Here is a 450,946-nt window from a genome sequence, read left to right on the forward strand (position 1 = left end):
TCCCAACGCTCCAACCGCCGCGTGCCGGCCGAGCTGCTCGGCGGCCTCGACGGCGACGAACCCGCCCGCGCCTTCATCATGGAGCAGGACCGCGAGATCGCGGAGAAGAGCGGCAAGCCGGCGCTGGAGATCAAGCGGATCGAACGGGTGGGGGCGAAGAAGAAGTAGGCGGGCCGTCATCCGAGGACTCCTCAGTCACCCGGCGTGGCGAGCCTCTTCATTCCATAGCCGACCGCTTTTGACCCAAAGCGAATTCTATTCCTGGTGAGGGGCAGATGGAATGTAAGTCGGCGCCTTAGCGTGCTACGGGCGTCGCGCGGACAACCCTGCCATTGCGGTCGGCATAAATCAGTCTGTCGTCAGCGAGGCGAATGGAGGATATCCGCGCGAAGGCCGACCCAGGGTCGCGCGGCGCCACAAAATCATCAGCCAGACGAAACCTTCCCCCTTCCAGCTTTTCCAGAACGAAATAGCGTTCCTTGGCGACTTGCGGGATTTCCATGAAGCGGACGGCAAACTCTCGTCCAACGGCGACAACGTCGTCATCGCTTCCCATGCCGTAGCCCGGAAACTTGATATTGCTGAGCTGACGCGCGACGTCGTGCCAGTCCGCGAAATCCGGGCCAACCTTCGCATCTGTCATCAGCTTCTCGACGCGCGGAATTTCCGATGCTGCAAGGTTGGCCGGATCGTTCTTGTAGTCGTCGTAATCGACATACTTCTTTGACAGCCGGATCTTCTCGCCACGGTAATCCATCTCATCGCTGCCGAACGCCTCGACATAGGCCATACGCCCGAGCACCACGGCGCCCACTGACGCCAGAAAGATACCTAGAGCGACTATCAACCTTCTGGATCGTGTCAACGTGCAATTCTCCAAGCTGCCCCTAAGGCGAGGACTCTATAACAACTAGCCTGCCATGCAGTCAGGCGCCATGACCGCCGTTGGCCCGTTGCTGGCCTTGAGCCTGATTGCCGTCGCGTCTGCTCTTGGGGGTAGGCCAGACAAACGGTAGGGCCGCTCCGCAGCCGATTTTGACCCAAAAGGGACATCCGGACTGGGATCTGCTACATTGTCTCAGTGCAGCCCTGGCACTGGGAGGGACACATGCGACGACGCGATTTCATTGCGTTTGTTGGTGTAGCATCCATGCTGCCTGCTGTGGCACACGGGCAACCTAGTAAAGTGCACCGGATGGCGATATTGCATCCATCGCACCCCGTAACAGAGCTAAACGAACTTAGCCGCTTTCGCTATTACCGGGAGTTCTTCAGGGAACTTCGTCGTCTTGGATATGTGGAAGGGAGCAATCTATTTATTGAACGCTTCTCCGGAGAAGGTCGCGTTGATGGTTATCCTAAGCTTGCGGGCGATGCCGCAGCTCTCAATCCAGACGTTGTTTTTGCGATTAGCGTTTCTCTGGTCCTTGCCATGAAGCACGCAACGCCAACAGTCCCCATCGTTGCCATGACCAGCGACCCCGTGGGTCACGGCATTGCGGCCAGCATCGCTCGGCCGGGCGGAAACATTACTGGCGTTACCGTCGATCCCGGCTTAGAGCTTTGGGCAAAACGCATCGAGATTCTGAGGGAGATTGCTCCTAAGATATCAAAACTCGGCATTTTAGCTACAAGAGCAAATCCGGAGGCAGCCGCAATGCGTGACGCGGCCGATAACGCCGGGATCACCGTTGTGGGCCCCTCTTATGTAGATAATGGGAGTGAGGAAGAATACCGAAATCTCATTGCGACAATGTCGCTGACAGGTGCCGATGCGCTCTTCGTCGACGGCAGTCCGGAGCACATTACAATGCGAAAACTAATCGTCGAGCTGGCGGCAAAGTCCCGATTGCCGACCATTTACCCGTTTCGTTCGTTTGTGGAAGCCGGCGGGCTGGTAGCTTATGGGATCGATCTGGTTGAGATTTTTCGGCGTGCCGCCGGTGCCATTGACCAAGTTCTTAGGGGCTCAAAGCCGGCCGACATTCCGTTTTATCAGCCGACAAAGTTCGAGCTCATCATCAATCGCGCGGCTGGAAAGGAAATCGGAGTAGTGTTCTCTGAGCAGCTACTTGCACGGGCCGACGAAGTGATCGAATGAGAAGTGTTCATTGACCGCTTTTGGCCCATCTCGGAAGTCGGGCACCGTCCGCTCTTTCGTTGCTGTTGGAAGCGGACATGGGTCGGGCAATCGCCCTGGTGAGTACAAACTGCAGCCTGGATTGCTTCGTCGCAAGCGCTCCTCGCAATGACGGGGCGAGAGCCGGGTCAAAGAAAAACGGCGGGCTGTTGGCCCGCCGTTTTCGTTCCGATTGAAATTCGGATCAATTATCCAAGAAGCTCCGCAGCTTCCGCGACCTGCTCGGATGCTTCAGCTTCCTCAGCGCCTTCGCTTCGATCTGGCGGATACGCTCGCGCGTCACGCTGAACTGCTGTCCCACCTCTTCCAGCGTATGATCCGTGTTCATACCGATGCCGAAGCGCATGCGGAGCACGCGCTCTTCGCGCGGGGTGAGCGAGGCGAGGACGCGCGTGGTGGTCTCGCGCAGGTTGGACTGGATCGCCGCGTCGATGGGCAGGATCGCGTTCTTGTCCTCGATGAAATCGCCGAGATGTGAATCCTCTTCGTCACCGACCGGCGTCTCCAGCGACAGCGGCTCCTTGGCGATCTTGAGGACCTTGCGGACCTTCTCCAGGGGCATGCCGAGCTTTTCGGCGAGCTCTTCCGGGGTCGGCTCGCGGCCGATCTCGTTGAGCATCTGCCGGCTCGTGCGCACGATCTTGTTGATCGTCTCGATCATGTGCACGGGGATGCGGATGGTGCGGGCCTGGTCCGCGATGCTGCGGGTGATCGCCTGCCGAATCCACCACGTGGCGTAGGTCGAGAACTTGTAGCCGCGGCGGTACTCGAACTTGTCGACCGCCTTCATCAGGCCGATGTTGCCTTCCTGGATCAGATCGAGGAACTGCAGGCCGCGGTTGGTGTACTTCTTGGCGATCGAGATCACGAGACGGAGGTTGGCTTCCACCATCTCCTTCTTGGCCTGGCGGGCCTCGCGCTCGCCCTTCTGCACGGAGTGCACGATCTTGCGGAACTCGACGATCTCGAGGCCGGTCAGCGCGGCGAGCTGATGCACCTCGTGGCGGAGGTCCTTGATGCGGTCCTTCTCGTGGTGGACGAAGTTCTTCCAGCCCTTGGCCGAGAGCTTCGAGACGCGGTTGAGCCAGCGCGGGTCTAGCTCAGAGCCGGTGTAGTTGCGCAGAAAGTCCTCGCGCGCGACGCCGTGGCTGTCGGCAAGGCGCATCAGGCGGCCCTCGTGCGAGACGAGGCGCTTGTTGATGTCGTAGAGCTGCTCGACGAGCGAATCGATACGCGCCTGGTTGAGGCGCAGCGACTTCACCTCGACGATGATCTCGTCCTTCAGCTTCTTGTACTTGCGCTCCTGGTGCGGCGAGAGCGACTCGTTCTGAAGCTGGTTCTGGATGTCCTGCTCCTGAAGCTTGCGCAGCTTCTTGTAGCTGTCGGCGATGCGGTCGAAGATCTCGACCACCTTCGGCTTGAGCTCGGCCTCGATCGCCGCGAGCGACATCTGGTTCTCGAACTCGTCGTCGTCCATGTCGGATTCGGCCGCGGCCTCGCCCGGATCCTTCTCCTCGCCGGCATCAGCACCGCCGCCGGCCGGCGCGGCGCGGAACGGGGTCGGCGACGGAGGCGCGGCGGGCGGCGCGACATGGGCGGGTGCGGCTGCAGACGCCGTGGCTTCGCCGCCCTCGGCGGGCGCTTCGCCGCCCTCGCCATTGGGACCTGCAATCATTGCGGCGTTCATGCCGCCCTTGGCGTCCGGGCCGGCATAGGTCGCTTCGAGATCGATGATGTCGCGGAGGAAGATCTTGCCCTCGTTGAGCTCGTCGCGCCAGATGATGATGGCCTGGAATGTCAGTGGGCTTTCGCAGAGGCCCGCGATCATCGCCTCGCGGCCGGCCTCGATGCGCTTCGCGATCGCGATTTCGCCTTCGCGGGAGAGCAGCTCGACCGTGCCCATCTCGCGCAGATACATGCGCACGGGATCGTCGGTGCGCTCGCCCGGCTCGCTCTTCTTGACCTCGGTGACGGCCTTCTGGGTGACCTCGACGAGCTCGTTATCGGTCTCGTCGTCGCCCTCGTCCTTCTCTTCCTCGCCTTCGGTGTCGTCGGCTTCGGTGACGTTGATGCCCATGTCCGAGAGCATCGACATGATGTCCTCGATCTGTTCGGGCGAGGTCTGGTCGGACGGCAAGACTTCGTTGAGCTGATCGAAGGTCACGAAGCCGCGCTTCTTGGCCTGCTTGATCATCTTCTTCACGGCCGCATCGGACAGGTCGAGCAAGGGCGAGGGCGCGTCCTGGGAATCCTTCTCCGGCGCATCCGCTGCCTTGTCGTCTTTTTCCTTGTCCTTCGCCTGCAGCGTCTTTGCCTTGGTGGCCATCCATTGCTCCTAAACGCGCTTCATGCGAGACGCATGCCCGCGCCTTCGCGTGAATTCACATGAACCTGTTGCTCGACGCTCTCGCTTCGGCAGCTCTCGACACGGAAAGGGCGGCGCACAAACCTCTCGCCACCCCCAACTCTCTCTCGCCGGAATTGCCTAACGCTTCGTCAGCCTCTTTGTCGCGGCGGATGCAGGTGTAGTGCCAACAGCGATTGCGCGGATTCATTCCTGACGCGTCTGTTATGCCTGCGGCCGCCTCTGGGCCAAAGTGCTACAAGACCGTTAAGCCTCGATTAACCCTGTTTTTGCCGCCAAACCTAGGATTTGGCGAGTCTTTTAGCGGTTCCAGCCGTGGCCGTCCGCATGATTCTTTCATCACATGCTCTTCTGGAGCCGGCCCGACAGCTCGCCAAAACCCTCGATCAGGGCCTCGGTACCGTCGACTTCCCCTATCCGAGCCTTGACGTCACGCAGCCACGCCAAATTGGCCTCGCTGGGATCCTCCCCCAAGGCCAGCTCGGCGTCTTTCAGCTCTCTAAGTAGTGAATGCCATTGCCGATGCAAGGCAACCAGCTGGTGCCAAGTGGCAAGAACGTCGTCCCGCGCCGCGCCCTCGCGGGCGGCCCACACCGCCTGGGTCGTGATGACATTCTCAACCCTTTGAAGAGTTTGAGAAAATCCGCCCTTTGCGAGGTCGCCGCGCATCTTTTCGGCCTGCTCGCCGGGGTCCGGCGAATGGTGATGGTCGTTGGCGAAGGCGGCGATGATGGCGGCCCGGAGCTTGTGGGCCTCCGGATGGGCCAGCTCCAGGGCGGCGACCTCCTCCAAATGCTCGTGCAGCAGCCAGGGGTGGTTGATCAGGGATTGCAGGATCAGCGCCTCCCGGCGGGAGATGGCGCTGCGCTGGCCCCGCAGGATCGGGCTTGCCGCCAGCTGCGGGCTCGCTGCCTGGTAGGGGCCGGAGGGCAGCGGGGTCGGACCCGGGGCGCCGCGACGGCCGCCGAACCCTTGTCCGCCGAATCGATTCGCCCCGCCCCGCGGCTGGAACGGGCGGCCGCCACCGGGGCGGAAATTGCCCCGGCCGCCAAAGCCGCGCCCGCCTTCGGGCGCGAAGGTGCGCTGCAGCCGCTCGACGAATTCGTCGCGATAATAGCGCCGCACCACCTCGTCGCGGATGCCGCCCGTGAGCTCCCTGATGCGGGCTTCAAGCGCGGCGCGCCGCTCGGGCGTTGCGAAATTGCCGCCCTCGAGCTCGCGCGACCAGATCATGTCGGCGAGCGGACGGGCAGCGCCGATCACCTCCTCGATCGCACCGCGCCCGCCGGAGCGCACGAGATCGTCGGGGTCCTGCCCTTCCGGCAGCAGCGCAAAGCGAAGACTCTTGCCGGGCGCGAGGAACGGCAAGGCAAGGTCCGCAGCACGATACGCCGCCTTCTGTCCGGCGCGGTCGCCGTCGAAGCAGAGGATCGGCTCGTCCGCCATCTTCCAGAGCAGCGCGAGCTGGCTCTCGGTGAGTGCGGTGCCGAGCGGCGCGACGCTGCCGGCAAAGCCGGCGGTGACCATGGCGATGACGTCGACATAGCCTTCGACCACGATCAGCGGGCTGCCGTCATGGGTGGCTTTGCGCGCAGTCTGGTGATTGTAGAGATTGTCGCCCTTATGGAAGAGCGGCGTCTCCGGCGAGTTCAGGTACTTGGCCGGAACGTCCTTCTCCAGCGCACGCCCGCCGAAGGCGATGACACGGCCGCGCAGATCGGTGATCGGAAACATCACGCGATCGCGGAAGCGATCGTAGGGAACGGGGATGTCGTCGCCGCCGATCAACAGGCCGGTCTCGATCATGTCCTCGACGGAGACGCCGAGCTTGCCGAGATGCTCCTTCAGCGCGAAGCGATCGGGCGGGGCATAGCCGAGGCGGAACTGCAATTGCGTCGCTGGCGAAATGGCGCGATCGGCGAGATAGCCGCGCGCTTTCGCGCCCACGCGCGAGGCCAGCGTCTCGGCGAAGAATTTCGCCGCGAGATCCATCACGTCATGCAGCGAGCGCCGCCGCTGCTCCTCGCGCGCGGCGTTGGGCGTCACCGCCGGCAGCGGCAGGCCCGCCATGTTGGCGAGCCGCTCCACGGCTTCCGCGAACGGCAGGCCGTCGGTCTCCATCACGAAGCTGATGATGTCGCCGTGCTTGCCCGAGGAGAAGTCGTGATAAAAACCCTTCTGGTCGTTGACGTAGAAGGACGGCGTCTTCTCCTGCTGGAACGGCGACAGCCCCTTCCACTCGCGCCCGGCCTTCTTCAGCTTGACGCGCTTGCCCACGACCTCGGAGACCGAAAGCCGGGCACGAAGCTCGTCGAGGAACTGGGGTGTGAAGCGCATGGGGCGAGTTTAGCCGAGCGTTTGAGTCGGGCGAAGGATCAGGGATATAGGGACGACCCGGTCAAGGGCCAGGTTTGTCGGGCTTATCCGGCTTATTCGACCTATGCACAGGGCCGTCATTCCGGGGCGCCCCCCGCAAGGGGCGAGCCCGGAATCCATTGCGCCGCCGGAATGCGGGGAGAAATGGACTCCGGGCTCGCGCTGCGCGCGCCCCGGAATGACAGAAAGCTTGAACCGCGCCCGGTTCCACGCTTCCATACCGCCATGTTCAGGACCTTTCGGGGCGGCCAGACCGGGGGTTGGCGGGTGACCTCGCTCTCGCCTGTGACGGGCGAGTCCCTGCCCTTCGTGCCGGCGCTGTCGGTGACCGACAGCGAGGCCGTCTCGTTGCCGCTGGTGCCCTCGCGCAATGCCTGGCGGCTGGTCGGCGTCGCCAGCAGCCTGCGCTACACCGAAAGGCCTGAGAAGCAGCAACTCGTCGCCGTGCAGGCCGGCCTCGGCCGGCTGGAGGCCACCAGCGCGGCGCTGATCCCGATCCGCAAGTCGCAGGCCTGGTGGGAGCTGACCCAGGAAGAGCGCCGCAAGATTTTCGAGGACAAGTCGCACCACATTGCCAGCAGTCTTCGTTTTCTGCCCGCGATCGCGCGCCAGCTCTATCATTGCCGTGATCTCGGCGGCCCCTTCGATTTCCTGACTTGGTTCGAATTCGCGCCCGCGAACGCCTCGCTGTTCGAGGAGCTGGTGGCGATGCTGCGGCGGACCGAGGAATGGACCTATGTCGAGCGCGAGGTCGACGTGCGCGTGGTGAAGGAAGTGCTGTCGGCTTGAAAGCGGGATGGCTTTAGGCTGGATCGATTGCCGCGGCTCGCTCACCTCTCCCGCAAGCGGGAGAGGTCGGCGCGAAGCGCCGGGTGAGGGCTTTCTCCTCTTGGGGATTGTCCCATTGCGGAAGCACCCTCTCCCCAGCCCTCTCCCGCAAGCGTGAGAGGGAGCCACCTCCGTCGTTGCAACAATCGAACCTAATTTCATCAAGCCTTTAATGCTCCAGGAAGCGCCCGGATGCGATGCGCGGCAGATCGGTGACGGGCCAATTGTAGACGTAGGTCCAGGCCTTCCCGGTGGCGCCGTCGGGCAGCGTCACCTCGATCATCTGTCGCAGATATTCCGTCGGCTCGGGAAAGCCCTCGCCGCAGGCCTCGTACATGTCGAGTTCGCGCAGGAGCTCGTCCGGCACGCGCAGCTGAAACAACTCGCCATGGACGATGTCGGTCGGCGCCTCGGAGAGCAGCAATCCCGGATAGTGCTTCACCAGAACGAGCCGGCCGCGGCAGGTGGCTTCACTGATGAATTCCGCATGGCCGGCGAGCAGCCGCGCCATGGGGTGGTCGAAGCCGCGCATCAGGGTGCCGTAAACGAAAAGTCTATCCGAGCTCATGCCGTTCCAACGTTGCGGCATCGGTGCGATACCGCTACTCCGTTTACACAGTTTGTCATTCCATAGGCAAATCAGGATGGCTTTGGACATAGCCGACGCAACCGACCAGCTGCTCGGCGAGGGCGACATTCCGCCCGTGCATGAGGTGAATGCGGCAGGGACATCGCCGTTCCTGCTCACCGCCGACCATTACGGACGGGTGCTGCCGCGCGCGCTCGGCGATCTCGGCGTCGCGGACAGCGATCTCGTCAGGCACATTGCCTGGGACATCGGCATCGCCGGCGTCGCCGAGCGGCTCGCGGCGATGCTCGATGCGCATCTGATCGCGCAGCGCTATTCGCGCCTCGTGATCGACTGCAACCGCCCGCCGGGCGTCGCAAGCTCGATTCCCATGATTTCCGAGGCGACCGCCATCCCCGGCAACGAGGATGTCTCGGCGGCGGCCAAGGAGATGCGCCGGCGCGAGATCTTCGATCCCTATCACCGCCGGATTGGCGCTGCGATCGATGCGCGCGTCGAGGCGGGCAAGCCGACGGTGCTGGTGGCGCTGCACAGCTTCACGCCGGTCTTTTACGGCGAGCCGCGGCCCTGGCACATCGGCACGCTGTATCACCGCGACACCGTGCTGCCGCGGCTGATGCTGCAGCATTTGCGGGCCGAGAGCGCGCTCGTCGTCGGGGACAACCAGCCTTATGCGGTGAGCGACATCACCGACTACACGATTCCAATCCACGGCGAGGCGCGCGGCCTCGTCAACACCGGCATCGAGATCCGCCAGGACCTGATCGCCGAGGAGAGCGGCCAGCAGCAATGGGCCGAGCGGCTGGCGCGGATCCTGCGCGAGATCGAGGCCGCGCTACGCGAGCAGGGAATGAGTTAAGCGGTCACTTCGCCCGCGTCAGTGCCAGCCAGATGCCGCCGCCGATCATGAAGCCGCCTGAGATGCGCGACACCATTCGCGTGCGCCGCGCCGAGAAGAATTTTCGGGCGCGCCCGGCGGCAATCGCGTAGAGCGCGTCGGTCATCACCGCCGTCACCATGAAGGTGGCACCCAGCAGCGCGACCTGCGGGAAATGCGGCTGGCTCATGTCCATGAATTGCGGGATGAAAGCGCCGAAGAACACCAGCACCTTGGGGTTCGACAGCAGCACCAGGAATCCCTGCAGGAAGAAGCCGCCGCGCGGCGGCGGAGGCGGCGCGTCGACATCGACGCCTTCGACCGGCTCCCAGATCAGCTTGATGCCGAGCCAGATCAGATATGCGGCGCCGGCAAAGCGCACCCAGTCGAACCAGTAGCCCATGGTCGCCATCAGCGAGGTCAGGCCGATCGCAACGATGCCGATGACGATGGCAAGCCCGGCCTGCGCGCCGGCCACGTTGATGAGCGCCGCACGCGTGCCGTGGCGCAGGCCATTGGCGATGACGAGGGTGACGATCGGCCCCGGCAGCAGCGCCAGCGCAATGCAGGCGGCGACGAAGGCGAGGTAGGCTTGCATGGACATCATGGGAGGACTCGCTGCGGTTCGGACGCATTAATGCATGGCCGAAGCTGGAACGGAAGTCGCGTGAGCCGTTCCATCTTGACACGCAACCATTTAGTTGCCTATTCTCACCGCCATGGATGAGGTCTTCAAGGCGCTCGCGGATAGCTCGCGACGTTCACTGCTCGACAGGCTTCACGCCAGGAACGGCCAGACACTGAACGAGCTCTGCGAGGGGCTTGCGATGACGCGACAGGCCGTCACCAAGCACCTTTCCATCCTGGAGGAAGCGAACCTCATCACCACCATCAGGCATGGACGCGAGAAGCTGCACTACCTCAACCCGGTGCCGATCCATCAGATCGGCGAACGTTGGATCAGGAAGTTCGAACGCAGCAGGCTCGCCGCGCTCAACGAGCTGAAACGTCAGTTGGAGAACGGCAACGAGTGAGTCCGCTCAACGAAGGATTTGATGAACGATGAACCTCGATCAATTCAAGCCGCTGATCGTCTACACCATCTACATCGCCTCGACGCCGGAGAAGGTGTGGGAGGCGCTGACGTCCGCCGAGTTCAGCCGCAAATATTTTTCCGGCTTTGCGGTGGAGATGGAGCCGAAGCTCGGCGGCAGTTTCGTCGTGCATGCGCCCGACGGCTCCGAGCACATCCGCGGTGAAGTGTTCGAATACGATCCGCCGAGGAGGCTGACGGTGAGCTGGAACGTCAATTGGCCGGACCTCGTGGAAAAGCTCGGCACCACCATTGTCACCTACGAGATCGAGCAGGCCGGCGAAGCCGTGCGCCTCACCCTGAGCCAGCGCCATGATCGCGAGCTCAGCGACGACATCCTTTCCGGCGGCCGCACCGGCTGGCCCGCGATCCTCTCCGGATTGAAGAGCCTGCTGGAGACCGGCAAGGCGCCGCATATCGAGATGTCCCCGCCGGTGCGGTTGCTGGAGGCGCTGAAGGCGATGGGGATCAAGGTGCCTTGAGCGAGGCAATCTCCGCTGTCGTCCCGGGGCGCGCGAAGCGCGAGCCCCGGACCCATAACCACAGGATGAAGTTTGGCGAAGACTCGTGGTTACGACTTCGCGCCCCAACTTCTCCCTGGGGTTATGGGCCCCCCGCCTTCGCGGGGGCGACGGCCTACACCGGCGCCACCAACCGGCGGTACAGGTGCCATGTCGCATGCCCGAGCACCGGCAGCGTGACCACCAGCCCGAGAAAATAGGGCAGCGCCGAGACGATCAACAGCATCACGATCAATGCGGCCCACGAGATCATCGGCAGCGGGCTCGTCACCACCGCGCGCACGCTCGTCACCATGGCCGTGACGAAATCGACCTCGCGATCGAGCAGCAGCGGGAACGACACCACGGTCAGCGAGAACAGGATCAGCGACAGCACGGCCCCGACCGCGTTGCCGATGGCCAGGAACAAGAGGCCCTCGCTGGTCGTCAGCACCACCGTCATGAACTCCTGCAAGCTCGAGAACGAGGCGTTGAGGCCGAGCAGCAGCGCGATCAGGAGCCGCACCTGGTACATCCAGACCACGAACACGAACAACGTCACGAAGGCCATCCAGCCGATCTCGCTGCGCGAGCGGATCGCGGACCAGATCGCAGCGAACGAGACCGGCTTGCCGCGCTCGCGGCGCCGGCTGACCTCGTAGAGGCCGATCGCAACGAACGGTCCGATCAGCGCAAAACCGGCAGCGAGGGGATAGACCAGGTAGACCATGCCGAGGGCGGTGAGACAGAGCATGATGACGATGCCGCCGGCGGCATAGAGCGCGCCGAAGCAGAGACCGTAGAGCGGCAGCGCCTGGAAATCGCGCAGGCCCAGGGCCAGCGCCTCGGCGATGTCGACCGCCGCCACGGGACGCACCACCGGATCGACCTTGCCCGAGATGGACATCAGCTTCCTCCGCAGATCGGCGCGATCTTCGTCGCGCGCATACCGCGATATTAGCGCCGCCGCGCGGCGGCGCAACTTGATGCCGGCCGGCGCGAAGGGTGGCAGCGAAAAGACGATGCTCGCACGGCGAAATCGTTAGCCTTTCGCGCGATTTTGCACCGACCGCTATGGACGGGGCAGATGATCGTGCCGCAAATTGCACCTCAGAATACCGTCGCCCGAGAGCCGATCGCCCACCGATGAGCCTGCGTACCCGGTTACTTATCCTCGTCATCGCGGCCATGCTCGTGCCGGCGATTCTGGTCGGGCTGCGCTTCGTGCAGAACCGGACGAGCGAGATCGACGCGGCGCTGGCAAATCTCGCCGCATCCGCCGACGACATCGCCAGCGATCTCGGCGAGAAGATCCAGGGGACTGCCCAGCTTCATTACGGGCTCGCCCGTGCCCGCGACCTCGACACGCGCGACAAGGCGGCATGCTCGGCGTTTCTGTCGGATGTCCGCGAGGAATATCCGCAGTTCACGGGTATCCTGACCATCGATCCCGACGGCAGGCTGTTCTGCGACTCGCTGCGGACCAACCGCACGCTCGACCTGAACGACCGCGGCTATTTCAAAGAGGTCAAGACTCTTCACGGCCTCGTCGCGGTGGAACCGGTGTTCGGCCGCCTCACCGGACTGTCGGTGCTGCAGATCGCCTATCCGGTGCGATCGGATACAGGCGCGCTGAAATTCGTGCTGCTGGCGTCCTTCAACCTGAACAAATTCGCGGAGTTTCACGACAAGCGGCTGCTCGCCGAGAAGGACATCCTGCTCGTCGACGCCAAGGGCACGGTCCTGGCCGCCCCCAAGCGCGGCGGCTGGAGCGTACCCATCGGCGGCTCCATTGCGGGCTCCGACCTGTTCCGCTTCGCGGCAGATCCCGACGGCGAACCATTCCGGGAGATCGCCGATCGCGACGGCCGCACGCAGATCTGGGGCGTTGCCCGCTCGCCCGCGATCCGCAAGGCCGGACTCTATATCTTGGTGGGGCGGTCCAAGGACGGACTGATCGCGGCAGCGAACCGCCGGCTTTACGAGGACATGGCGATCCTGGCGGTCGCCTCGCTGCTGCTCCTCGCCGGCCTCTGGATCCTTACGACGGTGAGCATCGGACGGCAGGTCGGACGGCTCGCCGCCATGGCAAAGAGTCTCGGGCACGGCGATCTCAGCGCGCGCATTCCGGAGCCCCACCCGGGGGGCGAGCTCGGCGGGTTGATGACGCTGCTCAACAGCACGGCCGAATCGCTCGAGCAGCAGCGCGCCGCCATTGCCGATCTCAGCCACAAGCTCAGCCAGTCACAGAAGATGGAAGCCATGGGCCAGCTCACGGGCGGCGTGGCGCACGATTTCAACAATCTCCTGACCGTCATTCTCGGCAATTCCGAGCACCTCGCCGACAGGCTTGCGGGCAACGAGGAATTGCGCCGGATCGCCGACGACATTGCGACCGCCGCCGAACGGGGTTCCGACCTGACGCGGAGCCTGCTCGCCTTCGCGCGCAAGCAGCCGCTGCGGCCGCGCGAGATCGACATCGCCGAGCAGGTGACCGGCATGGAGCAGCTTCTGCAGCGGACCCTGGGCGAGCATATCGAATCCAGCTTCACGTTCGCACCGGATCTCTGGCTCGCCAGCGTCGATCCCGGCCAATTGGCGACGGCCGTGCTCAACCTCGTGCTCAACGCGCGCGACGCGATGCCTGACGGCGGCAAGCTGATGGTCGAGGTGCGGAATGCATCGCTCCGTGAATCCGACCTCGACGTCAACGGCGAGCCGCGGCCCGGCGACTACGTCATGCTGGCCGTGAGGGATACCGGGTCCGGCATGAGCAGCGAGGTGTTGCAGCGCGCGTTCGAGCCGTTCTTCACCACCAAGGAGGTCGGCAAGGGGACCGGCCTTGGCCTCAGCATGGTCTACGGATTTGCGCGGCAATCTGGCGGACTCGTGCAGATGCAGTCCGAACCGGGTCAAGGCAGCGTGGTCAGGCTGTTCTTTCCTCGCCTGCCGACGTCATCGAGCGAGGAGCCGTCAGCGGCATCGCGTGTCGCCGCACCCGAGGGATACGAGACGATCCTCGTCGTCGAGGACGACGACATGGTGCGCGCCTATGTCGAGAACGAGCTGAAGGCGCTCGGCTACCGCGTCATCACGACGTCGAACGGTCCCGCGGCGCTGGACGTGCTGCGCCGGTCGGGGGACATCCAGTTGTTGTTCACCGACGTCGTGATGCCCGGCGGCATGTTCGGGCCGGAGCTGGCGAGGCAGGCCGTTCAATTGCGGCCCGGCCTCAAGGTGCTCTTCACGTCCGGCTACAGCCAGAATCCGGTCAAGACGCCCGACGGGATCGACGCACGCATTCTGACCAAGCCGTTCCGGCGCAAGGAGCTCGCCGCGATGCTGCGCGCGGCCCTTGCGGAGCCGCCGCGCTAAAGCGCGATGCGGTTAGGATGAATCGTCATCGCGCTTTAGATTGTTGTTTGAGCATGATCTGTTCGGAAAACCGCTTCACACTGACGCGATCGTGAGCTGCAGCGCCACTGCGATATTGGCCGCGAACAGAGCCGCGTCGATGACGAAGATCCGGAGCATCGGGCCCTTCAACACCGGCCAATAGGCCACCCCGACGCGGCCACCGCGCATCAGCACCGGCACGTTATAGGCGAACTGGCTGAAATGGCAGGCGGCAAAGAACAGGAAGAGCGCGAGCTGCGCTTCGACCGGCTGGAAGAAGGACGGACGGGCGGCCAGGAGATAGAGCGACAAGAGCCCGATCGGCAGATTCATGCCGCCGAGGAACGCGACGCTTGCTGCAAGGGTCGGCGCGATCGGATTGCTGCGCTCCTCCCGCGGCAGCAGGATCTTCAACGTGTTGGTTTGCGCGATGCTGAACTGGATGAACGCGCCCACGAACCAGAGCGTGTTGAGGAGCAGGACGATATCCGAAAATCGCATGGTCATTTCCCGTAGAAGGCTTCGCTGCGCACCACACGGCCCGCATCGTCGAAGTCCATGAATTCGCTGGCGCGCGTATCGCCCAATTGCCACCACACCGTCAGTCGCGCGATCGCCTCGTCCCAGCTCCAGTCCAGGATCTTCAGGTCGGCGCTTTCGATGTGGCCGTAGGCTTTCCGCCAGTAGGCGCGAATGTTCTCGGCGCCGGTGACGGTCGGAGACCCCGTCAGGGTGAGCGCGAGAGGGCTGCGCATCTGCGCATCGTCGGCGAAATGGGCGACGACAGCGTCGATGTCCACTTTGCACCAGTTCGCGCACCATGCCGCGACGAAGCTTGCGGCGGCCGCGCGGTCCATTGCCTGTCCGCTCACGACACGGATCCTCCCTTCGCCTTGTGGCCAGGAAGGTGGCAAAACGCGCGCCTCATGTCAACTATGTTGACTTGAGATTTCGGTCAGTTGTTGTCGGCGATCGCCTCCATCACGCCGATCCATCCCGCCGCACCGCTCGCCCCGGCGCGCGCGAACGCCTCGCGCAGGACCTGGCGCTCGTGATCCGAGGCGCGTTGCTCGATGCGCCGCCCCGCTTCCGTCAGGCGCAGCAATTTCGAGCGGTGCTGTTCCGGCGCGCGCTTCGACGTCAAGAGCTTGCGCTCGAGGAGCAGATTGAGCGGCCGGTTGAGGGCCTGCTTGGAAATGCCGAGGATCTCGATCAGCGCGCCGATGGCGATATCGGGCCGGCGCGCCACAACGTAGAGGATGCGATGGTGCGGACGCGACAGGCCCTGCTTGGCCAGATATGCGTCGGCCTCAAGCGTCATGCCGCGCCAGCCGTAATACATGAGCTCCAGCGCCGTATCGAGCTCGTGCAGCTTTGCAAGCGAGGCGCGGTGAAGCCCCGCGGCTTGAACCGTCTTTGCCATGATTGGAAGCTAGCCTCTCGCCCGCAGCTCGCGGCGCAGCACCTTGCCGGTCGCCGTCATCGGCAGCGTCGCCGTGAATTCGACGAAGCGCGGATATTCGTGCGCGGCAAGCTGCACCTTGACGAAGTCCTGAATCTCGCGCGCGAGCGCGTCGCTGCCGGCAAAGCCCGGACGCAGCACGATCCAGGCCTTGATCGATTCGGTACGGATCGGATCGGGAATGCCGACCACCGCAGCCATGGCCACCGACGGATGTTTCATCAGCGTGTGCTCGATCTCGGAAGGGCCGACGCGGTAGCCGGCGGTGGTGATGACGTCGTCCTCGCGACTGACGTACCAGAAATAGCCGTCCTCGTCCTGCACGCCGAGATCGCCGGTGAGCAGGAAGTCGCCGGCATATTTCTTCGCGGTCGCCTCCGGATTGCGCCAATAGCCAAGCATGGTGACGGGGCACGGCTGGCGCACGCCGATGATGCCGCGCTGACCCCGCGGCAATTCCTCGCCCTTGTCGTTGACGATGCGGACATCGAAGCCGGGCGTTGCCTTGCCCATCGAACCCGGGCGGATCGGAAACAAGTTCGCGTTGCTGCCGATCACGAGGTTGCACTCGGTCTGGCCGAACACCTCATGCGCGTCGACACCAAACGTCTCGCGCACCCAGCCGAGCAATTCACCCCCGAGCGATTCGCCGCCGGTGAAGATGCTGCGCAGCTTGACGCCGGAATGCTTGACGCCGGCCTGCCGCATCAGCTTCAGCGCCGTCGGCGGCAGGAATACGTTGCGGACGGCAAGATCGGCCATCATCTGCATCGCCGCCTGCGGCTCGAATTTCCGCGCGCGATGGCCGACCAGGGGAATGCCGTGGTACCAGAACGCGAGCAGACCGTTGATGAGCCCGCCGATCCAGGCCCAATCCGCCGGCGTCCACATGAGATCGCCGGGCCTGGGCAAGAAGTTGTGGCACATCTCCACGTTCGGCAGATGGCCGAGCACGACACGATGCGCATGCAGCGCGCCCTTCGGGTTACCCGTCGTGCCCGACGTGTAGATGATCAGGGCGGGATCGTCGGCCGAGGTGTCCGCGCGCGTGAAGTCGGGCGAAGCGGCCTTCACCGCATCCCAGAACGATGTCGTGCGGGCGGGCACGCGTGCGCCGACGATGTAAACGTTGCTCAGCTCCGGCAGGCGGTCGCGGATCTTGGACAGCTTTTCCCAGCCGGCTTCGTCGGTGACGATCGCCTTGGCCTGCGAATTCGACAGACGGAATTCCAGCGCGTCCTCGCCGAACAGGGCGAACAGCGGGATCGAGATCAGGCCGGAGCGAAACGCCGCCATGTGCACGATCGGCAGTTCCAGCGACTGCGACAGGAACACCGCGACGCGGTCGCCGCGGACAAGCCCGTCCGTCTTCAGCACATTGGCGAAGCGGCGCGACATCTCCGCGATCTCGTCGAAGGTCGTGCGGCTGGTGGCGCCGGTGTCGTCGACATAGATCAGCGCAAGTCGGCCGGTGCCGTCGGCATGGCGATCGCAGCACGCTTCCGCGATGTTGAAGCGCGCGGGGACATCCCAACGGAAGTTGCGGACGAGTTCGTCGTAGGTTGCGGCTTCGGTCAGCATGGTATGGTCGTTTCCAGTGTCTTGTTATTATCGTTCAGTCTAGGGCCGCGGGCGCACGGGACAAGTCCCTCGCCGTCATTCCGGGGCGCCCGAAGGGCGAGCCCGGAATCCATCGGGCCACAGGAAACGCCGCTTGATGGATTCCGGGTTCGACGCTAGCGCGTCGCCCCGGAATGACAGCGGAGGCTACCGCACCGTTGCGAAGAACTTCCGGACATCGCGCACGAACAGCTCCGGCTGCTCGAATGCCGCGAAGTGACCGCCCTTCTCCATCTCGCTCCAATGCGTGATGGCATGGAAGTTCGGCTCCATCCAGCGCCGCACCGGCGTGATGATCTCCTTTGGAAACACCGCGACGCCCGTCGGGACCTTCACCACCGGCGTGGTGCGGCGCTTGCCAAAGCTCTCCCAATAGAGCCGCGCCGACGAGGTCGCCGTCTGCGTCGCCCAATAGAGCGTGACGTTGTCGAGCAGCTCGTCCTTGCTGAAGATGTTTTCGGGGTGGCCATTGCAATCGGTCCAGGCCCAGAACTTTTCCAGGATCCAGGCCGCCTGTCCGCTCGGCGAATCCGTCAGGCCATAACCGAGCGTCTGCGGCCGCGTCGATTGCTGCTTGGAGTAGCCGGAATCGAGATCGACATAATGCTTGAGGCCCACCAGCGCCCGTTTCTCTTCTGGCGTCGGCTCGCCCTCGACCTTCGGCGCCGCGTTGAATGCGAGCGTGATGTGGATGCCGGCGCAATGAATGGGGTCCTGCGCGCCGAGCGAGGTCGTCACCGCCGAGCCCCAGTCGCCGCCTTGGGCGCCATAACGCGCGTAGCCCAGGCGATCCATCAGCTTGGCCCAGGTCGCGGCAATGCGATCGACGCCCCAGCCCGTGGTCCTTGGCTTACCCGAGAAGCCGAAGCCCGGCAGCGAGGGACAGATCACGTGAAAGGCGTCGGCGGGATTGCCGCCATGCGCGGCAGGATCGGTGAGCGGCGCGATCACCTTCTGGAACTCGACGATGGAGCCGGGCCAGCCGTGGGTGATGATCAACGGAAGCGCCGAAGGCTCCTTCGAGCGCGCATGAATGAAGTGGATGTCCAGCCCGTCGATCTCGGTGGTGAACTGCGCGAAGCGATTGAGCTTTGCCTCGCGCGAGCGCCAGTCATACTCGTTGGCCCAATAGGTGCAGATCTCCTGGATCCATTTCAGCGGCGCGCCCTGGCTCCAGTCGTCGACCAGCTCCGCATCCGGCCAGCGCGTGCGGGCGAGGCGTGACTTCAGGTCGGCGAGGATGTCGTCGCCGATGGCGATGCGAAATGGCTTGACGGTGGTCATCGTGCCTCCCCTTGTTCTTGTTGTCATTCCGGGGCGCGCGTAGCGCGAGCCCGGAATCCATTTCGCAACGGAGTCGGAAGCCCGATGGATTCCGGGTTCGTGCTCCGCACGCCCCGGAATGACGACTTAGCCCGACAGCGCTGCCTTCACGAGACCGGACGCCTTGCCGAAATCCATCTGTCCCGCGTATTTCGCGCGCAGCGCGGCGATCACCTTGCCCATGTCCTTCATGCCGCCCGCGCCGGTCTCGGCGATCGCATCCGCGATCGCCTTCTTCACGTCGTCGTCGGACATCTGCTTCGGCAGATACGCCGAGATCACCGCGATCTCCTCGCGCTCCTGCGCGGCAAGCTCGGCGCGCCCCCCCTTGTCGTAGAGCTCGACCGCCTCCTGACGCTGCTTGATCATCTTCTGCAGCACCGCCAGGATGTCGGCATCCGACAGCGGCGGCTTGCCGCTGCCGCGCGCGTCGATGTCGGCGTTCTTGATGGTCGAGTTGACCATGCGCAGCGTGGACAGCTTGCGCTCGTCCTTGGCCTTCATGGCCTCCTTGACCGCATTGTTGATGTCGTCGCGCAGCATGATCGTGATCCCTTCGAATATCCAACGCTTGATCTAGGCCGTTCGTGGCCTTCAGACAACCTCGGTTCGGAGCCATTCGGTCAGCGCTTGAACGGTCGCCTCCGGCTGTTCGGCTTGCGGCAGGTGCCCACAGCGATCGAGGATCACGAGCCTGGCGCCGGTGATCCCCTCGGCCATCTCCTTGGAGAAGGCGTTGGGGATGGTGTTGTCGGCATCGCCCGTCAGCACCAGCGTCGGGCATGTGATCGTCGCCAGCAAGGAGCGCGAATCCACCCGTGCGATGATCGCGGTCTGCTGCCGCAGATAGCCTTCGACGCCGACGTCCTCGTCCTGCGCATGCACGAGCGCGAGAATCCCGGCATCGTCACGCCGCGACGGATGCACGAGCTCCGGAAAACTCTCCTCGCGCACGGCGCGCAGCTCGCCGCGTCTGGCGCGCTCCATCTGGGCACGGCGGCGTGCGGTGGCTTCCGGCGTGTCGGGCCGCGCCTGCGTGTTGATCAGCGCGAGCTTTGTCACGCGCTCGCTGGCCTGGCGCATGATCTCGAAGGCGATGTAGCCACCCATGGAATGGCCGGCGAGGGCGAAGCGCGGCGGCGCCTCGGCGAGGATGCGGCGGGCGATCGCCGCCATGCTGTCGTCGCGGATGTGGTTGGCGACCGTCACCGGCCCGAAACGCCAGAGCGCAGGGATCACGGACGCATAGATCCGGGCCGAGGACGCCAGCCCCGGAACCAGCACAATGGGGGTGGTCTGGTCCATTATTGCCTCGCAAGCCCAGGAAATTGCCGGAAATTGTGCGGCCGAGCTTAAGGGTGGGAGGAGGCCTGTCAAATATGCAAAAACGCATGTGAATCGGCCTTCTCTCGCTTTGACGTGCACACGCGGGGGGCTTATGAAGCGGGCTCATGACACAACATGACAACGATCCCGCCTGGCCGGACCACAAACCGACCGCGCTCCTCGTGCTTGCCGACGGCACGGTGCTGGAGGGCTTTGGTCTCGGCGCCGAGGGCCACGCCGTCGGCGAGGTCTGCTTCAACACCGCAATGACCGGCTATGAGGAGATCCTGACCGATCCCTCCTATGCCGGCCAGCTCATCACCTTCACCTTCCCGCATATCGGCAATGTCGGTACCAATGAGGACGACATCGAGACGGTGAACATGGCCGCGACGCCCGGCGCGCGCGGTGTGATCCTGCGCACCGCGATCACCAATCCCTCGAACTACCGCGCCACCAAGCATCTCGATGCCTGGCTCAAGGCCCGCGGCATCATCGGCCTTTCCGGCATCGACACCCGCGCGCTGACCGCGCTGATCCGCTCCAAGGGCATGCCAAATGCCGTGATCGCGCATTCCAGAACCGGCGAGTTCGACCTGCACGGCCTCAAGGAAGAAGCGCGCGAGTGGCCGGGCCTCGAGGGCATGGACCTCGTGCCGATGGTGACGAGCGGCCAGCGCTTCACCTGGGACGAGACGCCCTGGGCCTGGGACAATGGGTTTGGCAGGCAGGACAAGCCCGAGTTCAACGTCGTCGCCATCGACTACGGCATCAAGCGCAACATCCTGCGCCTGCTCGCCGGCGTCGGCTGCAAGGTGACGGTGGTGCCGGCGACGACCCCGGCCGAAGACATCCTGGCGTTGAAGCCGGACGGCGTGTTCCTGTCCAACGGTCCGGGCGATCCGGCCGCGACCGGCAAATATGCCGTGCCCGTGATCCGCGACGTGATCAAATCGGGCACGCCGACCTTCGGCATCTGCCTCGGCCACCAGATGCTGGGCCTTGCCGTCGGCGCCAAGACCAAGAAGATGCATCAGGGCCATCACGGGGCCAATCACCCCGTCAAGGACGAGACCACCGGCAAGGTCGAGATCACCTCGATGAACCACGGCTTTGCCGTCGACGAGACGACGCTGCCGAAGGGCGCGACGCAGACCCACATTTCCTTGTTTGATGGGTCCAACTGCGGCATCCAGCTCGACGGCAAGCCGGTATTCTCCGTGCAATACCATCCCGAGGCCTCACCCGGCCCGCGCGACTCGCATTATTTGTTCCAGCGCTTCGCCGATCTGATGCGGCAGAGGAAGAGGGCGTAAGGCGCGTTCTCCCGGAATACTTCACCACAAAAGTCCGGGCTCGCCCGGACTTTTTCATCCCGGGGCGCGCGTAGCGCGAGCCCGGAATCCATCTGGCAACAGACTCTGCAGCGCCATGGATTCCGGGCTCGACGCTGCGCGTCGCCCCGGAATGACGGTGGAACGAGGAACGTCGCCGTACGCGTTTAGTTGATCCCTGCTATTCTTGCGCAGGAGCACAGCCATGTCCGTCGTCCGCGACAAGGCCGAGACGCTCGCCATTGTTTTCGAGGATGACGGGCTCGTGCCGAACAACATCCTTCCGTTCCTGGTCTACCAGGGCGCGGTGAAGCTCGACCCAAAGCGCCCGGAAGAGACTATCGAGAATCTGTTCGAAGCGAACGGCTGGGGCGGGACGTGGCGCAACGGCGTCTACGATTATCTGCATTATCATGCGACGGTGCATGAGGTGCTCGGCGTCGCGCGCGGCAGCGCCCGCGTGCGTTTCGGCGGCGATCACGGCCAGGAGCTGGACATCAAGGCCGGCGACGTCGCGATCCTGCCCGCCGGCACCGGACATCAATGCATCAAGGCGAGCGATGATTTTTGCGTGATCGGCGCCTATCCGCCAGGCGCAAAAATGGAGATCACGCGCGCAACGCCGGAGAACCATGTGAAAGCGCTGAAGACGATTCCGCAAGTGGCGCTGCCGCCGGCTGATCCCGTGACCGGGAAGGACGGCGCGCTGATGCGGCTGTGGCGGTAACTACGAGCGCGGTGCGGTAGGGTGGGCAAAGGCGCGCCCCTGCGCGCCGTGCCCGCCACTCCATCCGCACACTCCTGTTGGTGGGCACGTTTCGCTTTGCCCACCCTACGAAAGCTCGGCCTACGCCTCGTTGCCGCCTTCCTGCCTCGTCGCTTCAAACAGGAACCAGGTGCGGCGCTCGGTCTCGTCGATGAAATTCTCCAAAATGCTGGCGCTGGCAACGTCGCCGGCCTCGTCGCAGACGTCGTGCGCCTTGCGCATCGCGGCTGCGACGTGCTTGTTGTCCTGCATCAGTTCGCGCAGCATCTCGCGCGGCGGGACGTAGTCCTCGTTGTTGTCCTTGATGGTCTGGAGCTTTGCGACCTGGCCGATCGACCTCAGCGTGGTGCCGCCGATCTTGCGGACGCGCTCGGCGAGCTGGTCGGTGGTGGCGAAGATCTGGTCGGACTGCTCGTCGAGCAGCAGATGGTAATCGCGGAAGTGGCGCCCGCTGATGTGCCAGTGGAAATTCTTGGTCTTCAGATAAAGCGCGAACGCGTCGGCCAGAAGCACGTTGAGCGCCTCAGAGACTTTCTTGACCCCGTCGGGCGACAAATCCGTGGGGGTATCGAGTTCGGGCGAGACCTTGTTGTTGGTTTTGCTCACGGGAGACCTTCCTGTTAGGACGCGGACATTGACGGCGCGCCGCCGCACCCCTAACGCAAGGTGGGCAGCGCGGTTCCTAGATAGGAACCCCTGGGCGGGATACCAATGGACGATTGGATCGATTATTACGACTCGACGCATACGATCTATGTCAGCAAGCTGCATCGCGACTTGCACTTCCAGATCATTGCGCGGGACATCATCGGCTACATCCCCTCGCCCGATGCGACGGTGCTGGACTATGCCTGCGGCGAAGCGCTGTCGGCGAGCCAGGTGGCGGCCGCCTGCGGCATGCTGATCCTGGCCGAGCCCGCGCCGGGCGTGCGCGGCCGGCTGATCGCGCGGTTTGCCCCAAACACCAAGATCCGCGTCCGCTCGCTCGAGGACGTCCGCAAGATGCAGGATCAGTCGATCGATCTCGTCGTGATGAACTCGGTCGCACAATACATGACGCCGGACGAGCTCGATGCGGCGCTATTGAACATCCGCCGCATCCTGAAACCCTCCGGCAAGCTGGTGCTGGGGGACGTTCTACAGCCCAATGTCGGCATGGTCAGGGATGTGATGGCGCTGCTCGGGTTCGGCCTGCGTCACGGATTTCTGAAGGACGCGCTGATCGGGCTGATCAGCACCGCGCTGTCGGATTATCGCCAGCTGCGCTCGAAGATCGGACTGCAGCGCTACAGCGAGGACGAGATCACGGCCAAGCTGAAGGCGGCGGGCTTCGCGGTCCAGCGCGCCCACAGCAATATCGGGCACAACCGCTGGCGCATGACCTTCATCGCGAGGCCGCCTCTGATCCGTTAAGCATAACGATCAGCTGAGGTGGCCTGGCGCACGCCGATCGGGAATAATCCTGATGGCCCGGTGGCGGAAATGTCTACGCGGGGGCGGTGCATCGCTCTTCATCCTGGTTCAAATCCAGGCCGGGTCTCCACGCTTCGCTGGCTTCGCCAGCTTCGGCTCGGCAAGCCCTTCGTAGCGAAGGCTGCCGCGGCGAAGCCCAACGGGCGAAGCCGGGCGCGCTCGGCAGAGTCCCAAACCCCTGAAAATTGGCGGTTGATGGGCGTTTTTCGGGGTTTCGCCGCTCCAAAAACTGGTTTAAGACCCACCCGCGCGCGAGGGAGACCCCCGCGCTCTCGCCAAATGGGGACGCGCGGCAAGCGCGCCCTTTTTTTGTGCCCAGATCCCAGCCCGTGAGCGGTGATGCCCAAACGAACCGACATCTCGACCATCCTGATCATCGGCGCCGGTCCCATCGTGATCGGCCAGGCCTGCGAGTTCGACTATTCGGGCACCCAGGCGGTGAAGACGCTGAAGGAGGAGGGCTATCGCATCGTCCTCGTCAATTCCAACCCGGCCACCATCATGACCGACCCGGAATTGGCCGATGCGACCTATATCGAGCCGATCACGCCCGAGATCGTCGCCAAGATCATCGAGAAGGAACGTCACGTCGTCCCCGGCGGCTTCGCGCTGCTGCCGACCATGGGTGGCCAGACCGCGCTGAACTGCGCGCTGTCGCTGCGCCGGCAGGGCACGCTGGAGAAGTTCGACGTCGAGATGATCGGCGCCACCGCCGACGCCATCGACAAGGCCGAAGACCGCCAGCTGTTCCGCGAGGCCATGACCAAGATCGGGCTCGAGACGCCGAAGTCCCGGCTCGCCAACGCCTCCGAGCTGAAGAAGTCGTTCCGCGAGAAGTATCAGGCCGCGCGCGCAAAAGCTTCGGGCGCCGAGCTCGAAGAGCTCGACCGGCAATGGACGCTCGGCGAGAGCGAGCGTCGCAAGCGCTACCAGGAATACGCCTTCGGCCAGGCCATGATGGCGCTGTCCGAGATCGGCCTCCCTGCGATCATCCGCCCCTCCTTCACGATGGGCGGCACCGGCGGCGGCATCGCCTACAACAAGGAAGAGTTCTCTCGACATCATCGAGCGCGGCCTTGACGCGTCTCCCACCAACGAAGTGCTGATCGAGGAGTCCGTGCTCGGCTGGAAAGAGTACGAGATGGAGGTGGTGCGCGACAAGAAAGACAATTGCATCATCGTCTGCTCGATCGAGAACCTCGATCCGATGGGCGTGCACACCGGCGATTCCATCACGGTGGCGCCGGCGCTGACGCTGACCGACAAGGAATACCAGATCATGCGCGACGCCTCGCTGGCGGTGCTGCGCGAGATCGGGGTCGAGACCGGCGGCTCCAACGTTCAGTTCGGCGTCAATCCCGAAGACGGCCGCATGGTCGTCATCGAGATGAATCCGCGCGTGTCGCGCTCCTCCGCGCTGGCCTCGAAAGCCACCGGTTTTCCGATCGCCAAGGTCGCCGCCAAGCTCGCGGTCGGCTACACGCTCGACGAGATCGCCAACGACATTACCGGCGGCGCGACGCCGGCCTCGTTCGAGCCGACCATCGACTACGTCGTCACCAAGGTGCCGCGTTTTGCCTTCGAGAAATTCCCGGGCGCCTCGACCACGCTGACCACCTCGATGAAATCGGTCGGCGAAGTCATGGCGATCGGCCGCACCTTCCAGGAAAGCCTGCAAAAGGCGCTGCGCGGGCTCGAGACGGGATTGACCGGCCTCGACGAGATCGAGATCGAGGGCCTCGGCCGCGACGACGACAAGAACGCGATCCGCGCCGCGCTCGGCACTCCGACGCCGAACCGCATCCTCCAGGTCGCCCAGGCCATGCGGCTCGGCTGGTCGAACGAGGACATCTTCAACTCCTGCAAGATCGATCCGTGGTTCCTCGCCGAGATGCGCGGCATCGTCGAGATGGAGGACAAGGTCAGGAAGAACGGCCTGCCTGGCAACGCCTTCGGCATGCGCACGCTGAAAGCCATGGGCTTCTCCGACGCGCGGCTCGCCGTGCTGGCCGAGACGACGGAGGCCGAAGTCAAGGCGAAGCGCCACGCGCTCGGCGTTCACCCGGTATACAAGCGCATCGACACCTGCGCGGCCGAGTTCGCCTCGCCGACCGCCTACATGTACTCGACCTATGAGGCGCCGTTCGCCGGCCTGCCCGCGGACGAGAGCGCGCCGTCCGACAAGAAGAAGGTCATCATTCTCGGCGGCGGTCCCAATCGCATCGGCCAGGGCATCGAGTTCGACTATTGCTGCTGTCACGCCTGCTTCGCGCTGCATGACGCCGGCTACGAATCCATCATGGTCAACTGCAATCCGGAGACGGTGTCGACCGACTACGACACCGCCGACCGGCTCTATTTCGAGCCGCTCACCGCCGAGGACGTGCTGGAGATCATCGCCAAGGAGCGCAGCAAGGGCACGCTGCACGGCGTGATCGTGCAGTTCGGCGGCCAGACCCCACTGAAGCTGGCGCGTGCGCTGGAAGCCGCCGAAGTGCCGATCCTCGGCACCTCGCCCGACGCCATCGACCTCGCCGAGGACCGCGACCGCTTCAAGCGCGTGCTCGACAAGCTGCGCCTCAAGCAACCGAAGAACGGCATCGCCTATTCGGTCGAGCAGGCCCGCCTCGTCTCCGCCGATCTCGGCCTGCCGCTGGTGGTGCGCCCGTCCTACGTGCTCGGCGGCCGCGCGATGCAGATCATCCGCGAGGAGAACCAGCTCAACGATTATCTGCTCGGCACGCTGCCGGAGCTGGTGCCGGCCGACGTCAAGGCACGCTATCCGAACGACAAGACCGGGCAGATCAACACCGTGCTCGGCAAGAACCCGCTGCTGTTCGACCGCTATTTGTCGGACGCCACGGAAATCGACGTCGACTGCCTGTGCGACGGCAAGGACACCTTCATCGTCGGCATCATGGAGCACATCGAGGAAGCCGGCATCCATTCCGGCGACAGCGCCTGCTCGCTGCCGCCGCACTCGCTCGATGCGGAAATGATCGAGGAGCTGGAGCGGCAGACCCGCGAGCTCGCGCTCGGCCTCGACGTCATCGGCCTGATGAACGTGCAATACGCCATCAAGGACGGCGAGATCTACGTGCTCGAGGTCAATCCGCGCGCCTCGCGCACCGTGCCGTTCGTCGCCAAGGTGATCGGCACGCCGGTCGCCAAGATCGCCGCGCGCATCATGGCCGGCGAGAAACTTGCCGATTTCAAGCTGAAGAAGGCGGCGCTCAAGCACGTCGGCGTCAAGGAATCGGTCTTCCCGTTCGCGCGCTTCCCTGGCGTCGACACCGTGCTCGGCCCCGAGATGCGCTCGACCGGCGAGGTCATGGGGATCGACCGCTCGTTTGCGGTCGCCTTCGCGAAGAGTCAGCTCGGCGGCGGCACGCGGGTGCCGCGCAAGGGCACTGTGTTCGTCTCGGTGCGCGAAAGCGACAAGACGCGCATCGCGGATGCCGTGCGCGAATTGCATTCGCTCGGCTTCAAGGTGCTGGCGACCTCGGGCACGGCGCGCTTCCTGACCGACCAGGGCATCCCGACCGAGAAGGTGAACAAGGTGCTGGAAGGGCGGCCGCACATCGTCGATGCCATCACCAATGGCGACGTCCAGCTCGTCTTCAACACCACCGAAGGGCCGCAGGCGCTGGCCGACAGCCGCTCGCTGCGGCGCGCGGCCCTCTTGCATAAAGTGCCATATTACACCACTCTTTCCGGGGCCGTGGCGGCCGCGCAGGGCATCCGCGCCTATTTGGGCGGGGACCTTGAGGTTCGTACCCTGCAGAGCTACTTTTCGGAAACCTGATCGCTAGCGGCAGCGAAGCTTCCGCTAAGTGATTGGCAATGAAGCCACAATGGCCGGAGGAACTGTCCGGCCAGGTGGTAGTTCTGTTCCGGCGCTAAAGCCCATATCTGTCAAGGTCCGGCAGCCCCTCTTTGGGCTCTGGAGGACTGACGAATCAAGGTTGCGGCGCCCATCCGCATTCTGGGGCGCACGATCGAAGGACGAGAGAGACGATGGAAAAGGTTCCGATGACCCAGGCCGGCTTTGTCGCGCTCGGGGAAGAATTGAAGCAGCGCCAGTCCGTGGACCGTCCGCGGATCATCGAGCATATCGCCGAGGCGCGCTCGCACGGAGACCTGTCGGAGAACGCGGAATATCATGCCGCGAAGGAAGAGCAGTCGCACAATGAGGGCCGCATCGCCGAGCTCGAGGACAAGCTCGCGCGCGCCGACATCATCGACATCTCCAAGCTCTCCGGCGATACCATCAAGTTCGGCGCCACCGTGACGCTGGTCGATGAGGACACCGAGAAGAAGACGGTGTGGCAGATCGTCGGCGAGGTCGAGGCGGACGCCAAGAAGGGCCGGATCTCGATCACCTCGCCGCTCGCACGCGCATTGATCGGCAAGAAGAAGGGCGCCACGGTCGAGGTCAACACGCCGGGCGGCGCCAAGGCGTACGAGATCACCAAGGTGGAGTGGCGGTAAGGACTTGCCGCTGCGTCTGCTGACATTTCGAAAAGGCCGCGCAGTGCGCGGCCTTTTTGTTTCTGCGTCTGGTGTCCCGGACGCGCTGCAACGCCCTTAGCGTTGCTGCGCAGAGCCGGGACCCAGAAGGCAGCACGGCACGCGGTGAGATGGGCCCCGGTTCTGCAGCGCACCGCTGAAGAAGCGCTGCGCTGCGTCCGGGGCACGAGTTCGCGCGACCTACCGCCGTCCCTTGACCTCGAGCGGCACGGCCGCCTCGTACTTCGAATTGTGCAGCACCAATGACGTGCGCACGTTGCGGACATGCGGCGCCGCGGTGAGGTGCGTGACGAAATCCTGGAAGGTCGCCATGTCGGGGGCGACGCATTTCAGGATGAAATCGACCTCGCCGGACAGCATCCAGCATTCCCGCACCAGGGGCTCGGCGCGGACGAACTCCTCGAACGCGCGCAAATCTCCTTCGGCCTGGCTGGACAGGTGCACGGCGGCGAAAACGGTGACGTCGAAGCCCAGCTTGCGTGCGTCCAGGAGGCCGCGATAGCCGTGGATGTAACCCTCCTCCTCCAGCGCCCGGACGCGGCGCAGACAGGGGGGCGGCGAGATGCCGACGCGCTTGGCCAGCTCGACATTGGTGATTCGACCGTCGGCCTGAATCTCTGTGAGAATTTTCAGGTCGATCTCGTCTAGGTTCCGCGACACGTGATTGGAACTCCTGGCCTTTGCGGCGGTATTGGGTGATTTGTCGAAATCCTCATAGCGCAATCCTCACCGCCGGCGCAATTTTATTGCGCGTGCAGCGCAATCGACTTTTGTTCCCTGTTGGAAAAATCCGCCGATAGGGAATGCAATTCTTGCATGGCTCGCCAGATTGCTTAGATTAGCTCTGATATTTCAGCGCCTCCGCTAGGCCTCCCGGCACATTCCGCGCCCGCGCTGCAAATCCCCCGTGAAAGGCGTCCATCGAAATGTCCGCTCCTGTTCATGCAAAGGTCGTCATCATCGGCTCCGGCCCGGCTGGCTACACCGCCGCGATCTACGCCGCGCGCGCGATGCTTGAGCCGATCCTGATCCAGGGCATCCAGCCCGGCGGCCAGCTCACCATCACAACCGACGTCGAGAACTATCCAGGCTTCGCCGACGTGATCCAGGGCCCCTGGCTGATGGAGCAGATGGAGAAGCAGGCGGTCCATGTCGGCACCAAGATCGTCTCCGACCTGGTGACCAAGCTGGAGACGGCCCAGCGGCCGTTCCGCCTCACCTGCGACAGCGGCGACGTCTATCTCGCCGAGACCGTGATCCTGGCCACCGGCGCGCAGGCGCGCTGGCTCGGGCTGCCGTCGGAAGCCAAGTTCCAGGGCGGCGGCGTGTCGGCCTGCGCCACCTGCGACGGCTTCTTCTACCGTGGCAAGGAGGTGATCGTGGTCGGCGGCGGTAACACCGCGGTCGAGGAAGCACTGTACCTCACCAACCATGCCTCGCAGGTCACGATCGTGCATCGTCGCGATCATTTCCGGGCCGAGCGTATCCTGCAGGAGCGCCTGTTCAAGCATCCGAAGATCAAGGTGATCTGGGACGCCGCGGTCGACGAGATCTGCGGCACCGAGAACCCCAATAAGGTCACCCATGTCCGGCTCAAGAACGTCAAGACCGGCGCGCTGACGGACGTCAAGGCCGACGGCATCTTCATCGCCATCGGGCATGCGCCGGCGACCGAGCTTGTCAAGGATCAGGTCAAGCTGAAACCCTCCGGCTATATCGAGGTCGCTCCGAACTCGACCGCGACCTCGGTGCCCGGCCTGTTCGCCGCCGGCGACGTCGCCGACGAAACCTATCGCCAGGCCGTGACGGCCGCCGGCCTCGGCTGCATGGCCGCACTCGAAGCCGAACGTTTCTTGGCCCTTCGCGCCAGCGAGCGCGCGGCAGCGGAATAGAATCATGCCCCGAACACGCGACGGATTTACGGATATGGACTGGGACAAGCTGAAGGTGTTTCACGCCGCGGCGGAAGCGGGCAGCTTCACGCATGCGGGCGAGCAGCTCGGCCTGTCGCAATCGGCGGTGTCGCGCCAGGTCTCGGCGCTGGAGCAGGAGCTCTCGGTCTCGCTGTTCCACCGCCACGCCCGCGGGCTGATCCTCACCGAGCAGGGCGACCTGTTGTTCCGCACCGCGCATGACGTGTTCATGCAGCTGCAGGCGGCGCGCGCCAAGCTGACCGACAGCCGCGAGCGGCCGAGCGGCGATCTCAAGATCACCACCACGCCCGGCGTCGGCATCAACTGGCTGATCCCGCGGCTCGGCGAGTTCACCGCGCTCTATCCGGAGATCCGCATCTCGCTGATCGTCACCGACGAGGAGCTCGATCTGTCGATGCGCGAGGCTGACGTCGCGATCCGCACCCGCAAGCCGACGCAGCCGGATCTCATCCAGCGCAAGCTGTTCGCGATGGGCTTCCACGCCTATTGCTCGCCGGAATACATCAAGCGCTTCGGCACGCCGCGCACGCTGGAGGAGCTCGACTCCCACCGCATCATCACGCTCTCGGACGGCAACTTCGCGCCGCACCTGCAGAACCGCAACTGGCTGATCGAAGCCGGGCGCAACGGCTCGGGTCCGCGCGAGGCCTATTTCAAGGTCAACAACATCCTCGGTCTCGTGCGCGCCTGCGCGCAGGGCCTCGGCATTGCCGCCCTGCCCGATTACCTCGTCGAGGAGCAGAGCAAGCTCGTGCAGCTGTTCGGCGAGTCGGATTCGATCCAGCTCGACACCTACTTCGTCTATCCCGAGGAGTTGAAGACGGTCGCGCGCGTACAGGTGTTCCGTGACTTCGTGGTGAGCAAGGCGCAACGCTGGCCGTCCTGATTTCCGCATGACTGACATGCGGCCTCGGCTGTTGCTGCAAGGCACTCGGCAAGCTCATAATGTTTGCACGCTGAGCCTTCGCGTTGCGCATTTGTCCCCCTCCTCCAGTGGCGCGGGAGTTCAGTAATCCCTCTTGGAAGGTGATTGTGTCGGCCTCACGTGGCCAATACCTAAGCCGGGCCCTCGGGTCCGGCTTTTTTTCGTCCAAAATATTGCTTCGCCCTGCGCGTGTATTGACAGTTCCACGCCTACCCCGCATCATTGGCCTATGATCACGAAGTCGTGCGCAATCTCGTTCGAGGCCATCGTCTCGAAAAAAGGGCCCCATCCCGGGGCCTCGGATTTTTGCGCGCGCTAGCCGACTTCGTCATCGCTGCAAATCTTCGAAAACCCCGCCGCCTGGACGGGGTTTTTTCATGTGCCCTCCGTCTCAGGCATTTTTCCCGAGAAGGAGATGGAAACATGACCGGACTACGAGATCACTTGCACGGGCTGTGGTTGCCGCTGGTGACGCCGTTCCAGGACGGCGCGCTGGACGAGAGGTCGCTGCGGCGGCTGACCCGGCACTATTGCGCGCACGGCATCGACGGCCTCATCCTGGGCGCGACCTCCGGTGAAGGCATGACGCTGCGCGCAGCCGAGCTCGAACGTCTCGTCGCCGTGGTGCGGGAGGAGATGGCGGCCGCCGGCCGCAACCTGCCGATCTGCCTCGGACTGTCGGGCGCGGACACCTCGCGTCTGCAGGAGCGCCTCGACGAGACCGCGGACTGGCCGATCGACGGTTACCTGATCGCCAGCCCCTATTATGTGCGGCCGTCGCAGCGTGGCCTGCTGGCGCATTTCGAGGCGCTCGCCGACCACGCCGCATGGCCGATCGCGCTCTACAACATTCCCTATCGCTGCGCCGTCCACGTCACCAACCAGACCATGCTGCGCCTTGCCGAGCACAAGAACATCGTCGGCCTGAAGGATTGCGGCGCGAGCCGGGAGCAATCGATCGCGCTCTTGCGCGACCGGCCGAAGGGCTTTCGCGTGCTCACCGGCGAGGACGCCAATTATTTCGAGGCGCTCGGTGACGGCGCTGACGGCGGCATCGTGCTCTCAGCCCATGTCGAGACCGCGACCTTCGCGGCAATTTATAGCGAGCACAAGCGCGGCAACCACGATGCGGCGCAGGCGCGCTGGGACGAGGTCGCCGAGCTGACGCGGCTGTTGTTCGCCGAGCCGAGCCCCGCGCCGGCGAAGTATTGGCTGTGGCGGTCCGGCCTGATCGACAGCCCGGAGGTGCGCCTGCCGATGGTGGAAGTGAGCAGCGAGCTCGCGGCAACGATCGATCGCGAGATCGAGCGACGGATGACGATCGCGGCGTAGTGCTTCTTTCGCCTCTCCCCGCTTGCGGGGAGAGGCCGGAATTTGCGCCTGCGCAAATTCCGGGTGAGGGGGAGCCTCTGCGAGTCCAGCCGCCAAAGCATTTGCGGAGACAGCCCCTCACCCCACCCTCTCCCCGTAAGAACGGGGAGAGGGTGCGAGAGAGCGCGGCGCGTGGTTAACCGCGCCCCAACGGCCTTCGCAGCTGCCGCAATCCGTATCCACGTCTCGTTTACGTGACTGCGCCTATCGTTCTGTCCAAAGTTACCGAAGGGGAAATGACCATGGGGTAGCGCACCCGGCCAACGGCCGCGAGCCAGTTCGCGCCCGCCGATCTCTTGAAGGGAATTCTCGTCGTCTCGTCGTTCGGGTTCTGGGCCGTGATGCTCGGCCTGATGCCGGTGCTGCTGTTTCGCGTCTGGCTGGTCGGCTGAAGCTGCGCGCGGGATGGTTAATCCGTGGTAGCACCTGTGTTCGAAATGCACGGGCAGATGCGATCCGGATCTTAAAACATCGCTGCTATCACCGACGCCCATAGCGAAGAAATCGCGGGGGCGTTTGTGAATAGTCAGAATGAAATGGCGTCGCATTTCGACGCCGAACAGCAGGGCTTCAGCACCGAGGACATTCTCTGGGCCGTCGGCATCTGGTCGGTGATCCTGACCCTGTCGCCGGTCATCGTGTTCTACATGCTGATGGTGGCGTGAGGACAAGCCCAGAAACGCAAAACGCGCGGACATTCCCGCGCGTTTTTCGCCGTTCGGAATGACCAATGCAAATTAAGCTGCCTGCTTGTGCATTGCGCCGGAGGCCGACGCGGTGCCACGGATAGCCTTCACCGAACGCTCGATCGCCGCCCACAGCCTGGCGATTTCCTGAGCCGCACGGCTCTCGGCCTGATACTCGCGCGCGCCTTCGCCGTGGCTGAGCGCCATCAGCAGATCCGAACGATTGGTGATCTGGCCGCCCCACACCGGAGCGCGGAATTTCGCTAGGGCTTCGCGGGCGATGGTGACGATCGGGCTTTCGACTTCGTCGCGCTTGGCCGGGGCGCCGTTGAGCACGACCGCGTAGGGCTTGCGCGCGGCGCGACACATCTGGATGGTTTCCTGCACGGCGTTGACGTCGAACACGCCGGGACGCGCCGGGATGACCACCATGGTGGCATTCTTGATCGCGTCGTCGACGACGGCCGACAGGTTCGGCGGCGTGTCGATCAACACCCATTCATAACCGTCGCGCTTGGCTGCGGAGACGATGCCGCTGACGGAGTTGACGGCAGCCTTGATCGGGGGCTCGTTGGTGCCCCGGAGCTTGTGCCACAGCGTCAGGGAGCCCTGCGGATCGGCGTCAACCAGCATGACCTGCTTGCTCGCCTTGATCTGCGCGGCGAGATGCGCGGCGAGGGTACTCTTGCCCGAACCGCCTTTACGAGATGCAAAAACAATGACGTTCATACCTTCCGCCTCCAGATTGACCCCAGGCCGCGAAAATGAATCAGTGCGCTGATTCGTGAAAGAAAAATTTGTCGGGAGCTGCGCGACAGCCACGAAATAACAAGACGTGTTGGCTTTTGAGTCACACTGCTTCGCAGGACGGAGACACGGGCCGCATCGAAATGCCGCTCGTGCGCGCGTCTGTGCGTTTTTTGAGCAACGCGCGGGACAAAGTGGAATGCAACCTTGCCGCGCAAATCTGCCCGCGCATCTTTTCAGGCGGCCCCGTCGATCGACGCAACCCCGCGCGTCGTGCGAACAAAACGAGTCCGCTGGCTGCCCGCGAAGCCGATGTCAGGGCCGGAACGAGGAAGGCGCGCGGTTGCGCGCCTTCGGCGGAGTTTCAAACCGGGAACGCGCTGCCGGGCGCTCAGCCTTGGTCGCTGGGCGCTCAGCCTTTTGGTCGCTGGGCGCTCAGCCTTGGCTGGATTTCTTCTTCGGCGCCGGCTTGGCGGTCTTCTTCGCAGCCTTGGGCGCGATCTGGGTCGGCTTGCCGGCGCGCTGCTCGCGCGGCGCCGGTCCGCGGCGGAAGAACACCGCGCATTGCGGCGAGAGCTGCGCCTTCTTCTTGATCATGCAGGCGGTGATGGCGTCGACGTTCGGGACGAACTCGCCGCACAGCCGCATCGCATCCGGCGTGCAGGCCTGCTGCTCCTCCTGGGTGTAGGCGAAGCCGGCGCGCGGCAGCGCCAGGATGGCCAGGGCAAGCGCGAGGCTTGCAACGGCCAAGGGCTTTGCAAAGGACTTGAAGCGAAACGCCGGCATCGATCCCCCCACATCACGAGTCAGCGCGAATAGTGGGTGAACGGCGGTTCGTTGGCAACCGAGGGCAAGTGCGAAAGCCGGCACGTGTGCGCTCTCGGCAACAGGGTGGGGTGGGCCCCATCTCCACCGTGTCATCCCCGCGAAGGCGGGGATCCAGTGTTCCAGAGACGCTCAACGTTCCCGAGAGGCCGCGGTGTACTGGATCCCCCGCCTGCGCGGGGGATGACAGCTGTGGGCGGGAGAGTCTGGCCCTCCAAAACAAAAGTGCGAAAACAACCCCATGCACAGTAGCCAAGTCATTGCAAACGCTCACGTCGCCGAAATTTAGGATTTTTCGAAGCAAGATTTGACTTGTCGGGCAAAACAGGGGCATCATGTCACCCTCAAAAAGATGCGCGTGGGGTGGCCGGCCTGTCTCCTGCGCTGGTCGAAAAGCGCACACGAGGAGGACACTCACATGACGGGGAATGAGGCGGAGCTGCCGCTGTCGGGTGTAACGGTGGTTTCGCTGGAGCAGGCGATCGCGGCGCCGCTGGCGAGCCGGCACCTCGCCGATTGGGGCGCGCGGGTGATCAAGATCGAGCGGCCGGGCAGCGGCGATTTCTGCCGCGACTACGATCATGTGATGAACGGCATGTCGAGCCAGTTCGTCTGGACCAACCGTTCCAAGGAAAGCCTTGCGATCGACATCAAGAGCCCCGAGGGGCGCAAGGTGCTCGACGCGCTGCTGCCGCGCACCGATGTATTCATCCAGAACCTCGCGCCCGGCGCGGCGGAGCGGCTCGGCCTCGATGCCGCTTCGCTGCTGCGCAGGTTTCCGCGCCTCATCGCTTGCGATGTCTCGGGCTATGGCTCTGGCGGGCCTTACAGCGACAAGAAGGCCTATGATCTCTTGGTGCAGTGCGAGGCCGGCGTGCTCGCCATCAACGGCACCGAGGCCGAGCCGGCCAAGGTCGGGCTATCAGTCGTCGACATCGCCACCGGCATGTACATCCTGAACGGCGTGCTGATGGCGCTGTACGCCCGCGAGCGGACGGGCAAGGGCACGGCGTTCCAGGCCTCGCTGTTCGATTCCATCACGGACTGGATGAGCTATCCGGCGTTCTACACTGAGAGCACGGGCCGGCCGCTGCCGCGCACCGGCGCCAAGCATGCGACGATCGCGCCTTACGGCCCGTTCCGCGTCGGCGACGGCAACACGATCTTCTTCGGCATCCAGAACGATCGGGAATGGCGCTCGCTGTGCCTGATCGTGCTTGATGATGCCGACTTTGCCGACGACCCGCGCTTCCGCACCAATCCGCTGCGCATGCAGAACCGCGACGAGCTGCAAGCGCATATCGAGCGGCGCTTTGCAGCCATGACCAGCGCGGAGGTGTTGCGCCTGCTGGACGAAGCCGCGATTGCCAACGCGCACCTGAACTCGGTCGAGGCCTTCCTCCAGCATGAGCAGCTGCATGCCCGCGCGCGGGTGAGAAGCGTGGGATCGCCGTGCGGTCCGGTGATGAGCTTCCTGCCCGCGCTCACCATTCCCGGCGTGACGCCGCGCATGGACCCGGTGCCTGATGTCGGCGAGCACAACGCGTCGATCCTCGGCGAACTCGGCCTCAGCAAGGAGGCGTGACAATGGTCTCGCTCCGGCCGACGCGGGCCTATCTCGCCGTTCCCGCGCATCGCGCCCGTCTCGTCGCCAAGGCTGCGGCATCATTGGCGGACGCGGTGTTCATGGACCTCGAGGACGCCGTGCCGCCCGCCGAGAAGGGCGTTGCGCTGGCGGAGGCCGCCCGCGCGCTATCCTCGCTCGACTGGGGCAGCAAGCATGTCGCGGTCAGGCTCAATGCCGTCGACAGCCCGTTCATCGCAGAGGAGATCCGCGCTCTGGCGGCCCTGCCCCGGCTGGATGCTGTGATCGTGCCGAAGGCGGAGCGGGTGAGCGACATCGTCGCCATGGCCGATCAGCTGCGCGCAGCCGCGTCCGATCGCGCCGCGCCTGTTACGCTCGAGCTGCTGATCGAGACGGCGCTTGGCCTCGTCAATGTCGACGCCCTCGCCGCGTGCCACGACAGCGTGGCCGCGCTGCATCTCGGCGTCGGCGACCTCGCGGCCTCGCTCGGCGCCCGCACCTCCGACATCGGCATCTCGCCGGATGGCTATCGCCACGTCGGCTCAGCGCAAAGCGGCTACGCCACAGCGCCGCTCGACCTGTTCGCCTATCCCATGATGCGCCTGCTGGTCGCCGCCCGCGCGCACGGCCTGCGGGCGATCGATGGCCCCTGCGGCGCGTTCCGCGATGCTGGGCTGACCGAGGCCAGCGCGCAAAAGGCCGCCGCGATGGGCTTTGACGGCAAGCAGGTGATCCACCCCGACCAGATCGAGCCGACGCTGCGCGCGTTCACGCCCTCGGCCGAGGAGCTGGAAGAGGCGCGGCGGGTGGTCGAGGCGATGGAGCAAGCCGAAGCGCAAGGCCAGGGCGCGGTGACGCTGGACGGCAAGATGATCGACTATGCCAATGTGCGCATGGCGCGGAGGATCATTGGGCTGGGGTCGTAGAGGCGCATGGCCACCTTGCTGATCGTCGCGCCGGTGTTTGCGCTGATCGCGGCCGGCTATGCCGCTGTGCTGTTTCGCTTCGTCTCGGAGGTCGCTCACAAGGGCATCAGCGAGTTCGCCTTCAGCATCGCGATCCCTGCCCTCCTCTTCCGCACCATCGTCGTCTCGGAATTCCCCGACGTCAGCCCCTGGCGAATGTGGGGCGCCTATTACGGCGCGCTGGCGCTGACCTGGATCGCGGCGCTCATGATCTCCGCACTCCTGCGCGGGCGGCGCGGCAGCAGCGAGGACGGCGTCGTGTTCGCGATCGGCTCGGTCTACGGCAACATCGTGATGCTCGGCATTCCCCTCGTGCTCTCCGCGCTCGGCAACGAGGCGGCGGGACCCATGGCGCTGATTCTGTCGGTGAACACGCCGCTGCTCTGGCTCTGCGGCATCCTGCAGATGGAGCTGGTCAGCCGCAAGCAGACGGGCTCACCGCTCGCGATCATCTGGCCCGTGATCGCCGACCTAGCACGCAACCCGTTGATGCTGGCGATCGGCTTCGGCGTGGTCTGGCGCCTTGCCGGACTCGGCCTCACCCCCGTCGTCGACAAGACGATCGAGCTGCTGGCGCAGGCGGGCTCGCCGGCGGCGCTGATCGCGCTCGGCATCAACCTGTTCCGCTTCGAGGTGAAGGGCGAGAAGCTGAGCATCCTGGTGATGTGCGCGCTCAAGCTGCTCGCCATGCCGGCCGCGGCGTTCGTGCTGGCCAGACTGCTCGACCTGCCACCCGTCGCCGCCGGCGTCGTCGTGCTGTTCGCGGCGATGCCGACCGGCGCGAACGCCTACATCTTCGCGGTGCAGTATCAGCGCCTGGTAAACCCGGTGTCGGGCGCGGTGGCGCTCGGCACCCTGCTGGCGGCGGTGACGTCGCCGGTGGTGGTGTGGGTGGTGGCGGGAGGCAAGTAGGGCGGCCCGTCGATTGCCGACACCGCTATGCACCAGCCTGGCCGGCGCGCCAGGCCATCTCCCAGAAGTCTGCCTCCAGGCGGGTGGCTTCCTTGAAGATCGCAATCAGCTCGGCCTCGCGGGCCGGCGTGGCGTAGCGATCGGCGAGATGCTCCATATGCGCCTGCGCCCTGGCAGCGACCTCCTGGTAGGGCGCGCCGGCATATTCGTCGATCCAGACGCGATAGGCGTTCGTCGCAGCATCCGCACCGGGGCGCGAGACGAGCCTCGTTGCGATCTCCGCGTACCCGATCACGCAAGGAGCAAGCGCGACCTTGAGCGCCAGCAGATCGCCGCGCATTCCCGCATCTAACACATAGCGCGTATAGGCCAGCATCTCGGCCGCCGGAGGGGCTTGTTCAAGGTCGCTCGGGGACAGGCCCCATTCGGCACAGAGCTTCACATGCAGGTTCATCTCGACATCGAGGATGGCCGACAGGCCGGCCGTGGCTTCACGCATGTCGGCAAGCCTGGGCGACTTGTAGACCGCGAGCGCGTAGGCGCGAGCAAACTCGATGAGGAACAAATAGTCCTGAATGAGGTAGTGACGAAACGCCGCTTCGGGGAGCGAGCCGTCCGCCAATCCGTTCGTGAAGGGATGCTCCGTATAGGCCCGCCACTCAGTGGACGCGGCCGTCTTGAGACGTTCGAAAAAACTCACGATCTTTTCCGCCTGCTTGCTTGTCCATCAAACGTCATTGGCTCGCTACCGATAGCGCATTGCGAATGGAGGAGCTACGGTGGCCGCGGACAAAGCCGGCTTTGAGCAACGTTGCGGATGCCCCCCTTCGAGCCGCACTGATCGCTTGGCATCAACCGGCCCCGCTTTCGAGGTGAAGGGCGAGAAGCTGAGCATCCTGGTGATGTGCGCGCTGAAGCTGGCGGCGATGCCGGCAGCCGCGTTCGGGCTGGCCAAGCTGCTCGACCTGCCGCCGGTGGCTGCCGGGGTCATCGTGCTGCTCGCAGTGATGCCGACCAGGGCGAATGCGTACATTTTTGCCGTGCAGTATCAGCGGCTGGTGAACCCGGTCTCGGGCGCAGTGGCACTGGGGACGCTGCTGGCGGCGGCGACGTTGCCGGTGGTGGTGTGGGTGGTGGCGAGCTAGGGGTCGGAAGCTTGGCGGGCGACGCCGCACGGCTTCGCGCCGAATTGCCAATCAGCGCAGGCCGAAGAACGAGAGCACCGCAGCAATCACGACGATCAGCCCGATGATATAGATGATACCGTTCATAGCTAAGCTCCCTCAGCGTTGTCTGTCCTGCCGCAGCTACAAACACCTGGGGCTATGAAAAGGTTCGCCGGTGCTGGCCATCGTTTTCTTCCACAATCGGGGAACGAAGACGAACCGTCCTGCTTCGTCGCGCTGGAGCCGCGCGATCTTTTTGCCTTTGCACGCAAAGGTCGCTAGGCTGCCCCGATACATATTGCAGGGAGGGGCCCATGGCGAACCGCGAAGACATGCTCGCATTGATCAGGGCCGGCTACGCCGCGCGCGACGGCGGCGACACCGATAGCCTGGTGACGGCCTTTCATCCCGAGGGCGCGTTCACCCTGATGGGCGACAAGAGTGCGCTCGAATTGACAGGACGCATGCAGGGCCACCCGACCCTGCGCGAAGCTTTCGGCCAATTCACCAAGGGCTTCGGCTTCGAAGGCCGCGAGATCCTCGCCGAGCTGGTCGACGGCGATCGCGTCGCCGTCCACTCCCGCGTCACCGTGCGATACCACCCGACCGGGAAAGCGGTCAGCACCGAGATCGTGGACCTGTTCACATTTCAGGACGGCAAGATCGCGGAGCTGATCGAGTTTGCGGATACGGCGCAGATCAAGGCGATGATCTCCTGACGGACGATGAGGTTCGATTTGCTTCAGAGCGGGCAGCAAGCCACCATATAAGTGGGCAGAGCACTGGCTGCCTGCCCACCATGTTCGAACGTCGACTTGTTCTGCTATCTCAAGCCTGGATGCCTCGATGTCGAGCGCTTCTCGACCTCTGTGTGTTCGCAGTTTACCTGCACGCCGGCTTACTGCTTCGGTTCAGCTCGCGCTTCCAGCCCGCGAAGCTGTGTCCCGACAACCAAGTCACCGATCTTACGGCCCATGTCCTTTCCGACCTCCGTCGAGAAACGGTAATGGAAACCGGCATAGATGCGGGAATTTGAGACCTCATCGCTATAATCCTGGAGCTTGGTCCATTTGCGAGTCACCCCTGGCGCAGTGGGGCTAGTCATCGTTAGCTCTCCGACTTCATCGCCGGCGATGGACCGGAGAACCGTGGAAACCGCCGCCGATACGATACAGTGGGCACAGGGGTATTCGGGATGCATCGGCGTTTCGCCCAGCGGCAACCAGGACGGTTCGCGTGGCGTCTTCGGATTGTGCGTGATGTCCGCGTTGCGTATGGCCGTCATTGGCCGCCAAAAATTGTAGTGATACTTCGCATCAAGGACGGCAACGATTGCGTCGTTCCCCGCGATCTCGGCGAGGGCGAAGAGACGAGCGCAGTCCACGACGTCCATATTCTTGGCCAATGCGACTTGCCGGACGATTGGATTGAAGCTGGGAGGCCCGACCAGAAACCAGGCTCGCCCGATCGCGGTCTGCTCTGCCGTTCGGGTGGTGCTGTTGCGAGCACCGAGCTCCCGAATTTCGTTGACGTCTCTGGTCCAGATCTCGGAATCAAGCGCCGGTGGCGGCGCTGGACGGAATTGTGAGACCGAAGTCATGACCCAAGGGTCATTGCTCCGACCGTCGTGCCGATCGGCACCACGGTCGGCACATAGGCCCCCGGGCCTGTATAGGGACGATAAGTCTCCTGGACGTCACTGCCGTCATTCCTGCGCAATGCTATCACGCCGGAAGCGGCCATCGTTCCAAGCTCGATTCCATTCGCCTTTCCCTCCGTGTCCGGAATGCCGGAAAGCGATGCATGGAGGGCGGTATCAAGGGCAGATTTCTGGTCCGGATAGATCGTCAGAAGAATGTTGTAGGCCGCAGCAGCCGCCGCCGCTTCCTTGGACGTGGAGCGGCCTGACACGAGATCCAGCTTGTATGGAGTGTATCGCCTGTCGATCGCGTTGACGGCCTCGAACATGGCAACGTGCAGCATCGACATCGTCCGGGCCTGTGGCACAGGCAGGACCTTCTTTTCAGCGGCAATCGCATCTGCTTTCGCATTCCAGTCCATGATGACATCGGCACGCGCAGTGCCGATGCAGACTGCAAGAGTGGCGACAATCAGGAATGGGGATTTCGTTGCAAGAAACGTCTTCATCTTCATGCTCCTCGTTGTTTCAACAGAGAGCGACATCTTGTACGGACGAGCCGCGCAAGAACGTAGAAGTGCAGAGCGATCTTAAGCGTGCAGCAAGTCGGCTGCTGTGAAACAGCTTACACCCGTCGTCGCTTTCCTCGAAAAGACTTTGAGGCGCGCCCAAAGAGTAAGATCGACTGGCTTACCTGATGCACGACCTGCAATCTCGGCAGTCTTCCGAACAATCATTACATCCTTTGCGCATCGGGCTCGCCGACGGCGCTGATCAAGCTCGGCATCTATTCGTTTCGCGAGAGATGAAGAGCGAGCGGCCGAGCATTTTGGTGATGTGTGCCGCTCCGGCTTGCGGCAATGCCGGCTACGTTCGTGCTGGGAAGATTGCTCGACCTGCCGCCGGCGTCATCGTGCTGTTCGCGGCGATGCCGACAGGGGCGAATGTGTACATTCTTGCTGTGCAGTATCAGCGGCTGGTGAACCCTGTCTCGGGCGCAGTGGCGCTGGGGACGCTGCGGCGACGCTGCCGGTGGTGGTGTGGGTGCTGGCGGGAGGGAGAGAGCTGCGCACCGACAGAAATTCAGCTGCCGGGTTTACGCTGCTCGGCATGACCAATCGAAGGCGGGCAATTTGACTTGAGGCTAGGCAGCCCAGTCCAAGATCGCGTCGATGAAGGTCCGAGCCTGGCGGATCGCGTCGAGCCTCGTCGCACAGACACCGACCGACACTGTTCGGCCCTTTCCGACAGTCCACTTCTAACCAGCCGGGTAGCTCATTTGAACAATCGAGAAGCTTACGCCGCGATGTTCCACGGAGAACCTCCGCTAACATGTTGCCGTGTCTGAGAAAGGCTACTCCAAATGGCCAATTTGTCCAGCCGAGCCAAGTCCCAATTCGCTCGCACGGCTTGGATATAAGCGTTCGGGAGAGCGTCGCCCGTTGTGGAGCTTCGTGCACTTTCACCGAAATACCGGCTGGTGACCCCGTCTCTGGTGGTCCTAGGGGCGGCGATGACGCTGCCGGTGGCGGTGCGGATGGTGGCGGGTGGAAGGTCGTGCAGCACAGTTCAATCATTTTGCCTTTGCACGCAAAGGTCGCTAGGCTCCGCTGATACGTCAGGGAGGGTAACATGGCACAACGCGAAGAGATGCTTGCAACCGTCAGGCGCGCTTACGCTGCACGCGACAACGATGACGCTGAGGGTTTGGTATCAGAGTTTGATCCCAAGGGTCTGTTCACCTTGATGGGCGACAAGAATGCGCTCGAATTGACGGGAAGCGTGGAGGGACACCCGAACCTGCGTGGTGCCTTCAGCAAATTGATCGAAGACTTCGGCTTCGAAGGCCGCGAGATCCTGGCTGAGCTGGTCGACGGCGACCGTGTCGCCATCCATTCCCGCGTCGACGTTCGATACCGTCCAACCGGCCAGGTTTCCAGCACCGAGATTCTGGACCTATTCAGGCTTCAAGACGGCAAGATCGTTGAGCTGATCGAGTTTGCGGATACGGCGCAGGTAAAGGCGATGATCTCCTGACACGCGATGAGATGGATCGAAGCGTCCTCGCGCTACGCCAGAAGATGAATGTCAGTCGGCTCCGGGTCTGCACCCGCGGCCGTCAACATCGCGTGGACCTGACCTCGATGGTGGGTCTGGTGATTGAAGAGTTGAATAGCAACGAGCGTCTTTGGCTTCTCGATTCGAGTTGAGCCGTCCCCGGGATACCAAACAAGCATCCCGTTCAGGTCCGCGTCGCGCAATCGCGCTGACCACGCTTCGATTTCCTCGTTCCGTTGCAAGCGGAGCGCCTTGAAGGCATCCCAATCCGAAGGACTTGTGAGGGAATGCTTGATCGTTTCCTCTGGACGCGCGTTTCCCTTCAGCCGCTCCAGAATCAGGGCATCAGCCCAATAGAGATGGTTCAACGTCGCTGCGATCGACCGGAAGAACGCCCCTCGATCCTTCCAGCGATCCTCGTGGGTCAGCCCGTCGGCGGTCGTTACCAAAGAGGCGTTCTGCCAAGTGTTGTAGCGGGCCATAAGGCGGCAATAGTCGGCTGAGATCATTTTCTCGAGCTCCAAGATTGGCGATGTTGGCTGATCTCGGGATGTTTGCCCAGACGTGCGCAAAGCAGGAAACCATCAACCTCAGACTTTGCCCGTTCGCAGCCCAAACAGCCGCTCGTCGTGAGGATAGCGCCCGACATGAGACACGCGGATGCGCGCCGCATCCACGTGTCTCGGATTGAGGAGATAGTTCTGCGCAAACGGTACGATGACCGACGGCACCGACACCACGGCCGTGCGCATCTCGTCGAACCACGGCCTCAACACATCGCGTGTCACCCTGGGATCCCCGGCCCAATTCGGCGATACTCTCTCAATATCGCCCAAGCTCACCTTTTCGACAGCCAGGTTATCAGGCACGTCAATACGAAGCAGTTGGTAGCTGGTCGGCAAGTCCTCCACATCGATTTCCAGATGCACCATCACTTCGAGTAGCGCCGAAGCCGGATGATCCGCGGCGTAGACAACGTGCCGGCCGCGATCGTGCCAGCGGCCGTCGGCCTTCAGGCCGCCAATACCGGAAAGATCATCGAAATTAGAGATCCGCCAGATCCGCACGCCGAATCCTCAAGCGAGGATGCCGTGGTCGATCCGATGCAACATCTCCTCGACCACGCGCGCGCCCGCTTCCGTCGCGAGATAGGCAAGTGGCGTCTCCCCGCCGAGTGCCTTCTTCGGCTTGCGCAGCCAGCGGTGCGCCTTTGCGACCTCGCCAAACACGTTTGCGGCGAGCCGGTCGACCCGCGCGAGCCGAACGGCCTTGTCGGTCTCCTCGACCGTCAACGGCTCGCCGTCCGACAGCCGCCGCGCGAGCGTGCGCTTGGGCACGACGAGCGCGTGGATTTCGTCATCGCTGTAATTGGCAAGGCGTTTGAGCGCAGCGGGCTCGATGCGGAAGAGGCTGTTGGCATCGATGACGACGTCGAACAGCTCGGCCGAGGAGTGCGCTTCATCCGCGGTTCTGGCGAGCCCGAGCGACGGCGCATCGGTGATTGTCGAGAGCCCCGTGACCGCATCGAAATGCCCTCGCACGACAACGGCGCCGGGTTGCGGTTGATAGGTCGGGTCCGGCTCGGCCGCGGAGAGGCGTTCAGGCTGTGCCGACTTGCGAGACTTGTAAGGAGATTTACTAGACCCCCTCTTATGGTCAGGCCGCTGAGTAAGGGCCGACACTGCAATCGCCTTGATCTGCTTGCTAGTCAGGGAGCCGGGGGCGCGAACGCCTCGCGAAGAAACTCGAGCGACGCCTTTGCCACTGCGCTCGTTCTTACCCATGGTTTCTGCCTCGGCAAGCCCTGTGCCAAATGCCTTAAGAACTCGGCCAATTGGCATCTAAGCACAGGCAGCGATGGATTCAAGCCTCGTCGCAGTTGGGCTCAGCCCCACAATCCCACCGGCGATCGCCAAGTCGCGCGGTCAGCAATGCTCCCCGCCCACACTGTGGACAGTCTAACAATGCGTCGAAACTCAGCGATCGGAGAAATGCTGCATCGCGCGCCAATCATTGCGATCATTGGTACAGTTGGGTGGGAACCACGAACCAGCCGCATCAGCATTGAAAAGACTAGCGAATTTGTGCTCGCGTCAGCCTCTTTTGTAGCAGGATTTTGTATTTTGCAACATGGTGTTAGCGAGCTTCAGCAACCCGAAACGCCTGTGGCTTGAATACTATAGTCTGTCGACCAGTAGCTGCGCCTTCTTTCAGATGCCCCCGTTTTTGGGTGGGAGGGGCTCTTGAAGGTGACGGCCGTAGCACAACCGGGTTCGGTTAGCGCGGCAATCAGCACCCAAGTCTCCCAGGCGGTCACAGCTGCCCTGCAGGCCGTGCGAACGCTTGGCAACGACTTCATAGTCAACGACAGCCTTTGGTTCGCGGAGAATGACCGCGGCAGGGTGACGCCCTGCGTGATGAACTCAGCGGCGTTCATCAGCAAGACCTTTCTCGCCCACCTTGAAGGTCTGGGGTGGACCAAAGAGAAGGAACTGCTTGAGCAGAGGATCGACGCATACGTCGAGCTCAGGACGGAGGGCCCGACTTACCGCATCGCGGCGGACCGCTTTGTCGCTTACTTTCAGTCGTTCTTAATCACGCCCGAAGGCGCGACGGCGCTCAGCGAAGCTGGAACACTGGATCGCCTGTTTACGAAGCTCTACGGCGCGTACGTGAGCCGACCTTTCGTCTATCCCGATGGTCTCCCGGTCCACCTGCAAGCCTACGCGGTTCCAAGCTCAGAGCCCCTGACTGTAAGGGTGGGGCTGGAGTTCGAAACAGGAAACATCGCGAGCTCGTTCCGTTCCCTCTACAAGCTGGGTTTTCTGTATGGAGAGGGCGAGATTGACGCGGGCGTATTCATAACGTCCATCGATAAGAACACTTGCGCCTGTCGCATCTGGCCCGTGTCCAATCGCAATGGCAGCTTCCAGGAGCTGAAGCAGCGAAACTACAAGCGGATGGTTGTGCTTCCGCTCTGGGAATTTGGTTTCGCTCCAGACGGATTCTCTCACAAGGCATCTTTCCTCGGCAGTGACAGTCAGCTTTTCGAGCCAGTAAGCACGTCAAAGACCCTCACGGGGAGAGACGGCAACAAGTACGAGGTCTTCACCGGCGAGCGCGGAAAAAAGATACTCAGGCCGGTCGAAACGTCGGTGCAAGTGCTTGCAACATGAGCGAGCTCAGCAAAGCGTTCGGGCTTCTCCTCAGTGCCCTCCGTCAACAGGCGGGAGCATCTCAGGAGGAGCTGGCATTCTCAGCTGGGGTCCACAGGACGTATATCAGCCAGCTAGAGAGGGGCCTTAAGAGCCCGTCACTTGAGACGATTTTCCTGCTCGCACACGCGCTCGGAGTTAAGCCGACCGAGCTGCTGCCGCCTTACTCGGAAAAGCCTCAGAGGAGGCGTGCGAAACGCGGAAAGCGCTCTCGGAAGCACGGGCCTTAACAAGGCGCGATAATTGATCAGCCGGACTGAAGATGTGCACCTTCTTCGCCGCTCGAGTTCGTCCCCCTGTCGGCCACTCAGGAGAAATAAACCGGCTGTCGGAATTGACCTCCACCCAGTGCGTATCCTCGTTAATCAGCGCCGCACAATAGGCGGTGAGCACCAGCGCAGCAGCGAGCCTAACGCGCAGCCCTCGGTCCGGCACTATGCGTGACTTGCCCGACAGTGGCATGAACGTGTTTGCATACTTCTGCGCTGGAAAGTGCCTGTCTACAAGCTGGGAGAGTTCGTCGACGACCTGCTCAGGACCAAGAGGGCCAACACATCTTCCCGTCCAGTTTGCCTGCAGCGTGCTTGCATCAGGCACCCTCCCCACGAGCCGCTTCTCCGCTTCCCCCAACATCGCCTCAAATCGCTTGGCAACTTCGCGGTTCACAGCGCAATACGATGCCACCTCTTCCAGCGCGGCTTCGATAGAGAAGGTTTCGGTCTTTAGGTTCTTGCTGCCTTCACCGACGTAAAGACGGGCTTTCCACAAAAGGATGTGATTGCCTTTTGCGAGTTGAGCGAGCATCGGTTCGTTGATGCCCGAGTTGTCTAGCTCTACCCGACAGCCCCTCACTTCCTTCCCGGGGACCAACTCCCCGAACCTTCGGTTCACGGGGAACACGGCGGGCTTGAGCCGAGGAGGCCTTAGGCTTGCGGGAGGTGACAGCTCGCTTGGCCTCGTAGCCAGAAGCGGGCCCTTGAGCTCGTTGTGTCCTTCAAGCCTGCGAATCTCCTGCCCGATAAGGTAGGAAAGCCGAGGGGGCACCGCATCGCCCGCCAACCGATATCTGGCGTTCAAGCTGCCACCGAAGAATTGGTACGAAATCGGAAAGCTCTGGAGGGTAGCGCACTCCCGAACGGTTGCGCGCCGAAACAAAGTCCTCCCTTTTGCGACGGCACCTATCACCAGTGTTTCTCGGCCGAGCTGTGTGGCTACCACAGTTCGAGCGGGCCGGCCCTCCTCGTCAGGGAATGCCATTTTTCCCATGAAAGGATGCGCGACCTTAGCGTTTCTAATATTCCTGGTCTCACGCTCGTTGAGCAACACCGGATGAAAATGGTCCGTGAGTTCCTCGCGCGGAAGCTCAAACCCATAATTTGGATCTGTGACAACACCAGAGCCTTTCGCTCTGAGGGGGTCGGGCAATGCGCGCAAAATCCCCCCTAGCGTCACCCATGGCAAGCGAGCTTTCTCAGAGCTGCCGAACAGATCGGGAGAGCTAGTTTGTGCGGTATGTGTGGGTTGGGGTACGGGAAAATTCCCCATCAAAAATCGTCTGCGCGCTTGCGGCACTCCGAAATCGGCACAGTCAAAATACGTGCGTACCGGCACATGCAAGCTACCGGGCTTGTTCACTCCAATCCACCTCAGAGGTATCTCTTCTGGTAGATGAAGCACAATCCGTGGGACGTTCTCCATAATCCAGTATCGGGGGGAACGCTCGTAGACCACGCGCAGGTATTCCTGCACAAGTCTCAGCCCCTCAAGGATGTTGCCCTTTGATCCTTTTGAGCTCGAAAATTCGATGCACGGAGGTCCTCCGACGAGCACATCGAATTCAGGCAAGCTGTCGGGATCAAAACCCGTCACATCTGCTCGGACGACTGTCGCCTCGGGATGGTTTTTTGCAAACGTGTCCGTTGCCGCACGATCCTTATCGAGCGCATACACCGACACCAGTCCAGCCTGCCTGAGCCCCTCGCTGATGCCACCGGGACCACAGAATAGGTCGACAACCCTAAGCGTTTTCAAAAGGAGCTCCTTACGGCCAGTTCGAGCCGATGACCGCTGCCCACGAATCACTGCTCCCAGATCCTACACTGAGGCCCAGCGTCTTGACTTGACTAGCATAAGGGGGCGCTGCTTCAAGTCTGAGGGGCTCTTCGGTTGGAATGGACTGTGGAGCGCCCGGTTGGAACTGCCGCCAACCCTCCCTAAATCGTGTCACTGACGCCTGCGCACCAAATGGCTGATCGCCTGACACCAGAACAGCGTAGCGCACATATGGCGCGGATCGGGCGCTGCAACACTCGGCCCGAGCTCATGGTGCGACAGCTCCTCACCGAAATCGGCTATCGCTACAGAATTCATCTAGGCGGGGTTCCGGGCCGGCCCGATGTCGCCTTTACAAAGCGCAAGAAGGCGGTGTTCATCCACGGTTGCTTCTGGCACGCACATGAAAACTGTCGTGTGTTTAAACTGCCTAGTTCACGAAAAGAATTTTGGGAGAGGAAATTCGAGAACAATAAGGCTCGCGATAAGCGGCTGTTGGAAGCGGCCGAGGAGGCAGGCTGGCAAACCCTTGTCGTTTGGGAGTGCGAGCTTTCGAATCTTGGTCGTGTCAGCCGAAGGCTGAAGCGTTTCCTTGGGCCGCCAAGACATGACGAAAAAAAGGCTAAGGTTGATCGCTGAGTATCTTCTTAAGGCGCGCCCAGCTTTCTTCAGGTAGCTGCTTCATTAGCCTGACGATGTTCTGGTCGCCACTCGCGAGCACATGCTTCCTCAGCGTACCTGCCATTGCCTCTGCTTCTTGGACTTCCTCTTCGTCCAAATCCATGCCTCGGACGATGGCTCCCGCGCGAAGTGCCTCGTCCAATGTTAAGACGAATTCCGTCCCGAATCCTTCGCCGCAGTGCTGGCAGGACTTGGCGCTCATAACGTTCAGTCCACCGCATTTTCCGCACGGCTTGAAACGAGCAGGAACTGGCGGAAACTCGAAGCCGCAGGCGTCGCAGAATTTGGCACCGATTTGAATTTCACTCGCGCACGAGGGGCACTTTTTTGTCTTTGGAGCGCCCGTGTCCTTGCGGTGAAAGGCTGGCATCTCTTGCTCGATGCGTATAGCGAAAGCCTCGAACACGTCGAAGGATGGCATGACGACATACGCCCGCGTGTCATCATCGGGCCCAGCAGTGCGTACAACGCGACCAATGGCTTGGCGAAACGCCAACTCAGTCATCGCGTTCGGGAGATAAACGAGCACTCGAAGGCGCGCGATGTCGACACCTTCCGAGATCATTGCAACTGAGACAAGCCAGCGCTTGTCCGTATGTCGGAAGCTGTCGATCCGACTGTCGGCGTTGGGAAGCTGGCTATGCACGATGGTCGGGCGTTCCCCCTCCACCCTTTCGATCAAAGCAACCATGTACTCGGCCATCTCGATGGACGGAGCAATGACCAATCCACCCGCATTGGGCATTCGCAAGCGCAAGTCGTCGAGCTTGTTGCTCGCCCACTCCAGCATCGTGGCCTGGTAACCGTCAATCCGGGGGGTCTTGCCGTCCGCTTCAAATTGGGCCGTGCAAGCGAGCTTGTAAAAGTTGAGTGCTCTTTGAAGGCCGGGAATTCGCTTCAGAGTCGGCGTAAGCTGCGCTTCATGCTTACCAGAGACTGTGACCTTCTCGCCATCCTCCAGGTCAACAGTGAACTTGCCCTCATGACGATGGAAAGTCGCCGGCCTGCAGTATCCCAGCTCGACCGCCTCACCATAGCTCAGTGTATAGGAGCCGTCTTCAGGATGATCGATCTGGCCTTGATCCGTGTAGGCCATCCAAATCGATTTCTTTCCATCCGACCTGATGGGCGTACCTGTGAGCACTAATGTAAACTTTGCGTCTGCGAACGCTCCGCTCGCGCCGGCTCCCCAAGCGGCCTCGACAGCTGCATGATGATGTTCGTCACAGATGATAAGCACGCGCGAACTTTGGCATACCTGCTGAAACGCGTCCTGTAGGCTCTGTACAGCCGCCCATGTGGCACAAACGTCAATGTCGATACGATCATCGCCGCCGGTCACTCGGCCCATGAAGCGGCCGGTCACTGCATAGAAATCCTTAGCCCACTGCTTCACGACCTCGATTCGAGGTGCGATGACGACGACTCGATCAATCTCACCCAAGTCGATGAGATTTTTCGCGATGGTGCAGGCGGCAATCGTCTTACCCGCACCCGGTGCGGCGTTGATGAGAAAATGCTTGTCGCTACGTTTTTCGACCAACCATTTCAAAGCCTTTTGGAGGGCCTGTGCCTGCCACGGCCTGAGCTGCATTTGCTTTGATCCTTTCGAAAGGTTGCAACGCTCACACAAGGCCTGCCCATTTAGGACGACGGTAGGCCCACCTCTTGAAAACGGCGTCCGGTGATCGGCGTGGAAACTACCACTTAGTCTCTCTCCGCATTGACCACATCGCCCCCCGCTCAACAGCGAAAGGATTAGTCGCTGCCGAAACGAGAAGCGTCGTTTCATTTACTAATCCAGTACTCCGTGAACATGATGTCTCGAATTGGCAAATTCGGAGGGGGCTTCAGCACAGCATACTCGTTGATTCGCACCATCGCCCTGGCATAGGAGACCTTACGCGATTCGACGACGAAGCCCTGCTTCTTCCGCATCTCGTAGACAAGTTCTGGTAGGTTCGACAAGCCGAACAGCACTAATGCCTCCAGTCGCGTTAGCGGCTTCCCTGATAAGAGATGCTCACGCGCTGCTGTTATGGCGATAGCTGACCCGTCAGTGCTTGATGTTGCCATTCTGGACCGAGATGCTTTTCGATGAGGGGACGAAGTCGAGCTAAAGCTGAAATGTCACGCTCACGCAAGGACATCATCAGCTCGCTTTCGTATTCGAGTACACGCCAACCTCCATCGCTCATCGCCACGTCCACAGGCAGAGAAGAGAAGGGCTTCGAACCGCGCCTTGTCTCGTAGCCGGGATCTGCGTCAGGCGGCAGGTCGTCGACATAAGAGCGAAGCAAAAGGTGCGCGAGCCGTAAGACGTCTCCGGCAGTCGCGGTCGGTCCTAGGCTTGCCCTCAGCTCATGGTAGATGGCCCTCAGAAGGGCAGGTCTACTCATCCGCTCCCCGCGCGGCTTCCCCCTTGTTTCGGCGAGGATAACACCGCCTGTTCAACCGGTGCTAGTAGCCGATCGTCTCGGTACAACCCACTTGCGCCACTCATGCAGTTCGGAATCCCTCGGATTCGAAATTGTCGGTGGTGGTCACACACCTGTACTGTTACAAATTGATCTAACGTTCGTTACATCGATTTGTGCAAATGGGAGCCGTCCGTGGCTGAGGGCAAATTCGTCTCATACTTGCGGGTGTCGCGCGATAAGCAGGGCAAAAGCGGGCTTGGCCTTGAAGCTCAGCGGGCGGCGGTCGAGAACTACCTGAACGGCGGCAAGTGGAAAGTGCTCGCCGAGTACGTCGAGGTGGAAAGCGGCAAGCGCAACGACCGACCCAAGCTCACAGCTGCTTTAGCTCACGCCAAGGTATCAGGCGCCAAGGTGGTCTTCGCGAAGCTGGACCGGCTCACCCGCGATGTTGATCTGCTCAGGGCTCTCGCGAGCAGCAATGTAGACCTCGTGTTCTGTGACTTGCCCAGCGTGCCCCCTGGTGCCATGGGGCGATTCCTTCTCACGCAAATGGCATCGGTGGCTGAGTTGGAGGTTGGGCTCATTGGTGAGCGTACGAAGGCTGCCCTCGCTGCTGCCAAAGCGCGCGGAGTGAAGCTCGGCAACCCCAACGGAGCACGCGCTCTCCGGGGAAAGCAGATAGGCAACGCGGATGCTGTGGCGAAGATCAAGGCGAACGCGGCTCAGCGAGCAGCGGACCTTAAAGGCATTGTGGATGACATCAGGAGCTCCGGAATCACCACGGTGCGCGGGATTGCCGGTGAGCTGCACGCGCGGGGCATCAGGGCGCCCCGTGGCGACACATGGCATCCGACCGCTATAGCTCGCCTTCTCAATCGGCTCTCGTCCTAGGAGCAGCGCGCTGCCGGGCTCCTGTTTTGGGTCCCCTCCCGGTCGAACCTACGGCGCTGGATCGAGCCCGTCCAACGGCTTCAAAATTGGCGGCTTCGCTGGCGAGCGTTTGCCAAGCTAAAGCGGGTCGCGTGGGTCTCCCAGGAATCATGGTGCGCAGATCGGACACGCCTCTTGAGCGCTGGCTCTACGCTGGCTAGCCTTGGGCTTTATTTGGAGTTGCACTTGGCTGACGCTTGGTACTACGCCCACCGTGGAAGGCAAACTGGACCTCTTGCGCTTGATCAGCTGCAGGATGCACTTCTGCGCTTGTCTGAACCGGAGAGCGTCCTTGTTTGGCGAGCAGGTTTTGCCAATTGGGTAAAAGCTAGTGATGTGGCCGAGTTCAGCGCACTAACACTCAGGCCACCCCCGATGCCGCCGGACCAACATCCAACGTGGACGGTCAGATGGTGGTGGTATCTCATCCCGTTTATCTCGGTGGGCGTTGGCAGTCAGGCTGGCCGAAAGGTTATGACCTGGAATCACCTCCAACGGAGAAAGGCGAAAGAACTAAAACGTAAGGGCTAGGTGTCACACCAAAGCTCTCTTGGCAGACACGCTGCCGCTCGCCCTCAAATTTGGGGCCCCTTCCAGGCGAACCTACGGCGCTGGAAATCACCTGCCCCTCGGCTTCAAACGCGTAGGCTTCGCTGGTGGGTGATTGCTGGGCTAAAACGAGCCGCGTCACTTCCTGAGAATTACGACGCGGGCCCAATCGCGTCCACCGGTTTACCCTTGGTCCCTTTGGGAGCGCGGTGCTTACGGCGCGTGCGCCGAACGGGATTGGCGGGCGTATTGAGCAGAAGCCTAAGGAGCTTCTCCGTACGGTCAAAGGCCGCTCGTGCATCCCTGTTCTCACGGCTCGACATGAAGACGGCGAGAACACCTAGGGACCTGATGGCGTGTTGCGATGGATGCTTTCCTCCCTCCAATAGCTTTCGCTTGCGGTAACGATAGCCACTCAGTTTCGGGCTAGTCCTGTGCTTCATGAAGCTGCGCGGCAAGAGACCGAAGCCGGCCTTGTAGCCCCGATACTTTGAAGCTGCGTGTTTGATGAGGTCACGCATCCGCAGCACGGTCCTGTACGATACGCCGATTTCCGTTTTTAGCTCGCTAAGCGGTGGCGGTCTAAGCCTGCGGTTTGCATCTCTGCCGTAAGCTGGACCTTCGTAGCTGAAGGCGTATGCGGCCCGAACCCAGGTACTCAGCGGTACCCTTAGGCGTTCAAGCGCGGTACCTACCGTTACGGTGAATTGCCGTCGGCACGGCTTGCATTGGTAGAGGCCCTCGCGGTGGCTGTGCTTCTCACCGCCGATCTTGAATACATCGGCGCCTCCTGCGTCACAGTGAGGACAGCGGGGACCTTCCGGCCACCTTATGGCTTCAAGAAGTTCGCGGGCAGCCGCGTCATCGTCGAATGGAGAGCGCATATCGGGCCTTGGTTCAACGCCAGATAAGATTGTTTTGTTAGGTTCACAACTGTCGCTGGGATAATTTGCTAACCACCATTGAAAATGCAGGATAATTTCGAAAGCATCAATGACTTAGGCGCCGTACTTGGTCCCCGCTTACAGAGAAGGGGCCAGTCCCCGCGATGAACGTAAACGCGGCCCGGCGCGCGCCAGCACGTCCTCGGATGGATACACCGAGTGCACGCAGGCTCATCCGCACGGATTAGCCGCCAGCTTGACCGCTCCAACACAGAGAATCAGTTGTTCGACCAGCCTTACGACGTCAACGCAGCAGCCGCGCTGCCACAAACACCACTATCGGCCGCATCATCGGCCCCGGACTTCAGGCAAGTCCGCCGCTATCTCCGCAACCTCCAACAACGCGAATTGCTCGGCCAGTTCATCAAGGCCGGATGGTCACCCGCGGAACTCGCGGAATACGCACGCAGTATGTACCTTGTGCCTGGGCAATCGAAGCCAACTGCCGCCAGTTATCGGATCGTCATTGCGATGGGACCGGACCACGAGTTGGCTCAGCGGGCCTTAGCTCGAATGCGGGGCCCCGACTACGTCATGCCTCCCTTTGATCGCCCGGAGCCCAAGCACTATGCGTGGGATGATCACGACAATCCCGCGCACCCCGCAGGGGTTCGGGAAGCAGTTGAAACGCTCGCACGAGGATACATGGCCGCATATGACGACACACTGAAGCGGCCACGGCGAGGACCTGACACCCCAATACGCAAGGGCCTCCTGCGAAAGTGTTTCCGCGAGCTGTATGACGCTGACGCCTTCGGATTGCGAACTGGCCGGCGGCGATAGACGAACCTGAGGGTACACAGGCTATCAACGCCGAAACAATCCAAGCGTTGAACTCCTGTCGCTAGGCGAGATGAATCAGTTTGACCAACGGACGACCGATGTCTGCACTCGGCGGAAGCGGACATACGGCGTCCAATGAGGAAGTCCGGGTTTGACCCGAAGCGGACGTGCTCGAGAGCCCGAAAGTTGCCATATCGACGAGAACTCGCGTAAGCACCAAGGGGAGAATATGGCGGGAGACGTTCACATGTCGATGGAGCTGCGGGGCGCGAGCGGGGACGGATTTGCGACGATTACCTCGGATGGTCGCGTGTTGGATGCTTGGTTTCTCCGGCTAAACTTGGTTGCGCAGGCCGACAGGACGGCAACGGTGCGGCTGACGAGCGAGGAGATCAAGGTGTCGTTGGGTGAGTCGGTGGACGGATATGCGCGGCACGACGACATCCGCAATGTCGACATCGTTTCCATTCGTACAGACATCGGCTCGCTTGCATCGGCGCCGACCGATGTGCACGATGCATATCTTCGACTCCATCTCCTGAGCCACCGTCTCGTCCGGCCAAATTGCCTGAACCTTGACGGAATATTCAGTCTGCTGCCTAACGTTGCCTGGACCACACTTGGTCCCTGTGAATGCTCGCGTGTACCGGAAGCACGAATCCTGGCGCGGAAGCGTGCCCTCGCTTTTGAGGTGGCAGGCGTCGACAAGTTTCCGCGCATGACTGATTATGTGACACCGGCAGACGTGAGAATCGCAGATGCGGATCGCGTCAGGCTCGGCGCCCATTTGGCTTCGGGCACAACCGTCATGCATGAAGGTTTCTGCAATTTCAATGCGGGTACGCTCGGTCCCTGCATGGTCGAAGGCCGGATCAGCGCCGGCGTGGTTGTCGCGAGCGGCAGCGACATTGGCGGCGGAGCGTCGATCATGGGTACGCTCTCAGGAGGAGGGAAAGAGAGGATTACGGTTGGCGAGCGCTGCCTCATCGGAGCCAACGCTGGTATCGGCATCTCACTGGGTGACGATTGTATCGTCGAAGCCGGCTGTTATGTCACGGCCGGCGCACGTATCCTTTTGGAAGACGGCATAGTCCTAAAAGCAAAGGAGCTCTCCGGCCAGACGGGTCTTCTTTTTCGCCGCAATTCCCAGAGCGGCGCTCTTGAGGCAACACGACGAAGAGGAATTTGGGACGGCCTTAACTCACAACTTCACAGCTAGGCAGTTCACCCAAATCCTGGTGGGGTCAAGCGATGTCGCCTCTTGGCCCATAGCTACCCCGGGACCTGTGTTAGGCATGTCCGGAGTTGGCAGAAGCCGACACCGCATTTTCCTCGGGTCGGTTGGGCAACCTACCTCCAAGACCAAAGGCGCCTACCCTCGCCCCCAAAACGAGCACACGGACACACCGCAGGTTGGCGCAAAACACACTTGTTGAAGATGGTTGCCGGTTTGGCACCCATTGGGTCAGCGAGCGGGCACCTATGCTCTACTGCGGTCTCCTACGGCAACACGAGGGACCCATGCACGAACCGGCGCGATCCATCATGACACCCCAGCGCCGGCGCGCCGCTATGCGGCTTGGAAACGCTCTGGCGCCGCTCTATCGCCTGGACCCGAACATACGCCTACGTGTCGTGCGGATGTTTCTGCTCGTAGCGCAGGAAGGCGGGCTCACCGTAGGCGAATTGGCCGAACGCATCGGTGTGTGGAAGACCCTTGCTTCCCGCTACCTGAGCGACCTAGGCACCGTCGATAGACACGGCAAACCAGGGCTCGGTCTCATCATGATGGTGCAGCGTGTCTATGGCGACCGCCGCGAAAAGCACGTCTATCTAACGGAGCAGGGGCTGGACATAATCGATCAGATTGAAGTTGCCCTGACCGAACCAAGGCCACGACGGCGCTTTTGACGCGGCTCGAAGATTCCTAGGGAGCCCCTGTGGTGCGCCTTACACAACACCCCTGGGATTGGCGCCGCGAGCGGCTTAGGCGAATCCACGGAACTCCTAGGGGCCTCTAAGGCTGTTTGCCTAAAAAGGCGAACCTCGCCCCTCCCGCTTTGCAACTAATCCGCTTGGCAATATCGCTCCCTAATCCGTTGGCCTGCCATCGATTTACTTCCACCGACAAAGTCCCCCTGAGACCTCTAATGATCTCCTTCTTTAGAGCTTTTGGGGGTACTTAATCGCCCATCCAGTTAGCCTCTCTCAAACTCCCCTTAGACCCTAGGGGGTCCTTCTGTCTGGTCGTGTTCGACCAACAATCAATCAACCATCCACATTCACAAGCCCACCGCTGGTGTTCATCAAGGACACCTATCGGCTTGTCGTGTCCCTGCAAGGAACACCACAACTATGAACGATACAGTCTTGCTCAGCAAGCAACATGATCTCGCTCTCGTGTGTCCGCAAGAGTTTGCCTCACGGATGCTTAAGCGCTGGACCACGCCGTGTCCCGACGGTCTAGGTCAACACGCATCGACGGCCTTGGTAACCCTGTGGCGCATCATGGGAGACACTTTCCGACTGGCCGCCATCGAAGCGGCCTCCGGTGTTCAATCACCATGGCGGATTCTGCAGCCACCGACCGGCACAGGCAAAACCCAAGGCACCTGTGTGTACGCTGCTATGCAGGCGGACGCCAATCGCCGCGCTGAAGGCGCTACGCGGCCCGTAGGAATACTCATCGTCACGCGGCTGAAGGAAGACGCAGACAACATACGGGACACCGTGAATGCTCTGGCCGGCCGAGCAGTCGCTGTCGCGCACCATTCGGGTAGCTACGCCAAACCCGAGCAATTGTATGAGAGCGACGTGGTCGTGATCACGCACCAGGCTTTCATCAACGCCAAGAGAGATACCAAGAAATGCGACTGGCGGCCTTGGGATCGTCTTGTGTCCTGGCGCGGCGGCAAGCGCCTCCTTACGATTATTGATGAGGCACTTGCCAACGTCGTTGACGAGAGCAGCGCGACCTCGGAGAACCTCGGGTTCGTCATTGGCCTCATCCCTCCTGAAGTGCGTTCAGCGTTGCCACAACAAGTAGGGGTTATGGAGCAGGTGCACCGGGTCCTGCTCGCGTATACCGACCCTGATGACTTGGACAACGCCATGTCCATGATCTGGGAGGAAGGTGGCGCGCCTGCTGCGGTTGACTTCGCGCCGCTTATCTCGGTGATGAGCACACTGCCCTATGACCGGATCGTGTACGACCGTAGCAGCACAAAGGATCGAACCCGGCTAGCGGAACGCGTGGCCGAGACCATTACGGCCGTGCAGTCGTGCCTTGAGCAATTCGCCTATTACGCGAAGTCCGGGCAGTGGCATTCAATCAACACAGCAGCTTTGGCCGTCCCGCTGGATGCACCGGGCCCTGTGGTGCTGGATGCGACCGCTAAGGCGAACTTCCTGTGGGACTTATTTGAGGAGAAGCATCAGCGCCTTGCGGTGCCGGCCCATGCCCGTGATTACAGCACGGTCACGCTTCACGTCGCACGCGGCGCCGGGCTTGGAAAGAATGCCATGGCCGAACGCATCAGAGAGCGCATGCCTCGCATCAAGACAGCTCTCGAAGAAGCCATAGGGCCGGAGCACTCGGTGTTCATGTGCGTCCATAAGGGCGTTGAAGAAGTCATCACAAGGAAGCGGGCATGCGGGGAAAGCTGGGTTGAGAGACTGAACTTCAGGGCGTGTTCAATCGGTCATTGGGGCGCTGTTGACGGCCGCAACACTTGGCAAGACTGCGATACAGCGGTGATCCTTGGGTTGCCCTACCGTCCTCAGACATGGGCAACAAACATGTTCTGCGCGCTACAGGGGGCCCAGAACGACCAGTGGCTACAATCCCCTGAATGGCGACAGTTCAAGAATGTGCGTCAAGAAATGGAACAGCGCCAAATGTCGGTGTCGGTAATCCAGGCCATCAACCGCATCTGCTGCCGTCACGTTATCGATGCTGAAGGTCGCTGCCCACCTGCGGACATTTTCCTTGTGCTGCCCCAGGATGCCATGGGCGATGCGGTGCTTGATGACATCAGGGCAGACATGCCTGGCATCAAGGTGAAACCTTGGGACTTCGCACTCGACCCGGCGAAGGAAAAGAAGCCCCGCATAGGCAGCTCGCATGTCCGGCTAATTGACTACATGTCAAAGCAAGGCTCGGGCGCAGTGTCCCTATCGACGGTTCAGCACGACCTGCAGCTAAACAGTGTAAAGAAGTTGCGTGAAACACTGAACAATGATGGGCATCCGACGACGCAGGCGCTCCGGCAGATGGGCGTGAACTACATTCCCGGCGTCGGCAGAGGATCGAAGAGCTATCTCGTGAAAGCAGCATAGCCCCACTGGGCAAGTCACAGGCCGCACACAAGAAATCCTTAGGGAACGCCAGTGTGCGGCTTTTTTTCTTCTCGGTGGCTCACTCACACCCCGCGCGGTGCAGGCCCGACGCGAGCCAAGACGTCGAGAATATCAATCCCAAGCCGTCCTGCAGTTCTCTCCGTCCATCCCTCCAGTGCTTCGCCGGCCGACAGGAGGCGCTTGTACAGCCGCAAAATGACGACGGGAGCCCGGCTTATGCTCCCCCGTTGCCCTAGGCTGATCAGCGCCCACGCGAGCCCAACGCTTGAGGAAAGCAGCGCAGTAGTGACGGTCTTTGCGATGTTGGTATCAGACATGTAGTGTCCCTATCGATTCCCAGCGGGCCCGCGCCCCTGGTGGCTTTCAGGTCTCCTAGATGCCGCGTGTACGCTTGTACTTCCCATCGGTGGACACGCAGCGGTCCCCTTGGGCAAACTCTTCAAAGCTTGTAGCGGGGGAATCTCTTCAGGGCCTTTGCCATGTCTTCCACAGTCGGCGCCCCGTACCTGCGCCCCTCGCTCGCAGGCGCGTGGCCTGTGATGGCGTCGTGAACCTTTTCGCTGATACCTACGCGATCAGCGATTTGCTTGAATGTATGTCGCCACGCGTGGTTAGGGCTGAGTTCCGTGTCGGTGACGCCGATGCTCCGCACCCACTCACCCAAATGCGCTCTCGTGGTTGCTGCTCGGGCCCGGCTTGGCTTTAAGGGATCAACCTTGCGCGCGCGCTGTGGTGCGCGGTCGTTGTAAAACAGCGCGCCCTTACCAACTTCCCGAACCATCTCAAGGAAGCCTTGGTCAATGATATGCTGGTGTATCGGCACAACGCGCATTTGCCGCGTCTTGATTGTGCCTGCATCTGGCGTGAGCTTCATTACGTAGAAGCGCCCACGCTGCTCTATATCGCTGCCACGCAGCTGAGTGATTTCGCCGGGCCGTGCGCCAGAATATGCGCAGAGCCAAGGTACCCAACGCTTGGCGCGCTCCGAAGGCGTCCGAGGGCTCTCGATTGCTAAGGCTGCCTTAAGGATTGTCCGCGCCTCTTCAGGAGTGAAGGCCTTGCCTGTCTCCCGTGTTTGCGCCTTCCGAGGCACGTCCACCTTGATGGTGGCGAAGGGATTCCTGTGGAGGTGCTTGTGCTCCAGTCCCCAAGCGAACACGCGGCGAGAAGCAGACAGCCATACCTCACGCACCGTCAGTGCAGAGCGCTCCTCGGACACCAAGCCCCTCACCCATGAGCGCGCCGCATCCTCGGTGATTCCGTTGGCGCCGATGTCTACGAATTGTCGCTGCATTTCGAGAAACACAGCGCGCCAGCGTTGCACTGTGGTGTCTGCCGGCTTCGTAGCAACGACGAATGCCTCGAAGAGGTCCCAGCAACCTAGGCCCGACGCTCGCACAGGCCCATCCGTGAAGGGCGGGAAAGTGTCAGGCGTATCGTCATGGGAGTAGTCGCCGTTGGCGCGCTTCTCCAAAAGCGAGAAGGCAACTAGGAGGTTATCGCTCACAGCATCCACGAACAACGCATAAGCGGTGGAGTTCAGCGACTTCCCTTCGCTGGCGAGGAACGTTGCCACGCGAGCCACCTCGGCAATCTGCGGCCTTACCGCCTCCCGCACCTCGGGTTCTTTCGCCCATTCCCATCGGGGATCAGCCTGGGGATCAACCTCGTATTCTTCTGGCGCCTCGGGGCGGATCACGTTCCACACAACGTAATCGCTGAGGTCGCGCCAATACTTCGGCTTTCCCGGGTCGGCCTCGTGCTGCTTTACGAACCAATTGTACCAGCGGCCCGCGAGCGCGATTGCATTGAGCTTGGTGAGTGGCTGGCCTTCGCCGTTCCTTTGGGCTCGCAGGGTCGCGATGCGAGTTTCAATCTCCGCTTCCCATTCCCCGAGGCGAGCCTTTGCCTCGTACTTTGGAGTGTCGGCGGCGAGCTTCAGATGAGCTTCTCGCTTGTGGCCGTAGAGCCTTTGGTAGTCCTCACGGACGTCTTCGGGGATGCCTTTGCGAGCAAACCACCGCCCATCTGCAGCCCTGTTTAACGCGACCATTCGCAACGCCATTTGTATCGCCTTTTGTATTTTAGGCGGCACAAATCCAGCTGGTCTATCAACAAGTTGCTGAGAATGCGGAGTTATCCGCAACGGTGGTACAGTTGGGTGGGCTCGAACCACCGACCTCCTGTTCCACAGACAGGCGCTCTAACCAACTGAGCTACAACTGCATCCTTGCGCGCCGCGCCTTGGGCTGCCTGAAAAGGCTTGATGCCTGAGGGGGCTGGACGGGGCGGAAACTAGGTGCAACGGCCCGGTTTGGCAAGGCCGCAGAACCCGATATTTCCCCTCTTCAGCGCGAAGAAAACAGGTCGATTGGCCGGGCGGGATCACCTCTCCCCAGCGGGGAGAGGTCGGATTGCTCTGGTGCGCGAATGCGCGCCGGAGCGATCCGGGTGAGGGGCCGCGGCGGCCGGTGAGACCTGAGCCCCTCACCCGGACCGCGCCGGACGATGCTTCGCATCGCCGGGGGCGGGATCACCTCTCCCTTTGGGAGAGGTGGACGGAGTGCTGGGCGCGACCCGGTCGACCCATTTCCAAAAGAAAAACCCGGGCCTTTCGGGCCCGGGTTTCGCTGGCTTACATCGATCCGACCGCTCAGGCGGCGGAAGGGTAGTACTTGGAGGCGCTGGCCTTGATCGGCTCGGCGGTCTCATTGGCGACGCGCTGAGTGAGCTCGACCAACTCCTTGGCCTGGGCCTGGAAGGTCTCGAGCTGCTTGCGGGCGTGGCCGGTCCACAGCTCCATCGCTTCGGTCGGCGACTTGGCGCCGAACAGCTGCTGGGCGAAGTCGAGCTGAGCGCTCGAATTGGCCTTCATGAACTCGACCAGCTTGGCGGTGTACTCGCTCGCGCCCTTGGAGGCCGAGGTGAACACGGCCTCGACGGTGCCGTTGTGGGTCTCAGCGGCGTCCTTGAACTTGGCGTAGTTCTCGCGGGCCTGCGCCGCGCCCTTCTCTGCGAACGCACGCACCTGCTCGGGAACCTCGAACGGGATGATCGAGGCAGAAAACGGATCAGTCGCACCTGTCATGTTGGTCCCTCACGCTAATTGAAAAAATGGAGTGAGCCTTTCTGGCGCGCCCGCCGGCCCCGACCATGGGCCCTGCGCATTGAGCGGGTACGAAGACTGGAAACGCGAAACAAAGGTGATGGCTCGCCCAGCGCCAGCACTATGGCTGCCTATCATGTCAACATTGTGCATCGCAACGCGGCAGAGCGGTGCGATGCGAAATTTAATCTCGGGATGGGTGAGGTTCCGGAGGTCGGGAACCGGGGGTTGAGGTAGTGGGATGCGCCGGGCAACAAGCTTTTACCCTCCCCTGGAGGGCGAGGGTCGGCTCATATTGAGCGTAGCGAAATATGAGCCGGGGTGGGGTGATCTCTCCCCGCGGGGACCGCCCGTGGCGAGAGACTGTCACCCCACCTCGTCTCACATTCGCTACGCTCATGTGAGCCGATCCTCCCCCTCCAGGGGAGGATGGGCACCGCGGGTGCTGCGCGCGCCTATGCCCTCCGCTTCGAATCCCTTGGATGCAACGTTGGCTCGGCTTGCGGGGTTGGCGGGATTAAGGTTATCGCCGCTTGGGGGTCCGTCGCGGGGCTTTGAACCGTGGACCTAGTCGCGCCTTCCGGGCGATACTAACCCTTTCTTAAGGCTGTCATTCCCGGCAGCCGCCACTCGTGAAGCGTGAGATGCAGCCGGCCTGATGACGCGTTCGGATTTCCAGTTGCGAGGGGTGGGCGATCCGCGGCTGGCCGTGCATGCGACCTCTGCCCTGCCGGTCTGGCTGTGGTCGACCGACGGCGCGCGCGTGCTGTGGGCCAATCCGGTCGGCGCAAAACTGTTCGGCGCAGCCAACAGCGCCGGCCTCGCGGACAAGGTGTTCGGCCCCGCCGACAGCCACCGCCGCCAAATCGTCAGGCTCGCCCCCCAGCTGCCGGCGAACGGCGCAATACGGCTGCAGCGGCTGCGCGGCTTCGGCGCCCGGTTAGGGGCGCTGATGACCTGCGGCTGCGCGCGGCTCGACTTTGCCGATGGCGGCCATGCGGTGCTCGTCATCGCGATGGACCCGACGCTGCGCACCATGCCGCTGGTCGAGCGGCTGCATCGGCTGGTCGCCGGCGCCAAGGTGCCGATGGCGGCGTTCGCGCCGGACGGGCTGTTCGTCGGCGCGAGCGAGGCCGCGCGCTCCCTGCTCGGCTTTCGCGATCTATTCGAGGCGCGGCCTCGACCGCGCCCGCAGCGATGCGCTGGCAAAAGGCCGCGCCGCGACGCCGATCGGCATCGGCCAGATGGTGCTGCAGCGGGTCGGCAGCGGCGCCGATATCGGCCTGGTCGCGCTGATCGAGCCGGCCGCCGCCACGGCGGCGCGCGAGGCCGCGCCCGACGTGACGCCCGCGCAGCCTCCGGCCGCGGTGCTGGAGGACGCACAGCCTGCACCGAACGAGGCGCCGTCTGCGATCGCGCTGTTCGACGCATTCGCCGAGCCTGCCGAACCACCCGCCGAGACGATTGCGCCGACGCCCGAGCCGGTCGTCCCCGCGGCGGCCAAAACTCCGGTTGAAAACCAGCCGCAAGCCATTGTGTCGCCGCAGCCCGCGCCGATCAATGCAGGCATGGTCGAGCCGACTTCAGACCAGCAGTCGGGCCAGCAAGAGCCGCCCGCACCGCGTCAGCATCCGCTGCGCTTCCTCTGGCAGATGGATGAAGAGGGCCGCTTTGTGCTCGGCTCCGATGACTTCATCCGCCTGATGGGCACGCACACGGCCGCCGGTTTCGGCCGCCCCTGGCGCGAGATCGCCGAGGAATTTTCGCTCGATCCCGAGGGGCGCGTGGCGAAGGCGCTGGAAAGCAAGGATACCTGGGCCGGCATCACAGTGAACTGGCCGGCCGACGGCGGCGAGCATATTCCGGTCGAGCTCGCGGGCCTGCCGGTCTACGACCGCAACCGTCAGTTCGCCGGCTTCCGCGGCTTCGGCGTCTGCCGCGATCTCGACGCGCTCAACCGGCTCGAGGCGCTCAGGCGCTTCGAGCTGCTGGTCGACGCGCCGCCCCAGGGCCGCTCCATTGAGGCCGTCGCGTCCGATGCGGAGGCCGAGCCTGAAGCGGCGGCGGAAACAGTGGCCGAGAGCGAAGCAGAGGCACCGCCGATCGCGCCATCCGAGCCTGAGCCGCAAGCCGAGCCCGAACCGCAAGCCGAACCCGACCTGCCAGAGCCCACAAGCGACGTGACTTCACACCCAACCGAACTGGACACGCCCGTGGAAACGCCTCCCAATGTCGTGCCGTTCCGCGTCGCCGGCGATACGCGGCCGCCGACGCTGACGCCGGTCGAGAACAGCGCGTTCAACGAGCTCGCGCGGCAATTGTCCGAGCGGCTCGAACGCGAGCGCGAGACCATCACGACCGACGCGGCCGGACCAGTGGCGGAGATCAGCGCCGAAGCATCGGAGCCGGAGCCGCCGCAGGCCGCAGCCGAATGGCTGACCGAGCCCGCACCGCCGCCGCGCGGGATGAGCGCGCGCGACCGCACACTGCTCGACCTGTTGCCGACGGGCATCCTGATTTACCGGCTCGACCGCCTGCTCTACGCCAATCCCGCCTTCCTCGCGCGCATCGGCTATGACAGCCTGAACGCGCTGGAGCATGCCGGCGGGCTGGATGCGCTCTATGTCGAGCCGGGCGTGTCGGCGGCCAGCAGCACCACGCAAGGCGGCACGCCTGTGACGATCAGCGCGACGGTCGCGAACGGCGAAGCGCCGCTGGCGACGACGGAAGCGCATCTCCACACCATCGACTGGGACGGCGACAGCGCGCATGCGCTGATCTGCGCGCTGCCGCAGGCGGCGCCGATCGCCGCGGCGGCTGCCGTCGCAGAGACCTTGGTGGCCGCAGAGCCTGACGCCGCGGACGCGGAGCCCGCGGCCGGCGATGCCGATGCCGAGGATCTCGCCGCCATCCTCGACACCACAGCCGAGGGCATCGTGATGTTCGATGCCGAAGGCAACATCCACGCCTGCAACCGCAGCGCGGAGGCGCTGTTCGGCTATGACGGCGAGGCGCTGCTGCAGCAGAATTTGCTGACGCTGTTCGCCCCCGAGAGCCAGCAGATCGTCGCCGATTATCTGGAAAGCCTGAAGAGCCAGGACATCTCCAGCCTGCTCGATCACGGCCGCGAGGTGCTGGGCCGCGAGAAGAAGGGCGGCGTCATCCCGCTCGCGATGATCATGGGCCGCACCCGGCCCGACGGGCCGAACTTCTTCGCCGTGTTCCGCGACCTCTCGCACGCGAAGAAGGGCGAGAGCGAATTGACGAAGGCCCGCCGCCTCGTCGACGGCGCGGCCAACGCCAAGGCCGACATGCTGGCGCGGATCAGCCACGAGATCCGCACGCCGCTCAACGCCATCATCGGCTTTGCCGAGGTGATGATCTCCGAGCGCTTCGGCGCGCTCGGCAACGAGCGTTATGGCGAATACATGAAGGACATCCGCGCCTCCGGCGAGCGCGTCATCGCCATCATCGACGACCTCCTGGAGCTGTCGCGGATCGAGACCGGCAAGCTCGACCTGAATTTCGCGAACTTGAACCTGAACGACCTGGTCGAGGCCTGCGTGACGGTGATGCAGCCGCAGGCCAACCGCGAGCGCATCATCATCCGCACCTCGCTCGCCCATGCGCTGCCGCAGGTGAGCGTCGATGCGCGCGCGATGCGGCAGATCACCATGAACCTGATCTCGAACTCGATCCGGCTCGCCAGCGCCGGCGGCCAGGTCATCGTCTCGACCGCGCTGACCGATCGCGGCGAGATCGCACTGCGCATCCGCGACACCGGCCATGGCCTTTCCGAGCGCGAAGTCGCCGCCGCGATGGAGCCGTTCCGCACCCCGCCGCCGGGCGATGCTGCCGACAGCTCGGCGCTGAGCCTGTCGCTGACGAAAGCGCTGGTCGAAGCCAACCGCGCCCGGTTCAACATCAAGAGCGCCGGCCACGGCACGCTGATCGAGGTGGTGCTCGCGCCAGCGCTGGCGGGGGCGTGAGGTGTTCTCCCTCTCCCGCTTGCGGGAGAGGGTCGGGGAGAGGGTGTCTCCACGACGGGACAATCCCCGAGAGGAAAGAGCCCTCACCCGACGCTTCGCGTCGACCTCTCCCGCAAGCGGGAGAGGTTGGCCCGCCGCACGATCAACCTACCTACTGCCGGTTTGCAGACGCGCTTAAGCCGCCCGCACCGTCTCCAAAAACCTGCTCACCTCGAGCTTCAGCCGGCTGCTGTCGTTCGACAGCGATTGCGCCGCGGACAGCACTTGCGAGGAGGCAGATCCCGTCTCGGTCGCGCCCTGGCGCACGCTGGAGATGTTGGCGCTGACCTGCGTGGTGCCGGCGGCGGCGCTTTGGACGTTGCGCGAGATCTCGCTGGTCGCGGCGCCCTGCTCTTCCACCGCGGCCGCGATGGTGGAGGAGATTTCGGACAGACGCTCGATGGTGCCGCCGATGGTCTTGATCGCACCGACGGAATCTTGCGTCGCGACCTGGATGCTCGAGATTTGCTGACCGATGTCGCCGGTCGCCTTCGCGGTCTGCTCGGCGAGCGCCTTCACTTCCGAGGCAACCACGGCAAAGCCGCGTCCGGCCTCGCCCGCGCGCGCCGCCTCGATGGTGGCGTTCAGCGCGAGCAGATTGGTCTGGCCGGCGATGGCGTTGATGAGCTCGACCACGTCGCCGATGCGCGCGGCCGCCTTGGACAATTCGCTGACGCGATCGTTGGTCTGCCCGGCCTGGGTGACGGCCTCGCCCGCCATGCGCGCGGAGGCCTGCACCTGACGGCTGATCTCGTTGACGGAGGCGGTCAGCTCCTCGGCCGCGGACGCCACCGACTGCACGTTGGTCGCCGCTTCCTCGGACGCCGCCTCGACCAGCGTGGCGAGCTCGGTCGAGCGGCTGGCGGTCGTGGTCAGCGACGTCGCCGACGCCTCGAGCTCGTTGGCCGCCGACGATACGGTCTCGACGATCTCGCCGATCGCGCCTTCGAAATCGTCCGCCATCCTGATCATGTCGGCGCGGCGGCGCTCGGCGGCGAGCTTATCCTGCCTGATCTTCTCTTCGGCCTCCTCCTGCGCCTTTCGCTCGGCGTTGACCTTGAACGTCTCGACGGCTTGCGCGATCTCGCCGATCTCGTCGGGACGGCCGAGGCCGGGAAGAACGATGGCGAAATTGCCGTTGGCGAGCTCGATCATCGCCGCGCGCATCGCGGTCAAGGGCCTCGAGACCGAACGTCCGATGAAGATGCCGAGGCCGAGCACGCTCGTCGCAATCAGCGCGATCGCGACCGCAATCCAGAACTGGATGCTGGTGCGCTCGGCCTCGTTGAGACGGTCGGCGTCGGCGCGGATGCGGTCGACCGATGTCGAGATCTGCTCGATCACCGGCTCGACCGAAGCGAAGGCCTCGGACATCGCCTTCGATTCGGCCGCCAGCTTCAGCGCGGTCTCCATCCAGGCGGAGAAGTCGCGCTGATAATCGGCGAGCTTCTGGCGCAGCTCGGCCTTGGCGCCGTCGGCGATGGCTGCCGCGTCGAGGCCTGCGGCAAATTCGGACGCGCGCTTCTTCATCTCCTCGCCATATCTCGCGTTCCGGCGCAGCATGAAATCCTTTTCATGCCGGCGCATCATCAGCATGATCACCTTGAGCTCGGAATTCTGGAACTGGTCGACCTGGCTTTCGATGCCGTGGACGGAAGCGCGCAGGCGGCCTTCGAGCCCGGACTTCTCGTCGAGGCCGAGCCGCTGCCGTTCCTCGACCACCGCGGCGAAGCGGGCCTGATAGGTCTTGAGCGACGCATTCATCGCGTCGATCTTCTGCGCCAGCTCGGGCTGGCCGAGCGCTGCGATCTTGCCGCGGAGCGTCTCGATGTCGAGCGCCACCTGCCGGCTGATCTCGACCTGGCGCTGCGCCCTGGCCGGATCGCTGCGCAGCAGAAAATCCTTCTCGGCGCGGCGCGCCTCGAGCAGCTCGACCGCGATCCTGTTGTTCAGCTCGAACACGGTGCGCGCATCCTCGGCCGCGTCGCGATAGACGCCCATCCTCCGCTCGCCGTAGAGGTGAATGCCGCCGATCAGGACGACGCCGATGACGCCAATGACGCCGATCGCGGTGATCTTGTGAGTGAGTCGCAGGGACGGGAGCCGCATCGTGAACCAAGCTGGTGGTGAGCGATGCTGTTGATGAAGCGATATCAGGTAAAAGCTTCCGTTAATTTGCGGACACGTATTAATACGTGTACTCCCCAAGAATGCTCGCTGCTATGCACGGTGAAATGCACAGGCCGGGGCCGGCCGCCCCCTGGCCGCCGCCGGTGCACAGGTCAAGACGGCACGCTGATCGGGGTGGTGCGCGCGCCAGCGCCGACAGGGGCGTAGCGTCAACCAGGCGAGTTTTCGGCGCTGCGGCGCCCCGCGTCGCGAGCCGCCGCGCATCGCTATGCGACTTGTTCCCGAGCGGAACCGAAGGCCGCGTCGCGGCTTGAACTCGTGGCGTTCCTGTTCGTCCATTTTCAACAACGCGAATTTGCACTCGCCACGTCACCGCAATGTCCGAGCGACTGAAATCGGGGGCATCCAAGAAGACCCCTCCCCAGGGGAGCGATGCTGTTTCCGACCGAAAGCCGCTGCCTTCAGGCGCTTCGGCCCGCATGAATGCCCGTGTGGTTCTCGCGCTCGTGCTGGTCGCGCTCGCGCTCTGGACCGCGGCTGGATTTCTGACCGCGCTGATCTGGGCCGCGATTCTCGCAATCGCGCTTTGGCCGCTCTACGTCAGGTTCGCCCAACGCTTCGGCGCAGGGCCGACCACGCTGACCGCCCTGGCCTTTACGCTCATGGTCGCACTCGTTCTGATCGCGCCCATGTCGCTCGCGATCTACCAGATCGCGCAGCAGGGAGAGGCGTTGGTCAGCTCGCTGAAGAAGGCCGGCGAGAGCGGGATCGAAGTCCCGGATTGGCTTGCCCGCTTGCCCGTCGCCGCTGAGAGTATCGAGCAATGGTGGCGCACCAACCTCTCCGACCCCAAGGCGGCAAGCGAGTGGCTGAAGACGGTCAGCGCCGACAATGCATCGGATCTGTTTCGAACGTTTGGCGGGCAGCTACTCCACCGGCTGTTCATGATGTTCTTTTCGCTGTTGGCTCTGTTCGTGCTGCTCCGTCATGGCCGGCTGATCGCGAGCCGCTTTCTGGAAACGTGTGACCGGCTGTTTGGCGAAGCCGGCGAAGGTCTCGTCGCGAAGATGGTCGCGACCACCCGCGGCACCGTGAACGGCACGGTGCTGGTCGCCGTGGGCGAGGGATTGCTGATCGGCGTCGGCTATCTGGTCGCGGGCGTGCCGAACGCCGTCGTTTTCACGATCCTCACGGCGGCATTTGCGATGATCCCGTTCGGCGCCTGGCTGGCCTTCTCGGCCGCGGCGCTGGTGCTGGTGTCCGGTGGCGGCAGCGGGCTGGCGGCCGCAGGTGTGTTCTGCTGGGGCTCGATCGTGATGCTTGCCGGCGATCATTTCGTCTGGCCCACACTGGTCGGCGATTCGGCCCGGCTGCCGTTTCTCCTCGCTTTCGTCGGCATCTTCGGAGGCCTCGCCGCCTTCGGCCTCCTCGGCCTGTTCCTGGGTCCCGTGATCATGGCCGCCTTGCTGACGGTCTGGCGAGAGTGGATATTCCGTCCCAATGTTCGGGAGCAGTCGGGCTGAGCCGTCCGGCTTCGCCAACCCTCGCACGCCGCGGAACTGAAAAGGCACGGCGCTTCAATCGCGCCGTGCCTTCGCATGCGAGTCGCGTTGGATCAGTGATAGATCTCGAACAGGCCGGCGCCGCCCTGGCCGCCGCCGATGCACATCGTCACCACGCCCCACTTGGCCTTGCGGCGGGCGCCTTCCTGCAGCAGATGGCCGGTGAGACGGGCGCCGGTCATGCCGAAGGGATGGCCGATCGCGATCGAGCCGCCGTTGACGTTGTACTTGGCGGGATCGATGCCGAGCTGGTCGCGGCAATACAGGCACTGGCTGGCGAAGGCCTCGTTGAGCTCCCACAGATCGATGTCGTCGATCTTGAGGCCGGTGCGCTTGAGCAGCTTCGGAATCGCGAACACCGGGCCGATGCCCATCTCGTCCGGCTCGCAGCCGGCGGTCGCCCAGGCAACGAAGCGGCCGAGCGGCTTGAGGCCGCGCTTCTCGGCGTCCTTGGCTTCCATCAGCACCACCGCGGCGGCGCCGTCGGAGAGCTGGCTGGCATTGCCGGCGGTGACGAACTTGCCGGGCCCCTTCACCGGTTCGAGTTTTGCCAATCCTTCCATCGTGGTGTCAGGGCGATTGCATTCGTCGCGATCGACGGTGTAGTCGACGATGCTCTCGGCCTTGGTCTGCTTGTCGACGACCTTCATCTTCGTCTTCATCGGGACGATCTCGTCCTTGAACTTGTTCGCCTGCTGGGCCGCGGCCATGCGGCGCTGCGATTCCAGCGAGAACTCGTCCTGATATTCACGGCTGAGCTTGTAGCGCTCGGCGACGATGTCGGCGGTGTCGATCATCGCCATGAAGATGTCGGGAGCGACCTTGAGCAGCTCCGGATCGATAGATTCCTTCGGCGTGGCGCCGCCGGGAATCGAGATGCTCTCGACGCCGCCGGCGACGATGCAATCGGCGCCGTCGGAGCGGATCGAATTGGCGGCCATCGCGATGGTCTGCAGGCCCGACGAGCAGAAGCGGTTCACCGACACGCCGGCGGTGGTCTTCGGCAGGCCGGCGAGCAGCGCGGCCTGGCGGCCGATGTTCGGCGCGCCATGGGCGCAATTGCCGAGATAGCAGTCCTCGACATAGTCCTTCTCGACGCCGGCGCGGTCCACCGCGTGGTGAATGGCGTGGGCCGCGAGCGACATCGGCGGCGTGATGTTGAACCCGCCGCGGCCGGATTTCGCCAGGCCCGTGCGCGCATAGGAAACGATGACGGCTTCACGCATTGTTTTCTCCCTTGTCGAACGATTTGGAACGGAGCGTCCTAGCGCCATTGGTACACAAAGTCAGGAGGTCGCGGGGAAAATAAAACGCCGCCTCCGGTGAAGGAAGCGGCGTTGTTCCGCGGGTCGGAATATGTCTGTGGAAGGCGATGGAATTCGACTCTGTCGGCTCGCTGTGTCACCTCTCCCCGGCGGGGAGAGGTCGGATTGCGCCAGCAATCCGGGTGAGGGGCCGCAGCAATCTGTGAGAGCCTAACCCCTCACCCGGATCGCATCTTACGATGCGACCCGACCTCTCCCTTCGGGAGAGGTGAAGCTCAGAACGTCAGCGCCTTGGCCTGCTTGACCTGCGGCAGGGCCTGCACCTTAGCGAGCACGTCGGCCGGCACCACGCCGTCGACCTCGACCAGCGCAATGGCATCGCTACCGGGGGCGACGCGGCCGAGATGGAAGGTCGCAATGTTGATCTTGGCGTCGCCCAGAAGCCCCGCGAACTTGCCGATGAAGCCCGGCTTGTCCTCATTGGTGACGTAAATCATCGACTTGCCGAACTCGGCATCGACGCGGATGCCCTTGATGTCGACGAGGCGCGGCTTGCCGTCGGCGTAGACGGTCCCCGAGACCGACCGCTCCTGCCGCTCGGTGGTGACCGTGACGGTGATCAGGCTCTCATAGTCGCTCTGGGCGGCGCGGACGATCTCGTCCACCACCATGCCGCGCTCCTTTGCGACGACCGGCGCTGACACCACGTTGACCTCGCCCAGCATCGGCCGCAGCAAGCCCGACAGGACCGCGGAGGTGATCGCCTTGATCTTCATCTCGGCGACGTGGCCCTCATAGGTGATCTCGACCTTGAGGATGCCGCTCTCGGTGAGCTGTCCCGCGAACGAGCCGAGCTTCTCGGCGAGCGCGATGAACGGCTTCAGCTTCGGCGCCTCTTCCGCCGTGATCGAGGGGAAGTTGACCGCGTTCGAGATCGCGCCGGTGAGCAGGTAATCCGACATCTGCTCGGCGACCTGCAGCGCGACGTTCTCCTGCGCTTCGGTGGTGGAGGCGCCGAGATGCGGCGTGCAGATCACGTTGGGATGGCCGAATAGCACGCTCTTGGTCGCGGGCTCCTCGACGAAGACGTCGAAGGCGGCGCCGGCAATGTGCTTGGTGTTGAGCGCCTCGACCACCGCCTGCTCGTCGACGAGACCGCCGCGGGCGCAATTGATCAGGCGCACGCCCTTCTTCATCTTGGCGATCGCGGCCGCGTCGATGATGTTCTTGGTCTTCTCGGTCAGCGGCGTGTGCAGCGTGATGAAGTCGGCGCGCCTGAGCAGATCGTCGAGATCGACCTTCTCGACGCCGATGTCCTTGGCGCGCTCCGGCGACAGGAACGGGTCGAACGCGATCACCTTCATGCGCAGGCCGAGCGCGCGGTCGGCGACGATCGAGCCGATATTGCCGCAGCCGACGACGCCTAGCACCTTGCCGGTGATCTCCACGCCCATGAAGCGGTTCTTCTCCCACTTGCCGGCCTGCGTCGAGGCGTCGGCCTGCGGGATCTCGCGGGCGAGCGCGAGCATCAGGGTGATGGCGTGCTCGGCGGTCGTGATCGAATTGCCGAACGGCGTGTTCATCACGATGATGCCCTTGGCCGTCGCGGCCGGGATCTCGACATTGTCGACGCCGATGCCGGCGCGGCCGATCACCTTCAGCCTGGCCGCCTTCTCGAGGATCTTGGCGGTCGCCTTGGTCGCGGAGCGGATCGCAAGGCCGTCGTAATTGCCGATGATCTCGGCCAGCTTGTCCTTGTCCTTGCCGAGATTGGGCTGGAAGTCGACCTCGACGCCGCGATCCCTAAAGATCTGCACGGCAGCGGGCGAGAGCGCGTCGGAAATGAGAACTTTGGGTTTGGTCATGGGATTTGTCCTTCACCGTCCCTGAGGGAGGATCGGCCCGAGGGCCGGAAATGCGTGAGTGACTTGGAAGCTTGTTGGTCTCCCTCTCCCCGTTCTTACGGGGAGAGGGTTGGGGTGAGGGGCAGCCACAGGCGAAGTGCTCGTGGAGAGAGCCCCTCACCCGGATCGCTGCGCGACCCGGCCTCTCCCCGTAAGGACGGGGAGAGGCGAAGAAGAAACTTACGCTGCCTTGGGCAGAGCGGCCTTGGTCTCGGCGAAGGCCCAGTCGATCCACTGCGTCAGCAGCTCGACGTCCTTTGCTTCCACCGTCGCGCCGCACCAGATGCGCAGGCCCGCCGGCGCGTCGCGGTAATAGGCGAAGTCGTAGCCCGCGCCTTCCTTCTCGACGAGGGAAACCAGCTTCTTGCTGAACTCCGCCTGCGCGTCCTCGGACAGCGAGGTGATCGCGGGATCGGTGAACTTCAGGCACACGGAGGTGTTGGAGCGGATCGAAGCGTCCTTGGCGAGGAAGTCGATCCAGGGCGTCTTCGCCTTCCAGTCCGCCAGCACCTTGGTGTTGGCGTCGGCGCGCGCGATCAGCGCCTTGAGGCCGCCGATCGACTTGGCCCAGTTCAGCGCATCGAGATAATCCTCGACGCAGAGCATCGACGGCGTGTTGATGGTCTCGCCGACGAAGATGCCTTCGTTTAGCTTGCCGCCCTTGGTCATGCGGAAGATCTTCGGCAGCGGCCAGGCCGGCTTGTAGGTCTCGAGCCGCTCCACCGCGCGGGGCGAGAGGATCAGCATGCCATGCGCGGCCTCGCCGCCGAGCGCCTTCTGCCAGGAGAAGGTGACGACGTCGAGCTTGGCCCAGTCGAGCGGCTGTGCAAACGCGGCGGAGGTGGCGTCGCAGATGGTCAGGCCTTCGCGGCTCGCGCTGATCCAGTCCGCGTTCGGAACGCGCACGCCCGACGTCGTGCCGTTCCAGGTGAAGACGACGTCGGTCTTGGGATCGACCTTCGACAGATCCGGGATCTCACCGTAGGCCGCATTTAGCTTGGTGACGTCCTTGAGCTTCAATTCCTTGACGATGTCGCTGACCCAGCCCTCGCCGAAGGATTCCCAGGCGAGCGTGGTGACGGGACGTGCGCCGAGCAGCGACCACAGCGCCATCTCGACCGCGCCGGTATCGGAGGCCGGCACGATGCCGATGCGGTAATCGGCGGGGACCTCGAGCACTTCGCGCGTCAGGTCGATCGCGAGCTTGAGCTTGGTCTTGCCGATCTTCGCGCGATGCGAGCGGCCGAGAGCTGCGTCCTTGAGATTTTGGGCGTTCCAACCGGGGCGCTTGGCGCAGGGGCCGGAAGAGAAATGCGGCACGGTCGGCCGCGAAGCGGGCTTCGCTACAGTCATGATCTACCCTTCCAGATAGTAAGCCTCCCGTTGGGGGGAGGTGTCCCGCCGCGGCTGATACGGGAATCGGGAAGGTCCGTCAAGGAAGTTCCGGGGCCTCACGCGCCAGTGATGGCGTTTCCGGTGCAATATCGGGGGATTCGACAACAGCGAGCGCATTCAGCAAGTCCGTGGCATCGCTGATCAATTGCGCCGCCTTGCGGCGGCTTCCGACCTTCAAAATGCATTTTTCATTGGCCTGCACGACGTAGTCGTTGCCGACCTTGATCATCGAATAGCTTGTCATCGAAATATCCCGAACCGAGCGAGCCCGGTGTCAGATGCCCCCGTAGCACCCTTCGTTCCTTCATCAATGTGAACGACGGAGCGGTAGTTTACCGGCTCTTAACACGACTGAATGAAAAGCCCGCTTTTCGCCGGCTGCGCAGCGCTCGCGTCGCACTGCCTCAAAAGCGGACAGTCATGCCGACGTGACTCGCCGCAAAGCCGAGCCGCTTGTAGAAGCGCTGCGCATCGACGCGCGTCTGATGCGTGAGCAACTCGACCAGATTGCAGCCGCGCGCCTTTGCTTCCGTCACGGCCCATTGCACCAATTGCTCGCCGATGCCGCGGCTGCGACACTCGGTGGCAACGCGAACATCCTCGAGCAGGCCGCGCGATCCGCCTTGCGAGCTCAGGCCCGGGAGGATCGCGAGCTGCAGGCAGCCGACCACCCTGCCCTCACTCTCGGCAACCACCAGCGTCAGATTCGGATCGCGCGCGATCCGCGCGAATGCGTCGTAATAGGCGGCCGGCAACGGATCCTCCACGCGCTCGCGCGCGCGGCCGAGATGATCGTCCGCGAGCATCGCCACGATCGCGGCGACGTCCTCGCGGCGCGCGGGACGGATAGAGACCGCTTCGGCATTCATGTCAGGCGACTCCGCACCTCAGCGCGCCGGCGGAAGGCCGAGAAACGCTTCGACGTCGCCGATCCAGCGGCGGACGGAGGCATAGCGGCCGAGGTCGAAGCCGCCTTCATGCGCGAGGCGCGTATAGGCGAGCAGCGACACGTCGGCGAGCGACACCTCGTCGCCGGCGAAGAAGCGGCTGGCGGCGAGATGCTGCTCCATGCGGTCGAGCGCCGCATAGCCGCGCTTGACCTTTTCAGGATCGAGCTCGGAGGAATCCTTGCCGAGATAGACCATGAGGAAGCGGCACACGGCGATATAGGGCTCGTGGCTATACTGCTCCCAGAACAGCCATTCGTCCATCTTGGCCGCCGTGAAGGCGTCGCGCGGAACCAGCGCGCTGTCGCGGGCGAGATAGCGGATGATGGCGTTGGACTGGGCCAGCGTGCGGCCGTCGTCGAATGCGACGGTCGGCACCTGGCCGGCGCCGTTCATCTTCAGGAATTGCGGCGTGCGCGTCTCGCCCTTGCGGGTGTCGACCTCGATCCACTGGTAGGGCAATGCGAGCTTGTCGCAGACCCACTTCACCTTGAGACAATTGCCGGAATTGCTGTCGCCGTAGATCTTCATCGCTGCCGCCCCACTTTCGGGACGACAGAGCATCAGGACGAAGCGAAGCTGTCAACAAGAAGCGGACGGCTCAGAACTTGTAGCCGAGGCCGAGGCGCGCGTTGTTCAGCGTCACCTGCGTGTTCATGACGGGAGAGAATCTCACATATTCATATTCGATGCGGGCGAACAAGCCGTCCCAAACGCAGTATTCGAGCCCGAGGCCGGCGGTCCAACCCACGGCGTAAGTGTTGGTCCTGTGCTGACCTTGCGTGCCCGACTGCGCAGGAACCGGGCCCCACGTTCCAAGTGTCGTCGTGGTGTTGCCGAAGAAATCCGTCGTCGTCGTGTCCTGTCGCATCGACACGCTGCTGGTCACGGTGCGCGACACGTCCATTCGCCCGACGGCAGCGCCCATGAAGGCATAGGGCATGAAGCTGCCGCCGTCCCAGCCCACACGGCCGCGGAGCGTCACCATGTCCTTGACCTGGGCCGCCGCGGCACCCGTCAGCGTGACGGCATAGTTGTTGGTGACGCCGGGGGCCCGCACCTCACCAGGCGGGTTGACGATGACGAGCGAGTTGGATCCCGACGTCAATGTCGCCATGTTGTTGAAGTAGCTGTAGGTGCCCTCGAGACTGAGAACGGCATCATACCATTGCCAGTTGCGGCCGACGAAGCCACCGAAATTGGTGCTTTGAGTGTTGGTCTTGTTCAGCAGCGACCACGTCGAGGTCGGCCCCTGGAGTACGCTGTCGCGGAAGATGTAATTGGTCAGGCCGACCACGCTCTGGCTGAAATCCGTGGCATCTGCGGTATAACCGCCATGACCGCCGACATAGAAGCCATTCCAATTGACGGAGGTCTTCGACAGACCGTCGGCGAAGCCGCCGCGCAGCACGGGCAGGTCCGGCATGTCGGCCGCTTGCGCGGCAGACACCGTCCCCAACATCGCCGCTGCCAACACCAGCCTACGCATCACCACGCTCCATCGGACTCGAACTGTTGCGATGATCATCGCCTGTTAACCTTAACCAATGGTTGCGCCGGGCGCTTTCTGCGCACCTCGCCATGAAAAATACGCAAAGCAAAACGGCGCGGGATGATCCCGCGCCGTTAAGGAGTCCTAACCGATCAGCTTGCGATCAGCCCTTGGTGACCAGCGGCGGCGGCACGTAGGCCGGCGGGCTGTTGAGATCCCAGCGCACGCCGAGCTTGACGTCGTGCGAGGTGATGTCCCTGACCTTGATCGTGGTCGGGCCCGAGGCGCTGTTGTCGAACAGGCGGTAGTTGCCGGGCGCGGCATCGCCGAGGTTCATGTAGCTGTAGGCCAGTTCGACGGTGAAGCCGGGATTGACCTTGTAGGCAAGACCGGCGTGAGCGGCCCAGGCGAGGTTCCACTTTCCGTTGTCGGCGAAGTAGGCGACGCTGTTGTTGAGTAGCGGGCTGTAGGACACGCCGTCGTCGCGGAAGCCGCTGAGCTTGTTGTAGGAGCCGCCGACGCCCGCGCCGATGAACGGCGTGACGCACCACCAAGTGCCGAGGTCGACATAGGCGTTGGCCATCACGAGCCACTCGGACTTGCTGCCGCTGTAGTTGTTGACGCCGACGAAGCCGGGTCCCACGACATTGTCGCTACCGTGCAGATTGGCCTTGCCCCGGTACTGGCCGATCACGTCGGCGCGGAACCAGTTGTTGAAGCGATAGCCGACGCCGAGGCCGAACAGCGGCGAGGAGTCGAAGCCGAGGCCTTCCGTCGTCTTCGAGTACCCGGCCGGCAGGGCGCTCTCGATGCGCTTGGCGCTCTGGTTGGTCATGCCGATGTCGCCGCGCAGATACCAGCCGCCGAAGTCGGCGGGCGGAGCCGGCGGCGCGTACATCGGAGGGGGGGCGGCGATCGGCATATCGGCGGCGAACGCCATCGACGAGATCAGGGTTGCCGCACCCGCGGCAAGGAGAGACTTAACGCTACGCATTGCTTCGTCCTTATGGCCGGTGAGGCTGAATACGAGCGCCTCACGTTCTGGAAACTCACGGGGGGACGATGCCAGCAAATGTTTAAGCGCCACTTAACCCTAATTTTTAAGGTTGATTTTTTCTCACCCTACACGCGCGCGCCGTGCGAGCGTTGCAAAAATGCCGCGCCAAATGCGACATCGGCGCCGAATTCCCTAACGATGTGTGAAGCCGCAACGCGGCAAGAGAGGATGCGTTAACGCGCGTTTCGCGGCAGCTTGGGCAGGAACACCGCGAGCAGCCCGATCGCCGGCAGATAGGCGCAGACCTGGTAGACGAACTCGATCGAGGTGTGGTCGGCGAGCTTGCCCAGCACGGCCGCGCCCAGGCCCCCGATGCCGAAGGCGACGCCGAAGAACACGCCGGAGATCATGCCGAAGCGGTGCGGCACCAGCTCCTGCGCGAAGACGATGATCGACGACGTCGTCGAGGAGATGATCAGGCCGATGGCGACGCTGAGCACCGCGCTCGCAACGAGCCCGGCATAGGGCAGCGCCAGCGTGAACGGCAGCGCGCCGAGGATCGAGATCCAGATCACGATCTTGCGGCCGAAGCGGTCGCCCAGCGGACCGCCGAGAAACGCACCCACGGCGTTCGCCGCGAGAAAGACGAAGAGATAGATCTGGGCCGCCTGCGTCGAGACGCCGAAACGGTCGATCAGGTAGAAGATGTAATAGCTCGACAGGCTCGAAACGTAGAGCTGCTTGGAGAACAACAGCACGACGAGCACTGCGAGCGCTACCGCGACACGGCGCGAGCTCGGCGCGCCGGGCTGGCTGTGGACGGGCGCCGCTTTCTTCGTCGCGATCTGCGGCGCGTACCAGCGCCCGATGCGCCAGAGAATCAGGATGGCGAGGAACGCGATGGAGGAGAACCAGGCGATGCTGCCCTGCCCGAACGGCACCACGATCAACGCGGCAAGCACCGGCCCCATCGAGGTGCCGAAGCTGCCGCCGAGCTGGAACACCGATTGCGCAAAGCCGTAGCGCCCGCCCGAGGCGAGCCGCGCGATGCGCGCCGATTCCGGGTGAAATACCGCCGAGCCGAGGCCGACCAGCGCGGCGGCGACGAGGATGACGAGATATTGGTGCGCGACGCTGAGCAGCAGCAGGCCGAAGAAGGTCGAGGCCATGCCGACCGCGAGCGAATAGGGCTGCGCCTTCTTGTCGGTGTAGTGCCCGACCACCGGCTGCAACAGCGAGGCCGTGAACTGGAACGCCAGCGTGATCATGCCGATCTGCGCGAAGTCGAGCGCGTAGGCGTCCTTTAGGATCGGGTACACCGAGGCGATCAGCGACTGCATGGTGTCGTTGAGGAAGTGCGAGACGCTGATGCCGGCGAGCACGATATAGGCCGGCCCCGCCGCCTTGGGGGCGGCCGGCGCCAATTCGGCGACGACGACGGGCTCGGTCAGCGTTTCCTCTGAGACGACGACAGGCTTGTTCAAGGCGGCAATCCGGCGCGGCAGATTGCCGCGAGGTGCTGATTACGACGCAAGCGGCGGCGGGACCATCGTCAATCGCAAATGGCTGGGATGCGTATCTTACCCTCTCCGCGAATCCGATATCGTAGGGTGGGCAAAGGCGCCCCTGCGCCGTGCCCACCATCTTTCCGATATGCGACAGACGCGTGGGCACGCTTCGCTTTGCCCACCCTACGATACTTGTAGCCCGGATGGAGCGCAGCGTAATCCGGGACCTTTATCGCCCGTCGCACGAATCCCGGATTTCGCTGCGCTCCATCCGGGCTACGATCGCGCCCTACGCCGCGGCCTGCCCCAATGCCGAAACGATGGTGTCGACGACGTCCTCGACGAGGTGACGGTCCTCGCCTTCGCCCATGACGCGGATCACGGGCTCGGTGCCGGAGGAGCGGATCAAGAGGCGGCCGTGGCCGTTGAGGCGCTTCTCGCCGTCGGAGATCGCCGACTTGACGTCGGAATCATCGAGCGGCCTGCCGCCCTTGTGGCGGACGTTCTTGAGGATCTGCGGTAGCGGATCGAAGCGGTGGCAGACCTCGGACACCGGGCGGCGCAGCTTCTGCACCACGGCGAGCACCTGCAATGCGGCGACAAAACCGTCGCCGGTCGTGGCGTAGTCGGACAGGATAATGTGGCCGGACTGCTCGCCACCAAGATTGTAGCCGCCGTTCAGCATCTGCTCGAGCACGTAGCGGTCGCCGACCGGCGTGCGCACCAGCTCGAGCCCCTGCCCTTGCAGGAAGCGCTCCAGCCCGAGATTGGACATCACGGTGGCAACGATGCCGGGACGCGAGAGGCGTCCATCCTCCTTCCAGCTCTGCGCGATCACCGCGAGCAGCTGGTCGCCGTCGACGACATGGCCGCGCTCGTCGACCAGGATGACGCGATCGGCGTCGCCGTCCAGCGCAATGCCGATGTCGGCGCGCATCTCGCGCACCTTCTTCGACAGCGCCTCCGGCGAGGTCGAGCCGCAATCCTTGTTGATGTTGAAGCCGTCGGGCTCGACGCCGATCGGCACCACGTCGGCGCCCAATTCCCACAGTGCCTCGGGCACCACCTTGTAGGCGGCGCCGTTGGCGCAATCGATCACGACGCGCAGGCCCTCGAGCGAAAGGTCGCGCGGCAGCGTGCGCTTGGCGAATTCGATGTAGCGGTCGTGCACGCCGTCGATGCGGCGGGCACGGCCGAGGCTCGCGCTCTGGGCGAGCCGCTTGTCGAGGGATTCGTCGAGCAGCTGCTCGATCTGCCGCTCGACGTCGTCGGAGAGCTTGAAGCCCTGCGGGCCGAACAGCTTGATGCCGTTGTCCTCGAACAGATTGTGCGAGGCGGAGATCATGACGCCGAGATCGGCGCGCATCGACTTGGTCAGCATCGCGACCGCCGGCGTCGGCATCGGGCCGACCAGCAGCACGTCCATGCCGACCGAGGTGAAGCCTGCCACCATGGCGTATTCGATCATGTAGCCGGACAGACGGGTGTCCTTGCCGATCACGACGCGGTGGCGGTGGTCGCCGCGCTGAAACGCAAGGCCCGCGGCCTGGCCGACCTTGAGCGCGAGCTCCGGCGTGATCAGTCCGTTGGCGCGGCCCCTAATCCCGTCCGTCCCGAAATATTTGCGGCTCATATCGTCCCCCAAGCAGCAACCAGGGACTCCCCTCTACAACCACGGGCTGCCCCAACGGGACCCGCATCCCTGATTTGCCGAGGTCTTATAAAGCTATCGCGGCTAACTTGGCTTCAAAAAATGTGATGAATCATTACGGAACCGGCGCCGCGACCGCCCCCGATAACACATTGTTAACATTGCAATTCCAGCGTGACCAGCGAAAAGCGGTGGAACTCGCCTTAATCCGAGCGCTTCACATGGCCGTCCGCGCGGCTGGGCGCCGGCTGGGTGACGTTAACGGGATCGGAGCCCGGGAAGGTCTCCTCCAGCCCTTCTTCGAGCGCCTCCTCGAGATCATGCTTCTCCTTGATCTCTTCCGGCGAAGGTCCTGCGTGCGGCTTCGTCATGACGCTCTCCCTGGCACTCTCCTTCCAAAACGTTCTGCAAACGATTTGGCTGTGCATCCAACCATGCTAGATGACCCCGAAATCTTCCGATGCAAGACTGTTTGGTACGTGACGGGCCGGGGAAACGACATGAAGCATATTACCTGTATCGACGATCTTCGCACGCTGCATCGGCGCCGCGTGCCGAAGGCATTCTTCGACTATTGCGACCGCGGCTCCTACGCGGAGGAGACGCTGCGCGCCAACCGCGAGGACATGCAGGCGATCAAGTTCCGCCAGCGCATCCTGGTCGACGTCTCCAAGCGCGACACCTCGACCACGATCCTCGGCGAGCCGTCGACGATGCCGCTGATCCTCGCGCCGGTCGGCCTGCTCGGCATGCAGCACGGCGACGGCGAGATCCACGCCTGCCGCGCCGCGCAGGCCGCCGGCATTCCGTTCACGCAATCGACGATGTCGATCTGCTCGATCGAGGACATCGCCGCCAGCGTCGAGAAGCCGTTCTGGTTCCAGCTCTACGTCATGAAGGACCGCGGCTTCATCAAGGAATTGATCCAGCGCGCGATCGCAGCCAAGTGCAGCGCGCTGGTGCTCACGGTCGACCTGCAGGTGATCGGCCAGCGCCACGCCGACATCAAGAACGGCATGACGGTGCCACCGGAATGGTCGCTGTCGAAGCTGCTGGACTTCGCCAGCAAGCCGGCCTGGGTCTCCGGCGTGCTGCAGGGCAAGCGCCGCACCTTCGGCAACATCGCCGGCCACGTGAAGAACACCGAGGATCTCAACCGCCTCGCCGAATGGACCGCCTCGCAGTTCGACACCTCCTTGAACTGGAAGGACGTCGAGTGGGTCCGCAGCATCTGGCCGGGCAAGCTGATCATCAAGGGCATCCTCGACGTCGAGGACGCCGAGGAAGCCGCCAAGACCGGCGCGCAGGCGCTCGTGGTCTCCAACCACGGCGGCCGCCAGCTCGACGGCGCGCCGTCCTCGATCGAGGTCCTGCCCGAGATCGCGGACGCGGTGGGCGACAGGATGGAGATCATGTTCGACGGCGGCATCCGCTCCGGCCAGGACGTGATGCGCGCGCTGGCGCTCGGCGCAAAGTCCTGCATGATCGGCCGCGCCTATGCCTATGGCTTAGGTGCCGGCGGCCAGGCCGGCGTCGCCAAGGCGATCGACATCATCCAGAAGGAGCTGCTCACTACGATGGGCCTGTGCGGCGTCAACCGGGTGGACGAGATCGACGATCACGTGATTGCGGTGTGAGCGCGTCTGCCGGGATGCCGCAGCAATAATCACGGTCGTCCCGGACAAGCGCGCCCAAAGCGCGCGCCGATCCGGGACCCATAGCCACAGGCAGGTGTGGCTATGGGGACTCGGATTGGCCTGCTTCGCGCAAAAACTTTTCCCTGTGGTTATGGGTCCCGGATCTGCGCTGACGCTTGTCCGGGACGACGGCGGTGTTTGAGGCGGCAGGTGCGCGTCTCACAGCCCCTCACATCGGCGGCGTCAGGCCGTCGCGGCCGACGCTGACGCGGTTGGTCTCGAACGAGCCGTCGGGCAATTGCTTCATGAAGGCGATCACCTTGGCGCCGGGCTTCAGCTCGGATTTGTCGCCGGGCACGAAGGTCACGACCGGCGTGTCGTCGGCGACGAACACCTTCTTCTCGCCGTCCTTGTACTTGACCAGCAGCGTGTGACCGTCATTGCCGACGACGCTCTCCGCGACGGTCGCATTGGTCATGCTGGAGTTGGGCTTGAGGTCCCAAGGTCGCGAACCTTCCCCGGTGCCGCGCATGCTTTCCGGAAACACGTGCACCTCGACGGCGTTCTGGCTGCCGTCCGGTCCCGGCACGGTGGTGGCGCCGATGAACGAGCCCGGCTTGATGTCGGCGAGTGAAATCTTCGTGACGCCCGACACGTTCACGTCGGAGGCGAGGCGAAGCTTAACCTCTTCACCGCTGCGCGACTTGACCTGCATAGTGTCGCCATTGACGCTTTCGATGGTGCCGCGCACGCGCGTCGGCACCGGCGCTCTCTGGGCGAAGGCGCAGTAGGTCGAGACGACCACCATCGCGACGGCGATCAGTGGACGTGTGAAGGTTGCACGTTGAACAGTCATGACGGTCTCCGTTGCCCCCAGGAATAGAGAACTCCGAAAGACCCTGCGCTATTCTCTCAAGACTTCGTGAGATCGGCCTCAACCAATGCGCGCAGCTCGGCGGTGACCTCGGGGCGCCGCCCGAACCACAGCTCGAAACCGCGCACCGCCTGATGCAGCAGCATGCCGAGCCCGTCGGCGGTCTTCAGGCCGCGCGCCGCCGCCGCGGCGAGCAGCGGCGTCACCAGGGGAACGTAGACGAGGTCGCCGACGACGGCATCTTGCGGCAGGCGCGCGAGGTCGACGTCGAGTGAAGGCTGGCCATGCATGCCGAGCGAGGTCGTGTTCACGAGAAGTTTTGCGCGCGGCAGCACGTCGCCGATCGCGTCCCACGGCAGCGGATGCACGTTCGATCCGAACTGTTGTGCCAGCGTCTCGGCCCGCGCCATGGAGCGATTGGCGACATGCACGCAGCTGATGCCGCGTTCCAGCAGGCCGAACACGACCGCGCGCGAGGAGCCGCCGGCGCCCAGCACCAGCGCCGCCTCGGCCATGTCCCAGCCGGGCGCGCTGGCGTCGAGATTGTTGATGAAGCCTTCGACATCGGTGTTGGTTGAGCGCAGCTCGCCGTCGGCGAACCACAGCGTGTTCGCGGCGCCGACGGCCCTGGCGCGGGCGTCGGGCGTCGACAGCGCCAGCACGGCTTCCTTATGCGGGATGGTGACGTTGGCACCGACGAAGCCGCGCAGCGACAGTCGCAGCACGAAATCGCGCAAATCCTCGGGCGGCACCGCCTCGATGACATAGCCGCCCTCGAGATCGAGCGTGCGCAGCCAGTGATGGTGGATCAGCGGCGAGCGCGAATGCGCGGCCGGCCATCCGATCAGACAGGCTGCAGGGGGCTTGGGCGCGGTCATCTTTCCCTCGGGTCGTTTCCGAGGCGATCCATTTCGCGTCGCGCCCGCTCTGTCAAGCGCGCGTGGTCAGCTCGCAGCGGTCTCGTCGGCGGCCCGGCCCTTGATGTCGGCGATGGCGCGCTCGAGGCTCGTGCGGTAGCGCGCGCGCGGCGGCGTGACGCCATGGGTGAGCAGCGCGCGGCGGACCGCGGGCGAGGCCCCCGTGATGAACAGCCGGATGCCCTGGCGGTGCGCCTTGGCGGCGACGCGGCCGATCACGTTGGCCGCGGTCGAATCCAGGAACGGCACCGCGGCGAAATCGACCACGAAGGCCTTACGCCTGTCGGCAATGCCGTCGAGCACGCTGCCGATCGCCGAGGCCGCGCCGAAGAAGAACGCGCCGGTGATGCGATAGACCAGCACGTCGCGGTCGACCGCAAGCGCGGGATCGTAACGCACACGGTCGCCGTTGCCGTCATCGGGGCGATCATCAGCAACCAGTGGCGTCCGCTCCTCGATGCCGGTCATCTCCGCCATGCGATGGATGAAAAGCACCGCGCCGAGCGCGAAGCCGACCAGGATGCCCTCGGTGAGATCGCGGAAGATCGTGAGCAGGAAGGTCGCGAGCAGCACCACGGCATCGCCCCATGACGAGCGCACGAGCGTCGCGAATTCGTGCTTCTCCGCCATGGTCCAGGCCACCACGACCAGCACCGCGGCGAGCGCGGCCAGAGGGATGTAGCTTGCGAGCGGGGCCGCGACCAGCATGAACAGCAGCAGGAACACCGAATGCAGCATGCCGGCGAGCGGCCCGCGCGCGCCGGCGCGGATGTTGGTCGCGGTGCGCGCGATCAGCCCGGTGACGCAGATGCCGCCGAACAGCGCCGAGCCGATATTGGCCGCGCCTTGCGCCACCAGCTCGCAATTGGAGCGGTGACGGCGGCCGGTCATGCCGTCGGCGACCACCGCCGACAACAGCGATTCGATCGCCGCCAGCAGCGCAAACGCGATCGCATCCGGCAGCACCGCCCTTGCCTTCTCCAGCGAGAATGCGGGCAGCGCCGGCGAGGGCAATTCGCGCGGGATGCCGCCGAAGCGCGAGCCGATCGTTTCCACCGGCAACGAGAATATCGCGCACACGAAGGCGGCGAAGACGACCGCGATCAGGATGCCGGGCCAGGAGGGACGCCAGACCCGCAACGAGGCGATGATGGCGATGCTGACGATCGCGACCAGCACTGCGGATGGATTGATCGTGTTGAGGCCGCCGGCGAGCGCGACGAGCTTCGGCACGAACTCGCTCGGCTCCTTCCCCGCGAGCGTGATGCCGAAGAGATCGCGGAGCTGGCTGGCAAGGATGATGACGGCGATGCCGGCGGTGAAGCCGACCGTGACCGGATAGGGAATGAACTTGATGTAGGTGCCGACCCTGAGCAGCCCTGCGCCGATCAGGAACAGGCCCGCCATCATGGTGGCGAGGATAACTCCGTCGACGCCGTGCCGCTCCGCAGTCGCCGCGACCAGAACGATGAAGGCGCCGGCAGGGCCGCCGATCTGGAACCGGCTGCCGCCGAGTATGGAGGCGATGAAGCCGCCGGCGACGGCGGTGTAGAGGCCGCGGTCCGGCGTCACGCCCGAGGCGATCGCGATCGCCATCGACAGCGGCAGCGCGACGATCGCGACTGTGAGGCCGGCGAAGACGTCGGCGCGGAAATCCGCAAGGCCGTAGCCTTCGCGAAAGACGGTGACGAGCTTCGGCAGATACAGTTCGGCAAAGGTCGGCTGACGCAGCTGGTGCAGCCGTCCTGCCTGATCGCTCGTGATGCTCATGTCAGCAAAGTGCTCCGCTGGCCCCACAATGCTCCGAAGCATCGTGCGTCCTAAGGTGCGACGATGCGCTAGCCCATCTTGATCCCGGGCACGATCAACGCGCGATCATGCTCCGACCCGGCGCGGCGGCCCCGGCTCTTTCAAGCGAACGCCACGTCCGCCGCCGTCGCTGCGGGCCTGCTCGCCGATCAGCTCGACGCCGGCCCGGTCGAACGCCTCGACTACCTTGATCAAGGTCTCGACCACGCCACGAACATTGCCGGTGGAGGCCTCCATCCGCTGGATGGTCGGCAGCGACACGCCGGCGAGCTCGGCCAGGGTTTTCTGGTCGATGCCGAGCAACGCGCGGGCTGCCCGCATCTGGAACGAAGTGATCACCTTGGCCTCAGTTACGAGCAGTTATAAGTGATATCTAGAACATATACAATGATATAAAATACATCATACGGTGGCGAAAGCAAGGGAGGCGTCGTCCATAGCCTCCGTCATTGCGAGCGTAGCGAAGCAATCCAGAATCTTTCCGCGGAGGGATTTCTGGATGGCTTCGCTGCGCTCGCAATGACGGAGTGTGGTGCAGTGGCATACGAGAATCTCATGTCCCGGACGCGCTGCAACGCACTTGGCGTTGCTGCGCGGAGCCGGGACCCAGAAATTCCAAGCACGCTGATACATGGGCCCCGGCTCTGCAGCGCACCGCTGAAGGAGCGCTGCGCTGCGTCCGGGGCACGAGATCGCCTACCCGATCACGCCGCGTGCTGATGTGCGGCGATGATCTGGTCGGCGGCGCGGCCGGTGACTTCGGCCATGTGGTCGAACTGGCGCGTGAAGCTGCCGGCGCCAGCGGTGGCCGAGCGCAGCTCCACGATCAGCTCGCCGATCTCCGCTTCCGGCATCATGGCGCGGACACAGTCCCAGCCGGTCCAGCCCTCGCGGGTGTCGAAGCCGAGAATCTGGCCGCGCCGCGCCGACAGGATCGCGTTGATCTTGGCGGTGGCGTCGGTCGGGCAGACGATCTCGACCATGTGGATCGGCTCCAGCAGCACCGGCTGGCATTGCGGCAGGCCTTCGTTGAGCCCGACCCGCGCGGCCGTGCGGAAGGCGAGATCGGAGCTATCGACGCTGTGATAGGAGCCGTCGGTCAGCGTCACCTGCACGTCGGTGACGGGGAAGCCGAGCGGACCGCGCGCCAATCCATCGACGACGCCCTCCTCCACCGCCGGGATGTAGTTGCGCGGCACCGCGCCGCCCACCACCTTCTCGGCGAACTTGAAGCCGTCGCCGCGCGGCAGCGGCGTGATGTCGAGCACGACATCGCCGAACTGGCCGTGGCCGCCGGACTGCTTCTTGTGGCGGCCGCGCTGGGTGATCGGCTTGCGGATGGTCTCCTGATAGCCGATCGCGGGCGGATGCGAGGTGATCTTGACGCCGAAGCGGTCGCGCAAGCGCTCGCTGGCGACGCGCAGATGCATCTCGCCCTGGCCCCACAGCACGGTGTCGTGAGTCTTGGCGTTCTGCACGATCATGAGCGAGGGATCCTCCTCATGCAGGCGCGTCAGCGCCTGGCCAAGCTTGACGTCATCCTTGCGGTCGGTGGCCGCGACCGAGATCGCGAGCACCGGCGGCGTCGGCTCGATCGTGATCAATGCCGCGGGCGCCGTCTTGCCGCTCGAAACTGTGTCACCGGTCTTGACCGGATCGAGCTTGGCGAGGGCCACGGTCTCGCCGGCTTCGGCCGAGGCGCGCTTGGTGTCGTAGGCGCCGTTGACGGCGAGGATGCCGGAGATGCGCCCAGCACCGCCGGATGAGGATTGCAGCGTGGCGCCGTCGTCGAGATGGCCGGCGAGCAGCCGCGTCAGCGACAACTTTCCGCCGTGCTGCGAATGCAGCGTCTTGAAGACATAGCCGAGCGCGTCCTTGGCCTCGGATACGCCAAGACGTTTTGCGGTCTCCGCAACGCCGGGCGCCTCGTGACGCAACGCCTTCATCAGGCGCAACACGCCGTTTTCGCGCACGGCGGCGCCCAGCAGCACCGGGCAAATCAGCCCTTCCCGCAATTCGCGGGCGAGATCGTCGAAGACGGCATCGCGCGGCGGCTGGATGTCCTCGAGCAGCTGCTCCATCAGCGCATCGTCGTGGTCGGCGAGCTTCTCCAGCATCGAAAAGCGGGCTTCCTTCTCGCGATCGAGATTGCCGCCCTCGAGCGCGATCACCTCGGAGGCCTTGTGCTCGCGATAGATGAAGGCGCGCTCCAGCGCGAGATCGACGAAGCCCTCGATCAGCTCGCCCTTCCAGATCGGGATCTGGCGCAACACCAGCGGCACGCGCGAGGCGGGCTGCAGCATCGCCAGCGTCTCGCGGATGCGCTGGCTGGCGCGGTCGATCTTGTTGAGGAACAGGAAACGCGGAATCTTCAGCTCCTCCAGCTCGCGCAGGATGATCTGAAGCTGCGGCAGCTTCTTCTCGTCGGCCTCGCAGACCACGATTGCGGCGTCGACCGCCGGCAACGCGGCGCGCATGTCGTGGGCAAACTCGACGGAACCGGGACAATCGAGGAAGGTGTAGCTATCGCCCATGAAACTCGTGGTGGCAGCAGTGAGGCCGACGGTCATCTTGTGATGACGGGCCTCGGGCGTGGCGTCGCCGACGGACGTTCCGGCATCGACGCTGCCGGCGCGCGGGATTGCACCCGTTCGCGCCAATATTGCTTCCAGAAGTGTGGTTTTACCGCTTTGGAAAGGGCCCACCAGCGCGATGCACCGTGGACCTCGGGGACTTCTGACGTCTTGTCCCATTTCGCCGCCTCCTTGGTGTGGAGCTCGGCCCGTGATTGGGTCGGCAAACGCCGATGCTCTGCCCCTCCCCGAGATTTGGCAAGCATCAAACGTCGCTGCGGTGCGTCGTCAGCAAAATCGCGCCGCTTCGCGCGGCGCGATCACACGCAGAAGTGTCAACGGCCCGGACGGAGTTCCAGGCTCTCGAGGCCGGCGGCGATGTTGAGGCCGACCTGGCCCTGCACGCTCAGCGGCTGCAGCGCGATCGAATTGTTTGAGCCGCCGACCAGCACGTTGCCCCCCAAGCCGACACCGACCGAGGCGCTGCCCTGCGCGCCGACGTAATTGCCGGAGAGGTCGCCGGGGCCGAGCCGGTCGACCGGCGCGAACACGCCCCAGGCCAAAGCCGTCTCCTGGGTGATGCCGATGTCGAGGCCCACTTTCCGGATGGTTGCGACGTAGCGGTCGTCGGGCAAGCCGTCGGCGCGCAGCACGCAGCCGAGATGAGTCACCGACCCCACGATGAAGCCGACGCTGGCGCCGCCGCGGCATTCGAGCACGCCGACCCGCGCCATCCGCTGCTGCGCGCCGGTGTTCACGACGGAGGCCGTGAGGCCGGCAGCGGTGAGTGCGGCGAAGAGGAACGAACGGCGCATGAATGTCTCCGGCGAAAAGTGTGATGCGAGCAGAGAGAGCGCCCCACCCGTGTTGCGGGTCTATGCCACAAGAGCCGCGGCCGTGCCAGATCGCGTGCAACTAAAACCGGATTCGCGGAGAGAGCCCCTCACCCCACCCTCTCCCCGTAAGAACGGGGCGAGGTAGTGAGAGAGCGACACGTCCCTCACAGTGCAAACTCGCCGGCCTTGCTTAACCTCTCCCCGCCCTTCTGCGGGGAGAGGTCGGATTGCGCAGCAATCCGGGTGAGGGGCCGCGCACAACGCGACCAGAAGCAAAAGTCCATCCGACTCAGCTCATAAAAACAACAAAAAAGGCCCGCCGCGGCGGGCCTTTTCATTGGCACTGTCTTCGGCTTTACCGCAGATTGCCGCAGAAGCGCTGGATGCGCTTGCAGGCGTCTTCGAGGTCCGAAGTCTTGGTCGCGTAGGATATACGGAACGCCGGTCCAAGGCCGAAGGCCGACCCCTGCACCACGGCGACGCCTTCGGTCTCCAAAAGCTCGGTGACGAAGTCCTCGTCATTGGCGATCACCTTGCCCGACGGCGCGGTCTTGCCGATCGTGCCGGCGCACGACGGATAGACGTAGAACGCGCCTTCGGGACGCGGGCACTCGATTCCCTTGGCCTGATTGAGCATGGAGACGACGAGGTCGCGCCGCTCCTTGAACACCTTGTTGTTGGCGGGGATGAAGTCCTGCGGACCGTTCAGCGCCTCGACCGCGGCCCATTGTGCGATCGACGAGGGGTTCGAGGTCGACTGCGACTGGATCGTCGACATCGCCTTGATGAGCTGCGCGGGACCGCCGGCGTAGCCGATGCGCCAGCCGGTCATGCAATAGGCCTTCGAGACGCCGTTCACGGTGAGCGTGCGGTCGTAGAGTTTCGGCTCGACCTGCGCGACCGTGGTGAACTGGAAGTCGTCATAGACGAGATGCTCGTACATGTCGTCGGTCATCACCCAGACGTGGGGATGCTTCACCAGCACGTCGGTGAGCGCTTTCAGTTCCGAACGCGTGTAGGCAGCTCCGGTCGGGTTCGACGGCGAGCACAGGATGACCCATTTGGTCTTCGGCGTGATCGCGCGCTCGAGCGCCTCGGCCTGGAGCTTGAAGCCGGTCGCGGCGGTGCAGACCACCGGCACCGGCTCGCCGCCCGCGAGCGCGACCATCTCGGGATAGCTGACCCAATAGGGCGCGGGAATGATTACCTCGTCGCCCGGATTGATGGTCGCCATCAACGCGTTGTAGAGCACCTGCTTGCCGCCGGTGCCGACGATGATCTGGTTCGGCTTGTAGGCGACGCCGTTCTCGCGCTGAAATTTCGCGATGATGGCTTCCTTCAGCTCGGGAATGCCGTCGACCGCGGTGTACTTGGTCTTGCCGGCCTCGATGGCGCGGATCGCCGCCAGCTTGATGTTGGCGGGCGTGTCGAAGTCGGGCTCGCCGGCACCGAGGCCGATGACGTTGCGGCCCGCCGCTTTCAGCGCGCGTGCTTTATCCGTGACCGCGATGGTCGCGGACGGCTTCACACGGTCGAGCGCAGCGGCAAGGAAGGACATCATCATCTCCTGGCGAGCGTCGTGAAGCCCTTCGCCTCACGACTCCAATTGTGGGAATGAGCCACCCTAAAACGTGTGCCGCTGGGCCGCAAGAAACTTCGGCCCGATCCCGGAAAAGTTTACGATTTGGAGTGGTTCAAGCCACGATTTCCCGCAATTTTGCGCAACATTGCCTCCGGAATTGCTCATATCCGACAAGGCCTGTCCTCGGAGCAATTCTGGATGGTGCACGTCTCCAGGAAACCGCTCGTCGTCATGCCCGGGCTTGTCCCGGGCATCCACGTTCTTCGTGCGGCAAGTGAGTCGTGGATGGCCGGGTCAAGCCCGGCCATGACGATGCGGAAACACTGGCGTCCTAATCTCGATCGTCTATGCGGTAGCCTACGTAGAGCGATGTGTCCGCAGATTGACGTACATGTGAACTGAACTGCATCGTCGCGGAAACGATCTTCCTTGCCATTGCAGTGCGGTAGGGTTTTCGAGTTTTTCTATCGGACGGCACTTGCGGCGGATTCGCATCGGCATCATTGTTTAGCCGCCTCGCGGGGCAACGGGCGCCGCGTCTTCTCGTCCTCGGATTTCGAACGCCAGAATGTACAAGCTCTATTCGATGCAACGCTCGGGCAACAGCTACAAGGTCCGCCTTGCGCTGGCGCTGCTCAACCTGCCTTACGAAGCAGTGGAGGTGGACATTCTGCGCGGCGAGAGCCGCACGCCGGATTTCCTGTCCAAGAACCCGTCGGGGCAGGTGCCGCTGCTCGAGGTCGGCGAGGACCGCTATCTCGCCGAGTCCAACGCCATCCTCTGGTACGTTGCCGTCGGCACGCCGCTCGCGCCGGAAAACCGCATCGACCGCGCCGAGGCGCTGCAATGGATGTTCTTCGAGCAGCACGCGCTGGAGCCCAATATCGGCGCGGCCTATTTCTGGCTGTCGCTGGTCAAGGGCGGCCGCGACCTGCAGACCCATTCGCTGGAGGACTGGATGGAGCGCGGCTATGGCGCGCTCCAGGTGATGGAGAACCACCTCAAGACCACCCCCTACTTCGCTGCGCGCCAACTCACGGTCGCCGACATCGCGCTGTACGGCTACACCCACCTCGCCGACCGCTGCGACTTCGACCTCCAGGCCTTCCCGGCGATCCGGGACTGGCTGAAACGCGTCGAAGCCACGCCCGGCTTCGTGACCATGGACTGGCGCCCGGCCGACATCGACGACCCCGCCAGCATCGCCGCGAACGCCTGACGACGCGTCCGCTCCGGCGAATAGCGGGTATAAAGGTAATATTTGCCGCAATCTGGCCATTTTCAGCGCTAAGGCCGCCGCAATCTTGCCGGTTGAAACTGGGAAAATTCTGGAAAGTCGCGGGTGATTCGCTCGCGTGTTGAAGGATTTAGACCATGATGCGGGCGTCCGGCACGGCAGGCTTTCAGAGCCCATCCGCTACCGTCGCGTCTTCCCGGCTCACCCATGCGGTCGCGGCTTCGCTCGCCGTCGCCGCGCTTTCGCTGTGCCTGATCGTCACCCTGACGGTGTTGTCGACCAAGGCGACCATGGCGATGGGCCTGCCGGTCTGATTCCCGTTTCATCCTGGACCAGCCTTCAGGGCGCCGTGCGGCCCGCGCCGACCGGCATCGCGACAGGACGTCGATGAAATCACCTGTGGTAGTCGTTGCAATCACCCTGACTGCGGCCATCCTGGTCGCCTCGCTGCTGATCATCGTCGGCACGCGCAAGGGCACGGGCACGTCGACGCTGCATGCGCCGACGCTGCAGCAGCGCGCGCACATGGTCTAAAATCATCCGAAAGCCTTACGCTTGCGCGCAAGCGCGCCTTAAGCACGCCGCGCGAAATCGCATCGCGGTCACGCAACAATCAGCCAGTGTTGCGGCCTTACCTCGTTCGGAAGGAGCGAGACAGGTCCATGCGGTTCGGATGGCGTGCGATCTCCGGTCCGGCGCTGACGGCAGCGACCCTGCTGCTGGCGATTCTGCTTGATCGCTTCGTCCCCGCGCCCTCGCCCGCCCCGCTGTTCGTCGCCATCGCGGCTCTCGCCGGCGCGCTCGCAGGTCTCGCCTCCGCCGTGACGACCGCGATTGTCGCGGTGATCGGCGGGGCGCTGTTCTTCCTCAACCGCCACGGCGTCTCCGGCCATGGCGCCGCCGATCTGGCGCCGCTCGGCCTCCTGGCCATCACCGTTTTCGGAACCGCCGGCATCACCGGGCTGATGCGCGAGCGGCTGCTCGGCAGTTTCGCGGCCGAGCGCCGCAGCCACGCCATTGCCGCGCGGCTGTCGGCCGCGCTCGACAAGGTCGATATCGGCATCGTGCTGCTCGATGCCGAGACCCGGGCCGAATTCATCAACCGCGCGTTCCGCGACTATTTTGCGGTGCCGGACGAGGTCGCCGAGGCGAAGCCACCCTTCATCGCGCTGATGTATCACGGCCGCGACACCGGCGCGTTCGCGCTGCCCGAGGACGAGCTCGGCACTTTCATCGCGCAGCGCATGGAGATGGTCCGGGTCGGCGATGCCACGCCGATCAACGTCGCGCTGCGCAACGGCGAGGTGCTGCGCTTCGTCTGCACCGCACTCGCCGACGGCGGGCGGATGCTGAGCTACACGCCGGTGACCGACCTCGTGCGCCACACCGATGCGCCGGCGCGCGCCGACTACTACCGCTCGCTGCGCGATCCGACCGGCCGCAAGCTGATCCAGTACTTGCGCGTTGCGGAGTAGAGCGTGTTGAATTCAAGCTCTGCTGGTCGCTGGAGGTTCACCTCTCCCCAGCGGGGAGAGGTCGGATTGCGCAGCAATCCGGGTGAGGGGCCACGGCGTTCACTGAGACCGTAACCCCTCACCCGGATCGCATCTGCGATGCGATCCGACCTCTCCCTTCGGGAGAGGTGAACCGAATTCTGAGCCGGCACCGATTCAACCAATCCCCATCTCCACGCGATTGATCGGCCATACGATCATCACGTATGAAGGGCATCCCTTCATCGCGCACCTCCGAGATCGCGGAAATTCACATGTCGCTCATCATTCGCGCCGTCACCAGGCAGGATTACGATCAATGGCTGCCGCTGTGGGACGGCTACAACGCCTTTTACGGCCGCTCCGGTCCGACCGCGCTCGCGCCCGAGATCACTGGGATGACGTGGCAGCGCTTCTTCGATGCTTATGAGCCGATGCATGCGCTGGTCGCCGAGGACAACGGCCGCCTGATCGGGCTGACGCATTATCTGTTCCATCGCAGCACCACCGCGATCGAGCCGTCCTGCTATTTGCAGGACCTGTTCACATCAGAGGCCGCGCGCGGCAAGGGCGTCGGCTCGGCGCTGATCCATGGCGTCTACGAACGGGCGAAGCTGGCGGGATCGCCGCGCGTCTACTGGCAGACGCACGAGACCAATCTCACGGCGCAGCGCCTGTACGACAAGGTCGCGGAGCGCTCCGGTTTCATCGTCTATCGCAAGATCTTCTGAGTCGTGCCGGGAGCCTGTGGATAACTCCACCTGTCACCCGCGCGTAACACAGCAAGGCTAGGCTGCCCCTGCGTCTGGTCAGGCCCCCCGTCACCGATCATGCGCCCCCAGCGGTCCCCGTCAGTCGCCGCGTCTGACAGGGGCCGCATTTTTTTGCTGGCAGCGCTACTTGGCAGCGTTACTTGGCGCCGCGCCCCACGGTCTGCATCACCTCGAAACCTTCGAACTGGGGATGGCCTAGATAAAGCGGCTTGTTGTCGCCCGCTTTATGATGTGCCGCGCGAAACGCTTCCGACTTGGTCCAGGCCTCAAACGCCGCATAATTCGCCCACACGGTGTGCGAGGCGTACAGCGTGTGGTCCTCGGCTTCCGGCCCGCGCAGCAGGTGAAACTCGACGAAGCCCGGCACCTTGTCGAGATGGGTGTCGCGCGTGAGCCAGACCTGCTCGAAGGCAGCCTCGGAGCCCTTGGCGACGCGAAAGCGGTTCATGGCGATGTACATGGGGTGGTGTCTCCTGATGCTCGGCTCATCATGTCGTCATTCCGGGACGCGCCGCAAGGCGCGGGCCCGGAATCCATTTTTCTGCAGAACGCGTCGAGAGATGGATTCCGGTTCGCGCTCCGCGCGCCCCGGAATGACGGCTTAGCCAACCAGTCCGCGCATCGGCCGTGCTCCTGCGCTGTCGGGGAACACCGTCTCGGCCAGCGCGCGATCGGACAGGCCGAACTGATCCTGCAGCACGCCTTTGATCACCGAGCGCAGATCCGTGGTCGGCTTGAGGTCACGGCCCTCATACAGATTGGCGAGCTTGAGGCCGGGCCAGTCCGCGATCACCCGGCCGCCCTGCACCGCGCCGCCGGCAAGCAAGGCGATCGTGCCGGTGCCGTGATCGGTCCCCTCGGTGCCGTTGATGCGCGCGGTGCGGCCGAACTCGGTGGCGACGACCACGACGGTGTCGCGCCAGCGATCCCTTAGGCCGCTTTCGAATTCGGCGAGCGCCCCGTCGAGGCCGCCGAGCAGGAAGGCGAGACGCCCCACAGGGCCGCCTTCATTGGCATGCGTGTCCCAGCCGTCGAAGGCGAGCGCGGCGATGCGCGGGCCATCATCGGCCGCCATCAGCTTTGCGGCGCCGCGCGCGACCTGCCGCATCTGCGCGACCGCATTGCCGCGCGTCGCTTTCATGTCGTCGCCGCTCGCCGCCTTGTCGAGCTGGAGGCCTTGCGACAGCGCGGAGGCCAAGGCGGGATCGCGGTGGCGGTAGAGCTCGACCAGGCGCATTGCGGTGTCATCATCGGCCTGCGGCAGCGCGACCGGCGCCCAGCCCACGGTGGGCGCGCTGCCGCGCAGCACTAGCGGCGTTGTGGGGCCGACCGCGAGGCCGCTCGACACGCGCTCGCCGCGCGGCAGCGCTTCCAGCGCGCGGTTGAGCCAGCCGGACTGCACGCGGCCCGGGCCGGCATAGCCGCTTTCGAGCACGTCCTGACCGTCGAAATGCGAGCGGTCGCGATAGGGCGTCGCGACCGCGTGGATCACCGCCGCGTGCTTGTCGCGATACATGCGCGCAAACTCCGGCATCGCCGGATGCAGGGCGAAGAACGAGTCGAGCATGATCGCGGGATGCGCCCCGTCGGCGCTGAGCGCGATCGATCCATGCAGGCCGGCATAATCGGGATCGCCGAGCGGCGCGACGGTCGAGAGCCCGTCCAGTGCGCCGCGCAGGATCACCACGATCATTCGCGGATCGCGCCCGTCGGCCGCGCGGGCGAATTTCGGCAGGTAAGCCCAGGCCGCAAAGGACGCGCCGCCGAGCAGGAGACCGCGGCGGGAGGTGAGGAGCCGGTTCTCGACGCAGTCGGTCATCATCATCTCCTCTGCATTTCCGGCGACATCAGCAGCAGCGCCAGCGCCTGCTGCCGCGACTCCGCGCGCTCGATGGTCCGCCGCGTCTCGGCCGAGGCGGCATCGGCGGCGGCGAACTCAAGGAGGTCGAGCGGATCGATGTTGTTGCCAAGCCGCGCGCCGATCTGCGCCGCGATGTCGAGCCTGAGCTTGATGCCTTCCGGCGCGCCCCAGGCGGCATTGCTGTCGGGAAAGCCGTTGGGACCCGGCGGCGACCACAGCGGCTGGCCGAGCAGATTGAGGTTGTTGAGATAGGCGCCGGGATCCTCCGGCACGCGCGCCAGCAGCCGGCCGCTCGCGACCAGGAAATCGTATGGCGAGCGCAGCTTCGTGAGCGGCGCTTTCCATGCTTCCTCGGAATCGACGAGCGTGGTCGCCATCGCCTTGAGATCGCCGTCGGTCTTGACGAAGACGTCGCGCAGGCGCGCAACGAGCGCCGGCGGCGGCTCGTCCGCGACGAAGTGACGGACGAATTTGGTGGCGATGAAACTCGCGGTCGAGGGATGTCGCGCGAGATCGGCGAGCGCGGCTTCGCCCTGTGCGAGGCCGGCCTGATCGTAGGTCTTGCCGAGCAGCACCTGCGGCCCGGGCTGATGCGCATTGGTGTTGAAGACGAAGGAGCCGGGAACCCCGAGCTGCCCTTGCCTGCCGGCAAAGGTCCAGCCGGTGATGATGCGCGCGAGCGAGGTGACGTCGCCTTGGGTGTAGCCGCCGCCGACGCCGAGCGTATGCAGCTCCATGATCTCGCGCGCGAGATTTTCGTTCAGCCCGCGCTTGCGGTTTTGTCCCGCGCGCGAGTCGGGTCCAAGCGATTGCTGGTTGTCGAGGAAGAACAGCATCGCCGGATGCTGCTCGACCGCCCTCAGCATGTCGGCGAAGCGACCGAGCACGTGCGGCCGGATCGCCTCGCGCTCGAACGCGCCGGCCCAGATCCGCGCCAACTCGCCCTTACTGGCAGAGATACAGAAATGATTGGACCAGAACGCGACGAGGCGCTCGGTGAAGCCGCACTCGGCCAGCGTGGCGCGCTGCAGCCGCGCCAGCGCCTCGGCGCGAAAGGTTTTCTGGATGACATTGAGCGGCTGCGGCGCTGGCTTGGCAGCAGGCGGCGCAGCGTTCGGCTGCATGGTCTCCGGCTTCGGTGCGCTGCCTGTGGGCTTCGCATCGGCCATTTGGCCAGTGATCTCTGCCGCTGCATTCAGCGAGAGATTACGGCGCAAGGGCGCGTCCTGATCGGCAGGCGCTAGTGCCGGCGTCTCGGCGGGCGCGGCGGCCTTCGCCGCCTCACGCGCCTGCTTGACCTGGTCCTGATAGGCAAACACGGCCTGCCCGAGCTGCGGCGTCGATTGCAGGCCCGGCGCTTCCAACAGCACGCCATTGGAACGCGAAAGCTCGGCCTTCACGAAGCCGCGCGGGTCGGAGCTTGCGTTGACGAGATCGCCCGATGCACCGCCGCGGGCGCCGAAGCCGAAGCGGTTGAGCGCGACGAGGGCGGCTTGCGAATCGCGGGCCATCGATGATCTGTCCTTCGCGTGTTGCGAGGTGCTTTCCTGCGACGCGGGCGACGCGTAATATACTGCAGCGGCAGATGAACCCGCCCTGAAAATGACGACGAAGCTTCGACGTAGATCATGACAAATCCGAAAGAAATGCCGTCAGCGCCGGCACTTGCGCGCCGTCTCACCTGTTCCCGTTGCGGCAGCGAATTCGGCTGCGATCTCTATGGCAATTGCTGGTGCGCGGAGGAGACGGCAAAACTGCCGATGCCGCTCGAGGGCGAGGACTGCCTGTGCCGGGCGTGCTTGCGGAAAGCGGCGGCGCGTAGCCCGGATGGAGCGCAAGCGTAATCCGGGATTCGTTCCGCTAGCACCGGCCCCGGATTTCGCTACGCTCCATCCGGGCTACGAAGTTTACACCTCGTGCCCCGGCGATTTGCGCGCCAAGCCGTCGAACGCATCCAGCAGCTTTTCGCGCCAGGCATAGATGGGATCATCCGCATCCAGCAGCTTGAACGGGCTGACCATGCGCGCCCATTGGAATCCGCCGAACACGATGTAGTCGGCGTAGTTCGGTGCCTGCCCGCCGAGAAAAGGCTGCGTCTTGAACGTCTGCCGCATGATCTCGAGCGACTTGCGGAACGCGATGACGCCGGCCTCGCGGCCCGCCATGATCTCCTCGAGAGTATTGCCGCCGAAGCGGGCCTCGCGCGACTTGCGGAAATAGGCGGCATCGACCTCATTCAGATTCTTCGGGATGTCGGCGATGATGAGCGGAAAGATGCCGCCCACGATGGCGATGTCGCCCCACGCATTGATCATGCGCGCCATGGCGCGGCCGCCCTCGCCGCCGAACAGCGACGGGCGATCCGGAAAATGGTCCTCGAGATAGTTCGCGATGATCCAGGAATCGACGATCGGCTTGTCGTGATGCATCAGCACCGGGACCTTCTCCGAGCCGTGCGGCGCAATCGCGCTCTTCTCGGTGAAGCGCCAGGGCAGCGATTCCGCTGCAAGGCCCTTGTGCGCGAGCGCCATCCGCGTGCGCCAGCAATACGGGCTGAAGGGGCGCGCTGGATCGGTGCCGACGAGTTCGTAGAGTTTGAGCGACATGGACCAGTGCTCCGTCATTGCGAGCGCAGCGAAGCAATCCAGGCTACCGCTGCAGTGACATTCTGGATTGCTTCGCTTGCGCTCGCAATGACGATGTGGAGAGAGCTGCGCTATGTCTTCTCCCTCTCCCCGTTCTTACGGGGAGAGGGTTGGGGTGAGGGGCTGCCTCCGCAATCACAGTGAGAGACGGACTCGCGGAGACTCCCCCTCACCCGCCACGCTTCGCGTGTCGGCCTCTCCCCGCAGGCGGGGAGAGGCAAAGAAACTACCGCCCGTTGGCGCGCAACAGCCTCTCACCGCCTTCCGTCACCGCGATCACCAGCCCGAGACCTGCAATCGTCTCGCGCGCGACGTAGCCGCGCTCGGCGGCGTCTTCCCAGATGGTGAGGCGCGGGCACGAGGTCTTCCAGGTCGCGATCACCTCGGCATAGGCGCGCGGCTCGCGCGCCACCCATTCGACGAAGTCCAGCACCAGCGGATCGGCCGTCTCGCTCATTGCAAACCTCCCTTGTCGAAGGCAGCCAGAACCGGCGCACGCAGCAACAGCCAGCCGCCGTGGACGATGTAGTAGCAGGCGATGGTGGTGATCAGCTTGTTGGACCAGGCGATGAACTGCTGGTCGGTCATGGCTTCGAGGATGCGCCGCGCCAGCGTGGTGCCGAGCATCGAGGCTGCGATGGCGACGGCAGCGAGCACGGGATCGAGGCCCGCGGCCTGGTCGATGATGCCGCCGAAATAGATCAGCTTGGTGAAATGGCTGACGACCTGGCACATCGCCTTGGTCGCAACCTTCTCGCGCCGGCCGAAATCGCCGCCGAGGAAGAAGGTGTCGAGCAGCGGGCCGGAGACGCCGGTCATCAGCATCAGGCCCATGCAGATCGTGCCGTAGACCGTGCCCTGCCAGAGGCTATCAGGATCCGGCTTGACGTTCGCCGGCAAAAGCCGCGCCATGAACGGGGTGACGCCGAGCAAGAGCAGCGCCGTCGGCTTGTCTGGCACGTAGCGGGTCAGCGACCACGCCGCGAGCGCGACGGCCGCGCCGACCATATAGTTCGCGACCGGCCGCCAGCGGATATGCGCCCGCCACAGGAACGCGCGCCAGCCGTTCGAGGCCATCTGCGTGATCGCATGCAGCACCATCGCGGTCGGCAGCGGCATCAGGGCCAGCAGCACGCCGATCAGGATCAGCCCGCCCGCCATGCCGAACAGCCCCGACAGGAACGCCGTGGCCACCATCAGCAATCCGAGGGCAGCGATCATGATGGGCGTCACGAAAGGATCTCCCGAGGGCGAGTGAGGGACGCGAACTGTTGCACTCCCTCGCCCCACTCGCGGGGAGAGGCAAAGGAGAACGTGCCTCGCTTGCGCCTTTTCCGCAAACTGAGTTATCTTGCCCTGGCATCAGCTTTCCTGAGGGTGATCATTTGCGGCGACTGCTGTTTCTCAACGGCATCAAGGCGTTCGAGGCGGCGGCGCGGACCGGAAGCTTTGCTGCGGCCGGGTTGGAGCTGAGCGTATCGGCGGCCGCCGTCAGCCGCATGGTGCACCTGCTCGAAGAGCGGCTCGGCGTCGCCTTGTTCGAGCGCAAGGCCAACAGGCTCGTGCTGACGCAGGCCGGCCGCGCCTATCAAAGCGGGCTGACCCCGATCTTCGATGCGCTGGCGAGCCTCACGGCGCAGGTGACGGCGCCTGCGAGCGTGCGCGTGCTCACCATCGGCGTCGGCCACACCTTTGCGATGCGCTGGCTGATCCCGCGCCTTTCGGAGTTTCGCAGCGAGGAGCCCGACATCGAGGTGCGCTTCACCACCGGCGGCGCCGCGGTGCCGTTCGGCGAGGACTGGAACTGCGGCATCAAGCTCGGCACCGGCGACTGGCCCGGCCTCGTCGCCGAGCCGCTGTTCGCGGGCGACCTCACCCCCGTCTGCGTGCCTCGCCTTGCCGGAGGATTGAAGCGCCCGGCCGACCTGAAGGGACCGAGCCTGATCCGCGTCGCGCACTCACCCGAGGACTGGCCGATCTGGCTGAAGGCGGCGGGCACGGCTCGGATCAGCGCGCGCGGGCCCGAGTTCCAGTTCTACGGCCAGGCGCTGCAGGCCGCGGCCGACGGGCTCGGCATCGCGATGGGCATCCGCCCCTATATCGACGACGATCTTGCGGCCGGCCGGCTGGTAGCGCCGTTCGACCTGTCAGTGCCCAAGGGCATGCGCTGGTACCTGCTCTATCGCAGCTTCCAGACCGAGCAGCGCGACTTTGCCGCCTTCCGCCGCTGGATCATGCGGGCGGCATCGGAACCCGCCGCCCGGCCGCGCCGGATCGGCCGTGCTGCAGCGCGGAACTGAAGGCGGGCAAAAAAGCCGCCCGCTTGTGAACGGCTTCACATCCCAAAATCCGCAGACGTGGTCTCGTGACCCTCCGAAAAGAAACGTGGGACCTACACTCATGACGACCCTCTACGACGGCTTTGACATCGAATCCTTCGAAGCTGGCAAGGGGCTGTGGCACGCGCGGATCCGCCGGGCCGATCTCAGCCCGGTGGCCATCGACGGCGTGCTGTTTCCGGCCATGGAAGTCGGCTTCGCCTGGCCCGATCGCGATGCCGCGATTGCCGATGCCAAGCACCACATCGATCGTTTTCGGCTGCGGGCCGGCGGCGACGACGAATAGGCGGTCCGCAGGCGGATCAGAGACAGGGCGGCGCAAAGGGGGGAACCGGTATGTCCATCGTCGAAACCGATGCAGCGCAGCCGCGGATCTATGCCCGCGCAGTGCTGTCCAACTGCCCGGAATGCGACAGCGATCTCACGGTGCTCCGTGTGATAGGCGGCCGCGCCGGATGCGAGTACTGGACCATGCGCTGCACTGATTGCGGCGGCATTCATCTCGACATCGTCGAGCCGAATGTCAGCACCGGAGACGACGAGGGGCCGCTGCCGGCGGCGTGAACCGCAAGGCTGCTGCCAACCTGCTGTCAGCAGCCTGCATCGCCACGGGCATTCACCCTTTATTGCGGGGCGGACTCGTCCCATATTCGCCTCATGGCGAAGAAACCTGCATCCTCCGAAAAACCCGGCAAATCCACGAAGACCAAGGCTCCGAACTCGAAGGCACACCGCCCCGACGTGCAGCCGATCGGGCCGGCGCTGGCCGAACTGCTCAATCCCGCGATCAATCGCGGCGATGCGGGCTTGGGATCAGGCACCGGCCTGCAGCCGCCGCCGGACAATTCGCGCGACCGCCGCGCCGGGGGCGAGGCCGCCGCACATCGCGCGCGGGCTTCGACGCCGAAGGAGTTTCCACAAGATGCGGCGCGGCCGATGCCGCTGCGGCCCAATCCGCAGCCGCCGGGCGCCCGTCAGTCGGCTGAGCTCGCCGGGCTGGAGGAGGCGCCGCAGGCCAATTACGGAACCGCGGCCACGATTCCGACGCTCGATCCGGAGCTGGCGCGGCAGCTCGGCCTGCCCACTGAGGAGGACGATGCCGAGGCGCTGGCGCGTCCGCCGCGGTCCAAGATGGAGGCGCTCGGCGTCAAGGCCACCGCGGATGCACTGGAATCGCTGATCCGCGAGGGCCGGCCGGAGTTCCGCAAGGGCGACGGCTCCATGAAGGTGTGGACGCCGCACCGGCCGCCGCGGCCGGAAAAGTCCGAAGGCGGCGTCCGCTTCGAGATCAAGTCGTCCTACGAGCCCAAGGGCGACCAGCCGACCGCAATCGCCGAGCTGGTCGAGGGCATCGAGCGCAACGACCGTTCGCAGGTGCTGCTGGGCGTCACCGGCTCGGGCAAGACCTACACCATGGCCAAGGTGATCGAGGCGACGCAGCGCCCGGCCCTGATCCTGGCGCCGAACAAGACGCTGGCCGCCCAGCTCTATGGCGAGTTCAAGAACTTTTTCCCCGACAACGCAGTCGAGTATTTCGTCAGCTATTACGACTACTACCAGCCGGAAGCGTATGTGCCCCGCACGGACACGTACATCGAAAAGGATTCCTCGATCAACGAGCAGATCGACCGCATGCGCCACTCGGCGACGCGCGCGCTGCTCGAACGCGACGACGTCATCATCGTGGCCTCGGTGTCCTGCATCTACGGTATCGGCTCGGTCGAGACCTACACCGCGATGACCTTCGCGCTGAAGAAGGGCGAGCGCATCGACCAGCGCCAGCTCATCGCCGATCTCGTCGCGCTGCAGTACAAGCGCACCCAGGCCGATTTCACCCGCGGCACGTTTCGCGTGCGCGGCGACGTCATCGACATCTTTCCGGCGCACTATGAAGACCGCGCCTGGCGCGTGAACCTGTTCGGCGACACCATCGAGAATATCGAGGAGTTCGATCCGCTCACCGGCCACAAGCAGGACGAGCTCGAATTCATCAAGATGTACGCCAACTCGCACTACGTGACGCCACGGCCGACGCTGGTGCAGGCGATCAAGTCGATCAAGTTCGAATTGAAGCAGCGGCTCGACCAGCTCAACAACCAGGGCCGCCTGCTGGAGGCGCAGCGGCTGGAGCAGCGCACCACCTTCGACCTCGAGATGATGGAGGCGACGGGCAGCTGCGCCGGCATCGAGAACTATTCGCGCTACCTCACCGGGCGTCGCCCCGGCGAGCCGCCGCCGACGCTGTTCGAATACGTGCCCGACAACGCGCTGATCTTCGCAGACGAGAGCCACGTCACCATCCCGCAGATCGGCGCGATGTTCCGCGGCGACTTCCGCCGCAAGGCGACGCTGGCCGAATACGGCTTCCGCCTGCCGTCCTGCATGGACAACCGCCCGCTCCGCTTCGAGGAATGGGACATGATGCGGCCGCAGACCGTCGCGGTGTCGGCAACCCCGGGCAGCTGGGAGCTGAACGAGAGCGGCGGCGTGTTCGTCGAGCAGGTCATTCGCCCCACGGGACTGATCGATCCTCCCGTCGACATCCGCCCGGCCCGCACGCAGGTCGATGATCTCGTCGGCGAGGTGCGCGCCACCGCGCAAGCGGGCTATCGCTCGCTGATCACGGTCCTCACAAAACGCATGGCGGAGGACCTCACCGAATATCTACACGAGCAGGGCATTCGCGTCCGCTACATGCACTCGGACATCGACACGATCGAGCGCATCGAGATCATCCGCGATTTGCGCCTCGGTGCATTCGACGCGCTGGTCGGCATCAACCTCTTGCGCGAAGGCCTCGACATTCCCGAATGCGCGCTGGTCGCTATCCTCGACGCCGACAAGGAAGGTTTTCTGCGCAGCGAGACCTCGCTGATCCAGACCATCGGCCGCGCCGCGCGCAACGTCGACGGCAAGGTGATCCTCTACGCCGACCAGATGACGGGATCGATGGAGCGCGCCATCGCCGAGACCAACCGCCGCCGCGAGAAGCAGGTCGAGTACAACAACGCCAACGGCATCACGCCGGAGAGCGTGAAGAAGCAGATCGGCGACATCCTCAACTCGGTCTACGAGCGCGACCACGTGCTGATCGAGGTCGGCGGCCACGACATGACCGACGACGTCATCTCGATCGGCCATAATTTCGAAGCCGTGCTCGCCGATCTCGAAACAAGGATGCGCGAGGCCGCGGCCGACCTGAACTTCGAGGAAGCCGCGCGCCTGCGCGACGAAGTCAAGCGCCTGCGCGCCACCGAGCTCGCCGTGGTCGACGACCCCACCGCCAAGCAGCGCGTGGTCGCGGGCAAGGCCGGCGCCTATGCGGGGGCGAAGAAGTATGGCGATGCCGCGAACCTGCCCGTCAGCGCCATGAAGAACAAGAGCGCCGCGACCGCGCTCAAGGCCGGCGGCGGCAAAGGCTCCCGCGTGCACAAGCCGCATCTCGACGAGATGCACGGCCCGGAATCGCTGCCCTATCGCGAGAGCCGCGCGTTGCCGTCAAAGCCGTTCGGCAGCGCCAGCCGCATCATCCAGCCGACGGATTCGCGGCAGTCGGGTCCGGAGTTCGGGCCGGCGCCGAAGTCGACGGGTGGCGCGCCGGGACGGCGCGGGGGGTGGAAGAAGAGGTAGACGCGTAGGTTTATCGGCGACGTTCGTGGTTACCCCCTCACCCCACGCTCGCCGTCACCACCGCCATCACCGACAGCAGCAGCACGATCGTCACCAATTGCAGCGAGGCGACGGGCTGGGTGCGCCATGCCGTGATCTTGTCGGAGAGCGACAGATGGGCCTCGAAGAATTTCGGCTCGTAGACGGTCTTGAACAGGTGCGGGAAACTCGGGCCCAGGGTCACGGCCAGCGTCGCGTGGGCGAGCGAGGCAAATGCGACGAAGATGGCAACGCCGGGGTCGCCGACGAGGTCGTGGTCGCCGCAGAGCTTGAGCAGGAAGGCCGATGTGGCGAAGGTCGGGAAGCTCTGCAGGCTCGCGGTCAGCGCGAGGCCTTCGAGCGCGTTATGCAGGCGGGACTTTCTTGCATTGGCGATGGTGGCCATGGCACGTCTCCCTGATGACATGCCGATGACGGTAGCCACGGCGCCGGTGGGGTGATGTGAGATGGGTCACGCGGGACGGGCCGGCTTCGCTCCACTTGCGGCAAGACTATCGCATATGAGCTGTCGGCCTATGGGCGCCGACTCTCTCCACGTCGTCATGGCCGGGCTTGTCCCGGCCATCCACGCCTTTCACGCAGCACGAAGAACGTGGATGCCCGGGACAAGCCCGGGCATGACGGCCTCTGGCTAATTCAAATGAAGTTTCCGTGCGCCTGTGCTGACGTTGCGCACGGCGCCATGCGCGTTGCGCCCCGCGCAACCGGATAGAGCGCGAATTCGTGCAGCTATCCCGCAATTCAACTTACAGTTGCATATCGTGAACCGAGCATTGCGCTCGTGCGTCAAAACGCATGCAACATCCCTGTGATTTCGCGGATTGCCGGTGCGCGACACCGCGCGTTAGCGTTGCGGAACGCAACGGGGCCGAACGAGGACTGGTGGCAATGACGGTGGAGAAGCTGAATCGCCAACGCGTGGTGCACCTGCTCGATGCCTTCGCGCGCGGCGATATCGAGGCGGCGCTGGCCTGCTGCACCGATGATGTCTATTTCCTCACCCACGCGCCGATCGACGTGCTGCCGCACATGGTACCGCGCCACGGCAAGCAGGAGCTGCGCGAGCTGTGGCAGACGGTCTGGTCGCGCTATTCGGAGGTTCGTTACAAGACGCCGCACATCGTCGCCGAGGGCGAGGCCGTCGCGACGTACATGCACGCTTTTTTCAAGAAGCGCAGCAACGACCGCATCGTGCAGTTCGACATGGCGGTGTTCTACACGTTCCGCGGCGGACTGGTGGCGGAGATGCGCGAGATCATCGATTCCTACGACCTGGTGCAGCAGGTGCTGGAACGGGAGATCGGGCCGCTGATCGCCCGGGCGGACTGAGCGCCGGGACCCGGACAATTACGGGGTTCTATTGTAAATCTCACAAAGAGCGATCAAGTGTGCATTGCGAAAACGTGAATTGCGTTTTGGCCGAAATCTGCTAATTTGTTCGTATACAAATGAGTTGGCCCCGGCGCCCGAGTGCGCATGGGGTTGTTTGCCGTTTTTTCCGTAAAGCCAGCTTCAGGACTGCCCCAAATGACAGAGCACAGCCTCTGGCGTTTCTCGCGCGCGTTGCACCGCGCGATCAACGACCGGCATTTCGCTGATATCGAGGTCCTGATCGACGAGGACGTCGAATGGGCGCTCTACGGCCCGATCGACATGTTTCCGTTCCTCGGCGCGCGCCAGGGCAAGGATGCCGTGCTCGACGTCATCCGCCAGCTCGCCGACAATTTCCAGGTCCGCCGCTTCGACCGCGAGAGCATCATGCTGGGCGTCGATTCCGCCGCCTCGATGGTGCGCTATTCGCTGACGGCGCTGGATTCCAACAAGCCGATCAGCCTGCGCGTGGCGCAGTTCGCCCAGTTCAAGGCCGGCAAGCTAATCAGCATGCGGGTGCTGATCGACACCTTCGACCTGGTCGAGCAGGCACTCGGCCGCGCCATTCATCTGCCGAAGATGACCAGCGTCGGCTAGCGCATGATCCGGCCCCGAAAGGGCCGCGCTAGCGCATAGTGCGAAGCGATTTTCCGAGAAGATCATGTGCAAACAACAACCTGAAGCGCGATGATGATCATCGCGCTTCAGGGGGGACGCCAACGGGCCCCGCTGTTCGGGACCGACGACGAGGCGATCGCGACGTCCTGGCCTCCAGCCCCGCCGGATGCCGTCGCATCACGAGCTCGTCATCGGGCGCGCGCCTCTCGCGCGGCCCGTTGGTTCGCCTTCCCTGGCGAACCGCCACAATTCCGCAACGATAAACCGGCACTTTCAGCGCCGGAATGGCGCATGGTCATTGCGACCGCTATAGTGGGGCGGACAGCATGCGCTGGGGTTCGTGGGCAGGACGATGGAATTCTCGACAGGGTTTGGCTGGACCAGGCTGCCGTTGCTGGCGGCCGCATTCATCTTGGGCTCGGTGCTGACGTTACAGGCACAGATCATTCCGCCCTTCTCCTCACCCGCATCCGACGACGAGGCCGAGGCGGCCGAAGCCCCCGACGTCAATGATCCCGACATCATGAAGGGCATCGACGTCGACAAGCTCGACTGGAGCCAGATCGCGGTCGATGCGGGGACCGGCATCGACCCGATGACCGCCAAGAAGCGCGCGCAGGCCGCCGCCAGGGAAGGCCTCGACTGGTCGTCGAATCCCAATGCCAACGGCTCCTCGGCGGTGACCGTAAAGCAATCGGTGTCCTCGTTCTGGGATACCCGAGTCGGCGCCGACATGACGCTGGCGAGCGAGCCCAGGACGATGTCCGAGCTGCTGGCGCAGAAGGCCACCAACGGCGGCAACCTGCCGCAATCCTCGGGCAGCGCCTGGGCGACGGCAACCGCGCCGGGCGCGGGCGCGATCTGGGACAAGACCGCGGTGGAAGCCAGGGTCGATCCCGGCGCCACACTGACCAAATCGGTGCCGCTGTCAGGCGACACCTCGCTGACGCTGCAGAATGGCTACAGCGTCAACCAGCAGGGCACCAGTGCGGTCCCCGGCATCGGCGGCCACGTCACGCGCAATTACGAGACCGACCAGAGTGCCAAGGTCACCGTGACCGACACCGGCACCAGCATCGTTGCCGGCCAGACGCTGTCGACCACCGACGATAGATGGCTGCGCAAGCTCGGCGCCGAGCAGAAGCTGTTCGACAACGTCACCGTATCAGGCTCGGTCGGTGAAACCTCGCAAGGCACGCTGAACAAGAGCGTTACGGCGGGCTTCAAGAAGAGCTGGTAGTGTCTTCGCCTCTCCCCGCCTGCGGGGAGAGGCCGAAATTTGCGACAGCAAATTCCGGGTGAGGGGGACTCTCCGCGAGTCCAACTCTCACCGTGATCGCGGAAGCAGCCCCTCACCCCACCCTCTCCCCGTAAGAACGGGGCGAGGGCGTGAAGCACCGGCCGAGCCGCGCATTCACCTCGCACGCGATTCACCCTTCCCTAACCATACGCCACGGCAAAACCCCCGAATGGTCCGGCCTTGCCGCATCTCGGCCCATTTGCGGTCAAAATCGGACGCCCTGATGCGGCCTGCCTCACAGACGTCGTCGTGCGGGGGACACTCGCGCTGCGCTCAACGCGAACAGGGGAATAACGATGAACGCCATGCGTCCGGAAAAGATCGAAGCCACCGAGACCGAGACGGTCGACACCAACCTCGCCGCCGTGACCGAGGTCGAAGCCGGCATCCGCGACTTCGTCCGCAACGACATCGCCTATCTGCGCCGTCCGGCCGCGACCACCACCGACGCCCCGCCGCTCGACCCGAGCGCGGAAGCCACCGTCAACAACGTCAACTCGCTGATCCAGCGCGTCGCCGGCACCTCGCTCGCCGAGATCGAGAATTTGATCTCCGAGCTCGAGAGCCTGCGCGACCTGCTTCACGCCGAAGGCCAGCGCGTCCAGCGCGAGATCTCCGGCTACGCCCAGCTCAGCCAGGCCGCGATGAAGTCGACCCGCATGATCGCCGACAACGTCGCGCAGTGGAAGCGCGCCGCCGACGGCCTGCGCAACAGCTGATCGCCGGCACGAAACGCATCATCGGCCGCCGCGTTCCGGAAGGGACGCGGCGGTTTTGATTTCGAGGGAGGCCTCGTGCCCCGGACGCGATGCGGCACGCAGTGACGCGTCGCAGAGCCGGGGCCCATGTCACAGCATTTCTCCAGCGCGGCCTTCTGGGTCCCAGCTCTGCGCAGCAGCGTTGCACGCTGCAGCGCGTTCGGGACACGAGACTGCCGTTTGAACCCACCGCCGCTCCCGGGCGACAAACGCCAAGCGCCCGTGCCGTCGCGGCCGGGCTCAGGGGGACATTTCAGATGGAAAGCATTCGGCCCGACACCACGGACCCGATCCCGTTGCGGCCCGCGCCGAATCAATTCGGCACGATCATGCTGCGCTTTGTCGGGCTGCTGGCGGTTGCGATCGCCATCCTTGCGTTCGTCTATAGCCGCTGAGCTGCGGCCGGATGCCGGCCGCGATCGTTAACGAATCTTACCGGGCCGCTTCCACGGTCGAGGCTTCCAGCGTGTAGGCGCCATCGGCGTAGCCCTTCGCCACCATGCCCGCGACCAGCATCACGGCCAGCGTCGCGGTCGCGAAGATGAATCCAACAAATTTGAGTGCGCCGCGATCAGCCATGGTCCTCGTCCCCTGTCGTCTGCCTATTCGTTTCAAATAGACAGCGACAGGTTCATAATTAGTTAGCAACTGACTGGTTCCGCGAAACTGCTTCGCCGTAACCATGTTGCGCAGGCTTATGGCAGCCACCCGGAATCGCGTCCATAGCGCGCGGGCAACACTCGCGCACTCATTTGCCCGTTCATCTTGGAACAGATCTAACCGCCCTCGCGCAGCGGCACGAAGGCGGAGGCGGTGATGGAATAGACCTCCTCGCCGCGCTGGTTGGTGCCGGTGGTGCGGGCCGTCAAAATGCCCCAGCCGGGACGGGAGGCGGAGGCGCGCTTGTCGATGACTTCATTGACGTAAGCGACGGTATCGCCGGCGAGCACCGGCCTGATCCAGCGCAGGTCGCGAAAGCCTGGCGACGGGCCCCACACCGCGACCTCCTCGCCGCGCGAGGCGGCCTCGCGCGCCAGACGCTGGCCGTCGGCGACAAGCAGGCTCATGCAGGCCGAGCCGACATGCCAGCCCGAGGCCGCGAGCCCGCCGAACAGCGAGTTCTTGCCCTCCTCCTCATCGAGGTGAAAGCGCTGCGGATCGAACTTCGCGGCGAAGGTCTTGATCTTTTCCGCCGTGAACGTATAGGCGCCGATCTCGCGACGCTGACCGATCGCGATGTCTTCGAAGAACCGCATCAGGCCGCTCCTTCGCGCCGCTTGATCAGGATCGGCGAGGTCATCTCGGCGAGCGCCTGCCCCGCCGCATTGCGCGCGGTGCATTTGAACTTGACGATGCCGAGCTCAGGTCGGCTCTTCGAGGCCCGCGCTTCCAGGACATCGACGTCGAGCGTGAGATCGTCGCCGGGCCGCAGTGGCGACAGCCAGCGCACCTCGTCGACGCCGGGAGATCCCAGTGACGCGGCGCGCGTGATGAAGCCGTCGGCCATCATCCGCATCATCAGCGAGCACAGGTGCCAGCCCGAACCGGACAGGCCGCGCAGCATGCTCTCAGCTGCTGCCGCCTCGTCGAGATGCATCGGCTGCGGATCGAACTCGGCGGCGAAGGCCAATATCTCGTCGCGGGTGACGTGGCGCGGGCCGAACGTTCCGAACCGGCCAGGCGGGAAATCTTCGAAGGTCAGGGTCATCTCGGGAAAGCTTTGCGGGAATGACAGATTGTGGCCGCACTTTGCGGCAATCTCAACCCGCCGGCCCGCATGGCTCGTGCTACATACTTGAGATCGGCGTTGATTTGAGTCGGATCGATCGACGGCCGAAGCCCGATTTGAAGTCCCGATTTGCCTTGGGGAGAGCAATGTTCTCATTCAGCGACCTGTTCCAATGGGACCGCTTCATCACGCCGACGATCATCAAGACCTTCTACTGGCTGGTGATCGCGCTGATCTGCCTGTTCGGGCTCTCCGGCATCTTCTCAGGGTTGGCTGCGATGGCGATCAGCCCGTTCGGCGGCTTCCTGGTGCTGCTGTCGTCGATCGCCAGCGTCGTGGTCGGCATCGTGTTCTCGCGCATCGTCGCGGAGCTGATCCTGATCGTCTTCCGCATCAACGAGCATCTCGGCGCGATCAGGGACCAGGGATCAGGGATGCGGTGATTCCCGTCATTCCGGGGCGCCTCGAAGAGGCGAGCCCGGAATCCATTGAGCCACAGAACAAGCGTATAGATGGATTCCGGGCTCGCGCTTCGCGCGCCCCGGAATGACCAGCTCCTACGTATTGAACCTGAAATGCATCACGTCGCCGTCGGCGACGACGTAGTCCTTGCCTTCGAGGCGGAGCTTGCCGGCATCGCGGGCGCCGGCTTCGCCGCCGAGCGCGACATAATCGTCATATGCGATGGTCTCGGCGCGGATAAAACCCTTCTCGAAATCGGTGTGGATCACGCCGGCCGCCGCCGGCGCCTTGGTGCCGCGATAGATGGTCCAGGCGCGCGCTTCCTTCGGGCCCACGGTGAAATAGGTGATGAGGTCGAGCAGGGTGTAGCCGGCGCGGATCAGGCGGTCGAGGCCGGCTTCTGCGAGGCCCAAAGTCTCCAGGAAGTCCGCGCGCTCGTCACGCGAGATGGTCGCGATCTCGGATTCGATCTTGGCGGAGATGACGACGGCAACCGCGCCCTCCTTCGCCGCCTGCTCCTCGACCGCCTTGGAGAAGGCGTTGCCGGTGGCGGCCGAGCCTTCCTCGACGTTGCAGACATAGAGCACGGGCTTGGACGACAGCAGGCCGAGCATCGAGAAGGCCCGCTCCTCCTCCGCCTTGCGCTCGACGAGGCGCGCGGGCTTGCCTTCGCGCAAGAGCACCAGGGTGCGGCCCACGAGATCGAGCTGCTCCTTGGCGTCCTTGTCGTTGCCCTTGGCCTTCTTGGTGAGATTGTCGATGCGCTTCTCGAGGCTGTCGAGATCGGCGAGCATCAGCTCGGTCTCGATGGTCTCGATGTCCGCGAGCGGGGCGATCTTGCCTTCGACATGGGTGATGTCGGAATCTTCAAAGCAGCGCACCACATGCGCGATGGCGTCGACCTCGCGGATATTGGCGAGGAACTGGTTGCCGAGGCCTTCGCCCTTGGAGGCGCCGCGCACGAGGCCGGCGATGTCGACGAAGGTCAGCCGGGTCGGGATGATCTGGCCCGACTTGGCGATCGCGGCGAGCTTGTCGAGCCTGGGATCGGGCACGGCGACCTCGCCGACATTCGGCTCGATGGTGCAGAACGGATAGTTCGCGGCCTGCGCCGCGGCCGTCTCGGTCAGCGCATTGAACAAGGTCGACTTGCCGACATTGGGCAATCCGACGATCCCGCATTTGAATCCCATGGTGGTCCTGGCCTCCGCGCTCCGCGCGTCAATATCTTCCGAACTCGTCATGCGCGGGCTTGACCCGCGCATCCATCTTCTTCGAACGATGGATCGCCGGATCAAGTCCGGCGATGACCGGTGTTATTCCTTGCCGTTCTCGTCCTTGGTCAAAAACCCCTTCGCCTGCATGGCCAGATGCACCCTGTTGGCGAAGGTCGCGTCCGTGCCCTTGGCAAGCAGCGCGGCGTGCTCGGCCACCGCATCGCAGAGCGTCGTCACCCATTCGTTGTCGGCCTTGGCGAAGTCCGACAGCACATGGCCGTGCACCAGCTCCTTGACGCCGGGATGACCGATGCCGAGCCGGACCCGGCGATAATCGTTGCCGACATGCGCCGAGATCGAGCGCAGGCCGTTGTGGCCGGCGATGCCGCCGCCGATCTTCACCCGCACCTTGCCCGGCGGCAGCTCGAGCTCGTCGTGGAACACGGTGGTGTCGCCCGCGGCGATCTTGAAGAAGCTCGCCGCTTCCTGAACGCTGCGGCCGGACTCGTTCATGTAGGTCGTGGGCTTGAGCAGGATCACGCGCTCGGTGCCGAGCGCACCTTCCGAGGTCTCGCCCTGAAAGCGGCGGCGCCACGGCGCAAAGCCATGACGCCGCGCGATCTCATCGACGGCCATGAAGCCGATATTGTGCCGGTTACGTGCGTATTTCGCGCCGGGATTGCCGAGCCCAACAAAGAGTCGCATGACGCGGCGCGCCCCCCGCTCGGCGCGCGGTCAAGGACCGCGCGCCAGCTTCGAGAGATTACTTCTTCTTGTCGCCGCCGGCGGGAGCCTTGGCAGCAGCGGCAGGAGCAGCAGCCGGTGCCGCAGCACCAGCGGCCGGAGCAGCCGCAGCGCCCGGGGCCGCACCAGCAGCGGCAGCCGCAGCAGCGGCCTTCTGCTCTTCGGCGTAACCGGACGGCGGAACGATGGTGACGAGGGTCGCGTCCTCGCGGGTCAGCGCCTTGACGCCGGCCGGCAGCTTGACGTCGGCCAGATGCAGGGAGTGACCGATCTCGAGCGAGCCGACATCGGCCTCGATGTACTGCGGGATGCTCTCGACGCCGCATTCGAGCTCGATCGCGTGCGCGACGATGTTGACGGTGCCGCCGCGCTTCACGCCCGGAGAGGTTTCCGCCTTCACCACGTGCAGGGGAACGCTGATGCGGATGGTGGCGCCTTCGCCCAGCCGCATGAAGTCGACATGGATCGGGAAGTCCTTGACCGGGTCGAGGTGGTAGTCGCGCGGAATGACGCGGTGCTTCTTGCCCTCGAGGTCGATGTCGACCAGCGTGGTCAGGAACCGGCCGGCAAGGATGCGCTGGCGCAGTTCACGATCCTCGATCGAGATCGTCAGCGGGGGCTGGTTGTTGCCGTAGATCACTCCGGGCACTCGCCCGGCGCGACGCTCAGCCCGGGCGGCCCCCTTGCCGCTCTTCGGACGTGCGGTCGCCTTCAATTCCTTGACGGTCGTCGCCATGTCGTTAAGTCCTTGTTTTTGCAAAAGTTAATGGGCCGCAAGGCGGCCCATGGCATGGTCCACAGCAAGCCTCCAGGGGTGCGGGGGCCGCGGACGTGGCGGGCTTTTACCCGGAAGCTGCGGAAATGACAAGGAGAATGGGCTGGCGGGCGGTTTCCACCCTCCCCTGGAGGGGGAGGGTCGGCTCATATGGAGCGTAGCGAAATGTGAGCCGGGGTGGGGTGACAGTCTCTCCACCGAGGCGGTGCCGAGTGGAGAGATCACCCCACCCGGCGCTGCGCGCCGACCCTCCCCCTCCAGGGGAGGGACAGAGAGAACCGCGCTTTACGACGTCGGGGTCCCCCCGAGCTTTGCCTCCAGCGCGGCGACCCGCGCCTTCAGGGCTTCGTTCTCCTCACGCGCCAGGCGCGCCATGTCCTTGACCGCCTCGAACTCCTCGCGCTTGACGAGATCCATGTCGCGCAGGAATTTTTCGGCCTGGCTGCGCATCACGGAATCGAACTCGCGCTTGACGCCCTGGGCAGCACCGGCGGCGTCGTTCATCAGGCGGCCGATCTCGTCGAAAAACCGGTTATTGGTCTGGGTCATTGTGGGCCTCCGATAAACTTTGCGCGACCTCGCGGAAAGACAATGGCAATCCGAGGGGGCCGGTTCAAGAGCGAAGCGGCGGTATCCTTGTCACGCGCCGGTTTCCTTGCAATCGTATTCAACGTCCCTGCATAAGAGGAATCACGGGGCGTCTGCCGGCGCCGACCGCCGCGATTCCGCTTGGACACAGAAGGCGCGATGCCGTTTTTGCTCATCGACTTCCCCGCCTTCAACCCGATCGCGCTCGAGATCGGTCCGTTCGCGATCAAATGGTATGCCCTGGCCTATATCTGCGGCATCGTATTCGGCTGGCTTTATGCCCGCGCGCTGCTGAAGAGCGAACGCGTGTGGGGCGGACCCGCGCCGATCTCGCTGCTTCAGATCGATGACTTCATCCTGTGGGTCACGCTCGGCATCATCCTCGGCGGCCGCGCCGGCTACGTGCTGTTCTACAACCTGCCCTTCTTCATCGATCATCCCGCCGCGATCTTTAAGTTGTGGGAGGGCGGGATGTCGTTCCACGGCGGCTTCCTCGGCTGCGTCGTCGCGGTGATGTGGTTCGCCTACCGCAATGGCATCTCGATCCTGTCGCTCGGCGACATCACCACCGCGGTCGCCCCGGTCGGACTCTTGCTCGGACGCATCGCCAATTTCATCAACGGCGAATTGTGGGGCCGCGCCACCGACCCGAGCCTGCCCTGGGCGATCATCTTCCCCAACGATCCCACGCAGTTGCCGCGGCATCCAAGCCAGCTCTACCAAGCCGGCATGGAGGGCATCCTGCTGTTCACCGTGCTGGCGATCATGATCCGGTTCGGCGCCTTGAAGCGCCCCGGCATGATCCTCGGCGCCTTCATCCTGGTCTATGGCCTGGCCCGCATCGCCGGGGAGCATTTCCGCGAGCCGGACGCGCAGCTCGGTTTTCTCTGGGGCGGATTAACCATGGGCATGCTGCTGTCGATCCCGATGCTTATCGTCGGCCTCATACTTATTGTATTGGCAGTGAGGCGCGGTGCGCTGACGCCCGTCGAGGCCATTCGTTAATTCATTTCGAGAAGATCGCCGTGACCGACCAGCCGCTGCTCAACGAGATCAAGGCGCTGATCAAATCTTCCGGGCCGATGCCGGTCTGGCGGTACATGGAACTGTGCCTGATGCATCCGCGCTACGGCTATTACGTCTCGCGCGATCCGCTCGGGCGCGAGGGCGACTTCACGACGGCGCCCGAAGTCAGCCAGATGTTCGGCGAGCTGTTGGGGTTGTGGACCGCCTCGGTCTGGAAGCAGATGGGCTCGCCGCAATTCCTGCGGCTGATCGAGCTCGGCCCCGGCCGCGGCACCATGATGGCGGATGCGCTGCGCGCGCTCCGCGTGCTGCCCCCGCTCTACCAGGCGCTCCACATCCACATGGTCGAGGTCAATCCCGTGTTGCGGGACCGGCAGAGCGCGACGCTCGCCAACGTGCGCAACATCGCCTGGCACGACAGCATCGACGAGGTGCCGGAGGGCCCCAGCATCATCCTCGCCAACGAATATTTCGACGTGCTGCCGATTCACCAGATGGTTCGGCTCGAGAACGGCTGGCACGAGCGCGTGATCGAGATCGATCCCAACGGCAAGCTTCAGTTCGGCGCGGCGCCGGAGCCGACGCCGCGCTTCGACGTGCTGCTGCCGCCCTTGGTGCGTACCGCGCCCATCGGCGCCGTGTTCGAGTGGCGTCCTGACGGCGAGATCATGAAGCTTGCCACGCGCGTGCGCGACCAGGACGGCGCGGCGCTCATCATCGATTACGGTCACCTGCGCAGCGACGCCGGCGACACGTTCCAGGCGATTGCGCGCCACACCTTCGCCGATCCATTGAAGGCGCCGGGCCAGGCCGACGTCACCGCCCATGTCGACTTCCAGGCGCTGGCGCGCGCGGCCGAGGATGTCGGCGCGCGCGTGCATGGGCCGGTCACGCAAGGCGACTTCCTCAAGCGGATCGGCATTGATACCCGCGCCGCCGCCCTGATGCAGAAAGCTGCGCCCGACGTTGCCACCGACATTTCGGTGGCGCTCAAGCGCCTGACCGATACCGGGCGTGGCGGCATGGGTTCGATGTTCAAGGTGCTCGGCATCTCCGAGCCGCGGCTGACGGGCCTTGCCGGCCTCAGCGATCTGGAACAGGCAGGAGAGGCCTCATGACGATAGCTTCGTCGCTGCTGTCGGCCGTGCCCGGCCTGCGCCATGCCTTCTTCACCCGCGAAGGCGGCGTCTCCGGCGGCATTTATTCCGCGCTGAACGGCGGACTCGGCTCCAACGACGATCAGGCCCTGGTCGCCGAGAACCGCCGCCGCATGGCCGAGCATGTCGGCGTTGCGCCCGAGCGCTTCCTCAGCCTGCACCAGATCCATTCGCCCGACGTGCTGGTTGCCGAGGCACCGTGGCCGAGCGGGCCGCGACCAAAAGGCGACGCGCTGGTCACGAAGACGCCAGGCATCGCGCTCGGCGTCTCCACCGCCGATTGCGGGCCGGTGTTGTTCGTGGATCCCCAGGCGCGCGTGATCGGTGGCGCGCATGCGGGGTGGAAGGGCGCACTGACGGGCGTGCTGGAATCCACCATCGCGGCGATGGAGCAGCTCGGCGCCACGCGCGGCGGCATCATCGCCGCGATCGGCCCGTTGATCCGCCAGGACAGCTACGAGGTCGGCAACGAGTTCGTCGCGCGCTTCATCGAACAGGATGCGGAGAACGTTGTGTTCTTCATCCCCTCGGTGCGCGAGGGCCACGCGATGTTCGATCTCGCCGGCTTCATCCGCAAGCGGCTGGAGGCCGCCGGCATCCTGATGATCGACGATCTCGGCCTCGACACCTATTCCGACGAGCGCTTCTTCAGCTATCGCCGTTCGGTGCACCGCAAGGAGCCGGATTACGGCCGCCACGTTCACGCGATTGCGCTGGAGGGATGAGGCCTCGCGCCCCGGACGCGGTGCAGCACGTAAGTGATGTGCCGCTGAGCCGGGGCCCATGTCTCTGCAATCTCAATCTCGGCGGCAATCTGGGTCCCGGCTCAGCGCAGCGGCACTGCGCGCCGCAGCGCGTCCGGGACACAGGGGCAACCCCGTCATTCCGGGGCTCGCGAAGCGAGAACCCGGAATCCATCGTGCGGCAATTCACGCTGCGAAATGGATTCCGGGTTCGATGCTTGCGCATCGCCCCGGAATGACGGTGGGGGGTGTGGCTCGCCCGCCCTAGACGTTAATGCGTTTTAACGATATCGCTGCCCTCCATAATGAGGGACGCGTCATTCATCTTTCGCCGCGCGGGTTCGCGCGTGCTGGCGGTCATGCTGCTGGCAGCGGCGGCCGCGCTGGGCGGCTGCGGCGGCGGCAGTGCCGTCAATTCCTATGCGATGGCGCCGAGCGCCGGCAGCGGGGCCACTATCGCCTTCGAATCGATCGACGGGCCACCTCCGCAAGTGTTCGACCGCATGGTCGGCGTGCTCGACAGCGAATCCAAGCTGCGCAGCCTGTCCGTGGTCTCCCGCGAAGGTACGGCTGCCTATCGCGTGCGCAGCTACCTCTCCGCCCAGGTGGTGCGCGGCAAGACCGTGATCGCCTGGGTCTGGGACGTCTACGACGCCAACCAGCAGCGCGCGCTGCGTCTTTCCGGCGAGGAACCGACCTCGGCCAAGGGCGGCCGCGACGCGTGGTTGGCTGCCGACGACCTCGTGCTGCGGAAGATCGCCCAGGCCGGATTCAGCGGACTTTCCAACATGATCAACGGAACGCCGGATGCACCCGGCGCGGCTCCGGCATTGCGGGGACCGGCGGTGGCCAGCGTCGTCAAGGACGCTTCCGCGCCGGACATGCCGGCATCAGCGCTCGGCTATGCCGAGCAATAACCCCCGCTAAACCACGGCCTCAACTTGCGGCCAAGCCGTTGGCCCGACTCAGGATTTTCAAAGGGAAAACGTAGCATCCCGGGTTGCCATTGCGGCCTTCCGCCTGATATTTCCTCGCCCGTCGTAACCGTGCTGCCAGCGGGTATTCTCAGATGTTGAAGGTCGTATCCAGCAAAGCGCGGGAGGAAGCGTCCATGTCGGCCAAAAACGGCTCCATCAAGCTCGTCGCCGGCAACTCCAATCCGGCCCTCGCCCAGGCGATCGCGCAAGGGCTCGACCTGCCGCTGACCAAGGCGGTGGTACGGCGCTTCGCCGATATGGAGATCTTCGTCGAGATCCAGGAGAACGTCCGCGGCTCGGATGCCTTCGTCATTCAGTCGACCTCGTTCCCCGCCAACGACCATCTGATGGAATTGCTGATCATCACCGACGCGCTGCGCCGCTCCTCGGCGCGCCGCATCACCGCGGTGCTGCCCTATTTCGGCTACGCAAGGCAGGACCGTAAGTCAGGCTCTCGCACGCCGATCTCGGCCAAGCTCGTCGCCAACATGATCACGCAGGCCGGCGTCGACCGCGTCATGACGCTCGACCTGCATGCCGGCCAGATCCAGGGCTTCTTCGACATTCCGACCGACAACCTGTTCGCCGCGCCGCTGATGGTGCGCGACATCAAGGACAAGTTCGACCTGACCAAGACGATGGTGGTCTCGCCCGACGTCGGCGGCGTCGCCCGCGCGCGCGGCCTCGCCAAGCGCATCAACACCCCGCTCGCGATCGTCGACAAGCGCCGCGAGCGGCCGGGCGAGTCCGAGGTCATGAACGTGATCGGCGACGTCTCCGGCCACACCTGCATCCTCGTCGACGACATCGTCGATTCCGGCGGCACGCTGGTGAACGCGGCCGATGCGCTGCTCGCCAAGGGCGCCAAGGACGTCTACGCCTACATCACCCACGGCGTGCTCTCCGGCGGCGCGGCGGCGCGCATCGCCGGCTCCAGGCTGAAGGAGCTGGTGATCACCGATTCGATCCTGCCGACCGACGCGGTGACCAAGGCGCCGAACATCCGCACCCTGCCGATCGCCAGCCTGATCTCGGATGCGATCGCGCGCACGGCGGCGGAAGAATCGGTGTCGAGCCTGTTCGATTGATCCTTGAGGATCGTCATTCCGGGGCGGCGCGTCAGCGCCGAACCCGGAATCCATCTTGCCGCCATCCGTGTCGATCAATGGATCCCGGGCTCGCGCTACGCGCGCCCCGGAATGACCACTGCCTACCCCACGATCCCCGCCGCGACTTGGCCGCGCAGGCGCTCCAGGCCGTGCAACGTCTCCGCGCAGGCGGTCGCGACCTCGACGCCCTTGATCGCAAAGTGCTTGCGGAAGAAATCGTAGTGCACCTCGGTCTCGTGGAATTGCTGCGGCGTCAGCACGGCCGAGAACACCGGCACCTCCGTGCGCAGCTGCACGTCCATCAGCGCCTTGATCACGGTGTCGGCGACGAATTCGTGGCGGTAGATGCCGCCGTCGACGACGAGACCGGCCGCGACGATCGCGGTGTAGCGCCGCGTCTTGGCGAGGACCTGCGCGTGCAGCGGGATCTCGAACGAGCCCGGTACCTCGAACACGTCGACATGGGTGAGGTGGCGGGCTTCTGCCTCCTTCATGAAGGCGATGCGGGCTTCCGCGACCACGTCGCGGTGCCAGCAGGCCTGCACGAAGGCCACCCTCTGCGGCTTGGCGAAACGCGGATGCGCAGAGGCCGGATCCACGGGAACCGGCGGCGGCGTTTGGGACGTTTCGGTTTGGGGGTCTTGCAGCATCTGATTCATGGCTTTCCTCGGTTTAAGGACCAGAATCAGGGCACACGGAACGACAAACAGCCGCATCGTCTCGATGCGTCTGCCAGCGACCGTTCTCTTTCATCCGGACTTTAACCGTCGGCTTCGGAGTTGCACCGAATCTGCTGACCCTTCCGTTCGGGATAAACCCTTGCGGAAGGCGCTCGCGGGCTTGGGCCTGTCGGCCCTTACCGCCGGTGGGGACTTTCACCCCGCCCTGAGAACATCGGCCGTCCGGGATGAACGGCCTATCAGGCAATATGCCGCCGCCGGGCAGTCGCGGCAAGCGTGTTCCGCATGGGCCAAGTGCATGGTGCCATGCCGCGGCGGCGATTCGGCCCTCGCCCCACGGAATTTGCGGCGTGCTTTTTTGCCGAAGCCGATTCCGGTTTGTTCTCGTCCGTTAAGAATTGTGGCGGAGATGAGCTGTGGACGAACGAGTCCTGGCTTGTGGACGGACTCGCGACCCCGTTGCGCAGATTCCGCAAATCACATCACTTGATCCGCGACAGGCCCGCGCTGATCCGAGGGATCGCAACAGCGACTCCGAGGGGATTGCAAAGGCCGATCCGAGGGACGCCGCAGCGACGTTTAGGGAGTGCGCGCCGGGCCCAACCGCGTGCGTATCAAAGACAACAAGAAGGCAAGAGGTCGAGACGGCATGTCCCTGCTCGAAGGCACTATCGATTCCAGAAACCATCCGCTCGCGGTGGTCGAGGACATCGCCGCCAGCAACAACTGGCCGTTCGAACGCTCCGGCGAGGACGAGCTCACGATTGTCTCCAAGGGACAATGGACCGACTACCAGCTCTCCTTCACCTGGATGGGCGAGATCGAGGCGCTGCATCTGGCCTGCGCCTTCGACATGAAGATTCCGCCCGCGCGCCGCGGCGAGGTGCAGCGGCTCGTTGCCGCCGTCAACGAACAGCTGTGGGTCGGCCATTTCGACCTGTGGACCAACACCGGCATGGTGATGCACCGTCAGGCCCTGGTGCTGCCGGGCGGCCTCACCGCCTCGCCGGCGCAATGCGAGGTCATGCTCGCCGGCGCCATTCATGCCTGCGAGCGCTACTTCCCCGCGTTCCAGTTCGTGGTGTGGGCCGGCAAGACCACCGCGGAGGCGATGGACGCGGCAATGTTCGATACGGTGGGCGAGGCGTAGGGCCTACCAAGGCGCGAGGGCGGCAGCTCCCTCCCCACGTCATCCCGGACAAGCGCGCCCAAAGCGCGCGCCGATCCGGGATCCATACCGCGTGATGTCGCTTGTGGCACGCGGCTTGTTGCCAACACCTCGATCCACTAGAACCGCCTGTGGTTATGGGTCCCGGCCTTCGCCGGGACGACACCGAATTTGTGGTGACCACAGTGGCTAACAGCAGCACCCTCCAAAACATCACCGGCACCATCCTGCTCGCCGGCGCCGGCAAGATGGGCGGCGCGATGCTGACCGGATGGCTTTCGGGCGGGCTCGATCCGCGCCGCGTCGCGGTGATCGAGCCGCACATTGCGCCCGAGATCTCCGCGCTGGCCGCCAAGGGCGTCGTGCTCAATCCTGATGCGAGCACCGCCGGCGCTGTCGAAACGCTGGTCGTGGCGGTGAAGCCGCAGATGTTCCGCGAGGCCGGCGCCAAGCTGAAACCGTTCGTCTCGGACAAGACGTCGGTGGTCTCGATCATGGCGGGCACCACGATCGCCACGCTCCAGGAGGTCTGTGGCGGCGCCGTGGTGCGCGCGATGCCGAACACGCCGGCCGCGATCGGCCGCGGCATCACCGTCGCTGTTGCCGCGAACGACGTCAGCGCCGCGCAGCGCGCGGTGGCCGATGCGCTGCTGCGCGCCACCGGCTCGGTCGAATGGGTCGAGGACGAAGGATTGATGGACGCGGTCACCGCCGTGTCCGGCTCGGGCCCGGCCTATGTGTTCCTGCTCGCCGAAGAGCTCGCCCGCGCCGGCGTTGAAGCGGGATTGCCCGAAGCGCTGGCGACCAAGCTCGCCCGCGAGACCGTCGCCGGCTCCGGCGAACTGCTGCACCGGTCGGAGCTGCCGTCGAGCACCCTGCGCCAGAACGTCACCTCGCCCGGCGGCACCACGGCCGCAGCGCTCAGTGTGCTGATGGGCGAGCCGGGCCTGCGCGAACTCATGCTCCGCGCCATCGCAGCGGCCACGCAGCGGTCGAAGGAATTGGCGAAGTAGAAGCTGCGTAGGGTGGGCAAAGCGAAGCGTGCCCACCACCTTCATACGAGTCTGAGGAGAGATGGTGGGCACGGCGCTTTGCGCCTTTGACCACCCTACGGCGTCGTGCCCGCGGCCAACCGCTTGTTGAACATCTCGACATTGACGAGCCCGCGCGCGTGGCGGCCTTCGCCGAGCTTGCGCGTGCCCTCGAATGCCTCGACGTCGAAGCGGATGACCCGGCGCTCGACCGCGACCACCTTTGCGGTGGTCCGCACGGTCGCGCCGACGAGCGCGGCGGCAAGATGGCGGATGTCGACCTCGGTGCCGACAGTGACCCAGCCCGGCTGAAGCGCTGAGCGGATCGCATCGCCCGATGTCATCTCCATCTCCAGAATCATCATCGGCGTCGCGTAGACAAAAGGCATGCCTGACACGAAATGCCCGACGGTGCGCTCCACCGGGACCACCAGCGTGCGCTCGGCGCTCATGCCTGTTGTGATGAAGTCGCGTGCGTCCATGGGGACCTCAAACTCAGTGTCGTCCCGGACAAGCGCGCCGCGCGCGCCGATCCGGGACCCATAATCACAGGACGTCGTGGTTGCGGGGACTCGGAGTGACCGCTTCATTCCACAAACCACTTCCTGTGGTTATGGCTCCCGGATCTGCGCTGACGCTTGTCCGGGACGACAGCGGCGCTTGCCGCAACGGCGATGGCTACTTCTTCGCCGCCGCCGCGCGCTCCACGAAGGTCTTGCCGCCCTTCATCTTGTGACGGAGCGGGGCTTCGTTGATCTGGATGACGACGGCATCGGCATCGACGCCGAGATTCTTCACCAGCGCCTGGGTGATGTCGCGCATCATGCCGGCCTTCTGCTCGTCGGTACGGCCTTCGGCCATGCTGATGGTGATCTCAGGCATTGTTCTCTCCCTGCTGCGCGTTCATCTTCCACTCGTCATTGCCGGGCTTGACCCGGCAATCCATCATTTTGAAGATGGATGCGCGGGTCAAGCCCGCGCATGACGATCGAGGCGAATAGCTAGCCCCAGCTCACGTCATGGCGGGCCAGGACTTCGCGCACCTTGACCACGAGATCGGCCTCGCTGCACGAGAACTGCGCCGGCCGGGTCTCGCGCCATTCCTGGTTGGAGGCGATCGCTGCGGCCGCCTTGGCGCCTTCAATCAGGTCCTTGACCTGCACTTCGCCGCGCGCCTTTTCATCCGAGCCCTGGATGATGACGCAAGGTGAGTTGCGGCGATCAGCGTATTTGAGCTGGTTGCCCATGTTCTTGGGATTGCCGAGATAGAGCTCGGCACGGATGCCCGCACCTCGCAAGCTCGCGACCATCTTCTGGTAGTCGGCGACGCGGTCGCGGTCGAACACGGTGACGACGACGGGGCCGAATTCGGGCCGCGTGTCGAGCTTGCCGAGCAGCGTCAGCGCCGCCTGCAGCCGCGACACGCCGATCGAGAATCCGGTTGCCGGCACCAGCTCGCCGCGGAAGCGCGAGACCAGGCCGTCATAGCGCCCGCCGCCGCCGACCGAGCCGAAGCGCACCGGGCGGCCCTTCTCGTCCTTGGTGTCGAGCAGGAGTTCGACCTCGTAGACGGGGCCGGTGTAATATTCGAGGCCGCGCACGACCGAGGGATCGATCTTGATGCGATCCGCACCATAGCCCGAGGCCGTGACCAGTTTTGCAATCTCTTCCAGCTCGCTGACGCCGGTCTGACCGACTTCGCTCTTGGCGAGATAGGTTTCTGCCGCGGCAATTGCTTCTTTCCAATCCTCGCGCGGCTTGGTGATGGCGAGAACAACATCGGCTTCCGCCGCGCTCAAATTGGCGCCTTTGGTGAAGTCGCCCTTGCCTTCCTCGCCGCCATCCCAGCGTCCGGGACCGAGCAGCTTGCGCACTTCATCCGCGGAAAACTTGTCGAGCTTGTCGATCGCGCGCAGCACGGTCAGTCGGCGCGCCGCATTTTCCTCACCCGCGAGGCCAATGGCTTCCAGAACGCCGTCGAGCACCTTGCGATTGTTCACCTTCACCAGGTACTGGCCGCGCGCGATCCCGAGCGCCTCCATCGTGTCCGCCGCCATCATGCAGATCTCGGCGTCCGCCGCTGGCGTCGCCGAGCCGACCGTGTCGGCATCGAACTGCATGAACTGGCGGAAGCGGCCGGGGCCGGGCTTCTCGTTGCGGAAGACGTAGCCAACGCGATAGCTGCGATAGGGCAGCACCAGACCATCTGTACCGTAGCGCTCACCGACGTAGCGGGCGAGCGGCGCGGTCAGATCGTAGCGCAGGCTGATCCATTGCTCGTCGTCGTCCTGGAACGAGAACACGCCCTCGTTCGGACGATCTTGATCCGGCAGGAATTTGCCGAGCGCGTCGGTATATTCCATCGCCGGCGTCTCCACCGGCTCGAAACCGTAGAGCTCGTAGACGGCGCGGATCTTCTCGACCATCTCGCGCGTCGCCCGGATCGCGGCAGGGTCGCGATCCTCGAGCCCGCGCGGCAGGCGCGCCTTCAGTTTCTGGGGTTTTTTAGGTTTCTCGGCCATGCGCGGCGTTTACCAGCCGGGGCGCAAGGCGGCAACCGGCCTATCCGCAGAACTCGTCATGGCCGGGCTTGTCCCGGCCATCCACGCGCCGCGATGGGGCGCCAAAGACGTGGATGCCCGGGACAAGCCCGGGCATGACGGAGTGTGTGGTTAAGAGCGGAGAAGGAGAGAGTTTTACGGCTGCTCCATCCGCGCCCTCAGGGCATCGGCGTCCGCCTTCGGCAGGGACTTCAGCGTCGGCTTAATGGTCTCGCCGCCGACGATCTTGCCGTTGCGCATGAACATCCAGTCCGAGATGTCGGCCTCCGCGAACTTGACCTTATCGCCGGCTCGCTTGCCCGGCAGATCGCGCGGCTCGTTGGCGAAGACGCCGGTCAAGGTCCCGTCGGGCAGCTTCTTCACCTCACCGATCCAGATGTGCTCCCCGCCCTTGCGGGTCGTAAAGCGCACCTTCAGAGCGTGACCAGACTCGGACGGCTTGGGCGATTCATAGGAGGCCCAGAAGGTCGGCAGCGAGCCGCGGGCGCGAGCGATCGCGGTGTTCATCTCGGGGTCGGTGGTGCGTACGTCGACGATCGGCGAGCGGTCTTGCGCTGCGACCTCGTGGGTCGGGCCGATGGTCAGGATGCCGAAAACGCAAACGCCGGTGATGGCGGCGAGAACGACCCATTTCATGGGTTGGGAGAGCTTTGTTGCCATGATCGCGATGTCCGGAACGCTTGTTGTGTCCTGGCTTTGTCGCACGTCGGCAGCAGCACGTTCAGTGCGCAATAAGCCACAAACGTTGCGCTTTTTACCCTCCCCTGGAGGGTGATCAAAACACCTTGCGGATCCAGTTGTGGGGATCGTTGGTGCGGCCGTACTGGATGTCGACGAGCTGCTTGCGCAGGCCCATGGCGACGGGGCCGGCGGCGCCGCCTGAGATGTCGAAATCGCCGCTGACCGAGCGCACCTTGCCGATCGGCGAGATCACGGCGGCGGTGCCGCAGGCGAAGGCTTCCTTCAGCCTGCCTGAGGCCGCGTCCTTGCGCCACTGCTCGAGCGTATAGGGTTCTTCGCGCACCGTCTTGCCGGGCGTCGCGGGCGAGCGTGATGATGGAGTCGCGGGTGATGCCGGGCAGGATGGTGCCGAGCGGCGGCGTCGACAGCGAGCCGTCGTCGAACACGAAGAACACGTTCATGCCGCCGAGCTCCTCGATGTAGCGGCGCTCGACCGCGTCAAGGAAGACGACCTGGTCGCAGCCGTGCTGAATCGCTTCGGCCTGGGCGCGCAGGCTCGCGGCATAATTGCCGCCGCATTTGACCGCGCCGGTGCCGCCGATCGCGGCGCGCGTGTAGTTCTCCGACACCCAGATCGAGACCGGCGCGGGCCCGCCCTTGAAGTAGGAGCCGACCGGCGAGGCGATCACCGCAAAGATGTATTCGGACGATGGCTTGACGCCGAGGAAGGTCTCGCTCGCGATCATGAACGGGCGCAAGTAAAGGCTGCCCTCGCCGCCCGGCATCCAGGCGCGGTCGATGCGCACGACCTGCTCGACCGCCTCGATGAAGACGTCTTCGGGCAGCTGCGCCATCGCCATGCGATCGGCCGAGTCCTTGAAGCGGCGCGCATTGGCGTCGGGACGGAACAGGTTCACCCCGCCGTCGTCGCGCTTGTAGGCCTTCAAGCCTTCGAAGATCTCCTGGGCGTAGTGCAGAACCGCGCCGGCGGGATCGAGCTGGAAGTTGGCGCGCGCCTCGATTTTCGCCTCGTACCAGCCGCCCTTGGCCTGGTTGTAGCGGACGATTGCCATGTGATCGGTGAAGATCCGCCCGAAGCCGGGATCCACCAGCTTGGCGACGCGGTCCTTCTCGGGCGTCGGATTGGATGCGGGCTGGATGTCGAATGTCATGCTCATGTCCTTGCCTCCCGCTGCCGGTGGCGGCGCTATTTCTCGCGCCCGCCTGCCCGCTCGGGCCCGGCTGGCTTGATTGGTTTCTGGCTGGACCGCCGCCAGCCATGTTACGGCCGGTTTCCGCAGCCAGCATGTCATCGAGGACATGCTTTTGCGGAAGGCGGAAGTCCAGTATGTTTTGCCGAAATGCCGCTCGACAATTGCACGGTAGATCTGCTTCGGCCGTCGCCACCTGTCCGGCTCTCTCCGGCCGTCCTGCTCCGATGCCACCCGGCGCGAAACGATCTAAAATTTCGTGCGGGTCGATCGTTTTGTAACATTGAACCCAAGATACGTCAATATGCCTGACATAAATTTCGCGACTCCTTCTCAAGACGCTGCCGCGCCCCGGCCGGCCGCAGGCGATGGAGGCAATTTGCGCTGGGATATCATCGAGCTGCTGTTCTTCGCCTATCGCGATTTCGTCGGCGATCCCGACCAGGAGCTGGAGGCGTTCGGCTTCGGCCGGGCCCATCACCGGGTCATGCATTTCGTCTACCGCTATCCCGGGCTCAAGGTCGCCGACCTGCTCGACGTCCTGCGCATCACCAAACAGTCGCTCGGCCGGGTGCTGAAGCAGCTCCTGGACGAGGGCTATATCGTGCAGAAGACCGGCGACAATGACCGTCGCCAGCGGCTGCTCTACGCGACGCCGAAGGGCGAGGCGCTGGTGCAGAAGCTCGCCGGGCTGCAGACCACGCGGATCACCAGGGCGCTCGCGGAGATGGGTCCGCAGGATGCCGAGACGGTCAAGCGCTTCCTGCGCGCGATGATCGACCGCGACGATCCGGACAAGGTGCTGGAGACGATCTTCGCTTCCGTCAAACAAGACGCCAAGGAGTGACCGTGCCGCTCGCAGCCACGCTCGCGCGCCCGCCGGTGCAACCGGCCGACGATGCCCCGCATCTCTTGCTGGTCGATGACGACCGCCGCATCCGCGACCTGCTCTCGCGCTTTCTTGCAAGTGAAGGCTACCGCGTCACCACCGCGGCGAGCGCCGGCGATGCGCGCTCGAAGCTGATGGGCCTGCATTTCGATCTCCTGATCCTCGACGTCATGATGCCCGGCGAGACCGGCTTCGACCTCGCCCGCTTCATCCGCACCTCGTCCTCGGTGCCGATCGTGATGCTGACGGCGCGCCACGAGGCGGAAGCCCGCATCGAGGGCCTGCAGATCGGCGCCGACGATTACGTCGCAAAACCGTTCGAGCCGCGCGAGCTGGCGCTGCGCATCAACAACATTCTCAAGCGCGCCGCGCCGCCGCCGCAGGCCACGACGCTCGAGAAGATCGCCTTCGGCCCCTATGTCTACCATCTCGAACGCGGCGAATTGCGCCAGGGCGAGGAGGTCATCCACCTCACCGACCGCGAGCGCGAGATGCTGAGGATTCTCGCGGAGACGCCGGGCGAGACTGTGCCGCGCAGCGCGCTGACCGGCAATGGCAGCGTCAACGAGCGCGCCGTCGACGTGCAGATCAACCGCCTCCGGCGCAAGATCGAGACCGATCCCGCCAATCCGCTGTTCCTGCAGGCGGTGCGCGGCATCGGCTACCGCCTGGTGGCCTCGCCCTGAACCGCAGTGAAGCGCGCCAGATGAGCACGATCGATACCGGCCTGACGCTGCTGAAGAGCGCCGCCGGCCGCGTCTCGGCCGCGAACGGCTGGATGGGCAACGCGTTCAAGGGCTGGATGCCGACCGGCCTCTACGCCCGCGCGCTCCTCATCATGATCGTGCCGATGGTGATCCTGCAATCGGTCGTCGCCTTCGTGTTCATGGAGCGGCACTGGAACACGGTGACGCGCCGCCTGTCGGCCGCAGTGGTGCAGGACATCGCCGCACTGATCGACGTCTACAAGGGCTATCCGCAGGACAAGGACCGCAACGAGATCCGCCGCATCGCGCAGCAGCGGCTCGGCCTGGTGGTCGATTTCCTGCCTGCCGGCGACATGCCGCCGCCGGGACCAAAGCCGTTCTTCTCGCTGCTCGACCAGACGCTGTCGGTGCAGCTCGGCCGCCAGATCGGCCGCTCGTTCTGGATCGACACGGTCGGCCGCTCCAACCTGGTCGAGATCCGCATCCAGCTCGACGACGCCGTGATGCGCGTGTTCGCGCAGCGCAGCGCCGCCTATGCATCGAACTCGGAGATCTTCCTGTTCTGGATGGTCGGCACGTCCTCGATCCTGTTGATCGTCGCGGTGCTGTTCCTGCGCAACCAGATCAAGCCGATCCTGCGGCTTGCCGACGCCGCAGAAAGCTTCGGCAAGGGCCGCGAGGCGCCGAACTTCAGACCGCGCGGCGCGCGCGAGGTGCGGCGCGCGGCGGTCGCCTTCCTGGAGATGAAGTCGCGCATCGAGCGCACGATGGAGCAGCGCACCGCGATGCTCGCCGGCGTCAGTCACGATCTGCGCACCATCCTGACCCGCTTCAAGCTCGAGCTGGCACTGATCGGCGACAGCCCCGAGCTCGAAGGCATGCGCAAGGACGTCGACGAGATGTCGATGATGCTGGAGGATTACCTCGCCTTCGCGCGCGGCGATTCCGGCGAGCAGTCGCAGCCGACCGACATGGCGCAGGCACTCGAAGAGCTGCGCAGCGATGCCGAGCGCCACGGCCATACCGCGACCGTCGCCTTCAACGGCCTGCCCGTGGTGACGGTGAAGCCGGCCTCGTTCAAGCGCTGCCTCGCCAACCTCGTCACCAACGCAGCGCGCTACGGCAAGAACATCGCCATCACCGGCCAGCGCGATCACCGTTATTTGACCGTCACCGTCGATGACGACGGCCCGGGCATTCCCGCCCACCTGCGCGAAGAGGTGTTCAAGCCGTTCCTGCGGCTGGACAACGCCCGCAACCAGGATGAAGGCGGCACCGGCCTTGGCCTCGCGATCGCCCGCGACATCGCCCGCTCGCACGGCGGCGACATCACGCTGGGTGACAGCCCGATGGGGGGATTGAGGGCGAGCGTGCGGATACCGGTGTAGGTGGCTTACTCCACCTCTCCCGCTTGCGGGGAGAGGTCGGATCGCTCTTGCGATCCGGGTGAGGGGGTACAGGTCTCTCATCCATCTCACGTGTGAGAGAGCCCCTCACCCCCACCCTCTCCCCGTAAGAACGGGGCGAGGGAGCGCACCGGCCGCGCGGCGAGCACACCTACTTCGGCAGCAGCGCCTTCAGCTTGTCCATGTCGCGCGTGTTCATCTTGAAGCCGCCGGGCATGACGATGTCACCGGGCTTCTGATCCGGCTTGCAGGCCCCGAGCCACTTGGCCTGCAGCGTCGTGGTGCTGTCGCGCCCGGCGGCACCGGCAACGCCACCTTTGGCGTGCGAAGTGGTCTTCACCGTGTAGGCCGAGTTGAAGTCTCCGGTGATCTCGGCATGCGAGGTCGTGCTGACGCCGGCGACGCTGCACTCGGAATCGCTGACATAGCCGGTCGCGGTCTTCTTGATCTCCTGCTTGGCGCAGACCTGCTTGGCCATCGGGGAGACGTTGTTGCTCATCTCCTTGTCGACGGTCTCGTCGGTGCAGTGCTGCATGATCATCTCGGGCACGGGCGAGCCTGATGTGACCAGCTTCATCTCCCAAAGACCGGCCTTGCGCAGCGGCAGTTCGTCGGCGCCGGCGCTGCTCGCTGACAATGCGAGGCAAAGCATCGAGCCGAGCAAAGCGAGTTTGCGCGTCATGAGGAAAGCTCCCGGCTGAGAGAAGTACGGCCTTGCGACAGCGCTCAGTACAGCGTGCGGATCGGCCGGTCGGCGGCGCCATAGGGCACCCAGCGGCACGAGAACGAGATGTAGCCGCCCTCATAGCCCTGCACGGCCAGGAATTTCGCGACCTTGCCGTAGCGGGCGCAGTGATCGACCGCGACCTGGCGCGCATCGACCCGGGTCGCCATCGAATAGGCGATGATGCCGCCGGTGTCGTTGCCCTTGAACGGCGGCACGTAATCGGCGCGCGCCGACTGGCTCGCCATCATGCCCGAGACAACCAGGCTGGCAAGAAGGCCCGCGGCCGCAATGATTCGCATTCCCGTCACTCCAATTGGCTGGCGCCAGTTTACGGTGCCGGGAGGCACCTGAAAAGAACCGAACCCCTGTTGGCCGCGACACTTGGTCAAGTCCTTGCGAAGTGTTGCCGCGCTGCACTTGACCTCCCCCAACCTTCGCGGCACCGTCCGGACCTTCGCAAGACCTTAGCTGTCCGGATTGACCATGCCCGCCCCCTCCCAGAAATCGCTCCGCTTTGCTGCCGTGCTCGGCCTCATGTTCGGAGCGCTGTCGCTCGGCGAGGCCAGGGCCGCCAACCCGCTGGAGCTGAATTTCTGGCTGAGCGGGCCGCGCTATGACGGTGCCGTCGCCCCTTGCGACTGGGCTCTGCCGAGGATCGTGCACGAGTTCGCCGAAAAGGAATACACGTTCTGGAATTCTTCGTTGCAGATCACCGGTTTCTCCGCCGTTCGCGAGACCGCGTTCCGGCCCTGGCAGTCCGACAACATTCCGCGGCGCTATTGCACCGGCGAGGCCATGCTCAATGACGGCAAGGCGCGCAAGGTGCATTTCTCGATCATCGAGGATGGCGGCTTTGCCTCCTACGGCAACGGTGTCGAATGGTGCGTCGTCGGGGTGGATCGCAACTGGGCCTACAATCCGGCCTGCCGCGCCGCCAAGCCCTGATCCCAACAGCGGCGGATTCGGGCTGATCAGCCAGCCGATGACTGCCGCCCCAATTTTGTTCTTGAAATGTTCCCATCGCCTGCTAGGCTGTGTGTGCACAGTCTAGTTGAGGGGCGTCGCCATGTTTCACTTCAGATTGCGTTCGTTGTCCCGTTTGATGATCTCGCTCACTCTTGCTGCGGGGTTGGCCAGCCTCGCCGGCGGTGCGAAGGCGCAGGACAAGCGGCAGAACGCACCCGGCGAGTTCGACTTCTATGTGCTGGCGCTATCGTGGTCGCCCTCGTTCTGCGAGGAGGCCGCCGAACGCGGCGGACGGTCCCAGATGCAATGCAGCGGACGGCCCTACGCCTTCGTGGTGCATGGGCTGTGGCCGCAATATGAAAACGGCTTCCCCGAATATTGCCAGCGGCCGGCGCCGCGGCTGAACCGCAATATCGTTTCCTCGATGCTCGACCTGATGCCAGCGCCGGGCCTGATCTTCAACGAATGGGACAAGCACGGCACCTGCTCCGGGCTCGAGGGCCGCGGCTATTTCGAGATGATCCGCAAGGCGCGCGCTGCGATCAAGATCCCGCCCGAATATCTCGATCTGGCGCAGGCCAAGACCGTCGCGCCGGCGGAGGTCGAGGAGGCCTTCATCAAGGCCAATCCGGGTCTCGGCAGTGCCGCCGTCTCGGTCACCTGCAACCGGACACGGCTGTCAGAGGTCCGCATCTGCCTCAGCAAGGACCTGCAATTCCGCGCCTGCGATGAGATCGAGCGCCGCGCCTGCCGCCGCGACCAGGTGACGATGCCGCCGATCAGGGGCGGGTAGGCACGCTCTCGTGCCCCGGATGCAGCGCAATGCGCCGCGAACAGCGGCGTGGTGTGCTGCTGATCCGGGGCCTTTCGCGAAGAGCTGGGTCCCGGCTCAGCGGCGCAGCGTTACACGCTGCACCGCGTCCGGGACACGTGATCGTGCCTCTTTGCTCAAGCCATCGCGTGGCGTAGTGCTCTTGCCATGAACTACCGCCACGCCTTCCACGCCGGCAGCTTCGCCGATGTCATCAAGCACATCGTGCTGGCGCGCATCCTTACTTATCTGCAGGACAAGCCGGCAGCGTTCCGCGTCATCGACACCCATGCCGGCGCCGGCCTCTACGATCTCGACAGCGAAGAGGCGCGCCGCGGCGGCGAATGGCTGACCGGCATCGCGCGGCTGCTGCAGGCACGCCTGTCGAACGAGAGCGCAGCGCTGACGAAGCCTTATCTCGACATCGTCCGCGCCTTCAACCCAAAGGGGGAGCTCAAGGCCTATCCGGGCTCGCCGTTGATCGCACGCGGCCTGCTCAGGCCGCAGGACCGGCTCGTCGCCTGCGAGCTCGAGCCGAAGGCCCGGAAAGCGCTGATCGACGCGCTGCGCCGCGACGAGCAGGCCCGCGTGGTCGATCTCGACGGCTGGGTGGCGCTGCCGGCCTTCGTGCCGCCGAAGGAGCGGCGTGGCCTCGTGCTGATCGATCCGCCCTTCGAGGCCAAGGACGAGTTCGAGCGGCTCGGCGAAGCCTTCTCGGCAGCGTTCGCGAAATGGCCGACCGGTATCTACGTAATCTGGTATCCCGCCAAGAACCGGCGCGCCACCGACACGCTGGCACAAACCGTGGCGCGGCTCGCAGCTGCAGCAAAGCCGCCCGGAAAATGCCTGCGCCTCGAATTCAGCGTCGCGCCGCAAGCCGACAGCGCCGCCCTCACCTCCACCGGTCTCTTGATCGTCAACCCGCCCTACACGCTGCACGGCGAGCTCAAGACCATTCTGCCGGAGCTGGAAATACCGCTCGGCCAGGGCGGTGCTGCCAGATTCCGGCTGGAGGTGCCCAAGCCTTGACGCCAAGCATTGACGCCAAGCCGTAACGCCAAGCCGTAACACTCCGGCATTCTTGGGAAAAATATGCAGGACCGGTAGTCAATCTGCAAAGAACCGTATTATGCTATTTCCGTGACTGGCTTTACGTTCCGCTTCCGCGAATGGTTGCGGCGGAGTGAAGGCCCTAAGAAAGATCCCGCCGGACCGATCAGGTCCGTCCAAGGATGGCCAGCTCCCGGGCTCCGTAAGGCCCGGTCATGTCGCGACGTGAGTCTGCGTCGCGACGGAGGAGCAATGAGGGGGAGTTTCCCGATGGCCATGACGGGAACGGTCAAGTTCTTCAACGGCGAGCGCGGCTACGGCTTCATCAAGCCTGACGACGGCGGTCGCGATGTCTTCGTTCACATCACTGCTGTGGAGCGGGCGGGACTGAAGGACCTTGCCGAAGGACAGCGTATTACTTTCGAAGTCGAACCGGACAAGAAGGGGAAGGGACCGAAGGCGGTCAATCTGGTGATCCTCTCCTAGCAAGCCTGGCGAAAAAAATCCCGGCCGCGAGCGGCCGGGAGGCTGGTCCGGTATTTTCTTCTTTGGATGTCAGAAGCGATAGTTCACGCCTGCGCGGACAACGTTGGCGCTATAGCCGTTTGACACGCCCGTGATTGCGAACTGGCTGGTCGAGAGATCGATGTAGAGATATTCGAGCTTGGCGCTCCAGTTCGGCGCGAGGCCGACTTCCGCACCGGCGCCGATGGTCCAGCCGGCGGTGGTGTGCGACTCAGACCAGCCGAAGGTCTGCGCCCGCAGCTCGCCGAAGGCGAGACCGGCAGTGCCGTAGAACAGCACGTTGTTGAACGCATAGCCGGCGCGGCCGCGCAGGGTGCCGAACCACGGATTGGAGAACTTCCACGGCGCGAACGTGTCGTCGGCGCCGGCGGCCTGGATGTCGCCCTCGACGCCGAACACCCACGGGCCGTTCTGGAAATTGTAGCCGGCCTGCACACCGGCGACGAAGCCGGACGGCTTGGTGGGGTTGTTGTCGACCGAGCCCCATTCGTAGCCGATATTGCCGCCGAGATAGGGACCCGCCCAGCTATAGGCATTGAGCGGCTGATTGACGGTATAGGGCGCACGCTGCCCGTATTGGAGATCGGCGGCCTCTGCCGAAGCTGTCCAGCCGGCTGCAACCAACGCGGCCGCGCCCACAACGAGCCTCTTCATCACTCACTCCAACGCCACTGTCGCAACCCGAGCGATGCCCGCGCCGCCGCACGAGCAAAACCGCATGGTTACGGAACCAAGAACTTTTCGCGTAGGATTTATCGAGAGTTTTAAGTTAAAGGGCTGTTAAGCCGGGTTACCGCCCGCTTAACAGACTTAAGGAAGCGTTACCGGAAACTGGGCGCCATCCGCTGTGCGTGCCGCATGGCCGGAACTTCAAATCAGTCCCCCCAGCGCCTAAATTCGTCCCATGGTTCACGATTCCCCCGACAATCCGGACGACCGCGCGCGCAAGGCGCCGCCGGCTCAAGCGATCGACACGCCGCCCGAGCGGCTGGCCGGGCCGGACGTCGATCCCGCGGCGGCAGGGGGCGACGACGAGGACGATGCCCTGCTGCCGGACATCCTGGAAGAGAGCGGCGCCGTCGGCGAAGGCCCGCTCGCGACCGGTCACGAGGCGATCGAGCGCGCGGTCCGCCTCGCACCGACCTCCCCCGGCGTCTACCGCATGCTCAATGCGAACGCCGACGTGCTCTATGTTGGCAAGGCCAAGAACGTCAAAAAGCGCCTGGCCAGTTATGCGCGCCAGAGCGCGCCGCTGCCGGCCCGCATCCTGCGCATGATCGCGGCCACCGTCACGGTGGAGATCGTCTCGACCACCACCGAGACCGAGGCGCTGCTGCTGGAAGCCAACCTCATCAAGCAGCTGCGGCCCCGCTTCAATGTGCAGCTTCGCGACGACAAGTCGTTCCCCTACATCCTGATCACCGGCGACCATTGGGCGCCGCAGATCCTCAAACATCGCGGGGCGCAGACCCGGCCCGGCCGCTATTTCGGCCCCTTCGCCTCCGCCGGCGCGGTCAACCGCACCATCACGGCGCTGCAGCGCGCGTTTTTGATCCGCTCCTGCACCGATTCCTTCTTCGAGAGCCGCACCCGGCCCTGCCTGCTCCACCAGATCCGCCGCTGCGCCGGACCCTGCACCCGGGAGATCGATTTCGGCGGCTATTCGACGCTGGTGCGCGAGGCCAGCGACTTCCTCTCCGGCAAGAGCCATGCGGTGAAGCAGGAACTCGCCGGCGAGATGGAGAAGGCCTCGAACGAGCTGGAATTCGAGCGCGCCGCACTGTACCGCGACCGCCTCGCCGCGCTGTCGGCGATCCAGTCGCAGCAGGGCATCAATCCGCGCACGGTGGAGGAAGCCGACGTGTTCGCCATCCACCAGGAGGGTGGCTTCTCCTGCGTCGAGGTGTTCTTCTTTCGCACCGGACAGAACTGGGGCAACCGCGCCTATTTTCCGCGCGCGGAGAAGAGCTTTACGCCGGAGGAGGTGCTGGGGTCCTTCCTGGCGCAGTTCTACGACGACAAGCCGCCGCCGAGGAACATCCTGCTCTCGCACGAGATCGAGGAGAGCGAGCTGCTCGCCAACGCGCTATCGATCAAGGCTGGCCACAAGGTCGAGGTCACCGCGCCCAAACGCGGCGAGAAGAAGGAGCTGGTCGCCCACGCGCTGACCAATGCGCGCGAGGCGCTCGGCCGCAAGCTCGCGGACACCGCGACGCAAAGCCGGCTGCTCGAGGCCATGGCCGCGACGCTGAGCCTGCCGCACGTGCCCAAGCGCATCGAGGTCTACGACAACAGTCACATCCAGGGCACCAACGCGGTCGGCGCCATGATCGTCGCGGGCCCAGATGGCTTCGTGAAGAACCAGTACCGCAAGTTCAACATCAAGTCGGAAGGGATCACGCCCGGCGACGACTTCGCCATGATGCGCGAAGTGCTGGAGCGCCGCTTCAAGCGCCTGATCAATCCGCCCGAGGACGCCGCCAGCAAGGCCAAGGACGACGATTTCCCGCAATGGCCCGACCTCGTGATCATCGACGGCGGCCGCGGCCAGCTCAATGCCGTGCGCGAGATCTTCGCCAATCTCGGCCTGACCCAGGTGTCGCTGATGTCGGTCGCCAAGGGACCGGACCGGGATGCCGGCCGCGAGACCCTGTTCATGCCGGAGCGCGAGGCGATCAAGCTGGAGCCGCGTGATCCCGTGCTCTATTTCATCCAGCGCCTGCGCGACGAAGCCCACCGCTTCGTCATCGGCTCGCACCGCAAGCTGCGCAAGAAGGACATCCGCGAGGCTGGTTTGCAGGAGATTCCGGGCATCGGCCCGTCACGCAAACGTGCCTTGCTGCACCATTTCGGAACCCTGAAGGAGATCGAACGGGCCTCGATCGCCGATCTCGGCAAGGTTCCGGGGGTGAGCGCCGAGAGCGCGCGCAGGATTTTCGAATATTTCCATCCCCAACCGGGATGAACTAAAGGGGGACCGCAGTCATATGATCGTCGTGTCCGCACCTCATTTGGGGCGCGGGACGGTTGACGTTCAGGCAGCAGCGGTATTGGTAGGACGGATGAACATCGCCACCACACGAGGGACGACCAGCCGCGCGATGTCCCTCCCCAACATCCTGACCTATGGCCGGATCGCCGCGATCCCGGTCGTGGTCGGATGCATCTATGCGCAGTCGATTCTGGATCAGCCGCTCTGGCTGCGCTGGCTCGCGGTCGCCCTTTTCATCGCCGCGGGGGTGACGGATTACCTCGATGGCTATTACGCGCGGATCTGGAATCAGCAATCGGCTTTCGGCCGCATGCTCGATCCGATCGCCGACAAGCTGCTGGTCGCATCGTGCCTATTAATGCTGGCCGCGGACGGCATCATTCACGGCTGGTCGCTATGGGCCGCCATCGTGATCCTGTGCCGCGAGATCCTGGTCTCGGGCCTCCGCGAATATCTGGCTGCGCTCCGCGTCAGCGTGCCCGTGACCAAGCTTGCGAAGTGGAAAACCACGGTCCAGCTGGTTGCGATCGGCTTCCTGATCGCCGGCCCAGCCGGCGATCAGGTGGTGCCGGTGGTCTCGATGATTGGGCTCGCACTGCTGTGGGCTTCGGCGATCCTCACCATGTACACCGGCTACGACTATTTCCGCGCCGGCATCCATCACCTCATCAAGGAGGACGAGGGATGAAGGTGAAGTATTTCGCCTGGGTACGCGAGCGCGTCGGCAAGGCCGAAGAGACGATCGAGCCTCCCGCGAGCGTGCGCACCGTCGAGGAGCTGATCGCCTGGCTCTCCGGCCAGAGCGAAGCCTATGCGCACGCGTTCGAGAAGCCGAAGGTGATCCGCGCCGCGATCGACCGCGCTCACGTCAAGCAGGACACCGCCATCGCAGGCGCCCGCGAGATCGCGTTCTTCCCGCCCATGACCGGCGGCTAGCCTCATGACCTGCCCCGTCACCATCCGTATCCAGGAAGACGATTTCGACATCGCGCGCGAGATCTCGGTCCTGACGAGCAGCCGGACCGATATCGGCGCTGTGGTGACATTTTCCGGCATCTGCCGCGCCGACGAGGACAGCGCCAAGGTCGCTGCGCTGACGCTCGAACATTACCCCGGCATGGCGGAGGAAGAGATCAGGCGCCACGCCGACGAGGCCGTCTCGCGCTGGCCGCTCAACGGCATCACGGTGATCCACCGCGTCGGCCGCTTGATGCCGGGCCAGAACATCGTGCTGGTGGTGGCCGCCTCGCAGCACCGACAGGCGTCGTTCGAGGCCGCCGAGTTCCTGATGGACTATCTCAAGACCAGCGCGCCGTTCTGGAAGAAGGAAGAGAGCGCTACCGGCACCGACTGGGTCGAGGCCCATGCCCGTGACGACGAAGCCGCCGCACGCTGGACCAAATCCTGATGGCTAAGCCAACGAAAAAGACCGCGCGCGGCCGCGCCGCGCCTGACCTCGCGAAGGTGGGACCCGGCGAGCTTCTCACGCTGCTCGACTTCGTCCGCTACGCGGTGAGCCGCTTCGTCGAGGCGAAGCTCGCCTTTGCCCACGGCACGACCGACCCCGTCTCTGAAGCCGCGTTCCTGGTCTGCGAGGCGCTGCATCTCAATCCCGACCAGTTCGAGATCTTCGCCAACGCGCGCGTCAGCGCCGCGGAAGGCAAGACCCTCCTCGATCTCATCCATCAGCGCGTCACGACGCGCAAACCGGCCGCCTATCTCGTCAACAAGATCTACATGCGCGGCCTCTCGTTCTATGTCGACGAGCGCGTCATCGTTCCGCGCTCCTTCATCGGCGAGCTCCTGGAGTCGCATTTCGGCGCCGACGGCGAGGCCGGATCGCTGATTGACGACCCGACGGCGGTCGAGCGCGTGCTCGATCTCTGCACGGGCTCGGGATGCCTTGCGATCCTCGCCGCGCATCATTTCCCGAACGCCAATATCGACGCCGTCGACATCTCCAAGGGCGCACTCGAGGTCGCGGCACGCAATGTCGGCGAATACGAGCTCGAGGACCGCATCAGCCTGTATCGCGGCGACCTTTTCGCCCCGCTCGGCGACAACAGATACGACCTGATCATCACCAACCCGCCCTACGTCGACGCTGAGGGCATGGCGGCGTTGCCGCCGGAATGCCGCGCCGAGCCGAAGCTCGCCTTCGATGGTGGCGCCGACGGTCTCGACGTGGTGCGCCGGATCCTGCGCGATGCGCCCGACCACCTGACGGCGGATGGCGGGCTGATTTGCGAGATTGGCCGCGGCCGCGAGCTGGTCGACGCGGCTTTCCCGGAACTGCCGCTGCTCTGGCTGGACACCGAAGATTCCGAGGGCGAGGTGTTCTGGATCGCAGCCGCCGATCTCGGCTGATTCATCGCGGCCGATCACGCTCCGTCGGAACAAGTCAAATATCGCCACGTTCATCCCCCGACGAATTTTCTAGTCCTTGGAGGATGTCCGCATGCTCGCGCCATCGGGCGAATTGCTGCGCGCCGGGATGGCGCTCAAGCTCAATCACGTCAAACGCGCTGCTCAATCCTATCTGCGCGACCAGACCAGCCAGGCAACCGGCAAGGTGACATCCTACGCCGTGGCCGGCGGGCTGTTCGCGGTCGCCGGCCTGTTCGTTGTCGCGGCATTTTTCGTTGGCCTGATCGCCTTGTACCGCTGGGTCGGGATCACCTACGGGCAGTTCTGGGGATTTGGCGCCGTCGCCGCAGTGCTGCTGGTGCTGGCTGCGGTCTGTGCCGGGGTGGCTATGGCCCAAATGAAACGCAAGGCCAAGCCGGTCGTGCCGCTCGCGAGCCGTCTGCGCGTGGCGGTCGCCACGCCCCGGATCCCGCGTGGAACGGTCAAGGAGGCGGTGAAGGAGGTCGCAACGACGATTCCCCTCGCGCCGCTCGCACCGGGCGAGCGCGGCAGCATCAAGACCTGGCCGGCCCGCGCCAACCGTCCCGTGCAGCTGGGCCTGATGCTCGCGGCGGTCGGCCTGGTCGGGCTGACTGCCGCCCGGCGGCGACGCAACAGGCACAGTCTGGAGGCGTGATGCTGGCGCGGCGCTCCGATCAGATCGACTCCTGGTTGCTGGTGGCGGCAACGGCCGTGTTCGTGCTGACGGCGGAGCGCTACTTTCAGGATTCCGGCCTGGCGAGGCCGGGGCCTCCGCAAGACCACCGCAAGGGCGAAGCGAATTCCCCGGAAACTCACCCGGCCGGTGCGGCGATGCAGCCGGGCCGCGGCCGCCGGGCGAAAAGCCCGTTCGAGATCCCCTGGGCGGGCTGGAAGGACATTTTCTGGCGGACCTATCAGCGCATCGACGAGGATCGCCTGCTCGCGACCGCGGGCGGCGTCGTCTTCTTCGGGCTGCTCGCACTCTTCCCCGCAGTCACCGCGCTCGTCTCCTCCTATGCCCTGTTCGCCGATCCCGCCACGATCAGCGCCAATCTGCACACGCTTGCGACCATGCTGCCCGAGGGCTCGTTCCAGATCGTCGAGGAGCAGGTCGCGCGCGTGGTGTCGAACGGCAATGCGACGCTCGGCGTCACCTTCCTGGTCGGCCTGCTGCTTGCGATCTGGAGCGCCAATGCCGGCGTCAAGGCGATCTTCGACGCCCTCAACGTCGCCTATGAGGAGCGCGAGAAGCGCAGCTTCATCCGGCTGAACATGGTCTCGCTGGCCTTCACCGTTGGCGGCATCGTGGCGCTGCTGTTGATGGTGGGAGCCGTCGTCGCCTTCCCGCTTGCGCTCAATCATCTCGGCATGGCGCCCGAAAGCAAGCTGATCGTGGCGCTGGCACGATGGCCGCTGCTGTTCATCATCCTGCTGGTCGCACTCGCCATCCTCTATCGCTTCGCGCCGAGCCGCGATGCGCCGCGCTGGCAATGGCTGAGCCTCGGCGCCGTGATTGCCGCGATTCTCTGGATCGCGGGCTCTGCCCTGCTGTCCTGGTATCTCTCGGAATTCGCCAATTACAACGCGACCTACGGCTCGCTGGGCGCGGCGATCGGCCTGATGACGTGGATGTGGATGTCGGCGATCGTCATCATGTTCGGCGCCGAGCTGAATTCGGAGATCGAGCGGCAGACGCTGCGCGATACCACCACCGGGCGGGCGAAGCCGCTCGGCACCCGGGACGCCGTCTCCGCCGACACGGTCGGCGCCACCGCGCCATTTTGATCGGTGGCGGTCGGGCCGAAGCTGGCCCGACCGCATCCCGGGCGCGATCAGCGCTTGGTGATCACGGCTTCCAGATATTCGCTGTGCACCACGATCGTGCCGTCATCGGCGTGGTTGAACTCTTCGAGCAGCGCCAGGAGATCGCGCGTCAGCGCGGCTTGCCCGTTCGCGTCGAGCGCGGCAAACGCCTTCAGCGTGGGGCCGTAGAAAGTCTTGAAGATGTCGAGCCAGTGGTCCGGCGACCGATAGCGGAACACGAACATGCGCGGCTCGGCGGCGATCTCCGCGGCCACGCCGCCGAACATCTCCTCGAGCCGTGCCGGTGTCCCCCACATGGCGGGCGATTTCACCCCGGCCGGCGGCGGCAAATGCTTGCCGATGGTCTTGAACAGCTGGCCGATAAAACCTTGCGGCGTCCAGTTGGCAAGGCCGATCTTGCCGCCGGATCTGCAGACCCGCGCGAGCTCGGAAGCGGCCTTGTCCTGATCCGGTGTGAACATCACGCCGAAAGTCGAGAGCACGACGTCGAAGGCGGCATCCGCAAACGGCAGCGCCTCGGCATCCGCCTCGCGGAACTCAACAGTGAGGTGTTCGGCCATGGCGCGCTCGCGCCCGCGTTTGAGCAGCGCCGGTACGTAGTCGGTGGATGTGACGTCACACCAGCGCCGCGCCGCCGCCAGCGTTGCATTGCCGTTGCCCGCCGCGACGTCCAGCACCTTGCTGCCGGCGCGCAAGTCAATGGCCTCGCAGAGCTGTTCCCCGACGATCTGCAAGGTGGTGCCGACCACGGCATAATCGCCGGACGACCAGGCGCCGTGCTGGCGCTGCTTGACGGCGGCAAGATCGGGCTGGGGGGCGGCTTGCTTGAGCGCGGCGGATGTCGACATGGCAATCTCCTGCGGTTGAAAACGCCGGGACGATAGAGCGCATGCGGCGCGCTGGCCTTGAGGGCGGCATGATTTTCCGCTGAGAGCGTCTTGATTTCCGCACCTGAGCCGGCAGACGGGTAACGAAAGGCTTTGGGCGCGCGGGCCTGAATAGGCGCCGACACAGTCACTATCCCCTCGAATCAACAATGATGTTAGGCTCATCGATGCTTGGGGGAGCATGAGGCGTGACGAGGTCGAGCGCGACCCGTGTTTTCCCCGGGTGAGGCAGTCAGCTCTTAAAGGCATAACGCGCGGCATGATTCGCATTTCGACGATCTTCATCGCCATCTGCATGGTCCTGGTCGCGGCCTCGCTCGGGCTCGTGCTCTATTCGGTCACCGGCATCAGCGGAACGGAATCGGCGATCGTGGCGCTGACCGCGCTGACCTTCCTGATCCTCTACAACGCGGTGTCGATGCGGCTGCGCGACCGCAGCGACGTCGGCGGCCAGATCGCCGACCTCTCGCGCGGCACTGCCGACCTCGCCCGCCAGGTGGCCGAGTTCGGCCGCCGGCTGGCTGCGGTCGAGAGCCGCATCGCCGCGTCCAATTCGACCAATTCCGACCGCATCCAGTCGGTCATCGGCGAGATCAATGAACTCGGCGGATTGGTCAGGCAGCTCGCCACCACCGTCGCGGCCCATGAGGATCTGCTCGCCGGCCACGCGCCAGCGGCGGCACCCGCCCCGATCACAAGGCCCGAGCCGGAAACGCCGATCGATCTGGCTGCCCCCTTCGAGGAGAAGCCGCTCGCTCCTCCTCCCCTTCCGCAGCCCCCGCCACGGCCGGCGCCGCCGACGGTGCAGGCCCAGGCCATCCCCCCGGTTCAGACCGCCAATGGGCGCAACCAGACCCAATTGCTGGCGACGCTGCGCAATGCAGTCGACGAGAACCGCATCGATATCTTCCTGCAGCCGATGGTGACGCTGCCGCAGCGCAAGGTGCGGTTCTACGAGGCGGTGACGCGCCTGCGCGACGAGCGCGACCAGCTCATCGCCGCCGAGGAGTTCATCAGCATCGCGGAAGCCTCGGGCCTGATCGGGCGCATCGACAACATGGTGATGCTGCGCTGCGTGCAGGTGCTGCGGCGTCTGATGGTGCGCAACAAGGACGTCGGCGTGTTTTGCAACGTCGCGGCTTCCACGCTGGGCAATTCCACTACCTTCGCGCAATGCCTCGATTTCCTGGAAGCCAATCGCGCGCTGGCGCCCTCGCTGGTGCTGGAGTTCAAGCAGTCGACCTTCCGCAATCTCGGTCCCGTCGAGACCGAGAACCTTGCGGCGCTCGCCCAGCGCGGTTTCCGTTTCTCGATCGACCATGTCACGGATTTGCGCATCGAGCCGCGGGAGCTGGCCGATCGCGGGGTTCGCTTCATCAAGGTGCCGGCCGCGCTGCTGCTCGATCCCAAGCAGGCCTCCGCCTCCGACATCCACCCGTCCGACCTCTCCGACCTGCTCGGCCGCTTCGGCATCGACCTGATCGCCGAACGGATCGAAGGCGAGCGCGCCGTGGTCGACCTGCTCGACTATGACGTGCGGTTTGGACAGGGCTTCCTGTTCGCGCCGCCCCGGCCATTGCGGCCGGAGGGGGCATCTGCTACCGGCGGGGCCTCGCCGAACCAGGCGCAGGACATTCAGGGATCCAATGGCTCCGCCACACCCAGCTCAGGCGCGACCTCTTCGGCGCCTCCGCCCCAGCGCATCACCGGCAACGCAGCCCTCGCGCGCCGCATCTGATCGGCCGCGCTCGTCATGACCGCGCTGCATTTTGCCGGAGGCCTGCGCGAGCTCGTGGGCGGTGTGGAGGTCGTGCTCAGCGATATCTGGGGCGTGGTCCATAACGGGCTGGAATCCTTCCCCGAGGCGTGCGAGGCGCTGCACACCTATCGCAGCCGGGGCGGTACGGTAATCCTGATCACCAACGCACCGCGCCCGGCCGATTCCGTGCAGCGGCAATTGCGCAAGCTCGGCGTCCCCGATGAGACCTATGACGCCATCGTATCTTCGGGCGACCTGACCCGGCTCTACGTCGCCGAGCATCCCGGCCGCAAGATGTTCTGGCTCGGCCCCGAGCGCGACAACTCGATCTATCGCGGCCTCGATGCGGTGACCGCGCCGCTGGAGCAAGCCGATTACATCGTCTGCACCGGCCTCTACGACGACGAGACCGAGACGGCGGAAGACTATCGCGGCATGATGCTGCAGGCGCGCGAGCGCAAGCTGACGCTGGTCTGCGCCAACCCCGACATCGTGGTGGAACGCGGCGACCGGTTGATCTACTGCGCCGGCGCCATCGCCGAGCTCTACCGCGAGCTCGGCGGCGAGGTGATCTTCTACGGCAAGCCGCACCGGCCGATCTACGAACGCGCCATGGCGCTCGCCGGCGAACGCCAAGGCTACCAGATCGACCGGAAAAAGGTGCTGGCGATCGGCGATTCCGTCCGCACCGACTTAACCGGCGCCCGCGAATTCGGCATCGACTGCCTGTTCGTCACCCGCGGCATCCATGCCGAGGAGTTCGAGGGCCTCGACCAGCTCGACCCGAATTCGGTCATGGAGCTGTTCGGCCACCCGCCGAAGGCGCTGATGCGCGAATTGAAGTGGTGACGGCGGAGCGCGCGCAGCTGCAATGGGCTTAGAGGCAAGCCTCAGACGCCGTCATGGCCGGGCATAGCCGTCCGAAGGACGGCGTCGCTTGCGCTCGCCTATGACCCGGCCATCCACGTCTTCCTTTTTTTGCATCCAAGAACGTGGATGCCCGGGACAAGCCCGGGCATGACGTTCCAAACGGAAAATTGTTGTCCGGCGAAGAGCGCCCTTACGCGCTCGCCATGTCCGGGAAGACCGCCTCGATCTTGGTCTTCAGCGTCGCCGCATTGAACGGCTTGACGATGTAATTGTTCACGCCGGCCTTCTTGGCCGCGATCACGTTCTCGGTCTTCGATTCCGCGGTGATCATGATGAAGGGCGTGGTGGCGAGGTTCGGATCCGCGCGGACTTCGCGCAGGAGGTCGTAGCCCGTCATCGGCTCCATGTTCCAGTCGGAGATCACGAGCCCGTACTTCTTGCCGCGCATCTTGTTCAGCGCTGCCGAACCGTCGCTGGCATCATCGATGTTCTCGAAGCCAAGCTGCTTCAGCAGATTCCGGATGATACGGATCATGGTGCTGTAGTCATCCACCACCAGAACCGGCATCGACAAATCAACCGCCATCTCGACTCCCCCAACGCAAACCCAGGAATATTACGATCGGACCTGCCAGGCCGGCGCCCGGCAGTTCCACGCCTCAAGGACTAGCACCAAGGCCTTAAACAGCGCGTTAACTGCGGTCAGCTCCGAAGGCTTGAAATCGTGTTCAATGTCTGCCCGCCCCGCCGCTTGACTTCGCAGGGCCGGTCGCGCCACGGTCCGGGCCGGTCCTGCCCGGTTCGAGAATTCCCCTGATGGCTCCGCCTTTTACCGTCATCCGCGATACAACGCCGGATTCCGCGATTCCGAGGGGCGCCGTCGTTGCCATGGGCAATTTCGACGGCGTGCATCTCGGCCATCGCGCCGTCATCGCGGCTGCCCTGGAGATGGGCAGGGCGCATGGCCGGCCTGCGCTGGCCTTGACCTTCGAGCCGCATCCGCGACGGTTCTTCAGCCCCAACACCCCGCAATTCCGCCTGACGGACGAGCGGGCCAAGCTGCGGCTTCTGGCCGGTACCGGACTTGCCGGCGCCGTGGTCATGACCTTCGACAAGGCCCGTGCCGGAACCAGCGCGCAAGATTTCATTCACCATGACCTGATCGGGCGTCTCGGCGTCAGCGGCATCGCGGTCGGCTACGACTTCCATTTCGGCAAGGGACGGGTCGGCTCGCCCGGCCTCCTGGTCAACGAGGCGCCCCGGCTCGGCATCGAGGTCGACGTCCAGCCGCATGTCGATATCGACGAGCGGCCGGTCTCCTCCAGCGCGATCCGGATCGCCCTCGCCGAGGGCCAGCTCGACGAGGCCACGACCATGCTGGGCGCGCCCTGGTTCATCACCGGCGAGGTCATCCACGGCGAAAAGCGCGGCCGCGACCTCGGCTATCCCACCGCCAACATCCGCCTGGACGCCAATTGCGGCCTCAAGCACGGCATCTACGCGGTCCGGGTCGGGCGCGGCCAGGGAAAGGCTCAGGTGCGTCTGGATGGCGTGGCCAGCTTCGGCCGCCGCCCGACCTTCGACAATGGCGCCCCGCTCCTCGAAATCTTCCTGTTCGACTTCAAGGGCGACCTCTACGGGCAGGCGCTCGACTGCGCCTTCATCGGCTTCATCCGCGAGGAGGTGAAGTTCGAGGGCATCGAGGCCCTGATCCGCCAGATGGACGACGATTCCGCACGCGCCCGCGCCTTGCTCGCCGCCGCCCCGGACGCGTTTCCGCGGCTGGGCGTGATCGATTGAGAGGCGAAACCGGGCCACCCGGACCTTTGCGCTTCCTCCGCCCCCCTGCTATGGAGAGCCCATGTTTGCGCGGCGCATCATAGGGATTAGCGGCCCGGCTTCCGCCTGAGCCTGAGGGCTCGGCGCAAGACCGGGATTTCGTCGTTTCACCCGCGATTCCGCATCGCCATCCGTTCCCGCGCCCTTCCGAGCCAGTCAGCCTCATGTCCGAAAAGCCGCAAAAGTCCCAAAAGTCTGAAGCCAAGGACTATTCGAAGACCCTGTTCCTGCCGCAGACCGAATTCCCGATGCGCGCCGGCCTGCCGCAGCGCGAGCCGGAGATCCTCAAGCGCTGGTACGAGATCGGCCTCTACGAGAAGCTGCGCCAGAATGCGAAGGGGCGCGCCAAGTTCGTGCTGCATGACGGCCCGCCCTACGCCAACGGCAACATCCATATCGGCACGGCGCTGAACAAGATCCTGAAGGACCTCGTCACCAAGAGCCAGCAGATGCTCGGCTTCGATTCCAACTACGTGCCGGGCTGGGACTGCCACGGCCTGCCGATCGAGTGGAAGGTCGAGGAGGAGCATTATCGCAAGAAGGGCAAGCAGAAGCCCGACTTCCGCGACAGCGCCGCAATGATCGATTTCCGCAAGGAGTGCCGCGCCTATGCCACGCACTGGCTCGGCGTGCAGCGCGAGGAGTTCAAGCGCCTCGGCGTGATCGGCGATTGGGACCATCCCTACGCCACTATGAGCTATCCGGCCGAAGCCCAGATCGCGCGCGAGCTGATGAAGTTTGCCGCCAACGGCACGCTCTATCGCGGCTCCAAGCCGGTGATGTGGAGCGTGGTCGAGAAGACCGCGCTGGCCGAAGCCGAGGTCGAGTACGAGGACCACACGTCCGATACGGTCTGGGTGAAATTCCCGGTGACCTCGCCCGCGCACGGTGCCCTCGCCTCGGCGAGCGTCGTGATCTGGACCACCACGCCCTGGACGCTGCCGGGCAACCGCGCCATCTCGTTCTCGCCGAAGATCGCCTATGGCCTCTACAAGGTGACGGACGCCCCCGCCGACAATTGGGCCAGAAATGGCGACCTCCTCATCCTCGCCGATGCGCTCGCCCAAGACGTCTTCAAGCAGGCGCGCGTGACGGCTTATGAGAAGGTCCGCGACGTCCCCGGCGACACCATGGACGCGATCGAGTGTGCCCATCCGCTCAAGGGCATCGGCGGTGGCTACGACTTCATCGTGCCGCTGCTGCCTGGCGACCATGTCACCGACGACACCGGCACCGGCTTCGTGCACACGGCGCCCGGCCACGGCCGCGAGGACTTCGATGTCTGGATGGCAGAGGCGCGCGATCTCGACGCGCGCGGCATCAACACCGCCATCCCCTATACCGTCGACGAGAACGGCGCCTACACCGATCATGCGCCGGGCTTTGCCGGCAAGCGCGTCATCACCGACAAGGGCGAGAAGGGCGATGCCAACGAGGCCGTGATCAAGGCGCTCGTCGAGAAAGGCATGCTGCTCGCCCGCGGCCGGCTCAAGCACCAATATCCGCATTCCTGGCGCTCCAAGAAGCCGGTGATCTTCCGCAACACGCCGCAATGGTTCATCGCGATGGACAAGGATATCGCGACGGCTGGCAAGACCAAGGCCGGCGACACGCTGCGCGCCCGCGCGCTGCACGCGATCTCAGTGACGCAATGGGTGCCGCCGTCGGGCGAAAACCGCATCAACGGCATGATCGAGGCGCGCCCGGACTGGGTGATCTCGCGCCAGCGCGCCTGGGGCGTGCCGATCGCCGTTTTCGTGCGCGAGAAGGGTGACGGCTCCGCCGAGATTCTCCAGGACGAGGCCGTCAATGCGCGCATCGGTGAAGCCTTCGAGAAGGAAGGCGCCGACGCCTGGTATGCGACGGGCGCGCGCGAGCGCTTCCTCGGGCCCCGCGCGAACGAAAACTGGCAGAAGGTCGACGACATTCTCGACGTCTGGTTCGATTCCGGCTCGACCCACGCTTTCGTGCTCGAAGATCCCGTGCAGTTTCCCGGGCTCGCCGGCATCAAGCGCAAGGTCGACGGCGGCGCCGACACGGTGATGTATCTGGAAGGCTCGGACCAGCATCGCGGCTGGTTCCATTCCTCGCTGCTGGAAAGCTGCGGCACGCGCGGCCGCGCGCCTTACGATATCGTGCTGACCCACGGCTTCACGCAGGCCGAGGACGGCCGCAAGATGTCGAAGTCGCTCGGAAACACGATCGAGCCGCAGGCCGTCATCAAGGAATCCGGCGCCGACATCTTAAGGCTCTGGGTCGCGTCGAGCGACTATACCGACGACCAGCGCATCGGCCCCGAGATCCTGAAGAACACCGTCGAGACCTACCGCAAGCTGCGCAACACGGTGCGCTGGATGCTGGGCACGCTGCATCATTACAAGCCGGCCGACGCAATCGCGCCGGCCGAGATGCCCGAGCTCGAGCGCTTGATGCTGCACGAGCTCTCAGGTCGCGCCGCCGCGATCGGCAAGGCCTATCGGGAGTTCGACTACAAGACCGTGGTCGCGATCCTGTCGGCCTTCCTTAACAGCGAGCTCTCCGCATTCTACTTCGACATCCGCAAGGATACGCTGTATTGCGATCCGCCCTCGTCACTGACGCGCAAGGCGGCGCTGACGACCATCGACCTGTTGTGCGCTTCGATCCTGAAATGGCTGGCCCCGATCCTCAGCTTCACTGCGGAAGAGGCGTGGCGCATGTACCGGCCCGACGCCGAACCGTCCGTGCACCTGACGCTGTTCCCGACCGATCTCGAAGCCTTGCGCGACGACAGGCTCGCCGCGAAATGGGAGACGATCCGCAACGTGCGTCGCGTCGTTACCGGCGCGCTCGAGCTGGAACGCGCCGCCAAGAACATCGGCTCCTCGCTCGAGGCATCGCCGGTGATCTATGTCGCCGATCGCGGCATGCTGGCGACCTTGTTCGACATCGATCTGGCTGAAGTCTGCATCACCTCGAACTACGAGGTGCGGGAGGGCGAGGCGCCGGCCTCGGCGTTCCGCCTCGATGCCGTCCCCGGCGTCGCGGTCGTGGTGGAGAAGGCGATCGGCACCAAATGCGCCCGCTCCTGGAAGATCTCGCCGATGGTCGGCGAGGACCCTGAATACCCCGACGTCACCCCGCGCGATGCAAAGGCACTGCGCGAATGGAAGGCGCTCGGGGTGAGCGTCTGATCGGTCGGCCATGACTCCGCTCCGCGCCGGCATCCTCGCGGCCATGGTCACGCTCGTGGCCGACCAGGCCTCGAAGCTCTGGCTGTTGAACGTGTTCGAGCTTGCCCGTCGTGGCGTGGTGCGGGTAACGCCGTTCTTCGACCTGGTGCTGGCCTGGAATATCGGCATCAGCTTCGGCTGGCTTCAGAACGACAGCCAGGCCGCGCAGCTCGCGCTGATGGCCGTCAAAGCGGTCGCGGTGATCGCGCTGGCGATCTGGATGGCCCGCTCGCACACCATGCTTGCGACCGTCGCGCTCGGCCTGATCATCGGCGGCGCCATCGGTAACGGCATCGACCGCCTGGCCTATGGCGCGGTGGTGGATTTCGCCCTGTTCCACATCGAGATCGCCGGAAGTACCTATAATTGGTATGTGTTTAACCTCGCGGACGTGGCCATCGTTGCTGGGGTGGCAGCGCTATTGTATGATTCCTTCCTGGGGGTACCCGCCGCAAAAGCGCCCTGATCCCGGCCGATACGGACCGGCAGCTGGAACCCGGCTTTTGCAAGGGTCAAGCCGCGTGTGGGCGGCAATCTGCTACAATATGAAACAGGTACGGTGATGCGCAGCTCGAAGACCAGCGGTTCGATGGTTCGGGGCTCCCAATCCGGGGGCTGGCGGGCACTGAAATTGGCCGCCGTCGCGCTCGGCATCGGCCTTGTCATGTCGACCGGCGCCGCCCGTGCTGCCGATGATGACGACGACGACATGACCTTCGAAGAGAAGCTCATCGACAACCTGATGACGGGCCTTGGCGCCAGGAGCATGGAAAAACCCGGCATCGAATACCGCGAGCGTTCGCCGCTGGTCGTGCCCCCTAAGCTCGACCTGCCGCCGCCGGCCGCCGCCGAAGCCGCGGCTGCGCCGAACTGGCCGAAGGACCCCGACGAGAAGCGCCGCAAGGAAGCCATCGCCCAGCGGAAGAAGTCCGGCAACAAGGCAACGGAGTACTGGAAGAACGCCCAGCCGCTGTCGCCCGCCGAGTTGAACGCCCATCGGACGGCCGCCGCCGACAGGACGAGCAATGAGCCGGTCCAGCCAGGCACCAACGTGGCCAATCCGACGATGAGCCCTGCCGAACTCGGATATACCGGCGGGCTGTGGAAACTGTTCAAAGGGAACGGGCCTGAGTCGAAGCAGTTTACGTCGGAGCCGCCACGCCAATCACTGGTGGAGCCGCCGCCGGGATATCAGACGCCGTCGCCGAACTACGCCTACGGCGCGGGCCCGGATAATTCGAAGCGGACCTATTTCGACGTCCGATCCGGCAAGGAGAAGGAGCAATAGCGTTCCTGTCCTGTCGCGACATTCTGACCCACGCGAAGCGAGGGTCGGCGGTGCATGTCCGCCCACCTCGTTCAAAATTGCTTATCAGTAACTTGCCTAAGCGTTGAGTTCTCTGCTTCGTGACGCGAAGCCTCAGCCGCACGGAGTAGCATGCCGTGCCCTCCGAGCCGGAGATCCGGGCTCGGCACCTCACAACCAGGGATCATGATGTCCTCTTACCGATCGGCTGCCTGCCTCCTTGCCGCGCTGCTTTCGACGAGTGTCCTTTCGGCCGGCGCCGCCCTTGCCCAGACCACGGTGACATCGGCTCCGCCCGCCAGCTTCACGCTTTCCAATGGCATGCAGGTCGTGGTGATCCCGGACCGCCGCACCCCCGTCGTCACCGAGATGATCTGGTACAAGGTCGGCTCGGCCGACGAGACGCCCGGCAAGTCCGGCCTCGCCCATTTCCTCGAGCACCTGATGTTCAAGGGCACCGCGAAGCATCCGGCTGGCGAATTCTCCCAGACTGTGCTGCGCGTCGGCGGCAACGAGAACGCTTCGACCTCGGTCGACTACACCAACTATTATCAGCGCGTGCCGAAAGAGCAGCTGCCGACCATGATGGAGTTCGAGGCCGACCGCATGACGGGCCTCGTTCTCAAGGACGAGAACGTGCTGCCCGAGCGCGACGTCGTGCTCGAAGAGTACAACATGCGAGTCGCCAACAATCCGGATGCGCGGTTGAACGAGCAGATCATGGCCGCGCTCTATCTCAACCATCCCTACGGGCGGCCGGTGATCGGCTGGCATCAGGAGATCGAGAAGCTCGATCGCGAGGATGCGCTTGCCTTCTATCGCCGCTTCTATGCGCCGAACAACGCGATCCTGGTGATCGCCGGCGACGTCGACGCCGCTGAAATCCGCCCGCTGGTCGAGCGCAATTTCGGCTCGATCCCCGCGCAGCCCGCGATCCCGGCGCGGCGCGTTCGTCCGCAGGAGCCGGAGCCCGCCGCCCCGCGCACCGTCACGCTGGCCGACCCGCGCGTCGAGCAGCCGAACATGCGGCGCTATTATCTCGTGCCCTCCGCAACCACGGCCGCGGCCGGCGAGAGCGCGGCCCTCGACGTGCTGGCGCAGCTGATCGGCAGCGGCAGCAATTCCTATCTCTACCGTGCCCTCGTGGTCGACAAGCCGCTCGCGGTCTCCGCCAGCGCCAGCTATTCGAGCATCTCGCTCGACCCGACCCAATTCGCGATCTCGGCTGCACCGAAACCCGGCGTCAGTTTTTCAGAGCTCGAGCAGGCGGTCGACGGGGTCCTTGCCAACGTCGCACAGAACCCGATCCGCGCCGAGGATTTGGAGCGGGTCAAAACCCAGCTCATTGCCGAAGCGATCTACGCCCAGGACAACCAGGCTGTGCTGGCGCGCTGGTACGGCGGCGCGCTGACCACCGGCCTGTCGATCGAGGACATCAGGAGCTGGCCCGATCGCATCCGCGCCGTCACCGCCGAGCAGGTTCGCGCCGTTGCGCAGAAATGGCTCGAGAAGAAGCGCTCGGTGACGGGCTACCTGATCAAGGACACTGTAACGGCCAAGCGCGAGGAGAAGCGCTCGTGACCTATTCCTTCCTTCGACGCGTTGCATTCTCCGTTGCCGCCGGCGCGGTCCTCGCATTCTCTGCGGTCTCGCCATCGCAGGCCGCCGCAAAGATCCAGCACCTGATCTCGCCGGGCGGCATCGAAGCCTGGTTCGTGCAGGACGCAACCGTGCCGCTGATTGCCATGGAATATTCCTTCGCCGGAGGCTCGGCGGAGGACCCCAAGGACAAGCCGGGCGTTGCCAATCTGGTCGGCTCTCTCCTCGACGAAGGCTCGGGCGATCTCGATTCCAAGACGTTCCATGAACGGCTCGACCGCCGCGCCATCGAGCTGTCCTTCAACGCCACCCGCGACACCCTCCGCGGCAGCCTGCGCATGCTGCGCGACAACAAGGACGAGGCCTTCGACCTGCTCAGGATGGCGCTGACCTCGCCGCATTTCGACGCGGCCGACGTCGAACGCATCCGCTCGCAGGTCATCTCGGGCCTGCGCCGCGAGACCACCAATCCGACCTCGCTGGCGAGCCGCAAGTTTCTGGAGCTCGCGTTCGGCGATCACCCCTACAGCCGGCAGAGCAACGGCAACCTCGACAGCGTGCCGACCATCACAATTGCCGACCTGAGGAATTATGTCGGCCGTGTCCTCGCCAGGGATGGCCTCAAGATTGCGGTCGTCGGCGACGTCGATCCGGCTACGCTCGGAAAGCTGCTCGACCACACCTTCGGAAGCCTCCCGGCCAAGGCTAATCTGACGCCAGTCCCCGACGTCGAGGCTGCAAAGCCGCCGCAACGTGCCTTCGTGACCCTCGACGTGCCGCAGACGGTGATCACCTTCGGCGGACCCGGCGTGAGGCGGAGTGACCCCAGCTTCATGGCGGCCTATGTGGTCAATCACATCCTCGGCGGCGGCGGCTTGTCATCCCGGCTCTATCGCGAGGTGCGCGAAAAGCGCGGGCTCGCCTATTCAGTGTACGAGTCGCTGCTCTGGATGCAGCACTCGGCGATCTTCATCGGCAACACCGGCACCCGCGCAGACCGTGCCGGCGACACCATCGAGGCCATCGAACAGGAGGTGCGCCGCATCGCCGAGGAGGGTCCGACGCAGAAGGAGCTCGATGAGGCCAAGTCCTACCTCAAGGGCTCGCAGATGCTGGCGCTCGACACCTCGTCCAAGCTGGCACAGGCGCTGCTGCAATATCAGCAAGACAAGCTGCCGATCGACTATATCGAGAAGCGCAACGCCATCGTCGACGCCGTGACGCTGGACGATGCCAAGGCGGCCGCCAAGCGGCTCTGGGGCCAGGGGCTGCTGACCGTCGTCGTCGGCCGGGCCCCGCAGGCCGCCGCGCAACCGGCGGCTGCGACACCGAAGTCGAACTGATCTCTTTTCTGGACATTTCCAGAATGGCCGGGCTCGTCCCGGCCATTTGCGGTTCGCGGCAGCGGCATTGCTGAAGGCAGATGTCCGCGGTATGTCCTGACATCACGAATGGTGCCAGCATGCTGCGGATATCCCGCGATCTCGTCATCGACGAGGACGACATCGAGATCGGCTTTGTCCGCGCCTCCGGCCCGGGCGGGCAGAACGTCAACAAGGTCGCGACCTCCGCGCAGCTGCGCTTCGACACGCGCAAGCTGACCTTGCCCGAGGACGCGGCGCTGCGCCTTGCCCGCATTGCCGGCCAGCGCATGACCAAGGACGGCGTGATCGTGATCCACGCCCAGCGCTTCCGCACCCAGGAGCGCAACCGCCAGGATGCCATCGATCGCCTCGTCGAGATGCTCAAGGAGGCCATGGTCCGGCCGACACCTCGCCGCGCGACGCGGCCGACCTTCGCCTCCAAGCAGCGGCGGCTCGAGGGCAAGAAACGCCGCAGCGACATCAAGGCCGGCCGCGGCCGGAGCTTCGACGATTGATGCGAAAAAACCTCCGGTCGCGCGAGCGACCGGAGGTTTGCCGTTCGCGAGCTGGCGTCAGTAGCGCTTGCCGGCCGCAGCACCGCCGGTCGCCGCGTCGTCTGCGGTGCCCTTGCGCGTCGCGCTGCCGGTGGTTCCGACGGACCCCTTCTTGCCCTTGCCCGACTTCATGCCGACCTTCTCGCCGGCTGCGCCCTGCTGTGCACCGAGATCCTCATCCTCGCTGCCTGACGCGCCGCCTTGCATGGGCTTGCTTTGTACGGTGCCGCCAGGCCTCGTCGCAGACGAGGTGCCTTGGGCGAGAACGGGCGTTGCAACGAGGGCCGCGAGAGCGCAAGCGATCGCAGAGGTCTTCACCAACTTCATCCATTTCTCCTGGAATGTCGCGATGAACCGTTCGGCTGCCTTCTGCACCGTTCGCCTGCACCGGATCGGTTCATCGCGCTGAGAGTTCGAACGGTGCGGTGTGATGCAAGCCGCGTCGTGTGGTGATCGTTTAGGGTTTTCGCGGCGCTTTCGCGGAATTGTGCTCCTCATATGCGGCGGCGCGGAACATGCCACGCATTCCCGACGGACGACGCGAGTCGAAAATGTCCCCCATTTCGGGTGTGGGAAGCTCGACCTGACCCATGCATTTGTCGCTGCGCGGCATTAGACTTGAGAATATTCGCCGAGTGAGCCTCATGCCCGTCCGCCAGCTGCCAGAACAGGTCGTCAACCGCATCGCCGCCGGCGAGGTGGTCGAACGTCCGGCGAGCGTGGTCAAGGAGCTGGTCGAGAATGCGATCGACGCCGGCGCGAGCCGCATCGACGTCTTCACCGACGGCGGCGGGCGGCGGCGGATCGGCATCACCGACGACGGCAGCGGCATGACCGCAAAAGACCTTGCGCTCGCCGTCGAGCGCCACGCCACCTCCAAGCTCGACGACGAGGACCTGCTGCAGATCCGCACGCTCGGGTTTCGCGGCGAGGCCCTGCCCTCGATCGGCTCGGTGGCGCGCCTCGCCATCACCACGCGACACGCGAGCGAGCCGCACGCCTGGGCGCTGTCGGTCGAGGGCGGCGAGAAGTCCGGGATCATGCCGGCGGCGCTGGCGCATGGCACGCGCGTCGAGGTTGGCGACCTCTTCTATGCGACGCCGGCGCGGCTCAAGTTCCTGAAGACCGACCGCACCGAAGCGGAGGCGATCCGCGAAGTGGTGCGGCGCCTCGCGATGGCGCGACCCGACATCGCCTTCACGCTCGCCGGCGAGGAGCGCGCACCGGTGACCTGGACCGCGGCGCTGCCCGGCGCGGCCGGACGGCTGACCCGGCTCGGCGACATCCTCGGCGCCGAGTTCCGCAGCCACGCCATCGAGGTCCATGCCGAGCGCGAGGGGGTCGTGGTCGCCGGCTATGCCGCTGCGCCGGCGCTCACAAAGGCCAACGCACTCGGCCAATATCTCTTCGTCAATGGCCGGCCGGTGCGCGACAAGCTCATTCTCGGCGCCGTGCGCGCGGCCTATTCCGACTATCTGCCGCGCGACCGCCATCCCGTGCTGGCGCTGTTCGTCACGCTCGATCCGCGCGAGGTCGATGCCAATGTGCATCCGGCCAAGACCGAGGTGCGCTTCCGCAATGCCGGCCTCGTCCGCGCGCTGATCGTCCATGGCTTGAAGGAAGCGCTGGCGCGCGAGGGCCGCCGCACCGCCGCCAATAGCGGCGAGAGCGCGCTGTCATCGTTCCGGCCCGCCTTCATGCCGACGCGCCCCGCAAGCTGGGACTGGCGCGCCTCGCCAGCCGCCCCGGTGGCGCCGATGCCGTCGTTCGAAGGCTCGGCTGCACCTGCGTTCACCGAACGGGCCCAAGCTGCGTTCGACGTCGGCGCGCCCAGCGCGGACGTTCGGATCGAGACGCAGCCGGTAGCTGATCTCGTCGACCGCCCGCTCGGCGCGGCGCGCACGCAGATCCACGAGACCTACATCGTCTCGCAGACCCGCGACGGCCTGATCATCGTCGACCAGCACGCCGCGCATGAGCGCATCGTCTACGAGCGGCTGAAGGCCTCGCTCGCTGCCAACGGCGTACAGCGCCAGATCCTGCTGATCCCTGAGATCGTCGAGATGGACGAGGCGACGGTGGAGCGCCTGCTGGAGCGCAGCGAGGAGCTGGCGTCGTTCGGCCTCGCGATCGAATCCTTCGGCCCCGGCGCGGTCGCGGTGCGCGAGACGCCGTCGCTGCTCGGCGAGACCAATGCCGGCGGCCTGTTGCGCGATCTCTCCGAGCACATGGCCGAATGGGACGAGGCGCTGCCGCTCGAACGCCGCCTGATGCACGTCGCGGCGACCATGGCCTGCCACGGCTCGGTGCGCGCCGGCCGCCGCTTGCGGCCGGAGGAGATGAACGCCCTGCTCCGCGAGATGGAGGACACCCCGAACTCCGGCCAGTGCAATCACGGCCGGCCGACCTATGTCGAGCTGAAGCTGAGCGACGTGGAGAAGCTGTTCGGGCGGAGGTGATCCGATGCTCTCGTAGGGTGGGCAAAGGCGCGCTCTTCGCGCCGTGCCCACCATCTTCCAAAGTCGCAAGAAATGTGGTGGGCACGCTTCGCTTTGCCCACCCTACGGCAGCGGCGCTACGGCCCTTTCAGAAACACGAACTCCGTATCGTCATACGCTCGCCGCTCCAATTCCTCGTATCCTTCCGGCGTCACGAACTGCGCGGCCTTCGCCTCCTCCACCACCAGCAGCGCGCCCGGGGTGAGCCAGCCGCCGTCGCGCAGGCTCGCGAGCGCCTTCTCGGCAAAGCCCTTGCCATAGGGCGGATCGAGGAACACCAGCGAGAACGGCTCGACGGGATGCGCGGGGCCGAGATCGGTCGCATCGCGGCGATAGACTTTTGTCACCCCGCCGAGGCCGAGCGATTCCACATTGTTGCGCAGCAGCGCCCGCGCCTCCGCGCCGTTGTCGACGAACAGCGTGAATTTCGCCCCGCGCGAGGCCGCCTCGATGCCGAGCGCGCCGGTGCCGGCGAAGAGATCGAGGACGCGCGCGTCGGGAATCGGATCGTCATAGGCGTGCACGAGGATGTTGAACACGGACTCGCGCAACCGGTCCGCCGTCGGCCGGATGTCACGCGAGGACGGTGAGGCAAGATTGCGCCCCTTCAAACGACCGCCGACGACGCGCATCACACCACTCCGTCATGCCCAGGCTTGTCCCGGGCATCCACGTTCTTCAGCCGTAGGCGCAAGCAAGACGTGGATGGCCGGGTCAAGCCCGGCCATGACGACCACTTGCGCATTGCCAGGCTCGTTCTACCCATTTGGACCTACTCGCCGTCCCGCGGCGTCAGGTCGCGCTTGCCGTGATAGCCGCGCTTGGGACGGCGCGGCGGGCCGTAGCCGCTCGCCTCCATCTCGTTGCGCTCGCGCGCCTCCTCGCTGCCGGTGCGCTGCACCAGCACGCGGCGACCCTTGCGGTCGTTGATCACCGCGCGCTTGCTGGCGGGCTTCTTCTCGCTCGCTGCGTCGTCGGCGCGCGAAGATGATTTCGAGGGCGCGTCGAACTGCGCGCCCGACTTCTCGATCACCTTGTCGCCGAGCTGCTCGCGCAGCACGCGCGCGCGGATCTCCTCGACCTGGCCTTCCGGAATCTCGCCGAGCTGGAACGGGCCGTAGGAGACGCGGATCAGCCGGTTCACCTCGAGGCCGAGATGGGCGCAGACATTGCGCACCTCGCGGTTCTTGCCTTCGCGAATCGCGAACACCAGCCAGACATTGGCGCCCTGGTCGCGCTCCAGCGTGGCCTCGATCGGACCGTACTTGACGCCCTCGATCTCGATGCCGTTCTTGAGCTCGTCGAGCTGTGCCTGGGTGACATCGCCATGGGCGCGGACGCGGTAGCGGCGCAGCCAGCCGGTGTCGGGCAGCTCGAGCGTGCGCGCGAGGCCGCCATCGTTGGTGAGCAGCAGCAAGCCCTCGGTGTTGAAGTCGAGCCGGCCGACGCTGATCAGCCGCGGCAGGCCTTCGGGCAGATTGTCGAACACGGTCGGACGGCCCTCGGGGTCGTCATGCGTCGTCATCAGCCCGCGCGGCTTGTGGTAGAGGAACAGCCGCGTGCGCTCGCGCTCCGGCAACGGCTTGCCGTCGACCATGACGACGTCGTTCTTGGTGACGTCGAGCGCCGGCGAGTTGATCACCCTTCCGTTGACGGTGACGCGGCCCTGCGTGACCATCTCCTCGGCGTCGCGGCGCGAGGCGAGACCGGCGCGGGCCAGCACCTTGGCGATGCGCTCGCCGGCCTTCTTCGGCTTCGGTGCGTCGTCGCGGCGCGGCCGGCCCTCGAAATCACGATCGCGCTCGCGATAGGCGCCGCGGCCGCCGAAGGCGGGACGCTTCTCGAAGATCCTGCTGTCGTCCTCATTCTCGCGGCGCGGACGATCGCGGAAGCGGCCCTCGTTGCGCGGATGCTCCTGCCAGTCCATGCGGCCTTCGGGGCGCTGGCGCGGCCGATCGAACTTCGGACGGTCACCGCGTTCGCTGTCGCGGTCACGGGGCCGATCGAATTTCGGCCGCTCGCGGAACGGGCGGTCACCGGATGCGCGGTCGTCGCGCGAACGAGAGAAACGCGGACGTTCATCGCCACGACCGCCCTCACGGCGATCGTCGCGCTGACGCCAGGGCTTCTCGTCGCCGCGATCGCGGCCGCCGAAATCCTTGTCGAAGCTCTTGCGCGGGCGATCCCCGCGCGGTGCGCGATCACCGCGATCGAAATTCGGGCGGTCTCCGCGTGGCTTGAAGCTGCGTTCGCCACGATCCTCGCGCGGCCCGCGATCCCCACGGTCGCGTTGGCGATCCCCACGGTCGCGTCCGCGATCCGGCCCGCCCCGCGAAAATTTCCGTTCGCCGTCGAATTTGCGCTCCGGGCGGTCGCCGCGCGGCGCGTAGGGCTTCTTCTCGCCGAACTTCCTGTCGCTGGAGCGGCCGGCCGAGCGTGCATCGTCGCGATCCCTGCGCGGCGGACGATCGTCGCGGCCAGATGACGGACGATCGCCGCGCGGCTTGAAGCTGCGCTCACCGCGGCCCTCGCTGCCGCGGTCGTCGCGCTTGAAGCGGGGACGGTCACTGAAATCGCGGCGCGGTGCGTCGCCTTCCTCGCGGCGGCGGAATGGACGGCTGTCGCGGTCGCCACGCGGCGGGCGGCTGTCGCGCTCACGCTTACCCCCACCCTTGCCCTCGAAGCCGCGCTTGGCGAATTTCTTCTCTGGCCCGCGCGGCTTGCCGCTACGGCCTTTGGCCGGGCCTCGCCGGCCGCGGGAATCGTTGTCTTTGTCGCTGTCGCGAGGCATGACTAATCTCACTTAAGGGGTGGCGCGAGCATTGTGCGCGCTCGCTGCGAGCCGCATGCTCAGGCAAAATCGGTATCCACTCTTGCTGAAGGCGGAGCTAGTAGCAGGTTTCTGGCGATGATACGAGGCATGAAAGCCCCTTCTTTCATGGATTTGGCGCTTCTGGCGGCCGAAAATGCCGGAAAAGCGGGCGAAGTTCCGATCGGATGCGTGGTGGTCCGCGATCACGAGGTGATCGCCACCGGCGCTAACCGGACGCTGACCGACCACGACCCGACCGGCCATGCCGAGATCATCGCGCTGCGCGCGGCCGCGGCGAAGATCGGCAGCGAGCGCCTGGTCGACTGCGACCTCTACGTGACGCTGGAGCCCTGCACCATGTGTGCGGGCGCGATCTCGTTTGCAAGGGTGAGGCGGCTCTATTACGGCGCGGCCGACCCCAAGGGCGGCGCGGTGGAGTCAGGCGTGCGGTTTTTTGCCTCGCCGACCTGTCACCACGCGCCGGACGTCTATTCCGGCGTCGGCGAGAGCGAGGCGGCGCGGCTGCTGAAGGAGTTCTTCCGGGAGCGGCGGTAGGAGCTACGCACTCCACTGTCATGCCCAGGCTTGACCGGGGCATCCAGTACGCCGCGGCCTGTCGAGTCGATCGCTGGCGTCACGGAGTACTGGATCGCCCGCGTCAAGCCAGGCGATGACAGTTGTGGGTGTGGCGCACCGCGGTGCCTAAGCCGAGAAGAACTCGCGCAGCGCCCTCGCGGTGACATCCGGATTCTCCTCGGTGAGGAAGTGCCCCGAATCCACCGGCATGCCATCGACGTTGGTGGCCCATTGTGTCCACGTGTCCAGCGGCGTCGCGGCGGCCTGGGCGATGCCGGCATTGCCCCACAGCGCCAGCATCGGAATGGTGATCTTCTTGCCGGCCTCGAAATCGGCCTTGTCGAGGTCGTAGTCGAAATAGGCGCCGGCGCGGTAGTCCTCGCACATCGCATGAATGCGGGCGGGATCGCGAAACGGGGCGAGGTAATGCTCGAGCGCGCGCGGGTCGATCGCATCCAGCGTCTTCGACCTGGTCTGGCTCGCCATCTTGAAGCGCAGGAAGAACTCGCCTTGGCCTGCGATCAGCGTCTCCGGCAGCGGATAGGGCTGGGCCAGGAAGGTCCAGTGATAGATCTTCAAGGCGTAGGCGCGGTTCATCCGCTCCCAGTAATTATAGGTCGGCAGGATATCGAGCACGGCGAGCTTCGACAGCCGGCCAGGATGGTCGAGCGCGAGCCGATACGAGACGCGGCCGCCGCGGTCGTGGCCGGCGAGCGCGAAATGCACGTGGCCGAGCCGCTCCATGACCTCGACCATGGCTTTCGCCATGGCGCGCTTAGAGTAGGGGATGTGCAGCGCATCGCTCGCGGGCATGTCGGACCAGCCGTAGCCGGGCAGATCGGCGATGATCAGCGTGAAGTGCTCGGCGAGCTCAGGCGCCACCTGGTGCCACATCACGTGGGTCTCGGAGAAGCCGTGCAGCAGCAGCAGCGGCGGGCCCTTGCCGCCGACGCGGGCGAAGATGCGGCCGAACGAGGTATCGATCCATTCGGCGGCGAAGCCCGGATAGAGGTCGGCGAGATCGGACATCTTGTTGCATCCTTGTTGGTCGGTCCCGGGGCCGGCCTCGACAACAAAGTGTCGAAAACAACCCCATGCACAGTACCGGTATTATCGTCGGGGCAACTAAGCCCAACAGACAATTGCATATTTTGGAGTGTAGATGTGGCGGCGCGGTGACGCGAATGTCGAGATTTCCGGATCGGCGCGTTGGCGCGCCGTCCGCAATGACGACGCTAATTTTTGGCCTTTTCCGCCTCCACCGCCTGCCAGCCGATGTCGCGGCGGCAGAATCCGTCCGGCCAGTCGATGCGGTCGACGGCCTGATAGGCGCGTGCCTGCGCTTCCGTCACGGTCGCCCCCAGCGCGCAGACATTGAGCACGCGGCCGCCATTGGCGAGGATCGCGCCGTCCTTCTCAACCGTGCCGGCGTGAAAGATCTCGACATTGTCGACCTTGGCGGCCTCCTCCAGCCCGCCGATGCGGGTGCCCTTCTGGTAATCGCCGGGATAGCCCTTCGCGGCCATCACCACGGTGATGGCGGATTCCGGATACCAGCGCAGATCGAAATGCTTCAGCTCCCCGTCGCAGGCGGCGAGCAGCGCCGGCACGATGTCGCTCATCATGCGCAGCATCAAGACCTGGCACTCGGGATCGCCGAAGCGGACGTTGAACTCGAACAGTTTTGGGCCCTGCGTCGTCAGCATGATGCCGGCATAGAGCACGCCGCGGAACGGCGTGCCGCGCTGCTTCATGCCAGCGACCGTCGGCAGGATGATTTTGGCCATGATCGCGTCGTGGACGGCGGGCGTGACCAGCGGCGTCGGCGAATAGGCGCCCATGCCGCCGGTGTTCGGGCCAACGTCGTGGTCGAACACGCGCTTGTGGTCCTGGGCGGAGGCCAGCGGGATCGCCGTCTCGCCGTCGCACAGCGCAAAGAAGCTGATCTCGCGGCCCGGCAGAAACTCCTCGATCACCACCTCCGCGCCGGCCTCGCCGAAGGCGCCCTCGAACATCATGGCGATGGCGTCCTCGGCCTCGCGCACGGTTTTCGCGACGACGACGCCCTTGCCGGCGGCAAGGCCGTCGGCCTTGACCACGATCGGCGCGCCCTGGCTCTGCACATAGGCGCGCGCGTCGTGGGCATTGGTGAATCGCTCATAGGCGCCGGTCGGAATGCCGAACTCGGTGCACAGCGCCTTGGTGAACCCCTTGGAGCTTTCGAGCTGGGCCGCCGCCTTGCTCGGCCCGAACGCCTTGATGCCGCTAGCTGTGAGATCATCGACGATGCCGGCCGCCAGCGGCGTCTCCGGCCCGACCACCACGAGCTCGACCGCGTTCTGTTTGCAGAAGTCGATCACCGCGGCATGGTCGGCGACATCGAGCGCCACGCATTCCGCCTCCCTGGCGATGCCGGCATTGCCGGGCGCGCACCAGAATTTGGTCACCAGGGGAGAGGCTGCGATCTTCCACGCCAGAGCATGTTCGCGGCCGCCGGAACCGAGCAGGAGAATGTGCATAGGAGGCTCAGAAATGAAGGGTTTGCTGGGGCGGAGGTCGCATGAATCGGGGTGGGGCTCAAGGGGGATGGGGGGCGAGCTCCCTTCCATTCTGAGGCCCCAAGGAACGCCATTAGCACCGCAGCCCGATAAGGTGTGCCGTCTTCCGCAACCAACTTAGAGGTTCAAGATCTCCTCGACGACTGTGTGAATATCAGGGACAGGCGCTTCACAGTTCGAGCACTACCCTGCATTGTGCCCGCCTTATGACTCGCGAATCAGCCCCTCCAAATCAGAACGTGGCGACATCAAATGGATATGATAACCGAAGGACTGCTGGCTGAGTTCTCCAAGGAATTTCAAATTGGCGCCCTAACGGAGGACAAGCGATTTGAGCACCTCTGCGGGTTCATTGTTGTAAAGCGTCATTACTCAGAGACTTTCGATCCAAAAGACATTGTCGTAGGTGCGGGCGGTGACTTAGGTATCGACGCCATTGGAATTGTCGTCAATGGTGTCCTAGTGACTGACAAAGATCAGTTGGAGGACATGCTCGATGGCAATCCCGACTATTTGGACGTCACTTTCATATTCGTGCAAGCGGACCGAGGTGCAAATTTTGAGGCCGCTAAACTTGGGAGCTTTGGTTACGGGGTAGGAGAGTTCTTCAATCCCGCAACCAAGGAGCCTCGAAATCCACGCATCTCAGATTCTGTTGAGATAATGCGCGCGATCTACGCGAGGAGCAGCAAGTTCAAGCGAGGCAACCCCGCTTGCCTGCTCTACTACGTGACTACGGGCAAAGTAGTCGGAGACCTTTCGCTCGGGGCAAGAGCTGAGAAGGTGAAAGAAGAACTAACTTCGCTCGAATACTTTAGCGTGGTAGAGGTCACGCTGATTGGCGCAGCGGACATCTTGAAGCTGTATACGTTTTCCAAGAACTCCATCTCGCGAGAGTTTTCATTTCCCAGCCGACAAGATATTCCCGAAATCCCAGGCGTAAAGGAAGCGTTTGTTGGCTTCATACCCGCGCTGCATTACCTCCCCATAGTCTGCGATAATGACGAGATCGTCCGGAGCGTCTTCTACGACAACGTTCGAGACTGGCAGGGGTACAACGATGTTAACGACGAGATCCGTGCGACACTCGGGTCAGATCGCCGGAGGCGCTTTGTCCTGATGAACAACGGCATCACGATTATAGCTAGAAACATGACGCACACCGGAAGCAAATTCGTTATTGAAGACTTTCAGATCGTAAATGGGTGCCAAACAAGCCACGTTCTCTTCGAGAATAGGCAGCATTTGGATGAATCTGTGCTCGTGCCTCTACGTCTCATTTGGACGCAAGACGAGGAAGTGATTGAAGACATCATTCACGCGACAAACAAGCAGACAGAAGTCACTACCGAGCAGTTCTTTGCCATCACCACTTTCGCAAGACATCTCGAAGCATTTTTTAAGAACTTTCCGGAAGGCAAGAGGCTCTACTATGAACGGCGCTCGAGGCAGTACGATGGTCTGCCGGTCGAGAAGACGCGCGTTGTACCGCAGACAAGCGCAGTCAGGGCTTTCGCCGCCATGTTCCTTGCCGAACCTCACAACACGGTTCGAAGCTACAAGAAACTTTCAGAACGAGTTGGCAACGATATATTCATCCAAGAACACAAGCTATATCCGTATTACACTTCGGCATATGCTCTTTACGTTTTGGAGTATCTGTTTCGCAATCAGAAGATCGACAGCAAGTACAAGGTTGCAAGGTTCCAAATATTGTTGGCTGTTCGGTTGCTTGGCAACAAGATCCCAACACCAAAGTGGAACGCAAACGCGATGGATAAGTATTGCGAGGCAATCTGCGAGAACCTTTGGGATCCCTCGAAAGCCGATGTGCTCTTCGATCGCGCATTGAAAGCAATCGATTCGGTTTCTGGGTCGAGTTTGGATCGCGACAAACTCCATACAACAAAATTCACCGAGGACCTCATGATATACTGCGCGACGCAGTGAGAGGTAGACACACACCTTAGAGCGTTCGATGCAATGGCTATTCGAGGCGTAGCGCGCGGAGCGTTTCCCGAAACGCGGCGGCGACATCCGTTCACGATCGATGCCATCGTGGTGCTGCCTGACCACCTTCACACCGTGTGGACGTTACCGGAAGGTGATGCCGATTTTGCGATGCGCTGGCAGCTGATCAAATCCAGCTTTTCGCGCGGGCTGGCGCGCAATGAGAAGATATCCCAAAGCCGCTTGGCTTGAGGTGAACGGGGCATTTGGTAGCGCAGATATTGGGAGCATACCATTCGTGACGACGTCGATTTCGCGCGGCATGTCGACTATGTTCACATCAATCCGGTCAAGCACGGGCTCGTCAACCGGGTGCGTGACTGGGCACCCTCCTCGTTTCATCGCCACGTCAAGCTTGGCAATTACCCGGTCGATTGGGCTGGCGATCATTCGGATGACGGCCGCGGTTACGGTGAGCGGGAATAGAGCAGCGATGGGTTTCGCAAGGGCTCAACCCATCCTACGAACTGGAGAGAGCGTGGATCCTCAAAGAAACAATATTCAACAGGCTAAGTCCCCTTGCCTCCGCGCAAGCGGGAGAGGTGAACGATCCGCAGCAATCCCTTCCAGCCGAAGCCAACCCGCCAGGACGTGTGCTTATAAGCGGCTCGGCGCGTGAGGTCCACAGCGGCGGAGAAGCAGCAATCTTCCAAGGTCGCGCAAGGGCCAAACGCAGACGTCGCCAGTAGTCGCGACCGTTAACGCCATTCGATTCCGTATGCATCAATGGGCTGCTGAAAGCCTTTGAGATGGTAGGCACCCAAGCTTGACACTTGCACGCGATCCCGGATGCAATCCTGTACAGCCTTTGACACCAGAATGGCATCGGGGTCGGCCAACTGACACAAACGAGCGGCCAGTTGAACGGTCGCACCGAAAAGGTCGTTGCTGTCAGCAATCGGCTCGCCGACATCGATGCCAATTCGCACCTGAAGCTTCTCCTTGCTTGCCAGATTGAAGGCTTCAAATGCACGCTGGATGGCGCGGGCGCATTGCACGGAGGCCAAGGCGTCGGCAAAGGATGCCATGATACCATCGCCGGTGTGCTTCACGACATACCCGCCCTCGTCCTTCAAGGCCCGGCGCACCAGCGCGTCATGAGCCCGAACCATCTCCACCGAACGGGCATCGCCAAGACGCTCCGTCATGCTGGTAGAGCCAACGATGTCGGTGAACATGATAGCTCGCAGCGCCGAATCGAATTTGACATCATCTGCCCCGCCGCCAGGGACCGGGTCCGACACCCTCCCCAGAAACGCCTGGACCGCCGAGAGGTCCACTTCGATGACATCTTTCGCTACGTCGCCGTGAGCTTCGTCATGAACCCTCATCGCCGTTCGGATATCCGGTGCGTCGATGAGACAGAAGCCCGTACCGCGCGATTCATCAAACCAGTACGTTAGAAAACGAACGCCGTATCGATCTTGCACTTCCAAATCTTTGCGATGCGCCTCGGCGATATCGGCGGCAGTCAGCCCCGAGAGATCGTGTCGATCGAGGAAAATTGGCATCGGCAGCACCCTATCCCAATTCTTCGAAATATGGCCTGAAGTCTGCACCAAGCTTGCAGTTCCCGAAAGGGCCAATCCCTGCGTCCTGATGTCAGCCGGGGCCAACAGGCGGCATTGTAGACGCCGCAACGCCTGGACTTTGCGATTCCAGGAGAAGCCTTCGAGGGAGTCCCTGTGATATTATGATCCGATGCAGCTTATCTTCATCTATGGGCAAGTCGCCTCGGGAAAACTGACTATCGCGCGCCATCTTGCCTCGCGGACAGGGATTGCGCTGTTTCACAATCACCTCGTCGTCGACGCAGTTGGCGCGGTATTTCCGTTTGGCACAGAGGCATTCTCGCGTTTACGTGAGCAGTTCTGGATGGCTATGTTCGAGGAAGCCGCCAAGCAGAAGCGATCGCTGATATTCACATTCGCCCCCGAGCCAACGGTGGCCGGCGATTTTCCGGTCCGCGTACAAGAACTAGTGGAGCGGAATGGCGGCGAGGTCATCTTCGTCGCACTTCACCTGGAACAGGACGAGCAAGAGCGACGCCTGATCGATGAAGATCGTGCCGCCTTCGGCAAGATGCGGGATCTATCGCTGCTTCGCACACTCCGACCGCAGTTCGATGCCTGCATGGCATCAATGCCCCAGCCCGCACTCACCCTCGATGCAGGTCATCTGAAGCCGTCCGAGAGTGCCGAGGCTATCTCAAGCCTGATCTCGGCAAAGCCCACGAGAGAGACCTAGGGCGAGTTGCAGCCCGTAGGATGGGTTGGGCCCTTGCGAAACCCATCGCGATTTCGCGCGGCATGTCGACTATGTTCACATCAATCCGGTCAAGCACGGGCTCGTCAACCGGGTGCGTGACTGGGCGCCCTCCTCGTTTCATCGACCACGTCAGGCTTGGTAAATTACCCGGCCGATTGGGCCGGCGATCAGTCGGATGACGGCCGCGAATACGGAGAACGCGGATAGAGCAGCGATGGGTTTCGCAAGGGCTCAACCCATCCTACGAACTGGTGGATGATCTCGTCGAACTCGGCCAGGCGCTGCCGGCGATCGACTTTTCGCCGTGCGAGCAATCGGCTACACGGAAATTGCATTTCCACCGTGCGCTCGCAGGCGCTGATCCAACAAGGCCTAGGGATGACTGAGAAGCCGCAGCCGGGCGCGCCCGCCCTGGAAAAGGGGCTGGACCTTCTGGAGGCGCTGGCGGGCGCGGCGCGCGGACTGAGCCAGAAGCAGCTCGCCGAAACCGTCGGCCGCTCCGTCAGCGAGATCTTCCGGATGCTGGTGGCGCTGGAGCGGCGGGGCTATGTCGCGCGTGACCCCGCGACCGGCGAATACACGCTGACGCTGAAACTGTTCCGGATCGCCTCGCAATTCCCGCCGACCGAGCGGCTGCTGAAGGCGGCGCTGCCGGTGATGGAGCAGCTCGCCTCGCGTGTGCAACTGTCCTGCCACCTCACGGTGCTGCACGGCGAGCAGTTCATGGTGATCGCCCGGATCGAGCCGGAATGGCTGATGGGCTGGTCGGTCAAGGTCGGCGCGGTGTTTCCGCTGACGCAGCAATATGCGTCGGCGAAGGTTCTGGCGGCCTTTCAGCTCGAGGGCCGGCGCCAGGAGCTGGCGCAGGTCATGGCGACCAACGACCGGATCAGCATCAAGAAGGCGCTTGCGGCGCTCGACCGCATTTCCGCAGAGGGAGGAAACTTCTCCAATGACGACGGCTATACGCGCATCCTTGCCTATAGCTGCCCGATCATTGAAGCCTCAGGCCGCGCGGTGGCCGCGATGACCGTGCCGTTGGTGCGGCAGGATCAAATCCCCGCTGCGGAAGCCAGCGCCATCGCCGCGGAGTTGCGGAGCGCGGCGAGGATCGTCTCCGAGAAGATCGGCGGCGTTTCCTGACGTATGCTGGGAGCAGGCTCCATTGCTGCAACGATGGAGCTGCACTCCCTCTCCCGCTTGCGGGAGAGGGCTGGGGAGAGGGTGTTTCCGCGATGGGACACTACCCCAGAGGCGAAAGCCTTCACCCGCGCGTTGCGCGACCTCTCCCGCATCCGCCTTCGCCAGAAGGCGGGCTTCGGCGGACAAGAGCGGGAGAGGTTGCACCGAGCCCGCAGAAACGGTCTGCTGCTTTCACCCTTTTTGTTTCTGTTCTGCGCTTTTTCCATCGGAGCTTTTGGAGCGCTCTTCGAAACGATCGGCCCCCTTAGGCAGATCGTGCCCCATCTTGCTCTCGTTTTTCGCTTCTTCCTTGGACGTTGCTTCACGCAAGCCTTCAGCGGCCTGTTTCCCCGCCTTTGATGATTTTCGTTCGTCATCCATTGGTGGCTCCTCCCTGATCGAGACGCCTCCCAGGAAGCTCGCTGGTCTATCCCGGATTGGGCGTACCAACGTTCCAAGCAGATCGGCGAGACATTGTTCCCGCTGTCCGGTGAGGCTGTCAGTCGAGCCGCGGCACATGCCAACCGAACAGCGCAGGCCGGCATCGATGCGCTCAGCACGCTTCGACGGGCCCAACAGCGCTCGAATGTCTGCCTTGGGTCAAGGCCGGCGTCGCCGGATTAAGCGACAAGGTCAGCTACACATCAAAAGCAGACGTTCACTCTCTTCAGGACTTCAGACGCCCCGTCTTCTGATCTCGTCCTCGATTTCTTTGAGCACCTTGAGGATTTCGGGACCATCCATGTCGTCAAGCGCGGCGCGCTTAAAGCGCTCAACGATCGTCAGCTCAGCCTTCGAAGAAGGTCCAGCCCCGCTTTCCATCGCCGTCTCCCTTTCCGTAAGTTCGTGGCTTCAATCGCGTGACCGAGAGCCGAGATGCTCCTGCTTTCGTCCCTGGGGCTAGTGACGGGGCCTGTCCCTGTTCTTCTGGATGGGAGGCGTGCTTGGATTTAGCTTGCTCCGGAAGTGGTTCAGGACGGCGTTGATAGCCCAGTCGCTCTTGTTCGCCACCCTCGTTCGAAAGTCGATTATTCTCTTCACGCGATTGCGTGCACGGGATTGAAGGTGTCCCATCATGTCGGAGCCCGCAGACCCGGCGACGAAACCCACTGGTTAATGTGAATAGCCACTTCGGCCTGACGAACCTTCTGCAGCAAGTCGTCCCTGTCCTTGCCAGGCCGCAGTCTTTCGGCCTGATCGCGCCCGCGTTGCGCAAATTGGGAAAGCCGTTCTGAAAGTGTCAAAATCCGAGATTGCATAGTGCTGCTCCCTGTCCGGTTGGGCGGGAGCACAATACTCTCAGTCACCGATAGAAGCCGTGGGCCGAGCGGTGATGAAGCGACTAGACACCCTATTCGGCAGGGAGTCGACCAAATTCGGTCGGGGCGCTTCGAATTGTCAATTCGCTGTACGAAGTAGGTAAAACAGCGCGCTATTTCCCTCGAGCTGGGCCGTTTCGCGCGAAGTCTCATGGCCGCTCATCAGCAGGGCGTCGTCTTCCCAAACCTGCCACTCCCACTTCTGCGGGAGAAGAGCGTCCAGCCTCACCTCAAGCATGCGCCTCGCGGGAATTTTGTGGGCCATACAGCGTATATCCGCTCTCAGTCACCGATATATGCTACTGGCCTTGCGGTGATGCCGAAACGCTAGCACGGCACTAAGGTATTGTCTGTACAGATGTTGCCGCTTGCGAGCGGCAACAGCACCATAGGGCTTGGGCTATTGCTATCGTCCGCTCCCTTCAAGGCAGTGGATCGTCGACCGGTCGTTCGGGGTGCCAGACGATCGGTACCGGCTTCCGAAGAAGTTCATACGAGCGGGCAAAGTTGCGTCCGAGGTTGTTTACTCCCCTCAGGAGAGCCCTAGCGCCATCGAAAGGATCGTGAGGAGACCGATGGCGGCTATTGCCCCAGCCAATAGCATCATCATCCACGTAGGACGATTACTGAACATTCCCTGCGCCTCCGGTGCAGCTCAACGTAGGCAACTACGTGGGTCGAGAGGCTGTTTGATCTAAATCAAAAGTCCATGTGTCCCGTTAAACCCCGGGTCTGAGTCCTTCAGGATTGCAGGACCTTAAAGACCACAGTGGTCCGTCTTCTTATCTCGTCCTCGATTTCTTTGAGCAACTGGAGGAGCTTGGGGCCATCCAATTCTTCGCGCGCGGCGCGCATATAACGCTCCACGATTTTGGCTCGGCCGTCGAAATAGTTTCAGCCACGTTTTCCATCGCCGTCTCCGATCCGGTTAAGGTCTGCCATCGGCCGGCTTTGCTCATTCTCGCGCCGTGTGCGCTCTGCAAGCTCGGCCAGTTGCATGTACTCGCGTGCCATCGTCTCAAGCTCCCGCTTGGCTTCGGGATTGCCGGTTTGAGACGCCTGCCGCCGGCACAGCACTTCAAGCGAGCGATAGGAATAGTTGGGTAGGTAATCCATCCGGCCAGTATGATTGGCAACCGCGGTTAGGGTCTTTCACTTGCGTTACAAAGTGAGCAGTTCCGGGGTCACTATCACTCGGTTCCTGCACGGAACAATGTTGTGCTCGCCTCCGGCTACTCGATCCACTCCCCTCGCGGCTGCGGCGGGGTACAGCCCCCAAACAACGGGCATCTCCTCGCCAGCATCGTACCGTTCGCTTGCGATCTTCTCGATGACTAGTCGATGCTTCCTAAAGGTGGCTGCGATGTCGTTCGGCTCGGCTCCATCGGCAATCGCGCGGTCGGGCAAGGCGGACCACTCAACTTTGCAGACAACACGATCGTCGCCATCGAACATCGAGAACAGGACCGCTTCGGGCTGCTTCTCCTCGAAATGACCCGATGGATCAGGCGAAAGCGGCATCTCGGTTCTCCTGCGCTTAACGCCGAAGAACGCTGTGTCGCTCTGGTTCGTTCCTGGTGCCGTCCACTCCCTTCAAGGCAGTGAACGGAGCTTAAGGTCAGGCAGGGTCACAAGCGGTAATGCTTAGCCGATCACGAGATTTTCCGCTTCGTTCCTCCGGAGGCAGACATGCTCTGATGCGTACTCGCCTTACGCCAGCGTCATCCCGCCATCCACGACCCAAGCGGCACCGTTCACATGCGCCGCCTCGTCAGAAGCCAGGAAGGCAACGACGTTGGCGACATCCTGCGGCCGCCCATGGGCGGTCGCAACGTTTCGGCGCAACGCAATGGCGCTGTCACGCGCCTGGCCTTCCAATGCACGGATCATGCGCGACTCGACCGGGCCGGGCAGAACGGCGTTGACCCTGATCCTCGTGCCGGCGACATCGAGCGCCGCCGTTCGTGTCAGCCCGAGAACGGCGTGCTTGGAGGCGACATAGCCGGCGAGCCCTGCGCGCCCCCGGATCGCGGAGGTCGATGCGGTGTTGATGATGGCGCCCGTCCCACGCTGCATCATCCTTACGATGACGTGCTTGAGGCCGAGAAACACGCCCTTGACGTTCACCTGCAGCAATTGATCGAAGGTCTCGTCAGGGTATTCGTGAAGAGGCGCGACGACGCCCTCGATGCCGGCGTTGTTGGCGAAGGTGCCGATCGGCCCCAGGCGTGCCTCGGTCGCCTCGATGAAGGCGATGGTATCCTGAGCGAGCGAGACATCGGCGCGGATGGCGAGCGCCCTCGCCCCGGTCTGCTCGACCAGTTGGGCCGTGCCGCGCGCAGCCGCTTCGTCGCGATCGACGATCGCGACCGCAGCGCTCATCCGCGCCAGCCTCAACGCAATGGCGCGCCCGATATCACCGCCGCCGCCAGTGACCAGCGCGACCGGCGGCCGGCCGGTGCCGCTCACGACTTGGGGAATTCGCAGCCGCCATCCGCCAGCGGCCGCCAGGCCTCGGCCGGCGCGATGGTCTTGACCAGCTTGTAATAGTCCCAGGGATATTTGGAATCCGCGGGGGCCTTCACCTCGAACAGATACATGTTGTGCAGCTTGCGGCCGTCGGCACGGACGCTGCCCTTGCCGAACAGGGGATCATCGGTCGGCAGCTTCTTCATCTGCTCGACGACGGCCTTGCCGTCGCTGGAGGCGCCGAGCGCATCGACGGCCTTGAGGTAGTGCAGCGTCGTGGCGTAGGCGCCCGCATGCAGCGCGGTCGGATAGCGGCCGTTGTTGCGCGGCGCGAAGCGCTTGGTCCAGGCGCGGGTGTCGTCATTCAGATCCCAGTAGAAGGCTTCGGTGAACTGCAGCCCTTGCGCAATCTTCAGGCCGAGCGAATGCACGTCGCTGAGATACAGCACCGTCGCCACCACGCGCTGGCCTCCTTGCGGAATGCCGAACTCGACCGCCTGCTTGATGGAATTGATGGTGTCGCCGCCGGCATTGATCAGCGCGATGATCTCCGCCTTCGACGACTGGGCCTGCAACAGGAAGGACGAGAAGTCCTGCGTGTTGATCGGCGTGCGCACGCCGCCGAGAACCTTGCCGCCGGCTTTCTGCACGACGTTCTTGATGTCGCCTTCCATGGCATGGCCGAAGGCATAGTCCGCGGTGAGCAGGAACCAGCTCTTGCCGCCGCTCTCGACGACGGCGCGCGCGACACCCGACGACAGCGCATAGGTGTCGTAGGTCCAGTGCACGAGGTTCGGCGAGCACGCCTTGCCGGTCAGGTCCGACGAGGACGCGCCGGACACCAGCAGCGTCTTGTTGTTCTGCTGCACGATGTTGCGCACCGCGAGGGCGACGGCCGAGTTCGGTGCGTCGACGATGACATCGACGCCTTGCCGATCGATCCATTCGCGCGCGATGTTGGCGCCCACATCTGCCTTGTTCATGTGGTCGCCGCTGATGATCTCGATCGGCCGCGTCATCTTGGGCCCTGAAGCCTGGAAATCCTCGACCGCCATTTTGGCCCCCAGCACCGAGCCCGGACCGGTGACATCGGCATAGAGGCTGGACATGTCCGTCAGCACGCCGATGCGGAGCGGCTTTGCTTCCTGCGCCCGTGCACCGAACCCCGTCATGCCCAGCGCCAATCCGCCGGCGCCGGCCAGCAGCCGGCGGCGGCTCACCCGATATCGTCCAGCCATGTTTAGGCCCTCCCTTGCCTTGTGCGTTCTTCCCAATGTTTGCCGCCCGCACGTACATCGCATGCAGGCTGATCTTGTCGTTCAGGGCGTGAGGCGCTCGATGAGCCTGCGGTCCTCGACCTCGAATCCGCCGCCATAGACGTCAGACACCATGAAATGCGCGCCGAGGATTTCCGGCTCGAGCTCGGCAATCGGATCGTACGCGCTGGCGTGCAGCGTCATCGCGGCGCGACCCGGCACCGGCTTGGAGTATTTCAGCGGCGTGCGGCGATAGGCGATGTCCGCATAGGCCGTGCCGAGCCGCTCGGGATGCGGCAAACGGCGCACGTGGATCTCGCCGGCCGGCAGCTCGTCGCCGTCGACGATGCGGACGACCGGCGCGGACGCATCCGGCGTGAAGGTGAAATCGGCGAGCGGTATGCCGCGGCGCCGGACCCATCCGGTGATCGATCCGTCAGGATGCTCGTCGAAGGCGTAATGCGCATCCTTCTTGGTGTAGCCGAACACCTCGCGCCCGGCACAGATCCCCATCGGATCGCTGCAATACATGAAGATATGCGTTTCGGTGAACAGCCCCTTGTAGCGCACGGGCACCGAGATCATCAGGTCGAACATCTCGCCCGCGTGCACGGCAAGGGAATGGCCGGGCGAACGCATGAAGCGGAAGGCGACGCGGTCGCTGGCGATCTCGAACGGCGTCTCGGCGAGCAATGTCGCGACCTTGCCGGGCGCGACACGGGTCATGATCTCGACCGTCCGCAAGGTGCAGCCCCACTCCACCGGGTATGCCGGCGAATAGGGCGGATTGACCCCGCTATTCGGCTTGAGCCGGTACTGCCCGAACATGCGTCCGCGCGGATCGTCGGGATCGGTGACGACGGTCATCAGGAGCCGCTTCCTCGTTTTATTTATGATTTTTAGATTTCATATATGAAAGTCAGTGGAAGTCAAGCGATGGCCGTGGGGCAGTTCCCCAAGCCACCGAATCGATTGGCGCTGGCCTGCGAAAATCCCTAACGTCGCCCTCGACCCCAAAATGCCGAATCGTTTTTGAGATGCCGCCTGCGGAACAACTGCTTAACGCGCCTGAATTCACCGTCTCCGAACTGTCGCTGTCCCTGAAGCGGACGGTCGAGGACGCCTTCGGCCATGTCCGGGTCCGCGGCGAGATCTCCGGCTTCCGCGGGGCGCATTCGTCCGGCCATTGCTATTTCGCGCTCAAGGACGAGAGCGCCAAGATCGAGGCGGTGATCTGGAAGGGCGTGCATAGCCGCATGCGCTTCAAGCCCCAGGAGGGGCTCGAGGTGATCGCCACCGGCAAGCTCACGACCTATCCGGGCTCCTCGAAATACCAGATCGTGATCGAGGCGCTGGAGCCGGCCGGCATCGGCGCGCTGATGGCGCTGATGGAGGAGCGCAAGAAGAAGCTCGCCGCCGAAGGCCTGTTCGACGAGGCGCGCAAGCAGCTGCTGCCGTGGCTGCCGGAGGTGATCGGCGTCGTCACCTCGCCGACCGGCGCCGTCATCCGCGACATCCTGCATCGGCTGGAGGACCGCTTTCCCCGCCGCGTGCTGGTGTGGCCGGTCAAGGTGCAGGGCGACGGCTCGGCCGAGCAGGTCGCGGCCGCGATCCGCGGGTTCAACGCGCTGCCCGAAGGCGGCAGGATTCCGCGGCCCGATGTGCTCATCGTCGCGCGCGGCGGCGGCTCGCTGGAGGACCTCTGGTCGTTCAACGAGGAGATCGTGGTGCGCGCCGCAGCCGAGAGCATGATCCCGCTGATCTCGGCGGTGGGGCACGAGACCGACATCACGCTGATCGACTTCGTCGCCGACAAGCGCGCGCCGACGCCGACGGCGGCGGCCGAGATGGCGGTGCCGGTGCGCAGCGACTTGTTCGTCGAGGTGGGCGATCTCGGACGCCGCACCCGCGCCTATTGGCAACGCGCCCAGGAGAGCCGCCGCAGCGAGCTGCGCGCTGCTGCGCGCGCGTTGCCGGCGGCGGGCGATCTGCTCGCGATCCCGCGGCAGCGCCTGGATTCGGCGGGCGCGTCCCTGCCCCGCTGCCTCAAGGCCAACACGCATGCGCATTTCCGCAGGTTCACCGCGGCGAGCGCGAAGCTGACGCTGCGCGTGCTGCACGGCCAGATCTCGCAGGCCGATCATCGGCTCACGGTTTGCGGCGAGCGGCTCGGCCTGTCCGCGCGCTCGCTGTTGCGGCAGCGGCGCGACCGCTTTGCGGGCTTGCAGGTGCGCCTGCGCGCCTCAAAGCTTGCGAATGCGCAGGCGCAGCGCAACGCGATTGCCCGCCAGCGCGAGCGTACCCATCGTCTGACTGAGCGGGCGCAGCGCGCGCTCGTCACGCTGCTGCACCGGCTGGAGGCGCGGGTCGAGAACAGCGGCAAGCTGCTCTCGGCGCTGTCCTATCGCAGCGTGCTCGCGCGCGGCTTTGCGCTGGTGCGCGACGAGGCCGGGCATCCCGTGCATGCGGCTGATACGATCGGCCCCGGCGCGCGGGTCGAGATCGAGTTCGCGGACGGCCGCGTCGGCGCGACGGCGGATGCGGACCGTCCGGCGCCCGCGGAGAGGCGCGCGCCGGCGCAGGCCAAGCCGGCGGCGGAGACGAAGCCGGCACCGAGGCGCCTGGCCAAGCCGGTGGATCAGGGCAGCTTGTTCTGAGGGGGAGGACGGGCTCAGGCCACGGTGTCATTCCCCGCGAAAGCGGGGAATCCAGTACGCCGCGGCTTCTCGATTGAATCGCAACGCCGCGGAGTACTGGATCGCCCGGTCAAGCCGGGCGATGACAGCGCGTGTGTGGAACGCGCGTCGCCACAAATAGGTGGAGACAGCTCGCCTACCGACACGACAATCCCGCCTCGATCGTGGTCCAGAAGCCGCAATGGTCCGGCGCGCGGTGGGGGCCGGCGTGGGCTTCGAACAGCAGGATCGCGACGGTGAAGACGATCAGGGCGGACGCGAAGAGCGTGATGCGGTTGCGCATATGAGATGCGTTTAATCGACATCGTGGTCGAATGATGGCGCGGGCACGTGCTACGACACCGCCATCACCGCGCCAGCCATTGCGCGACGTCCTTCTGCGAGGCGGCGCGGGCTTCGGCATCGGCGTGCTCGGGCGCGCCGGCGGCGTGCAGCGGCGTGCCGGCACGGTCGAAATCGTGACCGGCGCCGGGATAGACCACGATGCGCGCCAGCGCGCTGCGGCCGCGCGCACCATCCACCATCTGGCGGCAGGCCGGCGGCGACGACACCTCGTCATCGGCGCCGATCAAGACCAGCGTCGGCACCCGCGTGCTCCAGCCGAGGCCCGCCGAGATCCGGCAATCCGGATAGAACGCGATGGCGGCGCGGAAATCCGGACCGGAATCGCGGCCTGCGTTCTGCGGACGCACGGCCCAGAGCAGCGCGCTCGCACCATTGGCCCAGCCGATCAGGCTGATGCGGTCCCGCGCCACGAATGGCTGCTGCATCAGCCAGGCGCGCGCGGCCGCGATATCGGCGACGCGTTCGCGCCGCGCCTTGACGTGCATCTCCTTGACGCGGCATTGCGGGCCGAGCTCGCGCGAGCCGTAGCTGTCGGGCAGCAGCACGGCATTGCCGGCCTTGAGCAGGCGCTCGGCCCAGTCGCGATAGGGCGGCAGCACGGGATCGGAATGGCTACCCAGCCCACCGCAGCTGTGCAGCGCAATCACGGCCGGGAATGGCCCCTTGCCCGCGGGCTTGTAGAGCTGCGCATGGAGCACGCCGGACGCCAGCGGAATCTCGACCGGCTGCGGCGCCGGGGCGGCGTGCGCGGCCGACATCAGCAGCGTCAGGAACAGGGCGGTCATCGGAGTCTGCCGCAGGAGCTGCCGGAACCAGCGCCCCTTCGACTGAAGCCTCATCGCGCGAAAACGGCGGCAAATCATCACGAACCGGTGGGTTTAACGGGCGGACAAGCCACCCCATCTATGCTACATCCCGTCCAACACATCGTGCCTTCCACGGCCTTCCATGGAGAGGCCTTCCCGGAGACTTTCGACCGTGCTGAACAAGTTCGGCCCCTCGGGCCATGGCGAAGCGCAGGTGCAATATCTCGACGGCGATTTCCGCGTGATCTCGCCGGGGACCTTCGTGCGCTGCGCGATCACCGACGTCCGCATCCCGCTCGACGAACTGAAGTATTGGAGCGTCGATCTGCAGGAGGCCTATGCCACGCCCACCGCGGTGCTGCAGCGGCATTTTCCCGGCGCACCGAAGCAGTCGTGATCCCTCGGCTCTCGTAACTCTCGCAGTGCGGGCAAAACCGGCAGACACACGAGGTTGGCGGTAACAATTGCAGGGTGCAATTTCATCTGACTTCTCCTGGACGCGGCTTCATCGATAGGCCTGCGGCCATGAATGCCGGCTGAATGTTCGCCGATATCTAAAATTGTCCGGCTCCCATTGGGGCCCATTTAAGCCGGCCTGCACCACATTGCCTCGGGATAAAGTGGCAATCGGGCAGGAAAGCATGGACCTCCGGAGAATTTTCAGCCGTTCGTTCGGTGCACCTTCGAGCGCAAAGAATCATTTGCTCGAACGGTTCATCCGCGACGAGCAGGGCAGCTACGTGCTCATTTCTGCGCTGCTCATGCCGGTCCTGGTCGGCACCGCCGGCCTCGGAACGGAAGTGGGCTGGTGGTACTACAAGCACAAGAACATGCAGAGCGTTGCAGATTCCGGCGCGGTCAGCGCTGCGACGGCTGCCAGTGTCGGCGGCGACCCCTCGTCCGAAGCCAAGGCGGTCGCGGCAAATTATGGCTACACCGACGGGGCGAACGACGTCACTGTCACGGTGAACCAGCCACCGAAAACAGGCAGTCAAGCGTCGAACGCGCAGGCCATCGAAGTCATCGTCAGTCAGCCGCAGCGTCGGCTGCTGTCGGCCTTGTTCGGCTCGGATCGCGTACCAATCACCGCGCGCTCGGTCGCCCTGCCCAATTCCGGGACGGGCTGCGTACTTGCGCTCAACACGAGCGCAAGCCCCGCCGTCAATGTCAGCGGCGGCAACCAGCTCAACCTGATCAAGTGCAATCTCTATAGCAATTCGAGCGCAAGCCCCTCGCTCAACGTCGCCGGCAGCGCCTCGGTGGCAGCAAACCAGGTCGGCGTGGTCGGCGACGTCTCGGGCGCAAGCAGCATCACGGCGACCAACGGGGTCAAGACGCACATCACGCCTGTCCCCGATCCCTATGCCGACGTCTCTCCGCCTACGCGGCCGAGCTGCAGCAATGCCAAGATCACGGTCAACGCCAACGGAAAGACAAACTCGCTCGACCCCGGCTGCTACATGGGCAGCATCACGGTCAACGCCGGCGCAGTCCTGAACCTCAATCCGGGCATCTACTATCTGGATGGCGCCAGCCTGAGCGTCGCCGGAAATGCCACCATCACCGGCAGCGGCGTCACCCTGGTGTTCACCGGCTCCGGCAGCGACTGGGGCACCGCCTCAATCGGCAGCAACGCGACCGTCGACCTGACCGGGCCGACCAGCGGCCCGACGAAGGGCATCGTCATGTACGGCGACCGCAACATGCCTGCCGGGACCAATTTCAATCTCACCGGCGGCAGCACGCAGAATTTCGGCGGTGCCATCTACCTGCCGAAGGCCAATCTCAGCTTCAGCGGCGGCAACGGCACCAGCACATCCTGCACCAAGATCATCGCGGATACGCTGACGTTCAGCGGCACGTCGAACCTGCAGGTCAATTGCACCGCGCTCGGCACCGCGACGATCGGTTCGCAAACCGCGCAGCTCGTCGAATGAGGTTTGGGGCGATGCAGATCCGGAATTACTCATCCAGGCTTGGCCGTCGATTGCTTGGTTCTCTGGCGCGCCACGTGAGCAATGCGGCCGGCGATCAACGGGGCGTCGCGGCAGCCGAATTCGCGATTCTAATTCCCCTGCTGTCCCTGATGGTCGTCTCGGTCACGGACATCGGGCTGGCGCTCTATCGCAAGATGCAGGTCGAAAATGCCGCGCAAGCCGGAGCCCAGTACGCGATTGCGCGCGGCTTCGACACGAACGGCATCGCGAACGCCGTCGCAAGTGCCACCAGCGCGACGAACATCACCGCGTCACCTCCGCCGGTCCAATTCTGCGGATGTCCAACGAGTGCGGGCGTGAGCGCCACCAGCTGCGGAACGGTCTGCACCGGCGGTGCGCCGGCCGGAACATATACGACAGTCTCGGCGAAAGCGACGTATTATACGATCATCGATTATCAGATCGTGGCGGCCACATACACGTACACCGCGCAGTCCACCACGAGGCTGCAGTGAAGCTCACCGCAGCATGGCGAGACACGCGGGGCACCACAGCGCTGGAATTCGCGCTGACCGCTCCCGTGTTCTTCCTGTTCATATTCGGGATCATCGAATGCGGATTGCTGTTCTGGACTCAGCTGGGAATCCAGCATGGGAGCGAAATGGCGGCGCGCTGCGCGACGGTCAACAACACGCTCTGCCCGAACAGCAGCGCGATCACGACCTACGCCGCCCAGCAGGCCTACGGCCTCACGCTGCCGCCGGGGACATTCACCTTTGCCACGGCCGCGTGCGGCAACCAGGTCAGCGCGAGCTATTCATTCGAGTTTCCGCAGATCATCAACCTGTCTCCGATCACGCTGACCGCGCGGGCATGTTTTCCGAGTTGAGGTCGCCGACAGCCGGTTTTGCCGCGAAGGTAAAGGGCGATGTGCCCGCGCCGCATTGCCGGCAACTCAGCAAAATGGTCTCTGTCGGGACGGACGCTTGCGTTCTACATTCCTTGCAGCCGTGGGTGAGTCGTTTCGCGCTTGGGTTGGATTTTTTTTGCAGTTCCGCGTCTTTAAGTTGTTTGACGAAGTCTTGCTGAAACAATGAGCTGCTATATCGCACGCCAGGTAACCGGCCCCCGTTCTTTTTTACCGCACAGGCAATCGACCAACCAATCAGCCACTGAGCTCTGGAACTGGACGATCTGTGAACGGGCTCATACGAAGAGCCATTCTAGCGGGCTACGATCACCTCGAAAATCAGCGGTGGAATATCTGTAAATCAAATCAAGCGGTGGGGGTGGATCATGCCCGCCATATTCGAACTGCTCTACCGTGAATATTGCCGCGCCCGCCTCGCTGAAATGCGCAAGCAGCTTCTGATCGCAGCCGAACGATCCGAGGCTCTCGAAGCGCTTTGTCGTCCTGCGGACCAGGGTGACGACGAGAGAACGGACACGCACAGCAAGACCGGTCACGCCACGCCGAATTGAAGCGGCTCCCAGACCGAACGATCACTCCCGCGCAGCAATGACCAAGCAATTGGCAACATTTGGGAGACAGCAATGAATACACCCGAATGCTACACCGTCGTCGTCGCCTGCATGTCGTGCCTGACCATCATCGGATTGATGGCCACGGGCGCGTGGTGAGCATGCCCCTCGGCTCGTCGCAGACCTGCTTCCTGCTTCGACATGAGTACAGCCGCCGCGTCGTCCGACGGCGGTGGCTGTACTCTGGGTCCGGCGATCAGCTTCAGGTCGTTACGGCCCCTGCACCTCACATGATGAAGATTCATTGCCCGCCCTGGGCATCAACGCCGTCGATGATTTCGGGGAGTTCGGCACGTCCCGGTGACGGCTCTCATGCAAGGCTACTTCAACTCCCGAACGCGCGGAAGAAGATTCGCCAGCAGCGACATTTCGCGTTTCGCGACTGGGGCAGAGACGTTGTCTCACGTTGCGTGATCAGCGCGCGCTGAACCTTCGCTCGCGCGCTCTGTAGAGATGATCGCTGATCAATTGCCGCAGCTTTGCCGGGTCATCGAATTCGAGCTGAACGGCGAACGGCACGATGCCGCTAGGCACGCCTGCGCGGCCGCGCAAGCGTGCAAGATCCTTTTCCGTGGTCACCAGCATGAGCTGCTCGCGCTGGGCGTCCGCTGCGAGCGCCGAGATCTCGCCGTCCGAAAACATGTGGTGGTCGGCGAAGGCGCGCGTGCGCGCGACGTCGATGCCGCTCGCACTTAAGGTGCGGAAGAAACGCTCGGGATCGCCGATGCCGGCGAAGGCGAACACCCGCTTGCCGGAGAGCTGCGCGAGCGAGGCCGCATCCGGCTTCAGGCGCGCACGCAGCTCGGGCTTGTTCCGCTTGGCGATCTCCGCCGCGACGTCGTTGGCGGCATTGCCGTCGCCGATCATCACCAGCGCGTCGGTGCGCGCGAGCTGTGCCTCGAGCGGCGCTCGCAGGGGCCCCGCGGGAAACACCTTGCCGTTGCCGAGGCCGCGCTCGCCGTCGATCACGATCAGCGAAGCGTCCTTGAGCAGAGCAGGATTCTGGAAGCCGTCATCCATCAGGATCACGGTGGCGCCTTGCGACTTCGCCAGCGCGACGCCGTCGAGGCGGTCGCGCGCGACCACGACCGGGACGTCGCGCGCCATCATCATGGGCTCGTCGCCGACATCGGCCGCGCTGTGACGCTTGCGGTCGACCATCACCGGCCCCTTCAGGCACCCGCCATAGCCGCGGCTGAGCACGACCGGGCTGAGCACGACCGGCGTCTCGCCGAGCTCGCGCAAGAGCTTGGTCAATGCCAGCACGGTCGGGGTCTTGCCGGCGCCGCCAACATGGTAGTTGCCGACGCAGATCACGGGGATGCCGGCGTCCACGCCCTGGCGCGACATGCGCCGTGCGGTGATCGCGCCGTAGAGCGCGCCGAGCGGCCATAGCGCGTAGGATTGGAGGGAGCGTGGCCGGTACCAAAAGGCCGGCTCACGCATTCGCGGCCCCCATCTCGATCCGCAACTGCAAGAGATATGGCTCGAGCGCGGTCATGGTGCGATCGAGCGCACCGCCAAGCTGCTCGACCACGCCGGAGGCCGCGCGCTGCATCTTGTCGCGCATGACCGGATCGGCCAGCAATTGGCCGAGCTGCTTGACCAGCGCCTCCTGCGTATCGGCCTGCCGCGCCCCGCCGCTCCCATCGAGCGCCTCATAGACGTCGGCAAAGTTGAAAACGTGCGGGCCGTGGACGATGGCGGCGCCCAGCTTGATCGCCTCGATCGGATTCTGCCCGCCATGGTGGATCAGCGATCCACCCATGAACACAATTTCCGAGAGCCGATAGAACAGGCCGAGTTCGCCCATCGTGTCGGCGACATAGACGTCGGTCGTCGCCGTCGGCAGCTCCTCGCGCGAGCGCAGGGCCGGTTTCAGGCCGGACGCCGTGACGAGGCCCGCGATCGCGGAGCCGCGATCCGGGTGCCGCGGCACGATCACGGTGAGAAGCTGCGGGAAGAAGCCGACCAGGCTGCGATGCGCCGCGACCAGCATCTCGTCCTCGCCCGGATGGGTCGACGCCGCGACAATGATCGGCCGCCCCCGCGTCATCGCCATCAGCCGTTCGAGCTTGGCGGGATCGGCCGGCGGCGCCGGCACGTCGAGCTTGAGATTGCCCGTGGTGACGACGTCGCGGCCGCCGAGGGCGGCAAAGCGCTCGGCATCGGTCTTCGACTGCGCGAGACAGATGTCGAACCGCGATAGCAGCGCCGAGATGGTGCCGTGCATGCGCCGCCAGCGCGGGAAGGAACGCGGCGACATCCGCCCGTTGATCAGCACCATCGGCACCCGGCGCGCCGCGCCGGCGAGGATCAGGTTCGGCCACAGATCGGATTCGATGAACAGCGCCAGCGACGGCTTCCAATGGTCGAGGAAGCGCGCAACATAGCGCGGCGAGTCATACGGCACGTATTGATGGATGACGTCGGGCGGAAAGCGTTTTGCGACGACCGCGGCCGAGGTGACCGTGCCCGAGGTGAGCAGGATGCGCAGATTGAGATCGCGCAGGCGCTCGATCAGCGCGGCCGCCGCCAGCACCTCGCCGACGCTGGCACCATGAATCCAGACCAGCGGGCCGTGCGGCCGCACGTCGGCGGACAGGCCGCGCCGCTCGCCGACGCGGGCGGGATCCTCCTTGCCCTGCTTCAGCCGCCGCTTGATCAGCGCAGGCGCGAGCGGCACCAGGCCGGCGGCCAGGCGCCGATACATCCGCAGCGTGATCGGCAGCGCAATGGGCAGCGACTTAGGCATCTTCCGGTCCCGGGCGGCCGAGCTGCGCATAGGCGCGACGGGTCGCCTCGTTCAACGTGTCTTCCAGCTCCTGCCGCAACGTCTCCATCATGGCGGCGTCGGCATCTGCGGGAACGTGGATTTCCTTGATGCCGACCAAAGCGCCCCGCCCGAATGGCAAATTGATGGTGGTGCGATCCCAGTTCTTGAGCCGGACGAAGCGGCTGGTCGCCATCGCGAAAGGCATGATCGGCCGTCCCGATTCCCGTGCCAGCATGATAATGCCGAGCCCGACCACGCGCGAGCGCTTGGGGACATCGGCGGTCAGCGCGACATTACAACCGGCCTGGAGCGTCCGCACCATTTCCTTGAAGGCGCCGACGCCACCCTTGCGGTGGAACGCGCCGCCATGGTCGCCGGAACCGCGGATCGTGCCGATGCCGAGCCGCTCGGCGGCGATGGCATTGAACTCGCCGTCGCGGTGCCGGGAGATCAGCACCTTGGCCCGATAGGACGCCTTGTTCTGGTTCTTGATGAAGGGCGTCAGGAAATGCTGGCCGTGCCAGAACGCGAAGATCGCAGGGAGCTGCGGCTCGACGCGCTCGTAGACGTCGGGCGGATCGAAGGTGAAGGTGTTGGTCCGCCAGACCAGACGCAGATATTCGGCCGCCAGGACCCCGACGGCACGCTGAAACCAGCTGCTTCGCAGCGTATTGCGAAGCAGTTTCTTCAACGCGCCGGTTCTTGATTCGGATCGAGCAGCCGATGCAGGTGGACGATGAAGTAGCGCATCTGCGCGTTGTCGACCGTGCTCTGCGCCTTGGCCCGCCAGGCGGCGTGGGCGCTGGCATAGTTCGGATAGAGGCCGACGATGTCGACCTCGTCCAGATTCTTGAAAGTGTTGTGCTCGAGATCGACGAGCTCGCCGCCGATGACGAGGTGGAGCAGTTGTTGCGGGGCGCTATCTGGCATGAGTTCTGTTCCTAAGGGGCTGCCCGGCAAAGCAGTGTTCGAGAAGCACGACGAATGCGCCTTAGGCTAAGGGACGGTTGCGAAAATGCGCGACAATGCCCGCATGACGTTCGCGTCCCGCTGCCACCAGCACCCCGTGCGCCACTTCCCGGCGGTTATAGAGGATGGGTTCTCCGGAGAGGTCGCTCATCCTACCATCCGCTTCCTGCACGATCAAATCGGCCGCCGCAAGATCCCAATCATGGCTGTTGCCGCCGGCAAAAGCCGCATCCAGCGCGCCATGGGCGACCCGGCAAAGCCGCAGCGCCAGCGAGCCGATCCGCCGGTGCAGCTTGATCTCGCCGAGGGACGGCTTCAGCCGCTCGACCAGCGGCTTCGGGCCGGCGACGCGGGCAAAGTCGAGCTCGGATCCGCTTGTCGCGCGCACCGGCTTGTCGTTGAGCGTCGTGCCCTTACCGCGCGTTGCGAAGAAGAACTCGTCGGTGGCCGGGGCGAACACGGCGGCAAGCACCGGCGAAGCGTCCGCCACCAGCGCGACGCTGACGCACCATTCGTCGTGACCGCCGAGATAATTGCGCGTGCCGTCGATGGGATCGACGATCCAGGTCAGCCGCCGCGACAGCCGCGCCGCATCGTCGGCGCTCTCCTCGGACAGCCAGCCATAATCGGGCCTAGCGGCGCGCAGGCGCGATTCGAGCAGATCATTGACGGCGATGTCCGCCTCCGACACCGGCGAGGACGCGCCCTTGGTCCACTTTCGCAGCTCGGTGCGGAACATCGACTGCGCCAGCGCGCCCGCCTCCCGCACCGTGTCCTTCAGCAGCGCCGCGTCGCGGGTCAGGATAGTGTCGTCGAGAGCAGCGGCCATCGGGGTCAATCGCGCGGCACGCCGAGACCACCTCTCCCCATCGGGGAGAGGTCGATTTGCGCCTCGCGATGCGAAGCATCGTCGAGTGCAAATCGGGTGAGGGGGGGCAGATCCCACGAGAGAGAGTAACCCCTCACCCGGATCGCATCTTGCGATGCGATTCGACCTCTCCCTATGGGAGAGGTGAGCCAACTCGCTTCTGCTCGATCAGCGTCCGCCAAGCGTCAAACCCTCGATGCGCACCGTCGGCGCATTGATGCCGTAGCGGAATTCGAGATTGTTCGCGGGCTGCATCGACTTGAAGATCTCGAACAGGTGCCCGGCGATCGTCACCTCGCTGACGGGATAGGTGATCTCGCCGTTCTCGATCCAGAAGCCGGAGGCGCCGCGACTGTAATCGCCGGTGACGCCGTTGACGCCGGAGCCGATCAGGTCGGTGACGTAGAAACCCTGCTTGATGTCGGCGATCAGCTCGGCCGGCGTTGCCGTGCCGGGCTCGAGATGCAAATTGTACGGCCCCGGCGAGGGCGAGGAGGACACGCCGCGATGGGCGTGACCGGTGGTGGTGAGGCCGAGCTCGCGCGCGGTGGCGCAATCGAGCAGCCAGGTCGTCAGCACGCCGTCATCGACCAGCGCGGTCCGCTTCACCGCGACGCCTTCGGCGTCGAAGGTCTGCGAGCGCAGGCCGCGCTTGCGCAAGGGATCGTCGATGATGCGGATATTCCTGGCGAACAGCTGCTGGCCGAGCTTGTCCTTCAGGAAGCTGGTCTTGCGCGCGATCGAGGCGCCGTTGATGGCGCCGACGAGATGCCCGACCAGGGAGCCGGCGACGCGCGGATCGAACACCACCGGGACCTTGCAGGTCTCGACCTTGCGCGGATTGTAGCGCGCCACGGTGCGCTCACCGGCGGAGCGGCCGACGACCTCCGGCGACAGCAGATCGGCGCCATGCGGCGCCGAGGTGAAGTCGTAGTCGCGCTCCATGCCGGTGCCTTCGCCCGATATGGCTGTGGCAGAGATGCCCTGGCTGGAGCGCAGATAGGAGCCGTGGAAGCCGGTCGAGGTGACGAGCACCATGCCGCCGATGCCGGATGAGGCCGAGGCGCCGCCGGACTTGGTCACGCCCTTGACGCCGAGCGCGGCAGCTTCGGCCGCGAGCGCGCGGCGCTCGAGCTCAGTCGTCGTGGGCACGGCGGGATCGAGCAGGTCGAGATCGGGAAAGTCGCGCGCGAGCAGCGCGGGATCGGCGAGGCCGACATATTTGTCGTCGGGCGCGACGCGCGCCATTGCAACCGCGCGCTCGGCGAGCTTGGTGACGGCATCGCCGCTGACGTCGTTGGTGGAGACCACCGCCTGACGCTGACCGACCAGCACGCGCAGACCGACATCGTCGCCCTCGGACCGCTCGGATTCCTCGACGCGTCCGTCGCGGACCTCGACGCCCTGCGAGACGCCGCGCACCGCGACCGCGTCGGCCGCATCCGCGCCGGCGCGCTTGGCCGCCTCGACCAGCCGCTGCGCGAGATCGGAGAGCGCGGACTGATCGAACAGGTCGCGATTGGCGGAAGGCGAAAGCGTCGGGCTTGGTGAAGAGTTCACGAACGAAATCCTGTTGGGGCGGGGTTCGGGACCGGAACCCACAGATGTGCCCTGATAGCGCGGACTTCAAGCATTTTCAGACTGCCAAAAGCTCAGATTCGCGACGTCGGCGCAACGTCTCGTCAATCATGCGCGCCAAGGTCTTGTCAATCATGAGGAGCGAGTGACGGTGGGTTAACCAGCCTTTTTAAGCGGTTTCGGACCGCCCCGCGCTAGGGTCCTCGCATCGACCGGGAACATAATCCTGGCGGGGAGAACGAAGCCGTGAGGCGTCAAACAGCAACATGCGGGGTCCACCCCGCCGGGTCGAGCCGCTCCTTGCGGCTCGACCCACTTTCCCTTCCGGTCCGCTTCGATGCGCATGATCCGCGCGCCGACGGACATGTCAGGCAGATCGAGCTTCATCGCGAGCGTGTCGTGCTGCGCCGTGCCGTGCGCGGCATGCAGATGGCGATCAACGTGCGCGTCGCCGACTTCACCGGCGTTGCGCTCCGCGGCAATGACGAGACGCAGACGCTCGTCCTCGTGCACCGCGATCCCTCGCTCTCCATCCCGCTGCTGATCAGCACTGACACGGACGAGATCGCACAGGCCTGGACGATCTGGAGCGAGATCTTCGCGCTGCCGCAGCTCGACGAGGGCGCACGCAAGCCCGCACCGCGCCGCCGCCGCGCCAACGCGATCCGCGCCCGCCGCCCGAAATTCTTGATGCGCCGGCGCACCGCAATGGCGCGCGAGCTGCCGGTTCATCAGGGCGAGCGCGAGATCATCGCGAGGAATTAATGATGCCGTAGGGTGGGTTAGCCCGAAGGGCGTAACCCACCTCTTTGCTTTCCGCGCAGATAGGAGTTGGTGGATTACGCTTCGCTAATCCACCCTACGCATTTCGCGTCACGCCGCCCGCAGCACCGCGTCGGCGAGCAATCCCGCAAACAACAGCAAGCCGGCATCGCGGTTCGACTTGAACAGGCGCAGGCAGAGCGCGCCATCGGCGATATTTAGCCGCGCGATCTGCCACACCAGATGCGCGGCGAAGGCGGCTAGCCCGAGCCAGGCCGGCCAGCGCGCTTCGCCAGACGCCAGCGCGACGCCGATCAGCATCACCGCGAGCCCGTAGAACAGGACAAGCGCCTGGCGCGTATGCGCGCCGAACAGGCGCGCGGTCGACTTGATGCCGATCAGCGCGTCGTCCTCCGCGTCCTGATGCGCGTAGATCGTGTCATAGCCGATCACCCAGGAGATTGCGCCGGCATAGAGCACGAGCGCGGTAGCGTCGATGCGGCCGAAGGTGACGGCAAACCCCATCAACGCGCCCCAGGAGAAGGCGAGCCCGAGCACGATCTGCGGCCACCAGGTGATGCGCTTCATGAAGGGATAGATCGCGACGATCAGGAGTGAGGCGATGCCCGTTGCAATCGCGAAGCGGTTGAACTGCAGCAGCACCGCAAGACCGACCAGCGCCTGCGCGAGCATGAAGACCAGCGCCTGCCTGGTGGTCACCTGCCCCGACGGCAGCGGCCGCGAGCGCGTGCGCTCGACCTTGTCATCGAGGTCGCGATCGGTGATGTCGTTCCAGGTGCAGCCGGCCCCGCGCATGACGAAAGCGCCGATGAAGAACAGCACGATGGTGAGCGGCAGGCCGCGAATGTCATGCGCCATGCCGGCGGCCAGCGCCGCCGACCACCAGCATGGCATCAGGAGAAGCCAGGAGCCGATCGGGCGATCGAAGCGGGACAGGCGCAGGTAAGGCCGCGCCCAATGCGGCGCGAGCGTATCGACCCAGTTGCCGGTGGAATCGGCAACGCGGGCGGATGTATCGTTCATCTCGTCAGGACGTTGCCGTTGAGCGTATCGAAGGTGCTGCCGCCCTTCTTGCCGGCATTGGCCTCGGGCGCCGAGCCCGAGCCCAGCACCTCGCTCAGCGACGGACCGGCCGGACCGCGCGGCTGGTTCTGCATCTGCTGCGCGACGTTGCAGACCTTCGTCGCCATGGCCTCGGTGTTCTTGTGACCGTCCTTCAGCTGCGCGCCGATCTGGCGGCGGGATTCCACATTTGGCGGCATTGGTCTCGATGTACTTGATCATCTTGACTTCAGCCTGGCTGAAATTGCGGATCAGCTTGCAGGCCTCGTCCGGCGGCGCGTGACGGTCGCTGGCGGCCTTGATCAGCTTGCCGCGCTTCTCGGCTTCCTCGCGCAGCGGAATGAAGGCCTTCATGCAGTCCTCGCCGGGACCGGCCTGCGTCGGCGGAGCGGCGCTGAAGGCGCCGGCGCCGCCGATCGGGGCAGCACCGTTCACCGGAAAGGACGATTGCGGAGCCGTACCGACCGAAGCCGTCGGTGCCGAACCGTTAACCGGAGGAAATGGGGAATTGGCGGCAGCCTGGTTGGGCAGCGGCGCCGGGAACGCGCTTTGCGCAGACGCGCCCACAGCACTCATGCCGACCAAGGCGGTGGCGACCATGGCGGCAGTGATCGGAACCATCAAATGACGGATCATCAAGATAGTCTCTCCGGCAGGAGCTTACGGGGCTCAGGGCTTCCCAATTGAAGCGCGACCAGCGTGTTCGCGTTTTTACGATTCCCGCCGGCGCTTAACAACCCGTGGAATAGGGCGAGAGCGCGGCGCTGGGACGCACCAGTTCGGCAATATTTACCCCCGAAATGGCGCCTTTCGGTTAAGAACGGCCGGTAATCGGACCCCAAGCGATGCCTTCTCACGATTTTCGCGCCCCCCGCCTGTTCGTCGATGCCCCCCTGGCCCAGGACGCCAGGGTGCCGCTCGACCGCGACCAGAGCAATTATCTCGGCAATGTGCTGCGGCTCGCGGCCGGGGCCGAGGTCCTGGCCTTCAACGGCAGGGATGGCGAGTGGCAGGCCGCCATCGAGGGCCGCAAGCGGCCGAACGGCCTCGTGATCCTGCAGCAGACCCGGCCCCAGGACCGGCTCGCGGACCTCACTTACGTCTTTGCCCCGCTCAAGCATGCCCGGCTGGACTACATGGTGCAGAAGGCCATCGAGATGGGCGCCGCCGCGCTGCAGCCGGTGTTGACCCGGTTCACCCAGGCATCCCGGGTCAACACCGAGCGGATGCGCGCCAATGTGGTCGAGGCGGCCGAGCAATGCGGCATCCTCAGCATCGCCAGCGTGGCCGAGCCGGTGCCGCTGGAGCGCTTCCTGAGCCAGCGTCCCGCCGACCGGTTGCTGATCTTCTGCGACGAGGCGGCGGAGGTTCAAGATCCCATTCAGAGCCTGCAAGGCGCGCGCGAGGTCGGACGCGGTATCGACGTGCTGATCGGCCCCGAGGGCGGTTTTGCCGAAGAAGAGCGGGCGCTGTTGCTGCGCCAGCCCAAAATCCTGCGGCTGGCGCTCGGCCCCCGCATCATGCGGGCGGACACAGCCGCCGTCGCCGCCTTGGCGCTGGTGCAGGCGGTGCTGGGGGATTGGGGCGGCAAGGCCAGCTAGCTTCGTCAGCGTGCAAACGCAGGGCGTCGTCATGCCCGGGCTTGTCCCGGGCATCCACGTCCTTTGCGCCGGAGGGCAAGGCGTGGATGGCGGGGACAAGCCCGGCCATGACGAATGAGCCACCCGTTAAGCGATTGATCCTTTGGAGGTCGAAACCGCTGTCGGGCCATGCTAAGGGCTGCGCCAATTCGCCTCCCCTTGCCTGCCCGGTTCCGCCGGGACGATGGACCGCTGAGATGACCGCGACTGCCACCTCAAATGCTGCCGGCTCCGCCGCCTGGGCGGATACGCTGCTCTTGTCGTTTGCGCAGGCCGGCTACGTCAGGGCCGAGCCCGCCATCCTGCAGCCGGCCGAGCCGTTCCTGGACCTGTCCGGCGAGGACATCCGCAAGAGCCTGTACCTGACCACCGACCTCTCCGGCGAGGAGCTCTGCCTGCGCCCGGACCTGACCATTCCTGTCGCGCGCGACTATCTGGCCTCGGGGCGCGCCGGCCAGCCGGCGGGGTTCAGCTATCTCGGTCCGGTGTTCCGCTACCGTAGCGGCCAGGCCCGTGAATTCCTCCAGGCCGGCATCGAATCGTTCGCCCGTCAGGACCGCGCCGCGGCTGATGCCGAGATGCTGGCGCTGGGGCTAGAGGCGACGGCCGCCTTCGGCGTCCGCGACGTCGAGATCCGCACCGGCGACGTCGCCTTGTTCAATGCGCTGCTCGACGCGCTCAACCTCTATCCGGTCTGGCGGCGCCGCCTGGTCAAGGATTTCAACCGCAAGATCAGCCTGGAGCAGGATCTCGAGCGGCTCGCGGCCGCGACCACCGCGACACGCAGCGAATATGAGGGCGTGCTGGCGGCCCTTGCCGGCTCCGACCGCAAGGCGGCGCTCGCCTTCGTCACCGATCTGATGTCGATCGCCGGCACCACCAATGTCGGCGGCCGCACCACGGCCGAGATCGCCGATCGCTTCCTCGAGCAATCGACGCTGAAGGGCGGCGCGCTGCCGCGCGAGGCCATTGCCGTGCTCAAGCGCTTCCTGTCGATATCGGGCAATCCGGACGACGCCATCGCCGAGCTACGCGCACTCACCGCCGACGCGAAGCTCGATCTCGCGTCTGCGATCGATCAGTTCGAGAGCCGGGTCGGCTTCATGGCCGCGCGCGGCATCAACGTGAGGCAGATTCGTTTCTCGACCGCCTTCGGGCGCGGGCTCGACTACTACACCGGCTTTGAGTTCGAGCTGCATCACAGCGGCAACGGCACCGAGCCGCTGGTCGCCGGCGGCCGCTACGACGGGCTGATGACCCAGCTCGGATCAAGCGAGCCGATTCCGGCGGTCGGCTTCTCGGTCTGGGTGGAGGCGCTGAACCGGATCGGCCGCAAGGTGGGAGCGTAAAATCATGAGCGCGCCATTCGTTCTGGCCGTTCCCTCCAAGGGCCGCCTGCAGGAAAACACCGAGGCCTTCTTTGCCCGTGCCGGCCTCAAACTGTCGAAGGCCGGCGGCGCCCGCGACTACCGCGGCACCATCGCAGGCCTCGACAATGTCGAGGTCGCCTATCTCTCGGCGAGCGAGATCGCCGCGCAGCTGTCGCGCGGCTTCGCGCATCTCGGCGTCACCGGCGAAGATCTCGTGCGCGAGAACATCGCCGATGCCGACAAGCGCGTGTCGCTGATCGACGGGCTCGGCTTCGGCTATGCCGACGTCGTCGTCGCGGTGCCGCAGGCCTGGATCGACGTCCGCACCATGGCCGACCTCGACGACGTCACCACCGGCTTCCGCGAGCAGCATCACATGCGGATGCGGGTCGCGACCAAGTTCGTCAACCTCACCCGCGGCTTCTTCCAGGCTCACGGCATCAGCGATTACCGCATCGTCGAAAGCGCGGGCGCCACCGAAGGGGCGCCGGCGGCCGGCAGCGCCGAGCTGATCGTCGACATCACCACGACCGGCGCGACGCTCGCCGCCAACGGCCTGCGGGTGCTCGACGACGGCGTGATCCTGCGCAGCCAGGCCAATCTGGTGGCCGCCAAGGAGGCCGACTGGTCGCCGCAGGCGCGCGAGACGGCGCGTGTCATCCTCGATCACATCGCAGCACGGGCGCGGGCCAACAAGTACCGCGAAGTCCGCACCCGCTTCCGCCAATGCGATGCCGCCCTGCTCGGGGAAGCCCACAGCCGGTTCGGCGTGGAGGCCCCGTTCGGCGGTCCGACCTCGTCAGGCATGCTGACCCTGCACTGCCCACCGGGGCAGCTCTACGCGCTGGCGAGCTTCCTGCGCGAGCATGGCGCCGAGACCGTCTCGGTGGTGTCGCTCGACTACGTGTTCGACCGGGAGAACCCGCTGTTCGCCAAGCTCGAGGCGTTCCTGGATCGGTGAGCCCAAGGTTTGTTCAGCTTTGCGACAGCAAAGGGCAGCTACCATATGCGGTTGAGAAGACCTAAACACCTCTGGAACCTTGATCGATGACGCTGGGCTCTGACGTATCCGGCATGACGACCACCGCAGCCAGCGCCGCCGCGAAGGGGCTGTCGATCGTCATCCCCGTCTACAACGAGGCGGCGGGCCTCGCCGCTCTGCACCAGCGCATCTGCGAGCTCGCCAAGACGCTGCGGCAGCGCTATCGCCTGTCTTGCGAGGTGGTCTATGTCGACGACGGCAGCAAGGATGCGACGCTGTCGATCGCGCGGTCATTGCCGGCCGACGCCATCGACGTTCAGGTGGTGTCGCTGTCGCGCAATTTCGGCAAGGAGGCCGCGCTGATGGCGGGCCTCGACCATGCCCGCCTCGGCGCGGTCATGTTCATGGACGGCGACGGCCAGCATCCGCCGGCGCTGGTTGAACAGCTGGTGCGGCACTGGATCGATGACGGCTATGACGTCGTCTACACCGCCAAGGCGCATCGCGACAACGAGTCCTTCCTGCGCCGGGTCGCGGTGCACGGCTTCTACGCGCTGATCAATTGGGGCGCCCGCCAGAAGATTCCGGAGGACGCCGGCGATTTCCGCCTGCTGTCGCCCCGCGCGGTCGCCGCGCTGAGGCAGCTGCCGGAACGCAACCGCTTCTTCAAGGGCCTCGCGAGCTGGATCGGTTTCCGCCAGATCCGCGTCGACTACGAGCCCGCAGCGCGTGCCCATGGCGTCACCACCTTCAACGCCGCGAGCCTGCTTGGCCTGTCGATCGAAGGCCTGACGTCCTTCTCGGTGGCACCGCTCCGCTTCGCCAGCCTGCTCGGCGTCATTCTCGCCGGCGGCGCCTTCCTGTTCGGCCTTTCGATCCTCTGGGAAGTGTTCACGACCGGCAAGCAGGTGCCCGGCTATCCTTCGCTCGTGATCGGCCTGATGACGATCGGCGGCGTGCAGCTCATCATGATCGGCATCGTCGGCGAATATATCGGCAAGATCCTCTCCGAGCTGAAGGCGCGCCCGATCTACTTCGTGGCCGAGCACAGCGAAAAGCATTTCGAAGCCGCCAAGGCCGATGAGGCCGCGAGCAGGACGGCAGCCGAATGAGCGTGGCCGCGAGCCCGCGGCGGATCTGGCTCTGCGCCGACGATTACGGCATCAGCCCGGGCGTCAACCGCGCCATTCGCGACCTGATCGAACGCGGCCGCCTCAACGCCACCTCGGTGATGATGGTGGGGCCCGCGATTGCGCGCAGCGACGTCGAGGCGCTGCAGGCTTCGGCAACGCAAAGCCCGCGATGCGCGATCGGATTGCACGTGACGCTGTCGGCGCCGTTCCGGCCGCTCACCATGCATTTCCGCCCCTTGGACGGCGACATGTTCTTGGCCTTTCCAAAACTGCTGTGCGCCGCACTTTTGCGGCGACTCGACCGTGAATTCATCCGCAACGAGGTGAAGGCGCAGCTGGCCGCCTTCATGGACGCGTTCGGACGCGCCCCCGACTTCGTCGACGGTCACCAGCATGTGCAGCTCTTCCCGCAGGTGCGCGACGGCTTCGTCGATGCGGTGGTCGAGGTTGCGCCGAACGCCTGGGTGCGCCAGGGCGGCCGCGATCTGCCGCTTCGGCAGCGGCTGGCCTCACCGAAGGCGCTGGTGCTCGATGGTCTCAGCGCGCAATTCCGCCGCCGCGCCGGCAGCGCCGGCCTCAGCTTCAACCCCGCTTTCGCCGGCGCCTATGATTTCACCCGCGCCGCCGATTTCGGCGCGTTGATGCGGCAATTCCTGGACGGCCTCCCAGATGGCGGCCTCGTGATGTGCCATCCCGGCTTCGTCGACGATGTCCTCACCGGCCTCGATCCCATGACCGACGTGCGCGAGCGCGAGCACGCCTATCTCGCGGGCGATGCCTTCGCGCGCCTGCTGGCGGATAGCAACGTGACACTGAAGTGATATGCTGCCCTCATGGACAATCGAGACCGCCTTTTTCCAGAGCTACCAGGCTGGCGTTTTTCACTGACGGAGACGTCTTTCGGCGTTTACCGGGCTGAAGGCTTCCACGACGACGGTCGCTCCGTCAGCCGCATGGGGCACGACGTCCCACTTCTGATCAAGGAAACCGCCGAAGACGCGAGAAATCTGCCGAAGCGGCGAGGCAGCTTGTCGCATACCGAAATTTAATCCGGCCGGCACTGTTGGGGCCATAATGGAACCCTACATCTCCTCTCGCGCTTGGTTTGGCGCGAAGGAGACAGATCATGACGCCGCAGGAACGCCAGCTCGTCGACGACCTTTTTGACCGGCTTTCTAAGCTCGAGAATGCACCGCGCGATCCCGATGCGATTGCCGCGATCTCCGACGGCCTGCGCAAGGCGCCCGGCGCCATCTACGCGCTGGTGCAGACCACGCTGGTGCAGGACGAAGCGCTGAAGCGCGCCAATGCCCGCATCCAGGAGCTGGAAGCGGCCCACGCGCCCGAGCAGGCGCAGTCCGGCGGCTTCCTCGACACCATGCGCGACACATTGTTTGGCGGCGGCCCGTCCCGCGGCTCGGTGCCGAATGTGCCGCAGCGTGAGCAGCGTCCGGCTTGGAATACCGGACAGGCGATGCCGCAAGGCCAGCCGGGTTACGGCGCGCCGCCTTACGGACAGGCTTACGGCCAAGGTCCGGGTCAGGGCGCTCCGCCGATCGGCGGTGGCGGCGGCTCGTTCCTCGGCACGGCGGCGGCGGCCGCAGCCGGCGTCGTCGGCGGCTCGCTGCTGCTCTCGAGCATCCGCGGCATGATGGGCGGATCGCACCAGCAGGGTTTTGGCGACAGCAACGCGCTCGGCGACCGCAGCGCTGGTGGAAGTCCTTGGGGCGGCGGCGATCAGTCCGGCGGCTCGCTGGCGCGCGAGGCCGGCCTCGATGACATCGGCTCGAACCGGGAATCCCGCCAGGGCTTCTTCGACCAGGCGTCGAACGAGCGCGACAACTACGACCAGAACTACGGCAACGATCACGACGACAGCTTCGACACGGCCGACAACAGCGATTTCGGCGGCGACGACGACGGCGGCAGCGATTACGCGTAGGCCATTCGACCGACAGATGTGGAACGGCCGCCTCCGGGCGGCCGATTTCTGTTCAAGCAGAGCTCGACGCACTTCTGCTCTGCCACCACACGCCATGATGCCATTCGATATAATATGACTAGTGCGTGCGTTGTCGGACAGCACCGTGCAAAACGTCACGAGGTGCGCCTGACTTCACCATACCGAGCGAAATCGTCCTCCGACACACGCCGCCGTAGACTCCCGGATTTCCAAATTTGGACATGGGTGTTCAATTGGAAGAACACATTGCTTATGCCACACATCGTGGCTGCCTCTCTTGGCTACAGTCGGGGGTTTTAAGAATGAGTTCACTTCAACAGCGCATCGCGACCCTGAGCGACGTCACGACCCATCTCATCACCGAATTGTACGAGTTGGAGGGACTGCACGAGCGCCTCAGGAAGGCAGAGCTGTCGGTGCGGCGGCTGAACCGCTCGGCTCGCGCACCGCATTCGGCTTCATCAACTCGTCCTCGCCGCTCCGCTGTCCTTCGTCCCGGGTCGAGGCACCGTCATCGGACGTAGGACTATTCAGGCAGACGTTTGGCGGCGGCAGCGTCCCTTCGACGCCGCGCATTTCGAGCCGACGCGGCACCCGGACTTGATCGCTCCATCGAGCGCATGACGCTTCACAACACCACGACCTTGGTGCCGACATTGACGCGGCCATAGAGGTCGATGACGTCCTCGTTGCGCATGCGGATGCAGCCGGAGGAGACGTTGGTGCCGATGGTCCAGGGCTCGTTGGAGCCGTGGATGCGATAGAGCGTCGATCCCAGGTACATCGCACGGGCACCGAGCGGATTTTCCGGGCCGCCTTCCATGTGCCTGGGCAGATCGGGCCGGCGCGCGAGCATTTCCGCCGGCGGCGTCCAGTCCGGCCATTCGCGCTTGGCGGTGATCGATTTCACGCCGGACCAGGTGAAGCCGGGACGACCGACGCCGATGCCGTAGCGCAATGCCCGGCCGTTGCCCTCGACGAGATAGAGGAACTTGTTCGGCGTATCGACTACGATCGTGCCGGGACTTTCCTTGCCGCTATAGTCAACGAGTTGTTTCTCGAATTTCGGATCGAACGGACGCTGCCGCGGATCGACCGCCTCCTGCTGCGGAGACGCGCCCTGCTGATATCCGCCTTGTTGATACCCACCTTGCATCTGCGGCTCGCCCATCGGGGGCAGGCGCCGCTGGTCGTAATAGCCCGGCTGCTGCTGATACACCGGCCGCTCCGGCGCGTAGGCCGGGCCGCGGCCGGGGCCATCGCCGAACAGGAATTCGATGAAGCCGCCGCCCATGTTGGAATGGGACGCCACGCGCACCGGCGCCGGCGGCACGCGCGGCTGGTACAGCACCGCGGGCGGATCGTTCGGCACGCTGTTGTCGAAGGCGCCTGCGTCGTTCGCGCCGGCCATGAAGGTGCAAGCGCTGCCGAGCAGCGCGACAGACATTTTCTTGAACATCGACGTACTCTGTACTGTTTCGTCTAGATCACATGCGTCGTGGAGAGCCGGTGGCTGATCCGCGCTCTTCGACGTGGTCAATAAAAAGCAAAAGCCGTTTTGTTTGGTAAACGGACAGCGCGTTTGGATTCACCACGTCGCGAGTGCGCCTGCAATTTGGCGATCAGCGTTTATTTTCGATGAACGCCGCGCGGTGATGGTTAATCGCTTCTTTGCGCCGCGTCGCGCGCGGCCGATCAGCAGTTCCTGCTGTGAACTTCGTGTTAAATCGCTTCTGTCTACAAAGACGCGTGAGTGAGGTGGGGGGAGTATCCTGATGGCTGTTCACCGCAAGCGTTTTCGCGTCGAAGATATCGTCGGTGGCGAGATGCCCATTGTAGACGTAACTGAAGAGGCACTCCCGATGCATAGCGAGATCATGGCCGAGCTTCGCGCGATCCGCGCCCAGATGGCAAAGGGCATCGTCGCGGCCCCGCTGTCCGGCAGCGCTGCCATGGCGGCGATCGACGCCTCGACCGCGCACGAGCTTGCCGAAGCGCGCACCATGCTCGAGACCTACCGGGCGCAGATCGAGCAGTGCGAGAAGCTGAAGGTCGAGCTCGACCTCATCCACGACGCCATCGACCGCACCAAGCGCGAGATCGCGACGCTGCACGGCAAGAGCTTCGACGGCGGCGAGATGGCCAAGGTCAACGGCGAGCTCGGCGCCGTGGTCGGCGGCACCGAGCAGGCGACCCAGCAGATCCTCGAAGCCGCGGAATCGATCGACCAGGCCGCCAGCGCGATGTCCAAGGTGGACTCGATCGATCAGCAGAAGCGCCTTGCCGACGACATTCAGGAACGCGTCATCTCGATCTTCGAAGCCTGCAACTTCCAGGACCTGACCGGCCAGCGCATCAGCAAGGTCATGGGCACGATGAAGTTCATCGAGCAGCACATCAACGCGATGATGGAGATCTGGGGCGGCGTCGACGCGATCAAGTCCCATGTGCCGGCGCAGGTCGACAATCGCAGCGAGGAGGAGAAGCTCCTCAACGGCCCCAAGCTCGCCGGCGACGTCGGCCACGCCTCGCAGGACGACATCGACGCGCTGTTCGACTGAGCGGGGGCGATATAGGAATAACAAAACGCCGGCCTTGGGCCGGCGTTTTTTGTTTAGGACCCCTCCGCTGTCATCGTCCGGCTTGACCGGACGATCCAGTATTCCAGAGGCATCAGTGATTGAGCCGGGAAGCCGCGGCATACTGGATGCCCCGCCTTGGCGGGGCATGACGAAGGAGAGATATTACGCCCTGGGCGCGCAGCGGACGTAGACCATGTTGCCGTAGCGGGTGCCGGCGTCCTTGTCGATGAAGCGGGTGATCATGACGCGACCGTCGAAGGAGACGATTTCGCGGTCCTGGTCGCCGGGGGTCGGGCCGGCCGGCCCGATGTAGTTCTTGCCGCTCGGCGAGCCCTTCAGCCGCAGCTCCTGCGGCGTCGCCTGGTCGGCGAGATGCATGATCACGCCACCGGAGGAACCGGCGGTGATCACGTAGGGGTTTCTGCATTGCTCGCGCGCCATCTTCTCGGTGCGGGCGCGATCGGCCGGGTTCTGGAACGAGGCGAGGCCCCAGCGGCCGACGATCTCGTCGGCGCGGATGCTGGCGGGCATTTCCGGAGCGACGCCAGGTTCGGCTTCGGGCGGCGGCGGGGACGACGTGAGGGACGGCAGGTTGAAGCCGCCGCCGCAGGCGCCCAGCAGCAGCGCCAGACAAGAGACGACCGCCAGATTGGCAACCGTGCGCGCGTGAGCCGAACTGATCATGGCATTCCCCCGAACAAGACCATGGCCGCACCCCTCCCGCAGCCAAGCGCAAAACCGCTGCCGGAGCAATGACGTCGTTCTCTACGGCGACGCCCCGAGCGAGTTTCCAATGCCACCATCCTATATCCGCCTCAACAATCGCTTAACCACCTTTGCTTGACAGGATCGCGGCCAAGCCATATTTCCGGACCCACTATTAGCACTCGGAAAGCCCGATTGCTAAGCGCGCCGTTCGATCCTCGACGCGAGGGCGGACGGAAGCGCCGCCCCACCGACCCCACTACTTCCGAAGCGAGCCTCCAAAGGGAAACGTCATGGCTAAATCCAAATTTCGTCCGCTGCATGACCGTGTCGTGGTCAAACGTATCGACGCCGAGGAAAAGACCAAGGGCGGCATCATCATTCCGGACACGGCCAAGGAAAAGCCGTCCCAAGGCGAGGTCGTCGCCGTCGGCCCCGGCGGCCGCGACGAGACCGGCAAGCTGATCCCGATCGACCTCAAGGTCGGCGACCGCGTGCTGTTCGGCAAGTGGTCGGGCACCGAGGTCAAGATCGACAACGAAGAGCTCCTGATCATGAAGGAGTCGGACATCATGGGCGTGCTGGCCTAAGGCCGTCCGCCTGAACAGCCGCTGAATGTCATGCCCGGATCCAGGCGATCCGGGCATCCATCGTTCCGCCGCACGGCACAAGACAACACACATCACATAACACGAGGGATTGCAGACCATGGCTGCCAAAGACGTCAAGTTTTCCGGAGACGCGCGCGATCGCATGCTGCGCGGCGTCGACGTTCTCGCCAACGCCGTCAAGGTGACGCTCGGCCCCAAGGGCCGCAACGTCGTCATCGAGAAGAGCTTCGGCGCCCCCCGCATCACCAAGGACGGCGTCACGGTCGCCAAGGAGATCGAGCTCGAGGACAAGTTCGAGAACATGGGCGCCCAGATGGTGCGTGAGGTCGCCTCCAAGACCAACGACCTCGCCGGCGACGGCACCACCACCGCGACCGTGCTGGCCCAGGCCATCGTGCGCGAAGGCGCCAAGGCAGTCGCCGCCGGCATGAACCCGATGGACCTCAAGCGCGGCATCGACACCGCGGTTGCCGCCGTCATCAAGGACATCGAGAAGCGCGCCAAGCCGGTCGCCGCCTCCTCCGAGGTCGCCCAGGTCGGCACCATCTCGGCCAACGGCGATGCCGCCATCGGCAAGATGATCGCCCAGGCGATGCAGAAGGTCGGCAACGAGGGCGTCATCACCGTCGAGGAGAACAAGTCGCTCGAGACCGAGGTTGATATCGTCGAGGGCATGAAGTTCGACCGCGGTTATCTCAGCCCCTACTTCGTCACCAACGCCGAGAAGATGACCGCCGAGCTCGAGGACGCCTACATCCTCCTGCACGAGAAGAAGCTCTCGGGCCTGCAGGCCATGCTGCCGGTGCTGGAGGCCGTGGTGCAGTCGGGCAAGCCGCTCGTCATCATCGCCGAGGACGTCGAGGGCGAGGCGCTGGCTACCCTGGTCGTCAACCGGCTCCGTGGCGGCCTGAAGGTGGCCGCGGTGAAGGCGCCGGGCTTCGGTGACCGCCGCAAGGCCATGCTGGAGGACATCGCGATCCTGACCGGCGGCCAGCTGATCTCCGAGGAGCTCGGCATCAAGCTCGAGAACGTCACGGTGAAGATGCTCGGCCGCGCCAAGAAGGTGGTGATCGACAAGGAGAACACCACGATCGTCAACGGCGCCGGCAAGAAGCCTGACATCGAGGCCCGCGTCGGCCAGATCAAGGCCCAGATCGAGGAGACCACCTCGGACTACGACCGCGAGAAGCTGCAGGAGCGCCTCGCCAAGCTCGCCGGCGGCGTCGCGGTGATCCGCGTCGGCGGCGCCACCGAGATCGAGGTCAAGGAGAAGAAGGACCGGGTCGAGGATGCGCTCAACGCCACCCGCGCCGCGGTTCAGGAAGGTATCGTCCCCGGCGGCGGCGTCGCGCTGCTCCGCGCCAAGAAGGCGGTCGGCCGTCTCACCAACGCCAATGACGACGTCCAGGCCGGCATCAACATCGTGCTGAAGGCGCTGGAAGCCCCGATTCGCCAGATCTCCGAGAACGCCGGCGTGGAAGGCTCGATCGTGGTCGGCAAGATCCTGGAGAACAAGTCCGAGACCTTCGGCTTCGACGCCCAGAACGAGGACTATGTCGACATGGTCGAGAAGGGCATCATCGATCCCGCCAAGGTGGTGCGCACCGCGCTGCAGGACGCCTCCTCCGTGGCCGGCCTCCTGGTGACCACCGAGGCCATGGTCGCCGAGATGCCGAAGAAGGAAGCTCCGCCCGCCATGCCCCCCGGCGGCGGCATGGGCGGCTTCTAAGCCTTCCGTTCCGTGACAGAGTTGCGAAGGCCGCCTCCGGGCGGCCTTCTTTTTTGCCGACCCTGCCCGTTTCGCTTTCCGATTCAACCAGCGGCCAAAACCCACTACGGTGGCGCGCCGATTCTGATTGTTTGGGCATGATCCTCAGACCGCTTCACGCTTTCCGGATCATGGCCGTTGCGCGAGGATGTCATCGATGCGTGCGCTTCTGGTTTGCTCCACGGCCGTTCTGGCCCTGCTCGCCGTTCCGCCGCAGGCCTCCGCCCAGATGAAGCTGTCGCCGAAGGCGACCGCGCCGGGCGGAGCCGAGACGCGCTATTTCACCGCGATGGACGGGCTGATGGACGGCAATGCCGACGTGATCCTGAAGGAGACGCGCCAGGGCAAGACGCTGACCGCGGCGGTGCTCGACGTCTGCTACCCCATCGCGAAAAACTCCGACCGCAAGGACCGCTTCGTCGTCAACCTCCAGGTCGCCGGCCAGACGCTGACCGGAACGACGCAGAGCATCAGTGAGAAGTCGCCGGTCAGCGTCAAGCTGACGCGCAAGCAGTCCGGCGACATGTTTGAATTCCGCGGCCAGATCGCGATCGGCCAGGCGGTGACCGAAGTGACCTCGCCGGACAATTCCGATCTCAGCGAAAAGGAATTCCTGGACAGTCAGAGCTCCGACGACGGCATCACGGCGCAGCCAAAGGATTTCACCGACGTCTCGCCGGAAGCGATCGCGGTCAAGGTCAAGCTCGACGCCGCGACCGAGTTCCTGAAGAGCCTGAAGGGCCAGGAGGTCGAGGTGACGCTGGCGAGCCTCAATGTCGGCTGCGACGCGCTGCGCGCGGGCGAGCAGACCATCACCATGTCGGTCGATCCCGAGCGCGCCGGCGCGCTGCTGGCGAAATTCAAGGCGATGCCGGGCGTCACGGCCGCAGGCTGGACCGCAGGCATGACCGAGATGGACCGCACCATCCGCTTCCCTGCGGCCGACTGGCGCGAGGGCGACAAGATCAACAAGGGCAAGCTTGCAACGGCGGTGGCGAGCGTGCTGAGCAGGACGCTCGCCGCAAAGGCGGTCACGCAAAACTTCAACCCGGCCACCGGCAGGCTCAAGCTGGTGTTCAAGCGGCCGAACCAGGACTTCCCGGCACTCGAGCTCACCGACACGATCGAGGTCGCAGGCCTGGTCTCGCCCGACAAGCCGGGCACCACGGACAAGCTCATGCTCTGGATCGGCAGCCCGGCGACCACGACGGCCGACGAGGGCAGCGGGGCCAGGCTCAATCTGTCCGACGATGCGAGCCTCGACGAAGAAGGCGATCTGCCCGACGACAACGGCGCGATCGAGGCGCTCGTCAAGGAGCTGAAGGGCCAGCGCTGGGACGCCGACAAGTCGGTGTGGAAGTAGGCTGAGACAGCCACCGCTGTCATCGCCCGGCTTGACCGGGCGATCCAGTATTCCGAGACAGCAGCGATGGAATCGATAGGTGCGGCGTACTGGATTCCTCGCCTTCGCGGGGAATGACAGAGACCTAATTCCCCGTCGTCCTGAAGCGCAGCGGCTTCGGGCCGATTAGCGTCAGCACGTCGCCCTGGCGCTTCCAGGTCTCGACGCTGCCGAGGGCTGCGACGAGCTCGTCGTCGGCCTGCGCTCTCGCCGGCGGACAGTTGCGGTTCTCGATCTGGCCGGGCACGAAGATCACGGTGTTGCCGGCGACCGAGAACTGGCCCTTGCCGCCCTTGCACCAGAGCTCCAGCACGACCTCGCCATTGTCGCCGATCTCGATGTTGGGAATCCGCTTCGAGCCTGCCTGCGGCAACGCCTCCAGCGTCATCTCGGTGCCGAACGGAAACCCCTCCTGGGCACGCGCGAGTGTGGACATCGCGAACATTGCAACCGCCGCACACAGAACGAAACCATGAGACCTCTCGACCGACCTGACTTGCCGCACCTTCTATGAGACGGCGGGGGCGTTGAGAAGGTTCGCGCATGGTCGATGCGGGCGCACCGGCATGGCGAAGCCCGGGGCGCCTCGAACGCCGAACGAGAAAGCGAGCCGCGCCGCAAAATTCGCGCATGCGGCGGTTCCCGGCCGCTCACAAGGTCGCGAAATCCCGGAGCACCCTGCCCCGCACCGGCGGGCACCATGCTAGGGTTGCTGGCTGCGACAATCCAACGCAAATTGCAGAACTTGCGACTTTCGTCTAAGCGCGCCCATTTCCGCCATCGCCTCAGCTATTTGGCTCTGGGCATCGTGCACATCCCCTGAGGAGATCCAGCTCTGTGAACAACATCCGCGCCACGCTCGCGATCGTCTGGCGAATCGCCATCCCTTATTTCCGGTCAGAGGACAAATGGGCCGGCCGCGGCCTGCTCGCCGCGGTGATCGTGATCGAACTGCTGCTGGTCGCCATCGATGTGCTCGTGAACCAATGGTACAGCCGCTTCTACAACTATCTCCAGGAGCGCGACTGGAACGGCTTCGTCTGGGAGCTGGGCGTCTTCACATTGCTCGCGAGCGCCAGCGTCGCGCTTTCCGTCTACCAGCTCTATCTCAATCAGTGGCTCCAGATTCGCTGGCGGCAATGGCTGACGCGTCATTATCTCGGCGAATGGCTGAATAGCGCGACCCACTATCGGATGCAGCTCAAGGGCGATGCGGCCGACAACCCGGACCAGCGCATCACCGACGACGTCCGCAGTTTCGTCGAGCAGACGCTCAATATCGGCATCGGACTGCTCTCCTCGATCGTCACGCTGCTCTCGTTCGTGGTTATTCTGTGGGGGCTGTCGAACGCGGCACCGCTGCATATCTCCGGCATCGACTTTCCCATCCCCGGCTATTTGGTATGGGCGGCGCTCGTCTACGCGATCTTCGGCACACTGCTCACGCACTGGATCGGTTCGCCTCTGGTCAATCTCAATTTCGAGCAGCAGCGCTACGAGGCCGACTTCCGCTTCAACCTCGTCCGCGTGCGCGAGAACTCCGAACAGATTGCGCTGCTCAAGGGCGAAGGCGCCGAACGCGAACGACTGCTGCTCCGCTACGGCTATGTCGTCGGCAATTGGTACGCGATCATGAGCCGGACCAAGCGTCTGACTGCCTTCACGGCGAGCTATTCCCAAGCCGCCGTGATCTTCCCCTTCATCCTCACTGCGCCTGCCTATTTCGCCGGTAAGATTCAACTTGGGGGGATGGTGCAGACCGGGTCCGCGTTCGGCAGCGTGCAGAAGGCCCTGTCCTTCTTCGTGACCGCCTACCGATCCCTGGCCGAATGGCGTGCGGTGGTTGCCCGCCTCGATGGCTTCGAAATGTCGGTCGCCTCGGCGGTCAATCTGCCGGCACATGAGCCTGCCATCGCGCTGGAGGTCGCCGGCCGCCATATCGACCTCGAGCAGCTCTGCGTGAACCTGCCCAACGGCACGCCGCTGGTCGCCGCCAAGGCCTTCACCATTCAGGCCTCGGAGCGCGTGCTGGTGACCGGACCGTCCGGCTCCGGCAAATCCACGCTGTTCCGGGCCATCGCCGGCATCTGGCCGTTCGGCACCGGCACGGTTGTGGTCCCGGAAAAGGCAAAGCTGATGATGCTGCCGCAGCGGCCCTATTTCTCGGTCGGCGTGTTGCGCGATGCCGTGGTCTATCCGGCAGCGCCGGGCGCGTTCGACGCCGCGCAGGTCCGCGAGGCCCTGATCGCGGTCGGGCTGCCCGATCTCGCCGAGCGGCTGGACGAGGACGGCCATTGGAACAGGATGCTCTCGCTCGGCGAGCAGCAGCGTCTCGGGCTTGCGCGCGCGCTGCTGCATGCGCCGGACTATCTGTTCCTGGACGAAGCCACCGCCTCGCTCGACGAGCCGTCGGAAGCCCGGCTCTACCGGCTGCTGACGGAGAGACTGCCGCAGGCCACCATCGTCTCGATCGGCCACCGCTCGACGCTCGATGCCTTCCACACCCGCAAGGTGGCCCTGGTGAAGGACGGTGCGATCCACGTCGGCGGCGGCGAGCGGAGTGCGGTGGAGCCGAGCGCCGCACGCTGAGGCGAGCGCTGTGTGGCCGCTGGTCATCAAGTTCGAGTCGGGTCAAGCCCGGCCATGACGGCGTGGAGAAAAGCAAAAGGGCGGCAGGTTGCCCTGCCGCCCTCGCGAAGTCGTTTCGGGAGGAAGCTTACTTCAGATTGCTCATCGCCGTCAGGTCGAACGAGAGCTTGGCCACGCCGGCCGCGCTGCACCAGTTGGAGCCGAAGCCGCCCGGGTTGATGGGGGTGAAGCTTCCGGTGAACTTCGCGGTGTGATCGCTGGTCAAGGCGTTGCAGTCGCCCTTGTTCAGGTCGGTGTCGTGATAGCGCAGATCGAGCGTGAACACCTTGTAGGTGAAGCCGACGCCGACGTTCCAGGTGTTATAGCTCGGCTCCTTGATGCCGTTCGCATAAACCGGATCGCCCGCGATGCCGTAGAAGATGTCGGAAGTGCCGAACCACTGCCGGCCGAACTCACCCGACACATACATGCCGACGCCGCTGGCACCGAAGATCGTGCTCGGGGCGGTCCACTTGGCGGTGATCGAGGCGTAATTGCCCCAGGCGCCGAGGTTCAGGAAGTTCGGCGAGTAATACTCGTTGAAGCCGACCGTCCACTGATCGTTGATGACGACGTTCAGCTTGGCGTAGGCTTCGAAGAAGCTGGCGTCCTTCTTGGCGAAGTTGCCGTTGATGGGAAGGCCGATCGCGCCCTGCGAGTAGTCGATGTCGCCGCCACAATTGCCCTGAGCCAAGGTGCCCTGCGAGCCGAAGCATTGTCCGCCCGGATAGAGGTAGCCCCAGAGACCGAAGTCGAAGGCGAACATGCCGAAGGTCGGGCGGATACCGCCGTAGAAGTCGACTTCCGCCGCAGCGCGGTTCGGGAAGGAGATGCTCGAGGCGGACGTACCGACGTAGAGCTGCAAGTCCTTGGTGACGTTGTAGCGAGGCTCGAAATAGGCCGTGACGGCCGGCTTATGGTTCGACTGGGTGATGCCGCGGAAGACGTAATCGCTCATGATGCCGCCGCCGAAGGCGATATCCCAAGGATCGAACGCCGGGGGCGGCGGGGCCTTCAATGCCTTCACGCGCAGATCTGCCGCGAACGCCGAACCCGTCGTCACCATTGCCAGCGCCGTTGCCAACAAAGCCACTTTTTTCATTTCGGTCCCCATCTACCCGTTCTTACTTAGCAGTCGCCCCCGGAAGCCCCCCGGGCATGCGGCCTACCTGCAAAATTGCGTCACTGCGGCAATTTGGATCGATGGACAGGAACCGTGAAGCAAAAAGCACGAGCATCTGCCGACTTTTTAGGCGTTTTGACGAATTCACGAAAGGTTGTCAGGCTGTGTGGCTTCTCGATCACATTATTTGCATTCCAAGGTGCAGTGCAGACCCGTGTAAACCCGGGGATCGCCAGGCGGCGTGACACCTTCGCTACGAATCAGGCTGGGCCCCGCACGGCGGCCGACGGGGCCGCTCGCCGCGATGCAAAAAGGCCGCAGCACCGGGGTGCCGCGGCCTTCTCGTTACAATCCCAAGTAACAGTCCCAAGTGACAGTCCGAAGGCGATGAGAGACCGCCTTCCTACCCCTGCCCCTCGGCCGGCGCCGCTTCCGCAGAAGACGAAGGCATCGCCCAGCTTGTCTCGGCGGGCGCGGGAGCCTCCGCCGGTGCCGACGGCTTCGGAGCAGGCGCTGCCTTCGCCTTCTTCGGTGCCGCCTTCTTCGCGGCCTTCTTCGGAGCAGCCTTCTTGGCCGCCGACTTCTTTGCGGTCGTCTTGGCAGCCTTCTTCGAGGCGGCCTTCTTGGCAGATTTCTTGGTGGCCTTCTTGGCCGCCTTCTTCTTCGTCGCCTTCTTCGCGGATTTCTTTGCCGCTACGGCCTTCTTGGCCTTTTTGGCCTTCTTGCTTTTCTTCTTCTTCGCTTTCGCCATCGTGGTCCTCCTGTTGCCGCCGAACAATGCTTGATCGGGCGTCTTCAGTCGTCACCTCGGGAGGACAGTTCGGGCTCCTGAAAGCTCAAACCTGCGCGTTCAGTGCCGGCCGCGCCCCGCCCGTCGCCCAATCGAGAAGCTCAATCGTGTGTACGACCGGAACTGACGTGCCACTGGCAATCTGCACCATGCAGCCGATATTGCCCGCGGCAATCATGTCCGGCTTGACGCTCGCGATGTTGGCGACCTTGCGATCACGCAACCGACCCGCAAGCTCGGGCTGGAGAATGTTGTAGGTCCCCGCCGAACCGCAACACAAATGGCTCTCGGGCACATCTTTCACCACGAATCCATTCTTGGAAAGCAATTCTTTCGGAAGCCCTGTGATTTTCTGTCCATGCTGCAACGAACACGCGGAGTGATAGGCGACGACGATGTCGTCCGCTCGCGCCGCCGTCGCAAGCTCGAGGCCGGCGACGTATTCGGTGATGTCCTTGGCGAGCGCCGAGATCCTCGCAGCATCGGCCGCGAACGCTGTGTCCTCGCGCAGGAGATAGCCGTAATCCTTGATCACCGTGCCGCAGCCGGAGGTCGTCACCAGGATCGCATCGAGCCCCTCGCCGGCCATTTCCTTTCGCCACGCCGCGACGTTGGCGCGCGCCCGCGCCAGCGCATCCTCGTCGTTGCCGAGGTGGTGGGTCAGCGCGCCACAGCACTGCTCGTCCCTGACAAGGACGACCTCGATGCCGTGGCGGGTCAGAAGATTGATGGCGGCCTGGTTGATGCGGGGCGCCAGCACCTGCTGGGCGCAGCCCTGGAGCAGCGCCACACGCCCGCGCTTCTTGCCCAGCGCCGCGAACACGCTGCCGGCGGCGGGCCCTGCGGGCGGCAGCCGGTCCGGCGCCAGCGCCAGCATCGCCTTGATGCGCTGGATCAGGCCCGGCGTCGCCGCAGGCCGGGGTGTCGGCAGCAAGACGCCGAGCGGACGGGCGAGCCGCGCCAGCCACATACTTACGCGAAAGCGCTGCGGGTCCGGCAGGACGAAGGCCAGCACCTGGCGCAACAGCCGCTCGGTCAGCGGCCGCCGATAGCGCTGCTCGATCCGCACCCGGGCCTGGTCGACCAGGTGCATGTAGTTCACGCCCGAAGGGCAGGTCGTCATGCAGGCAAGGCACGACAGGCAACGGTCGATATGCTTGACCACCTCGGCGGTCGGCGCCTGATCCTTCTCCAGCATCTCCTTGATCAGATAGATGCGGCCGCGCGGGCTATCGAGCTCGTCGCCGAGCAGCACATAGGTCGGGCAGGTTGCGGTGCAGAAGCCGCAATGGACGCAGGCGCGCAGGATCTTGTCGGCTTCCGCGATATCGGGGTCGGCGAGCTGCGCGAGTGAGAATTCGGTCTTCATCAGCCAGCGCTCCGCGTGAGCCGCCCCCGGTTGAGAATGATCTTCGGATCGAAGCTGGCGCGCACCCGCTCGCTCAGCGCGGCAATCCCCGGCGCCTGCGGATGGAACACGTCGACCTCCCGCCTGACATCATCAGTCGCCCGGATCAGCGTGGCATGCCCGCCGGCCGCGTTCGCGCGCGCACGCACTGCTGGGGCATGCGCGTCCGGCTTCGGCGGGAGCGCCGCCCAGATCAGGCCGCCTCCCCAATCGTAGATCACATCGCCGCCCGTCTCGCGTGCCAGCTGCGTGCCCAGCGCCGCGCCCGAGGCCGGCGGGCAGACGATCCGCCAGACCGGCCAGGCGCCGAGCGCGCCGCTCGCCGCGAACGGCAGCACGTCGCGGATCGCGCTCCACAGGGCCGCGGATGCCACGTCCTCGATCAGCGTCGCGGTTCCAAACGGCGCCAGCAATTGGCGCAGCGAGCCGGCGCGGTGCGCAGCGGACGCGGTGAAGCCCTCGAGCCGCAGCACGGTCAGCGCCTCGGCCTCGCCCTCGCCCTGGCCCGCAATGTCGCTCAGCCCCTCGGCGCCGGTCCGGAACGCGGATTTCGGCAGATGCGCGGCGGCGGAGACGTCGAACGGCGAGCCCAGCGCCGCGGTCATGGCCTTGTTGGCCGTGGCATCATCTAACCCGCGCAGCAACAGCGTCCGCTCGGCCTCGGGCTTGGGCATCACCTTGAGCGTGACCTCGGTCATCACCGACAGCGTGCCCCAGGACCCCGCCAGCAGCTTGCAGAGGTCATAGCCGGTGACGTTCTTCACCACCTTGCCGCCGGTCTTGAAGCTGTCGCCGAAGCCCGAGACGGCATGCGCGCCGAGCAGGTGGTCGCGCGCTCCGCCCGCCCGGATCCGCCGGGGTCCGGCGAGCCCGGCCGCGATCATGCCGCCGATGGTGCCTGTTGCAGGCGTGCCGAGCAGCGGGGCGGTGTTTACAGGCTCGAAGGCGAATTGCTGGTTCTTGGCGTCGATCAGCGCCAGCACGTCGGCCAGCGGCGCGCCGGCCTGGAGCGTGATGATGAGCTCGTTCGGCTCGTAGGCGGTGACGGCATTGAGGGCGGAGACGTCGAGCACGGCGTTGGTCGCCATCGCGTGGCCGATGCCGCGCTTGCCGCCATGGCCGATGATCTCGAGCGGCTGCTCGCTCGCGATCGCCGCGCGCACGACCTCTTCGACGTCTTTGGCGTCTCTGACCTTGAGCGTATCCACGGGAAAAGGCGGTAGCGAAATTCGCGCAGGAAATCAATTCGACCCGCGTCGGAACGCTGGGCCGTTCGGCGACATTCGCACTACGATGTTCATCGAACCATTGTTGCCCAGAGCTGCGCTATCGAATGGAGAATTCTCAGGGAGCTCCATCATGATCGAACAGGCAATGAATCAACAGACCGGCCACCCGGCCATCGGCGGCGGACTTCTCGTCGTGGCGCAATGGGAAGCAAAGGCCGAAGAGGTCGACCGCGTTGCTGAAATCCTGCGCGGCTTCCTCCCTCAGGCGCAGCGCGAGCCAGGCGTCAAGCTGTTCCTGATCTCGCGCGCCAAGGACAATCCGGCCCAGTTCCTGTTCTACGAGTTGTTCCGCGACGAAGCCGCCTTTAGGGCGCACCAGGAGAGCGCGCATTTCAAGAGCTACATCGCGGAACAGGCGCTGCCGCTGCTGGCCAGGCGCGAACGCGCGCAATACGCCTTGCTGTGAATGATCTGCTTCCTTCTTGCGAGCCAGGGCTATCGCCTATGACTCGCAGCGGCGGGCTGCGTGCAAGCTGGGGCTGGATCAAGCCCCGGCCTTGCACGTGATCCCGCCGTCGACAACGAGCTCGATGCCCGTCACGTATTTCGACTCGTCCGAGGCCAGGAACAGCGCGGCGTTGGCGACGTCCCATGCATCGCCCATATGACCCATCGGCACCTGGGCGTCGCGCGCGCGCCACATCGCCTCGACATCGCCCTTGGCGTAGCTGGCGGCGAGGCCGGCGGAGTGCTCGACCATCGGCGTCTTCATCAGGCCGGGCAGGATCGCGTTGACCCGGACATGATGGCGCGCGAACTCGATCGCTGTGGTGCGCGTCATCTGGTTCATCGCCGCTTTCGAGGTGCCGTAGGTGACGTAGGAGATGCCCATGTGGCGGATCGAGGCGATCGAGGAGATGTTGATGATCGAGCCGCCGCCCTGCTTCACCATGATCGGGATCACGTGCTTCATGGCGAGATAGGCGCTCTTGAGGTTGACGCTGAAGACGCGGTCCCAGCTGTCTTCGCTCACCTCGACAACACTGCCCATCTCGGCGATGCCGACATTGTTGTCGAGCACGTCGATGCGGCCATAGGCCTGCAGGCACGCCGCGACCATCGCCTCGATCTCGGCAGGCCGCGACACGTCGGCCGTGAATGCCGTCGCCTTGCCGCCTTCTTCGGTGATGATCCTGGCGGTCTCCTCGGCCGCGGCACCGTTGCGATCGACGCAGAACACCTGCGCGCCCTCGCGCGCAAAGGTCACCGCGGTCGCCTTGCCGTTGCCCCAGCCTGGACCGATCGAGCCGGCCCCCACCACCATCGCAACCTTGCCCTTGAGCCGATCCATCGCGTGTCTCCTTATTTCTCTTGTTGTTCGCAGATGCTCATCTTGGTCACGTTAGCACCAATGGAATGCCCGACAATCTCCGACAATGTCCGGCACCTCCCGTCATGGCACAGTCGCCATTCTCCGGCCGCGCCGGAATTGCCGAGCACTAATTCCGGCATCGGCCCACGCTGCGGCCGCCATTGAAACCAACCGTCGACCAGCCGCGCTTCGGCCGGCGGCTCCATGCCGGGGCCGGTGCCCTTGACGCGGGCTTGCACCAGCTCAAGGCCGGCGGGTGTGAGGTGCCAGTCTTCCTGCCATTCGACCTTCGCGATCGAATGCGTCCAGACAAGCGTGAACGCGGACAGCGCCAGCGCCTTCACGCCGCCCGCTGTCGCAAGACAGAGACTCACACCGCCTCGACCGGCGCCGGCGGACGCTGCCGCCATTGCCAAAGCGCGAGCGCGGCGGCGAGCACGAAGCCCGCGCTGTCGCTGAAGGGGAATTCGCCGAGCAGGCAGAACGCGGCGCCGAGCGCGATCAGGCGCTCGATCAACGTCAGCCGCGTGAACAGGAAGCCGATCGCGGCCATGCCGAACAGGCCGATCGCCACCAGCGCCTTCAAGCTCGCCAGCGCCACCGCGCCGTAGAAGCCGAGCTTGGCCGCCATGGGATCGCCGGCCTGCAGCATCAAGGCCGGCGAATAGACGAAGATGAAGGGAATGACGTAGCCCGCGAGCGCGATGCGCATCGCCTCCCAGCCGATCTTGTCCGGATTCTCCTTGGCGATCGGCGCCGCCGCGAGCGCGGCGAGCGCCACCGGCGGCGAGAGGTCGGCCATGATGCCGTAATAGAATGCGAACATGTGGCTCGCGATCAAGGGCACGCCGAGCTTGGCCAGCGCGGGAGCCGCGAGGGCGGCGGTGATGATGTAGGTCGGGATGGTCGGGATGCCGGTGCCGAGCAGGATCGACAGCAGCATGGTCATGACCAGCGCCAGGAACAGGCTCTTCTCGCCGAGCCCGATCACCCAGCCGCCGAAGATGGTGCCGACGCCGGTCTGCGACATCATGCCGATGATGACGCCGACGATGGCGCAGGCCATGCCGACGGTGATGGCGGATTTCGCGCTCTCGGCCAGCGCATCGCGGCAGGCCCGCAACGCCGCGAAGCCGCCGCGCACGAACGCCGTGATCACGATCAGGCCGACCACGACGGTCGCGACCGGCACGATCTGGAGGCCGTCGCGCGACAATGCCGCGACGACGAGCGCGAGCCCGACCCAGAAGATGGTCCGGACCACGTTCGAGGAGGCGCCCGTCGTGATGGCGGTGCCGAGGATCAGCGTCACCGTCAGCGCGAGGCCCATGCTGCCGGCATAGAGCGGCGTGAAGCCCTCGAACAGCATGTAGACCAGCGCTGCGAGCGGCAGCACGAGGTACCAGCGCGTCACCAGCGCCTTCCAGGCGCTCGGGATCTCCGAACGCTTCATGCCGACGAGGCCGTGCTTGCCGGCTTCCAGATGCACCATCCAGAACGCGGAGGCGAAATAGAGGATCGCGGGGATCGCGGCCGCCTTGACGATCTCCGAATATTGCACGCCGAGCGTCTCGGCCATGATGAAGGCGACCGCGCCCATCACCGGCGGCATGATCTGGCCGCCCATCGAGGCCGTCGCCTCGACGCCGGCCGCGAAGGCGCGGCGGTAGCCGAACCTGATCATCAAGGGAATCGTGAACTGGCCGACGGTGACGACGTTGGCGACGCCCGAGCCGGAGATGGTGCCCATCATGCCCGAGGCGAACACCGCGACCTTGGCAGGACCGCCGCGGGTGCGGCCGAACAGGCCGAGCGAGACATCGGTGAACAGCTGGATCATGCCGGCGCGCTCCAGGAACGAGCCGAACAGGATGAACAGGAAGATGTAGGTCGCCGAGACGTAGACCGGTACGCCGTAAAAGCCTTCGGTGCCGAACGACAGATGCGTGACGATCTGGTCGAAATCATAGCCGCGATGGTTGAGCGGCGACGGCAGGTACTGCCCGAAGAACCAATAGAGGAGACAGGCGCCGCACATCAGCGGCAGCGCCGCGCCCATCAGCCGCCGCGTGCCCTCGAAGATCAGCACCGCGAGCAGGGTGCCTACGGCGAGATCGAGCCTGGTCGGATCGCCGTCGCGCGCGATCAGGTCGGCATAGAAGATCCATTGGTAGAGACCGCAGTAGAAGCCGGCGCCGCCGATCGCCCAGCCCAGCGCACGGCCGAAATTGCTCTTCGCGGTGAAGTTGGCGATCAGGCCGAAGGTCAGCAGCAGCAGGAAGCCGACATGGACGCCGCGCACCACCTGGCTCGGCAGATAGTTGAAGGCGGCGACATAGAGCTGGAAGATCGCGAACGCGATGCCGATCCAGTAGGCGAGCCGGCCCCACCAGCCCGGGCCGAAGCCTTCCGGAAAACCATGCTCGAAATTGTCGAACTCGACCTTGACCTTGTCGGGCGCGATCTCAGTCCCCTCTGCCTTTTCCAGCATCTCAGCCCATCCCCAATCGTCGAGCGCTTGTAGCATTGGCACGGTATGTCCCGAGCCGTCATGCCCGGGCTTGTCCCGGGCATCCACGAAACTTCCATGCACCGCCGCAGAACGTGGATGGCCGGGACAAGCCCGGCCATGACGTCCGACGACAGGAGCTGATTACTTGATCAGCCCCTTTTCCTTGTAATAGCGGATCGCGCCGGGGTGCAGCGGGACCGGGCTGCCGGTGGCGGCGGTCTCGAGCTTGATCTCCTTGCCGGCCGCGTGCGCAGTGACGAGCTCGGGCAGCGATTCATAGACCAGCTTGGTCATCTGATAGGCGAGATCGTCCGAGACGGCGGAGCTGGTGACCAGATAATTGATCACAGCCGCAGTCGGCACGTCCTTGTCCTGGCCGGTATAGGTGTTTGCCGGAATGGTCGCCGCAACGAAGGGCGGGCCGATCTTGTCGACGGTCTCCTTCGGCACCGACACCACCGTGATCGGGCTCGAGGTCGAGAGGTCCTTCAGCGAGGCGACGCCGAGCCCGGCCGATTGCAGCGTGGCGTTGAGCTGGCGGTTCTTCATGAGATCGACGGATTCGGCGAACGGCAGATATTCGACCTTGCCGAGCTCCTTGTAGCTCATGCCGGCAGCGGCCAGGATCGCGCGGGAGTTCAGCTCGGTGCCCGACTTCGGCGCACCGACCGACAGGCTCTTGCCCTTGAGGTCGGCGAGCGTCTTGATGCCGCTGTCCGCGGTCGCGACGATCTGGATGTAGTTCGGATAGATCGCGCCGATGGTGCGGAGCTTGTCGAGCTTGGTCTTGAAGCCCGCCTCCTCCTCGCCGTCCCAGGCGGCCTTCAGAGAGTCGCCCAGCGTGAACGCCAGCTCGCCGCGGCCCTGCTGCAGCAGGATCAGGTTCTCGACCGACGCCTTGGTGGCCTGCACCTGCGTCTTCACGTTCGGAATCTTGTCGCCGTAGATCTTTCCGATCGCGACCCCGAGCGGATAGTAGACGCCCGAGGTTCCACCCGTCAGCACGTTGATGAAGGATTGCGCCTGGGCGCAAGGTGCCGACGCCGCCAGAGCCAGAGCCGCGGCTGCGCCGAAAATCGTCCGTTTCATGGTTGTTGTACTCCCCAAACCGGCGGCGAAATTGGCCCCATGAGGGATGCGGGTCAACCCATCCAAAAGGCACAACAGGACTGCGGCAAAGGGCCGTTGGGTTTTTGGGAACCGGACGGCGCGGCGAGGTGGCACTTCACCTCTCCCGCTCGCGGGAGAGGTCGGATCGCGCAGCGATCCGGGTGAGGGCTCTTTCCTCTAGGGGACAGTCCCGTTGTGGCGACACCCTCTCCCCAACCCTCCCCCGCAGGCGGGGGAGCGAGCGCACCTTCAATGAGGCGATGGTCGAACGCACCCCCGAGCAGCAAATGCTACTGGAACGTCATGTCCAGGCATTTGGAGATGTCGGAGCCGAGGCCGGAGGAGATGGTGATGCAGCCGCGCACCTTCTGCGCGCCGACGTCGGCCGCCCAGACCGAATAGCCGCCGGGGCCGAAGAACGAATTGGTGTTCGGCGGCTCGGTCTCGGTGGCGTCGAAATCGTACTTGCCGTCGGTCTCGAAAATGCGCGGCTTCTTGGTGCAGCCGCCGTCGGTCTGGACGTTGATGACTTCCTTGTTGTCGCGGGTCAGCGCCAGGGAAACCTGGCAGCGGAAATATTCCGAGGTCTTGGTGTTGAAGAGATAGGTGTAGGACTTGCAGGTCGCCGTGTTCAGCTTGCCCGGGGCAAGGCCGCGGCTGCACGAAATCCGCTGGTTGTGGCTGAGCCGGTAGTCATCGGCTTGGGCGGCCGGCGCCAGCGCCGTGAGCAACAGCGCGGCAGCCGAGCAGGCTTTGACGACAAGGTTCATTCGAATCATCCCCACCAATATTTTTGTCGAGTTGCGTTCTAGACGGAAAGCGGAACATAGTCGCGAGGGGACGGAGGGAAAATCACAAACTGCTGGGCAAGACGTGATGCGCTGCGGCGCTATCGCAAATTGACCGGGACGCAGCGTTCGTGATTTGTTCAATCTTGGAATGTCCCGATCTTGGGAGGATGGGATGACGGCATTTTCAATCAAGACATTTGCAATCGCAGCCGCGCTCGGCGCATTGGCTTGGCCCGCATTGGCGCAAACCGCAGCGACGCCCTGGGAGCTGAAGACCGACACCGCCTACGCCTACGACAGGGAGGGCAAGACCTATTCCTACAAGATGGGCACCAGCAACGCCGGCGAGCTCTTGAAGGGCGCCAAGAAGGTGCCCAAGGGCACACTGTTCTTCATCGGCCAGAACGGCCAGCTCTACATGCGCACCGGTCCGTATCTGGAGGGCGACGGCAAGTTCAAGTTCGGGCCGGATCAGTAGGAGCCGCGATTACGGTGCGCTCCCTCGCCCCGTTCTTACGGGGCCGCGACGAGCTTCGCTCGCGCTGAGAGGGTTGGGGTGAGGGGAGATCGTCGAGGGACCTGTACCCCCTCACCCGGATTGCATCTGACGATGCAATCCGACCTCTCCCCGCAAGCGGGGAGAGGTGAAGACAGCGCCAGCGTCCTAAAACGCCCCTGCCAGCTCCCTTGCGCCGGCTTTGCCGCTGTTCACGTCCATGCGCTCGTCCGTCACGGCCAGCAGCTTCGCCACCGTGTTGTGTCGGATCGCGACCGGGTTGCGCTCATAGCCGCCGCGCTGAAAGAAGTTCGAGGTCGGCACCCGCTCGCGCATCGCCTGCGGCATCGTCACCATGTCGAGGCCGGTGCCGTCGCCGGTGAGGTTCATCATCTCGAGCTCGGCCGCAGAGAGCGGGCGCGTGTGGCCCTTGGCCCGGGCGAAATGCACCGATGTCAGCAGCTTGTGGGTCTGCAGCATCGGACCGATATCGACGTCGAGCACCATCGCATGCATGGCCCAGCCCTGCGGGGTAGCGCCCATCTTCTCGTGCTCCGACCAGGTATCGGGCACCGACTTCGCGTGCGCCACCATCTTCTTCAGGACAGCGAGCTTGTGCTCGAGCGCATGCCGCGCCGGTCCTGATGTGCGCGCCACCTTCTCAGAAAGGGCGCGGATCAGTTCATGGCCCTGCTCGGCGAGCAGTTCGACGCTGTTGGTGGTGAGCAGCTGGTTATAGCCCATCGCGGTCGAGATCGCGCGCTTGCCGCCATGCTCGATGCCCGCCTGCACGTCGTAACTGCCGGTGCCGCCGGTCTCGAACGAATAGACCCGCACCGCCTGCTCGCGCGTCAGGCCATGGGCCAGAGCGTAGCGCGCATAGGCGCGCTTGAACTCGAGCTCGCTGGACGGGCGCTGCGGCGTGAACTGGTAGAGTTCCTGCGCCGCACGCAGGAAATCGGCGACGACGGGGATCGGCCTCCTTGTGGGGCGGTCAGGCGTTTCCTCCGGCTCCGGATTCACCGGCTTCTTCGGCCCGTTGTAGAGCGGCGGATGCTCCAGCACGTAATCATCAAGCGTGATCTGCTGCCCATTGCGCCGCTTGGCGTTGCGGGCCTTCCGCTTCTCGGAGATCTGGCTCCAATAGGCGCCGGCCTCGGCATCGAAGGCGGCGCGCGCGGCCTGATATTCCGCGAGCTTGCGGCGATATTCGAGCACGGCGGGTGAAGCCCCCCCGCCTTGTGCGAAAAACTGCGACAGCAGCTGGGCGTTGGCATTTCGAACGGCGGGCGGCAGTGCGTCGGCCTCGGCGCCGCGCGCCGCGGGCGAGATCAGGACGAGCGCGAGCGGAACCAGCGCCAATTTGTTTCGAATCGAATGATGCATGCTGCCTTCTTAGCAGGCATCCGGTAACCGTCGCGTTAACGCGCCGTTTACCATCGTCACGTCCAGGCGAATACCGGCTGTTCCAGGTCGGTGACGCGGGTGTGCCGCCCCGCCAGCACCTCGCGGAACTGGTAGATCAGCGCCGCGGTCGGGGCATGGATCAGGCTCATCTGGTGATGGAAGCGGATCACGCGGCGGCTGCTCTCGGGAATCCCCGTGAAGTCGAAGGCATCGTCACGCTCGATCGTGGCCAGCGCGATGCGATGAACGGAGGCGACCTCGTCCGGGTTCGGGCGGATCGCAGCACTGTCGGCCGCCCAGACCACGACCGGCGTGATCAGATAGCCCGAGCGCGTCGGATAATCGTCGAGCAGGCCGAGCACCGCATCGGCTGACAGCGCGAGTGCGAGCTCCTCGTCGAGCTCGCGCAGCGCCGCCTCGACCGGCGTCTCGCCGGCATCGCAGCGTCCGCCGGGCAGCGCCCATTGGCCGCGATGGGCGCGCAGGTGCGAGGCGCGCCTGGTGAGCAGGAAGGCGGTGTCGCCACCGTCGTCGGATTCGGTCAGCGCCAGCACCACCGCGGCGCGCTTCAGCGCCGACGGCTCGGCTGTGTCGGGCAGCCGCGCGAAGGCGGCGCAGACCTCTGCGATATTCCGTCTGGTGGCATCGTCGAACGCTCTCATGATGCTTGACTACACCAGGACTGCATCTGATGAAACGAGGAGACATCGCGTTGCAAGGACAGACGACGACATGACCAGCAAGGCCGCCGCAAGGCTGAAATCAGAGGGCTGGAGCATCCTGGAGACCACGGGCTTCCTGCATCTGATCGGCCCGTTGTGGGAGCGCAAGGTCGACGGCCATTACGAGTTCGCGCTCGCGACCGAGGACAAGCACCACAACCGCCGCGGCATGGTCCAGGGCGGCGTGATGATGACGTTCGCCGACCGCACCTGCGGCATGACCGCCCGCTACGTCTCCGGCAAGGAGTACTTGGCGACGGTGCAGCTCGACACCCATTTCGTCGAGGCCGGCCAGATCGGCGACACCCTGATCTCCCGTCCGCGCGTGGTGCGCTCGACCCGCAGCCTGATCTTCATGAGCACCGAAGTGACGGTGGACGACCGCTGCATCGTGATGGCGAACGGCGTGTTCAAGATCTTGAAGGGGCCGGGGTAGCTAGCCGGGCTAGCACCGCCCTCTCCCCGTCATTGCGAGCGCAGCGAAGCAATCCAGCATCTCTCCCCGGATGCATCTCTGGATTGCTTCGCTGCGCTCGCAATGACGGAACCGGGCGGTTATGCTGGCCTTCACAAGACATCGAGGACTCGCCCATGCAATACCGCCAGCTCGGCCGCAGCGGCCTCAAGGTCTCGCCGATTTGCCTGGGCACCATGATGTTCGGCGGGCCGACCGATGAAGCCACCTCGAAGCGGATCATCGACAAGGCACGCGACGCCGGGATCAACTTCATCGACACCGCGGACGCTTATTCGAAAGGCGCCTCCGAGGAAGTCGTCGGCCGCGCGATCGCGCGCAATCGTGGCGCGTGGGTGCTTGCCACAAAGCTCGCAAACCCCATGGGGGACGATCCCAATCGCGGCGGGCTGTCGCGGCGCTGGGTGTTGCAGGCGGCGGACGAGAGCTTGATGCGGCTCGGCACCGATCACATCGACATCTACTATCTGCACAAGGAAGACCATGCCACGCCGTTGGAGGAAACGGTGCGCGCCATGAGCGACCTGATCCACGCCGGCAAGGTGCGCTATTTCGGCGTCTCCAACTACCGCGCCTGGCGCGTTGCCGAGATCTGCAACATCTGCGACCGTCTCGGCATCGACCGGCCCGCGGTGAGCCAGCCTTACTACAACGCCATGAACCGCATGCCGGAGGTCGAGCACTTTCCGGCCTGCGCGTATTATGGCCTCGGCATCGTGCCCTACAGCCCGCTTGCGCGCGGCGTGCTCACCGGCAAGTACAGGGTGGATGCAGCGCCCGACAAGGAGACGCGCGCGGGGCGCAACGACACCCGCATGATGCAGACCGAATGGCGGCCGGAATCGCTCCAGCTTGCGCAGGAGATCAAGGCTCACGCCGAGAAGAAAGGCATCACCGCCGGCCAGTTCGCGGTCGGCTGGGTGCTCAACTCCGCCCTCGTCTCGTCGGTGATCGCTGGTCCCCGCACCGAGGAGCAATGGGACGGCTACATCAGCGCGCTCGATTACCGTTTCACCGCGGAGGACGAGGCGCTGATCGACCGCCTGGTGACACCAGGCCATCCCTCGACGCCGGGCTATAACGACCCGGCCTATCCGATCGAAGGCCGCCGCGCGCGGACGGCTTGAGGGCGGGAGACGACGATGGGGCTTGAAGACCGCTACGGCCTGCCGCTCTCGACCTCTTCGCACGAGGCGGCAAGTGCCTATCGCGACGGCGTCGACCTCATGCTCGCGGGCTGGACCGGCACGGCGGAGATGCTGGAGCGCGCGATCGCGGCTGATCCTGACTTCGCGCTGGCCCATATCGCCCGCGGCCGCGTTCATGCCTTCTACCAGCAGGGCGATCTCGCACGGCAGAAGGCGGCGCTGGCGCGCGAGCTGGTGATGAAGCGCGGCAGCGAGCGCGAGCGCTCGCATGTCGAGACCTTGGCGCTCGCGATCGAGGGCCGGCTGCCGGAGGCAATCGCATCGATGCTGAAGCATATCGATGCATGGCCGCGCGACGCTGTCGTGCTGTCGCTGCCGCTCGGCGCGTTCGGCCTGTTCGCCTTCTCCGGCATGGCCGATCACGACCGCGCCCGGCACGAGCTCTGCGAGAACATCGCGCCACATTATGGCGAGGACTGGTGGTTCCTGACCATGTCCGGCTGGGCGATGACGGAGAATGGCGACGTCGCGCGCGGCCGCGCCGTCACCGAGCGTGGCTTCAATCTGCGCCGGGAAAACGCCCATGCCGCGCACGCGGTGCTGCATGCGATGTTCGAGGATGGATTGATCGAGGACGCCGATCGTCTCGTGGACGAATGGCTGCCGGCTTACGACCGCGCCGGAATCCTCCACGGACATATAAGCTGGCATCAGGCGCTCGGCGCGCTCGAACATGGCGATGCGGCGCGGGCGCTCGCGATCTATGCCGACGTGCTTCGGCCCACTGCCACGCAGGCGCCGCCGCTCAACGTCATCACCGACAGCGCCTCGCTGCTGTGGCGCCTGTCGATGTACGGCCATGCGGTGCCGAAGGCGCTGTGGCAGGAAGCCGACGACGCCGCGCAAAAACTGTTTCCGAAATCGAGTCTGTCCTTTGCCGACGTCCACATGGCGCTATTCGCAGCCGCGACGCAGAATCGCGAAGCGCTCGCCGCCCGCCTTGCGGCGATCGAGCAGCGGCTGGCCGACGGCAAGCTGCCGGCGGGCCCTGTGGTGCCGGCGATCTTCCGCGCACTCGCGGCTTTCGCCGATGAGGATTACCGGACTTGCGTGCAGATGCTCGCGCCGGTGCTCGGCGAGGTCGTGCGCATCGGCGGCAGCCACGCCCAGCGCGAGCTGATCGAGGACACCTATATCGTCGCGCTCATGCGCAGCGGTGAGCTGCCCCGCGCCCGCGCCGTGCTGGACGCCCGCCTCCACCGCTGCCCCTCCTTCCGCGACAGGCGCTGGCACCAGCTGGCCACCAGCTGAGCGAAGCAAGCTAAACCTCTGCGGCTCGATCTCAGTCGCGTCTCGCACGGAGCCAACTTCGCAGCCGAACCATCGAACCAAGCCCCTTACGCTGCGTCTTGCCCGGAGGCGCGGTGATCAATCAGCTTGTTGCGGCGAGCACCGTTGCGCGTTACCACGGGGGTAACCGGCGCTCCGACGGCCGCGGCCTTGAGCGACCCTCGAGCCAGCTTCGGCCCGATCGTCTGCTCATCATAGCGCCCATCGAGGTGCCCGTTGATGACATCCCAGATTTGGCGGAGCCGGCGGACGTGCAGATCGTCGCGGATATAGGACACGATGGCTTGCAGCGCATCTGCATCGTTCAGCGGGACCTCGCTGCCCGTCGCGACGGCACCTTCCGCTACGGCTTCGAACTTTGGGGCGTATTTCGCCTCGACATTTAACAGGATGTGGATGAGCCGCTGGCGCAGAAGCGGGTTCTTCAAGCAGCGTTCGAGATCAAAGATCGTGCGGATGTTCATCTCCCGCAGCCTGCGCGTCCGCTCGGGCCCGACAGCGAGAATGAGCTGCGCCTGCGCGACCCAATCCATGACCTCGTAGAGCCCATAGGGGGTCTCCACAAAGATCTGGATGGGGTTGATGGTCGCAAGGTTCTGCACGTCCTCGATCTCGAACTCTCCGAGGCGGAGCTTCATGAACGGGTCGATCCCGAGAATCATGTCGAGCGGGAGCTCCTCCTGAAGCGCCTTGCTTGCGGAGCTCACCCGACGCAGCCGGATCCACGGAAATTTCGCGATCAGCACGCTGATGAAAAGGTCCGGGAAGAAGCCGATGACGAATGCCAGAGCGACCTGCGCGCCGTCGCCGAGATGTGTCATGAACCCGGAGTGCCAGACCGCCGCGGTCACGAAGATCGCGAGCAGGATGTGGAAGAACGACTGGAAGAACGAAATCGGGGAGAGATCGAAATTGGCGATTCTTCGGATCAGGTACTGGATCGACCAGATGTAGCTGCCGATGAACGCGTAGGTGATCATACCGCCCGGGGTACCGCGCGGCGTCCAGAAATTCGAGACGTAGTCGTCGGGTTTGGCCACCCCATGCGGCGCAATGTCTTGCCTGAACGCGAATTGGAAGCAAAGGCACGTCAGCAGGACGTAGATCGCGACAGGGAAGATGTAAAATCGGACCGCGTTGGAGTCCGGATCCGTGGTCTGCCGCTCCGGATTTGCTTGCGGGTCGTATTTATATTTGACCAGTTCGAACGACGGCAAGATAAGCGGCCGTCCGCCCACTTTTGCGAACTGAAAAAGTCTCTCGAGATCTCGCACGATTTCACGCCGGCTCGCACGAACGTTCATGCGACCGATATAGACGCCGACGGGAACGATGAGGCTGAAGAGAGCAATGGACAATGCACGAAGGAAAGTATCGAATTCGAAACTCATGACGCACCCTCACGCAATAGGATGAAAACGATCAGGAGACGAAAACTATCAGGAGAAGAAGAATATCGATCAATCAACCTCTGTGAGGCTACCCCCAAAGCACGGCTAGCTCAAGCCTAGCCCCCGGCCCGCCGTCGATCGGTGCCCCCCGAGGGAGACCAATGGCTATTTTGACCCGGTCCGCGTCCGCCGACGTACCGGCCGCCGCTGTCCCGCCACGAAAAAAACACCGGCCTGATGGCATGTGGCCGCCGGGATGGATCGGGCGATTTGAACAAGTCGCCGTCGGGGTGAAAGTGGTGGTATTCCAGGCGGGACTTGCAGCACAAACGGGATCGCAACCAATTTGCGGTTCGATGGTTACGGTGCGGAACTCTTCCGCCATGGCCCCTGGCTCATGAGCCCGACGATGCGCCTTCGCCGATTGGTCCTCGCCGCGTTGCTCGTGATCGCGGCAAGTCCTTGTTTTGCCGAGACTTCCAAACCCGTTCCGGTCAACAATCCGCCCGCGCAGCCGAACGCCTTCATCGATCTCCTGGCGCTGATGTCCGGCCACTGCAAGACGTTCAGGGTCGCGGGCCGCACCTTCCCGTGCAAGACTGTGGCCTATGCCCATGGCGACACGGGCCGGGTCAATTTCGCGGTCGCGGTCGACGATCCCTCCGATGACAGCCACGTGGTGTCGTTCTCCGGCGAGAACGGCAAGCGCGCCGACGACAATTCCTACGAGCTGCGGATCGACCGCGTGCTGCTTAACTCCAAGAACCGCCCCAAGGTCGACGGCCTGCCGGTGCCCGCCGAGCAGACCTCGACCGGCATCTGCCGGCAGACCGGCAACTTCGCCGCCAGAAAGGTGAACGACGTCACCTGCTCGGCGACCGACAGCGAGGGCCGCAAGTACGAGCTGCTGTTCGTCTCCGACGGCACCCCGGTCAGCGTGCGCCGCATCCGCCAGTCGGCCCCGTCGATCCAGGATCCGTTCAAGTAGGTCCGTGTCCGCTGGCGTAACGTGTACGATCGCGATGATGCCATGGATCCCTGGCACTGCGCTCAGCTATCACGGTCGTACATTCATCGCAGACAAGGACGCGATCCTCGCTGCGCTCTCCGAAGGACACCGCTTTCCTAATCCGCATCCGTGACAGTGGTTGCGAAAATCTACATGCGCCACTCTCGTGTCCCGGACTCGCACCGCATCGTCGAAGAGACGCTGCGCCGCGTTCGGGGCGCGAGTCGCAGGCCATGCCTCGTCATGCGACGATAGAACGCGCGGCCTTCGCTCGTTCACGAACGTTAACGTACGTTCATCGGGGAACTAAAATCTGCGTCGTTTCGACGCCCGCAGTGGCAGGAACGCGCGGGATGCTCATGTGTTGTCACACGACCTTCAACTGGAGTGATGACATGAAATATCTCATTGCCGCGATCGCCCTCGGTGCTGCGGCGTTGGCCGGTGGATCGGCGAGCGCGGCCGGCAGCGTAAGCGCCAAGCAGACCGCGCAGGAAAGCCAGACCACCGACATCAGCGCGCACCGCAGGCATTACCGCCACCATCATCATTGGCGGCATCATCACGGCTATTACCGGCCGTATTACAGGAGCTACGGTTATTACCCGCGGCACCACGGCTACTACGGCGGCGGACCGTACGGCTATTACGGCGGAGGCCCCGGCGTGACGTTCAGCTTCGGCGGCGGCCGCTGGTAATATCTGGAGAGACACGCGACGAGAGGCCCGCATCAGATGCGGGCCTCTTTTTTAGTGTCCGCGCAGGATCGTGAGCGCCGTCTCCAGGCCAGTCGCCAGTGCCGCCTCGACCGTTCCCATGTCGCGGCCGCGATAGAGCGCTTCACCGGAAAACAGCACCAAGCCGTCGCCGCGCGCGAGGATCGCCTGTGCCGCTCGGGTGCGCGGCGTCGCCCACGAATAGGCGCCGCGCGCGAACGGATCATGCGCCCAGTTGGTCGCGGCGGACGCCACCAGCTCGCGCGCGATGTGATCGCGCGGCAGGCCGAAGATTGCGGCGAGCGAGCCGAGCCCGGCATCGATCAATGCTCGCGCGTCGAGGCTTACCAGCTCCGCCGTGCGGGGGCCGCCGAACCAGCCCGTCAGCACGGGATGCTGGTCCGGATAGCGCGTCCACCAGACCGGGATCGCCTCATCCGACAGCAGGAAGGTCATGTCGGCGAGGTCTTCCTTGCGCTCGCGCCACCATGGCCGCGCGAAGCGCAGCAGGATCTTGATGACGTTGCCGAAGCCGATGTCGACGACAGCAGCCAGCTTGGCACGCGCGCCTGCCGGCAGCGCGATCTCGCGCAGCAGCGGCAGCGGCACGGTGAGGATCACGCGGTCGCAGGCGTGCACGTCGCCGCCGGCGCAGCGAACGATCACCGCGCCGCCCTCCTCCGCAATCGCCGACACGACGCTGCCGAGGCGGATGGTGACGCCGTGCCTGCGGCAGTCGGCCGCCATCGCCTCGATCATCGCGCCATAGCCGCCTTCGATGCGCGCCTGCGGAGCGTGCCCCCCGTCCATCCATTCCGCGCGCAGCGCCAGCGTGGAGGCGCGTTCGGGATCGGCCGCGTCATAGCCTTCGACCATCCGCTCGATCGAATGGCGCAGCGGCGCGTAGTCGTCGCCTGCAAAATGCCGGCGCAGGAAGTCGGCGACCGTGAGATCGTCCTTCAAGTCCGCCAGCTTGGCCTGAAGCTCCGCTTCATGGGTATCGTCACGCGCCTCGCGCGTGAGCTTCGTCCCGTCAAAGCTCCACTGCTCGCCTTCGATCTCCTGAAGCGAGAGGCCGGCCTCGCGCAGCAATGCGCGCGTGACCGGCGCCTCGCCATGGACGAACTCGGCGCCGCCGTCGGCGGCATAGCCGAACTGCGAGGCCGGCAGCGGATGAATGCGGCCGCCGCAGCGCTGGCGCGCCTCCAGGATCGTCACCTTGCGGCCGGCACGCGCCAGCTCGCGCGCCGCCATCAGGCCGGCGGCGCCGGCGCCGACGATGACGATGTGCTCGGACGGATCGGACATGGCCGCGCCTTACCGGCTCACGGCTTGCGGATCGTTCTGGATCAGATAGCGCAGCAGCAGGACGCCGCCGCCGAGCTCGCGCGTGCTCTCCAGGGTCATCGCGGCGATCGGCGCGCGCCGGTCGCTGTCCGCCTCGGTCGAATCGAACACGAAGGGAGCGCCCTTCGCGCCGTCGATCGCAGGGCTGAGGATCAGGTTGAATTCGTCGATGAGGCCGGCGCGCAGGAACGCGCCGTTGGCAACGCCGCCGCCCTCGACCAGCAGGCGCTTCACGCCGAGCTCGCGGCTGAGAATGTCCAGCGTCAGTGCGAGGTCGATCTCGGATTTGCCGGCAAAGATGTAGGACACGCCCTCGCCGCGCAGACCGGCGAGATGCGAATCCGGGACGTTCTCGGTCAGCACGACGACGATCGGATCGCCGCCGATCTCCGCGCGCCCCCAGCCGATCTTGCCCTCAGCATCGAGCACGACGCCGTAGGTCTTCGCATCGCGCCGGGCGAACCAGTTTTCGCGCGGAAATTTCGCGTCTGTCGGGGGATAGGGCCTGCCCTTGGCGAACTCCGAACCCGTGACGCGGCCGATCACCCAGGCATCGCCGCCGAGCTCATCGTGGATCTTCTCGAACCAGTCCGTGCCCGCGCCTTTCGGACGCCAGCGGCTGGGATGCGTGCGGCCGTCGAGGCTGGAGTGCATCAGGCAGATGACGTGGGGCTTCATGCAATCCTCCGGGCAGCACTCAGGCCGCGGGTCCACCGCGCGCGGCACGATCGTTCACGATCGCCGCCAGCGGATTGAGCTTGGGCGGCGCGATGAGCTGGAGCGTGTTGGTGTCGTGGTGATTGAACGGCGCGCCGCGCACGAACAACTCGGTCTGGATCAGATAGGTCCAGCTGCCGTCGTCGTTGAAGGTGATGTCGCAGCGATAAGCGTCGGTGCGAAAGGCCTGCTCCAGAAAATCGGTCGAGCAGATCCCGTAGGCGGTGTCGCCGCGCTTGGCAGTGACCGAGATCGTCTTGTCGTCAGGCCCGGCCTTGCCCGAGGCCAGCAGCACCTGCCCGCGCGGGATCGCCAGGGTCTGCATGATCAGCCCGGTCGCCGGCTCCCACAGCCAGTAGCCGACCTGGTCGTGGAAGGTGATGTCCTCCTCGGGCGTGTTGATGTGGATGTGGTAGCGCAGCCCGTACAGCAGCTGCGGCCCGTTGGCCTGCGGATCGATCGGATCCATGCGAATGTGCTCGATGAAGGTCCGCCGCTCCGGCCCTTCCGCCTTCGGATTGATGTCGATGCCCTTGTCCGCCTGCCAGGTGCCGGCAAGACGCCGAATCGGGCCGAGATTGGCCAGGCCGTCGGGCGAGACGTCCTCGGGTTCGGTGAAGATATCGGCAGGAATGGGAAGCATGGCGGCCTCGCGGGGGTGCAGAGACCAGCCATAACACGGGCAGGCGGCAGCCTGAATTCAACTGTTAGCGGCACAGCGCCGGAGGCATTCGAGCCATGCGAGGATGCGCGTTGCATCCTGCGCCGGCCTCTGGCGCTGCAGCCGGCCGTTGACGAAGACGTCGAGGCTGGCGCGCCCCGCGACCGCTTCAAGCCGCTTCCGACACCGATCTCGCACGCTGCTCGAGCACGCCGATCGTCGCGACCAGATTGTCGCGTCGGGCGCGAAGGTTGGCCGCGAGAAGCGGATAGGTCGGCTGAACCGGGTCGAACACCCCGGCGCGTGCCTCTTCCTCGAGAATGTCGGTATTAATCAGCCGAACGCGCCACCATAAATCGGCGATCAACGCGTCGAGCCGGAGTTCGTCAGCAGCACCAGAACGGGACACTTCCTGCATCACTTGCCTCAACCTGAAACGGCCTCTCCGCCGAGGCCCGGGCTTGGGTCAGGACTGAGCAAGGGGAGTGCCAGGACGGGCGGGCGCGCGGGCGCAGGCTTCCGAACCGACAATTGAGGAACGCTCTTCGGCCCAAGGGGCTCTAGTGGCGGGGTATGATGACAAACGCCCGAGGGCATTCAGCTCACGCCACCCGCCGTTTCCGGCGCGCCGTGGGGGCTTGCCAGGAGAGGCTTGCAAGTGGCACGGGCTTGCTGAAGTGAAATCCCTGGCCGAGCGGGATGCCGAGTGATTGGAGCCGTCTGACCTGTTCGGAGGACTCGACCCCCTCGGCGACGATCGACAGCTTCAGCGTCTTTGCCAGCTGCACGATGGATTTCAGCACGGCGACGGTCTCGCAGCGATCGATCCTGTCGATGAAGGATTTGTCGATCTTGACCTTGTCGAAAGGAAAAGCCGTCAAATAGGACAACGACGAGTATCCGACACCGAAATCGTCGAGGGCAATGGAGACGCCGAGCGCCTTGAGGCGCTGGAGCGTCCTGAGGTTCTCCTCGGTGTCGGCGAGAAATACGCTCTCGGTGATCTCGAGCTCGAGCCGGGTCTGCGGAAGCCCGCTCTGCGTCAACGCAAAGGTCACGGTGTCGACGAGATTGGCGCTGGCAAATTGCAGGGCGGAGAGATTGACAGCGACCTTGATGTCGCCCGGCATGCTCATCGCATCGCGGCAGGCCCTGGCGAGCACCTGGTGGCCGAGCTCGACGATCAGTCCCCCCGCCTCGGCAACCGCAATGAACTCCGCCGGAGGGACGTAGCCCCTGGTGCCGTGATGCCAGCGCGCCAGGGCCTCGACCGACTTTACCCGACCGGTGCCGAGCTCGATCACAGGCTGATAAAACAGCTCTATCTCCTCGCGCCAGATCGCTTCACGCAGCTCGATCTCGAGCACGTTGCGCTGATCCGCTTCCGCCTTGAGCTCCGCTGAATAGACGTGGAAGCAGTTTCTGCCGGCATTCTTCGACCTGTAGAGCGCAAGATCGGCGTTGCGAAGGATCTCGTCGACCCGCGTGCCGTGCTCGGGCACGAGCGCAAGGCCAATGCTACAGCCGCTCACGACGGGGTGGCCATCGATGTGAAAGGGTTCGGCAATGGCCTGGACCAGCCGCGCGGCCAGGCTTTCAGCGCCCTCGCGCATCCCGGCCCCGCCGGGTGCCACGATGACGGCAAATTCGTCGCCGCCGATTCGCGCCGCCGTATCGGCATCACGGATCTGCGCCTTGATCCGGTCGGCAACCTGCTTCAGCAACGCGTCGCCGCATTGATGGCCGAGCGCATCATTGACCGACTTGAACTTGTCGAGATCGAGCAGGAGTACGGCGCACGCGGGCTCCAGCCGGCGCGGACGGGCCAGCGCCTCGTCGATGCGCTCCTTGAACAGGTTGCGATTGGCAAGGCCGGTGAGGCTGTCGTAATGCGCGAGCCGCTCGATGCGGTCCGCCGACGCCTTGCGCTCGGTGATGTCCTCATGCGTGGCAACCCAGCCGCCGTCCTCGCGCCGGCCGTAGGAGATGTAGACGACCCGGCCGTCCGGAAACTGCACCGTGTTCGAGATCTGCTCCGACTGGGCGAGCCGGTTCTTCAAATCGACGAGATACGCCTCGACGTCGAGCACGGCGGTCTGCTTCGCGAACACCTCCCGGAAATCCATACCGATCCGAATGTCTTCCGGTACGAGGCCATAGAGTTCGAGCCATTGCCCGTTGAACGCGATCAGGCGGTCACGGCCGTCGAACATGCTCAAGCCCTGGGGAAGGTTCCTGAGCGCATCCTCGAACTTGCTGGCGAAATCGCGCCGATCGCGGTGGGCGCGATCCAGCGCCTGCTGCCGCCGCCAATGAAATGTGGTCGCGGCGAGGATGATGAACGTGAGCAGCAGCGCGCCGCCGAGGTAAACTTTCTGCCTGAAGGCGGAGCGGGAATAGATCTCCTGCTCCGAAATGCCGACGGTGAATATGAGCGGAAACGCGCGCGACCTGCGCGCCGTGATCAGCCGGTCGCTGCGGTTCGGCCGGTTCTCGTTCCAATATTGCGCATGGAAGCCGTCGCCCAGTTCGCGCTCGACGCGGCTAGGCGCGCTTTGTCCCAGCACGGAGCCCTGGTCCACGCCCCGGGCGGCGAGCACGACGTGGTTCGCATTCCTGAGCATCAGCGTTCCTCCGACGCCGAGCTTTGCGGTGTCGTAGAACCTGCCGACGACGTCGACGCTGATCGAGCCGACGACCACGCCGACCGCATTGCCGGTCACATCGAACAGCTTTCTCGCGATCTGTATCGTCCACTTTTTGGACGCGCGGCCCAGCACCGGCTTCGCCACGTAAAGGCGGTCGTCGACCTGAGACAGGGTATGGATGAAGTGCTCGCGATCACCGAGATAGAGCGGCGGACCGGAATAGCCCGCCGTCGTCTCGATCATGTACCCGTCCGATCCGATCAGAGCGAACTGGACCACGTCGCCGGTGGCGATGCGTGCCTTGTCGGACCAGAACTTCAGGCTGAAGGACGACGGATCCTCGGCGTAGAGGGCCCGTACCACCAGCAACGACTGATCCACGCGCTCGAAGATGCGCTCGGTGTTCTCCTCGAACAATTCGGCCACGCTGTTGCCGTGCGACCGCGCTTGCTCGATCGCATCCATCCGCTCAGACGCGGTGATTGCGAAATAGCCGATCCAGACCAGGGGCAGAAAGAACAATGCGATCTGCAGCGGGCCATTCCGCAGGATCGCTCTTCCGGCTTGGCGGACTGCCCCTGCGGCCATCACGACGCGCCCCCCCCGCTCCGGCCGCCACGGCAGAACTGCGCTCGCCCGCGGTATTGGCATCGCCTTGTCTCCGCCTCGACTGCACAGGGACACAAGCGGCCGAAAGCGGCGCGCGAGTGCTGTTCGTGGCGGCGAAGATAGGCGGAACAGCCTTAAGTTTTTGTTGGGAAAAAGCTCAATTCTTCAGATTCCAGCATCCGTATCATCCCGGAGGCCGGCTGGCTTTGAGCAATCACGCGCATGGACGTGCCGAAAACGGCGCATTTTAACCGTCTTTGGACCGCTTTTCACATCGCGCGCGCAAGGACGATCGTGCCGGACAGGATGAGGAGCGCGCCTGCCGCATAACTCAGTCGTTGGCCGAACGGCAGCAGCTTTCTCGGCGGCGACATAGAGCGCGATGCCGATGATCCAGGCCAGGTTCATCACGCCGCCGACGAACAGCAATACCATTAGAAACCAGCAGCAGCCGACGCAGTAGCTGCCGTGGCGAAGTCCCATCCGGAATGCGCCGCGCGTGCCGGGCCGCCAATGTCGGCTGAGAAACAACAGAGGGCTGTCGCAATAGCGCAGGCAGGCCTGTTTGAGCGGCGTGAACTGATAAAGCCCTGCTGCAATCAGAACGCCGCCGCCCAGAATGGCGCTGGTGCTTGCCATCGCCATCGAAAGCAACCCGAAGCGTTCGAACGCTCCTTGCACCAGGACTGCCACGAGACTGAACCCGGCCCACGTCACGAGATAGCCGGCGAGAAAGATCCAGCTATCGATTGCGGCGCGAGAAGCAGCCTCCTGCTTGCGCTTCACGGTCGCATACAAGAGAACGGTGGGCACCGCGCTCGGCGCCATCATCGCGACCATCATCACCCACCACATCACGAACAGCAGCGCGCCATAGAATGGCGTCCACGGCATCGGCGCCATGTCCGGCATGTCGGCCATCATCTCCGTGTCCATGCCGGCGCCCGCAGCGAGATAGGCCCAGGCGAGCGCCACCACTGCGGCGGTCCCGATCGCGACGATCAGCCGGTCGCGGTGGAGCAAGTGTTCCAGTATCGAGCGCCCCTCCATCGACTTGTCCATGGCGATCAGGAGCTGACACCGAGCTCTCGTGTCGGTGTCAGCGCCGCATCATGCCGCAACGCCCTTGGGCGTCTGCACGACGTTGGCGAGCGAGCTGTGCGTACCGCGGGTCTCGAACGGGATCGCGCCGGTCGAGCGGATGTCGGCGGATGCGATCTCGGCCGCCCGATGTTCGAACCCCTCGGGCATCACCACCTGGATGCGGTGAGGATCACCGGTCACCGGATTCTTGATCGGCTCGACATCGGTCTCGAGCACGCCCCTGGCGACGAGTCTTGCGACGCGCCCGTCTTTGTCGAAGGAGAACTCGAACGGCGCAAACACGGGATCATGGATCTTGGTGACGATCATGCTGACGATCTGGAACAGCGTGCCTTCGGCCGAATGCTTGCCGGAGAAGATATCGAACAACGCCTGTCGCTGCTCCGCCGTGGCGCGTTCGTCGATGATGGGCTGGATTGTCCCGTTGCCCTCATGCAGCGGCCCGGGGAAATCGACCGTGATCGCAAAGCAGAGACCATCGAGCCTGGTCCCTTCGAAATGTCCCTTGGCGATCCGCATGGCGACCAATCCCTTGCAATAGCCTTGGGTCGGCGGTGCATTGAAATCGCAGGGGCAGCCAAACGCGCAGGTGCAGTTCTTCATCCATTCGCCTTCGAGACGCCAGTCCGATGCAGTCATGGCACATCTCCCAATATGAGCGGGGACGCGGCAGCCGTTGACGAACTTGTTCAGCGTTGTTGTCGAAGCAATGCGAAAAGGCGCGAGCGGGATCGAGTTCGATCAGAAGGCCGGCATCGCAGAAAAAGTTTGGTGGCGAGCTGCCGTTTACCGTCCGAGGATCATATCAGCGGCCGCCGGGCTCGTATAGTGACCAATATTGCCCGGTATCTTGGGAGGCGGGAGGAGGCCGGCGTCAGATTTCCGCCTCGGGCGCCGGAACTCGGAGCTAGGAATTGTCCTCATGCATATCAGCGATCGACTTCTGACGGGCGCGTGACAGCCTGGACATCACGGTGCCGATCGTGATCCCCGTAATCTCGGCGATTTCGCGATGTTCGAGGCCCTGGATATCACGCAGCACGAGCACTTCGCGAAAAGCCATTGGTAAGGCGGCGACCAAGGCTTCCAGTTTCGCCGCGTCGGCGGCAGTAATGAGTGTCGAATGAAGTCAGCCAGGCGTTCCGCGACTTTGTGCCGGAACCTCGGGACAACGGTCGTTTTGCACTTGTCATGAAGGACCGGTGATGTCGGAAAGCGAGCGGGGTTCTCAAACATGGCAAGGGAGCGACGGAGTGCGGTCGCCTTCCGGACCATTGCGATGCAGCCCGTCTGACAGCTCGACCAAACCGATCCGTATCATCTCTGCCCGCGGTTCGGCAGGCACCGGTGCACCAGAGCAATTCCGCTTTGCATCTCGTGCGGCATCAGCCGTTTGGGTATGCATCCTCTGCGATGAAATCGGATGTCAGGAAGACGGTTGTCGCTGCCTTGGTTTGGTCTTGATCGAGCTGAGCATCGTTGCGGCCGCGATCAGCACCAGGATGCCGAAGAAACTGAGTGCGATCTGCATTGCAATCTCATCTGAGATGTTGACCAGCGCAATGTGGCTGGCAAGCGCCAGCAGAACGCCGAGGCAATAAATTGCCAGGGAGTTCTCGCCGCAGCGGATCGCCCCGCGCATCAGCGGCGTCGACAGCCCTTGCCAATTGCGAGGCACGAGCCATACGGCCAAAATCGCAAGGGCAATAAAATGCAGCAATCGCAAAGGATCGAGGTCCGATTTGCCTGCGAGGTCAGGCAACTTCGTCAGGATCTGTGGGTCAAGTCCCTCGGCTGGTCTAGCGCTCCAACCCAATGCGATGGTCAGGCTGAAAGCCAGATAGAGAACGGCAGGTCCAAGCGCCGTGCGTGAGCTCATCCGCGACCAGAACCTCTTGCCCTCCATGACACACCACGCACCAAGCACAACCAGCAACTGCCAAGCAAGCGGATTGAAGAACCAATCGTTGTTCGGCCACGCCGGAACGGTCCAGCCGAAAAGATGCACCGACGCGTAAAGCAACAGCGAGGCGCCGAGCGCCATGTTCGGCACTCGGAGCATCAGCCACAGCAGTGGCGCGAACAAAAGATGGAAAACCACGAAGAGGGGCAAGACGTCGGTGTTAACGGGTCGGTATTGCAGTATCGCTGCATGCGCAAGCGTCGCTCCCGGATGGTCCAAGAAAATGCGCGTGTTGGTTTCGTCGGCAAGCCCGCCGCTGCCTGCGAGGTAGACCACGATGACGCAAGCAAGCGTGAGCAGCAGAAATGCGGCGTAAATGTCCCAGCTTCGCCACAGAGTACGGCTGAGCACGCCGGGCCAGCCGCCGCGCGCATGCGCCTTGCCGTAGGCCAGCGCGCAGGTCACACCCGAAAGGAACATGAACACTTCCGCACTATCGCTAAAGCCGTAATTCCGCAGCGTCACCCAGCTTCCGATGTTGTCGGGAATGTGGTTCAAGAAAATGCACCAAAGCGCGATACCGCGGCACGCATCGATGCGCAGGTCGCGGCCGGGCCCGTTCAGCTCCGGCAGCGCGCTCGTCCCTGATTTCGTGGGCGTCGCGAGCAACCTGGGTGCGAGGTGCAGAAGCCGACCGAAGAATCCCTTGTCATTGGATTCAATCTCCGCCGACGTTCGGTGAAAACCAGTGTTCGGCGAGGTCCTACCGCGATGCTTGTCAAGATCGATAGGAGCCTCACGCATAGGCTCCCGGGCATTGGAAAGATCAAGCGAACTGATCGTCACCATCTCGACGGAAGAATCGCGGGGCGGCACTGCAGGCACCATGATTTTGGTGGCGACGGGCTGAAAGGAAGGAGCTGACAAGCCTTCCATCGACTCTTCGTCGGTAACCACTTCATATGAGCCCGCCGGTAGGCGTCGTTCAACGCTTGCGATCCGGAATGGGTGCTTGAACACCACCGTTTCGCTCCGTGATCGGGTCATCACCATGATCATTCTCGCAGATTGATCCCGGAGTTCCGCCATATCGCGCAGCGGGCGATGCCGCCGGGGGCAAACGCCATTCAGCTCGGGCGAATGTGTGCCGATTGAAACTCAATTGGTCTCCACGCTCGGTGGAAAGCGCTGAAGCTAGCTTTCTTTGAGCTTCATCCCGCTGGGTACAGCTTCGCCCTGGCGCGACAATCGAACACGACGAAACGATGCGCTCTTTATTTCCGAATAGCTATCAATTTCTAATTATTCGAGTCATCCGCCGACTCAGCCGCGACTGGCAGCCCCACTTACTGTTCTCAATCGGCTCTCGCCTTCGACGTGCATGAATTGTCGGCTCATGCTGAACGTGCCGACCCTTGCATGATGTAGCGCTCGACAGTTCGGTCGGCACGAACGCGGAGTAAAGTGTCGATCCGAAGTTTCAACGGACATCGCTCGGGAGAAGTTGGCGTAGATTTCGTTCTGCCAGTTTGAATACCGCCTCGTTGGGTCCCGCGATGAGTTGCCCCGAGGCGAAAGTATTCATGGGTTTGGGAACGGATACGGCGTTAGTCTGTTGCTTGTAGATCGGATTGTTTTGTCCGAGAGCTGCCTCAAGAACGGCCACACACCGAAGTCGCCGCGTCCATGAAATGGCAGCCCGGTGCCGTAGGTAGGCGCACACGTCATCCTGCAAATTGATATTCGAATGTCATCACGATGCGCTCAGGCAGTGCCTGCGTGGCTTGCGACCAATTAAATGGCCGAATTGAGGATACCATGAAAATGAGCATTGCAGCTGCTCTAGGCGCTTTGTCGGCTGGAGAGAAAAAGTTGGCGAAGTACGCTCGAGCCTCCACTACCACGTGGCTCGGTCGCTCCGTTCTCATCAAAGTGGCGCACGTCCTTGAAAGATCCGGACTTGCCATGGTTGGAGGCGCCGGCGGCCTGTACGTCGCCCTAGGACTGATGCGTATGGAAAGCGATTTATTCCGAAACGAAGAAATCGCCTTGCTGATGATGCTTTACGGGGCGTTTGGCTTCTATCTAGGCATCGATCTGCCGAGCCGTCTTGTGCAGACGGTACAAGTCAGACGACCGGGAGAATGGAGCTTCGAAACCGATGCGGCGGCGATGGCCAGCGCGGCCGGAACCTTCTTTGCGGCGATTGGGGTGTTTCTGTCCGTTGGCATCATTGTGTTTGACCACACCATGCGGAATGAATTCAGCGTTCTGGTGGGATGCTCTTGGGCGATTGGCACCCTGTTTCAAATTGCCGCCGGCGCCATAAGCCGCAGCAAAGTCATTAGTGAGGCCCAGGATGTGGGGTAAAGATAAATCAATGTCCCTTTGGACGCCCGAGAAGCTAGGCGAAAAAGCCAAGGCAGACGCTGAGAACGACAACTACAATCCACCACATTCATGGTGGCCTGGCCGATACAGCGTTGGTACCGAAGCCCGCGACACGTACGACAGAGCTTTCAATCTTCATCACAGCGCCAAGGACGAGCGCTAGGCTGTCCCAATCGCCTTGTGGCGAGATGGTCAATCTGCACAGATTCGGGCCGCTATAGGTGCGTGTCACCGCGAGGCCCTAGGCATTTATCGGCGATGAGAACGTCATCAGTCGCTCTCGTCTGCCTGCTTGTCCTATAAAACGGGAGATGGTGATGCAAGACGGGGCCGGAGAGGCTGAGCTGACCATCGTGGAGCGCTATAAGCGCGACGCGCTTGAGGACATGAACATTCCCGACATCCTCGATGTGCTTAAAGAAATCGAGGACGAGATCAGACGACGGGGCGCCCCCGAGGGAGCGACCGATCGAGAATAGAACAGTCAGCCTCTTAAAAGAACCGTGGTGCCCAGGGGCGGAATCGAACCACCGACACTGCGATTTTCAGTCGCATGCTCTACCAACTGAGCTACCTGGGCGTGCTCCAAGAGAGGGGCCAAAGCCCATCGAGCGGGCGGTTTATAGTGGGCTCGAGGCGGCCTGTCCACCCGGCTTCACCAAGTGGCTGCGCCGGGCGCGGCCCCTCTGTGCACAAGCTGGGACGGGGTTGCTGTTGCGGCCGCCTGCCGCCTCAGAGGCTCTCTTAATCTATTGAGATAGCTCGATTATTCGACGTCGTCGGTTTCGTCGTCACGGCCGGGGATGACGTAGGAGCCCTTCAGCCAGCGGTTCAGATCGACGTCGCGACAGCGCGAGGAGCAGAACGGACGGGTGGCCTGCGTCTGCGGCTTGCCGCAGATCGGGCAGGTTTTGAGCGGGCCGGTGGGCTTGTTGACCTGGTCGTCCATGGAATGTCGGCAGTTTACACGGGGTGACGGGGTTCAAGAGCCTGCCCCGAAACGGGTTCCTGGCGCAGCCGCGCATGCGCCGCTGGGCGGATCCGGCGGGGCCATTCTACTGTGCATGGGGTTGTTTTCGAGGTTTTTGTCGGCGCGGCCCTTGGACTCAATTGGGCTCACACGGTGGCGGTATTGAGCCAGCCGAAGCGGATCGGAAAGCCCTCGCCGCCGAGCAGCGTCGTGGTCTCGTAGAGCGGCAGGCCGACGACGTTGGTGTAGGACCCGACCATCTTGACCACGAATGATCCGGCGATGCCCTGCACGGCGTAGCCGCCGGCTTTGCCGCGCCATTCGCCGGAGCCGATATAGGCCTGGATGTCGTCCTCGGAGAGGCGCTTGAAGCGCACGCGCGTCTCGACCAGACGCTGGCGGAAGGCCTCGCGCGGCGTGACCAAGCAGATCGCGGTGTAGACGCGGTGGTTGCGGCCTGACAGCAGCCGCAGGCACTGCGCGGCTTCGTCCACGAGGTTCGCCTTCGGCAGGATGCGGCGGCCGACCGCCACCACCGTGTCCGCGGCGAGGACGAAGGCGCCGCGCAGCTCGTCGTCGAGCTGCACCGACTTCAGCGCAGCGTCGGCCTTGGCCCTGGCCAGCCGGTTGGCGCAGGCGCGCGGCAGCTCGCCCCGCTTCGGCGTCTCGTCGACGTCGGCCGGCCGGAGCGCATCCGGCTCGATGCCGGCCTGGTTGAGCAGCGACAGCCGACGCGGCGAACCGGAGGCAAGTACGAATTTTGGGCGGCCGAGCATCAGGTGATTTGGGGGATGAGGCAGGGGTGAATTGCGCGCGGAACCTATCGGAAGGGGGCTGATTTCACAACCCGGGAACCGGAGTTTGGTGATTCGAGGTATCGCCACGGCTGTGCCTGCTCTCTGTGACGCGGGTGTTACGGAGGGTCTCGTGTCCCGGACGCGGCGCGGCATGAAATGCTGCGACGCTGAGCCGGGACCCACGCCCGTGCGATGAGATGGGCCCCGGCTCTGCAGCGCATCGCGAAGACGCGCTGCACTGCGTCCGGGGCACGAGATCACCCGCTCGCCGCGCCGACCTTGGCGAAGCGCCGCCGGATGCGCATCAGGAGCTGATCGCAGACCTCGCGATAGGCAGCGAGCTTCTGGTCGCGGCTGCCTTCGATGGTGGTGGGATCCTGCGTCGGCCAGTATTCGACCTCGGCCGCGAGCGTTCGCGTCAGCTCCAGCGCCTTGTGATGCGCCTCGGGCGAGAGCGTGATGATGAGGTCGAAATTCAGTCCCTCCCAATCCTCCAGCTCCTCGAAGGTCTGCGGCTTGTGGCCGGAGATGTCCTGGCCGAGCTCGCTCATCACGGCGACGGCGAAGGGATCGAGCTCGCCCTTCCTGGTGCCGGCCGACTTCACGTAGAGACCTTGCGGAAACATGTGCTGCAACAGGCTCGCGGCCATCGGCGAGCGCACGCTGTTCATCGCACAGGCGAACAGCACCGACTGAGGATCGCGTGCGCGTGGCGGATCCGCCATCGCGCTCAGCCTCTTTTGATAGAGGGCATGGCCTTGTCGGAAAACCGCTGCACACTTTTCCGGGCCATGCCCTAACCCTTCCAGTGCAGGACAGTGATGAGCGTGAACAGCCGGCGCGAGGTCTCGAAGTCGACCCGCACCTTGCCTTTCAGCCGCTCCTGCAGCGTGCGCGATCCCTCGTCATGGATGCCGCGGCGGCCCATGTCGATGGCCTCGATCTTGTCGGGGGTCGCGGTGCGGATCGCCTGGTAATAGCTGTCGCAGATCATGAAATAGTCCTTCACGATCCGCCGGAACGGCGTCAGCGAGAGCAGATGCGCGACGACAGGCGTGCCGTCCTCGCGGCGGATGTCGAACATCAGCCGGTTGCCGGTGATGCCGATATGCAGCGTGAACGGACCTTTCCCCTCCGCACCCTCGGGCGCAAACAGGTTCTGCTCGATCAGATCGTAGATTGCGATCGCCCGCTCGTGCTCGATGTCGGGCCCGGAACGGCCGATCGATTCCTCGTCGAGCGTGACGCCGACGATGCGGTTGGTCGAGTCGTCCTGTGCGGGCGGCTTTGTCATGACAGGTTGAGGCGCAATCCAATCGAGCGGGAATGGGCATCCAGCCCCTCCGCCTTGCCGAGCGTCATCGCGGCGGGGCCCAGCGCACGCAATTGGTCGGGCCCGCATTTCAGGATCGAGGTGCGCTTCATGAAGTCGTGCACCGAGAGCCCGGAGGAAAACCGCGCCGAGCGCGCCGTCGGCAGCACGTGGTTGGAGCCGCCGACATAATCGCCGATCGCCTCGGGCGTGTGCGGTCCGAGGAACACCGCGCCGGCATTGCGGATCTTCGCCGCGAGCGCGTCGGGATCGACGGTCATGATCTCGAGATGTTCGGCCGCGATGGCGTCCGCGAGCGGGATGGCCTCGCCCAGGTTCTTCACCATGATGACGGCGCCGAAATCGGCCCAGGACGCGCTGGCGATCGCGGCGCGCGGCAGCGTCTTCAGCTGCGCCTCGACCGCCTTTTCGACGTCGGCAGCGAGGCGCGCGGAGTCCGTGATCAGGATCGACTGCGCGCTGGAATCGTGCTCGGCCTGCGCCAAGAGGTCAGCGGCGATCCAGTCGGCATTGCCGGTGTCGTCGGCAATGATGAGCACCTCCGAGGGGCCGGCGATCATGTCGATGCCGACCTTGCCGAACACTAGCCGCTTTGCCGCGGCGACATAGGCATTGCCCGGGCCGACGATCTTGGCGACAGGCGCGATGGTCGCGGTGCCATGCGCGAGCGCGGCGACGGCCTGCGCACCGCCGACACGATAGATCTCGGTGACGCCGCCGAGATGGGCGGCCGCCAGGACCAGCGGATTGAGCTTGCCGTCCGGTGAGGGCACCACCATCACGAGGCGCGACACGCCGGCGACTTTCGCCGGCACCGCGTTCATCAGCACCGAGGACGGATAGGCAGCCGTGCCGCCGGGGACGTAGAGGCCGGCGGATTCGATTGCGGTGTAGCGCCACCCGAGCTCGACGCCGAGCGGATCGGTGAAGCGCTCGTCGTTCGGCAGCTGGCGGCGGTGATAGGTCTCGATACGGTCGCGCGCGAGCTTGAGTGCATCCAGCGTCGCGGGCTCGCAGGCCTTCACGGCGGCCTCGATCTCGGCGGCGGAGACGCGCAAGGAGGATGCGTCCAGCTTCAGGCGGTCGAACTTGGCCGTCGCCTCGAGCAGGGCGGCATCGCCACGCTTGGCCACGTCGTCGACGATCGCGCGCGCGGCGGCCTCGACGTCGGCCGACGCCTCGCGCTTGGCGGCGAGGAAGGCGGCGAATCGCTGATCGAAATCGGCGCTGCTGCGGTCGAGGCGAACGGGCATGTTTCGCTTGGCTTTCGGCTGGTCTTGAGGGGCGGATCGGCGCACCAGGTCCCCTGCTCAATGGCGCGGCGGGAAAGCTGCGTCAACCCTCGGCAGATGCCATCCCCGCCAGGGCCCATTCGGCTGGTATACGGCCTCTTCACTCCTCCCCCTGGACTCCCGTGCCCAGCGTGTCGGCCCCGAGGTCGGTCAGCTCGCATTCCAGACACTCGACGTCCAGGCGGATGGCGCCGCCCTGGGCGAACAAAAGCAGGGCGCTGCCGCCGGGCTCCTCGGCTCGGCCGTCCTGGGGGTGAAATTCAATGCCGACGAGATCCAGGATCTTGTCCGGTGCGGCGAGGTCAATGTTGCGCGACTTGCAGGCGAGCACACGGTCGAAACGGAGCGCTGCGACCAGCCGGCGCGGCTCGGTCTCGCCCTCCAAGGTCTGCTCCCAGTCCAGCCGGCTCATTCCGACCACAAGGCGCTTCTCGCCCTGCCGCCAGATGATATCGGCAGCCTGGACGCGGGCGTCCTGGACATGGGTCGAGATCACGGCGAGGTCGTCGGCGTCGAGCGCGATCAGTTTGAGCTGGGGCGACATCGCCGCGCCTCTCCTTGAGTGGATGGGGCTCAACGCGCACGAGCCCCGAAATTTCCGCACAAGTTAAGCCCTGGCCCGGCTCGCCGCTACGCGGCGAGCGACCCTTTCCCACAACAAGGGAGGGTGAGAATCGTGAAACCTCACTCCCTGAAGAACGCCAGGAGATCCGCGTTGATCGTCTCGGCATGGGTGGTCGGCATGCCGTGAGGGAATCCCTTGTAGGTCTTCAGGATGCCTTTCTTGAGCAGCTTGGCCGAGAGCGGCGCCGAATCCGCGTATGGCACGATCTGGTCGTCGTCGCCGTGCATCACCAGAACCGGCACGTTGATCTTCTTCAGATCCTCAGTGAAATCGGTTTGCGAGAACGCGACGATGCCGTCGTAATGCGCTTTCGCGCCGCCCATCATGCCCTGGCGCCACCAGTTCTCGATCACGGCTTCCAGCGGTTTTGCGCCGGGGCGGTTGTAGCCGTAGAACGGGCCGGCGGCGATGTCGCGGTAGAAGGCCGAGCGGCCGGCGGCGAGCTGGGCCTGGAAATCGTCGAACACGCTCTTCGGCAGGCCGCCGGGATTGGCCGCGGTCTGCACCATCAGCGGCGGCACCGCCGAGAGGATCGCGGCCTTCGCGACGCGGCTCTCGCCGTGACGGGCGATGTAGTGCACGACCTCGCCGCCGCCGGTGGAATGGCCGACATAGAGGGCGTTCTTGAGGTCGAGATGCGCGGTGAGCGCGGCGAGATCGTCGGCATAATGATCCATGTCGTGGCCGTCGGCGACCTGCGCCGAGCGGCCGTGGCCGCGGCGGTCATGGGCGATGACGCGATAGCCGCGCGTGACGAAGTACATCATCTGCGCGTCCCAATCGTCCGAGGACAGCGGCCAGCCATGGCTGAACACGATCGGCTGGCCCGAGCCCCAGTCCTTGTAGAAGATCTCGACGCCGTCTTTGGTGGTGATGGTGGGCATGGTGAGGGCTCCTTTCAATGAGAGACGCCATTCCGGGACGCGCGTCAGCGCGGACCCGGAATCTGGAGATTGTTTAATCGAGATTCTCAGGTGCGCGATTGCGCACCAGAGTTCATCGCTGCGCGATGCCCGGAATGACGAGAGGGGCCAATCAGGCAAACGCCAGGGGCTTGTAGCGGCGCCAAGCGCCGATGGTCAGCACGACGAAAAACACCAGCACGATGCCCTGCACCACGGCGAACACCGGCCCCGATGGCGGCGCCGGGGGCACGGCGGGCGCGAGCGCGGCAAGTGCGGGCACCTTGAGGAACGACTGGATCACCAGCACGAAGACGTTGAAATAGAGCGAGATCATCGCGGTCACAATGTAGACCGGACGCCAGACGCCGGCGAGCTTCATGCCGTAGAGCGCGAAACAGGCGATCGCGAGCAGCACCAGCGAGATGATGCCGATGATGTGCGAGGGCAGCAGCTCCTTGAATGGAAACAGGAAGCCGGTGGCGCTGGTGAGGATGGTGAAAGCTAAGAAGATCGCAGTCATGCCCGGCATCGACTTCGAGCCGAGCAGGCCGAACATCACGACGAGCCCGGCGACGATGGCAATCAGGCTGATGATGACATGGATCAGCGTAAGGGCGGACAGGCTTAGGCCAAGCACCATGACATCTCTCCTACTCTCGGCGTTGAGGTGACGAGAATAGTATTACGGTCCTCATCGGATTACCACCTGCGTTGTCGTCACATGCATGAGCGCAGCCATGCGTCATCGTGCGAAATCGAAAAACGCATGGCTGAACTTTTTTGGAGCGCTGTCACAAACGACGGCAGGCTTTCGACGAAAGTTGAATCGAACTCACACGTTCTTGGTATCGAAGATCAGGATGTCGGCACCGCCGCTGGCGAATTTCGGCACGTCCGCGCCGGTCGCCTTGCCTTCCTCGCTGCCAAAGGCGGCCTGAATGTCCGCGACGCTGTCGAAGGTGAGAATGGCGACGAGGTGGATTCCGGAAGGACCTGCGGGAGATGCGACCGGCCCCTTGCTGACGGCGTAGTTCTTCAGGCCGGGAAGCTTCTTGGCGAGCGGAATGTGCGTCTCGGCATAGTACTTGTCGAAGGCGGCAGCATCCTTGGGTGTCTTGTAGAGCACGACGACTTCAGCCATTTGGTCCTCCCGTTGAATCCTTGTTTTTTCCGCGCGCGATTTGCCTCGCGACGAGGGGATAGTCACGCATTGCGCAGTAAGATGACAAGCCGGATTTGGCTTGCCATTGCCTTGCCTTGTCCTTGACTAAAGCGCCGGTTTTGCGGCGTCGCCGAGATAGCCATGCAGGGAGGCAACGACCTGCGCGCCCTCGCCGATGGCGCCGCCGACGCGCTTGACCGAGCCGGAGCGGACGTCGCCGACGGCGTAGACGCCGGGCACGGAGGTCTCCAGCGGCGCCACCAGCTTGCCCTGGTTCTGCTCCGACTGCGCGCCGGTGACGACGAAGCCGCCGCGATCGAGCGTCACGCCGCAGCCGTCGAGCCAGGACGTAGCGGGATCGGCGCCGACGAATAGGAAGAGATTGCGGATGTCGGCGGAATCCTCGTCATCCGACAGCCGGCTCTTCCAGCGGATGCGCCGCAGCAGCGAGGCCTCGTCGCCCTCGAGTGCGGTGATCTCGGTGTTGAACATCAATTCGATGTTCGGGGTCGCTTCGATGCGCTCGATGAGATAGCGCGACATGCTGGCGCCAAGGCCGCCGCCGCGGATGATCATCAGCACGCGTTTGGCATGGCCCGACAGGAAAACGGCGGCCTGGCCGGCCGAATTGCCGGCGCCGACCAGAGCCACCTCCTCGCCGGCGCAGAGCCGCGCCTCCACGGGAGATGCCCAATACCAGACGCCGCGGCCCTCGAACTTGTCGAGGTTGGCGATATCGGGACGGCGATAGCGCGCGCCGCTCGCGACCACCACCGAACGGGAGCGCAAGGTGTCGCCGCAATCCAGCGCCAGCGCGAAGGTACCGTTGGCGCGCGAGCAATCCAGCGAGCTCACCGACATCGGAATCATGATGTCGGGCGCCGAACTTCTGCGCCTGGGTGAAGGCGCGGCCCGCCAGCGCCTGGCCGGAGATGCCGGTCGGGAAGCCCAGATAGTTCTCGATGCGCGCGCTGGCGCCGGCTTGGCCGCCGAAGGCGCGGGTGTCGACGACCGCGACCGAGAGACCTTCGGACGCAGCGTAGACCGCAGTCGCGAGCCCCGCCGGCCCGCAGCCGACGATGGCGACATCGTAGATACGGTCGTCCTTGGCCCCACCGATCATGCCGATGGCGCGGCCGAGCTCGGTCTCGCTGGGATTGCGCAGCACCGTGCCGCCGGCCGTGACGACGAGCGGCCAATCCTCCGGCTTCGGCGAATAGCGCGCGATCAGTTCGGCGGCGTCATGCTCGCTCTCGGGGTCGAGCAGATGATGCGGCTGGCCATTGCGGGTGAGAAAGCCCTGCAGGCGCACCACGCCGGCGGAGTTCGAGGGCCCGATCAGCACGGGGCCGCCGATGCCGCCCTGGATCAGATTGACCCGGCGCAGGATCAGCGCGCGCATGATGCGCTCGCCAAGCTCGGCTTCGGCCACCAGCAGCGCGCGCAGCCGGTCCGGCGGGACGAGCAGCACCTCGACATTGCCTTCGGCGCGGCCGTCGACCAGCGCCGGCCTGCCCGAGAGCTGGCCGAGCTCGGCCAGGAATTGCCCCGGCCCCTGATCGATCACCGGCGTGACGTGACCGAGACCGTCGCGCTGGGTGATGGCGACGTGGCCCGCCAGCACCACGAACATGCCGGGCCCGGGCTTGCCGGTCTCGAACAGCAACTCGCCGTCCGCGTAGGCGCGGATTTCGCCGAAGTGCCTGATCCGTTCGATCTCGGCGGGCGTCAGCGCCGGAAAGGTCTGCTCGGGGCGGGTGAACCGCAGCAGCTGCGCATCACGGTCGGTTCGTTGTGTTTCGTCCTGCCCCATGGCCACTGCATGCACTCCAAAATCTCCAGCCGCCGGCGTTCAACGAGAGGTCTTGCCGGCGGCCCCCTCATTTGGGGAACCATCGTCGTTCTGCGAGGGGTCGGTGCTTGCGGCGCGTTCGCGCGCCTGCACCTTCCGCCGCTTCAGGTTTTCGCGCAGCGCCGATTTCAGCCGGTCGTCCCGGGACGCCCTCGCCTGCCTCGCGCTCTTGTCAGTCTCGTCGCCCATCGCGGCTCCATCACAGCAACCGGCCACAGGATGCCATCGAAGTGTGGCAGCTCAAGAGGGTGAGGCGATAGGACCCCAAGCGAAACGCGACATGGATCGAAACCGGCCCCCAGGCCAACTGCCCAGTTGGGCAGGGATATCAGACCCCGAATCGGCGTGAAGTCGGTCAGTTCGGGCGAAAACGGGCATTTTGGCGCCGATATCGGCCCGATTTTCTCGTTTTGGCGGGGCTAGCAAGCTTGCGCAGGAGGGGGGCTTGTGGCAGATATCGGCCCGCTTGGTAGGCCCCTCGGGCGGCCGATTCTTGTCCCAGCACATGCTGCCGTAGCTCAGTGGTAGAGCACTCCATTGGTAATGGAGAGGTCGACAGTTCAATCCTGTCTGGCAGCACCAGCTCTCTCCATCGACGCGAGCCTTGTTGAACCTGGCCTTGCGCCTGTCAGCGAGACCGCAGGCACCCACGGATGCGATCGTGATCACACGTTCCCTGCCCTATGAAGGACTGCTCCACGAGATCGTCGAGCACAACGGCGTGCTCTATCTCGGCGGTATCGTCCCTGAAGATGCCGGGCTCGACATGGGGGGCCAGGCCGACGATGTGCTGCGCCAGTTGAAGATCCTGCTCGAGGGAGCCGGCTCCGATCTGTCCTGCGTTCTCCAGGTGACGATCTTCATGGCCGACCTCACTGAGAAGGCCGCGTTCAACCAGGTGTGGAAGCGCTATTTCACCGCGGAGCATCTGCCGGCGCGTGCCGCGATCGGCGTTGCGGATCTCGGCCCGGGCGTCAAGCTGGAGCTGACGGCGATCGCCGCGCGCCGGTGATCCTCGAGCGACGGGCGAGAAGAGCAAGTTCCGTCATTTCGCCAGTTTTCCATACATGGCTCGGCATTCTCGCGGCCCGAAACGCCCGAGTTTTGCTCGTTTCCTTGTCCCCCTTCTATGAAGAGGGCGCAGGGAAGGCCGGGTGCCGGCTGGCACCCACGGTCCGCTGTGCGACAGCACACGCAGAAAACTGCACAGCGGCATACAGGTGAAGCCCAACACACGGCCTTCCCTGCGCAGTGGTTTGACGGCTTATGCCTGCTCTCCCCGGAGCCGAGTTCCTTCTGGCCTCCGTCACCTCGCGAATTGACGATGCCTCAAGGCCCGGTTGAGCCGAGATGCATCTCCGCAAGGCTTGACCGTAGCAACGACGGTCAGGACCACACGGTTTTGCCGTACGCAGCTTCCGGCTCCGCCAAGAGGCTTCGCCGGATGTTGGCGCCGTCCGTTCCGCACGCTGTGAGACCTCACGAGGTTCATCTCGCCCTGGTCCCGCCCCGCGTGCCCGACGCAGCCGCGTCCACCGCACCCTGGCCCTCGTTCGTGACGACGTACGATCGCCCCTCGCCCTGGGCCGGGATGCGCGATGGATACCGCAATTCCGAATTTCGGTAAAGTGGAATATTTTCGCGGGAGGGGTTGACGGGGCTGCGCGGAGGGGCGTTGTTTTGCCCGACGGGACAGAAGCGTTGCGATCCTTCCGGTTGCGGCTCTTCAAAAGATGCGGTCACACGGCACGTTGACCCCTCATTTCATGGTGATAGTCTTTCCGCTCGCGACCTGTCCGGGAGGACACAATGGGATGGTTCGACCGCCTGTTTGGAAGGATGTCGGAGCCGACGATTCCTCTCCTTGCGAGATTTCGGCGGAAGTCAAAAGCGCCGACCGATCCTGATCTTCTGAAAATCGCCAGGGACCGGAAGGGGCATGTTTCCCGCAGAGCCGTCAGGGACGAGTATAATCGGCTGGTCCTGGAGAAGTACGCGCACGACAAGTCGTGATGCGCGTCGAGGATCTCAGTAGCCCGTAGGATGGGCTGAGCGAAGCGAAACCCATCTGCTCCTTGTCGAGCCACGAAACATGATGGGTTTCGCAAGGGCTCTACCCATCCTACGCACTGCGCACCATCAATGGTCGCCCTTCATTTGCAGTGCTGCGAAGCGGTCGTCCGAACGGCGCAACCGCCGGCATAGCTCGCGATTGATGTTCTGCAGGACGATCACGTAGGCGTGGATGTCAGCCTTGTAGCAGGCATAGAGCTTTTGGGCCGTCAGCTCGTACAGCACGGTCGGCGCCTCCGCGATAACAGTGGCGGAACGGTTCTGCATTTCGATCAGCGTCATCTCGCCGAAGAAATCGCCAGGCTCCAAACGCGATATCGGGATGACCCTGCCCGCATGCGTGCGTTTGCTCACCGCCAGCCGGCCGGACTTGACGATGAACATCGAACGTCCCGGCTCACCCTCGGCCACAACGGTCGCGTCGGCTTCGAAGCGGCGCTCGACCAGCATCGAGATCAAGAGGTCGAGGCCTGCCTCCGAAAGCCCGCCGAAGAACGGCGTCGCCAGCAGGAACGCTTTCAGATCGGGGGCCGTGACGGTCATCGCGCGAGGTTACGCCCGGTCGAAGGCTGCGGCAAGCTAAGCGGTGCAGCCAGGTTCCGTCATTGCGAGCGTAGCGAAGCAATCCACGAATGTGTCCGCGGAAACAGTCTGGATTGCTTCGTCGCAAGGGCTCCTCGCAATGACGCGGCGAGAAATTTCACCTCTCGACTCTGGACCACTGCCGCGCGCAGCGAAACCCATCAGACTCGTGCGGTGGCGAAGATGATGGGTTTCGCAAGTGCTCTATCCATCCTACGGGCCGCACAGTGCGAGCTATTGGGGCCGGTGGCCCCTGATCGCGTGCGCGCGCGCAGCGCAGGTGATGCGACCGTCCGCATGCGCCGGCAGGCTTGCACGCACCCGCGCGATGAGGGTCTCGACGTCTGCGGGCCTCATGGCGGCAACGGAAGGCCGGAGCGCGGGGGACTTCAGACTGATTGCCCAGAAGTCATCGAAATCTGAAAACGTTCGTTGCACCGTAATCTCTCGCGTTTGCACGTCCTCGAGACCTGCTCCTCGCCACAGGTCCCGCAACGCTTCCATGCGAGAGGCGTCCATCCGTGGCGGGCGCGTTGCCGGAATGCCCATTGCCTTCATCTCGTCATAGATCGGGTCGAGCGGAAAGCCGCCACCCAACATGTCCCACATATACGTCATGACCGCACCGCCGGGGACAACGACCCGCACCATTTCGCTGACGCCCCTGGCGGGATCCGGAACGAACACCAGAACCAACGCCATCACAGCCGCATCGAAGCTGGCGTCGGCGAAAGCAAGTGCCATCGCATCGCCCTGGTGAAACTTTGCCACGCGCGCCGCAGGTCGCGTGCGCGCAAAAGCAAGCTGCTCGGCCGAGGGGTCAATGCCCTGGACCTCGGCGGGGCTGCAGCGCTCGACCAGGAGTTCAGTGAAGGCGCCGTTGCCGCAGCCGATGTCGATCCAACGCAAGCCTGCAGGAGGCGCCAGCCAATCAAGGAATATCTCGCCGGCGAACCGGCTCCAGATTCCCATCATCTGCTCGTAGGCGGCACCATCGTCGAAGCGAATGGTCTGCTCTGCCATGTCGAGATCCTCCCGGCCCGATGACGATGCTTGGCGCGCGCCATTCTGCGCACAAGAGATGGGACTGGGGAAGTCCTGGAACTGACCTGATCCGCCGGATTATTGCCGCGCGACATTCTCCCCGCGCGGCGTCTTTCGCTTCCGCCACACCTGCAGGTCAATCATGACTTTCACCGTCGCCGCGAGGACGAGCGCACAGAGCGCCGCCTTCGAGATTGTCTCCATCGTCCCCTCGATCAGCAGGCAATGGACCACGCTGCCTGCGACGATGACGATGGCGAGGGGAATATGGATGATGCGCCAGGTTCGCGGCCGCAATCCCAACCGCCTTCGCAGCAGAGCCAGGAATGCAACCGCGAAGATGGCCCACATCGCGGTCACGCCGAAGGGAGAGAACGGCGTCGGCGATGAGAAGGTCAGTGCGTCGACCATGTCGGGCGGGCTGGTGATCCAGAGGCCGGCGACATGGATCAGAATGGCCAGAACAAGCGCGCCCCCGATCCAGTGATGGGCGCGCCTGCCGCGATAGGCCGACAATCGCGGCAGGTAGCCGCCGATCAGCAAGGGCTGCACGAGCACGAGACCGAGGGCGATGATACCGGCGAAGCCGGCGATAATGTAGACAGGATCACGCCATGCCAGCTGCTCGCTGGCTGCAGCAAGCGCAATCGGCACACCGATCGCCACGCCAAGGGCGACCCAGATCAGGGGCGCCCGGGCCGATCTCCATCGCGTCATCTGCAAGTGGGGTTCAAGCCGGCTGCAGCACGAAGTGCGCCTCGAGGCTGGTCTCCTTGGCGCTCCGCATCACCGGCCGCAGGAAGACGGTCTTGAACTCGCCGCTGTCATAGGCGAGGTGGCCGTGCGGCTGGCCGAAGATCGGAATGATCTGCGGCATCTCCAGCCGGAACTTGCCGTCCTTGTCGGTGAGCGTTGCGCCGTGGCTCTGCGGCTCGTGCTCCCGCCCTTCGACGGTGTGCGCCCAGATCTGGATGCGTTGCCCGGCCAGCGGAGCCCCGTCGCCGGCGCGGCGCACGGTGCCGCTCATCCAGAAACCGCCCTTGCCGATCCGCTCGACGATCGCCGCGCCCTTGCGGTAATTGTTCGCGCCGCCCGACATCGACTCGGTCGGCGCAAGGCCCGACGCACGGGCGGGCAGCAGGAGACCGGAAGCGCCGGTTGCCAGAAGCCCGGTTGCGAGGACCGAGCCGCCGGCCGCGAGGAGGTTGCGGCGGGTGAATACGACCGTGGTCATGTCAGTTCCTCCTGGCAGCAGCGCAGCCGCTTCCCGCAAGCTACAATATCATGTGCAAAACGCCCAGTTGGCGCGAGGGGCGCCAGGGGTCGCAATAACAGTGTTGTGAACGAAGGCGCGGACCGCCTGAGCAGCTTCGTAGGACGGGTAGAGCGAAGCGAAACCCATCGGGCTCGTTCGGTCGCAAAGACGATGGGTTTCGCAAGTGCTCTACCGATCCTACGCACCGACACTACATGTAACCGCGCAGCTCTCCCGCCGGACCTTACCCATGATCCCCTTCTCCGTGCTCGACCTCGCACCCATTCGCCAGGGCGGCGATGCGGCGCAGGCGTTCCGCAATTCGCTCGATCTGGCCCGGCATGCGGAGATGTGGGGCTTCAAGCGGTTCTGGCTCGCCGAGCATCACAACATGACCGGTATCGCGAGCGCGGCGACATCGGTGGTGATCGGACATGTCGCAGGCGGAACGAAATCGATCCGCGTCGGCTCCGGCGGGATCATGCTGCCGAACCACTCGCCGCTGGTCATCGCCGAGCAGTTCGGTACGCTGGAATCGCTCTATCCCGGGCGGATCGATCTCGGGCTCGGCCGGGCGCCGGGCACCGACCAGTTCACCGCGCGGGCGCTGCGCCGCGATCTCGCCACCACGTCCGAGAATTTTCCTCATGACGTGCTGGAGCTGCAGGCGCTGCTCGGCGACGTGCAGCCGAACCAGGCGATCCGCGCGGTGCCGGGCATGGGCACCAAGGTGCCGCTTTGGATTTTGGGATCGAGCACCTTTGGCGCGCAGCTGGCGGCGATGCTCGGCCTGCCCTTCGCGTTCGCCTCGCACTTCGCGCCGCAGATGATGATGCCGGCGCTGCGCGAATATCGGGCGCGGTTCGAGCCATCGGCGCAGCTCGACAAGCCCTATGCGATGATCGGCGTCAACGTGTTCGCGGCCGACAGCAATGAAGAGGCGCAGCGAATGTTCTCCTCGCTGCAGCAGCAGTTCATCAATTTGCGCCGTGGCACGCCGGGGCCGCTGCCGCCGCCAGTGGACGACATGGACGCGCTGTGGTCGCCGGCGGAGAAGGCCAGCGTTGCGCAGGCGCTGTCATGCACGGCGGTCGGCTCGCCCGATGTCGTCGAAGCGAAGCTGAAAGCGCTGATCGCCGAGACGGGCGCGGACGAACTGATGACGACGGGGCAGATCTACGACCACACGGCGCGGCTGCGCTCGTTCGAGATCGCGGCGGAGGTGCGAGAGCGACTGGCGGCATCGCCCAACCCCTGAACCGGCTCCGCCTGGAACAGCGTGCGATTGCCGGCTCCGCAATGCTGTCCTAAACTCGGGATATCGAAGGGTAGCGCAGCGCCGATCCCTCAAGGCCTGATCGGAGGATCGACGATAGATATGATCCGCAGCCGCGCATTCGAGTTCATCGAGACGGTGCAAGAACTTTCCGACGCCGCGAGTGTCCTGGACGCAATGGGACGCATGCTCGGCCAGTACGGCGCCGACCAGTTCTGTTGCGCCTATATCGCGCCGCTCTCGACCGAAGCCCCGCGCGAGGCCATTCTCGCCCATCGGCTGCCGCCCGGCTTTCTGGACATGTATTCCACCGAGCAGTTCGTCTGGGACGATCCGGCGCTGCGCTACTGCAAGACGACACTGCGCCCGTTCAGGTGGTTCAAGGACGCGCCGTTCGATCCGATCCGGGAGCCGCGCGCGGTCGAACTGGTGCGCCGCGCCCGCGACTTCGGGCTGAACGACGGCGTGATGGTCCCGATCGCTTCACCCGCCAACCGCATCGGTCATGTATTCTTCGGCGGCCGCGCGATCGACCTGCCGGAGCGTGATTTGGCGGCTCTCCATCTCATGGCGCTTTATGCCTTCGACCGGGCGCTGACACTGCGCGGCCAGCCCGAGGCACGAACAGTCGCGCTGTCTCTGCGAGAGTGCGAGGTGCTGACTCTGGCCGCAATCGGACGATCCACCGAAGACATCGCCGACGCCCTGGCGATCACGCCGCGCACCGTGAAGGCGCACGTCAAGAGCTGCTGCAAGAAGCTCGGCGCGACCACCCGCACGCAGGCCGTGATGATCGCCATGCGCGACCGGATGATCTCGCCCTGAGCCGTCGTGCTGCGGGTCGTTATTTGCGCATGATCTTTTCGGAAAACCGCACCGCACTTGTCCGGATCATGCTTTAGTCCGGAAAGCCGAACAGCTTGGCCGGATTGTGCACCAGGATCTTCTCCAGCTCCGCCTGGTCGGGCGCGTAGCGGTACATCAGCTCGAGCAGATCGGCATCGTTCGGCGGCCGCTTCACCGAGACCGGATGCGGCCAGTCGCTGGCCCAGACGCAGCGGTCGGGAGCCGCCTCGATATAGGCGCGCGCGATCGGGATCACGTCGTCGTAAGGAGGACCGGCCTTCGAGGTCTTCTCGCCGAGCGAGAGCATGACCCAGAAATTGCCCTTGGCGAGCAGCTCCAGCATCTTGCGCAGGTTCGGATCGTTCTTGCCGGCCTCGGGGGCGGGCCGCGCCATGTGATCGATCAGCACGGGCACGTCGAGATTCTCGTATTTGGCGACGCTCGACATGATGCCGTCCTTCTCCGGCTGGATCTTGACGTACCAGCCGAGTTCGCGGATGCGGGCGATGGCGCGGGCGAAATCGGCGTCCGACAGCACGGCGCCGAGCTCCTGGCGGAAGCTGAAGCGCGCGCCGCGCACGCCGGCGTCATGCAGCTTGGCGAGATAGGCGTCGTTCGCTTCCGCGAACACCAGCGCATTGGCGCAGCCGCGATAGTTCGGGCCCATCGCGGCAAGGCCGTCGAGCACGACGGTATGGTCCGCGCCGTAGGTCGTGGTCTGCACGATGATGCCGCGCTCGATGCCGAGCGTCTTGTGCATGCGCAGCGCCGCTTCCCAGGTCGCCGTCGGCATCCGATAGGCGGCGCCGGGACGCTCAGGATATTTCTCGATCGGCCCCAGCACGTGGAACTGGCTGTCGATGGACTTCGGCGGCGGCGCCTTGATCGGGCGGCGCGGGTTGGGGTCGAACGGCAAATAGGTCGGCATGCGAGCGCTCCCTCAGTCGATCACGGCGGTGAAATCGCAACTTACCAGTGCGCCGCCCTCCATGTTGTCCATCGGCAGCGCGTGGCGCGCGGGGCGCGAATGCTCGTCCGGAAACATTTTCAGCCATTCGACATTGAGAGGGCCGCGATTACCGCGGTCCTTCAGCCACACCGTCATCTTGATGATGTCGGAGGTCGAGCCGCCGGCGGCCTCCACCGTCGCCTTCATATGCGCGAACATGTTGGCGCATTGGGCATCCAGGCTTTCAGGCATCGCATTGGTCGCGGGATCGCGGCCGAGGATGACGCCCGACATCACGAGATTACCGATGCGGCAGGCGTTCGGAATCGGGTTGACGTGCTTGAAGCCGCCGATATGGATGCTCCTGCGCCGCGTTTGACCACTCATGGTGCGCTCCCTGTTATTGTTGCTTCAGACGAACTGGCACGACACCGAGCCGAAGGCGCCGTAATCGGCATGGAAAGTGTCGCCGCGACGGATGTCGACGGGCCGCGTGAACGATCCCGCCAGCACGACCTCGCCGGCTTTGAGATGCTCGTCATGCGGCGCGAGGCGGTTGGCGAGCCAGGCGATGCCGTTGGCGGGATGATTGAGCACGCCGGCGGCAAGGCCGGTTTCCTCGACCTCGCCGTTGCGGAACAGCAATGCGCCGATCCAGCGCAGGTCCGCATCCATCGGGCGGATCGGCCGGCCACCGAGCACCAGCGCGGCATTGGCCGCGTTGTCCGAGATCGTGTCCATCACCTTGCGCGTCTTGCCGGTCTCGGGGTCGACGCGGTGCATGCGCGTCTCCAGAATCTCCAGCGCGGGCGTGACGTAGTCGGTGGCGTTGAGCACATCGAAAATGGTGCAGTCGGGCCCGCGCAGCGGCGCCTTCAGCACGAAGGCGAGCTCGACCTCGATCCGCGGCGCGTGGAAGCGGTCGAACGGAACAGGCGTGGCATCGGCGTAAAACATGTCGGCGAACAGCACGCCGTAGTCGGGCTCGTTGATGCCGACCGCGTTCTGCATCGCCTTCGAGGTCAGGCCGATCTTGTGACCCTTGATGATGCGGCCGCGGCCGAGCTGGAGTTTCGTCCAGGCGCGCTGGACCGCGTAGGCATCCTCGATGCTGAACTCCGGATAGTCCTTGGTGAACATCGGGATCAGCGATTTCGTGCGCTCGGCTTCGTCGAGGCGCGCGGCGAGGCGTTCGATCGTGGCGGAATCCAGCATCGTTTACTGCTCCGCCGCCACGGTGTTGCGCAGCACGCCGATGCGACTGGACTCGACCTCGACGACGTCGCCGTCCCTCAGCCAGCGTGGCGGATCGAACCGCGCACCCGCGCCGGTCGGCGTGCCTGTCACGATCATGTCGCCGGGCTTGAGGGTCGCGAAGGTCGAGAGATAGGAGATCAGGAAGTCGAACGGGAACATCAGCCGCTCGGTGGTGTCCTGCTGGCGCAGCTCGCCGTTGACGCGCGTCATGATGTCGTGCGGCCCGCGCGGGTCTAGCTCGTCGGCGGTGACGATCCACGGGCCGATGCTGCCGGAGCGATCGAAGTTCTTGCCCTGCGTGACGTTGAACTTGCCGTGGCGCAGCCAGTCGCGGATCGTGCCCTCATTGCACAAGGTCATGCCGAAGATGTGCGACCACGCTCTTTCGCGCGGAATGTGGCGGCCGCCCTGCCCGATCACGATGACGAGCTCGCCTTCGTAATCGAGCTGATCGGACACCTTGGGCTTCTCGATCGGCTGACCGGAGCCCGTCATCGAGGACATGCTGCGCACGAACAGGCTGGGATATTTGGGCAGGTCCGAATTGTCTTTATACTCCGCGTTGCGCTCGGCGTAGTTGACGCCGATGCACCAGAGCTTCTCCGGCGCCAGCACCGGCGGCAACAGGACGAGCTTGTCCAGCGTGTAATCGGGCTTCTGGCCCGCGATGGCCTCCTGCGCTTCGGCGAGTGCATTGGCCGCGATCAGCGCCTTCACATCCGAATAGTCGCGGCCGATGCGCCTGGTCAGATCGACCACGCCGCCGTCCACGGCCGCGCCATAGCGCGTCTCGCCGTCCAGCAGATAGCTCAGCAGTCGCATTGTATGTCCTCCGATGATCTTGGGGCGGCGGCCGGCGATGAGGCCCGCACGCTCAGTCTTTCGACTTGGGAGTCTGGAACACGCTGCCCAGCGTCACGATCTCGCCGAGGCGGGCGTAGCGCGGGCCACCGATGCGCGCGATCGGGTCGAGCGCCCTGGTCTCGACCTTGCCGTCGTTGACGAGACCGTCGCGCAAATGGAACAGCACGACCTCGCCGACGATGAGCCGGCTCTTGGCGTCACCGAATTCGAGGCACTGCCGGAAACGGCACTCCATCGCGACCGGCGCGGCGGCAAGCCGCGGCACCTTGATGCGCTCGCTCGCGAGCGTCTCCAGGCCGAGATGCTCCACCTCGCTGATTTCAGGCGGATGCTCGACCGAGCTGTCGTGCACGGCATTCATCAGCGGCGTATCCGCGATGTGGATCACATATTCCCCGGTGTCGAGGATGTTGTGCGCGGTGTCCTTGTAGTCGTCGCCCTTGCGGCCGACGCTGATGGCGAGCATCGGCGGCTTCTGCGAGACGAAGGTGAAGGCGCTGAACGGAGCGAGATTGAGCACGCCCGTAGCTGACAGGCTCGTCACCCAGGCGATCGGGCGCGGCACCACGATGCCGGTCATCAGGCGGTAGATGCGCTCGGCGCCGAGCTCGGTCGGATCGATCCGCATCGATCAATCCGCCCTGATATTGGCCTTGCGCACCACCGGAATCCACTTGGCGTCCTCGCGCTCGAGATAGGCCCTGAATTCGGCCGGCGTCATCGGCGTGGCTTCGCCGCCGAGCTTTTCGAACTTGTCGACCACGGCGGGGTCCTTGAGAATCGCGACCAGCGTCTCGTGCAGCTTCTCGACGATGGGCGCAGGCGTGCCAGCGGGCGCGAACAGGCCGGTGAAGGTCTGGCCGTCGAAATCCTTGTAGCCGAGCTCGGCGAAGGTCGGCACGTCGGGCAGCGACTTCAATCGATGCGGTGAGGTGACGGCGAGCGCGCGGAACAGGCCGGCCTTGATGTGCTGGAGGCTGACCGTGAGCTGGTCGAAGGCGAACTGCACCTGACCGCCCAGGAGATCGTTGATGGCCGGCGCATTGCCGCGATAATGCGCCGTGACCCATTGCAGCTCGAGGCTGGACTGCATCAGCTCGCTGAGCAGGTGGTTCGTGGTACCGGGGCCGGGCGAGGCCATGGTCAGCTTGCCGGGCTCGCGCTTGGCGAGGTCGAGAAACTCCTTGAGCGTGGTCGCCTGCACCGAGGGATGAACCTCGAGCACCAGCGGCGTCATCGAAATCGTCGAGATCGGGAGGAAGTCTTTCTTCCAATTATAGGCGTCGCGCTTGTTGATCTCGGTCGCGAACAGCACCGGGCCGTTGGCGCCGACGAACAGGGTGTAGCCGTCGGGCGCCGACTTCGCGAAGGCTTCGCCCGCGATCATGCCGCCGGCACCTGCCTTGTTCTCGATGACGAAGGGTTGGCCGAGCTTTTCCTGGAGCTTGTCGGCGACGATGCGCGCGGCGCTGTCGACATTGCCGCCGGCGGGATAGGGCACGATCAGCTTGACGTTGCGCGCCGGCCATTGCTGGCCGGAGGCGGGTCCCGCCAACATTGCGGCTGCTGCAGCGATGGCAATCCAGATTAATCTCATGTTAACCTCCCGGCGGCGCTTCAAATTCCATATCGGGTGCAGATGACGTCGTGCATGGCATCCCGATCGGAGCGCAATCTCCAGATGCGTGCTTGCCCTGTCGAGGGAATTGTGGCGTTCTTGTCCATATTATGGACAAGAGGCGCGTAACGAAATCGGCTCGCAGCGCCGTGGAACCGCGAGAGGGCGCGCAGGCGATCCGGCGCGCACTCGCGGTGCTGCGCATCCTGGCCGCAGGACGCGAGGACGGTGTGCCATTGGCCGAGGTGGTCCGCACCACGGGCCTCACCCGCCCCACCGTGCATCGCATCATCCACGTGCTGATTGAGGAAGGCATCGTCGAGCGGCACGGCAGGAGCGGCCGCTACGCGATCGGCAACCAGGTACCGGAACTGGCGCTGGCGCGTCCCCGGCCCTCGCGGCTCCTGGTCGCCGCAAATCCGTCGCTGCAGCGCGCGTCCGCCGCGATCGGCGACACGCTGTTCCTGACGGTGCGCACCGGCAACGACACGCTGTGCGTCGATCGCCGGATCGGGGTCTATCCGATCCAGGTGCTGTCGATCGAGGTCGGCGCGCGCCGGCCGCTCGGCGTCTCCAGCGCCGGCGTTGCCATCCTCGCCGCGATGCCGGCGCAGGAGGCGCGCAAGATCGTCGCGGCGAACGAGAAGCGGTTCGAGGCCTACCGGACCGACGTCGCGACCGTGCTCGGCCAGGTCACCGCCGCCAGGCGGCTGGGATACGGCATGAGAGAGATCGGCCTGGTGCAGGGGACGAAATCGATCTCGACCTGGATCAAGACGCCGGACGGGCAACCGGCTGCAGCGATGACCGTCTCCGCCGTTCGCACGCGGCTCGGGCCAAGGCGCGAGCAGGAGGTCGCGGAGATCCTGCTGCGCGAGGCGCGGATGATCGAGCAGGCTATTCGCGGCAATCTTGGCTAGTGCACGATAGCCTGCGACGGCGTCATGGCCGGGCTTGTCCCGGCCATCCACGCCTTCCAGCGGCACGAAGGACGTGGATGCCCGGGACAAGCCCGGGCATGACGACCTCTTGTGTGGGCTGTCAATGGGCTGACGTACCGCTCCGTTTTATGGCACAACGCGCCATCGCCGACCGACCAACGAGGCCACGCATGCCCGCGCCGAAACCGCCTGCCTTCGAGACCCTGAGCCTGCATGCGGGCCAGCATCCGGATCCCACGACCGGCGCCCGGGCGGTGCCGATCTACCAGACCACGTCCTACGTGTTCCAGGATTCCGATCACGCCGCCGCGCTGTTCAATCTGGAGCGCGCCGGCCACATCTATACGCGCATCTCCAATCCGACCACCGGCGTGCTGGAGGAGCGGCTTGCGGCGCTGGAAGGCGGCGTCGGCGCGATCTGCACGGCGAGCGGCCAGGCGGCGCTGCATCTGGCCATCGCCACGCTGCTCAATGCCGGCGACCACATCGTGGCATCGAGCTCGCTCTACGGCGGCACCATCAACCTCTTGGCGCACACGCTGCCGCGCTTCGGCATCACCACCACCTTCGTCAAGCCGCGCGATCTCGACGCGTTCCGCACAGCGATCAAGCCGAACACGAAGCTCGTGATCGGCGAGACCATCGGCAACCCTGGCCTCGAGGTACTCGACATCCCGAAGGTTGCGGCGATCGCGCATGAGGCCAAGATTCCGCTTCTGATCGACAACACCTTCGCCACGCCCTATCTCAGCCGCCCGATCGAGCTCGGTGCCGACATCGTGATGCATTCGGCGACCAAATGGATCGGCGGCCACGGCATCGCGATCGGCGGCGCCATCGTCGACGGCGGCCGCTTCGACTGGCGCTCCTCCGGCAAGTTCGGCGTGTTGACCGAGCCCTATGGCGGCTATCACGGCATCGTCTTCGACGAGCAGTTCGGCACCGCCGCCTTCATCATGCGCGCGCGCACGGAGGGCTTGCGCGATTTCGGCGCCTGCCTGTCGCCGACCAACGCGTTCCAGCTGCTCCAGGGCGTCGAGACGCTCGGCGTGCGCATGGACCGGCATATGCAGAACACGCATCTGGTGCTGGAAGCGCTGAAGTCCAACAAGGCCGTGGACTGGGTGCTGCACCCGTCGCTCGAGGACCATACGGACTACCAGCTCGCAAAGACGCTGCTGCCGCGCGGCGCCGGCTCGATCGTCTCCTTCGGCATCAAGGGCGGGCGGCCTGCCGGACGCAAGTTCATCGAGAGCTTGCGCATGATCAGCCATCTCGCCAATGTCGGCGACGCCAAGACGCTGGTGATCCATCCGGCCTCGACCACGCATCAGCAGATGGATGCCGAGCAGCTCAAGGCGGCCGGCATCGGCGAGGAGCTGGTGCGGCTCTCGGTCGGCATCGAGACCGCAAGCGATATCATCGACGACCTCAACCAAGCGCTGCGCATCTCGCAAAAGGCCTGACACCATGAAGCTTTCCGTCAACGGCGCCGATGTGTTTGTCGCAACCGGCGGCCGCGACTTCGACAAATCCCTGCCCGCGGTCGTCTTCATCCACGGCGCCGGCTTCGACCATTCGACCTGGGCGCTGCACACGCGCTGGTTCGCCCATCATGGCTTTGCCGTGCTGGCGCCCGACCTGCCCGGCCACGGCCGCTCTACTGGGCCTTCGCTCGGCAGCATCGCCGAGATGGCCGACTGGACGGCGGCGCTGCTCGATGCGGCGGGCGCCGCAAAAGCGCATCTGATCGGTCACTCCATGGGCTCGCTGATCTCGCTGGAGACCGCCGCGCGACATCCCGACAAGGTGTCAGCGCTGAGCCTGATCGGCACCGCCGCGACCATGACGGTGGGGCCGGATCTGTGGAAAGCCGCCGAAGCCAACTCGCAGGATGCCAACGACATGGTCTCGATCTGGGGCCTCGGGTTCAACGCGGAGCTCGGCGGCAGCCTGGCGCCGGGCCTGTGGATGCATGGCGGCGCGCAGGCGGTGCTCAGGGCATGCGAGCCAGGCGTGCTGTTCAGGGATCTGTCGGCCTGCAACGCCTATACGAATGCGCTTGCCGCTGCGGCGACCGTGAAGGTGCCGACGACGCTGGTCCTCGGCGAGCGGGACATGATGACGCCGGCGAAGGCCGGCAAGGCGCTCGCCGCCGCGATCCCGCATGCAAGGACCGTCGTGGTGCCCGGTGCCGGCCACATGATCATGGCCGAGCGGCCGGACGAGTTGCTGGCGGCGCTGAGGAACTAAGCGGATCAATCTTCCGTCTTGCGCGTTGCGGTCAGACATCCCTCTCACTCAAGAAGGGAACTGGACCATGCCGAGACAGGAAGTCATTCGCAAAGCGAGGCAAGACAAGCGCGCCGGCAAGTCGGCCAGCACGCAGGCCGGCGAATTCGTCAAGGACCAGATCGACAAGATTCGCAAGGGCAAGCACGGCGCGCGCTCGACCAAGCAGGCCATCGCGATCGGCCTCTCCGAAGCGCGTCGCGCCGGTGTCGATCTGCCGCCACCGCGCAAAGGGCGCACTACGAAGGCGACGCGGCGCAGTGCCAAGTACGCTTACGAGGTCGGCCAGGGCAAACGCACGCCGAAGCGGAGGCCGAAAGTATCGCGCGCCGCCACGAACGCTCTGAAGAAGGAACCGCGATCGACCGCATCGCGCAGTGCGCTATCGAAACAGGCCAAGCGAGCCGCAAGCCGCCGACCCGCAGCGTCCCGCTCGGCCGCCGCGCGGAAAGCGAGCCAGACCAAGGGCGCCAAGGTGCGCTCCGCCGCCGCCAAGAAGGCGGCGCGCACCCGCGCGCGCCGCCGGAGCTGATCAGTCGCGCCGGCTCAGGAGCCTGGATTCCATTTCCAGACGATGCCGGAGACGTTGACGGGCTTCGGGATCAGGCCGAGCTTTGCGAAACGGTCGGCGACCGCCTGCTGGCTTGCGATGATCTCGGCATCCAGCGGCACCACGCGGAAGTTTGAGCGACCCACGAAGCGCCTGACGGCCTCGATGTCGACGCCGGTTGCGTCCGCCTGCGCTTTGGCGACGTCCTCGTGGTGTTCGTTGGCCCAGACGCCTTCGGAGGCGAAGGTGCTGTTGAGCTTCGCCACCAGCGAAGGATATTTATCAACGAAATCCGTGTTAGCGACGTAGAACGCATTCGGCTTGTGCACGTCCTTGTCGAAAGCGATGACCCGCGCCTTCTCCTTCAGCTCGGCGAGCGCGAGATAGGGATCCCAGATCGACCAGGCATCGACCGAACCCTTGATGAAGGCGGCGGTCGCATCGGCAGGTGCGAGCGGCGCCGGCGTGATGTCGGACCAGGATAGGCCGGCCTTTTCGAGCGCGGCGACCAATAGATTATGCGCGCTGGATCCCTTGCCGAAGGCGACGCGTTTGCCCTTGAGATCAGCGAGCGTCTTGATGGCCGAATCCTTCGGCACGATGATCGCCTGGGTGTTGCCTTCCGATTTCACCGCAGCGACGTAGCGGATCTTGGCGCCGCCGGCCTGCGCGAAGATCGGCGGGGAGTCGCCGACATAGCCGAAATCGACGCTGCCGACATTGATGGCCTCCAGCAGCGGCGGACCGAACTGGAAGTCGATCCACTTGATCTCGATGCCGAGCGGCCTGAAGGCGTTCTCCAGCGTCTGGCGCTGCCGCACCGCCGGGAAGAAGCCGCCCTTCTGCGTGCCGATGCGGATTTCCGCCGGCTTGTCCTCGGCGTGCGCGGGCGCAGCCAGGGCCGTCGCAAGCAACAGCGTCGTTGCCAGAATGTGTCGTCGGGTGATCATGACGCGGGTCCTTTCGATTGGATCAGTTGGGGAAAGAGTTGCGAGCTCGCGCGGCCGCTCCGCTCGGAGAAGACGGCACGGGCGGCGCGCTCGGCCTCGCGGGCCGAACGGAACTGGCGGCCTTCGAGGCTGTCGAACAGGCGCTCGGAGGAGAAAAAGCGGAAGCCGCGCTCATCGCGCGTGATGATGCCGGCGGCGCGGTCCTGGATCTCGATGATGTAGGCGTTCGACTGGGTCTGGGACATGACTGCTCATTCGCCGGAAGTTCGGCGTTCCTGTCTTTGGATTTCCGATGTGAGGTGCTGCTAGGAGACGGTCAGCAACAACAACAGGCGCCCGTCGCCGCCGAGAAACAGCGCCGCGTCATGCACGCATGCATGTCGTTCTGATTGCGCTGGTGATCGGTTTTCATAGTGCGGCTTCAGGCTCGAGGAGCAGTTTCGATGTCTCGAATATCGAGCGATCGGCACGATTGGTCAATGAAATGGCTATCCAAATTTACGGCGCGCGCGCTCGGGCGCTTCTCCCGCTGCAAGCACTGACAGACGGATTCATCTCGCGATGAGTTCAACACGCGCAAGCAGCGGGCGTGATACGCTCCCAAGGCCAATGATATGGGAGGTTCCAGGCATGGCGGATACTCTGAAGGGGCGCACGGCGCTCGTCACCGGCGGCTCGCGCGGAATCGGCGCCGCTGTCTGTCGTGCGTTGGCCGAAGCAGGCGCGTCGGTGGCGATCAACTGCCGCGAGAGAATCGGCCAGGCCGAGCAGCTGGCGGGCGAGATCGGCAAGCAGGGCGGCCGCGCCATCGTCGTTGCCGCCGACGTCTCGCAAGCCGAGGCCGTGGCCGGAATGGTCGAGCGCGTCACGGCCGGGCTCGGGCCGATCGACATCCTCGTCAACAATGCCGGTATCGCCATCACGCGCGGCGTCGACGATCTCACCGAGGACGATTTCGACCGCACCATCCTGGTCAACCTGAAATCCGCTTTCCTGTGCACGCAGGCGGTGCTGCCGTCGATGCGCGCGCGGACATGGGGCCGCATCGTCAACATCTCCTCAGGCGCCGCGCGCGGTGCCGGCTCGATCGGCCCGCACTACAATGCATCGAAGGCCGGCCTGGAAGGCCTGACGCGAGGCTATGCGGCGCGGCTGGTGAAGGACGGCATCACCGTCAACGCGGTGGCGCCCTCGCTGATCGAGACCGACATGATGAGCAGCCAGCCCCAGCTCGTCACCCGCATCCCGCTCGGCCGCTTCGGCACGGCGGACGAGGTGGCGAAGGCCGTGATGCTGCTGGTCGACAACGCCTACATGACCGGACAGACCATCGCGCTGAGCGGCGGGATGGCGTTTAATTGAGTGATGGCTCTTACCTCTCCCCGCTTGCGGGGAGAGGGAGACGAGAGAGCGCACCTGCTCACCACATCGTCGCCGCCGCCCGTTCGGGCCAAGCGCGATCGTACTCCGCGCCACCGACCTTGTTGTCACTCATCTCCGCAAGGATCTGTCCCGGAGTCGGCAGCGTTTTCGGATCGACGCGCTTGTCGAGATTCCAGAGGTCGGAGCGGACGATGGCGCGGGCGCATTGGAAGTAGATCTCGTCCACGTTCATCACCATGACGCTGCGCGGCGCCTTGCCTTCGACCTTGAACGAGGCGAGCAGCTCCGGATCGATGGAGAGATGCGCGCGGCCGTTCGCCCGCACCGCATTGCCCGAGCCCGGGATCAGGAACATCAGCGACACCCTGGGGTCGCGCACGATGTTCCGCAAGGAATCAACCCGGTTGTTGCCGCGGCGGTCCGGCAACATCAGCGTCTTGGAATCGTGGATACGGACGAAGCCGGGCAGATCGCCGCGCGGCGAGCAGTCGATGCCCTCGGGTCCGATGGTGGCGAGCGCGGCGAACGGCGCCTTCTCGATGAAGATGCTGTAGAGCGGGGTGACGTGGTCGGCAACTTTGACGGTCGAGGCATCGTTCGTGACGCCGTAGATGGCCTCCAGCTGCTCGACCGTTTCAATCACCGTCATTCCACTCTCTCCTTGCTGTTGCCAGCAACTAGTCTTGCCAGCCTTCATTCCTGATCACGCGTCCCAGCTGGCGGCCGTGGTAGTCCGCGCTGCCGGCATTGACGATGGTGACGTCCGCGTGCGCCGACGCATCATCGACGCTGCGCGACAGCCGCTCGGCGATGCTGCCATCGCTTGTCCGGGCGCGCGCAGCAAGCCGCTGCGCCAATACGTCCGGCGGCGCCGTGATCGCGACCACCACGACGTTGGCATAGGCCTGGCGCAAGGCGGCGATCACGGTGCGTGAGACGTTGACGACGATGGTGCGGCCGGCGCGGATGTCGTCGTTGATCTCGAGCGGCAGCGCATAGGAATGCCCATGCGCCTCCCAGTGCACGGCAAAGTCGCCGTGCTCGCACGCACGGCGGAATTCGTCGGGGCTGACCGCGATATTGTCTTCATCGGCCGAGGACGCCCGCGTCACGATGCGGCGCGGGAAGACGATGTCGGGGTCCTCGCTGCAGGCGGCCTGCGCCAGCCGCAACAGCGTGTCCTTGCCGGCGCCGCTGGGGCCGACCACGAGCACGAGCCGGCCGGAGCCGATCGCACCCGTCTCGCCTTCGCCCGTGGTCGCCATCTCGCTCATGCGACGCGGTGTCCTTCGCGCCAGACGCTGCGGACCACGGGAACGTGGCCTGCGACATGGACGCGGATCAGATCGGCGCGCTTGCCGGTCGCGACCTCGCCGCGGTCGGTGAGGCCGACCGCTTCGGCGGGCGCTTTCGTCACGGTGCGGACCGCGGCAGGAAGGCTGATCGCGGGCACATGCTCGGGCAATTGCAACGCGGCCATCAAAAGGCTCGACGGAATGTAATCCGACGACAGGATGTCGAGCAGGCCTTCGCGGGCGAGATCGACCGCCGCGATGTTGCCGGAGTGCGAGCCGCCGCGCACTACGTTCGGCGCGCCCATCAGGATGTCGATGCCGGCCTGGTGCAGGCCGCGCGCGGCCTCCAGCGTGGTCGGGAATTCCGCGACCGAGACGCGGTCACGCACGGCGTCCGCGACGTTCTCCTCGGTGGTGTCGTCGTGGCTCGCCAGCGGAATGTTGTACTCATGCGCCAGCGCCACGATCTCGCGCATGTTGGCCGCGGCATAGAGCCTCTGATACTCGAAGCGCTTTGCGAACAGCTCGTCGAGCTCGGCATCGGTCTTGCCGCCGCCCTTGCCGCGGTAATAGTCGCGCAGCTTGACCTCGTCGCGGAACTGGCGCTGGCCCGGCGTGTGGTCCATCAGCGACATCAGCTTGACGTCGGGACGGTCGATCAGCTCCTTGGCCTCCTCGACCACGCTCGGCATCGGGATCTCGCAGCGCAGATGCAGGAAGTGATCGGCGCGCAGCAGGTTGGCCTCGCGCGCGGTGGTGATCGCGGCGGCGAGCACGCCGGCGCGGCCATCGACCTCCTCGGCGCCGTCCTCGCGCCAGACCCGGAGCGAATCGAACACGGTGGTGATGCCCGAGGTCGCAAGCTGGCCGTCATAGGAGATGACGGCGGCGACCGGATTCCAGAACACTTTTGGCCGCGGCACGTAATGCGCCTCGAGATGGTCGGTGTGGAGCTCGATCAGGCCGGGCATGATCAGATCGCCGCCGGCATCCTCGGCACCCGCGGGCGCAGTCCCCTCGCCGATCTCCGCAATGCGGCCGTCGGCAAGCGCGAGCCAGCCCTGCTCGATCACCCGGTCAGCCAGCACGATCCTGGCGTTGGCGATCACGGATTCCTTCTTCATTTCCCCATTCCTTCAGGCCGCGGCGGCAAAGCCGGTGACGTCGACGATGCGGTCGGCAATCAAATGACGGATTTCGTCGTCATGGACAATGGCGACCATGGCGACGCCCTGACGTTTCTTTTCAGCGACCAGCTCCACCACCACGGCGCGATTGGCTGCATCGAGCGAGGCGGTCGGTTCGTCCAGCAGCAGGATCGGCAGATCCGAGATGAAGCCGCGGGCGATGTTCACGCGTTGCTGCTCGCCGCCGGAGAAGGTCGCGGGCGGCAGCTGCCAGAGCCGCTCGGGAATGTTGAGGCGGCGCAGCAGCTCGCCGGCGCGCGCCTGTGCCTCAGTCCGGCTCATCCCGTTCACGATCAACGGCTCCGCCACGACGTCGATGGTCGCAACCCGCGGCACGGCCCGCAAGAACTGGCTGACATAGCCGATGGTGGAGCGGCGGATGTTGAGCACCTGCCGCGGCTCGGCGGTGGCAAGATCGACCACGGCGCCGCGATGGCGGATGCCGATGCGGCCGCTGTCGCAGCGGTAATTGCCGAAGATCATCTTCAGGATCGACGATTTGCCGGCGCCCGACGGACCCGACAGCACCACGCACTCGCCGGGATTGACGTGGAAGGTCACGCCGCGCACCACCGGCAGCTCGATGCCGCCCTGCAGGTGCATCGTGAAGGTCTTTTGCGCATCGGCAATGTCGATCATGGCGGGCATCGGAGGGCTCATGTTGTAAAGATCATGGCGGCAGGATCGAGGAGACCAGCAGCTGGGTATAGGGCTCGCGCGGATCGTCGAGAACCTGATCGGTGAGACCGGTCTCGATGACGCGGCCGCCTTTCATCACCATCACGCGGTGCGACAAGAGGCGCGCCACCGCGAGATCGTGGGTGACGATGACGACGGCGAGGTTCAGCTCGGCGACGAGGCTGCGCAGGAGATCGAGCAGGCGCGCCTGCACCGACACGTCAAGGCCGCCGGTCGGCTCGTCCATGAACACGAGCCGCGGCTCGGTGACGAGGTTGCGGGCGATCTGGAGGCGCTGGCGCATGCCGCCGGAATAGGTGCGCGGCGCATCGTCGATGCGCGCGACGTCGATCTCGACGCGTGTCAGCCAATCCGACGCGGTCTCACGGATGCGGCCGTAGTGATTCCACCCCACCGCCATCAGCCGCTCGCCGACATTGGCGCCGGCCGACACCGCCATGCGCAGCCCCTGCGCGGGATCCTGATGCACGAATCCCCAATCGGTGCGGAACAGGAAGCGCCGTTCGGCCTCGCCCAGCGTCGTGAGATCGCGGGTGACGCCGTCACGAATCCGGTAGGAGACGTGCCCCGCGCTCGGCGCGAGCTGGCCCGACAGCATTTGCAGCAGCGTCGACTTGCCCGAGCCGGATTCGCCGACGATCGCCAGCACCTCGCCGGGATAGAGCGAGAACGAGACGTCGCGGCAGGCATTGATGCGGCCGAACGACTTGCTGAGGGATTTTGCGACCAGCAGCGGCTCGTCGTTCTCGATCAAATTCTGATCAGCCATTCGCGGCCTCCTGCGCCTTCTCCTTGTACGGCGCGGCACTGAGGCTGCCGTGATGGCCGGCAGCCTGGCGGCCCTCGCAATAATCGGTATCCGAGCACACGAACATGCGCCCGCCCTTGTCGTCGGTGACGATCTCGTCGAGATAGGAATTCTCCGCGCCACAGAGCGCGCAAGGGGCGTTGAAGCGGTAGGGCTCGAACGGGTGGTCCTCGAAATCGAGCGACACCACCTGCGTATAGGGCGGGATCGCGTAGATGCGCTTCTCGCGGCCGGCGCCGAACAATTGCAGCGCCGGGCAATTGTCCATCTTGGGATTGTCGAATTTCGGCGTCGGCGACGGATCCATCACATAGCGCGCGTTGACCTTCACCGGATAGGCGTAGGCGGTGGCGATATGGCCGAAGCGGGCGATGTCTTCGTAGAGCTTCACATGCATCAGGCCGTATTCGGCCAGCGCGTGCATGCGCCGCGTCTCGGTCTCGCGCGGCTCGAGGAAGCGCAGGGGCTCGGGGATCGGCACCTGATAGACCAGGACCTGGTTGGCACGCAGCGCCGTCTCCGGGATGCGATGGCGGGTCTGGATCACCGTGGCATCCTCCGTCGCCGTCGTCGTCGCAACGCCGGCGGTCTTGGCGAAGAACTTGCGGATCGAGATCGCATTGGTGGTGTCGTCGGAGCCCTGGTCGATCACCTTCAGCACGTCGGCGGGACCGAGGATCGCGGCCGTGACCTGCACGCCGCCGGTGCCCCAGCCATAGGGCATCGGCATCTCGCGGCTGGCGAACGGCACCTGATAGCCGGGAATGGCGATCGCCTTCAGGATCGCGCGGCGGATCATCCGCTTGGTCTGCTCGTCGAGATAGGCGAAATTGTAGGCCGGCGCGTTCATTCCGCGGCCTCCTTCATGGCATCTTGGGTATTGGCGTCGGCGAACGCTTCGGAGAACTCCTGGCGCAGCTTGCGCAAGAGGCCGAGCTCGGATTGGAAATCGACATAGTGCGGCAGCTTCAGGTGCTCGACGAAGCCGGTCGCCTGGACATTGTCCGAATGCGACATCACGAATTCCTCGTCCTGCGCCGGGGCCAGCGCCTCCTCGCCGAGCTCACGGGCGCGCAATGCGCGATCGACCAGCGCCATCGACATGGTCTTGCGCTCGCTCTGGCCGAAGGCGAGGCCATAGCCGCGGGTGAAGCACGGCGCTTCCGTCGCCGAGCCCTTGAACTGGTTGACCATCTGGCACTCCGTGAGCTCGATCGCGCCGAGCGGCACGGCAAAGCCGACGTCTTCCGCGAGGAATTCGACCTCGACCTCGCCGAAGCGGATCTCGCCGACGAAGGGATGGTTGCGGCCGTAGCCGCGCTGGGTGGAATAGCCCATCGCGAGCAGAAAGCCTTCGTCACCGCGCGCAAGGTTCTGCAGGCGCAAATCACGGTCCGCGGGGAAATTCAGCGGCTCGCGGGTGAGATCGCCGACGCTGGCGCCGTCCTCAGCTTCCGGCGATGATTCGATCAGCCCGTCGCGCCCGAGAATGTCTGTCACGCGCGGCGTCGGCGCGGTGGAGGCTTCGGCCGCAGCCGGCCTCTCTGGCACAAAACCTTGGGCGAGCGATGGATCGAGCAGGCGGTGCGTGTAGTCGAAGGTCGGCCCCAGGATCTGGCCGCCGGGAATGTCCTTGAAGGTCGCCGACACCCGCCGCTGCACCCGCATGGCGCCGGTGTCGACGGGCTCGCTGACGCCGAAACGCGGCAGCGTGGCGCGGAAGGCGCGCACCAGGAAGATCGCCTCGATCAAATCGCCGCGGGCCTGCTTGATCGCAAGCGACGCGAGCTCGCGGTCATAGAGCGAGCCTTCGCTCATGACGCGATCGACAGCGAGGCCAAGCTGCTCCGAGATCTGATCGAGCGAGATTTCCGCAACGCTCTGGTCGCCGCGCCGCTTATGCGCGAGCAGGCGATGGGCGTTCTCGATGGCGCGTTCGCCGCCTTTGACTGCGACATACATGCTTCTAGCTTCCCTTGCTCACGATTCGCGTGGTGCGGGGGATCGCGACCACGGCGTCATCGGCGACCAGCACCACATCTATGCCGCGCGGAAACAGCGCTTCGTTCATCTGCAGGCGCTCGAACAGGTCGAAAGGCTTGATCGACGCCTGCAGCGTGGCGACTCCGTCGATGCCGGGGCCGCGCAGCTCAAAGCTGCGCCCGGCGGCGAGGCTGTCGACCTGGATGATCACCGTGGTCGAGCGGTCCGGATACTCGCTGGTGCCGAGCGCGAAGGATTCGAACGAGGGCAAGGCGCCGCCGTCACTGATGAGCGCGAACGAAGCGACCGACGAATCCTGCACAACCGGCGCGCCAGTGTGGAACTTGAGCCACTTCGTCACGTCCGCGCTTTCCGCCATCCGTGCGTCGAGCCAGAGCGGCGTGTCGTGGTCGAACAGCGTCAGCGCGATCGCGGCGGTGCCGCGCATCATCGTATCAGGCGCGCCCGCCATCGGCACGATGCGCTGGACCGAGCCCGGCCGCGCCATGGCGTCCATGACCGAGCGAAAGGTCGATTGCGCCGACAGCACCTTGTCGGCGAAACCCGGCGGCAGCTCCGCAATCGTGGTCATGATCTCACCCCTCACCGCGCACCATGGTGTAGAAATCAACCTTCGTCGCGGCGGCCGCTGCCGCCGCCTGCTTGCGACTGACCATGAGCTGCTCGCGCAACGGCGCGATAATTTCGCGCTCCACCGCTCCGCCGAAATCGCGGGACTGCACCAGCGCATCGCACAGCGCGATCAGACGCGCCTTCTCACCGTCGCGGCCGAGCGTGTAGCCGAACCCGACCTCGCCGCTCGCAAGCCGCACCGCGGCGCGCGACACCGTCGCTTCGCCGAGATTGAACGGCGCACCATCGCCGCCGACCCGGCCGCGCAGCATGACGAGGCCGTTCTCGGGCGTGCGCAGATCCTGATGGTCCGGGAGGGCCAAGTTGCGGAGGCGAGCGGCGATCTCGCCCGCCTCCGCGTGCGCCAGCACCGCCATTGCGGCCTTGCGCTGGGCTTGCTGGTCGTTGTGCTGGGTCACCTGGTCCATCGAACCTTCTACAGAACTTGCCGCGCCGAAGTTGTCTATGATAATAGACAACTTCATACGGACGCGCCATGACTGTTTCGTGACAATGCTGTGATTTCTGGAGTAGGTTTCCCGCGACATGAGCATGCAGGACACAGCCTCGTCGGGCGTCGCGCTATGGCGCCTCGTGGCCGATGGCATCGAGCGCGGCATCGCCGACGGCCGCTTTGCGGCCGGCGACAAATTGCCGGGCGAGATGGAGATCGCCGAGACCTATCGCGTCAACCGCCACACCGTGCGGCGCGCGCTGGCAGCGCTTGCCGAGCGCGGCCTGGTGCGCGCCGAGCGCGGCAGCGGAACCTATGTCGAGGCCCAGAAGCTCGCTTATCCCCTGCGCTCGCGCACGCGCTTCTCCGAGATCGTCGGCGCCGATGGCCGCGAGCCGCACGGCCGGCTGATCGAGGCGACCAACGACGTCGCAACGCGCGAGCTCGCACGGGAGCTGGGATTAAGGACCGGCGCACCCCTGGTGCGGATCGAAGCGATTCGCCTCGCCGACCGCACGCCGATCTGTGTTTCTACCACCTGGCTCTCGGCTGACCTGTTCCCGGATGCAGGCGCCGTGTTCGCGGCGACGCGCTCGATGACGAAGCTGCTGGAGCATTTCGGCGTCCGCGACTATCGCCGTGGCGCAACGAGGATCACCGCAGGGATTGTCGATGCGAGCGACGCCGCACGGCTCGATCTGGCGCTGGGGCGGCCGATCCTGGTGGTCGACGCCACCGACCATGATCTCACGGGCAAGCCGCTGGTGACGAAGCACTCGCGCTTTGCGGCAGAACGTGTGGAGTTCTTGGTGGAGAACGGTTAGATCAGAGCGTTTTCCAGCGAAGCATGCCCTCGGACTTGATCCGACGTGGAAACGGTGTGCGTCGAGAAAACGCGTCAAAACAAGAAGCCAGAGTTCCGTTCCGATTCAATCGGAATGGATAAGGCTCCAGCACGACGTTAGGCGACCGTCCGCTTGCCGATAATCGCGAAGCGCAGCTTGCCGGAAATCCAGTCGATCGACGATACCGTTATCAGGATCAGCAGGATCAGAAACGATACCTTCTGCCATTCCAGCACCCGGATCTGTTCGGCAAGCTGAAGGCCAATGCCGCCAGCGCCAACGATTCCGATGATCGTCGCCGATCGCGTGTTCGACTCGAAATAGTAGAGCACCTGGCTCAGCAAGACCGGGAATACCTGCGGCAGCAATCCGAACCGGACGCTGTGGAAATGGTTGCCGCCCGATGACCGAACGCCTTCCGCGGGGTTCTTGTCGGCGACCTCGATCGCTTCCGAGAACAGCTTGCCGAACGTTCCGAAATCGCTGCAGATCACGGCCAGGATGCCGGCAAACGGCCCCAGCCCCACGACACCGACCCAGATCAGTGCCCAGATCAAGGTATCGACTCCACGGATGGTATCGAGGCCACGACGCGTCAATACGCGGATGATCCGGCTTGCAACCACGTTGCGCGCCGCCAGCAGGGATACCGGCAGCGCGAGCAGCGCGCCGCCCAGCGTGCCGAGAAACGCGATCGACACCGTCTCTCCGAGCGCATGCAGATATTTCAGAACCTCCGCCCAAGAACCCGGATTGGGCGGCAACATGAGCTGGACGAATTCGCCCAGCCTGACCATGCCTTGGGAGAGCCGGTTAAAGGGAATATCGAGCTGGACGATCCCGAACAGGAACAGCCCGACCGCCCCGCCGACGAGTATTGCGATCCTTCCCCGCTGCCACCAATCGGTCCGGAAGACGTCGGGATACCGTTCGGCAATGCCGGCCCGGTTTTCAAAACTGAAGGAGCTCATCGGGTGCTTCCCTCCAGCCCGAGCAGGCGGTGTCGCAACCGTTCCGTCAGGAAGTCGATCAACATGACGGTAAGGACGATGAGCAACAGGATGGCGCTGACGTCGGTGAAGTAGAACTTGCGAACCGCCTCGATCAGATCCTGGCCGATCCCGCCGGCGCCGACGAAGCCCATCACGGCAGCGCCACGCACGTTGATCTCGAACCTGAGCAAGGCATAGCTCACGAAGTTCGAAAGGACTTGAGGCAACGCGCCGAACCGAACAACCTGAACCCAACTGCCCCCGCTTGCCGCCACCCCTTCGACCGGCTTGCTGTCGATGTTCTCGACAACCTCGGCGAACTGCTTGCCCAACGCTCCGGCGGTATGGATTGCAATGGCCAGAACGCCCGGCAGCGGCCCGAGACCAAAGGCCAGCACGAAGATCAGGGCAAACACGATCTCCGGCACGGTCCTGAAAAATTCCAGGACGCGCCGGGTGACGAAAACAGTCGTTCCTGATTTCACGAGATTGGCCGAGGCGAGGAAGCAAAGTGCGAAACCGCACAGCGCACCCGAGAGGGTGCCCATATATGCGATCAGCAACGTATCCCCGAGAAGCCGTGTCCAGCGCGGCAACCCCCACAGCCAGTCCGCCAAATCGCTCCATGCGGTCGCGAACGAAAATTTGGGTGCGATGCTGACGAAATAGGCCGGGAAGCGCCAGAAGTTCTCGACAAAATTTCCAAGACTGACCTCGCCCATCCAGCCCGCGGCAATAGCAACGGCGATCAGGACGGCGGCACCGAGCCATACGCGCCGGCGCTTGGCGGCAATTGCAGCCGCATAGCGATCGGCAAGCTCACGCAGCCTGGCTTCCGGGAATTCGGGAACTGCTGTTCGCATGGGATGTTCGGAAGAGCCGACGGCCAGATCGTGCGATCTGCCCGTCTTGTCCAACCCTTCGTTTCCCTCAGGATTTCTGCTTGCGAATGCTGTCGACAAACTTGGTCAGTTCGATCACGGCCTCATACGCCTTGTGGTCGACCTCGACGTAGGGCAATTGCTTCCCCTCGTAGATCTTGTCGAAAGCGGCCTTGTCCTTCACCGCAATTTCCAGCACGGCTTTCTTGATCGCCGCCTTGAGGTCGTCAGGCAGGCTGCCGAGATAGGCCATCGGCGAGTTCACAATCTGCTCGGACTTCATGATGATCTTGAAATCCGCGGCCTTCGCCATGCCCTTCCGTTCCATCCGGAGCAGGTTCGATTCCTTCTCATCGTTCCACCAGTTGAACGCCGCGTCGCAGGTGCCCTGCGAAAGCCCGATCACTGCGTTTTCGTGGCTCCCCGAGTAGACCACCTTGGCGAAGAACTTTTCCGGGTCGATGCCCATCTTGTTCATCGCGAAACGCGGCACGTTGTTGCCGGAAGTCGAATTGGGATCAACGAGGCAGAGGTTCTTGCCTTGCAGGTCCTTGATGTCCTTGTAGCTCGAATCGCTCTTGACATAGAGAACCGAGTAATAGCCCTTGGTGCCGTCGCCGTTCACCTCGATAGCGAACGGTTCGACCTTCGCGCCAACGATGTAGGCACGCGCGTAGGACGCCGGGCCGTACATCGCGATGTGAATGTTTCCTGCACGCTGACCTTCGATCACTGCGGCGTAGTCATTGGCAATCCGCAGCGTGACCTTGGTTCCAAGCTCGCGGGACAGGTACTCCGTCAGAGGCGTCCAGCGGTTAGTGGTGCCGGAGGCATTCTCGTCGGGAACTTTTGCGAAGATCAGCTCAGGATATTTTGCCTTCCAGTCCTGCGCCGCAGCGGCCGAAACTGAAAATGCCAGGGCCGCCGCAGCGGCAACGATCGTACGACGGTCTATCATGACGTCTCCCATTTCAAGGTTATGCAACTGTCGAGCTCCGGCTCTACGCTGGGCTCGATTTGAAGCGGCAATCAGGCCGCGGCAACCGTGCCGAAGGCAGGAACTGCCGTGCCGACCGATGCATCCCGGGGCGCAACATCCATGACTTCATTCGCCTCGAGATCGTACAGCTCGCGCGCGATATGGTCGGTCAAGGCCGCCGGCGCGCCGTCGAACACGACCCGCCCCGCGGCCATCCCGATCAGGCGGTCGCAATAGCTGCGGGCGAGATCGAGCGAATGCAGGTTGCAGAGCACCGTGATACCGAAATGCTTGTTGATGCGCAGAAGCGCATCCATCACGATCTTGGTGTTGCGGGGATCGAGCGAGGCGATCGGCTCGTCGGCAAGGATGATGTCGGGCTGCTGAACCAGCGCCCGCGCGATCGCCACGCGTTGCTGCTGACCGCCCGAGAGGTGGTCGGCGCGCTGGGCCGCGATGGCAGCCATGTCGAACTGCTCAAGCGCCGACATCGCGACGGCCTTGTCTTCTTCGGGCCAAAGCTGCAGCAGCGACCGCCATGTCGGCACCGTCGACAGCCGCCCCATCAGCACATTGGTGAGGACGTCGAGCCGGCCGACGAGGTTGAACTGCTGGAAGATCATCGCCGAGCGGGCGCGCCACTGCCGCAACTCCCTGCCGCGCAGCGAGGTGACGTCGACGCCGTCGAACAGGACGCGTCCTCCGCTCGGCGTCACCAGCCGGTTGATGGACCGCAGCAGTGTCGACTTGCCGGCGCCGGATCGCCCGATCACCCCGACGAAGCCGCCCGGGGAAACTTGAAACGAAGCATCGTCCACCGCGGCTTTCGCGCCGAAGCGACACGTCAGGCCTTCAACCACCAGCATACAGGAGCTCCAGAGTAGCTGGAGCCAACCGCTAACGCCGGCGCTTAACACTTGTGTGACAGCGCTGCTGCAGTGCGGCCATCCTACGCGCATCATCCCCTGTCATCTGTTTGTCATGACATCGTCATCCGGCCGCTCGAAGAGAGACGCCCGCCCTCGCACTTCGGATGCAACATGGCCGCCAAAGCTCTTTCGGTTCAGCCGACCGTCGATCCCTCGGCCAAGCTGCATGAGACCAGGCTCGGCGCCTACACCGAAGTCGGCGCGCGCACGATCCTGCATGAAGTGGCGATGGGCGATTATTCCTATGTCGTGAACGATGCGCAGATCACCTACACCACCATCGGCAAATTCTGCTCGATCGCGGCGATGACCCGCATCAATCCCGGCAACCATCCGATGCATCGCGCCACTCAGGCGCATTTCACTTACCGATCCAGCGCCTATTTCGAGGGTGAGAGCGACGATCTCGAGTTCTTCGAGTGGCGCCGGCAGCATCACGTTCATATCGGTCATGACGTCTGGATCGGCCATGGCGCGATCGTGCTGCCGGGCCGCAACATCGGCACCGGCGCGGTGATCGCCGCCGGCGCGATCGTCACCAAGGACGTGCCGGCCTACAGCATCGTCGCCGGCAATCCGGCCCGCATCGTGCGGCGGCGGTTCTCGGAGGAGATCGCCGGACGGCTCGCAAGGCTTGCCTGGTGGGACTGGGATCACGACAAGTTGCGCGAGGCGCTGCCCAATTTCCGCAAGCTCGGGATTGAAGATTTCCTCTCGGCATACGAAGCAAAAGCGAGCTCACTCGCCAATTCTCCTGCCAGCAAACGAAGCGCGGTCGCGTGACAGACATATTCATCGAAGGCGGCCGGGCCCTGATCGGCGCCGAGCTCGCCGAAACATCTCTTCTCGTCTCCGGAACAGACATTGCAAAGGTCGACGCCTCTCGCGGCCGGGCGCGGCTGGCGCTGGATGCCCGTGGCCTGCTGGTGCTGCCCGGCATCGTCGATCTACACGGCGATGCCTTCGAGCGCCAGATGATGCCGCGCGCCGGCGTCGACTTTCCGATCGACGTTGCGCTCGCCGACAGCGACCGCCAGGCGATCAGCAACGGCATCACCACCGTGTTTCACGCCACGACCTGCTCGTGGGAGCCGGGCCTGCGCAGCGCCGACAATGCACGCGGCCTGATGGAGGCGATCGAGCGGCAGCGTCCGCAATTCGCCGCTGACACCCGCTTCCACCTGCGGCACGAGACCTACAATCTCGATGCCGAAGCCGAGATCGCACGGTGGCTGGCCGAGGGCCGCGTCGACCTGCTCGCATTCAACGACCACATGGACGGCACCGTCGCCGACATGGCCAAGCCGCGCAAACGCAACCGCATGGTGGAGCGCACCGGGCTGTCGAGTGAAGAATTCGACCGGCTGGTCAAGCGCGTGGTCTCGCGCGCCGACGAGGTGCCCGCCTCGGTGTCACGCCTGGCCGCCGCGGCCCGCACCGCCAAGGTGAGGATGCTCTCGCACGACGATTCGAGCCCGGCGATGCGCCGGGACTTTCGCGAGCTCGGCGCCTTGATCGCGGAGTTTCCGATCAACGAGGAGACGGCGCGCGCAGCGGCCGGCCACGGCGATGCCATCGTCTACGGCGCGCCGAACGTCGTGCGCGGCGGCAGCCACACCGGCTGGACCAGGGCATCCGACATGATCGCAAAGGGGCTCTGCTCGGTGCTGGCGTCGGACTATTACTATCCCGCGCAGCTGCTCGCCGCGTTCCGCCTGGCCGCCGATGGCGTGGTGCCGCTGGCTCAGGCCTGGGATCTAATCTCCGCCGGCCCGGCGCGGGCAACCGGCCTCACCGATCGCGGCCTGCTCGCGGAGGGACGCCGCGCCGACATTCTCCTCGTCGACGACAGCGTCGAGCTGCGGCCGCGGCTGATCGCGGTGATCTCAGGCGGCAGGCTCGTGCATCTCACCGACGCGACGCGGCTGCTCACCGCAATGGCGACGCCGCGCGAGGCTGTCGTCGCGGCGTAAATTGGTTATGCTGAGGCAATGACAGGTTTCCCCCGCTACGCGATCTACTATGCCGCAGGCCGCGACAGCGCCCTCTCCCGCTTCGGCGCCGAGCTGCTCGGCTATGACGCCTATACCGGAGACGAGCTGCCGTTTCCGCAACAAGCGCTGCAGGCCGCGCCGGACTGGCGCGAGGTCAGCGCCGATCCCCGCCAATACGGCTTTCACGCCACGCTGAAGGCGCCGATGGCGCTGGCGCCTGGCAAGACCGAAGCCGAGCTGCTGGCCGCCTGCTCGGCCTTCGCGGGCAGGACACGTCCGATCCCGGCGATCCGACCGGTGGTCGATGCCATCAGCGGCTTCATTGCCGTCATTCCGGCCGAGCCGGTCGAGGCTCTCCAACAGCTTGCCGCTGATTGCGTTCGCGCGTTCGACCTGTTTCGCGCCCCGCTGACGACGGAAGATCGCGCCCGTCGCAAGCCGGAGAGGCTCAGCGAGCGGCAGCGGGATTATCTCGACCGCTGGGGCTATCCTTACGTGATGGAAGAATTCCGTTTCCACATGACCTTGACGGGTCGGCTGGATGCGGATCGGCGCGGGCCGATCCTTCAGATGCTGCGGACAAGGTTTGTGGCGCTGGGGATCGAGACGCTCGCGATCGATCGCATTGCGCTGTTCAGGCAGGATGATGCCAAGGCGCGGTTTCGCATCATCGGCGAGTGGGCTTTGGTGCGGTAGACCTCAGCGCGAGGCCGCAAGATTGAAAGCGAGCGCCACCGCGCCAACCAGAACGAGGCTGATCGCCCAGACTGCATCCAGATTGAACCAGCTTCGCGAGACGAACTTCAATCCCAGATGGCGGTAGACCAGCCACGCCAGACACCCGCCGGCGCCGACCATGGCGGCAACGTGCACCAGGGACACCAGCACCGCCATCCCGAGATTTGCCGCCATCAGCGCGCCCGCCGCCTGATGGCCGGCATCGAGCTCGAAGGCCTGGCAGAGCCCGAGATAGATCGGCACGAGCATCAGGGCAGCGCCGTGAGCGATGGCGACGGCAAATGACCAGAGCACCAATTGCGTCGGCGGAATTCGTGCCAGCGCGCGCGGATGACGCCGGTCGATCAGCCGGTAGACGCCAAAGCCGATGACGAGAAGACTCGCACCGATCTGGATTGGACGCTGCCATTCGGCCAGTACGAGCAGGAAGGCGAACGGCAGCAGCACGAGAAGTGTTGCCAGGAGGTGCCCGGCCGCCAGAGCCCACAATGCACGGAAGAGCGCGAGAGGGCTCTTGTCCATGAGCCCGGCCGAAACGGCGAGCGGCCATCCCATTCCCGGATTGATCCCGTGGTAGAGACCGCTCGCAACAAGCGCGAGCCACAGCCAGCCAAGGGCCGGGCTCGCCTGCGTCCCATCTAGACCGACGGGTAGCAAAATGAGTCCGTCGAACAATCGCCGCCCTCGAGTCTGATCTGGTGCGCACGATATCCGTCGGGGAAACTCACGAAATAGTCCTTGTCGAGCTCGAGGCCGCCGTCACGACCGACATTGGCCATGACTTCCACGCCCGGAACCCCGTCGGGATAGAACTGGTCGTCCCAGGTGGAATAGAGCGAATTGGTCCAGTACACGCGCCGGCCGTCGCGGCTGATCTCGACCATCTGCGGGCCCGCCGCAAAGGCCTTTCCGTTCGGATGGGGCGTGCGCCGCGCGATGCCGCCGATGTGGACCGAGCCCGCAAGCTTCGGCTTTCTGGGATCGCTGACGTCGTACTGGCGCATCTCACCCGTCCCCCAGCACGAGACATAGAGAAACCGATCGTCCATCGACAGGTCGATGTCCGTCACCAGCGGCGGCACGGCGCCAAATCCCTGCAGCAGCGGCGGCAGCTTCTCCTTGGGCGCGGCTTCGGGAGGAATCGTCGCCGTCTTCTCGGCATGGAATTTTCCGCCCTCGCGCCACCAGGTCCAGATCGACGCTTCGAGGTTGGTGGTGTCGACCACGACACCGACGAAACCATACTCGCGAACCGGATCGTGCGCGGGGCGCACCTCCAGCGCCATCTGATGATTGGCGCCGAGGTCGATGGTCTGGACGTTGCGACGCGCGCGAAGGTCCCAGAAGTGGAGACGATGGCCATATTTGTTCGCAAGCAGATCTTCCGGGACGATCCCGTTCTCGAACTGCGGCGGTAACGCCCATTCGCTCGTCACCATGTAATCGCGCGGCAGATTCCACCAGAAATCATAGTGCAGCGTCTGCGGGCCACGGTCGATCTCCCATCGTCCAAGAACTTCGAACGTCTCGCAATCCATGATGAAGACGCCCGGAGGTCCGTTGGTGCCGTCCTTGCCGCCGCCGCCCAGCGTGCTCACGTAAATGCCGTCCGGCCCGCAATGGATCGTGTGCGGCCGCGAGTAGCCGGTCTTCTTGAAGACCTCCTCTGGCTCGATGATCTTGTGAATCTTGGCCTTCGTCGGATCGGGCTTGGTATCGATGACGTAGATCCGCGACGAGCGCAGCCCCGGGATGATGAGATAGCGCCGCTCGATGAAGGCGTGTCCGGCGAGCGGCGACAGGGCGGAGGAGCAAGCATTCCAGCCGAAATGATGAAACTCATCACCCTTGTTGGGCATCGTTACGGTGTGGACGATCTGGCTATAGGTCGGCGATCCCGGCTTGACGTCGATGACCGCGAGAGCGTCCGGCTTTGAGAAATCCGGACTGAGCAGCAAGGTGTAAGCAAAGTTTTCCGCAGGCGCTTCCATCGCAAGCTTGGGCGATGCGTGAAAGGTGGGATCCGGCCTCATCGTCATGGCACTGCCTCCCTGTTCTGTCGGTTTGCACCAACCTGGCTCGGGATAGTGGCAAAAGAAGAGCTGTTGCGAGATGTCCTGGGAATCTCCGCAAGGCGCCGGTTGGCGCGCGTACAATATGCCATCGCCGGGCTGTGGGGAACGGCCCGGCACGCGCTAATTCGACGCCTTCAGGCGAAATGGGCATCCCTCGTTCATTGCGAGCGAGGGCGCACAAGTCGCTCCTCGCAGCCTTCGTAGGGTGGGCAAAGGCGCAAAGCGCCGTGCCCACCGCTCTTCCCGAGGGCGCGCAAGTTGGTGGGCACGCTTCGCTTTGCCCACCCTACGACAGCTTCACGCACTGACGGGGAGAGAATTACTTCCCCCACCTGAGCGCCAACGCGTCGCGCTCCTTGGCGAGCTCCAATAGCCCCGCCCGCGTCGCCGGATGCAGCGGCTGCAGCGGATGCCGCACCGCCTCCGACTTGATCACGCCGCCGGCCTGCATCATCGCCTTGCAGGCGATCAGGCCGCATTGCCGGTTCTCGTAGTTGATCAGCGGCAGCCAGCGCTCATAGGCGGCCTTCGCTTTCTCGCGATCGCCCGCGAAATAGGGATCGATGATCTGGCGGATGCCGTCGGGATAGCCGCCGCCGGTCATGGCGCCGGTCGCGCCGGCATCGAGGTCGGCGAGCAGCGTGATCGCCTCCTCGCCGTCCCAGGGACCTTCGATGTCCTTGCCGCCCGCCTCGATCAGGCTGCGGAGTTTTGAGGCTGCGCCCGGTACCTCGATCTTGAAATAGCGGATGTTGGAAAACTCGCGCGACAGCCGCGCCAGCAATTCGACCGACAACGGCGTGCCGGCAACCGGCGCGTCCTGGATCATGATCGGGATGTTGATCGCACCGGACAGCACCTTGAAGAACTCGACGATGCCTTTCTCGGGGACGCGGAAGGTCGCGCCGTGATAGGGCGGCATCACCATCACCATGGCGGCGCCGGCCGCCTCGGCCTGCTTGCTGCGCGCCGCGCACACGGCCGAGCTGAAATGCGTGGTGGTGACGATCACGGGAACCCGGCCGGCCACATGGTCCAGCACCGCATGCATCACCGTCTCGCGCTCGGCATCGGTGAGCACGAACTGCTCGGAGAAATTGGCGAGGATGCAAATGCCGTGCGAGCCGGCGTCGATCATGAAATCGATGCAGCGGCGCTGGCCCTCGAGGTCGAGCTCGCCGCGCTCGTCGAAGATGGTGGGCGCGACCGGGAACACGCCGCGATAGGGGCGTTGGGCCTTGTGTGGGGTGACCGGCATCGAACTCTCCATCCCTGATGTGTCTTGGGTCTGTCGCCGCGCCCGCGGGAGCGAGGCGGCACAGATGTACCCGCAGTGCCGAGCTGCGGCAATGCCCGCGCGACGTCCGATGGAAAGAGTACGAAAATCAGGCGCTCTTCACGGCGCCCAGGAAACCCTCGACCGCGACGCGAAGACGATCGGCATCCGCCGACATCTTCTTGACGGACTCCGACAGCACCGTGCCGGCATTGCCGGTCTCCTGGTTGAGCCTTGCGACGCTGCCGATGGTATCGGTGACCTCGCGGGTGCCCTGGGCCGCCTGCTGGAAGTTGCGCGAGATCTCCGTCGTGGCCGCGCGCTGCTGTTCGACCGCGGCGGCAATCGCCGTCATCTTCTCGTCGATACCGCTGATGGCCCCGCCGATCGAGCGGATCGCGGCGACCGCCTGGCCGGTGGCGCCCTGGATCTCCTCGACCTGGCGCGAGATCTCCTCCGTCGCCGTCGCGGTCTGCGCCGCGAGGCTCTTGACCTCGCCCGCGACCACGGCGAAGCCGCGGCCGGCCTCGCCGGCGCGCGCGGCTTCGATGGTGGCGTTCAATGCCAGCAGATTGGTCTGGGCCGCGATCGCGTTGATCATCTTCACGACCTCGCCGATGCGGCTCGCCGTCTGATCGAGGATCTCGACCGTCGCATTGGTCTGCTCGGCCTGGGCCACGGCCTCGCGGGCCTCGCGCGCGCTCGACTGCACCTGCGCGGAGATCTCGCCCACGGACGCGGAGAGCTCCTCGGTCGCGGCGGCGATGGTCTCGAGATTATTGGTGGCCTGCTCGGCGGCCGAGGAGACCGCCGCGGTCTGGCTGCTCGATTCCGAGACCAGCGAGCGCACGCCGCTCGCGGTGGCGTCGAGCTCCCGCGTCGAGGCCGCAACGCTCTGAATGACCGCCTGCACCGTGTCGTCGAAGCTGCGGCAGGCGGCATCGACGGTGCCGGAGCGGGCGAGCTGAAGCGCCTGCTGCGACTCGCGTTCCTTACCCAGGCGCTCCGCAGTCGCCGCGCTCTCGCGCAGGCTTTCGAGCGCAGCCGCCATGGTGCCGAACTCGTCGGGATGCCGCGATTGCGGCACCGGCGTCGCATAATCGCGCGCGCTGATGCGGGCGATGGCATCGAGGATCGCGCGCACCGGGCGCATCAGCCGGTTGCGCACCACAAACACGCCCGCGACAGTCACGGCCAGTGCAAGCAGGAAGCCGAAGGATTGCACGATGAGATTGGTGAGGGCCTTGGCCTGAACCGCCTCCGCGTGCGCGATCGACAGGTCGAGCGCCTTGCTCGCGACCGCGACGATGGACGCGAACGGAGCCTGGCACAACGCGTTCCATTCCGAGGCGGGCATCGCGGGACGGCCGCTGCCATCCAAGCCCTTGGTGAGCTCGCCGATCTGCTTGAGAGCGCCGTCGGTCTTGGCCCTCGCCTCCTTGGCCGCGTTGACGAGGTCGGCCGGCACGTCAGGCGCAGCCAGCAGCTCCTCCATGCCGGTCCAGCCGGCGGTGACGACGCCGTTCCATCCAGCCACGGTCTGCTTCTGGGTGTCGTCGAGCGGCTTGCTGGCGTTGACGTTCGGCCGCAGGGTCGAGCACTGGATGCCGTAGCGGTCGCGCACCTGCCAGGCGAGGCGGCGGGCCTGGATCATGCGGGCGATGTAAGGATCGTTCATCCAGGCGCGGTTCGACACCGCGGTGGATGCGAGATTGGCGGTCTCGATCACCTTGGTGACCGCATCGTACCAGGGCGCGGTCCGCTCCAGCTTGCGCTCGGCGCGCGGCAGCTTGGCCTCGTCGTAGAACAACTGGAATTTTGGCGCGGCCTCGCTCCAGCGCTGCTTCAGCGTGCTGGCGAGCTCGTCGCGGCGGGCGAATTCGACGGTGGAGAGCGCAGCGCTGATGGCGTCGAAGCCGGCCTGTTCCGCCTTCTCGGCAACGCCGAGCTTGGCGCGCGGATCGTCCTCGCCGAGCAGGGCGCTCTGGGCATCGCCACGATTGCTGCGCAGGGCAACCACGCCATGGAAGATCGACTTGTCGGCATTCGCGAGCCGCGCGGTCTCCAGACTGTCGCTATAGCGGCCGAAAGCCCCGACCATCTGGATGGCCGTGCTGGTCAGCGCGCCGGCCGCCAGCAGCGTCATCAGCACCAGGAGGAGCGTGCTTACCGATTTCTTAACAATGGACATGGGTCGAGGGGCCTAACTCTCCGGAGAGGCCACCTTGCACCGCCACGTGCCAATGTTTCGTTAAGGTTTGAGTTGAATCGAAACGATCCAACCTGCACGCATTCGGAATACTATCCTATTCTGGTGAAATCCGGCGGGCGGCGCTCCGCAAACGCCGTAAACGCCTCGCGTGCTTCGGCGGTGCGCAGGCGCTGCGCGAACTGCTCGCCTTCGGCCTGCATCTGCGCGACCAGCGCGTCGCCGTTGCGCATCAGCCGCTTGGTCGCGATGAGGGCCCCGGCCGGCTGGCGGGCGAGACGCTGCGCCAGCGCAAGCGCTTCGGCATCCAGCTTGTCGAGCGGCACCACACGGTTGGCGAGGCCCCATTCCAGCGCGGACCTGGCCGGCACGGTTTCGCCAAGCGCGAACATCTCGTAGGCGCGGGCGTAGCCGATGCGCGCCGGCATCAACAGGCTGGAGGCGGCTTCAGGCACCAGCGCGAGGCTGACGAACGGCGTCGACAATTGCGCGTTGTCGGCGAGCACGACGAGGTCGCAATGCAGCAGCATCGTGGTGCCGACGCCGACGGCACGGCCCTGCACGGCCGCGACCAGCGGCCGGGTGCAGCGCGCCAGCGACTGGATGAAGCGCACCACGTTGCGGCTGCCTTCGGACTTGCCGGCCGCGACGGCCGCGAACTCGCCGACGTCGTTGCCGGCGGTGAACATGTCGCCCTCGCCGCGGATCAGGATCACGCGGGCGGGTGGGTCGAACTCGGCGGATTCGATCGCATCGGCGAGCTTTCCGTACATCGCATCCGTCAGCGCGTTCTTCTTGTCGGGACGTGCCAACGTGAGGGTGAGAATTCCGCCGCTGTTCTCGATCCGGACGTGCTCGGTCATTGGTCTGCTCCGTTTTATTCGTCTGAACGTCTTGGAAACTTGTCCTGAATGCTCGTCAGCCAGCGTGCGACGATGTCGATTTCCGCGGCCGTGAAACCTTCCGTCAGCGCCGCATTGACCTCCGCCGCGCTGGTCTTGGCCTGCGCCAGCGCGGTGCGCCCCTTCGGGGTCAACCAGATGCGAAAGGCGCGGCCGTCCTCGCGGTCGGCCCGCCGCTCGACCAGCTTCGCAGCCACCGTCCGGTCGACGAGGCCGGAAATGCCGGCCGGTCCCATGTCGAGCGCCGCCCCAGCCTCGCCCATCAGGACGCCATCCTGCTTGCCGAGGATGAACAGCAGCCCCGCCTGCGCCGGCGTCACCTCGCTCTCGGGCCGCGCCGCCATCCAGCGCTGCAGCCGGCGGTGGGCGACACTCAGCAGGTAGATCAGCCGGGGATGCCGAGCGTCGGCGCTGTTATTTCGCATGCGAAGCAAATAGCGTCTACCGATCTCGTTGTCAAAGCGCTTGACGTTCTCGCGCGTTCATGTTCCTTATTTGTTCTCAACCCGTTCTAGTTGCAGACAGGGAGGCTAGCCGTGGCGCAGAGGTTGGAGCAAGCGGAAGAGCAAGACCAAGAGAACGAAACGGAAGGTCAGTTCACCTATGCGTTCGGAGTTCTGGACGCGTATTTCGAAGACATTCCGCTGAGCAAGCTCGTGACGACCACCCGGCAGTTTCCCAGCCACATGCGAGTGGACGTCCAAGCCGCGCTCGACAAGCAGCTGGCAGCACACGTCGACTTGTTCGGACTTGCCGAGGAACACTACGAAACGCTGTCGTTTGCGCGCCTGCTCCGCGACGATCGGATCGCCGTGGCGATCGCCCCGCTGCAATATTCCGACGTCGATGTCGGCGACAGCAGTCCATCGCGCTGCCTCGACAACGGTTTGTGGCTCTGCGAGCACGACGGTTTGCGCTATGCCGTCCTGCTCTGCGCCAACCGCGACTCCCGTCGCGAGCCCGGCATCCGTATCGAAATCGTGGTGTCTGCGGGAAGCGCTGGGGCGGCTGTGGTGCAGCGTTGCTTCGGCGCGCTCGAAGAAGCCGTGCAGGCCGCGCGCACCTATCGCGGCAAGATCCTGTCGCTTGAGGAGTCTTCCGACTATCGCGGCCTAGCCCGCGGCATCAATGTGCACCGGTTGCCCGCCGTCGGACGCGACGAGGTGATCCTGCCGGAGCGGACTCTGCGGCTGCTCGATCGCAACGTGCTGAATTTCGTCGGCACCCGCAAGCAGCTACGGCGGCTCGGACAATCGACGCGCAAGGGCATCCTGCTTTATGGACCGCCCGGCACCGGCAAGACCCATACGATCCGCTACCTCGCAACGCATCTGCCTGAACAAACCACCCTGATTATCACGGCCGAGCAGATCGGCCTTCTCAGCGCCTATATGAGTCTGGCACGGCTGCTGCAGCCCTCCATGGTGGTGATTGAGGACGTCGACCTGATCGCGCGCGACCGTCGCAACATGGGGCCGTGCGAAGAATCCATGCTCAACAGGCTGCTCAATGAGATGGACGGGCTGAAGCAGGATGCCGACATCCTGTTCGTTCTCACCACCAACCGGCCGCAGGACCTTGAAGCCGCCCTTGCCGGTCGCCCCGGCCGCATCGACCAGGCCATCGAAGTCCCGCTACCTGACGAACATGGCCGCAGCAAGCTGGTGCGCCTCTACGGCAAGGCATTGCCGCTCGACGACGCGATCATCATCGAGGCTGCCCGCCGCAGCGAGGGCACGAGTTGCGCCTTCATCAAGGAGCTGATGCGCCGGCTGGCGCAAGCCAGCCTGGCGCGCGACGGCGGTAAGTCGATCGTCTCGGCCGACATCGACGAAGCCCTCGACGACATGCTGTTCTCCGGCGGCCGGCTCAATGCGCGGTTGCTCGGCGCGGCACAGGCGATGGCAGCGGAGTGACGTTCGCTCATTCATCCGGCCTATCGCGCCTCACGGCGCGCAGGTGAAGCTCGCCGCTTCCGTCACCGGGCCGCTCTTGTAGTGCGGCCAGGCCGGCCAGCGGCACAACGGCAGCGAGCGCGTCGCGGCAAACGACGGTGCCTCGACCTTCTGCTCCCTGACCTCTAAGTCGCCGGGCGCTTTGCCGTTCTCGACCCAGTCGACCAGAACGCTCAGCATATCGACATTGGCGGGGGCGCCGGAGCCGACATGGTCGACGCCAGGCGCAGTGTAGAGGCGCGCGAACTCCGCGGTCTCGGCCTTGCCCATCTTGCGCTCGACACTCTCGAAATAGCGAATGCCGGCATAGGGGCTCTGGGCGTAGTCGGCCATATGCTCCAGCACGATCAGCCGGCCGCCCCGCGCCCGGAAGCGGCTGAGATCGGGGTCGGTGGAATCCATCAGGTTGGACACTTCGAGCAGCCTCGCCTTGTGGTCCTCCACCTTGTAGGTGGTGACGTCGAGCTTCGGATCACGCGCGAAGACATATTGGATGCCGCCGGCGCCGTAGATCCAGGCGATGCCGTTGTTCGGCGCGGGCGGCTGTGCCGGCGGCGCGGTGCCGAGCCACCAGGAGACCCAGCCGCCGGTCGGCCCGACCGCGGGGATGTCCTCGCCGGAGACGCCCCAGCCCGGATAATCGTCGAGACCATTGGCGAGCGCGAAGGGGAATTTGTAGGTCGCATGCAGCGTGTTCACGGCCTTGATCTGCGCGTCGGTCAGGCATTGGTCGCCGCTTTGCCCGGCCGCGCAGCGCAGCGTCTCGATCTTGAAGGCCGCCTTGCAGCCGACGGGATCCTGCACCAGCGCATCGTCGGAGCCGTCGGCCTTGTCGCAAGCCGCGCGCACGGCCTCGCCCACGAGCTTGACCTGTGCCGGGTTGATCCAGCCCTCGCCCATGGTGACGAGACCCGAGCGCGTGCCGGCATGCTGCAGTCCGACCCAGTTGATCACGGGCACGCGGGCGAAGATTCCGTCGAAATCATCAGGATAGCGCTGCGCCATGGTGAGGCCTTCGCGGCCGCCCTCTGACGAGCCCATGAAGTACAGCTTCTCCGGCTTCCTGCCGTAGGCGCGCTGCATCAGCCCGACCGCGGCGTCGCGCACCTTCTTGTAGGCGCGATGGGCGAAATTCTCGAACGCCTCGTCATTCAGCGCAAACACCTGCGGCGGCTCGCCCTGCTTGGTCTCGTGGCCGGAGTCGGTGCCGTAGGTGACGAAGCCGCGCGCCAGCGGCGAGGGCTTGTCGAAGGGGTAGGCCGGCGGCAGCGTAAGGCCGGTGATCAGCACGCCGTTGAAGCCGCCGCCGCCATATTGCAACGAGCGACCATTCCATTCGACGGGAAGGTTGACCTGGAATTTGATCGGGGGCGCCTTGGGATCGGTGGGATCGATATGGCCGAGCACCTTGCAGAAGCCCGGATTGGCCGGCGTGATGCGTGCTGACGGCGTCGGCCCGCGCTCGGCTACGGCCATTTGCGACGGCGCCTGCAGGATCGCGGAATCGATCTTCACGGCGTCAGCGCCGCCGACGAGCCCCTTGCAGACAGTCTCGGCGTCTTCCGGCAGCGTTGCCGCCAACGCACCACTCGCGCTCATTACGGCCGCAGTACCCACCAGCCATGCACACAGCTTCGCTCTGTTGCGCTTCATCGTTTCCACCCGGCTTGTTCTGTTGCGTTCGGTACTTGGCCGCATTCAATGCAACCTTCGCCCGTCCGTCAATCGCTGACGCTGGCTTTCCGTCAGAACGAGCCCAGCGCAGTGCCCAGGACGATCACCGCCAGCAGCGCCAGGAGCGAGGTCACGATACCGACCATGACGATATCGAAATAGCTGTCGCGATGGGTCAGGCCGCAGATCGCGAGCAGGCTGACCACCGCACCGTTATGCGGCAGGATGTCCAACGTTCCCGCGCCGATCACCGCCACGCGATGCATCAGCGCAAGGTCGATGCCGTGGCGCGCGGCAACTTCGACATAGGTCGGGCCGAGAGCATCGAGGGCGATGGTCAGGCCGCCCGACGCCGACCCGGTCAGCGCGGCCAGGATGTTGGTCGCGACGGCGAGCGAGACCAGCGGTCCCCCTTCGATCGCCAGCACCCAGTCGCGCACGATCGTGAACGCCGGCAGCGAGGCCACGACGGCGCCGAAGCCGACGAGGCTAGCGACGCTGAACGCAGGCAGGACCGACGCATTGGCCCCGGCGTCCATGGTCCGGCGCAGCACCGGCAGGCGCGCCCAGTTCAGCGCGATGGCCGTCACGATGGCGGCAGCCAGCGCCACCGCGACCGACCACACGCCTGCGACCGCCGCAAGCGTCGTGTCACCAAAGCGCGGCTCGGCGAGATAACTGACATCGAGCCGCGGCAGCACCACCAGCGACATCACCAGGTTGACGGTCACGACGACGACGAGCGGCGCCATGGCGTTCAGCACGGGCGATGGCCGCTCGCTGCGATGACCGTGCTGTAGCTCTCCCGGATCGAACTCGCGGGCAGTCGTCGCGCGCTCGCGCACGAGCTCGTCGGCAGCGGTCTGCTCGATCGCGCCCCCGGCGTCGTCGCCATAACCTTCCCCGGCGCGGCGCGCCGCAGCTTCGGCGCGATGCAGCCACCACAATCCGGCGCCGAGAATGATGAGCGAGCCGACGACGCCGAGGCCCGGCGCGGCAAACGGCGTCGTGCCGAAGAACGGCATCGGAATCGCATTCTGGATCGACGGCGTGCCAGGAAGGGCCGACATGTCGACGTTCCCAGCACGATCGCGGCCGGGATCAGACGACGCGGAATCGAAGCGGCACGAAACAGCGACCGGGCCATGGGAACGATGACGAAGAACGCAACGAACAGGCTGACACCACCATAGGTCACCAGCGCGCCGGCGAGCACGACCGCCAGGATCACGCGCCGTTCGCCGAGGCGCTCCGCCATGAAGCCGGCGACCGACGTCACCGCGCCACAGTCGTCCATCAACTTGCCGAAGACGGCGCCAAGCAGAAAGATCGGAAAGAACTGCGCCAGAAATCCCGCCGCGTTCACCATGAACACCTGGGTCAGGTTCGCGAGCAGCGGCTCACCGCCGAACAACGCGGCAATGAGTGCGGCGAACGGCGCGAGCAGCAGGACGCTCCAGCCGCGGAAGGCGAATAGGACGAGCAGACCGAGCCCGACGAGGAGACCGAGGAGACCCATGCCTCAGCACTCCGACAGCAGGACATCGAGATCGGCGGTCGAGCGGTGGCCGATCTCCGCGCCGTGCTCGGCGAGGAAGTCGTCCGCGGCCATGCGTCCCTCGGCGCGCAGCATCGAGACGAACTCCCACTCCGCGTTGAGCTTCGAGGAGGCCCCGAACTTCGCCAGCATATCGCTCTTGATCCGGTGTGTGCGCATCTTCGCCCAGCGCGCGCCCTCGCCGCTGCCCGGATCGGCCGCCTGACGCAGCAGCGCGATCATGCGCAGCTCCTTCATCAGCGGCGAGTTGAAGGAGATTTCGTTGAGACGGTTGAGGATCTCCGCAGCCGTCCGCGGTTGCTCCGGCCGCTCGGTCGGATTGATCTGGACGAGAATGGTGTCATGCGCGTCGCTTTCGCGGACCAGCGGCGTGATTGTCGGGTTGCCGGCATAGCCGCCGTCCCAATAGGGCTCGCCGTCGATCTCGATCGCGCGGAACATGGTGGGAAGACAGGCCGATGCCAGCAGCACGTCGGCCGTGATCTCTGCGTTGCGGAAGATACGTCCGCGCCCGGTGCGTACCCGCGTCGCGGTGATGAACAGCTGGATCGGCGAGCGCACGAGGCGTTCGAAATCGATACTCTCGGCCAGCACCGCGCGCAGCGGATTGTAACCGGTCGGATTGAGGTCGTAGGGCGAGAGCACACGCGACATCAAATCGGTGAGGATATAGAAGGGCGACGTATCGAGGGTCCAGCGCCCCATCAAGCGGTCGAGCGGAGAACGTTGTAGCGGGCTGAAGGCCGCGGCCTTCGAAACACGGCGCCAGTACCGGTCGAGCGCCTCTCGCGCGCCCTCGGCGCCGCCGCCGGTCCAGCCGTCCGCCAGAACCGCCGCATTCATCGCGCCTGCGGAGGTTCCGGAGATTGCGGCGATCTCCAGCCATTTCTCTTCCAGAAGACGGTCGAGCACACCCCAGGAGAAGGCGCCGTGCGAACCGCCGCCCTGCAGCGCGAGATCAATCAGTACGGCGTCCCGTTCCATGGCGGACACTCACGCAACTGAAGCTCAAATTCGACATGATTTTTGATCGGGCCGAAATCGACGGCAGTGTGGGAGCAGTTGCTACAAGTTGCAACCGGAACGTGGGGTGATCTAAAGCTATTTCCGTTCTGATGCGATCGGAACGAAACGGCTCTGAATTCTGATTGACGCTATTTTTTTATATCCGCTTCGCTCGAAAACGCTCTAATGCTCGAACACCAGCCGCGCTCCGACCGTTCCCTCGAGGCCGCGGATCTGCTGCAGCAGCTCGCCGGAATCGTGATCACCGAGATCGGCGTCGAGCACGACGTAGCCGAGGTCGCCGGCGGTCTCCAGATATTGGGCGGCGATGTTGATGTCGCGCTGGAGGAAGACCTCGTTCAGCCGCCGCAACATGCCCGGCACGTTGCGATGGACATGGCTGAAGCGTGCGCCGGAGGGACGAAGATGCAGCTGCACCTCCGGAAAATTCACCGCGCCCATGGTCGAGCCGGTGATGAAATAGTCGACCAGCTTGCGCGCGACCTCGCCGCCGATCCGCTCCTGCGCCTCCTCGGTCGAGCCGCCGATATGGGGGGTGAGGATGACGTTCTCAATGCCCTGAATGGGACTGTTGAAACGATCGGCATTCGATGAAGGCTCGACGGGAAAGACGTCGACGGCCGCGCCGGCGAGATGGCCATCGCGCAAGGCACGCGCCAGCGCATCGAGATCGACCACGGTCCCGCGGCTGTTGTTGATCAGGAACGAGCCTGATTTCATCGCCCGCAGCTCCCTCTCGCCGATCATGCCAGCAGTCTCCGGCGTCTCCGGCACGTGCAGGCTGACGACATCGCTCTGCGCCAGCAGCTCTTCGAGCTTCTCGACCGGCTCGGTGTTGCCGTGGCGAAGCTTGTCGGTGCGGTCGAAATAGATCACGCGCATGCCCATGGCTTCGGCCAAGGTCGAAAGCTGCGAGCCGATATTGCCGTAGCCGACGATGCCGAGCGTGCGGCCGCGCACCTCGCGGCTGCCCGCCGCCGACTTGTCCCAGCCCCCGGCATGGGCCGACACCGAACGCGGAAAGATCCGCCGCAGCAGCATCACGATCTCGCCGATGACGAGCTCGGCGACGCTGCGCGTGTTGGAGAATGGGGCGTTGAAGACGGGAATACCGCGCTTGCGCGCTGCCGAAAGATCGACCTGGTTGGTGCCGACGCTGAAGCAGCCGACCGCGAGAAGCTGGCCGGCCGCCGCCAGAACCTCATCCGTGATCTGCGTGCGCGAACGGATGCCGAGCAGAGACACGCCCTCGAGCGCGCGCCGCAGATCTGCGCCGTCCAGAGCCTTGGTCAGCCGTTCGACATTGGTGAAGCCAGCGCTCGTGAACAGGTCGACAGCGCTATCATTGACGCCTTCGAGCAGCAGCGCCTTGGCGCTTCGCTCAGGGCTTTGGCCTGGGGCGGACATGGCATCTCCGTAAGTAGCCGCTTTGCCTGAGCACATAGACCGCGGGCGATACGCAGCACAATAGGGAGCGGATACGAGAAGAGGACGGCCGGAGCCGAGGATGCGCTTGGCATCCCAGAGCTCGCTCAAATCACATAGAACCCGTGCGTACCGTCGCGGCGGAGCTGTTCGACGAGGCCGTATTCCCAATCGAGATAGGCCTGCATCGCGGCTTCGGCCACGTCGGTGCCTTCATAGGGCCGGCGGTAGCGGTGGGCCGGATCGGGCTTCGGCAAGACCTGCGGTGGACCGATTTCCAGTGCGCAATCATAGCCGCCCTCGAGCACATAGACTTCCCACCCCATCTGCGCCAGCCAGGACGCCGTCATGTCGGCGCGCACGCTTTTGTCGTCGGTCAGGACGATGCGCGCGCCGCGCACGGGAGCGGCCATGTCGGTTTCCTGCACGAGCTGGCCGCCGGGATAGTGGCGGAAGCCGGGGAGATGGCCGGCTGTATAGTCCTCTGCATCGCGCACGTCGAAGCGATACAGCGTGCGATGGGTCTCTGCGACCAGCGCCGCCAGCTCGTTCGCTCCGATATGGCGAACACCGGCGCGATAGGCGACATCGCGAGCATTGGCCGGACCGCCCTCGAACGAGCCGATCGCACCGCGCCTGCCGGCGCCGTGATTGAGCGCGTGCCGCGCTAGGACCCAGCCGATGGTGCCGTTGCGCAGCGCCCGCACCTTGTTGGGCACGCCGGCATTGATCAGCGACTGGGTGCCGATGATGGAGCGGGTGCGGCCGGCGCAATTGACGATGATGGTGGTGTCGGGATCGGGCGCGGCCTGGCCTGCCCGGAGCACCAGCTCCGCGCCGGGCACGCTGACCGAGCCCGGGATGTTCATGGTCGCATATTCGTCGAAGCGGCGGACGTCGAGGATGGCGATGTTGGCTTTGTCGGCGATCAGCTTTGCCACCTCATCGGCACTCAGCGAGGGCGTGTGGCGACGGGACTCGACCAGCTCGCCGAAAGCCTTGGAATAGGAATTGACGTCCTCGAAAACCTCGAAGCCCGCATCGCGCCACGCCTTCAGCCCGCCCTCGAGTGCGCTGACATTGGTGAAGCCGAGCGCGGCAAGGCGTTCGGCGCCGGTCGCGACCAGCCCCTCGCCGTCATCATAGAGCACGATCGCCACGTCCTTGCGCGGCAGCCGCACCTCGGCCTCCACTACAATCCGGTCCGCGGCCAAGTTGGCCGCGAACAGCGGATGACCGGTGGCGAAGGCTGCCTCGTATCTGAGATCGAGCAGGGCAATTTCTTCGCGCAGGAGCAGCGCGCGGCGGATATCGGCGGGGGTGACGGTCGGAAGCTTCATGGCGAAACCTGACAAGGACGTGCCACGGGCTTTTGAACGATTGTCGAGGTGTTGGCTAGCCTCTTCGGCAGCAACTCACTCGCCCGGAACGAGCCGCCCGAGCGGCGCCTGCGCCGGGCGCCGCAACCTGCGGCGCGACAGATAGAGCAGGATTCCGGTGACCGAGAACAGCGGCATCAGGGCCGCGGCAATCATGAAGGCGAGCTTGCCGGGCCAGCCCAGGATCGCGCCGCGATGGATATCGAGCACGTTGGCGATGATCTTCTCGCCCAACGTCTTGTCGGCGTAACGTTCCGCGGAGGCGAGCTGACCGGTGACGGCATCGATGCGGAATTCATCGCGCGTGGTGTCGAGCGTCGAATCCTTGCCCCACGACCGGATCCGTATCGCCGTGCCGGGGCTGGGGGGCAGCGTCAGCAGAGCCCTGGCGAAGCGGTCGCCCTCCTCACGCCGGAACGTCGTCCATGCCAGGTCGAACCCGATCGGCTGGGCCGGCTCGGAACGGGCCGCCGCACGCGGTGCCTTCGCGGACATTTTTGGCTGCATCTTCGCGGCACTGACCTCGGGACGTGCCAGCAGCCAGACGACGCCGTCCTTGTACCAATCGAACGAGTACCACAGGCCGGTGAGCGTCATCACCAGATAGACCGGAAGAACCCAGGTGCCGATCACCGCATGCAGCGAACGATGCAGCCCGCGTCCGCTGAGACCGAGATTGGGATTGAGCCACATCTTCAAGCTGCGCGCGCGGCGGGGCCAGCGCAGCACGAGACCCGAGACCAGCATGACGATCAGACCGAGAGCGGCCACACCGGTGATCTGGCGGCCCCAGCCCTTGGCATCGCCAGGGATCAGCAGCCAGCGATGCAGCTTCCGAACCGTCGCGAAGAACGCCTCGCCGCGCGGCGCACCCAGCACGCGCGCATCATAGGGATCGACATAGAGCGAATTCGGCCGCTCGCCCTGCGCGTCGCGCGCGAAGCGGACCCGCACGGCCGCAGTCGGATCGCTCGACAACATGACGGCCGAGACCTTGCCCAGATCCTGCCCCGCCCCCAGCCGCGCGACCAGCTCGTCCGGCATCAGCGCCGGCATCTCGCGCGGTGCTACATGCATGATGCCGGCGTTGAGATGATCGACGATCTCGTCCTCGAAACTCATGATCGCGCCGGTCAGCGCGATCAAAGCGAGCAGCACCGCGAGCACCAGGCCCGCGATGGAATGGACCTGGAGCAGGACAGTTTTGATCATGTGCCCCGGCCGCGCGGCCATGGCTAGAACTTCACCGTCGCCGAGAGAGACACCCGGCGCGCGTCGCCGATAGCGACGTTTAGATTATTCACGGCTGAGGGATAGTAGACCGTGTCGAACAGGTTCTTGACGTTCACCTGGTACACCACCGGAAATTGCTCGTGTTTCGTCTCGTAAGTCGCAAAGAGGTCTGCGACGACATAGGACGGCAGGAAGAAGCTGTTGATCGAATCGCCGGGACGGTCGCCGACATAGCGCGCGCCGCCGCCGAGACGGAGCTGGCCGGGCAAGGCGGTGCCGAAGTCGTAGACCAGATAGAGCGAAGCGGTGTTCAAGGCGACGTTTTGCAGCTTCTTGCCGAGCAACGTCAGATCATCGGAGGCCGTCACGCGGGCGTCCGTATAGCCATAGCTCCCAATCAACGCCCAACTGTCGGTGAGCCTGCCGGTGACGTCGATTTCGAGGCCGCGCGAATGAGCGCGGCCGACGGTGTGAAGCTCCACCACGCCCGCGCTGTTCGTCTTCGTCGTTTGCACATTCTTCTTGTCGAGGTCGTAGAATGCGACGGTCCCGGAGATGCGCTGGTTGATGTCGAACTTCACGCCGGTCTCGTACGACACACCCTCCTCGGGCGCGACCCTGGAGTCGATCACCACGCCGATCGGCGCAATCGTCGAATTCGGCTTCAGCGATTCGGTGTAGCTTGCATAAAGCGAGATCTGATCGGTCAGCTTGAAGATCGCGCCGCCAAGCGGGAGCACCTTGTCTTGCGACACGTTTGTGTTGGTGTTGAACGGCTTTCCGCGTCCGGCGATCTGATCGTAGTCCATATAGCGCACACCACCGACCAGTGCGAACCGCTCGGTCAGATGCAGCGTGTCCTGGAAGAACAGCGACCACTGGCCAAGCTTGTCGGTCTGGGCGCTGTCGGGATTCGACACCCTGGTTCCCGGCCCGATCAGCCCATAGACAGGATCGTAGACGTTGAAGGCGGGAGTTGTCTGCCGGATCAAAACATCGCGGTAGATCGTGCGATACTGACCGTCGCCGCCAAATAGCACCTCGTTGCGCATGTCGCCGAGCCAGAAGCCGCCCGAGACATAGGATGTCCCATAGCTGACATTGCTCAGCGAGCTTCCCGTGCCGTCGTTGCTGCGCGTCTCGACGCCGGTCGTGAAATTGATGCCGGTGATGCGGAGCTGGTTGGCGCTGAAGGTTTCGGTGTTGTAGCTGTAGCCTGCGTAGAGCTTCCAATCCTGGTTGAAGCGGTGCTCGACCGAAGCCTGGATCAGATCGGACGTGCCCCAGGTGTTGTTGAAAGGCTCATCCAGCCGGCGCGTAGCGGGCACGGCCAGCGGCGCCTTCGTCACCGGATTGAACGCGGTGCCGCGGTCGAACGGATAGATGAACTCGCGGTGCTCGTAGTTCAGCTGCACCGTGGTGTCCTGGCCGTACCACGCGAGCGAGGGGGCAACCAGCATCTCGCGGTGACGGCCGAAATTCCGCCAATAATCCTCGCTGACGCCGTAGCCGATGAAACGATAGGCCAGCCCCTGGTCGCCGATCGGGCCGGTGACGTCGAGCAGGCCGTCGGCGCCGGTCTTGGAGGCACTGAAGGCCGAGCCGAGTAGCGTGACCGAGCCGTGCTGATAGAGCTCGGGCCGCTTGCTGATGGTGTTGACGATGCCGCCGGGATCCATGATGCCGTAGAGCAGCGAGGCCGGGCCCTTCAGCACCTCGACGCTTTCGACCGCAGGATTGAGACTGCGGCCCTGCACCAGCGGCATGCCGTTGCGCATGATCGAGCCGTCGCGGTTGTCGCCGAAGCCACGGCGGATCACCGCGTCCTGGCTGCCGGCGAGCGTGTTGGTCTGGGTGACGCCGGAGACGTTGCTCAGCGCGTCGTCGATGTTGCGCGGGAGCTGGTCCTTCAGCACCTGCGCGGGCACGACGTTGACGGCCTGCGAGGTGTCGAGCGGCGAGGCGCCGCTGCGCAGCGTGGTCGCACTCGGCATCGCGCGGTAGCCGAGCTTGGCGGCTTGCTGTGCGGCGGCTTCGGCGGCGGCGCGCTCCGACAGCGTCGGCGCCGCGGGTGCGGAATTGCGACTGGACTGGCGGCGCGCCGCCGTTTGGGCGCGGCGTGGCGACTGCTCCGATGCACGCGCCGGCTTCGGTCGTGGCGCCGGCGCCTCCACCGTCACCGGCGGCAGAGCCGATTGCGCCTGTGCGCTCGTCGTGATGGAGGGATATTCGATGAGCAGCACCGCTGCTCCCATGAGAAGACCTGCACGGCTCTTGCCGGCACGAATTCGATGGCCGTTGTCACGTTGGCCATCCACGAAGGCACGCACTTTCATTCCACTTCAAGTCAGGAGCATTGAAGTGTGCGCCTGTAACAGCCGCCGCGATCGAGGAGAACCGTAGCCGGGCTTGAATCGCTCTAGTGTTGAATTGTTCTAAGAGGAGACGGATGCTGAACAGCAATCATGAATTGCCGGCGCACCGCGCATGACACGCTGCACGCGAAATCGTGGCCCGATATTTCACGATCACGCGATGGCGGGAGCGATCAACTCGTCGAGCTTCCGCTTGAACGCACTGCCGTCCGACAAAGCGCGGAGCGGCGGACGGACGCGCAGCCAACCTGCATCGCCGGTCTGCATCGCGAGGATCGCCTTCAGCGTTGCGACCAGGGAGGGCGTCTTCAGCACGACGTCGATCGCCGCCTGCATGCGCGCCTCGACGTTCTTGCCGTCAACCATAGCCTTGACCAGCTCCGGCGCAATGTTGGCCATGCCGCAGATGGTGCCGGCGCCGCCGGCGGCGATCGCGCGAGTGATATCGGCTTCGTTGCCGACGGTGATAGCGAGCTCGGGCGCGGCGGCACGGAATGCCTGGAACTGCTTGAAGTCGCCGCTGGAGTCCTTCAGACCCGCAACCACTTGGCCGTAGCGCTTGCGCAGGCTTGCGGCGACTGTCGTCGGGATCGCAACGCCCGAGACTTGCGGAATGTGGTAGAGCGAGGCGCGCAGACGATCGTCGGCAACACCGTCGATGATGGCGGCAAAGGCATCCTCGATGCCCTCAGGCGTGACACTCCGATCGAAATAGGGCGGCAGCAGCAACACGTGGCGCAGGCCGAGGCCGAGCACGGCGCGCGTCAGCGCGATACTGTCCGTGATGGCAGGAAAGCCGCCGCCGATTCCGATGCGCTCCGCCGCGACCCCGGCCTTGAGCATCGCTTCGATCGTTGCAATGCGTTCGGCGGCATTGAATGAGGTCCCCTCGCCGGTGGTGCCGAACAGCACGACGCCGTCGACGCCCTTGCTGAACAGCTGCTTGGCGTGAGAGGCGAGCTTGGGGGCGTCCACACTGCCGTCCGTCGCCAGCGGTGTCGCCGACGCCACCCAGAACCCGCGAATCGCCTCGGTCATCACACCACCCTTTGCTGCGGCGCCCGGCCAAGCCGCTGATCTTCAACGATCTTTCGCGCTTGCCGCGGCCTTGTTTTCACTTTAATGTTGCTCTTGTATCTTACATACAACATTGATGCAAATCCTCCGCGCCATGTGCGCGGCAGATCTTGAGGAGGTCTCGCATGGACATGGTGACCCCCACCGGACACCCCGACCAATTGCTCGGCGTGTTGCGCGACAGGCTCGGCACGGCGGCGGTGCTTGTTGGCACCGATGTGCCGGCGCGCAATTGCAACGACGGGAGCGCGAGCCTGCCGCAGACGCCGCGCGCGGTGATCCGCCCCGTCGATGCGCAGGGCGTCGCCGATGCGATTGCGACCTGCCGGCAGGCGCATCTGCCGTTCGTGCCGCAGGGCGGCCTGACCGGCCTGTGCCGCGGCGCTTCGCCTGAAGCTGGCTGGGTCGCGATCTCGCTGGAGCGCATGACGGGCATCGAGGAGATCGATCGCGCCTCGATGACGATGACGGTGAAGGCCGGCACGCCGCTGGAGACGATTCAGAAGGCGGCGGACGAAGCCGGCTTCTTCTTTCCGCTCGATCTCGGCTCGCGCGGCTCCTGCGCGATCGGCGGCAATCTCTCGACCAACGCCGGCGGCAACCGCGTGATCCGTTACGGCATGACGCGCGAGCTGGTGCTTGGTCTCGAAGTGGTGCTGCCGGACGGCACGATCATCACCAGCCTCAACAAGCTGATGAAGAACAATGCAGGCTATGATCTGAAGCATCTGTTCATCGGCTCGGAAGGCACCCTCGGCATCATCACCCGCGTGGTGCTAAAACTGTTCCCGAAGCCGCGCTCGACCATGGCCGCGCTGTGCGCGTTGAAGGATTATGCCGCGGTGATCGCGCTGCTCGACGCGGCGCGCTCAGGGCTCGGCCCGCTGCTGTCCGCCTTCGAGGTGATGTGGCCGGATTATTGGGACGTGATCACGAATCGCGCCGGCGTGAAGCCGCCGGTCGCCCCAAGCCACGGTCTCTACGTGCTGGTGGAAGCGCAGGGCACCGACGAGAGCGTCGATGCGCCGCGCTTCCAGAGCTGGCTCGAGGAGCTGATGGAGCGCGGGCTGCTGGCGGATGCCGCGGTGGCGCAATCGCTGGCGCAGACGCTGAGCTTCTGGCGCGTGCGCGACATCTGCGCCGAGTTCGGCCAGGTGCTGGGGCCGCACATCTCCTACGACATCGGCCTTGCGGTGGCACGGATGGACGAGTTCGTCACACGCTGCAAGGCGGCGCTCGCTGCGGGCATCGAGGGTTGCGAGAGCGTCTATTACGGCCATATCGGCGACGGCAATCTGCATCTCGTCTCCTGGGTCACCGGCCTTTCCGTCGCGCAGCAGCCGAAGGAGGAGATGGACGCGATCATCTACGGTCTGGTCCGCGAGCTCGGCGGCAGCGTCTCCGCCGAGCACGGGATCGGCACCTTGAAGAAGCAATGGCTGGGCCATGCGAGGGGCGAGGCCGAGATCGCGCTGATGCGCACGCTCAAGGCGGCGCTCGACCCCGATCACCTGCTCAATCCCGGGAAGGTGATCTGAACGCACCATGCGATCGCTCAAGCTCGATACGCCGAAATCGCTGTCGCAGCGGGTGATGCTGCGGCTGCGCCAAGCCATCATCGACGGCGAGTTCGCATTAGGCGCTGCCATCTCCGAGGAGATGGTGGCCAATTCCTTCGGCGTCAGCCGCACGCCGGTGCGCGAAGCGATGGGCCAGCTGCAGGCGCAGGGACTCGTGGTGATCCGACCCCAGGTCGGCAGCTTCGTCTTCACGCCGAGTGCGGACGACATCCATGCGCTCTGCACCTTCCGCATTGCGCTCGAGCCCAAGGCCGCCGAGCTCGCCTTCGGCAATGACCGCGACGGCGCGATCGCGTCCATGGGCGCGGCGATCGCGGCGATGGAGCCAGCCGTCGCGGCAAAGGACAACATCGCCTATGGCCGCGCCGACACCGCTTTTCACGAGGCGCTGTTCGCCCATTGCGGCAACCGCTATCTCGCCGAATCCTATCAGCTCGTCTCCGGCCGCGTCGCCGCGCTCCGCACCAATCTGACCTCGCCGATCGACGTGCGCACCCGCACGTCCTTCGACGAGCACCGCAAGCTGCTCGATCTGTTCGCGCGCGGCGAGTTCGCCGCCTTCGAAGGCCTGATGACGACGCACATCACGAATTCGGGAATGGTCTATGCCACGGCGCTGAAGGTGGATTGAGCGCGTTATTGTTTTGAGCATGATCTTTTCGGAAAGCCGCTACGCACTTTTCCGGATCATGCTCTACCGCTCCTCCTTCGATCCCGGCCTGTCCAGAAAATCCAGCGCGGTGTTGATCTGCTCGAGCTGGTGCTCGATTCGGTCGCGATCCTCCACCGATGGCGCCTGTTCGAGCTGTTCCACCAGCTTCTGCTTCCGCATCAGCAAGTTCTCTATGACCGTACCCACGATTCCCCCATCGCCAGAGGCGACGTCACGAGCGCCGAATCGATGGAGGCGCGCGCAACCCGGGCCCGCGTCGAACCCTCCATCTGAATGTTGCTGGGAGCGATTGGTTCCTCCGGCGCCGTGCCGGATCGCACTACTTCTTGGTGATATTCCAGTAGACCGGGACCGCCCCCTTTACGAGGCCGTCAACGTTGCTGCGTACCGCCCGCACCAGATAGAGCTGTGCAGCAGGCCAATACGGCACATAGTCGACGGCGCGGAGCTGGAGGTCGGCTGCGATCTTCTTTTTCTGCTCGGGATCTGTCGCCAACGCGAATTCGTTGCGCAGCTTTTCGATCTGCTCGTCGCAAGGCCAGCCGAACCAGGCCTTGTCGCAGTTTGCGCGCAGCCCAAGGTGGCCGACCGGCTCGAACATGTCGGCGCCCGTCGGTCCCGACATGAACAGCGACCAGCCGCCCTTGTCGACGGTTTCCTTGGACGCGCGGCGTCCAACCAGCGTGCCCCAGTCCATCGCCTGCGGCTCGACCTTGAGGCCGATCTGGCGCATCATCTGCTCGGCGACGAGGCTAAACGTATTCGTCGGTCCGCTCTCGGTCGCGTGCAGCACCACGACCGGCGTACCGTCATAACCGCTGTCGGCGATCAGCTTCTTGGCCTTTTCGATATCGGGCTTGGTCCAGCCGGCAGCCGTGAAATAGGGCGACGAGCACATGTAGAAGCTCGGGCAGCTCTTGTAGAGCTTGGGGTCGCTGACATAGGCTCGCGCGAACTTGTCCTGGTCGATCATGTAGCTGATCGCCTGCCGGACCTTTTGATTGTTGAACGGCGGGGCCGAAATGTTCATGCGGAACACCATCTGCATGCCGAGCGTGTCCTGCGGCATCGTCTTGATGTCGGGATTGCCGGCAAGCGTCGGCAGGAAGTCCGGCGGCACCTCCTCGAAAATGTCGATCTCGCCGGCCTGGAGTGCATTGAGCGCGGTCTGCGCATCCGGGATGTAATGCCATTCGACCCGGTCGACCTTGGCGAGCTTACCGCCGGCAAGGCCGCTCGCCGGCTCCGCGCGCGACTTGTAGGACGGGCTCTTGACGTAAACGACCTTGGAGCCCGGAACCCACTCGTCCTTCTTCATGATGAAAGGACCCGAGCCGGTCGCATCCGTGATGGCGGTGTCCGCCGGCGTCGCAGCGATCCCCTTCGGCATGATGAAGGGCACGTTGGAGCTCGGCTTGGAGAGCGCCTCGATCACCAGCCCCCAAGGACGTTTGAGCTTCAGCTCGAAGGTTTTTTCGTCCTTAACGGTCAGGCTGTCGCTGACGGAGGCAAGCTGTTGCCCAAGGCCGTCACGCTGCCACCAGCGCTTCAGCGAAACGACCGCGTCTTCCGCGGTGACCGGCTGAGCGTTGCTGAAAGTCAGGCCGCCGCGCAGCGTGAAGGAATAGGTGAGTTGATCGCCGCTGACCGCGAAGGACTCCAGCATTTGCGGTTGCGCGACGAGCTTCTCGTCCAGCGAGAACAGCGTGTCGTACACCATATAGCCGTGGTTACGAACCATATAGTCGGACGTGATCACGGGATCGATCTGCTTGAGATCGCCGAAGGGGCGGATCTTGAGCACCGTCTCCGCAACGGCAGGCGATATTGCACCCAGCCAACCTGCCGCCATCATGACCGCAAATATTCCGTTCGGCGATCTCATTTGGTAATCCTCCCGTTTTCTGTTTCTAGGCAACTGCGTCGGGGGCTACTGCCCGGCCCGGACCCGGCGCGTCGAAGCGTGGCAGCGATCCTGCGTGATGACAGGCGACGGCATGGCCGGGCGTGATTTCAGTCATCGCCGGCGCCGCTTGCGCGCAAATGTCCGTCGCGAACGGACAGCGCGTGCGAAAGCGGCATCCGGACGGCAGCGCGGCGGCGCTCGGCACCTCGCCTTCGAGAGCCGCGCGGCGGCGCCGGTTGCGCGGGTGGACCGCAGGCACGGAATCGATCAACGCCCGCGTATACGGATGCACCGGTGCAGCGAACACGGCTTTCGCCGGCCCCTGCTCGACGATGGCGCCGAGATACATCACCGCGACGTCGTCCGCGAGATAGCGCACCACGGCGAGATCATGCGAGATGAACAGATAGGAGATCCCGATCTCGCGCTGCACATCCTTCAGGAGATTCAGGATCTGGGAGCGGATCGACACGTCCAGGGCCGCGACCGCCTCGTCCGCGACGATCAGCGCGGGATCCGCGGCGAGCGCCCGCGCGATGCCGAGGCGCTGCCGCTGTCCGCCCGATAGATGATGCGGCAGACGTGCGCGAAAAAGTTGGGGCAGGCCGACCTGGTCGAACAGACGCGCGACCTTCCGCCGTCGCGACACCGCGTCGCCGATGCCGAAATTCTGCAGGGGCTCTTCGACGATCTCCGCCGCGGTCATGCGCGAGTTGAGGCAGGCGAAGGGATCCTGGAACACCATCTGCACCTGCTGGCGCTTCCTGCGCAGCGTCTCGCCGGAGAGATTGCCGAAGTCCTCGCCATTGATGTGGACGGAGCCGGCCGTCGGCCGCAACAGGCGCACGACCATGCGGCCGATCGTGGTCTTGCCGCAGCCGCTTTCACCAACGAGGCAGAAGGTACGTCCGCGCGCGACGACGAAGCTGACGTCGTCGACGGCGCGAAGATCGCGCCGGCCGAACAATCCGAACGGCCCCTGCCGTGAGGTGAAGATCTGGGTCAGACCTGAGACTTCGAGGACGGCGCTCATGCCGGCACCATCGCGCCGGCCTTGCCCAGCCAGCATGCCGTCAGGTGCTCGTCAGCGCCCGACAACAACGGCGATTCCGAGTGACACACCGGCATCGCCGCGCCGCAGCGCTGGCGAAAGGCGCAGCCCGTGCCGAGCGAGACCGGGCTCGGCACGCTGCCGGGAATCTCGGCGAGACGATCGCGGGTGCCGCTGTTGAGCTGGCCGATCGCCCCAAGCAGGCCGCGCGTATAGGGATGGGCCGCGGCATCGAAGATGCCGTTGACGCCGGCCTGCTCGACGATGCTGCCGGCGTAGAGCACGACGACCCGGTCGGCCATTTCCGCGACGACCCCGAGATCGTGCGTGATCAGGAGCACGGACGTGCCGAACTCGCGACGCAGATCGTCGATCAGGGTCAAGACCTGGGCCTGGATGGTGACGTCGAGCGCGGTGGTCGGCTCGTCGGCGATCAGCAATGCAGGGCGCAGGGCGAGCGCCATCGCGATCATCACGCGCTGCCGCATGCCACCGGAAAGCTGGTGCGGAAATTCGGAGGCCCGCCGCCGCGCATCCGGAATGCGGACGAGATCGAGCAATCCGACCGCCTGCCGCCGCGCGTCCGCCTCGGACACGCCACGATGCTCGACGATGACCTCCGCGATCTGCTCGCCGACCCGCAGGAGCGGATTGAGCGACGTCATCGGCTCCTGAAACACCATGGCGAGACGGTCGCCCCGGAGCTTGCGCAGTTCCTCGGCCCCGAGCGTGACGAGATCGCGCCCCTCGAAGAGGATGCGGCCGGAAGCGACCTGCATGACGCTTCGGTTGAGCAGACCGATGATGGAGAGCGCGGTCAGGCTCTTGCCGCAGCCGCTCTCGCCGACGAGGCACAGCGTTTCACCCGGATCGATCGCAAACGAGACGTTGCGGACGAGCGGCACCGGGGTGCCTCGCGTATTGAGTGTAATGGAGAGGTTCTCGACGGAGAGCAGCGGCGTACTCATCGCATCTCGCCTCCCGCAAAGCTCGGATCGAGCAGGTCGCGAAGCGCATCGCCGAGCAGGTTGGCGGCGAGCACCGTCATCGCCAGCATCAAGGCTGGGAAGCCGAGAATCCACGGCGCGATCTGCAGGAACTGCCGTCCCTCCGACATCATGTTGCCCCAGCTCGGCACGTCGGGCGGCGTGCCCGCACCGAGAAACGACAGGATCGATTCCAGGATCATCGCGGAGGCAAAGACGTAGGTCGACTGCACCATGATCGGCCCGGCAGCGCCGGGCAGGATGTGACGATGCAGGATGGTCACGGTACGCCCGCCGCAAGTGATGGCGGCCTCGACATAGACGCGTTCGCGCAAACTGAGAACGCTGGCGCGCACCACGCGCGCCATGCGGGGAATTTCCGGGAGGCTGATCGCCGTGACGATCACGATGGGCGAAGCGCCAATCAGCGCCACGAGTGCGATCGCGAGCAGGATCGCGGGGATCGCCATCACCGCATCCATCGCGCGCATCACAATCTTGTCGACGCTGCGGAAATAACCGGCGATGACACCGATGCACACGCCGATCAGCGTGGTGAGAACAGCAACGGCAATGCCGACCGACAGCGAAACCCGCGTTCCCACCAGCGCGCGGGCAAACACGGAACGTCCGACTTGATCGGTGCCGAAGGGCTCCGCCAGCGACGGCGGTTGAAGCCGGTTCAGCGGGTCCAGCGCGGCGGGATCCACGGTGATCCACGGGCTCACGACGGCCGTCACGCCAAAGGCGAGCAGCAGAGCGCAACTCAGAGCCAGTATGGGCTGGCGAACCGGCAGGCTCGCGATCTGCGAAAACCGGTTGACACCGATGTCCGGCGCATCGAGCCCTTCTGCTGCGTGGGTCATCGCCATCGGCTCGTCCTGCATCAGTACCGGATCCGCGGATCGACGACAGCGTAGAGAATGTCGACCACGAGATTGACGACGACATAGACGAAGGCGAACAGCAGGATCAGGGCTTGCACCACCGGATAGTCGCGCCGGAGAATGGAGTCTGCGGTCAGCCGGCCGAGGCCGGGAATGGAAAACACGGTCTCGGTAACGACGACGCCGCCAAGCAGCGCGGCAAATCCGATGCCGACGACCGTGATGATCGGGACTGCGGCATTGCTGAGCACGTGCCGTACGATGATTTTGCGGGCCGCGAGCCCCTTGGCATGGGCGGTGCGGACATAATCTTCGCGTAGCACCTCTAGCACCGCAGCGCGCGTCACCCTCGCGATCAAGGCGATATAGAGGAAGCTCAGCGAGATCGCGGGCAGCACGAGCGAATGCAGGCAGGCCAGCACGCCCTGCGACAGCGGCTTATAACCCTGCACCGGAAACCAGTGCAGGCCGAGTGCGAGCGTATAGACCAGCGCGAAAGCGACGACGAAGACCGGCAATGAGAAGCCGAGCACCGCCCCCGCCATGGTCAGGCGCGCGACGAGCCCCCTCGGACGATAGGCGGCGACGAGGCCGAGCGGCACGGCGACGACGACCGCGATCGTGATCGTCATGAGAGAAAGAAGCAGCGTCGGCTCGATCCGCTGCGCGACAAGCTGCGAGACCGGGATGCGGCTGAACAGCGACAGGCCGAAATCGCCGCTCAGGATGCGGCCGGCCCATGCGAGGAAACGCGGCAGCAGCGGCAGATTGAGTCCGAGCGCCTGGCGCACCGCCTCCACCTGTGGCGGCGAGGCGAAGTCACCGGCGATCAGCACGGCGGGATCACCCGGCACGAGGCTGAGCAGCAGAAAGACGAATACCGCGACGGCGAGCAGCACGGGGATGGCCGCGAACAGCCGACCGAGCACGTAGCCGGTCATGCCGAGCGCCTGCAAATGCTGACCGGCGATCGCCGGACGCCATCCAGCCCACGCACCATTGCCTCCCTGGTCCTAGTTAAACGTTTTTCTAATGAAGCACGGAAGCTGGTCTATCGCAACGGTATTTTACTTTTTCTATACGTCTTTTGGCTTGCCTCCAGTCAATCCAAACAATACAAAAACGTTTAACAGGAGAATAGTTGATGTCGGCAGGGCCGTTGCCCACTATCCACGAGGTCGCCCGGCTCGCCGGTGTCTCCGTGGCCACCGTGTCGAAGACGCTCAACCGGTCGGGCAAGGTCAGCGAGCTCCTCCAGGCGCGCGTCAATGCGGCAGCACGCAAGCTCGGCTATGCACCGCATGCCAGCGCCCGCAGCCTGCGCAGCGGCGCCACGCGCATCCTGGGGCTGCTCGTGGCAGACCTCGCCAATCCCTACTTCCTGAAGCTCGTCGAAAGCATCGAGTGGCTGTCGAGCGCGGCAGGCTATTCGGTCATTCTCTGCAACAGTGCCGAAGACCCCGAGCGCGAGGAGCGGCATCTTGCCATGCTGCTGTCGCAGCGCGCCGACGGCGTCATCGTCATCCCGACCCGGCGCGGCTGGAGCGGACGCCAGGCCGCGCTGGCGGACTTGCCGATGCCGGGCATTCTGGTGGACCGACGCATCGAGGGGCTCGACCTCGATTCGGTCACGACCGACAATGTCGCGCTGGGACGGCTCGCGGCCGAACATCTCGACGATCTCGGCCATCGCCGCATCGCCGTGATCATGGGATCGCCCGAGCATCAGATCGCGCGCCACCGCCTCGATGGCCTCAGAAGCGGCCTGGCCTCGCGCGGCACCACCCTCGACGAACGGCTGATCGAGAAGGACAATTTCTCCGAGGCCGCCGGCCATGCCGCCGCAATGCGGCTTCTGCGGCATGCGCAGCGACCGACCGCGATCTTCGCCACCAACAATCATCTTTCGCTTGGACTGCTTCGTGCCATTGCCGAGAGCGGGCTCACCATTCCCGACGACCTCTCCGTCATCGCGGTCGACGAGCCTCCGTGGGCCGGCTTGGTGCGGCCGGGCATGACCATCGTGACGCAGCCATCCGAGGCGATTGCCCAAACCACGGTCTCGACCCTGCTGTCGCGAGTTTCGGAGGGACGTTCCGGCGTCGAGGGAGAGGCGAGATCGATCCAGCTTCAGCCGGCGCTGGTGGTGCGCGGGTCCACCGCCGCGATCCGGACATAGAGATGAGTGATGCGCCCGGCCTTGCGCCTTCCACCGGCATTCTTGCGCTGTCCGCCGTCGACGCCATTGCCGAGATTCGCAAAGGCCATCTGTCGCCGCTCGACGTGGTCGATGCCGCGATCGACAGGATCGAAGCGACGGATGCGGGAATCAACGCGATTCCGGTTCGCTGCTTCGAGGCCGCACGGGGTGAAGCACGGCGGCTTATGGAGAAAAAGGCGGCCGGCGAGGACTGGCCCCTGCTCTGCGGGCTTCCGCTCGCGGTCAAGGACAACACCGATGTCGCAGGCGTGCCGACCAGCGGCGGCAGCGCGCTGACGGCACGCGGCGCCCCCGAGATATCGAATCCCGCGATCGATCGTCTCCAGCGCAATGGCGCCATCGTCGTGGGCAAGAGTAATCTGTCGGAGCTCGGCGGCGCCAACACCACCAACGCGCTGTTCGGCGCGACGCGCAATCCGTTCTTTCCTGCGCTGACCGCGGGCGGCTCCTCCGGCGGATCGGCAGCGGCGCTGGCCGCGCATCAGGTCTATCTCGCCCATGGCAACGATGTCGGCGGCAGCCTGCGCACGCCGGCCGCATTTTGCGGTGTTGCGGGGCTGAGGCCCACACCAGGCCTCGTGCCGAGAAAGCCGCTCTCCGATCCGTTCGACACCGTTTTCGTCGAGGGACCGATGGCGCGGACGATTCCCGATCTTGCCTTGATGCTGGATGCGATGGCCGGCTTCCATCCGCCCGATCTGTTGTCGCGCGAGCATCCCGCATCGTTCCGCAACGCCGCCGCACGACCCGGATGGGCGGGGCGCATAGCGGTGTCCGAGGATCTCGGCTTGCTGCCGGTCGATCACGACATTCGTTCCGCCTTCCGCGGCGCGATCGACCGGCTCCAACCCGCCGGCTGCAGGATGAGCGAGACCGCCCCTGATCTCGCCGGGCTGCCGCGCGTGATCCGCGCGCTACGTGGTCTCGCCTATCTTGCCACCTGGGGCAGACTTTGGCCGCAATCGCGCGCGGCCTTCACGCCCGAGGTGGCAGGCGACATCGCCCATGGTGAAAGCCTCTCCGCAACAGACATCGCGGCCGCGATAGAGCAGCGCGCGGCCATCTACCGGCGCATGCAGGACTTCTTCACCGACATCGACATCCTGATCTGCCCGACCGCGCAGGTCGCGCCCTTTCCGGTCGAGATCATGTGGCCGGCCGAGATCGAGGGGACCGCATCGAAGATCTACATCGACTGGATCATGATCACCTATGTCTGGTCGATCCTCGGCTGCCCTGCGCTGGCGGTGCCCGCCGGCCGCGATGGAGCCGGCATGCCGGTCTCCTTGCAGGTCGTCGGCCCACCGCACAGCGAGGAGCGCCTGATCTCCTTCGCGGCGCGGATCGAGCAGGCGTTTTCCTCGCCATCCTGAGGGAACGGCGATGTCCCGCGGAACCTGATCTTTCACACGCCCGTCGGTTGAATTCATGGCCTCGGAGCCCTATGCGTAGGCGCCATGGACACCCAGATGATCACCGCCGAAAAGCCGCTGATGGCCCAGGCGCGCCCGCGCAAGCCGGCGCCGTTCCTCCCCATGAGCCGCGCCGAGATGAATGCGCTCGGCTGGGACGCCTGCGACATCGTGCTGGTGACCGGGGATGCCTATGTCGACCATCCGAGCTTCGGCATGGCGATCATCGGCCGGCTGCTGGAGGCGCAGGGTTTCCGGGTCGGCATCATCGCGCAGCCGGACTGGCATTCGGCGGAGCCGTTCAGGGCGCTCGGCAAGCCACGAGTGTTCTTCGGCGTCACCGGCGGCAACATGGATTCCATGGTGAACCGCTACACCGCGGATCGACGCATCCGCAGCGACGACGCCTATACGGCGGGCGGCGAAGGCGGCAAGCGGCCGGACCGCTGCACCATCGTCTACGCCCAGCGCTGCCGCGAGGCGTTCAAGGACACCCCGATCGTGCTCGGCGGCATCGAGGCCTCGCTGCGCCGGATCGCACATTACGATTACTGGTCCGACAAGGTGCGCCGCTCCGTACTGGCCGATGCCAAGGCGGACCTGCTGCTCTACGGCAACGCCGAGCGTGCCGTGGTCGAAGTGGCGCACCGGCTCGCCGCTGGCGAAGTGCCGCGCGAGCTCGACGACATCAGGGGCGTGGCGCTGTTCCGCAAGGTCCCCGACGATTACACCGAGCTGCACGCCGACGATCTCGAGTCCGCCGACGAGGGCGCATCGCGCCAGAAAGGCGCGATCGTGATCCGCCTGCCGGCGCTGGAACAGGTCGAGCAGGACAAGGAAGCTTATGCGCGCGCCTCGCGCGTGCTGCACCGGGAGAGCAATCCCGGAAATGCAAGGCCGCTGGTGCAGCGTCATGGCGACCGCGATCTCTGGCTCAACCCGCCGCCGATCCCGCTCACCACGGAAGAGATGGACGCGGTCTACGACCTGCCATATGCGCGTGCGCCGCATCCCTCCTATGGCGACGCCAGGATCCCCGCCTGGGAAATGATAAAATTCTCGGTGACGATCATGCGCGGCTGCTTCGGCGGCTGCACCTTCTGCTCGATCACCGAGCACGAGGGCCGCATCATCCAGAACCGCTCCGAGGGCTCGATCCTGCGCGAGATCGAACGCATCCGCGACAAGACGCCGGGCTTCACCGGCGTCATCTCCGACATCGGCGGCCCCACCGCCAACATGTACCGGATGGCGTGCAAGGACCCGAAGGTCGAGGCGGCATGCCGCCGTCCCTCCTGCGTCTTCCCCGAGATCTGCCCGAACCTCAACACCTCGCATGACGATCTGATCCGGCTCTATCGCAAGGTGCGCGAGACCAAGGGTATCAAGAAGGTGATGGTCGCCTCCGGCGTGCGCTACGACCTCGCGGTGGAGAGTCCCGAATACATCAAGGAGCTCGTCACCCATCACGTCGGCGGTTACCTGAAGATCGCCCCCGAACATACCGAGCGCGGCCCGCTCGACAAGATGATGAAGCCGGGCATCGGCGCCTACAACAAGTTCAAGCGCATGTTCGACGAGGCGGCCGAACGCGCCGGCAAGAAATATTACCTGATCCCCTACTTCATCGCGGCGCATCCGGGCACGACCGACGAGGACATGATGAACCTCGCGCTGTGGCTGAAAAAGAACCGCTACCGCGCCGACCAGGTGCAGACCTTCCTGCCCTCGCCGATGGCGACCGCGACCGCGATGTACCACACCGGCGTCAACCCCTTGCGCGGCGTGCGCCACGGCGGCAGCGACAAGGTCGAGGCGATCAAGGGGCTGCGTCAGCGCCGGCTGCACAAGGCCTTCCTGCGCTATCATGACCCCGACAATTGGCCGCTGCTGCGCGAGGCCCTGATCGAGATGGGCCGCCGCGACCTGATCGGCTCGCAGCCGCATCAGCTCGTGCCTGCGCACCAGCCTCCCGGCACCGGCAAGGCCGCCGGCACCAGGCGGCCAATGCGGCCCGGCGGCAAGACGCAGCGGTTCACGACCAAGGGCCTGCGGGTGATGAAGTAGCGGGCGTAAGCCGGATCTGGCACGGTTTGGTCTGGCGTCTTCGCGTCGGCAAAACGGAAGCTCGAAAACAACCCCATGCACAGTAGCCGGGGGTAGCAAGATCAACGGCTTACGAGCGCGATGAGATCGGCGCGAACATCGACCGCAAATCGAGGCATGATCGGCCCGGGGAAACGGTCAATTTCCGTTTTTGCGAATTGGCTTGATCGTCGGGCAAAACAGGCGTAAGATGCCACCATCGCGGAACGTGGATGAGACGAACCCGTCCTGCTGCTCCGTATCGATAGCTTGAGTTCACCGCGCCGCGCCCGAATTTCACCGGCTTGGCTTGCAGGTTCGCGACGAGCGCCGAAACTCCGCGCTCGGTCTTGTTCTTCTTCATGCGTTTCATCGCCGAAGCAAGCTCCGCGTAACAAAGCCATTAATTAGAAGCGCTCTAACAACTGATCCAAGGCGCGATCGAATCACCGCTGCAAGAATCGAACGCACCAAAGAAGCCGATGCGCGGTTGCCGCTTGCGCAATCGTACTCGTGACAAATCGTCGCGATGATTGCGCAAACGCTGCTGCTGCGCACCAGACTGTAGAAGTTCTAATTTCGCTGCGTTGCTTCTGATGTTTCGAGCCCCTAGCAGACGATCTGCTGAGTAATTGGGGGCGTTGGTGAGTAACATTCAGAACTACAAGAGCCGCCTGCTTGTCGGAGCGGCCGTCGGTACGTTTTCGCTCTGTCTGACGGGCGCCGCGGTGACGGAGAGCAGCGCGCAGAGTTCCGCACCGCAAGCGTTGCCGGCGGTGACGGTCGACGCGACTCAACAGCGCGCGCGCGTCACGCGCAACGCGCAGCCGCGCGGAAGCGTCCAGCGCGCTGCACGCGATGCGCGGAGGCCAGCCGAACAAGCTCCGTCGAATGTTCCGGTCACCACGATGGGAAGCACGCGGACGCTCGGCGCTCCAGCCCCTGCCTATGCCGGAGGTCAGGTTGCGCAGGGTGGAACCCTTGGCCTGCTGGGCAACGTGAGCGTCATGAATACCCCGTTCAGTGTGGTCAACTACACCTCGCAATTGATCGAGGACCAACAGGCACGGACGGCGGCGGATACGCTGATCAACGACTCGTCGGTTCGTGTCACCACCGGGCCCAACGGGTTCGACGACACGTTCCAGATTCGCGGTTTCCCCGTTGCCGCGACAGACGTCGGCTTGAATGGACTTTACGGTCTGGTGTCCTCCAGTCGCGTTCCCGCCCAGATCATCGAGCGCATCGAGTTGCTCAAGGGGCCCGGGGCACTCATCAACGGCATCGCTCCTGGCGGTACGGTCGGCGGCGCCATCAACATCCTCACCAAGCGCGCCGGGGAAATCCCCTTCACGCGTGTGACGCCGTTCTTCATGAGCGCCGGCCATTATGGCCTTCACGTCGAGACCAGTCAGTGCTATGGCGAGAACAAGGAGTGGGGCGTCCGCTTCAACGGCGTCGGCCGCAACGGCGAAGCCACGATCGACAATGGCAATTGGAGGAGTGGTCTCGGCGCGCTGGGTGTCGATTATCGCGGCGAGCGCCTGCGCTGGACCGTCGATGCGATCTCGCAGAACGACGATACCGAGAACTTCCGTCCGCAGATTGGCATTCGAACGACGGTACCGTTCATTCCGGCTCCACCGGACCCGCGCAGCACCTGGTATCCAGGCACATTGCTGAAGCAGCGGGACAATACCATTGCCACGGCGCTCGAGTATGACCTGTCCCAGTCGATCACGGCGTATGCAGGCATCGGTTACCGCGACGGCGAGATCTATCAGACATTCCCCGACTCCCGCGTCACCGGTTTCCCGAGCGGTGCGGACGCCTTCGGTAATTTCCGGCTGATCAACGCCTACTACGATTCCTACAGCAAGACGACGAGCGGCAATGCCGGCATTCGGTCGCGCTTCGATGTGGGTCCGGTCACGCACAGGGTGAACTTCGCCTTTACCGGCTACTACCAGGAAAACGGCAACGCCTACGTGGCCAACACTCCGGCACAGTCGGTACCCTCGAACATCTACAATCCGGCCCCGCTGCCGGTGGTCACCGGCGCGCGTCTTCCGCCCCGGCTGGCCAACGAGATCCTGCTGCGCAGCTTTGCGCTCGCGGACACGATGTCGGTGCTGGATGAGAGGGTCCTGCTCACGCTCGGTGCCCGCCATCAGCGTGTGGAGCAGGATGCCTTCAGCACCACGACGGGCCTCAAGATGAGCGACTATGGCGCGGAGGCCGTGACGCCTCTGGCCGGTCTCGTCGTCAAGCCGCTGCAGAACGTGTCGCTCTACGCGAACTACGCCGAAGGGCTCAGCCAAGGTGTCATCGTTCCCGCCGGCTTTGCAAATACCGGGTCGATCCTGGCGCCCTACAAGTCCAAGCAGCAGGAAGCCGGCGTCAAGGTGGACTGGGGCACCATCACCACGACGGCAGCGGTGTTCCAGATTGCACGGCCGAGCCTGGTCACCACTGCCGGGAACGCCCGCGCCTACGACGGCGAACAGCGCAACCGCGGCCTCGAACTCTCGGCTTATGGTCTTCTGCTGCCCGGCCTGCGCGGCATGGCGGGCGTTACGTTCCTGCGTCCGGAGCTGACCAATCCGGCCACGGCCTCGGAGCGCGGCAACGATGCCGCCGGTGTTCCGAACGTGACATTCTCGGGTGCCCTCGACTGGGATGCACCGTGGGTGACAGGCCTTTCGTTCAACGGGCGCGTGATCCACACGGGCGGCTCCTACCTGACGAATGCCAACCTGGAGTGGCAGCGCTTCCCCAGCTGGACTCGCTATGACATCGGTGCGCGTTACGCGACCGTCCTTAACGGCCGTCCGGTGACGTTCCGTGCCAATGTCGAAAACCTGTTCGACAAGCGATACTGGCTGACCAGCGGCGGTTTCCAAACCGTTGGCGCCGGCCGCACCTTCCTGCTGTCGGCGGCGTTCGATCTCTGATCGAACATCCCCGATGGCCGCAGCAAGGTCATTCGCGATGGATGATCTCCAGCTGTGCCGAGCGTCTTAACATCGTCGGATCGCCGGGGCCTCGCGCGCCGGCGATTTCACGTCACATACGGATTGTGTTTCGAGGAGTCTGTCATGATCAGGAGTTTTGCCGTCGTGATTTCCCTGCTTGCCGCAGTCTTGCCGGCGCAGGCGCACCAGATCTGGATCGAGCAGGCCGACGGCCAGAACGCGATCGTTCGCTTCGGCGAATTCGGCGAGAACCTTCGCGAGGTCTCGCCGGGCCTTCTGGACAAGCTCGGCAAGGTGACGGGCACGCTGATCTCGGCCAAGGGTGAGTCCAAGGGTGAGCAGAAGTCCGATGCGACCAAGAGCGGTGACGGCTTCAGGCTGCCGTTCTCGGCCGCCGCAGGCGACACCATCGTGGCGGAGGACGCCAGCTATCCGCTCTACGTCCGGAAACAGCCGGGCAAGGACGTCAACAATTGGTTCTATCCGGCGGCCCGCTACATCACCAGCTTTGCCGCGCAGCAGCCGAAACTGGTGTTCGATCTCGTGCCGACCGGCCAAGAAGGCCAGTTCAAGCTCGTCTTCAAGGACCAGCCCAAGGCCAAGACCAAGGTCACGCTGGTGACGGAGTCGGGCTGGCAGAAGGACGCCCACACCGACGAGCAGGGCCACGTGACGTTCGATATGCCGTGGAAGGGCGTCTATGTGGTCGAGGTCAGCTTCAACGACCACAATGGCGGCGAACGCGCCGGGACGAACGGCACCGAAAAGTACGATGCGGTAAGCTATTCCACGACCGTCACCTTCGTGAACGCCAAAGGCCTGGCGCCGATTCCGGCCGGGCCACCGGCAACACCCGCTAAATGAACGCGCTGATCCGACAGGTCTGGGCGACGGGGCCGCTGATTTCCCGCATCATTGCGGCGGTGTTCGGCGGCTATGCATTGGCAGCGCTTGCGAGCGTGGCTGTGCTGGCATTGCCCATGAGCAAGCCGCAGGCGGTGCTCACGGGCATGCTGGCCAGCTTTGCCATTTACGCAGCTGCCGTGATCTGGGTCTTTGCCGTACGCAGTGCGTGGAAGTCATGGGCGGGCTTGATCGTCGCGGCCGCGGTGCTGACACCGCTGGCCTGGTCCGTTGGCTGAGGGCCGGCGCGTGAAAGCCGACAAGGAGACACAGAGGGCGGGCCGCGGTATCCGCCAAAGCATGTCCGGTCTGCACACCTGGGCGGGGCTGCTGCTCGGCTGGGTGCTCTACGCCATGTTCCTCACGGGCACGGTGTCCTACTTCAAGGACGAGCTTTCGCAATGGACGCGGCCGGAATTGGCGCGACTGTCGCAAGTTCCTGATCAGGCCGCAGTGGCGCAGCGGATCGCCGATGAACTCGGCAACGTTGCCGCCGGAAGTTCGCAGTGGAGCATCCGACTGCCGGACGGCCGCAACAACAGCGTCTATGCGTTCTGGCGGACGCGTGGCCAGGGCCAGCGCGCGTTCGGCGAAGCCAATTTCGACCCAGCGACGGGTCACAAAATCTCCTCGCGTGAGACGCTGGGCGGCGAGTTCTTCTTCCGCTTCCACTTCCAGCTTCACTACATGCCCGTGGTGTGGGGACGATGGATCGCCGGCATCGCCGCGATGTTCATGCTCGTCGCCATCATCAGCGGCGTCATCACCCACAAGAAGATCTTCGTCGATTTCTTCACCTTCCGCTGGAGCAAAGGCCAGCGCTCGTGGCTGGAGGCTCACAACGCGCTGTCGGTCTTCGGATTGCCGTTCCATTTCATGATCACCTACACCGGCCTCGTGACGCTGATGGCGCTCTATATGCCATGGGGCGAGAACGCGGCCTTCAAGACGCCGGCCGAGCGCCAGCAGATGACGAGCGAGCTCAGCGTCTTTATTCAGCCCGGCAAGCCCAGCGGACAAAGCGCTCCTCTGGCATCGGTCGAAGACATGGTGCGGCAGGCGCAGGAGCGCTGGGGCAAGGGCAATGTCGGACGCGTGACCTTCGTTCATCCCGGCGACGCGGCCGCACGTGTGGCGGTGGCACGCGGAGAGGCTGGCCGTGTTTCGATGAGCCCGCAATATATGGAGTTCGAAGGCACCACCGGCAAACTGCTGAACGTCCGCGACAGCGTCGGCGCCGCCGCCGAAACCCGGGGTGTACTCTATGCGCTCCATCTCGGGCGCTTCAGCGACACCCAAACGCGATGGCTGTATTTTCTCGTCAGCTTCATGGGCACGGCCATGGTGGGCACTGGCCTCGTGATGTGGACCGTCAAGCGGCGCAGCCGGCTGCGCGATCCGGAGCGCCCGCATTTCGGCTTCCGTCTCGTCGAGCGCCTGAACATCGCGAGCATTGCCGGCCTGTCGATCGCGATGACGGCGTTCCTGTGGGCCAACCGCCTTCTGCCGCACCCGATGGAAGCCCGCGCCGACTGGGAGATCCATGCATTCTTCGCGGTCTGGGCTCTGACGCTGCTCCACGCCCTGCTGCGTCCGGCCAAGGCGGCCTGGATCGAGCAATTATGGACGGCGGCTGCGCTGCTCTTCCTGTTGCCCGTCCTCAACGCGCTGACGACGCAGCGGCCGCTGTGGCACAGCCTGGCGCAAGGCGACTGGGTGTTCGCCGGCATCGACGTGACGTGCTGGGCACTCGCACTGCTCCATGTTGTTCTGGCTGTTCGCACTGCCCGGAACCGATCCATCGTGCAATCGAGGCGCATGCAGCAGGTGCCGGTCGCCATTGCTTCCAGCGGTGCGGCGGAATGATCCATCTGCTTGCCCTTGGGCTGTGTCTGGCGGGCTTTGCTGCGCTGGCTTTCGCCACGCACCGCCAGCAGCGCGATATTTTCGGCACAGCGCTGCCGCGGGTGACGACCTATGGACTTCGGGCCGTCGGTGCAGGGGTGCTGCTGCTGGCGCTCGGCATCCTCGTGGCCGCAAAGAGCTGGAGCATGGGCCTCGTGATGTTCAGCGGTCACACCACGATGGCTGCCGCCATCGTGTTTTGTGCGCTGATCGGGTGGGGGAGACTGGCTGCACGCACGCCGCGACGTGGACGGAATGATGCTCGCGTCCGCTCCGTCACTCGACGTTGAAGGTATTCGTTTCGTGACCCAGCTGGCCAGAAACGGTCGTGGATGCGGCAAATAGATGGTCGTGACTTTGTCTGCTTCTGGTCCAGAACCGGACATCGACCTGAGCGGGATGTCTACATCGAACGACAAACACTGCACCCTCGGCTAAATTATCATCCCTTACCGGCACTTCAGGTCGTGATATTGAGACCACGGGCGCCGTGAGGCGGCGACTGTTTGAAAGGAAAGTTATGTATAGTCCTTCTCAACAACTCATTCACCTGGGCCTTGGCTTCATGGTCTCCCAAGCCTTGCGCGTTGCGACAGATCTTAACGTTGCGGATCGCTTGGTCGCCGGAGAGCGGAGCGTCGACGATCTGGCGGAGGAAACGCATTGTCACTGCGATGCGCTCTATAGGATTATGCGGCTTCTCGCCGCCGAGGGGGTCTTTAGCGAAACCTCGGCCCGCCGTTTCCAACTCACCGAATTGGGCGCAGCCTTGCTTTCCGACGCACCCTCAAGTCCCCGCGACCTGATCCGAATGATGAACAGGGAGCCGTATCTCGCCTTCGCCCAGCTCACTCATTCAGTGCAAACGGGTTTGCCGACGTTCGAAACCGTATTTGGAAAGCCCAGGTTCGATTGGCTGGCGGACCATCCGGACGCGGCCTCGCTATTCCAGCAGGCGATGATCGCGCTTAGCCAAGGCGCCAATGAAGCTGTAGCAGAGGCGTGTGATTTTGGTGCGTTTTCTCAGATTGTCGATGTCGGCGGCGGCCATGGACAGCTGCTTTCGGAGATCCTAAAGAGACACCCTCACCTTTCCGGCATATTGTTTGACCTACCGGCCGGGGTTGAGGCAGCGCGGGCTAATGCGGCAAGTTTCCCGCCACAGACCTCGTTCGTGGCCGGCAATTTCTTCAACGCCGTTCCAGCCGGTGCGGACGTCTATATCATGAAAAAGGTCATTCACGATTGGAATGACGAGCAAGCGGTACGCATCCTGCGCAATTGCCGAGAGGTAATGAAACCCCACGGACGAGTTTTAATTGCGGAGACTATTATTCCCCCAGGAAACGAACGAAATACGATCAAGCTAATCGATGCGACCATGCTTGTCGTTACGGGGGGCGTCGAGCGAACCGAGAGCGAATTTGCCGCTTTGCTTGCCGCCGCAGGTCTGCGGCTTGAGCGGGTCATTTCGACCGCCCGGGCGATCTCAGTTCTTGAGGCAAGCCGAGCCTGAAGTCTTCGAGAAAGCATCGGGTCATACATGCGCAACGAACCTTTAGATCGTCGAAAGGAGGGGATTTGCCATCGGCGGCGTTGGAGCGGATGAGCTGGCCGGTGCCAGCCGGACCGGAACCCTTTCAATAGTATTTTCTTGAACAGATGGATCGAGGCTCGATCGTCGGTGGTATCCGACAAAAAATGAGCTCCGTAGACGTCGTTGTTCCCTGCTTCAGGTATGGGCACTTCCTGCGAGAGTGCGTCGAGAGCGTTTTGACGCAATCCGGTCCCGAATTGCGCGTGCTCATCATCGATGATGCGTCACCTGACAATACCGCGGAAGTTGCGCAAGAGTTACGGTGCTCCGATCCCCGCGTCGATTACCGCAGGCACATCTCGAATCAAGGTCTCATCGCGACCGCCAACGAAGGCATTGCCTGGGCGAGCGCCGACTATATGCTTCTGCTGTCTGCGGACGACTACCTGCTGCCCGGTGCCCTGTCGAGATCGGTCGATCTGATGGACAATCACCCTTCTGTCGCTTTCACCTTCGGAGGCGCGGTTGTTCTAGACCAGCGCGGGGATCATCCATTCTACAGAAGCTATTATGGAACGGAAGTGGATCTCCGAACGCGCATCTTGTCCGGACTCGAGTTCATCACTCTTAGTCGTGCACAATGTATTGTGGTGTCACCGACCGTCGTGGTTCGCACGAGCCTGCAGAAAAAACTGGGCGGGTATCTAGCAGACTTGCCCTACGCCTCCGACATGGAAATGTGGATGCGGCTCGCCGCACATGGCGACGTCGGATTCATTGGTGCGGACCAGGCCGTGTATCGATACCACTCAGTCAACATGTCGAGTGAACCTTCACCGGAGCTAAACCTGCTCCAACGCAAGGCGGCTATCGAACATTTCCTGAATGGCGGCGCCGCGATGCTGACAAACGATCTCAGGAACTGGTTGACCCGCCAATTGGCACTTGACGCGATCGTCCGCGCAAGCATTGCCTTCAACGAAGGAGCGATAGACACCTCAGCACGCCTTGCCGAACTTGCGTTGAGTATTGACCCAAGCGTTCAACATTCACGTCGTTGGTGGTTTCTTGCCTGCAAGAAGATTCTTGGATTGCGAGGATGGCAGCTGGTGCGGCCTTCAGTTGAGTTGTTCAGATCCATCTTCCGGAACGAGCGGCGCTGAGTAGCCGAGCTCGCCGCGAGGCATAGGCTGCCCGCTAAAACCACTGGCGTATCATTTTCGCTTCTGGCCCGTAGCCGAAGGTTCCGGTGGCTGTCGGCGCGTCGGTTGCGGGGTGTAGAGCGGAAGCCGCTGAGATCGGATCCCATTGGCAGCATATGCGCCCATCCTCCGCCAGGAGCCGCTTGTGGCCCAAGAGGGACATATCGGGTTGCGAAGCAGAATGCCTGCTCTCGTTCACCACATTTAAACCTTAAGATTGTACGAAGAGTGCTCACCCACAGGTCGCAGGAACATGCGAACAGCCTTCCTACAGAAGCCGTCATTGGACTTCGGCCAATGAAGGCCTGGCAGACCAGCTGCATCGTGGCTGTTCTCGCATGCGCGGGACTCTTTCTGGCCGCCGGGAACAGACCGGCGGCGACGTTGCCGGATGTCCTGTCGGAAGCGGCTGCGAGCATACCGGCTGCAGCGAGCACAGCGGCTCCTGCGAACGTGGTGACGCCTGCCACCTACGCAGAGGCATCCGCCAAACTCGCGGCGGCGCTTCGGGCAGAAAGAGCGGAGCCGGGCTCGGTGACGTCGGCAGGTTCGGCGCCGCTGCGCACGGAAGCCGAGATCGTCGATGAACCCGTCGCGCCGAAATTGGCGTCGTTGGGACAGGATGTCGTCCAATCGCTGCCGCCGGAACGCGATGCGTCCAACGGAGCTCCGAAAGCGGCGTCGACGCAGGATTTCCGTCATCTGATCTACTACGTCTGGTCCGAACTGCCGCCCGCCGAGAAACCGGCGGAGATCGTCTTGCGTGCGTTTAGGGACATTCCGGTCGGAACGCCGACTGAGGAGATCAAGCGCGCTGCCGACGCGTTTGGTCTCGATTTCAATTTCATGATGGCGGTTGCCAAGATCGAATCCGGCTTCAACCCCAATCAACGCACCGGGTCCTATATCGGGCTGTTTCAGCTGAGCTATTATGAGTTCGGAAAGTTCGGCTTCGGGCAGATTCGCAGTCCGCGGGATAACGCCGTCGCGGCCGCCTACAAGATCATTACCGAAGGCGTCCTGTTCGAGTGGATCACCCACCGCAAGCCGGACATGAGCGATCTCTACCTGATCCATCAGCAGGGCTGGGAAGGCGCCGCCGAGCACATCAGCCGGCCCGCTCGCCTTGCGTGGAAATCAATGTGCGCCACCAGCGAAGGCAAGGAGAAGGGCGAGAGGTGGTGCAAACGCGCGATTTGGGGCAATGCACTTCCGGCCTTCAAGCGCACCTGGAAATCGGTCGACAACGTGACGTCAGAAGCGTTCGTCGGCATGTGGCGCGGCCGGGTCGCCGAATTCTACACGAAGTATGTGGCGACTGCTGCGGCGGCGGCAAACCAATAATCCCATCGTCGGCGGCGCCGCACACGTTGCTTTGTCTTTAGCGCAACTCGCCGGCCGTCGGCCTTTACCCAGGGTGTGTTGGGCCCTCACCTGAACGGGCTATTGAGCCGTGTAAACGCAACGAAACCCGATATAGACCGCGTGAAAGTCGGCCGATTTCCACTGTACGGCTGACGCTTTTGTCTTGTCCGCACCGTACCACCACGACCCGCCGGCCGTCAGTGCCTCATCGCCCCGCCGATCCGCGAGCCATTCCCAGACATTGCCACCCATATCGTACAGACCGTTGACACCCCGCTTGGTGGTACCAACGGCTGCATGCCGCGGCCAGCGATCTCTATCGGATGTGTTCATGCCGTCAGGTCTATCGCCGACAGGATAAGGATAGGTGCGTCCATTTACGAAATCGTCGGTAGGATTCGCACGCGTTTCGGTATAGGCGGCTCTTTCCCATTCTTCCAGGGTCGGCAAGCGTCCGCCCGCGGCTAAGCAGTAGTCACGAGCTTCGTTCCACGACACATGCACCGCCGGCTCATCGTCGCGGCTCGGTTCTCCGAACGGCGTCGCCCATGTCCAGCCGCGGCGACGGACCCAGCTGCCCGCGAATTCGTGTCCGCCTCCTTCCTGTTCGGCCGCGGTCTTCAGAGCTTTGTCAGCAGCGAAATTGCGAAACTGGCCGATCGTGACCTCGGTCCGGTCGATGGCAAACTTGCCCAGATTCTCGCGTTGGGCAGGCTCGGCGAATGCAACGCCGGTAACGGCCATCAAGCCACATCGCAAAGCAATCGAGCGCCATTTCATGTAAGAACTTCTCCTGTATTGCCTCGAGGTGAGACGTGGCAGGCGCCGACCCAGCGCGCCTGCCATTCACCGATCAACTCATGCGCTGACGCAATGCCGCCTGCGAACGGCGAATGACGCCCTGGTACATGCTCTGCTTGTCAGGATACCATTGCATCGACGCGAGATTGGCGAAGCCGGGAATGCTTTCCATATGCCGTGCCATCCGCTGCCGCATGGATTGATCCGGCTGAGGACCGCGCAGTGCGCCGACGTTCTCGGCCGCGTGATCCGGGTTCGACGTCGCGGCAAGAACGGTCGTCACCGCCGGATGGCCCATGGCCCATTTGATGAAGAACTGCGACCAGTTCTCCGCACCGATATCGCGGGCAAAATCGGGCAGCGGCCGGCCCTCGACGATCTTGTGCAAGCGGCCTTTTTCCAGCGGCATGTTTGTGAGCACGCCGACGCCCTTGTCGCTCGCCGCGCGAAGGACGCGCTCCTCGGCGTGACGATTGAAGATCGAATAGTTGACCTGGATGATGTCCACCAGATCCTTGTCGATCAATCCTGCGAGAATGTTGTGATAGTCATTCTCGTGGACCGAGGCGCCGACATAACGAATCCTGCCCTCTCTCTTCCATACGCGCAGCAGTGGCACGATCGCGTCGACATTGACCAGGCTGTGGCAGTGGAGCACGTCGATCTTGTCGCGCCACAGCCGAAGCCTCGATTGCTCCATGCTGGCCAAGGCGTGGCTTTCGTCGGCCAGGTAGTCGCCGGTCGACCAGATCTTGTTGCTGATGAACATCTGGTCCGTCACGCCCATGGCGCTGAGAAAGCCACCGACGCTGACCTCGCCGGTACCGTAGAGCGGCGATGTATCGATCACCCGGACGCCGGCATCTATATATTTCCTGGTGACCTCTCGCAGCGCGTCGCGATTGCTGCCCGGCAGCAGGTCAAAAGTCAGAAACGTTCCCAGTCCGAGCGCGGGCAGACTTTCGTTGGTGCGGCCGATCGTTCGGGTGAGTACCGGCCCCGCCGCAGCCGCACGCGATGCAGTGCCGGCTGGCGCTTGCGCACTGGCGCTCGAAACGCCGACTGCAGTTGCGTGAACAGCTGTCGCCGCGATGGCGCCCATCGCGGTGGCGGCGCCGAGAAACTGGCGGCGATCGGTCGCCGTCGGCCTATCCTGTGGTGTCTTATCCATTGCAAATCTCCGTGATTTCGCCTGCGGCACTTGTCGCCTGCCAATAGAAAGGATCGACCGCTCGCTTTGTCGCGCGGGATTCTGACCAAATCACTCGGATCCTGACGCGACGATGCTCCCTTTCCGGTCTGCAAGGAATTGCGGTTCCAAGCTTGAATGTGTATTCAGGCGACGTCGCTGCGCAGGAAGTCGCGATGCACCGTGTCATTGAGAATGCGTCGACAATCGATCGGTTGAGCTCCCGGCCGGATGGCTGGCGGCGCACCCAATGGGCGAACGGTGCATTCGAAACGGCGTACCGGCCGATGACCTCCATCGTCGAAGGACGCATCCTGTCGCCAAATCACCTCATCATGGCGACCCTGTCCGGCGGCGCCGAGCGACATGTAATTTCGGCCGATGGCGGGCATCGCTATGACGGGCCCGATCTGCCGTCGACCGTTTCATTTCTTCCGGCTGGCTGCGAACGACGGCTTCGGCTTCACAATGTGGGTTGGCGATGGGCAGCGATCGCCCTCGACCCCGCCAGGATTTCAGCAATCGCCGGCGCATCGATCGAAGGACTGGGCCCCTGTCGGGCGCGGAAGACAGCTTCGTCTGGAACATGCTCGCGGAGTTCGAACGAGTTGACGCGCTGGAGGGAGGTCTCGACGCGATCTATTGCGACACGATGAGCCTTGCTCTCGTTGTATACCTTGCACGCCGATACGGTGGTGCAAGAGTGAAGGATACATCGATTAAGCTGCCGGCGTGGCGGTTACGGCGTGTCACCGAATTCATCGACGCGCATCTAAGCGCGACAATTCGGATTGCCGATCTCGCTGATCTTGCGCAGCTCTCGGAAGGCCATTTCCATCGCGCATTCAGGGCAGCGACCGGGCAGACGCCGCTGGCATTCGTCCATGCGAGGCGAGTCGCGATGGCAAAACAACTGCTGGCGAGCAGCAAGCTTTCGGTCGCGCAGATGGCGCTACGCGTCGGTTTTCTCAGTCCCGCGCATTTTGCCCGCGTCTTCCGGTCAATGACCGGCCAGAGTCCATCCCAATATCGACGCTCATTCCATCTTTGACGGCGGAAAGTAACGCCTGACGGCCAATGGCGTACAACGGCAGTCGGCAAATAGCCGACGACACGCCCCAACCCTGCTTCATTTTCCGACGAGCCCGTGGCCCCGGCGTCAAGACGCAGCGGTTCACGACGAGGGGCCCCTGCGGGTGATGAAGTGGCGGCGCGGCCCGCGCTACAGCGCGAGCACGACCTCGCCCGACACCGCGTCCGTCACGCCGCGTCCGTTGCCCTGGTCCTCGAGCACGGACCTGAAACTGTCGAGGGTCTTGATCATCGCCGAGCGGGCCGCGACCAGCGCATCCTGGCTGGACCACGTGCCGATGAGGCAGAAGGTCTGATCGCCGGTCCTGATGATGACGCCGTGCTCCAGCCCCGGCCATTTGGCCTTGCCGTCTCGGTGCGCATCGAGGAAGGCGCCCTCCTGGCCCGGCTTCACCTTGAACTTGACGACGTTGTAAACCTGCATGACGCGCCTCCGGAACATGATTGGATGAAAATGCGAGCGCCGTACCAGATCGGGTTCGGACCGATATCTTTGCACCCCCGCAACAAAAAGTCGAAAACAACCCACGCACGGTAGGCGGGGCAACAGAATCAGCGACTTAGAGCGCGGCGAGACGGAATAGATCTCCGCGGCGGGCTGGCTGCTCCAGCAAGCACGATCTTTCGAATGACCGCAGCGCACTCTGCTCATCTTACGAAAGCGTTGCACCGTCGGGAAAAACAGGAGCAGGGCGCATCGGAAGAATCAAGATGGGCCGAACCCATCCGCTGCTCCGTACTGACATCCCTGGGCTTCACACCTCGTGGAACCAACGAGGGTGTCGCGCGTTGCCGCGCTGCTCTAGAAGGTGACGCAGCTGAAGCCGGGTCGCCTTGCTGGGCCAATCAAGACGGGAACGCCGGGCGAGCCAAACCAGATGCGTCGTATCCGACTCGTGATCGCAGATCGCCGTCCGATCGTCTTGCAGGGTTTTGAGACGCTATTTGCGACCGAACGTGACTTCGAGATCGTTGCGTCCTGCATCAATGGAGCCGATTGCCTCGAAGCCGTCCGGACGTTGGTGCCGGACGTCGCGCTTGTCGAGGATGGATTTCCCGATCTGACGGCCTCAGCCATGCTGGCCGCCGTCAACGCCGAAAGCCTTCGCACACGGCTGGTCTTCTACACCGCATCGATCGCACGCGGCGATCTCGCTGCGGCCGTCGCAGCGGGTGCCTGCACGGCTATACCGATGCGCGAGGAGCCTGAAAACCTGCTGCAGTCCCTGAGGCTGGTGGCGCCGAACGCGCATCCGGCGGCCGGCAAGGCAGGCAATGGCGCGTCTGGCGAAAATGGCCTGGCAGCGCTGACGGACCAGGAGCGCAGGATCATGCGTCTGGTCGCCAGCGGCATGTCGAACAAGGAGATTGCGCGCGAGCTCAAGGTCGCCCCAGGCGCCATTCAGGCGCGGATCGATCGCATGTCCGCGCGGCTCGACATCAAGGGCCGGACGGAGCTCGCAAGCTTCGCCCTGTCCCGCCTCTACGGCGGCGTCGGCGCGCTTGCAGCTCTGATTTGGGCGGCGCTGGATGACGTTCAATCCGCGAACGCGGCGGCCTTCGATCATGCGGATGCCGACAATTTCACGGTCATAACCGCAGACGGCGCCGGCGCGATCGTGAGCATCAAGATCACCTCCGCAAAAACGACCCTTCCGGCCAAAACGGCCAAAGCCTTCCGTATCGAGAACTCCCCGGCAGACATGCCGACGCGGGCCGCCAAGCTCATCGAATCCCGAGCCGATATTGCTGGCAGCACGATCACGGCGCCGCCCCTCACCCCTTCAAGAGCGGGCTTGAGCAGCGCCGGCACGTTCATGATGACGGCAGTCGGAGTCTCGCTTTACGAACTTTTCAGCAATCACGCGCAGGCGTTCACGGTTTCCGACGGCCTGAGCGACGTCTTTGCGTCGGCTTCCGCAGAGACCAGCGCGTTCGCCGCCCTCAACCCTGCAAGGCCGGATGCGAACCTCGACGGCTTCGACAAGCTGCCCTGGCCCGATCCCGAACTACACCATGATTCATTCGCCTTCGCCGCTGCCCGAGGCGACGCCATGGCCAGAGCCGACGAGGTTCAGACCATCGACGCGGCCGCGCGCGAGGACGGCTTCGGCGACAACGGCAACCCTCATATCGGATCCGGCGCCATCGACGCTCTGAGCGATCATGGCGGCTTGGAACAGGCGGCCGCAACGGGCGCGAGGAATGCCGAACGCGGCACGACACAGGCAGCGGCGATCGACGCACGCGATCATGGACAAGCGCAGCGCGATTTGCACGCTTCGGAAGACGGCGCAGCAGCCGGCAAGCCGAATGCCGCGCACGGGCCGCCGGACCACGCATCGAACCAAGAGAAATCGCACGCTTCGGAGAAGGGTGCGGCAGCCGGCAACAAGCACGCCGAGCACGAGCCACCCGGCCACGATCCAAGTCATGAGCAATCGCAGGGCGACCTGCACGCTTCAGAGAAGGGCGCAGCGGCCGGCAAGCATCAGGCCAAGCTGGATTCGACTGGACAGGACACCAATTCAGGACAATTGCATCGCACTTCGGAGGACGGTTCCGCAGCTGCCAAGCACCACGCCGATAATGATGGCCCGGCAAGCCATGCCAGTTCCGGCCAGGCGCAGCGTGACGTGCATCAGGCACATCAAGGCTACTCCAAGAATTCGCCTGCCGAGGCGCCCCGGAAGGCCGGCGGCAACGATCAGGCTCAGCATGATTCAGGGCCGGAAAAAGCGGCTGCCGCGCCCAAGGCCGACGATGCTTTTCATTTCAAGCATGACCTGCCCGCGCCGAGACATTCTGATCATCTCGAGGTTGGCTTCGGCGCCGGTACGGCTGGACATGGTGTGCATCCCGCCGGACATGCTGAACTGACGTCGATCCTGACTTCGGACCCGATTGGCCATTCGCACGCGGAGCAAAGCGCACTCGATCACCCAAGAGGCGTTGAGCACCATCCGACGCAGGATCTTCTCGTGTAGCGCACGCGTCTCCCGACGGCGTTAACCATCACCCGCGGTTCCGGCCCCGGCGAATTCGCTTCGAAGTTTCTTAAATCTTGCGGGGTACCTCTCCTAGGCGTGGCGACCTGGGAGAAGACATGAGCAAGCGGGCCAAACGCCGGAAGGCCGAGACGATCGCACTGCCGATGGCAGCAAGAGTCGGAATTGGCGCCGTGGCCGTCGCAGCATTGGGGTATGGCCTATTGGCTCCCCCGGGAAACGTGCAACCGGTGCGGAAGCCGTCCGCGCCCCAGGCCATGGCATCGTCAACTCCGGTCTACGTGGCACCGCAGGTTCACGCAGCAGCGCCCGCGCCGCCTCCGGTTCCGGCTCCGGCGCCGCTGGTCGAACCGCCCAAAGCCGACGCCGAAATTCCCGGAGCCTTGGTCCGGCAGGTGGTCGACTATGCCAGCCGCCAGACGCCGGGCACCGTGATCATCGATACCAACAACACGTTCCTCTATCTCGTCCTGAACGACACGCAGGCGATGCGCTACGGCATCGGTGTGGGCCGCGAAGGTTTTGCGTGGTCCGGTGAGCAGACCGTGGCGCGTAAGGCAGAATGGCCGGATTGGCGCCCGCCTGCGGAGATGGTCTCGCGTCAACCCTATCTGCCGCGGTTCATGGCGGGCGGGCCCGGCAATCCGCTCGGCGCCCGCGCGATGTATCTCGGCGAGACCGAATATCGCATTCACGGCACCAACAAGCCCGAGACGATCGGCAAGCGGGTGTCGTCCGGCTGCATCCGCCTGACCAACGAGGACGTCGTCGACCTCTATGAGCGGGTGAAAGTCGGCGCGAAGGTGATCGTGCTTCCGACGAATGCGGCGCGTCGACCGTCCCAGGGTGCGCCCGATGCCGCATCCCGATCGCCGGACCCGGCCTCGCCGTCGAACCGGCCGTCGGCGACCAGCGCACAGCTGCCGTCAGCCGGACCGAAGATCGCCGAGGTGCAGTAGTTCGGTCCTTCCTCCTGGCTCTGCCCCGAGGACAAAGAGGCAATTCAAGTCGTCACTACACGTCGGTAGCCACGGCCGAACAGACCATCTTGCGCGACCAAAGCCGGTCTGCGTTGGCAAAATGCGGCATCGAATTAACCGTGTCGACAAATGATTGCCGTTGGGCGGCGGCCGCCGGCAAAGTTGCCTTATTGACGCGCAGAATTTTTAGCGGCGCTAACCTGGGTCAGAGGCGCGTTATGCTGAGAATGGCGTTGTTGGGCCTCCTCATCCTGTTGAGTGTGGGAATGCTATCGGCCATGGAGCTGAGTGCTCCACCGCGTCGCATCGCCGCCACGGTCCAGCCGCCTGCCGAGCAGAACGCAAGTATCCCCGCTTCGCACGATGCGCTGGCGAAGGCCGATCGCCTCGAGGTTGCCGCTGAGAGCCGCGCGATGCCGACACAGACCGCTTCGGTGGATAACCCGGTTGCTCCGCAGGACGTGCATGTCCGTTCATTCGCGCCGGCGCCGGTCGTCCGTCCGCGAAGCAAACCGAAACGGATCGCGACCGCTGAACCTCCCAAGCCGAAGCCAAAGGCATTTGGCGTCAAACGAGCCGCCACTGTTCAGCGCGCAAAGGCCGCCAACGAGACCGAGCACTGTCGCCTCAAGGCGTTCGGCGGCCTGCTCAAGGCTTTGAACTTGACCGGCTGCGAAATCTGACGCCGCCTCCAGGAACGTCTCGCAAACTCTTCCGATCAGCCATATCTTGCCCGCATGAAAAAGATCGGATTCCTCTCCTTCGGGCACTGGACGCCCTCGGCGCAATCGCGGACGCGCTCGGCGGCGGATACGCTGCTGCAATCGATCGAGCTGGCGGTCGCGGCCGAACAGTTAGGGGCCGACGGCGCCTATTTCCGCGTGCATCATTTCGCGCGGCAGTTGGCCTCGCCGTTTCCGCTGCTCGCGGCCGTCGGCGCCAGGACCAGCCGAATCGAGATCGGCACGGCCGTGATCGACATGCGCTACGAGAACCCGCTCTACATGGTGGAGGACGCCGGCAGCGCCGATCTCATCGCCGGCGGACGGCTGCAGCTCGGCATCAGCCGCGGCTCGCCCGAGCAGGTGATCGACGGTTGGCGCTATTTCGGCTATCGGCCGGCCGAGGGCCAGAGCGATGCCGACATGGGGCGGCGCCATGCGGAGGTCTTCCTCGACCTGCTGCGCGGCGAAGGATTCGCCGAGCCCAATCCGCAGCCGATGTTTCCCAACCCGCCGGGGCTCTTACGCCTGGAGCCGCATGCGCCGGGCCTGCGCGAGCGGATCTGGTGGGGCGCCGGCTCGAACGCCACCGCGGTGTGGGCGGCGAAGCTCGGCATGAACCTCCAGAGCTCGACGCTGAAGAACGACGAGACCGGCGAGGCCTTTCACCTGCAGCAGGCGGCGCAGATCCGAGCCTATCGCACGGCGTGGAAGGAAGCCGGCCACAGCCGCGAGCCCCGCGTCTCCGTCAGCCGCAGCATCTTCGCGCTGATGGACGAGCGCGACCGCGCCTATTTCGGCGGCGAGCGCGGCAGCGAAGACCAGATCGGCTTCATCGACCCGCGCACCCGCGCGATCTTCGGCCGGAGTTATGCGGCCGAGCCCGACGTGCTGATCGAGCAGCTGCGCCAGGACGAGGCGATCACCGAAGCCGATACGCTGCTGCTGACGATCCCGAACCAGCTCGGGGTGGACTATTGCGCGCATGCCATCGAAGCGATCCTGATGCATGTCGCGCCGGCACTGGGGTGGCGGTGACACGAACGGCAATATGTCCCAGAGGAATCACATTTGGACCCTCCCAAACGGTCGTCATGCCCGGGCTTGTCCCGGGCATCCACGTTTCTCGGTGCCGCGCGGCGAGGCGTGGATGGCCGGGACAAGCCCGGCCATGACGATGTGGGGACTATCGTGCCTCAAGCAACCTCACATGCGATAGCCCGGACCCTACCCAGCCTCACCCCGTCTTCGTCCCCGTGATGACGGCCAGCGCCTCGACGAGGCGGTCGAGATCGGCCTCGTCGGTGAAGAGCGCCGGCGTCACACGGATGCACTGGCCTTTGGCGACGCCGGCGCGGCGCACCGTCATGATCCGGTAGCTGTCCCGAAGCTTCGCAACGATGGCCTCGTTGTCGGCCTTGCCGGTCTTGCCGGCAAGGCGGAAGGACGTGATCGCGCCATATGAGCCGACTTCATCCGGCGTCAGGATCTCGATGTCCTTGAAGCCGCGGACGCGGCTCACCCAATAGTCGCGCAGATGGCGCAGACGCGCTTGCTTGGCCGCGCCGCCGATCTGCTGATGCAGCGCCAGCGCCATCGGCACCGTCAGCATCGTGGCGAAATTGACCGTGCCGGTATGCACCCGCGAGCGGATGTCGCTTTCCGGAAAATCTTCGTCGCACATGTTGCGGTCGATGGCCGAAAGGCGATCCTTCCTGATGTAGAGGAAGCCGACGCCGAGCGGCGCGCCGATCCATTTGTGCAGATTGAAGCCGACGAAATCAGCCTCGAGCTCGCTCACCCGGAAGTCGAGCTGCCCCCAGGAATGGGCGGCATCGACGATGGTGTCGATGCCCTTGGCCTTGGCCATGCGGGCGATCTCGGCGACCGGCATGACGAAGCCGGTGCGGTGGCTCACATGGGTCAGGAGCAGAAGCCTCGTCTTCGGGTTCGCCTCGATGGCGCGGGCATAGGCGTCGAGCACCACCTGGCGGGTGGCGGGCTCCGGCACGTCGAACTTGACCACGTCGACGCCGCGGCGCGCCTTCAGCGCGTTCATCGCATATTGCATCGAATCATAGTCGAGATCGGCATAGAGCACACTGTCGCCCGGCTTCAGCCTGTTGTAGCCGCCGATGAGGAGCTGAAGCGCTTCGGTGGCGCCGCGGGTGAGCGCGATCTCAGCTGGAAGCGCGCCGACAGCCTCCGCCACCTTGGTGCGCACAGCTTCGAAATCCGCACCCGCACGCAGCCGCGCGTAATAGGTGTTCTGATAATTGACCATGTCGGACTGACGGATGAACTCGCGCCGCACGGGCTCGGCCATGATGCCCCAATAGCCGTTCTCGAAATTGAGGATGTCGAGCGTCACGGCATAGAGCCCCTTCACGGCCGCCCAATAGGACTTGTCGGTGGCGATGGCGGCCACTGAGCCGGTCGGCTGCGGCGGAAGTCCCTCGGCGGCAAAGGCCGGCCCCGCAAGCGGCGCCACGGCCGCTACCGCGAGGCCCTTAAGCATCGCGCGGCGGTCCGCTGAAATCGTCCTGATCCGTTGCATGTCAGCTCTCCCCAGAGCGTTTTCGAGCGAAGCGGCGTCGGAATCGCATCGCGAAAGTGCCAAACGACGATCCAGAGCTCCGTTCCGACGTCACCGGACGAAGCAGGCTCTGGCGCGCGGGACAAGAGCAACGGACGATGCAGCGGAGATGACCGGAGCGTGACAATGCGATGATCGGAAGCCGATGGCGACGGCGCGGCCGGAGCAGCGGCCTCGACGCGCGCGAGCGGATGTGGGGCCCGGTTTCTTGCTTTGTCCGGAAACCGGAACCTTCACATCAGTGCAGGTAGCCGATGAGATAGATGCCGCCGCCCAGGACGATGAGCGCGGGCACCGCCCAAAGAATCAACACAGGCATTTTCCTCTCCTCCAGTTGAATCCTCCCGGGGAGAGAACGGGAAAAAACGGCAAACGTTCCGGGTTTCCTCGGAACGGCGCAGCTGATGGCGAGTTCATTGCAGCGCCGCATGCAGCGGCAAGGGAGAACGCGATGAAGAAGCTCATGTTGATTTCGGCCGCCGCTCTGCTCGTGTCGACGGGCGCGATGGCACAAACCACCGTCACCACCACGACCGGGGCCGGGCACGGCGCCGCCGTGCAGATCGAACCGGAATACCGCACCAAGATCCGGTCCTACGTCACCGAGCGCAAGATCCGTCCGGTCGAAACGCGCGAAAAGATCGTCGTCGGCTCGCCCGTGCCGAGCGACGTCGAGCTCGCGGCCGTGCCGAGTGACTGGGGTCCCTCGCTCACCAAGTACCGCTACGTCTATTCGGGCAACCGCGTGATGTTGGTCGATCCCGGCAGCCGCATGGTCGTCCAGGAGATTGACTAAACCGCCGCACGGCGGGTCGTCGAGGCGGCCCGCCCGTGCCTTTTCTCGATAGCTCCGTTTGCATTAGCGCCTGATGCCGATCGTTCGATATTTCGTGTTTGCAAGCAGTTTCGTCGTGGCGCTGCTCTTCTTGTTGGATCGCTCTCTGCCGCAGCCCGCCGAGCGTGCTGCCGGCCCGGACGTCGATCGAACCAGCATTCGCATCCACTCCACACGGGCGCTGCCTGAAAGAATCATCTTCGACACGTCCACTCGGATCGCCACCACGGTCTCCACTCCCCTGCTCGCGGCCGAGTCGCCGGATCATGGTGCAGGCAACGCGTTGGCGATGCTTGAAACGCGAAAGCCGGACGTCACGCCGGCATCTCGACGCGGCACGGCGCGAGCAGCCGGTCTGCATTCAAATCGGAATGCCGCGCGGCTTCCTCGCGCCTCTCCACGCGTCTGGTGACGGTCGGAGCATTCTGAGAGCTACGATCCAGCGAACGCGACTCCATGGCCGCAAGCACCCAGATGAACGCTGAATGAATGAAACGCGATGCGCTTCACGTCGCGGAACTGACTCCGAGCGCATCGACGCGTCAACGTGTCCGACATAAGGAACGTTTGAGCGATTGCCAATTTATCCCGGGCCTGATTGGCGATTTGATTTTTGGAAACCTGGAGGAAATGCACATGAGGATCCTGAAGCTCTCTGCGGCTGCGGCCGCGCTGCTGGCCGGCACGGCGCTCGCCGTTGCGCAATCGAGCTCGACGGTCGGCACCGGCGGTTCATCGGCCGGCGGCGGCACCAGCTCTTCGACCGTCGGCACCGGTGGCTCTTCGGCTGGCGGCAGCGGGTCAGGCTCTGCTTCGACGCTCGGCACCGGCGGCTCGTCGGCGGGCGGCGGCACCAGCTCTTCGACCGTCGGCACCGGCGGATCGGCGGCGGGCAGTGGCTCGGGCAGCGGCTCGGCCTCGACGCTCGGCACCGGTGGTTCATCGGCGGGCGATGGCAAGAGCTCGTCCAGCGTAGGCACCGGCGGCTCGGCTGCGGGTGGCTCGACCGTTGGCCAGTCCGGTTCGTCGAAATCGCCCGGCATGGGCGACGGCAAGTCCGGCAGCCACGCCAGCGACATGGGCCTCGAAAAGGGCAAGGGCCACAACAAGGACGAATGGAAGAAGGACAAGAACTAGTCCGAGCCGGGGAGCGGCACGGTGCCGCTCCCCTTTGTCCATGTTGAGGAGGAGACGCAATGAACAAGTCAATCGTTGCGATCACGGTGCTGGCCCTGATGAGCAGCGCCGCATCGGCAGAAACCATCGAAAAGACGGGCAAGACGAGCTCGGGCGAGACCTGCAAGGTCAAGGTGGAGAAGCATGCGGACGGCAGCATCACGGCCGCGGGCGCATCGGGTTCGAGCACGACGGGTTCGACCGCATCGAGCGGCTCGCTGTCGAGCTCGAGCTCGGCGGGCGGATCGTCGGTCAATGTGCAAGCGGGCGGCGGCCACGTCTCGAGCTCCTCGTCGACGGCGGGCGGGCCCGGCTCCACCAGCGCCAGCACCATCACCGTCAACGGCTGCACGATCTCGACCTCGTCGCCTTGATGCATAGAAAGGATTGAACCATGAGAACGCTCGTTACGACCTCGGCGGTCGCGCTTCTGCTTGCCGCCGCTTCACCCGTGTTGGCGCAGACCAGCATCACCGGCGGCAGCGGCGGCTCGGCCGCAGCAGGCGGCACCTCCGCCTCCACCGTCGGCACCGGCGGCACGTCCACCTCGGCGACGGGCCGCACCGGCTCCTCGATCGCGGCCGGCGGAAGCGCGGCTGCCGTCGACGGCAAGACCAAGACCGGCGTCAGCATGAACAAGGGCAACGGTCCGGTGATGAACTCCAACGCTCGCGCGCAAGCCCATGATGGCGGCACGTTCAGCCGCTCGCACACCCGCACCAAGGTCAAGGCCGGCGAGCAAGTCGGCTCGACCACCAAGACGATGTCGCATGTGCCGGGCTCGAAGCCGACCATGTCGAGGACGACGACGACGGCGCGCTAGAATCGCGCGGCTCTCAACCACCTGCTGCCCGGCTTGCTCGGGCAGCTTTCGTTTGCGGCTTTTCCGTCTTGGGAGCTGGCTCAGCCACCATGCAGGCTGCGGCTGATCCGGGTCACGACGGCGTCCCATCGCCGCTTCTGGGCGGCGGGATAGTTGATCAACACGCAGTGCACATAGCCCCGCGCGAAATTACACCTGTTGTACCAGATCTTGTCGCGCTTGATGCTCGAGACCACGAAGAAGCTCGAGGTGATCCGCCTGTAGATGATCCCCGTCGGCGGATTCTTGCTGGCAAGGAATTCGGCCGGCGACAGGCCCTGCCGGTTCTCGGCGGCCTGAACGGTGAGATCCGCACTGCCGTCGGAGCTGCGAAACCGCTGCCCATATCCGTCGGGCTTGCCGGCCGGCTCGGTGAAAATCGAGGCGGGAATGTCGACCGACGTTCCGGATTCCGGGATGCGGTAGATCCTCCAGCCGTTTGCCGAGGCAACCGAGCATGTCGCACAGAGCGCCATGATTGCGGCAAGCAGTGCCTTCATGTCCGCCTCGTCATTTGCGCGGCGCCAGTTGCAGCTCCATCAGGGCGATTCTTTGCAGGTTGGAGACGTTCCGCTCGCCGGCGCCGGCGGTGCGCAGGATGGATTCGGCGAGCGCGTTGACGTGCGAGGAATGCACAGGATCCGGCAGGGTCGCAACGGCAGCTTCCAGCGCGGTCGTCATGATCTCGATCACCTCGGGAGAAAATTCGGCGTTGGAAAAATTCTTCATCGCATCCGTCGGCCGCTTGTGCGGATCGTGTTCAACGCCGGGAAAAAACGGAAGTTCCTGGATGGGCACGTACTGGGACCGTCGGCAGGCCGGCAGCTCACGCAGCCGGCTGGTAGCGGGTGAGCCCAGCGGGCTCGGCATCCTCGTTGGCAACGCTCTGCACCCTCGCGTGGCTGCCGATGACGAGACCGGCGAGCGAGAGCATCAGGCCCAGCGCGAGCGGCGCGAACAGAGCCTCTTCCTGAAATAATCCGTTGAGCAGAACGACCAGGATTCCGAAGCCGGCGAGGCCCTGCGTCAAATATCCCGACGACGCGTAGAGGCGCCAGGCCTTGAGCGCCATCGCGAAATAGAAGGCCAGCGGCACGAAGGCCGCGATGCCCATCTGGTACAAGAGGACGCCGATCGCGCTTTCGACCGCGCCGTCGATCGTGCCGGCCGCCTGCGCAGCGCTCCAATCGATCGAAAAATAGCTGTCCGACAAATTGCCGCCGATGCCGAGGCCCCGGCCGTAAGGTCTCTGCACGAATCCGTCGAGGCCGCCCATCAGGCCGATGACGTGATAGTCGCCGATCTGCAGGCCGATGCGGATCGCCAGGATCGCAAAGGCGATCATGCCGGCGAACCCCAGCAACAATGTCGCTACGGCACCGATGAGGCGAGTCCCGATCCAGCCCGCAGCCACGAAGATGACGGTGATGAGCGCTCCCTTCACGCTGCAGAAGACCAGCAGCGGCAGGGCTGCCAGGGCGAGCAGCGGGCGTCCGACCGAGAACAGGAACAGGGCGAGAAAGCCGATCCCGTAGGCGAAGCTGATCGGGTGCATGTTCGGGCCGTGAATGCGCAGCATCTTCGACAGGCCGAAGCCTTCGAGCAAGGGCGTGTTCAGGAAGTCGAAGCTGAAACGATCCTTGAGTGTGACGGGCACGTTGCCGGTCTGCCGCATCTGGGTTTCCCAGACGCCGGAATGGGTCGCCTTGAGCTCGTCGAAGCCCCAGAACGTATGGCCGTTGGTGACGGCCAGCCAGACATCGCGCAAGACGAGCTCGACATAGCCGCACAGCATGAGGATGACCGCTAGCGCAACCAGGAACGGCGTGATGCGCACCTCAAAGGTTGCCGCGGTCAGGAACGACAGCTGAAACAGGAACAGCGGCAGAACGATGTTGCGCAAATAGACCGCCGCCGGCTGTCCGTCCTGGACGAAGCCGATGGCGAAATAGAGCGAGACCACGGCCAGGGTGACGACGCCCCAGCGCATGATCTGATTGATTTCCCTCGACTGATTCCTCTGGCCCAGCACGTAAAGCGCAAACGTCGCCAGCCACATCACGGAGCAGAGCAGGAAATTGTAGCCCTTGATGAAGTCGAGATCGGAGGGTAGCGGGACGGGACCAGCGGCGACAGGATGGAGACGAACAGGTTCTGGAAGAACAGGACGAAGATCGCGACCGCCGGCGCAGAGGTCGGGACCGCAACGACGATGGCGATGCCGATCAGGACCTCGATGGTGATGGCCAGCGCCGGATTGGCGAGGTGCAGAACCGGCGCAGAACCGATCGCCGCGATGGCGATGCAGAAGGTCGCGGCCAGTTCGCGCCAGGCCGGAGGCGACGGCGCGGCCTGCACGCTCTGGCCTTGCGGTGAGTACCCGGCGCTCATCAATCGTCCTTTGCCATCGCGCCGGACAAGATAGCCGCGCGAGGGGTAAGGATCCGTTAACGATCGCGACGCGCGGCGGGAGCCCGTTCAGGCCGGCCGGGCGTGCCGAGCAGCGCCCGTAGCACGTCGGGATCGGGCTTGCCGGTTGCGGAGTCGACGAGGCCAAAGCCTTGCGCCAGTTCCCAATGCGCCCAGCCCCAGCAATGCGCGCGGGCATAGGCAGTGACCTCCGCCAGCCAGCGCAACCGGCTCTGCCGGGGGGCGCCGGCTTTCAACACGCCGAACTCATTGACGATGATCGGCCGCGAAAATTGCCGCTGCCATGCGAGCGCGGGCGCGAGCCAGCGATCGGCTCCCGGCTTGTCCCTGGCAGCGGCAATCGCGGTATCGAGCATGGCGAGCGCCGTGACCGCGTCCCTGTCCTGCAAATCCTGCCGAAGCGCCTGAACCTTGGGATCGCCGGCATTGATCGGATAAGGCAGATCCATGATGTCGTGCAGCGGATCGCGCGCGTCCCAGTGGCCCTGATGGGTGAACACCATCGGGTCGTAGAAATGGATGGCGTAGACGACGTCAGGGTCCGCCAGCGGACGAAACCGCGGCAGCGAGTCCGCGCGCTGCCAGTTGACCGGGCCGACGATGAGCGTGGTTGAGGGCAGCAACCGGCGAACAAAGGCGGCGAGCGCCTCGACCTCCTTTTGCCATCTGTCCGCTTCGATATCGGGTTCGTTGAGCAACTCGGCGAAGACTAGATCGGCTGGATAGGACCGAATGATCCCAGCAAGCGCGCGCCAGGCCTCCTGCATCTCGCCCATTGCTGCATCCGGATCATCCTTGTGCAGGCGATTGAAGCGCTCGCCCGGATGAAGGTCGACGGAGCTGGAATAGCCGAGCGAGGTCAGCTGCTTCAACGCGCCGTCGAGCACGCGCAGCGTCACCTCGCGCTCGTCCTTTGCGGCAAAGCGCGGCATCACGCGCTCCGCCGGCACCGGCAGGCGAACGTGGCTCATACCCGCCTTGCGCAGCTGCTGCAGCAGCGCGCGGCTCGGCGGCGCACCGTTGATCCAGCCATCGGCGTTGAAGCCGCGCGAGAGCGCGGCAAGCCGCCCGGGCGAAACCGTCGACGGCAGTGGCACGCAATCCTCGGCGAATACCGGACGACCGACCGTGATCGACAACAGCATCGCCGCAGCCAGCAGACGGCAGCGCAACGCTGTCATCGTCACACCGCAAGGCCCAAAGCGCCACCGTCGGGCTGAGACGCCATTGAACCGGCGGGCACGTGATTGACGACGAGGCCGGTCGGCACCGCCGCGTATCTCGCCAGCGCCGCGGTCACTCTGCGCATCGCCGACGAACCAAGCTCGCCGGCGCGCGTCACCAGAACGATCAGGTCGGCATGCGCGGCCAGCGCAATGGCGTCCGGCTGCAAGGCGAGATTGCCGGCGTGGACCACGATCAGGTCGAACTCCGAGCGGATATCGTCCTCGGGCCGCGCATCGGGCTTCCGCCCGGCACTGAGCAGCTCGTCGATCGACTGAAGTCCCGCCGTGGTCGAGCCGTCCTGCCATTCGGTCACCGGCGGCTGAGTGCCTGCAAATTCCGGCTGGAGCCGGATCAGCACGCTCATCATGCCGCGGTTGACGGCGGCACGATTGAGGGAGCGCGCTACCGTGTTGCCGCCGGCGCTCTTGCCGACCGACAAGACTAGCGCGACCTTGCAGCCGCGCACCGGCACGCGGTCGATGCGTTCGAGCAGCGGCCGTAAGTGGGGGCCGAGATCGAGTTCGGCCGACGCGCTGACCGGTCTTTGCCAGACCGTGTTGAACCCGCCTCCTGGCGCCAGCTCGGGGATGCGGGCCCAGACAGGAAGGCGGGGCATAGCCTCGGCTGGGCGCGCGGCGGCGGCAGGAGGGGAAACTTGCCGGTTGGGCGTCTCCTCCGCTTCACGTGAGACAGGCGCCTCAACGGATTCGGGTTTGTCGGCGGACAGGCTGGTCGTCACAGCAACGGCGGCGGTGGACGTCAGCAGCGAGCCGATCGCCAGCGCCGCAAGCAGCAAGGCGAGCGGCGGACGCGTCGAGCGCAACGGCGGAATGGCAATTGAGGCGATCTTGGTCTGGGACGCCTGCAGCTGACGCTGCTCATTGGTGGTCTTGAACCGCGACAGGAACTGCTCGTAGATGTTGCGGTTGGCATCGGCGTCGCGCTGCAGCTCCTGCAGTTTCACCAGCGCCTGGCCGTCGCGCAGCATCTTCGTCTCGACCGCCTTGAGCTGCTTTTCCAGCGCGTTCTGCTGCTCGAGCTGGGCCTCGTATTCGGACTTGGCGGTGTCGATGTTCTTCTTCCGCTCGATCTCGATCTGCCGGTTGATGTCCGCCAGCTGGCTGTAGGAGATCGCAAGGTCGGGATGGCGGTCGCCATAGACCGCCTTCTTCTGCGCGATCTGGTCGTTCAGCGCCGAGCGCTGTGCGCGCAGCATGCTGAGGAGATCCTGCTTCACCGGCCCTTCGACATTGGCCTTGACGTCGCGCTGCACCTGCTCGTAGCGCGCCTTGGCCTCCTCGGTGCGGGCGCGGACGGCGGAGACCTGCTGGGTCAGGTCGGTCACACGCAATTGCTGCGTGGTGGATTCCTTGCCGGCATTGACGATGTTGTGCTCGAGCCGGAAGGCGGCGACGGCGTCTTCCGACGCGCGCAGGCGCTCGCTCAGCGTCTTCAGCCGGTCCTGGAGCCAGCCGGCCGCCTCGTCCGTCGCCTCGGTGCGGACGCGGCCCTGGCTGACAACGAAGGCCTCGGCGATGGCATTGGCGTAGTAGGCGGCGCGATCCGGCCGGTTGGAGGTGAAGGAAATCGCGATGACGTAGGTCAGCCCGCGCCGGGTGATCTCGAGGCGGTTGCGGAATCGTTCGAGCAGGCGCGTCATGTCGGTATAACCGCCCGCGATGTCCTCGTCGTCCGCGATCTTGAGCTGCTCGATCAGGGGGCGGAGGAAGCCGTCGGATTTGGCGATCTCGATCTGGCTCTGCAGCGCCGCGGCATCCTGGCCGATGCCGGGCAGCACGTCCTGCTCCGAGGTCACGCGCAGCTCGCGCGGATCGAGCACGACCAGGGCCGTCGCGGCATAGCGGACCGGAAGCACCATCAGGGCGACGACGCCGAGGGCGAACAGCGCCAGCGCCAGCGTCAGGATGCGCCGGCCGTTCTCGCGCAGAAAGGACAGCGTACCGGAGACGGTCAGCGATCCCTTGGTCAGTCCCGGCGCGGCGGCGTCAGGCTTCGCCTTCGCAGCGCGCGGCGCTTCCCACGAAGCCGCTTGCTCCGTCGGGGCGATGCTTCGCGGAGATGCGCGGCTACCGAACGCCATGGGTTGGACTCGAAATCAACTGACAGTCATAGCTCAGAGGCTTGCTACACCGTAAATATCCATGGTTAACCGCCGGTTACGGCTGGGCTGGGCTGGGATGGTCTTGGGCGGTGAACGATTCGTTAACGAGGCGCGGCCAGCCACGCGCCGTATTTGACGATCGAGATCACTGGAGGCCGGCTTGCTTTGGCGTGACGCTTTCCTGACGGCGCTCGTTGCATTGATGGCGTTGAGCTTTCTGCCATCGCTGCGGAAGTCCCGGCAGACGCCGGTCCCATTCGATCCCGCCCGGCCCTATCGGGCCTATACAAAGGACTTTGACCTCGAGATCAAGGCCGGCGATCTGGATGCGGTCCTGGCCGCGTCGCCCGATCGCCGCTCAGCGGAGCGATTTCCGCAAGTCGACACCGGACCGCTGTACGACCTCGAAGCGGAGCTTGCGGGACGACGCGCGGACCTTGCCGCCACCCAGCAGCGGGACAGGTCCCCTTCGGATACGATCGTGACACTGCTCATCGACCATTCCGGATCCATGCGCGGACAGCCGATCCTGTTCGCAGCAAGGGCTGCACTGGTCGCCTCGGATTTGCTCGATAGCCTCGGCGTCACCCACGAAGTGCTTGGCTTCACGACGGCACGCTGGAAGGGCGGACAGAGCCGGGAGAAATGGCTGAACGACCGCAAGCCCTCTTATCCCGGCCGCTTGAACGATCTGCTGCATGCCGTCTATTGCAGCCCCGCAGAGAAGCTGAGCGCGCGACATTGTGCCGAGATGCTGCGGCGGGATCTCCTCAAGGAGAACATCGATGGCGAGGCCATCGAATGGGCTGCGTCGCGCTTGCGCCAGCGCGACGAAAGACAGAAATGCCTTATCGTGCTGTCCGACGGCGCGCCGGTCGACGATTCCACGTTGCTCGAGAATGGCGACCTGTATCTGGATCGCCATTTGCGCCGTGTCATCGGCGAGATCGAGCAGGCCGGCGATATCAGGCTTGCCGCAATTGGTATCGGCCATCCGGTCGAGCAGTATTACAAGGATGGCCTCACGATCAGCTCTCCTGAAGAGCTGGAAAGCACCCTGGTTCAGCTCATCAACCGGCTCTTGCATCCGTCCGCTTAGTTGCATTCAGGCGCGGCGCGCATTAGCGGCGCCTGCCTGCGCTCGCCTCGATGTGCGACCGCTCACAAGCCGATGACATACCCGTCCCGCCTCGGATCGGCGGCACCCGTCATCATGCCGGTTACCGGATCGAGCGCGACGGCCTGCATGCCTCCGCAGAGCATGGTCCATCCGGTTTCCAAGATCTCGATCTCGTGGCCGCGGCGCTTCAGTTCGGCGATGGTCTCCGGCGCGATGCGGTTCTCTGCCTGAATGAAGCGGCCGTCCCACAGCCGTGAACGCGGCGCCTCGATCGCCTGCTGCAGCGGAAGGCCGAACTCGATGTGCTGCACATAAGCCTGGGCCTGGGTTTGCGGGATGCCGTAGCTGCCGGGCGTCCCCAGCGCGAGCACCGGACGGCTGCCGCGCGTCGCAATCGACGGTGCCATCGTCATGCAACGCGTCGCCCGGCTTGGCGAGGTTCGGGCTTCCCGGCTGCACGTCGGCCCAATGCAGATGATTGTTGAGGCAAACGCCGGTCCCCGGCACTACGACGCCGCTGCCGAACGGGCTGCCGAGACTTTGCGTCATGCAGACCAGATTGCCTTCGGCGTCGGCGATCGAGAACGAGGTGGTGTGGCCGGGATCGGCACGATCCTGCGGCATCCATTGCTCTGTCGGGCCGGTGATCGGCCGGCCGTCGCTCACACGCTGGCGAAGCCGCGCGATCGTCGCGTCGGACATTGCTCCAGCGGCTTGATCCGGTCCCAGATTGCCGTGGGCGATGCGCTCGCCGGCGGCGAGACGGATCGCGCGATAGACCGTATCGAGATGATCGGCGCCGTCCTTCGGCAGACGCCCGAGGTCAAAGCCTTCAAGGATCTTGAGGGTCAGGGCGAACTGGAAGCCGCCGCATTGCTGCGCCGGGACGTGAAGCTCGAGCCCCCGATAGGACACGGTCAGGGGATCGAACCAATGCGGCTTGACGGCGATGACATCGTCCAGCGTCAGGCTGCCGCCGAGCGTGGCGAGATAATCCACGATCCGCCGGCCGAGCTTGCCGCCATACAGATACTCGTGCCCCAATTCGGAGATCGCGGCAAGAGTCCGCGCGAGATCAGGCTGCGCGACGATGCTGCCGAGCTTCACCGGCATTCCATCCGGGAGATAATTCCTGACCAGTGCCGCGTGCAGCTCCGGCCAGGGTTCAAGCAGCGGCACCTGCTCGTTGATCTCATCAACACCGAAGTCCGAGAGCGCAAAGCCGTCGCGCGCCAGCGTGATCGCCGGCGCAAAGACGTCTGGAAGCGATTTGCGTCCATAGCGCGAGAGCAGCTCGCACCAGCCCGCGAGATTGCCGGGCGTGGAGGCCGCCTGCGGACCGCGCTCGAGCTCGAATCTGCTGGTGTATCTGCCGACCGGGAAGCTTGTGGGCATCGGCGGAGCGAAGTCGAGCACGCGAATGCGCTGCTCGCTTGCGACCCAGACCGTGGCCAGTCCGAACCCGGCAAGCCCCGACATGAACGGTTCGACCACATTGAGGGCGGCCGCGGTGGCAACGGCCGCATCGAACGCATTGCCGCCCTGCATCAGGATTCGTGCACCGGCCTGTGCCGCGAGCGGATGCGCGGCGGCGACCATGCCGTGCCGCGAGAACAGCGTCGGACGCCCATATGTCCTGGCGAGTTGCATCCGGAAAAGGCCTTCCGCCGATCAGTGCATCGTCGCAGCCTGGATCGCCTCCGACATGATCTCGAGACCGCGATCGATTTCGGCCTCGGACACTGTGAGCGGCGGCGCGATGCGGAATACGCCGCCCATGCTGGGCAACTTGACGATGTTCATGCTGAGACCGCGACGCATGGTCTCCTCCATGATCCGCGCGCCGAGTTCAAACCCCGGCGTCTTGGACTGTCGGTCGACGACGATTTCGAGACCGAGCAGAAGCCCGCGGCCCCTGACGTCGCCGACGCATTCGAACTTTTGCTGCAGCGACAGCAATCCATCCCGGAGCCTGTTGCCCCTGGCGGTTGCCTGCGCCACCAACCCGTCGCGCGCGACAACGTCGAGCACCGTGACGCCGACCGCGGCGGGCAAGGGATCGGAGACATGGGTGGTGTAGAACAGGAAGCCGCGCTCGAACGCGGCCTGCTCGATGGCCTTTGTCGTCATGACCGCGGCGAGCGGCAGACCGGCGCCGAGCGTCTTCGACAGCGTGAGAATATCAGGCACCACGCCGTCACGCTCGAAGGCAAACATGTGCCCGGTGCGGCCGATTCCGGTCTGAGCTTCGTCGAGGATCAGCAGCATGCCGCGCTGCTCGCATTTTTGCTTCAAGGCCGCGAGATAGCCGAGCGGCAGTTCCAGAATGCCGCCGCTGGAGAGGATCGGCTCGGCGATGAAGGCCGCCAGACTACCGGTGGACTGGCTGTCGATCAGTGCGAACGCATCGTCGAGCTCGGTCTGCCAGTCGTTGCTGCCGTCGACGTTCCTGAAGCGCGGCCGATAGGCGTTCGGCGCAGGAATGACGAACGATCCGACCGCGGCCGGCCCATAACCGCGCCGGCCCGCGCTGTAGGTCGCCGACGCCGCCGCGCCGGTCATGCCGTGCCAGCTTTGCGCGAAGGCGACGATTTCGTGCCTGCCGGTGACGAGCTTGGCCATCCGGATCGCCGCTTCATTGGCTTCCGCGCCTGTCGTCAGCAGCTGCACGCGGTCGAGACCGGGCGCAAGCGCAGCGAGCCGCTCGGCCAGCGTCACCACCGGACGCGAGAGCATGCCGCTGAAGAGATGAGCGACCGCACCCATTTGCCGTGCAACCGTGGCGACGATGTCGGGGTGCGTGTGCCCCAGCACGGCACTCATCTGACCCGAGGTGAAATCGAGGATGGCGCGTCCATCGGCGTCGTACACGAAGCTGCCGGCCGCCCGCTCGATAATGACGGGTTCGAAACTCGGGCCGTAGCGGGTCAGATGCGTGTTGGCGGACGCCCAGAAATCGGTATCGGCGTTCAAGGTCATGACAAGCCACCTGCGCTTGGGACTTCTGACCTCTAGTCAAGAATTTGACTTCAAGCTAATTGATATAATTCAATCTGGATATCAATCTTCCTGATGTCGATGCTGGATCTCACCCTTCTGAAGAATTTCGTCGTCGTGGCCCGCACGGGCTCGATCAGCCTGGCGGCCTTGCAGATTGGCCGGACACAGTCCGCGCTCAGCATGCAGATGCAACGGCTGGAAGAGACGATCACGCAGTCGCTGTTTCACCGCAGCGGATCCGGCATGAGGCTGACCACGGCCGGCGAGAAACTGCTCGTCCACGCCGAGACGCTGCTGGCGCAGCACGACGAGATTCTGGCCGACATGAGCGGTGGGGGCCTCAAGGGGACGCTGAGCCTCGGCTGCCCGGAGGACTATTCGATCGCTTTCCTGCCGGCGCTGCTGAAGGGGTTCTGCGCGCTGCATCCCAATGTCGAGCTGCGCATGGTCTGCGCACCGACCTCCGAGCTGCGCCCAATGCTGGCGCGGCGCCAGATCGACATGGCGCTGGTCTCGCTGTCCGATGCTGGAGCGCGCGAGGTGATCCGCGAGGAGCGCTTCGTCTGGGTCGCGAACGAGGCCGAACCGAAAATACTGACGCAGGATGTGCTGCCGCTGGCGCTGGCGGCGCCGATGAGCCTGGACTACCGCGCCGCCTGCGCCGCGATGGACGCGGTCAATCGGCGCTACAGGGTCGCTTACGCGAGCAACAGTCTCGCCGGCCTGATCGCGATCGCGCGGTCCGGTCATGCGATCAGCGTCCTGACGCGAACCGCCGTCCCGTTCGATCTTCACGTCGTGTCGGCCGAACTGCCCCTGCTTCCGACCATCGGCATCGCGCTCGAATTCTCGGAGGCGAGGCCCTCGCTGCTGGCGACGACGCTGGCCGAGCACGTCCGCACCGTGTTGCCCGGACTGAAGACCAAGGCGGAGATCGATTAGTGAACTGTCGCACCTCGATGTGCGCGTCCTTGACCGGCTTGCGCCAGCGATCCCTCCTGCCCGACATAGCGATCGAGCTGTTCCGGCGCCGCGTCGTGGCCGTGACATGAGGACGCTGGAACGGGAAGCGCCGCATTGCGTTCGGCAGCGAGGAGAATCCTGCCATGCCGACCAAGCCGACCATCGCCCGCATCTGGCGCGGCCGTACCCGCCGCGACCTCGCCGACGCCTACCAGGCCTATCTGCAAGCCGAGGGCATCCCGCCGCTGCGAAAGACCGCGCTCGGTGTGCAGCAATTGCGCGAGGACCGCGACGAGGAGACGTGGTTCACCACCATCTCCTACTGGGCCGACATCGCGGCCATGACCGCTTTCACCAAGGGCGAGCCGACCAAGGTCCATCATCTCGCGCGCGACGCGGAGTTCCTGATCGAGCTGCCGGAGCGCATCGAGATCCACCGCATCCTGATCGACGAGCAGGGCCTGCGGTGAAAGCCTCGTAGCCGTAGCAGCTGGAGCCGTATCGCCCGCGGAGAATCAACTGCTCGCGGCTGTGCGGTTTCGCCGCAATGGTACCGCAGGAATGAATCACTATAGTCGGAATGTCATGGCATATGTCGTCGACATAGACGCGCGCACCGCGCGTTTCAGTCTTCACGCCGGCCGCCTCCAAGCAGGCGGTTAGCCGGACGGCGCTGTGCGCCGTCCGGGCTCTTTTCCAGCTTTCGTGACCTCCGTCTGAGAGGTCGTATTGAAGCAGAAGGAGTGTGCCGTGCTGCCTCTTCCAAGAATCAAGCTCATCGCATCGGACTATCCACGGCTTGAACAGCTTGCCTGCCGCGCCTCCCAAAGGGGCGATCTCGACGGGATCTTCCTGCTCAGTGAGATCAACCGCGCCGAGATCGTGCCGGACACATGGGACGATCTCAATTCGCGGGTGACCGTGGGATCATGGGTCACGTTCTGCACGAATTGGGGCGTTCCGCGCCGCACTGTGCACCTCGTGTGGCCCGAGGAGTGTTGGTCGGACCCCGCTCGCATTTCGGTGCTGACACCTTTGGGAGCCGCTTTGATCGGCCTGCAGGTCGGCGATCAGATGCCGTACGTGGTCGCGGGCTGTCTGAACGTCGTCAGGGTTCAGAGCGTCAGCCAATCGAGCCCGAACGTCGTCCCTCTCGTCCGATCAAGTCGGCGCAAAGGGCCGTGCGATGACGACCCGGGACCAAGCGCAGCCTAGGAGGATAAAATGCAGAAATTCGAAGCCGAGATCCGAAGAGAACAGTCGGCGCTGCCGCCGATCAAGATCGCAGACGAGGAATCGCGGCGTCTTAACTCGCTTGCGAATTCGACTATGGACCTGTTTCCCCGCGTCGCCCAGTTTCTGGCCCGGGAGCTGGAACGCGCAACGATCGCGCAAGAGAGCGATTTGAGCGGCGTGGTTCGGATGGGCTCCAGAGTGATCTATCGCGATGACGGGGCGGGCTCCAGTCGGGAGATCGTGCTGGTTTATCCGCACGAGGCGAACATCGAGCTCAACCAGATTTCGATCCTGACGCCCGTTGGAGCCGCCCTGATCGGTCTCTCGGTGGGACAGCGGATCGAGTTCGAGACGCCCGACAAGCGGACGAGAGGGCTCACCGTTCTCGCCGTCTCCTGACAAAGGAAACGGCAATCCGACCGAGCATAGGCCTGCTCCTTGCAGGAACGCGCCCGCGGGCGCGTTCCGTGCGCGCTCAGCGGCCACGCAAAGGTCAGTGTGGTGACAGAAACGCCTGCGCGCTTTTCGCAATTGCCCCCTCGTCGGGCACGACAATGGGAACAGCCATGAAGAACATGAGTGCCGGCCAGGTCGCGCTGTTGGTCGCTCTCGGAGCCATGTTGATCCTCACGGGCATTTGGGGATTCTCGGTCTGGGGAGCCAGCGCCGGGGTCGAGATGGACAAGCATGGCTGGATCGCGCTTGGCCTTGGCGCCTTCTTTTCCCTGCTCGTCGGCTGCGGGCTGATGGCGCTAATGTTCTTCAGCAGCCGCAGCGGTCACGACGATGTCGCCGATCCCTTCCGCCGGCGGGATAGCGAGGACAGATAGTAACGAAGCGCCTGCGCGAGCGACGGGCACGGCAGTAGCGACGCTCCGCACGCACCGTTACGAACATTTCATTTTCTGCGACCCTCTGACGCTCGCCACCCGCTGGAGGAACGGAGCGCGCAACCGGCCGTTGCTCTCGCATCCTCACCAACAGGGAGCCCGACATGACGATGCGTCGAACTTTCGTTGCCCTCGCGGCCGCTGGAGCGATGCTCTCGATGGCTTCACCCGCGCTCGCGGCACCTCTGCCGATCGCAAATCCCGCCCCCGATTCCGGCGTGGAACAGGTGCAGTACCGGCACTGGCATGGACATGGTCATCGGTATGGCCACAGGCACCATCACCGCCATTACGGCACGGGCGCAGCCGTCCTCGGCGGCCTCGCAGCGGGCGCGATCATCGGCGGCGCCATCGCCAACAGCCAGGCTCAATCCAATGCCGCCTCCTATTGTGCGCAGCGCTATCGCTCCGACGATCCCGCCTCTGGGACCTATCTGGGCCGCGATGGTCTGCGCCACTCCTGCCCATGACCCATGCATAAGCCTGCGGCAGCCTCCGCGTTCGGTGCGAGGCTGCCGACGCTCGACATGCGCTCCGCAAGCCGCGCGTGTGCCTTGATTCGGCGCTCCACCGCGTTATACGTTCCCGCCATGATGTTCATCTCCACATTCTTCCCGCTGATCTGAACGGCAGAACGTCGTTCCGGCGCTCCTGCGCCACTCAGATCAAACGGCTTCGCGCGCTGCGATAGCCGAACGGAGAGATGTGCAATGCCCAAGACCGAACAGGCTGGCCTGACGCCAAGACAGGTCCAGACCTTCATCGACGACGGTTTCGTCAAACTCGAGAATGCCTTCAGCGCCGACCTTGCCAAGCAATGCAGGGACGAGTTGTGGGCGGATATCGGCCTGTCGCCGGACGAGCCCGAACATTGGACCCAGCCCGTGCTCCGGGTCGGCGCCAAAGCCACGCCCCCCTTCATTGAAGCCGCGAATACGCCGCTTCTGCACAAGGCCTATGATCAGCTCGCCGGTGAAGGGCGCTGGCTTGCGCCGACGGGCCTCGGAACCTTTCCGATCCGCTTCCCGTCATCGCAATCGCCGGGCGACGATGGCTGGCATTTGGACATGAGCTTTGGCACCGCCGATGCCGACTTCATGGAATGGCGTGCCAATGTGAAGAGCAGCGGCCGTGCGCTGCTGATGCTCTTCCTGTTCTCGGACGTCGGAAACGATGATGCGCCCACGCGAATCCGGAAAGGCTCGCATGCGGCCATCGCGCGGGAGCTACTGCCCCATGGCAAGGCGGGCGCAACGCTCCGGCAACTTGCTGCCGGCGACTGGGCGTCGACCAGGGACTGCGAGGTTGAACTTGCGACCGGCAAGCCAGGCACCGTCTATCTGTGCCACCCGTTCCTGGTTCATGCCGCGCAACCCCACCGCGGGAAACAACCGCGCTTCATGGCACAGCCTCCGCTGCTGCCGAAGCGCGAGTTCGATCCGGCGCTGCCACCTTCGCCGGTTCAGATCGCGATCCGGCGGGCTTGCGGGCTGACGGTCTAAGGGGGTGACATCCGGGACCTCCGGGGGTCCCGGATGTTGCTCGAACCCAGGCTATTGCACCTCGATATTCGCGTCCTTGACCAGCTTGCGCCAGCGTTCCTCCTCCTGCCTAACGTAGCGATCGAGCTCTTCGGGCGCGCTGCCGACCATGATCAGGCCTTCGTTGGCCGACAGCTTCTTGAAGGCACCGGACTGAACGGCCTTCGCGACCGCCTGGGTGAGACGCGCAATCACCGGCGCGGGGGTCTTGGCCGGTGCGTACAATCCGTACCAGGACTCGGCGGCGTAGCCGGGCAATCCGGCCTCGGAAACGGTTGGCAGTTGCGGGAACGCGGCCGACCGCTCGGCCGAGGTGACGGCCAATGCCCTGAGCTGACCCGCCGCCACCAGCGATGCTGCGCTCGCCACGGTGGTGAACATCACGTCGATCTGCCCGCCTAGGAGATCGCTGATCGCAGGCGCCGCACCCTTGTAGGGGACCGCCGTCATCTTGACTTTCGCCATGGCGTTGAACAGCTCGCCGGCGAGATGGGCCGAGGTGCCGATGCCGAACGTGCCGAAATTGAGCTTGCCCGGCTTGGCCTTGGCTTCGGCGATCAGATCGGAGATCGAGTTGATCTTGGATGCGGGGTTGACGACGACGACATTGAAGGACCGCGCGATCAGCGAGACCGCGGCGAAATCCTTGTGCGGATCGAACGGCAGCTTGTTGTAGAGGCTCGGGTTGACCGCGTGCGCGAAGGTCGCCAGCAGCAGCGAATAGCCGTCCGGCTCGCTCGTCGCGACGGTCTGGGTGCCGACGATGGTTCCGGCGCCCGGCTTGTTCTCGATGATGACGGGCTTGCCGAGGTCCGTTTGGATCTCCTGGGCGGTCGTTCGCGCGACGATGTCGGTCCCGCCGCCGGCTGCGAAGGGCACCACGATCTTGATGATCTTCTCGGGATACTCGGCCCGCGCCGGCGCAGTGCTCGATCCCGCCAGCACCAGCAACGCCGACGAGACGAGAATGGCGGAGCGCGGCCAGCTACTTCCTGCAGCGCGGTCGCGACTGATGATCTTGCCGATTGCCATGCGGACCTCCCATCCGGTTCTGGTTGAGTTATTCAACGAGGCTTGTCGTTTTGGACGAACGTAGCCGCGCGCCTTTCTGCAAGTTCTTGGCGGTGCGGCTTCACTTGCTCGCGTTGAGAACAGCCAGCCCGTCGGCCGCCTTCACGCCCTGGCCGGCCGGCAGCACGAAGACCGGATTGATCTCGGCCTCGAGAAGCCGGTCGCCGAGCTGCGCGACCATCTGCGAGAAAGCGACGATCGCTGCTGCGAGCGCTTCGACATCGCATTTCGGTCGGCCCCGAAAACCGTCCAGCAACGGCCATGTGACGAGATCGCGCGCCATCGCGCGCGCCTCGGCGAGGCCGAGACCGCCGTTCGGCGGCAGCAGGCGCATCGTCGTGTCCTTGAACAGCTCGGCGGCGACGCCGCCCATGCCGAGAAGGATGGCGACGCCCAAGGGATCACGGTACATCCCGAGAATGATTTCGACGCCGCTTGAAATCATCTCCTGAACCAGGAATTGCTCGGGTCGCTTCCCGGTCCCTGCCTCGACTTCGTCGGCCATCGCCGTGAGCCGGCCGCCAATGCTCTCGGCTGTCAGGTTGACCGCGACGCCGCCGACGTCGCTCTTGTGTGCGATCTCGCGTGAGAGAATCTTGAGCACGACTCTGCCGCCGAAGTCTCGCGCAGCCCGTTCCGCCTCTCCAGCCGTTGCGACCACTTGCTCTGCCACGATCGGAATACCAAAGCGGGCGAACAAGGTTTTGGCCTGTGCTTCGTCCAGCGATCCGGCCGGGAGATCGGCGATTTCGACAACCGTCGCAGCCGAGCCGGACGTCTGGACCTGCTCCGGCATTCCGGCCTGCAACAAGCCGTCGAGCGCAGCGGCGCAGCTTTCGGCAGAGGTGTAGGCGGGAACGCCTCGCTGCGTGAGGACGGAGACCGCGTCGGGCGCGTGAGGGCTCACATAGGCAATGACGGGCTTGTCGCTGAGCGGCAGGCAATCGTGGATGGCGTCGGCCATCAGCGCCGGCGATCCCACGGCTGACGAGCCAGCGATGACGACCAGCGCATCATAGGACGGGCTTGCGAGCAGGATGCGGATTGCGGCGCGCAGCAGATCCGGCTGCAGGCCGGCCAGCGTTACGTCGATCGGGTTGCGATCGAGCATGGCGTGCGATCCCGACTGCAGAGCTCGGAGTTGCGCGGCAGTATCCGGGCCGGGAGCGGGCGTTGCGAAGCTTGCGACGCCCAGACTGTCGGACACGATAGTGCCGGCGCCGCCGGTCGAGGTGAGGATCGCCACGCGCCGGCCGGAGAGCTTCCGTCCTGCGGCAAGCGCTGCCGGAATGTCGAGCAGGTCTTCGAAGGTTTTCGCGCGGATCACGCCGAGCTGCCTGAACAAGGCGTCGTACATGCGGTCGGAGCCTGCGAGCGCGCCCGTGTGCGAGATTGCCGCCTTTGCGCCCGCTTCCGATCGCCCGATCTTGAAGGCGACGATTGGCTTGCCGGCATCTCGCGCCTTGAGCACCGCTTCGCGGAAGCGGGCCGGGTTGCGGATCGCCTCGATATAGAGCGCGATGACTTTGGTCGCATTGTCGTCGGCGAGAAAGTCGATGAAATCGGCGAGATCGAGATCGGCTTCGTTGCTGGTCGACACCAGCTTCGACAGCCCGACCCCGCGCGCCGCGGCGCGCGACAAGATGGCGCCGAGAATACCTCCGCTCTGCGAGACCAGTCCGACCGGACCTGCCGGGAAATGGTCCATGGCCAGCGCGCCGGAGGCGGACAGCACGATGTTGTCGGTGAGATTGACGAGGCCGATCGTGTTCGGCCCGAGCAGGCGCATGGATCCGGCGGCTTGCATCAGCTGCTGCTGGCGCGCGGCGCCTTCGGCGCCGATTTCGGTGAAGCCGCTGGCGAGAACGATGGCCGCGGCAACACCGCGCGCGGACAATTCGCGCACCGCGACGTGGGCCCATTCGGCGCCGAGCAGGACAAGGCCGACGTCGGGCACATCAGGTAGCGAGGCGATGTCGGGGTAGCAGGCGAGACCGCCGATTTCCTTGACCTTGGGATTGACGGGATAGATCGCACCCGCGAAGCCGTGTTTCCGAAGATAGGAGACCGGTCGCCCCGAGGTCTTGCTCGGGTCCGCCGATGCACCGATCACGGCGATGCTGCGCGGCCGGATCAGGCGTTCGATCGCGTTCATCGCTCAACCCTTCGCCGAGGATTGCGCGAGGAACGCCGCCACGGCCTCGCGATGCTCCGCGCTGGTGTAGCAGATGGCCTGCGCCTGGCTGCCGAGATTGAAGATGTCGTGCGCGGAATGCTCGAACGTCTCGTTCAGGATCTTCTTGCCGAGCGCGAGCGCCGTGGCGGACCCGTGAGCCAGTTCCGCCGCCCAGGCCTGTGCGGCCGACAGCAGCTCGGTCGCAGCCACCTTGCGATCGACGATGCCGAGCGCGAGCGCTTCGTCGGCCTCGACGACGCGGCCGGTGAAGATCAGCTCCTTGGCCCTGGCAAGCCCGACCCTACGCGGCAGGAAATACAGGCCGCCGCCGTCGGGGATCAGACCGCGCTTGATGTAGGACCAGGTGAATTTCGATCGCTCCGTCGCCATGACGAAATCACAGGCCAGCGCAGTGTCGGCGCCGAGGCCCGCCGCGGCGCCGTTGACGGCGGCAATCGTCGGCTTCGGCAGGCCGAGCAGCAGCGACTGCACGTGATGCACGCCCTGCTGACGGCTCCATCCGTTGAATGCGACTTCGCCCTGCGGCGCGTGGAGCCGGCGTTTCATGCCGCTGATGTCGCCGCCGGCGCAGAACGCGTGGCCGCGCCCGGTCAGCACCAGCGCCTTGATCGCCTTGTCGCGGGACACGGTTTCGAGCGCACGGGCGAACTCGGCGCGCATCTCATCGCTCATGGCGTTGCGTCGCTCCGGCCGGTTGAACGCGATCGTCGCAATTCCGGCCTCGACGGAAAATTCGATGAGCTGATCGGACATGGCAACCTCCCTGAAGTCGGATCCATCGGCGTGCGATGAATGATCGGCGCGAGCTCCGCGACTGCGTTTCCTCATCGCGCCGTGCGCAGCCGGCGTTGTTCTTGCCGCTGCCTATAGCGGCTTGCAGCCGGCCGGACATCCCCTTAATTCCACTGAGTGGAAACGGCGGGGGAGATCAAAGATGGCACGGGCGCGCAGATATGCGGGCGGGATCGATGGCAACCGCTCGCTCGAGCGGGGCATCGAGATCCTCCGGGCATTCCGCCCCGGCGTCGATACGCTCGGCAACGGCGAGATCGTAGAGCGAACAGGCTTGCCGCGATCGACGGTCAGCCGGCTGACACGGACGCTGGTCAATTCCGGGATGCTCGACGAAGTCCGCAGCGAGCGGGCCTACCGCCTTGCCGCATCGGTCATCAGCATCGGTCACGCCATGCGGACGGGATCGCCCGTGCTCAACGCGATCGGTCCGATGATGCGCGCGGAATCGGCTAGGCGGCGGCTAAATGTCGGGCTCGCGACTGCCGATAGGACCATGATGGTTTATCTGGAATCGATCCGCTACAGCCCTCGCGCGGCGCTGCGCAACGTGGTCGCCGGCCAGCAGGTGCCGATGGAGCTGACGTCGCTGGGTCGCGCCTATCTCGCCGGCACTACAGAGACCGAGCGCAAACGATTGCTGAAGCAGTTCAAGCGGCGCAGCGCGGCTGCAACCAGAGCGCTGCTGGCGGAGGTCAGGCAATCGATCAGCTCGGTCGAGCACGACGGCTATTGCGCGGTGTCGTGGCAGCCCGCCGTTCTCGCCGTCGCAACGCCCATCGTGCTGGAGTGCCTTCCGGTCTACGCACTCAACATGAGCCTGCAGAACGTCGAGCGCTCCGACGCGCTGGCGAGCGAGCTCGGCGCATACCTCAACGCGTTCGCGGCCAAGTGCAAGGAGGTGCTGGCGGGGCGGTGAAGCCGAGCGGCGAGGCGCAGCCGCTTGCCCGTCAGCTGGAGGAAGAGGTCACGTCCCCTTACAGTTTCCCATAGACCCGCGCGGCCACCGCCTTCAGGCGCTCGACCGATCCGGACTGCGGATGCGGCTTGACCGGGGCGAACAGGATCGAGGCCTGCCGGCCGTTCTTCCAGACGTGGATGTTGACGGCGTTGCCGTTGCCCTTGGTACAGGAATGCTCGCCGAAGGCTTCGCGGCCGAGCTCGGGGATCGCCACGTGCGTGCAGGGGCCTGCGCGCTTCATCATGCCGAGGGCGGTATCGCGCGAGGTCGTGATCACCGCGACGGTCATGGTGTTGGCCTCACGATCGAACATCATGCAGCTGCCTGCTCCGGTCCGCTGCACCGTCAGCGTGCTGTTGTCGAGAAAGCCGTCGGCATCGGCGGCCGTGAGCCACTCGCAATTGCCGAACCGCTCGCTGCTCCTGCTCACATTGCCGACGGCAACGCGCGCGGCTTCGGCGATCGGCGCGAGCAGCGCATCATCGGCACGCCGGCCGATCGGATAGACGCTGATCTGCAGGATGTAATCGCCGGACAGGGCGACGACCGAGGCCTCCTGGCGCTCCGCGCCCGCCGCGCTCGTTCCACCCTGGCCCTCGTCGCCGATTCCGGACACTGCGCTCAGCGGCATGCGTTCGCCAAGCGTCTTGACGAAGGTCGCGTACAATTCCCTGGCGCGGTCCTTGTCGGGATTGCGGAACACGGAGAGCATCATCGTGTCGCCGCGCCCGGCCTGGTAGATGCAGCCGCGGCCGTCCTGGTTCGAAATCAGCGACCATTTCAGCGCCGGCATCGCCCGGGCGAGCTCCTGGGCGCTGATGAACGGGCAGGTTTCGGCCGCGCGCGCGGGAAGCACCGGGGCGGCCGCGATGGCAAGAAATAAAACGAGGCGGGAGAATAGATGATCGATCGTGCGCATCGGAGGAACTTACTATCGAAACGGTGCGCCCGACGAGATGAAAATGAAAAAAATCCTATTATGCAGCCCCCGGTGCCTTCGCCACCGTCAGGTCCTTTAAAAACTGCTCCATGAGCGGCTTGTTGCCAAACCGGCGATAAGAGCGCTCTGCCTCCAACGAAAACGTCGGTTGCGCCCCTACCAAGCTTGCCATCGTCAGCTGCGCCGCTTCTATATCACCGCGCCGCCCTTGCAGCGCAGCCTGGATGAGCAGGCAGTTGGCATCGCGCGGCGCCCTTACAAGGCATTCGGAGATCACGGTAGCCGCCTCATCGCGACGATCAGCGGCGTAAAGAGCCTGGCCATGCACATAGGCGTAATATTCCGGCGCCATGGGATGAAGGCGACGCGCCCGCTCGGCATTGGCAACGGCGTCCGCGTAGTCCCCGAAACGGACTTGTGCTTTTGCCAATGCCATCATGCTGTCCGGGTCATTGGGATTCAGTTCGACGGCGCGCTTGGCGGCCTGCAAGCCGCCCGCATAATCGCCCTGCACCGCCAGCCCGAAGCTGATCACCTGATAGCCGAGCGAGAGATTGGGATCGAGGCGCACAGCCTGGCGCGCTTCGCTAAGACCTAGTTCCAGCTCATGCGCTGTCGCCCGACCACTCGACCTCTTGGCCACATCCGCGATGTAAGTGAGGGCCAAGCCCGCACGGGCGGTGGCATAGGCCGGGTCCATTTCCAGCGCGCGCTGATATAGGCCGCGTGCCTCCATAAGTGCTTCCGCATCCTGGACGCCATGCCGGTATCGATGACGGGCCCGCAGGAGAAGATCGTAAGCCTGAAGGTTGTCGGTCGGACGTTGCGCGGCAGCGATGGCTTCATTTCGGCCGATATACGGCGCGAGCTGGGCGACGATTTCCGTGGTCAGCTCGCTTTGTACGGTGAAGACGTCGGCAACCTGCCTGTCGAAGCTGCGCGACCAAAGGTGCGCGCCCGATTTCACGTCGATCAGCTGCGCCGAGACGCGCAGCCGGTCGCCCTCGCGGCGCGCGCTGCCTTCCACCACGTAGGAAACGCCCAGCTTTGCCCCGAGCTTGCGCATATCGCTGTCTTGCCCGCGCACAGCATAGGTGGAGTCGCGCGCGATGATCTGAAGCTCGGAATTCCTTGCAAGCGCGGTGGTCACATCCTCGGTCAGCCCGTCTGCAAAGTACGATTGGTCCCCACCCATGGTCGCAAAGGGCATGACCGCAACTGACGGCCGCGGGTCGGCGCGGGTCTGGTCGAAAGATAGCGCGGCCGGGAGCCGGCTGACCATCGCCGCCAGGGAAAGTGGTTGGATTTGGGTGCCGATGAGGACAAGGGCTACGGCGGCGACGCCATATGACCAGCGCGCAGCGGTACCGCGTAGAACGCGCGGGACTTTTCGCCAGCGATACCATGATGATTGCGCGCGCCGGACCCGGTAGACATTAAGACGCTCGGGAATGTTTTTGGCGCGCCTGCGGCCCACACGCGCGAACACGTCGCCGCGATTGCGGTCTGCGGCCATGACGACAGCGCCGCTAACAAAGATGCTACCGGGATCGGCCATCGTCTCAAGCCGTGTGGCGACATTAACGCCGTCGCCGTACATGTCGCCATTGTCCTCGATGACATCACCGAGGTTGATGCCTATGCGCAGCTCAAACGGGGCGTTGTCGAACCCTTGCTGGATGGCAGTGCCTGCATCAACGGCTTCGTTGACGCTGGGAAACATCGCCAGAAACCCGTCCCCGGTCTTCTTGAAGATGCGTCCACCATGCTGCGCGACTGTGGGCTCGATCAGATTGTCGAAGACCGTGCGCAGCTCTTTATAGGTGGAGGCCTCGTTTTCGGCCATCATCAGGCTGTAGCTGACGATGTCGGCAGCCATGATCGCGGCGAGCTTGCGTTCCATCAACAGTTTCCCTGTACAGGGGCCAGGCACAACTGGCATTGCGGACATTCTACGCCAGCTTGAAATTAAACCTTCCAACCCGCATGCGGTTATCAACACAGCTCATATATTCGTGAGTAATGAGATCCGTCCGGCGGCGCGCAAGCAGCACCACTCTGCTCATATGGCTGATCCTGAGTTGCCCTGCGGGTTCCCATATGGCGACGGTGAGGCCGGCGCTGGGGTCAGCGGGCCGTCGTCACCGCCCCTGATATTCGGCCCAGCAATCCGTCGTTTCATAGACGCGGACCGCCCACAGCAGTGGCAGGCTGGGCTTCAAGCGGTCCCAGATCCAGACCGCGATGTTCTCGGCGGTCGGATTCGCGAGGCCGTCGACCTCGTTCAGGCACTGGTGGTCCAGCGCCGCCATGATGCCGGCGAAGCTTGCTTCGATATCGAAGAAATCAGCGACGAAGCCGGTGTGCGGGTCGACCTGCCCATCCAGCTGGACCTCGACCCGATAGGAATGACCGTGCAGCCGGCTGCACCGGTGAGTCTCGGGCACGTTTGGCAGCCGATGCGCCGCCTCGAACTTGAACGCCTGCGATATCCTCATCCAGCTCCCCACACGGCATGGCCATCCGGTCTCGGGCCGGTCTGGCGACCAGATGCTGTCCTGTCCTGACCTTTCGGCAAAGAATGGCGCGCCCGGAACGATTCGAACGTCCGACCCTCAGATTCGTAGTCTGATGCTCTATCCAGCTGAGCTACGGGCGCGTGTTTCGCAAACAGCGCGGGCAGGGCCCGCAGGCAGCCCCCGGCGGAGCCGGAGGGGGTGCGAAAGAGCGCTCTGACTAGCCGCTCTTGTCCCGATTGGCAAGGTCCGGGAGGGGGAGTTTTTGCAGGGTAGATGACGGTTTCGGTGTCATTCCGGGATGCCCCGAAGGGGCAGGCCCGGAATCCATAACCCCGACTGGTGGTTATGGATTCCGGGCTCGCGCTACACGCGCCCCGGAATGACGAGAGGTGGGTAGGCGAGGTCCTCGGAAACGAATACCGCACGCTCGGCCGCTGGCCGACTTACGCTCTCTGGCGCTCGTTGCGGATGGAGAGCAGTTCCACGGGACGGTCGGGGATGACTATGCGGAAAGTGGCGCCGATGGTGCCTTCGACCAGGTGGATCTCGCCGCCATGAGCGCGGACCAGCTCGGCGGCGATGGCGAGGCCAAGGCCGCTGCCGCCGGGGCGGCCCGAGGTCTGGAAGGCCTCGAACAGGCGCTCCCGGGTCTTCGGGGGGACGCCGGGGCCGGTGTCGGAGACCTCGAGAATGGCGACGGCGCCTTCGCGCTTCCCGGTGATCCGGATCTGCTGCACGCGCCCCTCACCCGCCGCATGGCTTTCGAGCGCCTGGGCGGCGTTGCGGACGAGGTTGAGCAAGACCCGGAACAGCTGGTCAGGGTCGGCATCGACCGTGAGCCCGCGCTCGATCGCAGCGACCCAGGCGATCGAGGCCTCGTTGGCGAGTCCCGCGGTCTCCCGCACCTCCATCACCACAGGCTCGATCAGGATCATGCGGCGGTCGGGCGCGGCCTCCTGGGCGCGGCCGTAGGACAATGTCGACTGGCAGAAGGCGATGGCGCGCTCGAGCGAGCGGACGAGCTTGGGCGCAAAGCGCTGCACGCGCGGATCCGGCACGCTGGCGAGCTGATCCGACAGCAGCTGGGCCGAGGCGAGCAGATTGCGCAGATCGTGGTTGATCTTGGAGACGGCAAGACCGAGGGCGGCAAGCCGGCTCTTCTGATTCAGCATCGACATCAGGTCGCGCTGCATGTCGGACAATTCGCGCTCGGCGACCCCGATCTCGTCGCTGCGCTGGCTCGGCACGATGATGCCGGCCGAGCTCTCGGGATTCTCGTGGAAGCCGACCAGGCTCGCGGTCAGCCGCCGCATCGGCCGTACGAAGAGATAATGGAGCGCGAGATAGACGAGGCCCGCGGTCAGCACCGCGATGATCAGCGCGACCACGACGAGGTTGCGGGAGAAGCGGTACATCTGCTTCCGCAGCGGCAGCTCATCGGTGACGATCTCGATGAACTGTGCATTGCCGACCCCGGGGCCGACGATGCGGATCGCCTGGTTGCCGGTCTCCAGCATCATCCGGAACGAGCCGGTGATCGCCTCCCAGGCCGTCATGTCGCGCAGGTCGATGTCGTGCTCGATGGCGGCGGGAATGTTGTCGCTGGCGAGCAGCCGGCGCTGCTGGCCCATCTTGATGGCGACGGCGCGGGCATTGATGCTCTTGAGGATCTGCCGCGACAGCGAATCGGGGACCATGCCGAGCGGCGCCGCATCCAGCACCAGCGCCGCGGTGTTGGCCGCCGCGACGCGGTCGTTCAGCCGATTGACCCAGAAATTCGCGATGGCGGGCACGTAGAGCAGCACCGCGGCGATCATCACCAAGGGAATGGTGAGCAGCAGCAGCTTGCCGGACAACCCGAGCCCGCGCGAGCCGCGGGGCCGCGTCGCAGGCTGGTCTGGCTGATCCAGATCCTGGATCGGCTGGCGATCTGTGGCTGGCACGAAACTCGCCCCTGTTGGCCTTGGCTGATGGAGGATGCGACCCGACCGATGTCCGGTCAAATTACGGATCGCTAATCTGCCGAGGTGTGATGTAAGCGCTGATAGCGCGAGTCGCCACCTCAATGGTTAAAAACGCCGCGCAAACAGCGATATTCACCACAATCGCGCGCTTGTGCGGCGTTGACGAAGACAAGGCGCTCCCTTATAAGCCGCGCGAATTGTCCGCGATGACCCGGTGCGACACCGGGAGCGGCTCTCTTGGGGCCGAAAAAGGGCCCGTTTTGGGCCGCATCTTCCGGACTTTACCATCAATTCTACAGGCAAATTGCCCGGTCAGCGGAGAAAAACCCGTGAAGCGGACTTATCAACCCAGCAAACTGGTGCGCAAGCGCCGTCACGGCTTCCGCGCCCGTCTCGCCACTGCCGGCGGCCGCAAGGTTCTCGCCGCCCGCCGCGCCCGCGGCCGCAAGCGTCTGAGCGCCTGAGCCGGACCCCCTTTTTGGGATTTCATCATGGATCGGCTGAGGCAGCGGGCGGATTTCCTCGCCGTTGCCAATGGCGCGCGGGTGAATAGTCCCGCGTTCGTCCTGCAAAGCCGCCGCCGCGATGATTCCGGCCCTGTCAGGATCGGCTTCACCGTCACCAAGAAGAACGGCAACGCCCCCGAGCGCAATCGCATCCGGCGCCGGTTGCGCGAACTGGTGAAGCGGCTCGATCCGACATCGATGCAGCCCCACCATGATTATGTCCTGGTCGGACGAAAGGACGCGCTCTCGCGCGACTTCGCCACCATGCTCGACGATCTGCGCATAGCGTTCACGAAGCCCGCGCGGCATACGGCCAAAGCGCGCGGCCACAGGCCGGGTCACGCCGCAGCGACCAGCCGCAAACCGGATTGATGACGAGACAATCGAGATGACCGACAATCGCAATACCATCCTCGCCGTCATTCTGTCCGGCCTGGTGCTGATCGCCTGGCAGTATTTCTACAACGTGCCGCAGATGGAGAAGCAGCGCGCCCAGCAGCAGGCGCAGTCCGAGCTCCAGAAGGGCAGCACGCCGCAGCCGGGCGCGTCCCCGACGCCGGGCAGCGCGCCGCAGCCCGGCGCGGCCCAGCCGTCGACGCCGGCCGCGAGCCCGCCCCAAGCGGTCGTTTCGCGCGAGACTGCCATTGCAGCGAGCCCGCGCGTCAAGATCGAGACGCCGCGGATCGCCGGCAGCATCTCGCTGAAGGGCGGCCGCATCGACGACATCGCGCTGGTGCAATATCGCGAGACGGTCGATCCGAAATCGCCCCCGATCGTCCTCTATTCGCCGTCGGGCACGGCGGAGCCCTATTACGCCGAGTTCGGCTGGGTCGCGGCGACGGGCGTGACGGCAAAGATGCCGGATGCCCAGACCGTCTGGCAGCAGGAGGGCAGCGGCAGCCTGACGCCGTCGACGCCCGTGGTGCTGAAATGGGACAATGGCGACGGCCTGACCTTCCGCCGCACCATCGCCGTCGACGATCATTATCTCTTCACCATCAAGGACGAGGTGAGCAATGTCGGCAACGCGCCCGTCACGCTCTATCCGTTCGCGCTGATCTCGCGCCACGGCGCGCCGCATGTCTCCGGCTACTATATCCTGCATGAGGGCCTGATCGGCTATCTGGGCGAACACAGGCTGCAGGAATATGCCTACAGCAAGATCGACGAAGCCAAGCAGGTGAACTTCAAGGCCACCAATGGCTGGCTCGGCATCACCGACAAATACTGGGCCTCCGCGCTGCTGCCGGATACCAACGCCCAGCTCCAGGCACGTTTCTCGTCGAACCCGGTCGGTAAGGTCCATACCTACCAGACCGACTATCTGCTCGACCCCGTCACCGTCGCGATCGGCGGCACCGCGACGGCCAACGCGCGGCTGTTCGCAGGCGCCAAGGAAGCCGGCGTGGTCGGCATCAACTTCCCGCTCGCAGGCCTCGGCGGCTACAACAAGGCGCTCGGCCTCAACCAGTTCGACCTGCTGATCGACTGGGGCTGGTTCTACTTCCTCACCAAGCCGATGTTCCTCGGCCTCGACTTCTTCTTCCGCTTCTTCGGCAATTTCGGCGTCTCGATCCTGCTGGTGACGGTGATCGTGAAGCTGTTGTTCTTCCCGCTGGCGAACAAATCCTACGCCTCAATGGCGAAGATGAAGTCGATCCAGCCGCAGCTGCTGGCGCTGAAGGAGCGCTATCCCGACGACAAGGTGAAGCAGCAGCAGGAGATGATGGAGATCTACCGCAAGGAGAAGATCAATCCGGTCGCCGGCTGTCTTCCCGTGCTGATCCAGATCCCGGTATTCTTCGCGCTCTACAAGGTGCTGTTCGTCACCATCGAGATGCGGCACGCGCCGTTCTTCGGCTGGATCAAGGACCTCTCGGCGCCGGATCCGACCAATCTGTTCAACCTGTTCGGGCTGATCCCGTTCGATCCGACCACGATTCCGGTGTTCGGCTATTACCTCGCGCTCGGCATCTGGCCGATCATCATGGGCATCACGATGTGGATCCAGATGAAGCTGAATCCGACGCCGCCGGATCCGACCCAGCAGATCATCTTCAACTGGATGCCGCTGATCTTCACCTTCATGCTGGCGGGATTCCCGGCGGGCCTTGTTATCTACTGGGCCTGGAACAACCTGCTCTCGGTGATCCAGCAGGGCTACATCATGCGCCGCAACGGCGTGAAGGTGGAGCTGTTCGACAACATTCGGAACTCGTTCAAAAAAAAAGTGACGACTGAGGCGACGTAAGCGTCATTGCGAACTGAGCTGCCTCCACGTCGTCATGCCCGGGCTTGTCCCGGGCATCCACGTTTTGGAAGCTTGCTCCGTGAAGACGTGGATGGCCGGGACAAGCCCGGCCATGACGCGAGGATAGACTTTCAGATGACCGACAAGTCAGACGACAAGCTGATCGAGGCCGGGCGAAAGCTGTTCGCCCGCGACTGGCAGTTCATCTGGGCCTCGCCTTCGATCGAAACGCTGCCGCCGATGGCGGGGCTGGAGATCGCCTTTGCCGGGCGCTCCAACGTCGGCAAGTCGAGCCTGATCAACGCGCTCACGGGACGCAACGCGCTGGCGCGCACCTCGCATACGCCGGGCCGCACCCAGGAGCTGATCTTCTTCGAGGTCCCCGGCAAGAACGACCTGCGCCTCGTCGACATGCCCGGCTACGGCTATGCCAAGGCGCCGAAGAGCCAGGTCGCGTCCTGGACCGAGCTAATCCACAGATTCCTGCTGGGACGCGCCAGTCTCGCGCGCGTCTACGTGCTGATCGATGCGCGGCACGGGATCAAGGATGTCGACCTCGAGGTGCTAAAGACGCTCGACCGCTCCGCCGTCAGCTATCAGATCGTGCTGACCAAGGCCGACCAGGTGAAGGCCGCCGAGCTGCAAGCGCGCATCGCCGAGACTGAGGCCGCGCTCGCCAAGCATCCGGCGGCGTTCCCGAACGTGCTCGCGACCTCGTCGCGCAGCGCGACCGGCATGGCCGAGCTTCGCGCCGCGATGGCGAAGCTGCTGGAAGAGCGGGCCTCGTGATGCTGACGCAGCGCCTGCTGATCGGGCTTGCCGGCTTGATGGGTGCGGCCGGCGTCGCGCTGGCCGCCGCGTCCGCCCATGGCGCGGACGCGAGCCGTCTTGCCTCCGCCAGCGCCATGCTGCTGTTTCATGCAAGTGCCATGCTCGCGACCATCGCCTTGCTCGCGCGCGGCCTTCTGCACGACGGAATTGGACTCATGGCGGCGTTCGGCTTCGCGATCGGTGCCGCGCTGTTCGCAGGCGACCTCACCTTGCGGCAATATGCCGGGCACGCGCTGTTTCCGATGGCGGCGCCGACGGGCGGGATGGTGATGATTGCGAGCTGGCTGGCGGTAAGCGTGGCGGCGGTGGCGGCGAAAAGGTGATGCTATCGTGTCCCGGACGCGGTGCGGCACGCAGTGACGCTCCGCAGAGCCGGGACCCAGAAGCGACATGGGCCCCGGCTCTGCAGCGCACCGCTTAAGGAGCGTTGCGCTGCGTCCGGGGCACCAAGACTGCTTTGCGCTGTCCCCGCCAATCGGATAGAACGCGCACCATTCGATCCGCCAGCGAGACCGCGACATGACCGACATCTCTCCGCTCGACCAGGCCCGCATCCTGTCCGAAGCGCTGCCGCACATGCAGCAATATGACGAGGAAACCATCGTCATCAAATACGGCGGCCATGCCATGGGCGACGAGGAGACCGCGAAGAACTTTGCCCGCGACATCGTGCTCTTGGAGCAGACCGCGATCAATCCGGTGGTGGTGCATGGCGGCGGGCCGCAGATCGCGACCATGCTCAAGCGTCTTGGGATCGTCTCGGAATTCGCCGCGGGCCTGCGCATCACCGATGCCGCGACCATCGAGATCGTCGAGATGGTGCTCGCCGGCTCCGTCAACAAGCAGATCGTCGGCTACATCAACGAGGCCGGCGGCAAGGCGGTGGGCCTGTCCGGCAAGGACGGCAACATGGTGAAGGCGACCAAGACGACGCGCACCATCGTCGATCCGGACTCGCACATCGAGAAGGCGGTCGACCTCGGCTTCGTCGGCGATCCTGAAAAGGTCGACCTCACTTTGCTCAACCAGCTGATCGGCTACGAGCTGATCCCGGTGCTGGCGCCGCTCGCGACCTCCAAGGAAGGCCAGACGCTGAACATCAACGCCGACACCTTTGCAGGGGCCGTCGCCGGCGCGCTGAAAGCCAAGCGCCTGCTGCTGCTCACCGACGTGCCCGGCGTGCTCGACAAGTCGAAGAAGCTGATCCCGCAGCTCTCGGTGAAGGACGCGCGAAAACTGATCGCCGACGGCACCATCTCCGGCGGCATGATCCCGAAGGTCGAGACCTGCATCTACGCGCTGGAGCAGGGCGTCGAGGGCGTCGTCATCATCGACGGCAAGATGCAGCACGCGGTGCTGCTCGAGCTCTTCACCAACCAGGGCACGGGCACGCTGATCCACAAGTGAGAGACGAGCAGCGAAGAAGAGAGGGCGTCATGCCCGGGCTTGTCCCGGGCATCCACGTTCTTTCTTTGCCGAAGCGAGACGTGGATGGCCGGGACAAGCCCGGCCATGACGACCGGAGAAAGTCGAAACACCGCCGCTCCCGCCTCACCCGCTTCCTGATGTCGCTGCCGGCGGCCGCTGTCTCCTTCTTCTTCTCCTCCGCGCCAGCGATCGCCGACCTCAAGATCTGCAACCGCATGTCCTATGTGGTCGAGGCCGCGATCGGCATCGACGACAAGGCGGCCACCGCGACGCGCGGCTGGTTCAGGATCGATCCCGCGGCCTGCCGCGTGGTGGTGCAGGGCACGCTGACCGCGGACCGCATCCTGCTCAACGCGCGCGCGCTCGGCGTCTACGGCGCGTCCCCGATCCCGCAAAGCGGCAACGACATGCTGTGCGTCGCGCAGGACAATTTCGTCATCGCGGCGGCGCGGCAGTGCCGCAGCGGCCAGACGCAGGTTCCCTTCACGCAGGTGACGCCGACGCAAAGCCCGGACGGCAACCTCGTCGCTTATCTCGCCGAGGATTCCGAATATGACGACGAGCAGGCGCGCCTCGCCGGCATCCAGCGGCTCCTGGTGATCGCAGGCTACGACGCCGCGCCGATCGACGGCGTCGATGGGCCGAAGACGCAGAGCGCGCTGGCCGCATTCCTGAAGAGCCGGGGCTTGTCGTCCGACATCGTAGGCTCGCAGAACTTCTTCAAGACCATGGTAGATGCGGTGCAGACGCCGTCCGCGACTGGCCTCACCTGGTGCAACGACACGCCGCACAAGGTGATGGCGGCGATCGCGACCGACGACGGCAAGGCCGTGACCAGCCGCGGCTGGTATCGCATCGATCCCAAGACCTGCCTGCACCCCGATGTGACCGGCCAGCCGAAGCAGATCTTCAGCTTCGCGGAAGCGGTCGACGCCGACAACCGAATCGTCAAGCTGAAGGACAAGCCGCTGAATTGGGGCGGCGACAGGCAGCTCTGCACACGCGAGACCAAGTTCGAGACCAGCGAGCAGACCGATTGCGGCGCGCGCGGCTTTGCGGCAACGGGCTTCAGCGCGGTAGACATGTCGACCGGCGGCAAGACGCTGCGCTTTGCCGTACCGTGAGCGAGAGACTTGTGATGAGCCCACCCCGCAGCTTCAGCCATGTCGACACCTGGGTGTTCGACCTCGACAACACGCTCTATCCGCATCACGTCAATCTGTGGCAGCAGGTCGATGCGCGGATCGGGGAGTTCGTCTGCAACTGGCTGAATGTCGGCCCGGAGGAAGCGCGGGCGATCCAGAAAGATTATTATCACCGCTTCGGCACCACGATGCGCGGCATGATGACCCTGCACGGCGTCTCCGCCGACGACTACCTCGCCTATGTCCACAAGATCGACCACTCGCCGCTGGAGCCGAATCCGGCGCTCGGTGCGGCCATCGCAAAGCTGCCGGGCCGCAAGCTGATCCTCACCAACGGCTCGGTCGACCATGTCGATGCCGTGCTGGCGCGGCTCGGCTTCGCCGGCCATTTCGACGGCGTGTTCGACATCATCGCCGCCGAGTTCGAACCGAAACCGGCGGAGCAGACCTACCGCAAGTTCCTCGGCCAGCATGCGGTCGATCCGACCCGCGCCGCCATGTTCGAGGACCTCGCCCGCAACCTCACTGTCCCGCACCAGCTCGGCATGACCACCGTGCTGGTGGTGCCTGACGGCACCAAGGAGGTGGTGCGCGAGGACTGGGAGCTGGAAGGCCGCGACGCCGCCCATGTCGACCACGTCACGGATGATCTGGCGGGGTTTTTGGCGGGGCTGTCGCCCCAATGACCGAAGTCATCCCGGGGCGCGAAGCGAGCCCGGGATCCATAACCACAGGGAGTGGTTGTGGCGCGAGATCGATAACTCCGAGTCCTCGCCAAATGACCGCCTGTGGTTATGGGTCCCGGGCTCGCGCTTCGCGCGCCCCGGGACGATAGTGGAGTTTGCCTTGACTCCACCCCTGCAAATCCCGAAAAAGCGCTCCAATTCTCGCGAAACCACGCGCTTCCCAGAGGAAATCCCGATGTCTCTTGCAGCCCTCGAATCCACCATCAACAGCGCCTTCGACGCGCGGGACGGCATCTCGACCTCGACCAAGGGCGAGGTGCGCGAGGCCGTGGACCAGGCGCTGGAGACCCTGGACAAGGGCGAGGCCCGCGTTGCCGAGCGCGGCAGCGACGGCAAGTGGAAGGTCAATCAATGGCTGAAGAAGGCCGTGCTGCTGTCGTTCCGCCTCAACGACATGGACGTCATTGGCGGCGGCCCCGGCAAGGCGAGCTGGTGGGACAAGGTGCCCTCGAAGTTCGAAGGCTGGGGCCCGAACCGCTTTCGCGATGCCGGTTTTCGCGCGGTGCCGGGCGCGGTGGTGCGCCGCTCGGCCTTCATTGCCAAGAACGTCGTCTTGATGCCGTCCTTCGTCAATCTCGGCGCCTATGTCGATGAGAGCACGATGGTCGACACCTGGGCCACCGTCGGCTCCTGTGCGCAGATCGGCAAGCGCGTGCACATTTCCGGCGGCGCCGGCATCGGCGGCGTGCTCGAGCCGCTGCAGGCCGAGCCTGTCATCATCGAGGACGATTGCTTCATCGGCGCGCGCTCGGAAGTCGCCGAAGGCGTGATCGTGCGCAAGGGCGCGGTGCTGGCGATGGGCGTGTTCCTGGGAGCCTCGACCAAGATCGTCGACCGCGAGACCGGCGAGGTCTTCATGGGCGAAGTGCCGGAATATTCGGTGGTGGTGCCCGGCGCTCTGCCCGGCAAGCCGATGAAGAACGGCCAGATCGGCCCGAGCACCGCCTGCGCCGTCATCGTCAAGCGCGTCGACGAGCGCACGCGCTCCAAGACCAGCATCAACGAGCTGCTGCGGGATTGATGCCAGGCGAGTAGCGAGTAGCCAGTGGCGAATAGGGCGCGGACCCTCTTCCCCATTCGCCATTCACCATTCGCTGCTAGGATCGAACCCACCCACTCTCCATGGCGACCAATGTCCGGGCGGCTCCGTTCCGCCCGGAGCCACTCGCATGGATTGGACTTGGTACCTTTTCCGCTTCGACGGGCGCATTGGCCGCGCCAAATTCTGGCTGGCCGGGCTGATCATCCTCTGCTGGATGATCTTCATGGCGGCAATCGCGGTCGCGTTCGGCGCCGGCTCGTTCGCCATTTCAATCAGCGACATCTTCAAGGTGCTCGACCCAGACACTTATCGCGCGCTGTCGCGCGCCGATCTCCCGCTGGTCCTGACCAAGCTGATCGGCACGCCACTGTTCACGTGGGTGTTCGCCGCGACCTTCGTCAAGCGTCTCCACGACCGCGACAAGTCCGCCTGGTGGCTGCTCGCCTACTTCGTGATGCCTGGTCTGTTCAAGCAGTTCGAAGAGCGACTTCCAGACAGTTACTGGATAGCGCCCATCGCGCTGGCCTGTTTCGTCCTACCCCTAGCCGGCTTCGTCGAGACCGGCTTCCTGCGCGGCACCCGGGGGCCCAATCGGTTCGGTCCGGATCCGTTGGCCCAGAACGACTCCTCGCTGACCCCGCCTGCGAGACGCTGGGACCAGGGCCGCGAGATCGAAATTGTCCCGCTCCATGCTAGCCCACCCGGCGGCATGCATGTTAAGCGAGGCGCATGACCGATGCTCTCTCCATTGCCCGCGACCTGATCCGTTGCCCTTCAGTCACTCCGGCCGATGCCGGCGCGCTCGGGGTGCTCGAAAAAATCCTGGGCGCTGCCGGTTTCACCTGTCACCGCGTGACCTTCAGCGAGCCTGGTACCGCCGACGTCGACAATCTCTATGCGCGGATCGGCACGGAAAGTCCGCACATCACCTTTGCCGGCCACACCGATGTGGTGCCGCCCGGCGACGAGAGCGCCTGGAGCGTCGGGGCGTTCTCCGGAGAGGTGAAAGAGGGCGTGCTGCATGGCCGCGGCGCGGTCGATATGAAGGGCGGCATCGCCTGCTCGGTCGCGGCGGTGCTGGAGCATCTCGCCGCCAACGGCGGCAAGCCGCGCAGCGACGGTAAGGGCTCGATCTCGTTCCTGATCACCGGCGACGAGGAAGACGTCTCGATCAACGGCACCATCAAATTGCTCAAATGGGCCGCCGAGCGCGGCGAGAAATTCGACCACTGCGTGCTCGGCGAGCCTTCCAACGTCGAGACGCTCGGCGACACCATCAAGATCGGCCGGCGCGGCTCGCAATCCGGCACGCTCGTCGTCGACGGCGTGCAGGGCCACGTCGCCTATCCGCACCGCGCCTCCAATCCGGTGCCGGACATCTCGCGGCTGATCGTCGCGATCTCCGACGAGCCGCTCGACCATGGCAGCGCGCAATTCCAGGCGTCCAATCTCGAATTCGTCTCGGTCGACGTCGGCAACAAGGCCTTCAACGTCATCCCCGGCGAGGCCCGCGCAAGATTCAACATCCGCTACAACGACAACCACACCCAGGCGAGCTTGCGTGAATTGGTCGAGACGCGTCTCGCCAAAGCCTGCGGCAACCGCATCAAGGCCCGCATCGTGTGGGAGCCCTCCAACTCGAACGTGTTCGTGACCAAGCCGGGGCCGTTCACCGATCTCGCGGTCTCCGCGATCGAGGAGGTGACGGGGCGCAAGCCCGAGCTGTCGACCTCAGGCGGCACGTCGGATGCGCGGTTTATTTCCTTCTATTGCCCCGTGATCGAGTTCGGTCTGGTCGGGCAGACCATGCACCAGGTCGACGAACGCGTGCCGGTGGCGGATTTGGAGAGGTTGACGAAGGTGTATCGCGGGATCTTGGCGCGGTATTTTGCTTGAGGCACTGTTGCCTCCACAAACACGACCGTCATCGCCCGGCTTGACCGGGCGATCCAGTATTCCAGAGACGGCAGTGATTGAGCCGAGAGGCCGCGGCGTACTGGATGCCCCGGTCAAGCCGGGGCATGACACCGAGGTTTGGCGAGAGCATGCCCGCTCTCTGCGCCGCTCGCCTAATAATCCACCTTCATCAAATACAGGCCCTCGGGCGGGGCGACGATGCCGCAGGCGGCGCGGTTGCGGGCTTTGAGCGCGGCGGAGAGATCGTCGGCGGTCCAGCGGCCCTCGCCGACCCAGACCAGGGATCCCACCATCGAGCGCACCTGGCTGTGCAGGAACGAGCGTGCCGAGGTGATGACGTTGATCTCGCGACCATCGCGGATCACGTCGAGCTGGTCGAGCGTCTTCTCCGGCGACTTGGCCTGGCACTCGGTGTCGCGGAACGTGGTGAAATCGTGCTTGCCGAGCAGGCGCTGCGCCGCCGCATGCATCGCCTCAGTGTCGAGCTTGCGCGGCACGCGCCAGGCGTGGCCGACATCGAGCGCGAGATTGGCGCGGGTGTTGACGATGCGATAGCGGTAGTGGCGCTTAACCGCCGAGAAGCGCGCCTCGAAATCGTCGGGCACGATCTCGGCCTCGAGCACCGCGATCGGATGCGGGCGCAGATGCGCGTTGAGCCCGTCGCGAAAACGGCCCGGCGGAAACTGCTTGTCGACGTCGACATGCGCGACCTGGCCGCGCGCATGCACGCCGGCATCGGTGCGGCCGGCACCGTGCACGCGCAGATCCGCCCCGGTCATCGCCTTCACGGCCGCCTCGAGCGCGCCCTGCACCGACGGCAGCGTGTCCTGCACCTGCCAGCCGAAAAACGGCGCGCCGTCATATTCGATGGTGAGCTTGTAGCGGGGCATCGTGTCCAGTTTCGTCGTCATTGCCCGCGAAGGCGGGCAATCCAGCACTCCGCAGCTTATCCGATTGACCGAGAAGCCTCGGCGTACTGGATACCCCGCCTTCGCGGGGTATGACAGTGTCAGGTGAATTTGGATCCCGCCTTTAACGGCACGCCGCGCAGGAAGTCCGCGGCCTGCATGCGGGCCTTGCCCTCGCGCTGCAGCTCGATGATGCGGATGGCGCCGTCGCCGCAGGCGACGGTAAGCTGATCGTCGAGCACCTCGCCAGGCGCGCCGGAGCCTTGCGCCAATTCGCAACGCAGGATTTTGACGCGCGCATCGTCAAGCTCGCTCCAGGCGCCGGGGAAGGGCGAGAGGCCATGGACGTGGCGCAGCACCGCGCGCGCGGACCTGGTCCAGTCGATCCGCGCCTCGGCCTTCTCGATCTTGGCGGCATAGGTGACCCCGTCCTCGCTCTGCGCCTTGAGCTGGAGCCCGCCGCGTTCGAGCGCGGCCATCGCGCGCACCATCAGGTCGGCCCCCAACCGGGACAGGCGATCGTGCAGGTCGAGCGCGGTCATGTTGTCGGTGATCGCGATGCGCTCGGCCATGGCGACGTCGCCGGTATCTAAGCCGACATCCATCTTCATCACCATCACGCCGCTCTCGGCATCATCAGCCATGATGGCGCGGTTGATCGGCGCGGCGCCGCGCCAGCGCGGCAACAGCGAGGCATGCAGATTGTAGCAGCCGAGTTTTGGCGCATCGAGGATCGCCTTCGGCAGGATCATGCCGTAGGCGACGACGACGGCCGCATCCGCATCAAACGCGCGGAACTCCGCCAGCGCCTGCTCGGTCTTCAACGTCTTCGGCGTCAGCACGGGGATACCCAGCTTTCGCGCGGCTTCCTCGACCGGCGTCGGCTGCAATTGCAGGCCGCGCCGTCCACCCGGCTTCGGCGCGCGGGTGTAGACCGCCGCGATCTCGTGGCCATGAGCGATCAGCTCGAGCAGCGTTGGCACAGAGAAATCGGGCGTGCCCATGAAGATGAGGCGGAGGGGCATGTAGCTGCGTTCGGTGAGAGTTCTGGTTCTCCGTCATGCCCGGGCGTGTCCCGGGCATCCACGGTCTTGGCGACAAAGCAAGCAAGGCGTGGATGGCCGGGTCAAGCCCGGCCATGACGAGGAGAGAGAGCCGAGCCCAGCCTACTCCGCCGCGCGCTTGGCGGCTTTCTCGAACTTCTTCATGACGCGGTCGCGCTTGAGCTTCGACAGATAGTCGACGAACAGGACACCGTTGAGATGGTCGATCTCGTGCTGGATGCAGGTGGCGTAGAGGCCCTCGGCATCCTCCTCATGCACCTTGCCGTCGAGATCGGTGAAGCGCACGCGCACCTTCGCGGGCCGTTCGACCTCCTCGTAATATTCGGGGATCGAGAGGCAGCCTTCCTCGTAGACCGACAATTCCTCGGACGAGGCGATAATCTCAGGATTGATGAAGACGCGCGGCGCGTGCTTGGTCTCGCCGTTCCCGTCGCGCTTGGCGAGGTCCATGGTGATCAGGCGCAGCGGCTGCGCGACCTGGATCGCCGCGAGCCCAATGCCGGGCGCGTCGTACATGGTCTCGAACATGTCGTCGGCAAGCTTGCGGATCTCCGCCGTGACCTTCTCGATCGGCTTGGAGACCAGGCGCAGCTGCTTGTCGGGCAGGATGATGATTTCTCTGAGGGCCATGGCCGCGATTTAAGCCGCGCGCCGGATGCGGTCAATGCGGCCCGGAACCCGTTAACCCCTCGCTAACCATAAAACTTCACCTTTCATTAACCATGAAAATTAAGGGCCGGTTAACCCAGAATGTTCCCTCTTCGTTCGCGAGAGTGCAGCGAATCGGCTACAAGGCGGCATGAACGAGATCATTGTCATGCTGGGCGACTGGCCGGTGCGCATCGTCGATGCGCTGATCGGCTTCGGTGCGCTCGTCCTCATCCTGCTGGTTGTGATTGCGGTCGTGATCGCGCGCTCGGGGCGGCGTGGCGCGGAACTCGCCATGGCGAACGCGATCCGGGCCGACGAGCTCGAGGAGCGCCTCGCCCAGGTGCTGCGCGCCCAGAGCGAGGCCTCGGGGCGGGTTGACGCCATGACCCAGGCGCTCGCGGGACGCCAGGCCGAGATGGCGCGGGCGGTCAACGAGCGGCTTGATTCGGTGACGCATCGGGTCGGCCAGTCCATGGAACATTCGACCCGCAACACCATGGAGAGCCTGCGCGCGCTGCATGAACGGCTCGGCATCATCGACAACGCGCACAAGAACCTCACCGACCTCACCACGCAGGTGACCACTCTGCGCGACGTGCTCGCCAACAAGCAGTCGCGCGGCGCCTTCGGCCAGGCGCGCATGGAGGCGATCGTCCAGGACGGTCTGCCCAAGGGCTCCTACGAGTTCCAGTTCACGCTCTCGACCGGAAAACGGCCGGACTGCGTCGTGTTCCTGCCCGACCAGCGCCCGCTCTGCATCGACGCGAAGTTTCCGCTGGAGGCGATGACGGCGCTGCACGATGCCCGCACCGACGAGGAGCGACGCGTCGCCACGCAGCGGCTGCGCAGCGACGTGATGAAGCATGTCAGCGACATCGCCGAAAAATATCTCGTCGCCGGCGAGACCCAGGAAATGGCGCTGATGTTCGTGCCGTCGGAATCGGTCTACGCCGAGATCCACGACGGCTTCGACGACGTGATCCAGAAAGCCTATCGCGCCCGCGTCGTGCTGGTGTCTCCCTCGCTGTTGATGCTCGCGATCCAAGTGATGCAGCAGATCATGAAGGACGCGCGCATGCGCGATGCCGCCGACCAGATCCGCACGGAGGTGATCAAGCTCGGCGACGATTTGGGGCGACTGCGCGACCGCGTGCTCAAGCTGCAAAAGCATTTTGCCGACGTGAACGAGGACGTCCGCCAGGTGCTGATCTCCGCCGACAAGATCGAGAAGCGCGCAGGGCGAATCGAGGAGCTCGATTTCAGCAAGAGCGATGCGCCGGAGGCACCGCGCCTGGTGGCGACGGGAGCGGCAGAGCTGTTTCCGCGCAAGCTCCAGGCGGGGGAGTGAGATTGGGGCACACTGTCATGCCCCGCGAAGGCGGGGCATCCCGTACGCCGCGGCGGTTGTGATCGAACCGAGACGCTGGTGGTTACTGGATCGTCCGCCCCCCTGCGCAATTGCGCGCGGACGATAAGGGCGGTGAGATGGTCACATGGGTGCACGCCTTTACTACGTCTACATTCTCGCCAGCCGAATTGGCGGCACGCTCTATATCGGCGTGACGAACGATCTCGTCCGCCGAGTGGCGCAGCACAAGTTGAAGGTCATCGAAAGCTTCACCGAAAAGTATGATGTCGTTCGGCTGGTCTACTTCGAGCAATTCGATGATCCCGAGAACGCGATCAGGCGGGAGAAGCGGCTGAAGAAGTGGAACAGGGCCTGGAAGGTCCGCTTGATCGAGCAGCATAACCCAAACTGGGATGATCTCTATCCTGGCATAGCCGGACCACCGTAAGGCGGTCATACCCCGCGAAGGCGGGGTATCTAGTACGCCGCAGCAGTTGTGATTGAACCGAGACGCCGCGGAATACTGGATCGTCCGCCTTCGCGGACGATGACACCGAGAGGGTGGAGAGAGCATCCGCCCCACTGAGCTCGCAAGAGTCATTTCCCCCAGAATCTGCTAACACCCCCTCCATGACCGCACCCGACGCGACCTCCCCCGCCGCGACTTCCGCCGCCTCGCCCTCCTGGCGCGACAGCCTTGCCGTTTACCTGCAGCCGCGGGTGCTGATCGTGCTGTTTCTCGGCTTCTCCTCGGGGCTGCCGCTGGCGCTGTCGGGATCGACGCTGCTGGTGTGGATGGCCGAAGCCGGGGTCGATCTTGGAACGATCGGGCTGTTTGCACTGGTTGGAACACCATACACGCTCAAATTCCTGTGGGCGCCGCTGGTGGATGCGCTGCATGTGCCGTTGTTCACGCAGTCCTTTGGACGTCGCCGCGGGTGGCTGGTGTTTTCGCAACTGCTGCTGATCGGCGCGATTCTGCTGTTGGCGCTGACCGATCCGGCACGTTCGCCGCTACTGGTTGCGCTTGGCGCGCTGCTGGTCGCGACGATGTCCTCGACGCAGGACATTGTGGTCGATGCTTTCCGCGTCGAGAGCCTGCCCGAAAGCGAGCAGGCCGCCGGCATGGCCGCCTATGTCGCCGCGTATCGCATCGGCATGTTGGTATCGACCGCAGGCGCCCTGTTCATCGTCACCGGCTTCGAGGCGATCGTTCCTCGTGGCGCCGCCTGGATGTGGGGCTATGTAGTGATGGCGGCTCTGGTGCTGATCGGCACGGTGACTGCGCTCGCCGCCACCGAGCCCGCACAATCCGCGCGCGCAGAGGCCGCCACGCAGGACGAGGGCGCGCTCACGCGGGTGTTCCATGCGGCGCTGGGCGCGTTCTCGGAATTCCTGCGACGCAAGGAAGCATGGGTCGTGCTCGCCTTTGTCGTGCTGTTCAAATTCACCGACGCGTTTTCCGGCAACATGACCGTGCCGTTCGTCATCGATATCGGCTTCACGCGGAACGACTATGCCGTGATCGTCAAGGGCGTCGGCATCGTCGCGACCCTCGCCGGCGGCTTTGCCGGCGGCTTTGTGGCCCGGCGCTATTCGCTCGCGACCAGCCTGTGGATCGGCGGCATCGTGCAGGCGATGTCCAATTTGTCGTTCTCGTGGCTGGCGCTGGTCGGCGTCAACGAATGGGCGCTGACCCTCGCGATCACCTCCGACAATTTCTGCAACGCCATCGGCACCGTGATCTTCGTCGCCTATCTCTCGGCGCTGTGCCAGAACCCGCTGCACACGGCGACCCAATATGCACTGCTGACGGCGCTCGCCGCAGTAGGACGGACCTATTTGTCGTCGGGCGCAGGCTATCTGGCGAAAGCGACGGGCTGGCCGATGTTCTTCGCGATCTCCGTCCTCGTCGCCATCCCGAGCCTGATGCTGCTGGCGTATTTGCAGAGGCGCGGGCATTTCGAGGCGCTGGGGCCGGTGCGGGTGTAGGACTCACCTCTCTCTTTCGTCATTGCGAGCGAAGCGAAGCAATCCAGACTGTCACCGCTGAGGCAGTCTGGATTGCTTCGTCGCAAGGGCTCCTCGCAATGACGACCGAGGGAGTGGAGCTCCCTACTGCTTCTTGATCAGGCTCCACTTCGTGATCACGGCCTCGCTCATTTGGCCGGGATCGCTGGCGCAGGCGACCTCGTCCACCTTCACGGAGATCTCCTTGCCGACGAAGGATTTCAGCTGCGCGGCCTGCGCCTCGCTGGAGGTGACGAGCTGGAACGTCTCGGGGCCGGTTTCGAGATTGCACAGCCCGTTCGGCGGCGGCAGGCGGCGCGGCTCGGACGTGATCTGGTAGGTCGCGACGCGCTTGCCGTTCTTGGCGTCGCGCACCTTCATCGCGTTCAGCTCGCCGGAGAGCACGTCGCCAGTGTTGATCGGCTTGCCGGGCTTGGACGGCGGCGGCGCCTCGTCACGCTGCTGCGCGGAGATGGCCGGGGTCACCAGCATCAGCATCGTCGCGACCAAAGCGAAGCGTGTGGCGAAAAGTTTCGTCATGTCGTCCGTTCCGTGAAGTCTGGATGGCTAGAACAGGGTGCGCTGCCGCATCGCAGCCGATAGCGTACCTTCATCGAGATAATCAAGCTCGCCGCCGACGGGAACCCCATGGGCGAGCCGCGTCACCTTCACATTGGCGTCCTGAAGCAGGTCGGTGATGTAATGCGCCGTGGTCTGGCCGTCCACCGTCGCATTCAGCGCCAGGATGATCTCGTGCACCTGCGAATCATGAGCGCGCGCCACCAGCGCGTCGATGGTGAGGTCCTGCGGGCCGACGCCGTCGAGCGGCGACAATGTCGCGCCGAGCACATGATAGCGCCCCTGGGTCGCATTGGCCCGCTCCAGCGCCCAGAGGTCGGCGACGTCGGCGACGACGACGATGATCGCCGGATCGCGCTTCGGATCGGTGCAGACGGTGCAAGGATTTTGCGTGTCGATGTTGCCGCAGGTCTTGCAGACCTGGACCTTGTCCAGCGCCACCTGCAAGGCGCTCGACAACGGCATCATCAGTGCTTCACGCTTCTTGATCAGATGCAGCGCCGCGCGCCGCGCCGAGCGCGGACCGAGGCCCGGCAGCCGCGCGAGCAGCTGGACCAGCCGCTCAATCTCGGGACCTGCAACAGCGCCCATTTTATTGGCCGAACAGCCCCGGCGGCAGGCCGAGCCCGCCGGTGAGGGCCTGCATCTTCTCCTGCATGGCGGTCTCGGCCTTGCGGCGCGCATCAGCGAGGGCGGTGACGAGCAGGTCTTCCAGCACCTCGCGCTCTTCGGCCTTCATCAGCGAAGGATCGATCTTGATGCCCTTGACGTCCATCTTCGCGGTCATGCGCACGGCGACGAGACCGCCGCCGGAAATGCCTTCGACCTCGACGTTGGCGAGCTGGTCCTGCATCTCCTGCATCTTGGATTGCAGCTGCGCCGCCTGTTTCATCATGCCGAGAAAATCAGCCATGGGTGCGTGTCCTTGGAAAGAATGGTTCAGAGATCGTCGCCGTCGGAACCGTCGGGCGGATCGTCGCTGCCATAGTCGGCGTTAATATCGGTTTCCGGGGTCTCGGGAGCAAGCCTGCGGACCTCGACGACCTTGGCGCCGGGGAAACGCGACAGCACCTCCTGCACGCGCGGATCGGCTTCCGCGGTACGGGCATGCTCCTGCTTGGCCGCCTGGTTCACCGAACGCAAAGTCGGCTGGCCCTGCTCGTTGGAGACGATCACGGTCCAGCGGCGGCCGGTCCACAGCTCGAACTTCTTCGCAAGTTCCGAGATCATGGTCTTGGAAGCGTTGGGCTCGAGCGCGACTTCCAGCCGCCCCTCCTCGAAACGGACGAGGCGCATGTCGCCTTCGAGCGCGCTCTTGGTCATGATGTCGCGCTTCTGCCCTGCGAGCGCAACCAGCTGGGTGAAGCTCGCGATGCGCAGCTGGGGCGCCGCCCCTTGCGTATCCGGCGCGGGCGCCGCCATCTGCGGCCGGGCGCCACCGCCAAACGCTGGAGCCGAGGCTGTCGGCATGCGCACGGGCGCAGCCGACATCGGCGCTGCGGAGGCAACCGGCGCGCCGGGCGCGCCGCTGCGCGCGCTACTTCCGCCGTTCACGACCGGCGAGCCGCCGCCGTTCTGCTCCAGCATCCTGATCGCTTCGTCGGGCGTCGGCAGGTCGGCGACATAGGCGATGCGCACCAGAACCATTTCCGCCGCGGCCGCGGGGCGCGTTGCGGCCTGCACCTCGGCGATGCCCTTGAGCAGCATCTGCCACATCCGCGACAGCACGCGCATCGAGATCTTGGAGGCGAACTCCTTGGCACGCACGCGCTCGGTCTCGCCATAGGCGACGTTGTCGGCGGTCGCCGGGATAACCTTCACACGGGTGACGAAATTGACGAACTCGGCGAGGTCCGAGAGCACGACGATGGGATCGGCGCCGACATCGTACTGGTCGCGGAACTCCTTGAAGGCAGCCGCGATGTCGCCGCGCGCCAGCGACTCGAACAGGTCGATGACCCGGGTGCGGTCGGCAAGGCCCAGCATCTGCCTGACGGCATCGGCCTTCACCTGCCCCGCCGCATGCGCGATCGCCTGATCGAGCAGCGACAGCGAATCGCGCACCGAGCCCTCCGCGGCGCGCGCGATGATGCCGAGCGCCTCCGGCTCGATCTCGACGTTTTCCTTGGCCGCGATGCTGGCGAGGTGCTTCATCAGCACGTCGGCCTCGACGCGGCGCAGGTCGAAGCGCTGGCAGCGCGACAGCACGGTGACCGGAACCTTGCGGATCTCGGTCGTCGCGAACACGAACTTGGCGTGCTCCGGCGGCTCCTCCAGCGTCTTCAGGAAGGCGTTGAACGCCGCCGTCGACAGCATGTGGACTTCGTCGATGATGTAGACCTTGTAGCGGGCGCTGGCGGGGGCATAGCGCACGCTATCATTGATCTGGCGGACATCGTCGACGCCGGTATGCGAGGCCGCGTCCATCTCCAGCACGTCCATGTGCCGGCTTTCCATGATCGCCTGGCAATGCACGCCCAATGTCGGCATGTGGATGGTCGGCCCTTTCACCGATCCATCCCGCATCTCGTAGTTGAGGGCACGGGCGAGAATGCGCGCGGTGGTGGTCTTGCCGACCCCGCGGACGCCGGTGAGAATCCAGGCCTGCGGAATGCGCCCGGTCTCGAACGCATTGGAGACGGTGCGGACCACGGCCTCCTGGCCGATCAGGTCGTCGAACGAGGATGGGCGGTATTTGCGCGCCAGCACCCGGTAGGGCGCATTGCCGGCCTGGCCGGCGCTATCGGGGTTCGGAGGGGCGCCAGCGTCGGTCATCGGTCGATCCGCAATGAAATGTCTCTTGGCCGGCTTTTGCGGAAAGGAGCGCGCTGGCGGCTGGTGCCGCCGGCGCTGGTTCGCTCGGAAAAACAGGTAGGAGACTGACGAGCGACCCGATCCGGACCTCGTTAGGGCTGCTTCCTTCCGGACCTGACCCGGTTGGCGAGTGGCTCGTCCACCGCCAATCTCCCGGTCCCTATTTGGGGCCAAAGGGAGCGGAAAGCAAGCGGGGTCTGGGGCTGTTCCGACGGCGCTTGGGGACTTCCAGCGCCGAATTCGCCCTCATTCGGCCTGCCCCACCGGGTGCGGCGCATAAGGACCACGGCGCATACGGATGTTGTCTGGGGGCGTGGTCTCTGCGACGGTAAGAATCAATCAAGAGAAGCCTTCATGCCCGAACCCGCCTGGTCGCTGCACTCCCGCCTGAAAGAGGACACTATCGATATCGGCGACCTGCCGCTGTCGAAGGTGCTGGTCATTAAGGACGCGCATTATCCCTGGCTGCTGCTGGTGCCGCGACGCGCCGATACGGTCGAGATCATCGATCTCGACGAGGTGCAGCAGGCGCAGCTGATGACGGAGATCTCCCGCGTCTCGCGCGCGCTGAAGGAGATCACCAAATGCGACAAGCTCAACATCGCCGCGCTCGGCAATCTCGTGCCGCAGCTGCACGTCCACATCATCGCGCGCCGCACCAGTGACGCGGCCTGGCCGCGGCCGGTGTGGGGCGTGATGCCGCCGCTGGCGCATGACGCCGCGGAGGTTCAGAATTTCATCAGCGCGCTTCGCCGCAAGATCTGGTTGGGTTGAAAGAACAATAATGTCAGCATTCAACGCGTTTCCGCTGGGGCAGCCGGCCTTCGTCACCAACGTCCTCGACCGCGCCGCGCATCTGCGCCGCGACGACGAAAAGCTGTTCGCCCTGGAGCAGAAGCCGTCCTCGCGCGCCTATGTGGTCTATCGCGACTCGCTGCTGGTGAAGCGCGAGGGCGACAAGGTACGCGCGCTGCTCGGAATCGACGAAGCGCTGAAATGCGGCGCCAATCCCGGCACGGTGTTCCTCGGGCTTCGCGACGGTGCGGCCGTGTTCGGCATGGGCCTGTCGCAGGCCGCCGCCGAGAAGCTGGTCGGCCGCGAGGATTATACCGTGACCGAGCTGCGCGGCATGGCGATGCAGGGCGCGATCCCGCCCGAGGAGCTCTCGGCCGTCGCGATGGCAAAGTCGATGGTGGGCTGGCATCAGCGCCACGGCTATTGCGCCAATTGCGGCGCACGCACCAGCATGAAGGAAGGCGGCTGGAAGCGCGACTGCCCGGCCTGCAAGGCCGAGCATTTTCCGCGCACCGATCCGGTCGTGATCATGCTGGTGGCGTCCGGCGACAAGTGCCTGCTCGGCCGGCAGAAGCAGTTTCCGGCAGGGATGTATTCGTGCCTCGCCGGCTTCGTCGAGGCGGCCGAGACCATCGAGGACGCGGTGCGCCGAGAAATCTTTGAAGAGTCCGGGATCCGCTGCACCGACGTGCAATATTACATGACCCAGCCCTGGCCCTATCCGTCGTCGCTGATGATCGGCTGCAGCGCGCGGGCCGTGAGCGAGGACATCGTCGTCGATCACGCCGAGCTCGAGGATGCGCGCTGGTTCACGCGCGAGGAGGCCGCCAAGATGTTGACGCGGACGCATCCGGACGGGCTCGCCGGTCCGCACCCCTTCGCCATCGCCCATCATCTGCTCGGCCGCTGGGTGCACGACAAGAGCAGCTGAGCCGAACGACGATGGCCGGCACCGCGCCGCGCATCCTCTGCATCGGCATGCCGGTGCGCGACCTCATCCTGCGCGTCGAGGCCCTGCCCGAACGCGGCAGCAAGGCGAACGCCAGCCATCTCGCCGAGGTTTGCGGTGGCAATGCGCTCAACGCTGCCATCGCGATGGCGCGACTCGGCGGCCGAGTCGCGTTCGCAGGTCCCATGGGCGATGCGCGGGAGAGGTCGAGCGATTTCATTCTGGCGCAGATGGCGCAGGAGGGCGTCGACACCACGCACATCGTGCGCATGCCGGGTCTGACCACGCCGGTCTCGGCGATCATGATCGAGCCCTCCGGCGAGCGGACGCTCACCATCTATCGCGATCCCGCGCTGTGGACCGTGAGGCTACCCGAGGCCGACGCCTTGCTGACCGATTGTCAGGCGGTGCTCGTCGAAAGCCGCTGCGCGGCGTTCGCGACCTCGCTTTGCGCCGAGGCACGCCGGCGCGGCATTCCCGTTATCGTCGGCGTCGACCGCGCGATGGCGCTGCAGGACGGCCTGCTCACGGCCGCCTCGCATCTGCTGTTCGCCAGCGCCCAGCTGCAGGAGACGGCCGGCATCGCTGACGACAGCGCGGCCTTGAAGCGCCTGGCGGAGCTGACGCCCGCCTTCCTCGCGGCCACAAGGGGCCCGCACGGCGCGATTTGGCTGAACCAGGCGGGCGCGCTGGAGGAAACACCTGCCTTTCCGGTCGAAGCGGTCGATACGCTCGGCGCCGGCGACGTCTTCCATGGCGCGTTCGCGCTCGGCCTCGCCGAGGGCAAGGGGTTGCGGGAAGCGATGCGATTCGCCACGGCCGCCGCAGCGCTGAAATGCACCCGCCATGGCGGCGGCTTGGCCGCCCCGCAACGCGTTGAAGTTGAAAGGTTTTTGCGCGATCGTCCGTAGAGCGATTCCATGGAAGCGCCGAGATTATGGGCTTGCTGTGGAAAGATTTTCTCTATATCTGGGAAATCTGCCCCTGAAATGAAACAAAGTTCTTCAAATGACTGATGTCGCCGTCCAAATTCCCGAGACCAGCCGCCGCCTCGACGCCATCGACCGCAAGATCCTGATGGTCCTCCAGGAAGACGCCTCCCTTTCCGTCGCCGAGATCGGAGACCGGGTTGGCCTGTCCTCGACCCCCTGCTGGAAGCGCATCCAGCGCCTGGAGGCCGACGGCGTGATCATCAAGCGCGTCGCCCTCGTCGACCAGAACAAAATCGGGCTCGGCATCTCCGTGTTCGTGTCGGTCGAGAGCTCCGACCATTCGGATGCCTGGCTGAAGCGATTCGCGGAGGCCGTCAGTGCCATGCCCGAGGTGATGGAGTTCTATCGCATGGCCGGCGACGTCGACTACATGCTGCGCGTCGTGGTCGCGGACATGCAGGCCTATGACGTGTTCTACAAGAAGCTGATCAGCGCCGTCCCGCTGAAGAACGTCACCTCGCGCTTCGCGATGGAGAAGATCAAGTCGGTGACGGCGCTGCCGATCCCGGCGGTGGTGGCGGCGTAGGTTCACCTCTCCCCGTTTGCGGGGAGAGGTCGGATTGCGAAGCAATCCGGGTGAGGGGGTACAGGTCTCGCGACATTCGAATCCGCGGAGAGAAGCCCCTCACCCCAACCCTCTCCCCGCAAGAACGGGGCGAGGGAGCGCACCGCCGTCGCAGCGGCAGTCACCAATCAGATCTTCTGATTGTACTCGCCGACTTCGGGATGCGTGCGCAGCACGCTGTTCACCATCTCGAACATGTCGTGCATGCGCTGCTCCGAGACCGGGCTCTCGACCACGACGACGAGCTCGGGCTTGTTGGAGGAGGCGCGCACCAGGCCCCAGCTGCCGTCCTCGACCGTGACGCGGACGCCGTTGACAGTGACGAGGTCGCGGATCGCCTGGCCGCCGATCTTCGCGCCCTTGGCCTGCAGGCCTTCGAAGTGCTTCACCACCTTGTCGATGACGCCGTATTTGGTCTCGTCGGCGCAATGCGGCGACATGGTCGGCGACGACCAGGTCTTCGGCAGCGCGTTCTTCAAATCGGCCATCGACTTGCCGGGCGCGCGGTCGAGCATGTCGCAGATCGCGAGCGCCGAGACCAGGCCGTCGTCATAGCCGCGGCCATAGGGCTTGTTGAAGAAGAAGTGGCCGGACTTTTCGAAGCCCGCGAGCGCGCCGGTCTCGTTGGTGCGGCGCTTCATGTAAGAATGACCGGTCTTCCAATAGGCAGTCTTCGCGCCCTGCTTCTGCAGCACGGGATCGGTGATGAACAGGCCGGTCGATTTCACGTCGACAATGAACTGCGCGTCCTTGTGGATCGCCGACATGTCGCGCGCCAGCATCACGCCGACCTTGTCGGCAAAGATCTCCTCGCCGGTGTTGTCGACCACGCCGCAGCGATCGCCGTCACCGTCGAAACCAAGGCCGACATCGGCCTTGTGCTGCAACACCGCGTCGCGGATCGCGTGCAGCATCTCCATGTCTTCCGGGTTCGGATTGTATTTCGGGAAGGTGTGGTCGAGCTCGGTGTCGAGCGGGATCACCTCGCAGCCGATCGCTTCCAGCACCTGCGGCGCGAACGCGCCGGCAGTACCGTTGCCGCAGGCCGCGACCACCTTGAGCTTGCGCTTAAGCTTCGGACGAGAAGTGAGGTCGGCGATGTAGCGCGCCGGATAATTCTCGTGGAACTGGTAGGAGCCGCCCGCCTTGTTCTTGAATTCCGCGTTCAGAACGATCTCCTTCAGACGCGTCATCTCGTCGGGGCCGAAGGTCAGCGGGCGGTTGGCGCCCATCTTCACGCCGGTCCAGCCATTGTCGTTGTGTGAGGCCGTGACCATCGCAACGGCGGGCACGTCGAGATCGAACTGCGCGAAATAGGCCATCGGCGTCACCGCAAGGCCGATGTCGTGCACCTTGCAGCCCGCCGCCATCAGGCCGGAGATCAGCGCGTATTTGATCGAGGCCGAGTAGCCGCGGAAATCGTGGCCGGTGACGATCTCCTGGCGGACGCCGAGCTCGGCGATCAGCGCGCCGAGCCCCATGCCGAGCGCCTGCACACCCATCAGGTTGATTTCCTTCTGGAACAACCAGCGCGCGTCGTATTCGCGAAAGCCGGTCGGCTTCACCATCGGCTCGGATTCGAAGGCGTAGGTGTTGGGCAACAATACGGATTTCGGCTTCGGGAACATTGATTCGGTCTCATGGAAAGGGGGCGGGATTTGCTGCAGGCTTAGCGAACGCCAAGCCGCAGCGAAAGGCGGGAATGAAGGCTTATGGCCGATAATTGCGGCAGTTTGGTAACGAAGAAACGTGCCGCGACGGCGGCCAGAGCAATGATATCTTCTTGAATTCGACGACCGCGCAATGGCGCGGGGTGCCTCTACTGCTCCAGCACCATCTGCCCGTTGGCGTATTCAAAACGCTTCAGGCGGGACAGAAAGGAGAGTCCGAGCAGGTTCTCCGACAGCGCCTCGTCGGGCAGCACCATGGCATCGACGTCGCGCACGATCAGGCCGCCGACATCGAGCATGGCGATGCGGGTTCGCGCGGCCTTGATGGTGCCGTTGGCGGTGGAGACGGTGGCGTTGTAGTCGCTGCGCGAGGGACGGAGACCAAAGCGGGCGGCCGAGGTCTCGTTCAGCGCAACGACGGAGGCGCCGGTATCGATCATGAAGCCGATGCGCTGGCCGTCGATGCGGCCCTCGGTCTGAAAATGACCGCGGGCGTCACGGGCAATGGCCAGGCTGCGGCCGCCGGCCGGCGCTGTGGCCGCGACTGCGACCGTCGTGCGCGGCACTGACGTGGCGGAAGCCGAGCTCATCTTGTCCGCCATCTGCGCCATGAAGGTGCCGAGGCCGATCATGACGGCCGCGATGATCATAATGTTACGCATCACACCACTTCCGAGCCGAAAGCTCGATTTCATCACGCGACGAGCCCGGCGGCGAGCGCAGGCACGCCGGGGCTCCTGTCATTTTGACGAAAAGGATGAGCGGAGGGTTAATGGGCGCCGTTGCAGCTACTCCAGGCCCTCATCCTGAGGAGCCGCGAAGCGGCGTCTCGAAGGATGGCCGCACGCGAGAGCGGGGCCTGCATGGTTCGAGACGCGCGTTCCGCGCTCCTCACCATGAGGGTCTACCACCTCACGTCCCGCGCGGCTTCGCCCGCCTTGTTGGCACGGCGCTCGCGGGATCGTCGGGCCAGGGGTGACGCGGGTAGCGGCCGCGCAGGTCGGAGCGGACGGCGGCGTAGCTGCCGCGCCAGAAGCCGGGCAGATCGCGCGTCACCTGCACCGGACGCTGGGCCGGCGACAGCAATTCCAGCACCAGCGGCACCTTGCCAGCGGCGATCGAGGGATGGGTGTTGAGGCCGAATAATTCCTGGAGCCGGACCGCGATGGTCGGCCCCTGCTCGGCCTCGTAGTCGATCGCGAGCACGCTCCCCGTAGGCGCCTCGAAATGGGTCGGCGCCTCGCGATCGAGCCGCGCGCGCATCTCCCAAGGCAGGAGCGCCATCAGGGCATCGGAGAGATCGCCCGCGGAGATGTCCTTGAGCGCGATCTTGTCGTAGAGCGCCGGCACCAGCCAGTCGTCGCGCCGCGCGATCAGACCGTCGTCCGACAGGTCGGGCCAGCTGTCGCCCTCGGCCTTGCGCAGGAACATCACGCGATCACGCCATTGCTTGGCGGCTTTCGACCAGGGCAGCCGGTCGAGGCCCGCGGCGATCAAGCCATCTGCGAAGATGCGCGCGGTCTCCTCCGAGGGCGATACTGAAAGCGTCGCCTCGGACAGCGTGATCGCGTGCAGCACGCGCTTGCGCCGTGCGCGCAGCGCCATCGCGCCGCGATCAAAGGAGATCTCGTCGGCGGTCTCGATATGCTCGGCGAAATGCCGCTCGATCTCGTCCTCGGTGATTTGCGCGGCGAGCAAGATGCGTCCGCTCGCCGCCGTCCCGGTCATCTCACCGATCGCGATGTAGGGCGCACGGGCGAGCGAGGAGGTCTGCTCGATGGAAGCGCCACGGCCGTTGGCCAGCACGAAACTGCCATTGCCGCGATTGCGCGCGACGCGGTCCGGGAACGCATAGGCGAGCATCAGGCCGGTCGAGAGATCCTCCTGCAGCGCCACCTTCTCCGAAGCCGCGACCTGCGAGGCCCAGCGGCGCGCGAGATCGCGCGCGCTTGCCGCGCGCGGCGAGCGGTCGCGGCGGAACTGGTCGCGGCGGTGCTCGAGATCGACGCTGTCGCCGCCAAGGCCGCGCTCGGTGATGATGGCCGCGATCTCGGCGGCGGCCTGGCCCTCGCCGGCGCGATGCGAATCCACGATCATGCGCGCCAGCCGCGGCGGCAGCGCCAGCGCGCGCAGGCTTTTTCCCTCGGCGGTGATGCGGCCGTCGCCGTCGAGCGCGTTGAGCTCGCTCAGCAGGCTCTTGGCTTCCTTCCAGGCCGGCTGCGGCGGCGGATCGAGGAACGATAGGGCCGCGGGATCGCTGACGCCCCATTGCGCCAGATCGAGCACCAGCGAGGACAGGTCGGCGCTGAGGATTTCCGGCTGGGTGTACGGCGCGAGCGAGGTGGTCTGCGGCTCGTCCCAGAGCCGGTAGCAGACGCCGGGCTCGGTGCGGCCGGCACGGCCGCGGCGCTGGTCCACCGCCGCGCGCGAGGCGCGCACGGTCTCGAGCCGGGTCAGGCCGATATCGGGCTCGTAGCGCGGCACGCGGGCAAGACCGCTATCGACGACGATGCGCACGCCCTCGATGGTGAGCGAGGTCTCCGCGATCGAGGTTGCCAGCACCACCTTGCGCGTGCCCTTGGGCGCCGGCGCGATGGCACGGTCCTGCACGGCGGCATCGAGCGCGCCGAACAGCGGCACGATCTCGACGGAGGCGTCCTGCACGCGCTCGGAGAGGAAATTCTGCGTGCGGCGGATCTCGGCGGCGCCTGGCAGGAAGGCCAGCACCGAGCCGCTATCGGCGCGCAGCGCAGATGCGATCGCATCCGCCATCTGCCGCTCGATCGGTGCATCCGCCTTGCGGCCGAGATAGCGTGTCTCGACCGGAAACGCACGGCCCTCGCTTTCGACGACGGGGGCATCGCCGAGCAGCCTTGCCACCCGCGCACCGTCGAGCGTCGCCGACATCACCAGGATGCGCAAATCCTCGCGCAAGCCGGTTTGCGCATCACGCGCCAGCGCAAGGCCCATGTCGGCGTCGAGCGAGCGTTCATGGAATTCGTCGAACAGGATCGCGGCAACGCCTGTTAGTTCGGGATCGTCGAGGATCTGGCGGGTGAAGATGCCCTCGGTCACCACCTCGATGCGCGTCGCGCGCGAGATCTTCGAGCCGAAGCGGACACGATAGCCGACAGTTTCGCCAGCGCGCTCGCCGAGCGATTTGGCCATGCGGTCGGCACTGGCGCGCGCGGCGATGCGGCGCGGCTCCAGCACGATGATCTTCTTGTCCTTGGCCCAGGGCGCATCGAGCAAGGCCAGCGGCACGCGCGTGGTCTTGCCGGCGCCGGGAGGGGCCACCAGCACTGCGGCGTTGCTGGCCTCCAGCGTACGCGACAAATCGTCGAGCACGGCATCGATCGGGAGGGGCGTGTCGAAGCTGCGGGGCAAAGTCTATCCGTTCGTCATGCCCGGCCCCGTGCCGGGCATTCACGTTCTTTCGTCTGGCAGTGAACAAGACGTGGATAGCCGGGACAAGCCCGGCCATGACGGCTTCGTTCAATGAGAATATGCAGCAATCAGCCCTGCACCGCCGGCCGCCCGACGCTCTCGTAGACGAAGCCGGCGGCTTCCATGTCTTCGGGGCGGTAGATGTTGCGGAGGTCGACGACGACCGGCTGCGCCATGGTCGCCTTCAACCGGTCGAGATCGAGCGCGCGGAACTGGACCCATTCGGTGACGATGACGAGCGCGTCGGCGCCTTGCGCGCAGGCATAGGCGTCCTCGCAATAGGTGATATCGGGCAATTCGCCCTTGGCCTGCTCCATGCCGACCGGATCAAACGCCTTCACCTTCGCGCCCATGTCGATCAGGCCTGTTACCAGCGGGATCGACGGCGCATCGCGCATGTCGTCGGTGTCGGGCTTGAAGGTGAGGCCGAGCACCGCGACGGTCTTGCCGCGCAGATTGCCGCCGAGCGCTTGGGCTACCTTGCGCGCCATCGCGCGCTTGCGGTTCTCGTTGACCGCCAGCACCGATTCGACGATGCGCAAGGAGACGTCGTAGTCCTGCGCGATCTTGATCAGGGCCTTGGTGTCCTTCGGGAAGCACGAGCCGCCGAAGCCGGGACCGGCATGCAGGAATTTCGTGCCGATGCGGTTGTCGAGGCCGATGCCGCGCGCGACCTCCTGCACGTTGGCGCCGGCCTTCTCGGACAGATCGGCGATCTCGTTGATGAAGGTGATCTTGGTCGCCAGGAACGCGTTGGCGGCGTATTTGATCATCTCGGCGGTGCGGCGCGCGGTGAACATCAGCGGCGCCTGGTTCAGCGACAGCGGGCGGTAGATGTCGCCCATCACCTTGCGGCCGCGCTCGTCGGAGGTGCCGACCACGATGCGGTCCGGGAATTTGAAATCGCGGATCGCCGCGCCCTCGCGCAGGAACTCTGGGTTCGAGGCGACAACCACGTCGGCCTTGGGATTGGCCTCGCGGATGATGCGCTCGACCTCATCGCCGGTGCCGACCGGCACGGTCGATTTCGTCACCACCACGGTGAAGCCCTGCAGCGACTGCGCGATCTCTTTTGCGGCGGCATAGACGTAAGACAGGTCGGCGTGTCCGTCGCCGCGGCGCGAGGGCGTGCCGACCGCGATGAACACGGCATCGGCATCGGCGACCGGCTGCTTCAGGTCAGTGGTGAAGTCGAGCCGCTTGGCTTTCACGTTGTTCGCGACCAGTTCGTCGAGCCCGGGCTCGTAGATCGGGATCTCGCCGCGATGGAGTGCCGCGATCTTCCTCTCGTCCTTGTCGACGCAGGTGACGTCGTGGCCGAAATCCGCAAAGCAGGCGCCGGACACCAATCCCACATAGCCCGTGCCGATCATCGCAATTCGCATGAAAAATCCTGTTCCAGCTTGGTTAACGGACGTCCAACTCAGCCCAATCCGGGGCGGTTTAGCATTTTCCCGAGGCCGTGGAACAGTCCGCATGCAAAAACCGGCCCGCGATTTGAACCGGTAAAGAAGTCGGAAACTACTGGGCTCCAAACTGCCCCAGGACCGCACAGGCACGGGCGGAACGCGCCTCGGAAAGGGACACCATGGCACGACCAGGCACAATCGCGGCGGCCAGCCCCTCCACGGCCGCTTCGACCGCGCGTATCGACTGGGTCGACTACGCCAAAGGCATCTGCATCGTCATGGTGGTGATGATGCATTCGGTGCTGGGGGTGGAGCTTGCCGCCGGGCAGACCGGGTTCATGCACGTGCTCGTAGCCTTCGCAAAGCCGTTCCGGATGCCGGATTTCTTTCTGATTTCGGGCTTGTTCCTGTCTCTGGTGATCGACCGAGACTGGCGAACCTATCTCGACCGCAAGGTGGTGCATTTCGCCTATTTTTATGTCGTCTGGGTGACAATCCAATTCGGCTTCAAGGCCCCGGCCTTTGCGGCCGAGACCAGCTGGCAGCATGTTGGCCTACTGTATCTCGAATCCTTCATCGAGCCGTTCGGCACGCTGTGGTTCATCTATCTGTTGCCGGTCTTCTTCGTCGTCACGAAACTGACACGCAAGGTCCCATCGCTCGCGGTCTGGCTCGTCGCCGCCGCGCTGGAGACCGCGCACATCACAACCGGCTGGACCGCCGTCGACGAGTTCTGCGCGCGCTTCGTCTATTTCTATTCGGGCTATTTGTTCGCGCCCTACGTGTTCGCCCTGTCGGACCGGGCGCGGAAGCATCCGGCGCTGGCGCTTGCAGCGCTCGCTGCCTGGGCGGTGATCAATGCCGGCCTCGTCGCAGCGGGCGCCAGCGAGTGGGCGATCGTCTCGCTCGCGCTCGGCTTCGCCGGCGCCTGCGCCATCATCGCGGCGGGCACGCTGCTCGCGCGGGCGCACTGGCTCAACTTCCTCCGCTTCTGCGGCGAGCATTCGATCGTGATCTACCTCGCCTTCTTCCTGCCGATGGCGGCGACGCGCACGCTGCTGCTGCGCACGGGCATCATCCCTGATATCGGCACGGTATCGCTGCTCGTCACCGTCGCCGGCGTGCTCGGTGCGCTGGCGATCTGGCAGGTCGCGCTCCGCCTCAATGCGCGCTTCCTGTTCGAGCGGCCGGAGGCATTTTGGATTGCCCCAAAGAAGACGGGAGCGGTGTTGCAGGCGGCGGAGTGACTGTCATGCCCCGCGAAGGCGGGGCATCCAGTATTCCAGAGACAGTCGTTGTCGATCGATGGGGCGCAGCGTACTGGATTCCCCGCTTTCGCGGGGAATGACAGTGGGGATAGCGGCGTCACCACGCCAAAAATCCGCCTCCGAAGGCTGTCAAAGCCCGCAAAAATTCATACATTGCGGCCATGCCCAAGACATCGCAGAAGACCACCGCCAAGGCTGAGACCAAGATTGCCGAGCCGAAGGCGGCCGCCGATAAGCCTGCTGCCAAGGCGGCACCCGCGACAGCTGCTGCCAAACCGGTCGCGGCGAAGGCGGCCGGCAAGGGCGACCACGTCTTCCTGGTCGACGGTTCCTCCTATATCTTCCGCGCCTATCACGCGCTGCCGCCGCTGAACCGCAAATCCGACGGGCTCCAGGTCAACGCCGTGCTCGGCTTCTGCAACATGCTGTGGAAACTGTTGCGCGAGATGCCCGAGGACAACCGGCCGACGCATCTGGCCATCATCTTCGACAAGTCGGAGATCACCTTCCGCAACAAGATCTATCCGGACTACAAGGCGCACCGGCCGCCCGCCCCCGACGATCTCATTCCGCAATTCGCGCTGATCCGCGAAGCCGTGCGCGCCTTCGACCTGCCCTGCCTGGAACAGATCGGCTTCGAGGCCGACGATCTCATCGCGACCTATGTGCGACAGGCCTGCGAGCGCGGCGCCAGCGCCACCATCGTGTCGTCCGATAAGGACCTGATGCAGCTCGTCACCGATTGCGTCACCATGTACGACACCATGAAGGACCGCCGCATCGGCATATCAGAGGTGATCGAGAAGTTCGGCGTGCCGCCGAACAAGGTGGTCGAGGTGCAGGCGCTCGCGGGCGATTCCACCGACAACGTGCCGGGCGTACCCGGGATCGGCATCAAGACTGCGGCGCAACTGATCACCGAATATGGCGATCTCGACCAATTGCTGTTCCGCGCCGGCGAGATCAAGCAGCCCAAGCGGCGCGAGGCGCTGCTCGAGAACGCGGAAAAGGCGCGCATCTCGCGGCAGCTCGTGCTGCTCGACGACAAGGTCGAGCTGGAGGTGCCGCTGGACGACCTCGCCGTCCACGAGCCCGACGCGCGCAAGCTGATCGCCTTCCTGAAGGCGATGGAGTTCACGACGCTGACGCGGCGCGTCGCCGAATATGCGCAGATCGATCCCGCCAATGTCGATGCCGATCCCGGCTATGCCAGCGGCGCCAGCGTGTTCACGACGCTGCCGCCCTCGGACGTGGTGCCCGCACCAGGCGCGGGAACCCCGGCGCCAGCCCGGCCGAACCAGCCCAACAGATCGGCGGGCAAGGACGACAAGGCTGCGAGCCCCAAGGGTGCGCCGATCTCGCTCGCCACCGCGCGCGAAGAGGCGCTGCGCAAGCTTCCGGTCGATCGCGGCAAATACCAGACCATCAAGACGCTGAAGGAGCTCGACGCCTTCATCGCGCGCATCCATGATACCGGTCATGTCGCGATCGAGACCAGAGCGAACTCGATCGATCCGATGCAGGCCGATCTGTGCGGCATCGCGCTGGCGCTGGCGCCGAACGAGGCCTGTTACGTGCCGCTGGCGCACAAGCAATCCGGCGGCGGCGCCGGCCTGTTCGATGCCGGCCTCGCGCCGGACCAGGTCAAGCATGACGACGCGCTGCAAGCGCTACGCCCGGTGCTGGAATCGGCAGGCATCCTCAAGATCGGCTTCGACGTCAAGTTCACCGCCGTGATGCTGGCGCAGCACGGCATCACCCTGCGCAACATCGACGATGCGCTGCTGATCTCCTACGTGCTTGATGCCGGCCGCGGCTCGCATGCGCTGGAATCGTTGTCGGAGCGTTGGTTCGGCCATGCCATGCTGAAGGAAAGCGAGCTGCTCGGCAGCGGCAAGGGCAAGATCACCTTCGACCAGGTGCCGATCGACAAGGCCGCACCGCTGTCAGCCGAAGGCGTCGACATTGCGTTGCGGGTCTGGCGCGTGCTGAAGCCGCGCCTCGTTTCCGAGCACATGAGTGCGGTCTACGAGACGCTGGAGCGGCCGCTGGTGTCGGTGCTCGCTCGCATGGAGCGGCGCGGCATCTCGATCGACCGCCAGGTGCTGTCGCGTTTGTCCGGCGACTTCGCCCAAACCGCGGCGCGCGTCGAAGCCGAGATCCAGGAGATCGCGGGCGAGCCGGTCAATGTCGGCAGCCCCAAGCAGATCGGCGACATCCTGTTCGGCAAGATGGGATTGCCTGGCGGCACCAAGACCAAGACCGGCGCGTGGTCGACCACCGCACAGGTGCTCGACGAGCTCGCCGAGCAGGGCCACGACTTCCCGAAGAAGATTCTGGAGTGGCGCCAGGTCTCCAAGCTGAAATCGACCTACACCGACGCGCTGCCGACCTACGTCAATCCGCAGACCCACCGCGTGCACACCACCTACGCGCTGGCTGCGACCACGACGGGACGCTTGTCGTCGAACGAGCCGAACCTGCAGAACATTCCGGTGCGCACCGAGGACGGCCGCAAGATCCGCCGCGCCTTCATCGCCACGCCCGGACACAAGCTGGTCTCTGCCGACTATTCGCAGATCGAGCTGCGGCTGCTGGCCGAGATCGCTGACATTCCCGTGCTGAAGCAGGCGTTCCGCGACGGGCTCGACATTCACGCCATGACCGCGTCGGAAATGTTCGGTGTGCCGATCAAGGGCATGCCGAGCGAGATCCGCCGCCGCGCGAAAGCGATCAATTTCGGCATCATCTACGGCATCTCCGCCTTCGGCCTCGCCAACCAGCTCGGCATCGCGCGCGAGGAAGCCTCCGCCTACATCAAGAAGTATTTCGAGCGCTTCCCGGGCATCCGCGCCTATATGGACGAGACGCGCGACTTCTGCCGCAACCACGGCTACGTCACCACGCTGTTCGGCCGCAAATGCCACTACCCCGACATCAAGGCCTCGAATGCCTCGGTGCGCGCCTTCAACGAGCGCGCCGCGATCAACGCGCGGCTTCAGGGCACCGCCGCCGACATCATCCGCCGCGCCATGACGCGGGTGGAGGATGCGCTCACCGAGAAGAAGCTCTCGGCGCAAATGCTGCTCCAGGTGCATGACGAGTTGATCTTCGAGGTGCCGGACGACGAGGTCGAGGCAACGCTCCCCGTCGTGCAGAAGGTGATGCAGGACGCGCCGTTCCCGGCCGTGCTGCTCTCGGTGCCGCTGCATGTCGACGCCCGCGCCGCGAACAATTGGGACGAGGCGCATTAGCGCTCTCTCTCCCTTCACCTCTCCCCGCTTGCGGGGAGAGGTCGGATCGCTCTTGCGATCCGGGTGAGGGGGTACAGGTCTATCGACGACCGCCCGTGTGAAGAAAGCCCCTCACTCCAGCCCTCTCAGGGCGAGCGAAGCTCGTCCCGGCCCCGTAAGAACGGGGCGAGGGAGCGCACTGAATTCGCGGCGCAAGCGCTCAATTGCCCTCCGAGCAATTGCACGATGGCCCCACGATCCCGCGCATATTAGAACCGTGCCGTCTCCCGCACCGGTTCAACCATGCCCCACACCTCCGCCTTGCTCGGCTTTGCCCTCGTCAGCCTCGGCCTCGTGCTCACGCCGGGACCGAACATGATCTATCTGATTTCGCGCTCGATCACGCAAGGCGGCGCGGCCGGCATCGTCTCGCTCGGCGGCGTGGCGCTTGGCTTCGTGTTCTACATGCTGTGCGCGGCGTTCGGCATCACGGCGCTGTTGCTCGCCATTCCTTTCGCCTATGACGCGCTGCGCTTTGCCGGCGCCGGCTATTTGCTGTGGCTTGCCTGGCAGGCGGTGAAGCCGGGTGGGCGTTCGCCGTTCCAGGTGAGGAAGCTCGCCATCGACAGCCCGCGCAAATTGTTCGCGATGGGCTTCGTCACCAACCTGCTCAACCCGAAGATCGCGATGCTGTATCTGGCGCTGCTGCCGCAGTTCATCGATCCCGCGGCCGGCAGCGTGCTGATACAGTCGCTGGTGCTGGGCGCGATCCAGATCGCGATCAGCGTCAGCGTCAACGCGATGATCGCACTCGCGGCCGGATCGATCGCCCTGTTCCTGGCGAACCGGCCGAGCTGGATGCTGGTGCAGCGCTGGCTGATGGGCACCGTGCTGGCCGGGCTCGCGGTGCGGATGGCGGTGGAAGCGAAGAGGGTGTGAGGATGGTTTTCACCTCTCCCCGCCTGCGGGGAGAGGTCGAATTCGATCGCAGATCGAATTCGGGTGAGGGGGTACAGGTCTCTCGACCATCTCGCATGGGGAGAGAGGCCCCTCACCCCAACCCTCTCCCCGTAAGAACGGGGAGAGGGAGAAGAGAGATCAATCCAGCTTCGCCTCCATCCCCCGCTTCACGGCCGGGCGTGCCATCAGGGCGTCGTACCAGCGCTTGACGTTGGGGAAGTCGGCCAGATCAACCTTGTGGCGAGGATGGCGCCAGGCCCAGCCCAGGATGGCAAAATCCGCAATCGAGAGCTCGCCGGCGACGAAGTCGCGCCCCTCGAGGCGGCGGTCGAGCACGCCGTAGAGCCGGCGCGTCTCGGCCATGAAGCGCTTCAGGCCGTAGGCCCGGTCCTGCTCGTTTTCGAGTGCGATGAAATGGTGCACCTGGCCGGGCATCGGGCCGAAGCCGCCCATCTGCCACATCAGCCATTCGTAGACCGGGATGCGCTGGATAAGCGATTTCGGCAGGAATTTGCCGGTCTTTTCGCCGAGATAGAGCAGGATCGCGCCGGATTCGAAGATGCTGACGGGCTTGCCGTCGGGCCCTTCGGGGTCGACGATCGCGGGGATCTTGTTGTTGGGCGAGAGCTTGAGGAACTCGGGCGCCATCTGCTCGCCCTTGGTGATGTTCACCGGGATCACCTTGTAGGGCAGCCCCATCTCCTCCAGCGCGACCGAAATCTTGCGGCCGTTCGGCGTGTTCCAGGTATAGAGCTCGATGGTCATTCCGTGTCCTTCCCCAAGAGGCTTGCCCGAAGGCTTGCCCCCTCACCTACTCCAGAAGGTTGCGCCCTCACAACCTGCGGACCGGGATGGCCGATCCCTGTTGACGGGAGACGCCCCCTCTGGAATGTCGCGTCGGTCGCGGATAAATTCCGCCCCCACCAAAAACGCTGTTCGAGGGACCGCCGTGTCGAAATCCGCCTCCCGCGCCCGCCTGTTCGAGATCATCCGCCGGCGCTCATTCGGCCGCGGCGAGGTGACGCTCGCGTCGGGCCGCAAGAGCGATTTCTACTTCAACCTCAAGCCGACCATGCTCGACCCCGAGGGCGCAACGCTGCTCGCCGAGCTAACCTACGAGGCGCTGAAGGACGACCAGCTCGATTTCATCGGCGGGCTCGAGATGGGCGCGGTGCCGCTCGCCGGCGCGCTGGCGCAGATCTCCTGGATCAAGGGTCATCCGATCGCGGCCTTCTTCGTGCGCAAGAAGCCGAAGGAGCACGGCGCCAAGCTCGCGATCGAGGGCCTGCCCAAGGGCGAGACGCTGGCGGGCAAGCGCGTCGTGATCGTCGAGGACGTCACCACCACGGGCGGCTCGGCGATGAAGGCGGTGGAATCGGTGCGCGAGGCCGGGGCCAATGTCGTGCTGGTGCTGACCATGGTCGATCGGGAGGAAGGCGCCACCGACACGTTCGGTGCGGCCGGCCTGCCGTTCCGTTCGCTGTACAAGGCGTCGGAATTCTTGAAGGGGTGAAGTGGCGGAAATTTCTCCGCCGTCATGCCTCAATGTGTCCCGGTAGCAACCATCGGTCCAAAGCTGCGCCCGGCCTTAAAGAGGCCACCGCCTCGTCTTGAAACCGCCTCTGCTCAACTGCTCATTTACCATCCCGCTTTATGGTGAATCGCGTGCTGAGACCTCTCGGTCCCAGCCGGTTCAGTAGCGTCGGGTGGAGTAAGCATTGCGTACAGTCATGTCCCATGCGCGCCGGCGGCGTCGCGCGATGCTTGTGGCCGCCATGCTGGCGGCGCCGCTGCTCGCAGCTCCTGCCCCGGTCTCGGCAGAAGGTCTGTTAGATTTCCTCTTCGGCGGAATGCAGCAGCAGCGGCCGCAGCGCGAGGTGCCGCCGGCGAACTCCTATGTCGATCCCTTCAGCAGCCAGCAGAATGGCGCCACGCCGCAATATGTGCCGCCGACTCGCTCGGCCGCGGCCGGCGGCTCGGGCCCGGCCTTCTGCGTACGCAGTTGCGACGGGAAATACTTTCCGCTGATGCGCGGCCTCGTCTCGCCCGCGCAGATGTGTCAGGCATTCTGCCCTGCCAGCGCGACCAAGGTCTATTTCGGCTCGTCGATCGATGGTGCCTATTCCCAGACCGGCGAGCGCTACGCCGACAGCGAGAACGCGTTCGCCTACCGCAAGGCGCTGCGCGCCGATTGCACCTGCAACGGCCGTGAACCCGTCGGCCTGGCCCCGGTCGACCTTGCGCTGGATTCCTCGCTGAAGGCCGGCGACGTGATCGCCACCAGCGACGGCCTCGTTGCCTATACCGGCGTCCGCGTCGGCAACGACCAGGCTGCGGATTTCACCCCGGTTGCCTCCTATCCCGGTCTCACCGCGCAGGTTCGCGCCCGGCTTGGCGAGATGAAGGTGGCGCCGGTGCGGGCCGAGACGGTGTCGGCAGATGCGCCGGCGTCAAACGAGATCGTGCGTGAACCGCTGCCGGACGTGACAGTGCCGAAGACCGCCGCGAAGCCGGCGAAGCGGGCGGGGTTGGAGTAGCAGTTTCGTGTCCCGGACGCGGCGCGGCACGCAGTGACGCGACGCCGAGCCGGGACCCAGCATGCTGCGAGATGGGCCCCGGCTCTGCAGCGCACCGCTGAAGAAGCGCTGCGCTGCGTCCGGGGCACGAGAGCTCACCTCCCGATGATCACCCCGATCACATTGGGCGCGGCCAGATATTTCTCCTCGATCGCGGCTCGCGCGGCGGCGCGGTTCTCCGGCGTCAGGAGGCCGCGCTTCTCGGCCAGGATCATCCAGCAGAAGCCCCACCAATCGGTCAGCATGCCTTGATCGCCGACGAGGTCATAGCCCTGCTCGGCCGCGAAGATGCGCGCATGCGCTTCGTCCAGCGTGTCCAAAAACAGATGGTCCTCGGGCGAGAACAGATCGTCGCTGACGTCGTCGATGGTGTAGCCCCAGATCGACTGGCACACCGCGTTGAACTCGCGGTCGAACTGGTCGTCATCGACCCTCTGGCGCCGCGCGGCCTGATGCAGCCGTGACAGCGAGCGCGCGAAATCGGCGATCCGGGTGAGGGCAAACTGGTCGAAGGCAATCGTGGACATGTAGTCCTCGCAAAGTCGGACAGACGCTAGATGTTGTATCGGCAAGGCGCCGAATCACAATGATATATCAAAGACTTGCTAAAGTGTTCTTAATTTGTTCTAAGCGTGCGTGGAATCGAAAGGGGCCGCCCGAGGCGACCCCTTGCCGGTTGCAATCTTGTTCGGGATGAAATTCCAGCCCCGGCGAGGGCGGACCTTAATACCGACAACGGGCCTTGCGCGATTCCGGAAAAATACCGATCGTGGTGCTGTCCTAATTCGGCCGGCACCTTAACAGCAGCGCGAGGCCGCAATGGCGTGGACGCGGCGGTCGCCGAGGAGATGGGCGACAAAGCCGTTCTCCGGAAAGATTTTGGCGAAGGCGGCGTCGCGGATACTGAGGCCCCCCGCGTAAGCACCGAATGCCGGCATCACCGCCCGCATCCCGTCGCTCGCGAAGCAGCGGCGCTCCATCGAGCGGCCACGTGCCGAGACACGCGCCTTCGGATGCAGATGGCCGGCGATCTCGCCGTGGGCGCCGGTGGGCTCGTGGCGGAAGGTGATCGGGCCGATCGCGACTTCGACCGCGATGGTGCCGCCGAGATCGCGCGGCAGCATGGGATCATGATTGCCCGAGATCCAGATCCAGTCGCGGCCGCTCTGGAGTGCGGCCACCGCGTCGCGGTCCTCGGCGGACAGCCGCTCATGCGCGCTGCGGTCGTGAAAACTGTCGCCGAGCGCGATGACGATTCGAGGATCATGGCGGGAGATGACAGCAGCGAGCCGGCCGAGCGTCGCAATGGTATCGTAAGGCGGCAGCAGCACGCCGCGCGTGGCGAAGCTCGACCCTTTCTCCAGATGCAGGTCGGAGACGACGAGCAGGCGCTGCTCGTCCCAGAACAGAGCGCCGGAGAGATCGGCCGCGAAGGTCACATCGCTGATCGTGACTCTGGAAACGCGCATGTCCTCGACATCTCCCGAAATCAGCGCGCCTGCCGTCACGTCTTACCCGCTTCTATCCATCGCCTCTTTGACGAGCTCGTCGGCGGCTTCGGCCAAGAGCTCGTCTGCAGCTTCGCCATAAACTGACTCGCGGCCGATTTCCAGCATCACGGGTACGGCGAGCGGAGAGACGTGGTCGAGTTCCCGGTGCGTGATGCGGCCGTGGATGCGCATCAGCATGTCGCTGAGGCGGCGCAAATCGAGCAGGCCGGTGGCGGCATCGGCGCGCGCAGCGCGGAGCAGGACGTGATCGGCCTGGTGCTTGCGCAACACGTCGTAGACGAGATCGGTCGAGAACAGCACCTGGCGGCGGCTCTTCTCTTCGCCGGTGTGGCGGCGGGCGATCAGGCCGGAGATGATCGCGCAGTTGCGGAAGGTGCGCTTCATCAGCGCGGATTCGGCGAGCCAGGCTTCGAGATCATCGCCGAGCATGTCAGGATCGAACAGCGCGTTGAGGTCGATCCGCCCGTCGCGGATCATGAAGGAGAGATCACCAAGGCCCCAGATTGCCACGGCATATTCATTGGCGACAAAACCGAGCGGCCGCGCGCGGGCGCGCTCCAGCCGCCTCGTCAGCAACATGCCGAGGGTCTGATGCGCGAGACGTCCCTCGAAGGGGTAACAGACCAGATAATGCTTGTTGGCGCGTAGAAAGCTTTCCACCAGGAGCTCGCGGACCGCCGGCACTCTGCTGACATCCTTCTGCAGCGACAGCCAGTCGCGCACCTGCTCCGGCAAGCCGCCCCAGGCGCGGCCATCATCGAGCAGGCGGCGCACGCGCTCGGCGAGATAGGTCGAGAGCGGAAACTTTCCGCCCATGTAGGACGGCACCTTGGGGTCCTTGTCATGTGCGCGCGAAACATAGACCTGGTCCTCAACCAGGGTCTCGTAGCGCACCACCTCGCCTGAGAACACGAAGGTATCCCCGGGACTCAAGCCCTCGATGAAGGCTTCCTCGATCTCGCCGAGCAGCCGGCCGCCGCGCGCGATCACGCCCGTGGATCCTCCACCGCTGCCGCGCGAGCGCACCAGCCGCACCTTCAGCATGTCGTCCTCGACGATGGTGCCGACATTCATGCGGTAGCTCTGCCGCACCTTTGGATTGGCGACGCGCCAGCGTCCCTCCTTGTCCTGCTTGATGCGGGCGAAGCGCTCATAGGTCTTCAGCGCATAACCGCCGGAGGCGACGAAATCGACGACGTCGTCGAAATCCTGCCGCGACAGGCTTGCGTAAGGCGCGGCTGTACGGACCTCGCCGTAGAGCTCGTCGCTCAAGAACGGCTCGCCGCAGGCGCAGCCCAGCACATGCTGCGCCAGCACGTCGAGGGCGCCCGTGCGCAAGGGCGGCGTGTCCTGCGCATTCTCGGCGATGGCGTCGATGGCGACACGGCACTCCAGCACTTCGAAACGGTTGGCGGGCACCAGCACCGCGCGCGAGGCCTCGTCGAGGCGGTGATTGGCGCGGCCGATGCGCTGCATCAGGCGCGAGGATCCCTTGGGCGCACCGATATTGACGACGAGATCGACGTCGCCCCAGTCGACGCCGAGGTCGAGCGAGGAGGTGCAGACCACGCCGCGCAGCCGGCCCGCCGACATGGCGTCCTCGACCTTCCGGCGCTGGGCGACGTCGAGCGAGCCGTGATGCAGCGCGATGGCAAGGCCATCGTCGTTCATGCTCCAGAGATTCTGGAACAGCATCTCGGCCTGGCTGCGGGTGTTGACGAAGACCAGCGTGGTCTTGTTGGTCTTGATCAGCTCGTAGATTTCAGGAAGCGCGTGACGCGCGCTGTGGCCGGCCCAGGGCAGCCGCTCGCGCGTATCGAGCATCTCGACCACGGGCGGCGCGGCACCGCCGGCGAGGACGATGTCGGCTGCCCGCTCCTTGCCGTCGGGCTGCGGCACCAGGAAGCGCGCGAGCTGCTCCGGCTCGGCTACGGTCGCCGACAAGCCGATCGCGCGCATCTGCGGGGCGAGGCGCCACAATCGCGCCAGCCCGAGCGAGAGCAGATCGCCGCGCTTGGACGTGACCAGCGCGTGCAGCTCGTCGAGCACGATGCGCTTCAGTGAGGAGAACAGGAACGGCGCGTCGTCCGAGGAGAGCAGCAGCGCGAGCTGCTCGGGCGTCGTCAGCAACACGTCCGGCGGATAGCGCCGCTGCCGCTGACGGCGCGAGACCGGCGTATCGCCGGTGCGGGTCTCGACCTTGATGGGCAAGCCCATCTCGGCGATCGGACGCTCGAGGTTGCGCGCGATGTCGACGGCGAGCGCCTTGAGCGGCGAGATGTAGAGGGTGTGCAGGCCGCCGCTGCGCTGCACGCTGCGGCCGGTGGAGACGAGGTTCTTCTTCGCACCCGCCTCGCGTGTCAGCGGCTGCATCGACAGCTCGACCAGCGTCGGCAGAAATCCCGCGAGCGTCTTGCCGGCGCCGGTCGGCGCTATCAAGAGCGCCGACCGGTCCTCGCGCGCCTTTTCCAGCAGCGCCAATTGATGCGCACGCGGCGACCAGCCGCGGGCTGCGAACCAGGCCCGAAAGCGATCCGGCAGCAGGGCGGCCGGCTCGGTCGATGTCTGGAGGATACGGGGCGGCACGGCATGACAGGTAAGCCGTAGGGATGGCTTCGTCGAGGGGGACTATGGCCTGCGACAGGGCGATCGCTCACGCGCTGTCCATTTGAGGCACGATAGCCTCGACATCGTCATGGCCGGGCTCGTACGTGGATGCCCGGGACAAGCCCGGGCATGACGACCGCTTGTGAGGTGCAAATTTCGGTCCTCTCCTCGCCTGCGCGACGAGGGCCAGCGCTCTCACGCCCCGGCCGGGACCTGATCGAGAAATCCGGTCACGCTCCTGATCCGGCCGTCCTTCAGCACGGCGAAATCGGTGCCCTTGATCGGGCTGTCGGCGCCGTCAGGGCCAAGTCCCCACGAGAAGCGGATGTGATCGCCGTAGCCGTTGGGCTCGCCGATCAGCTTGAATGTGAAATCGGGAAAGCGCTGCTGCACACCTGCGATCAGCGCCTCGATGCCGTCCTGGCCGTCGCCCTTCATCAGGGGGTCGACGTAGCTCGCATCCGTCGTCCAGCCTTCGCTCAGCAGCTCGCGGCGGCGGCCGGCGGTGCGCTCGTTCCAGAGCTCGATGTAGCTGCGGGCGATGGTGACGGGGTCGGTCATGGTTCTCTCCTTCGATGGCGCCGTGCTGTCCGGCTGACCGTCACTATCGAAGGTTCACGCGCGTTGATCGATTACCTCGGAGGTCATCAACGCGCGTGAGGTGTTCGCAAAAATTACTTCGCCGCCGTCACCATGATCTCGACGGTGTATTGCGGGGCCGCCAGCTTGGCTTCGACGGTGGCGCGCGCAGGCGTATTGCCGGGCGAGACCCAGGCGTCCCACACAGCGTTCATCTCGCCGAAGGTCTTCATGTCGGTGATGTAGATCGTGGCCGAGAGCAGCTTCGACTTGTCGGTGCCGGCCTTGGCGAGGTGGCCGTCGATGGTCGCCAGGATGTCCTGGGTCTGCTTCGTCACGCTTTCGCCGGCCGCCTTGTTGGCGACGACACCGGCGAGATAGACGGTGTTGCCGTGCACGACGACCTGGCTCATGCGCGGGCCGGTTTCAAAACGCTGAATGCTCATCTGGGATCTCCTGACTGGAATGGCGGCCCTGTCTAGCCCAGCGATTTGCACTGTGCCAGCCCTGGCACGCATGCGTTGCCCGGCACGCATGCGCAGCCCTGCACGCATGCGTTGGCCAACATTGCGCCGCTCACGGAAACCGACTGAAGAACGTCCAGATCGTTTCTGCGCCGTCGATGTCGCCGTTTTGCGATCCGAGCAGGTTCCTGGCGACCTTCGGGAAGCGGGCATCCGGAGCGAAGCCTGGCATGCGGTGGCCACCATGATTGATGCGATAGAGCACGACGTCGTGCCCAGCCGGGCAGCGCGAGCTGATCCGCGTCACCGTGGACTGGTCCGCCGGCGCCGCATCGGGCATGTCGGTGATCCCGGCGTCGTCGGTCTCGCAGCCATTGAGCCTGCGCCAGAACGCCAGCGTCTCGTCCGTCGACCAGAATCCCTCTGCGGCAAAATAGCTCGATCCGCGCCCGCCCTCATAAGGGACCAGCGGATCGGCGGTCCCGTTCATGAGCAGCATCGGCAGCGGCCGCGACGGATGACAGGTGACGGCGGCTTCATCGTTGAGATTCATGATGACACTCGCAACCGCCGCAAACAGATCGGCGCGCGCGCAGGCCAAGGTCATCGCCATGGCACCGCCATTGGAGACGCCGGCGACGTAGACGCGCTTCGCATCGGCCGTGCCGTCGGCCACCAGCTTCTCGACCAGCCTTGCGATGAAGGCGACGTCATCGGTGCCCGCCGGTGGTCCGCGCAGGGCCGGCCCCGCCTTGGTGCGCGCGTCCGCCCATGCGTTGTTGAGCCCGTCCGGAAACACCACGGCGAGGCCCTCGCGCTTGGCAACCTGCGGCCAGGCCGTCCGTGTAACCATGTCGGCGCCGCGCTGGGTCTTGCCATGCAGCACGATTACGAGCGGTGCGGGCCGCTTGGTCGGCAGCTGCGCGGTGTAGGAGCGCTTCACCCCGTTGACGTCGACCGTATCGGCGGACGCGCGAAAACCGCAGCAGATTATTATCGTCAGGCAAAGAAGCGGAGACAGCCAGCTGGGGCGTGAAAAGGCCATGGTTGGCACCCGGTCGAGGCTCAATGCGGCGCGTCCTGGTTTGGAGTTTCAATAATGCCATCACGGACTTGCATGGCGGTCGCAGGTTTTCCGCTCAAATCTTAAGCTCCGTGTATATCGGGGATTGAGTTTGTCCCAACTAAGGGTTGAAATAGGTCATTGTTAGTTTGGGGGCACTGACTTGCTCCAGTTTCAAGATCATCTCGATCCCTGGGATATACTTCGCTTTTTTGAAGACAAGGTCGGAGCTGGTCTGTGGCGCTACGACGCCGAGGGCCGGATGCAGTGGTCTCGCGGCTTCTACCGCCTGCTTGGGCTCGATCCGTTCACGATTGCGCCCTCCTACGCGGAGATCGAGAAAAGGATTCATCCGGAGGATCGCCGGCCGAAGCGCGATCCACGCGAGTTCATGTTCGACCGGTCCTTGCTCAATGGTGAGATTAGGATCGTGCGGCCGAATGGTGCGCTGCGCTGGATTCGTATTCAGTCGGAGGTGTTGCTGGATCCTGCCAGCGCGAAAGAATCCGTGCTTGGCCTTGCTATCGACATCACCGAGCAACGAAGATTGCTGCAGCCGCTCAAGATGGACTCCGACCGCTACGCTGCGCTGATTGATATCACGGGTGGAGTGCTGTGGATTGGCACCCAGGACGGTCGGATTACGGCTCTTCTGAAGGCCGACGACAATGCGGAAGCGCAGCGATTGTTCGGCAACGGTTGGATCGATCTCCTGCCCGAAGAGGAGCGCGAGACGGCGTTGCGCAACTGGCTGGTGGCGGCTGAAACGGGGCGGCCCTACGATGTCGAGCACCGGCTGCGCCAGCCCGACGGCTCCTACCGCTGGTACCGCTGTAAGGCCGTACCGGTCCCGGAGGCGGACGGCGTCATTCGGGAGTGGCTCGGCATTTCCATGGATGTGCACCAGGCAAAACTATCGCTTCAGCCTGCGGGAGCTGCGAAACTTACGGGTGCGCAACTGCGGGCAGCCCGCGGCATGCTGAACTGGTCGGTCAAGCAACTGGCTTCGCGAACGGGACTCTCCGCCGCGGTGGTCAGGCGGCTGGAGGAGCAGAATGGCATGCTGCGAATGCCCGAGGGGACGATCAACCAGCTTCGCGATACACTTTCGGCCGCGGGCGTCGAGTTCATTTTTCCCGCGGTGGGCAAGCCGGGCGTGAGGCCACGATGATCGGAGAAAAAAATTCGAAGATGGCCTGCGTACTTCCTGCGCCTTGAAGATGAAACTAAGTTCGTCTTACCCGCAATTCTTGAATGGTGGTGCGCCACGATCTGGCGAACCAAGCCGAAATTGCGCTCCCCTGCCGCCGCACTGAGGCGCTTGCGGCCGTAAGCGCAAATTTTGCGTGTCCGTCGAATGTCGCCGGCAAATCTTTCTTAATATCGCGATAAGCACCTTCTTCCACCCTCCCGATACACGTAATGATCGGGGTCGGGGCTGTTATTAGACCGGCGGTGGCATCGGCAAATTTGCAGCGGCAGAACGGGATGGATCAGCCTCGAAGGAGCGGCTCCATTCATTGCTGTGGCAAGCGCTGTCACGCTGATCTGCCTCATTCCCTGTGGACGGTGGAAGGGATCATCGCCTACTGCCCGATCGGCACGTGTGGCCTTTCGACGCGTGTCAAAGAGATACTCGGATATTGAGGAGTATTGCCTATGTCCTTCTTTCAATTTCGTATTCGCGGCAGATTGATCGCTGGTTTTGCGGCGGTATGCGTGATCATTGCGGCTTCGGTCGGCTATACGGTATTTGCGGTGGGGGGAGTTGCCATGACCGTCGATCGGATGGCGAACCTGCGCGTGCCGGTCGCGCTCGCGAGCACCGAACTCGTCGGCAATCTCTATTCCACGCTGGCGACCCTGCGAGGCTATCTGCTCACCGGAAATCCGCAAGGCAAGCTCGACCGCGCCGCGATGTGGAAGGAGATGGATGCGACGGTTGCTGCTTTCGACGAGAAGGCCGGTCAGTTCACCAATCCAGAGAACAAGCAGAAATGGCAGGAGGCCAGAACGCTGCTCGGGGAGTTTCGCGCCGCGCAGGACAAGGTCGAAGCGATCGCCTTCACCTCCGACGCGTATCCGGCGACCAAGCTCTTGACGACCGAAGCGGCCCCGCGTGCTGAAACGATCTTTTCCGAGATCACCAAGATGATCAATGAGGAGGAAGGTCTGGAGGCCACCGCGGAACGAAAGAAGCTGCTCAAGGCGATGGCCGATACGCGCGGCAATTTTGCTGCCGCAACGGCCCAGCTCCGCACGTATCTGCTCACGGGCGATCAGGCCGATAAGGAGAGATTTTTCAAGCCCTGGGAGGCTTTCGAGAAGGGTTATGGCGGAGTCCATTCGCGAAAGGACCTGCTTACGACCGGACAGCATGCCGCCTTCGACAAGATCGCCAAGGCCAAGACCGAGTTCGCGCCGCTGTTTGAGAAGATCTTCGCTCTTCGGGAGTCTCCCGCCTGGAATGCGCCGGTCTACCTGTTGGTGACCGAGGCAGCGCCTCGTGCGGCCAAGCTTCTCGACCTGCTTGACGGCGCAAGAGGTGGCGATAGTACGCGCTCGGGTGGAATCAAGTCCAACCAGAAGAAGATGCTGATCCAGGAAGCCATCGACGTTGCGTCGGGCATTTCGCTGTTGAAGCTGGTCTTGTGGGTCTTGCTTGTGCTCGGACTCGCGCTTGGCGCAATCATCGCGCTGCTCACCTCGCGTTCGATCGCAATCCCAATTCAAGGAATGACCTCCGCCATGGGCAAGCTCGCTGCCGGCGACATGTCCACGGCAGTCCCCGGCGTGGGTCGCGCCGACGAGATCGGCGAGATGGCCGATGCGGTCCAGGTGTTCAAGGAGAGCATGATCGAAACCGAGCGTCTGCGCGCCGAGCAGGCGCAGGCCCAAGCCCGTGCCGCCGCTCAGCGCAAGGCGGAAATGAACAAGTTTGCCGGTCAGTTCGAGGAGACGGTCGGAGACATCGTCAAGACGCTCTCGTCGTCCTCGACGGAGCTTGAAGCCGCCGCCAGGACCCTGACCAAAACGGCCGAGACGACGCAGGAGCTGTCCGGCATGGTCTCCGCCGCGTCCGAGGAGGCCTCGACCAACGTTCAGTCTGTTGCCTCCGCCACCGAGGAGATGAGCTCGTCGGTCAGTGAAATCAGTCGCCAGGTCCAGGATGCCGCCAGGATCGCCAGCGCAGCCGTTGAACAAGCGCACCGGACCAATGACCAGGTCAACAAGCTGTCGCAGGCCGCATCCCGTATCGGCGACGTGGTCGAGCTCATCAACACGATCGCGGGACAGACCAACCTGTTGGCCCTGAACGCGACGATCGAGGCGGCGCGCGCCGGCGAAGCGGGGCGCGGCTTTGCCGTGGTCGCCTCCGAGGTCAAGGCACTGGCCGAACAGACCGCAAAGGCAACCGGAGAGATTGGCCATCAGATCTCAGACATCCAGGCGGCCACCCAGGACTCGGTGATCGCCATCAAGGAGATCAGCGGCACAATCGCTCGAATCTCCGAGATATCGTCTGCGATCGCCTCCGCGGTGGAAGAGCAGGGAGCGGCCACGCAGGAGATAGCCCGGAACATCCAGCAGGCAGCCCAAGGCACCGACCAGGTGGCCGCCAACATTACCGAGGTGAAGCACGGCGCGACGGAAACCGGCTCGGCTTCCAATCAGGTGCTTGCCTCGGCGCAAATGCTGTCGAAGGACAGCGCGCGGTTGCACTCCGAGGTCGAGCAGTTCCTGACCACCGTGCGCGCGGCCTGACCCTGGGACAGGTCTCCGCCGTGACCACATGAGCGAACGCGATGACCGATCGAAACACGCAAGAGTCGCTAGCGGGCGCGCGCGACAACGTCATCCCGTTGCCGCTTCGCCAAACCAGCCTGGTCGCCAGCACCATGAGAGACTGCAACTTGCTGCGGCAAGGCATCGTGGCGATGCAGCAATGTCTCAGGGCGCTCCGCGACCTTGTCCGAAATCTCGATGACAGACCGGAGGAGGCCGAGCGACTTCGAGCCCACATGGCTGAGCTGAACGAGCTGTTGTATTTGCGGCTCGATCAGCTCTCACTGACTGAACGCCTGTTGCAGGAGATGCTTCGCCGCCGTTGAGGCCGGTGCGAGGCCGTGCACGGCCAACCTCGTCGGTCACCCCACCGTCTTGGCGGCGGCCCGGCCCGCATTGCGGCCCGAGAACAGGCAGCCGCCCAGGAAAGTCCCCTCCAGCGAGCGATAGCCATGCACGCCGCCGCCACCGAAGCCGGCGGCCTCGCCGACGGCGTAAAGGCCGGGAATGACGCGGCCCTCCTCCCCGAACACGCGGGAGTCGAGATCGGTCTCGAACCCGCCCAGCGTCTTGCGGGTGAGGATGTTGAGCTTCACCGCGATCAGCGGTCCATGCGCGGGATCGAGGATGCGGTGCGGGGAAGCGGTGCGGATCAACTTGTCGCCGATATAGCGGCGCGCATTGTGGATGTTCATGACCTGCGCATCCTTGACGTAGGGATTGGCGATCTCGCGGTCGCGCGCCTCGATCTGCATCCTGATGTGCTCGAGCTTGAGGAGATCGCTGCCGGCGAGCTTGTTCATGGCCGCAACGAGCTCATCGAGCTTGTCGCGGACAATGAAGTCGACACCATGGCTCTTGAACGCCTCCACCGGCGCCGGCGCGCCCTTGTTGGTGGCGCGGCGAAGCGTCATGCGCCAGCTCTTGCCAGTCAGGTCCGGGTTCTGCTCCGAGCCCGACAGCGCAAACTCTTTCTTGATGATGCTCTGGGTCAGGATGAACCAGGAATAATCGTAGCCGGTCGACATGATGTATTTGAGCTGGCCGAGCGTGTCGGAGCCCGGGAATAGCGGCGCCGGCAGCCGCGTGCCTGTGGCGTCGAACCACATCGAGGAAGGACCCGGCAGGATGCGGATGCCGTGGCGCGGCCAGATCGGGTTCCAGTTCTGGATGCCCTCGACGTAGTGCCACATGCGGTCGCGGTTGATCAGCCGCGCGCCGGTCTTTTCCGTGATGCCGATCATGCGCCCATCGACATGCTCGGGCACGCCGGAGATCATGAACTTCGGGGGCTCACCGAGCCGCTTCGGCCAGTTCTGCCGCACCAGTTCGTGGTTGCCGCCGATGCCGCCGGAGGCGACAATCACGGCCTGCGCCTTCAACGCGAAGTCGCCGACCACGTTGCGCGAGGAGCTCTTGCCGCGCTCTGCATCATCGGGCGCAAGAACGACGCCGCTGACGCCATCCACGGTGCCATTGCTGATAGAGAGCGCATCGACGCGATGACGGAATCGGAAGATCAATCGGCCGGTCTTCATCGCCTCGCGCGCGCGGCGCTCGAACGGCTCGACGATGCCCGGGCCGGTGCCCCAGGTGACGTGGAAGCGCGGCACCGAATTGCCGTGGCCCATCGCGTCATAGCCGCCGCGCTCGGCCCAGCCGACCACGGGAAAGAAGCGATGGCCCATCGCGCGCAGCCAGCCGCGCTTCTCGCCGGCCGCGAAGGCCACATAGGCTTCGGCCCATTGGCGCGGCCAGAAATCATCGTCGCGGTCGAAGCCGGCGGTGCCGAGCCAGTCCTGCATGGCAAGCTCGTAGGAGTCCTTGATGCCGAGCCGGCGCTGCTCGGGCGAATCGACCAGGAACAATCCGCCGAACGACCAGAACGCCTGGCCACCGAGCGACTGCTCGCCTTCCTGGTCGACAACTATCACGCGCTTGCCCGCATCAGCGATCTCGGTGGCGGCGACGAGGCCCGATAGTCCCGCGCCGACGACGATGACATCCGTTTCTTCAACCATGCGTTTCCCCCTCCAAGTTCTTCTCCTCCCCAAGGGTTCCCCCCTGTAGTTGCCCGGATTGAAGCCAGCGGTGGCAACTGAGATCAAGGGTGTGGCGCGCAAGACCTCGTTAACTTGTTCCACTTTGGGATGGAGACCGGCCGGGTGCAGCGCGGACGCAACACTGGATTTGAATTTGTTTTGAGCCAGCAGGCCTGCCTAGACAAAACCTCGGTTACGACCGACGCTAGCCGTGCATCACCACCTGACACACAGATTCGAATTCGACTGGGGCGGGGGAAAATGAAGTTTCTGACGGGGTTGCTTGCGGCGGTTCTCTTGATCGCAGGCATGGGGGCTTCTCACGCGGTGGTTCGGATCGCGGACGACCGCGGCGGCCGGATCGGAACCTACGTCGACAAGTACCAGGACCTCAGGCAATCGGGCGAGACGGTCATCATCGATGGCCTCTGTGCCTCGGCCTGCACCATCGTCCTCGGTGCTATCCCGCACGACCGGATTTGCGTGACCTCGCATGCGACGCTGGGCTTCCACGCCGCCTGGGATTTCGGCGCCAACGGCCGCGCCATCACCAATCCCGAAGCGACCCAGATGCTGTACGCGATGTATCCCTCGCAGATCAGGCGCTGGATCGGCCAGCGGGGCGGCCTCACCCCGCGGATGCTCTTCCTGAGGGGCAAGCAGCTCCAGGCCATGTACAAGCCGTGCTACCTTGACGCGCAGGCCTCGACGACCAGGCCGTCGCGCCGGTCGCTCCCGCAAGCGGACCCGCTCGAATCCGCCCGGGGCCAGCTCCTCCACTGACATCCACAGGCTGGCGGCGTCCTTTGGCGCCGCCGCGGCGTCTTGCCTGCTGGCGGCGCCTTGCCCGCAGCCGGCGCAAAGCCTATCTGAAAGCCAGGGAACCGGGGCCTTCGTCCCGATCGTTGTCATGGCTCAACCGCTGCACCCGGCACATCGGCTATCGGACAATTCGCCCACTGCCGGGCGGATGCCATCCGTGCTGCTGTGGGCGGGCGCTACAATCGGCGGACTCGCCGTGATCGGCGCGCTGGCGCTCTGGTTCCACTATGGCAGCCAGGTGTTCTTCGAAATGATCAGGACCGGCTTTGCCGCCTGCTTCTGACCTGCGACAGGAAGTTTTCCGCCAATGAGCTCCGCCACCCGTCCGCTGGTGATCGCGACCGCCTTCGCTACAAGCCTCGTCGTCGGCCTCCTGATCATGTTCTGGGCGATGGGCGGGGTCGGCAAGGTGGCACAGCCGGCCGCGATCGGCGGCCCGTTCCAGCTGACCGACCAGAACGGCAAGGCCGTCACCGACAAGAGCCTGAAGGGCAAGCCGACCCTGATCTTCTTCGGCTACACCCATTGCCCCGACGTCTGCCCGACCTCGCTGTTCGAGATCTCGGAAGTGCTGCGCGCGCTGGGCAAGGACGCCGACAAGGTCAATGCCATCTTCATCTCGGTCGATCCCGAGCGCGACACGCCGGCGACGATGAAGGATTACCTGTCGAGCTTCGATCCGCACCTCCAGGGCCTGTCCGGCGACCCCGCCGAGACCGCCAAGGTGATCTCCTCCTACCGGGTCTATGCCAAGAAGGTCCCGACCAAGGACGGCGACTACACGATGGACCACACCGCGCTGATCTACCTGATGGACCGCGAGGGCAGGTTCGTCTCGCCGTTCAATTTGAAGCGGACGCCGGAAGAGGCAGCGGTTGATTTGAAGCGCTATCTCTGAGCTTCACGCTGGCTACAATCGGCGCTCGCGTTCCCGGCGGGATGGTCTATAAGGCCCTCCGATCCCGACGAAATTCATTCCTTCGGCCGATGGCTCCATCGCAACAGGCGAAATCGCTCAAATCTGTCCGTGACTTGCTGGCAGGGCTGGTTGCCGGCCTTTGCCTGCTCGGCGGCCTCACCGAGGCGAACGCGCAAGCCCCCGCCAAGCGGCCGCCGACGGCACCTCAGACCACCCCTCAGGCGGCGCCCCAGGCCGCCCCGCAGGCGGTGCCCGGGTTTTGGGACCCGCGCCGGCGCCCCGAACGGCCTGACCTGTCGCGCCTCACCGTGATCCGCTTCCTGACCGAGACCGATTATCCGCCGTTCAACTACACCGGTGCGGACGGCAACCCGGCCGGCTTCAACGTCGATTTCGCCCGCGCCCTGTGCGAGGAGATCAAGGTCACGTGCACGGTGCAGATGCGGCGTTTCGAGACGCTGGTCGATGCGCTCACCTCCAACCGGGGCGATGCCATCATCGCCTCCATGGCGGTGAGCCCGCAGCTGCGCGCCCGCGTCGACTTCACCGATCCCTATTATCGCGTGCCGGCGCGCTTCGTCTCGCGCAAGGATGCGGTGATGCCGGAGATCCGCCCCGAATATCTCGAGGGCAAGAAGGTCGGCGCCATCGCCGGCTCGGCGCACGAGGCGTATCTCAAGGCGATGTTCACCGACGCCGAGCTGCACGCCTACCCCAATGACGATGCGATGCGCGCAGCTCTGCGCAGGGGCGAGGTCGACTTCATCTTCGGCGACGCCATCTCGCTGGCGTTCTGGATCAACGGCACGGATTCGGCCGATTGCTGCGCCTTCTCCGGCGGTCCGTTCGTCGAGAGCCGCTTCTTCGGCGAGGGCATCGGCATCGCCGTGCGCAAGGGCAACGACGTGCTGCGCCAGGCCCTGAACTGGGCGATGTTCCGGATCTGGGAAAAAGGCCGCTACACCGATCTCTGGCTACGGTATTTCTCGGTCAGTCCGTTCTGACCTTTCGCCTCTCCGCCTGCAGCGGGAGTGCGGACGATCGCAGAGATCATCACGCGCGCGTCATACCCATTCACCACGCCTGAAATTTCCCGGTCCCGCCCGCCGGCGAATTCCGCTATTGAAGGACGCGGTAATCGTTCCGTCCTCTCCGCGAGCATTCCGCGTTCGTCGATCCGTCTCGCCGGTGCGCAGGTTCAATGCAGCTTTACCTCCCGATCGCCGATCTTCCGGTCAACGTCTTCCTGGTGCTCGCCATGGGCGCTGCGGTCGGCTTCGTCTCCGGCATGTTCGGAATCGGCGGCGGCTTCCTGATGACGCCGCTTTTGATCTTCATCGGCATCACGCCGGCGGTCGCGGTGGCCTCGGTGGCGAGCCACATCGCGGCCTCCTCCTTTTCCGGCGCCCTCTCCTATTGGCGGCGGCGCGCGATCGATCCGGCGCTGGCGAGTGTGTTGTTATGCGGCGGCGTGACCGGCACGACGCTCGGCGTCTGGACCTTCACCCAGCTGCGCGCGCTCGGCCAGCTCGACCTGATGATCGCGCTCTCCTACGTCGTGCTGCTCACCACGGTCGGCAGCCTGATGTTCTCGGAAGGATTGCGCGCCTTGATGCGGACCCGGCGCGGGGCGCTGCCGCCGCGCCGCACCCACAACTGGATCCACGGCCTGCCGCTGAAGATGCGGTTCAAGCGCTCGAAGATCTATCTCTCGGTCATCCCCGTGGTGATCGTCGGCATAGTGATCGGTTTCATCGGCGCCATCATGGGTATAGGCGGCGGCTTCATCCTGGTGCCGATCATGATCTATCTCTTGAGGGTGCCGACCTCGACGGTGATCGGGACCTCGATGGTTCTCACCGTCGTCACCATGCTGTTCGCGACCATGCTGCACGCGGCGACCAATCACCTGGTCGATGCCGTGCTGGCGCTGATCCTGATGGTCGGCGGCGTCACCGGCGCGCAGTTCGGCGCCCGTGCCGGCCAGAAGATCCGCGGCGAGCAGCTGCGGCTGCTGCTGGGCTTGCTCATCCTCTCGGTCGGAATCCGCTTCGCGATAGAGCTGGTGATCCAGCCCTCCGATCTCTTCACCATCCGCGAGCTCGGAGCGAGCCGATGAGGCGCATGCTTCTCGCCATCGTCCTCGTCCTGCTGCTCGGCGGCGCTGCGCGGGCCGAGCGGCTGATCGTGTCGGTCTCGAATCACCGCGTCACGGTGACGCCGAACTATTCCGGCGAGGAGCTGGTGCTGTTCGGCTCGGTCGAGAAGGATACGACGACGCCCGCGGACCGCACGGCCTACGATCTCGTCGTCACCGTGATGGGCCCGCGCGCCGACATGGTGACGCGGCGGAAGGAGCGCACCTTCGGCATCTGGATCAACACCGACTACCGCCAGTTCCTGCAGGTGCCGAGCTATCTCGCGCTGTTCGCCAACCGCCCGCTCGACGCCATCACCTCGCCCGAGATCGCGCGGCGACAGCAGATCGGGCTCAACAACGTGCTGCTGACGCAGCGGGTCAGCGGCGACTTTGCCGACGTGGTGCCGAACGATGCGTTCCGCTCGGCCTTCATTCGCCTGCGCACCCAGCGCGGGCTCTATCGCGAAGACGGAAGCGCGGTCACGTTCTTGACGCCGACGCTGTTCCGCACCGGCATTCCGCTGCCCGCGGAGGTGCCGATCGGCACCTATGAGATCGAGATCAAGCTGTTTGCCAACGGCGCGTTCATCGGCAAGACCGAGACCGCCTTCGAGATCGTCAAGGTCGGCTTCGAGCAGTTCGTCGCCACCACCGCCCGCCAGAACGGCCTGATTTACGGCCTCGCCACCGTGGCGATGGCGCTGATGACGGGGTGGATGGCCTCGATCGTGTTCAGGAAGGACTAGCCCCGTCATTGCGAGCGCAGCGAAGCAATCCAGACTGCCTCCGCTGCGGCAGTCTGGATTGCTTCGTCGCAAGAGCTCCTCGCAATGACGGTAGTGAACAGCGGGGCCTCCACCTACACCACCGCCTTCGCCGGCCGCGTCACCAGATAGATGCCGAGCGCGACCGGAATGATGCCGAGCAGGTCGCGCGCCTCGATGTGCTCGCCGAGGACGAGGAATGCGAACAGCATGCCGAGCGGCGGCATCAGGAAATGATAGGCGCTGGCGGCGGTGGCGCCACACGTCTTCAAGAGACGAAACCAGAGCCAAGAAGCGATGATCGAGCCGCCGAGCACGAGAAAGGCGAAGGCGCCGATCAGGCTCGGCGTATAGTCGATCGCGTCGACATCGGCGAAGGTGAGCGCGACCGGTGTCAGCACGATGCCGGCCGCGAGGTTCTGCACGCCATTGCCGATCCACAGGGATCCCTTCGGCGCCAGCAGCTTGAACAGGATGGTGCCGGCCACGATCGAAGCGAGCGAGGCCAGCGTGAAGACGACGCCGTGCAGCGAATCGGTGCCGACCGACAGGCGGTGCCAGACGATTGCGGTCACGCCGATGATGCCGAGCAAGAGGCCGCTCGCCTTGCGCCAGGTCATGCCTTCGCCGAGCAGCAGCGCGGCAAGGCCCGCGGTGAACACCGGATTGGCTGACACGATCAGGCCGCCGAGGCCGGCGGAGACCGATTGCAGGCCGGTGTAGCCGAGGCCGAGATAGAGCGCGTTGTTGGCGATGCCGAGCACCGCGAAGATCGCGGCATCGCGCCACGACAACGACCAGGCTTCGCCGCGGATCAACGTGGCGCCCAGGATCAAGATACCCGCGAGCGAGAAGCGCGCGGCGAGCAGGATCAGCGGCGGGCAATGGGTGACGCCGATCTTGCCAGCGATGAAGGCGTAGCTCCAGAGCAGGCAGAACAGGCCGATCGCGAGCGGCAATGTGTTGAACCGGCTGCGGGGGGCGGGAAGCGAGGTCGCGAGCGACATGAGGGCATTCTCGGATGTTTTCTTCTGCCCTCGATCTAGGGAGGCTGCTTGTCATTTGGAAATTAAATGATTAACTCATGCCAAGTGGATTTCTTAATGGAGGCGGCCATGCTCGATCTCGAGCTGCTGCGCAGCTTCGTCTCGGTGGTCGAGGCCGGCGGCTTCACCCGCGCCGGCGAGCGCGTCCACCGCACGCAATCGACCGTGAGCCAGCAGATCAAGCGGCTGGAGGAGGATGTCGGTCAGGTGCTGCTGCACCGCGACGGCAAGGACGTGCGCCCGACCGAGGCCGGCGAGCGGCTGCTGTCCTATGCGCGGCGATTGCTCTCGCTGGCCGAGGAGGCGCGCGACGTGCTGCGCCAGCCCGATAGCGAAGGCGCGATCCGGCTCGGCATCCCCGAGGACTTTGCCGCGTACCGGCTGGCAAAACTGCTGGGAGCGTTCTCGCGCTCGCATCCGGGATTGCGGCTGGACGTGCGCGCCGACCAGAGCAAGCATCTCGCCCGCGATCTCCAACGCGGCGAGCTCGACCTTGCGCTCTACAAGCGCGAGGCTGGCGCGAAGGACGCGATCGCGGTGTGGCCGGAGCGGGTGCACTGGGTCACCAGCAAGAGCCATCCGGTCGACGTCAACGTGCCGTCAGTGCCGCTGATCGGCTTTCCGCTCGGCTGCATCTACCGCGCCGGCGCCATCCACGCGCTGGAAACGGCCGGCCGCGCTTGGCACACCGCCTACACCTCATCGAGCCTCGCCGGCATTCAGGCCGCGGTCGCCGCCGGCATGGGCCTCAGCATCCTGTCGGAGATGGCGATCCAGACCGACCACCGCGTGCTGACGGCGAAGGACGGCTTTGCGCCGATCAACAAGACCGAGGTTGCACTGATGGCTTCACCGGATGCGAGCCCGGCGACGCTGCGGCTTGCGGACCGTCTCGCGGAGTTTTGCGATGCGGTGCAGAGCAAGGCGGCTTGAGCTCGCCAAAGCTCCTACGGCTCTCAATTCGCTGCGGATATCAGCTTGTCGCCGCACGCGCTTGCGTAGAACTTGCCGCCGCATTGGCGCTTGATCGCAGCGCAGCGGGCTGCGGGCGACGCCTTCTGCGGCACTGTGAAGCCGCAGCTGAGGCCATCGGCGCTGCGACCGGTCGTGCCGGCGGCAAACGCCGCACTGGTGGCGCTGATGCAGACGACGAGCAGGGCCGCAGTGGCGATCTCGATCAGCAGTCTCACGGTCCGCTTCTCCACACTGATGGCTGAATCTTTCGTAATCTAGCACCGAATCTGGGTTTCTCCGTGCTCCTCCGGGTTCCCAATTCGGCCCATTCCTTGCATAAATTTGCGCCAGCGCAGTGCACGGCCACGCGGGCGACAGTTCCGGTGCAAGGGCAAGACGCGTACAGTTAAGAGTTGTTTCGACCTAGGAAGTAACGGCTTTGCAGGATTCATCGTTCCAGCCCAGTTTTCCGGCCCCCGGGCAGCCCATCGACGAACTCGCGCTGGCCGAGATCAAGGGCGCAATCCTGGCAAAGCTGCGCCTTGCCATCGGCAAGGACGCTGGCATGGCGACCAGGCACGATTGGTACCAGGCCGCGGCGCTCGCGCTGCGCGACCGCATCGTGCATCGCTGGCTCACGGCCGAGAAGCACAGCTACGACGCCGGCCGCAAGCGGGTTTACTATCTCTCGCTCGAATTCCTGATCGGCCGGCTCTTCACCGACGCGCTCAACAACATGGGCCTGCTCAAGATCTTCGAGGTCGCGCTCGGCGATCTCGGCGTCTCGCTGCCGGAGCTGCGCAAATGCGAGCCGGATGCGGCGCTCGGCAATGGCGGTCTCGGCCGGCTCGCCGCCTGCTTCATGGAGAGCATGGCGACGCTGTCGATCCCCGCGATCGGCTACGGCATCCGCTACGATTACGGCCTGTTCCGTCAGATCATCAATCAGGGCTGGCAGCAGGAATATCCCGACGAATGGCTGAGCTTCGGCAATCCCTGGGAATTGCAGCGGCCCGAGGTGATCTACGACGTCAATTTCGGCGGCGGCGTCGAGCATGTCGACGACAAGGGCCGCGACCGCTCGATCTGGCATCCTGCTGAGACCGTGCAGGCGATCGCCTATGACACGCCGATCGTCGGCTGGCGCGGCCAGCACGTCAACGCGCTGCGGCTGTGGTCGGCGCGCTCGCCCGATCCGCTCAAGTTAGATGCCTTCAACAAAGGCGATTACGTCAGCGCCAGCGCCGAGCAGGCGCGCGCGGAGGCGATCTGCAAGTTCCTCTATCCGAACGACGAGAGCCCGGCGGGCCGCGAGCTGCGGCTGCGCCAGGAATATTTCTTCGTCTCCGCCTCGCTCCAGGACCTGGTGAAGCGGCATCTTTCCTCCGACGGCCAGCTGCGCAACCTCGCCGGCAAGGTCGCGGTGCAGCTCAACGACACCCATCCGAGCCTTGCCGTCACCGAGCTGATGCGCATCCTCGTCGACCTCCACAATTTCCGCTGGGACGAGGCCTGGAAGATCACGGTCGCCACCCTCTCCTACACCAACCACACGCTGCTGCCGGAGGCGCTGGAGACCTGGCCGGTCGAGCTGTTCGAGCGGCTGCTGCCGCGGCATCTGGAGATCATCTACCGCATCAACGTGCAGCATCTGGCGCTCGCCGAAGCGCGCTGCCCCGGCGACATCGACTTCCGCGCCTCGGTCTCGCTGATCGACGAGAAGAGCGGCCGCCGCGTGCGCATGGGCCAACTCGCCTTCGTCGGCTCGCATCGCATCAACGGGGTCTCGGCGATGCATTCGGACCTGATGCGCGAGACCGTGTTCCACGACCTCAACCATCTCTATCCCGGACGGATCACCAACAAGACCAACGGCATCACCTTCCGACGCTGGCTGATGCTGGCGAACCCGAAGCTGACCGATTTGTTGCGCGAGAGCTGCGGCGATGCCGTGCTCGACGATCCGACCCAGCTCTCGCTGATCGAGGCGCGCGCCAGCGACGTCGAGTTCCAGAAGAAGTTCCGCAGCGTCAAGCACCACAACAAGGCCCAGCTCGCCCGCCTGATCGGCGAACGGCTCGGCATCAGGGTCGACCCGGGCGCATTGTTCGACGTGCAGATCAAGCGCATCCACGAATACAAGCGCCAGCTGCTCAACGTCATCGAGACGGTCGCGCTGTACCAGGCGATCAAGGACGAGCCCAACGGCAATTGGGTGCCGCGGGTGAAGATCTTCGCCGGCAAGGCGGCGGCGAGCTATCGCTACGCCAAGCTGATCATCAAGCTGATCAACGACGTCGCCGAAATCGTCAACAACGATCCCGCGATCGGCGGCAAGCTCAAGGTCGTGTTCCTGCCCGACTACAATGTCAGCCTCGCCGAGGTGATCATTCCCGCCGCCGATCTGTCCGAGCAGATCTCGACCGCGGGCATGGAAGCCTCCGGCACCGGCAACATGAAGCTGGCGCTGAACGGGGCCATCACCATCGGCACGCTCGACGGCGCCAATATCGAGATCCGCGACCATGTCGGCGCGGAGAACATCGCGATCTTCGGCATGGAAGCCGGCGACGTGATGATCCGGCGCAAGCAGGGGCTGGATGCCTCCGACGTGATCCGCCGGTCGCCGAAGCTGCAGCGTGCCATCAACGCGATCGGCGCCGGCGAGTTCTCGCCCGGCGACCCCGGCCGTTTCGAATCCATCGCGCACGCGCTGCGTTATCTCGACCATTACATGGTCAGCGCCGATTTCGATTCCTACTACGAGGCGCAGCGCGCGGTCGATGCGCGCTGGCAGGTGGCGCCGGCCTGGACCCGCGCCTCGATCCTCAATGTCGCGCGCATGGCCTGGTTCTCCTCGGACCGCACCATCCGCGAATATGCCGAGGAGATCTGGAACGTGCCGGTCAATCCGACCACGCCGCTGCTGCCGAACCTGCGCGACGCCGCAGGCTGATTTTTCCGCGGCGTGGAAGCGGCGTTACCTGCGAGGTTATTGCATCCTTCGCGAGGGATGATGATATGATCGTCATCATCCCCTAAGCGGCGTTGTGACACGACGCCGCAACCTCAACCGCCGTCATTGCGAGCGCAGCGAAGCAATCCAGAATCTTCCGCGGAGACAGTCTGGATTGCTTCGCTACGCTCGCAATGACGGCTGTGGAGGCATCGAGGACCAACATGCACGCCAAGCTCCCGCACCCCTTCGACGAGGCCACGCGCGTCACCGCCGGTGACTCTAGCTGGCAGGGACACACCAGCGACGATTACTGGGCCTTTGTCGGCCCGTTCGGCGGCGCCACCGCCGCGACCATTTTGCGGGCGCTGATCGAGCATCCGCAAGCCGCCGGCGATCCGCTCGCGCTCACCGTCAATTATTGTGCGCCGATCGCCAAGGGTCCGTTCGATCTCGACGTGCGCCTCGTCAAGGCCAACCGCTCCAGCCAGCACTGGAGCGTCGAGCTCAGCCAGGGCGGCGGCGAGGTCGCAACGCTCGCCACGGCGGTGTTCGCCGAACGCCGTCCGTCCTGGGAGCACAGGGTGGCGCAATATCCGGACGCCAAGCCGTTCGAGGAGACGCTGCCGTTCCCAAAAATCTCGGCATCCTGGGCCAACCAGTACGAATTCCGCTTCGTCGAGGGCGAGATGCGGATCGGCCCACCGCAAGCCGAGCCCGCCAGCACCTACTCGAAGATCTGGATCAGCGACCGCACGCCGCGCAAGCTCGACATGCTGTCGCTGATGTCGATGTCGGACGCCTTCTTCGGCCGCATCTTCCACGCAAGGCGCGAGCTGGTGCCGTTCGGCACGGTGTCGCTGACGACCTATTTCCACACCGACGCCGAGGAGCTCGCGGCTGAAGACATCACGCGCGTGCTCGCGACGGCGGATTCGAAGATCATGCACAAGAGCTACGCCGACCAGAACGCGGAGCTGTGGTCGCCGAACGGCCGGCTGCTCGCGACCACGACGCAGATCGCGTATTTCAAGGCGTGAGCTTTCTCCTCCCCCTCTCCCCGTTCTTACGGGGAGAGGGTTGGGGTGAGGGGCTGCATCCGCAAACTCGCTGACAGACAGACTCGCGGAGGGTCCCCCTCACCCGGATTGCATCTCCGATGCAATCCGGCCTCTCCCCGCACGCGGGGAGAGGCGCAGAGCCCGTCCCCGCGCACACAAAAAGGGCGGCCCCGCGGCCGCCCTTTTGCATTTCAAGCGATGGAGCTTTACTCCGCCGCCAGCTTCACGTCCGGCGCGGCCGCGCGGACCTCGGCGTCCACCTGTGCTTCGAACTTGGCAAAATTCTTCTGGAACATGCCGACCAGCGCGCGGGCGGTCTTGTCGAACTCGTCCTTGTCCTTCCAGGTGTTGACCGGGTTGAGGATCTCGGCCGGCACGCCCGGCAGCGCGGTCGGGACCGCGAAGCCGAAATATTTGTCGGTGCGGAATTCGACGTTGCGCAGCGAGCCGTCGAGCGCCGCGGTGAGCAGCGCGCGCGTCACCTTGATCGGCATGCGGCTGCCGACGCCATACTTGCCGCCGGTCCAGCCCGTGTTGACCAGCCAGCAATCGACATTGTGCTGGGCAATGAGGTCGCGGAGCATGTTGCCGTAGACGGATGGATCGAGGGGAAGGAAGGGCGAGCCGAAGCAGGTCGAGAATTCCGGCTGCGGCTCGTTGCCGAGACCGCGCTCGGTGCCGGCGACCTTGGCGGTGTAGCCGGACAGGAAGTGATACATCGCCTGCGCCGGGGAGAGCTTGGCGATCGGCGGCAGCACGCCGAAGGCGTCGGCGGCCAGCATCACCACGTTCTTCGGCTGCGGCGCGCGGCCGGTGCGCGAAGCGTTCGGGATGAAGTCGAGCGGATAGGCCGAACGCGTGTTCTCGGTCTTGGAGCCGTCGTCGAAATCGACGACGCGGGTGTCCTCATCGAGCACGCAGTTCTCGAGCACCGCGCCGAAGCGGGTCGAGGCGGCATAGATCTCAGGTTCGGCTTCCTGCGACAGCTTGATGCACTTGGCGTAGCAGCCGCCTTCGAAATTGAAGACGCCGTTCGGGCCCCAGCCGTGCTCGTCGTCGCCGATCAGGGTGCGGTTGGGATCGGCCGATAGCGTCGTCTTGCCGGTGCCCGACAGGCCGAAGAAGATCGCGGTGTCGCCCTTGGCGCCGACATTCGCCGAGCAGTGCATCGGCATCACGCCGCGCTCGGGCAGATAATAATTCAGGGTCGTGAAGACCGACTTCTTCATCTCGCCGGCATAATAAGACCCGCCGATCAGGACGATCTTGCGGGCGAAATCGATCGCGACCACGTTCTCCGAGCGGCAGCCATGGCGTTTAGGATCGGCGCGGAAGCTCGGCATGTCGATGATGGTGAGCTCCGGCACGAAGGTCGGCAGCTCGATCGCCTCGGGGCGGATCAGCAGCGTGCGGATGAACAGCGAGTGCCAGGCAAGCTCGGTGAAGACGCGCGTCTTGATCCGGTAGGCCGGGTCGGCGCCGCCATAGAGGTCCTGCGCGAACAGGCGCTTGCCTTCGGCGTGCTTGAGGAAATCCTGGTAGAGCGTCTCGAATTGCTCGGCGGTGATCGACTGGTTGCCGGCCCACCACATCTTCTTCTCGGTGGTGGCGTCGCGCACCGTGAACTTGTCCTTCGGGCTGCGCCCGGTGAACTCGCCGGTGTCGGCGCAGAGTGCGCCATCGGCGGAGAGCACTGCCTCACCCGCTGCGAGCGAGTATTGATAGAGTTGCGGCGCACCCAGGTTCCAGTGAACCTGCTTGAGATTCTTTAAGCCGAATTTGTCGGCGCCGAAGGCACCGTTGCGCACGCCCGTCTCTTGCACGAAGAAATCCTCCTAGAACCCGCGACATCAAGCGCGGCCAAGTTTGGCGCCGTCGCGATCACCGTGAATATGGGCCGTTCGGCCTCGGCTGAACGACCTAATACTGATGAACGCTGGCGTTGCCAAGCTGATCCCGCAGGATTTGGTTTATTCAAGGACCGCGCCAAACGTCGCGCATGTCAGCTCTGAAAGGCCGCAGCGAGAAAGTGCGGATGATCGCGCAACCAAATGCACATCTGCGCGTTATGTCTGGTTATTGCGGCGCACAATCACTGCGTCAACACCCCTATCTTACCTCGCCCTCGCCGATCAACGCGAACGGTCCCCACATCGCGGGATAGGCGTTGCGCGGCGACGAGGCGTCGTCGAGATAGGCTAACATCGCGCGGCGCAAGGCTTCGGCGCGGCCGAGCTTTGGCTCGTTCTTCAGCAGCTCGAACGTCGACGTGGTCAAGCGGGTCGCAGCCTCCGAATCCACGGCCCAATGGGACACCAGGAGCGCGCGAGCACCTGCGTAGAAGAACGAGCGCGCCAATCCCGACAACGCCTCCGCACCGGGCTTGTCGCCCGCGATGGTGTTGCAGGCGGACAGCACAACCCAATCGGCATTGAGCTTGAGCTGGGCCACTTCGCTCGCGGTGAGAAGTCCATCGTCGAGCTCCGTCGGCTGGTCGGGGATGGAGAGCGCCAGCGAGGGCTCCCCCAATCCCTTGACGTCGCCGGCGACAAGGCCGTGGGTGGCAAAGTAGATGATGCCGTATTGGGCAAGCGCTGCACGCTTGAGCGTCGTTTCGCTGGCGTCGCGGCCGAGATGGATGTCAGCCTCGGCAGCGCCGACGTCCCTCGCCACCGCGTTCAATTCGTCGGCGGTATCGGGCAGCTGCGGCAGCGCCTGGGCCAGCCGCGCACGATCCACGCCCGCGCCGCGCCAGAAGTCGGCATAGGCCATCGTCGCGATGCTGCGTGCCGCGACCTTGCCGTTCGCGGCGCGCCGGTCGGCGGGCCCTTCGGCTGCAGGGTTGAACACGGGATCGCCGAAACCGGTCATCGGCTTGACGCTTTGATCCCTGCGGGCGAAAGCGCGCAGCGATTTCAGGCTGATCACCGACGGCAGCACCGAGACGGCCTGTCGCCGCAGCAGCCAGGCAGCGCTGCGATAGCCCTCGAGCCGGTCCGGGATTGCAGCCTGCGGCCTCTCCGTGACCAGCAGATGAAACGGCAATGCGGTCAATGCCGCCGACGGCACGACCAGCAGGTTGCGCTTGTCCCTGGTCAGCGCCTCAACCGGGCCGAGCAGTGCGACATAGAGCTCGTTGGCAAGACCGAGGTCGAACAATCCCGATTTGCCGGATGCATCGCGCGCCTTGCCAACATCGAGCCCCCTGCGGAAAGCCGTGACCTTCTGTGCGACCGCGTCCGCTCCGAGCGGAATCTCCTTCCAGTCGACGCTCTCGCGCGTGATCGCGACGACATAGCTCCGCCTGTCGACGACGGAATAGACCACCATCGCCTCGTCGGACGCCAGCAGCGGCTGGATGTCCTTGATGGTCAGCGGCAGCGGGTTGGACAGCGAGGAATAGTCGGGAAACTCGACGGCGAGCGTCTTCTGCAATCCGTTGCGCTCGCCCGCGATCGCCGCGATCCGCACGCGGCTGCGCTGCTCGGCCGCGACGTCGCGCTGCGCCGATGGCTTCGACACTGCAGCGATGATCGCCTTGTCGAGCGCTTCGGACTCGGCCGCGAGATCCTGATCCTTGCGCACGAGCTCGGCGAGCCGGTCGCTGCCGGCGGCGAGCCGCACCGCGAGCTTGTTCACGGCAGAAGCGGCAGAGGATTGCGTGCCGCGCTGGATCGCAGCGAGCGCATCGTCGAGCGCCTTTTCGCTCGAAAGCAGCGATTGCTGCCGTGCCGCGAACAGGATCGGCAGCACGACGCGCAGCTGCGCACGATTGGCCGCGAGCGTCTTCTGCGCCAACGGCAAGGCGTCCGCCGTCCGTCCCGTCGCCTGCAGAAAATCGGCGAGATTGCTCGTCGAGGTCGCGACATCAGGGTGATCAGGCCCGAGCGCACGCTCGCGGATCGCCAGCGCGCGGCGATACAGCGGCTCGGCATCGGCATGACGCTGCTGGTGCTGATAAAGCCCGGCGAGGTTGTTGAGCGAGCGCGCGACGTCGGGGTGTTCAGGCCCCAGCACCTTTTCACGGATCGCGAGCGAGCGCTTGATCGGCGCTTCGGCATCGGCGTCGCGATTAAGGTCGCGCTCGACCTGTCCGATGTTGTTCAGGACCGTGGCGACCGCGGGATGCTCGGGACCGGCAGCCTTCTGATAGATCGCGAGCGCACGGCGGAACAGTGGCTCGGCATCGGCCGGACGCTGCTGCTTGGCGTAGAGCGTGGCGATATTGTTGAGGGATTGACCGACGTCGGGATGCTCGCGCGGCAGCGCCTTCTCGCGCACGGCAAGTGCACGCTTGAACAGCGGCTCGGCCTCTGCGAAGCGACCCTGCCGCTGATAGAGCGCGGCAAGGTTGGTCAACTCGGCCGCAACCAGGGCGTTGTCGGAGCCGAGCGATTTTTCCATGAGTGCGATCGCGCGCTTGTAGAGCGGCTCAGCCAGATCGTCCCGTCCCTGACCGGCATGGACCTGGCCGAGATTGTTCAACGCGCCCGAGAGATCGCGGCCGTTGTCCTTCTCCAGGCTGGCGACCATCGCCTGCGCCAACGGCAGCGCTTCCGAATATTTTCCGGCACCGATGAGCGCGTTGAGCCGCGCGCTCTCCGCGGCGAGACCTTTCTGCGCAAGGGCTGGCGTGGCGAGCAAGGTGGTGATGGCGAGCGCGAGAGCCGCCGTCCATGCCAAACGTTGACGCGTCATGACCCCTCTCGCTGCGAGCCCGAAAACCATCACGGTCATGGGTCGCGGCGATCGGTAGCCGCGTTCAAGCGGTTGCGCCCTGGTCCACCTTCGTGCGCGCTTCGCCAGCGAGACGGACCAGCATCTTGCGAAGCGCCGTGCCATCCGTCACCCGCTCCGGGAAGTCCAGTCGCAGCGTGGCCTGGCCGACCTGCATGTCGAGGCCTTCAGGATCACAGCCGGTACAGCGCCAGTCGCCCTCGGCGGCGCCGAGCAGCTTCGTGGCATAAAGATTGAGGGCGTCGCGATGGTCGGCGTTCATGTGCTCGACGGCGCTTGCCTCCGCCGCCAGCAGGTCCTCGGCGCCGGTGAGGTCCGTCAGGAATTGCTCCGGCTTGAGGTCGACGATCCGGCCGAAGCCGGCGACCAGATGGGTTCCCGTGGGCCGGATCCGGAAGAAGGAGAAATCCTTAAAGGAAACAAAGCCTTCTGCCGGAGGATGGGCACTCAGATACCGTCGCTGGAGCAGATCCTTGTCGGAATCGACCTCCGCCGCCCGGCCGGACAGCATGATCCGGGCGCCTTCCAGGGGATCGCCGGCCACGCGCTCGTCCAGCATCAGCGAGACCCTGGAGTCCGCAAGGATGTTCTTGGTGTGCACGGCAAGGCGCGAGATCAACAGGATCGGCGAGCCGTCGGGATGGCTGGCCAGATTGACCAGGGAACAATAGGGATCACCGCTGCCGGCCATCAGCGTCGCCAGAGCCCCCTGCCGGGACCGCCTCAGCAGCGATTTGGCGAGCTTTGCGGGGTCGAAATCGGGGGTCGGTTGCATCGGCTTTCTCGGCTCAGGTGGTTGCAAGGAGGGCCTTTTTTCAGGTAAACGGGGGCCCGGTTATGGGTCGAGATGCGGCGAATCTGCCGTGTTTCGTGGAACTTGGTCACACTTCAGCCCAGCTTGCATTGCTCGGTGACACGGTTCGAACGCCACTTCGGCACCCATGTATGCGGCGCATCACTGATTGCTCGCCGTTTCAAGCCACGACCCAAACGGAAAGCAGAAAGCAGAGAGGCTCATGCCCACAATCGCTTTGGTCGACGACGACCGCAACATTCTCACATCCGTCTCGATCGCGCTGGAAGCCGAAGGCTACCGTATCATGACCTACACCGACGGCGCCTCCGCGCTCGACGGTTTCCGCACCACCCAGCCCGATCTCGCTATCCTCGACATCAAGATGCCGCGCATGGACGGCATGGAGACGCTGCGTCGTCTCAGGCAAAAGTCCGACCTGCCGGTGATTTTCCTCACCTCCAAGGACGAGGAGATCGACGAGCTGTTCGGCCTCAAGATGGGCGCCGACGACTTCATCCGCAAACCGTTCTCGCAGCGTCTGCTGGTCGAACGCGTCAAGGCGGTGCTGCGGCGCTCGGCGCCGAAGGATCCGACCGTCGCGCCGAAGGAGAACGACGCCAAGGCGCTCGACCGCGGTCTGCTGCGCATGGACCCCGAGCGCCATACCTGCACCTGGAAGAACGAGCCGGTGACACTCACCGTGACCGAATTCCTCATCCTGCAGGCGCTCGCGACCCGGCCCGGCGTGGTGAAGAGCCGCAACGCGCTGATGGACGCCGCCTATGACGACCAGGTCTATGTCGACGACCGTACCATCGACAGCCACATCAAGCGGCTGCGCAAGAAGTTCAAGGTGGTCGACAACGAGTTCGAGATGATCGAGACGCTCTACGGCGTCGGCTACCGTTTCAAGGAAGCCTGAGGGCGCCCCCTCCACGGCGATCGAGAGCATCTCCGGTTCTCGTTCCATCGGGACGAGGATCGCTCTAGGATGCGGGGACCTTCGCACGGGCCGTCCTAACGCGGGCGTAAGCATTGCTTGACCGAACGCAGCCTGACCCTAACCAGAGCGCCGGGATCGCATCCGACGGCGTTCAGGAGCACGTTGCCGACGACAAGCCGCAGGGCTTCCGGCCGCTGAACTGGCTGAAACGCGCCGGACAGTTCTTCTTCGCGCTGTCCTTCTCGAGCCTGACCCGCCGCATCGTCTCGCTCAACCTCGCCGGCCTCGTCGCGCTGGTGGCGAGCATCCTGTACCTGTCGCAATTCCGTGCCGGCCTGATCGATGCCCGCGCCCAGAGCCTCCTGGTCCAGGCCGAGATCATCGCCGGCGCGATCGCGGCCTCTGCCACGGTGCAGACCAACGCCATCACCATCGATCCCGACCGGCTGCTCGACCTGAAGCCGGGCGAGACCTATGGCGGCTCGGACGAGTATTCGCCGCTGGACTTCCCGATCAATCCGGAGCGCGTCGCGCCGGTGCTGCGCACCTTGATCTCGCCAACCAAGACGCGCGCCCGCATCTACGATCCGAACGGCAGCCTGCTGCTCGACAGCCGCAACCTGGAAAACGTGCTGCGCTTTCCTCTGCCGCCGCCGGCCGAGCAACCCGGCATCATCGAGCGCGGCAAGGTCGCGGTGCGGACCTGGCTGAACCGCGGCGACCTGCCGCTCTATCGCGAGCTCGGGCCCGAGAACGGCAATGGCTATGCCGAAGTGGGCGACGCCCTCCAGGGCCAGAAACGCTCGATGGTGCGGGTCAATGCACGCGGCGAGGTGATCGTCTCGGTCGCCGTCCCCGTGCTGCGCTCGCGTGCGATCCACGGCGCCTTGATGCTGTCGACGCAAGGCGACGACATCGACCAGATGGTCACCGCCGAGCGCCTCGCCATCCTGAAGGTCGGCGGCGTCGCCGCCGCCGTCATGATCATGCTGTCACTGCTGCTGGCGAGCACGATCGCAGGTCCAGTGCGCCGGCTCGCCGACAGCGCCGAACGCGTCCGCCGCCGCATCAAGGCCCGCATCGAGATTCCCGATTTCACCCGCCGCCGCGACGAGATCGGCCACCTCTCCGGCGCGCTGCGCGACATGACCAACGCGCTCTACAGCCGCATCGAGGCGATCGAGATGTTCGCCGCCGACGTTGCCCATGAATTGAAGAACCCGCTGACCTCGCTGCGCTCGGCGGTCGAGACGCTGCCGCTGGCGCGCAACGAGAACAGCCGCGCCCGCCTGCTCGAGGTGATCGAGCACGACGTCAAGCGGCTCGACCGGCTGATCTCCGACATCTCCGACGCCAGCCGCCTCGATGCCGAGCTGCAGCGCCAGGATGCGATCCCGGTCGATTTGCGCCGGCTGCTGACGACGCTGACCTCCGTCGCCAACGAAACCAAGCTCGGCCACGACGTCGCGGTCGAAACGCGCTTCGAGGGCCGCGGCCCGACCGACACATTCGCCGTGAGCGGCCACGATTCCCGGCTCGGACAGGTCGTCTCCAACCTGCTCTCCAACGCGCAATCCTTCTCCGAACGCGGCAGCAAGGTGCGCCTCACCTGCCGCCGCGTCCGCTCCGAGATCGAGATCGTGGTCGACGACGACGGGCCCGGCATTCGCGAGGACGCGCTGGAGCGCATCTTCGAGCGCTTCTACACCGACCGCCCGCATCAGGGCTTTGGCCAGAACTCCGGCCTCGGCCTGTCGATCTCCAAGCAGATCGTCGACGCCCATGGCGGACGGATCTGGGCGGAGAACCGCCCTGGCCCGCCGGACGCCGACGGCACTCCGACAATTGCCGGTGCGCGCTTCGTGGTCAGGCTGCCGGCGCTATGAACGAAGGCGGGCCCAGCGTTCACGCCTCTGCCGTCAAGGTCGGGCCTTACGCCGTGCTGATCCGCGGGCCCTCGGGGTCCGGCAAGTCGCGGCTTGCCTTCGATCTGATCATGGCGGGGCGCTCGGGCATCGTGGAAAGGGCCGTTCTGGTCGGTGACGACCGTGTCCATCTGGCGACACTCGGCCACGAAATTGAGGTCCGCCCCGCGCCTCGCCTGGCGGGCCTGATTGAGATCCGGGGCCTCGGAATCCGCCGCTGCGACTTCGTGGAGCATGCGACCGTCGGTCTCGTGGTCGATCTGGCCGCAGCCGACGCGGAGCGCCTGCCGCCGGCCGAAGCCCTGAAAACCTGCATTTTTGGTGTCGAAATACCGCGAATCCCTGTTGCCCGCGACTATTCGCCCCTTCCCCTGGTTGTTGCGGCCTTGACCACTACCAAGAGTTCATCTTCGGTTAACCCTTCAGGCGATTGTTTGAAGGGAAATGGTAACCATATGAACCCCACTATCGCGACCGAATAGACCGGCGCAGCTTCCCTCATCCATCCGTCTAGATTCAGGGAGATACGCAACATCCCCTCTTGCGCGGGGGCTCTGGATGGTCAAAGTGGCGCGTTCGTGCGGTGCACCAAAAGCGCCCGCGAGGAGTTTTCCGATGATTGGTCTAGTACTTGTGACCCACGGGCGCCTTGCCGACGAATTCAAGGCAGCGCTTGAGCATGTCATGGGCCCACAAAAGCAAATCGAAGCGATCACGATCGGCGCCGAAGATGATTCCGATCTCTGCCGAAGCGACATCATCGAGGCGGTCAACCGCGTCGATTCCGGCGACGGCGTTGCGATCCTCACCGACATGTTCGGCGGCACGCCGTCGAACCTGGCAATATCCTGCATGAGCCGGCCCAAGGTCGAGGTGCTCGCGGGCATCAACCTGCCCATGCTGGTGAAGCTTGCCAAGGTGCGCGAGGAGCGACCGCTGCCCGACGCGATCGCGATGGCGCAGGAAGCTGGCCGCAAATACGTCACCATCGCCAGCCGGGTGCTCGCCGGCAAATGAGCGAGGAGGCGCCACAAGCCGCGACCGGCGTGCCCGCAGGCGCGATCTCCAAGGATCTCCTGATCATCAACAAGCGCGGCCTGCATGCGCGCGCCTCGGCGAAATTCGTCCAGGCCGTCGAGCGCTTCGATGCGCAGGTGTGGGTGACGCGCGGCGGCGAGACCGTCGGCGGCACCTCGATCATGGGCTTGATGATGCTCGCCGCGGGTCCCGGCACGACGATCACGGTGGCGGCGGCAGGAACCGACGCCGAAGCCGCGCTCGCGGCGATCACGGAGCTCGTTGAGAGCAAGTTCAACGAGGAAGGGGTTTAGGGGCTTCGTCAATGAAGCTGCCGTAGGGTGGGCAAAGCGAAGCGTGCCCACCAAGTCTGTCGCGCTTGCCGAGAGATGGTGGGCACGGCGCTTCGCGCCTTTGCCCACCCTACGGCAGCTCGGCTACTTCCCCGGCGGCGCGAAGTAGATGTTCCAGCTCATCGACGGGCCGGCTTTGCCGTTGGTGAAGCGGCGCGTTGTCATCACGATGCGCTCGGCGTTGGGCGCAACCTCCGACACCCATTTCTCGAATGCGGGCAGGCGGCCGTCGGTCGGATCGAACACGCCGATGAAGCCGTGCTTCCTGGCGTCGTCGCGCGAGGTCAGTCCGGAATCCCAAGCCTCCAACGGTAGCAGCGCGGACGGATGATCCGGGCTGTAGAACACCAGCGGCTGGATCTGCTCCATCGTGCCGGCAACGACGGCCCAGCGCGAGCCGAAGCGGCTGTGCCAGGCCTGGGTCAATTCGCGCGCGAGCTCCGAGCGCGCGCCATAGATCTGTGCGTTGCCGGCATTGGCCTCCATCTCGCGCGCGGCGATCCGGGGCGAAGCGGCGAGCGTCGCGGCGCTGAGCACGAGCCAGATCGCGGCGATGTTGAACAGCGCGGCGCTCTGCACGCGCAGCGTCGGAATCGCGACCAGTGCGAGCGGCACCAAGAAGAACAGCGAGATGCCCCAATCCGTCTTCATGTAGATGCTGAAGGCGAGCGCGCCGAGCGGCGGGCCGACTGCGACGATGACCTGGACGATCCAGACATTCAGCGCCTGCGAGACATTGATCCCTGCATTGGCGCCACGCGCCCAGGCGCGCGTGACGATGCGCAACGGCGCACGCAGCAGCAATTTGACCCATGGCGGCACCAGCGCCATGGCCAGCGCCGCGAGCGCCACCGGCAATGCCAGCAGCGCGAAGTTGTGCAGCACATAGCCCGCGACCAGCTGATGCAGCTGGGCCTTGTCCTGGAGGCTGTAGGTGTCGCCGGCATAGGTCAGCGGCACGAAATGCGCATCCGCCAGCCAGACGAGGTGCGGGATCATCGCCGCGACCAAGGTGGCAATCGCGACCCACGGCGCGGGCGATGACAGGAAACGCAACCGCTCGGGATGGATCAGCGCGGCGAGGCCGATCGCGCCGATCATGGTCAGCACCCAATATTTGGTCATCAGCGCCAACGCGCCGGCAAGCCCGAGCAGGATTCCGGATTGCCAGCTCCGCTTCTCGAAGGCGTTGAGATAAGCGAGCACCAGGAGCGGCAGCGTGACGAGCTGCAGCAGGTCCGGATTGTACTTGAACCCCTTGAAATTGAAGATCGGGTACAGAGCGATCATCACCACGACCAGGAACGCGCGGCGCGCATCCACCACGCGCAAGGCGATCAGCCAGCAGAGCACCATGCCGACGCTCACCGTCGTCATCGCCAGCGCATAGGTCGCCCAGTCCGCCGCCGGGAGCGCCTTGAACCAGAGGCCGGCCACCCAGCCCGACAGCGGTGGGTGCTTGCCATAGCCCCAGAGGAATTTCTGTCCCCAGCCCCAGGCTTCTGCGACGTCCATGTGAACGTCCTGCGCCGCCTTCAGATTGATCAGGATGAAGGTCCAGAGCACCGCATGCAGGAGAGCGAATTGGATCACCAGCCACAGGCGCGCCTCGGGGCGGATCGCACAGGCGACCAGGAAGGCCCGGAAGCGGTTGTAACTCAAGCGGGTCTTTGCCCGCGCTCCGGCAGTGGGAAGAGAGGTCGTGGACATGGCCGTTGCGTAGCGCGTTTTGGCCCCTCATGGAATCAGCTTGGCGTGAACAAAGGCCCTGAAAATACAGCAATATGGTTGCCGCACGGGGATGTGAGTGGTATCCCGCGCCCATGACGACCGCCCCCATTTCCAACATCCGCAATTTCTCCATCGTCGCCCATATCGACCATGGCAAATCGACGCTGGCCGACCGCCTGATCCAGATGACCGGCGGCCTCTCCGACCGCGAGATGGCGGGCAAGGAGCAGGTGCTCGATTCCATGGACATCGAGCGCGAGCGCGGCATCACCATCAAGGCGCAGACGGTGCGCCTCGCCTACCGCGCCAAGGACGGCAAGGACTACATCTTCAACCTGATGGACACGCCCGGCCATGTCGACTTCGCCTACGAGGTCTCGCGGTCGCTGGCGGCGTGCGAAGGTTCCCTGCTCGTGGTCGACGCCAGCCAGGGCGTCGAGGCGCAGACGCTCGCCAACGTCTACCAGGCGCTCGACAACAATCACGAGATCGTCCCGGTCCTGAACAAGGTCGACCTGCCCGCGGCCGAGCCCGAGAAGGTCAAGCAGCAGATCGAGGACGTCATCGGCATCGACGCCTCCGACGCGGTGATGATCTCGGCCAAGACCGGCCTCGGCATCCCCGACGTGCTGGAAGCCATCGTCACCCGCCTGCCGCCGCCGAAGGGCGATCGCGACGCCACGCTGAAGGCGCTCTTGGTCGACAGCTGGTACGACGTCTATCTCGGCGTCGTCGTGCTGGTGCGCATCGTCGACGGCACGATGAAGAAGGGCCAGCGCGTGCGCATGATGGGCACGGGCGCGGCCTATGACGTCGAGCGCGTCGGCTTCTTCACGCCGAAGATGCAGCAGGTCGAGGAGCTCGGCCCCGGCGAGATCGGCTTCATCACCGCCGCGATCAAGGAGGTCGCCGACACCCGCGTCGGCGACACCATCACCGACGACAGGAAGCCGGTCGCCGAGATGCTGCCGGGCTTCAAGCCGGCGATCCCGGTGGTGTTCTGCGGGCTGTTCCCGGTCGACGCCGACGATTTCGAGACGTTGCGCGCCGCGATGGGCAAGTTGCGCCTCAACGACGCCAGCTTCTCGTTCGAAATGGAGACGTCAGCCGCGCTCGGCTTCGGCTTCCGCTGCGGCTTCCTCGGGCTTCTCCACCTCGAGATCATTCAGGAACGCCTGTCGCGCGAGTTCGACCTCAACCTGATCGCGACCGCGCCGAGCGTCATCTACAAGATGAAGCTCACCGACGGCCAGGAGATCGAGATCCACAATCCGGTCGACATGCCCGACGTGGTCAAGATCGCCGAGATCGACGAGCCCTGGATCGAGGCGACGATCCTCACGCCCGACGAATATCTCGGCAGCGTCCTGAAGCTGTGCCAGGACCGCCGCGGGGCGCAGAAGGAGCTCACTTACGTCGGCTCCCGCGCCATGGTGAAATACGACCTGCCGCTCAACGAGGTGGTGTTCGACTTCTATGACCGCCTGAAGTCGGTCTCCAAGGGCTACGCCTCGTTCGACTATCATCTCACCGACTACAAGCCGGCCGATCTCGTCAAGATGCAGATCCTGGTCAATGCCGAGCCGGTCGATGCGCTCTCGATGCTGGTCCACCGCACCCGCGCCGAGGGCCGCGGCCGCGCCATGGTCGAGAAGATGAAGGAGCTGATCCCGCCGCACATGTTCCAGATCCCGATCCAGGCGGCGATCGGCGGCAAGGTGATCGCCCGCGAGACGGTGCGGGCGCTGCGCAAGGACGTCACCGCGAAATGCTACGGCGGCGACATCACGCGCAAGCGCAAGCTTCTGGAGAAGCAGAAGGAAGGGCAAGAAGAAGATGCGGCAGTTCGGCAAGGTCGACATTCCGCAGGAAGCTTTCATTGCCGCACTGAAGGTGGATAGCTGAGGCGGGGCTTGGGAGGGCCGGTCCGGTCTTCGGGGCCGGGAAACAGGCGGCCTCCGGGCGGCAAAACAAAAGTGCGAAAACAACCCCATGCACAGTAGCCGCCGCCTTGGCGGCATTGCGATTTTTCGATTTTTGCGAATCCGGTTTGACCCGTCGGGCAAAACAGGGGTATAGTGGCATTATCGGAGAGGGCCGGATGAGCCGGCACGATTGACCTTGCCCCCGGGGCTTAATCCAGTTTGAAGTTCGTTCTGGCCCACGACGAGGACCAGAGCATGAAGCGTAGCCGCTTTACGGAAGAGCAGATTATCGGGATCTTGAAGGAGCACGAGGCCGGGGTGTCGGTCGCCGATCTATGCCGCAAGCACGGCGTGAGCGACGCCAGCATCTACAAATGGAAGGCCAAGTACGGCGGGATGGACGTCTCCGAGGCCAAGCGGCTGAGGACGCTGGAGGACGAGAACACGAAGCTGAAGCGGCTCCTGGCTGACGCCATGCTGGACAATGCGGCGTTGAAGGACCTTTTGGGAAAGAAGTGGTGACGCCCGCGGCCAAGCGGAAGGCTGTCGCGCATCTCGTGGATGCCCACGGGATGAGCGAACGGCGGGCGTGTAAAGCCATCGGCTGCTGCCGCATGACCATGAGATATCGGACGACCCGAGCGGATGATGCCGGCGTTCGCCAGCGCATGAAGGCGATCGCCCAGGAGCGCCGCCGCTTCGGCTATCGGCGCCTGCATGTTCTGCTCAAGCGGGAGGGCTTTGCGATCAACCACAAGAAGCTATTCCGGCTGTACCGGGAAGAGAAGTTGGTGGTGCGCCGCCGTGCCGGCCGCAAGCGGGCGATCGGGACTCGGGCGCCGATGACGGTGCCGATGGCACCGAACGACCGCTGGTCACTGGACTTCGTCTCCGATCAGCTCACGGATGGCCGCCGCTTCCGCATCTTGACCGTGGTCGATGACTGTACCCGCGAGTGCTTGGCGCTGGTGGCCGATACCTCGCTCTCCGGGGCCCGGGTGGCGCGGGAGTTGGATCGGCTGGTCATGGAGCGCGGCAAGCCAAAGATGGTGGTCAGCGACAACGGCACCGAACTTACCAGCAACGCCATCCTGACCTGGGCCGATCGGAGCCGCGTCGCCTGGCATTATATCGCTCCGGGCAAACCCATGCAGAATGGCTTCATCGAAAGCTTCAACGGTCGGCTCCGGGATGAATTGCTGAACGAGACGCTGTTCACGTCGCTGGCTCAAACCCGCGTCGCGCTCGGATGCTGGCGCGCCGATTATAACTACACACGACCGCACTCACAGCTCGGATGGAAGACACCCTCCGAGTTCGCCTTTACCTGCCACCCGCGCCGGGATCTGGCGCTGCGCTATGCCGATGGCTCCGCGCCAGCTCCCGTCGCTACCACCGCCCAACTGGGCAAATCCAATGGCTTGAGCGAACTCAGAACTGGATAAAATCTGGGGGCAAGGTCACGATAGTCCATCTGATTTTTTCGAGTCTCGATCATTCATGCACGGAGCAATTTCATGGTCCGTGCAAAAATCATGCGTCGCAAAGACACTTGGCAGCCTAGGCGCTGCAGCATGCCAGGCTTCTGCAATGGCGTCAGGGACGTTCATTGCTTCGGCCCACACGCAATCGGCTCGGAAAGATGCGTCTCGTTCCCGCGCGTATTACGGACCCTGATCGCGCCATCGCGTCACGGAACGATTGCGTGGGCGCTGGGCAAGTGGTTGTTGGCTCGGGTCGGCGCTCGCGTTATTGTGGTTGAGCCTCAATCAGAGGAGGTGTCATGCAGCGACGGGAATTTCTCGCACTGATCGGCGCCGCGGCGGCCTGGTCACCCCTTGCTCGCGCGCAACAGCCGAAGAAAGTCCCCCATATTGGCTTTTTGACCACCGGCTCGATCGAGCAAACCCGCACTTCGATGGCTGCCTTTCATCAAGGACTACGCGAACGCGGTTATATCGACGGAGAGAATATCATCGTCGAGCTTCGAGCAGCCGATTCAAAGGCCGAACAACTCCCGGCCTTGGCGAGTGACCTCGTCCGTCTCAATCCTGCTCTTATCGTTGCACAGAATTCGCTTGCTGCGCGGGCAGTGCAGCAAGCTACCAAAACAATTCCTGTTGTTGTGCCAGTTATGGGCGACCCGGTCGAAGACGGACTCGTTGCCAGCATCGCCCGACCAGGAGGTAACATCACGGGACTAACCTTCATCGGCCCGCAGCTTGTTCCCAAGCGGCTCGCGCAATTGAAGGAAGCATTGCCCAAGGCGTCTCGGATAGCAGCGATCTGGCATCCGGCTGCATACGGCAAGACTACAACTCAAGGCATGATCAGCGGTGCGGAGTCCGCATCAAAAACCGTGGGCGTTCATTTGCAACTCATTGCCGTCCAGGATCCTGACGGGCTGGGCGAGGCGTTTTCGGCGCTTGCGGGCGCGCGTGCCGATGCAGTCTTCCTGTTTCCCAGCCCGATGTTCTTCATTGCACGCAAGCGCATCGCCGACCTCGCCGCAGAGCATCGGCTGCCGCTGTTTGCCATCGGCAAGGAATTCGTTCAACTCGGTGCGCTGCTGTCCTACGGAGCGGACATCATCGACTTGAACCGGCTAGCCACTGATTACGTCGATAAAATCCTCAAGGGCGCCAAGCCCGGGGATCTGCCGGTCGAGCAACCGACCAAGTATGAACTATTCGTCAACCTCAAGACTGCAAAGACACTCGGGATCGAAGTTCCAGCTGCATTGCTGGCCCACGCGGACGGGGTGATAGAATGATCGACTGATATTCAAGTCGATGCATTCAAGCCCGCGGACGGCCAGTCTTTTCGAGACCTCGTCCCGTTCCCGACAGAGGCAGGGCTATCGCATATGACTTGTAGCGCGGCCGATGCGCACGCCTCGTCCTTCGAGACGGCGCTTACGCGCCTCCTCAGGATGAGGCTAGTCAGCGCTTGTGCCCTTTGAAACTGCATCCGCGCGCTTCGTCCTCATCCTGAGGAGCCCGCCTAAGGCGGGCGTCTCGAAGGATGGCCGCACGGAAAACTCTCAAATGCGATAGCCGTGGGATCGGCGGGACTGTTTTGGCTTACGAGCCTTGAAGCGTGCTATAGTCGACTATCGCACGGCAGCTTCGAGCGAGGTCAGATGAGACGGCGCGCATTCATCGGGCTGATGACGGGAGCAATCGGCGGATCGCTCATCGCACGCGCCCAGCAGTCTTCCACACCGCGCATCGTCCACTTGGGACCGGTCAAAATCCCCGCGCAGATGGCGGCAACCAAAAGGCTGCTTGCTGAGCTAGGTTACGTCGTGGGACGAATTCGACTCGAATTTCGTGATGCGGCCGGAGATCCCGACGCGCTGCCGGCACTCGCGCAGGAGATCGTGCGGGATGACCGGGTGGACGTGATCATCGCCATCAGCACACCTACCGCTCTCGCCGCTTACAAGGCAACCCGAACCATTCCGATCGTGACCCTTGCCGCGGTTGATCCAGTCGCGTCCGGATTGGCCGACAGCCTCGCCCGTCCCGGTGGCAACGTGACGGGCATCGCAATTTTCTCGGAGGAAACCACTGTAAAGCGGGTCGAGCTCCTGCGGGAGATCCTGCCACAGGCCGTCCGCCTCGGAACTGTCACGACAAAGGTGTCGCGCGGCGCACAGAGTCTCACGCCTGTTCTGGAGGCCGGCCGCAAGCTCGGCTTTGAGGTTGAAGCAATCAACATCGATGATCCCGCCAGCATCGGGACAATCCTGAGCCCGGACAACCTCGCCCGATTCGACGGTCTTGTTTTCGTTCCGGACGTCGTGCTCAGCGCCCACCTGGCCGAAGTCGTCAAGCTGGTGAATCTGAGCATGAGGCCTGCGATCTTTGCTTCACCAGACTGGGTTGCGAACGGCGCTTTCATGTCGTTCGGCCCCGACTTTGCAGACGCTGGGCGCCGCTTGATTGCGCAGGTTGATCGCATTCTACGGGGCGCAAAACCGGGCGATCTGCCCTTCGAACGACCCACCAAGTTCGACCTCAGGATCAATCTCCGCATCGCCAAGGCCCTTGGTCTCGACTTGCCTGCAACCGTCGTCGCCCGCGCCGATGAAGTGATCGAATAGCCCCCAGGATTTCACCCGTACTCAACCGCCTTGCCCTCGCCCGGTAGCCACCATCCCTACTGCGCAGCATCAACAAGAAGTTTGTAGGGTGGGCAAGGCGAAGCGTGCCCACCGCTTGTGTGCCGTCGGGAAGAGTAGTGGGCACGGCGCTCAGCGCGCCTTTGCCCACCCTACGAAAGCTGTGCTCGCCTTCGCTCCTCGCGGCAAATCCTCACGACATCTTCTTCGCCTCGACGTATCGCGCAAAATTGTCGAGGATCGCCTGCCAGCCGCCCTGCTGCTGCTCGACAGAGTGCGTGGTTTCGGCGTCGAAGACGACACGGACGACAACGCCCTTCAGGCCCGGCACGAACTCGACCTCGGCCTTCCGATCGCCGAACGAATATTCGATCCGCTTGTGCTCGACAATCTTGGTGTAGGTGCCGGCGAAGTCGAAGCCCATGCTGCCGTCCTTGGCCTCCATCCGCGATGAGAAGGCGCCGCCGTCCCGCAGGTCGACCGTCGCCCTGGTCGTATGCCAGTCGTCGGATGCGGCATTCCACTTCACGATGTCGGCTGGCGTCGTATAGGCACGCCAGACCTGATCGATCGGGGTGGCTACGCTGGTTTCGACGGTGATCCTCATGGGCATTGCTCCAGTTGCGACTTTGACGCTCGAATTGACGGAATCTCGCCACGTGTGCCGGGTCCATTTCCAGCACGTCCGGGACGTGTCGACCCAAGGACGATCGAGACCGGCCCATGCCGACATGGTCCGGCGTCAATGTGCAAAAAAGTTGGAAAAGTTGTGGTGTGGGCAAAGCGAAGTGTGCCTGCGCGCACGCCTCGTCCTTCGAGACGACGCTGACGCGTCTCCTCAGGATGAGGCTCATTGGCGGCGGTGCCTGTTGAAACTGCTGCCGCGGACTCCGCCCTCATCCTGAGGAGCCGCTCAAGCGGGCGTCTCGAAGGATGGCCGCAGGGAAAAACTCTCTAATGCGATAGCCCTGCCCGCCAGCGTCGCTCTTCGGGCTGCGGCGGACAAGTCGCACTACCATCCTGCGCCGCTCTTCAGATCGGCCTCGTCTTCCCTCGGATGGCCGTCGACCGTTTCAGGACCTGCTCGGCATCGGCATAGCGGCCTAGATACTTGTAGAGACCGGCGAGGTTTTCCAGAACGCCGGCGAGATCCGGATGGTTGGGGCCGAGGGTTTTCTCGAAAGTGGCCGCCGACCGCTTGAACAGCCGCTCGGCCTCCGCGTTACGGCCCTGACGCCCATAGAGCGCAGCCAGATTGTTCTGTGCCTGCGCGATGTCGGGATGATCCGGGCCGAACGCCTTCTCGGTGACCGCCATCGACCGCTTCAGCAGGCGCTCGGCATCGGCATAGCGATGCCGATTGGTATAGGCGTCGGCCAAATTGTTCATCAGCACCGTGGCTTCGGGATCGTCGGGACCGAGCTCCTTCTGCAGCACGGCGAGGCCTCGCTCGAATAGCGGTATGGCCTGATCGTACCGGCCCTGATGGCTGTAGACCGCGCCGAGGTTGCTCAACGCCATCACGATCGACGCATCATTGGGGCCGACCGTCTTCTCGCTGATGGCGATCGATCGCTTGAGGAGCGGCTCCGCTTCTGCGTAACGCTCTTCCGCGCGATAGAGATCGCCCAGATTGTTCAGCACCATGGCGACTTCGGCATGATTCGGACCGAGTGTCCTCTCCCGAATCGCCAGCGCGCGCTTGTACAGCGGTTCGGCGACGGCGTATTGGCCGAGATTGTAATGGATCGTGCCAAGGTCGTTCAGCGGCATCGCGACGTGGGCATCATCAGGGCCGAACTCCTTCTCGCGAAGGGCCAGCGACTTCTGGGCCAGAGGCAGCGCTTCCATGTACTTCCCGGCCTGATAAAGCACCTTCATCTGCCGCGCGAGCGTGCCCGCCTCGTCCTCGTCGGCATCGGACGGCACGCCGAACGACAGGCTCAAGGCAAGCGCAGCAACTGCAACGCAGATCGATTTTCTCAGGGTCCTCATCGCGCCTTCCCTCGTCGCGGCTATTGGGACTTACGCGCCGTTGGTGCGCCCGGAAGCCGGACAGGTTCAATGCAGCCGCGGCTTTCCGACCCGACCGACCGCGCCAGCGCGGCCGTATGCCATTGGCAGGCGTGAGTAATTCATCATTGCCCGAGCTGTTGAAGCACAGCAGACCACAACGCCAGCGGCTCCCGGAGCGCGCCCGGCTCGGACGGCTTCTGGCGAACGGCCGTGTGCACCATGACGAGCTTGGAGGCGGGATCGACCAGGATGACCTGACCGCGGATGCCAAGCAGGGCAAATCGGCGCTGCTCGCCCGGAAGGAGCCACACCTGATAGCCGTAGCCGAAATAGCGCGTCGCCACGTGCGGGGCGAGATGACCGTCCTCTGGCCTGACGGTCGTGGCATCCAGCAGCCACTGCCGGGGGATCAGCTGCCGCCCCTCCCAGGCGCCGTCATGGGCGAGCAACCGGGCCAAGCGCGCATAATCGCGCAAGGTTGCGTTGAAGCAGCAATAGGCGATCTCCTGCCCGCTGCCGTCGATCACCCATGAGGCATCAGCCTCGGTGCCGATGGGGTCCCAGATCCGGTCGCGGAGATAGTCGGCGACCGGCGTGTCCGTGGCGGCGCGCAGGACCAAGCCGAGTATCTCCGTTTCAACGCTGGCATAGTGGAATTTGGTGCCTGGCGGCGCGGTCCGCGTGTTGAACTGCGCGACGATGGCGGCGGGATCTTTCGGCGGGCCGGCGAACAAGGCCCGCCCAAGCCGGGCGATGTCGTCGTTCCCGTCATAGACTTCCGAGAATTCGACGCCTGACGACATGTTCAACAAGGCGCGGATGGACGTGTTGCCATATTCCGTGCCTGCAAGGCCGCCGACATAGGTCGAGACGAGGTCGTCGATCGACTTGATCCGTCCCTCCGAGACCGCGATCCCGACCAGAATGGCCACCACCGTCTTGGCCATGGACATCGAGACAAAGCGGTGATGGTCGGTCCGCGCATATTGATAGTGCTCGTAGAGGATGGTGTCGTCCCTGGCGATCAGGAGGCCCGTCACCGGGTTGCGCTTGAGGTAGTCCGCGATGCCGAACTTTTCGGTGCCAAAACTGTAGGTGACCTGTGGCTCCGGCGCGCGCTTGAATTGCCAGGGCGCCGTCGCGCGAGCGACCCGGCGCGAGGGATAGATCTCGCCGAAATGGCTGTAGCTGCCGACGAGCTTGTCGAGCGGGGGAGCGGCTCCCCGCGTGCCGACCGGATAGCCCTCAGCCGCACCGTAGAGCCCGGCATCGGGACCGCTCTCCGAAAAGACCGGCCCCGGCGCGGCGGGCGCGCTTCGAACGTCCTGCGCGCACGCCAGGGGCGACCAGATCGCGGAGGCAAAAATGACGGGCAGGAAAAGCCGGCGGCACCCGCGCGGCCTAAACGACGCTCCCCAGTTCATTGCACTTGCCTCCCCGCACGTTGGTGGGTGTGCGCTTCACGAGAACAACATCGCTAGCCGGTAAACAGAGGCATACTATCATCATGGGCAAATGGTGTCAGCGGGTGACAGTCTGCTTCACTCTCTCCCATGGATAGGCCAGCATCTTTGCTGCGCAGCATCAGTAAAATCAAAGCACGAGGAAACCCTTGAGCAAGCCAAAATGAGGGATTTGACCGGCATCATTGCCGCGCATGCGCCCGCCAAATGGCGCCCGCCGTAAGTCTTGACGCTGTCCCGGGCGAGCGGAGCGAACTCTTTTGCGAATCCGTCCGGATTTGTCACCGTGTTGTCTTCGATCATGAAGACCGGACGACTAGTCTGCGCGTAAATTCCGTGACTCTCCAGCGCACCAATGGCGATGCCTGCGGCCAAAGCGCAGGCCACAACAAAACCTCTCAGAGACACGACCCTTCCGAATGGTCGTTCAACTCCTCCTTGCTCCGAGCGCGATGGCATCCGTCCGGACCAGCTTCAGCGACTTGACCATCTTCTCCGTCGTAGCCTTGTATGTCTTGAAGTGGGGAGATTCGAGGTGCGACCTGTACGCCTCGACGTCGCGATAGACCTCGAAAACTCTCACCATGGTCGGGTTGTCCTGATCCGACACGGCATACAGCACCAGGACGCCCGGTTCGACGCGGACCGCGGTCTCGATGTGTTCCCTGACCGCCGTCTTGTAGGCTTCAAGCTGAGCCGGATCGATCTCGATTTCGGCGAGCTGGATGTAGCGGCCCTGTGCTTCCTGGGCAATGGCAGGTCCTCCCAGAGTTGAAGCCAGCATGGATGCACCGACAATCAGAAGCTGCTTCGTGTTCACGATTACCTCCTGCGCAGCGCCAACAACGGCGGCGGCATCACGTCTCGGCAACAACTCACCTTTGGTATTGCGCGTCGCTGACCTTCTCGAGCCACTCGACGTTCCTGCCGTTCACCGATTCCTGAATTGCGATGTGCGTCATCGCGGTCGTCGGCGATGCACCGTGCCAATGCTTGAGCCCCGGCGGAACCCAGACGACGTCGCCGGGCCGGATCTCCTCGACTGGACCGCCGTCTCGCTGCACCCAGCCGAGCCCCGCAGTGACGATCAGCGTCTGCCCAAGCGGATGCGTGTGCCACGCGGTCCGAGCACCGGGCTCGAAGGTGACTTGGCCGCCGCCGACACGGGCGGGATCCGGCGCCTGAAACAGCGGATCGACCCGCACCGTTCCGGTGAACCAGTCTTGCGAACCCTTCTGGGAGGGACGAGACCCGTTTTTCGTGATGCCGATGTCCATGGCTAGTTCCTTTGGCGGTTCGGACGTGAGTGCTTGCGCGCGCCGAAGTGAGACGGTGGCGGCGATGCCACCGCAGATGAGGGCGTCTCTGCGCGTGATCATTGTGTTCCCCGGCTCACAGCGGGCGACATCCGGACTACGTCAGCGCGGGCGCTTCTCGATGACGTCCTTGACGACCGGCGCCGCAGAGAAGGCGTTGGGCCAGCCGGCATAGAAGGCGAGATGGCCGAGCATCTCGCCGACTTCCTCCCGCGTCAGTCCGTGATCCATCGCCCGGTTTAGATGATACGTGATCTGGGCGACCTGTCCGGTTGCGATGAGCGCGCTCACGGTAACGAGGCTGCGATCCCGCGGAGCCAGACCCGGTCTGAGCCAGAGATCCCGGAACAGCACGTCGGTGGTGTACTGAACCAGGCTTGGCGTGATCTGGCCGAACTGCTCGCCGACGCGTGTGGCTCGCTGCTTTTCCGCCGCCTCGTCGAGCGGAAGCTGCGGTCCCGACGCCTGCGGCAGCTGATTGGCTCCGATGTTGCGGCTGTCGAAGACCGCCTTTGCCGCCGGAACCGCGTCGATCGCGTTCGCCCACCCGGTGTAGAAGGCCAGGTGCGTGATGATCTCGGAGACCTCTGCCGGCTTCACGCCGTTGTCGAGCGCGAGACCGAGATAGAATGGCAGCTCGATCTTCTGATTGCGGGCGATGAGAGCAGCGAGCGTGACGATGCTGCGGTCCCGCGGCGAAAGCCCGGGGCGCTTCCAGAGATCGCCCAGGACGACCTCCTGTGCATAATTCTGGAGCACGGGCGCGACGGCGCGGATGTCCTCCGGTTTCGACATGCGATGTGCTCCTTCGCTCGATGACCGATCGTCGGCGGCCGCGCCGACAATCAGGCAGAACAAAAACAGGGTCGCGGCAAGCCGTCTCATTGCGGGCATCCATCAATGGTTGTCGTGTCGGTCATCAGTCACGCAGCCGAGAGCACAGCGTACAAGGTCGCGCCGCTGACGCGAAACACAGGCGACCAAGTCACCCCATGATCTTCCCACCGGACGACCGCGGGCTCCTCCACGGCTGGTCCGAACCTAAGACTTTGGTTCGTCCGCGATTAGGTGATAGATTTGATATGCAGTCATTAGGATAGCTTATCAATGCAGCGAGAGGACGCGAGCGACCTGCTGGCCTTCCTCGCGGTGGCGCGGGAGCGCAATTTCACCCGAGCCGCGGCGAAACTCGGCATGACGCAGTCTGCCCTCAGCCAGATCATTCGAAATCTGGAGGAGCGGATCGGCATCAGGCTTTTGAACAGGACGACGCGCAGCGTCACCCCGACTCAGGCTGGAGAACGGCTCTTCCTCAGCATTGGGCCGAAATTCAACGCCATGGATGCAGATCTCGCTGAGCTCAGCGAACTCCGCGAAAAGCCGGCGGGAACGGTTCGTTTGACGGCGACGGAGAACGCAGCCGTCGCGATCCTATTGCCTGCCCTCGGGAAGATCCTGCCAAAGTACCCCGACATCCACGTCGAAATCGTCATCGATTACGGGCTCACCGACATCGTGGCGCAGCAGGTCGATGCCGGCATCCGGCCGGGTGAACTGGTCGCCAAGGACATGATCGCCGTGCGCGTCAGTCCCGACCTGCGGATGGCCGTCGTCGGTTCCCCCTCCTACTTCGCCGAGCGCAAACGGCCGAAGTCGCCTCGGGATCTGACGCATCACAACTGCCTCAACCTTCGCCTGCCGACCCATGGTGGCAGCCTGTACGCCTGGGAGTTCGAGAAGAACGGGCGCGAACTCAAGGTGCGTGTGGAGGGACGGCTGGTGGTCAACAGTGCGGGCCTTCTCCTGGACGGAGCACTCAAGGGCCTGGGCCTCGCCTATCTTACGGAGGGCCACGTGCAGCAACATGTTTCCGAGGGCCGACTGGTCCGGGTGCTTTCCGATTGGTGTCCGCCATTCTCGGGCTACCACCTCTACTATCCGAGCCGGCGGCAGCCTTCCTCCGCCTTTTCGGTGCTGGTCGAGGCGCTCCGATATCGCGGACGGTAGACCTGCCAACGCGAGATCACTTATCTCTTGATGGCCACCCGCAAAACAGACCGTCATGAACTGCGCTCCCGATCGGTCGGCAATGGCGTGCAACACCCAGCCTTGCTCTCGCCCTGCAGATAAGCCACCATCCTCTCCGCGCCATCAACAAACCAACAGCGCTGAGGAAACGCATGAGCAAGCCGTCACGCTTCGACTATGGCTGGGTCGTTGTCGCCGCGGGCGCGCTGATGACCTGCATCGGGTTCGGCACGATGCTGTCGCTGGCGGTGTTCCTGCAGCCGATCTCGGAGGCGATGGGCTGGTCGCGCGCCGGGGTGTCGGCTGCCGCGACGCTGGATTTCCTCTTTATGGGATTCGCCGCATTCCTATGGGGCACGCTGTCGGACCGGTTCGGCACCCGCATCGTGGTGCTCTCGGGAAGCGTTCTGCTGGGACTAGGTCTCGTCACAGCGAGCCAGGCCGCAAGCCTGTGGCAATTCCAGCTTTGCTTCGGCGTGCTGATCGGGATCGCCGTGGGCAGCTTCTACGCACCGATGATGGCGCTCGCGAGCGCCTGGATCGAGAAGAACCGCAGCCTCGCCGTGGCGCTGGTCTCGGCCGGCATGGGCGTGTCGCCGGTGACGGTCGCGCCGGCCGCGAGCTGGCTGATCACGGCCTATGATTGGCGCACCGCGATGCTGACGATCGGCATCGCTTCGTGGGCGCTGTTGATCCCCGCCTGCTTCCTGGTGCGTCCGGCGCCACCAGCCGCGGGCTCCGCAACGACGGACGCTGTGCCGGAGGTCGAGATGGGCGCGGCGCAGGCGCTGCGCACGCCGCAATTCATCGCGCTCGCAGCGGCGCATTTCGCCTGCTGCGCGGCGCATTCCGGTCCGATCTTCCACATGGTGTCCTATGCGATGGTCTGCGGCATCGCTCCGCTCACGGCAGTGACGGTCTATAGCGTCGCCGGCGTCTCAGGCCTCGGCGGACGCCTGCTGCTGGGCGTGCTGGCCGATCGCATCGGCGCGAAACCGGTCCTTGTCGGCGGGCTGTTCGTGCAGGCGATGTGCATCGCGACCTATCTGGCGGTGGCGCAGCTCGGCGAGTTCTACGCGCTCTCGGTCGTGTTCGGACTCGCCTATGGCGGGGTGATGCCGCTCTATGCGGTGCTGGTCCGCGAGTTCTTCGGCGCGCGCATCATGGGCACGGTGTTCGGCGCCGTGTCGGCCTTCGCCAGCCTCGGCATGGCGCTCGGGCCCTGGGCCGGCGGGATCGTGTTCGACACGTTCCAGCAATACACCTGGCTGCATGTGGGCTCCTTCGCGATCGGGCTTGCAGCGGTCGCGGTGGCGCTGAGTTTTCCGACGCGGCGCAGGCCATCGCTCGATCTTAGCCGCGCGACGGCGTGACACTGGATAGTGGCGATTACTGGATCTGACTTTGCATAATGTAAGTTTGATGGATTTCGCCTCCCTCTGTCATCCTACTTCCTGCCTTCTGGCACCGATTATCTTGGTGTAGCATTCCCTTGTGATCAGATCGTTCTGGCATCGCGAGAGGCTAAATGAGGCGGCGGACGTTTCTGAGCTTCTTGGGAATGACGGCGATCTCGGCGCGCGCAGCCTTGGCCCAAAAGCGCGTTCCGGTCGTGGGATTCGTCGGATTTGCCACGCCGGAAATCGACAATGCGGTGCTCGTTCCGTTCCGGAAGGCGCTGGCCGAGCTGGGTTACGTGGAGGGCCGCACCATCGTCATCGAGGCCCACTCGACGGCCGGCGACGTGTCGCGGGGCCTTGCATTGATCGACGACCTCGTGGCCAGACAGGTGGACGTCCTGCTTTCGCCCGGCCCGGCCGCAGCACGCGCGATGGTCAGGAAAACCAATATTCCCGTCGTCGCCGTGGCGCTGCCTGCGGTGCAAAGCGACCCTGAATTGTTTCAGAGCCTCGCGCGGCCGGGCGGCAGCCTCACCGGCTTCGCCGCGTTCGGCGAGGAGATGTCGGCCAAGCGCATCGAGATGATCCGGGAGATCCTGCCCTCGCTGAAGCGGATCGGCGTCTTGAACAATGCGACGGACCCGACCTTCAGCGCCTGGGGCGCGCAAACCATCGAGGAAGCACGACGTGCCGGGCTGGAGCCGGTGCGCCTCGGACTGACGAGCGCATCGCCGGCGGCGGTTGCCGAGCAATTCAACGTGCTCGCGGGCGCCGGCGGCAACGCCGTGATCGTCATTCGCGACTACATGACCGCCGCGATGCAGGACGCAATTTGCCGTATCGGCATCGACATGAAGATCGCCGTCATCGGCCAGCAGAAGGAGTTCGCCCATGCCGGCGCTCTGATCAGCTATGGTGCCGACATCGGCGACCTGTTTCGTCGCGCCGCGGGCTATGTCGATCTGATCCTGAAGGGACAAAAGCCGGCAAACATGCCGATCCAGCTGCCAACCAAATTCGAGCTGGCCGTCAATCTCAAGACCGCGCGTGCGCTTGGCGTGACGATCCCGCCCACCATCCTCGTGCTGACGGACGACGTGATCGAGTGACGGGTCGTTGAAAATCCGCCGATTGCCGCGCCGTGAGGCGGGTCAACATCCAGTCATTCGCGAAGCTTCGGCGGAGCAATTCATGGAATGCAGCATCCGGCCCGCGTGCGCGACAGCTATTATGGCGACGAACGCACGATCATCATGGAGCGAGTGCTGGCAGACCGGTCCTAGGACTGGTGGACGCACTGGCAATGGCTGCGCAGGATTCCGCTCGTCTCACTCTCCGCCTTGGGTCTATTCCACGCCTCGCTGCGCGATCCTGACCCCACCGATCACTCCGACGCAGTTTCGCAAGGGGTCGAGCTCCTGCGGAACCTATTGCCCCAAACGCAGGGGCGCGGGTATCTCGTCGTTCTTGCCAGTTCTGATTTGTAAGCATGAAGCTTGACGGGTTGTACTTCGCCCTGCCCTACGAGCTGGATTGCACCAGCTTGTGTTCGACGCGCGATTTGAAGCGGCAACGAAAGTCGAGCCGCGCTTCGAAGATGGAAATTAGTTTTGCGACATAATCGTAATGACTCCGACGCAAAAAAAGAAAATAGGGTGAAATCAACAAGAATAATGGGAGGAGTGAGATGGACACTGCGGGTCGCCTGCGCGCGATGGCATTTTTATGCCGTCAGACAGCCGCGCGTCATCCTGATCGAGGCTGGAAACTGCTCGCGGAAGCTGAATATTGGGAGCATTTGGCCAATGATGCGCCGCTCGATCATTTCGAACGTTGCTCGGTTGGCTCGCCGCCCGATCCCGAGCCTGGTATCACCAAACCAACCGCGGCCCCTGTGGGGTGAGTGCGAAGCAAAATAGTTTGTTAGCTTCCGTGTGCGTAACTTGAAGAGTGCCGCCCACCGCCAATGCGGCACATTGGAATGGGAATGCCGGCCCCGGCTGTTACCCCATCCTGCGGCTGGGGCCGTTTTGAACTTTCGCAGCATCGTTCAAACCCGATCCACAACCATGCTCAGAGGCATCGCTATAGCGCTCTTCGGAAAAGGCATCTTGTCTCGGCTCGATCGAGCGCTCTCCCATGGTCGCAATACTGAGGCTGCGCCCAGCCTTGTGCGGGACATCGGCCGAGGCTTCGGGCTGTAGGGCGCCGTCCACGCGCCTCGTCGATCAGGCAGCGCCTGCCCTACCGGCGACTATTTCTTCAATAATATTCCTTTCGCTCGCGCCATGCGCCTGACTGATCCGGCGTGGCGGCCCAGTTCGGCGGCAATCTTCGATACCCCAATGCCCTGCCGGGCCAGCGTGACCAGCCGTCGAACCTCCTGCTCGGCCCATTGCTTCGGCTTCGGTGTCTTCATGGTGCGACCCCACGACCGCACGACTTAACGACGGCAGCTGACGGTCCGCACTTGGGAAATTTACGGGTGGCGCGCCCGGGCCGTTATCCGTCCGAACCTCCAAACGGAAATTGACCGAGGCCGCGCTGTCATGTGCCCCAGCCTTTGGCCTCGTTGTTGAGGCAGATCAAGGCTGCTGGCGCCGGGCAAGGCGGGAGAGGCCGATGGCGAAGCGGTGCGTTCTTAGATATCGCGGAGGCGAGCGGTCACGCCACCAGCGCGGCGTCCTCCTCGTCGTCGATGCCGCGCTGTGCCGCCAGCAGGCTGACGATCTCCGCATTCGGCCGGGCCTTGCTGAACAGGAAGCCCTGGCCCTCATCGCAGCCTTCGGCGCGGAGGCAGCTGAGCTCCGCTTCGGTCTCGACGCCTTCGGCGGTGATGGTGACGCCGAGGCCCTTGCCGAGGCTGACGATGGAGCGGATGATCGCCTGGGCCTCGCGGTTGGCCGCGAGATCGCGCACGAAGGACTGGTCGATCTTGATCTTGTCGAACGGGAAGCTGCGTAGGTAGCTGAGGCTGGAATAGCCGGTGCCGAAATCGTCCATGGAGATCCGCACGCCGAGCGCGCGCAGCGCATGCAGCGTCGCCAGCACCTGCGCGCTCTTCTCCAGGAGCAGCGTCTCGGTGATCTCGAGCTCGAGCCGGCGCGGCGCCAGGCCGGAATGTTTCAGCGCGTCAGTGACCATCGAGAGCAGATTGCCGCTGCGGAACTGGAGCGGCGACAGGATGACCGCGACGCGGACGTCGTGCGGCCAGGCCGCGGCGTCGAGGCAGGCCCGGCGCAGCATCAGCCCGCCGAGCGGATTGATCAGGCCGGTGTCCTCGGCGACCGGAATGAACTCGGCCGGCGATACCATGCCGCGCTCGGCATGCGGCCAGCGCAGCAGCGCCTCGAAGCCGGTGATGCGGCCGCTCGAGAGGTCGATCAGCGGCTGGTAGTACGGCCGCAGCACGTCGTTCTGGATCGCGTCGCGCAGCTCGACCTCGATCTTGCGGCGGCTCTGCGCCTTCGCATCGAGCGCGGCCTCGAAGAAGGCGAAGCTGCCGCGCGCATCCAGCTTGGCGCGTGACAGCGCCATGTCGGCGCTCTTGAGCAGCTTTTCGGAATCCTCGCCGTCGCCCGGCGCCATCGCAATGCCGATCGAGGCGCCGATCACCACGGAATGACCGTCGAGCAGATAGGGATCGGCAATGGCCGCCAGGAGCCGCTTGGCCAGCATCACCGCGTCCTCGGGACGCGCCAGCCCGCTCTGTAGAACCGCGAACTCGTCGGAATTGAGCCGCGCCAGCGCGTCCTCGTCCCGCAAGGTGGAGCGCAGCCGCTTGGCGACGCCGCGCAGGAGCTTGTCGCCGACCGCATGCCCCAGCGTGTCGTTGACCGCCTTGAAATTATCCAGCCCCAGCATCAGGAGCGCGACCTTCTCCGAGCCGCGGCGCGTGTGCAGCAGCATCTCGTCCATCTGCTGCCGCAGCAGGCTGCGATTGGGCAGGCCGGTCAGCCCGTCGTGCTGGGCCATGAAGGCGAGCCGCGCCTCCGCGCGCTTGCGCTCGGTGATGTCCATCAGCGCGAGCAGCACCGCGGGCCGATCAGCATAAGTCAATTCGCGGGAATAGATCGCAAGGTCGATCAGCGCGCCGTCGGCCTTGACGTGCTTCCAGGTGCGGCCGGCCTGATCCTCGCCGGTCCCATCGACGGTCCAGGGCGGCTCGCTTTCGAACGCCTGCAAGGACCGGATCTTCAATCGCTCGAACTCGGCCCGGCTGTAGCCATAATGCGCGACCGCGGCATCGTTGACGCCGAGGATGCGCTCGTCGTCCAGCGCGCAGACGATCATGGGCACGGGATTGCCGTCGAACAGCAGGCGGAACGAGGCCTCGCGCTGCTTGAGCTCGGTGATGTCGACGCGCAGGCCGACGACGCCGCCGTCATCGGTCAAGCGCTCGTCGATCAGGATGACGCGCCCGTCCGACAGCTTCTGCTCGTGGCGCGCGCCGGGCTTGTAGAGCTTTTGCAGGCGCTCGGCGATCCAGGCTTCTTCATTGCCGATGGCCTCGGGATAGTCGCCGCGGGCGACTCCGATGCGCAGCGTGTCCTCGAGCCGCGCGCCTTCCTCGAACAGATCGGCGGTCTTGCTGTAGATCTCGGCGTATTTCTTGTTCCAGAGGACGTAGCGGCCTTCGGCGTCGAGAAACACGATGCCCTGCGGCAGGATGTCGATGGCCTGGCGCAGGCGCTCATGCGACTTGCGCGCCTCCGCGATCGCGGCTTCCGCCTCGGCACGGCTGCGCAGGATTTCGTCGTGTTCGGAAAGGGCACGGTGCGCGCGCGCGAAGCGCGGCTTGCGCGCCTTTTGGCCGGCGCGGGCAAGCATGCTTTGCTTTCGCTTTCTTGTTTTTCGAGACCCCAAACTCAACTTCACTCGTCCCAGTCGCGTCCAGCGGCCGCAAGATTTGAGGCAAGTGTCTGAAAAAAAAGTAATCCTAGCCAGCCGCGGTCCGCGCGCGGGGCGCATATTGCCTGTTTGCGCGGCGTGGCGGGCGGCGGCAGGCGCCATCAGACTGAGTGCGGCGCCCTCAATCAGTGAGCGATCTGGCGCAAAATTGCGCGCGCGCCTGAATCGGTTCCGAAATCTCGCGCGATCGCATGCGAACCGCAGAATTTTTTGCGCGCCGCGCACGAATTTTGGTCAATGCAGGATACGGTTATTACACCCTTAAGAAACGGCGGGTCGAGACGCGATTCGGGCGCGCTGCGGTGAGTTGGCGGCGGGCTCGTTCTTAACCCTGGTGCAGCATTGGGTTATAAGAACGTCAGCATGAGTCGCCGCGGCATCACCCTCCTCCTGCTCTCGTTCGTCTGCCTGGGCGCCGGTGGCGCGCTGGCCCAGGACCGTGGCAGCATCAACCCGAAGCCGCTGCCGCCGCTCGCCAATCCCAACGACCCCGATCTCGCCGCGAAGGAGCTGTTCGCGCGAAAGCTGCTGCCGTCGAAGGGGCCGGCCCATGTCATCGGCTCCTACACCAGGGGCTGCATCGGCGGCGCCGCGCAGATGCCGGTCAACGGCGACAATTGGCAGGTGATGCGACTGTCGCGCAATCGCAGCTACGGTCATCCCGACATGATCGCGTTGATCAAGCGGCTTGCAGCCAAGGCGCACAAGGACGCCGGCTGGCCCGGCATCCTTGTCGGCGACATCGCCCAGCCGCGCGGCGGGCCGGCGCTGTCAGGCCATGCCAGCCACCAGATCGGTCTCGACGCCGACATCTGGCTGACGCCGATGCCGGACCGCCGGCTCTCGCGCGAGGAGCGCGAGGACATGTCGGCGGTGATGATGGTGCGCCAGGACCGGCTCGACATCGACCCAAAAGTGTTCACACCAGGCCATGTGCTGGTGCTGCGCGCTGCGGCGCGAGAACCCGCCGTGCAGCGCATCTTCGTCAATGCCGCGATCAAGAAGGCGCTGTGCCGCGAGGCCAAGGGCGACCGCGCCTGGCTGTCGAAGATCCGCCCCTGGTGGGGCCACGACTACCATTTCCACATCCGCATGCACTGCCCGGCCGGGGCCGGCGAATGCGAGGGCCAGCCGTCACAGGCCGAGGACGAAGGCTGCAAGCCCGCCGATCTCGCCTACTGGTTCTCCGATGCGGTGCTGCACCCCAAGCCGCCGCCCGAGCCGCCCAAGCCGAAGCCGCCGATGACGCTGGCGCAGATGCCGGCAGCCTGCAAGGCGGTGCTGCATGCAGGGGATGCGAAGCCGTAAGGTTCGCTGCCACGGAATCCACCGTCGTCGTCCCGGGGCGCGAAGCGAGCCAGAGACCCATAACCACAAGACGTGGTTATGGCGCGAGGTGCCCACTCCGAGTCTTCGCCAAACACAATCCTGTGGCTATGGATCCCGGCTCGCACTGCGCGCGCCCCGGGATGACGCATCAGGTTTGACCTTCCGACCTGGCCTGCTATCTTCGCAGCTGCGATATCCCACGCTGGCCGTAAGCCACCGTGGCGCCGTGGAACAGCGCGTCCGCCCGTCGCATCAGACCACCAACGCCAGATTGCGCGTGCATCGTCCGCGCAAGCTCGCACGGAGCGCTGTTCATGATTCGTATTGCTGGACTTTTCACCGCCTTCGTCATTCTCGCCGGCACGGCCGTCGCGCCCGCCGAGGCCGAGGACAAGACCATCACGGTGTTCGCCGCCGCCTCGATAAAGAACGCGCTGGACGAGATCGACGCCACCTACACCGCCAGGACCGGGGTCAAGTTCAGCGTCAGCTACGCCGCTAGCTCGGTGCTAGCCAAGCAGATCGAGCAGGGTGCGCCGGCCGACGTGTTCGTCTCGGCCGACACCGACTGGATGGACTACGCGATCGCCAAGAAGACTATCAACGAGCCCTCCAGAGTGAATCTGCTCGGCAACAGCATCGTGCTGATCGCGCCGAAGGATTCCAAGATCGACAGCGTGACGATCGCGCCAGGTTTCGATCTCGCCAAGCTCGC

General features: G+C 64.5%; 429 protein-coding genes, 4 tRNA genes, 1 other RNA gene, 10 pseudogenes and 1 riboswitch (2 of these 445 running past the window's edge). Of the genes and pseudogenes, 209 read left to right on the plus strand and 235 right to left on the minus strand.

Annotated elements, in window-relative coordinates; all coding sequences use genetic code 11:
• Positions 1–168 carry the 3' portion of a hypothetical protein gene (locus tag ABIA40_RS25805; RefSeq protein ID WP_404543865.1) on the plus strand. The gene continues 69 nt to the left of window position 1, outside the view, so 168 of the gene's 237 nt are visible here — the last part of the coding sequence; the start codon falls outside the window, past its left edge; the stop codon is at positions 166–168.
• 127 nt (positions 169–295) lie between these two features.
• On the opposite strand, the gene ABIA40_RS25810 is transcribed toward ABIA40_RS25805, so the two are convergent.
• Positions 296–790, minus strand: coding sequence for a hypothetical protein (locus ABIA40_RS25810; protein ID WP_404543867.1), 495 nt, complete (start codon positions 788–790; stop codon positions 296–298).
• Positions 791–1,108: 318 nt separating this feature from the next.
• Here ABIA40_RS25810 and ABIA40_RS25815 point away from each other — a divergent pair, with 318 nt between their 5' ends.
• A complete protein-coding gene (locus ABIA40_RS25815) occupies positions 1,109–2,101 on the plus strand; it encodes an ABC transporter substrate-binding protein (RefSeq protein ID WP_404543870.1) in 993 nt (330 codons plus the stop codon).
• Between the two features lie 223 nt (positions 2,102–2,324).
• Here ABIA40_RS25815 and rpoD read toward each other — a convergent pair whose 3' ends face one another.
• Both rpoD and dnaG read right to left on the minus strand, forming a co-directional pair.
• Positions 2,325–4,466, minus strand: coding sequence for an RNA polymerase sigma factor RpoD (rpoD, locus tag ABIA40_RS25820; protein ID WP_157285029.1), 2,142 nt, complete (start codon positions 4,464–4,466; stop codon positions 2,325–2,327).
• A 378-nt stretch (positions 4,467–4,844) separates the two neighbouring features.
• Entirely contained in the window at positions 4,845–6,842 is a 1,998-nt protein-coding gene (gene dnaG, locus ABIA40_RS25825) for a DNA primase (protein WP_404543872.1), read from the minus strand.
• Positions 6,843–7,106: 264 nt separating this feature from the next.
• Here dnaG and ABIA40_RS25830 point away from each other — a divergent pair, with 264 nt between their 5' ends.
• Positions 7,107–7,670 (plus strand): chlorite dismutase family protein, encoded by a 564-nt coding sequence (locus ABIA40_RS25830; RefSeq protein ID WP_157285031.1) that lies wholly within the window; start codon positions 7,107–7,109, stop codon positions 7,668–7,670.
• Positions 7,671–7,878: 208 nt separating this feature from the next.
• Here ABIA40_RS25830 and ABIA40_RS25835 read toward each other — a convergent pair whose 3' ends face one another.
• Positions 7,879–8,277 carry a gamma-glutamylcyclotransferase gene (locus ABIA40_RS25835; RefSeq protein ID WP_271538887.1) on the minus strand — a complete coding sequence of 133 codons (399 nt, stop codon included), beginning with the start codon at positions 8,275–8,277 and terminating at the stop codon, positions 7,879–7,881.
• A 76-nt stretch (positions 8,278–8,353) separates the two neighbouring features.
• On the opposite strand from ABIA40_RS25835, the gene ABIA40_RS25840 reads away from it, so the two are divergent.
• Complete coding sequence (locus ABIA40_RS25840) at positions 8,354–9,157, plus strand: N-formylglutamate amidohydrolase (RefSeq protein WP_404543875.1); 804 nt, start codon at positions 8,354–8,356, stop codon at positions 9,155–9,157.
• Positions 9,158–9,161: 4 nt separating this feature from the next.
• On the opposite strand, the gene ABIA40_RS25845 is transcribed toward ABIA40_RS25840, so the two are convergent.
• Positions 9,162–9,782 (minus strand): LysE family translocator, encoded by a 621-nt coding sequence (locus ABIA40_RS25845; RefSeq protein WP_081494564.1) that lies wholly within the window; start codon positions 9,780–9,782, stop codon positions 9,162–9,164.
• Positions 9,783–9,894: 112 nt separating this feature from the next.
• On the opposite strand from ABIA40_RS25845, the gene ABIA40_RS25850 reads away from it, so the two are divergent.
• Positions 9,895–10,209 (plus strand): helix-turn-helix transcriptional regulator, encoded by a 315-nt coding sequence (locus ABIA40_RS25850; protein ID WP_271539814.1) that lies wholly within the window; start codon positions 9,895–9,897, stop codon positions 10,207–10,209.
• 28 nt (positions 10,210–10,237) lie between these two features.
• The gene (locus ABIA40_RS25855; RefSeq protein WP_271538889.1) at positions 10,238–10,750 is read left to right on the plus strand and encodes an SRPBCC family protein; all 513 of its coding nucleotides are present in this window, start codon (positions 10,238–10,240) and stop codon (positions 10,748–10,750) included.
• Between the two features lie 154 nt (positions 10,751–10,904).
• On the opposite strand, the gene ABIA40_RS25860 is transcribed toward ABIA40_RS25855, so the two are convergent.
• A complete protein-coding gene (locus tag ABIA40_RS25860; RefSeq protein ID WP_271538891.1) occupies positions 10,905–11,675 on the minus strand; it encodes a DUF2189 domain-containing protein in 771 nt (256 codons plus the stop codon).
• Positions 11,676–11,914: 239 nt separating this feature from the next.
• Here ABIA40_RS25860 and ABIA40_RS25865 point away from each other — a divergent pair, with 239 nt between their 5' ends.
• Complete coding sequence (locus ABIA40_RS25865; protein WP_404543877.1) at positions 11,915–14,143, plus strand: ATP-binding protein; 2,229 nt, start codon at positions 11,915–11,917, stop codon at positions 14,141–14,143.
• Positions 14,144–14,218: 75 nt separating this feature from the next.
• On the opposite strand, the gene ABIA40_RS25870 is transcribed toward ABIA40_RS25865, so the two are convergent.
• From ABIA40_RS25870 to ABIA40_RS25900, 7 genes are all read right to left on the minus strand, one after another.
• On the minus strand, positions 14,219–14,665 hold the full coding sequence (locus ABIA40_RS25870) for a hypothetical protein (RefSeq protein WP_404543879.1): 447 nt from the start codon (positions 14,663–14,665) through the stop codon (positions 14,219–14,221).
• 2 nt (positions 14,666–14,667) lie between these two features.
• A complete protein-coding gene (locus ABIA40_RS25875) occupies positions 14,668–15,021 on the minus strand; it encodes a nuclear transport factor 2 family protein (RefSeq protein WP_036009556.1) in 354 nt (117 codons plus the stop codon).
• Between the two features lie 98 nt (positions 15,022–15,119).
• On the minus strand, positions 15,120–15,587 hold the full coding sequence (locus ABIA40_RS25880) for a MarR family transcriptional regulator (RefSeq protein WP_404543881.1): 468 nt from the start codon (positions 15,585–15,587) through the stop codon (positions 15,120–15,122).
• Between the two features lie 9 nt (positions 15,588–15,596).
• On the minus strand, positions 15,597–17,207 hold the full coding sequence (locus ABIA40_RS25885; protein WP_404543884.1) for an acyl-CoA synthetase: 1,611 nt from the start codon (positions 17,205–17,207) through the stop codon (positions 15,597–15,599).
• A gap of 186 nt (positions 17,208–17,393) precedes the next feature.
• Positions 17,394–18,530 (minus strand): epoxide hydrolase family protein, encoded by a 1,137-nt coding sequence (locus ABIA40_RS25890; protein ID WP_404543886.1) that lies wholly within the window; start codon positions 18,528–18,530, stop codon positions 17,394–17,396.
• A 126-nt stretch (positions 18,531–18,656) separates the two neighbouring features.
• The gene (locus ABIA40_RS25895) at positions 18,657–19,112 is read right to left on the minus strand and encodes a GatB/YqeY domain-containing protein (RefSeq protein ID WP_225174196.1); all 456 of its coding nucleotides are present in this window, start codon (positions 19,110–19,112) and stop codon (positions 18,657–18,659) included.
• Positions 19,113–19,163: 51 nt separating this feature from the next.
• Positions 19,164–19,874: an alpha/beta fold hydrolase gene (locus tag ABIA40_RS25900; protein WP_404543889.1), complete on the minus strand. Its 711-nt coding sequence runs from the start codon at positions 19,872–19,874 to the stop codon at positions 19,164–19,166.
• A gap of 146 nt (positions 19,875–20,020) precedes the next feature.
• On the opposite strand from ABIA40_RS25900, the gene carA reads away from it, so the two are divergent.
• Both carA and ABIA40_RS25910 read left to right on the plus strand, forming a co-directional pair.
• Entirely contained in the window at positions 20,021–21,211 is a 1,191-nt protein-coding gene (carA, locus tag ABIA40_RS25905) for a glutamine-hydrolyzing carbamoyl-phosphate synthase small subunit (protein ID WP_404543891.1), read from the plus strand.
• Positions 21,212–21,434: 223 nt separating this feature from the next.
• Positions 21,435–21,956: a hypothetical protein gene (locus tag ABIA40_RS25910; RefSeq protein ID WP_404543894.1), complete on the plus strand. Its 522-nt coding sequence runs from the start codon at positions 21,435–21,437 to the stop codon at positions 21,954–21,956.
• A 120-nt stretch (positions 21,957–22,076) separates the two neighbouring features.
• On the opposite strand, the gene ABIA40_RS25915 is transcribed toward ABIA40_RS25910, so the two are convergent.
• The gene (locus ABIA40_RS25915; RefSeq protein ID WP_057027720.1) at positions 22,077–22,601 is read right to left on the minus strand and encodes a Dps family protein; all 525 of its coding nucleotides are present in this window, start codon (positions 22,599–22,601) and stop codon (positions 22,077–22,079) included.
• Positions 22,602–22,706: 105 nt separating this feature from the next.
• Here ABIA40_RS25915 and ABIA40_RS25920 point away from each other — a divergent pair, with 105 nt between their 5' ends.
• From ABIA40_RS25920 to greA, 3 genes and pseudogenes are all read left to right on the plus strand, one after another.
• Complete coding sequence (locus tag ABIA40_RS25920; RefSeq protein WP_275508069.1) at positions 22,707–23,408, plus strand: class I SAM-dependent methyltransferase; 702 nt, start codon at positions 22,707–22,709, stop codon at positions 23,406–23,408.
• A 399-nt stretch (positions 23,409–23,807) separates the two neighbouring features.
• Positions 23,808–27,273: pseudogene (carB, locus tag ABIA40_RS25925) on the plus strand (carbamoyl-phosphate synthase large subunit).
• A gap of 212 nt (positions 27,274–27,485) precedes the next feature.
• A complete protein-coding gene (gene greA / locus ABIA40_RS25930; RefSeq protein ID WP_036009537.1) occupies positions 27,486–27,959 on the plus strand; it encodes a transcription elongation factor GreA in 474 nt (157 codons plus the stop codon).
• 219 nt (positions 27,960–28,178) lie between these two features.
• Here the strand turns inward: greA and ABIA40_RS25935 are convergent, their stop codons facing one another.
• The gene (locus tag ABIA40_RS25935; protein ID WP_271538919.1) at positions 28,179–28,658 is read right to left on the minus strand and encodes an Lrp/AsnC family transcriptional regulator; all 480 of its coding nucleotides are present in this window, start codon (positions 28,656–28,658) and stop codon (positions 28,179–28,181) included.
• A gap of 266 nt (positions 28,659–28,924) precedes the next feature.
• On the opposite strand from ABIA40_RS25935, the gene trxB reads away from it, so the two are divergent.
• The 4 genes from trxB (at position 28,925) to ABIA40_RS25955 (ending at position 32,893) form a co-directional block, all read left to right on the plus strand.
• Positions 28,925–29,890, plus strand: a complete 966-nt coding sequence (trxB, locus tag ABIA40_RS25940) for a thioredoxin-disulfide reductase (RefSeq protein WP_036009535.1) — start codon at positions 28,925–28,927, stop codon at positions 29,888–29,890.
• Between the two features lie 4 nt (positions 29,891–29,894).
• The gene (locus ABIA40_RS25945; RefSeq protein ID WP_025032176.1) at positions 29,895–30,818 is read left to right on the plus strand and encodes a LysR family transcriptional regulator; all 924 of its coding nucleotides are present in this window, start codon (positions 29,895–29,897) and stop codon (positions 30,816–30,818) included.
• A 462-nt stretch (positions 30,819–31,280) separates the two neighbouring features.
• Positions 31,281–32,189, plus strand: a complete 909-nt coding sequence (locus ABIA40_RS25950; protein ID WP_404543899.1) for a 4-hydroxy-tetrahydrodipicolinate synthase family protein — start codon at positions 31,281–31,283, stop codon at positions 32,187–32,189.
• Positions 32,190–32,764: 575 nt separating this feature from the next.
• Positions 32,765–32,893 carry a hypothetical protein gene (locus tag ABIA40_RS25955; protein WP_260345777.1) on the plus strand — a complete coding sequence of 43 codons (129 nt, stop codon included), beginning with the start codon at positions 32,765–32,767 and terminating at the stop codon, positions 32,891–32,893.
• Between the two features lie 72 nt (positions 32,894–32,965).
• Here the strand turns inward: ABIA40_RS25955 and ABIA40_RS25960 are convergent, their stop codons facing one another.
• Together ABIA40_RS25960 and ABIA40_RS25965 are read right to left on the minus strand one after the other, a co-directional pair.
• Positions 32,966–33,643 carry an AAA family ATPase gene (locus ABIA40_RS25960; protein ID WP_404546355.1) on the minus strand — a complete coding sequence of 226 codons (678 nt, stop codon included), beginning with the start codon at positions 33,641–33,643 and terminating at the stop codon, positions 32,966–32,968.
• A gap of 453 nt (positions 33,644–34,096) precedes the next feature.
• Complete coding sequence (locus ABIA40_RS25965; RefSeq protein ID WP_036009533.1) at positions 34,097–34,447, minus strand: hypothetical protein; 351 nt, start codon at positions 34,445–34,447, stop codon at positions 34,097–34,099.
• 457 nt (positions 34,448–34,904) lie between these two features.
• Here ABIA40_RS25965 and ABIA40_RS25970 point away from each other — a divergent pair, with 457 nt between their 5' ends.
• The 3 genes from ABIA40_RS25970 to ABIA40_RS25980 are packed head-to-tail and all read left to right on the plus strand — an operon-like array spanning position 34,905 to position 37,948.
• On the plus strand, positions 34,905–36,071 hold the full coding sequence (locus ABIA40_RS25970; protein WP_404543902.1) for a CaiB/BaiF CoA transferase family protein: 1,167 nt from the start codon (positions 34,905–34,907) through the stop codon (positions 36,069–36,071).
• 2 nt (positions 36,072–36,073) lie between these two features.
• Entirely contained in the window at positions 36,074–36,997 is a 924-nt protein-coding gene (locus ABIA40_RS25975; RefSeq protein ID WP_404543904.1) for an HpcH/HpaI aldolase/citrate lyase family protein, read from the plus strand.
• A 6-nt stretch (positions 36,998–37,003) separates the two neighbouring features.
• The gene (locus ABIA40_RS25980; protein WP_404543906.1) at positions 37,004–37,948 is read left to right on the plus strand and encodes an AEC family transporter; all 945 of its coding nucleotides are present in this window, start codon (positions 37,004–37,006) and stop codon (positions 37,946–37,948) included.
• Between the two features lie 25 nt (positions 37,949–37,973).
• Here ABIA40_RS25980 and tenA read toward each other — a convergent pair whose 3' ends face one another.
• Complete coding sequence (gene tenA / locus ABIA40_RS25985; protein ID WP_404543908.1) at positions 37,974–38,648, minus strand: thiaminase II; 675 nt, start codon at positions 38,646–38,648, stop codon at positions 37,974–37,976.
• A 145-nt stretch (positions 38,649–38,793) separates the two neighbouring features.
• Here tenA and ABIA40_RS25990 point away from each other — a divergent pair, with 145 nt between their 5' ends.
• Together ABIA40_RS25990 and ABIA40_RS25995 are read left to right on the plus strand one after the other, a co-directional pair.
• A complete protein-coding gene (locus ABIA40_RS25990) occupies positions 38,794–39,093 on the plus strand; it encodes an AEC family transporter (protein ID WP_275502508.1) in 300 nt (99 codons plus the stop codon).
• 335 nt (positions 39,094–39,428) lie between these two features.
• Positions 39,429–39,833, plus strand: coding sequence for a nuclear transport factor 2 family protein (locus tag ABIA40_RS25995; protein ID WP_157285054.1), 405 nt, complete (start codon positions 39,429–39,431; stop codon positions 39,831–39,833).
• Positions 39,834–40,012: 179 nt separating this feature from the next.
• On the opposite strand, the gene ABIA40_RS26000 is transcribed toward ABIA40_RS25995, so the two are convergent.
• Together ABIA40_RS26000 and ABIA40_RS26005 are read right to left on the minus strand one after the other, a co-directional pair.
• Positions 40,013–40,714: a vanadium-dependent haloperoxidase gene (locus ABIA40_RS26000; RefSeq protein WP_404543910.1), complete on the minus strand. Its 702-nt coding sequence runs from the start codon at positions 40,712–40,714 to the stop codon at positions 40,013–40,015.
• Entirely contained in the window at positions 40,711–41,262 is a 552-nt protein-coding gene (locus ABIA40_RS26005; protein WP_404543913.1) for a hypothetical protein, read from the minus strand. The genes ABIA40_RS26000 and ABIA40_RS26005 overlap by 4 nt, the downstream gene beginning before the upstream one ends.
• 188 nt (positions 41,263–41,450) lie before the next feature.
• Here ABIA40_RS26005 and ABIA40_RS26010 point away from each other — a divergent pair, with 188 nt between their 5' ends.
• Together ABIA40_RS26010 and ABIA40_RS26015 are read left to right on the plus strand one after the other, a co-directional pair.
• Complete coding sequence (locus ABIA40_RS26010) at positions 41,451–41,867, plus strand: hypothetical protein (RefSeq protein WP_404543915.1); 417 nt, start codon at positions 41,451–41,453, stop codon at positions 41,865–41,867.
• Positions 41,868–42,385: 518 nt separating this feature from the next.
• Entirely contained in the window at positions 42,386–42,790 is a 405-nt protein-coding gene (locus tag ABIA40_RS26015; RefSeq protein WP_404543917.1) for a nuclear transport factor 2 family protein, read from the plus strand.
• Between the two features lie 32 nt (positions 42,791–42,822).
• Here the strand turns inward: ABIA40_RS26015 and ABIA40_RS26020 are convergent, their stop codons facing one another.
• The 3 genes from ABIA40_RS26020 to ABIA40_RS26030 all read right to left on the minus strand — a co-directional run bounded on the left by ABIA40_RS26020 (position 42,823) and on the right by ABIA40_RS26030 (position 44,352).
• Complete coding sequence (locus tag ABIA40_RS26020) at positions 42,823–43,320, minus strand: DinB family protein (RefSeq protein WP_271538939.1); 498 nt, start codon at positions 43,318–43,320, stop codon at positions 42,823–42,825.
• A gap of 81 nt (positions 43,321–43,401) precedes the next feature.
• Complete coding sequence (locus ABIA40_RS26025; protein ID WP_271538941.1) at positions 43,402–43,878, minus strand: RES family NAD+ phosphorylase; 477 nt, start codon at positions 43,876–43,878, stop codon at positions 43,402–43,404.
• A gap of 9 nt (positions 43,879–43,887) precedes the next feature.
• Positions 43,888–44,352, minus strand: a complete 465-nt coding sequence (locus tag ABIA40_RS26030; protein WP_271538943.1) for an antitoxin Xre/MbcA/ParS toxin-binding domain-containing protein — start codon at positions 44,350–44,352, stop codon at positions 43,888–43,890.
• Positions 44,353–45,054: 702 nt separating this feature from the next.
• Here ABIA40_RS26030 and ABIA40_RS26035 point away from each other — a divergent pair.
• Both ABIA40_RS26035 and ABIA40_RS26040 read left to right on the plus strand, forming a co-directional pair.
• Positions 45,055–45,987: a hypothetical protein gene (locus ABIA40_RS26035; RefSeq protein ID WP_404543921.1), complete on the plus strand. Its 933-nt coding sequence runs from the start codon at positions 45,055–45,057 to the stop codon at positions 45,985–45,987.
• Positions 45,984–46,256, plus strand: a complete 273-nt coding sequence (locus ABIA40_RS26040; RefSeq protein WP_404543923.1) for a helix-turn-helix domain-containing protein — start codon at positions 45,984–45,986, stop codon at positions 46,254–46,256. Before ABIA40_RS26035 ends, ABIA40_RS26040 begins: the two co-directional genes overlap by 4 nt.
• Here the strand turns inward: ABIA40_RS26040 and ABIA40_RS26045 are convergent.
• Positions 46,165–48,057 carry a DNA cytosine methyltransferase gene (locus tag ABIA40_RS26045; RefSeq protein ID WP_404543925.1) on the minus strand — a complete coding sequence of 631 codons (1,893 nt, stop codon included), beginning with the start codon at positions 48,055–48,057 and terminating at the stop codon, positions 46,165–46,167. The two genes, ABIA40_RS26040 and ABIA40_RS26045, sit on opposite strands and share 92 nt — an antisense overlap.
• 213 nt (positions 48,058–48,270) lie before the next feature.
• Here ABIA40_RS26045 and ABIA40_RS26050 point away from each other — a divergent pair, with 213 nt between their 5' ends.
• Entirely contained in the window at positions 48,271–48,717 is a 447-nt protein-coding gene (locus tag ABIA40_RS26050; protein ID WP_404543928.1) for a very short patch repair endonuclease, read from the plus strand.
• Here ABIA40_RS26050 and ABIA40_RS26055 read toward each other — a convergent pair.
• Together ABIA40_RS26055 and ABIA40_RS26060 are read right to left on the minus strand one after the other, a co-directional pair.
• Entirely contained in the window at positions 48,701–50,353 is a 1,653-nt protein-coding gene (locus tag ABIA40_RS26055; RefSeq protein ID WP_404546357.1) for a DEAD/DEAH box helicase, read from the minus strand. The genes ABIA40_RS26050 and ABIA40_RS26055 overlap by 17 nt on opposite strands.
• Positions 50,354–50,371: 18 nt before the next feature.
• Positions 50,372–50,551, minus strand: a pseudogene (locus ABIA40_RS26060) (HNH endonuclease); the annotation flags it as partial.
• Positions 50,552–51,371: 820 nt separating this feature from the next.
• Here ABIA40_RS26060 and ABIA40_RS26065 point away from each other — a divergent pair.
• Positions 51,372–52,070 carry a recombinase family protein gene (locus tag ABIA40_RS26065; RefSeq protein ID WP_404543930.1) on the plus strand — a complete coding sequence of 233 codons (699 nt, stop codon included), beginning with the start codon at positions 51,372–51,374 and terminating at the stop codon, positions 52,068–52,070.
• Positions 52,071–52,295: 225 nt separating this feature from the next.
• The gene (locus ABIA40_RS26070; protein ID WP_404543932.1) at positions 52,296–52,640 is read left to right on the plus strand and encodes a DUF4339 domain-containing protein; all 345 of its coding nucleotides are present in this window, start codon (positions 52,296–52,298) and stop codon (positions 52,638–52,640) included.
• Between the two features lie 170 nt (positions 52,641–52,810).
• Here ABIA40_RS26070 and ABIA40_RS26075 read toward each other — a convergent pair whose 3' ends face one another.
• Positions 52,811–53,542, minus strand: a complete 732-nt coding sequence (locus tag ABIA40_RS26075) for a transposase (RefSeq protein ID WP_404543933.1) — start codon at positions 53,540–53,542, stop codon at positions 52,811–52,813.
• A 1,090-nt stretch (positions 53,543–54,632) separates the two neighbouring features.
• Between ABIA40_RS26075 and dapD (ABIA40_RS26080) the strand changes: the two genes are divergently transcribed.
• From dapD (ABIA40_RS26080) to ABIA40_RS26090, 3 genes are all read left to right on the plus strand, one after another.
• A complete protein-coding gene (dapD, locus tag ABIA40_RS26080) occupies positions 54,633–55,604 on the plus strand; it encodes a 2,3,4,5-tetrahydropyridine-2,6-dicarboxylate N-succinyltransferase (protein ID WP_404543935.1) in 972 nt (323 codons plus the stop codon).
• A 302-nt stretch (positions 55,605–55,906) separates the two neighbouring features.
• Complete coding sequence (locus ABIA40_RS26085; RefSeq protein WP_404543937.1) at positions 55,907–56,296, plus strand: hypothetical protein; 390 nt, start codon at positions 55,907–55,909, stop codon at positions 56,294–56,296.
• A gap of 444 nt (positions 56,297–56,740) precedes the next feature.
• Entirely contained in the window at positions 56,741–58,723 is a 1,983-nt protein-coding gene (locus tag ABIA40_RS26090) for a DEAD/DEAH box helicase family protein (protein ID WP_404543939.1), read from the plus strand.
• 460 nt (positions 58,724–59,183) lie between these two features.
• Here the strand turns inward: ABIA40_RS26090 and ABIA40_RS26095 are convergent, their stop codons facing one another.
• The 3 genes from ABIA40_RS26095 to ABIA40_RS26105 form a co-directional block, all read right to left on the minus strand.
• Positions 59,184–60,809 (minus strand): tyrosine-type recombinase/integrase, encoded by a 1,626-nt coding sequence (locus ABIA40_RS26095; RefSeq protein WP_404543941.1) that lies wholly within the window; start codon positions 60,807–60,809, stop codon positions 59,184–59,186.
• A gap of 84 nt (positions 60,810–60,893) precedes the next feature.
• Positions 60,894–60,970: transfer RNA gene (locus tag ABIA40_RS26100), tRNA-His, on the minus strand.
• 427 nt (positions 60,971–61,397) lie between these two features.
• Entirely contained in the window at positions 61,398–61,832 is a 435-nt protein-coding gene (locus tag ABIA40_RS26105) for a phasin (protein ID WP_157287940.1), read from the minus strand.
• Between the two features lie 676 nt (positions 61,833–62,508).
• Here ABIA40_RS26105 and ABIA40_RS26110 point away from each other — a divergent pair.
• Positions 62,509–65,839 (plus strand): annotated as a pseudogene (locus tag ABIA40_RS26110) (PAS domain S-box protein).
• A gap of 174 nt (positions 65,840–66,013) precedes the next feature.
• Here ABIA40_RS26110 and ABIA40_RS26115 read toward each other — a convergent pair.
• A complete protein-coding gene (locus tag ABIA40_RS26115; protein ID WP_404543944.1) occupies positions 66,014–67,987 on the minus strand; it encodes a methyl-accepting chemotaxis protein in 1,974 nt (657 codons plus the stop codon).
• Between the two features lie 500 nt (positions 67,988–68,487).
• Here ABIA40_RS26115 and ABIA40_RS26120 point away from each other — a divergent pair, with 500 nt between their 5' ends.
• Complete coding sequence (locus tag ABIA40_RS26120; RefSeq protein WP_246732555.1) at positions 68,488–69,531, plus strand: AI-2E family transporter; 1,044 nt, start codon at positions 68,488–68,490, stop codon at positions 69,529–69,531.
• 92 nt (positions 69,532–69,623) lie between these two features.
• Here the strand turns inward: ABIA40_RS26120 and ABIA40_RS26125 are convergent, their stop codons facing one another.
• The 11 genes from ABIA40_RS26125 to ABIA40_RS26175 form a co-directional block, all read right to left on the minus strand.
• Positions 69,624–70,796: an acetyl-CoA C-acyltransferase gene (locus ABIA40_RS26125; protein ID WP_271538953.1), complete on the minus strand. Its 1,173-nt coding sequence runs from the start codon at positions 70,794–70,796 to the stop codon at positions 69,624–69,626.
• 314 nt (positions 70,797–71,110) lie between these two features.
• The gene (gene serA / locus ABIA40_RS26130) at positions 71,111–72,700 is read right to left on the minus strand and encodes a phosphoglycerate dehydrogenase (RefSeq protein WP_404543946.1); all 1,590 of its coding nucleotides are present in this window, start codon (positions 72,698–72,700) and stop codon (positions 71,111–71,113) included.
• 219 nt (positions 72,701–72,919) lie between these two features.
• A complete protein-coding gene (locus tag ABIA40_RS26135) occupies positions 72,920–74,092 on the minus strand; it encodes a phosphoserine transaminase (RefSeq protein WP_404543948.1) in 1,173 nt (390 codons plus the stop codon).
• A gap of 79 nt (positions 74,093–74,171) precedes the next feature.
• Entirely contained in the window at positions 74,172–74,378 is a 207-nt protein-coding gene (locus ABIA40_RS26140) for a hypothetical protein (RefSeq protein ID WP_271538957.1), read from the minus strand.
• 160 nt (positions 74,379–74,538) lie between these two features.
• Positions 74,539–75,003, minus strand: coding sequence for a GNAT family N-acetyltransferase (locus tag ABIA40_RS26145; RefSeq protein WP_271538959.1), 465 nt, complete (start codon positions 75,001–75,003; stop codon positions 74,539–74,541).
• A gap of 18 nt (positions 75,004–75,021) precedes the next feature.
• A complete protein-coding gene (locus tag ABIA40_RS26150) occupies positions 75,022–75,612 on the minus strand; it encodes a glutathione S-transferase family protein (RefSeq protein WP_404543950.1) in 591 nt (196 codons plus the stop codon).
• A 70-nt stretch (positions 75,613–75,682) separates the two neighbouring features.
• Entirely contained in the window at positions 75,683–76,570 is an 888-nt protein-coding gene (locus ABIA40_RS26155) for an outer membrane protein (RefSeq protein ID WP_275508046.1), read from the minus strand.
• 166 nt (positions 76,571–76,736) lie between these two features.
• Entirely contained in the window at positions 76,737–77,567 is an 831-nt protein-coding gene (locus ABIA40_RS26160; protein WP_157286559.1) for an outer membrane protein, read from the minus strand.
• Positions 77,568–77,803: 236 nt separating this feature from the next.
• Positions 77,804–79,054, minus strand: a complete 1,251-nt coding sequence (locus ABIA40_RS26165) for an MFS transporter (RefSeq protein ID WP_404543953.1) — start codon at positions 79,052–79,054, stop codon at positions 77,804–77,806.
• Between the two features lie 313 nt (positions 79,055–79,367).
• Positions 79,368–80,711 (minus strand): phosphoglucosamine mutase, encoded by a 1,344-nt coding sequence (glmM, locus tag ABIA40_RS26170; protein ID WP_157286558.1) that lies wholly within the window; start codon positions 80,709–80,711, stop codon positions 79,368–79,370.
• Between the two features lie 221 nt (positions 80,712–80,932).
• Entirely contained in the window at positions 80,933–81,100 is a 168-nt protein-coding gene (locus tag ABIA40_RS26175) for a hypothetical protein (protein ID WP_167361667.1), read from the minus strand.
• Positions 81,101–81,229: 129 nt separating this feature from the next.
• Here ABIA40_RS26175 and ABIA40_RS26180 point away from each other — a divergent pair, with 129 nt between their 5' ends.
• Positions 81,230–82,366 carry an alpha-hydroxy acid oxidase gene (locus ABIA40_RS26180; protein WP_157286557.1) on the plus strand — a complete coding sequence of 379 codons (1,137 nt, stop codon included), beginning with the start codon at positions 81,230–81,232 and terminating at the stop codon, positions 82,364–82,366.
• A 229-nt stretch (positions 82,367–82,595) separates the two neighbouring features.
• Here ABIA40_RS26180 and ABIA40_RS26185 read toward each other — a convergent pair whose 3' ends face one another.
• The 7 genes from ABIA40_RS26185 to ABIA40_RS26215 form a co-directional block, all read right to left on the minus strand.
• Positions 82,596–83,222: a hypothetical protein gene (locus tag ABIA40_RS26185; protein WP_271538969.1), complete on the minus strand. Its 627-nt coding sequence runs from the start codon at positions 83,220–83,222 to the stop codon at positions 82,596–82,598.
• Between the two features lie 56 nt (positions 83,223–83,278).
• Positions 83,279–84,118 carry a shikimate dehydrogenase gene (locus ABIA40_RS26190; protein ID WP_404543957.1) on the minus strand — a complete coding sequence of 280 codons (840 nt, stop codon included), beginning with the start codon at positions 84,116–84,118 and terminating at the stop codon, positions 83,279–83,281.
• 66 nt (positions 84,119–84,184) lie between these two features.
• Positions 84,185–85,927, minus strand: a complete 1,743-nt coding sequence (locus tag ABIA40_RS26195; RefSeq protein WP_404543960.1) for a SulP family inorganic anion transporter — start codon at positions 85,925–85,927, stop codon at positions 84,185–84,187.
• A 105-nt stretch (positions 85,928–86,032) separates the two neighbouring features.
• A complete protein-coding gene (locus ABIA40_RS26200) occupies positions 86,033–86,305 on the minus strand; it encodes a helix-turn-helix transcriptional regulator (RefSeq protein WP_338122806.1) in 273 nt (90 codons plus the stop codon).
• A 365-nt stretch (positions 86,306–86,670) separates the two neighbouring features.
• A complete protein-coding gene (locus ABIA40_RS26205; protein ID WP_404543962.1) occupies positions 86,671–88,719 on the minus strand; it encodes an elongation factor G in 2,049 nt (682 codons plus the stop codon).
• A 155-nt stretch (positions 88,720–88,874) separates the two neighbouring features.
• Positions 88,875–89,354 carry a DUF992 domain-containing protein gene (locus ABIA40_RS26210; protein ID WP_404543965.1) on the minus strand — a complete coding sequence of 160 codons (480 nt, stop codon included), beginning with the start codon at positions 89,352–89,354 and terminating at the stop codon, positions 88,875–88,877.
• A 376-nt stretch (positions 89,355–89,730) separates the two neighbouring features.
• Entirely contained in the window at positions 89,731–90,933 is a 1,203-nt protein-coding gene (locus ABIA40_RS26215) for a pyridoxal phosphate-dependent aminotransferase (RefSeq protein ID WP_036009490.1), read from the minus strand.
• Positions 90,934–91,525: 592 nt separating this feature from the next.
• Between ABIA40_RS26215 and ABIA40_RS26220 the strand changes: the two genes are divergently transcribed.
• From ABIA40_RS26220 to ABIA40_RS26240, 5 genes are all read left to right on the plus strand, one after another.
• Complete coding sequence (locus tag ABIA40_RS26220; protein WP_404543968.1) at positions 91,526–92,176, plus strand: glutathione S-transferase family protein; 651 nt, start codon at positions 91,526–91,528, stop codon at positions 92,174–92,176.
• A 155-nt stretch (positions 92,177–92,331) separates the two neighbouring features.
• Entirely contained in the window at positions 92,332–92,508 is a 177-nt protein-coding gene (locus tag ABIA40_RS26225) for a hypothetical protein (protein ID WP_162832045.1), read from the plus strand.
• Between the two features lie 73 nt (positions 92,509–92,581).
• Positions 92,582–92,728, plus strand: coding sequence for a hypothetical protein (locus tag ABIA40_RS26230; protein WP_271538982.1), 147 nt, complete (start codon positions 92,582–92,584; stop codon positions 92,726–92,728).
• 128 nt (positions 92,729–92,856) lie between these two features.
• On the plus strand, positions 92,857–93,669 hold the full coding sequence (locus ABIA40_RS26235) for a PAS-domain containing protein (RefSeq protein ID WP_404543970.1): 813 nt from the start codon (positions 92,857–92,859) through the stop codon (positions 93,667–93,669).
• A gap of 293 nt (positions 93,670–93,962) precedes the next feature.
• A complete protein-coding gene (locus ABIA40_RS26240; RefSeq protein WP_404543973.1) occupies positions 93,963–94,418 on the plus strand; it encodes a GNAT family N-acetyltransferase in 456 nt (151 codons plus the stop codon).
• A 178-nt stretch (positions 94,419–94,596) separates the two neighbouring features.
• Here ABIA40_RS26240 and ABIA40_RS26245 read toward each other — a convergent pair whose 3' ends face one another.
• The 3 genes from ABIA40_RS26245 to ABIA40_RS26255 all read right to left on the minus strand — a co-directional run bounded on the left by ABIA40_RS26245 (position 94,597) and on the right by ABIA40_RS26255 (position 97,832).
• Positions 94,597–94,920 carry an antibiotic biosynthesis monooxygenase gene (locus ABIA40_RS26245; protein WP_036009456.1) on the minus strand — a complete coding sequence of 108 codons (324 nt, stop codon included), beginning with the start codon at positions 94,918–94,920 and terminating at the stop codon, positions 94,597–94,599.
• 141 nt (positions 94,921–95,061) lie between these two features.
• Entirely contained in the window at positions 95,062–96,279 is a 1,218-nt protein-coding gene (locus ABIA40_RS26250) for a DUF1501 domain-containing protein (RefSeq protein ID WP_404543975.1), read from the minus strand.
• A gap of 2 nt (positions 96,280–96,281) precedes the next feature.
• On the minus strand, positions 96,282–97,832 hold the full coding sequence (locus tag ABIA40_RS26255) for a DUF1800 domain-containing protein (RefSeq protein WP_404543977.1): 1,551 nt from the start codon (positions 97,830–97,832) through the stop codon (positions 96,282–96,284).
• 117 nt (positions 97,833–97,949) lie between these two features.
• On the opposite strand from ABIA40_RS26255, the gene ABIA40_RS26260 reads away from it, so the two are divergent.
• On the plus strand, positions 97,950–98,165 hold the full coding sequence (locus ABIA40_RS26260) for a hypothetical protein (protein ID WP_404543979.1): 216 nt from the start codon (positions 97,950–97,952) through the stop codon (positions 98,163–98,165).
• Between the two features lie 63 nt (positions 98,166–98,228).
• Here ABIA40_RS26260 and ABIA40_RS26265 read toward each other — a convergent pair whose 3' ends face one another.
• The 3 genes from ABIA40_RS26265 to ABIA40_RS26275 form a co-directional block, all read right to left on the minus strand.
• Positions 98,229–98,927 carry a glutathione S-transferase family protein gene (locus ABIA40_RS26265; protein WP_404543982.1) on the minus strand — a complete coding sequence of 233 codons (699 nt, stop codon included), beginning with the start codon at positions 98,925–98,927 and terminating at the stop codon, positions 98,229–98,231.
• A gap of 265 nt (positions 98,928–99,192) precedes the next feature.
• Entirely contained in the window at positions 99,193–99,423 is a 231-nt protein-coding gene (locus ABIA40_RS26270) for a hypothetical protein (RefSeq protein ID WP_128264786.1), read from the minus strand.
• Entirely contained in the window at positions 99,420–100,199 is a 780-nt protein-coding gene (locus ABIA40_RS26275) for a sulfite exporter TauE/SafE family protein (RefSeq protein WP_271538998.1), read from the minus strand. Before ABIA40_RS26275 ends, ABIA40_RS26270 begins: the two co-directional genes overlap by 4 nt.
• A 152-nt stretch (positions 100,200–100,351) precedes the next feature.
• Between ABIA40_RS26275 and ABIA40_RS26280 the strand changes: the two genes are divergently transcribed.
• The 4 genes from ABIA40_RS26280 to uvrB all read left to right on the plus strand — a co-directional run bounded on the left by ABIA40_RS26280 (position 100,352) and on the right by uvrB (position 104,935).
• Positions 100,352–101,266 (plus strand): LysR substrate-binding domain-containing protein, encoded by a 915-nt coding sequence (locus tag ABIA40_RS26280; protein ID WP_157286545.1) that lies wholly within the window; start codon positions 100,352–100,354, stop codon positions 101,264–101,266.
• A gap of 100 nt (positions 101,267–101,366) precedes the next feature.
• Positions 101,367–101,591 carry a hypothetical protein gene (locus ABIA40_RS26285; protein WP_157286544.1) on the plus strand — a complete coding sequence of 75 codons (225 nt, stop codon included), beginning with the start codon at positions 101,367–101,369 and terminating at the stop codon, positions 101,589–101,591.
• 50 nt (positions 101,592–101,641) lie between these two features.
• The gene (locus ABIA40_RS26290; RefSeq protein WP_271539002.1) at positions 101,642–101,869 is read left to right on the plus strand and encodes a hypothetical protein; all 228 of its coding nucleotides are present in this window, start codon (positions 101,642–101,644) and stop codon (positions 101,867–101,869) included.
• Positions 101,870–101,962: 93 nt separating this feature from the next.
• A complete protein-coding gene (uvrB, locus tag ABIA40_RS26295; protein WP_271539004.1) occupies positions 101,963–104,935 on the plus strand; it encodes an excinuclease ABC subunit UvrB in 2,973 nt (990 codons plus the stop codon).
• Positions 104,936–104,972: 37 nt separating this feature from the next.
• Here uvrB and ABIA40_RS26300 read toward each other — a convergent pair whose 3' ends face one another.
• Entirely contained in the window at positions 104,973–105,359 is a 387-nt protein-coding gene (locus tag ABIA40_RS26300; protein ID WP_157286541.1) for a hypothetical protein, read from the minus strand.
• A 503-nt stretch (positions 105,360–105,862) separates the two neighbouring features.
• Between ABIA40_RS26300 and ABIA40_RS26305 the strand changes: the two genes are divergently transcribed.
• From ABIA40_RS26305 to ABIA40_RS26325, 5 genes are all read left to right on the plus strand, one after another.
• Positions 105,863–106,303 carry a nuclear transport factor 2 family protein gene (locus ABIA40_RS26305; protein WP_271539815.1) on the plus strand — a complete coding sequence of 147 codons (441 nt, stop codon included), beginning with the start codon at positions 105,863–105,865 and terminating at the stop codon, positions 106,301–106,303.
• Positions 106,304–106,501: 198 nt separating this feature from the next.
• A complete protein-coding gene (locus ABIA40_RS26310; protein WP_271539006.1) occupies positions 106,502–106,942 on the plus strand; it encodes a nuclear transport factor 2 family protein in 441 nt (146 codons plus the stop codon).
• A gap of 373 nt (positions 106,943–107,315) precedes the next feature.
• The gene (locus tag ABIA40_RS26315; protein WP_404543987.1) at positions 107,316–108,203 is read left to right on the plus strand and encodes a hypothetical protein; all 888 of its coding nucleotides are present in this window, start codon (positions 107,316–107,318) and stop codon (positions 108,201–108,203) included.
• A gap of 356 nt (positions 108,204–108,559) precedes the next feature.
• Entirely contained in the window at positions 108,560–108,982 is a 423-nt protein-coding gene (locus tag ABIA40_RS26320) for a hypothetical protein (RefSeq protein ID WP_036009414.1), read from the plus strand.
• 296 nt (positions 108,983–109,278) lie between these two features.
• Positions 109,279–109,416, plus strand: coding sequence for a hypothetical protein (locus ABIA40_RS26325; protein WP_007614812.1), 138 nt, complete (start codon positions 109,279–109,281; stop codon positions 109,414–109,416).
• 37 nt (positions 109,417–109,453) lie between these two features.
• On the opposite strand, the gene ABIA40_RS26330 is transcribed toward ABIA40_RS26325, so the two are convergent.
• From ABIA40_RS26330 to ABIA40_RS26340, 3 genes are all read right to left on the minus strand, one after another.
• Positions 109,454–109,600: a hypothetical protein gene (locus ABIA40_RS26330; RefSeq protein ID WP_198399945.1), complete on the minus strand. Its 147-nt coding sequence runs from the start codon at positions 109,598–109,600 to the stop codon at positions 109,454–109,456.
• 197 nt (positions 109,601–109,797) lie between these two features.
• Positions 109,798–110,277, minus strand: a complete 480-nt coding sequence (locus ABIA40_RS26335; protein WP_157286537.1) for a MaoC family dehydratase — start codon at positions 110,275–110,277, stop codon at positions 109,798–109,800.
• Positions 110,277–110,729: a MaoC family dehydratase gene (locus tag ABIA40_RS26340; RefSeq protein ID WP_036027191.1), complete on the minus strand. Its 453-nt coding sequence runs from the start codon at positions 110,727–110,729 to the stop codon at positions 110,277–110,279. Before ABIA40_RS26340 ends, ABIA40_RS26335 begins: the two co-directional genes overlap by 1 nt.
• Before the next feature lie 167 nt (positions 110,730–110,896).
• On the opposite strand from ABIA40_RS26340, the gene ABIA40_RS26345 reads away from it, so the two are divergent.
• On the plus strand, positions 110,897–111,193 hold the full coding sequence (locus tag ABIA40_RS26345; protein WP_028134403.1) for a DUF4282 domain-containing protein: 297 nt from the start codon (positions 110,897–110,899) through the stop codon (positions 111,191–111,193).
• Between the two features lie 114 nt (positions 111,194–111,307).
• Here the strand turns inward: ABIA40_RS26345 and ychF are convergent, their stop codons facing one another.
• From ychF to ABIA40_RS26365, 4 genes are all read right to left on the minus strand, one after another.
• On the minus strand, positions 111,308–112,405 hold the full coding sequence (gene ychF, locus ABIA40_RS26350) for a redox-regulated ATPase YchF (protein ID WP_404543991.1): 1,098 nt from the start codon (positions 112,403–112,405) through the stop codon (positions 111,308–111,310).
• 123 nt (positions 112,406–112,528) lie between these two features.
• Entirely contained in the window at positions 112,529–113,134 is a 606-nt protein-coding gene (pth, locus tag ABIA40_RS26355; protein ID WP_271539016.1) for an aminoacyl-tRNA hydrolase, read from the minus strand.
• Between the two features lie 58 nt (positions 113,135–113,192).
• Positions 113,193–113,909, minus strand: coding sequence for a 50S ribosomal protein L25/general stress protein Ctc (locus ABIA40_RS26360; RefSeq protein ID WP_057027685.1), 717 nt, complete (start codon positions 113,907–113,909; stop codon positions 113,193–113,195).
• A gap of 324 nt (positions 113,910–114,233) precedes the next feature.
• The gene (locus ABIA40_RS26365; protein ID WP_404543992.1) at positions 114,234–114,497 is read right to left on the minus strand and encodes an accessory factor UbiK family protein; all 264 of its coding nucleotides are present in this window, start codon (positions 114,495–114,497) and stop codon (positions 114,234–114,236) included.
• 198 nt (positions 114,498–114,695) lie between these two features.
• Here ABIA40_RS26365 and lgt point away from each other — a divergent pair, with 198 nt between their 5' ends.
• The 5 genes from lgt to ABIA40_RS26390 all read left to right on the plus strand — a co-directional run bounded on the left by lgt (position 114,696) and on the right by ABIA40_RS26390 (position 119,527).
• Entirely contained in the window at positions 114,696–115,541 is an 846-nt protein-coding gene (lgt, locus tag ABIA40_RS26370; RefSeq protein ID WP_404543994.1) for a prolipoprotein diacylglyceryl transferase, read from the plus strand.
• 20 nt (positions 115,542–115,561) lie between these two features.
• Complete coding sequence (locus tag ABIA40_RS26375) at positions 115,562–116,680, plus strand: class I SAM-dependent methyltransferase (RefSeq protein ID WP_404543995.1); 1,119 nt, start codon at positions 115,562–115,564, stop codon at positions 116,678–116,680.
• Positions 116,677–117,444: a peptidoglycan editing factor PgeF gene (gene pgeF / locus ABIA40_RS26380; RefSeq protein ID WP_271539025.1), complete on the plus strand. Its 768-nt coding sequence runs from the start codon at positions 116,677–116,679 to the stop codon at positions 117,442–117,444. Before ABIA40_RS26375 ends, pgeF begins: the two co-directional genes overlap by 4 nt.
• Before the next feature lie 323 nt (positions 117,445–117,767).
• Positions 117,768–118,379 carry a hypothetical protein gene (locus ABIA40_RS26385; RefSeq protein WP_157286532.1) on the plus strand — a complete coding sequence of 204 codons (612 nt, stop codon included), beginning with the start codon at positions 117,768–117,770 and terminating at the stop codon, positions 118,377–118,379.
• Between the two features lie 194 nt (positions 118,380–118,573).
• Complete coding sequence (locus tag ABIA40_RS26390; RefSeq protein WP_036009398.1) at positions 118,574–119,527, plus strand: ribose-phosphate pyrophosphokinase; 954 nt, start codon at positions 118,574–118,576, stop codon at positions 119,525–119,527.
• Between the two features lie 122 nt (positions 119,528–119,649).
• On the opposite strand, the gene ABIA40_RS26395 is transcribed toward ABIA40_RS26390, so the two are convergent.
• Positions 119,650–120,207 carry a 6,7-dimethyl-8-ribityllumazine synthase gene (locus ABIA40_RS26395; protein WP_404543998.1) on the minus strand — a complete coding sequence of 186 codons (558 nt, stop codon included), beginning with the start codon at positions 120,205–120,207 and terminating at the stop codon, positions 119,650–119,652.
• A gap of 78 nt (positions 120,208–120,285) precedes the next feature.
• Positions 120,286–120,445, minus strand: a riboswitch (FMN riboswitch).
• Positions 120,446–120,877: 432 nt separating this feature from the next.
• Between ABIA40_RS26395 and ABIA40_RS26400 the strand changes: the two genes are divergently transcribed.
• Both ABIA40_RS26400 and proC read left to right on the plus strand, forming a co-directional pair.
• A complete protein-coding gene (locus tag ABIA40_RS26400) occupies positions 120,878–121,378 on the plus strand; it encodes a YbjN domain-containing protein (protein ID WP_275498573.1) in 501 nt (166 codons plus the stop codon).
• Positions 121,379–121,533: 155 nt separating this feature from the next.
• A complete protein-coding gene (gene proC / locus ABIA40_RS26405; protein WP_404544001.1) occupies positions 121,534–122,409 on the plus strand; it encodes a pyrroline-5-carboxylate reductase in 876 nt (291 codons plus the stop codon).
• Between the two features lie 95 nt (positions 122,410–122,504).
• Here proC and ABIA40_RS26410 read toward each other — a convergent pair whose 3' ends face one another.
• From ABIA40_RS26410 to ABIA40_RS26430, 5 genes and pseudogenes are all read right to left on the minus strand, one after another.
• Positions 122,505–122,909: a thioesterase family protein gene (locus ABIA40_RS26410; RefSeq protein WP_404544003.1), complete on the minus strand. Its 405-nt coding sequence runs from the start codon at positions 122,907–122,909 to the stop codon at positions 122,505–122,507.
• Positions 122,910–123,105: 196 nt separating this feature from the next.
• Positions 123,106–123,309 carry a tautomerase family protein gene (locus ABIA40_RS26415; RefSeq protein ID WP_025033847.1) on the minus strand — a complete coding sequence of 68 codons (204 nt, stop codon included), beginning with the start codon at positions 123,307–123,309 and terminating at the stop codon, positions 123,106–123,108.
• 119 nt (positions 123,310–123,428) lie between these two features.
• Positions 123,429–124,949 (minus strand): histidine--tRNA ligase, encoded by a 1,521-nt coding sequence (gene hisS / locus ABIA40_RS26420; RefSeq protein ID WP_404544006.1) that lies wholly within the window; start codon positions 124,947–124,949, stop codon positions 123,429–123,431.
• A 174-nt stretch (positions 124,950–125,123) separates the two neighbouring features.
• Complete coding sequence (locus tag ABIA40_RS26425; RefSeq protein ID WP_275508021.1) at positions 125,124–125,648, minus strand: YegJ family protein; 525 nt, start codon at positions 125,646–125,648, stop codon at positions 125,124–125,126.
• A gap of 115 nt (positions 125,649–125,763) precedes the next feature.
• Positions 125,764–126,847 (minus strand): annotated as a pseudogene (locus ABIA40_RS26430) (branched-chain amino acid aminotransferase).
• A 337-nt stretch (positions 126,848–127,184) separates the two neighbouring features.
• Between ABIA40_RS26430 and ABIA40_RS26435 the strand changes: the two are divergent.
• The 3 genes from ABIA40_RS26435 to ABIA40_RS26445 are packed head-to-tail and all read left to right on the plus strand — an operon-like array spanning position 127,185 to position 129,864.
• Positions 127,185–127,727 carry a MarR family winged helix-turn-helix transcriptional regulator gene (locus tag ABIA40_RS26435; protein ID WP_057027673.1) on the plus strand — a complete coding sequence of 181 codons (543 nt, stop codon included), beginning with the start codon at positions 127,185–127,187 and terminating at the stop codon, positions 127,725–127,727.
• On the plus strand, positions 127,724–128,455 hold the full coding sequence (locus ABIA40_RS26440) for a response regulator (protein ID WP_036027131.1): 732 nt from the start codon (positions 127,724–127,726) through the stop codon (positions 128,453–128,455). Before ABIA40_RS26435 ends, ABIA40_RS26440 begins: the two co-directional genes overlap by 4 nt.
• Positions 128,456–128,475: 20 nt before the next feature.
• The gene (locus ABIA40_RS26445) at positions 128,476–129,864 is read left to right on the plus strand and encodes an ATP-binding protein (protein ID WP_025033840.1); all 1,389 of its coding nucleotides are present in this window, start codon (positions 128,476–128,478) and stop codon (positions 129,862–129,864) included.
• 169 nt (positions 129,865–130,033) lie between these two features.
• On the opposite strand, the gene ABIA40_RS26450 is transcribed toward ABIA40_RS26445, so the two are convergent.
• Both ABIA40_RS26450 and ABIA40_RS26455 read right to left on the minus strand, forming a co-directional pair.
• Positions 130,034–130,564, minus strand: a complete 531-nt coding sequence (locus tag ABIA40_RS26450) for a DUF3617 domain-containing protein (protein WP_404544010.1) — start codon at positions 130,562–130,564, stop codon at positions 130,034–130,036.
• A 44-nt stretch (positions 130,565–130,608) separates the two neighbouring features.
• A complete protein-coding gene (locus tag ABIA40_RS26455) occupies positions 130,609–130,908 on the minus strand; it encodes a hypothetical protein (RefSeq protein ID WP_036027125.1) in 300 nt (99 codons plus the stop codon).
• A gap of 235 nt (positions 130,909–131,143) precedes the next feature.
• Here ABIA40_RS26455 and ABIA40_RS26460 point away from each other — a divergent pair, with 235 nt between their 5' ends.
• From ABIA40_RS26460 to ABIA40_RS26475, 4 genes are all read left to right on the plus strand, one after another.
• The gene (locus ABIA40_RS26460) at positions 131,144–131,554 is read left to right on the plus strand and encodes a hypothetical protein (protein WP_246732434.1); all 411 of its coding nucleotides are present in this window, start codon (positions 131,144–131,146) and stop codon (positions 131,552–131,554) included.
• Positions 131,555–131,675: 121 nt separating this feature from the next.
• On the plus strand, positions 131,676–132,368 hold the full coding sequence (locus ABIA40_RS26465; RefSeq protein ID WP_404544012.1) for a ribonuclease T: 693 nt from the start codon (positions 131,676–131,678) through the stop codon (positions 132,366–132,368).
• A 186-nt stretch (positions 132,369–132,554) separates the two neighbouring features.
• Positions 132,555–133,415 carry a 23S rRNA (adenine(2030)-N(6))-methyltransferase RlmJ gene (locus tag ABIA40_RS26470; protein ID WP_404544014.1) on the plus strand — a complete coding sequence of 287 codons (861 nt, stop codon included), beginning with the start codon at positions 132,555–132,557 and terminating at the stop codon, positions 133,413–133,415.
• Positions 133,416–133,706: 291 nt separating this feature from the next.
• Entirely contained in the window at positions 133,707–133,922 is a 216-nt protein-coding gene (locus ABIA40_RS26475) for a cold-shock protein (protein WP_008544396.1), read from the plus strand.
• 69 nt (positions 133,923–133,991) lie between these two features.
• On the opposite strand, the gene ABIA40_RS26480 is transcribed toward ABIA40_RS26475, so the two are convergent.
• The gene (locus ABIA40_RS26480; RefSeq protein WP_225186194.1) at positions 133,992–134,615 is read right to left on the minus strand and encodes an outer membrane protein; all 624 of its coding nucleotides are present in this window, start codon (positions 134,613–134,615) and stop codon (positions 133,992–133,994) included.
• Positions 134,616–134,865: 250 nt separating this feature from the next.
• On the opposite strand from ABIA40_RS26480, the gene uvrC reads away from it, so the two are divergent.
• From uvrC to ABIA40_RS26515, 7 genes are all read left to right on the plus strand, one after another.
• On the plus strand, positions 134,866–136,926 hold the full coding sequence (uvrC, locus tag ABIA40_RS26485; protein ID WP_157286521.1) for an excinuclease ABC subunit UvrC: 2,061 nt from the start codon (positions 134,866–134,868) through the stop codon (positions 136,924–136,926).
• A gap of 97 nt (positions 136,927–137,023) precedes the next feature.
• A complete protein-coding gene (gene pgsA, locus ABIA40_RS26490) occupies positions 137,024–137,641 on the plus strand; it encodes a CDP-diacylglycerol--glycerol-3-phosphate 3-phosphatidyltransferase (RefSeq protein ID WP_036009286.1) in 618 nt (205 codons plus the stop codon).
• On the plus strand, positions 137,638–137,889 hold the full coding sequence (gene moaD, locus ABIA40_RS26495) for a molybdopterin converting factor subunit 1 (protein WP_271539059.1): 252 nt from the start codon (positions 137,638–137,640) through the stop codon (positions 137,887–137,889). Before pgsA ends, moaD begins: the two co-directional genes overlap by 4 nt.
• A gap of 4 nt (positions 137,890–137,893) precedes the next feature.
• Positions 137,894–138,361 (plus strand): molybdenum cofactor biosynthesis protein MoaE, encoded by a 468-nt coding sequence (locus ABIA40_RS26500; RefSeq protein WP_404544017.1) that lies wholly within the window; start codon positions 137,894–137,896, stop codon positions 138,359–138,361.
• The gene (gene prmB, locus ABIA40_RS26505) at positions 138,361–139,320 is read left to right on the plus strand and encodes a 50S ribosomal protein L3 N(5)-glutamine methyltransferase (protein WP_404544020.1); all 960 of its coding nucleotides are present in this window, start codon (positions 138,361–138,363) and stop codon (positions 139,318–139,320) included. The genes ABIA40_RS26500 and prmB overlap by 1 nt, the downstream gene beginning before the upstream one ends.
• Before the next feature lie 91 nt (positions 139,321–139,411).
• Complete coding sequence (locus ABIA40_RS26510) at positions 139,412–139,996, plus strand: phage holin family protein (RefSeq protein WP_404544022.1); 585 nt, start codon at positions 139,412–139,414, stop codon at positions 139,994–139,996.
• On the plus strand, positions 139,996–141,126 hold the full coding sequence (locus ABIA40_RS26515; RefSeq protein WP_157286517.1) for a YihY/virulence factor BrkB family protein: 1,131 nt from the start codon (positions 139,996–139,998) through the stop codon (positions 141,124–141,126). Before ABIA40_RS26510 ends, ABIA40_RS26515 begins: the two co-directional genes overlap by 1 nt.
• A gap of 47 nt (positions 141,127–141,173) precedes the next feature.
• Here the strand turns inward: ABIA40_RS26515 and ABIA40_RS26520 are convergent, their stop codons facing one another.
• Positions 141,174–142,013 carry a class I SAM-dependent methyltransferase gene (locus ABIA40_RS26520; protein ID WP_404544024.1) on the minus strand — a complete coding sequence of 280 codons (840 nt, stop codon included), beginning with the start codon at positions 142,011–142,013 and terminating at the stop codon, positions 141,174–141,176.
• Between the two features lie 298 nt (positions 142,014–142,311).
• Here ABIA40_RS26520 and ABIA40_RS26525 point away from each other — a divergent pair, with 298 nt between their 5' ends.
• Together ABIA40_RS26525 and ABIA40_RS26530 are read left to right on the plus strand one after the other, a co-directional pair.
• Positions 142,312–143,790 (plus strand): EAL domain-containing protein, encoded by a 1,479-nt coding sequence (locus ABIA40_RS26525; protein WP_404544026.1) that lies wholly within the window; start codon positions 142,312–142,314, stop codon positions 143,788–143,790.
• Between the two features lie 15 nt (positions 143,791–143,805).
• Positions 143,806–144,660, plus strand: coding sequence for a TIGR01459 family HAD-type hydrolase (locus ABIA40_RS26530; protein ID WP_271539071.1), 855 nt, complete (start codon positions 143,806–143,808; stop codon positions 144,658–144,660).
• Between the two features lie 211 nt (positions 144,661–144,871).
• On the opposite strand, the gene ABIA40_RS26535 is transcribed toward ABIA40_RS26530, so the two are convergent.
• Entirely contained in the window at positions 144,872–145,267 is a 396-nt protein-coding gene (locus ABIA40_RS26535) for a response regulator (protein ID WP_008567674.1), read from the minus strand.
• Between the two features lie 230 nt (positions 145,268–145,497).
• On the opposite strand from ABIA40_RS26535, the gene ABIA40_RS26540 reads away from it, so the two are divergent.
• The 7 genes from ABIA40_RS26540 to arfB all read left to right on the plus strand — a co-directional run bounded on the left by ABIA40_RS26540 (position 145,498) and on the right by arfB (position 154,516).
• Positions 145,498–146,481 (plus strand): bifunctional riboflavin kinase/FAD synthetase, encoded by a 984-nt coding sequence (locus ABIA40_RS26540; protein ID WP_404544029.1) that lies wholly within the window; start codon positions 145,498–145,500, stop codon positions 146,479–146,481.
• Between the two features lie 203 nt (positions 146,482–146,684).
• Positions 146,685–149,693, plus strand: a complete 3,009-nt coding sequence (gene ileS / locus ABIA40_RS26545; RefSeq protein WP_404544031.1) for an isoleucine--tRNA ligase — start codon at positions 146,685–146,687, stop codon at positions 149,691–149,693.
• Positions 149,694–149,703: 10 nt separating this feature from the next.
• Complete coding sequence (gene lspA / locus ABIA40_RS26550; protein ID WP_404544034.1) at positions 149,704–150,198, plus strand: signal peptidase II; 495 nt, start codon at positions 149,704–149,706, stop codon at positions 150,196–150,198.
• A gap of 96 nt (positions 150,199–150,294) precedes the next feature.
• Positions 150,295–151,020 carry a hypothetical protein gene (locus ABIA40_RS26555; RefSeq protein WP_404546359.1) on the plus strand — a complete coding sequence of 242 codons (726 nt, stop codon included), beginning with the start codon at positions 150,295–150,297 and terminating at the stop codon, positions 151,018–151,020.
• Between the two features lie 204 nt (positions 151,021–151,224).
• Entirely contained in the window at positions 151,225–152,619 is a 1,395-nt protein-coding gene (locus ABIA40_RS26560; protein WP_404544037.1) for a M16 family metallopeptidase, read from the plus strand.
• Complete coding sequence (locus ABIA40_RS26565) at positions 152,616–153,980, plus strand: M16 family metallopeptidase (RefSeq protein WP_404544040.1); 1,365 nt, start codon at positions 152,616–152,618, stop codon at positions 153,978–153,980. The genes ABIA40_RS26560 and ABIA40_RS26565 overlap by 4 nt, the downstream gene beginning before the upstream one ends.
• 119 nt (positions 153,981–154,099) lie before the next feature.
• Positions 154,100–154,516 carry an alternative ribosome rescue aminoacyl-tRNA hydrolase ArfB gene (gene arfB, locus ABIA40_RS26570; protein WP_036009333.1) on the plus strand — a complete coding sequence of 139 codons (417 nt, stop codon included), beginning with the start codon at positions 154,100–154,102 and terminating at the stop codon, positions 154,514–154,516.
• Between the two features lie 57 nt (positions 154,517–154,573).
• On the opposite strand, the gene ABIA40_RS26575 is transcribed toward arfB, so the two are convergent.
• Positions 154,574–154,882 carry a hypothetical protein gene (locus ABIA40_RS26575; RefSeq protein WP_404544042.1) on the minus strand — a complete coding sequence of 103 codons (309 nt, stop codon included), beginning with the start codon at positions 154,880–154,882 and terminating at the stop codon, positions 154,574–154,576.
• A 317-nt stretch (positions 154,883–155,199) separates the two neighbouring features.
• Between ABIA40_RS26575 and mutL the strand changes: the two genes are divergently transcribed.
• Positions 155,200–157,014, plus strand: coding sequence for a DNA mismatch repair endonuclease MutL (mutL, locus tag ABIA40_RS26580; protein ID WP_404544044.1), 1,815 nt, complete (start codon positions 155,200–155,202; stop codon positions 157,012–157,014).
• 116 nt (positions 157,015–157,130) lie between these two features.
• On the opposite strand, the gene rsmD is transcribed toward mutL, so the two are convergent.
• On the minus strand, positions 157,131–157,685 hold the full coding sequence (gene rsmD, locus ABIA40_RS26585; RefSeq protein WP_271539084.1) for a 16S rRNA (guanine(966)-N(2))-methyltransferase RsmD: 555 nt from the start codon (positions 157,683–157,685) through the stop codon (positions 157,131–157,133).
• Positions 157,686–157,825: 140 nt separating this feature from the next.
• Positions 157,826–159,844, minus strand: a complete 2,019-nt coding sequence (locus tag ABIA40_RS26590) for a pseudouridine synthase (protein ID WP_271539086.1) — start codon at positions 159,842–159,844, stop codon at positions 157,826–157,828.
• 117 nt (positions 159,845–159,961) lie between these two features.
• On the opposite strand from ABIA40_RS26590, the gene ABIA40_RS26595 reads away from it, so the two are divergent.
• Complete coding sequence (locus ABIA40_RS26595; RefSeq protein ID WP_404544046.1) at positions 159,962–160,420, plus strand: nucleoside deaminase; 459 nt, start codon at positions 159,962–159,964, stop codon at positions 160,418–160,420.
• 147 nt (positions 160,421–160,567) lie between these two features.
• Here ABIA40_RS26595 and ABIA40_RS26600 read toward each other — a convergent pair whose 3' ends face one another.
• Positions 160,568–161,470, minus strand: a complete 903-nt coding sequence (locus tag ABIA40_RS26600) for an alpha/beta fold hydrolase (protein ID WP_404544048.1) — start codon at positions 161,468–161,470, stop codon at positions 160,568–160,570.
• A gap of 206 nt (positions 161,471–161,676) precedes the next feature.
• A complete protein-coding gene (gene purD, locus ABIA40_RS26605; protein WP_404544050.1) occupies positions 161,677–162,960 on the minus strand; it encodes a phosphoribosylamine--glycine ligase in 1,284 nt (427 codons plus the stop codon).
• 291 nt (positions 162,961–163,251) lie between these two features.
• Between purD and ABIA40_RS26610 the strand changes: the two genes are divergently transcribed.
• On the plus strand, positions 163,252–164,949 hold the full coding sequence (locus ABIA40_RS26610; RefSeq protein WP_404544053.1) for an AIPR family protein: 1,698 nt from the start codon (positions 163,252–163,254) through the stop codon (positions 164,947–164,949).
• Positions 164,950–165,003: 54 nt separating this feature from the next.
• A pseudogene (locus tag ABIA40_RS26615) lies at positions 165,004–165,435 on the plus strand (REP-associated tyrosine transposase); the annotation flags it as partial.
• A gap of 272 nt (positions 165,436–165,707) precedes the next feature.
• Here ABIA40_RS26615 and ABIA40_RS26620 read toward each other — a convergent pair.
• The gene (locus ABIA40_RS26620; protein WP_404546360.1) at positions 165,708–166,520 is read right to left on the minus strand and encodes a nickel-binding protein; all 813 of its coding nucleotides are present in this window, start codon (positions 166,518–166,520) and stop codon (positions 165,708–165,710) included.
• Between the two features lie 190 nt (positions 166,521–166,710).
• Here ABIA40_RS26620 and ABIA40_RS26625 point away from each other — a divergent pair, with 190 nt between their 5' ends.
• Both ABIA40_RS26625 and ABIA40_RS26630 read left to right on the plus strand, forming a co-directional pair.
• The gene (locus tag ABIA40_RS26625) at positions 166,711–167,256 is read left to right on the plus strand and encodes a hypothetical protein (protein WP_404544056.1); all 546 of its coding nucleotides are present in this window, start codon (positions 166,711–166,713) and stop codon (positions 167,254–167,256) included.
• 399 nt (positions 167,257–167,655) lie between these two features.
• A complete protein-coding gene (locus tag ABIA40_RS26630; protein ID WP_404544058.1) occupies positions 167,656–168,420 on the plus strand; it encodes an IclR family transcriptional regulator in 765 nt (254 codons plus the stop codon).
• Positions 168,421–168,651: 231 nt separating this feature from the next.
• On the opposite strand, the gene ABIA40_RS26635 is transcribed toward ABIA40_RS26630, so the two are convergent.
• The 7 genes from ABIA40_RS26635 to ABIA40_RS26665 all read right to left on the minus strand — a co-directional run bounded on the left by ABIA40_RS26635 (position 168,652) and on the right by ABIA40_RS26665 (position 174,370).
• A complete protein-coding gene (locus ABIA40_RS26635; protein WP_128264838.1) occupies positions 168,652–168,840 on the minus strand; it encodes a hypothetical protein in 189 nt (62 codons plus the stop codon).
• A gap of 294 nt (positions 168,841–169,134) precedes the next feature.
• The gene (locus ABIA40_RS26640; RefSeq protein WP_271539103.1) at positions 169,135–169,281 is read right to left on the minus strand and encodes a hypothetical protein; all 147 of its coding nucleotides are present in this window, start codon (positions 169,279–169,281) and stop codon (positions 169,135–169,137) included.
• Between the two features lie 1,391 nt (positions 169,282–170,672).
• Entirely contained in the window at positions 170,673–170,894 is a 222-nt protein-coding gene (locus ABIA40_RS26645; protein ID WP_271539107.1) for a hypothetical protein, read from the minus strand.
• A 45-nt stretch (positions 170,895–170,939) separates the two neighbouring features.
• Positions 170,940–171,299 (minus strand): DUF1488 family protein, encoded by a 360-nt coding sequence (locus ABIA40_RS26650; RefSeq protein WP_404544060.1) that lies wholly within the window; start codon positions 171,297–171,299, stop codon positions 170,940–170,942.
• Positions 171,300–171,488: 189 nt separating this feature from the next.
• Entirely contained in the window at positions 171,489–172,247 is a 759-nt protein-coding gene (locus ABIA40_RS26655; protein WP_404544063.1) for an SDR family NAD(P)-dependent oxidoreductase, read from the minus strand.
• Positions 172,244–173,419 carry an ABC transporter substrate-binding protein gene (locus tag ABIA40_RS26660; protein ID WP_404546361.1) on the minus strand — a complete coding sequence of 392 codons (1,176 nt, stop codon included), beginning with the start codon at positions 173,417–173,419 and terminating at the stop codon, positions 172,244–172,246. The genes ABIA40_RS26655 and ABIA40_RS26660 overlap by 4 nt, the downstream gene beginning before the upstream one ends.
• Before the next feature lie 147 nt (positions 173,420–173,566).
• Positions 173,567–174,370, minus strand: a complete 804-nt coding sequence (locus ABIA40_RS26665; protein WP_404544065.1) for an acetoacetate decarboxylase family protein — start codon at positions 174,368–174,370, stop codon at positions 173,567–173,569.
• Between the two features lie 170 nt (positions 174,371–174,540).
• Between ABIA40_RS26665 and xseA the strand changes: the two genes are divergently transcribed.
• The gene (gene xseA, locus ABIA40_RS26670; RefSeq protein ID WP_404544067.1) at positions 174,541–176,160 is read left to right on the plus strand and encodes an exodeoxyribonuclease VII large subunit; all 1,620 of its coding nucleotides are present in this window, start codon (positions 174,541–174,543) and stop codon (positions 176,158–176,160) included.
• Positions 176,161–176,335: 175 nt separating this feature from the next.
• Here xseA and ABIA40_RS26675 read toward each other — a convergent pair whose 3' ends face one another.
• Both ABIA40_RS26675 and ABIA40_RS26680 read right to left on the minus strand, forming a co-directional pair.
• A complete protein-coding gene (locus tag ABIA40_RS26675) occupies positions 176,336–176,482 on the minus strand; it encodes a hypothetical protein (RefSeq protein WP_271539112.1) in 147 nt (48 codons plus the stop codon).
• 64 nt (positions 176,483–176,546) lie between these two features.
• Complete coding sequence (locus ABIA40_RS26680; protein WP_404544070.1) at positions 176,547–177,329, minus strand: dienelactone hydrolase family protein; 783 nt, start codon at positions 177,327–177,329, stop codon at positions 176,547–176,549.
• 193 nt (positions 177,330–177,522) lie between these two features.
• Here ABIA40_RS26680 and ABIA40_RS26685 point away from each other — a divergent pair, with 193 nt between their 5' ends.
• The 5 genes from ABIA40_RS26685 (at position 177,523) to ABIA40_RS26705 (ending at position 180,769) form a co-directional block, all read left to right on the plus strand.
• On the plus strand, positions 177,523–177,747 hold the full coding sequence (locus ABIA40_RS26685) for a DUF2093 domain-containing protein (protein WP_271539116.1): 225 nt from the start codon (positions 177,523–177,525) through the stop codon (positions 177,745–177,747).
• A gap of 244 nt (positions 177,748–177,991) precedes the next feature.
• Positions 177,992–179,287 carry a TadE/TadG family type IV pilus assembly protein gene (locus ABIA40_RS26690; RefSeq protein WP_271539117.1) on the plus strand — a complete coding sequence of 432 codons (1,296 nt, stop codon included), beginning with the start codon at positions 177,992–177,994 and terminating at the stop codon, positions 179,285–179,287.
• Between the two features lie 74 nt (positions 179,288–179,361).
• Positions 179,362–179,802 carry a TadE/TadG family type IV pilus assembly protein gene (locus ABIA40_RS26695; RefSeq protein ID WP_271539119.1) on the plus strand — a complete coding sequence of 147 codons (441 nt, stop codon included), beginning with the start codon at positions 179,362–179,364 and terminating at the stop codon, positions 179,800–179,802.
• On the plus strand, positions 179,799–180,176 hold the full coding sequence (locus tag ABIA40_RS26700) for a TadE/TadG family type IV pilus assembly protein (protein WP_271539121.1): 378 nt from the start codon (positions 179,799–179,801) through the stop codon (positions 180,174–180,176). The genes ABIA40_RS26695 and ABIA40_RS26700 overlap by 4 nt, the downstream gene beginning before the upstream one ends.
• Before the next feature lie 407 nt (positions 180,177–180,583).
• Complete coding sequence (locus ABIA40_RS26705) at positions 180,584–180,769, plus strand: hypothetical protein (RefSeq protein WP_271539123.1); 186 nt, start codon at positions 180,584–180,586, stop codon at positions 180,767–180,769.
• Positions 180,770–181,243: 474 nt separating this feature from the next.
• Here ABIA40_RS26705 and lpxK read toward each other — a convergent pair whose 3' ends face one another.
• From lpxK to ABIA40_RS26735, 6 genes are all read right to left on the minus strand, one after another.
• Positions 181,244–182,275: a tetraacyldisaccharide 4'-kinase gene (lpxK, locus tag ABIA40_RS26710; RefSeq protein WP_404544074.1), complete on the minus strand. Its 1,032-nt coding sequence runs from the start codon at positions 182,273–182,275 to the stop codon at positions 181,244–181,246.
• Entirely contained in the window at positions 182,268–183,614 is a 1,347-nt protein-coding gene (locus ABIA40_RS26715) for a 3-deoxy-D-manno-octulosonic acid transferase (protein ID WP_404544076.1), read from the minus strand. Before ABIA40_RS26715 ends, lpxK begins: the two co-directional genes overlap by 8 nt.
• The gene (locus ABIA40_RS26720; RefSeq protein WP_036039958.1) at positions 183,577–184,296 is read right to left on the minus strand and encodes a lysophospholipid acyltransferase family protein; all 720 of its coding nucleotides are present in this window, start codon (positions 184,294–184,296) and stop codon (positions 183,577–183,579) included. The genes ABIA40_RS26715 and ABIA40_RS26720 overlap by 38 nt, the downstream gene beginning before the upstream one ends.
• Positions 184,293–184,535 carry a DUF4170 domain-containing protein gene (locus ABIA40_RS26725; protein ID WP_036039955.1) on the minus strand — a complete coding sequence of 81 codons (243 nt, stop codon included), beginning with the start codon at positions 184,533–184,535 and terminating at the stop codon, positions 184,293–184,295. Before ABIA40_RS26725 ends, ABIA40_RS26720 begins: the two co-directional genes overlap by 4 nt.
• 61 nt (positions 184,536–184,596) lie before the next feature.
• The gene (locus tag ABIA40_RS26730; protein ID WP_404544079.1) at positions 184,597–185,403 is read right to left on the minus strand and encodes an inositol monophosphatase family protein; all 807 of its coding nucleotides are present in this window, start codon (positions 185,401–185,403) and stop codon (positions 184,597–184,599) included.
• Positions 185,404–185,610: 207 nt separating this feature from the next.
• Positions 185,611–187,002 carry a TldD/PmbA family protein gene (locus ABIA40_RS26735; protein ID WP_404544081.1) on the minus strand — a complete coding sequence of 464 codons (1,392 nt, stop codon included), beginning with the start codon at positions 187,000–187,002 and terminating at the stop codon, positions 185,611–185,613.
• Between the two features lie 264 nt (positions 187,003–187,266).
• Between ABIA40_RS26735 and ABIA40_RS26740 the strand changes: the two genes are divergently transcribed.
• Positions 187,267–187,785: a DUF6101 family protein gene (locus ABIA40_RS26740; RefSeq protein WP_271539135.1), complete on the plus strand. Its 519-nt coding sequence runs from the start codon at positions 187,267–187,269 to the stop codon at positions 187,783–187,785.
• A 108-nt stretch (positions 187,786–187,893) separates the two neighbouring features.
• Here the strand turns inward: ABIA40_RS26740 and ubiA are convergent, their stop codons facing one another.
• Positions 187,894–188,826 carry a 4-hydroxybenzoate octaprenyltransferase gene (gene ubiA / locus ABIA40_RS26745; protein WP_271539136.1) on the minus strand — a complete coding sequence of 311 codons (933 nt, stop codon included), beginning with the start codon at positions 188,824–188,826 and terminating at the stop codon, positions 187,894–187,896.
• Positions 188,823–189,501, minus strand: a pseudogene (locus ABIA40_RS26750) (hypothetical protein). Before ABIA40_RS26750 ends, ubiA begins: the two are co-directional and overlap by 4 nt.
• A 209-nt stretch (positions 189,502–189,710) precedes the next feature.
• Between ABIA40_RS26750 and ABIA40_RS26755 the strand changes: the two are divergent.
• From ABIA40_RS26755 to ABIA40_RS26780, 6 genes are all read left to right on the plus strand, one after another.
• Positions 189,711–190,466, plus strand: a complete 756-nt coding sequence (locus ABIA40_RS26755; RefSeq protein WP_271539139.1) for a 16S rRNA (uracil(1498)-N(3))-methyltransferase — start codon at positions 189,711–189,713, stop codon at positions 190,464–190,466.
• A gap of 236 nt (positions 190,467–190,702) precedes the next feature.
• Positions 190,703–191,854, plus strand: a complete 1,152-nt coding sequence (locus ABIA40_RS26760; protein ID WP_404544084.1) for an ATP phosphoribosyltransferase regulatory subunit — start codon at positions 190,703–190,705, stop codon at positions 191,852–191,854.
• Positions 191,855–191,858: 4 nt separating this feature from the next.
• A complete protein-coding gene (gene hisG / locus ABIA40_RS26765; RefSeq protein WP_157283217.1) occupies positions 191,859–192,836 on the plus strand; it encodes an ATP phosphoribosyltransferase in 978 nt (325 codons plus the stop codon).
• Between the two features lie 86 nt (positions 192,837–192,922).
• On the plus strand, positions 192,923–193,969 hold the full coding sequence (locus ABIA40_RS26770; RefSeq protein ID WP_271539143.1) for a glycosyltransferase family 2 protein: 1,047 nt from the start codon (positions 192,923–192,925) through the stop codon (positions 193,967–193,969).
• Positions 193,966–194,811 carry a ChbG/HpnK family deacetylase gene (locus ABIA40_RS26775; protein WP_271539145.1) on the plus strand — a complete coding sequence of 282 codons (846 nt, stop codon included), beginning with the start codon at positions 193,966–193,968 and terminating at the stop codon, positions 194,809–194,811. Before ABIA40_RS26770 ends, ABIA40_RS26775 begins: the two co-directional genes overlap by 4 nt.
• Positions 194,812–195,116: 305 nt before the next feature.
• Positions 195,117–195,932, plus strand: coding sequence for a DUF2076 domain-containing protein (locus ABIA40_RS26780; RefSeq protein ID WP_404544088.1), 816 nt, complete (start codon positions 195,117–195,119; stop codon positions 195,930–195,932).
• Positions 195,933–196,581: 649 nt separating this feature from the next.
• Here the strand turns inward: ABIA40_RS26780 and ABIA40_RS26785 are convergent.
• Positions 196,582–197,412: a L,D-transpeptidase gene (locus ABIA40_RS26785; RefSeq protein ID WP_271539149.1), complete on the minus strand. Its 831-nt coding sequence runs from the start codon at positions 197,410–197,412 to the stop codon at positions 196,582–196,584.
• A gap of 316 nt (positions 197,413–197,728) precedes the next feature.
• On the opposite strand from ABIA40_RS26785, the gene ABIA40_RS26790 reads away from it, so the two are divergent.
• Entirely contained in the window at positions 197,729–198,514 is a 786-nt protein-coding gene (locus ABIA40_RS26790) for a protein phosphatase CheZ (protein ID WP_109145353.1), read from the plus strand.
• A gap of 183 nt (positions 198,515–198,697) precedes the next feature.
• Here ABIA40_RS26790 and ABIA40_RS26795 read toward each other — a convergent pair whose 3' ends face one another.
• Positions 198,698–199,219 (minus strand): hypothetical protein, encoded by a 522-nt coding sequence (locus ABIA40_RS26795; RefSeq protein ID WP_404544090.1) that lies wholly within the window; start codon positions 199,217–199,219, stop codon positions 198,698–198,700.
• Between the two features lie 314 nt (positions 199,220–199,533).
• Between ABIA40_RS26795 and groES the strand changes: the two genes are divergently transcribed.
• The 3 genes from groES (at position 199,534) to ABIA40_RS26810 (ending at position 202,982) form a co-directional block, all read left to right on the plus strand.
• Positions 199,534–199,830, plus strand: coding sequence for a co-chaperone GroES (gene groES, locus ABIA40_RS26800; RefSeq protein ID WP_025033779.1), 297 nt, complete (start codon positions 199,534–199,536; stop codon positions 199,828–199,830).
• A gap of 118 nt (positions 199,831–199,948) precedes the next feature.
• A complete protein-coding gene (gene groL, locus ABIA40_RS26805; RefSeq protein ID WP_036014289.1) occupies positions 199,949–201,580 on the plus strand; it encodes a chaperonin GroEL in 1,632 nt (543 codons plus the stop codon).
• Between the two features lie 196 nt (positions 201,581–201,776).
• Positions 201,777–202,982 (plus strand): hypothetical protein, encoded by a 1,206-nt coding sequence (locus tag ABIA40_RS26810; RefSeq protein ID WP_404544093.1) that lies wholly within the window; start codon positions 201,777–201,779, stop codon positions 202,980–202,982.
• 124 nt (positions 202,983–203,106) lie between these two features.
• Here ABIA40_RS26810 and ABIA40_RS26815 read toward each other — a convergent pair whose 3' ends face one another.
• Positions 203,107–203,466 carry an META domain-containing protein gene (locus ABIA40_RS26815; protein WP_404544095.1) on the minus strand — a complete coding sequence of 120 codons (360 nt, stop codon included), beginning with the start codon at positions 203,464–203,466 and terminating at the stop codon, positions 203,107–203,109.
• A 392-nt stretch (positions 203,467–203,858) separates the two neighbouring features.
• On the opposite strand from ABIA40_RS26815, the gene ABIA40_RS26820 reads away from it, so the two are divergent.
• Positions 203,859–205,610: an ABC transporter ATP-binding protein/permease gene (locus ABIA40_RS26820; RefSeq protein WP_404544098.1), complete on the plus strand. Its 1,752-nt coding sequence runs from the start codon at positions 203,859–203,861 to the stop codon at positions 205,608–205,610.
• A gap of 127 nt (positions 205,611–205,737) precedes the next feature.
• On the opposite strand, the gene ABIA40_RS26825 is transcribed toward ABIA40_RS26820, so the two are convergent.
• The 4 genes from ABIA40_RS26825 to ABIA40_RS26840 all read right to left on the minus strand — a co-directional run bounded on the left by ABIA40_RS26825 (position 205,738) and on the right by ABIA40_RS26840 (position 210,178).
• Entirely contained in the window at positions 205,738–206,751 is a 1,014-nt protein-coding gene (locus ABIA40_RS26825) for a TorF family putative porin (protein ID WP_128264864.1), read from the minus strand.
• 424 nt (positions 206,752–207,175) lie between these two features.
• Entirely contained in the window at positions 207,176–207,523 is a 348-nt protein-coding gene (locus ABIA40_RS26830; protein ID WP_157283226.1) for a histone, read from the minus strand.
• A gap of 85 nt (positions 207,524–207,608) precedes the next feature.
• Positions 207,609–208,931: a glycolate oxidase subunit GlcF gene (glcF, locus tag ABIA40_RS26835; RefSeq protein ID WP_404544101.1), complete on the minus strand. Its 1,323-nt coding sequence runs from the start codon at positions 208,929–208,931 to the stop codon at positions 207,609–207,611.
• Positions 208,931–210,178 (minus strand): FAD-binding protein, encoded by a 1,248-nt coding sequence (locus tag ABIA40_RS26840; protein WP_404544103.1) that lies wholly within the window; start codon positions 210,176–210,178, stop codon positions 208,931–208,933. Before ABIA40_RS26840 ends, glcF begins: the two co-directional genes overlap by 1 nt.
• Between ABIA40_RS26840 and ABIA40_RS26845 the strand changes: the two genes are divergently transcribed.
• Complete coding sequence (locus ABIA40_RS26845; protein ID WP_404544105.1) at positions 210,165–210,665, plus strand: putative quinol monooxygenase; 501 nt, start codon at positions 210,165–210,167, stop codon at positions 210,663–210,665. The genes ABIA40_RS26840 and ABIA40_RS26845 overlap by 14 nt on opposite strands.
• Before the next feature lie 78 nt (positions 210,666–210,743).
• Here the strand turns inward: ABIA40_RS26845 and ABIA40_RS26850 are convergent, their stop codons facing one another.
• From ABIA40_RS26850 to ABIA40_RS26870, 5 genes are all read right to left on the minus strand, one after another.
• Positions 210,744–211,550, minus strand: a complete 807-nt coding sequence (locus ABIA40_RS26850) for an SDR family NAD(P)-dependent oxidoreductase (protein ID WP_271539168.1) — start codon at positions 211,548–211,550, stop codon at positions 210,744–210,746.
• 11 nt (positions 211,551–211,561) lie between these two features.
• Positions 211,562–211,981 (minus strand): DUF1850 domain-containing protein, encoded by a 420-nt coding sequence (locus ABIA40_RS26855; RefSeq protein WP_404544106.1) that lies wholly within the window; start codon positions 211,979–211,981, stop codon positions 211,562–211,564.
• Positions 211,942–214,062 (minus strand): TRAP transporter permease, encoded by a 2,121-nt coding sequence (locus ABIA40_RS26860; RefSeq protein WP_404544108.1) that lies wholly within the window; start codon positions 214,060–214,062, stop codon positions 211,942–211,944. The genes ABIA40_RS26855 and ABIA40_RS26860 overlap by 40 nt, the downstream gene beginning before the upstream one ends.
• A 162-nt stretch (positions 214,063–214,224) precedes the next feature.
• Positions 214,225–215,172 (minus strand): TAXI family TRAP transporter solute-binding subunit, encoded by a 948-nt coding sequence (locus tag ABIA40_RS26865; RefSeq protein WP_157283231.1) that lies wholly within the window; start codon positions 215,170–215,172, stop codon positions 214,225–214,227.
• A 311-nt stretch (positions 215,173–215,483) separates the two neighbouring features.
• On the minus strand, positions 215,484–215,963 hold the full coding sequence (locus ABIA40_RS26870; protein ID WP_225147329.1) for a hypothetical protein: 480 nt from the start codon (positions 215,961–215,963) through the stop codon (positions 215,484–215,486).
• A gap of 193 nt (positions 215,964–216,156) precedes the next feature.
• Here ABIA40_RS26870 and ABIA40_RS26875 point away from each other — a divergent pair, with 193 nt between their 5' ends.
• Positions 216,157–216,462 carry a hypothetical protein gene (locus ABIA40_RS26875; RefSeq protein WP_157283233.1) on the plus strand — a complete coding sequence of 102 codons (306 nt, stop codon included), beginning with the start codon at positions 216,157–216,159 and terminating at the stop codon, positions 216,460–216,462.
• 186 nt (positions 216,463–216,648) lie between these two features.
• Here ABIA40_RS26875 and ABIA40_RS26880 read toward each other — a convergent pair whose 3' ends face one another.
• Complete coding sequence (locus ABIA40_RS26880) at positions 216,649–217,866, minus strand: hypothetical protein (protein WP_404544112.1); 1,218 nt, start codon at positions 217,864–217,866, stop codon at positions 216,649–216,651.
• A gap of 56 nt (positions 217,867–217,922) precedes the next feature.
• Positions 217,923–218,549: an NUDIX hydrolase gene (locus ABIA40_RS26885; protein ID WP_404544114.1), complete on the minus strand. Its 627-nt coding sequence runs from the start codon at positions 218,547–218,549 to the stop codon at positions 217,923–217,925.
• Between the two features lie 70 nt (positions 218,550–218,619).
• Here ABIA40_RS26885 and ABIA40_RS26890 point away from each other — a divergent pair, with 70 nt between their 5' ends.
• From ABIA40_RS26890 to ABIA40_RS26900, 3 genes are all read left to right on the plus strand, one after another.
• Entirely contained in the window at positions 218,620–219,045 is a 426-nt protein-coding gene (locus tag ABIA40_RS26890; protein ID WP_036014328.1) for a PaaI family thioesterase, read from the plus strand.
• Positions 219,046–219,200: 155 nt separating this feature from the next.
• A complete protein-coding gene (locus ABIA40_RS26895) occupies positions 219,201–220,211 on the plus strand; it encodes an aldo/keto reductase (protein WP_404544117.1) in 1,011 nt (336 codons plus the stop codon).
• A gap of 15 nt (positions 220,212–220,226) precedes the next feature.
• Positions 220,227–221,543 (plus strand): tetratricopeptide repeat protein, encoded by a 1,317-nt coding sequence (locus ABIA40_RS26900; RefSeq protein ID WP_404544119.1) that lies wholly within the window; start codon positions 220,227–220,229, stop codon positions 221,541–221,543.
• 86 nt (positions 221,544–221,629) lie between these two features.
• On the opposite strand, the gene ABIA40_RS26905 is transcribed toward ABIA40_RS26900, so the two are convergent.
• Positions 221,630–222,973, minus strand: a complete 1,344-nt coding sequence (locus ABIA40_RS26905) for a hypothetical protein (RefSeq protein WP_271539186.1) — start codon at positions 222,971–222,973, stop codon at positions 221,630–221,632.
• Positions 222,974–223,382: 409 nt separating this feature from the next.
• Between ABIA40_RS26905 and ABIA40_RS26910 the strand changes: the two genes are divergently transcribed.
• Positions 223,383–223,961, plus strand: a complete 579-nt coding sequence (locus tag ABIA40_RS26910; RefSeq protein ID WP_275507967.1) for a hypothetical protein — start codon at positions 223,383–223,385, stop codon at positions 223,959–223,961.
• 416 nt (positions 223,962–224,377) lie between these two features.
• Positions 224,378–224,680 (plus strand): hypothetical protein, encoded by a 303-nt coding sequence (locus ABIA40_RS26915; RefSeq protein WP_193760572.1) that lies wholly within the window; start codon positions 224,378–224,380, stop codon positions 224,678–224,680.
• A 51-nt stretch (positions 224,681–224,731) separates the two neighbouring features.
• On the opposite strand, the gene ABIA40_RS26920 is transcribed toward ABIA40_RS26915, so the two are convergent.
• The 9 genes from ABIA40_RS26920 to ABIA40_RS26960 all read right to left on the minus strand — a co-directional run bounded on the left by ABIA40_RS26920 (position 224,732) and on the right by ABIA40_RS26960 (position 234,740).
• Complete coding sequence (locus ABIA40_RS26920; RefSeq protein ID WP_404544122.1) at positions 224,732–226,006, minus strand: flavin monoamine oxidase family protein; 1,275 nt, start codon at positions 226,004–226,006, stop codon at positions 224,732–224,734.
• A 9-nt stretch (positions 226,007–226,015) separates the two neighbouring features.
• Positions 226,016–226,723, minus strand: a complete 708-nt coding sequence (locus ABIA40_RS26925) for a RibD family protein (RefSeq protein ID WP_404544123.1) — start codon at positions 226,721–226,723, stop codon at positions 226,016–226,018.
• 19 nt (positions 226,724–226,742) lie between these two features.
• Positions 226,743–227,405: an FABP family protein gene (locus ABIA40_RS26930; protein ID WP_404544126.1), complete on the minus strand. Its 663-nt coding sequence runs from the start codon at positions 227,403–227,405 to the stop codon at positions 226,743–226,745.
• Positions 227,406–227,592: 187 nt separating this feature from the next.
• Positions 227,593–227,841, minus strand: a complete 249-nt coding sequence (locus ABIA40_RS26935) for a hypothetical protein (RefSeq protein ID WP_025032359.1) — start codon at positions 227,839–227,841, stop codon at positions 227,593–227,595.
• A 184-nt stretch (positions 227,842–228,025) separates the two neighbouring features.
• The gene (locus ABIA40_RS26940; protein WP_404544127.1) at positions 228,026–230,593 is read right to left on the minus strand and encodes an EAL domain-containing protein; all 2,568 of its coding nucleotides are present in this window, start codon (positions 230,591–230,593) and stop codon (positions 228,026–228,028) included.
• Positions 230,594–230,845: 252 nt separating this feature from the next.
• Positions 230,846–231,742, minus strand: coding sequence for a DUF2182 domain-containing protein (locus ABIA40_RS26945; RefSeq protein WP_404544129.1), 897 nt, complete (start codon positions 231,740–231,742; stop codon positions 230,846–230,848).
• Between the two features lie 48 nt (positions 231,743–231,790).
• Positions 231,791–232,423: a DUF1326 domain-containing protein gene (locus ABIA40_RS26950; protein ID WP_271539203.1), complete on the minus strand. Its 633-nt coding sequence runs from the start codon at positions 232,421–232,423 to the stop codon at positions 231,791–231,793.
• 268 nt (positions 232,424–232,691) lie between these two features.
• Complete coding sequence (locus tag ABIA40_RS26955; protein WP_333919203.1) at positions 232,692–232,865, minus strand: sigma factor-like helix-turn-helix DNA-binding protein; 174 nt, start codon at positions 232,863–232,865, stop codon at positions 232,692–232,694.
• 345 nt (positions 232,866–233,210) lie between these two features.
• Positions 233,211–234,740: an OpgC domain-containing protein gene (locus tag ABIA40_RS26960; RefSeq protein ID WP_404544131.1), complete on the minus strand. Its 1,530-nt coding sequence runs from the start codon at positions 234,738–234,740 to the stop codon at positions 233,211–233,213.
• Positions 234,741–235,505: 765 nt separating this feature from the next.
• On the opposite strand from ABIA40_RS26960, the gene ABIA40_RS26965 reads away from it, so the two are divergent.
• Both ABIA40_RS26965 and ABIA40_RS26970 read left to right on the plus strand, forming a co-directional pair.
• On the plus strand, positions 235,506–236,057 hold the full coding sequence (locus tag ABIA40_RS26965) for a hypothetical protein (RefSeq protein ID WP_271539205.1): 552 nt from the start codon (positions 235,506–235,508) through the stop codon (positions 236,055–236,057).
• Positions 236,058–236,395: 338 nt separating this feature from the next.
• Complete coding sequence (locus ABIA40_RS26970; protein ID WP_271539207.1) at positions 236,396–236,557, plus strand: hypothetical protein; 162 nt, start codon at positions 236,396–236,398, stop codon at positions 236,555–236,557.
• Between the two features lie 25 nt (positions 236,558–236,582).
• Here ABIA40_RS26970 and ABIA40_RS26975 read toward each other — a convergent pair.
• The 12 genes and pseudogenes from ABIA40_RS26975 to ABIA40_RS27030 all read right to left on the minus strand — a co-directional run bounded on the left by ABIA40_RS26975 (position 236,583) and on the right by ABIA40_RS27030 (position 245,203).
• Positions 236,583–236,658 (minus strand) — tRNA-Phe (locus ABIA40_RS26975).
• A 186-nt stretch (positions 236,659–236,844) separates the two neighbouring features.
• Positions 236,845–237,027 (minus strand): DNA gyrase inhibitor YacG, encoded by a 183-nt coding sequence (gene yacG, locus ABIA40_RS26980; RefSeq protein WP_036027000.1) that lies wholly within the window; start codon positions 237,025–237,027, stop codon positions 236,845–236,847.
• A gap of 167 nt (positions 237,028–237,194) precedes the next feature.
• The gene (locus ABIA40_RS26985; RefSeq protein WP_271539242.1) at positions 237,195–237,824 is read right to left on the minus strand and encodes a Maf-like protein; all 630 of its coding nucleotides are present in this window, start codon (positions 237,822–237,824) and stop codon (positions 237,195–237,197) included.
• A gap of 278 nt (positions 237,825–238,102) precedes the next feature.
• Positions 238,103–238,570: a low molecular weight phosphatase family protein gene (locus tag ABIA40_RS26990; RefSeq protein WP_404544135.1), complete on the minus strand. Its 468-nt coding sequence runs from the start codon at positions 238,568–238,570 to the stop codon at positions 238,103–238,105.
• A gap of 71 nt (positions 238,571–238,641) precedes the next feature.
• Positions 238,642–239,139: a UPF0262 family protein gene (locus ABIA40_RS26995; RefSeq protein ID WP_157283264.1), complete on the minus strand. Its 498-nt coding sequence runs from the start codon at positions 239,137–239,139 to the stop codon at positions 238,642–238,644.
• Entirely contained in the window at positions 239,136–240,431 is a 1,296-nt protein-coding gene (gene hisD, locus ABIA40_RS27000; RefSeq protein WP_404544137.1) for a histidinol dehydrogenase, read from the minus strand. The genes ABIA40_RS26995 and hisD overlap by 4 nt, the downstream gene beginning before the upstream one ends.
• 139 nt (positions 240,432–240,570) lie before the next feature.
• Positions 240,571–241,014 (minus strand): DUF2948 family protein, encoded by a 444-nt coding sequence (locus ABIA40_RS27005; protein ID WP_404544139.1) that lies wholly within the window; start codon positions 241,012–241,014, stop codon positions 240,571–240,573.
• Between the two features lie 140 nt (positions 241,015–241,154).
• Positions 241,155–241,979, minus strand: coding sequence for an alpha/beta fold hydrolase (locus ABIA40_RS27010; RefSeq protein WP_404544141.1), 825 nt, complete (start codon positions 241,977–241,979; stop codon positions 241,155–241,157).
• Between the two features lie 151 nt (positions 241,980–242,130).
• Positions 242,131–242,640 (minus strand): hypothetical protein, encoded by a 510-nt coding sequence (locus tag ABIA40_RS27015; RefSeq protein ID WP_271539252.1) that lies wholly within the window; start codon positions 242,638–242,640, stop codon positions 242,131–242,133.
• 192 nt (positions 242,641–242,832) lie between these two features.
• On the minus strand, positions 242,833–243,141 hold the full coding sequence (locus tag ABIA40_RS27020) for an EthD family reductase (protein WP_057027600.1): 309 nt from the start codon (positions 243,139–243,141) through the stop codon (positions 242,833–242,835).
• Positions 243,142–243,267: 126 nt separating this feature from the next.
• Positions 243,268–244,975, minus strand: a pseudogene (locus ABIA40_RS27025) (FAD-dependent oxidoreductase).
• Positions 244,976–245,014: 39 nt separating this feature from the next.
• Entirely contained in the window at positions 245,015–245,203 is a 189-nt protein-coding gene (locus tag ABIA40_RS27030) for a hypothetical protein (protein ID WP_404544143.1), read from the minus strand.
• Between the two features lie 318 nt (positions 245,204–245,521).
• On the opposite strand from ABIA40_RS27030, the gene ABIA40_RS27035 reads away from it, so the two are divergent.
• Together ABIA40_RS27035 and ABIA40_RS27040 are read left to right on the plus strand one after the other, a co-directional pair.
• Positions 245,522–245,596: transfer RNA gene (locus ABIA40_RS27035), tRNA-Thr, on the plus strand.
• A gap of 79 nt (positions 245,597–245,675) precedes the next feature.
• Positions 245,676–246,026, plus strand: a complete 351-nt coding sequence (locus ABIA40_RS27040) for a RidA family protein (RefSeq protein ID WP_404544145.1) — start codon at positions 245,676–245,678, stop codon at positions 246,024–246,026.
• Positions 246,027–247,153: 1,127 nt separating this feature from the next.
• Here the strand turns inward: ABIA40_RS27040 and ABIA40_RS27045 are convergent.
• From ABIA40_RS27045 to ABIA40_RS27060, 4 genes are all read right to left on the minus strand, one after another.
• Entirely contained in the window at positions 247,154–247,630 is a 477-nt protein-coding gene (locus ABIA40_RS27045; RefSeq protein ID WP_157283270.1) for a Crp/Fnr family transcriptional regulator, read from the minus strand.
• Positions 247,631–247,903: 273 nt separating this feature from the next.
• Positions 247,904–248,692 carry a class I SAM-dependent methyltransferase gene (locus ABIA40_RS27050; RefSeq protein WP_404544147.1) on the minus strand — a complete coding sequence of 263 codons (789 nt, stop codon included), beginning with the start codon at positions 248,690–248,692 and terminating at the stop codon, positions 247,904–247,906.
• A 99-nt stretch (positions 248,693–248,791) separates the two neighbouring features.
• Positions 248,792–249,430, minus strand: coding sequence for a ferric reductase-like transmembrane domain-containing protein (locus ABIA40_RS27055; protein WP_404544149.1), 639 nt, complete (start codon positions 249,428–249,430; stop codon positions 248,792–248,794).
• Positions 249,431–249,443: 13 nt separating this feature from the next.
• Entirely contained in the window at positions 249,444–249,947 is a 504-nt protein-coding gene (locus ABIA40_RS27060; RefSeq protein ID WP_404544151.1) for a Twin-arginine translocation pathway signal, read from the minus strand.
• A 271-nt stretch (positions 249,948–250,218) separates the two neighbouring features.
• Here ABIA40_RS27060 and ABIA40_RS27065 point away from each other — a divergent pair, with 271 nt between their 5' ends.
• Positions 250,219–251,226 (plus strand): LLM class flavin-dependent oxidoreductase, encoded by a 1,008-nt coding sequence (locus ABIA40_RS27065; protein ID WP_404544153.1) that lies wholly within the window; start codon positions 250,219–250,221, stop codon positions 251,224–251,226.
• Positions 251,227–251,346: 120 nt separating this feature from the next.
• Positions 251,347–252,069, plus strand: coding sequence for an autoinducer binding domain-containing protein (locus tag ABIA40_RS27070; protein ID WP_404544156.1), 723 nt, complete (start codon positions 251,347–251,349; stop codon positions 252,067–252,069).
• Positions 252,070–252,142: 73 nt separating this feature from the next.
• Here ABIA40_RS27070 and ABIA40_RS27075 read toward each other — a convergent pair whose 3' ends face one another.
• The 6 genes from ABIA40_RS27075 to ABIA40_RS27100 are packed head-to-tail and all read right to left on the minus strand — an operon-like array spanning position 252,143 to position 256,757.
• Positions 252,143–253,018, minus strand: coding sequence for an amidohydrolase family protein (locus tag ABIA40_RS27075; protein ID WP_404544158.1), 876 nt, complete (start codon positions 253,016–253,018; stop codon positions 252,143–252,145).
• A gap of 12 nt (positions 253,019–253,030) precedes the next feature.
• Positions 253,031–253,426, minus strand: a complete 396-nt coding sequence (locus tag ABIA40_RS27080) for a RidA family protein (protein ID WP_404544161.1) — start codon at positions 253,424–253,426, stop codon at positions 253,031–253,033.
• Positions 253,427–253,450: 24 nt separating this feature from the next.
• The gene (gene hpaH, locus ABIA40_RS27085; protein WP_271539275.1) at positions 253,451–254,254 is read right to left on the minus strand and encodes a 2-oxo-hept-4-ene-1,7-dioate hydratase; all 804 of its coding nucleotides are present in this window, start codon (positions 254,252–254,254) and stop codon (positions 253,451–253,453) included.
• A 3-nt stretch (positions 254,255–254,257) separates the two neighbouring features.
• Positions 254,258–255,118, minus strand: a complete 861-nt coding sequence (locus ABIA40_RS27090) for a fumarylacetoacetate hydrolase family protein (protein WP_404544165.1) — start codon at positions 255,116–255,118, stop codon at positions 254,258–254,260.
• A 52-nt stretch (positions 255,119–255,170) separates the two neighbouring features.
• The gene (locus ABIA40_RS27095; protein WP_404544167.1) at positions 255,171–255,788 is read right to left on the minus strand and encodes a flavin reductase family protein; all 618 of its coding nucleotides are present in this window, start codon (positions 255,786–255,788) and stop codon (positions 255,171–255,173) included.
• Between the two features lie 3 nt (positions 255,789–255,791).
• Positions 255,792–256,757, minus strand: coding sequence for a tripartite tricarboxylate transporter substrate binding protein (locus ABIA40_RS27100; RefSeq protein ID WP_225189545.1), 966 nt, complete (start codon positions 256,755–256,757; stop codon positions 255,792–255,794).
• Positions 256,758–256,888: 131 nt separating this feature from the next.
• Between ABIA40_RS27100 and ABIA40_RS27105 the strand changes: the two genes are divergently transcribed.
• From ABIA40_RS27105 to ABIA40_RS27120, 4 genes are all read left to right on the plus strand, one after another.
• Positions 256,889–257,698, plus strand: coding sequence for an IclR family transcriptional regulator (locus ABIA40_RS27105; RefSeq protein ID WP_404544170.1), 810 nt, complete (start codon positions 256,889–256,891; stop codon positions 257,696–257,698).
• A gap of 191 nt (positions 257,699–257,889) precedes the next feature.
• Positions 257,890–259,185, plus strand: coding sequence for an O-acetylhomoserine aminocarboxypropyltransferase (locus tag ABIA40_RS27110; protein WP_128264909.1), 1,296 nt, complete (start codon positions 257,890–257,892; stop codon positions 259,183–259,185).
• A 4-nt stretch (positions 259,186–259,189) separates the two neighbouring features.
• On the plus strand, positions 259,190–259,972 hold the full coding sequence (locus ABIA40_RS27115; RefSeq protein WP_404544173.1) for an alpha/beta fold hydrolase: 783 nt from the start codon (positions 259,190–259,192) through the stop codon (positions 259,970–259,972).
• Positions 259,973–260,039: 67 nt separating this feature from the next.
• On the plus strand, positions 260,040–260,543 hold the full coding sequence (locus tag ABIA40_RS27120) for a DUF6496 domain-containing protein (RefSeq protein ID WP_157283283.1): 504 nt from the start codon (positions 260,040–260,042) through the stop codon (positions 260,541–260,543).
• A gap of 14 nt (positions 260,544–260,557) precedes the next feature.
• On the opposite strand, the gene ABIA40_RS27125 is transcribed toward ABIA40_RS27120, so the two are convergent.
• Together ABIA40_RS27125 and ABIA40_RS27130 are read right to left on the minus strand one after the other, a co-directional pair.
• Positions 260,558–261,511, minus strand: coding sequence for an aliphatic sulfonate ABC transporter substrate-binding protein (locus ABIA40_RS27125; RefSeq protein ID WP_404544175.1), 954 nt, complete (start codon positions 261,509–261,511; stop codon positions 260,558–260,560).
• Complete coding sequence (locus ABIA40_RS27130) at positions 261,508–261,756, minus strand: hypothetical protein (protein WP_404544177.1); 249 nt, start codon at positions 261,754–261,756, stop codon at positions 261,508–261,510. Before ABIA40_RS27130 ends, ABIA40_RS27125 begins: the two co-directional genes overlap by 4 nt.
• A 385-nt stretch (positions 261,757–262,141) precedes the next feature.
• On the opposite strand from ABIA40_RS27130, the gene ABIA40_RS27135 reads away from it, so the two are divergent.
• Positions 262,142–262,873, plus strand: a complete 732-nt coding sequence (locus ABIA40_RS27135; RefSeq protein ID WP_275507936.1) for an SDR family NAD(P)-dependent oxidoreductase — start codon at positions 262,142–262,144, stop codon at positions 262,871–262,873.
• A 58-nt stretch (positions 262,874–262,931) separates the two neighbouring features.
• On the opposite strand, the gene ABIA40_RS27140 is transcribed toward ABIA40_RS27135, so the two are convergent.
• Genes ABIA40_RS27140 through phnG form a run of 9 tightly spaced genes read right to left on the minus strand, consistent with a single transcriptional unit; the run spans position 262,932 to position 269,927 of the window.
• Positions 262,932–263,543, minus strand: coding sequence for a pyridoxamine 5'-phosphate oxidase family protein (locus ABIA40_RS27140; RefSeq protein ID WP_404544180.1), 612 nt, complete (start codon positions 263,541–263,543; stop codon positions 262,932–262,934).
• Positions 263,544–263,571: 28 nt separating this feature from the next.
• Positions 263,572–264,168, minus strand: coding sequence for a phosphonate metabolism protein/1,5-bisphosphokinase (PRPP-forming) PhnN (gene phnN / locus ABIA40_RS27145; RefSeq protein ID WP_404544182.1), 597 nt, complete (start codon positions 264,166–264,168; stop codon positions 263,572–263,574).
• Positions 264,165–265,313, minus strand: coding sequence for an alpha-D-ribose 1-methylphosphonate 5-triphosphate diphosphatase (locus ABIA40_RS27150; protein WP_128264913.1), 1,149 nt, complete (start codon positions 265,311–265,313; stop codon positions 264,165–264,167). The genes phnN and ABIA40_RS27150 overlap by 4 nt, the downstream gene beginning before the upstream one ends.
• Before the next feature lie 12 nt (positions 265,314–265,325).
• Entirely contained in the window at positions 265,326–266,024 is a 699-nt protein-coding gene (phnL, locus tag ABIA40_RS27155; RefSeq protein ID WP_404544184.1) for a phosphonate C-P lyase system protein PhnL, read from the minus strand.
• A 22-nt stretch (positions 266,025–266,046) separates the two neighbouring features.
• Positions 266,047–266,844: a phosphonate C-P lyase system protein PhnK gene (gene phnK / locus ABIA40_RS27160; protein WP_404544186.1), complete on the minus strand. Its 798-nt coding sequence runs from the start codon at positions 266,842–266,844 to the stop codon at positions 266,047–266,049.
• Positions 266,837–267,733, minus strand: a complete 897-nt coding sequence (locus tag ABIA40_RS27165) for an alpha-D-ribose 1-methylphosphonate 5-phosphate C-P-lyase PhnJ (protein ID WP_404544188.1) — start codon at positions 267,731–267,733, stop codon at positions 266,837–266,839. Before ABIA40_RS27165 ends, phnK begins: the two co-directional genes overlap by 8 nt.
• Positions 267,730–268,845, minus strand: coding sequence for a carbon-phosphorus lyase complex subunit PhnI (locus ABIA40_RS27170; protein ID WP_404544190.1), 1,116 nt, complete (start codon positions 268,843–268,845; stop codon positions 267,730–267,732). Before ABIA40_RS27170 ends, ABIA40_RS27165 begins: the two co-directional genes overlap by 4 nt.
• Before the next feature lie 4 nt (positions 268,846–268,849).
• The gene (gene phnH, locus ABIA40_RS27175; RefSeq protein WP_404544192.1) at positions 268,850–269,458 is read right to left on the minus strand and encodes a phosphonate C-P lyase system protein PhnH; all 609 of its coding nucleotides are present in this window, start codon (positions 269,456–269,458) and stop codon (positions 268,850–268,852) included.
• Between the two features lie 4 nt (positions 269,459–269,462).
• Positions 269,463–269,927 carry a phosphonate C-P lyase system protein PhnG gene (gene phnG, locus ABIA40_RS27180; protein WP_404544194.1) on the minus strand — a complete coding sequence of 155 codons (465 nt, stop codon included), beginning with the start codon at positions 269,925–269,927 and terminating at the stop codon, positions 269,463–269,465.
• A gap of 118 nt (positions 269,928–270,045) precedes the next feature.
• Between phnG and phnF the strand changes: the two genes are divergently transcribed.
• Positions 270,046–270,777 carry a phosphonate metabolism transcriptional regulator PhnF gene (gene phnF / locus ABIA40_RS27185; protein WP_404544196.1) on the plus strand — a complete coding sequence of 244 codons (732 nt, stop codon included), beginning with the start codon at positions 270,046–270,048 and terminating at the stop codon, positions 270,775–270,777.
• 137 nt (positions 270,778–270,914) lie between these two features.
• On the opposite strand, the gene phnE (ABIA40_RS27190) is transcribed toward phnF, so the two are convergent.
• The 4 genes from phnE (ABIA40_RS27190) to phnC all read right to left on the minus strand — a co-directional run bounded on the left by phnE (ABIA40_RS27190) (position 270,915) and on the right by phnC (position 274,516).
• Positions 270,915–271,769 carry a phosphonate ABC transporter, permease protein PhnE gene (gene phnE, locus ABIA40_RS27190; protein WP_157283297.1) on the minus strand — a complete coding sequence of 285 codons (855 nt, stop codon included), beginning with the start codon at positions 271,767–271,769 and terminating at the stop codon, positions 270,915–270,917.
• The gene (phnE, locus tag ABIA40_RS27195) at positions 271,766–272,653 is read right to left on the minus strand and encodes a phosphonate ABC transporter, permease protein PhnE (RefSeq protein WP_271539820.1); all 888 of its coding nucleotides are present in this window, start codon (positions 272,651–272,653) and stop codon (positions 271,766–271,768) included. The genes phnE (ABIA40_RS27190) and phnE (ABIA40_RS27195) overlap by 4 nt, the downstream gene beginning before the upstream one ends.
• A 67-nt stretch (positions 272,654–272,720) precedes the next feature.
• A complete protein-coding gene (phnD, locus tag ABIA40_RS27200; protein ID WP_157283298.1) occupies positions 272,721–273,629 on the minus strand; it encodes a phosphonate ABC transporter substrate-binding protein in 909 nt (302 codons plus the stop codon).
• A gap of 71 nt (positions 273,630–273,700) precedes the next feature.
• A complete protein-coding gene (phnC, locus tag ABIA40_RS27205) occupies positions 273,701–274,516 on the minus strand; it encodes a phosphonate ABC transporter ATP-binding protein (RefSeq protein ID WP_404544200.1) in 816 nt (271 codons plus the stop codon).
• Between the two features lie 174 nt (positions 274,517–274,690).
• Here phnC and ABIA40_RS27210 point away from each other — a divergent pair, with 174 nt between their 5' ends.
• Genes ABIA40_RS27210 through ABIA40_RS27220 form a run of 3 tightly spaced genes read left to right on the plus strand, consistent with a single transcriptional unit; the run spans position 274,691 to position 277,269 of the window.
• A complete protein-coding gene (locus tag ABIA40_RS27210) occupies positions 274,691–275,362 on the plus strand; it encodes a chloramphenicol acetyltransferase (RefSeq protein WP_157283300.1) in 672 nt (223 codons plus the stop codon).
• Positions 275,359–276,552: an alpha-D-ribose 1-methylphosphonate 5-triphosphate diphosphatase gene (locus tag ABIA40_RS27215; protein WP_271539323.1), complete on the plus strand. Its 1,194-nt coding sequence runs from the start codon at positions 275,359–275,361 to the stop codon at positions 276,550–276,552. Before ABIA40_RS27210 ends, ABIA40_RS27215 begins: the two co-directional genes overlap by 4 nt.
• 18 nt (positions 276,553–276,570) lie before the next feature.
• Positions 276,571–277,269 (plus strand): DUF1045 domain-containing protein, encoded by a 699-nt coding sequence (locus ABIA40_RS27220; protein WP_404544204.1) that lies wholly within the window; start codon positions 276,571–276,573, stop codon positions 277,267–277,269.
• Between the two features lie 3 nt (positions 277,270–277,272).
• Here the strand turns inward: ABIA40_RS27220 and ABIA40_RS27225 are convergent, their stop codons facing one another.
• From ABIA40_RS27225 to ABIA40_RS27250, 6 genes are all read right to left on the minus strand, one after another.
• On the minus strand, positions 277,273–277,866 hold the full coding sequence (locus ABIA40_RS27225; protein WP_271539327.1) for a hypothetical protein: 594 nt from the start codon (positions 277,864–277,866) through the stop codon (positions 277,273–277,275).
• An 83-nt stretch (positions 277,867–277,949) separates the two neighbouring features.
• Positions 277,950–279,350, minus strand: coding sequence for a selenium-binding protein SBP56-related protein (locus ABIA40_RS27230; RefSeq protein ID WP_157283302.1), 1,401 nt, complete (start codon positions 279,348–279,350; stop codon positions 277,950–277,952).
• A gap of 355 nt (positions 279,351–279,705) precedes the next feature.
• Positions 279,706–280,644, minus strand: a complete 939-nt coding sequence (locus ABIA40_RS27235) for a dihydrodipicolinate synthase family protein (protein ID WP_271539331.1) — start codon at positions 280,642–280,644, stop codon at positions 279,706–279,708.
• A gap of 127 nt (positions 280,645–280,771) precedes the next feature.
• The gene (locus ABIA40_RS27240) at positions 280,772–282,853 is read right to left on the minus strand and encodes a methyl-accepting chemotaxis protein (protein ID WP_404544207.1); all 2,082 of its coding nucleotides are present in this window, start codon (positions 282,851–282,853) and stop codon (positions 280,772–280,774) included.
• Between the two features lie 110 nt (positions 282,854–282,963).
• On the minus strand, positions 282,964–283,734 hold the full coding sequence (locus tag ABIA40_RS27245; protein ID WP_404544209.1) for an enoyl-CoA hydratase: 771 nt from the start codon (positions 283,732–283,734) through the stop codon (positions 282,964–282,966).
• A gap of 14 nt (positions 283,735–283,748) precedes the next feature.
• Positions 283,749–284,198, minus strand: coding sequence for a MarR family winged helix-turn-helix transcriptional regulator (locus ABIA40_RS27250; protein ID WP_404544211.1), 450 nt, complete (start codon positions 284,196–284,198; stop codon positions 283,749–283,751).
• 123 nt (positions 284,199–284,321) lie between these two features.
• On the opposite strand from ABIA40_RS27250, the gene ABIA40_RS27255 reads away from it, so the two are divergent.
• Complete coding sequence (locus ABIA40_RS27255) at positions 284,322–285,689, plus strand: AAA family ATPase (RefSeq protein ID WP_404544213.1); 1,368 nt, start codon at positions 284,322–284,324, stop codon at positions 285,687–285,689.
• A 30-nt stretch (positions 285,690–285,719) separates the two neighbouring features.
• Here ABIA40_RS27255 and ABIA40_RS27260 read toward each other — a convergent pair whose 3' ends face one another.
• The 8 genes and pseudogenes from ABIA40_RS27260 to ABIA40_RS27295 form a co-directional block, all read right to left on the minus strand.
• Positions 285,720–287,381 carry a tannase/feruloyl esterase family alpha/beta hydrolase gene (locus tag ABIA40_RS27260; RefSeq protein WP_271539339.1) on the minus strand — a complete coding sequence of 554 codons (1,662 nt, stop codon included), beginning with the start codon at positions 287,379–287,381 and terminating at the stop codon, positions 285,720–285,722.
• A 92-nt stretch (positions 287,382–287,473) separates the two neighbouring features.
• Positions 287,474–288,921: pseudogene (locus ABIA40_RS27265) on the minus strand (GntP family permease).
• Between the two features lie 3 nt (positions 288,922–288,924).
• Entirely contained in the window at positions 288,925–289,944 is a 1,020-nt protein-coding gene (locus ABIA40_RS27270) for a patatin-like phospholipase family protein (RefSeq protein ID WP_271539343.1), read from the minus strand.
• Between the two features lie 204 nt (positions 289,945–290,148).
• The gene (serA, locus tag ABIA40_RS27275; protein WP_404544215.1) at positions 290,149–291,393 is read right to left on the minus strand and encodes a phosphoglycerate dehydrogenase; all 1,245 of its coding nucleotides are present in this window, start codon (positions 291,391–291,393) and stop codon (positions 290,149–290,151) included.
• A gap of 125 nt (positions 291,394–291,518) precedes the next feature.
• On the minus strand, positions 291,519–292,751 hold the full coding sequence (locus ABIA40_RS27280) for a rhodanese-like domain-containing protein (RefSeq protein ID WP_271539348.1): 1,233 nt from the start codon (positions 292,749–292,751) through the stop codon (positions 291,519–291,521).
• Between the two features lie 75 nt (positions 292,752–292,826).
• On the minus strand, positions 292,827–294,023 hold the full coding sequence (locus tag ABIA40_RS27285; protein WP_271539350.1) for a PepSY domain-containing protein: 1,197 nt from the start codon (positions 294,021–294,023) through the stop codon (positions 292,827–292,829).
• A gap of 2 nt (positions 294,024–294,025) precedes the next feature.
• Positions 294,026–296,359 (minus strand): TonB-dependent siderophore receptor, encoded by a 2,334-nt coding sequence (locus ABIA40_RS27290; protein WP_404544219.1) that lies wholly within the window; start codon positions 296,357–296,359, stop codon positions 294,026–294,028.
• A 192-nt stretch (positions 296,360–296,551) separates the two neighbouring features.
• Positions 296,552–297,436: a dihydrodipicolinate synthase family protein gene (locus ABIA40_RS27295; protein WP_404544221.1), complete on the minus strand. Its 885-nt coding sequence runs from the start codon at positions 297,434–297,436 to the stop codon at positions 296,552–296,554.
• A 164-nt stretch (positions 297,437–297,600) separates the two neighbouring features.
• Here ABIA40_RS27295 and ABIA40_RS27300 point away from each other — a divergent pair, with 164 nt between their 5' ends.
• Both ABIA40_RS27300 and ABIA40_RS27305 read left to right on the plus strand, forming a co-directional pair.
• Positions 297,601–299,013 (plus strand): FAD-binding oxidoreductase, encoded by a 1,413-nt coding sequence (locus ABIA40_RS27300; RefSeq protein WP_404544223.1) that lies wholly within the window; start codon positions 297,601–297,603, stop codon positions 299,011–299,013.
• Positions 299,014–299,020: 7 nt separating this feature from the next.
• Positions 299,021–299,686, plus strand: a complete 666-nt coding sequence (locus tag ABIA40_RS27305) for a GntR family transcriptional regulator (RefSeq protein WP_271539358.1) — start codon at positions 299,021–299,023, stop codon at positions 299,684–299,686.
• Positions 299,687–299,749: 63 nt separating this feature from the next.
• Here ABIA40_RS27305 and ABIA40_RS27310 read toward each other — a convergent pair whose 3' ends face one another.
• The 6 genes from ABIA40_RS27310 to ABIA40_RS27335 all read right to left on the minus strand — a co-directional run bounded on the left by ABIA40_RS27310 (position 299,750) and on the right by ABIA40_RS27335 (position 305,499).
• A complete protein-coding gene (locus ABIA40_RS27310; RefSeq protein WP_162130853.1) occupies positions 299,750–299,887 on the minus strand; it encodes a hypothetical protein in 138 nt (45 codons plus the stop codon).
• 160 nt (positions 299,888–300,047) lie between these two features.
• Positions 300,048–301,613, minus strand: coding sequence for an ABC transporter substrate-binding protein (locus tag ABIA40_RS27315; protein WP_271539361.1), 1,566 nt, complete (start codon positions 301,611–301,613; stop codon positions 300,048–300,050).
• Positions 301,614–301,638: 25 nt separating this feature from the next.
• Complete coding sequence (locus ABIA40_RS27320; protein ID WP_404544226.1) at positions 301,639–302,667, minus strand: ABC transporter ATP-binding protein; 1,029 nt, start codon at positions 302,665–302,667, stop codon at positions 301,639–301,641.
• Positions 302,664–303,653 (minus strand): ABC transporter ATP-binding protein, encoded by a 990-nt coding sequence (locus ABIA40_RS27325; protein WP_404544228.1) that lies wholly within the window; start codon positions 303,651–303,653, stop codon positions 302,664–302,666. Before ABIA40_RS27325 ends, ABIA40_RS27320 begins: the two co-directional genes overlap by 4 nt.
• Complete coding sequence (locus ABIA40_RS27330) at positions 303,650–304,537, minus strand: ABC transporter permease (RefSeq protein WP_157283473.1); 888 nt, start codon at positions 304,535–304,537, stop codon at positions 303,650–303,652. The genes ABIA40_RS27325 and ABIA40_RS27330 overlap by 4 nt, the downstream gene beginning before the upstream one ends.
• Positions 304,538–304,557: 20 nt before the next feature.
• Positions 304,558–305,499, minus strand: coding sequence for an ABC transporter permease (locus ABIA40_RS27335; RefSeq protein WP_404544231.1), 942 nt, complete (start codon positions 305,497–305,499; stop codon positions 304,558–304,560).
• A 203-nt stretch (positions 305,500–305,702) separates the two neighbouring features.
• Here ABIA40_RS27335 and ABIA40_RS27340 point away from each other — a divergent pair, with 203 nt between their 5' ends.
• The 3 genes from ABIA40_RS27340 (at position 305,703) to ABIA40_RS27350 (ending at position 310,258) form a co-directional block, all read left to right on the plus strand.
• A complete protein-coding gene (locus ABIA40_RS27340; RefSeq protein ID WP_404544234.1) occupies positions 305,703–306,737 on the plus strand; it encodes a LacI family DNA-binding transcriptional regulator in 1,035 nt (344 codons plus the stop codon).
• A gap of 2 nt (positions 306,738–306,739) precedes the next feature.
• Positions 306,740–308,152 carry an amidase gene (locus ABIA40_RS27345; protein WP_404544236.1) on the plus strand — a complete coding sequence of 471 codons (1,413 nt, stop codon included), beginning with the start codon at positions 306,740–306,742 and terminating at the stop codon, positions 308,150–308,152.
• Positions 308,153–308,236: 84 nt separating this feature from the next.
• On the plus strand, positions 308,237–310,258 hold the full coding sequence (locus ABIA40_RS27350) for a YgiQ family radical SAM protein (protein ID WP_404544239.1): 2,022 nt from the start codon (positions 308,237–308,239) through the stop codon (positions 310,256–310,258).
• Between the two features lie 109 nt (positions 310,259–310,367).
• Here ABIA40_RS27350 and ABIA40_RS27355 read toward each other — a convergent pair whose 3' ends face one another.
• On the minus strand, positions 310,368–310,640 hold the full coding sequence (locus ABIA40_RS27355) for a hypothetical protein (RefSeq protein ID WP_404544241.1): 273 nt from the start codon (positions 310,638–310,640) through the stop codon (positions 310,368–310,370).
• 280 nt (positions 310,641–310,920) lie between these two features.
• On the opposite strand from ABIA40_RS27355, the gene ABIA40_RS27360 reads away from it, so the two are divergent.
• The 8 genes from ABIA40_RS27360 to ABIA40_RS27395 all read left to right on the plus strand — a co-directional run bounded on the left by ABIA40_RS27360 (position 310,921) and on the right by ABIA40_RS27395 (position 320,142).
• Positions 310,921–313,230, plus strand: coding sequence for a TonB-dependent receptor (locus ABIA40_RS27360; protein WP_404546363.1), 2,310 nt, complete (start codon positions 310,921–310,923; stop codon positions 313,228–313,230).
• Between the two features lie 144 nt (positions 313,231–313,374).
• Entirely contained in the window at positions 313,375–314,115 is a 741-nt protein-coding gene (locus ABIA40_RS27365) for a cobalt ABC transporter substrate-binding protein (protein WP_404544244.1), read from the plus strand.
• Positions 314,112–314,393 carry a DUF3649 domain-containing protein gene (locus ABIA40_RS27370; RefSeq protein ID WP_157283323.1) on the plus strand — a complete coding sequence of 94 codons (282 nt, stop codon included), beginning with the start codon at positions 314,112–314,114 and terminating at the stop codon, positions 314,391–314,393. The genes ABIA40_RS27365 and ABIA40_RS27370 overlap by 4 nt, the downstream gene beginning before the upstream one ends.
• 61 nt (positions 314,394–314,454) lie before the next feature.
• Positions 314,455–316,020, plus strand: coding sequence for a PepSY-associated TM helix domain-containing protein (locus ABIA40_RS27375; RefSeq protein WP_404544246.1), 1,566 nt, complete (start codon positions 314,455–314,457; stop codon positions 316,018–316,020).
• Positions 316,017–316,349 carry a DUF3325 family protein gene (locus tag ABIA40_RS27380; RefSeq protein WP_157283325.1) on the plus strand — a complete coding sequence of 111 codons (333 nt, stop codon included), beginning with the start codon at positions 316,017–316,019 and terminating at the stop codon, positions 316,347–316,349. The genes ABIA40_RS27375 and ABIA40_RS27380 overlap by 4 nt, the downstream gene beginning before the upstream one ends.
• 230 nt (positions 316,350–316,579) lie before the next feature.
• Positions 316,580–317,575, plus strand: coding sequence for a methyltransferase (locus tag ABIA40_RS27385; protein ID WP_404544248.1), 996 nt, complete (start codon positions 316,580–316,582; stop codon positions 317,573–317,575).
• 185 nt (positions 317,576–317,760) lie between these two features.
• Positions 317,761–318,759, plus strand: coding sequence for a glycosyltransferase (locus tag ABIA40_RS27390; protein WP_404544251.1), 999 nt, complete (start codon positions 317,761–317,763; stop codon positions 318,757–318,759).
• Positions 318,760–319,095: 336 nt separating this feature from the next.
• Complete coding sequence (locus ABIA40_RS27395; protein ID WP_404544254.1) at positions 319,096–320,142, plus strand: transglycosylase; 1,047 nt, start codon at positions 319,096–319,098, stop codon at positions 320,140–320,142.
• A 99-nt stretch (positions 320,143–320,241) separates the two neighbouring features.
• Here the strand turns inward: ABIA40_RS27395 and ABIA40_RS27400 are convergent, their stop codons facing one another.
• From ABIA40_RS27400 to ABIA40_RS27410, 3 genes are all read right to left on the minus strand, one after another.
• Positions 320,242–320,943 carry a formylglycine-generating enzyme family protein gene (locus tag ABIA40_RS27400; RefSeq protein ID WP_404544256.1) on the minus strand — a complete coding sequence of 234 codons (702 nt, stop codon included), beginning with the start codon at positions 320,941–320,943 and terminating at the stop codon, positions 320,242–320,244.
• Between the two features lie 73 nt (positions 320,944–321,016).
• Complete coding sequence (locus tag ABIA40_RS27405) at positions 321,017–322,165, minus strand: aldo/keto reductase (protein WP_404544259.1); 1,149 nt, start codon at positions 322,163–322,165, stop codon at positions 321,017–321,019.
• A gap of 134 nt (positions 322,166–322,299) precedes the next feature.
• Positions 322,300–322,545 carry a hypothetical protein gene (locus tag ABIA40_RS27410; protein WP_404544260.1) on the minus strand — a complete coding sequence of 82 codons (246 nt, stop codon included), beginning with the start codon at positions 322,543–322,545 and terminating at the stop codon, positions 322,300–322,302.
• Positions 322,546–322,634: 89 nt separating this feature from the next.
• Here ABIA40_RS27410 and ABIA40_RS27415 point away from each other — a divergent pair, with 89 nt between their 5' ends.
• Positions 322,635–323,204 (plus strand): helix-turn-helix domain-containing protein, encoded by a 570-nt coding sequence (locus ABIA40_RS27415; RefSeq protein WP_404544263.1) that lies wholly within the window; start codon positions 322,635–322,637, stop codon positions 323,202–323,204.
• Between the two features lie 171 nt (positions 323,205–323,375).
• On the opposite strand, the gene ABIA40_RS27420 is transcribed toward ABIA40_RS27415, so the two are convergent.
• Positions 323,376–323,669, minus strand: coding sequence for an antibiotic biosynthesis monooxygenase (locus ABIA40_RS27420; RefSeq protein WP_225150875.1), 294 nt, complete (start codon positions 323,667–323,669; stop codon positions 323,376–323,378).
• A gap of 454 nt (positions 323,670–324,123) precedes the next feature.
• Between ABIA40_RS27420 and ABIA40_RS27425 the strand changes: the two genes are divergently transcribed.
• The 4 genes from ABIA40_RS27425 (at position 324,124) to ABIA40_RS27440 (ending at position 328,993) form a co-directional block, all read left to right on the plus strand.
• On the plus strand, positions 324,124–326,232 hold the full coding sequence (locus tag ABIA40_RS27425; RefSeq protein ID WP_404544266.1) for a LuxR C-terminal-related transcriptional regulator: 2,109 nt from the start codon (positions 324,124–324,126) through the stop codon (positions 326,230–326,232).
• 119 nt (positions 326,233–326,351) lie between these two features.
• Positions 326,352–327,212: a L,D-transpeptidase gene (locus tag ABIA40_RS27430; protein ID WP_404544269.1), complete on the plus strand. Its 861-nt coding sequence runs from the start codon at positions 326,352–326,354 to the stop codon at positions 327,210–327,212.
• Between the two features lie 239 nt (positions 327,213–327,451).
• Entirely contained in the window at positions 327,452–327,916 is a 465-nt protein-coding gene (locus tag ABIA40_RS27435; RefSeq protein WP_275498369.1) for a hypothetical protein, read from the plus strand.
• Between the two features lie 54 nt (positions 327,917–327,970).
• Positions 327,971–328,993 carry an LLM class flavin-dependent oxidoreductase gene (locus ABIA40_RS27440; protein WP_404544272.1) on the plus strand — a complete coding sequence of 341 codons (1,023 nt, stop codon included), beginning with the start codon at positions 327,971–327,973 and terminating at the stop codon, positions 328,991–328,993.
• Positions 328,994–329,192: 199 nt separating this feature from the next.
• Here ABIA40_RS27440 and ABIA40_RS27445 read toward each other — a convergent pair whose 3' ends face one another.
• Positions 329,193–330,512: an aminotransferase class V-fold PLP-dependent enzyme gene (locus tag ABIA40_RS27445; RefSeq protein WP_404544275.1), complete on the minus strand. Its 1,320-nt coding sequence runs from the start codon at positions 330,510–330,512 to the stop codon at positions 329,193–329,195.
• A gap of 490 nt (positions 330,513–331,002) precedes the next feature.
• Here ABIA40_RS27445 and ABIA40_RS27450 point away from each other — a divergent pair, with 490 nt between their 5' ends.
• The 5 genes from ABIA40_RS27450 to ABIA40_RS27470 all read left to right on the plus strand — a co-directional run bounded on the left by ABIA40_RS27450 (position 331,003) and on the right by ABIA40_RS27470 (position 333,385).
• Complete coding sequence (locus tag ABIA40_RS27450; protein ID WP_036026829.1) at positions 331,003–331,347, plus strand: DUF1236 domain-containing protein; 345 nt, start codon at positions 331,003–331,005, stop codon at positions 331,345–331,347.
• A 73-nt stretch (positions 331,348–331,420) separates the two neighbouring features.
• Positions 331,421–331,798, plus strand: a complete 378-nt coding sequence (locus ABIA40_RS27455) for a hypothetical protein (RefSeq protein ID WP_275498365.1) — start codon at positions 331,421–331,423, stop codon at positions 331,796–331,798.
• Positions 331,799–332,022: 224 nt separating this feature from the next.
• Positions 332,023–332,523: a hypothetical protein gene (locus ABIA40_RS27460; protein WP_057027814.1), complete on the plus strand. Its 501-nt coding sequence runs from the start codon at positions 332,023–332,025 to the stop codon at positions 332,521–332,523.
• 59 nt (positions 332,524–332,582) lie between these two features.
• A complete protein-coding gene (locus ABIA40_RS27465) occupies positions 332,583–332,936 on the plus strand; it encodes a hypothetical protein (RefSeq protein WP_157283340.1) in 354 nt (117 codons plus the stop codon).
• 20 nt (positions 332,937–332,956) lie between these two features.
• On the plus strand, positions 332,957–333,385 hold the full coding sequence (locus tag ABIA40_RS27470) for a hypothetical protein (RefSeq protein ID WP_271539417.1): 429 nt from the start codon (positions 332,957–332,959) through the stop codon (positions 333,383–333,385).
• Positions 333,386–333,465: 80 nt separating this feature from the next.
• Here the strand turns inward: ABIA40_RS27470 and ABIA40_RS27475 are convergent, their stop codons facing one another.
• The 6 genes from ABIA40_RS27475 to ABIA40_RS27500 form a co-directional block, all read right to left on the minus strand.
• Entirely contained in the window at positions 333,466–333,924 is a 459-nt protein-coding gene (locus tag ABIA40_RS27475) for a hypothetical protein (RefSeq protein WP_271539419.1), read from the minus strand.
• A 10-nt stretch (positions 333,925–333,934) separates the two neighbouring features.
• Positions 333,935–334,153 (minus strand): hypothetical protein, encoded by a 219-nt coding sequence (locus ABIA40_RS27480; protein ID WP_271539421.1) that lies wholly within the window; start codon positions 334,151–334,153, stop codon positions 333,935–333,937.
• Positions 334,154–334,250: 97 nt separating this feature from the next.
• Entirely contained in the window at positions 334,251–335,414 is a 1,164-nt protein-coding gene (locus tag ABIA40_RS27485) for a hypothetical protein (protein WP_404544281.1), read from the minus strand.
• A 68-nt stretch (positions 335,415–335,482) separates the two neighbouring features.
• Entirely contained in the window at positions 335,483–335,815 is a 333-nt protein-coding gene (locus ABIA40_RS27490) for a hypothetical protein (RefSeq protein WP_404544283.1), read from the minus strand.
• A 56-nt stretch (positions 335,816–335,871) separates the two neighbouring features.
• On the minus strand, positions 335,872–337,035 hold the full coding sequence (locus tag ABIA40_RS27495) for a glycoside hydrolase family 5 protein (protein WP_404544284.1): 1,164 nt from the start codon (positions 337,033–337,035) through the stop codon (positions 335,872–335,874).
• 2 nt (positions 337,036–337,037) lie between these two features.
• The gene (locus ABIA40_RS27500) at positions 337,038–339,182 is read right to left on the minus strand and encodes a GumC family protein (protein WP_404544286.1); all 2,145 of its coding nucleotides are present in this window, start codon (positions 339,180–339,182) and stop codon (positions 337,038–337,040) included.
• Between the two features lie 181 nt (positions 339,183–339,363).
• Here ABIA40_RS27500 and ABIA40_RS27505 point away from each other — a divergent pair, with 181 nt between their 5' ends.
• On the plus strand, positions 339,364–340,302 hold the full coding sequence (locus ABIA40_RS27505) for a cobalamin biosynthesis protein CobT (protein ID WP_404544289.1): 939 nt from the start codon (positions 339,364–339,366) through the stop codon (positions 340,300–340,302).
• A gap of 62 nt (positions 340,303–340,364) precedes the next feature.
• Here ABIA40_RS27505 and ABIA40_RS27510 read toward each other — a convergent pair whose 3' ends face one another.
• The 3 genes and pseudogenes from ABIA40_RS27510 to ABIA40_RS27520 all read right to left on the minus strand — a co-directional run bounded on the left by ABIA40_RS27510 (position 340,365) and on the right by ABIA40_RS27520 (position 343,302).
• A complete protein-coding gene (locus ABIA40_RS27510) occupies positions 340,365–340,736 on the minus strand; it encodes a gamma-glutamyltransferase (protein ID WP_404546365.1) in 372 nt (123 codons plus the stop codon).
• Positions 340,737–340,758: 22 nt separating this feature from the next.
• Positions 340,759–341,973: pseudogene (locus ABIA40_RS27515) on the minus strand (gamma-glutamyltransferase); the annotation flags it as partial.
• Between the two features lie 21 nt (positions 341,974–341,994).
• A complete protein-coding gene (locus tag ABIA40_RS27520; protein ID WP_404544291.1) occupies positions 341,995–343,302 on the minus strand; it encodes an aspartate aminotransferase family protein in 1,308 nt (435 codons plus the stop codon).
• A gap of 99 nt (positions 343,303–343,401) precedes the next feature.
• Here ABIA40_RS27520 and ABIA40_RS27525 point away from each other — a divergent pair, with 99 nt between their 5' ends.
• From ABIA40_RS27525 to ABIA40_RS27555, 7 genes are all read left to right on the plus strand, one after another.
• Complete coding sequence (locus ABIA40_RS27525; protein ID WP_404546367.1) at positions 343,402–344,265, plus strand: LysR family transcriptional regulator; 864 nt, start codon at positions 343,402–343,404, stop codon at positions 344,263–344,265.
• Positions 344,266–344,429: 164 nt separating this feature from the next.
• A complete protein-coding gene (locus ABIA40_RS27530; RefSeq protein WP_025032467.1) occupies positions 344,430–344,756 on the plus strand; it encodes a hypothetical protein in 327 nt (108 codons plus the stop codon).
• A gap of 259 nt (positions 344,757–345,015) precedes the next feature.
• Positions 345,016–345,501 (plus strand): GreA/GreB family elongation factor, encoded by a 486-nt coding sequence (locus ABIA40_RS27535; RefSeq protein ID WP_271539437.1) that lies wholly within the window; start codon positions 345,016–345,018, stop codon positions 345,499–345,501.
• 9 nt (positions 345,502–345,510) lie between these two features.
• Positions 345,511–345,921: a nucleoside diphosphate kinase regulator gene (rnk, locus tag ABIA40_RS27540; protein ID WP_271539439.1), complete on the plus strand. Its 411-nt coding sequence runs from the start codon at positions 345,511–345,513 to the stop codon at positions 345,919–345,921.
• A 167-nt stretch (positions 345,922–346,088) separates the two neighbouring features.
• Positions 346,089–346,352, plus strand: a complete 264-nt coding sequence (locus tag ABIA40_RS27545) for a hypothetical protein (protein WP_128264973.1) — start codon at positions 346,089–346,091, stop codon at positions 346,350–346,352.
• Between the two features lie 164 nt (positions 346,353–346,516).
• Positions 346,517–346,882 carry a BA14K family protein gene (locus tag ABIA40_RS27550; RefSeq protein WP_404544294.1) on the plus strand — a complete coding sequence of 122 codons (366 nt, stop codon included), beginning with the start codon at positions 346,517–346,519 and terminating at the stop codon, positions 346,880–346,882.
• A gap of 240 nt (positions 346,883–347,122) precedes the next feature.
• A complete protein-coding gene (locus ABIA40_RS27555) occupies positions 347,123–347,914 on the plus strand; it encodes a phytanoyl-CoA dioxygenase family protein (protein ID WP_404544297.1) in 792 nt (263 codons plus the stop codon).
• A 51-nt stretch (positions 347,915–347,965) separates the two neighbouring features.
• Here ABIA40_RS27555 and ABIA40_RS27560 read toward each other — a convergent pair whose 3' ends face one another.
• The 3 genes from ABIA40_RS27560 to ABIA40_RS27570 form a co-directional block, all read right to left on the minus strand.
• On the minus strand, positions 347,966–348,985 hold the full coding sequence (locus tag ABIA40_RS27560) for a tripartite tricarboxylate transporter substrate binding protein (RefSeq protein ID WP_271539445.1): 1,020 nt from the start codon (positions 348,983–348,985) through the stop codon (positions 347,966–347,968).
• A 100-nt stretch (positions 348,986–349,085) separates the two neighbouring features.
• Positions 349,086–351,179, minus strand: coding sequence for an acetate--CoA ligase family protein (locus tag ABIA40_RS27565; RefSeq protein WP_404544299.1), 2,094 nt, complete (start codon positions 351,177–351,179; stop codon positions 349,086–349,088).
• Positions 351,180–351,182: 3 nt separating this feature from the next.
• Positions 351,183–351,974 (minus strand): enoyl-CoA hydratase/isomerase family protein, encoded by a 792-nt coding sequence (locus tag ABIA40_RS27570; protein ID WP_404544302.1) that lies wholly within the window; start codon positions 351,972–351,974, stop codon positions 351,183–351,185.
• Between the two features lie 181 nt (positions 351,975–352,155).
• Between ABIA40_RS27570 and ABIA40_RS27575 the strand changes: the two genes are divergently transcribed.
• Positions 352,156–352,932 carry an IclR family transcriptional regulator gene (locus ABIA40_RS27575; RefSeq protein WP_404544304.1) on the plus strand — a complete coding sequence of 259 codons (777 nt, stop codon included), beginning with the start codon at positions 352,156–352,158 and terminating at the stop codon, positions 352,930–352,932.
• 58 nt (positions 352,933–352,990) lie between these two features.
• Here the strand turns inward: ABIA40_RS27575 and ABIA40_RS27580 are convergent, their stop codons facing one another.
• The 5 genes from ABIA40_RS27580 to ABIA40_RS27600 all read right to left on the minus strand — a co-directional run bounded on the left by ABIA40_RS27580 (position 352,991) and on the right by ABIA40_RS27600 (position 358,376).
• Positions 352,991–353,893: a hypothetical protein gene (locus tag ABIA40_RS27580; RefSeq protein WP_404544307.1), complete on the minus strand. Its 903-nt coding sequence runs from the start codon at positions 353,891–353,893 to the stop codon at positions 352,991–352,993.
• Between the two features lie 58 nt (positions 353,894–353,951).
• A complete protein-coding gene (locus ABIA40_RS27585) occupies positions 353,952–355,817 on the minus strand; it encodes a tetratricopeptide repeat protein (RefSeq protein ID WP_271539455.1) in 1,866 nt (621 codons plus the stop codon).
• Positions 355,818–356,055: 238 nt separating this feature from the next.
• Complete coding sequence (gene queD / locus ABIA40_RS27590; protein WP_404544310.1) at positions 356,056–356,412, minus strand: 6-carboxytetrahydropterin synthase QueD; 357 nt, start codon at positions 356,410–356,412, stop codon at positions 356,056–356,058.
• A gap of 84 nt (positions 356,413–356,496) precedes the next feature.
• Positions 356,497–356,573, minus strand: a tRNA-Arg gene (locus tag ABIA40_RS27595).
• A gap of 303 nt (positions 356,574–356,876) precedes the next feature.
• Complete coding sequence (locus ABIA40_RS27600) at positions 356,877–358,376, minus strand: HAMP domain-containing sensor histidine kinase (protein WP_275498345.1); 1,500 nt, start codon at positions 358,374–358,376, stop codon at positions 356,877–356,879.
• A 350-nt stretch (positions 358,377–358,726) separates the two neighbouring features.
• On the opposite strand from ABIA40_RS27600, the gene rpmH reads away from it, so the two are divergent.
• The 11 genes from rpmH (at position 358,727) to dapE (ending at position 368,242) form a co-directional block, all read left to right on the plus strand.
• Positions 358,727–358,861 carry a 50S ribosomal protein L34 gene (rpmH, locus tag ABIA40_RS27605; protein WP_008542748.1) on the plus strand — a complete coding sequence of 45 codons (135 nt, stop codon included), beginning with the start codon at positions 358,727–358,729 and terminating at the stop codon, positions 358,859–358,861.
• 27 nt (positions 358,862–358,888) lie between these two features.
• Entirely contained in the window at positions 358,889–359,275 is a 387-nt protein-coding gene (gene rnpA / locus ABIA40_RS27610; protein WP_109145452.1) for a ribonuclease P protein component, read from the plus strand.
• 16 nt (positions 359,276–359,291) lie between these two features.
• On the plus strand, positions 359,292–361,154 hold the full coding sequence (gene yidC / locus ABIA40_RS27615) for a membrane protein insertase YidC (RefSeq protein ID WP_275507855.1): 1,863 nt from the start codon (positions 359,292–359,294) through the stop codon (positions 361,152–361,154).
• Between the two features lie 135 nt (positions 361,155–361,289).
• Entirely contained in the window at positions 361,290–361,943 is a 654-nt protein-coding gene (gene yihA, locus ABIA40_RS27620) for a ribosome biogenesis GTP-binding protein YihA/YsxC (protein WP_404544314.1), read from the plus strand.
• Positions 361,943–362,308, plus strand: coding sequence for a DUF423 domain-containing protein (locus tag ABIA40_RS27625; RefSeq protein WP_404546369.1), 366 nt, complete (start codon positions 361,943–361,945; stop codon positions 362,306–362,308). The genes yihA and ABIA40_RS27625 overlap by 1 nt, the downstream gene beginning before the upstream one ends.
• Before the next feature lie 196 nt (positions 362,309–362,504).
• Positions 362,505–363,392: an acetylglutamate kinase gene (gene argB / locus ABIA40_RS27630; RefSeq protein WP_130363552.1), complete on the plus strand. Its 888-nt coding sequence runs from the start codon at positions 362,505–362,507 to the stop codon at positions 363,390–363,392.
• A gap of 158 nt (positions 363,393–363,550) precedes the next feature.
• Positions 363,551–364,537, plus strand: a complete 987-nt coding sequence (locus tag ABIA40_RS27635; RefSeq protein ID WP_404546371.1) for a DUF1036 domain-containing protein — start codon at positions 363,551–363,553, stop codon at positions 364,535–364,537.
• 14 nt (positions 364,538–364,551) lie between these two features.
• Complete coding sequence (locus ABIA40_RS27640) at positions 364,552–365,244, plus strand: pyrimidine 5'-nucleotidase (protein WP_404544316.1); 693 nt, start codon at positions 364,552–364,554, stop codon at positions 365,242–365,244.
• A 235-nt stretch (positions 365,245–365,479) separates the two neighbouring features.
• Positions 365,480–366,325: a 2,3,4,5-tetrahydropyridine-2,6-dicarboxylate N-succinyltransferase gene (dapD, locus tag ABIA40_RS27645; protein WP_157283364.1), complete on the plus strand. Its 846-nt coding sequence runs from the start codon at positions 365,480–365,482 to the stop codon at positions 366,323–366,325.
• Between the two features lie 148 nt (positions 366,326–366,473).
• Complete coding sequence (locus ABIA40_RS27650; protein WP_404544319.1) at positions 366,474–367,079, plus strand: DUF805 domain-containing protein; 606 nt, start codon at positions 366,474–366,476, stop codon at positions 367,077–367,079.
• A complete protein-coding gene (gene dapE, locus ABIA40_RS27655; protein ID WP_271539470.1) occupies positions 367,076–368,242 on the plus strand; it encodes a succinyl-diaminopimelate desuccinylase in 1,167 nt (388 codons plus the stop codon). The genes ABIA40_RS27650 and dapE overlap by 4 nt, the downstream gene beginning before the upstream one ends.
• Positions 368,243–368,415: 173 nt before the next feature.
• On the opposite strand, the gene truA is transcribed toward dapE, so the two are convergent.
• From truA to def, 3 genes are all read right to left on the minus strand, one after another.
• Positions 368,416–369,153 carry a tRNA pseudouridine(38-40) synthase TruA gene (gene truA, locus ABIA40_RS27660; protein ID WP_198399719.1) on the minus strand — a complete coding sequence of 246 codons (738 nt, stop codon included), beginning with the start codon at positions 369,151–369,153 and terminating at the stop codon, positions 368,416–368,418.
• Positions 369,154–369,272: 119 nt separating this feature from the next.
• A complete protein-coding gene (fmt, locus tag ABIA40_RS27665; RefSeq protein ID WP_404544322.1) occupies positions 369,273–370,196 on the minus strand; it encodes a methionyl-tRNA formyltransferase in 924 nt (307 codons plus the stop codon).
• A 141-nt stretch (positions 370,197–370,337) separates the two neighbouring features.
• Entirely contained in the window at positions 370,338–370,865 is a 528-nt protein-coding gene (gene def / locus ABIA40_RS27670; RefSeq protein WP_404544324.1) for a peptide deformylase, read from the minus strand.
• A 169-nt stretch (positions 370,866–371,034) separates the two neighbouring features.
• Between def and ABIA40_RS27675 the strand changes: the two genes are divergently transcribed.
• From ABIA40_RS27675 to ABIA40_RS27685, 3 genes are all read left to right on the plus strand, one after another.
• The gene (locus ABIA40_RS27675) at positions 371,035–372,234 is read left to right on the plus strand and encodes a DNA recombination protein RmuC (RefSeq protein WP_157283370.1); all 1,200 of its coding nucleotides are present in this window, start codon (positions 371,035–371,037) and stop codon (positions 372,232–372,234) included.
• Between the two features lie 145 nt (positions 372,235–372,379).
• Positions 372,380–372,682, plus strand: a complete 303-nt coding sequence (locus tag ABIA40_RS27680) for a GIY-YIG nuclease family protein (protein ID WP_271539478.1) — start codon at positions 372,380–372,382, stop codon at positions 372,680–372,682.
• A 182-nt stretch (positions 372,683–372,864) separates the two neighbouring features.
• Positions 372,865–374,226, plus strand: coding sequence for an AmpG family muropeptide MFS transporter (locus ABIA40_RS27685; protein WP_275498334.1), 1,362 nt, complete (start codon positions 372,865–372,867; stop codon positions 374,224–374,226).
• Positions 374,227–374,349: 123 nt separating this feature from the next.
• Here ABIA40_RS27685 and ABIA40_RS27690 read toward each other — a convergent pair whose 3' ends face one another.
• The 5 genes from ABIA40_RS27690 to ffs form a co-directional block, all read right to left on the minus strand.
• Entirely contained in the window at positions 374,350–374,784 is a 435-nt protein-coding gene (locus tag ABIA40_RS27690; RefSeq protein ID WP_157283373.1) for a hypothetical protein, read from the minus strand.
• A 27-nt stretch (positions 374,785–374,811) separates the two neighbouring features.
• A complete protein-coding gene (gene recR, locus ABIA40_RS27695; protein WP_036026497.1) occupies positions 374,812–375,414 on the minus strand; it encodes a recombination mediator RecR in 603 nt (200 codons plus the stop codon).
• 1 nt (position 375,415) lies between these two features.
• A complete protein-coding gene (locus tag ABIA40_RS27700) occupies positions 375,416–375,736 on the minus strand; it encodes a YbaB/EbfC family nucleoid-associated protein (protein ID WP_157283374.1) in 321 nt (106 codons plus the stop codon).
• A 26-nt stretch (positions 375,737–375,762) separates the two neighbouring features.
• Positions 375,763–377,598 (minus strand): DNA polymerase III subunit gamma/tau, encoded by a 1,836-nt coding sequence (locus tag ABIA40_RS27705; protein ID WP_404544330.1) that lies wholly within the window; start codon positions 377,596–377,598, stop codon positions 375,763–375,765.
• 96 nt (positions 377,599–377,694) lie between these two features.
• Positions 377,695–377,791: signal recognition particle sRNA small type (gene ffs / locus ABIA40_RS27710), an RNA gene on the minus strand.
• A 200-nt stretch (positions 377,792–377,991) separates the two neighbouring features.
• Between ffs and ABIA40_RS27715 the strand changes: the two genes are divergently transcribed.
• The 4 genes from ABIA40_RS27715 to ABIA40_RS27730 all read left to right on the plus strand — a co-directional run bounded on the left by ABIA40_RS27715 (position 377,992) and on the right by ABIA40_RS27730 (position 380,899).
• Positions 377,992–378,411 (plus strand): HIT domain-containing protein, encoded by a 420-nt coding sequence (locus tag ABIA40_RS27715; protein ID WP_036041788.1) that lies wholly within the window; start codon positions 377,992–377,994, stop codon positions 378,409–378,411.
• A 10-nt stretch (positions 378,412–378,421) separates the two neighbouring features.
• Entirely contained in the window at positions 378,422–379,363 is a 942-nt protein-coding gene (gene nudC, locus ABIA40_RS27720; RefSeq protein ID WP_404544333.1) for an NAD(+) diphosphatase, read from the plus strand.
• Positions 379,364–379,374: 11 nt separating this feature from the next.
• Positions 379,375–380,292 carry a sugar kinase gene (locus tag ABIA40_RS27725; protein WP_404544335.1) on the plus strand — a complete coding sequence of 306 codons (918 nt, stop codon included), beginning with the start codon at positions 379,375–379,377 and terminating at the stop codon, positions 380,290–380,292.
• Between the two features lie 97 nt (positions 380,293–380,389).
• Positions 380,390–380,899: an Lrp/AsnC family transcriptional regulator gene (locus ABIA40_RS27730; protein WP_025032510.1), complete on the plus strand. Its 510-nt coding sequence runs from the start codon at positions 380,390–380,392 to the stop codon at positions 380,897–380,899.
• A gap of 167 nt (positions 380,900–381,066) precedes the next feature.
• Here ABIA40_RS27730 and ABIA40_RS27735 read toward each other — a convergent pair whose 3' ends face one another.
• The 4 genes from ABIA40_RS27735 to ABIA40_RS27750 form a co-directional block, all read right to left on the minus strand.
• Positions 381,067–382,566: a phosphomannomutase/phosphoglucomutase gene (locus ABIA40_RS27735; RefSeq protein ID WP_225172594.1), complete on the minus strand. Its 1,500-nt coding sequence runs from the start codon at positions 382,564–382,566 to the stop codon at positions 381,067–381,069.
• Between the two features lie 191 nt (positions 382,567–382,757).
• The gene (locus ABIA40_RS27740) at positions 382,758–383,270 is read right to left on the minus strand and encodes a TIGR02281 family clan AA aspartic protease (protein WP_271539494.1); all 513 of its coding nucleotides are present in this window, start codon (positions 383,268–383,270) and stop codon (positions 382,758–382,760) included.
• 250 nt (positions 383,271–383,520) lie between these two features.
• Positions 383,521–385,995, minus strand: coding sequence for an ATP-dependent helicase HrpB (gene hrpB / locus ABIA40_RS27745; protein WP_404544339.1), 2,475 nt, complete (start codon positions 385,993–385,995; stop codon positions 383,521–383,523).
• Positions 385,996–386,123: 128 nt separating this feature from the next.
• Positions 386,124–387,440: a UDP-glucose dehydrogenase family protein gene (locus tag ABIA40_RS27750; protein WP_404544341.1), complete on the minus strand. Its 1,317-nt coding sequence runs from the start codon at positions 387,438–387,440 to the stop codon at positions 386,124–386,126.
• A gap of 203 nt (positions 387,441–387,643) precedes the next feature.
• Here ABIA40_RS27750 and ABIA40_RS27755 point away from each other — a divergent pair, with 203 nt between their 5' ends.
• The 3 genes from ABIA40_RS27755 (at position 387,644) to ABIA40_RS27765 (ending at position 392,904) form a co-directional block, all read left to right on the plus strand.
• Positions 387,644–388,711, plus strand: coding sequence for an acyltransferase family protein (locus tag ABIA40_RS27755; protein WP_404544343.1), 1,068 nt, complete (start codon positions 387,644–387,646; stop codon positions 388,709–388,711).
• Positions 388,712–388,893: 182 nt separating this feature from the next.
• Positions 388,894–391,986 (plus strand): DNA polymerase I, encoded by a 3,093-nt coding sequence (polA, locus tag ABIA40_RS27760; protein ID WP_404544345.1) that lies wholly within the window; start codon positions 388,894–388,896, stop codon positions 391,984–391,986.
• A gap of 282 nt (positions 391,987–392,268) precedes the next feature.
• Positions 392,269–392,904: a LysE family translocator gene (locus ABIA40_RS27765; RefSeq protein WP_404544347.1), complete on the plus strand. Its 636-nt coding sequence runs from the start codon at positions 392,269–392,271 to the stop codon at positions 392,902–392,904.
• 159 nt (positions 392,905–393,063) lie between these two features.
• On the opposite strand, the gene ABIA40_RS27770 is transcribed toward ABIA40_RS27765, so the two are convergent.
• Positions 393,064–393,690 (minus strand): glutathione S-transferase family protein, encoded by a 627-nt coding sequence (locus ABIA40_RS27770; RefSeq protein ID WP_404544349.1) that lies wholly within the window; start codon positions 393,688–393,690, stop codon positions 393,064–393,066.
• Between the two features lie 184 nt (positions 393,691–393,874).
• On the opposite strand from ABIA40_RS27770, the gene pyrE reads away from it, so the two are divergent.
• Together pyrE and ABIA40_RS27780 are read left to right on the plus strand one after the other, a co-directional pair.
• Entirely contained in the window at positions 393,875–394,438 is a 564-nt protein-coding gene (gene pyrE / locus ABIA40_RS27775; RefSeq protein ID WP_036014130.1) for an orotate phosphoribosyltransferase, read from the plus strand.
• A gap of 247 nt (positions 394,439–394,685) precedes the next feature.
• Complete coding sequence (locus tag ABIA40_RS27780; RefSeq protein ID WP_198399709.1) at positions 394,686–395,462, plus strand: DUF2865 domain-containing protein; 777 nt, start codon at positions 394,686–394,688, stop codon at positions 395,460–395,462.
• A 134-nt stretch (positions 395,463–395,596) separates the two neighbouring features.
• Here ABIA40_RS27780 and ABIA40_RS27785 read toward each other — a convergent pair whose 3' ends face one another.
• The 6 genes from ABIA40_RS27785 to ABIA40_RS27810 all read right to left on the minus strand — a co-directional run bounded on the left by ABIA40_RS27785 (position 395,597) and on the right by ABIA40_RS27810 (position 401,707).
• Positions 395,597–396,028 (minus strand): hypothetical protein, encoded by a 432-nt coding sequence (locus ABIA40_RS27785; protein WP_036041807.1) that lies wholly within the window; start codon positions 396,026–396,028, stop codon positions 395,597–395,599.
• Between the two features lie 270 nt (positions 396,029–396,298).
• Positions 396,299–396,970, minus strand: coding sequence for a ligase-associated DNA damage response endonuclease PdeM (pdeM, locus tag ABIA40_RS27790; RefSeq protein WP_271539511.1), 672 nt, complete (start codon positions 396,968–396,970; stop codon positions 396,299–396,301).
• Between the two features lie 42 nt (positions 396,971–397,012).
• Positions 397,013–399,598, minus strand: coding sequence for a ligase-associated DNA damage response DEXH box helicase (locus ABIA40_RS27795; protein WP_404544353.1), 2,586 nt, complete (start codon positions 399,596–399,598; stop codon positions 397,013–397,015).
• Positions 399,599–399,814: 216 nt separating this feature from the next.
• A complete protein-coding gene (locus tag ABIA40_RS27800; protein ID WP_404544354.1) occupies positions 399,815–400,180 on the minus strand; it encodes a nuclear transport factor 2 family protein in 366 nt (121 codons plus the stop codon).
• 113 nt (positions 400,181–400,293) lie between these two features.
• Positions 400,294–400,644 carry a RidA family protein gene (locus tag ABIA40_RS27805; protein ID WP_027575148.1) on the minus strand — a complete coding sequence of 117 codons (351 nt, stop codon included), beginning with the start codon at positions 400,642–400,644 and terminating at the stop codon, positions 400,294–400,296.
• A gap of 130 nt (positions 400,645–400,774) precedes the next feature.
• On the minus strand, positions 400,775–401,707 hold the full coding sequence (locus ABIA40_RS27810) for an alpha/beta hydrolase family esterase (protein WP_404544357.1): 933 nt from the start codon (positions 401,705–401,707) through the stop codon (positions 400,775–400,777).
• Between the two features lie 181 nt (positions 401,708–401,888).
• Here ABIA40_RS27810 and ABIA40_RS27815 point away from each other — a divergent pair, with 181 nt between their 5' ends.
• The 3 genes from ABIA40_RS27815 (at position 401,889) to ABIA40_RS27825 (ending at position 405,837) form a co-directional block, all read left to right on the plus strand.
• Complete coding sequence (locus tag ABIA40_RS27815; protein ID WP_271539519.1) at positions 401,889–402,896, plus strand: PAS domain-containing protein; 1,008 nt, start codon at positions 401,889–401,891, stop codon at positions 402,894–402,896.
• A 488-nt stretch (positions 402,897–403,384) separates the two neighbouring features.
• Positions 403,385–405,490, plus strand: a complete 2,106-nt coding sequence (locus ABIA40_RS27820) for a methyl-accepting chemotaxis protein (RefSeq protein ID WP_404544361.1) — start codon at positions 403,385–403,387, stop codon at positions 405,488–405,490.
• Positions 405,491–405,531: 41 nt separating this feature from the next.
• Complete coding sequence (locus tag ABIA40_RS27825; RefSeq protein WP_271539523.1) at positions 405,532–405,837, plus strand: hypothetical protein; 306 nt, start codon at positions 405,532–405,534, stop codon at positions 405,835–405,837.
• Positions 405,838–405,873: 36 nt separating this feature from the next.
• Here the strand turns inward: ABIA40_RS27825 and ABIA40_RS27830 are convergent, their stop codons facing one another.
• The gene (locus tag ABIA40_RS27830; RefSeq protein WP_404544364.1) at positions 405,874–407,532 is read right to left on the minus strand and encodes an FAD-binding dehydrogenase; all 1,659 of its coding nucleotides are present in this window, start codon (positions 407,530–407,532) and stop codon (positions 405,874–405,876) included.
• Positions 407,533–407,814: 282 nt separating this feature from the next.
• Here ABIA40_RS27830 and ABIA40_RS27835 point away from each other — a divergent pair, with 282 nt between their 5' ends.
• The 6 genes from ABIA40_RS27835 (at position 407,815) to ABIA40_RS27860 (ending at position 412,180) form a co-directional block, all read left to right on the plus strand.
• Positions 407,815–408,336: a hypothetical protein gene (locus ABIA40_RS27835; protein ID WP_198399710.1), complete on the plus strand. Its 522-nt coding sequence runs from the start codon at positions 407,815–407,817 to the stop codon at positions 408,334–408,336.
• A 127-nt stretch (positions 408,337–408,463) separates the two neighbouring features.
• Positions 408,464–408,658, plus strand: coding sequence for a hypothetical protein (locus tag ABIA40_RS27840; RefSeq protein ID WP_404544367.1), 195 nt, complete (start codon positions 408,464–408,466; stop codon positions 408,656–408,658).
• A gap of 24 nt (positions 408,659–408,682) precedes the next feature.
• Positions 408,683–409,273: an SCO family protein gene (locus tag ABIA40_RS27845; RefSeq protein WP_036014156.1), complete on the plus strand. Its 591-nt coding sequence runs from the start codon at positions 408,683–408,685 to the stop codon at positions 409,271–409,273.
• Between the two features lie 89 nt (positions 409,274–409,362).
• Entirely contained in the window at positions 409,363–410,298 is a 936-nt protein-coding gene (locus ABIA40_RS27850; RefSeq protein ID WP_404544370.1) for a transporter substrate-binding domain-containing protein, read from the plus strand.
• Between the two features lie 197 nt (positions 410,299–410,495).
• On the plus strand, positions 410,496–411,413 hold the full coding sequence (locus ABIA40_RS27855; protein ID WP_057027507.1) for a sulfite exporter TauE/SafE family protein: 918 nt from the start codon (positions 410,496–410,498) through the stop codon (positions 411,411–411,413).
• Positions 411,410–412,180, plus strand: coding sequence for a TIGR02186 family protein (locus tag ABIA40_RS27860; RefSeq protein WP_036014162.1), 771 nt, complete (start codon positions 411,410–411,412; stop codon positions 412,178–412,180). Before ABIA40_RS27855 ends, ABIA40_RS27860 begins: the two co-directional genes overlap by 4 nt.
• A 113-nt stretch (positions 412,181–412,293) precedes the next feature.
• On the opposite strand, the gene ABIA40_RS27865 is transcribed toward ABIA40_RS27860, so the two are convergent.
• On the minus strand, positions 412,294–413,205 hold the full coding sequence (locus tag ABIA40_RS27865; protein ID WP_404544372.1) for a DMT family transporter: 912 nt from the start codon (positions 413,203–413,205) through the stop codon (positions 412,294–412,296).
• A gap of 108 nt (positions 413,206–413,313) precedes the next feature.
• Between ABIA40_RS27865 and ABIA40_RS27870 the strand changes: the two genes are divergently transcribed.
• Positions 413,314–414,177 carry a LysR family transcriptional regulator gene (locus ABIA40_RS27870; RefSeq protein WP_036041864.1) on the plus strand — a complete coding sequence of 288 codons (864 nt, stop codon included), beginning with the start codon at positions 413,314–413,316 and terminating at the stop codon, positions 414,175–414,177.
• Between the two features lie 23 nt (positions 414,178–414,200).
• Here ABIA40_RS27870 and ABIA40_RS27875 read toward each other — a convergent pair whose 3' ends face one another.
• On the minus strand, positions 414,201–414,434 hold the full coding sequence (locus ABIA40_RS27875) for a hypothetical protein (RefSeq protein ID WP_036014169.1): 234 nt from the start codon (positions 414,432–414,434) through the stop codon (positions 414,201–414,203).
• Between the two features lie 203 nt (positions 414,435–414,637).
• Here ABIA40_RS27875 and ABIA40_RS27880 point away from each other — a divergent pair, with 203 nt between their 5' ends.
• Both ABIA40_RS27880 and ABIA40_RS27885 read left to right on the plus strand, forming a co-directional pair.
• Positions 414,638–417,154: a glycogen/starch/alpha-glucan phosphorylase gene (locus ABIA40_RS27880; RefSeq protein ID WP_404544373.1), complete on the plus strand. Its 2,517-nt coding sequence runs from the start codon at positions 414,638–414,640 to the stop codon at positions 417,152–417,154.
• Between the two features lie 224 nt (positions 417,155–417,378).
• Positions 417,379–418,194, plus strand: coding sequence for an acyl-CoA thioesterase II (locus tag ABIA40_RS27885; RefSeq protein WP_036041827.1), 816 nt, complete (start codon positions 417,379–417,381; stop codon positions 418,192–418,194).
• Between the two features lie 227 nt (positions 418,195–418,421).
• Here the strand turns inward: ABIA40_RS27885 and ABIA40_RS27890 are convergent, their stop codons facing one another.
• From ABIA40_RS27890 to ABIA40_RS27900, 3 genes are all read right to left on the minus strand, one after another.
• Positions 418,422–420,038: a phosphoenolpyruvate carboxykinase gene (locus tag ABIA40_RS27890; RefSeq protein WP_404544374.1), complete on the minus strand. Its 1,617-nt coding sequence runs from the start codon at positions 420,036–420,038 to the stop codon at positions 418,422–418,424.
• A gap of 286 nt (positions 420,039–420,324) precedes the next feature.
• Entirely contained in the window at positions 420,325–422,913 is a 2,589-nt protein-coding gene (locus tag ABIA40_RS27895) for a tetratricopeptide repeat protein (RefSeq protein ID WP_404544375.1), read from the minus strand.
• 64 nt (positions 422,914–422,977) lie between these two features.
• Complete coding sequence (locus ABIA40_RS27900) at positions 422,978–423,727, minus strand: HugZ family protein (RefSeq protein WP_404544377.1); 750 nt, start codon at positions 423,725–423,727, stop codon at positions 422,978–422,980.
• A gap of 241 nt (positions 423,728–423,968) precedes the next feature.
• Here ABIA40_RS27900 and ABIA40_RS27905 point away from each other — a divergent pair, with 241 nt between their 5' ends.
• The 5 genes from ABIA40_RS27905 (at position 423,969) to ABIA40_RS27925 (ending at position 427,947) form a co-directional block, all read left to right on the plus strand.
• Positions 423,969–424,670, plus strand: coding sequence for a response regulator transcription factor (locus ABIA40_RS27905; protein WP_008542552.1), 702 nt, complete (start codon positions 423,969–423,971; stop codon positions 424,668–424,670).
• A gap of 113 nt (positions 424,671–424,783) precedes the next feature.
• Positions 424,784–426,577: a stimulus-sensing domain-containing protein gene (locus tag ABIA40_RS27910; protein ID WP_404544379.1), complete on the plus strand. Its 1,794-nt coding sequence runs from the start codon at positions 424,784–424,786 to the stop codon at positions 426,575–426,577.
• Positions 426,574–427,098 carry an HPr kinase/phosphorylase gene (locus tag ABIA40_RS27915; protein ID WP_404544381.1) on the plus strand — a complete coding sequence of 175 codons (525 nt, stop codon included), beginning with the start codon at positions 426,574–426,576 and terminating at the stop codon, positions 427,096–427,098. The genes ABIA40_RS27910 and ABIA40_RS27915 overlap by 4 nt, the downstream gene beginning before the upstream one ends.
• A gap of 133 nt (positions 427,099–427,231) precedes the next feature.
• Positions 427,232–427,633 (plus strand): PTS sugar transporter subunit IIA, encoded by a 402-nt coding sequence (locus ABIA40_RS27920; protein WP_007597752.1) that lies wholly within the window; start codon positions 427,232–427,234, stop codon positions 427,631–427,633.
• Positions 427,630–427,947: an HPr family phosphocarrier protein gene (locus ABIA40_RS27925; RefSeq protein WP_036014186.1), complete on the plus strand. Its 318-nt coding sequence runs from the start codon at positions 427,630–427,632 to the stop codon at positions 427,945–427,947. The genes ABIA40_RS27920 and ABIA40_RS27925 overlap by 4 nt, the downstream gene beginning before the upstream one ends.
• Before the next feature lie 123 nt (positions 427,948–428,070).
• Here ABIA40_RS27925 and ABIA40_RS27930 read toward each other — a convergent pair whose 3' ends face one another.
• Entirely contained in the window at positions 428,071–429,696 is a 1,626-nt protein-coding gene (locus ABIA40_RS27930; RefSeq protein ID WP_271539543.1) for a glycosyltransferase family 39 protein, read from the minus strand.
• 113 nt (positions 429,697–429,809) lie between these two features.
• On the opposite strand from ABIA40_RS27930, the pseudogene lepA reads away from it, so the two are divergent.
• From lepA to ABIA40_RS27950, 4 genes and pseudogenes are all read left to right on the plus strand, one after another.
• Positions 429,810–431,622 (plus strand): annotated as a pseudogene (gene lepA, locus ABIA40_RS27935) (translation elongation factor 4).
• 275 nt (positions 431,623–431,897) lie between these two features.
• Positions 431,898–433,087, plus strand: a protein-coding gene (locus ABIA40_RS27940) for an IS3 family transposase (protein WP_225174769.1) whose coding sequence is annotated in 2 segments (ribosomal slippage) — positions 431,898–432,147 and positions 432,147–433,087 — 1,191 coding nt in all. Because the reading frame shifts where the segments join, the coding sequence is not laid out codon by codon here.
• Between the two features lie 338 nt (positions 433,088–433,425).
• A complete protein-coding gene (locus tag ABIA40_RS27945) occupies positions 433,426–434,415 on the plus strand; it encodes an ABC transporter substrate-binding protein (protein WP_271539547.1) in 990 nt (329 codons plus the stop codon).
• A gap of 369 nt (positions 434,416–434,784) precedes the next feature.
• Entirely contained in the window at positions 434,785–435,750 is a 966-nt protein-coding gene (locus ABIA40_RS27950; RefSeq protein WP_404544385.1) for an ABC transporter substrate-binding protein, read from the plus strand.
• A 211-nt stretch (positions 435,751–435,961) separates the two neighbouring features.
• On the opposite strand, the gene ABIA40_RS27955 is transcribed toward ABIA40_RS27950, so the two are convergent.
• The 6 genes from ABIA40_RS27955 to ABIA40_RS27980 form a co-directional block, all read right to left on the minus strand.
• Positions 435,962–436,375: an SRPBCC family protein gene (locus ABIA40_RS27955; protein ID WP_404544387.1), complete on the minus strand. Its 414-nt coding sequence runs from the start codon at positions 436,373–436,375 to the stop codon at positions 435,962–435,964.
• A 425-nt stretch (positions 436,376–436,800) separates the two neighbouring features.
• A complete protein-coding gene (locus ABIA40_RS27960; protein WP_404544390.1) occupies positions 436,801–437,763 on the minus strand; it encodes a tetratricopeptide repeat protein in 963 nt (320 codons plus the stop codon).
• Between the two features lie 143 nt (positions 437,764–437,906).
• Positions 437,907–439,208, minus strand: a complete 1,302-nt coding sequence (locus ABIA40_RS27965; RefSeq protein WP_404544392.1) for a serine hydrolase domain-containing protein — start codon at positions 439,206–439,208, stop codon at positions 437,907–437,909.
• A 466-nt stretch (positions 439,209–439,674) separates the two neighbouring features.
• Positions 439,675–440,067 carry a putative quinol monooxygenase gene (locus ABIA40_RS27970; RefSeq protein WP_271539557.1) on the minus strand — a complete coding sequence of 131 codons (393 nt, stop codon included), beginning with the start codon at positions 440,065–440,067 and terminating at the stop codon, positions 439,675–439,677.
• A gap of 55 nt (positions 440,068–440,122) precedes the next feature.
• Positions 440,123–440,524 (minus strand): cupin domain-containing protein, encoded by a 402-nt coding sequence (locus tag ABIA40_RS27975; protein ID WP_404544393.1) that lies wholly within the window; start codon positions 440,522–440,524, stop codon positions 440,123–440,125.
• Between the two features lie 141 nt (positions 440,525–440,665).
• Entirely contained in the window at positions 440,666–441,448 is a 783-nt protein-coding gene (locus ABIA40_RS27980) for a carboxymuconolactone decarboxylase family protein (RefSeq protein WP_271539559.1), read from the minus strand.
• Positions 441,449–441,670: 222 nt separating this feature from the next.
• Between ABIA40_RS27980 and ABIA40_RS27985 the strand changes: the two genes are divergently transcribed.
• The 4 genes from ABIA40_RS27985 (at position 441,671) to ABIA40_RS28000 (ending at position 445,894) form a co-directional block, all read left to right on the plus strand.
• Positions 441,671–442,570: a LysR family transcriptional regulator gene (locus ABIA40_RS27985; protein ID WP_271539561.1), complete on the plus strand. Its 900-nt coding sequence runs from the start codon at positions 441,671–441,673 to the stop codon at positions 442,568–442,570.
• A 173-nt stretch (positions 442,571–442,743) separates the two neighbouring features.
• Positions 442,744–443,964, plus strand: coding sequence for an MFS transporter (locus tag ABIA40_RS27990; RefSeq protein ID WP_404544396.1), 1,221 nt, complete (start codon positions 442,744–442,746; stop codon positions 443,962–443,964).
• Between the two features lie 155 nt (positions 443,965–444,119).
• Positions 444,120–445,100, plus strand: a complete 981-nt coding sequence (locus ABIA40_RS27995; protein WP_404544398.1) for an ABC transporter substrate-binding protein — start codon at positions 444,120–444,122, stop codon at positions 445,098–445,100.
• A gap of 578 nt (positions 445,101–445,678) precedes the next feature.
• Complete coding sequence (locus tag ABIA40_RS28000) at positions 445,679–445,894, plus strand: hypothetical protein (RefSeq protein ID WP_082641383.1); 216 nt, start codon at positions 445,679–445,681, stop codon at positions 445,892–445,894.
• 351 nt (positions 445,895–446,245) lie between these two features.
• On the opposite strand, the gene ABIA40_RS28005 is transcribed toward ABIA40_RS28000, so the two are convergent.
• Positions 446,246–446,410, minus strand: coding sequence for a helix-turn-helix domain-containing protein (locus ABIA40_RS28005; protein WP_162130849.1), 165 nt, complete (start codon positions 446,408–446,410; stop codon positions 446,246–446,248).
• Between the two features lie 245 nt (positions 446,411–446,655).
• Positions 446,656–448,821, minus strand: a complete 2,166-nt coding sequence (locus tag ABIA40_RS28010) for a putative bifunctional diguanylate cyclase/phosphodiesterase (protein ID WP_404544400.1) — start codon at positions 448,819–448,821, stop codon at positions 446,656–446,658.
• A 444-nt stretch (positions 448,822–449,265) separates the two neighbouring features.
• Between ABIA40_RS28010 and mepA the strand changes: the two genes are divergently transcribed.
• Positions 449,266–450,210, plus strand: coding sequence for a penicillin-insensitive murein endopeptidase (mepA, locus tag ABIA40_RS28015; protein WP_404544402.1), 945 nt, complete (start codon positions 449,266–449,268; stop codon positions 450,208–450,210).
• A gap of 335 nt (positions 450,211–450,545) precedes the next feature.
• Positions 450,546–450,946: the 5' portion of a molybdate ABC transporter substrate-binding protein gene (modA, locus tag ABIA40_RS28020; RefSeq protein ID WP_404544404.1), read on the plus strand. 385 nt of this gene lie beyond the right edge of the window; only the first 401 of its 786 coding nucleotides appear in the window; the start codon lies at positions 450,546–450,548; its stop codon lies beyond the right edge, outside the window.

This window comes from Bradyrhizobium sp. USDA 223, assembly GCF_044909005.1.
Lineage (GTDB): Bacteria > Pseudomonadota > Alphaproteobacteria > Rhizobiales > Xanthobacteraceae > Bradyrhizobium > Bradyrhizobium yuanmingense.

Coding starts and splice junctions, on each gene's coding strand:
- ABIA40_RS27220 (WP_404544204.1), top strand. CDS start 276,571: ATGACAGGTTTCCCCCGCTACGCGATCTACTATGCCGCAGGCCGCGAC.
- ABIA40_RS27410 (WP_404544260.1), bottom strand. CDS start 322,545: ATGCCCGCCATCGGCCGAAATTACATGTCGCTCGGCGCCGCCGGACAG.
- ABIA40_RS27490 (WP_404544283.1), bottom strand. CDS start 335,815: ATGAGCGCCGGGTACTCACCGCAAGGCCAGAGCGTGCAGGCCGCGCCG.
- ABIA40_RS26680 (WP_404544070.1), bottom strand. CDS start 177,329: ATGACCGCCCTGTTCCTGACGCTGCTGATGTCGGCCGCGCACGCCGCC.
- ABIA40_RS26115 (WP_404543944.1), bottom strand. CDS start 67,987: ATGCGGCTCCCGTCCCTGCGACTCACTCACAAGATCACCGCGATCGGC.
- ABIA40_RS27330 (WP_157283473.1), bottom strand. CDS start 304,537: ATGACCCACGCAGCAGAAGGGCTCGATGCGCCGGACATCGGTGTCAAC.
- ABIA40_RS26340 (WP_036027191.1), bottom strand. CDS start 110,729: ATGACCCTGACCTTCGAAGATTTCCCGCCTGGCCGGTTCGGAACGTTC.
- ABIA40_RS27700 (WP_157283374.1), bottom strand. CDS start 375,736: ATGGCTGATTTTCTCGGCATGATGAAACAGGCGGCGCAGCTGCAATCC.
- ABIA40_RS27010 (WP_404544141.1), bottom strand. CDS start 241,979: ATGCCCACCATCACCACCAAAGACGGCGTCGAGATCTTCTACAAGGAC.
- ABIA40_RS27115 (WP_404544173.1), top strand. CDS start 259,190: ATGAAGCTTTCCGTCAACGGCGCCGATGTGTTTGTCGCAACCGGCGGC.
- ABIA40_RS27105 (WP_404544170.1), top strand. CDS start 256,889: ATGGACAAGAGGCGCGTAACGAAATCGGCTCGCAGCGCCGTGGAACCG.
- ABIA40_RS26600 (WP_404544048.1), bottom strand. CDS start 161,470: ATGTCCGATCTCGCCGACCTCTATCCGGGCTTCGCCGCCGAATGGATC.
- ABIA40_RS26630 (WP_404544058.1), top strand. CDS start 167,656: ATGACTGAGAAGCCGCAGCCGGGCGCGCCCGCCCTGGAAAAGGGGCTG.
- ABIA40_RS25920 (WP_275508069.1), top strand. CDS start 22,707: ATGGACGATTGGATCGATTATTACGACTCGACGCATACGATCTATGTC.
- ABIA40_RS27225 (WP_271539327.1), bottom strand. CDS start 277,866: ATGGGATGGCCGCTCGCCGTTTCGGCCGGGCTCATGGACAAGAGCCCT.
- lgt (WP_404543994.1), top strand. CDS start 114,696: ATGCCGTTTTTGCTCATCGACTTCCCCGCCTTCAACCCGATCGCGCTC.
- uvrB (WP_271539004.1), top strand. CDS start 101,963: ATGGCGAAGAAACCTGCATCCTCCGAAAAACCCGGCAAATCCACGAAG.
- ABIA40_RS26850 (WP_271539168.1), bottom strand. CDS start 211,550: ATGGATCGGCTCAAGGGCAAGGTTGCGATGGTGGTGGGGGCCGGCTCG.
- ABIA40_RS26240 (WP_404543973.1), top strand. CDS start 93,963: ATGTCGCTCATCATTCGCGCCGTCACCAGGCAGGATTACGATCAATGG.
- ABIA40_RS27800 (WP_404544354.1), bottom strand. CDS start 400,180: ATGACCGACCCCGTCACCATCGCCCGCAGCTACATCGAGCTCTGGAAC.
- ABIA40_RS26095 (WP_404543941.1), bottom strand. CDS start 60,809: ATGGCGTTGCGAATGGTCGCGTTAAACAGGGCTGCAGATGGGCGGTGG.
- ABIA40_RS27125 (WP_404544175.1), bottom strand. CDS start 261,511: ATGATCACCCGACGACACATTCTGGCAACGACGCTGTTGCTTGCGACG.
- ABIA40_RS26010 (WP_404543915.1), top strand. CDS start 41,451: ATGCACGACCTGCAATCTCGGCAGTCTTCCGAACAATCATTACATCCT.
- prmB (WP_404544020.1), top strand. CDS start 138,361: ATGGCTAAGCCAACGAAAAAGACCGCGCGCGGCCGCGCCGCGCCTGAC.
- ABIA40_RS27280 (WP_271539348.1), bottom strand. CDS start 292,751: ATGAAGCTTCCGACCGTCACCCCCGCCGATATCCGCCGCGCGCTGCTC.
- ABIA40_RS26895 (WP_404544117.1), top strand. CDS start 219,201: ATGCAATACCGCCAGCTCGGCCGCAGCGGCCTCAAGGTCTCGCCGATT.
- ABIA40_RS27825 (WP_271539523.1), top strand. CDS start 405,532: ATGACCGATCGAAACACGCAAGAGTCGCTAGCGGGCGCGCGCGACAAC.
- ABIA40_RS26245 (WP_036009456.1), bottom strand. CDS start 94,920: ATGTACATCGCCATGAACCGCTTTCGCGTCGCCAAGGGCTCCGAGGCT.
- ABIA40_RS25835 (WP_271538887.1), bottom strand. CDS start 8,277: ATGAGCTCGGATAGACTTTTCGTTTACGGCACCCTGATGCGCGGCTTC.
- ABIA40_RS27755 (WP_404544343.1), top strand. CDS start 387,644: ATGGCACGACCAGGCACAATCGCGGCGGCCAGCCCCTCCACGGCCGCT.
- ABIA40_RS26300 (WP_157286541.1), bottom strand. CDS start 105,359: ATGGCCACCATCGCCAATGCAAGAAAGTCCCGCCTGCATAACGCGCTC.
- ABIA40_RS26195 (WP_404543960.1), bottom strand. CDS start 85,927: ATGAGCATCACGAGCGATCAGGCAGGACGGCTGCACCAGCTGCGTCAG.
- ABIA40_RS27340 (WP_404544234.1), top strand. CDS start 305,703: ATGTCGGCAGGGCCGTTGCCCACTATCCACGAGGTCGCCCGGCTCGCC.
- ABIA40_RS26970 (WP_271539207.1), top strand. CDS start 236,396: ATGCAAGACGGGGCCGGAGAGGCTGAGCTGACCATCGTGGAGCGCTAT.
- ABIA40_RS26865 (WP_157283231.1), bottom strand. CDS start 215,172: ATGAAACGGACGATTTTCGGCGCAGCCGCGGCTCTGGCTCTGGCGGCG.
- phnE (WP_157283297.1), bottom strand. CDS start 271,769: ATGAGCTCCTTCAGTTTTGAAAACCGGGCCGGCATTGCCGAACGGTAT.
- ABIA40_RS27830 (WP_404544364.1), bottom strand. CDS start 407,532: ATGGTTGAAGAAACGGATGTCATCGTCGTCGGCGCGGGACTATCGGGC.
- ABIA40_RS27435 (WP_275498369.1), top strand. CDS start 327,452: ATGCTGAGAATGGCGTTGTTGGGCCTCCTCATCCTGTTGAGTGTGGGA.
- ABIA40_RS26660 (WP_404546361.1), bottom strand. CDS start 173,419: ATGACGGGGTTCGGTGCACGGGCGCAGGAAGCAAAGCCGCTCCGCATC.
- ABIA40_RS25895 (WP_225174196.1), bottom strand. CDS start 19,112: ATGCTGCGCGACGACATCAACAATGCGGTCAAGGAGGCCATGAAGGCC.
- ABIA40_RS27290 (WP_404544219.1), bottom strand. CDS start 296,359: ATGAAAGTGCGTGCCTTCGTGGATGGCCAACGTGACAACGGCCATCGA.
- ABIA40_RS26520 (WP_404544024.1), bottom strand. CDS start 142,013: ATGTCGACATCCGCCGCGCTCAAGCAAGCCGCCCCCCAGCCCGATCTT.
- ABIA40_RS25845 (WP_081494564.1), bottom strand. CDS start 9,782: ATGATGTCCATGCAAGCCTACCTCGCCTTCGTCGCCGCCTGCATTGCG.
- ABIA40_RS26270 (WP_128264786.1), bottom strand. CDS start 99,423: ATGAGCGAGACGGCCGATCCGCTGGTGCTGGACTTCGTCGAATGGGTG.
- ABIA40_RS27570 (WP_404544302.1), bottom strand. CDS start 351,974: ATGTCCGATCAGCTCATCGAATTTTCCGTCGAGGCCGGAATTGCGACG.
- ABIA40_RS26125 (WP_271538953.1), bottom strand. CDS start 70,796: ATGCGTGAAGCCGTCATCGTTTCCTATGCGCGCACGGGCCTGGCGAAA.
- ABIA40_RS27325 (WP_404544228.1), bottom strand. CDS start 303,653: ATGAGTACGCCGCTGCTCTCCGTCGAGAACCTCTCCATTACACTCAAT.
- ABIA40_RS26650 (WP_404544060.1), bottom strand. CDS start 171,299: ATGCCGCTTTCGCCTGATCCATCGGGTCATTTCGAGGAGAAGCAGCCC.
- pth (WP_271539016.1), bottom strand. CDS start 113,134: ATGCGACTCTTTGTTGGGCTCGGCAATCCCGGCGCGAAATACGCACGT.
- ABIA40_RS26610 (WP_404544053.1), top strand. CDS start 163,252: ATGGATATGATAACCGAAGGACTGCTGGCTGAGTTCTCCAAGGAATTT.
- ABIA40_RS26155 (WP_275508046.1), bottom strand. CDS start 76,570: ATGCGTAGGCTGGTGTTGGCAGCGGCGATGTTGGGGACGGTGTCTGCC.
- ABIA40_RS27980 (WP_271539559.1), bottom strand. CDS start 441,448: ATGAGACGGCTTGCCGCGACCCTGTTTTTGTTCTGCCTGATTGTCGGC.
- ABIA40_RS26285 (WP_157286544.1), top strand. CDS start 101,367: ATGACGACCCTCTACGACGGCTTTGACATCGAATCCTTCGAAGCTGGC.
- ABIA40_RS26425 (WP_275508021.1), bottom strand. CDS start 125,648: ATGGCAACAAAGCTCTCCCAACCCATGAAATGGGTCGTTCTCGCCGCC.
- ABIA40_RS26510 (WP_404544022.1), top strand. CDS start 139,412: ATGCTCGCGCCATCGGGCGAATTGCTGCGCGCCGGGATGGCGCTCAAG.
- ABIA40_RS26810 (WP_404544093.1), top strand. CDS start 201,777: ATGCGTGCGCTTCTGGTTTGCTCCACGGCCGTTCTGGCCCTGCTCGCC.
- ABIA40_RS25830 (WP_157285031.1), top strand. CDS start 7,107: ATGTTCAGGACCTTTCGGGGCGGCCAGACCGGGGGTTGGCGGGTGACC.
- ABIA40_RS27430 (WP_404544269.1), top strand. CDS start 326,352: ATGAGCAAGCGGGCCAAACGCCGGAAGGCCGAGACGATCGCACTGCCG.
- ABIA40_RS26770 (WP_271539143.1), top strand. CDS start 192,923: ATGACGCTGGGCTCTGACGTATCCGGCATGACGACCACCGCAGCCAGC.
- ABIA40_RS27635 (WP_404546371.1), top strand. CDS start 363,551: ATGTCGCTGCCGGCGGCCGCTGTCTCCTTCTTCTTCTCCTCCGCGCCA.
- ABIA40_RS26875 (WP_157283233.1), top strand. CDS start 216,157: ATGACGGCATTTTCAATCAAGACATTTGCAATCGCAGCCGCGCTCGGC.
- hpaH (WP_271539275.1), bottom strand. CDS start 254,254: ATGCTGGATTCCGCCACGATCGAACGCCTCGCCGCGCGCCTCGACGAA.
- polA (WP_404544345.1), top strand. CDS start 388,894: ATGCCCAAGACATCGCAGAAGACCACCGCCAAGGCTGAGACCAAGATT.
- groL (WP_036014289.1), top strand. CDS start 199,949: ATGGCTGCCAAAGACGTCAAGTTTTCCGGAGACGCGCGCGATCGCATG.
- uvrC (WP_157286521.1), top strand. CDS start 134,866: ATGGTTCACGATTCCCCCGACAATCCGGACGACCGCGCGCGCAAGGCG.
- ABIA40_RS26225 (WP_162832045.1), top strand. CDS start 92,332: ATGATGCGGGCGTCCGGCACGGCAGGCTTTCAGAGCCCATCCGCTACC.
- lspA (WP_404544034.1), top strand. CDS start 149,704: ATGACTCCGCTCCGCGCCGGCATCCTCGCGGCCATGGTCACGCTCGTG.
- ABIA40_RS26925 (WP_404544123.1), bottom strand. CDS start 226,723: ATGAAGCCCCACGTCATCTGCCTGATGCACTCCAGCCTCGACGGCCGC.
- ABIA40_RS27345 (WP_404544236.1), top strand. CDS start 306,740: ATGAGTGATGCGCCCGGCCTTGCGCCTTCCACCGGCATTCTTGCGCTG.
- ABIA40_RS26830 (WP_157283226.1), bottom strand. CDS start 207,523: ATGGCGAAAGCGAAGAAGAAGAAAAGCAAGAAGGCCAAAAAGGCCAAG.
- ABIA40_RS27580 (WP_404544307.1), bottom strand. CDS start 353,893: ATGCGCACGATCGATCATCTATTCTCCCGCCTCGTTTTATTTCTTGCC.
- rnk (WP_271539439.1), top strand. CDS start 345,511: ATGCAGAAATTCGAAGCCGAGATCCGAAGAGAACAGTCGGCGCTGCCG.
- ABIA40_RS26920 (WP_404544122.1), bottom strand. CDS start 226,006: ATGTCCGATCCGTCCGAGCACATCGTCATCGTCGGCGCCGGCGCCGCC.
- def (WP_404544324.1), bottom strand. CDS start 370,865: ATGGCCCTCAGAGAAATCATCATCCTGCCCGACAAGCAGCTGCGCCTG.
- ABIA40_RS26325 (WP_007614812.1), top strand. CDS start 109,279: ATGGAAAGCATTCGGCCCGACACCACGGACCCGATCCCGTTGCGGCCC.
- ABIA40_RS27270 (WP_271539343.1), bottom strand. CDS start 289,944: ATGGAACGGGACGCCGTACTGATTGATCTCGCGCTGCAGGGCGGCGGT.
- ABIA40_RS26365 (WP_404543992.1), bottom strand. CDS start 114,497: ATGACCCAGACCAATAACCGGTTTTTCGACGAGATCGGCCGCCTGATG.
- ABIA40_RS26535 (WP_008567674.1), bottom strand. CDS start 145,267: ATGGCGGTTGATTTGTCGATGCCGGTTCTGGTGGTGGATGACTACAGC.
- ABIA40_RS26455 (WP_036027125.1), bottom strand. CDS start 130,908: ATGCGAATCATTGCGGCCGCGGGCCTTCTTGCCAGCCTGGTTGTCTCG.
- pdeM (WP_271539511.1), bottom strand. CDS start 396,970: ATGCGCGTTTCCAGAGTCACGATCAGCGATGTGACCTTCGCGGCCGAT.
- ABIA40_RS27550 (WP_404544294.1), top strand. CDS start 346,517: ATGACGATGCGTCGAACTTTCGTTGCCCTCGCGGCCGCTGGAGCGATG.
- truA (WP_198399719.1), bottom strand. CDS start 369,153: ATGCCCCGCTACAAGCTCACCATCGAATATGACGGCGCGCCGTTTTTC.
- ABIA40_RS27520 (WP_404544291.1), bottom strand. CDS start 343,302: ATGACCTTGAACGCCGATACCGATTTCTGGGCGTCCGCCAACACGCAT.
- ABIA40_RS25855 (WP_271538889.1), top strand. CDS start 10,238: ATGAACCTCGATCAATTCAAGCCGCTGATCGTCTACACCATCTACATC.
- ABIA40_RS26460 (WP_246732434.1), top strand. CDS start 131,144: ATGTTCGGAGCGCTGTCGCTCGGCGAGGCCAGGGCCGCCAACCCGCTG.
- ABIA40_RS27100 (WP_225189545.1), bottom strand. CDS start 256,757: ATGAGATTAATCTGGATTGCCATCGCTGCAGCAGCCGCAATGTTGGCG.
- ABIA40_RS27110 (WP_128264909.1), top strand. CDS start 257,890: ATGCCCGCGCCGAAACCGCCTGCCTTCGAGACCCTGAGCCTGCATGCG.
- ABIA40_RS26055 (WP_404546357.1), bottom strand. CDS start 50,353: ATGCAGCTCAGGCCGTGGCAGGCACAGGCCCTCCAAAAGGCTTTGAAA.
- ABIA40_RS26305 (WP_271539815.1), top strand. CDS start 105,863: ATGACGGTGGAGAAGCTGAATCGCCAACGCGTGGTGCACCTGCTCGAT.
- ABIA40_RS27740 (WP_271539494.1), bottom strand. CDS start 383,270: ATGCGTAACATTATGATCATCGCGGCCGTCATGATCGGCCTCGGCACC.
- lpxK (WP_404544074.1), bottom strand. CDS start 182,275: ATGCGTGAGCCGGCCTTTTGGTACCGGCCACGCTCCCTCCAATCCTAC.
- ABIA40_RS27920 (WP_007597752.1), top strand. CDS start 427,232: ATGATTGGTCTAGTACTTGTGACCCACGGGCGCCTTGCCGACGAATTC.
- ABIA40_RS26575 (WP_404544042.1), bottom strand. CDS start 154,882: ATGAAGTTGGTGAAGACCTCTGCGATCGCTTGCGCTCTCGCGGCCCTC.
- ABIA40_RS26480 (WP_225186194.1), bottom strand. CDS start 134,615: ATGAAGAGGCTCGTTGTGGGCGCGGCCGCGTTGGTTGCAGCCGGCTGG.
- ABIA40_RS27960 (WP_404544390.1), bottom strand. CDS start 437,763: ATGAGGACCCTGAGAAAATCGATCTGCGTTGCAGTTGCTGCGCTTGCC.
- ABIA40_RS27120 (WP_157283283.1), top strand. CDS start 260,040: ATGCCGAGACAGGAAGTCATTCGCAAAGCGAGGCAAGACAAGCGCGCC.
- ABIA40_RS27915 (WP_404544381.1), top strand. CDS start 426,574: ATGAACGAAGGCGGGCCCAGCGTTCACGCCTCTGCCGTCAAGGTCGGG.
- ABIA40_RS27070 (WP_404544156.1), top strand. CDS start 251,347: ATGATCCGCAGCCGCGCATTCGAGTTCATCGAGACGGTGCAAGAACTT.
- ABIA40_RS26160 (WP_157286559.1), bottom strand. CDS start 77,567: ATGCGTAGCGTTAAGTCTCTCCTTGCCGCGGGTGCGGCAACCCTGATC.
- ABIA40_RS27465 (WP_157283340.1), top strand. CDS start 332,583: ATGAACAAGTCAATCGTTGCGATCACGGTGCTGGCCCTGATGAGCAGC.
- ABIA40_RS27810 (WP_404544357.1), bottom strand. CDS start 401,707: ATGGCCTTTTCACGCCCCAGCTGGCTGTCTCCGCTTCTTTGCCTGACG.
- ABIA40_RS26780 (WP_404544088.1), top strand. CDS start 195,117: ATGACGCCGCAGGAACGCCAGCTCGTCGACGACCTTTTTGACCGGCTT.
- ABIA40_RS27480 (WP_271539421.1), bottom strand. CDS start 334,153: ATGAAGAATTTTTCCAACGCCGAATTTTCTCCCGAGGTGATCGAGATC.
- ABIA40_RS26705 (WP_271539123.1), top strand. CDS start 180,584: ATGCCCGCCATATTCGAACTGCTCTACCGTGAATATTGCCGCGCCCGC.
- ABIA40_RS27285 (WP_271539350.1), bottom strand. CDS start 294,023: ATGGCCGCGCGGCCGGGGCACATGATCAAAACTGTCCTGCTCCAGGTC.
- ABIA40_RS25875 (WP_036009556.1), bottom strand. CDS start 15,021: ATGGACCGCGCGGCCGCCGCAAGCTTCGTCGCGGCATGGTGCGCGAAC.
- ABIA40_RS27230 (WP_157283302.1), bottom strand. CDS start 279,350: ATGACGATGAGGCCGGATCCCACCTTTCACGCATCGCCCAAGCTTGCG.
- ABIA40_RS27300 (WP_404544223.1), top strand. CDS start 297,601: ATGGACATGGTGACCCCCACCGGACACCCCGACCAATTGCTCGGCGTG.
- ileS (WP_404544031.1), top strand. CDS start 146,685: ATGTCCGAAAAGCCGCAAAAGTCCCAAAAGTCTGAAGCCAAGGACTAT.
- ABIA40_RS26855 (WP_404544106.1), bottom strand. CDS start 211,981: ATGGCGGCAGCGTCCGCCGGCGCCGGTCGAGGCGGTGTGAGTCTCTGT.
- ABIA40_RS26185 (WP_271538969.1), bottom strand. CDS start 83,222: ATGACTGTTCAACGTGCAACCTTCACACGTCCACTGATCGCCGTCGCG.
- ABIA40_RS27320 (WP_404544226.1), bottom strand. CDS start 302,667: ATGAGCGCCGTCCTCGAAGTCTCAGGTCTGACCCAGATCTTCACCTCA.
- ABIA40_RS27730 (WP_025032510.1), top strand. CDS start 380,390: ATGACTGATGTCGCCGTCCAAATTCCCGAGACCAGCCGCCGCCTCGAC.
- moaD (WP_271539059.1), top strand. CDS start 137,638: ATGAAGGTGAAGTATTTCGCCTGGGTACGCGAGCGCGTCGGCAAGGCC.
- ABIA40_RS27640 (WP_404544316.1), top strand. CDS start 364,552: ATGAGCCCACCCCGCAGCTTCAGCCATGTCGACACCTGGGTGTTCGAC.
- serA (WP_404543946.1), bottom strand. CDS start 72,700: ATGACCAAACCCAAAGTTCTCATTTCCGACGCGCTCTCGCCCGCTGCC.
- ABIA40_RS27060 (WP_404544151.1), bottom strand. CDS start 249,947: ATGACCACGGTCGTATTCACCCGCCGCAACCTCCTCGCGGCCGGCGGC.
- ABIA40_RS26395 (WP_404543998.1), bottom strand. CDS start 120,207: ATGAATCAGATGCTGCAAGACCCCCAAACCGAAACGTCCCAAACGCCG.
- ABIA40_RS27820 (WP_404544361.1), top strand. CDS start 403,385: ATGTCCTTCTTTCAATTTCGTATTCGCGGCAGATTGATCGCTGGTTTT.
- ABIA40_RS25995 (WP_157285054.1), top strand. CDS start 39,429: ATGGCGAACCGCGAAGACATGCTCGCATTGATCAGGGCCGGCTACGCC.
- greA (WP_036009537.1), top strand. CDS start 27,486: ATGGAAAAGGTTCCGATGACCCAGGCCGGCTTTGTCGCGCTCGGGGAA.
- ABIA40_RS27390 (WP_404544251.1), top strand. CDS start 317,761: ATGAGCTCCGTAGACGTCGTTGTTCCCTGCTTCAGGTATGGGCACTTC.
- ABIA40_RS26665 (WP_404544065.1), bottom strand. CDS start 174,370: ATGACCGTCGTCACCGATCCCGACGATCCGCGCGGACGCATGTTCGGG.
- ABIA40_RS27245 (WP_404544209.1), bottom strand. CDS start 283,734: ATGACCGAGCACGTCCGGATCGAGAACAGCGGCGGAATTCTCACCCTC.
- ABIA40_RS25900 (WP_404543889.1), bottom strand. CDS start 19,874: ATGGACCAGACCACCCCCATTGTGCTGGTTCCGGGGCTGGCGTCCTCG.
- ABIA40_RS26620 (WP_404546360.1), bottom strand. CDS start 166,520: ATGCCAATTTTCCTCGATCGACACGATCTCTCGGGGCTGACTGCCGCC.
- ABIA40_RS27455 (WP_275498365.1), top strand. CDS start 331,421: ATGCCGATCGTTCGATATTTCGTGTTTGCAAGCAGTTTCGTCGTGGCG.
- ABIA40_RS27065 (WP_404544153.1), top strand. CDS start 250,219: ATGATCCCCTTCTCCGTGCTCGACCTCGCACCCATTCGCCAGGGCGGC.
- ABIA40_RS28005 (WP_162130849.1), bottom strand. CDS start 446,410: ATGAAGACACCGAAGCCGAAGCAATGGGCCGAGCAGGAGGTTCGACGG.
- ABIA40_RS27510 (WP_404546365.1), bottom strand. CDS start 340,736: ATGACGATGGCACCGTCGATTGCGACGCGCGGCAGCCGTCCGGTGCTC.
- ABIA40_RS26050 (WP_404543928.1), top strand. CDS start 48,271: ATGGCTGATCGCCTGACACCAGAACAGCGTAGCGCACATATGGCGCGG.
- ABIA40_RS26465 (WP_404544012.1), top strand. CDS start 131,676: ATGTTTCACTTCAGATTGCGTTCGTTGTCCCGTTTGATGATCTCGCTC.
- phnC (WP_404544200.1), bottom strand. CDS start 274,516: ATGCTGGTGGTTGAAGGCCTGACGTGTCGCTTCGGCGCGAAAGCCGCG.
- ABIA40_RS26105 (WP_157287940.1), bottom strand. CDS start 61,832: ATGACAGGTGCGACTGATCCGTTTTCTGCCTCGATCATCCCGTTCGAG.
- ABIA40_RS27735 (WP_225172594.1), bottom strand. CDS start 382,566: ATGTTCCCGAAGCCGAAATCCGTATTGTTGCCCAACACCTACGCCTTC.
- ABIA40_RS27785 (WP_036041807.1), bottom strand. CDS start 396,028: ATGTCCACGATTGCCTTCGACCAGTTTGCCCTCACCCGGATCGCCGAT.
- ABIA40_RS27705 (WP_404544330.1), bottom strand. CDS start 377,598: ATGACCGACGCTGGCGCCCCTCCGAACCCCGATAGCGCCGGCCAGGCC.
- phnK (WP_404544186.1), bottom strand. CDS start 266,844: ATGGCTGATCAGAATTTGATCGAGAACGACGAGCCGCTGCTGGTCGCA.
- ABIA40_RS27485 (WP_404544281.1), bottom strand. CDS start 335,414: ATGCGCTGGGGCGTCGTCACCCTGGCCGTGGTCTCGCTCTATTTCGCC.
- ABIA40_RS27500 (WP_404544286.1), bottom strand. CDS start 339,182: ATGGCGTTCGGTAGCCGCGCATCTCCGCGAAGCATCGCCCCGACGGAG.
- ABIA40_RS26385 (WP_157286532.1), top strand. CDS start 117,768: ATGAGGGACGCGTCATTCATCTTTCGCCGCGCGGGTTCGCGCGTGCTG.
- ABIA40_RS28000 (WP_082641383.1), top strand. CDS start 445,679: ATGGACACTGCGGGTCGCCTGCGCGCGATGGCATTTTTATGCCGTCAG.
- ABIA40_RS26250 (WP_404543975.1), bottom strand. CDS start 96,279: ATGACCGACTGCGTCGAGAACCGGCTCCTCACCTCCCGCCGCGGTCTC.
- arfB (WP_036009333.1), top strand. CDS start 154,100: ATGCTGCGGATATCCCGCGATCTCGTCATCGACGAGGACGACATCGAG.
- ABIA40_RS27945 (WP_271539547.1), top strand. CDS start 433,426: ATGCAGCGACGGGAATTTCTCGCACTGATCGGCGCCGCGGCGGCCTGG.
- ABIA40_RS27315 (WP_271539361.1), bottom strand. CDS start 301,613: ATGAGATCGCCGAACGGAATATTTGCGGTCATGATGGCGGCAGGTTGG.
- ABIA40_RS27765 (WP_404544347.1), top strand. CDS start 392,269: ATGCCCCACACCTCCGCCTTGCTCGGCTTTGCCCTCGTCAGCCTCGGC.
- ABIA40_RS26870 (WP_225147329.1), bottom strand. CDS start 215,963: ATGAACCTTGTCGTCAAAGCCTGCTCGGCTGCCGCGCTGTTGCTCACG.
- ABIA40_RS26675 (WP_271539112.1), bottom strand. CDS start 176,482: ATGCGCAACCGCATCACGCTCTTCGCGTCCGCCCTGATCGTCTTCACC.
- ABIA40_RS27400 (WP_404544256.1), bottom strand. CDS start 320,943: ATGAAATGGCGCTCGATTGCTTTGCGATGTGGCTTGATGGCCGTTACC.
- xseA (WP_404544067.1), top strand. CDS start 174,541: ATGCCGCCTGCGGAACAACTGCTTAACGCGCCTGAATTCACCGTCTCC.
- ABIA40_RS25815 (WP_404543870.1), top strand. CDS start 1,109: ATGCGACGACGCGATTTCATTGCGTTTGTTGGTGTAGCATCCATGCTG.
- ABIA40_RS26900 (WP_404544119.1), top strand. CDS start 220,227: ATGGGGCTTGAAGACCGCTACGGCCTGCCGCTCTCGACCTCTTCGCAC.
- ABIA40_RS26625 (WP_404544056.1), top strand. CDS start 166,711: ATGCAGCTTATCTTCATCTATGGGCAAGTCGCCTCGGGAAAACTGACT.
- ABIA40_RS26985 (WP_271539242.1), bottom strand. CDS start 237,824: ATGCTCGGCCGCCCAAAATTCGTACTTGCCTCCGGTTCGCCGCGTCGG.
- ABIA40_RS26530 (WP_271539071.1), top strand. CDS start 143,806: ATGACCGCGCTGCATTTTGCCGGAGGCCTGCGCGAGCTCGTGGGCGGT.
- rpoD (WP_157285029.1), bottom strand. CDS start 4,466: ATGGCCACCAAGGCAAAGACGCTGCAGGCGAAGGACAAGGAAAAAGAC.
- ABIA40_RS26950 (WP_271539203.1), bottom strand. CDS start 232,423: ATGACTGCATCGGACTGGCGTCTCGAAGGCGAATGGATGAAGAACTGC.
- ABIA40_RS27725 (WP_404544335.1), top strand. CDS start 379,375: ATGGCCGGCACCGCGCCGCGCATCCTCTGCATCGGCATGCCGGTGCGC.
- ABIA40_RS27870 (WP_036041864.1), top strand. CDS start 413,314: ATGCTCGATCTCGAGCTGCTGCGCAGCTTCGTCTCGGTGGTCGAGGCC.
- ABIA40_RS27680 (WP_271539478.1), top strand. CDS start 372,380: ATGGGTGCACGCCTTTACTACGTCTACATTCTCGCCAGCCGAATTGGC.
- ubiA (WP_271539136.1), bottom strand. CDS start 188,826: ATGAACGATACATCCGCCCGCGTTGCCGATTCCACCGGCAACTGGGTC.
- ABIA40_RS27985 (WP_271539561.1), top strand. CDS start 441,671: ATGCAGCGAGAGGACGCGAGCGACCTGCTGGCCTTCCTCGCGGTGGCG.
- ABIA40_RS26190 (WP_404543957.1), bottom strand. CDS start 84,118: ATGACCGCGCCCAAGCCCCCTGCAGCCTGTCTGATCGGATGGCCGGCC.
- ABIA40_RS27020 (WP_057027600.1), bottom strand. CDS start 243,141: ATGGCTGAAGTCGTCGTGCTCTACAAGACACCCAAGGATGCTGCCGCC.
- ABIA40_RS26515 (WP_157286517.1), top strand. CDS start 139,996: ATGCTGGCGCGGCGCTCCGATCAGATCGACTCCTGGTTGCTGGTGGCG.
- ABIA40_RS26690 (WP_271539117.1), top strand. CDS start 177,992: ATGGACCTCCGGAGAATTTTCAGCCGTTCGTTCGGTGCACCTTCGAGC.
- ABIA40_RS27055 (WP_404544149.1), bottom strand. CDS start 249,430: ATGACGCGATGGAGATCGGCCCGGGCGCCCCTGATCTGGGTCGCCCTT.
- ABIA40_RS27845 (WP_036014156.1), top strand. CDS start 408,683: ATGAGCTCCGCCACCCGTCCGCTGGTGATCGCGACCGCCTTCGCTACA.
- ABIA40_RS26860 (WP_404544108.1), bottom strand. CDS start 214,062: ATGCTGGAAAAGGCAGAGGGGACTGAGATCGCGCCCGACAAGGTCAAG.
- ABIA40_RS26825 (WP_128264864.1), bottom strand. CDS start 206,751: ATGAAAAAAGTGGCTTTGTTGGCAACGGCGCTGGCAATGGTGACGACG.
- queD (WP_404544310.1), bottom strand. CDS start 356,412: ATGAGGATATCGCAGGCGTTCAAGTTCGAGGCGGCGCATCGGCTGCCA.
- ABIA40_RS27015 (WP_271539252.1), bottom strand. CDS start 242,640: ATGGTGCTTGGCCTAAGCCTGTCCGCCCTTACGCTGATCCATGTCATC.
- ABIA40_RS27905 (WP_008542552.1), top strand. CDS start 423,969: ATGCCCACAATCGCTTTGGTCGACGACGACCGCAACATTCTCACATCC.
- ABIA40_RS26435 (WP_057027673.1), top strand. CDS start 127,185: ATGCCTGACATAAATTTCGCGACTCCTTCTCAAGACGCTGCCGCGCCC.
- ABIA40_RS27080 (WP_404544161.1), bottom strand. CDS start 253,426: ATGAGTGGTCAAACGCGGCGCAGGAGCATCCATATCGGCGGCTTCAAG.
- ABIA40_RS25955 (WP_260345777.1), top strand. CDS start 32,765: ATGGCGTCGCATTTCGACGCCGAACAGCAGGGCTTCAGCACCGAGGAC.
- ABIA40_RS27525 (WP_404546367.1), top strand. CDS start 343,402: ATGCTGGATCTCACCCTTCTGAAGAATTTCGTCGTCGTGGCCCGCACG.
- ABIA40_RS26635 (WP_128264838.1), bottom strand. CDS start 168,840: ATGGATGACGAACGAAAATCATCAAAGGCGGGGAAACAGGCCGCTGAA.
- ABIA40_RS27860 (WP_036014162.1), top strand. CDS start 411,410: ATGAGGCGCATGCTTCTCGCCATCGTCCTCGTCCTGCTGCTCGGCGGC.
- ABIA40_RS27990 (WP_404544396.1), top strand. CDS start 442,744: ATGAGCAAGCCGTCACGCTTCGACTATGGCTGGGTCGTTGTCGCCGCG.
- ABIA40_RS26815 (WP_404544095.1), bottom strand. CDS start 203,466: ATGTTCGCGATGTCCACACTCGCGCGTGCCCAGGAGGGGTTTCCGTTC.
- ABIA40_RS26470 (WP_404544014.1), top strand. CDS start 132,555: ATGAACTACCGCCACGCCTTCCACGCCGGCAGCTTCGCCGATGTCATC.
- ABIA40_RS26320 (WP_036009414.1), top strand. CDS start 108,560: ATGAACGCCATGCGTCCGGAAAAGATCGAAGCCACCGAGACCGAGACG.
- ABIA40_RS26180 (WP_157286557.1), top strand. CDS start 81,230: ATGAAGCATATTACCTGTATCGACGATCTTCGCACGCTGCATCGGCGC.
- ABIA40_RS27295 (WP_404544221.1), bottom strand. CDS start 297,436: ATGACCGAGGCGATTCGCGGGTTCTGGGTGGCGTCGGCGACACCGCTG.
- glmM (WP_157286558.1), bottom strand. CDS start 80,711: ATGAGCCGCAAATATTTCGGGACGGACGGGATTAGGGGCCGCGCCAAC.
- ABIA40_RS25860 (WP_271538891.1), bottom strand. CDS start 11,675: ATGTCCATCTCGGGCAAGGTCGATCCGGTGGTGCGTCCCGTGGCGGCG.
- dapD (WP_157283364.1), top strand. CDS start 365,480: ATGTCTCTTGCAGCCCTCGAATCCACCATCAACAGCGCCTTCGACGCG.
- ABIA40_RS25950 (WP_404543899.1), top strand. CDS start 31,281: ATGACCGGACTACGAGATCACTTGCACGGGCTGTGGTTGCCGCTGGTG.
- ABIA40_RS27365 (WP_404544244.1), top strand. CDS start 313,375: ATGATCAGGAGTTTTGCCGTCGTGATTTCCCTGCTTGCCGCAGTCTTG.
- ABIA40_RS27545 (WP_128264973.1), top strand. CDS start 346,089: ATGAAGAACATGAGTGCCGGCCAGGTCGCGCTGTTGGTCGCTCTCGGA.
- ABIA40_RS26960 (WP_404544131.1), bottom strand. CDS start 234,740: ATGGTGATGACCCGATCACGGAGCGAAACGGTGGTGTTCAAGCACCCA.
- ABIA40_RS26235 (WP_404543970.1), top strand. CDS start 92,857: ATGCGGTTCGGATGGCGTGCGATCTCCGGTCCGGCGCTGACGGCAGCG.
- ABIA40_RS27440 (WP_404544272.1), top strand. CDS start 327,971: ATGAAAAAGATCGGATTCCTCTCCTTCGGGCACTGGACGCCCTCGGCG.
- phnG (WP_404544194.1), bottom strand. CDS start 269,927: ATGGACCAGGTGACCCAGCACAACGACCAGCAAGCCCAGCGCAAGGCC.
- ABIA40_RS27555 (WP_404544297.1), top strand. CDS start 347,123: ATGCCCAAGACCGAACAGGCTGGCCTGACGCCAAGACAGGTCCAGACC.
- ABIA40_RS27075 (WP_404544158.1), bottom strand. CDS start 253,018: ATGCCGACCTATTTGCCGTTCGACCCCAACCCGCGCCGCCCGATCAAG.
- ABIA40_RS26755 (WP_271539139.1), top strand. CDS start 189,711: ATGCCTTCTCACGATTTTCGCGCCCCCCGCCTGTTCGTCGATGCCCCC.
- pgsA (WP_036009286.1), top strand. CDS start 137,024: ATGAACATCGCCACCACACGAGGGACGACCAGCCGCGCGATGTCCCTC.
- yidC (WP_275507855.1), top strand. CDS start 359,292: ATGACCGACAATCGCAATACCATCCTCGCCGTCATTCTGTCCGGCCTG.
- ABIA40_RS26020 (WP_271538939.1), bottom strand. CDS start 43,320: ATGATCTCAGCCGACTATTGCCGCCTTATGGCCCGCTACAACACTTGG.
- ABIA40_RS26795 (WP_404544090.1), bottom strand. CDS start 199,219: ATGATCAGTTCGGCTCACGCGCGCACGGTTGCCAATCTGGCGGTCGTC.
- ABIA40_RS26715 (WP_404544076.1), bottom strand. CDS start 183,614: ATGCGCAGCTCGGCCGCCCGGGACCGGAAGATGCCTAAGTCGCTGCCC.
- pgeF (WP_271539025.1), top strand. CDS start 116,677: ATGACGATAGCTTCGTCGCTGCTGTCGGCCGTGCCCGGCCTGCGCCAT.
- ABIA40_RS26760 (WP_404544084.1), top strand. CDS start 190,703: ATGACCGCGACTGCCACCTCAAATGCTGCCGGCTCCGCCGCCTGGGCG.
- nudC (WP_404544333.1), top strand. CDS start 378,422: ATGTCAGCATTCAACGCGTTTCCGCTGGGGCAGCCGGCCTTCGTCACC.
- ABIA40_RS26015 (WP_404543917.1), top strand. CDS start 42,386: ATGGCACAACGCGAAGAGATGCTTGCAACCGTCAGGCGCGCTTACGCT.
- purD (WP_404544050.1), bottom strand. CDS start 162,960: ATGCACATTCTCCTGCTCGGTTCCGGCGGCCGCGAACATGCTCTGGCG.
- ABIA40_RS26525 (WP_404544026.1), top strand. CDS start 142,312: ATGATTCGCATTTCGACGATCTTCATCGCCATCTGCATGGTCCTGGTC.
- ABIA40_RS26345 (WP_028134403.1), top strand. CDS start 110,897: ATGTTCTCATTCAGCGACCTGTTCCAATGGGACCGCTTCATCACGCCG.
- ABIA40_RS26215 (WP_036009490.1), bottom strand. CDS start 90,933: ATGTCCTTCCTTGCCGCTGCGCTCGACCGTGTGAAGCCGTCCGCGACC.
- ABIA40_RS26400 (WP_275498573.1), top strand. CDS start 120,878: ATGTCCCTGCTCGAAGGCACTATCGATTCCAGAAACCATCCGCTCGCG.
- ABIA40_RS26965 (WP_271539205.1), top strand. CDS start 235,506: ATGAAAATGAGCATTGCAGCTGCTCTAGGCGCTTTGTCGGCTGGAGAG.
- ABIA40_RS26785 (WP_271539149.1), bottom strand. CDS start 197,412: ATGTTCAAGAAAATGTCTGTCGCGCTGCTCGGCAGCGCTTGCACCTTC.
- ABIA40_RS27475 (WP_271539419.1), bottom strand. CDS start 333,924: ATGAAGGCACTGCTTGCCGCAATCATGGCGCTCTGTGCGACATGCTCG.
- fmt (WP_404544322.1), bottom strand. CDS start 370,196: ATGCCCCTCCGCCTCATCTTCATGGGCACGCCCGATTTCTCTGTGCCA.
- ABIA40_RS26930 (WP_404544126.1), bottom strand. CDS start 227,405: ATGCTTCCCATTCCTGCCGATATCTTCACCGAACCCGAGGACGTCTCG.
- ABIA40_RS25970 (WP_404543902.1), top strand. CDS start 34,905: ATGACGGGGAATGAGGCGGAGCTGCCGCTGTCGGGTGTAACGGTGGTT.
- dnaG (WP_404543872.1), bottom strand. CDS start 6,842: ATGCGCTTCACACCCCAGTTCCTCGACGAGCTTCGTGCCCGGCTTTCG.
- ABIA40_RS25960 (WP_404546355.1), bottom strand. CDS start 33,643: ATGAACGTCATTGTTTTTGCATCTCGTAAAGGCGGTTCGGGCAAGAGT.
- ABIA40_RS26445 (WP_025033840.1), top strand. CDS start 128,476: ATGAGCACGATCGATACCGGCCTGACGCTGCTGAAGAGCGCCGCCGGC.
- ABIA40_RS26560 (WP_404544037.1), top strand. CDS start 151,225: ATGATGTCCTCTTACCGATCGGCTGCCTGCCTCCTTGCCGCGCTGCTT.
- ABIA40_RS27805 (WP_027575148.1), bottom strand. CDS start 400,644: ATGAGCATTCAGCGTTTTGAAACCGGCCCGCGCATGAGCCAGGTCGTC.
- ABIA40_RS27840 (WP_404544367.1), top strand. CDS start 408,464: ATGGCTCAACCGCTGCACCCGGCACATCGGCTATCGGACAATTCGCCC.
- ABIA40_RS27895 (WP_404544375.1), bottom strand. CDS start 422,913: ATGACGCGTCAACGTTTGGCATGGACGGCGGCTCTCGCGCTCGCCATC.
- phnE (WP_271539820.1), bottom strand. CDS start 272,653: ATGCGAACAGCAGTTCCCGAATTCCCGGAAGCCAGGCTGCGTGAGCTT.
- ABIA40_RS27170 (WP_404544190.1), bottom strand. CDS start 268,845: ATGTATGTCGCAGTCAAAGGCGGCGAACGCGCCATCGAGAACGCCCAT.
- ABIA40_RS26315 (WP_404543987.1), top strand. CDS start 107,316: ATGGAATTCTCGACAGGGTTTGGCTGGACCAGGCTGCCGTTGCTGGCG.
- ABIA40_RS26005 (WP_404543913.1), bottom strand. CDS start 41,262: ATGAAGACGTTTCTTGCAACGAAATCCCCATTCCTGATTGTCGCCACT.
- ABIA40_RS27005 (WP_404544139.1), bottom strand. CDS start 241,014: ATGTCGCCCCAGCTCAAACTGATCGCGCTCGACGCCGACGACCTCGCC.
- ABIA40_RS26945 (WP_404544129.1), bottom strand. CDS start 231,742: ATGGACAAGTCGATGGAGGGGCGCTCGATACTGGAACACTTGCTCCAC.
- hisG (WP_157283217.1), top strand. CDS start 191,859: ATGAGCGCGCCATTCGTTCTGGCCGTTCCCTCCAAGGGCCGCCTGCAG.
- ABIA40_RS27425 (WP_404544266.1), top strand. CDS start 324,124: ATGCGTCGTATCCGACTCGTGATCGCAGATCGCCGTCCGATCGTCTTG.
- ABIA40_RS25980 (WP_404543906.1), top strand. CDS start 37,004: ATGGCCACCTTGCTGATCGTCGCGCCGGTGTTTGCGCTGATCGCGGCC.
- ABIA40_RS26885 (WP_404544114.1), bottom strand. CDS start 218,549: ATGAGAGCGTTCGACGATGCCACCAGACGGAATATCGCAGAGGTCTGC.
- ABIA40_RS27855 (WP_057027507.1), top strand. CDS start 410,496: ATGCAGCTTTACCTCCCGATCGCCGATCTTCCGGTCAACGTCTTCCTG.
- ABIA40_RS26260 (WP_404543979.1), top strand. CDS start 97,950: ATGACAAATCCGAAAGAAATGCCGTCAGCGCCGGCACTTGCGCGCCGT.
- ABIA40_RS27780 (WP_198399709.1), top strand. CDS start 394,686: ATGCTTGTGGCCGCCATGCTGGCGGCGCCGCTGCTCGCAGCTCCTGCC.
- ABIA40_RS27385 (WP_404544248.1), top strand. CDS start 316,580: ATGTATAGTCCTTCTCAACAACTCATTCACCTGGGCCTTGGCTTCATG.
- ABIA40_RS27715 (WP_036041788.1), top strand. CDS start 377,992: ATGCCCGAACCCGCCTGGTCGCTGCACTCCCGCCTGAAAGAGGACACT.
- ABIA40_RS25965 (WP_036009533.1), bottom strand. CDS start 34,447: ATGCCGGCGTTTCGCTTCAAGTCCTTTGCAAAGCCCTTGGCCGTTGCA.
- ABIA40_RS27130 (WP_404544177.1), bottom strand. CDS start 261,756: ATGTCCCAGACCCAGTCGAACGCCTACATCATCGAGATCCAGGACCGC.
- ABIA40_RS25850 (WP_271539814.1), top strand. CDS start 9,895: ATGGATGAGGTCTTCAAGGCGCTCGCGGATAGCTCGCGACGTTCACTG.
- ABIA40_RS26880 (WP_404544112.1), bottom strand. CDS start 217,866: ATGCATCATTCGATTCGAAACAAATTGGCGCTGGTTCCGCTCGCGCTC.
- ABIA40_RS27135 (WP_275507936.1), top strand. CDS start 262,142: ATGGCGGATACTCTGAAGGGGCGCACGGCGCTCGTCACCGGCGGCTCG.
- rnpA (WP_109145452.1), top strand. CDS start 358,889: ATGGATCGGCTGAGGCAGCGGGCGGATTTCCTCGCCGTTGCCAATGGC.
- ABIA40_RS26335 (WP_157286537.1), bottom strand. CDS start 110,277: ATGCGGTTCTTCGAAGACATCGCGATCGGTCAGCGTCGCGAGATCGGC.
- ABIA40_RS27685 (WP_275498334.1), top strand. CDS start 372,865: ATGACCGCACCCGACGCGACCTCCCCCGCCGCGACTTCCGCCGCCTCG.
- ABIA40_RS27650 (WP_404544319.1), top strand. CDS start 366,474: ATGGATTGGACTTGGTACCTTTTCCGCTTCGACGGGCGCATTGGCCGC.
- ABIA40_RS26210 (WP_404543965.1), bottom strand. CDS start 89,354: ATGCGCCGTTCGTTCCTCTTCGCCGCACTCACCGCTGCCGGCCTCACG.
- ABIA40_RS27560 (WP_271539445.1), bottom strand. CDS start 348,985: ATGGCAATCGGCAAGATCATCAGTCGCGACCGCGCTGCAGGAAGTAGC.
- ABIA40_RS27350 (WP_404544239.1), top strand. CDS start 308,237: ATGGACACCCAGATGATCACCGCCGAAAAGCCGCTGATGGCCCAGGCG.
- ABIA40_RS26500 (WP_404544017.1), top strand. CDS start 137,894: ATGACCTGCCCCGTCACCATCCGTATCCAGGAAGACGATTTCGACATC.
- ABIA40_RS27415 (WP_404544263.1), top strand. CDS start 322,635: ATGGGCAGCGATCGCCCTCGACCCCGCCAGGATTTCAGCAATCGCCGG.
- ABIA40_RS26890 (WP_036014328.1), top strand. CDS start 218,620: ATGACCAGCAAGGCCGCCGCAAGGCTGAAATCAGAGGGCTGGAGCATC.
- ABIA40_RS27150 (WP_128264913.1), bottom strand. CDS start 265,313: ATGAAGAAGGAATCCGTGATCGCCAACGCCAGGATCGTGCTGGCTGAC.
- ABIA40_RS27850 (WP_404544370.1), top strand. CDS start 409,363: ATGGCTCCATCGCAACAGGCGAAATCGCTCAAATCTGTCCGTGACTTG.
- ABIA40_RS26360 (WP_057027685.1), bottom strand. CDS start 113,909: ATGGCGACGACCGTCAAGGAATTGAAGGCGACCGCACGTCCGAAGAGC.
- ABIA40_RS25885 (WP_404543884.1), bottom strand. CDS start 17,207: ATGCTGACCGAAGCCGCAACCTACGACGAACTCGTCCGCAACTTCCGT.
- ABIA40_RS26000 (WP_404543910.1), bottom strand. CDS start 40,714: ATGACTTCGGTCTCACAATTCCGTCCAGCGCCGCCACCGGCGCTTGAT.
- ABIA40_RS26475 (WP_008544396.1), top strand. CDS start 133,707: ATGGCCATGACGGGAACGGTCAAGTTCTTCAACGGCGAGCGCGGCTAC.
- ABIA40_RS27050 (WP_404544147.1), bottom strand. CDS start 248,692: ATGGCAGAGCAGACCATTCGCTTCGACGATGGTGCCGCCTACGAGCAG.
- ABIA40_RS27470 (WP_271539417.1), top strand. CDS start 332,957: ATGAGAACGCTCGTTACGACCTCGGCGGTCGCGCTTCTGCTTGCCGCC.
- ABIA40_RS27310 (WP_162130853.1), bottom strand. CDS start 299,887: ATGCGGAAGCAGAAGCTGGTGGAACAGCTCGAACAGGCGCCATCGGTG.
- ABIA40_RS27675 (WP_157283370.1), top strand. CDS start 371,035: ATGAACGAGATCATTGTCATGCTGGGCGACTGGCCGGTGCGCATCGTC.
- ABIA40_RS26730 (WP_404544079.1), bottom strand. CDS start 185,403: ATGGCCGCTGCTCTCGACGACACTATCCTGACCCGCGACGCGGCGCTG.
- phnH (WP_404544192.1), bottom strand. CDS start 269,458: ATGACCACGATTGCGGAGCTGCCGCCGGGTTTCGCCGACAAGGTGCTG.
- ABIA40_RS27865 (WP_404544372.1), bottom strand. CDS start 413,205: ATGTCGCTCGCGACCTCGCTTCCCGCCCCCCGCAGCCGGTTCAACACA.
- ABIA40_RS26905 (WP_271539186.1), bottom strand. CDS start 222,973: ATGAGTTTCGAATTCGATACTTTCCTTCGTGCATTGTCCATTGCTCTC.
- ABIA40_RS26230 (WP_271538982.1), top strand. CDS start 92,582: ATGAAATCACCTGTGGTAGTCGTTGCAATCACCCTGACTGCGGCCATC.
- trxB (WP_036009535.1), top strand. CDS start 28,925: ATGTCCGCTCCTGTTCATGCAAAGGTCGTCATCATCGGCTCCGGCCCG.
- dapD (WP_404543935.1), top strand. CDS start 54,633: ATGTCGATGGAGCTGCGGGGCGCGAGCGGGGACGGATTTGCGACGATT.
- ychF (WP_404543991.1), bottom strand. CDS start 112,405: ATGGGATTCAAATGCGGGATCGTCGGATTGCCCAATGTCGGCAAGTCG.
- phnD (WP_157283298.1), bottom strand. CDS start 273,629: ATGATAGACCGTCGTACGATCGTTGCCGCTGCGGCGGCCCTGGCATTT.
- ABIA40_RS26220 (WP_404543968.1), top strand. CDS start 91,526: ATGTACAAGCTCTATTCGATGCAACGCTCGGGCAACAGCTACAAGGTC.
- ABIA40_RS26390 (WP_036009398.1), top strand. CDS start 118,574: ATGTCGGCCAAAAACGGCTCCATCAAGCTCGTCGCCGGCAACTCCAAT.
- mepA (WP_404544402.1), top strand. CDS start 449,266: ATGAGTCGCCGCGGCATCACCCTCCTCCTGCTCTCGTTCGTCTGCCTG.
- ABIA40_RS27370 (WP_157283323.1), top strand. CDS start 314,112: ATGAACGCGCTGATCCGACAGGTCTGGGCGACGGGGCCGCTGATTTCC.
- ABIA40_RS27925 (WP_036014186.1), top strand. CDS start 427,630: ATGAGCGAGGAGGCGCCACAAGCCGCGACCGGCGTGCCCGCAGGCGCG.
- ABIA40_RS26540 (WP_404544029.1), top strand. CDS start 145,498: ATGGCTCCGCCTTTTACCGTCATCCGCGATACAACGCCGGATTCCGCG.
- ABIA40_RS27930 (WP_271539543.1), bottom strand. CDS start 429,696: ATGTCCACGACCTCTCTTCCCACTGCCGGAGCGCGGGCAAAGACCCGC.
- ABIA40_RS27165 (WP_404544188.1), bottom strand. CDS start 267,733: ATGAACGCGCCGGCCTACAATTTCGCCTATCTCGACGAGCAGACCAAG.
- ABIA40_RS25890 (WP_404543886.1), bottom strand. CDS start 18,530: ATGACCACCGTCAAGCCATTTCGCATCGCCATCGGCGACGACATCCTC.
- recR (WP_036026497.1), bottom strand. CDS start 375,414: ATGGGCGCTGTTGCAGGTCCCGAGATTGAGCGGCTGGTCCAGCTGCTC.
- ABIA40_RS26590 (WP_271539086.1), bottom strand. CDS start 159,844: ATGCCTCGCGACAGCGACAAAGACAACGATTCCCGCGGCCGGCGAGGC.
- ABIA40_RS27750 (WP_404544341.1), bottom strand. CDS start 387,440: ATGCGAATTGCGATGATCGGCACGGGCTATGTGGGATTGGTGTCCGGC.
- ABIA40_RS26775 (WP_271539145.1), top strand. CDS start 193,966: ATGAGCGTGGCCGCGAGCCCGCGGCGGATCTGGCTCTGCGCCGACGAT.
- ABIA40_RS27955 (WP_404544387.1), bottom strand. CDS start 436,375: ATGAGGATCACCGTCGAAACCAGCGTAGCCACCCCGATCGATCAGGTC.
- ABIA40_RS27355 (WP_404544241.1), bottom strand. CDS start 310,640: ATGAAGAAGAACAAGACCGAGCGCGGAGTTTCGGCGCTCGTCGCGAAC.
- ABIA40_RS27420 (WP_225150875.1), bottom strand. CDS start 323,669: ATGCAGGTTTACAACGTCGTCAAGTTCAAGGTGAAGCCGGGCCAGGAG.
- serA (WP_404544215.1), bottom strand. CDS start 291,393: ATGTCCGCCCCAGGCCAAAGCCCTGAGCGAAGCGCCAAGGCGCTGCTG.
- ABIA40_RS26290 (WP_271539002.1), top strand. CDS start 101,642: ATGTCCATCGTCGAAACCGATGCAGCGCAGCCGCGGATCTATGCCCGC.
- ABIA40_RS26995 (WP_157283264.1), bottom strand. CDS start 239,139: ATGACAAAGCCGCCCGCACAGGACGACTCGACCAACCGCATCGTCGGC.
- ABIA40_RS27395 (WP_404544254.1), top strand. CDS start 319,096: ATGAAGGCCTGGCAGACCAGCTGCATCGTGGCTGTTCTCGCATGCGCG.
- ABIA40_RS27140 (WP_404544180.1), bottom strand. CDS start 263,543: ATGACGGTGATTGAAACGGTCGAGCAGCTGGAGGCCATCTACGGCGTC.
- ABIA40_RS27445 (WP_404544275.1), bottom strand. CDS start 330,512: ATGCAACGGATCAGGACGATTTCAGCGGACCGCCGCGCGATGCTTAAG.
- yihA (WP_404544314.1), top strand. CDS start 361,290: ATGACCGACAAGTCAGACGACAAGCTGATCGAGGCCGGGCGAAAGCTG.
- ABIA40_RS27835 (WP_198399710.1), top strand. CDS start 407,815: ATGAAGTTTCTGACGGGGTTGCTTGCGGCGGTTCTCTTGATCGCAGGC.
- ABIA40_RS27625 (WP_404546369.1), top strand. CDS start 361,943: ATGCTGACGCAGCGCCTGCTGATCGGGCTTGCCGGCTTGATGGGTGCG.
- carA (WP_404543891.1), top strand. CDS start 20,021: ATGACACAACATGACAACGATCCCGCCTGGCCGGACCACAAACCGACC.
- ABIA40_RS26090 (WP_404543939.1), top strand. CDS start 56,741: ATGAACGATACAGTCTTGCTCAGCAAGCAACATGATCTCGCTCTCGTG.
- ABIA40_RS26145 (WP_271538959.1), bottom strand. CDS start 75,003: ATGAATGCCGAAGCGGTCTCTATCCGTCCCGCGCGCCGCGAGGACGTC.
- yacG (WP_036027000.1), bottom strand. CDS start 237,027: ATGGACGACCAGGTCAACAAGCCCACCGGCCCGCTCAAAACCTGCCCG.
- ABIA40_RS27450 (WP_036026829.1), top strand. CDS start 331,003: ATGAAGAAGCTCATGTTGATTTCGGCCGCCGCTCTGCTCGTGTCGACG.
- ABIA40_RS26255 (WP_404543977.1), bottom strand. CDS start 97,832: ATGGCCCGCGATTCGCAAGCCGCCCTCGTCGCGCTCAACCGCTTCGGC.
- ABIA40_RS27585 (WP_271539455.1), bottom strand. CDS start 355,817: ATGGAACGCAAGCTCGCCGCGATCATGGCTGCCGACATCGTCAGCTAC.
- ABIA40_RS26645 (WP_271539107.1), bottom strand. CDS start 170,894: ATGGATTACCTACCCAACTATTCCTATCGCTCGCTTGAAGTGCTGTGC.
- ABIA40_RS27690 (WP_157283373.1), bottom strand. CDS start 374,784: ATGACGAAACTTTTCGCCACACGCTTCGCTTTGGTCGCGACGATGCTG.
- ABIA40_RS27240 (WP_404544207.1), bottom strand. CDS start 282,853: ATGTCCATTGTTAAGAAATCGGTAAGCACGCTCCTCCTGGTGCTGATG.
- ABIA40_RS26075 (WP_404543933.1), bottom strand. CDS start 53,542: ATGCGCTCTCCATTCGACGATGACGCGGCTGCCCGCGAACTTCTTGAA.
- ABIA40_RS26205 (WP_404543962.1), bottom strand. CDS start 88,719: ATGGGACAAGACGTCAGAAGTCCCCGAGGTCCACGGTGCATCGCGCTG.
- ABIA40_RS27375 (WP_404544246.1), top strand. CDS start 314,455: ATGTCCGGTCTGCACACCTGGGCGGGGCTGCTGCTCGGCTGGGTGCTC.
- ABIA40_RS25910 (WP_404543894.1), top strand. CDS start 21,435: ATGTCCGTCGTCCGCGACAAGGCCGAGACGCTCGCCATTGTTTTCGAG.
- ABIA40_RS25880 (WP_404543881.1), bottom strand. CDS start 15,587: ATGGCAAAGACGGTTCAAGCCGCGGGGCTTCACCGCGCCTCGCTTGCA.
- ABIA40_RS27235 (WP_271539331.1), bottom strand. CDS start 280,644: ATGCCGGTCACCCCACACAAGGCCCAACGCCCCTATCGCGGCGTGTTC.
- ABIA40_RS27565 (WP_404544299.1), bottom strand. CDS start 351,179: ATGAACGCGATCGAACGCCTGATCCGGCCGCGCAGCATCGCCGTGATC.
- ABIA40_RS26935 (WP_025032359.1), bottom strand. CDS start 227,841: ATGCAGGAAGTGTCCCGTTCTGGTGCTGCTGACGAACTCCGGCTCGAC.
- ABIA40_RS25840 (WP_404543875.1), top strand. CDS start 8,354: ATGGCTTTGGACATAGCCGACGCAACCGACCAGCTGCTCGGCGAGGGC.
- ABIA40_RS26175 (WP_167361667.1), bottom strand. CDS start 81,100: ATGACGAAGCCGCACGCAGGACCTTCGCCGGAAGAGATCAAGGAGAAG.
- hisS (WP_404544006.1), bottom strand. CDS start 124,949: ATGGCCGAGAAACCTAAAAAACCCCAGAAACTGAAGGCGCGCCTGCCG.
- hisD (WP_404544137.1), bottom strand. CDS start 240,431: ATGCCCGTTCGCCTCGACCGCAGCAGCGCCGATTTCGATCAGCGATTC.
- phnN (WP_404544182.1), bottom strand. CDS start 264,168: ATGAGCGAGATGGCGACCACGGGCGAAGGCGAGACGGGTGCGATCGGC.
- ABIA40_RS25945 (WP_025032176.1), top strand. CDS start 29,895: ATGCCCCGAACACGCGACGGATTTACGGATATGGACTGGGACAAGCTG.
- ABIA40_RS26310 (WP_271539006.1), top strand. CDS start 106,502: ATGACAGAGCACAGCCTCTGGCGTTTCTCGCGCGCGTTGCACCGCGCG.
- ABIA40_RS27530 (WP_025032467.1), top strand. CDS start 344,430: ATGCCGACCAAGCCGACCATCGCCCGCATCTGGCGCGGCCGTACCCGC.
- ABIA40_RS27995 (WP_404544398.1), top strand. CDS start 444,120: ATGAGGCGGCGGACGTTTCTGAGCTTCTTGGGAATGACGGCGATCTCG.
- ABIA40_RS26595 (WP_404544046.1), top strand. CDS start 159,962: ATGATACGAGGCATGAAAGCCCCTTCTTTCATGGATTTGGCGCTTCTG.
- ABIA40_RS27770 (WP_404544349.1), bottom strand. CDS start 393,690: ATGACCATCGAGCTCTATACCTGGAACACGCCGAACGGCCGCAAGATT.
- argB (WP_130363552.1), top strand. CDS start 362,505: ATGACCGACATCTCTCCGCTCGACCAGGCCCGCATCCTGTCCGAAGCG.
- groES (WP_025033779.1), top strand. CDS start 199,534: ATGGCTAAATCCAAATTTCGTCCGCTGCATGACCGTGTCGTGGTCAAA.
- ABIA40_RS27975 (WP_404544393.1), bottom strand. CDS start 440,524: ATGGACATCGGCATCACGAAAAACGGGTCTCGTCCCTCCCAGAAGGGT.
- ABIA40_RS26790 (WP_109145353.1), top strand. CDS start 197,729: ATGGCTGTTCACCGCAAGCGTTTTCGCGTCGAAGATATCGTCGGTGGC.
- ABIA40_RS26330 (WP_198399945.1), bottom strand. CDS start 109,600: ATGGCTGATCGCGGCGCACTCAAATTTGTTGGATTCATCTTCGCGACC.
- ABIA40_RS27575 (WP_404544304.1), top strand. CDS start 352,156: ATGGCACGGGCGCGCAGATATGCGGGCGGGATCGATGGCAACCGCTCG.
- ABIA40_RS26135 (WP_404543948.1), bottom strand. CDS start 74,092: ATGACTGTAGCGAAGCCCGCTTCGCGGCCGACCGTGCCGCATTTCTCT.
- ABIA40_RS27210 (WP_157283300.1), top strand. CDS start 274,691: ATGGCCGCCAAAGCTCTTTCGGTTCAGCCGACCGTCGATCCCTCGGCC.
- ABIA40_RS27965 (WP_404544392.1), bottom strand. CDS start 439,208: ATGAACTGGGGAGCGTCGTTTAGGCCGCGCGGGTGCCGCCGGCTTTTC.
- ABIA40_RS26150 (WP_404543950.1), bottom strand. CDS start 75,612: ATGAAGATCTACGGCGACAGCAATTCCGGCAATTGTCTCAAGGTGAAG.
- mutL (WP_404544044.1), top strand. CDS start 155,200: ATGCCCGTCCGCCAGCTGCCAGAACAGGTCGTCAACCGCATCGCCGCC.
- ABIA40_RS26265 (WP_404543982.1), bottom strand. CDS start 98,927: ATGTCGCTCAAACTCTACGAACTCGTCGGCACCGATCCAGCGCGCCCC.
- ABIA40_RS27305 (WP_271539358.1), top strand. CDS start 299,021: ATGCGATCGCTCAAGCTCGATACGCCGAAATCGCTGTCGCAGCGGGTG.
- ABIA40_RS26085 (WP_404543937.1), top strand. CDS start 55,907: ATGCACGAACCGGCGCGATCCATCATGACACCCCAGCGCCGGCGCGCC.
- ABIA40_RS26990 (WP_404544135.1), bottom strand. CDS start 238,570: ATGGCGGATCCGCCACGCGCACGCGATCCTCAGTCGGTGCTGTTCGCC.
- phnF (WP_404544196.1), top strand. CDS start 270,046: ATGAGCATGCAGGACACAGCCTCGTCGGGCGTCGCGCTATGGCGCCTC.
- ABIA40_RS25865 (WP_404543877.1), top strand. CDS start 11,915: ATGAGCCTGCGTACCCGGTTACTTATCCTCGTCATCGCGGCCATGCTC.
- ABIA40_RS27030 (WP_404544143.1), bottom strand. CDS start 245,203: ATGGGCGACGAGACTGACAAGAGCGCGAGGCAGGCGAGGGCGTCCCGG.
- ABIA40_RS26915 (WP_193760572.1), top strand. CDS start 224,378: ATGAAATATCTCATTGCCGCGATCGCCCTCGGTGCTGCGGCGTTGGCC.
- ABIA40_RS26555 (WP_404546359.1), top strand. CDS start 150,295: ATGCGCAGCTCGAAGACCAGCGGTTCGATGGTTCGGGGCTCCCAATCC.
- ABIA40_RS26120 (WP_246732555.1), top strand. CDS start 68,488: ATGAATGCCCGTGTGGTTCTCGCGCTCGTGCTGGTCGCGCTCGCGCTC.
- phnL (WP_404544184.1), bottom strand. CDS start 266,024: ATGCCCGCCATGATCGACATTGCCGATGCGCAAAAGACCTTCACGATG.
- ABIA40_RS27950 (WP_404544385.1), top strand. CDS start 434,785: ATGAGACGGCGCGCATTCATCGGGCTGATGACGGGAGCAATCGGCGGA.
- ABIA40_RS26640 (WP_271539103.1), bottom strand. CDS start 169,281: ATGGAAAGCGGGGCTGGACCTTCTTCGAAGGCTGAGCTGACGATCGTT.
- ABIA40_RS27045 (WP_157283270.1), bottom strand. CDS start 247,630: ATGACCGTCACGGCCCCCGATCTGAAAGCGTTCCTGCTGGCGACGCCG.
- ABIA40_RS27090 (WP_404544165.1), bottom strand. CDS start 255,118: ATGCGACTGCTGAGCTATCTGCTGGACGGCGAGACGCGCTATGGCGCG.
- ABIA40_RS27380 (WP_157283325.1), top strand. CDS start 316,017: ATGATCCATCTGCTTGCCCTTGGGCTGTGTCTGGCGGGCTTTGCTGCG.
- ABIA40_RS26040 (WP_404543923.1), top strand. CDS start 45,984: ATGAGCGAGCTCAGCAAAGCGTTCGGGCTTCTCCTCAGTGCCCTCCGT.
- ABIA40_RS27335 (WP_404544231.1), bottom strand. CDS start 305,499: ATGACCGGCTACGTGCTCGGTCGGCTGTTCGCGGCCATCCCCGTGCTG.
- dapE (WP_271539470.1), top strand. CDS start 367,076: ATGACCGATGCTCTCTCCATTGCCCGCGACCTGATCCGTTGCCCTTCA.
- ABIA40_RS27460 (WP_057027814.1), top strand. CDS start 332,023: ATGAGGATCCTGAAGCTCTCTGCGGCTGCGGCCGCGCTGCTGGCCGGC.
- ABIA40_RS26415 (WP_025033847.1), bottom strand. CDS start 123,309: ATGCCTGAGATCACCATCAGCATGGCCGAAGGCCGTACCGACGAGCAG.
- rsmD (WP_271539084.1), bottom strand. CDS start 157,685: ATGCGCGTCGTCGGCGGTCGTTTGAAGGGGCGCAATCTTGCCTCACCG.
- proC (WP_404544001.1), top strand. CDS start 121,534: ATGGGTCCCGGCCTTCGCCGGGACGACACCGAATTTGTGGTGACCACA.
- ABIA40_RS26910 (WP_275507967.1), top strand. CDS start 223,383: ATGCGCCTTCGCCGATTGGTCCTCGCCGCGTTGCTCGTGATCGCGGCA.
- ABIA40_RS26140 (WP_271538957.1), bottom strand. CDS start 74,378: ATGACAAGCTATTCGATGATCAAGGTCGGCAACGACTACGTCGTGCAG.
- ABIA40_RS25870 (WP_404543879.1), bottom strand. CDS start 14,665: ATGCGATTTTCGGATATCGTCCTGCTCCTCAACACGCTCTGGTTCGTG.
- ABIA40_RS27495 (WP_404544284.1), bottom strand. CDS start 337,035: ATGACAGCGTTGCGCTGCCGTCTGCTGGCTGCGGCGATGCTGTTGTCG.
- ABIA40_RS26410 (WP_404544003.1), bottom strand. CDS start 122,909: ATGGACGCACGCGACTTCATCACAACAGGCATGAGCGCCGAGCGCACG.
- ABIA40_RS27260 (WP_271539339.1), bottom strand. CDS start 287,381: ATGAAGCGCAACAGAGCGAAGCTGTGTGCATGGCTGGTGGGTACTGCG.
- ABIA40_RS27095 (WP_404544167.1), bottom strand. CDS start 255,788: ATGCGGATCGATCCGACCGAGCTCGGCGCCGAGCGCATCTACCGCCTG.
- ABIA40_RS27885 (WP_036041827.1), top strand. CDS start 417,379: ATGCACGCCAAGCTCCCGCACCCCTTCGACGAGGCCACGCGCGTCACC.
- ABIA40_RS27900 (WP_404544377.1), bottom strand. CDS start 423,727: ATGCAACCGACCCCCGATTTCGACCCCGCAAAGCTCGCCAAATCGCTG.
- ABIA40_RS26725 (WP_036039955.1), bottom strand. CDS start 184,535: ATGCCAGATAGCGCCCCGCAACAACTGCTCCACCTCGTCATCGGCGGC.
- glcF (WP_404544101.1), bottom strand. CDS start 208,931: ATGAAGACCGAATTCTCACTCGCGCAGCTCGCCGACCCCGATATCGCG.
- ABIA40_RS26450 (WP_404544010.1), bottom strand. CDS start 130,564: ATGACGCGCAAACTCGCTTTGCTCGGCTCGATGCTTTGCCTCGCATTG.
- ABIA40_RS27250 (WP_404544211.1), bottom strand. CDS start 284,198: ATGCGAAATAACAGCGCCGACGCTCGGCATCCCCGGCTGATCTACCTG.
- ABIA40_RS28010 (WP_404544400.1), bottom strand. CDS start 448,821: ATGCTTGCCCGCGCCGGCCAAAAGGCGCGCAAGCCGCGCTTCGCGCGC.
- ABIA40_RS25810 (WP_404543867.1), bottom strand. CDS start 790: ATGGCCTATGTCGAGGCGTTCGGCAGCGATGAGATGGATTACCGTGGC.
- ABIA40_RS25975 (WP_404543904.1), top strand. CDS start 36,074: ATGGTCTCGCTCCGGCCGACGCGGGCCTATCTCGCCGTTCCCGCGCAT.